Origin of the sequence: Amycolatopsis albispora, from assembly GCF_003312875.1 — a bacterium.
GTDB classification, from domain to species: Bacteria; Actinomycetota; Actinomycetes; order Mycobacteriales; family Pseudonocardiaceae; genus Amycolatopsis; species Amycolatopsis albispora.
Genome location: NZ_CP015163.1, coordinates 7,339,133 through 7,789,646, shown reverse-complemented (window position 1 = coordinate 7,789,646; position 450,514 = coordinate 7,339,133). Strand labels below are relative to the sequence as shown.

Genomic DNA, 450,514 nt, shown 5'->3' with positions numbered 1-450,514 from the left:
CGACATGAACATCTACGGCGTCCACGAACTACCGGTGACCTGGTAAGTCGGCTCAGCCCAAGGCGTCCAGTACCGCCTCGGCTGGGGTGCGGTCGGGGCGGAGGCCTCGCCAGGCTGTGTGCCGCAGGCGGCCGTCGGAGGTGAGGCGGCGGTAGACGACCTCGCCGACCAGGTGGGGGTCGACCCAGTGCGCGCCCTTCGCGCGGTCGCGCGGGACCTGGTCGGCGAACGGGCTGGTGGAGCGGTCGAGCGTCCGCAGTCTGGCGTGCAGATCGTCGAGTGCCTGCTGGGTGAAACCGGTGCCGACGTCGCCGATGTACCGCAGGTCGCCGCGGCTGTCGTGGGCGCCGAGCAGCAGCGCGCCGAGCGTGCCCTCGCGGCGGCCGCCGCCGGGCCGCCAGCCGCCGATCACCACCTCCTGCGTGGTGATCAGCGCGTGCTTGATCCATTCCGGACTCCGGCGGCCAGGGTGGTACCGAGATTCACCCGCCTTGGCGACCAGCCCTTCCAGGCGTGACTGCCGGGCGACGTCGAGCAATCCCTGCGGGGTCAGGCCGGTGGCGGACAGATCGGCGTGGCTGTACGCGGGCGGGATGGCGATCAGGTTCGGGTTGCCGGGTTCGAGCTGGACCAGCAGGTCGCGGCGCTCGCGGTAGGTCCGGTTCAGCAGGACGTCGGTGCCCAGCTGGAGCAGGTCGAAGGCGAAGAAGCTGAGCGCGTGCCGCCGGGTGCGGCGGTTCTGCAGCAGCGTGAAGTCGGGGACGCCGCCCTCGTCGAGCGCGACGACCTCCCCGTCGAACACGGCGGCGCGGCCGCCGAGCATGTCGCCGACGCCGTCGGCCAGCTCGGGATATTCGGCGGTGAGATCGTTGCCGTTGCGGCTGTTCAGGCGGATTTCGCCGGACGGGCTCACGCGGAGGCACGCGCGGTACCCGTCCCATTTGAACTCGTAGTTGTACCTGGCGTCGTCCGGCAGCGGACCGGCCTGCGCGAGCATCGGCTCCACCGCGGCCGGTACGCGGGCGTCCTCCGGTGCACCGGCCATCTCCGCCTCCGTTCCCCACCGCGACGGTAACCCGGATGGCCTAGTCCCGCCCGTTCACCGGAATCCTGTGTACAGCGTAGACCTGACCGGTATACGGTGTAGACATGACGGGAACAGCGCAGAGGATCGCGGCCGCCGCGCTGGAGATCCTGCTCGCCGAAGGGGCCGACGCGGTGACCATGCGACGCGTGGCCGCCGCCGTGGGCGTCACGCCGATGGCGACCTACCGGCACTATCCGAACCGTGAGGCCCTGCTGCGCGCGGTAGCCGACGCGGCCTTCGCCGACCTCGGCAAGACCTGGGGTCCGCACGCCGAGACGATCGACTTCGAGCAGCGCATCGACCTGCTGCTCACCGACTTCCTCGACTTCGCGCTCGGCAGCCCGAACCTGTACCGGTTCCTGATCACCGATCGCCGTGAACCCGCGCGACGCTTTCCGGAGGACTTCCAGGACGGGCTGTCCCCCGCCTTCGGTGCCGTGATGACCGCCGTCGAGCAGGGCATGCGGGAAGGCGCGGTGCACGAGGACGATCCGCTCGAAGTGACGCTCGCGCTCACCATGCCCGCCGTCGGCCTGGTCCAGCTCTATCTCGGCGGCCGGATGAACCTGTCCGAAGCAGACTTCCGCGCCCTGTGCGCCCGCACCACGAGGAGGGTCCTCAATGGACTCCGTCCCTAGAGTGGCCAAGCTCGCCGCGGTCGCGGCGTCGGCCGTGTTGTTCTTCTTCGGCACCGGGCTCGATCCGGTCCCCATCCTGGCGTGGCTCGCTCCGCTGCCGGTTTTCCTGGTCGCGCCAACGCTTTCCGGCTGGGGCGCGGCAGCCGCCGGCTTCACCGCGTGCGCACTGGGCTGGACGAACATCTGGCACTGGTCGGCCGGGTCGCACGACCTCGCGTTGTGGCCGTGGGGTGCGTTGGTGACCGTCTGCTTCGGACTGACCTTCGCCGCGAGCGTGGTCCTGTACCGCGCGTTGTTCGCCAAGCCGCTGCTGGCGGTGGTCGCCGCGGCGGCGAGCTGGACGGCCGTGCTGCACGTGGTGGCGATCAGCAATCCCATGGGCATCGTCGGCACGCTGGCCACCACGCAGACCGACTTCCCGGCGTTGCTGCAGCTCGCGTCGGTCACCGGCGCCTGGGGTGTGGAGTTCGTGGTGATGCTGGTGCCCGCGGCGATCGCGGCCGTGCTGACCGGCGGCGCGAAGGTGCGGGTGGCCGTGTTCGCGGCAGCCATGCTCGCGGTCGCCCTCGGTGGTGGTGCGCTGCGGCTCGCCGGGACGGACGGTGAGACTCAGCGCGTCGCCCTGGTGGCCAGCAACGAACCGGGCTGGGCCGCCGACCTCCGCGAAGACCGGAACCTGTTGAACGACTACATTGGACAGCTCGACGCATTGCCGGACGGCGTGAAAACCGTGGTGCTGCCGGAAGCCGCGTTCGGATCGGACCAGGAACGCCCACCCGAGCTGTACGAGCCGATGCGCCGGCTCGCCGCCGAGCACGGGTTCGACCTGGTGGTCGGCTATGCACACTGGAGCGGCGCCACCAAGTACAACTACGCGCTCGTCTTCCCGGCGGATGGTGGTGAACCGCAGCGCTATCTCAAGCACAACGACCGGGTCAGCCCGCCCGGCCGCGATCTCGTGGTCACGCCGGGTGGCGCGGGGGTGCTGATCTGCCTCGACATCAACTTCCGCGACCCGAGCCAGGACTACGCCGAGGGCGGCACGCGGCTGCTTGCCGTCCCGGCCTCCGACGAGGACCTCAACGGCTGGCAACACAGCCGGACCGCACTGCTGCGCGGCGTCGAAAACGGGCAGGCCGTGGCATGGGGCGGGCGCACCACCACGCTCCTGCTCTCCGACGGCCACGGCCGGGTGGTCGCCTCCCAGCCGACCGGCCAGCCGGGCGGCTTCACCACCGTGGTCGCGGACGTGCCAATCGGCCCGGGTGCGACCGTCTACACGCGATTCGGCGACTGGTTCGGCTGGCTGTGCGTCGGGCTGACCGCGGTCTCCGTGGCCGTGGCGCTCACGCGACGGAAATCCCCGGAATCCCCTTCAGCTCACCGAGCAGCATCGAGCTGACGCGCACCGGGTAGTCGTCCAGTGCGTAACGCCGTGTCCGTTGCCCCGCAACGAGTTCGACCAGCACCGGCGTGTCTCCCACGTGCGCCAGCAGTGCCGATTTCAGTTCGCCGACCACCTCGTGATCGAGCCTCTCGGCGGTCGCGCGCAACACCAGCGGCGCTTCCTCACCGAGGTTCGAGAGGTCCAGCGGTTCCACGCCCGCCCCGAACACCGACATCTTGCCCTCCCGCCAGTTGACCCTGCCCTTGACCACCACCGGGTTGTCCTCGACCAGGTCCGCCGAGAACAACGCGTACGACTTCGGGAAGAACAGCACTTCGAGCGAGCCGTCGATGTCCTCGACCGTGCAGATCGCCCACGGCTCGCCCTTTTTGTTGACCCGCCGCTCCAACGCGGTGATCAGGCCCGCGACCACCAGCTCGCCTTCGCGGGGCGGATCGGCCAGTATCGCGCCGATCGGCTTCCTGGCGTGCTTGCGCAACAACGATTCCGCGCCGTCCAGCGGGTGCGCGGAGACATAAAGCCCGAGCATTTCCCGTTCGTAGGCCAGCAGTTGCTTGCGCGGATATTCGTCTTCACCGAAGCGCAGGTGCGTCAACGGTGACGACGAGGGTCCCGCCTCGGCGCCGAACAGGTCGAACTGCCCCATGGCTTCACGGCGTTTGAGCGGGACGACCGCTTCCACGGCTTCCTCGTGCGCCTGGACCATGGACAACCGGGTGTTGCCGAGCGAATCGAAGGCACCCGCCTTGATCAGCGATTCGAGCACGCGCTTGTTGCAGACCACCAGTTCCGAACGATCGAGGAAATCGGTGAAGGACGAATACTTGCCTTTCTCCTCGCGGGTCTTGATGATCGACTCGACCACGTTCGTGCCGACGTTGCGGACCGCGCCCATGCCGAAGCGGATGTCGTCCCCGACAGCCGCGAACCGCAGCACCGATTCGTTGACGTCCGGCGGCAGCACCTTGATGCCCAAGCGACGGCATTCGGACAGGTAGACGGCCGACTTGTCCTTGTTGTCCCCGACCGAGGTCAGCAACGCGGCCATGTACTCCGCCGGATAGTTCGCCTTGAGATACGCGGTCCAGTAACCGACCAGCGCGTACCCGGCGGCGTGCGACTTGTTGAACGCGTACCCGGCAAACGGGAGAATGGTGTCCCACAAGGCCCGCACGGCTTCGTCGGAGAAACCGTTGGCACGCATGCCCGCCTGGAAGCCTTCGAACTCCTTTTCCAGGACTTCTTTTTTCTTCTTGCCCATGGCCCGGCGGAGCACGTCCGCGCGGCCCATCGAGAAGCCGGCGACCCGTTGCGCGATCTGCATGATCTGCTCCTGGTAGACCACCAGACCGTGGGTCTCGGCGAGAATGTCCCGCAGCGGCTCGGCCAGTTCCGGGTGGATCGGCTCGATCCGCTGACGCGCGTTCTTTCGGTCGGCGTAGTTGTTGTGCGTGTTCATCGCCATCGGACCGGGCCGGTACAACGCGTTCACCGCGATGATGTCGTCGAACCCCGTCGGCAGCAGGCGGCGCAGCAGGTCGCGCATCGCGCCACCGTCCAATTGGAACACTCCGAGGCTGTCACCGCGGGCGAGCAGCTCGTAGGTGGCGTGGTCGTCTACCTTGAGCGTGTCGAGATCGATGTCCTCACCGCGGTTGGCCTTGATGTTGTCGATCGCGTCGCCGATGACGGTCAGGTTGCGCAGGCCGAGGAAGTCCATCTTCAGCAGGCCGATGGCCTCGCAGGACGGGTAGTCCCAGCCGGTGATCACCGCGCCGTCATCACGTCGCCACAATGGGATCGTGTCCACCAGCGGCTCCGCCGACATGATCACCGCGCAGGCGTGCACACCGGCGTTGCGGATCAGGCCCTCCAGTCCGCGGGCGGTCTCGAAGATGGTCGAGACTTCGGTGTCGTTCTCCACCAGGGCCCGCACTTCGGCCGCCTCGGCGTACCGCTCGTGCGCGGGATCCACGATGCCACCGAGCGGGATGTCCTTCGCCGCGACCGGCGGCGGCAGTGCCTTGGAGATGCGGTCGGCTATCGCGTAACCGGACTGTCCGTAGTGGACTCGTGCGGCGTCCTTGATGGCTGCCTTTGTTTTGATCTTGCCGAAGGTGATCACCTGGGCCACGCGGTCGGCACCGTACTTGTCGGTGGCGTAACGGATCATCTCACCGCGGCGACGGTCGTCGAAGTCCATGTCGATATCCGGCATGGACACACGTTCGGGATTGAGGAACCGCTCGAACAGCAGGCCGAGATCGATCGGGTCGAGGTTCGTGATGCCCAGCGCGTAGGCGACCAGCGAACCGGCGGCGGAACCACGGCCGGGCCCGACGCGGATGCCGACCTCACGGGCGTGACGCATCAGGTCCGCGGTGATCAGGAAGTAGGCCGGGAAGCCCTTCTGCGTGATCACGTCGATCTCGAACTCCGCCCGCTCGACGTACGGCGCCGGGATCCCGCCGGGCAGGCGCCAAGCTAGCCCGTCCATCACCTGCTCGCGCAGCCAGCTCGCCTCGTCGTGACCTTCCGGCACCTCGATCTTCGGCATGCGGTCGCGATGGGCGTAAACGTCCTCATAGGACTGGACGCGTTCGGCGATCATCAGCGTGGAGTCCGCCGCGCCCGGGACCTCGGTGTCCCAGTACTCCCGCATCTCCGCCGCGGACTTCAGGTAGTAACCATCACCATCGAACTTGAACCGGTTCGGGTCATTCAGCGTCTTACCCGCCTGCACACACAGCAACGCACTGTGCGTATCCGCCTGATCCCGCGTCACATAATGCGAATCGTTCGTCGCCAGCGGCCGGATCCCCAGCTGCTTGCCGATCTCCAGCAGCCCCTCCCGCACCGACCGCTCGATCGGCAGACCGTGATCCATCAACTCCAGGAAGAAGTTGTCCGGCCCGAAAATGTCCTTGTAGTCCGACGCCGCCTGGATCGCCTCGGCCTTCTGCCCCAGCCGCAACCGCGTCTGCACCTCACCCGACGGGCACCCCGTCGTGGCGATGATCCCCTCGTGATGCTCCGAGATCAGCTCCCGATCCATCCGCGGCTTCCGGTAATAACCCTCCAGGCTCGCCAGCGACGACAACCGGAACAGGTTCCGCAACCCCGCCGCGTTCTCCGCCAGCATCGTCATGTGCGTGTAGGCGCCCCCACCCGAGACGTCCCCACCCTCACCGAACTCGTCCGCGCCACGCTGGTTGGACTGCCCCCAGAACACCGGCTTCTTGTGGAACCGCGACTCCGGCGCCACATACGCCTCGATCCCGATGATCGGCGTGATCCCGGCCTTGCGGGCCTGCTGGTAGAACTCGTCCGCCCCGTACATGTTGCCGTGGTCGGTCATCCCCACCGCCGGCATCCCCAACCGCGACGCCTCCGCGAACAACGGCGCGATCTTCGCCGCACCGTCCAGCATCGAGTACTCGGTGTGCACATGCAGATGGACAAAAGAGTCCAAGGTGTACTCCTGGCGGTTGTCGGTGAACGGCACGGCCAGGGCATTCGATCCGATGCCCTGCCCGGCCGTCCAACAACCGACACGCCGCCAGCAGACAACCAGCAGTTGTCTCACCAGGTCAGGAACAGGAAAGTTTCCCACTTGAAACGACCATTTCAGGTCGGCGGATCACCATACTTTTGACCGGTCTGATCGTCGCCCGGGTGTGCGAGTCTCGCGGGATAGACCACAACCGCGCGTGCGCGCGCGGTGACCCATTCACGAGGGAGTGACCTTGCCGAGATTCGCAGGGGTGCGGGCGGTCGCACTCGTCGGCGCGCTCTTCGCCGGCACGCTGAGCGGCCTGTCCGGGACCGCGTCCGCCGCCGAGGAGGCCGGTGTCCAGGCCGCGCAGGTCGGTGCCACGGCACCGGTCAACTGGGGCGCGTGCGCGAAGGAGACGCTGGCCGGGGTACCGGCCGACCAGGTCCACCTGTACAGCTGCGCGCGGTACCGGGTGCCGATCGACCACGACAACGCCGCGCTGGGCACGATCGACATCGCGCTGCTCAAGCGCGCGGCGAAGGTGCCGGACCAGCGCGTCGGCTCGCTGTTCCTCAACCCCGGCGGCCCCGGCGGGTCCGGGCTGCGGATGCCGATCAGCGGCCACCTCTACTTCCAGCCGCCGGTGCTCGACCGCTTCGACCTGATCGGGTTCGACCCGCGCGGCGTCGGCCAGAGCAACCCGCTGCGCTGCTTCACCACCGCCGAGGACGCCGACGAGGTGTTCGGCGCGATGGTCGGTGTGCCGCAGACCCGCGCGGAGATCTCCGGCACGCTGGCCGCGTACCGCGACTACGGCCAGTTCTGCAAGAACAACGCCGGTTCGCTGCTCAACCACATGGCGACCAAGGACGTGGTGCGCGACCTCGACAAGCTGCGTGCCGCGGTCGGTGACCAGAAGCTCACCTTCGTCGGCTTCTCCTACGGCACGCTGATCGGCTCGACCTACGCCGGCATGTTCCCGAAGCAGACGCGCGCGATCGTGATCGACGGCAACGTCGACCCGAAGCTGCGCACCAGCGACGGCGTGGCGTACGACCAGCAACGCGCCGACGGCTTCGAGATCGCGCTCGACGCATACCTGAAGAAGTGCCAGCAGGTGGGCCCGAAGTGCGCGTTCAGCTCGGGCAACCCGCGTGCCAAGTTCGACGAGCTGCGTGACCACCTGCGTCAGCAGCCGATCGACGGGGTGGACATCAGCACGTTCACCGGTGGGGTGGCCAGCGCGCTGTACGCGCCGACCCGGTTCCCCGGTCTGGCCGAGGACCTGCAGGCGCTGTACGACACGATCCGCCCGAGCGCGGACGCGGTGAAGGTGGCCGCGGCCCCGTCGATGAAGACCCTGGTGCCCGGCAAGAACGGCCGCGCCGACATCGACCCGGACAGCCCGTACACCTCGGACGACTCGTACTTCGCGGTGAACTGCTCGGACAAGCCGATCAACATCAAGCAGAGCAAGGTGCCCGGCATCGCCGCGCAGACCGAGCAGCAGTCGCCGACCTTCGGGCGGTACCAGGTGTTCTCCGACATCGCGGCCTGCCCGGTGTGGCCCGCGAAGAACCCGGACGTCTACCGCGGCCCGTGGCGCGCGAAGACCGACACGCCGATCCTGGTGGTCGGCAACTACTACGACCCGGCGACGCAGTACAAGTTCTCGCAGCGCATGGCGGACCAGCTGGGCAACGCCCGCCTGGTCTCGGTCGACGCGTTCGGCCACTGCATCCTGGGCGACGCGGTCGGCGTGGACAAGATCGCGGCGGACTACCTGATCGACCTGAAGGTCCCGGCTGACGGGCAGGTGTTCCAGCCGAACGTCCAGCCGTTCAGCTAAACGTCACGAATGTGGCTTTCGGGACGCCAAACGTCTCGAAAGCCACATTCGTGACACTCAGGATGGCCTCAGGGCAGGGTTCCGGCGAGCAAGGCGGCCCGTACCGACTCGGCCTCCTCCGCTGACGCGCCTCGCCAGGCGACCACCTGGTCCGGCCGCAGCAGCAGCCACTCCCCCTCGTACTCGGTGACCGTCCATTCCGGACCGGCCAGGTCCAGCGTCGAGCGCGTCCGTGCCTCGTCGAGCCAGCGGTGCGGCACGCGCGTGCCGACCCGGCCCGCGGGTGCGAACTCGGTGACCGGTTCCACCGAGCCGTCCGGCACCAGCGCTCCGGCTGGGTACTGGAAACCGCCCGCGGCCAGGACGAACGGGTGCGCCAGCGTCGGGTCCTCGGTGCCGACGCGGAAGGTGTCGGCGCGCCGGGCCGACTGGTCGGCGGCAAACCACCCCGCCGGTCGCCGCTCGGTGTCGTAGCTGTCGAGCAGCGTCGGCGCCGCTTCCCCGCGCAGGACCGCCGCGAGTTTCCAGCCGAGGTTGTGCGCGTCGGCGATCCCGGTGTTCGCCCCGCTCGCCGCGAACGGCGGCATCACGTGCGCGGCGTCCCCCACCAGGTGCACGCGGCCCGCCGAATACCGGTCCGCCACCAGCATTTCCGCCTGCCAGCCCAGCACGCTCAGGATCTCCAGGTCCGGCACCGGCACGCCGAGCGCGGTGCGCAGGACGGTTGGCCAGTCCCGCTCGGTCTCCCCACCGGCCGCCATGAACACCCAGCGCCGCCGCCCGTCCACCGAAGCCAGCGCGCCGGACGCGTCCGGGTGGTCGATCTGGCAGAGGTTGAACTCCCGCCCGCGCACCACTTCGGCGAGGTCCGCGCGGAAATACACGTTCACGCTCGGCTCTCCGACCGCACCACGACCGGACCGCGTGATGCCCAGCGACTCGCGGATCCCGCTGCGGGCGCCATCGGCGGCCACCAGGTAGTCCGCCCGGATCTCGCCGTCCGCGAGCTTGCCGGTCACGCCGTCGGAGTCCTGGTCGAAGCCGAGCAACTCGGTGCCGAACCGGACGTCCGCGCCCGCCTCGACGGCCGCCTTCCGCAGCACCGGTTCGAGCACGTCCTGCGCCACCAGGCACGGCGGCTCCGGGCTGACCTCCGGCACGTCACCGGACGGCTGCCACAGCGGCAGTTGCGTGGCTTCGGCGAGCGTGCGGCCCGCCGCCATGTGGTCGTGACCGGCCAGCTCACGCGCGGCCTCGTGCACCAGCCCGGCCAGCCCCAGCTCGCGGAAGATCTCCATGGTCCGGACGTGGAAGCGGCGGGCCTTCGGCTGCGGTGACGTGCTCGCGCGCCGTTCGAGCAGGGTCACTTCGACGTCGTGGTGCCGCAGCACCAGCGCGGTGGTCAGGCCGACGAGCCCACCTCCGGCGACGAGCACCTGTGTACGTTGTCCACTCATGATGTACGTTGTACACGCACTGCTAGGCTGGCGTCCACCATGAACGACAAACTGGTGTGGTTCGACGAACCGGCGCCCGCGCGCACCACGGAACCGCTCAGCCGCGAACGGATCGTGGCCGCCGCCGTCGACCTCGCCGACGCACAGGCCGACGGCGAGATCACCATGCGCGCGCTCGCGCAGAAGCTGGGCGTGCGCAGCCCGATGGCGCTCTACCGCTACGTCGGCAGCAAGGACGGGCTGGCCGATCTGATGGCCGACCACGCCTACGGCCTGATCACCGTGACCAGGGGTGAGGGCTGGCGGCCCGCGCTGCGCGCGCTCGGCGTCTCCGGCTGGGCCGCAGTGCAGGCGCACCCGTGGTTCGCGCGGCTCGCGTTCAGCCGCCCGCCGCTCGGCCCGAACGCGCTCGCGCTCTACGACGCCGCGCTGGCCGAACTCGATTCACTGGACCTGCCCGCGGCCACGCGCATGGGCTACATCGACACGGTTTTGGGGCACGTGCTCGGCTCGGGGCTGGCGCTGCTGGAGGAACGCACCATGCGCGCGGGGATCGGCGGCGCCACCGACGCGGACCTCGCCGAGGCGACGCAGCCCTATCTGGACCGGGTCGCCGCCTCGGGAAAGTACCCGCACTTCAGCAAATGGGCCGCCGACCCAGCACGCGACGGCACCCGGCCGCAGACCTTCGAAAAGATCCTGGACTGGCTGCTGGACGGGCTGGAGACGGTGAATTAGGGCGTGTTTCACGAGTCTGTTCGATGGGCTTCGTGATCCAGGTGGTTCCTGGCGGTGCCGGGCGTTCGGCCTCGTACTGGGCGTACTCGGCCGAAGGCCCGGTGCCGCCAGGAACCACCTGGGCGCGAAGAGCGCGAACAAGACTGGTGAAACGCGCCCTAGGTGCGGGAGCGGCGTTTGCGGCCGGTCACCTTGTTGTAGATGACGAGCACGATGATGGCGCCGATGACCGAGCCGATCCATCCGGCCGGTTCGAACCCGCGGAAGCCGACGGTGAGCAACCCGAACAGGAAACCGCCGACCACCGAGCCGACGATGCCGAGCAGGATCGTCTGCAGGAACCCGATGTCGTCCTTGCCGGGCACCAGCGCGCGGGCGATGAACCCGGCGATCAGGCCGAACAGCAGCCACCCGAGAATGGTCCAGAACACGGCGATTCCCCTTGTCTTCGGCGGCGGAGTCCCTGCGGTGGACGCCTGCTGATCACGCTACCCGTCCGCGCGCCGCGACGCCGCCGGTAAGGGTTGACACGCACCACAGCTCAGCCGGACGGTGGATGCCGTGCACACCTGGCAAACGGTGACGCGCCACCGCCGGATCCGGCACCAGACCTGCCCCTGCGGTGCCTGGCGCGTGGTGCGCGGCAGGCGCGAGCAGTGGCGGTCCACCACCGCGGAGTGCACCGCGCGCCCGCCGATCAAGCCGCTCCCGCGCGGCTGGCCGCACCACAAGGCCTACGGCGAAGCGGGCTTCTTCGACTCCTGACTCGCCGCGGTCCTCTGCCAGTATCGGGCGCATGAAGCGGATCTCCCTGGCACTGCTGGCTTTCGCGGGCCTGGTCGGCTGGGGCGAGGTGGTGCACTGGCGGGCTTCCCGCGCGCTCGTGCACCCTCGGCGCCCCGCCCGCTCCGAAGCGGTGGTGGTGCTCGGCTACCGCAACCAGGGCGCCGACGCGAACGCGATGAACCGGTGGCGGGTGCGCGCGGCACTGCGGTCGATCGATCCCGGGCTCGATTCCGTGCTGATCTGCGCCGGGCTCGGCCGCGGCCCGGTGGCCGAGGCCGCGCTCCTGGCCCGCCACGCGGCGGCACTCGGCTTCACCGGCGAGATCCGGCTCGAAGACCGGTCGCGCAGCACCTGGGAGAACATCCGGTACCTGGCCCCGATGCTCGAAGGCGTGGACCAGATCAAGATCGTGTCCAACCCGCTGCACGCCCAGAAGGCCCGGCTCTACCTGCACCACCAGCGCCCCGACCTGGCCGCGCGCCTGGTCCGCGGCGCCGACTACCGGCTGGGCGAGGCCTGGCCGCTCAAGCCGCTGCTCGCCGCGTACGGCCTGCGCAAGCTCGCCGCGGGCCGGCGCGACCTGGCGCGGCGAGCCGCCATGTAGTGGCTATCCACAGCGGTGTCCACAACATGTGGACAGCTCTCAGACGGCGAACACCTGACTGTCGTCGGCGAAGGCCTTGAACTCGAGCGCGTTGCCCGCCGGGTCCAGCAGGAACATCGTCCACTGCTCACCGGGCTCGCCCGCGAACCGGACATACGGCTCGATCACGAACTCGGTCCCGGCCGCACGCAGGCGGTCGGCCAGCTTGCCGAACTCCTCGACGGTGAGCACCAGGCCGAAGTGCGGCACCGGCACGTCGTGCCCGTCGACCGGGTTGTGGATGCGGCGGGTGCCTTCGGCCGCCAGGTGCGTGACGAACTGGTGGCCGTGCAGGTTCCAGTCCACCCAGGTGTCCGAGCTGCGCCCCTGGGACAGCCCGAGCACCTCGCCGTAGAAGTGGCGGGCGGCGGCCAGGTCGTCGACCGGCATGGCGAGGTGGAACCGAGGGATCGGCGAGTCGAGTGTAGTCATGTCGCAATGTTAACATTGCGACAAGTCCGGCAGAGAGGTTGAGACGTGAGCCACCCACCCGCAGTGGCCCCCGCCCGGCGGCGTGGCCTCGCCGACGAGGTCGCCGACCGCATTCGCGAGGCCATCTTCACCGGCGGCTACGCCCCCGGCACGCAGCTGCGCGAGGTCGAGCTGGCCGCGACGCTCGAGGTCAGCCGCGGCCCGGTCCGCGAAGCGCTGCTCCGGCTGGAACGCGAGGGACTGGTCCGCAGTGAATGGCACCGCGGCGCGACCGTCACCGAGCTGCTGCCCGAAGACGTCGCCGAGCTGGACAGCCTGCGCGAAGCACTCGAAACCCTCGCCGTCCGGCTGGTGGTCGAGCAGGCGGACGACGACGCGCTCGACCGGATCGACGCGGCCGTCACCCAGATGGACCGGGCCGCCGACGCCCACGAGATGGTCCGCGCCGACATCGCCTTCCACGACGCGGTCTACGCCGCCTCCGGCCACCGGCGCCTGGCCGAGGCGTGGGCCGCGATCCGCAACCAGGTCCACCTGTTCCTGCTCACCCGGATCGGCCGCAGCACCCGCGACTACCTCAAGCACATCCCGGCCGAGCACCGCGAACTCGCCGCGATCCTGCGGGAGGACGACACCAACTCCGCGCTCGTCGCGTTCGCCGCGCACCGGCGGCACGCGCTTGAGGTCCTCATGCGCTGAGGGTCGCGAGCACCTGCGGGGAGAGCGTCTTCAACATCGCGTTCGACCACTTGAGCTGGCGCAGCGTCTGCGGGTGGTCGCGCTGCGCCAGTTCGAGCAGGTCCCGGTCCTTGACCGCCTGCGCGCCCTGCGCCAGCAGTTCCCAGTCGAGCGACACTCCGGCCGTCCGGCGGTGCAGGCGCCGCAGATCGGCCAGCAGCAGGAGCCCGGGCTCCGGACGGCGGCCGGTCAGCTCGCTGACCTTCCGGCGGGCCGGCGCCAACGGCCCGGACGACGCGGGCGCCCCGGCACGCAGGGACAAGCCGTACCGGTTGCCCGCTTCCGCGAGGTCGCGCACGTGCTCACGAGACCATTCCGCCAGGTCACGGGCAACGTGGTGCACCTCGTGCTCGGCACGGTGCCGGTCGGACAGCTCGTACAGGAACCGCGCGAGCGAGCTTTCCGCGCGGTGGAGTTCACGCAGCGGGAGTTTCACGGCTCTGCCCTCCGGATGGCCGCCGCGCCGGTTTTGAAGATCGGCTGCTTCGACGCGGGATCCCAGTCGGTCGGCGTGAGTTCGTTCGCGGCCCGGTCCGGGGTGCCGTCGGTGTCCCAGTAACCGTAGTGGAACGGCAGAAACAACACGCCGTCACGGATGTCGCGCAGGCGCACGCGAGCACGCACCCGCCCGCGCGCGGTGGTGATCTCGGCCAGGCCGCCCTCGTCGATGCCCTGCGCGCGAGCGTCCTTTTCGGACATTTCCACCCACACCTCGGGTTCCGCGCGGTGCAGTTCCGGTGCGCGGGCGGTTTTGGTGCGGGTGTGGAAGTGGTACAGCGTGCGGCCGGTGATCAACGCGAACGGATGGTCCTCGTCGGGCGGCTCGTGTGGCCGCAGGTATTCGGCGGGCCGGATCATGGCTTTGCCGTCCGGGTTCATCGCGCGGTATTCGTCCGGTTCCCTCGGCGCGCCGGTGAGCAGGTCGCGGCCGTAGCTCTCGCAGTAGTCCGGCTGGGCGAAGAACTTCCCGTCGGCATACAGCCGTTCCGTGCCGTCCGGGTGTTCCTCGTTGCACGGCCACTGGATGCCGCCGGTGGCGCGGAGCTTGGCGTAGGTGAGCCCGGTGTAGTCGCACGGGCGGCCCGCGCTGGCCGCCTTCCACGCCTCGAACGCCGATTCCGGATCGTTCCACGAGGGGAACGGATTGCCGTCGCGGTCCCGGAAATCCATGCGACGGGCGTAGTCGAGAAAGATGTCGAGATCCGGTTTCGCCTCGCCGGGCGGTTCGACCGCCTTGCCCGAAAAGTGCACCGTGCGATCGGCGTTGGTGAACGTCCCGGTTTTCTCGCCCCACATCGCCGCGGGCAGCACCACGTCCGCCAGCTCGGTGGTCTCGGTCCGGAACACGTCCTGCACCACCAGGAACAGCCGGTCCTGCGCCAGGATCGACCGCACGCGGGCGAGTTCCGGCAGGGACACCGCCGGATTCGTGGCACTGACCCAGAGAAAGCGGATGCTGCCGTTCTCCGCGTACCGCAGCATCTGCATCAGGTGCGTCGGCGGCGCGTAGTGCGGGATCTGCAGCGGATCGAGGTTCCACAGCCGGGCCAGCTCGGCCACGTGCTCATCGTTGGCCCAGTTGCGGAATCCGGTCAGATCCCCGTCGGCCCCGCATTCACGGGTGTTCTGCGCGGTCGGCTGGCCGTTCATCTGCAGCACCCCGGCGCCCGGCTTGCCGAGCATGCCGCGGATCAGCTGCAGGTTGTTCACCTGCACCGCCGCCGCGGTGGCCTGGTGCGACTGGTAGAACCCTTGCAGCACGGTGGAAAGCAGCCGGGAAGCGCCGTCGAGCAGCCGTGCCGCCTCCCGGATCTTCGACGGCGGCACCCCGCAGACGTCCGCGACCGATTCCGGGGTGGCATCGGCGACCTGCCGCACCAGCTCCGGGTAGCCGACCGTGTGCCGCTCGATGTAGTCGTGGTCCACCTGGTCGTTGCGGATGATCTCGTGCAGCAGCCCGTTCATCAGCGCGACGTTCGTGCCGGGCAGCGGCGCCAGGTGCACGGTGGCCGCGCGCGCCACCGGCGTGGTGCGCGGGTCGACGCACAGCAGCGCGGGCGGGTTCGGCCCGGCGAGCCGGTCCAGCATCCGGGTCCACAGCACGCTCTGCGTTTCCGCCACGTTGTGCCCGAACAACGCGATCACGTCGGCGTGGTCGACATCGGTGTACGACGCGGGCTGGCCGTCGCAGCCGAACGACTCCTTCAGCGCGGCGGCCGCGGTCGCGGTGCACAGGCGCGTGTTGCCGTCCATGTGGTTCGTGCCGATCGCGCCGTGGCCGATGGCCGCGAGCGTGTAGTACTCCTCGGCGAACAACTGCCCGCTGGTGTAGAAACCGAGCGACCCGGGGCCCCGCTCGTCGAGCAGTTCCTTGCTGCGGCCCACCACGCGCGACATGGCTTCGTCCCAAGTGGCCTCGACCAGTTCACCGCCTTCACGCACCAGCGGCATGGTCAGCCGATCCGGTGACGCTCCCGCCTGCCACCCGAAGCGGTCCTTCGGATCGAGGCGGCCGTGGTTGACGCGGTCGTCCGCACGGCCGCGGACGCCGACCATCCGCCCGTCCTTGACCGCGATGTCCAAGCCGTCACCGTTGGAATGCAGCACGGCGGCGGTGGGCACCCAGTCATCGACGTCCTCGGCGCGCACCCCGTCGGCGAGCTGGACGTCCACGCGCACCGGCCAGTCCCCGCCCGGCCCGTACGGGGTGCGGCCGCCCCACGGCTCGGTGATCGCATCGGCCATTGTCGGCGCGTACCCGCGGTGATCGGCGGTCAAACCCGGCTTCTCGACAGGCGGCGCACAGCGCACACGAGTACTTTCAATTCGTGCGTTGGATCAAGGCACTGGGGTCGGTCAGCGTCACGGCAGTGCTCCTCGCCGGGTGCGGATCCGCGGCGGAGTCCGCGGTCCGCGAAACCGCGCAGCGCTTCCTCGACGCCGACACGACCGACGCGTGCGGCCTGCTCTCGGCACGCGCGATGGAGGACCTGACCCAGCACGGCCGCCAGACTTGCCCCGACGCGCTGACCGCAGCGCGGACACCGGGCGGCACGGTCGGCGAGGTGCTCGTGTGGGGCTCCGACGCGCAGGCCAAGGCAGGCGCGGAAACCCTGTTCCTGCACGAATACGAGGACGGCTGGCGGATCACCGGCGGCGGCTGCCAGCCGAGCGCGCCGGAACTGCCCTACCGCTGCCTTGTCGGTGGTCCGTGATGCGGAAGGTGTTGCGGGACAACGGACTCAGCCTGGCGTTCGGGCTGCTGTTCCTGCTTGCCCTGATCGGGCAGGCCTTCGCCGGGCACGCCGACTTCAACGACCGCCAGGTCCAGGACGGCGGCGCCCCGATCGGGCTCGGCGAGTACCTCGTGTCGTCGGACTTCCTGGTGGACGTCTCCGAGAACTGGCAGTCGGAGTACCTCCAGTTCCTGCTGTACGTCTTCGCCACGGTCTACCTGATCCAGCGTGGCTCACCCGAGTCGAAGCCGGCCGGGCGGATCGGCCTCGAAAGCGACCGCGACCAGCTCGTCGGCCCCCACGCCACGGCCCGCTCACCGAAGTGGGCGCGGGCCGGTGGCTGGCGGACGGCGGTGTACTCCCGTTCGCTCGGCCTGGTGATGGGCGGGCTGTTCCTGGCCACCTGGAGCGTGCAGTCGGTGTCCGGGCTGGCCGCGTACAACTCCGAGCAGCTGCTCGCCTTCGCCGATCCGGTCGGCTGGTTCGGCTACGTCGGCTCGGCCGACTTCTGGAACCGGTCGCTGCAGAACTGGCAGTCGGAGTTCCTGGCGCTCGGCTCGATGGCCTTCCTCTCGGTGTACCTGCGCCAGCGCGGTTCACCCGAGTCCAAGCCCGTCGGCACCCCGCACACCACCACCGACGAAACAGGGTGAGTTTGGGGTTCCCCCGACCGGGGTAACTCTGGGCTCACGAGGTGAAGGGGGCCACTACGGTGCGACGTTCAGCAAGCACCTCCGGCCGCACACTCGGGGCCCCGTCGGTGTTCCACCACCGCGAACCGGCCACCGCCACGAACGCGTCACGGCTGCGTGCCGCGCTCGGCGCCTGGCTCCGCGGCCTCGGGCTGAACCACGACCTGCGCGACGACGTGGTGCTCGCCGCCTACGAAGCCATGGCCAACGTGGTCGACCACGCCTACCGCGGCCCCGGCCCGGCCGGCCCGCTCGAACTGCACGGCCACGCCCACGGCGGCACCTGCACGATCACCGTGTCCGACCGGGGCCGGTGGCGGCGGCCGCGCACGGAGTCCGGCAGCTTCCGCGGGCGCGGGCTCGGCATGATGCACGAGCTTTCCGACGAGGTGCTGATGCGGTCGAGCGAGCAGGGCACCACCATCCGGCTGATCTGGCGTCGCGCCTACGCCTGACCGGCCAGCCCGGCGTCGAGGCGGTCCCGGATCCCGGCGAGCAGGCGCGCGGACTCCTCCACAGGCAACGCGAGCTCGTCCAGCACGGCCCAGGCGTCCCAGTGCTCCCGCACGTCCTTGTGCTTGTGCAGCAGTAGTTTCCCGCTCTGGTACTCGACGTAGACGCGGTCGCCCTCGTCGAGCCGCAGAATGGTGAAGTCAGGGGCGACGTAGAGATCCGCGGCATAGGGCACGATCCTGATCGCCACCCCGGCCAGCTCGCCGCACTTGAGCAGGTGCTGCACCTGATCCAGCGCCATCAGCGGGTCGGCGGTGGCGCGGACCCGGTCCAGCGCGGACTCGCTGAGCAGGAACTCGCGGATGCCCTCGTGGTCGAACAGGCGCTGCCGGTCCTTGCGTGCCTCGACCAGGTCGTCCACGTTCGCGCGGCCCTGGAACAACGCGCGCATGTACTGCTCGGACTGCAACACCCCGGGCAGGCGCTCGCCGGTCCACGACCGGATCTCCCGCGCGCGCCGCTCCAGGTCCGGGATGTCCCCGAACCACAGCGGCCCGGCGGGGCGGCGGGACCGTTGCCGCTCGGCCGCGTCCGCTTCGCTGAACTTGCGCAGCTCGGCCGCGGTCGCCTCGTCCACGCCGAGGAACTCGACCAGCTTCCCGAGGTTGTCCGCCGAGATGGTGGTCTGGCCCTTCTCGATCTTGGTGACGGTGGACTGGCTGAGCTCGAGCACGGCCGCCACCCTCGCCTGGGTCACGCCCGCCGCCTTGCGTGCCGTCCGCAGCCGCGCACCGATCATGAGGCGCCACGAACCGGCTGTTCCGGAATGGCTCACCAACGGCTCCGCCCGCCATTCCGGGCCGCGCCGGAACTCAGCCGCCGAACTGCCCCGAGCGCACCGACTCGACGAAGTCCGCCCACTCCCCGGCGTCGAAAACCAGCACCGGGGAATCGGGGAGCTTGCCGTCGCGCACCCCGACCATTTCGCGGCTCGCCACGTTCACCTCGACGCAGTTCGCCCCATTCGGCCCGCAGGCCGACGGCCGTTGCCAGCCCGCCGTGTCGAAGCGTTCCCCGATCGAAAGCGGGTCGTAGGTCTGCATGAGTCCCCCTCGCTGCTCGCCTGGCCGGAACTTCGATCTTTCGACTCAAGAATGTGGATCGAATATTCGACGCGCAAGCCCGGACGGCGGCTCTTCTGGCTGGTTCCGGCACTTCTTCACTCCTTCGGGGTCGGCGGGGACGGCGGCGCCGGGGTGGCCCGGCGCCGCCGCGGGATCATTCGGCGGGATCGCCGGGCTGCCCCGGCCCCCGCCCGCGCAGGCAGGCGAACACGATCGACGCCGCCAGCACCGAGCCGGAGATGCCCGCCCCGGCCGACGCGCCGAAGAACACCACGCCGAGGCCGCCGAGCACCACCGCGGCGAGCAGCGCCACCCGCAGCGTGGTGGCCCAGCCGCCCAGCGCCTCGCCGATCACCTCCGGCCACGACCGCGGTGGGCGCCGGTGCCGGGCCGCACGATCGGGGGAAGGCAGAACGGGGTCTTCGTCCGGCACCTCCGGGGTCGCGGGATCTACAATCGTCACGTTGTTCTCCTTGTTTGACTGGCGGACAACACCCGGCGTGGTCCTCGGGCAAGGAGGGCCACGCCTTTTTTGATCTTGGTACCCGGCCGGTCGAATATTCGACCGAGCAAAGTTACGTGCGTAAGATCGATCGCATTTTTACACACATCCGTTATAGCGCGCAGCCACCGGGGCGAAAATCTTCAACCCGCAGCGCGACTGGCATTTGCGGAATATTCGAGCGCAACTCGATCGGGTGATCCAGAACGGACAAGTGCGCAGCACAGCCAGCAACCCGGCCACTAATGAGAAAGGCAGCAACAAAACTTCACCGCAATTTCGCGGACGGCAAAGCTCGCGAAAGCACGCGGTGAATCGAACCGCATTTTTCCGGCGCACACCGGCGCCGATCGCCCGGCGGCCGGAATCCGGCGACGGGCGGCGACCGCGGTTCGGCCGCGCACTCATGATGCCACAACCGGGCGGATCTTGCACGCGCAGATGCACGTGCAAGGGCATGTTGAAAAACAGTTTCCGGACAGCGGAAACTGTGCCACCATCCGCCCGTGCCCGAACGTACCGAACTGCTCCGCTGGCAGTACGAACTGACCTGGTCCCTGCTCGAACTCCACCTGGCCGAGCTCGAGCCCGCGGACTTCACCTGGCTGCCCGCCGCGAACCACTGGACGATGCACCCCGACGGCAACGGCGGCTGGGTGCCGGACTGGGCGGAGACCGAACCGTCACCGATCCCGGTGCCCACCCTGGGCTGGGTCAGCTGGCACCTCGGCTGGTGGTGGTCGGTCACCCTCGATCACCTGACGGGTCGCGCGCCGCGCGACCGCACCGAGATCGCCTGGCCGGGCCCAGGGCAGCCCACCGTCGACTGGCTACGCGGCCTGCACGCCGAGTGGACGACCGTGCTGGAGCGCCTGACCGACGCCGACCTCGACGCACCCGCCCCCTTCCCCTGGCCGGACGGCGACCGGACGATCGCGCACACGATCGCCTGGGTGAACGCGGAACTGATGAAGAACGCCGCCGAGATCGGCCACCTCCGCCTCCTACACGCGGCGGCCTAGTGCCACGCGCAACGCGGCGGCACAGCGCCCCGGAACGCGGGGGCATGGCGCCCGCAGACGGCGGGGGTCAGCGGCCTGCGGCGCGCGGCGGCCTGACGCCCGCGGAATCCGGGAGTTAGGGCCCGCAGAACGCGGCGGGCTTACCGCCCGCGGCGCGGCGGCTTAACACCCCCTCGGAGCGCGGCGGCCCAACGCCCGAGGAACGCCAGAGGGTCAGCGCCCGCGGCACGCGGCGGCAATGCGCCGCGCGGGACACCGCGGCAAAGCACCGCCCGGAACCGGCGGCAAAGCGCCGCCCGGAACACGGCGGCAAAGTGCCCGCGCGAAAAGAGCGGCGGCCTACCGTCCGCGGAAAGCGGCCACCGCGGTGTGCTGTGGCGTGCCTTCGGCCGCGGGGGCCAGGCTGTACAGCACCTCCGCGGTCATCGCGCCCTGCGGTACCGGCTTCACGTACGGCCGCGCCGGGTCGACCACCTGCTCGCCGTACGAGGCGAGTTCGGCGTGCCCGGTGTCCGGGGTCGGGCCGAAGAACTTGATGTGGTGCACGGTGAACGAGACAAAACCGAGGCTGATCACCAGATCCGCCGGTACCGCGGGGCAGACCAGCGTTTTGCTCACGGCGCTTCCCGGACCCAGCTCCATGTGGCTCTCCTCTTCGATGGTCGGGTCAGTTCCCGGTGGTTTTCCGCCCAGCAGCGCGGCGAACTCCTGCCTGGTGCCGCGGAAGGCGTTGAGGTCCAGCGGCGCGTACCCGGCCACCCGGCCGGAACTGGAGAACTGCAGCAGCGCCACGCTCAGCCCGCCGTAACCGTCCCAGTAGTGCGGTGGCACGTCGGCGTATTCGTCGGCGATCGAGCCCTGCGCGTTGTCGGGGTAACGCGAAGACCACAGCGGCGGCAGGCCCACCAGTGACGGCGAGCCGAGCTGCTGCCAGTACCAGCGCGGAAGGTACGTCAGCGGAACGGGATAACCCGCGCCCCGCAACAGATCCACGATCTGCCTGGTCAGCCCGGCGCTGCCGCTGTTGCCCTCCACGTCGGGGATCACCGGCATGCCCGGCGGCACCACCCTCCGCACGTTGTCCACCTGCGCCTGCGCGGAAACCCCGGCGCGCTGGTAGTGGTACGCGGCCACCAGCAGCCCGGCCTGCTGGGCGCGCGCGATGTTGTCGTGGAACCTCGAGTCGACGAACCCCGAGCTTTCGGTCGCCTTGCAGATGACGAACTCCACGCCCTCCGCGCGCGCCTGGTGCAGGTTGGGGTTGCCACCCTGGTGATGGCTGATGTCGAGGCCGAACAGGACCATCGTCGTGCTCCCATGCGTTTCGCCCGGCGAGCCCATGAAGTTGCCGCGTCTCCGAAAACCGGGACGCGGCAACGATCGTAACCCCTTCGTGGCGCGAATGCGCGCCTTCACCGCACCGCGTGCACCCGTTCGGCCGAGCGCCGGAGGAACACCGCGGCGGTCACCGCGGCAAGCGCGACAAAACCCGCGCTGAGTCCGTACGACAACTGAAAGCCTTCTGTGAGCGCGGTTTTCTCCGCGACACCCGCTCGGAGCAACTCGGCGCTGTGCGTGGTCGCCGCTGTCGCCAGTACGGCGGTACCGATCGCGGCGCCGACCTGCTGCGTGGTGTTGATCAGACCCGACGCGATGCCGGAATCACTCGCCGTGGCACCGGACATCGCCAATCCCATCAACGCGGGCATCGCCGAGCCGAAGCCGGCACCCATCAGCACCAGCACCGGCAGAACGTCCACTGTGTACAGTCCGGTCTCGGGCACCCTGGCCAGCCAGGCCAGGGAAAGCGCCACCAGCAGCAGGCCCCCGGTGAGCACGTGCCGCGCGCCGAACCGCTCCGCCAGCCGGGCGGCGAAGCCCAGCGAGAACACCGCGATGGTCACCGGCGAGGGCAGGAAGGCCAGCCCGGTCCACAGCGCGTCCAGCCCGAGCACCCGCTGCAGGTAGAGCGCGGTGATGAACTGGAAGCCGAACAGCCCGGCCACCATCAGCACCATCACCAGGTTCGCCCCGGCCACCGCGCGGACCCGGAACAACCGCAGCGGCAGCAACGGCTTGGCCGCTTTCGCTTGCCGCAGCACAAAAGCAGCCAGCAGGGCGAGTGAAAACGCCAGCAGGCCAAGGCTTCGCACGCTGCCCCAGCTGTGTTCCTCGGCCTGCACGATGGTGTAGACCAGCAGCATCAGCCCGCCGGTGACCAGTCCGGCACCGGTCAGGTCGGCGCCCTCGCGCAGGCCGGGCCCGCGGTCGGCGGCCACCAGCCGCCAGGTGAGCGCGATCGCCACCACGCCGATCGGCAGGTTGACGAAGAAGGCCCAGTTCCAGCTCAGCCCCTGGGTCAGCACCCCGCCCGCGATCAGCCCGATCGACGAGCCACCGGCCTGCACGAAGCTGTACACGCCGATCGCCTTGGCCTGCTCACGCGGCTCCGGGAAGAGCGTGACGATCATGCCGAGCACCACGGCCGAGGCCATCGCGCCACCGGCGCCCTGGAGGAACCGGAAGACCACCAGCGCGGTCCGGTCGGCGGCGATCCCGCACAGCAGCGAGGCGACGGTGAACACGACCATGCCGATCAGGAAGATCCGGCGGCGGCCGAGCAGGTCGCCGAGCCGCCCGGACAGCAGCAGCGAACCGGCGAAGGCGATCAGGTAGGCGTTGACCACCCAGGCCAGCCCCGCCTGGGAGAAGCCGAGATCGCGCTGGATCCACGGCAGCGCGACGGTGACCACCGAGCCGTCGAGCACCACCATCAGCGTCGCCGCGCTGAGCACGCTCAGTGCGAACCATCTCGCGGTTGCGGGCATGATCCATCCCCTCAGGAAAGCAAAATCACGGAGTTTTCCCTGGCCAGCGCCAGGGCACTTCTTGTTACAGCGACCATCTTGTGTGACCATGACGCAGAGCGGAAGGAGGCACTTTCATGTCTCAGGGGAACATCGATGTGTCCGAGCAGGTCAGCTCCGGAGAGGCGTGCACGGTGCTCGAAGCACTGCAGCGCGTCAGCGGCAAGTGGGCCATCGGCATCCTGCTGGAGGCGTCGAACGGGCCGGTGCGGTTCACCGAACTGGAGCGCGCGGTCAAGGGCATCAGCCGGCGCATGCTCACGCTGACCCTGCGCAACCTGGAGCGCGACGGCCTGCTCGTCCGGACCGTCTACCCGACCGTGCCGCCGAAGGTCGAGTACACCTCCACGGAAATGGCGCTGGAGCTGTACGGCTCGCTGCGCGGGCTGACCAGGTGGGCCGAGCGCCACCGCGACACGATCACCGCCGCGCGCGCCCGCTACGACGCGGCGAACGCCGCCGACGCCCGCTAAAGTGGCGGCGGACCAGGAGGTGAGCCGTGCCCGCGAAGAACCCGTTCCGCTGGGTCGGCGCCTGGGCCGACTGGTTCGAGGCACGCGGGGTCTACGTGCCCGGTGAGGACACCCGCCCGGTGAACCCGTGGCGGGATTTCGGCTGGTTGCTGGTCGCCTGGCTGGCCGGGCTGGCGATCTTCGTGCTCTTCTTCGCGCTCGCCGTGTGAGCGGCCTGATGGGGGTCTCTTCTGAACACTGACACTTTCGTGACGACTGTCACCCGCCGTGCATTATCGGTCACGGATCGGCCACGGCCCGACGTCAGCTACGCGTCAACCGGCCCAACCGGCTCGCGCGTACCGCACGGTACGTAGAGAGTGGAGCGCGTCGGCCGAAGTACCTACGCCGAACGGACCATTGCCAGCCGGACCGGGACAGGAGAAGCGCCAGTGCGCTCGCGGAGACCCTTGCTGTTCGCCTGCGTGCTGCTGGCGACGGCGGGCTGTGGTGCCGCCGCCGTGGACACCAACACCGCGATGACCATTCCCGGCACCGAACCGGCCGCCCACCAGCGGCTCGTGCCCGCCGAGACCCAGGTCGACTTCGGCCGCGAGTTCCGCTTCCCGGACGGGCTGACCGTGCTCGTCTCCACCCCGAGGACCTTCCAGCCGAGCGCGACCGCGTACCCGCGCTGCGCCCGTGCGGTGGCCTTCGAGGTCAACCTGCTCAACGACGGCAAGCAGCCGTACCGCCTGTCCGGCTTCTCGGCCTCGGCCACGGTCGCGGGCGAACCGGCCAAGCAGGTGGTCGACTCCGCGCAGGGCTTCACCGGCATCGTGGACGCGGCGAAGGACGTCGAGCCGGGCCGGAACGTGCGCCTGACCTTCGCTTTCGCCATGCCCGCGGAGCCGGTCGAACTGAGGATGTCCGTGCGGCCGGGCCCGGAAAGCGTGACCTCGGCCCTCTACACCGGCCAGGCCTGAGCCCGCGGTGGTGGCGGTAATGTCCCGGGCATGAGCGAGCGACTTACCCCCGGCGACGCGGCCCCCGACTTCACCCTGCCCGACAGCGCGGGCAACAAGGTGTCGCTGTCGGACTTCCGCGGGCAGTACGTGATCGTCTACTTCTACCCCGCCGCCGGCACCCCTGGCTGCACCAAGCAGGCCTGCGACTTCCGCGACAACCTCGCCGAGCTGAACAACGCGGGGTACCAGGTGCTCGGCATTTCGCCCGACAAGCCGGAGAAGCTCGCGAAGTTCGTCGAGGCCGAGTCGCTGACCTTCCCGCTGCTCGCCGACCCGGACAAGACCGTGCTCACCGAGTGGGCCGCGTTCGGGGAGAAGAAGAACTACGGCCGCGTCGTGCAGGGCGTGATCCGGTCCACCTTCGTGGTCGATCCCGAGGGCAAGATCGCGAACGCGTTCTACAACGTGCGTGCCACCGGGCACGTGGCGAAGCTGATCAGGGACCTGGGCGTCTCCGCCTGACGTGGCGGGCCTCGAAGCCGCGGCGCTGAAGCTGGGTGGCTCGGTCGCCCAGCACGCCGCCCGGTTCTGGCTCCAGCGCCGCCGGGCGAAGTTCGACCGATCCGCGAGCCTCGCCGAGCTGGCCGAGCACGAGCTGGGCGGCCCGCTCAAGCGCCGGAACCTGGACCATCTGGTCGACCGCGTCGAAACGCTGGTCGCCGAGCAGCTGGCGCCGGTGCTGGACAGCCGGTTCGCCGCGTTGCCGGACAACGAAGTCGAAGCCGCCGTGCTCGCGGTGACCGACGTGCTCCGGCAGGTCGACCTCTCCGACGAAGCGCTGCTCGCCGCCGACGCGGACCCGGAGGCGCTGGCGCGCCGCGTGCGCGAGCAGTTCGCCGGCCGGCCCGCCGAGGTCGCGCTGGCCGAACGGGCGTGGCCGCTGTACGAGCTGGCGCTCGACCAGTCGTGCCGCCACCTGGTGCAGGTGGTGCGCTACCTGCCCGCGTTCCAGCCCGCCGCGCTGGCCGAGGTGCTGTCGCGGCTGAGCAGGCTGGAGGAACTGCTCACCACCACCCCGGTCACCACGCTGCTCGCGCCACGCGGCACCGATCACGACGCCGAGTTCCGGCAGGTCTACCTGCGTGCGCTGGCGAACTCGCTCGACCGGCTGGAGCTGCTGGGCCTGCCCGCCGACGAACAGCCGCGCCTGCCGCTGACCGTCGCCTACCTGAGCCTGCGCGTGTCCACCCCGACCCCGGCCGAGCGGCGCGACGACGAGCACGAAAAGCCGTGGCGGGGCGAGATGCCGGTCGAATGGGCCGTCGGCCGCAGCAACCGCACGCTTCTGCGGGGAGAAGCGGGTTCGGGCAAAACGACGCTGCTGCACTGGCTGGCGGTGACCGCGGCCCGCGGCGAGTTCCGCGGTGAGCTGCACGGCTGGGCCGGGCTGGTGCCGTTTGTGGTCCGGCTGCGGACTTTCGCGGGCAGAAGCCTGCCCGCGCCGGAGGAGTTCGTCGCGCACGGGACGAGCGCGATCGCCGGGCTGATGCCGGGCGGCTGGGCGCACCGGGTGCTGCGCTCCGGCGCGATCCTGCTGGTCGACGGCGTGGACGAGGTGCCGGCCGCCCGCCGTCGCGAGGTGAAGGCGTGGCTGCGCGAGCTGCTCGACGCCTATCCCGCGGTCAAGGTGGTGGTCACCGCGCGACCGGCGGCGGCCGACCACCGCTGGCTGTCCGACGAGGGCTTCTCCGCGGTGGTGCTCGACCCGATGGGACCGACGAACGTCCGCGCCTTCCTCCGCCGCTGGCACGACGCCGCCGAGTCCGCTGGAGTCGCGGCCGACGACGTGGAGAAGGCACACCGCCGCCTGAGCGCCCAGCTGGAGCGCACGCACCTGCGTGAGCTGGCCGCGAGCCCGCTGCTGTGCGCGATGTTGTGCGCGCTGAACCTTTCGCACCGCGCGAGCCTGCCGACCAGCCGGATGGACCTGTACGCCAAGGCGCTGGCGATGCTGCTGCACCTGCGGGACACCGAACGCGGGCTGGCCGGGTTGCTGGGTGACGCCGAGAAACGCGTGCTGCTGCGCGATCTGGCGTGGCGGCTGACGCTGGCCAACCGCGTCGAACTCGCCCGCGACGAGGCACTGCGGCACCTGACCGCGAAACTGCCCGCGATGCCGAACGTCACCGCGGACCCGGAGGCGCTGCTGGCGCACCTGCTCGAACGCAGCGGCGTGCTGCGGGAACCGGTGCCCGGCCGCGTCGATTTTGTGCACCGGACGTTCCAGGAATACCTCGCCGCGGACGAAGCCGTGCAGCAGCACCACATTCCGACCCTGGTGGCGCACGCGCACCTGGACACCTGGCGGGAGACCGTGGTGATGGCCTGCGGGCACGCCACCGCGCGGCAGGCGGGTGAGCTGGTCGACGGCCTGCTGGAGCGCGCCACCAGCGAACGCCGCCGCGCGCGCCGCCTGCGGCTGCTCGCCGCGGCCTGCCTGGAAACCGTGCGGGACATCGATCCCGCCACCCACGCCCGCGTCGACGCCGCGCTGCGGAAGCTGGTGCCGCCCCGCGACCTCCGCGAAACGGCGTCATTGGCGACGGTCGGCCACCGCGTGCTCAAGCACCTGCCCACGGACATCTCCGGCCTGTCGGATGCCAAGGCGGCGGCGACCGTGCGGGTAGCGGCGTTGACCGGCGACGCGGCGGCCCTGCGCCTGCTCGCCGGTTACGCCCAGGACTCGCGCAGCGTCGTGCAGAACGAACTGCAGGACGGTTGGCAGTTCTTCGAACCGGAGCAGTACGCGGACGAAGTGCTCGCCGACTCCCCGCTGCGCAACGGCTGGCTGATCGTCCGTTCGCTGAAGTGCCTGCCGTACGTCCGGCGGCTGCGGCACCTCACGCAGCTCTCGGTTTACACCGATCCTCCTGAGGATTTCGGCGACCTCGGCGAGCTGCCGCAGTTGGACGACCTGATGTTCTTCGGCGACCCGGACCGCCCGATCGACCTGCGCTGGCTTCGCGACTACCCGCAGCTGACGCGGCTGCGGGTGTACCGGGCGCACCACTTCACCGGCCTGGCCACGCTCGCCGAACTGCCCGCCCTGAAGCAACTCGGGCTCAGCCAGCAGCTGCCGTGGGCCGACCTGGACTTCCTGCGGCACACACCGCGGGTGTGGTGGCTGAGCCTGGACGACACCGGCACGCTCCCGGACCTCGATGCCCTGCATGGCCTGCCGGAACTGCGGCACCTCGTGCTCACCAGGTATTCCGGCGAGTGCCTTGCCGCCACCACGCCCCTGTCCGGGCTGACCGACCTGGCGTTGTTCGACCAGGAACCGGAACTGGCCGCGGTGCCCACCACGTTCCCGGCGCTGAACACGCTCAGCATCCGGCCGGTCGGCCGGGCCGACCTGTCCCCGCTGCGCGAGCTACCGCTGCGGTGGCTGTTCCTGCGGGAGCACGACGGCGTGGACGTCAGCGTGCTGCACCCGGACACCAGGGTGGAACTGCTCTAGGCCAGCGCGCGCAGGTGCGGCAGCAGTGCCCGCAACGCCCGGCCCCGGTGGGACTGGGCGTCCTTTTCGGACGGTTCCAGTTCCGCCGACGTCCGCGTGCCGCCCTCCGGGACGAAGATCGGGTCGTAGCCGAAACCGTTGGTACCGCGCTCTTCCCGCAGCAGCGTGCCGCGCCATTCGCCGCGCACTACGGTCTCCTCGCCGCCCGGGACCACCAGCGCCGTCGTGCAGACGAAGGCCGCGCCCCGGCGCTCGTCCGGGGTGTCCGACAGCTGCGCCAGCACCAGGTCCAGGTTCGCCTGGTCGTCACCGTGCCTGCCGGACCAGCGCGCGGAGAGCACGCCGGGCATGCCGTTGAGCGCGTCCACCGCCAGGCCGGAGTCGTCGGCGACCGAGGGCAGCCCGGTGGCCGCCGCGGCGTCGCGAGCCTTGGCGAGTGCGTTCTCCTCGAAGGTGGCACCGGTTTCCGGCGCTTCCGGGAACTCCGGCAGGTCACCGAGGCCGAGCACCTCGATGCCGCCGAGCCCTTCGGCGTCGAGGATCCGGCGCAGCTCCCCGAGCTTCTTGGCGTTGCGCGAGGCGACCAGCAGCCTGCTCACTTCTTGGCCTTCTTGTCCGGCTTCGGTTCCGGCAGCTCACCGGGGTACGGCAGCGCCAGCGCCTCGTTCTGCTTCTCCACCAGCTGCGCGCACCCAGCGAGCGCGAAGTCCAGCATGGTGTCCAAAGTGGACCGCTGGAAGGTGGCGCCCTCGCCGGTGCCCTGCACCTCGATCAGCGTGCCCGCGTCGGTGGCCACCACGTTCATGTCCACCTCGGCGCGCGAGTCCTCCTCGTACGGCAGGTCGAGGCGCACGCGGCCGTCGACCACGCCGACGCTGACCGCGGCGACCGCGGTGGCCAGCGGCTGCGGGTCGGCCAGGCGGCCCGCGGCGCCGAGCCAGGTGACGGCGTCGGCGAGCGCGACGTAGGCGCCGGTGATGGCCGCGGTCCGGGTGCCGCCGTCGGCCTGGATGACGTCGCAGTCGATCATGATGGTGTTCTCGCCGAGCGCGGCCAGGTCGATGCAGGCACGCAGCGAGCGCCCGATCAGGCGGCTGATCTCGTGCGTGCGCCCGCCGACGCGGCCCTTGATCGACTCGCGGTCACTGCGCGTGTTGGTGGCCGAGGGCAGCATCGCGTACTCGGCGGTGATCCAGCCGAGCCCGGAACCGGCCCGCCACCTCGGCACGCCCTCGGTCACGCTCGCCGCGCACAACACCCTGGTGTCGCCGAACTCGATGAGCACCGAGCCGGCCGGCCACCGCTGGAAGCCCCGGGTGATCTTGACTTCGCGGAGCTGGTCATCGGTCCTGCCGTCTTTTCTAGCCACCCGTGCACTCTAGAACCACCTCCTCCGCACTTGTTGAGGCGGTGCGACGCGGTTACCGTCAGCGGGCATCGAACTCACTGGGGAGGTCCGATGAACCGGGTCCGCGCCGTCCTGCTCGCGTTGCTGGTGCTGATCGGTGGTGCGGCCCCGGCCGTCGCCGCCGAGGACTGCACGGCGACGCTCGAGTGCACCGCCGAGGACATCAACCTGATGAGCATGCCGGAGCGGCTGGCCTTCGTCCGCGAGATGTCCGCCGGACCGGCCGCCGAGCTGCTGCCCGGCTACGCCCCGCGCTGGCGCAACATCGAGGGCATCATCGGCTTCTTCCGCGACCACGACATGGGCGCCCCCGGCAGCTGGGTGTCCTATGTGGACGCGGGCATCGTGGAGGGCATCGAACGCGGGCTGGCCATCGCGCTCGGCCGGGGCACCGACACCTTCGGCAACCCCGGTTCGGCGAAGTGGGCCGCGTACCTGACCAAGCTGCGTGACGGGAAGCTGACCGGCCGCGCCGCGCACGACCTCGCCTGGAGCCAGGCCGAGCAGGCCTCCACCGAACACGGCGTGTGGCTCGCCGAGCAGGTGCACGGGGTGCCCGCGAGCGCGGTCGAGGAACGCTTCTTCGCCTATTCGGAGTTCTACCGCTGGGTGCTGCGCAACCGGCCGCCGCTGCTCGACCTGCTCTCGCCGGGCGGCGTGCCCGGCTCGCCGCAGCAGATCACCTTCCTCGACTGGTTCACCGACGTCACCAACGCGACCCCGTCGCGCAAGGGCGCCGAGCTGGCGCTCGACCTGTCCGAATTCGACATCGGCGGCGGCACGTTCAGCATGCTGAGGCTGTGCGGCGCCTACTTCTACGAGCTGTTCGACGACTACCTCGCCGACGTGGGCCCCCAGCGAACTCAGAGGTCGTAGACGGCGCCCTGCTCCACCAGCTCGGCCGCGCTGAACTCCAGCCGCGCCTCGGCGAGCACGGCCTCACGATCGGTCCACGGCGCGACGTGGGTGAGCAGCAGCCTGCGCGCGCGGGACTCGCGTGCCAGCTCGCCCGCCTGCTTCCCGGACAGGTGCACCCCCGGCGGCCGGTCCGCCGCGTCGGTCCAGGACGCCTCGCTGAGCAGCACGTCGGCGTCCGCGGCGAGCCCGGCCAGCGCCGCGCACGGGCCGGTGTCGCCGGTGTAGGCGAGCGCGCGCCCGCCGTGCCGGATCCGCAGCCCGAAGGCCGGGGTCGGGTGGTCGACCTGCGCCACGTCCAGCTCGAACGGGCCGATGTGCGTGGTGCCCTCGGTCAGCTCGCGGAAGTCGTACACATCGGACAGGTCGGTCTCGGCCAGCTCGGCCGCGTTGGGCGCGTACGCGTTGGCCAGCCGGGCCGCGGTGCCCGCCGGGCCGTAGAGCGGCAGCTTCGCCGGGCGCCGGTCGTACGGCAGCTCGGGGTGGTAGCGGCGGAGCACGGTCAGCGCGCTGACGTCCGCGCAGTGGTCGGGATGCAGGTGCGAGAGCAGCAACGCGTCCAGTTCGAAGGGATCGCGGGTGAGCTGCAGCTGTGCGAGCGTGCCGTTGCCCAGTTCGATGCCGAGCACAAAACCCTCGGCTTCCAGCAGGTACCCGGACGCGGCGCGGTTCGGCCCGGGGATGCTGCCCGAGCAACCGAGGATCGTCAATCGCACCCCCGGCACTCTGCCATGTGGACCGGCTAACCGCTCATGGCCGAGAACACACCCGGGGTGAATCCCATGAAACGCTGGGCCAGCCGGGTGAAGGGCTCGGCGGAACCGGTGGCGGTGAACTCGTGGCGCGGCGGCTCGCCCGGCTCGCGCTCGGCGAGCAGGTCCAGTTCGGTCAGCACGCGCACCACGTCCTTGGCCGTCTCCTCGGCGCTGGAGACCAGCGTGACCTCCTGCCCCATCACGATCTGCAGCACCCCGGTGAGCAGCGGGTAGTGCGTGCAGCCGAGCACCAGCGTGTCGACTTCCGCCCGCAGAAGCGGGTCCAGATAGCCCTGGGCCAGGCCCAGCACCTGACGGCCGGAGGTCACGCCGCGCTCGACGAAGTCGACGAACCGCGGGCACGCGACGCTGGTCACCCGGACGTCCTTGGCCGCGGCGAAGGCGTCCTCGTAGGCGCGCGAGCGGATGGTGCCTTCGGTGCCGATCACGCCGATGCGGCCCGTGTGCGTGGCGGCCACCGCGCGCCGCACCGCCGGGAGCACCACCTCGACCACCGGCACGTCGTACCGCTCACGCGCGTCACGCAGGCAGGCGGCCGACGCGGTGTTGCAGGCGATCACCAGCGCCTTGACCCCGCTGTCAACCAGGTCGTCGAGCGCGGCCAGCGCCAGCTCCCGCGCCCTGGCGATGGGCAGCGGGCCGTACGGGTTGTGCGCGGTGTCGCCGACGTACCGGAGCTGCTCGCCGGGCAGCTGGTCGACGATCGCCCTGGCCACCGTGAGCCCGCCGACGCCGGAATCGAACACGCCGATGGGAGCACGGGAATCGGTCACGCGTCGAGATTACCGGGGGCCGCCGTGGCGGGCTTGACCGCGCGCTTCCGGCTGACCAGCCAGGCCGCCAGCACGCCGGACAGCGCGCCGAACAGGTGCCCCTGCCAGGACACGTTCGGATCGGTCGGCAGCACGCCCCAGATCATCCCGCCCCAGATCGCCAGCAGCGCCAGCGCCACGCCCAGCTGCGGCCAGCTGCGGTTGAACAGCCCGCGCACCAGCAGGAAGGCCAGCCAGCCGAAGGCCAGCCCGGAGGCGCCGACGGTGACCGCGTCACCGGGGCCGACCAGCCACACACCGAGCCCGCCGACCACCCAGATGAGGCCGGTGACCACCAGGAACCGGCCGATCCCGCTCGCCATCGCGAGAAAGGCGAAGACCAGCACGGGAATGGTGTTGGCGAACAGGTGGCTCCAGCCGTCGTGCAGGGCGGGCGCCCAGATCACGCCGTCGAGCCCGGCGAGCGTCCTGGCCTGGATGCCGCCGTTGTCCAGGTTGGCCGGCAGGATCACGTCCACCAGCTCGACCAGGTAGAGCAGGGCGACGAAGCCCAGCGCGAGCAGCGCCGCGGCCTTCGGCCGGGCGGGCAGCACGCGCTTGGCCGGGTCGGTGGCCGGTGTGCCACCGGTGGGTTGCGCTGGAAGTGTGCTCACGAATTCCAGGCTAGGCGCGTCGCGTCCGCACCGCCTCGGGAGAAATCCCTGATGTCGGACTCGGGGAAATTGATCTGGACGACGGATGCGCGTCCCGGCATAGTTTGCCCGGGAGGTGGTGGGAATGTCACCCGAAAGCCTGTCCCGCCGTGAGGTGTTCCTGCGTGGGGGTCTGCTCGCCGCCGGGCTGAGCGTCGCCGATCCGCTCGCCGTGGCACTGGCCGGGGAACCCGCGGCACAACCCGAACTCGACGGCCGTCCTGGGGTGCGGTTGACCGAAGGCACGAACTTCTCCGTCGCGCCGTCACCGGACGGCAGCACGCTGGCAATGGACCTGGTCACCGGCATCTGGCTGCTCCCGGCGGCCGGCGGCAGGGCCAGGCGGCTCACCGACGACCTGCAGGACGCGACCCTGCCGAACTGGTCGCCGGACGGCCGGTCGCTGGTGTTCCAGTCCTATCGCGACGGCAACTACCACCTGTACCTGCTGGACATCGCCGGCGGCTCCCCGCGCCAGCTGACCAGCGGGCAGTACGACCACCGCGAGCCGGTCTTCTCGCCGGACGGCAAGCACATCGTGCTCAGCAGCGATCGTGGTGGCAGCTACGGCATCTGGCTGCTGGACCCCGCCAACGGCCAGCTCCAGCCGCTCACCGACTCGGCCGCCGAGGAAAGCGCGCCGAGGTGGTCGCGGGACGGGCAGCGTGTGCTGTTCACCGTGGACGACACCACCATCGACCAGGTCACCGTGGCGAGCGGCGCGCGCACGACGCTGCTGACCGCACCGGCGGGCGGCAAGATCTACGGCCCCGCGTTCGGCCCGGACGACCGGACGCCCGGTTACCTGCTGCTGCGCGGCTCGACCGCCGACCTGATGCTCGGCGGCCAGCAGGTGACCAAGGGCGAGGACGTGTTCGGCTTCGCCGCCACCTGGACCGGTTCCGGCGTGCTCTACACCGCGGACGGCCGCATCCGCCGCCGCACCGGCGAGTCCACTGTGGACATTCCGTTCGAAGCGGTGGTGCCGATCGTGCGCCGCGACTACCGGCATCGCGTGCGCGATCTCGACTCGCCCGCACCCCAGCCGGTGCGCGGCATCGCGAGCCCGGTGGTCTCGCCGGACGGCAAAACGCTCGCCTTCCGCGCGCTGAACGCGCTGTACCTGGTGCCGTCCGCCGGTGGCAGACCGCAGCGCCTCACCTCGGACCAGTACTTCAGCTCCGACCCCGACTTCTCGCCGGACGGCACGAAGCTGGTCTACGCCAGCGACCGGCTCGGCACCGCCGACCTCTGGCTGCGCGACCTCGCCTCCGGCACGGACTCGGTAATCACCGCGCTGCCCGGCGCGCAGGTCGCGCCGCGCTGGTCCCCGGACGGCACCAAGATCGCCTACACCGACCAGGACGGTGCGCTGTGGACGCTGGACGTGGCCACCAAGGAGGTCCGGCAGCTGACCCCGGCGTTGTTCATGCCGGGCAGGCCGAGCTGGTCGGCTGACGGCGGCACGATCGCGCTCGCCGCGGTCAAGCCGTTCTCCAAGCGGTTCCGCGAGGGCACCAGCCAGATCCTGACCGTGCCGGTCGGTGGCGGCGAGCTGACCTACACCGAGCCGATGCCGTTCCGCTCGCTGGCCACGCGCGGTGACGACGGCCCGCTGTTCTCACCCGACGGCAAGCGGCTGGCGTTCACCGTGGAGAGCACCGCGTGGGTGGTCCCGGTCGATGGCAAGGGCACCTTCCTCGGTGAGCCGAAGCAGGTCACGCGTGAGGTCACCGACTCGCTCGCCTGGCTGGACAACGGCACGCTCGTTTACCTGAGCAAGGGCGAGCTGCGCCGGATCGCCGTGGACGGCGGGAAACCACGCACGATCCGCCTCGACTTCAGCTGGGCGCGGCCGAAACCCGCCGACCGCACGGTCATCCGCGTCGGCGGGCTGTGGGACGGCACCGCCGAGAAGCTGCGCGAGAACGTCGACATCGTGGTGGAACGCGGGCGGATCAAGGAAATCCGGCCGCGGCAGGGCACCGCCGACGTGGACGCGGGCGGGCTGGTGGCCATGCCGGGGCTGATCGACGCGCACAACCACTGGCACCTGCGGGGCAGGCACTGGGGTGACCGGCAGGGCAGGCTGTGGCTGTCCTACGGCATCACCACCACGCGTTCGCCCGGCGACCCGGTGTACCAGATGCTGGAAACGCGGGAGGCGCTCGAATCCGGCGCCCGGCTGGGGCCGCGGTTCTTCGGCACCGGGGAAGCGATCGACGGTTCGCGCGTCTACTACAACTTCATGCGCCCGACGCTGTCGCCGGAGCAACTCCGGCTGGAGATGGACCGGGCGGTTTCGCTCGGCTACGACCTGATCAAGACCTACGTCCGGCTGCCGGTCCGCCTGCAGCGCGAGGCCGTCGAAGCCGCGCACCGGGCCGGGATCCCGCTGTCGTCGCACTACCTGTTCCCGGCGGCGAACATCGGCATGGACGGGATGGAGCACACCGGTGCGACGAACCGGCTCGGCTACTCGCACACGGTCAGCCGCACCGGGCGGGCGTACCAGGACGCCATCGAGCTGTTCGTGCGTTCGGGCATGTCGCTGACGCCCACGCTGTTCAACTCCAAGGCGCTCTACGCCGGTGACAAGTCGCTGGTCGAGGACGAGCGCACGAAGGTGCTGTTCCCTCAGTGGGAGTACGACCGGCTGGTGGCCGACGCCGAGAACGCGGGCAAGCCGGAGAACGCGTACGTGCGCGAGGTACTGGCGCGCAACGTGGACATGGTGCTGCGGGTGCACCGCGGCGGCGGGTTCGTCATCTGCGGCACGGACACCCCGCTCGACAACATCGCCATCTCCCTGCACCAGAACCTGCGCGCGATGGTCGAATTCGGCTTCACGCCGTACGAAGCGCTGGTGACCGCGACGCGCAACCCGGCGCGGCGGCTCGGCCTCGCCGGGCGGCTCGGCGAACTGCGGCCGGGTGCGTACGCGGACCTGTCACTGGTCGAGGGCAACCCGCTCGCGGACATCCGGGCCGCGGCGGCCGTGCGGCAGGTGGTGGTCGGCGGGGTGGCGCACCAGGTGGACGAGCTGCTGGAACCGTTCCGGTCACCGGGCAGCGGCGAGGTGTCGAACCCGGTGCTGCCCGCGAGCAGCACGGCCGAACGCGGGCACTGGTGGCACCGGCCGGAGTGGTCGGAACACGTCTGCTGCGGGCTCTAGAGGGCGGGTTGCGGCTTGGCTGGCCGGAGCGACTTCCCGACCATCCAAGCCGCGACGATGCCCCCGATGGCACCGCACAGGTGGCCTTCCCAGGAAACGCCGGGCTCGGCCGGGAGCACACCCCACAACGCGTAGCCGTAGAGCAGGAAAACCCCGGCGGCGATCAGGATCTGCAGGATGCTGCGCGCGAACAGGCCACGCAGCAGCAGGAAGGTGAGCAAGCCGAAGACCAGGCTGGACGCACCGGCGTGCACGCCCGCGCTGCCGATCAGGAAGGTGCCGACGCCGGCGAAGAGCCAGATGGTGGTGATCACGCCGAAGAACTGCCGCAGGCCGCCGGAGGTGGCGAGCAGGCCCAGCACGAGCAGCGGCACCGAATTCGCGGCGAGGTGGTCCCAGCCGTAGTGCAGCAGCGGGGCCCAGATCATGCCGTCCCACTGCTCGATGGTGCGCGGCCAGATGCCGTCGTCGTCGAAGGGGTGGGCGAGCACGGTGTCGATGCCCTCGATCACCCAGAGCAGCGCGACGAAGCCGGTGACCACCACCAGTGAGGCCAGCGGTTTCGGCGGCAGGATCCGCTTGCCGGGCGGGACCGGCGGTTTGGGCGGGTTGACCGGCTCGGGCAACGTCATGCCTTCGACGCTACCTGCCCGGTTCTGTCGGTGGGGGCCGGATAATGCGGTTCATGGAGACGGTGGCGTTCGGCGGCCTGGCGACCGAGGTGGGCCGGGTACTGGTCGCGGTGACCCCGGCCGGGCTGGCTTCGACGGCCTTCGACGACACCCCGGAGCTGCGGGAACGGATCGCCGCGCGCCTCGGCCTGCCGGTGGTTTCCGATCCGCCGCGGGTGGAGCCGGTGCTGGCCGAGCTGCGCGAGTACTTCGACGGCACGCGGGAACGGTTCGAGTTCCCCGTGGACTGGCGCCTGTACTCGTCGACGCAGCAGCGGGTGCTCGGCACGTTGTACGAAACGGTGCCGTACGGGAAAACGGTGACCTACGGGGAACTGGCGGAACGCAGCGGCACGGGCGTGCCCGCGCGCGGGATCGGCTCGATCATGGGCAGCAACCCGATCCCGATCGTGGTGCCGTGCCACCGGGTGCTGGCCAGCACCGGCCTCGGCGGCTTCAGCGGCGGGGACGGCGTGCCGTCGAAACGGCAGCTGCTGACGCTGGAAGGGCGGTTGCCCCAGGGCCTGTGGTGACCGGGGGCGGCGTCAAGACCAGCGCTCGACCGCCGGCGCCCGGCCGAACACGAATGTGGCTTTCGGGGCGGATTTCGCCCCGAAAGCCACATTCGTGTCCAGGCAGCAGTGTCCAGTTCAGCCGGGTCAGGCCCAGAGTTCGCCGTCCAGCCGGGCGGCCGCGTCGTCCAGGGTGCCGCTGTAGGCGCCGGTGGACAGGTACTTCCACCCGGCGTCGGCGACCACAAAAGCCACGTCCGCCGGTTCACCGCGAGCCGCGGCCTTTTCGGCGACGGCCAAGGCCGCGTGCAGCACGGCACCCGTCGAGATCCCCGCGAAGATGCCTTCGTGCTCCAGCAGTTCCCGCGTCCGCCGCAGCGCGTCGTAGGCGCCGACCGAGTACCGCCCGTTCAGCACGCTCGCGTCGTACAGCTCGGGCACGAAGCCCTCGTCGATGTTCCGCAGCCCGTACACCAGCTCGCCGTACCGCGGCTCCGCCGCGATGATCTGCACGTCCGGCTTCGCCTCGTGCAGGTACCGGCCGACGCCGACCAGGGTGCCCGTGGTGCCGAGCCCGCCCACGAAGTGCGTCAGCGTGGGCAGGTCCTTCAGCAGCTCCGGCCCGGTCCCCCGGTAGTGCGCGTCGGCGTTCGCCGGGTTGCCGTACTGGTAGAGCATCACCCAGTCCGGATTGGCCTTGGCCAGTTCCTTCGCCCGGCGCACGGCCTCGTTCGACCCACCGGCCGCCGGCGAGAACACGATCCGCGCGCCGTAGGCCTGCAGCAGCTGCTTGCGCTCGGCGGAGGTGTTCTCCGGCATCACGCAGACCAGGCCGTACCCCTTGAGCTTCGCCGCCATCGCCAGCGCGATGCCGGTGTTGCCCGAGGTCGGCTCCAGGATCGTGGACCCGCGGCGCAGCGTGCCCTCCCGCTCGGCGGCCTCGATCATCGCCAGCGCCGGCCGGTCCTTGATCGACCCGGTCGGGTTGCGGTCCTCCAGCTTCGCCCACAACCGCACGTCGTGCGTCGGCGACAGCCTCGGCAGGCCGACCAGCGGGGTGCCGCCGAGCGCGTCGAGCAGCGACTCGTAGCGAGCCATGCCTAGCGCGCGCCGCCGGCCACCGCGGGCAGGATGGTCAGCGTGTCGCCGTCCTTGACCTCGGCGTCCAGCCCACCGGCGAAGCGCACGTCCTCGTCGTTGACGTAGACGTTGATGAACCGGTGCAGCTTCTCGTCCTTGACCAGGCGCGCCTTGATGCCACCGTGGCGGCTCTCCACGTCGTCGATCACCTCGAGCACCGTCTTGCCGCTCGCCTCGACGGACTTCTCGCCGCCGGTGTGCGTGCGCAGGATGGTCGGGATGGACACGTTCACGGCCATGGATCTTTACCTCCGCTAGGGATCTCTCGTAGTGGGCTGACGTACGGGCGAGGGCGGTTATTCCTCGATCTCGACCGGCTCCTCGGTGATCTCACCGTCGACGATCCGGTACGACCGGAATTCGTGCACCTCGGGATCCCTGGTGGAGACCAGCACGTAGTGCGCGAACGGCTCGGACGCGATGGCGGCGTCGGTGCGCGAGGGATAGGCCTCGGTGGCGGTGTGCGAGTGGTAGATCACCACCGGCACCTCGTTGTTGGCGTCCATCTCGCGGTACAGCTTGAGCAGATCACCGGAGTCGAACTCGTAGAACGTCGGCGAGCGCGCCGCGTTCAGCATGGGGATGAACCGCTCGGGGCGGTCCGAGCCGTCGTCCGGCCCGGCGATCACCCCGCACGCCTCGTCCGGGTGGTCCCGGCGGGCGTGCGCGACGATCTCGTCGACTAGTTCACGGCGGATCCGAAGCACGATCACATCCTATGTGCTGGACAACGGGCGTCCACCCAGTGAGACAGAGCCCTCGTGCCCTTGACCTCAGCCGGGGAAGGCCTCCGGCCATACGTCGCGGTAGGCACGCAGGCCACCGGCCCCGGTGGCGGCCAGCAGGCCGTGCACCATCGCCCTGGCGAACACCCGCGCGGCGGCGGAGCACAGCTGGTCGAGCGCGCCCGCGCGCGAGGCGTCGGCGAACGGCCCGCTCGCCACCGGCAGCTCACGCGCCCCGGTGGCCAGCGCGAACACGGTGTCGCCGTCGAACATGGTGTGCGCCGGGCGCACGGCCCGCGCGAGACCGTCCTGCGCGGCGACCGCCAGCCGCCGCGCCTCGGCCTTCGACAACGCCGCGTCCACCGCGACCACACCGATCGTGGTGTTCAGGTCCGTCGGCGCGGCCTCGACCTCGCCGGGCCGGTCCGGCCAGCGCACCCCGAACTCGCCGTCCACCTCGTGGTCCGCCGCGAACGCGCGACCGGTCCGCAGGTCGACGGCCTCACCGGAGGCGTTCACCGCGGCCAGCGCGCCGACCACGAACTCACCGACGCGCTCACTCGCGGTGCCGATACCGCCCTTGAGCGAGCCGACCGCCGCCCCGGCCCCGGCACCCACCGTGCCCTGCGCGAACTCGCCGGTGGCGGCCGCTTCGCAGGCCGCGTAACCGAAGGACGCGTCCGGCCGGTTGCCCCAGTCGCCGCGAGGCAGGTCGAACAACACCGCGGCGGGCACGATCGGCACCACCTCGTGCGGTTCCGCGCCCACGGGGAAGCCCATCGACCGCTCGCCCAGCCAGCGCATCACGCCGTCCGCGGCGGCCAGGCCGTACGCGCTCCCGCCGGACAGGCAGACCGCGTTCACCCGCTGCACCAGGTTCTCCGGCTCCAGCAGGTTCGTCTCGCGCGTGCCGGGCGCGCCCCCGCGCTGGTCGACCGCGCCGACCGCGCCGTCGGGCACCAGCACCACCGTGGTCCCGGTGGCCCAGCCCCCGCCGACCCGCTCGTGGTGCCCGACCAGCACGCCGGGCACGTCGGTGAGCGCGTTCATTCGGTCAGCGCCTGTACCAGGCTTTCCTGCACCCAGGTCAGCCAGTGGTACACCCCGAGGTGCGGCGCGCGCGGGTCCTCCGGCGGCAGCTCGTCGGGCATGTCCTCGGTGACGTCGAGCGCGGTGCCGAGCGCCAGGCGCACGTCGTTCAGCGCGGACAGCCAGGCGTCGGCCTGCTCGAAGCTCAGCCGCACCTCACCGCCGTCCGGCGACAGCGTCTCCAGCACCACGGCGGCCACGCCGACCTTCGCGTCGAGCACCTCCGGCTCGTGCAGCGAGCGCAGCGCGGCGGCGGAGTCGAGGTCCTCCTTGGCCGGGGCGTCCGGGTCCAGGCGGTGGAAGTCGGGCAGCAGGCGCGAGAGCACCGGGTCGCTCGGCGCCTCGCTGGGGCCGGTGCGGATGCCGGTCAGCTCGGCCAGCTCGTCCTGCGGCGCCTCCTCCGACCGGGCGCGCAGCATGTCGTCGACCTGGCTGATCAGGCCGCGCAGCACGGCGGCCTCCTGCTGCTCGAAGCCGGCCTGCAGGCGTGCGCCCTTGCGGCGCCACGGCTTCACGACGGGTGCTCCATGGTTGCCCACAACCCGGCGGCGTGCAGCTTCGCCACGTCACCCTCCACCTTCTCCTTGCCCCCAGAGGAGACGATGGCTTTGCCCTTGTGGTGGACGTCCAGCATCAACTTGGTGGCGTGCTCGCGGCTGTACCCGAACAGCTTCTGGAACACGTAGGTCACGTACGACATGAGGTTCACCGGGTCGTTCCAGACCACTGTCTGCCACGGTTTGTCCTCAGCCCCCAGGTCGGCCGCGGACGGCTCCACCATCGGTTCGGCGGCAGGCGTACTCATGGCCTCCATGGTGTCACGCCGCCCGCATCCCGTGCTTCGGCAGGTCAGCCCATAGGGTTGGACCATGGCCTGGACGCGAACCGGCAGCGAGCTCAGCACCGCGCTGCTCACCGACCACTACGAGCTGACCATGCTGGGCAGCGCGCTCGCCGACGGCACCGCCGACCGGCCCTGTGTTTTCGAGGTGTTCGCCCGGCGGCTGCCGGACGGGCGGCGCTACGGCGTCGTCGCGGGCACCGCGCGGGTGATCGACGCGATCGGGGACTTCCGCTTCACCGACGCCGAGATCAGCCAGCTGGAGTCGACCGCCGTGGTGGACGCCGAGACGCTGTCCTGGCTGGCCGACTACGAGTTCAGCGGCGACGTGGACGGCTACGCCGAGGGCGAGCTGTACTTCCCCGGCTCCCCCATCCTCACCGTCCGCGGCAGCTTCGCCGAGGCCGTGGTGCTGGAGACGCTGGTGCTGTCCATCCTCAACCACGACAGCGCGATCGCCTCGGCCGCCGCGCGCATGTCCAGCGCCGCGCACGGCAGGCCGATCATCGAGATGGGCGGGCGCCGCACGCACGAGTACGCCGCGGTCGCCGCCGCCAGGGCCGCCTACCTGGCCGGTTTCGCCACCACCTCCAACCTGGAGGCCGGCCGCCGCTACGGCATCCCCACCCGCGGTACCGTCGCGCACGCGTTCATGCTGCTGCACGACAGCGAGGAGCAGGCGTTCCGCGCGCAGGTGGACAAGCTCGGCGCGGACACCACGCTGCTGGTGGACACCTACGACATCACCGCGGGCATCGAGACCGCGGTCCGGGTGGCCGGGCCGGAACTGGGCGCCATCCGGATCGATTCCGGCGACGTGGGCCCGCTGGCCCGCCGGGCCCGCGAGCAGCTCGACGCGCTCGGGGCCAAGGACACCAGGATCGTGGTCTCCGGTGACCTCGACGAGCACGCCATCGCGGCCCTGCGTGCCGAGCCGGTGGACGCGTACGGCGTGGGCACCTCGGTGGTCACCGGTTCCGGCGCGCCGACCGCGGGCATGGTCTACAAGCTGGTCGAGGTGGACGGCCGCCCGGTCGCCAAGCGCAGCACGCACAAGGAGTCGCGCGGGGGCCGCAAGGGCGCCATCCGGCGGCACAAGCCGACCGGCACCGCGCTCGAAGAGGTGGTCTACCCGGCCGGCGGGCCCGCGCCCGAACTCGGCCCGGACGACCGCGAACTGCAGATCCCCCTGGTGCGGGCTGGACAGCCCGTCGACGACCTGCCCACCCTGGACGACGCGCGGCAACTCCTGCGCAAGGGCCTGGTCAGCCTGCCGTGGGAGGGCCTGAAGCTGTCGCACGGCGAGCCCGCCGTGCCCACCGTTTTCCGCTGAAAGGGGCACCCGCGATGGCGAACGCGTTGATCGTGGTGGACGTGCAGAACGACTTCTGCGAGGGCGGGGCGCTGGGGGTGGCCGGCGGCGCCGAGCTGGCCGCCCGGATCTCCGGTTTCCTGCGGGAGAACGCCTACGACCAGGTGGTCGCGACCAGGGACTACCACATCGATCCCGGCGCGCACTTCAGCGACGAACCGGACTTCGTGCGGTCGTGGCCGCGGCACTGCGAGGCCGGTACGCCCGGCGCGGCCTTCCACCCCGCGCTCGACGTGGCGCCGATCTCCGCGGTGTTCTCGAAGGGCCAGTACAGCGACGGCTACTCCGGCTTCGAGGGCAGCACCGAAACCGGCGAGAACCTGGCGGACTGGCTGCGCGCGCGGGAGGTGGACAGCGTCGACGTGGTCGGCATCGCCACCGACCACTGCGTCCGGGCGACCGCGCTGGACGCCGCCGAGGCCGGTTTCCGCGTGCGGGTGCTGCTCGACCTGACCGCGGGCGTCTCGCGGTCCACTGTGGACAAGGCGCTGGCCGACCTGCGCACCGCCGGTGCCGAGCTGACCGGCACCCCGGTGGTCAGCGGCTGACCACCGGGGTGGCGTCACTCAGGCGTCACCGTACGGGTCGCAGCTGGCCGAGCCGACGACGATCTCGCCGGTGGCCGGGCCGCCCTCCGGGAACAGCTGGATGCGCATCGCGTTGGTGGCCAGGCTGCCGTCCGGCGGCTCCGGCACGACGATCTCGTTGAGCACCACGCGGGCCAGCGGCTTGCCGTCCTCGCCGGGCAGGTCCACGGTGTGACCGGGCGGGATGCTCGACGGCACCTCGATGCCGGCCACGTCGCTCAGCTCGACCAGGCCGCTGGCGCCGTTGGTGGTGGTGTCGCAGCGCGCGCTGTACGTGCGCACCTTGATCGTCGGGCCGCCGTACTTGCGCAGCACCTTGGTCTCGAACCGCTGCCCGCGCACCATGCCGGTGGCGAACCCGGTTTCCGCGCGCGAGCACTGCGACTCGCTCTTGCCGAACCGCGTGGTCCCGGCCTCGACGCCGGGTGAGCTGGCGGTGTCCTGCGCACCCAGCCGACATTCGGCGATCGGCCCCTCCCGCACGGTCTGCGCACCCGCGGTGACGTCGACCGTGCCCGCGGTCGCGGACGCGCTGGCCACCGGTGCCGCTTGCGCCGCTCCCGGTGCGACGAGCAGCCCGCCGCACGCGCACGCCGCTATCGCGGCCTTCCTCAACTTCGACACGGGGGTCACTCCCTCCACCGAAACGTGAATTTCCCTCCATCGACATCGGCCGGGGAGATCAAGAGCCGAACCCCGGCAGGCCGCTACCACCCGGAAGAGTGGACAGTGAGCTACCCGACTTCGGGGGATATTGCCGGTCCACCGGCGTTAACCTGCCTTGAGCTTCAGGCATGCAATCGCTCAGGCACGAACGTGGAGGCCGCTTTGTCGACGCTGACCCTCGCCGCCCGCCGTCCGGTGCTGGCGGATCTCATCCCCGGTGCGCTGGTCCGTGACATCACCCTGGTCGCCGCCGGCGCCGGGCTCACCGGCCTGGCCGCGCAGCTGGTCATCCCGGTTCCCGGCAGCCCGGTGCCGATGACCGGCCAGACCTTCGCCGCCCTGCTGGTCGGCGCGGCGCTGGGCTGGCAGCGCGGCGGCGCGGCCATGCTGCTCTACCTGCTCGTCGGCGCGGCCGGCGTGCCGTGGTTCAACGGCGGCACCTCCGGCATGTTCGGCGCCAGCGCCGGGTACATCGCCGGCTTCGTGCTGGCCGGGGCGCTGGTGGGCGCGCTGGCCGGGCGCGGCGGCGACCGCACCCCGCTGCGCACCGCGGGCACCATGGTGCTCGGCAACCTGGTGATCTACGCGGTCGGCGTGCCGTGGCTGATGGCCGCCGCGTCGATGGACCTCGGCACCGCCTTCGACAAGGGCGTGCTGCCGTTCCTGATCGGTGACGCGCTGAAGATCGTCGTGGCGGCCGGCCTGCTGCCGGTCACCTGGGCGCTGGTGAACCGCTTCCGCCGCCAGAACTGACGGTGGCCCCCGGTACCGTTGCTCCTCGTGCCGAAGACCGCTGAGCTCACCGCCGCACGCAAGGGCAGCCTTCCGGGGGTGCTGGAGTTGCTCACGCACGCCGTGGAGTCGGTCGGCGGGGCCGAGCGCCCCGGCCAGGTGGCGATGGCCGACGCGGTCGGCCGCGCCATCCGCACCGGCGAGCACCTGGCCGTGCAGGCGGGCACCGGGACCGGCAAGTCGCTGGCCTACCTGGTGCCCGCGATCCGGCACGCGGTGGAGAAGGGCACCACGGTGGTGGTCTCCACCGCGACCATCGCGCTGCAGCGCCAGCTCGTCGACCGGGACCTGCCCCGGCTGGCGAAGGCGCTGAAGAAGCCGCTCGGGCGCGAGCCGACCTTCGCCATTCTCAAGGGCCGCCGCAACTACCTCTGCCTGCACCGGCTCGACACCGGTGCCCCGGAGGAGCCGGAGGACCAGGGCCTGTTCGACCCGTTCGCGGTGTCGCGCATGGGCAAGGAGGTCAAGCGGCTGCACGAGTGGTCCTCGGACACCGAGACCGGCGACCGCGACGAGCTGGTGCCCGGCGTGTCCGACCAGGCGTGGCGGCAGGTGTCGGTGTCCGCGCGCGAATGCCTCGGCGTGTCCCGCTGCCCGATCGGCACCGACTGCTTCGCCGAGCGCGCGCGGGCCGAGGCCGGGCGCGCGGACGTGGTGGTCACCAACCACGCGCTGCTCGCCATCGACGCGCTGCAGGGTTACCAGGTGCTGCCCGAGCACGACGTGGTGGTCATCGACGAGGCGCACGAGCTGGTCGACAGGGTGACCTCGGTGGCCACCGCGGAGCTGACCAGCGCGATGGTGTCCACCGCCGGGCGCCGCTGCGGCAAGCTGATCGACGCCGACGTGGCCGACCGGCTGATGGAGGCCAGCGACGGGCTGGCGCTGGTGCTCGACGACCTGCCGTCCGGCCGGATGGACTCGCTGCCGCAGGCGCTGAAGGGCGCGCTGCCCGCGGTCCGGGACGCCGCGCACACCTGCCTGTCGGCGCTCGGGTCCGACCGCAAGGACGACGGCGCCGACGAGGCGACCGCCCGCAAGCTCGCGCGCACGCTGCTGGAGGAGGTGCACGACACCGCGGTCCGGTTGCTGGAGGCGTTCGACGAGGACCAGGCGCACCGGCCGGACGTGGTGTGGCTCAGCGGCGACCCGTACTCGTCGAACCCGCGGCCGCCCGCGCTGCACGTGGCGCCGCTGAGCGTGGCGGGGCTGCTGCGGGAGCGCGTCTTCGGCCAGACCACGACCGTGCTGACGTCGGCCACGCTGGCGCTCGGCGGCACCTTCGACACGCTGGCCAGGCAGTGGGGGCTGCCGCCGTCGCAGGCGGCCGAGCGGAAGCCCGACCCCGGCACGGCCACGGAGAAGGCGGCGCCGTCGGACAAGGAGACCGTGCGGTGGACCGGGCTGGACGTCGGTTCGCCGTTCGACCACCGCAAGAACGGCATTCTGTACATGGCCAAGCACCTGCCGACGCCCGGCCGGGACGGGCTCGCCGAGCGCACGCTCGACGAGATCGCCGAGCTGATCGAGGCGGCGGGCGGGCGCACGCTCGGGCTGTTCTCGTCGATGCGCGCGGCGAAGCAGGCCACCGAGGAGCTGCGGGACCGGGTCAAGCACCCGATCCTTTGCCAGGGCGACGATTCGACCTCGCTGCTGGTGCGCAAGTTCAGCGAGGACCCGCGGACGTGCCTGTTCGGCACGTTGTCGCTGTGGCAGGGCGTGGACGTGCCGGGGCCGGCGTTGCAGCTGGTGCTGGTGGACAGGCTGCCGTTCCCGCGGCCGGACGATCCGGTGTCCTCGGCGCGGCAGCGCGCGGTGGAGGCCCGCGGTGGCAACGGTTTCCTCACCGTGGCCGCCACGCACGCCGCGCTGCTGCTGGCGCAGGGCGTCGGGCGGCTGCACCGGTCGACCAGCGACCGCGGGGTGGTGGCGATCCTCGACTCGCGGCTGGCGAACGCCAGGTACGGCGGTTTCCTGCGGGCTTCGCTGCCGCCGTTCTGGCCGACCACCGACCCGGAAGTGGCCAGGGCCGCGCTGCGGCGGCTGGATGCCGCCGCCCCCGCCTGAGCGCCCGGACCTCGCGGCAGTACCGTAAACGGAACGCAAAGACGAGGGAGTCGTAGTTGTCCCAGGACTCAACCCACGCGCAGTCCCGCTCGGTCGGCGTCGACGACACCGGGGTCCGCCGGCAGCTCGCCGACGGTACCGAGGAGTCCGTCACCTGGGCTGAGCTGTCCGCCGTGGTGATCAGGGTGATTCCCGAGGGGCCCTGGAAAGAGGACGTGTTCATCATGCTGGCCGGCGCCGACGGCAAGGGCACCGCCATCCCCAGCGGCGACCCCGCGGCCGACGCCCTCATCGAACGCCTCCAGGCCCTGCCCGGTTTCGACAACGAAAAGTTCATCGAAGCCATGACCACGGACGCGGATGAGGCCTACGTGGTCTGGAAAGCCACCACCACCGACTCCTGACCGGGCCGCACAGCCGTCGGCTGACGCCTTTGGTGCGGCCCTTTGGTGCGGCACCAGCGTCGGCGGCGCCACCCGCGAGCGGCTTCGCCGCTGCGCCGAGCCGCAGCCAACCCGCGACGGCTAGGTCACCCAGCAGCCACGCCAGCTGCTCCCCGGCTCGCGGTGGCCACTTCGGCGATGACAGCGCCGCCAGCGAGCAGGTTTGTTGTTGGCAGCCACCGAGCGCCAGCCATCCCCCGAGCGCCAGCCGCCGGGCACCGGACACACCGCCGCCTGGCACCGCCACCGGCCCGAGCATCGACCGCCGGGCACCAGACACACCGGCCCCGAGCATCAGCCACCGGCCCCGAGGGGCAGCCGTCGGCCGCCGGGCACCGAACGCCAGCCGCCGCCCCCAGGCGCCCGACCCCGGGCGCCAGCCGCCGGGCACCAGCCGCCGACCCCGGGCGCCGGCTGCCGGGCGCCAGCTGCCGGGCACCGGCGCCGGGTGCCGGGGCTGGAGGTCGGGGGCGGGCGGAGCGTGGGCTTCGGTGGCGGCCGAGTGGTCCGGCGGCCAGCGCCGAGCGGCGGTGAACGCCGGGCCGCGAGGGGCCATCAGCGAGCTTTGTCGAGGTTGGGGCGGGCCGGGCGAGGCGCCTTGCCGGGCCGGGCCGGGTCCTCGGGGGGCCTGGCGTCGGGAGGCAGGGCGCTTCGTGGTCGGTGGCGCTTCGTGGTCGGGGGGCGGCTGTGGAGGGTGGCTGGGTGTGGGGGCGGCTGGGCGTGGGGGCGGAAGGGGGGTCAGGTGCTTTGGACGCTCGGCTGCTTGGCGTGTCCGGCGGGCTTGGGTGCGCCTGACAGGATCAGCGAGACGCCGACCAGCATCACCGCGGCGGTGCTGAAGTGCCAGCCGAAAGCCGCGGCGACTGAGCCGTCGTGGGTTAGCACGATGAGGCCGTCGGTCAGGGGGATCACGGTCATCGCGAGCAGCACCCAGCCCATCGCCCGCCGCTGGCCCAGTGCCATCAGGGTCAGCAAAACGAGCCCCGAAGCGACGTCCCGGATGCCTTTAACCGCCAGGTAGGCACCAGCATCACCCGCCGACGAGGCCGGGACGCCGTAGCCCGTGGCGGCGGCATCCGGGCCGAGCAGGAAATTCGCGCCGACGTAGATGATGCCGAGACCCACCACCAGCACGATGGCGTTGGCGATCTTCTGTGCCATGAGACCCTCCAGAAAACTAGCGTTGCTAGGATTTCTAGCGACGCTAGCACTAGCGGTGCTAGTTTGGCTAGCGGTGCTAGATTTGGGCCCATGTCGGATCGCCGGGCGCGTGAACGCGCCGAACGCCATCAGCTGATCATCCGCACCGCCCGCGAACTCGCCGAGCAGGAGGGCTGGGAGGCCGTCACCACCCGGCGGCTGTCCGAGCGCATCGGCTACAGCCAGCCGGTGCTCTACAGCCACTTCGCGGGCAAGGACGCCATCGTCACCGCGGTCGCGCTACAAGGCATCGAGGAGCTGACCACGGCGCTGCGCCCCGCCTGGTCGGTCGACTCGCTCGTCCGCGCGTACACGCACTTCGCGTTCGACAATCCCGTGCTCTACGACGCAATGTTCACCCTCCACACGGAACTGGAGTTCGGCGAAAACGCGCCCGAGCAGCTCAAGACCGCCTTCTCGCTGCTGTACCAGGTGTTCGCGCCGCACGCGGGCGACCAGGACCCGGAGACCTTCACCGAAGTCGCCTGGAGCGCGATGCACGGGCTCGTCCTGCTCACCCGCGACAGCAGGCTGCGCGGCGGCCTCGGCGAGGACCGCATCGCACTCCTGGTCAGCCTGCTGGGAAAGTCTCCGTGACCGGGATGCCCTTCTTGAGCGTCCGGCTCACCGTGCACAGCCGGTCGATCGCGCGGTCCACCGCGACCGCCAGCGCCGCCCGCCGCTCGGGGTCCAAAGAGGACAGATCGAGGTCGAAGGTCACGTGCACGGCGTCCAGTTCGGAGGCGGCGTCGTTGCGGTCGGCGGTCACCTCGACGCGGAACTTCGCCTCCTCGCCGGTCCGCCGCACCACCAGGTCCTCGGCGGTCACCGCGGCGCAGCCCGCCGCGGCGATCTGCAGCAGTTCGGCGGGCGAGAACACGTCCGCCTGCCCCTTGCGGCCGATCCGCACCTCGGCGCCCCGCTCGTTGCGCCCGGCGAACACGTGCTCGCCGATCCGCTCCACCTCGAGCCCCATGCGCTCCTCCTCTGCCGCCGTCAACGCCACCGCGCGAGCACCGTGACGGTGCCCGGCTCCACTTCGGTGAAACCGGCGTCGCGCACGGCGATCACCGAGCGTTCCGCCCAGGCCAGGGCCGGGTCGTGGCCGGGATGCAGCTCCGCCCACTCCAGCCGCCCGGGAACCCGGACCGCACAACGGAAACCGCGGTCCGCCCAGGCCGCGAGCCGGTGCTCGTCGAGCAGCGAAGCCAGCAGCATGGTGCCGTGCCCGACCTGAGCCGCGGCCTTGCCGACGGTCATCGTCACGCCCGGGTTGAGCAGCAGGACCGGCGTCGAAGCGGGCACCGGCCCCGGCTCGTCCGGCGGCAGCTCGCTGCCGGAGATCTGCAGCCGCGAGACCTCCTTCGGCGCGTCGACCACCCGGCCCGGCAGCAACGCGCGTGCCTCGGCACCGTCGACCGACACCGTCACGCCCGGCAACTCCTGCACGGCCTGCCAGTGCGCGCCCCTGGCCCGGCGGGCGACCTTGCGGATGTGCCCGGAAACCCAGTCCCGTACCGGTTCGTGCCATTCCCCGCCCGGCTTCGCGCGCTCGTCCAGGCACACCGCCAGCGCGGCCGCGGCCGCCGCCTCCAGCAGCGGGGTGCGACCCGGCGGTTCCGCTTTTTCCATGCGCAGGATCACCGGCATGGCGCGCACCTCGTCCGGCGACGCCTCCGGCAGGGCCGTCTCCTCGGCGGGCAGGCCCAGCCACGACGCGTACCGCGCGGCCAGTGGAGCGAGGATCACGGCCGCTCCGGCAGCAGGCCGTCCGCCGCGTCGGCCGCTTCGACCTCCGCGCGCGTGATGCCGAGCATGAACAGCACCGCGTCCAGGAACGGGTGCGACAACGCGGTGTCGGCGACCTCGCGCAGCGCGGGCTTGGCGTTGAAGGCGACCCCCATGCCCGCCGCCGAGAGCATGTCGATGTCGTTCGCGCCGTCACCGACCGCTACGCACTGGGTCAGCGGAATGCCGTATTCGGCGGCGAACCGGCGCAGCGCGACCGCCTTGCCCGGCCGGTCGACCACCTCGCCGACCACCTTGCCGGTGAGCTTGCCGTCAACGATCTCCAGTTCGTTCGCCGCGGCGAAGTCCAGGCCCAGCTCGTCGACCAGCCGCTGGATGATCGTGGTGAACCCGCCGGACACCACCCCGCAGCGGTAGCCGAGCCGCTTGAGCGTGCGGACCGTGGTGCGCGCGCCCGGGGTCAGCTGCAGCGACGAAGCCACCTCGTCGAGCACCGTCGCGGGCAGGCCTTCGAGCAACGCGACCCGGCGCTCCAGCGACTCGGTGAAGTTCAGCTCACCGCGCATCGCCGCCTCGGTGATCTCGCGGACCTGCGGCTCCACCCCGGCGAACGCGCCGAGCATCTCGATGACCTCGCCCTGGATGAGCGTGGAGTCCACGTCGAACACGATCAGCCGCTTGGCCCGCCGCGCCAGCCCGGCCCGCTCGACCGCCACGTCGAGACCGCCACGCGAAGCCACGTCGGCCAGCGCGCTGCGCAGCGCCTCGTCGGCGGCTTCGGTGTCTTCGGCGACCGAGACGTAGACCTCGAGCCCGGTCACCGGGTAGTCGGCGATGCTGCGGATCGAGTCGATGTTCACGTTCATCGCGGCCAGCCGCCGCGCCACCTCGGTGAACGCGCGAGCGGTGAACGGCAGGCCGAGCACCACCAGCACGTGGCTGGAGCCCTGGCGGGCCGGCGCGAACGGGTCCTCGCCGATCGCCGTGCCGATGCTGACCTCGACCTGCATGGACACCGAGTGCATGGCCTGCTCGACCAGCTCCTGCAGGCCCTCCGGGTCGCTCTCCACGGCCACCAGCACACCGAGGACCAGCTGCCCGCGGATGACCACCTGCTCGACGTCGAGCAGGTCGACACCGTGCCGGGTCAGCGCGGCGAACAGCACCGAGGACACACCCGGCTTGTCCGGACCGGTCGTGGTGATGAGAACTGGGGTCTTCGTCACGGCACCCTTCCCTCAGTGGTTGCGATCGGGGCTATTCGGTGGATCCGGGTTTTCGCCGGGCGTGCGGCCGGGAGACCCTCGGCGAACTTCCGATCGTGACCACCAGACAGAGAAGAAGCGCGCATCCCGAAGGTCCGGGATGCGCGCCTCTTCACGGTTCAGCTCACTGCTCGCCCGCGTTGTCCTTGGAGTGGTCACCCGGGATGGCGGCTTCGGTGAGCACCTGCGAAGGAGCCTTCGATTCGCCGTGCACCTTCGGCTTGCCGGTGAAGGTGATCTCGCCTTCCTTGTGGATCCGCTCGATCATGTGCGGGTAGTGCAGCTCGAACGCCGGCCGCTCCGACCGGATCCGCGGCAGCTCGGTGAAGTTGTGCCGCGGCGGCGGGCACGAGGTGGCCCACTCGAGCGAGTTGCCGTAACCCCACGGGTCGTCGACCGTGACGATCTCGCCGTACCGGTAGCTCTTGAACACGTTCCACAGGAACGGCAGCGTCGACGCGCCGAGGATGTAGGCGCCGATGGTGGAGATCGTGTTCAGCGTGGTGAACCCGTCGCTGACCAGGTAGTCGGCGTACCGGCGCGGCATGCCCTCGTTGCCCAGCCAGTGCTGGACCAGGAAGGTGCCGTGGAAGCCGATGAACGTGGTCCAGAAGTGCAGCTTGCCCAGCGGCTCGTCGAGCATCCGGCCGGTGATCTTCGGGAACCAGAAGTAGATGCCGGCGAAGGTGGCGAACACGATCGTGCCGTAGAGCACGTAGTGGAAGTGCGCCACCACGAAGTAGCTGTCGGAGACGTGGAAGTCGATCGCCGGGGCGGCCAGCAGGATGCCGGACAGCCCGCCGAAGAGGAAGGTGACGATGAAGCCGACGCTGAAGATCATCGGCGTCTCGAAGCTCAGCTGCCCCTTCCACATGGTGCCGATCCAGTTGAAGAACTTGACACCGGTGGGCACTGCGATCAGGAAGGTCATGAAGGAGAAGAACGGCAGCAGCACCGAGCCGGTCGCGTACATGTGGTGCGCCCACACCGCGACGGACAGCGCGGCGATGCCCAGCGTCGCCCAGACCAGGCCCTTGTAACCGAAGATCGGCTTGCGGCTGAACACCGGGAAGATCTCCGAGACGATGCCGAAGAACGGCAGCGCGACGATGTAGACCTCCGGATGCCCGAAGAACCAGAACAGGTGCTGCCAGAGGATCACGCCGCCGTTGGCCGGGTCGAACACGTGCGCGCCGAGGTGCCGGTCCGCCAGCAGGCCCATCAGCGCCGCGGTCAGGATCGGGAAGGCCAGCAGGATCAGGATGCTGGTGACCAGGATGTTCCAGGTGAAGATGGGCATCCGGTACATGGTCATGCCGGGGGCGCGCAGGCAGACCACCGTGGTGATCATGTTGACCGCGCCGAGGATCGTGCCGAGACCGGACACCACCAGGCCGGAGATCCACAGGTCGGCGCCGACGCCGGGCGAGTGGATCGCGTCCGAGAGCGGGGTGTAGGCGAACCAGCCGAAGTCGGCGGCGCCGCCCGGGGTGATGAACCCGGACATCACGATCAGCCCGCCGAACAGGTACAGCCAGTAGGAGAACGCGTTCAGCCGCGGGAACGCCACGTCGGGCGAGCCGATCTGCAGCGGCAGGACGAAGTTCGCGAAGCCGAACAGGATCGGCGTGGCGTAGAGCAGCAGCATCACCGTGCCGTGCATGGTGAACAGCTGGTTGTACTGCTCCTGGGAGAGGAACTGCTGTCCCGGCCGGGCCAGCTCGCTCCGGATCAGCATCGCCATCGCGCCGCCGACCATGAAGAAGGCGAACGAGGTGACCAGGTACATGATGCCGATTTGCTTGTGGTCCGTCGTGCGGAACAACCGCAGCAGGTACGAACCCTTCACCGACTCGCGCGCCGGGTACGGGCGCGTGGCGATCGGCTTGGGGGCTACGGCCGTCACTCCTGCCTCCTGCACTGCTCTTGTGGTGGTCCCGGCCGCGGACAGGCCACGGCCGAGTGGCTACGGGGATCGTAGCCCGCACCCGCAACGGGGGCGCGCACCGGCTGGCAAGATCGCGGGTTCGGGGCCGCGCACCCGGGCTGACCCGCGCGAATCCGCCCCGGTGAGGACGCCGGGAACGGGTTCGACCGGCCGATTCCCGCCGGACGTGACGCGCATTGTGGCCTCCCTCACCCTGAAGTGGGCGTGTTGGGCACAGATCTTCCGTTGCCGCGCTGGGCCCGGTCAGGCCTGCCTGGTCCAGGGCTGCAGCCAGGGGCTGGGTGGCCAGGATTCGGCGGCGGCCAGCAGTGGCATGGCGGTGGCGCCGTCGAGGTGCTCGCGCACGATGTCGGCGTGCCCCGCGTGCCGCGCGCTCTCCTCGATCAGGTGCAGCAGCACCCACCGCACCGACCACGCCTCCAACTCGTCCGGGTACCAGGGCACGCCCTTCGGCACCGGCACCGGCTGCCCCAGGTCGGCGACGCCGCCGATGACGCGTTCGGTCCGCCGCGCCACCTCGGCGTACAGCTCGAACACCCCGGCCAGCGTCTCGTCCTCCCGCAGCACGAACGCGTCGGCGTAATCCTCCATCGCCGGCTGCGGCGGGTCGTCGAACTCGATCAGGTCGATCCAGTTCCGCTCGGTGATCGCCACGTGCTTGACCAGCCCGCCGACGGTCAGCGCGCTGCGGCTGGGCGCCCGCCGCGCCTCGTCGTCGGTCAGTCCGTGGGCGGCGATCCGCAGCACGCGGCGCTGCTGTTCGAGGAAGGCGAGCAGCCCCTCGCGTTCGTCGGCCACCGGGCCGGCGTTGGCATCTTTCACGGTCGGATCATGTCACCCGGCGAAGCCGGTCGGCATCACCCAGATAAGCCGCGCCGGCCAGCAGCAGCACCGCCATCGCGATCGCCTGCACCCGCGTGGCCAGCCCGGCCACCGGTTCGAGCAGGTGCGCCCCCACCTCACCGGCCGCGACCACCACCAGCACCACCCCGGCCACCGCCCGCCACCGCGGCGGCCACCACCCCACCAGGCTGGCCGCGCCGACCAGGTAGATACCGGTCAGCACCTCGGTGAGCACCCGGTGCGCCAGGTGCTGCGGTGAATCCGCCTGGCACAGCTGGTTCACCGAGCTCGCGCAGTCCAGCGGCAGCAGCGCGTGCGCGATCAGCACCACGCCGAACGCCCCCACCGTCGCCACCGACAGCCGCGAAACCCAGTGCGTCGGGGCGAGCCGGTTCAGCGGCGGCACGGCCGCCACGAACGCGGCACCGGCGATCACCTCGGCGGTCCGGAACAGCTCGCCGTGCGGCCGGTCCCGCGCGCCGAACTCGTCGACCGGTGACCGCATGACCGACAGCCCGGTCGGCACCACGAGTTCCAGCAGCCACGCCGAGTAGGCGGCGACGGCCAGCACGAGCAGCGTCATCGCCACCAGTCGCACCAGCCGGAATCCGCTCACGCGCCAAAGAGTGACACGCCAGTCGGTACCAACCGCCTCAGGCCCTGGCCCGGACGAACGGGAACACCACGGTCTGCCGGATGGACGCGCCGGTGAGCAGCATCAACAGGCGGTCGACGCCCATGCCCAGCCCGCCGGTCGGCGGCATGCCGTGTTCCAGCGCGAGCAGGAAGTCCTCGTCCAGCTCCATCGCCTCGATGTCCCCGCTGGCCGCGCGCAGCGACTGCGCCTCGAGCCGCCGCCGCTGCTCGAGCGGGTCGGTCAGCTCGCTGTAGGCGGTGCCGATCTCGGCGCCGAAGGCGATCAGGTCCCAGCGCTCGGCCAGCCGCGGGTCGGCGCGGTGCCGCCGGGTCAGCGGCGAGACCTCGGTCGGGTAGTCGGTGTAGAAAACGGGGCTCGTGGTGCGTGGTTCGACCAGGTGCTCGTGTGCCTTGAGCACCAGGTCGCCTGGGCCCAGTTCGTCGGCGCCGTCGAGCGGGACCCCGGCCTGGCGGCACAGCCGGCGCAGCTCGGACGCCGTGGTCCCGGCGTCGATCCGCTCGCCGAGTGCTTCGGACACCGCGTCGTGCACGGTGATCACCGGCCAGTCGCCGGAGATGTCGACCTCACCGAGGCCCGGCCGCCGCACCACCTGCCTGCCGTACGCGGCTTCGGCGGCGTACTGCACGAGTTCGCGCATCAGCCGCCGCATGGTGCCGTAGTCGGCGTACGCCTGGTACGCCTCGAGCATGGTGAATTCGGGGTTGTGCGTGGCATCCACGCCCTCGTTGCGGAAGTTGCGGTTCAGCTCGAAAACCCGCTCGACGCCGGCCACGCACAGCCGCTTCAGGTACAGCTCCGGCGCGATCCGCAGGTACATCCGCATGTCGTAGGCGTTGATGTGGGTGACGAACGGGCGGGCGTTGGCGCCGCCGTGCACACGTTGCAGCATCGGCGTTTCGACCTCGAGGAAGTCGCACTGGTGCAGGCGTTCCCGCAGGGCGCGCACGACCGTGCCGCGCATCCGGAGCATGGCCGCGGAGTCCGGGTTGACGGCGAGGTCGAGGTACCGCTTGCGCACCCTGGCCTCCGGATCGGCGAGGCCCTTGCGGCGGTCGGGCAGCGGGTGGAGGCATTTCGCGGTGACCGTCCACTCGTCGACGAGCACGGAAAGCTCGCCGCGGCGGGAGGTGACCACCTCACCGTGCACGCCGACCTGATCGCCGAGGTCCACTCCGGACCGCCAGCCGTCCAGCGGCAGCACGTCGGCGGCGAGCATCAGCTGCAGCTCCCCGCTGAAGTCCTTGATGCGCGCGAAACAGAGCCCGCCGAGGTTGCGCAGGGCGACCACCCGACCGGCCACGCGCACGCGCTCGCCGGTGTGCCGATCCGGCTCCAGGCCGCCGAATTTCGCCACCACCGCACCGAGTTCCGCGTCGCGCTCGAAGCCGACGGGGTACGGGTCCACGCCCGCCGCGCGCAACCGGTCGAGCTTGGCGATCCGCACGCGGACCTGCTCCGGCCGCCGCACCGGTTTCACCGTGACGGCCGCCGCCGCGCGCTCTTCGATCCGCCGCACTTCGCCGACGAAGTCGTCGGTGACGGTTTCCAGCCGCAGCGCGTGGTTCGCCCCGATGCTCGGCACAAACCCTTCCAGCGCACCGGCGACCAGGCTCACCTTGGGCAGCCGCCGCGCCGAGGCGTAGCAGAGGAACCGCGGCTTCCATTCGGGCCCGTACTTGGCATTCGCGCGGTACAGCGATTCCAGCTGGAAGAACCGCGAGAACACGCTCAGCACCGCACGCCAGGCCCGCAGCACCGGCCCGGCGCCGAGCCGCTCGCCCCCGGCGAAAACCGCGCGGAACATGGCGAAGTTGAGCGAAATCCGCTGCGCGCCGAGGCGGGAGCACGCGTCGACCAGTTCGGCGAGCAGGAACTCGTTGAGTCCGTTGCCCGCTTCGCGATCGCGTCGCATCAGGTCCAGCGAAAGCCCCCGGCGTCCCCACGGCACAAAGGAAAGCAGGCCGCGGAGTTCACCGTCGGCGTCGAAGGCCTCGACCATCACGCACCGGCCATCGGACGGGTCGCCGAGCCGTCCGAGCGCCATCGAGAATCCGCGTTCACTTCCCCCGCCACGCCATTGCTGGGCCTTTTTCAGCAGTGACGTCATTTCCTCCGGTGAAATCTCCGAATGGCGCCGGACCCGGCTGGAGAACCCGGCGCGCTCGATCCGGCTCACCGCCTGCCGGACCGTGCGGCGATCGGGTCCGCTCAGGCTGAATTCGCGGACGTCCAGAATCGCCTCGTCGCCGATTTCCAGCGCTTTCAACCCGGCCTCGGTGTACACCTCGGCACCGCGCCTACTCGCGCCGAGCACGCCCGGAACCCAGCCGTAACGCCGCGCTTCGGCCAGCCATTCCCGCACCGCGGCCGGCCACGCTTCGGGGTCACCGACCGGGTCCGCGCTGGCGATGCTGGTGCCGCCGAGCACCCGGTAGGTGACCGCGGCGCGTCCGGAAGGCGCAAAAACCACGCTTTTGTCCCGGCGCGTGGCAAAATAGCCGAGTGAATCCGGTTCGCCGTGTTCGGCGAGCAGTTCACGCAATCGCAGTTCCTCTTCGTCGGTGCGCAGGTGCCGGGTGCGCACCCCGCGGAAGAAAACGAACAACGCGGCCACCGTGGCGAAGGTGCCGCCGAGGTCGAGCAGCACGTCCAGCCAGTCCGGCCCGTGGCCGACGCCGAACCGGCCCAGCCGCAGCAGCTCGCCGGTGGAGTGGTTCGCCGCCCAGACGAACCGCTCCCAGCTGCTCGCCAGCGTGCCGGGGAAGATCTCGGCGAGGATCCAGCCGCCCACGGTCACCGTGGCCATCCCGGCAAAAAGCACCAGCAGCCCGCGCAGGAACGCACCGGGCGCCAGGCGGGCGGGGAAGGCTGGGCGCAACGCGAGCAGCAGCGCGGTGAGCGCGACGGCGACCAGTTCCAGCCCGCCGATCGCGGCCACGATGTGCGGGATCTGGGCGAACTCGTCCGGCCGCAGGTCGACCAGGTCCGGCGCCCACAGCAGCAAGGCCTGCCCGGCGAGCATGATCACCAGCCCGCCGACCTGGAACAACACCAGCGTGTACAGCGCGGCGCGCTTGCGGCGGCGCAGTGCCGCGCCGAGCACCACCAGCACCAGCGCGATCACCAGGTTCGCGTCGGCCGGGATGCTGAGCAGCCAGAACACCCCGGCGAGCACGTGCCGCAGCCAGCGGCCGTCGTCACCGAGCAGCAGGAGCAGCAGGGAGGAGAAGGCGCCGAGCTGCACCACGGTGGCGATCAGCCCCGCGGTCCTGGCCTGCCATCTGGGCACGGGTGACTTGCGCACGATCGGGCTTCCAGTCGTTCTCGCCGGCATCTGGGAGTTCTTACTCAACCCGCGCCACCCCTCATCCGACATCATCCGCGAGTCTGACCGCAGGCCGCGATCCTTCCTTCGATCGGGGGACCCGGCGGTGGCGGGGTGGGGCAGGCCGGTGTGAAGCTGGTCGCAGCCCGCTTGGGGGTGCCCGCGCGCGGTGTCACGCTGGTCGTCCACCCGGACACCGCACGAAGGTCCACAGCGTCCACAAGGGAAGGGACGGTCGACGACGATGTCTACCCCCGGCACTGACGGCGGCGAGCTCGCCGCACCATACGGCTCCGGTCCTTCGGCGCGGGAATCCGCGCCCCGCAAGAAAGTCCGCGTGCACCACCTGCGCGAGCTGAAGGAGCGCGGTGAGGCGTGGCCGATGCTCACCGCCTACGACATGTACACCGCGGAACTGTTCGACGAAGCCGGGATCCCGGTGCTGCTGGTCGGTGATTCCGCGGCCAACAACGTGTTCGGCTACGACACGTCGCTCCCGGTGACGGTGGACGAGCTGCTGCCGCTGGTGCGCGGGGTGACCAGGGCGGTGAAGTACGCGCTCGTGGTGGCCGATCTGCCGTTCGGCTCGTACCAGCTCTCGCCGGAGCAGGCGCTGGCGACCGCGGTCCGGTTCATGAAGGAGGGCCGCGCGCACGCGGTCAAGCTGGAGGGCGGGCGGAAGTTCGCGCCGCACGTGGAGGCGCTGACCTCGGCGGGCGTGCCGGTGATGGGGCACATCGGGTTCACCCCGCAGAGCGAGCACAACCTGGGCGGGTACCGGGTGCAGGGCCGGGGCGCGTCGGGCGAGGAGCTGGTCGCGGACGCGCTGGCGCTGCAGGAGGCCGGGGCGTTTTCGGTGGTGATGGAGATGGTGCCGGCGGAGGTGGCCAAGCAGGTCACGCACTCGCTGAGCATTCCCACCATCGGCATCGGCGCCGGGCCGGACTGCGACGCGCAGGTGCTGGTGTGGCAGGACATGGCGGGCCTGCGGCGGGGCCGGACGCCGCGGTTCGTCAAGCGGTACGCCGATGTCGCGGGGGTCCTGTCGAAGGCGGCCACCGCTTTCGCCGAGGACGTCCGGCGCGGCGAGTTCCCGGGTGCGGAGCATTCCTTCCACTGACTTGTTCAGATATATGAACAAGCATCACATGCTTGACTGTATTCAGTCGGTGGCTTAGCGTTTACCCACCGCCGCCACGGGTCCTCGACGAGGAGGAGACGATGCCAGTCGCGCGGCCGCGCTGAACACCTCCCTTTGTCGGGTCCTCATGACCAATCCCGGTAATCCCCACCGGCCGGGGGCTCGTTCAGTCTGGCGGCGGGAGCGAGCCCCCACCTTTTGTTCCGTGCGCACCGCTGTGCCCGCGCATGAGGCACAGTGGTGCGCATGGAAGAGCTGTACCCGGCGATCGAGCCGTTCCGGACCGGGCAACTCGACGTCGGCGACGGGCACCTGGTGCACTGGGAAACCTCCGGCAATCCCGACGGCAAGCCGGTGGTGGTGCTGCACGGCGGGCCCGGCAGCGGGCTGACCCCGTTGTCCCGCAGGCACTTCGATCCGTCGGCGTATCTGATCGTGCAGTTCGACCAGCGTGGTTCCGGGCGCAGCACACCGAGCATCACCGAGCCCGAGGTCGATCTGTCGGCGAACACGACGTGGCACCTGGTCGCCGATCTCGAGCTGCTGCGTGAGCATCTCGGCATCGACCGGTGGCAGGTGTTCGGCGGTTCGTGGGGCGCGACGCTGGCGCTCGCGTACGCCGAGACGCATCCGGGGCGCGTGAGCGAGATCGTGCTGCGCGGGGTGTTCACGGCGCGGAAGAGTGAACTGGACTGGATCTACCGGGATGGTGCTTCGCGCGTGTACCCGGATGCGTGGGGTGATTACCTCGCGCCGATTCCGGAGGCGGAGCGGGATGATCCGCTGGCGGCGTACCACCGACTCGCCTACCACCCGGACCGCGGCGTGCGAGAGGCGGCGGCGATCGCGTGGAGTGCTTGGGAGGGCGCGATCGTGTCGCTGGTGCCGCAGCCGAGCTATCTGCAGAACTACAGCAGGCCGGGATTCGCGTTGTCGTTCGCGCGGATCGCGCTGCACTACTTCAGCCACGGGGCTTGGCTCGACGACGGCCAGCTGATCCGGGACGCGGCCAAGTTGACCGGGATTCCGGGGGTACTGGTGCAGGGGCGGTACGACGTGGTTTGCCCGCCGATCACGGCTTGGGAACTGCACCAGGCTTGGCCGGGGTCGGAACTCCAGCTGCTGAACACGGCTGGGCACGCGGTGAACGATCTGGGGGTACTGGCGGGGTTGAGGGCGGCGACGGACCGGTTCCGCTGACGACTCGGGCGGGCGGCCGATGCGCTTTCGATGTCACGAATGTGGCTTTCGAGACGTTCTGCGTCCCGAATGTGGCTTTCGTGACGCGTCGGTTGGTGCCATGCCGATCAGGCCGGCGGTCAGTGGAGGTCGCCGACGGAGAGGGCGATCCAGAATTCGGCGCGGGTGCCGGGTGAGGTGAGGCTGCGGCCGGTCAGGGTCTCGATCTTGCGCAAGCGATTGCGCAGGGTGTGCCGATGAATGCCGAGCCGGGTGGCGGCGGCGTCGTAGTGGCCGTGTTCCTCGAGCCAGCAGCGCAGGGCCTCGACGAGATCGGTGCTCAGCGGCGAGAGCAGCCGTTCCGCGATGAGAGCAGTGCTCTCGACGGGGAGCAGCGATAACAAGCCAGAGCCGGCGTACTCGGCGAAGTCCAGCCAGGTGACCCGCTGGGCGCGCGCAGCCCGCGCGGCTTGCGATGCCTGCCGAAAAGCCGTGGCGACAGAAGGCGCGGTCGCGACGGCGCCGGTGGCAGCGGCGGCGCCGGTCCCGGCGCCAGTGCCGGTCGCGGCGGCGCCAGTGCCGGTGGTCGCGGGGGCGGCGCCTGTCGCGTCAGTACCGGAAGTGACGGCACCGGAGGCGGCGGTGCCGGTAGTCGCGGTCGTCGCGGTGATGTTGGTCGCGGCGGCGCCAGTGGTAGCGGCGGCGTCAGCTGCGGAATCGGTGGTGGCGCTGCCGGTGATGGCGCTGCCGGTGGCGGCGGGAGTGGCGGCGCCGGTGGTGGCAGTGTTGGTGGCGGGAGCGGCGGCGCCGGTGGTGGCAGCGCGAGCGGTCGCGGTCGGAGCGGGAGCGGCGGCGTCGGTGGTGGCGGTGGTGGCCCTAGTGGCGGCGGTGTCGGTGGCGGGAGTGGCGGCGGCAGAGGTGGCAAAGGCGGGTGGTGCGGAGATTCCCGCGTGCAGGCCGAATCGCGCCACCAAAGGCGGAAGTGCCTCCGCATCCGGCGCAACAACCACCACCTCCGAATCCCGCCCCACCCAGAACGCCTCCCCCAAGGCCTCGGTGAGGGCACGCCGGCCCGCCGCCGGGCCCACCACGACCGCCACCCGCCAAGGTGGTGACGGCAGCCCCGGCCACAAACCCCGGATCGCGGTGACCGCCAACTCCTCCTGCGACAACAACAAATCGAACAAACCTGACCGCAACCGCCCCAGTACGTCCCGTTGTTCCCGGTTTCGTTGCAGCGCAAGCGAAAGCAGCGAAGCCGCGGTGTTCACGATGAACTGCTCGGCGGCATCCAGCGCCTCCGCCCGCCCGACCGCCAGCACCGTCCGCGCGTCCAGCGAGTGCAGCACCACCTCGTCCCCCGACGTCAGGCGTACGCCCCGCGTGCCCCGCAGGCCGGCGACCGGCAGCTCACCGGCACGCGCCCGCGCCGACGCGGGCGCCGCTTCCACCGGCGTGCCCGAGTCCAGCACCAGGACCCACCCGTCGACCAGCCGCGCCAATCGGCGCACCACCGCCGCCGGGCCGCCGCGGCCGACCGCCGCCCTGGTCAGTTCCTGCTGACCGCGCCCGGTCCGCACCACCGCCGCGTACTCGTCGGCCGCCACCGCCGCCGAGACCGCCTTCGTGATCGCGATGAACGGCACCTCGCGCGGCACCTCCAGCAGCGGCAACCCCGCCGCCTCCGCCGCCGCGACCAGTGCCGCGGGCACCCGCTCGTGGCTCAGCCCGCTGCCGAAACCGATCCCGGCCACCCCCGCCGCCACCAGCCTGTCCACATAGGACGAGACGTCGGCGTCCAGCGCCAGCCCGGTGGTCAGCAGCAGCTCACCACCGTCCAGGAACGCCGTCGGGTCGGCCAGCTCGGTCGGGTGCACCCAGCCGATCGTGCGGTCCAGCCCCGCCGAACCGGCCAGCACCCGCAGCCCCTCCGCGGACGCCAGCTGCCGGAGCGAAAGTGCCATGTTGGCGAATTCTACCGGCGCACTTGTACAGGATGGCACCTGACGCCGACGCCGCCCGGTCGCATCCTGAGGCCATGACCACCCAGCTCGCGCAGCGCAGGCTGCTGACCGAAATCCCCGGCCCGGCCTCCCGTGCCCTGCAGGAACGCCGCGGTGACGCGGTGGCCGCGGGCGTCGGCTCGGTGCTGCCCGTCTACATCACCTCGGCCGACGGCGGCCTGCTCACCGACGCCGACGGCAACCGGCTGATCGACCTCGGCTCCGGCATCGCGGTGACCAACGTCGGCCACAACGCCCCGGCCGTGGTCGACCGCGTCCGCGCGCAGGCCGCCGAGTTCACCCACACGTGCTTCATGGTCACGCCGTACGAGGGTTACGTGCGGGTCTGCGAGGAACTCCAGGCCCTCACCCCCGGCGACCACGCCAAGCGCTCGGTGCTGTTCAACTCCGGCGCCGAGGCGGTCGAAAACGCGGTGAAGATCGCCCGCGTGGCCACCGGCCGCCAGGCCGTCGTGGTGTTCGACCACGCCTACCACGGCCGCACCAACCTGACCATGGCGCTGACCGCGAAGTCCGTGCCGTACAAGCACGGCTTCGGCCCGTTCGCGCCCGAGGTCTACCGCGTGCCCGGTTCCTACCCGTACCGCGACGGCCTGACCGGGCCCGAGGCCGCGGCCGCCGCGCTCGACCGGATCGAGAAGCAGATCGGCGGCGACCAGGTCGCGGCCGTGGTGATCGAGCCGATCCAGGGTGAGGGCGGCTTCATCGAGCCCGCGCCGGGCTTCCTGCCCGCGCTGGCCGACTGGTGCTCGCGGCACGGCGTCGTGTTTGTCGCCGACGAGGTGCAGACCGGCTTCTGCCGCACCGGCGACTGGTTCGCGTCGAACCACGAGAACGTGGTGCCGGACCTGATCGCCACCGCGAAGGGCATCGCCGGCGGGCTGCCGCTGGCCGCGGTCACCGGCCGCGCCGAGCTGATGGACGCGGTGCCGTCCGGCGGCCTCGGTGGCACCTACGGCGGCAACCCAATCGCCTGCGCCGCCGCGCTCGGCTCGATCGAGACCATGCACGCCGAGCGGCTGGACGTCGCCGCGCGTGGCATCGCCGACACCGTGTTGCCGCGGCTGCGTGCCATCGCCGAGCGCACCGGCGTCATCGGCGACCTCCGCGGCCGGGGCGCCATGCTCGCCGCCGAGTTCGTGAAGCCGGGCACCAACGAGCCCGACGCCGCGCTGACCGGCCGGATCGCGAAGGCGTGCCACGCGGCCGGGGTGGTGGTGCTGACCTGCGGCACCTACGGCAACGTGGTGCGGCTGCTGCCGCCGCTGTCCCTGTCCGCCGAACTGCTCGACGAGGGCATTTCCGTGCTCGAGCAGGCCATTCTCGCGGAGGCCGGAAAGTGAGCGCCTTCCCCTTCTGGATCGCCGGAAAACCCGTGCACGGCGGCGAAACCACCACGATCCGCAGTTCCTACGACAATTCGGTGGCCGGTGCGCACCACGCGCCGGACGACGCCGAAGTCGAAGCCGCCGTCCAGGCCGCGCACGACGTCCGCGCCGAAGCCGCGCGCACCCCGGCCCACGTGCGTGCGGCTGCCCTCGACCACGTCTCCCGGAAGCTGACCGAGCGCGCCGAGGAGTTCGCCCGGCTGATCACCGCCGAATCGGCCAAGCCGATCAAGTGGTCGCGCGGTGAGGTGGCCCGCGCGGCGTCGACCTTCCGCTGGGCCGCCGAGGAGGCGCGCCGGTTCACCGGCGAGCTGCAGCGGCTCGACACCGATCCCGGTGGCACCGGCCGCATGGCGCTGGTGCGGCGCGTGCCGAAGGGGCCGGTCCTCGGCATCACCCCGTTCAACTTCCCGCTGAACCTGGTGGCGCACAAGGTCGCCCCGGCCATCGCGGTGGGCGCGCCGATCGTGCTCAAGCCCGCGCCTGCCACCCCGCTGACCGCGCTGCTGCTCGGCGAGCTGCTCGCCGAGACCACGCTGCCCGCCGGCAGCTGGTCGATCCTGCCCACCGGGAACGACGTGGCGGCGCGGCTGGTCACCGATCCGCGGCTGCCGGTGGTCTCGTTCACCGGTTCCGTGCCGGTCGGCTGGAGCATCCGCGAAAGCGCGCCCCGCAAGCACGTCGCGCTCGAACTGGGCGGCAACGCGGCGGCCATCGTCTGTCCTGATTGGACGGACCTGGCGTTCGCCGCGCAGCGCATCGCCACCTTCGCCATGTACCAGGCCGGGCAGTCCTGCATCTCGGTGCAGCGCGTCTACGCGCACGCCGGCGTGTTCGACGAGCTGGTGGACAAGGTCACCGCCGCGGTTGCGGCACTGGGCGTCGGCGATCCGAACGACGACACCACCGACGTCGGCCCGCTGATCAACACGGCGGCCGCCGAGCGGGTCGAGTCGTGGGTCCGCGAGGCGGGCGGCGAAGTGACCCGCGACGGCGCGACGCTGTCGCCGGTCGTGCTGACCAACGTGGCCGAGGACGCCAAGGTGCTCGCGGACGAGGTGTTCGGCCCGGTGGTCACGCTGAACCGCGTCGACTCGGTGGACGAGGCGTTCGACCGGGTCAACAACTCGCGGTTCGGCCTCCAGACCGGCGTGTTCACCCGCGACCTGCCCACCGCGTTCGAGGCCTCCGCGCGGCTCGACGTCGGCGGTGTGGTGATCGGCGACGTGCCGAGCTTCCGCGCCGACCAGATGCCCTACGGCGGCGTGAAGGACTCCGGCGTCGGCCGGGAGGGCCCGGCCTCGGCCATGCTCGACTTCACGGAAGAGCGGGTAACCGTGCTGACAGGGCTGCCGCTGTAGCCTCGTGCGCCTCGACGAGCGACGGGCCGTACCAGGTCAGGAACCGCCCGGAGACCAGCACGTACGGCACTCCGGGAAAGGCCTCCGGCCCGTCCTCGTCGGTGAACAGGTAGGGCTCGTCGGGCAGCACCAGCAGCTCCGCCGCGCCGGTTTCGAACTGCGCGCGCAGCTCGTCCAGCGACGGGCGCGGGTAGCGGTCCTCGTGGTCGGCGTAGGTCAGCGCCACACCGAGGCGGCGCAGCACGTCACCGCCGAAGGTGTCCCGGCCGAGCACCACCCACGGCTTGCGCCACACCGGCACGATCGCGGTGGCGCGCACGGGCGGGGTCTCGCGCCACAGGTCCTCCGCCCGCACCAGCCAGTCCGGCTCGTCGAGTTCGAGGCCCTGGGTGAGCAGGCGGCGCAGCGACGCCAGCGCCGCGGGCACGGTCGCCGCCGCGGCCATCACCCACACCGGAATTCCGTTGGCCCGCAAGCGTTCCACGTCGTCCGGGCGGCTCTCCTCGGCGTTGGCCAGCACCAGATCCGGCTTCAGGTCGAAGATCCGGTCCACCTTCGGGTACTTCGAGCCGCCGATGCGCGGCAGGTCCAGCTCCGGATGGGTGCAGTAGTCGGTGATGCCGACCAGCGTGCCCGGCGCGCTCACCGCCACCGCCTCGGTCAGCGACGGCACCATCGAGACGATCCGCTCCGGCACGCCGGTCAGCGGCACGTCCTCGCCGAGGTCGTCGGTCATCCGCATGCGCTCATCCCCGCTCGAAGCTCACCTTGCGCCGGTCCACGTCCACCGCGGTCAGCCGGATGGTCACCCGCTCGCCCTCGGTGAAGCCCTCGCCGCCGCTCTTGGCGATCACCGGCGGTTCCTCCAGCAGCACCTCGGCGCGGCTCTCCTCCGCGCGCAGCACCACCGCGCCGAAGGTCTCGCCGATGCGATCGGCCAGTATCCACGCCTCGACCTGGTCCACGCAGGCGCGTTCCACCCTGGCGGCCAGCGTGTCCGACGCGCTCATCAGCTCGGGCAGCCTGGCCAGCGCCTCGCGCACCCACTCCGGCACCGGGCGGTCCGCGGTCACCGCCAGGCAGATTTCGGTGGCGAACCGGTCCACCAGCCGCCGGATCGGGGCGGTGACGTGCGCGTACGGGCCGCCGATGCCCGCGTGCGTGCTGACCTCGGGTGGCGTGCCGTCGAAGGCCGTGTACCCGGCGCCACGCAGCAGCCGGGTGGTGTCGGCGTAGAGCGCCAGCGACTCCGGCCGGCGTGGGTCCAGTGTGGACAGCAGCTCGGCCACCCCGGCCTCGGCAGGCCAGTCGATGCCCAGCGCGCGGGCCGACCGGCGCAGCCAGCTCACCGCCTCCGGCTCGGCCTCGGGCAGCGTGCGCAGCACGCCGATGCCGGCGTCGATCATGATCCGGGCCGCGCTCATGCCGGTGAGCAGGGAGATCTCCGCGTTCCACGCGTCGGCGGCGGTGCGGGGACGGCGCACCAGCCGCCAGTTCCCGTTCTCGTCGGCGCTGATCTCCTGCTCCGGGAGCTGCAGTTCCAGCGCACCGCGGTGCACGGCCAGCTCGCGGCGCAGGCGGCCGAGCACCGGCAGGGCGGCGATCGACGGGTGCGCGGTGTCCGAGTCGGCCGCGGCCTGGACCGTCTCGTAGTCGAACTGCTCGGTGGACCGCACCAGCGCGCGCCGCACGTGGACCGAGACCGGCTCGCCGTCGGCGTCGGTGTCGATGGTCCAGAGCACCGCGCGGCGCGTTTCGCCTGGCAGCAGGCTCGCCGCGCCCTCGGACAGGACCGGCGGGTGCAGCGGCACGTTGCCGTCCGGCAGGTACAGGGTCTGGCCGCGGCGGCGCGCCTCGCGGTCGATCGGGCCGCCGGGCGCGACGAAGGCGGCCAGGTCGGCGATCGCGTAGTGCACGCGGAAGCCGCGTGAACGGCGTTCGACCAGCAGCGCCTGGTCGAGGTCCTTCGAGCCGGGCGGATCGATGGTGACCAGCGGCAACGCGGTGGCGTCCTCGCGCTCGGCGTCCAGCTGCAGCGGGTCCATCACCGCGGCTTCGGCCTCGGCCAGCACGTCGGCACCGAATCCGCCGGGCAGCGCGAACTCGGTGCGCAGCCGGCCGAAGTCACCACCGGCTGGGTGCGTGCCTAGCACTACAGTGGCCACCCCTCGACCCTAACCCGAACCGGGCCGGTTCCGGATGGTCCGGCTCAGTCCTCGTCCCAGTCGCGATCGGCCGCGTCGGCGGCCTTGGTGCGCTCGCGGGCGATCTCCAGCGCGCGCCGGGCGGTCGCCTCGTCGGGGTACGGGCCGAGCAGGTCGACCGAGCGGGCCCGCTCCAGGTGCTCCACCTGGTTGGTCCGGGTGTTGTAGTACCAGCCGGGGTCGGGGTTCGGATCCTTCGCCATGCCAGCAGCCTCGCACTTCCGCGGCGCTCGCGCGACCCCGTCCAGGTGGTCTGGACCACTTGACAAGTGTCCCAATGGTCTAGTCCAATTTGGGGTGACCTGCGTCACCAGCCTTCGGGAGGCACGGATGAGACGACTGTTCACCGCACTGCTGCCGGTACTCGCGTTGCTCATGGTGACCCCCGGCCCGGCCGCGGCCGCGCTGCCAAAGCACGTGCTGGTCGGTTACCTGCACGCCAGCTTCGCCAACGGTTCCGGCTACGTCCGGATGGCCGACGTCCCGGACGAATGGGACATCATCAATCTCGCCTTCGCCGAGCCGACCTCGGTCACCTCGGGTGACCTGCGGTTTTCGCTGTGCCCGGTGGCGGAATGCCCGAATGTGGAGAGCGAAGCCGAGTTCATTCAGGCCATCAGGGCCAAGCAGGCGCAGGGCAAGAAGGTGCTGATCTCGATCGGCGGCCAGAACGGCCAGGTCCAGCTGAGCACCACCGCCGCCCGCGACAGGTTCGTCAGCTCGGTGGCGGCGATCATCGACAAGTACGGCCTCGACGGGCTCGACATCGACTTCGAAGGCCACTCGCTGTCGCTCAACCCCGGCGACCGCACGCTGGCGAACCCGACCACACCGGTGATCGTCAACCTGATCTCCGCGCTGAAGACGCTGAAAGCCCGGTACGGCGCCGGATTCGTGCTGACCATGGCGCCGGAGACGTTCTTCGTGCAGCTGGGCTACCAGTTCTACGGCAGCGGCCAGTGGGGCGGCGCGGACCCGCGGGCGGCGGCGTACCTGCCGGTGATCCACGCGATGCGCGACAGCCTGACGCTGCTGCACGTCCAGGACTACAACTCGGGGCCGATCATGGGGCTGGACAACCAGTACCACACCATGGGCGTCGCCGACTTCCACACCGCGATGACCGACATGGTGCTCGCCGGGTTCCCGATCGAGGGCAACGCGGCGAACCCGTTCCCGCCGCTGCGGCAGGACCAGGTCGCGTTCGGGCTGCCCGCGAACTCGTACGCCGGCAACGGGTTCACGCCGGTGGCCGAGGTGCACAAGTCGCTGGACTGCCTGATGAAGGCGCAGAACTGCGGCACGTACCAGCCGCGCGGGGTCTACCCGAACCTGCGCGGGCTGATGGCGTGGTCGATCAACTGGGACAAGTTCACCGGGCAGGAGTTCTCGAAGGCGCACCGGGCGAAGCTGCCGCGGTGAGCTACTTGCGGTACCGGTAGGGGATCTCGGTCGGGTCGCCGCTGGGGCCGAAGGTGGCCTCACCCGGCGGCTCGGACGAGGAGGCCGCCGAAGCCGAGTCGGGCAGCTCGTCGAACCAGCCGCGGTCGCCCATCCGGATGCCGCGGGGCGGGGTGTCGGCTTCTTCGGCACGCGCGGACGGCACCGCGAACGGCTCGTCGAGATCCGTCACCGGCTTGGCCGAGGACGGCGGGACCACGGGCAGCTGCCCGGAGGTGGACAGCGCCGTCTCGCCAGGCGCCAACGGCGGATTCCAGGGGGCGGGTGTGCTTTGCTGCTGGGCCTGGGGCTGGGCTGGGGCTTGGTGCTCCGGCTGGGCCGAGGTTCGGCGCTCCGGCTGGGCTGGAGTTCGCTGCTCCTGGCTGGCTGGAGCTTGGTGCTCCGGCTGGGCGGGGGTGTGCTCGGCTGAAGGCTGAGGCTCCGGGGTGGCCTGGCTTGCCGGGGCCTGGGTTGCCGGGGCCTGACTGGCTGGCGGCTGCGCGGCCGGAGCCTGGGCCGCCGAGGGCTGGGCCGTCGGTGGCTGAGCTGTCGGTGGCTGAGCTGTCGAGGGCTGCGCGGCCGAGGGCTGCGCGGCCGAGGGCTGCGCGGCCGAGGGCTGCGCGGCCGAGGGCTGCGCGGCCGAGGGCTGACCGGCCGGAGACTGGCCGGTTGGCGGCTGGCTTGTTGGCGGCTGAGCCGCCGAGGGCTGCGCGGCCGAGGCCTGGCTGGTCGGCGGCTGGGCCATGGGGGCCTCGGCGGGTGGCCGCTGAGCCGTCGGTGCCGGAGAAGTCGGCGGCTGAGCGGCCGGAGGCTGAGTCGTCGGCGCTTGGGAGGTCGGAGCCTCGGTGGTGGGCGGCTGAGCCGTCGACGGCTGCTCCGGCGGCGCTTGCGCGGCCGGGGTTTGCGGCGCGGACGGTGCCTGGGCGGCGGGAGGCTGCCCAGGCTGGGCCGAGGATTCCGATCGTGCCTGCTCAGCGGGCACCTGGGGCGCGGCGAACTGCGTAGCGGCCGCAGGCGCCTCCCGTAGCGGGGTGACGGTTTCCGGCACCGGCAGTGGCGGCGCCTCCGCAGACGGCACCGCCTTCGCGGGCGTCGTCCGCCAGACCGGGGCGGGTGGCAGGTTCATCGGCACCGGCGCCCGCGAACCGCCGTCCGACGGGGCTTCCCGTCGCGGCTGTGCGGGCGGGCGGCCCCGCACGATCGGGTCCAGGGTGGCGACCAGCACCGTGGTGTTCTCCGGGTTCTCCACCCGCCTGCCGCTGCGCTCGCGGTAGACCATGTCGCCGTCGGTGTCGATCTCGACCAGGTAGCCCGCCTCGGCCAGCTGCTCCTCGTCCAGGTCCACCAGCCGCTCGTACCGCGACGGCGTCACCCGGTAGATCGGCCACGAAAGCCCCCGGTGCGTGCCGTGGAACTGCGACAGCAACTCCACCGCCTGCTGCTGCCACGGCAGCGACATGCCCTCCGCCAGCGACCGCGGCAGCACCACGTACCCCTCGTCGACCCCCGGAATCGGGCCGCGGTTGAGGAAATCGGCGAGCGGGGTGCTCGACGCGGGCGGCCCGCCGCGGCGCGGCATCGGCGGCCCGAACATGTTCCTCGGGTCCTCCGCGGCACCCTTCTTGCTCCCGCGCCTGCCGAACTTCTTCGCCACCGACTACTCCTTAAACACCAGGCCGGACCGCCTGCGCGACGAGCTCGCCTTCGTCCCAGGAGACCTTCCTGGTGTGCACCGGGACGCCGCTCTGCTGCGCCTCCACCATCTTCCCATCCCCCAGATACATCGCCACGTGGTGAATGGTCTTCGGGTTCGACGGGTCGTAGGCCCAGAACAGCAGGTCACCGGGCTGGGCCTGCTCCACCGGCAACATCGCGCCCGCCTTGTACTGGTCACGCGAAACCCTCGGCAGGGTGACGCCCGCCGCCTCGTAGGCGCGCAGCATCAACCCCGAGCAGTCGTAGGAGTTCGGCCCGGTGGCACCCCACACGTACGGCTTTCCCTGCTCCCCCAAGGCGAATTCGATCGCCTTCGCCGCGGTCTGGCTGGGCGGCAGCACCGCACCGGTGCCCTCACCGCACCCCGCGGCGTCGACCACCTCGCCGACGTTCTCCACCAGGTGCACGGCCATCGGTTCCCACTTGTGGTACCGATCCGGGAACCCCGACCGCTCGACCGCCTGCGCCGCGTCGCCGGGCCGCATGGTCTCCCAGCCCTTCACGCCCAGCAGCACGTCGTAGAACTTGTTGACCTGGTACGGCGGATCGGTCACCTGCGCGACCGTGCCCCAGCCCATCGACGGCCGCATCTGGAAGATGCCGAGCGAGTCGCGGTCACCGTAGGTCAGGTTCCGCAGCCCCGACTCGGTCATCCCGGCCTGGATGGCGATCTGCCACGCCCGCGGCGACAGCTGCCGCTGCTTGCCGATGGTGATGATGAGCGTGACGATCTGCAGCTGCTCGTCCTTCAGGTTGCCCGCGTCCGCCGCGCCCTTGCCCTGCTGCCCCGGCTGGCTCGGCCCGATCGCCGCGTCGCAGCTGAGGTTGACCACGCCGAGCGCCTGCTGCTCCTGCTGGCTGTCCACCACCACGGCCACCGTGCCGGTGGTGACCACGGCCGCGAACAACACGGTGACCAGCACCCCGACCAGCACACCGACCTTCACGGCTCAGCCCGCCTGGTCGAGCGCCGAAACCCGCCAGCCGACGTTCGTGCTGACCACGGTGATGGACAGTTTGGGCCCGTCGGTCGGCACCTCCGCCTCCAGCGAACTGGTCAGCGAGTTCACCGGCACCGGCTGCCCGGTCACCCGGGTGGCCGGGATGTTCGCCGGGTCCACAGTGGACATCGTGGGCAGGAACTCGTCGGTGGTGAAGGGTTTCAGCCCGGCCAGCCACTGCTCGTTGGTGATGCCGTCGGGGTGGTTCACCCAGGCCGCGGCGAACTGCTCGGCCACGCGCATGGCGTCGCCGTTCGGGGGCGCCGAGGTCGGCGACTCGCGTGGCTCGGACAGCCGCGTCGGCAGCGGGCCGCTGCTGGCGCGATTCGGCGGCGGACCGGCCTTGCCGTCGTCGGGGGTCACCGAGATCTCCCCGGCGCGGCCGGTCCGCTGCGGTTGCTCACCGACCAGCTTCGGCACGACCACGCCCGCCGCGATGAGCAGCACGGCGAGCACCACCAGCGAAACGGTCAGGTGGGCGGTGGAGCGCAGCGGCCACCCCCACAGCCTGCGGTACACCGCGGCGCGGCCGCGGTTGGTCCTGATCGGCATGGCTACCCCCTCACGGCACGGTCGGTGTCACGAAGGTCCTCGCGCACCTCGAGCCCGCGCGAAGGGCGAAAGATCACGTGCACCGGCTTGCCGCCGACCAGTTCCGGATCGACCCGGCGGGGCTGGCGCGGTGCGGGCATGGCGGCCGCGGGCGGCGCGTACGCGGCCTCCGGTTGCGGCGCGTTGGCCGGGGTCATCCGGGACGGGATCACCACCGGTTCCGGGTCGTCGCCGCGATCCCAGCCGCGGTCGAACACCGGCGAGGTGTCCACCCGGCGGCTGGCGGGCTGCGGCAACTGGTTGCCCGGCAGGCCGCCGCCGGGCACGAAACCGCCGAACACCGGCATGCCGTTCGACCCGGGCGGCAGCTCGGCGTGGCCGTTGCCGCTGGGCAGCGCGCCCGGAATGGCGCCGGACCAGGCGGCGGCGGGGCGGTTGCCGAGATTGGTGTTGTCCAGCCGCTGCGACGTGGCGAACACGGTCGCCTCCGGGCGGAACCGGCCACCACCGGCGGTCGCGCCGATCGGGCCGCGCTGGTCGGTGCCGGTGGTCTCGTCGGTGTCGCGGACGTTCTGCCAGAACTCGTCCTGCGGGCTGGGGTCGTTGCTGTGCTTGCGGAAGCGGGAGAACAGGCCGCCGCGCGGGGTGGGCACCGCGGAGCCGACCATGCTCACCGACATCTCCACCATCTGCCACAGGCGGCGGCCGGGGCGGCCGACCAGGAACAGCAGGATGGTGACCAGGCCGGCCATCGCCATCTGCACCAGCATGGACAGCGAGTTGCCCGCGTCGAAGATCGCCTGCAGCAGGAGCGCGTGCACGCCGGCCAGCACGGACAGCACGATCAGGTTGAACGCCACCGCCCCGAGCACCTTAGCCACGCGGCGCAGGATGTCGTGGTGCAGGATCGCCACCAGCCCGATCAGCGGCGCGGTCAGCGTGAACAACCGCAGGATCACCTGTGCCAGCAGCACCGCCGCCTTCGCGAACAGCTGGAACAGCGAATACACCAGGCTCTGCAGGAAAGCGAGGAACCCGGCGCCGGTCCGGCTGCCGTCTTCGCCGGTGAAGTAACCGGTCGCCGGGCCGAGCTGGGTGGAGATGTTCTTGAACTCGCCCTTCTTGGCGTCGGTCACCGCCTGGTCGGCGTCCTGGTCGTTGTTCATCTGCGTCCAGGTGAACGCCTGCGCGTCGAGCAGCGGGCGGCCGAACTGCTGCGCCTGCTCGCTGTCCGGCGCGCCGAACTCACCACGCAGCCAGTTGTCGTAGACGACCCGGTTGTGCAGGTTCGTCGGCAGCACCTCGTGCGCGATGGTGTCGGCGTCGTTGGCGTCGATGAACCCGGCCTGGATGCTGCTGGTGGTCTTCACGATCGCGTCGTCGATCGGGTCCAGGTAACGCAGCAGCGCCAGCGAGGACGCGGCCAGCCACACCCCGCCGAGCGCGAAGAGCGCGCGTTTGCTCACCGTGGACAGGTCACCACGCCAGATGTTGCGGAACATCATGATCGCCAGCACCAGCGCGGCGAGCCCGAACAGCTGCGCGTAGATGTTGTTGTAGACCTTCTCCGCGCCGGACTTCACCGCGTTGTAGATCGGGCTGAGCAGCCCGTCCTCCATCACCGTGTAGTGCAGCGAGTTGGTCGCGCCGACGATGTTCTTGGCGATGTTGAACAGCTGGTTGCCGCCCCAGGTGTCGATCGTCGAGTCGGGGTCGGTCAGCCCGGCCATCGGGCTGCAGTTGGTCTCGAAGACGTGCCACACCATGCCGGCGTAGCTGTAGTCGAGGTAGGCGCTGCCTTCGAGGCCGTGTTGGCGCGGCGGGTCGATCGCGCCGACCATGCCGGAGCCGGGGCGTTCCGGGTTGGGGGCGGCGCCGCATTCGGCGGCCATCGCCTGCGGGGCGGTGACCACGGCCTGCACGCCGAGGATCGCCACCACCATCAGCATGGCCGCGCGCTTGCGGCGCTCCGGCGAGGGTTTCCGCCGCTTGCGCAGGTGGTACCAGGCCCCGGCGAACGCCAGGAGCACGGCAACGGTGATCATGCCCGGTCACCGCCGGGCGCTCGCCGGTACCCGCGCACGGCCGCGGCCGCCGCTTGCCGGTGGTGGCTCATGCCGCGTCCCGGCCCGGTCCGCCGGTGGAGCCCGCGGACGCCCGGACCCCACCGCCGCCGTCGGGGCCCCGGCCGTTGCCGTTGCCGTTCTCGTCGCCGTCGGCCCGGCCGCCCGGCACGGGCTCGGACAGCACCTGCTCCTCGGTCAACCCGACCTCCAACTCCGCCGCGAGTTCGAAATCCGATTCCGCGTAGCCCGAGGCGGCGGCATCGTCGTCCGGTGGCACCGGGACGTGGCGGGGCTCCGGTTCCGGAGCGGGGTCGGGCCGGACCTGCCCTGGGGCGTCCTTCGAACCCGGCGTGGTGTCCATCGCGTTGCGCAGGTGCTCCAGGTGCGGCCCGGAGAAGTCGACCCGGATCCGCTCCACGCCACCGGCGCCGTCGCCGAAGATGAACTGCCGCGGCTCCCGGTCGCGTTCGGTGTCGCGATGGGCGCCAGGGCGGCGGCCGAGCGCGGCCACCACCTGTTCGTAGCCGACGCCGACCGGCACCTTCAGCAGCCGCAATGCGTCCGCCTGGGCGTCGTCGTCGTCGAGCCGTCCGACGAAAACGGAGTCGAGCAGGGCCACGAAGCCCTGGATGCGCAGGAAGTCCGCCGGGATCTGCGAGGACAGCAGCACCCGGACGTTCCACTTGCGCGAGTCACGGGCGAAGCGGTTCATCAGCACCCGCCCGGTCGGCACCTCGGAGAGGAAGAACGCTTCGTCGATCCAGACGCCCTTGCGCAGCTCCTTCGGCCGCTCGTAGACCGACCGCTGGGTCAGCCACGCGGCCAGGTTCAGCATCTCCACGCCGAGCGCCTCGGCGTCGGTCCAGTGCTCGCGGCCGACACCGTCCTTCGGCAGGGTCAGCCCCGCCATGGTCAGCACGGTCATCCGGTCGTCGCGCGTCTCCGAGTACGGGTCCGCGTTCTCCTCGGGAATGAGCAGCGACATGCGCTCGCGCATCTCATCGAGGAAGTCGGCGACCACCACCGCGTGCTCGTGGTGCTCGCTGGAGTCGCGGCGCAGCGCGTCGATCACCTGGCCGGGGTCGGCGTCGAACCGCCCGCCGACCGCGCGGACCGCGCGCAGCAGCACGATCCGGCTCTGCGGCATGCGGGACACCTCGTACGGCAGCACGCCGGTCAGCACGTCCAGCACCAGCCGCCGCCGGGTGGCCCCGGCCAGCGCCTTCTCGCGACGCCACGAGCGCTCCGGATCGTCCTCGTCCATGAAGTGCTCGAGCAGCGGCTCGGCCACCACGCGGTACGGGTTGAGGATGCCGGGTTCGGCGTTGAGCAGGTTGATCGGCCGCGCGTACGGGCGGATCTCCGGCAGGTCGCACAGGCGCGACAGCGGGCCGGACGGGTCGAGAATGGTCCAGTGCGCCCCGGCGCGCAGCGTCTTGTAGACGATGCCACCGCCGAGGAACGACTTGCCGCCACCGAGCCCGGCGACCATCGCGGTCAGGCCGGAGCCGTCGCGGATCTCCTGCGCCATCCACGGGTCCCAGGCCACCGGGCGCCGGGTCGCGGTGCAGGTCTCGCCGAGCAGGATGCCGCGGCGGTCGCCCACCTCGGCGGTCGCCGTCGGCACCGCGGCGGCGGCCCAGACCACCGAGCCGCGGCGGGTGTAGGCGCCCGACGCCAGCGGCTCGCCGGGGATGAACTCCCTGGCCATCGCGTACTGCGCTTCGGGGTGCTCGATGGCGATCTTCGGCTTGTACAGGTCGAGCAGCTGCTGGGCCAGGCGCAGCGCGTCGCGCTCGGTCGGCCCGGACACCGCCAGCCGCCACCACGAGCGCACGCGGGTGGCCAGCGCGGTGAAGCCCGAGGTCATCTCGTCGTCGATCTCGAGCACCCGCGACGCCTGCCGCGCCAGCGACTGCGGCGGCTCCAGCTCGTGCTCGTCGGTGTAGTGCTTGACCTGCGAACGCACCTTGTTCATCTGGCGTTGCAGCTCACCGGCGACCTCCTCTGGCCGCCGCACGTAGATCCGCGCGGACCACTCCACCGACGCGGGCAGCCGGTCGGCGTGCTGCACCCACGGGTCGTCCACCTCGGGGATCTGCAGGCCGTGCATCTGGCCGACGGTGAGCACCGCGAGCTGGCGGGTCACCCCGGCGTTCGAGCCGGTGCGCCCGCGGACGGTGACCGTCGGGGCGTACGGGTCGGCGTGGAAGTCGGCGGCGTCGGTGAAGCTGGCCAGGTCCTCCGGCTCCCAGGCCGCGCCCGGCACGGCGGGCATGTTCCGCGGCGCGGGCAGGCCCAGCGAGCAGGACCGGTGCATCAGCCACGACATCTCGTCGGCGTGCGCTGGCCTGCCCTCCAGCCCGGCCGAACCGAGCACCTGGTCGAGGTGCTCGACCTCGGAGTCCAGCGCCATCAGCTCGGCGTCGACGGCCTCGGGCAGGATCTTGCGCAGCAGCGGCGCGGCCCGCTCGACGGCGCGGTCCACCGCGCGGCGGGTCTGCACCTGGACGCCGAGGTAGACCTCCTTCTCCGCCATCGACCGGCCCATCAGCTGCTGCTGCTCGCCGATCAGGTAGTCGTCGAAGGACAACGCGCCCGGCACGTCCTTCGGCCGCCCGACCGCGTTGTGCACGTGGGCCTCGGCCCACATGCGGATCGGGTACGGCCGGTTGGTCACCCGCAGGTGCAGCCAGCGGCCCGCCAGCTCGGCGTACTGCCCGGCGATGGCCGCGATCAGGTCGCGGCGCTGCGAGTCCGAGCGGAACGACCAGCGCTGCGGCGCCAGCCGGTACCAGGCGTACACCTCGTGCCCGGTCCGCAGGAGGTGCCCGTCGATGCTGCGCGCGGCGATCGACGGGGTGTACGAGGGCACCGCCTGCTCGCCGGGCAGTCTGCGGCCACGCCTGCCGCCACCACCCTGCTTGGGCTGGACGGGGCGCTGGTCCCGCTTACCTCGGCTACGACCGGACAACGACTACTACCTCCCCGCCACGGCGTGGGTGCCGCCGCGACGCGCTCGGGTGTTGCTGCCTCGTCCGCGAGCACCCCGTGGCCGGGGTCGTTCGGCCCGCACCCGGACCTTGCTCGCGCTGACCGCGCCACCGGTGCCGGTGGTGCGCTCACGTGGGGTGTTCAGCTCCCGCACCCACATGGTGAGCACGGCGCTGAGCGGGCGTTCGTGACTGATCTTGGCCGTGATCAGCCGCGTGATCACGATGGTGGCGATGAACGCCCACGCTGTCGAGAAGAAGCCGAAGCCGAGCCCGACCTGGCGTTCGATGGTGAGCACGACGAGGAAAACCGGAATACCGACCGCCCAGGCGACGTAGCGGGCCCGCCACGGGAAAGTCGCCTTCGGCGGGCCGAGCCAGACGGCGTCGACGCGGTAGACCTCGTCGTCGGTTCGGATGCGCACGGGTACCTCAGCCCGTGAACAAGCCGGCGATCCATTCGCCGACGTCCACGCCGAGGCCGCTGACCGCGAGGCCGATGATCGCCAGCGCGATCACCACCCCGGCCAGCCGCCGCATCACACCGGCGTTGTCACCCTTGCCGCCACCCAGCCAGAGCAGCAGCAACGCGACGGCCAGCAGGACAAGAGGGATGATGTTGTCGATCATCCAGTCGCGCACGCCCTTGGTGCCCAGTTCGCCATCCTGGGCCAGGGCCGCGAGGGTCATGGTGGTCATCGCTTAACTCCTGAGTACAGCGGGCGTGGCCGGGACCGGCCCGGTTCCGCCGTGATCGCCGAACGTGCCGAACCTACTACTGTGCGCGAGAACATGATGGCGTTACGCGATGTGGTGGTCAAAGCACACGCGCTCGATCCGCCCGCACCACGCCCGCTCCCGCACGCGGCGGGCGAGGACCACTCTCACCGATACCCATCCCCTCCATCATCGTTGCCGGGACGTCCAGGATTAACCCAGTCCACCCGGATTTCCTAGTGTGCGAATCGACTCACCCACACGCGAGGATTTTGGCTACTCCAGGTGGCCGAGGCCGGGGGCGGATCACGCCGGGAACAGTGTGGCATGCCCCGTTCGGTCCCTTCTGCGGCCTCCGGTGCGTGAGCAGTCCTCACCTCGATTTCACATTTGCGGGCTCACCCGTTCGAACAGCCGGAACGGAGCGAGGGTTACCGCGAGGCGCCGATTTCCCTCACTTTCCGTTATCCGGTGCTCTTCTCAGTGATCTTGCCGTTACGGCCGTAGCCGTTCCAGCAGCCACGATGACTTTATAACGGCAGAGTAACGAACAGGCCTCGTTTTCGTCCACCGCGCGCGGAACACCCGTATCCCCGAGCGGCGCGCCAGAGCAGACCCAACCGCCGAACAAGAGGTGACACAGTCGATGGCCCGAGACAGCTACGAGGGAAGGCACCGCGTTTCCCGCAAAGCCAAACTGACCACCGGCGGCCTCGGCCTCGCGGTGCTCACGGTCGGTGCGCTGGCCGTCTTCACCACCACGGGCTCACCCCCGCAGGCCAGTGCCGACAACCCGGATCTGAGCCAGTTCGCCGACATCACCACGGTCGAACCGAACCTGAACGAGCCCGAAGCCCGGGACGACGCCTCCACCGGCACCTTCACCGTCGACTGCGGGCGCAACGAGAACGGGCACTTCAACCCCGACAACTTCATCGCCCAGCCCGGCGTCCGGAACGGGGCGCAGCACCTGCACGACTACGTCGGCAACCTGTCCACCGACGCCGACTCGAACAACCAGAGCCTGCAGGCCGCGGGCACCACCTGCCGCAACGGCGACAAGTCGGCGTACTTCTGGCCGGTCGTCCGGATCGACACCGAAGGCGACAGCGAGGAGGACCAGCAGGACGACGGGCAGCAGGGCGACCAGGGCCAGGGCGACCTTCCCGCTCAGGACGAGAACGGGGAGTTGCCCGGCAACGAGGGCGAGATCCAGCGCCCCGCCGTCGTCGACATCACCTTTCGCGGCAGTCCGGTGACCGAGGTCGAGGCGATGCCGAAGTTCCTCCGCGTGCTCTACGGCGACGCGAAGGTCTCCACCAACGGACCAGCCAACGCCCGCGAGTCGTGGACCTGCAGCGGCTTCGAGGACCAGGTGCGCATCGACAAGTACGTGATCTGCCCCGAGGGCAGCGACGTGATGCGCGTGCACGACTTCCCGAGCTGCTGGGACGGGCAGAACATCGACAGCGAAAACCACCGCGACCACATCGTCTACCCGAACCAGAACGGCCAGTGCGAGGACGGCTTCACCGCCGTGCCGCAGCTGCGGATCAGCCTGACCTACGAGATCCCCCGCGAGGTCCAGCTCGCCGGTCAGTACAAAGTGGACGCTTTCCCCGAGGAGGACCACAACCCACTCTCCGACCACGACGACTTCGCCAACGTGATGTCGGACGCGATCATGAACCGGGTCGTGGACTGCATCAACTCCGGCCGCACCTGCACCGAGTAGAAGGGAGGCCCGATCAGGAATCTCACCGCACGAGCACTCCGTTACCGGTGAAGGCCACCGCGGCGTCCCCCGACTCGGTCGCGGTGGCCTTCCCGTCCGGCCCGGGGCATCCGCCGCCCCGGGCCTTCTTCGTGCCGGGGCCCTACTTCGCCTTTTCGGAGCCGGTGCCGAAGACGTTGGCGGGGAACGCACCGTTCGCCACCGCGGTGCGGCTCAGCTGCCGTGCCAGGGTGTGCAGCCGGTCGGCCTTGTCGCCCCCGAAACGCACCCACGGCGAAGCGGCCGAGAAGTTCGTGATGTCCTCGACCCCCTCGCGCACCTCCTGGCCGCGCGCGGTGAGCTTGCCGTCGGTGTCCAGGATGCCTTCGGTGCGCAGGTAGTCGGCCGCGGCGTCCCACTGCTCGTCCGACCAGCCGCGGCTCTTCTTCGCCGCCGGCTCCAGGAAGCCCTTGCCCGTCGCGGTGTGCGTGACCAGCGCGGTCAGCCCGTTCAGCCCGGCCCCGACCAGCGCCGCGATGTGCCCGTCGCCGCGGAACTCGCGCAGCAGCGAAGCCGCGTGCCACAGCACCAGCAGCGGCTCGTCGGGCCAGTCCAGGTCAGCGTGCGCGGCGTAGAGCGGCCGTCCCTCCGGCACACAGCCGTCGGCGACCTCGCGTGCCAGCTCGGCGGCCTCGGTGACCACTTCGGACTCCGCCAGTTCGTCCCCGAGCAGCCGCCGCAGCGCCGCCTCCGCCGCGGCGAAGCGGGCTTCGACCACCTCGCGCGGATCGGCCAGCTCCCACGCGCGCGGGATGTGCCGCGCGACCAGCTCCGGGTTGAAGTTGAAGAAGGTGGCGGCCACCGGCCCCGGGCCGACCGCGCCCATCGGCGCCGACCGGCTGGCGAAGTACCCCATCCGGCCCGGCCGCAGCCCGACCTCGGTGAAGCGCTCCTCCGCCTCCGGGGCGAAGTAGACCATCGCGTGGATCGGTTCGAGCACGCGGTGACAGCGGTACGCGATTTCCTTGGCCTCAGCGAGTTCCATGCCCCGGAGGCTACCGCCGGGTACGGCCGCCGGGAAGAAAGGAAGGACGAGCTGGCATGTAAGCCGGATCCTGTCCCCACGACCCCGGCGGACCGGGGCCGCGGTGGGCGGCCATCCATCTCGGCCTGCCGTCGCCGGCAGGCTCCAGCGGCCTACCCGCAGGCATCGGGCGGGCCGCCCTCGATCGCCTGCGCAGGAGCTCGCGCTCCCTCTTGGCCTTGCTCCGGGTGGGGTTTACCGAGCCGTCCCGGTCACCCGGGACGCTGGTGGTCTCTTACACCACCGTTTCACCCTTACCCAGCCGCGAACGGCTGGGCGGTCTGTTTTCTGTGGCACTGTCCCGCGGGTCACCCCGGGTTGCCGTTAGCAACCACCCTGCCCTGCGGAGTCCGGACTTTCCTCGAAACCCGCTCCCCGGGGGGGATCGGGTCACGCGACCGCCCTGCCAGCTCGTCCAGCACTCCAGGGTACTCACCCACCGGCGGCGGGCGCGCGCTGGTTGCGTTCACCGTCCGCGCGCACCGCGAACCACAGGCCGTCGCGCCCGTGCCCGTTCCAGTCACCGGCCAGCCGGTCACCGGCGAACCGGTACAGCGGCCGCCCGGCCAGCGTGACCTGCCAGCTGCCGTCGGCCCGCTGCACGGTGCCGACCAGCTCCGGCGCGATGCCCTCGACGCCGGCCTGCCGCTCGGTGAGCACCGGCGGCCAGGTCTTCGCGCAGTCGCCGTCGCAGAAGGACTTCGACGGCCCGGTCCGGTCCTTCTCGAACCGGTACAGCACCGCGCCGTTCCCGTCGGTCACGGTCACGCCCATCGACGGCACGCTGCGCGCCACCAGCTTCACCGCCTGCCCCGAACCCGCCGGCGACAGCGGCATGGTGGTTTCCACCCCGGTCTCCGGGGCACGCACGCCTTCGTCCAGTTCCGCCAGGTCTCGCGCGCTCGGATCGTCGGACGCCAGCACGGGCGGCTTCACCACCGGAGCCGAGGTCTGCCCGGTCTCGGACGCCACGGAGGCGGGCAGCTCGCCACCCTCGTCGCTCCACCAGTTCACCAGGCCGACCACCAGCAGCGCGCCCGCCGCGCCCAGCGCGACCTTGCCCACCGTGGTGCCCAGCCCGGCCCGCCTGCCCAGTTCGCCGAGGTCACGCAACCAGAGCACGGTGGCGCGGCGCAGGTCGCCGGCCCCCCGGCGCGCCACCCGCCAGGAACCGGTACCCCGTGGCCGCTGCCCGTGTCGAGCCGCCACAACACCCCCTCGTCTAGCGGCCGGCGAGAATCCTCGCGCGGCTCATCTCACCCGTGCTGAACACCGGCCGGTCCGGCACGTCGAGTTCGTCCGGCACCGGGCACTGCCGTTCCAGGTCCGCGGCCCAGGCCAGCACCGCGGACGGGCTGTTCATGCCGACCACGCCGAGCAGGCGGCCGTCCCGGACATAACCGGTCACGGTCCGGCCGCCCCCGGCGGGTGGACTGAGCGCCACCGTGTCGGTGCCGAGCTTCGGCACCCCGGCGGCCTGGATGCGGACCCCGTGCTGCTCGGACCAGAACCGCGGCATCGGCGTGAACGGCTTGGCCGCGGCCGGTCCGGCGAGCAGGTTCTCCGCGGCGGCGCGGCCCATCTCGATGGCGTTGAGCCAGTGCTCCACGCGCCGCGGCACCGCGTCGAAGCGCAGGTTGGGCCACTGCGCCACGTCACCGGCCGCGACCACGTCGTCCGCGCCGACGACGTGGCAGGTGGATTCGCACACCACGCCGTCGGAGATCCGGAGCCCGGCCCCACGCAACCACGACACCGCGGGCACGGTGCCGACCGCGGCCACCACGCACGAGGCAACCAGCATCTGCCCGTCGGAGAGCCGGATGCCCATGCCGGTGTGGCCGGGCAGCCAGTCCTGGATCGAGGTGCCCAGTGCGAGCCGGACGCCGTGGTCGCGGTGGAGCTGGGTGAGCCGCTCGCCGAGGTCCTCGCCGAGCACGTTGCCCATCAGGCTCTTCGACCGCCCGATGATGGTCACCTCGCGGTCCATCTCACGCAGGCTGGAGGCGATTTCGCAGCCGGTGAACCCGCCGCCGATCACCGCCACCGGGCCGCGCGTGCCCGCCAGGTTCTTCTGCAGCCGCTGCGCGTCGGACAGCGTGCGCATCACCACCACGCGCGGGTGGCCGTGCGGGATGTTCGCCGCCCGCTTGGGTTCCACGCCGGTGGCGATGATCAGCCCGTCGTAGCCCATCTGCTCACCGCCGGGCAGGTGCAGCACGCGCCGGCGCGGTTGCAGGTGCAGCGCGGTGGTGTCGAGCCGCCAGACCGCGCCGAGTTCCTGGTACTGCTGCAGGCGCAGCTCACCCGCGCTCATCGCGCCGCTGAGGAAGCCCTTGGACAACGCGGGCCGGTGGTACGGCCGCAGCGGCTCGCTGCCGATCATCACGATCTCGCCGTCGAAGGCCAGTTCACGCAGGCGCTCGGCGGCACGCAGCCCGGCGAGACCGGCGCCGACCACGACGATGCGCTCGGCCGACTGTCTGGCTCTCATCACTGATCGACCCCTTGCAGCTGGATGGCGCGCATCGGGCAGGCGCGGGCGGCGGCCTGGGCCTGGTCGTTCTGCGCGGCGTTCGGATTGCGGGTGTAGCGCAGGCGCCCGTCCTCGCGGAGCTGGAAGACGTCGGGGGCCTCCTGCTGGCAGATGCCGTACCGGCGGCAGCGCTGGTTGTCCACGCTGACCCGCATCACCACCGCCTTGCCGGGTTTCGACGGGCCGACCGGCGGCGCGTCGAGCAGGCCGATGCGCACCAGGTGCTTCGGCGGCATCAGGCGCAGCACGCTGAGCGTGAGCGCCGGCGCGAGCACGGTGATGCCGCCCAGCCACAGCAGCGAAAGGTGCCCGTTGGCCGCGGCGCCGAACCACGAGTGCACCACGGTCATCGCCACCGCCGGATAGGCCAGCTGGTGGAACCGCAGCCAGTTCAGGTACTTCACCGTGCGGTGCAGGCCGGCGGTGATGGTGATGGCGACCATCAGCTCCAGCCCGAGAATGCCCAGCGCGTGCCTGGCCAGGCCGCCGTCGGCGAACGGCACCAGGATCTTGGCCATGCCGAAGTCGATGTCGTCGAGGAACGGGAACGCCGCGGCGTGCGTGATCCCGGTGGCGATGGTGAACGAGGCCAGCATCTGGTGCCCGCCGCGCAGGGCGTGGTGCCCGGACAGGCGGCGCACCCAGCCGGTCGCGGTGAGCACGCCCCAGGACAGGGTCAGGCACATCGCGACGTAGGCCAGCCTGGCCGAAAGGGCCGCCATCTCGCGGACACCGGCGTCGTGCGGGGAGGTGGCGGCCTGCAGGAGCAGGGGGTCGGGCATTAAGTCGTGCCTCCGGATCGGGGAATTCGCGGGCTTCAGTCGCTGGCGTGGCGTGAGCCGCGGCGGTAGGCCCCGAACCAGCGCACCAGGCCGAGCGTGGCGGCGATGGCCACGAGGCCGGCGAGCACGCCGAGCAGCACACCACCGAAGCCCAGTTCGTCACCGCCGCCTTCGGCACCGGTGGTGGCCACCGAGCGGGCCGGGTTGCCCGCTACGCCGTTGGCCGCGGGTGTGGCCGGGGTGGCGCCGGTCAGCGAGTCGGCGCGGGCCAGTCCGGTGCCTTCCAGCAGGGTCATGTGGCGCATCACCGCGTTGACCGCCTTCTGCGCGAAGGAGCGGATCGCGTCGTTCTTGGTGGTCGCGCGCACGGTGGCGACGAGCGGGAAGACCGTGCCGTGCGCAGCGCGGGCCAGGTTGACGTAGGTGCGGTCCGCCTCGGCACCGGTCTTGCCGGAGATTTCGTCCATCCAGCCCTGCTGCTGCGCGGTCGGCTGGCTGGGCAGGCTGACGCCGACCTGCGCGGCGGTTTTCTGCACCTCGCCGTCGAGCACCGCGTGCTCTTCGGACAGGTGCCCGCCGACCTCCCTGATCTTCGGATTGGTGGTGCGCTCGGAAATCAGCTTGCTGATCGGGCCCTCCCACAGCCCGGCGAGCCGCACCTTGACCAGGATCTCCTCGTCGGCCGGGGCCAGTTCGGCCTGCGCGGAGGCGGGGGAACCACCGCACAGCAAGGAAATCACCGGCAGCAGGCTCGCCACGAGCAGGGACAGCAGCCGGCGCGAGCGCGGTTTCACCGCGTGCCGGGACCGGGCGGGGTTGGTCATCGCGTGCCCCTTCGGGGAAAGTTCGTGCATTTCGGGGAGTCAACTGGGTGGTACGGCAGTGATCAGCGGCTGGTTCGGTCCGCAGTTCCGGGAAATGGTGTGACCTGGATCACATAGCGGTTACGCTGCGTTCCACCCGGAATCACGGACGTGAACCTGGTTCACCTCCCGCCGATGCAGTATCGTGATCGCACCGCTCGAGCGCGATCCGATTCCCCCGACTCCGCATTCGGCGCGCCGCGGTAACGAACTCTTTCACCTCGCCTTCAGGGAGGCAGGTCGCTTCATGAAAAGCGCAGGAATCACCGGAATGACCACAAATGGTCCGGACGAAGAACTGGTGACGATGCTGTACCACCAGTTCCGCGAGAGACTTTTCAGCCATGTGCTGCGGCTGACCAATTACGACCGGCAGTGGACGGAAGACGTGGTGCAGGAGACGCTGATCCGCGCCTGGCAGAACTCCGCCACGCTGACCAGGGAACCCGGCATGCTCCGGGGCTGGCTGCTGACCGTCGCGCGGCGCATCGTGATCGACGGCTGGCGCTCGCGGCAGGCCCGCCCGCAGGAGGTGGAACTGCTCCGCCCGGAAATGGCGGGCTGCCCGGACGAGACCGATCAGTCCCTTTCCGTGATGGTCATCGTCGATGTCATCAGCAGGCTGAGCAACGAGCAGCGCGCGGCCATTTATCAAACGTATGTGAAAGGTCACACCGTGCGCGAGGCCGCGCAGATTCTGCAGGTTCCGGAAGGCACGGTGAAATCCCGGCTGCACAAGTCCATGCGACTGATCAGGAATGCACTGCAGGAGTGGACCTGAGGGGACCGGTGAGGTGATGAACGGACGGCATTCCGCGCTCGCGGCCTACGCACTGGACGCATTGGACGAGAGCGGAGCCAGGAAATTCGAACGACATTTGGCGCGGTGCGCGCGCTGCCGGGAGGAATTGACCGGGTACGCCGAATCGGGGCTGTTCGGCCTGCTCCGCGACGCGGCGGAGTCCGGTGTGCTCAACCCGCTGCTGGACTCCATCCCGGCCCAGCGAGCGACCGAGCCGGACGCCGCACCACCGCGGCGGCGCCTGCTGTCCTGCCGGTCACGCCTGCGCCGCGTGCTGCTGCTGGTGGGGAGGTGACCGCGGCCGTGCCGGGCCGCCTCGCGCCCTTCCGCGTGCCTGGCGCCATGAGCGATACCAGGGAGTGCACTGTCACCACCGCTACCACCGCCGTCTCGCCGGGTCTGGCCGGTGCACCCTGGGTGACCGGCACTACTGGAGTAGGGCCAATTCTGCCGCCGAACGGCCCGCGGGTCTCTACGGTAGGCACCGTAGAAAACACGGAGAGTTGGGCGAACGGCCCTTCGGTCCCCCCGCTGGTCACGCTCGGTGCCCTGGACAAGGCCGGAGAAGATGGTGCATTCTCCGGGTCCCACGCGCGTTCACTCCGCAGGGGACACCGAGAGCGGCCGAGGTGCCGCGGATCGGAGAGCTACCCGTGACTTCGTCTTCAGCGCTGTCTTCCGCGCTGGCGCCCGCCGCCCGAAGACCAGCCGAACTGGTCGCCGCGCCCTTCTTCGGCAGGGAAAAGGAGCTGGACACCATCGGCGGCCTGCTCGCGCGCGCCAGGGAAGGCCTCGACTCGCACGTGATGGTCTTCGGTGAGTTCGGCGGGGGCAAGACCGCGCTGCTCGACGCCGCCGCCCGCCGCGCGCGGGCGCAGGGCTTCACCGTGGCGATCGCGCGCGGCGCCCGGCTGGAGGTCCGCCTGGCCGGCGGCATCGTGCACCAGCTGTCCGACGCGCTGCTCGAGGTGATCGACGGCGACGGCACCAACGCGCTGCCCGCTCCGGCGCGCTCGAACTCCGAATTCGACGCGCTCGAGTCCTTCCAGCTGCTGGTCCGGACCGCCGCCGCCCGCCGCCCGCTGTTCCTCGCCGTGGACGACGTGCACCTGGCCGACGCCTGGTCGATGCGCTGCCTCGCCTACGCCAGGCCGCGGCTGGCCGGGCACCGCGTGGTCATCGCGACCACCGCGAACCGCGGGCTCGCCCCGCTCAGCGAGGTTTCGCTGCCGGAGCTGACCGGCACCACGCCCGAGGTGATCGAGCTGGGCGGGCTCGACCTGACCGGGGTGGCCGGGCTGGTGCGGGCCGCGACCGGGCGCCAGGACGCCGGGTTCGCCGCGGCCTGCCGTGAGGTCACCGGCGGCAACCCGTACCTGCTGCGGTCGCTGGTCAGCACGCTGCGGCACCAGCAGTACAAGATCAGCGAGCTGACCGCCGAGCAGATCCGCGCGGTGTCCGTGCCGCTGATCGGCGAGATCCTGCGGGTGCGGTTGCGCGGCCTGCCCGGCACCACCGATGTCGCGCGCGCGGTCGCCGTGCTCGGTGAGGACGCCACGCTGGAAGCGGTCGGCGCGCTCGCCGGGCTGTCCCCGCGTGCCACGCTGCGCGCGGTGGACACGCTGGTCCGGCTGCACGTGCTGGCCGACAGCTATCCCCCGGCCTTTACCTACTCCTACGTGCGCAACGGCGTGCTCGACGACATGTGCGTCGCCGAGCAGGCCGCCAGCCACGCCACCGCGGCCCGCCTGCTGTTCGACGCCGGTGTCCCGGACGAACGCGTCGCCGCGCACCTGCTCGAAGCGGGCCCGATCCGCCTGCCGTGGGGCGTGGAGGTGCTGCGCCGGGCCGCCCGTCGCGCGGTCCACCAGCAGAACGCCGACCTGGCCGGTGCCTGCCTGCGGCGCGCGCTCGACGAGCGGCTGCCCCCGGACCGGCGGCTCGCCGTCCAGTTGGAACTCGGGCACGTCGAGTTCGGTTTGGACCGTTCGGCCGGGCGCGCCCGGCTGCGTGACGCGCTGGCCATGGCCGAAGATCCCGGCGCCGCCGCCGAAGTCGCCGAGACGATGGTGCTCGGCTCCTGCGGTGACGCGGCGAACCGGCTGGCGATCTCGGTGGCCACCGAGGTGATCGCACGGCTCGGTTCCGCCCAGCGCGAGGTCGCGCAGCGCCTGCGGTACACCACCTATCTCGCCGCGGCCGGTGGTTCGCGGCACGCGTCGGCGTGCGCGAAGCGGGTGTTCGACGACCTGCGCGCGGAGATCCCGGAAAACGACCAGCTGCGGCGCATCCACGCGCTGCTGGTCGCGCTCGCGCACGCCAGGGAAGCCGGTTCACACGCCGACTTCCTGCGGTACGCGGCCGAATCGCTCGACGGCGACCCGATCCCGGCCTTCGGCCAGCCGTACGTGTTCGCCCTGTTCAGCACCGCGCTCGCGGACGAGCCCGAGCACGCCGAGCGGTTCCGCCGGCTGGTCGAGGGCATGCGCGAACCGCACGACTACCACCTGCCGAAGGGCATCGCCGCGTCGCTGGCCCACGGCATGGCCATCCACCTGCTCGGCGACCTGCCGAAGGCACGCACCTTCTTCGCCTCACCGGTGCGCATGTTCCTCGACTCCGGCGCGGCGAACGGCTGCCCGATGGCCACGCTGTGCCTGGCCTGGTACACCGAGGTGCTGGTGGACCTGGGCAGGCTCGACGAGGCGACCGCGATGCTCTCGCACGTCACCGCCAGCCAGCTGTTCCCCGACACGCACCTGCTGTTCGCGCGCGCCAGGCTGCGGCTGGCCGCCGGGGACGGGCAGGCTGCGCTCGACGACCTGACCGACTGCGGCAGGCGGCTGGCGGAACGCGGCGTGGTCAACCCGGCCGTGCTCGCCTGGCGTGAGCAGGCCGTGCGCGCGCACCTGCTGCTGGGTGACCGTGAGCAGGCGGCCGAGCTGGCTGCGGAGAACCTGCGGTTGTCGAAGCAGTGGGGCACCCCGCGAGTGGTCGGCACGGCGCTGCTGGCCGCCGGGATCGCGGGTGAGGACGGCGACGACGCCGAGCACGCGCTGCAGTCCGCGATCGAGTCGCTGTCGGCGTCGCCCGCGAAACTGCGGCTGGCGGAGGCCCTGTTCGAGCTGGGTGCGCTGCTCCGGCGGCGCGGGCACCCGGAGAAGGCGGTGCCCCAGCTGCGGCGGGCGCTGGACCTGACCGCGCAGTGCGCGGCGGAACCGCTGTCGCGGCTGGCCGGGCGTGAGCTGCGCGCGTGCGAGTCGGCGTTGAGCGAGACCAAAACCAGCGCGCACGGGCTGACCAGGCAGGAAAGCCGCGTCGCGGCGATGGCGGTGCAGGGGCTGACCAACCGGCAGATCGCCGACGCGCTGCACCTGACCCGCCGGACCGTGGAGCTGCACCTTTCCGGCGCGTACCGGAAGCTCGGCATCTCCGGCCGCGGTGATCTGTCGAGCGCGTTCCCCGGTTAGGGCAGGGCGTCGAGCGCCTGCTGGACGAGCTGCTCCGGCGACTCGGTCACGTCGAGCACCACGCCGCGCTCGTCGTCGGCGAGCGGTTCGAGGTCGGCGAACTGGGAGTCCAGCAGCGACGGCGGCATGAAGTGGCCCGACCGCCCGGACAGGCGCTGCGCGATCACCTCGCGCGGGCCGTGGAGGTGGACGAACCAGACGTCGCCGCCACCACGCAGCACGTCGCGGTACCGCCGCTTCAGCGCCGACGAGGTGACCACCCCACCGGACTCGTCGTGCTCGCGGATCCACCCGGCGATGGCGTCGAGCCAGGGCCAGCGGTCCTCGTCGGTCAGCGGGGTGCCCGCGGTCATCTTCTCGATGTTCGCCTTCGGGTGGAAGGAATCCGCCTCCGCGTACGCCACGCCGAGCGCCTCCGCGAGCGCGGTGCCCACGGTGGTCTTGCCCGAACCCGACACACCCATCACGACCACGACCGTCATGCCGGGCATGTTCCCACAGGCGGCTCGCGGACCGGGGCAACCCGCGCAGTAACCTGAGCGTTCAACACAGGTGACATGGGGCCAGGCGAACGGGAGCCAGGGGTGAGCGCGGGACGCGCGATCGGTCTGTTGCTGGGGGTGGCCGCCGACGGCATCGTCGGGCACCCGAAAGACGGCCGGCCGGTAGCCGGATTCGCCCGCCTGGCGCGGGCGCTGGAGAAGAAGATCTACGCCGACCACCCGGTGCCGGGCGCGGTGCACGCGGGGCTGCTCGCCGGGGGCGCGGTGCTGCTCGGCGTGCTGACCGAGCGCGCGGGCCGCCGCAGCCCGGTGCTGCAGGCCACCGGCACGGCGATCACCACCTGGGCGGTGCTCGGCGGCGCGGCGCTGGCGATCGACGGCACCGAGCTGGCACGCGACCTGGAGACCGGCAGGCTGGACGCCGCCCGCGACACGCTGTCCGAACTGGACCCGCGTGACACCCAGGGGCTGACCGTCATCGCGTTGTCGCGGGCTTCGGTGGAGACGGTCGCGGAGAGCACTTCGGACGCGGTGGTTTCCCCGCTGTTCTGGGGCGCGGTCGCGGGGGCGCCGGGGCTGCTCGGCGCGCGAGCGCTGAAGGTGCTGCGGCGGCTGAACTCGTCACCTCGGCACCACCGGTTCGGCTGGGTGGTGGTGCGCCTGGACGAGCTGGTCAACCTGCTGCCGACGCGGGTGGCCGCGGCGCTGACGGTGAGCGGGGCGCCGGTGGTCGGCGGGTCCGCCGCAGGGGCGTGGCGGGCGTGGCAGCGGGACGCTTCGGCGCACCCGAGCCCGAACGCCGGGCGCGTCGAAGCCGCTTTCGCGGGCGCACTGGAAATCCGTCTGGGTGGGCGGACGGTCTACCCGCACGGGGTCGAAGAGCTGCCGGTACTCGGCGACGGCCGCAACCCGGACGCCGGGCACGTGACACGAGCCGTCGAACTGTCGCGGGTGGTGGGCTGGCTGGCTGGGATCAGCTCGGCCGTGCTGGCCGTGGTGCTGGGCCTGCGCCGCCGCTGACCAGGCGGGGGCGGACACGAATGTGGCTTTCGTGTCCACCTCGCCGGGCACGGAAGCTGGCTCAGCGTCCGCCAGCTTGGGCGCGAAGGTGGCGTTCGTGGCCAGCGGGACGGGGCACGAAAAGGTGTCCCTCAGGTGTGGTGCACGGGCCGGTCTACTTCGGATACTTCGGTCCTGCCGTTCGGCGGCGTAGGTTGCGCCGTCCGGGCCAAGTCAGCCTCGTCTTCGTCCTCGGCCAGCAGCTGCGCGACGGACTTCCGCCGCTCCGGCCGCTCCCGCTCACCGGCCAGCGCACCGCCCGGTTTCAGCTCTCGCACGGTGAAGTACAGCCACCCCAGGATCGCCATCGTGCCGAAGGCAATCCACTGCAGCGCGTACGAGAAGAACGGCCCCGCCTCCAGCTTCGGCAGCGGCAGCGGCTCGAGACCGCCCGGCTGGCCGACGTCCAGCTGGAAGTACCCCGGCCGGATCGGCAGCCCGGTCGCCCGCGCCACCACCCGCGAATCGACCGTGTAACTGTGCAGCTTGCCGTCCGTGGACTCGTCGGCGAAGGCGTCGCGGGCCTTCGGGTCCGTCTCGTCGATCCGCACCCGCGCGACCACGGTCACCTCACCGGCGGGCGGCGGCGCGTACGCCGGGACCCGCGTGCGGTCGTCCGGCCGGACCACACCGCGGTCGACCAGCACGACCTGACCATCGGTGGTGCGCAGCGGCGTGAGCACCTCGAACGCGGGCTCCCCCAGCACGGTCCGCAGCCGCGCGACGACCTCGGCGTCCGGCACGTACGTCCCGGTGAAGGTGACCCTGTCCCACTGGGTGGCTTCGGTGGGCGCCGCGCCGCCGGGCAGCACCTCTTCCACCGAGCGCGGCTCGGCGGTGAAGGACGCCGACAGGGCCGCGTTCTGCGTCTCGCGCTCGTTGTCGCGGTGGAACTGCCAGGGCGCCAGCAGCGTGTAGCAGATGGCCGCGAACGCGAACACCACCAGCGTCAACGCCAGCCAGCTCGGCCTGAGCAGGAACTTGAACCGCACCCCCCAACGGTAAGCGGTCGTCCCCGTCACGTTCACCCAACCCCGCGTGCGACCGCCAGCGCCTGCCCCGCGTACCCGCCGCCGAAGGCCGCCGCGTGCATCAGCAGCGGAAACAACTGGTGCAGCCCGACCCGGTCGCGCCACCCCGGTGCCAGCGGCGCGACCTCGTCGTACGCGGCCAGGATCCGGTCCAGCTGGGGCGTGCCGAACAGCGCCAGCATCGCGAGATCGCCTTCGCGGTGACCACCGTGCGCGGCCGGGTCGATCAGCCACACGCGCCCGTCGGCGGACCACAGCACGTTCCCGCTCCACGCGTCGCCGTGCAGGCGAGCGGGCGGTTCTTCGGGCACGCCCAGCTGGTCGAGCCGGGCGCACAGCCGCTCGAAGACGGCGACCTCGGCGGGTCCGTACAACCCGCGGTCGGCGGCGGTGCGCAGGTACGGCTCGATGCGCTCGGCGGCGTAGAACGCGGCCCAGGTGTCGTGGGCGACGTTGCGCATCGGCTCCGGCCCCATCCACGCGTCCACCGGCCCGCCCGGCGGCGGCGCGCCGAAGGCGTCGGCACCCCGCGCGTGCAGCGCCGCCAGCCCGCGGCCGAACTCCTCGGCCGCGCGCGGCTGAGGGCTGCCGCTCTCGACGTACTCGGTGATCAGCCAATCATCGTCGAGAGCGAGCACCTCGGGCACCGGGACGTCACCGTGCTCACCGAGCCAGCGCAGCCCGGCGGCCTCCGCCTCGACCGGCCCCCGCTTGGCGACGACCGTGCGCGAGCCGGTTTCCACCCGGTACGCGGCCCCGCCGAGCGGCGACGACCGCGTGACCGGTTCCCCGAGCAGCCGCGAGACCGCCTTCACAGCCGCTCGCGCACCCAGTCGAGCAGGCCCGGCACGGACCGTTCGATCATGCCCAGCACCTCGGTGAACCCGTCGTTGCCGCCGTAGTACGGGTCCGGCACCTCGGCGTCCGGCCCGGCCGCCGGGTCGAAGTCACGCAGCAACCGCACCCGGTCCGGGTCGTCGACCTTGCGCCGCAGCTCGGCGTAGTGCCCCTGGTCGGCGGCCAGCAGCAGGTCGGCGGCGAGGTGGTCGGCGTCGACCTGCGCGGCGATGTGGTCCACGGGGTAACCGGCGGCGGTCAGCGTCGCGCGTGCCCGGCCGTCGGCGGGTTCACCGACGTGCCACGGCCCGATGCCCGCGCTGCTCACCCGGACCCGGTCGGCCAGCCCGGCGCGGCGCAGCTGCTCGCGGAAGACCAGCGCCGCCATCGGCGAGCGGCAGATGTTGCCCGAGCAGACAAAGACCAGATGGATACCCGTTTTGCTGTCGCTGTCCACCCGCCCAGTGTCCACTGGCGAGCTGTCCCGCGTCCAAGCAGCCCGGGCGTCGTCGGCTACGTCGCTTTCAGGGATTCCGAGAGCTTGCCGCACTGCTCACCGAGTTCTTCGATCTTCGTGATGAGGCCTTCGACGGACTCGGCGTCGTGAGCTGCGTGAACCTCGGGCAGGACCTCCGCGTAGCGCGCGGCGAGCGCGCTGTACCGCTCGTCGAAGTTCGCCTGCCGTTTCGAGCTGAGCCGCGGTTTCCGGCGTGTGTACTCGACGTCCAGCGACAGCAGCCGACCGGCTACCACCGCCGCCGCGGCACCCAGCCGCGTCCGCACGTCCTCCGCGTGCGCCCGCCGCTCCAGCCGTGCGGCCGCGACCCGGCCTGCCCGGCGCGACACCAGGTACAACGCCGAGGCGCCGAGCACCACACCCGCGAGCGCGCCTCCCGCGATGAGGAAACGAGGCAGCGGAGCTGCGATCGTCCGCGTCCCGTCCGGAATGGTCTTCGCCCGCACCAGCGTGTCGTAGTTCACCACCACGACCTTGAGCGCGTCGAGCGGGGAATCGACGAACTCGTCCACTCCCGCCGGGAGCTGCGTCTCGGCGACGTAGGCCTTGCCGAACCCCTCGTCCTCGGCGCCGGCCATCTGCACGCAGCCGTACGTGTCGTATTCGTCGCCCGCCGGGCTGAGCAGCAGCCCGACCGTGCCGGCCGCGGGTCCTTCCAGCTCGTCGCACGCCTCACCGAGGTCCTCGCCCGGCGCCAGCCAGGCGACCACGAGCCTGCGGTTGCCCACGATCTGCTCGGCGGCCTGCTCATCGATGTTCGTGCCGTCCCCGACGTGGACCGAGGACACCCGCAGGTCGGACTGCAGGTCGTTGTCGAACGCGCCACCGGTCCACAGCCCCCAGCCCGCGAGCACCACGCACACCGCCAGCGCGACGAGGAACAGGCCGTTGCCCCGGCCGCGATACCGTTCAAGCGACTTCAGCGCGCTCATGCCAGCTGCCTCCCCACGTACACGTCGGGCCGGTAGTCGGTGCGCCCGAGCAGTCGCGCGACCTCATCGAGCCGCGCGTGGGCGTCGGTGAGGAACGCGTCCGGATCGCGGCCCTCCTCCAGCGCTTCGCGTGCGCTTTCCAGCTTCGCGAGCGCGAGGGTCAGCGCCACGTCGCTCTCCCCGTCGGTCAGCCCGGACACCTCGATGGCCAGTGCGGTCAGCGCGCCGAGCCTCGCTCCCGCACTGGTCCCGCGCGGCAGCCCACGCGGCTTGCGCACCGCGCGCGCCGAAAGTGCGACGAACACCGCCACGCACCCGGCGAAAACCCAGGGCAGCGCGGGCAGCGTCACCCGCAGCGGGTCCGGCGGCTGGTACGGCAGCGGCCGGTCGAACAGGCCCGCGTACCGGATGTCGATGACCCGGTCGAGATAGACCCCGAGGATCGCGTCCTGCGGGTACACGCGCGACGACAGGTACCGGCCGAACTGGGCGTACGTGCTCGCGGCGGCGACGTCGGCGAAGGCGTCCGCATTCGGCCCGTGGTACGAGACCCACAGACCGTAGAGCACCACGATCGGGCGGTCGGGGAACCGAGCCGTGAGCGCGGCACCGTAGTCGGGCACCGGCTCGCCGAAGGGCTGCCGCGGGAACGCGGCCACCAGCGGCTCGGCACCGTCGAACGCCTGCCGTGCCGCGTCGTGGGGTACCTCGGTCAGCGTCGCGCCCTCGGCGGTGTAGCGACCGGCGGACCGCAGCGCCGCCTCGACGGGGGCCAGTTCGGCGGCGGTCGGCTCCCGCCAGCGGAAGTCCGAGGGACCACTGGCGACCGGCTGCTCCCACAGGTGCCCGAGCAGGTAGATGATCAGGCCCGTGACGTCACCCACCGCGAACTCGGCGCGCCGCTCGTCGAGCGTGCTCGGCGCGACCTCCAGGATGCCGCCGCTCACGGTGGTGCCGACGATCGTCACCACCTCGCGCTCGCCCTTCTCCGCCTGCGATTTCGCTTCGCTGATCTGCTTCCGCTCGGCCTCGTCCAGGCCCGGCGGGGCCACGAGGATGCGGGCGTCGCGGTTGCCGATCGCCTGGTCGACGCGGGCTTCGTCCCAGTGCGCGACCGCGCCGGGCAGCCGGACCACCCGCTCGGCCTGCAACCGGGCGACGAGTTCCTCGACCGGCGGCACCGAGGCGTCCGAAAGCCCGGCCTCCTTGCCGGCGCGGGTGGATTCCGGTGACGTCGGTGACTGCGCATAGCTCACGTCGATGGTCTCGGCGCGCTGCGAAACCAGGAACACCACGAGGGCGACCACGGCCGCGCCGAGGCAGGTCCACCGCGCGACACCGAGCCAGGTACCGACCTCGCGTCGCGTGTCACTCACCGGCTGCCTCCCGCCACAGCTCACCCGCGCGCCGCGCGTCGTTCTCGGCACGCTCGGCCGCGTGCGGTCCACCGCCCTCGGCGGCAATCGCCTCCGCCCGCGCGAGGAGGTCGTCGGCTTCGGGCACCGTCGCTTCGCACGCGTCCCGGCGGATCGTCGCGGCCTGGATCGCCGACCTCGCGGCGGCCCACGCTTCGCCGCGGCGCTGCCGCTGTCTCTTCGCGTGCGGGTAGAGCGTCGCCGTGGTGCCCGCGGCCACGAGCACGGCGATCCCACCCAGCCAGATCGGCCAGCTTGACCCCATGCACGCACTCCCTCGGCTCGGACTGACGATCGAGTCGATGATGGTAGGCGTCCCGGAGCGACCGGCGTGCGGGTTCCGGCGAACTGGTTCTCAGCGGGTGCCGCAGGCCGAGTCCAGCGACCGGCGGAGGGCCCGCTCGTGCAGCCGGTCCAGGTTCAACTGCCGGTCGGTCACCACGATCGCCGCCGCCAGCTTGCCCCCGCAGGACGGCCGCGCCCGGGTGGCCACGGTGGCCGACAGCTCGTCGAGCAGGCCCGCGTTGAGCCGGTCGATCACCGGGCGCACCTCGGTCGGCAGGTCGGGGCGCTCGGTCGGCGCCTGCTCCGGGTGTGCCGTCCAGTACTCGTGCAGCCCGCGCTGCACCACCTTGTTCGCCTCGATCTGGTCGCGGAAGAACTCGACCGCCTCGGCCGGGTCGAGGCCGAGGCCGGGGGCCTTGGCCGCCACCCCGTCGAGGATCTGCTGCTCACGCACCGGATCGTCAATGGGCTGCGTGGTGCCGAACTTGGCGGCGGCCACCTTGTCGGCGATCTGGACGCGCTGCCCCGACAGGTCGGCCAGCGGCCACAGCGAAGCGGGCGGCGCGGCCACCGCGGGTGAGGCGGCCCCGAGCAGGAGGGCGGTGAGCAGAACGGTCAGCAACCGACGGCGCATGACCCGTCACGGTACATGCGAGGATCACCGGCATGCCCGTCCAACTCGCCGACGTGATCACCGCACTGGAAACCGCCTACCCGCCGGGGCTCGCCGAACCGTGGGACGCGGTCGGCCTGGTCTGCGGGGACCCCGCCGAACCGGTGGCGCGCGTGCTGGTCTGCGTGGACCCGGTCGAGTCCACCGTGGACGAGGCGCTGGAGCTGGGCGCGGACCTGCTCGTCGCGCACCACCCGCTGCTGCTCAAGGGCGTGCACGGGGTGCCTGCCGACAGCACCAAGGGCAAGCTGGTGCACCGGATGATCCGCGCGGGCGTGGCGTTGTTCTGCGCGCACACGAACGCCGACTCGGCCAGCCCCGGTGTCTCCGACGCGCTCGCCGAAGCGATCGGCCTGCGCGTGCTCCGGCCGCTGTCACCCACCGCCGAAGGCGCGGACACCGGCCTCGGCCGCATCGGCGAACTGCCCGAGCCGGAACCGTTCGCTCGGTTCGTCGAACGGGTGTCCGCCGCGCTGCCCGAGACCCGGCCCGGTGTCTACGGGGCCGGCGACCCGGACCGGGAGATCCGCACGGTCGCGGTGTCCGGCGGGTCCGGCGACAGCTTCCTGGCCACCGCCAAGGCCGCCGGGGTGGACGCGTACGTGACCGCGGATCTGCGCCACCACCCCGCCGGTGAGCACCTGGAGGCCGGGCCGTCGGTGCCCGCGCTGGTCGGTGTGACGCACTGGGCCAGCGAATGGCCGTGGTGCGGGCAAGCCTCGGCCGTCATGCGCGCGGCGCTTGCCGGTACCGTCGACATTCACGTCTCCACGAGGTGCACCGACCCGTGGACGATCCGCGCTTGAAGTCCCCGAGGGAGTGACGACACCGTGAAGGCCGAACCCGCCGTGCAACGCCGCCTGCTGGAGCTCGCCAAGGTCGACGCGGAGCTGTCGCGGCTGGCCCACCGTCGCCGCACGCTGCCGGAGCTGACCGAGGTCGCCGAGCTGGAGAAGGAACTGCGGGCGAAGAAGGACGCGCTGGTGTCCGTGCAGACCAGCGCCTCGGACCTGGACCGCGAGGTGGCCAGGCAGGAACGCGAGATCGACTCCGTGCGCACCCGCAGCGACAAGGACCGCAAGGCGATGGAGTCCGGCGCGGTCGCCGCCAAGCAGCTCACCGAACTCCAGCACGAGATGGAAAGCCTGCAGCGCCGCCAGACCGCGCTCGAAGACGACCTGCTGGAGCTGATGGAACGCCGTGAGGCGCTCGACCTGGACGCCCAGCGCACCGGCGCCGAGGTGGACAAGGTGACCGCGCAGCTGGAGCAGGCGGTCCGCCGCCGCGACGAGGCGTTCGCCGACATCGACACCACCCAGGCGCGGCGCGAGCAGGACCGCGCCGCGCTGGCGCCGAAGTTCCCGGAGCCGCTGACCAAGCTCTACGAGCGGGTGCGCGCGCAGAAGGGCATCGGCGCGGCGCTGCTGCGCTCGCGCCGCTGCGGTGCCTGCCAGCTGGAGCTGGACCGCAACACCGTCTCCGAGATCAAGGCGGCGGCCGAGGACGAGGTCATCCAGTGCGAGAACTGCAACGCGATCCTGGTGCGCACGCTGGAGTCCGGGCTGTGAGGGTGCTCGTCGAAGCCGATGGCGGGTCGCGGGGCAACCCGGGGCCGGCCGGCTACGGCGCGGTGGTGAAGGACGCCGACACCGGCGAGGTGCTCGCCGAGCGCCAAGCCGGGCTCGGCGTGGCGACCAACAACTTCGCCGAGTACTCCGGCTTGCTGGCCGGGCTGGCGGCCGCCGCCGAGCTTGGTGCGTCCACTGTGGACGTCCGGATGGACTCGAAGCTGGTGGTCGAGCAGATGTCCGGGCGCTGGAAGATCAAGCACCCGGATCTGCGGCCGCTGGCCGAGCAGGCCAGGGAACTGGCCGCGCGCTTCGACCGCGTGACCTACGCATGGATCCCGCGGGCGGACAACTCGTACGCCGACCGGCTCGCCAACGAGGCGATGGACACCCAGGCCGGGACGGCGACAACAAAAACGAAGACGGACCGGGTGTCCCCGGCGAAGTGGAGCGGCGCGCAGGGCACACCGACGAAGTTCCTCCTGCTGCGCCACGGCCAGACGGAGATGTCGGTGGACCGCCGGTACTCCGGGCGCGGCGACGTGCCGCTGACCGAGCACGGCCAGCGCCAGGTGGCCGCCGCGGCGAAGCGCATCGCCGCGATGGACGGGCTGGTCGTCGACGGGGAGCCCGCGCCGATCATCGCGTCACCGCTGCTGCGCACCCAGCAGACCGCGCAGGCGGTGGCGGACGCGCTCGGCGGGCGGGTGGAAACGCACCAGGGCCTGATCGAGACGGACTTCGGCAGCTGGGAAGGCCTGACCTTCACCGAGGCCGCCGACCGCGACCCCGAGCTGCACGCGCGCTGGATCAGCGACTCCTCGGTGCCCGCGCCGGACGGGGAGAGCTTCGACGCGGTGCACCGGCGGGTGCGCGCGGTGCGCGACGACCTCGTCGACCGGTTCGCCGGGCGGACCGTGGTGGTGGTCAGCCACGTCACGCCGATCAAGTCACTGCTGCGGCTGGGCCTGGACGCCGGGCCGTCCCTGCTGTTCCGGCTGCACCTGGACCTGGCGTCGCTGTCCATCGTCGAGTTCTACCCCGACGGCAACGCCTCCGTCCGACTGGCGAACGACATCTCCCACCTGAGCTGAACGCGGGTTCCACGCCCTCCCGGCTTCGGCGAGCAGTTCGAGGCGTGTCGAGGTGTCACGAATGTGGCTTTCGAGACGTTTCGCGTCTCGAAAGCCACATTCGTGACATCGGAGCCGGTGCGGGGTTCAGGAGACGGGGGCGTTCGCCCAGGCTTCCAGCATGACGCGGGCGATGGACGAGTTGCCCGGCATGATCAGCCGTCCCGAGTCGTCCGGTTGCGCGTCCCGGCCCCGTTCGAAGGCGGCCAGGACCTCCGCCCGCGTCACCCAGCGCGCGTCCTCGATCTCGCCGTCCGCGGGCACCAGTGGTTTCGCGGCGTCCGCGCGTGCGGTGAAGCCGAGCATGATCGAGCGCGGGAACGGCCACGGCTGGCTCCCGAGGTAGCGGATCGCCGACACCTCGGCGCCGACCTCCTCCCGGATTTCCCGCGCCACACAGCCTTCCAGCGACTCGCCGGCCTCGACGAACCCGGCCAGCACCGAATACCGCCCCGGCGGCCAGATCGGCTGCCGCGCCAGCAGCACGCGCTCGCCGTTGACGCCGACGTCGTCGTGCACCAGGCAGATCACCGCGGGATCCGTGCGCGGGTACTCCTCGCGCCCGCACCCGTCGCACTTCGTCGCCCAGCCGAACTGGAGCAGCTTCGTGGTGCCACCGCACCGCGCGCAGAAACCCGCGCGGTGGTGCCAGTTCCGCAACGCCATCGCGGTGGTGAACAGCCCGGCCGAGGTGTCGTCCAGCAGATCACCGTGCCCGCGCAGGTCCACCCACACCTCACCGCCGGCCAGCGGTGCCTGGTCGCGCAGGCCCCAGCTGCCGGTGAGCGTCACCCACTCGCAGTCCTCCGGCGGCCTGCCCGGCAGCGTCCAGTAGTCCACGTCCTGCCACTCGCCGAGGAACGCCGCGTCCGGCGGCGGCACGTCCCCGAAGGCCAGCGCCTTGCGCGTGGCCAGCGCGTCCCCGCCCTGCGGCACGGGGGTGCGGCCGGACTTGGCGTCCAGCAGCACCACCCGCGCGTCGGGCCAGCGGGCGTGCAGCCGGTCCGGATCCCCGCGCAGGTTCTCCTGACGGTCCACAGTGGACCGGGACAGCGTGGGGAGCCGGTCGAGCTGGAACGGCTGGGTCATGCCGCTCCGATCGCGACCCCGCCGACGGCTTCGAGCCCGCGTCCGATCGTGTCCGCGTCCCCGACCACCACGCCGGTGAACCGGTGCGGGGCGAAGAAGTCCAGCGCCGCCTCGGCGACCTCCTCCGCGGTGACCGCGGCCAGCCGCTCGGGGTGCCCGGCCAGCCATTCGAAGCCGAGCCCGGCCTGCGCCAGCGCGGACAGCTGCCCGGCCAGCCCGGTCTGCGAGGAGATCGAGATGCCCAGCGAGCCGATCGCGTACTGGCGCACCGATTCCACCTCGTCGGCGGTCGGCGGCACCAGGCCGAGCCTGGCCAGTTCGTACCGCGTCTCCAGCAGCGCCGCCGCGGTCACGTCGGTGGCGGTGTCGGCGTCGACCAGCAGCGTGGCGGTGTTGCCGGTGAACTCGAACCCGGAGTGCGCGCTGTAGGTGTATCCCTTGTCCTCGCGGATGTTCTCCACCAGGCGCGAGGAGAAGTAGCCGCCGTAGGCCAGGTTCGCCAGCTGCAGGTGCGCGTACCGCGGGTCGGTGCGGCGCAGGGCCTGCGCCGACAACCGCAGCTGCGACTGCACGGCACCGGGCCGCGGCACCAGCAGCACCTCACCGCCGGTCAGCTCGGGCAGGTCCGGCAGCACGTTCGCCGACTTGTCCGAGGCCCAGTCACCGAGCGCGCGCTCGAGCTCGGCCACCACCGCGTCCGGATCGACGTCACCGACGATCACCAGGGTGGAATTGCGCGGCAGCACCGCGTTCGCGTGCAGTGCGCGCACGGCTTCCGGCACCACCTTGGCCACGTCCTCGGCCTCGGGCACCTCGCGGGTCACCGGGTGGTTGCCGTACCGCCTGCGCTGCAGGGCTTCGCGGGCGATGGTGCGCGGCTGCGTGCGGGCGATGGCCAGCCGCTCGATCAGCCGCGCCGACTCCCTGGCCACCTCGGCGTCCACATAGGACGCTTCGGTGAGCAGGTCGGCCAGCACGTCGAACAGCGTGGGCAGCCCGCTGGCCAGCGCGCTGGCGCTGATCGCCAGCCGCTCCGGGTCCACCACGGTGCTCAGCTCGCCGCCGATCAGCGCCATCTCGGTGTCGATGGCCACGCGGTCGCGGCGAGCGGTGCCGGTGACGATGGTCTCGGCGAGCACCTCGGCGGTGGCCGCGTGCAGCTCGCCGGTGCCGGCGAACGGAATGCTCAGCCGGACCTCGACCAGCGGCACGGTGTCCTTGCGCACGGCCAGCACGCGCAACCCGTTCGGCAGCACGGTGTCCACATGGGACAGTTCGGCGGCGGCGCGCTGGCCACCGAGCGGCGGCACCGGCCGCGGGCCGCGCTCGGTGCGGCCGATCTCCTGCGCACTGCGATGCTGCACGGCGGTCACTTGCTTCCTCCTTCGGGCTGCACGATCAGCACCGCACGGGAATCGGGCCGCAGCGCCTTGGCCGCGGCGGCGACGTCGTCCGCGGTCACCGCGGCGAACCGGTCGGCGAGACCGTGCACCAGGCTCGCGTCGTCGTAGAGCAGTTCGAACGCGCCCAGCGCGAGCGTGCGCGAGACCATCCTGTCGTGGTCGGAGTGCAGGCCAGCCACCCAGCGCGCGGTCACCTTGGCCAGCTCGCGCTCGTCCGGCGGGGTGGTGGCGAGCAGGTCGATCTCCTCGTCGATGGCCTTGAGCACGCGGTCGCCGGTGACCTCCGGCGCGTGGATCGCGGTGATCGAGAAGGTGTCGGGGTCCCGTGCCTCGAACGGGCCGAACAACCCGGCACCGGCGCCGATGTCGGTGACGATGGCGTCGCGGTGCACCAGCCGCTGCTGCAGCCGGGACCCGTCGCCGTCGGTGAGCACCCCGGCGAGCACCAGGTTCGCCACGTAGGCGTCCAGTTCGCCGACCGGGTCGGGCATCCGGTACCCCACGGCCAGCGCGGGCAGCGGGGCGTGCGGGTCGGTGTGGAAGCCGCGCAGCTCCTCGGCGGGCCGCGGCTCGGCGAACGAGCGGCGCGGCGGCGCGGGCCGGAACGGCACGTCACCGAAGTGCTTCTCGACCAGCTCTCGGGCCCGGCCGACCTCGAAGTCACCCGCGACGGTGAGCACCGCGTTGGCCGGGGCGTAGAAGGTGTCGAAGAAGGCCGCGCAGTCGTCCAGCGTCGCGTTCTCCAGGTCGACGAAGTCGCCGTACCCGTTGTGCGCGTTGGCGAAGGTGGAGTACAGCACCGGCGGCAGCAGGATCCACGGGAACCCGCCGTACGGCCGGTTCAGCACGTTGAGGCGGATCTCCTCCTTCACCACGTCGATCTGGTTGGCCAGGTTCTCCTGGGTGAGCTTCGGCGCGCGCATCCGGTCGGCCTCGAGGAACAGCGCGCGCTCGAGCGCGGCGGCGGGCAGCACCTCGTAGTAGTCGGTGTAGTCCGGGTGGGTGGACCCGTTGAAGGTGCCGCCGCTGGACTGCACGTGCCGGAAGTGGGCCAGCTTCTCCAAGCTCTCGCTGCCCTGGAACATCAGATGCTCGAACAGGTGCGCGAACCCGGTGCGCCCCTCCGGCTCGGAGCGGAAACCCACGTCGTAGTGCACGGCGACGCCGACCACGGGCGCGGTCGGGTCCGGCGCGAGCACCACGCGCAGCCCGTTGTCCAACTTGAACCTGTGTAGCTCGGGTACGGCCATGCCCGCCACCCTACGGGTTACCACGGACACGATGGGAGCGACCGGCGACGGCCAGCGTGAACTCGTCCGCCGCACCCGGCCGGTAGTCGTCGGCCAGCCCGCCCAGCGCCCGCGTGCCCTTGACCGTGCGCGCGGGAAGCGCCGCCGAGCCGAGCGCGAGCGCCACGCCCGCCACCGACAACACCACGCCGAGCTGGGCGTATCCGACGGTCAGCGCGAGCAGGGCGGTGAGGAACAGCCCGTAGAAGACGATCCGGATGCCGGCGCGGCGCAGCCTGGTCGTCCGCAGCAGGCCGTCGGCGCGGAGGTCGGCTCGCACCGCCCGCTCGAACCGGTGGAGGTCGATCCGGACGTCGTCGAGCACGGCCGCTTCGCGGCGCTCCTGTTCTCGCGAAGCGAACACCTGCTCGAGCAGGTCTCGTTCGAACTCCCGCAGCGGGTCGCCGGCTTCGGTGCGCGTCAGCGTGCCGTCGCTGACCGCCAGGTGGCCGCGATCACGCAGGGCGGCGAGCGTGAGCGCGGCGTCCATCGCGTCGGCACGGCCGTCGGCGAGCACACCCGCGTACCCGGGCGGCGCGCCGGCCGCCGGCCGCGGCCACCACTGCCGCAGGAACGCGATCAGCCAGGCCCAGCACAGGATCAGGAACCCCAGCGCCACCCACGCCCAGCCGACCGGCTCGGTGAGCAGGAAGGCCCCGCCGATGGTGGCCGACGGCACCAGCCGCTCGTTGGCGGGCACCGAGCCGGGCGGCAGCTCCACGGTGATCATCATCCGCTCACCGGGCGGCAGGTTGCGGTGGCTGAACCGGGTCAGCCCCACGTGGTCGATCTGCGCGGCGAGGCAGGGCTTCGGCCCGGCCACGCACCGCACCGCCTCCGGGATCTTCGGCGCGGCCAGCGAAGCACGGACGAACTTCAGCTCTTCGCTCCAGCCCTGGGCCAGCGGCCAGGACACCTGCGGCCCGGTCGGGCTCGCGGTGATCGCGCCGTCCACGGTGTACCGGACCACGGCGGTGCCGGACAGCTCGACCTTGAACGAGTCCGCGGTCAGCTCGGCGTGCCCGTCGCCTTCGACCACCACGTCCCGCACGGTGAGCACGCGGTCCTCGTCACCGCCGACGGACTGGCGCAGCGGCAGTTCCCTGGTCATCGACTCGGTCGCGGCCACCGCCTCGGTGACCGACAACGCGCCGTCGCGCTCGACCCGCAGCTCGATCTCCGCGCTCTGCGGCAGCGTCGGCAGCGGCGGCGCGGCCGCGACCAGGACAGCGGCGACGAGCGGGATCAACGCAGCGACCGGAGGTGCCCCGCCTCGGCGAGCACGCCGTCCAGGGCGGTCAGGAGCGCGGGCAGGTGCGTGCCGAGCCGCTTGAGGTCGCGTTCGCCTTCCAGCCCGCCGAACCAGTACAGCCCGGCCGCGCCGTCGGCCTCCGGATCGAGATCGGCGAAGCTGTTCAGCCAGCGCTCGGTTTCGCCGAGCACCACGGCGTAGGGCAGCGACCGCGAGAACACCAGCTCCCGGTCGGCCTCGGGGATTTCGCCGGCCGGAACGCTGTGCAGGTAGCCGATCAGCCCGCGGATCTGCCCGGCGAGCGCGCGGCCGCGCGCGGTGCGCCTGGGCAGCAGCGGGGCCCCGGCGGTGATCGCCAGGCCGAACACGATCAGCGCCAGCCCGACCAGCGCGTGCCCGCCGGACAGCGCCAGCACCACGGTCAGCAGCAAGCCGAGCAGCGCCAGCACGATGCCGGCCCAGCCCGCGAAGCCGCGGCCGGAACCGGGCGGCCGGGAGAACCAGCCGCGCGCCACCACGTCCGCGTACATGGCTTCGTCGAAGGGCTTCAGGTCGATGCCGCGCCCGGAGCGCAGTTCGGACAGCAGCGCCGACTCGGCACCGCCGGGCAGCACGGCCTGGAAGACCGCGCGCTCGTACGGGTGCAGGTTCTCGTCGGGCTCGTTGCGGCGGGAGATCCGCCAGTCGGCGATGCCGTCGGCGTCGCGCACCGGCGCGATCAGCAGGTAGTTGCGCACGGCGAGATCGACCACGGTGGCGGTCACGTCCACCACGTCGGCCTTGCCGTCGACGATGGTGCCGACCTGACCGGGCAGCACACCGTCCGGGGAAGCGAAGAACACGCGGTCGCCCTCGCGCACGAGGATGTCCGACTTGGGGGCGGGGACGTCGGGCACGCTCGCGTCGCGGCGGCGGCTCCAGAAGAGGAATCCGCACCACAGCAGGATTCCCAGCGCGGCGATGGCGAAGCCGAACACCGCGGTGGTGCTCAGCACGAAGGCGTTGGCGAGGGTGGCGGTGTCGGCGAAGCGCGCGTTCGCGGGCACCGTCGCCGACGGCAGGCCGACCGCGAGATCGACCGGGTCGCCCGCCTCCAGCTCGCCCTGCTCGATCTTGATCACGCCGCCGTCGCCGGTCTCGGCCAGGTCGCACTGGCGGCCGGCGCCCCCGGCCAGGCAGCGGATCGACGAGGCCTCCGGCACCGGCGCGGCGAAGGTGGCGGTCAGCTCGGTCAGCTCGGTGTCCCAGCCACCGGCCAGCTGCCAGCGGATCTCCTGCTGGTCGCGCAGCTCGGCCACCGTTCCGTCCACTGTGTACTGGACGGTGGTCTTGCCCTCGGGGGCGCGGATGACGAACTCGCTGCCGGTCACCTCGGCGGCGCCCGCCCCGTCGGTGGTCACGTCGCGCACGGCGAACACGCGCTCGGTGTCCTCACCGACGAGCACCCGCAGCGGCGCGTGGCGGGTGGCCTCCTGTCCACTGGGGACGGTCACCGTCTCGGTCACCGACAGCAGGCCGTCCGGCTCGACCTTCAGCTCGACGCCGACGGTGATGCCGGAATCCGCCTGGGTCTCCGGCTGCACCGGCTCCAGCGCCGACGCGGCCGTGCCGGAGCCCACGACGAGCACGAACGCGGCGGCGAGGGCCCCCACAAGCTTGAACACGGTGCTAGACCATAGACCACCCGATGGTGCCTCAGGCCCGTTTCGCCCAGAACATATCTCAACCGTATTTTCGGCCGCGCCTCCGGCGCGGCGGGCGAGGTCGCCGTTGAGCCGAGCCGCGGAACGAGGCACGCCGTGCCGTTGGGCGGCCCGTCGCGCCTCGTTCCGCGGCTCGGCGCGACCTCGCGTGGTGGCGGGGTTCATGACCACGGCTCAGCCCGGGGGTGCGAACGGTTGCTCGCCGGCGGGCGGGCCGGGCGGCAGCGGTGGCTGCTGCTGGTACGGCACCGCCGCCTGCCGCTGCCACGCCTGCGCGTGGTCCCGCCGTCGTCGTTCGGCCAGGATCGCGGACAGGTAGGTCCAGTACGGCATGCCGGGCGGCACCGGCGTGCCGATGGCCTCGGCGATCTCCCGCGAGATCTGGAAACCCAGGTGCGCCCTGGCGTCCTCGCTGAACTCGCGCCAGCGCCCGAGGTACTGGCGCGCGTCGAGCGCGGCGGCGTCCGGCAGGCGGGCGAGGTCCAGGTGCGCGGCCCAGCCCTCCAGCCCCGGCGGCATCATGATCATCGGCGTGACCGCGGCCGGCGTGCGCTCGGAGATCACCACGGTGCCGGCCAGGTAGTCGCCGACGCGCTTGCTCCGGCCCGACAGGAACGACACCACCAGCGCCACCGAACCGGCCAGGCCCAGCGCCCAGAAGTCCACGAAGAACCCGGCCAGCCCGCGGGTGAGCGCGTGCCGGAACCGGATCGGGCCGCCGTCGTCGCGGACCACGCGCAGGCCGAGCGCCATCTTGCCGAGCGTGCGGCCGCCGGTCAGGCTCTCCATCGCCACCGGGTACCCGACCAGCACGAGCACCACAACCACCAGCGAAACGGTGAGGAACAGCGCCTCGTCCACGGTGGCGGCCAGCGCCACCCCGGCGACCATCAGCAACGCCAGCAGCGCCGCCACCTGCAGCAGCACGTCGAGCAGGAAGGCGAGGCAGCGGGTGGGCACGGCGGCCACGCGCAACCGCAGCACCACCGCGTCCCCGGTGACCAGTTCGGACATCGCGCTCCCTCGACGGCTGGGTCTCCCGGCCGAGGGTAGTACTGTCGGGCGGACTGGAATCGAGGGGAACGGACCGGGATGGACGTCGACGTTTTTGTCGCTGCGCACCGGCCCGCGTGGGACCGGCTCGAACACCTGACCAAACGCAGCCGCAAGCTGACCGGCGCCGAGGCCGACGAACTGGTCCTGCTCTACCAGCGCGCCGCCACGCACCTGTCCACGTTGCGCGCGAAGGCACCGGATCCCGCGCTGGTCGAGCACCTGTCGGCGGTGGTGATCCGCGCGCGGTCCGCGGTGACCGGCACGCACAGCCCGGCCTGGCGCGAGTTCGGCCTGTTCTTCTCGCGGCGCTTCCCGGCGGCGGTGTACCGGAGCTGGCACTGGTGGGTGCCGGTGATGGTGGTCTCCCTCTTGGCGTCCGGCGTGGTGTCGGCGTGGATCGCGCTGAACCCGGAGGTGCAGGCGGCGGTCGCGGCGCCGGAGGAGATCCAGCAGCTGACCGCGCCCGGCGGGGACTTCGAGTCGTACTACTCCAGCGATCCGGCGGCCTCGTTCGCCGCGCGGGTGTGGACGAACAACGCCTGGGTGGCGGCGGGCTGCTTGCTGCTGGGGGTGTTGTTCGGTTTGCCGGTGCTGTACATCCTGGGCAGCAACGTGCTCAACATCGGCCTGTCGGGCGGGCTGATGGCCGCGGCCGGGCGGCTGGACGTCTTCCTCGGCCTGATCACCCCGCACGGCCTGCTGGAACTGACCGCCGTTTTTGTCGCCGCCGGAACGGGTCTCCGCCTGGGCTGGACGGTGATCGACCCCGGCCGCCGCACCCGCGCCGCGGCGCTCGGCGCGGAGGGCCGCTCGGTGGTGCTGATGGCGCTGGGGCTGGCGTGCGTGCTGCTGGTGACCGGGGTGATCGAAGCGTTCGTGACGCCCTCGGGCCTGCCGACGTGGGCGCGGGTGGGCATCGGCGTGGTCGCGGAACTGGTGTTCTTCGCCTACGTGTTCATCCTGGGCAGGCGAGCGGCGGCGGCCGGGGAAACCGGGGACCTGGACGCCCGCCTCACCGCCGCCACCACCCCGAGTTCGGGCTAACCCGACGCGCCCGGCTCGGTGTCACGAATGTGGCTTTCGAGACGCCAAACGTCTCGAAAGCCACATTCGTGACACCGGCTCGGCTGAGGGTCAGAGGCGGCCCGCGGCTTTCAGGGCCAGGTACCGGTCCGCCAAAGCCGGTGCCAGTTCGTCCGGCACCGCATCCACGATCTCGACGCCGCGCCGTCCCAGCAGGCTGGTCACCTGCCGCCGTTCCGCGAGGGTGCGTTCCGCGGCGGCCGCGTCGTAGACGGCTTCCGCGTCACCACGTGCCCGCGCCATTTCCGAAACCCGCGGGTCCGCCACCGCCGCGACCACCACCTGGTGCCGCGCGGTCAGCGAAGTGAGCACCGGCAGCAACCCCTCCTGCACCGGAGCCGCGTCCAGCCCGGTGAACAACACCACCAGCGAGCGCTGCCCGGCCCGCCGCAGCACCTCGGTGACCATGCCACGCACGTCCGGCTCGACCAGTTCCGCCTCCAGCGGCGCCATCGCGTTCACCAGCGACGGCCCGGCGCCCTGCGCGGAAGCCCGCAGCACGCGGTCGTAGGCGATCAGCTGCACCCGGTCCCCCGCCCGCGTCGCCAGCGCCGCCAGCAGCAGGGCCGCGTCCATCGCCGCGTCCAGCCGGGGCACGTCCCCGACCCGGCCCGCCGCGACCCGGCCGGTGTCGAGCACCAGCACCACGTGCCGGTCCCGCTCCGGCCGCCAGGTCCGCACCATCACGTCGGCGGCCCGCGCGGTGGCGCGCCAGTCGATCGACCGCACGTCGTCGCCGATGACGTACTCGCGCAGCGAGTCGAATTCCGTGCCCTGCCCGCGAACCAGCACCGCCTGCCGCCCGTCCAGCTGACGCAGCCGCGAAAGCCGCGACGCCAGGTGACGGCGGCTGTGGAACGGCGGCAGCGCGCGCAGTTTCCACGGCACGGCGTGCGAACCCTGCCGTGCGGCCAAACCGAGCGGCCCGAACGAGCGCACGGTGACCGCGACAGCCAGCCGGTCGCCGCGGCGCGTCGGTGTCAGGCGGGCCACCACGCGCCGGCTCTCACCACCGGGGATCACCACGGCGTGCCGGTCCTCGGCGATCCCCGCGCTCGGCTGCCACGCGTCCCGGAGCCGCCCGCGCAACGTCCGCGTGCCCGGGTTCTCCACCGTCAACGTCACTTCGGCGGTCTCGCCCAGCCGCACCGAATCCGCGCCGGAGCGGGAAAAAGCCAGCCCGCGCACACTCGCCGCGAGCAGCAGGTCGACGCCGATCCCCAGCAGCAGCACCAAAGCCAGCACCAGCAGGTCAGCCCGGACGGCCACAGCGCCGCCACCACCACGCCCGCCAGCGCCACCAGCCCGGCGCGCCCGGTGAGCGCCATCAGCGCGGCACGGGCACCGAAGCGAGCACCCGCTCCAGCACCCCGTCCGCGGTCGCGCCCTCCAGTTCGGCCTCCGGCCGCAGCCCGAGCCGGTGCCGGAGCGCGGGCCTGGCCAGCGCCTTCACGTCGTCCGGCGTCACGTAGTCACGACCGGCCAGCCACGCCCACGCCCGCGCCGCCGCCAGCAACGCCGTCGCGCCACGCGGCGAAACGCCGAGCCGCACCGACGGTGAAGTCCTTGTCGCACGGCACAAATCGACGATGTACGCGATGACTTCGGGCCGCAACTTCACTTCGGCGACCGCGGCGCGCCCGGCTTCGAGCTGCGCGCGCCCGGCGACCGGCTTCACCCCGGCCGCGGTCAGGTCACGCGGGTCGAATCCTTCGGCGTGGCGTAGCAGGATGCCGTACTCGTCCTCGCGCGAAGGCGACGGCATGGTCAGCTTCACCAGGAACCGGTCGAGCTGCGCCTCCGGCAGCGGGTAGGTGCCCTCGTATTCGACCGGGTTCTGCGTGGCGATCACGGTGAACGGGTCGGGCAGCGCACGCGGCGTGCCGTCCACCGACACCTGCCGTTCCTCCATCGCCTCCAGCAGCGAGGACTGCGTTTTCGGCGGTGTCCGGTTGATCTCGTCGGCGAGCAGCAGGTTGGTGAACACCGGCCCCTCGCGGAAGGAGAAGTCGGCCGTGCGCGCGTCGTAGACCAGCGAGCCGGTGACGTCACCCGGCATCAGGTCGGGGGTGAACTGCACGCGGGTGGTGCGCAGGTCGAGCGCGGTGGCGAAGGCACGCACGAGCAGCGTCTTCGCCACCCCCGGCACGCCTTCGAGCAGCACGTGACCCCGGCACAGCAGGGCCACGATCAGGCCGCTCACCGCGCCGTCGTTGCCCACCACGGCCTTCGCGACCTCCGCTCGGAGCGCGATCAGTGCCTCGCGGGCGTCAGCAGCGGACGTCATCGGTCGTCGACCTCTTTCTCGAGTCGGTCAAGTTCATCGGCGAGCCGGACCAGCGCCGGATCGGCCTCCGGCGGCGGACCGTAGAGCAGGTCGTGCAGGTGCGCGCCGGGCCGTCCGGTGCGGGTGGCGAGCGCGCCGATCAGCGCCGGTGGTTCGGCGTCGGGCGCCAGGCCGAGCCGCGGCGCGAGCCGGGCCCTGGCGGCCTGGCGCAGGGTTCCGGCGGCGTGCGCGGTCGCCCCGGACCGGCGGTAGAGCCGCGCGCGGCCCTCCACCGTCTCGGCCGCCCTGACCACCACGGGCAGCGGTTCGTGCACCACCCGGCCCAGCCGCCGCGCCCGCCACAAAGCCAGCACGACGGCCGCGATGAACAACTGCACCAGGCCGAACTTCACGCCGTCCGGCACCAGTTCGGTGAAGGTCCGCTCGTCCCCGCGCAACGCCGGATCGGTGGCCGAGGGCACGTACCAGACCAGCCGCTCGCCCGCGCCGAGCAACCGCAGGCCCAGTGCCGCGTTGCCCGCCTCGTCCAGCCGTTCGTTGGTCAGCGGCGCGGGCGTGCCGAGCAGGGTCACCGTGGTTTCCGGACCGCCGAAGCGCTGCACCAGCGTGCCCGCGCCGTCGACGGGATAACACGAGAGCACGCCGTCCCCCGGCTGGTAGCGCACCCCGCCGGAGGTCGCCTCGGCCGCGGCCACGGCCGCCGCGAGCGGGCATTCCGGCTGCCGGTTGTCCACCTCGGCGATTCCGGCGACCTGCGTGCCGGGCAGCACCGCGCCGACGCCCGGCCCCTGCGCGCCGACCAGCACCAGCCGCTCGACCTGGTCACGCAGTTCGACGAGCCGTTCCGGCGGCAGCAGGTCCGGCCGCGTGATGAGCAGCGTTTCCCCGTCCGCGGACTCGGCTTCGCCGAAGGTGTCCACCTGGTCGACACGCACGCCCTGCTCGCGGAGCACTTCGGCGAGCGCGCGCCCGCCGTCGGGCGCGTAGGAGTCGGGATGCAGTTCCTCGCGGGCGCCCTGGTCACCACGCACGAGGACGAGCACGAGCACACCCGCGAGCAGGATCGCCAGGATGATCAGCGGCTTCTTCGCGGCACGCCAGAGCTTCGCGGCGTCGGGGGAGGTCGACGTCACCGGGCGACTCCGCTGGCCGCGGCCGACGCCAGCGGCCGGGCCGCGGCGGCGGCCTCGTCCAGCGCGACCAGCCGCCGGTACCCGGCCTCGGTGGCCGTGCGGCCGCCGTAGAACACGTCGTCGAACTGGACCGCGCCCCGGCGGAGTTCACCGGCGAGCGCGGGCAGCCGGTGGGCGGCTTCGTTCGCGGCCTCGTCGGCGGTGCGTCCGGTGCGCACCTCCAGCACCCCGCGTTCCTCCAGGCCGCAAACGATTGCGCGGAACCGGTCGCGGACCGCGTCGGCCAGCCTGCCCTCGGCGAGCGCGGCCTCGGCGGCCTGGCGGTACCCGGCGGCGGTCAGCTTGTCGCCGGTGAACACCTCGTGCGACGCCTTGGCCCCCCGCCGCGTCGGCCCGAGCCGCCGCCGCACGACCAGCACCACGACCACCACCAGCAGCGCGAGCAGCACCCACGCGAGCGGCGAGGCCGTGGTCAGCTCGGCGGCGGAGCTGACCAGTTCGTCGAGCCGGGCCAGCACCCATTCGACCGCCTCGGCCAGCCAGGACGGCTCAGCCGCCTGGTAGGCCGGGTCGGCGAGTTCGCGACGGGCCGCTTCCGCGGCCTCGTCGCGGTCGATGTCGACCGGGATCATGACGGCCGCGGCGGCTCTGGGTCCTCCTTGGGCTTGTCCTCCCCGGAAGACTCCTTGGGCGGCTCGGGTTGCTCGGGGGTCACCTGTCCCATCGGAATGCCCGACGGCGGCGTCGGATCGGTCGATCCAGCGGGCGGCGCGGCCGGCGCGGCGGCGGCACGGGCCAGCTGGAAGTCCATGCCCTCCTTGCGCATGCGCTGGTCGATGTAGACCAGCGCGCGCACCCCGGCGGAGAACGGCGCGGTGAAGGTCAGCGCGACGACCGTGCCGAGCGTGGCGATGGCCAGCCCGAACTCGGTGTACTCGGGCACCTCGCCGCTGAACAGCGTGGTGAAGCCGGAGAAGTCACCGGCCAGGCTGAACGGCAGCGACACCACCTGCGTGATCACCCAGGCGATGACCATGGCCAGCAGCAGCACCCCGAGCACGCGCCAGAAGGCGTCCTTGACCAGCAGGCTCGACCGCTTGAACGCGGTGCCGATGCCCGCCTTCTCCAGCACCAGCGCGGGTGTGGCGAGGCCGAAGACCACCCCGACGTAGATGCCGGGCACGATGCACAGCAGCAGCCCGACGAAGATCATCAGCGTGTACAGAATGGTCAGCCCGAGCAGCGGCACCAGCCGCGGCGCGGCCTCCTTCATCGCCTCGCCGAAGGTCGGCTTGCGCCCGAGGATGGCCTTGCCGACGACCACGGTGAGGAAGCCGTCCAGGAAGGACGTGCCGAGCGCGGAGACCACCCCGGACACCACCGCCACCAGCCCGCTGGAGGTGAGCAGGTCGGTGGCCAGGTCGAGGGCCTGCTGCTCGGTGAGCACCCGGTTGGTGGCCTCGCTGGCGCGGTTGAGGTCGTCCAGCAGCGGCAGGCTGACCAGGTACCCGACGAACTGGGTGATCAGCACCACCACCAGCGACACGCCGAGCATGATCGCCGGGTTGCGCCGCACCGTGGTGAACGCGCCGTCGAGGATCTCCCCGATGTTCAGCGGCCGCAGCGGGATGACGCCCGGCCTGCCGTAACCGTCCGGGTTCCAGCGCGGACCTGGCTGCGGGGGCGGCGGCCAGCCGCCGTGCGGCTGGTGCTGCGGGGGCGGCCCGCCGGGGGTGGCCCACCCATTCGTGTCGCTCATCGGCTCCTGCCAATACGTCGTTCGCGGTGAGGTCCACACTCTTTCAGAGCAGGTACGCCCAGGCCAACGCGACTCGGCGGGTGCGGGCGGGCAGGTTCGCCGGTCCAGGGCCGGATTCCCCCATACGAGCCCCGGCCACGCGAGTGAGTGGATATGCTTTTGGCAGTCGTGACCGCCGAGGCCGCCGTGCCGGGACGAACAGCCGGGGACCAGTTTTATGACGCAACCGCCGCAGGGCCCCTGGCCGCCGCACGGCTCGCCGGGGTTCGGAGGCCAGCAGCCCCCGTCCGGTTACGGCGGCCAGCCGCCGTCCGGCCCGCTCCCGCCGCCGCGCCCGGCACCCGGCCCGCCCGGGTACCCGCCGCCGCAGTGGGGTCAGCCGCAGCCGCCGTACGGCGGTCCGCCGAAGAAGTCGAACGGGCCGATCATCGCGCTCTGCCTCGGCGCGGCCGCGCTGCTGGTGGTCGGCCTGGTCGTGGTGGTGGTCGCGGTCAGCTCGGACAGGGATCCGGTGGCCGACGGCGGCAGCATTCCCCCGGCCACGCTGAGCAACACCCCGAGCGAGCGCACCGGCGGTTCGTCCAGCACCTCGTCGTCGAGTTCGGCGCCGCCGAGCAGCAGCCGGTCCTCGGACAGCCCGTCCAGCTCGGGCCCGCAGAAGGTGTTCAAGCTGGCCGACCACCCGATCCTGCAGGACCCGGCGGCCGGGCTGAAGAACCGCGTGTGCAACCTGCCCGGCTGGCAGAGCAACCAGGCTGCGGCGGAGGCGTTCTTCACCGCGGCGAGCCAGTGCCTGGACGCGGCGTGGGGGCCGTTCCTGGAGTACTACAACCTGCCGTTCACGCCGCCCGCGCTGCACTTCCCGACCGGTTCGAGCTTCCAGACCGAATGCGGGAACATCCAGGTCGGCATCGCCACCGCGGCGTACTACTGCGAGAACAACCTGTACGTGCCGTTCCGCGGGCTGCAGACCGACCAGTACGGCAACAACCCGGGCGTGTACCTGGCGTTGTTCGCCCACGAGTACGGCCACCACGTGCAGGAGGTCGCCGGGTTGATGGACGCCGCGTGGGAGGAGATCTACGCGGCCGGGCAGAACTCGGAAAAGGGCCTGGAGATGGCGCGGCGCAAGGAACTGCAGGCGCAGTGCTTCTCCGGCATGTTCCTCGGGGCGCACGTCGACCGCGGCGGCACCATCACCAGGGACATGTACGACAAGGCGTGGGACGACCAGGAAACCCGGGGCGACAACACCTCGGGCAGCCGGGACCACGGCACCAACGCGCACTACGCGGCGTGGTGGCGGGCGGGCGCCAAGGACAACCGGATCGTCGACTGCAACACCTTCGCGGCGAGCAGCTCGGAAGTTTCCTGACCGGGCGCTCACCGCTTCGCGCGGTTCTCGACGGCCAGCCACGAACGGGGTCAGATGAGCACGGGACGCCGTCGCGGGCCGCGGACCACGAGCCAGGCGTAACCGCCGCCCGCGAGGCAGCTCAGTGACAGCAGGCCGAGCGCGACCGGTCGCATGAGGGCGCTGTCGCCTCGGGCGGGCGGGGCGATCCGGACCTCCAGCGGCCCCGGCCCGACGTCGGCGGGGAGGGCCACGTCGAACTGCTCGCCTTCGTTGTGCCCGCAGGCGCTGAGCGTGGCGTCGCGGCGCTGCCCGTCGATCTCCACGCGGACGCCCTCGCGGGCCCCGGTGTTGGTGCACGGCAGGGGTTTGGTCACGGTCGCGCGGACCACGGTTGCCTCGGTGCCGCCGCTGACGCCGAGCACGCCCGGCACCAGCCAGACGGCCAGCACCACCAGCACCCCGGTGACCGCCGCGACGGCGACCTCACGCCAGCGCGAAGCAACGCGCCCCGGTGAAGACCCCGACTGCCCGATCACACCGGCAATCGTTCCAGATCCCGGTAACGAAACCCAGCTAGCCCGACCGGACCAAGATCATCCGCAACCGACCCCGGGGCCGCTCAGCCGAGCGGCCACCGAGTCACCACCCGAGCGAGTGTCACGAATGTGGCTTTCGAGACGCAGAACGTCTCGAAAGCCACATTCGTGACATCGGCTTAGCTGGACTGCTCCGCGGGGGTGACCTTCCGGACGTAGAGCAGCCGGTCCCCCGGTTCGATGGCGTCCGCTTCCGGCGCGTCCACCCGGTACAGCTGCCCGTCCCGCACCAGGCCGAGCACGATGTCCGGCAGGTGCCGAGGCGAGCCGCCCTCCTCCGAGGGCTCCACCGGCCGCTCGGCGATCGCCAGCCCCGACTCCGGCGTGAGCAGGTCCTCCACCATGTCCACCACCAGCGGCGTCGAGGTGGCCATGCCGAGCAGCCGCCCGGCCGTCTCGCTGGAGATCACCACCTGGTTCGCGCCGGACTGCTTGAGCAGGTGCACGTTCTCCGCCTCGCGCACCGACGCCACGATGTGCGCCTTGGGCGCCAGCTCCCGCGCGGTCAGCGTGACCAGCACGGCCGAGTCGTCGCGGTTCGCCGCGACCACCACCGCCCGCGCCCGCTGCACCCCGGCGACCCGCAGCACGTCCGACCGGGTGGCCGAGCCGTGCACGGTGACCAGGCCGAGCACCCCGGCCGCGTCCAGCGCGAGCTGGTCGGTGTCCACCACGACGATCTGGCTCGGCTCGATGTTCTCGTCGCCGAGCAGGGTCTTCACCACCGCCCGGCCCTTGGTCCCGAACCCGACGACCACCACGTGGTCTCGCACCTTGTGCCTCCACTTCTGGATCTTGAACGCCTGGCGCGACCGTTCGGTGAGCACCTCGAGCGTCGTGCCGACCAGCACGATCAGGAACAGCACCCGCAGCGGGGTGATGATCACGACGTTGATGAACCTGGCCGACGGCGTGGCCGGCGCGATGTCACCATAACCGGTGGTCGACAGCGAAACGGTGGCGTAGTACACGGCGTCCAGGAAGGTCAGCCCGTCACCGTTGGCGTCGCGGTAGCCGTCGCGGTCCAGGTACACGATCAGCACGGTGGCCAGCAGCGCCAGCCCCGCCCCGATCACCCGTTTCACGATGGCCCGCAGCGGGCTGACCGTGGTCTCCGGCATCTTGATCACGCCGACCAGCTCGTGGTCTGGCTGGTCGTGCAACCGGTCTCCGAGCGGGAGCGGGATGCGCTTGATGCCCTTGATCATGCCTGCTCCCCGAGGCGTGCGTGGATCACGCGGCGAGCGTAGCCGAGGTGAGGCGCCACCACCCTCATTCCTCCGGTACCGACCGCAGCAGTTCGCGCAGCCCGTCGAAATCCAGCAGGTCGACGGGGTTGACCGTGCGCCCGTCGCGGACGTAGTGGAACGCCGCGCGCACCTTCTCCAGCGGCACCCCGGCCAGCACCGACCAGGCCAGCCGGTACGCGGCCAGCTGCACCGACAGCGCGGGCATCCGGTCCGGCCCCGGCACGCCGCCGGTCTTCCAGTCCAGCACCGTCCAGCCGCCGTCGTCGTCGGCGAACACCGCGTCCATCCGCCCGCGCAGGTTGATGCCGTCCACCTCGGCGGAGAACGGGACCTCCACGTCGTGCGGGGTGCGGCCGGCCCATTCGCTGCGCTCGAAGGCGCGTTGCAGCAGTTCCAGCTCACCGTCGCCGACGGCCTCGTCGTCGGCCGCGCCGGGCAGGTCCTCGAAGTCGAGCAGCCGGTCGCCGCTGAACCGCTGCTCCAGCCAGGCGTGGAACGCGGTCCCGCGGCGGGCGAAGCTGTTCGGGGGCGCGGGCAGCGGGCGCCGGAGCTTGCCCGCCAGCGACTCCGGGTCGGCGGCCAGTTCGACCAGCTGGCTCACCGACAGGTGGTCGGGCAGCACGATGTCCTCGGTCCGGCTCGCCGCCTTCGCGCGCTCGGCGAGCAGCACCTCGGTGTCGGCGATCCAGCCGTCCGGGTCCTCGTGGCCCTCGTCCGGATCCGGCTCGTCCGGGTCGCGGCGGTTCAGCACGGCCAGCTCGTCGAGCACCAGCTCCACGCCCTCGGTGACGGCGGATCGCCGCCCGCCCAAGGGATCCACCGGCCACACCGCGGTGCGCGTCGAGGTGGTCAGCGGGTTCTCGTCCTCGTTGTCCGGCGGGTCGGCCCACTGCTCGAGCACGCCGACGTCGTCGGCGCCGTACTCGACGATCACTTCACGGATCTCGGTGAGAAAGGTCGACGGCCCCTTCGGCTTCGCGCTGCTTTCGTTCCACCAGTGCCCGGAAACCAGCAGCCCGTGCTCGGACCGGGTCAGCGCCACGTAGCAGAGCCGCCGCTCCTCGTCGGCCTCACGATCGGCGAAGTTCGCCTCGTGCAGTTCGAGTTCTTCGAGCACTTCCTTGCGGTTCTCGCCGCCGGACAACCGCAGTTTCGGCAGGTCCTGCTCGTCACCGCGGAACTTCGCCGGCAGTGCGGTGACCGTGCGCAGCCAGGACGACGACCGCCGCCGGCTCGGGAACACGTCGCTGACCAGGTGCGGAACGGCCACGTACTGCCACTCCAGCCCCTTCGCCGCGTGCACGGTGAGCACCTGCACGCGGTCCGGCACCACCTCGACCTCACCGGGGCTCAGCCCGTCCTCGGCGTGCTCGGCGGTGGCCAGGTAGTCCAAAAAGGACATCAGCGTGGCGGTCGGCGAGGTCTCGGCGAATTCGGTGACCACGTCGGCGAAGGCGTCCAGGTGCGCCCGGCCGGCGGCGTTCGGCCGGGCCAGCGCCTCCACGTCGAGCAGCATGGTCCGCTCCACATCGGACACCAGCTCCGGCAGCGACTGGTCCAGCCTGCGGCGCAGCGCGGCCAGTTCCGCGCCGAGCCGCTGGATGCGGCGGAAGCCCTCGCGCGAATACCTTTCCGGGTCACCGGGGTCGTCGATCGCGTCGACCAGGCCGGTGTGCTCCGAGCGTTCGGGAACCAGCGTCGGCTCGGTGTCCCGTGGTTCTTCGGGGTCCGCGGACAGCTCGACCGCCCGGCTCCACAACGCCTTCACGTCCGCCGCGCCCAGCCGCCACCGCGCCCCGGTGAGCAACCGCGCGGCCGCCGTGCCCGCCAGCGGATCGGCCAGCACCCGCAGCGTGCTGACCAGGTCGGCGACCTCGGGTTCCTCCAGCAGCCCGCCGAGGCCGACCACTTCCACCGGCAGGCCGCGCGCCCGCAGCTCGGCGGCGATCGGCGCCATGTCGGCCCGGCGGCGCACCAGCACCGCGGCCGTCGGCGGCTCCCCGGTGGCCTCGATGGCGGTGAACCACCGCTCCGCCAAGCGTTCGGCCACCCACTCGCGTTCGACGCGGATGTCCGGCAGCAGCGCCACCGACACGTCCGCCGGGTGCGCGCCAACCCGCGCGCGCAGCTGCTTGACACCGAGCCCCTTGGCGCGCAACGGTTCCACGATCGCGTTGGCCAGCACCAGCACCTCGGGCGGGTTGCGGAAGCTGGTCAGCAGGCCGTATTCGTCGGCGGGCCGCAGCCCGTCTTCGGTGGCCCACGGGAAGTCCGTGGTGAACCGCGGCAGGTTCGCCGCGCTCGCCCCGCGCCAGCCGTAGATGGCCTGCGCGGGGTCACCGACCGCGGTCACCGGCATCGACGGGCGCTCGCCCATGCCGAACAACCCGCGCAGCAGCACCCGTTGCGCGTGCCCGGTGTCCTGGTACTCGTCGAGCAGTACCGCGCGGTAGCGCTCGCGCTCGCCGATCACCACCTCCTCGTGGTCGGTGACCAGCCCGGCCGCCAGCGACATCTGGTCGGCGAAGTCGAGCGCGCCCTCGGCCAGCTTGCGGTCGTGGTAGGCCTGCACCAGCGGCAGCAGCGCGAGCCGGAACCGTTGCGCGGCCACGATCTCCTGCAGCTTGACCGGCAGTCCGTCCCGCTGCCCCTTGGCCTTCGGCGCGTTCTCGATCAGCTCGCACAGCCACGCGGTGTACTCGGCGAGCTTCTCGGTGGACACCAGGTGCTCGCCGAGTTCCCCGGCCAGGCCGAGCACGTGCGCGGTGATCGTCGGCGGCACCTTGTCGGTGTCGAGGTCGGGGTCCCAGTGCGCGACCACGCGGTGCGCGAGCTGCCACGACGCGGTCTCCGACAGCAGCCGCGCGCCCGGCCGGACCGGCAGCCGCAGCCCGTGCTCGGCCAGCAGGCGACCGGCGTACGCGTGATAGGTGAGCACGGTCGGCTCACCGGCCATCACCGCGGCCCGGCGGCCGCCGCTGGGATCGACCCGGTCCAGCAACCCGGAACCGGCCAGCCGCCGCAGCCGCGCGCGCACGCGCTCACCGAGCTGACGTGCCGCCTTGCGCGTGAAGGTCAGGCCGAGCACCTGCTCCGGGGTGACAAAACCGTTGGCCACCAACCAAACCACTCGCGCGGCCATGGTCTCGGTTTTACCGGCGCCCGCGCCGGCCACCACCAGCGACGGCTCGGTGGGGGCCGCGATCACCGCCGCCTGCTCGGGCGTCGGCGGGTGCAGGCCGAGTGCTTCGGCGACGTCGGCCGGGGTGACCAGCCGGTGCTCCACCGCGGTCACGGGCCGGTCACCTGCCGTCCTTCTGGCCGCACTGGGCACGAGCCGCGGGCCGGGCACCGCGGGCAGTCCGCGTTCTCCCGCGCCTCGAAGCCGGGCCCCGCCGCGGATCCGGCCGCGCGGCGCACCAGGTCCAGCCAGGTGGGCCCGGTTTCCTCGTCGAGCGGGGCCTGCTGCCGTTCGGTGGCCCCGGTTTTTTTGTTCGCCTTGGCCACGTAAACCAGCTTCGCGCCGCCCGGTTCGGTGCCGTGTTCCCCGAACGCGCCCAGCAGCACGGCCAGCTGGTAGGCCGCGAGCTGCGGGTGCTGCTCGGCATCGGTGGCGGTGACCGGGGTCTTGCCGGTTTTGATGTCCACGATCACCGGGCGGCCTTGCGCGTCCAGCTCCAGCCGGTCGACCCGGCCGCGCAACCGCACGAGCAGCTCGTCCTCGCCATCGCCGTGCTCCGGCGGCAGCACCACCTGCACGTCCTTCTCATTTCCCGCGCTGGTCAGCTCGGCGCGGCTGTTCCGCAGCCAGGCCATGAAGTTCTCCAGCATCTGTTCCACGCGGCGTCGCTCACGACGGGAGAACCACGGCGCGCCGGCGTCGACCCTGGTCCACGCCTCGTCCAGCGCGGCCCGCAGCTCCGCGTCGCCGGTGCCCTCGGCGGCGGCCTGCGCCAGCGCGTGCACCAGGGTGCCGGTGACCGCGGCCAGCTGCGCGGGATCGTCCCCACCGTGCCGTTCCAGCAGCCAGCGCAACGGGCAGCGGGCCAGCACGTCCACAGTGGACGGAGAAACGCTGACCAGCTGGCCGGGGCTGAACAAGGCGACCTCGGTGGACGGCTGGGGCACGCCGTACCAGGTGGCCGGGTGCGCGCCGGGCACCCCGGCCTGCGCCAGCTTGGCCAGCTGACGTGCCGCGAGCTGCCGGCGTTCCGTCTCCGCTTCGGCGTCGCAGACCACCCGGCGCAGCTCGCCGACCAGCTCGGAAAGCACCAGCGAACGCCCGCCGGTCTTCAGCCGCGGGTCGGCGGCCGACTCGTCCGGCGCGGACTCGTCCAATTCGTCGACAAAGCGCGAGGGCTGCTCGTCCTCCCCGCGCACCGCGCTGACCAGCAGCGTCCGGCGGGCCCGGCTGGCGGCCAGGTAGAACAGGCGGCGTTCCTCGGCCAGCAGCGGCGCGGTCGCCGACACCTGCTCACCATCCACTCCGGACAGCAGGTCGACCAGCCGTTCCACGCCCAGCAGCGAACCCCGCAGCCGCAGGTCCGGCCAGCTGCCCTCCTGCGCGCCGACCACCGCGACCACCGTCCACTCGCGACCGGCGGCGCCGTGCGCGGTGAGCAGGGTGACCCCTTCCTTGCGCGCGGCCTTCGGGGCCAGGCTGTCCCCGGCGATCTGCTGCGAGGTCAGGTAGTCGGCGAACGCGGTCACCGTGGAGTGCGGCAGCCTGTCGACATAGCGACCGGCCGCGTGGAACAACGCCACCACCGAGTCCAGGTCGCGGTCGGCCTGCGCGCCCAGCGAGCCACCACGATCGGCGAACCGCAGCAGCCGGGCTTCGAGATCACTGGCCTGCCAGAGGTCCCACAGCACGTTCTCCACGTTGCGGTGCTGCGCTATCGACTCCCGCGCGGTGGCGATCAACCCGGCCACCCGGCGCACCGGACCGGCCTCCGCGTCGGCGAGCATGGTCAGCGGATCGTTGTCCAGCAACGCTTCCACCAGCAGCTCGTCGCTGGACCGCTCGCCGCCGGCGGACAGCTCCAGCCGCCGCAGACCACGCCGCAACCGCCGCAGCGCCAGCGGGTCGGCCCCGCCGAGCGGCGAGGCCAGCAGCATTTCCGCCACGTCGGCGTCCACAGTGGACGGATCGTCGGCGGCCCGCAGCGCGGCCAGCAGCGGACGGACGGCGGGCTGCTTGGCCAGCGGCAGTTCCTCCGCCGCGGCGGCGATCGGCACCCCGGCCGCCCGCAGCGCGCGGATCAGCACCGGGAAGGTCCGCGACGGCGACCGCACCAGCACCGCCATCTCCGACCACGGCACCTCGTCCATCAGGTGCGCGCGGCGCAGCTGGTCGGCCATCCACGCGCCCTCGGCCGCCGGGGTGGACAGCAAGCGGATCTTGACCGTGCCCTCGTGCTCGCCGTCCGCGGGTTCCAGCGGCACCCGCTTCGGCCCCGGCAGGTGCCTGACCAGCCGGTTCACCGCGGCCGCGAGCGCGGGCGCGAGCCGGTGGCTGGTGGTCAGCCGGATGGTCCGGTCGCCCCGGCGGTCGGCCTGCTCCAGCAGCGTGGGATCGGCCCCGCGGAAGGAGAAGATCGACTGGTCCGGGTCGCCGGTGAGCACGTAGTCCTCGGCACCGGAGCCGAGGTGACGCAGCAGCCGGAACTGCAGCGGGTCGAGGTGCTGCGCGTCGTCGACGAACAGGTGCCGCACGCGTGCCTGCTCACGCAGCATCAGCTCCGGCTCGGCGTTCAACGCGACCAGCGCCGAGATGACCAGCTCGGCCGCGTCGTAGGCGGTGGCGCCGGGCAGCGCGAGCGCGTTGCCCCCGGCGCCCTGCAGCGCGCTGACCTCCTCGTACTGCCGCCAGAAGGTACCCGCGGCCACCCACTGCTCGCGGCCCTTCTCCTCGCCGAGCTTGATCAGGTCCTCCGGGCCGAGCCCGCGTTCGGCCGCCCGCAGCAGCAGGTCGCGCAGTTCCTCGGCGAACCCGGGCACGGTCAGCGCCGGGCGCAGCTCGACCGGCCAGTCGAAGGCCCCCATTTCCAGGTCGCCCGCCAGCAGCTCGCGCACCATCACGTCCTGCTCGGCGCTGGAGAGCAGGCGGGGCGCGGGTTCTTCGCGCATCCGGGCCTGCAGGCGCAGCACCGCGTAGGCGTAGGAGTGCACGGTGCGCACGATCGGCTCGCGAATGGTGCGCGGGACTTCGGGGTCGCCGTCGTTGAGCAGCCGCGTGATGTCGGCACGCAGCGCTTCGGCCGCGCGACGGGAGGTGGTGAGCACCAGGATCCGCTCAGGATCCACGCCCTGGTCGCGGATCCGGCGCGTGACGGCTTCGGCGAGCAGCGTGGTCTTGCCGGTGCCCGGCCCGCCCAGCACCCGCGCGAAGCCGACCGGGCCGTCGAGCACGCGCCGGGCCTCGGGGCCCCACTGGCGGGGTGGCAACGGCACGACCGGGCGGCGCACCAGTCGCGCGCTCACCCGGTGCTTCGTCCTGCTTGCCACACCCGATTGCACCATGGGAGGTGATCGGGACCGTGCAGCGGCACCCGGTGAGAACTGTCGGTGTCGTCCGGTTAGCTGTGCGCATGGACGAAGAACTGCACGAACGGGTGCGGGCGGTGATCGGTGACGTGCCGCCCGGCAAGGTCGCCACCTACGGCGACATCGCGAACCTGGCCGGTGCGCCGTCACCGCGCCTGGTCGGCGCGATCCTCGCCGAGGACGGCAGCGACCTGCCGTGGCACCGGATCCTGCGGGCGAACGGCACGCCGGCGCCGCACCTGGCGCAGGAGCAGCTGGCCAGGCTGCGGGCGGAGGGCGTGCTGGCCGACGGGCAGAAGGTGGATCTGCGGGTGTATCGCTGGCAACAGGAGGAGCCGGAGGGTGGCCTCTGGTGATCTCTGTGGTTAGCCTTGCCTAATGCCGAGTATGTCGTACCACCCGCTGCGCGTGTCCGCCGTGCGGCGGCTGACCCCGCACATGGCCAGGATCAGCTTCGCGGTGGCCGCCGACGTCGAGGACGTGGGCCCCGACCAGTACGTGAAGCTGTTCTTCCCGGCGCCGGGGCAGGTGCGGCCGGTGCTGCCGCCGCCGCTCGACGGCGACGAGGTGCTGTCCTGGTACCGCGTGTACCTGGCGATGCCGGACGCCGAGCGCCCGCCGATGCGCACCTACACGATCCGCGCCATCCGGCCGGGTGAGGTGGACGTCGATTTTGTGCTGCACGACGCGGGCCCGGCCTCGACGTGGGCGGAGCGGGCCGCGGTAGGCGACGAGCTGATCTTCCTGACGCCGCCGCACGCGTTGTACTCGCCGCCGGAGGACACCGAGTGGCAACTGCTGGTCGGTGACGAGTCGACGGTGCCCGCGGTGGGCGCGATCGTCGAGTCGCGGCCGGAGGATGCGGTGCTGCGGGCGTTCGTGGAGGTCGCCGGGCCGGAGGAGGAGCAGGTTTTCGAGACCGCGGCCAAGGACGTCGAGATCACCTGGGTGCACCGGGGCACGCGGCCGCACGGGGAGGCGGTGCTCGAAGCGGTGCGGGCGGCTTCGCTGCCCGAGGGCAAGGCGTACGGCTGGCTCTCCGGGGAGGCAAGCCTGGTCAAGTACGCGCGGCGCCACCTGGTCCGAGAGCGCGGCGTGGACAAACGCGCCATCACCTTCACCGGCTACTGGCGGCAAGGCAAGAGCGAGGAAGAGGTCGGCCGGGAAAACGTAAAACGCATCGAATCCGGCGCCCCAGAACCAGCTGACGACGTCTAGCAGTCACCGAGCCGACGCACGCGGCGCACCGGACCCAGCCGCCAACGCCTAAGTACCCAACTCCCGAACCAGGAGCTTCACCAACGCCCCCAGCCGCGGCCGGTCCGGCTGCAACGTCGCCACACCCAGCTCGGTCAACGGCGCCGCGGTCACCGAGCCGACGCAAGCGCAGACCACCGGCCCCCGCAACGCGGTGACCAGCGCGTCCTGCCGGTCCCCGGCCAGCGTCAGCAGGTTCGCCGTGGCCGGGGCGCTGGTGAACGCGAGCGCCCGAACCGCACCCCCGATGACGTCGTCGACCAGCTGGTGGGCGGGCGCGAGGTCCGACGGCCACTGCCACCGGTACGGCTGCACCTCGACCACCTCCGCCCCGGCGGCGGCCAGCGGCGAGGTCAGCTCCGGCAACGGCGTCCCGTGCAACTGCACCGCGACCCGCCGCCCCGCCACGCCTTGCGCCATCAGGTGCGCGAAAACCTCGGCGTTCGTCTCGCCCGGCGCTGACCATTCCTCCGAGAGCCCGTGCCCGCGCACCGCGCCCATCGCCTTCGGCCCCCGCACGAAAACCCGCGACGCGCCCAGGTGACGCAGCAGGTCCTCCCGCACACCCCAGCCCTCCGCCGCCGAGACCCAGCCGCGGAACCCGGCGCCGGTGGTGATCGCGGTGAAGTCGACCGGCTCGGCCAGCACGGCGTCGGTCGCCGAGCGCAGCAGTGCGTCGTCCGGCAGCGGCACGATCCGGATCGTCGGCGCGTGCCGGACCTCGGCACCGTGCCGCTCCAGCGCGGTGATGAACTCCTCCGCGCGCCGCTCGGCGGTGATCCCGATGGTGACCCCGGTGAGCTCACCCATAGAGCGCCCCCATCTCCCTGATCGCCTCCGCCAGCTCGTCCCGCAGCGAAGCGGGCTCCAGCACCTGCAGCCCCGGCCCGAACCGGAGCAGCTCACCGATCGCCGGACGGCCCTGCTCCACCGGCAGCTCCATGCGAATCCACCCGTCCTCGTCCGGTTCGGTCGCCGTGCGCAGCGCCCGCGCGCCGACGGCTCCCGCGTAGAACGGTACGAGTGCCTGCGCCAGCGGCGAAAGGCGCACCACCGCGGTCCGCGGGTACATGCGCCGCTCGAACTGCTCGGACCACTCCTGCCAGTACCGCGCCAGGTCGAAATCGGCGGGACGGGTGAAGGCGTCCAGCGTCTCCAGCCGCTCGATCCGCGAGATGCGATACGTCCGGTCGTTGCCGTCGCACCGCGCGGCGAGGTACCAGTTGCCCGCCTTGAGGATCAGGCCGAGCGGCTCGACCTCCCGCGTGACCTGCTGGTTGCCCCAGCGCCGGTAGTCGAGGCGCAGCCGCCGCGGCTGCCACACCGCCTCGGCCACCTCCGCCAGCTGCGGCAGGCTCTCGATGCCCCGGTGCCAGCCGGGAACGTCGAGGTAGAAGCGCTGGGAGACGGTCGCCGCGCGGTCGCGCAGGTCGGCGGGCAGCGCCGCGTAGAGCTTCAGCTGCGCGGCGGCGAGCACCGTGCCCAACCCCAGTTCGGACGCGGCCTCGGGCAACCCGGCCAGCGACAGCGACCGCGCCTCCTCCTCGGTGAGCCCGGTCAGCCGCGTGCGGTAGCCGTCGACGAGCTGGTAGCCGCCGCTGCGCCCGCGATCGGCGTAGACCGGCACGCCCGCCGCCGACAACGCCTCGATGTCGCGGTAGACCGTGCGCACCGACACCTCGAGTTCGGCGGCCAGCTCGTCAGCCGTCATCCGGCCGCGGTTCTGCAACAGCAGCAGCACCGACAGCAACCTGCTCGCCCGCATGAAGTTCATTATGGCCGGAAAACCTGACACAAGCTGTCAGGTAAGCCCGGCAGAGTGCTCGGCATGAACACCTTCACGACGAAGAGCTGGGAAGAGAACGTGGTCAGCGGCGGCAAGGACGACCCAGTGGAGCCCCGGTACGCCCACGCCCACGCCGTCATGACCTACTCGGGCCTGATCGAGGGCGAGTCCTCGTGCGACTACCTCCTCTACTACACCGGCCCCGGTTACGACGGCGCCGGGCACCGCGCACCGGGGTTCGAGCGGATCGAGGGCGCGGTGGACGGCCGCAAGGGCAGCTTCGTGCTCCGGCACGAGGTAGGTTTCGACAGCAACGGCATCAACGGCACGTTCACCGTGGTCGACGGCTCCGGCACCGGTGAGCTGACCGGCCTGCGCGGCACCGGCACCATCGCCGGCGAGACCGGTCAGCCCGCGATGCGGTACACCTTCGAATACTCCCTTTAGGACGGTCGAGCATGGACAGGAAGCAGGTGATGGCCTACCGGATCGCCGCGCAGGGGCTGCACCGGGAAGCGGCCGATCCGCACGAGCTGGCCGTGTTCGACCTCGGCGTGCAGGACAACCAGCGCGGTGGCCCGGCCATCGCGCTGGCCGCACGACTGTCCACTCCGGCCACCACCGACGACCGCTTCGCGCTGCTCTGGTCCCATCGCGGCGCCCCGCACCTGCACCGGCGCGGCGACCTGAAAGCACTGGTGGCGAGCCTGGTGCCACTGTCCGAAGCGGACGCCGAGGCGCGGATGGGCTGGCAGCGCACGCAGGTCGCCCGCGCCGGGGTACCGGCGGCCGAGGCGCTGACGGTCGCGGCGCGGGCGCTGCACAAGGCCGTCGGCCGGACGATGACCAAGGGCGACTCCAGCACCGCGGTCACCAAGCTGGTGCCGGACGGGTTCTCCCTCTGGTGCCGCCGCTGCGGCGCCACGCACATCTTCGAGCAGCTGATGCGCCTGGCCGCGCCGCTCGCCGGGCTCGAACTGGTGCCCGGCGCGACCCCGGCCACGCTGACCCCGATGGCGCAGCGCGGCCCGGTGCCGGTCAAGCCCGATGTGCGCGCCGCGACCGCGGTCATGGCGGCCTACCTGCGGCTGCACGGTCCGGCCACGCCCGGCGAGGCGGGCGGCTTCTCCGGCACCACGGCCACCGCCGCCAAGGAGATGTGGCCGTCGGACCTGGTGGAAGTGCGGCTGGACAAGAAGAAGCGCTACCTGCCCGCGGACGCGCTGCCGCTGCTGGAGAATCCGCCGGAACCGGACGTCGTGCGCCTGCTGCCGCCGTCGGATCCGCTGCTCCAGGCCAGGGATCGCGACCTGCTCGTGCCGGAGAAGGCACACCAGAAGGAGGTCTGGAAGATCCTCGGCAATCCGGGCGCGCTGCTCACCGACGGGGAGATCGCTGGTGTCTGGCGGCCGAAGACCGCCGGCAACCGGCTGTCGATCACGGTTCGGACGTTCTGGCCGCTGTCGCCGGACGTCCGCGAGCGCGTCGGTCAGGAAGCCGAAGTCGTCGCCGCCGCCCGCGGGCTCACGCTGTCCAAAGTAGACTGGTAGCGGCGGACGACCAGATCGGCGATGGCCGGGTGCGCGCCCAGCGGCTCGGCCACCACGGCCGCGCCGGAATCGGCCAGCCGCCGGTGGAACAGACCGGGCGCGAGCAGCCACGAAGCCACCGCGACCCGGTGCCGGCGAAGGGAATCCACCACCTCGGCCACGGACGGCCGTGCGGTGGCGGCAAAACCCACCCGGACCGGCACGCCCAGCCTGGCCCGCAACGCCCGCGCGGCCACCCGGACTTCGCTGAGCGCCCGCGGGTCGCTGGACCCGGCGGCCGCCAGCACCACGGCATCGCCGTCGCGGTACCCGGCGTCGAGCAGGCGCTGTTCGAGCACGTCGAGCAGTTCCGGGGCGGCGCCGAACGCGGGCGTGAGCCGGACCGCCCGGTGCCCGCTCGCCTCGATCTGCGCCGGGATGTCCGTCCGCACGTGGTAACCCGACGCCAGGAACGCCGGGACCACCACGGCTTCACCCGGCACGTCCCGGAGCACGCTCGTCACGTCCGGCTGGAGCACGTCCGCGTACGCGACCCGCACCTCCACGTCCACCCGCGCGCGCACCAGTTCCGCCAGTTCCGAGATCACACGCACCCCGGCCGGAGCCCGGGTCCCGTGTGCCACCAGCACGATCAAGCGATCCCCGCCTTCTCCACGGCCAGCCGGTAACCCCGCTTGACCACGGTCTGCACCAGTTTTCCCTCACCCAGCGAAGTGCGGAGCCTGCCGACCGCCGTCTCCACCGCGTGCTCGTCGCCGCCGCTGGGCAGCACGGTCATCAGCTGACGCCGCGAGATCACCCGTCCCGGCTCCTCCGCGAGTGCCCGCAACACCGCCAGTTGCGCGGGCGCCAGCGTCCGCAGCTCTCCGTCGACCACCACCGCCTGCCCGCGCAGCTCCACCTCGCGTCCGGCGACGCGCCACCGCGGCACCCGCTCCAGCAGCGCCTGCGACTGCGTGCGCGCGAGCGCCCCGATCCGCGACCGCTCCGGCTGCACGGTCGGAATGCCCAGCGCGGCGAACGGCGCCGCGGTGATCGGGCCGACGCAGGCCACCACCACCCGCCGGGTCAGCGCGTCCACCAGTTCCGCGTACCGCCCGGTCCGCCTGGCCACCGCGAACATGCTCGCCGCCGCGGGTGCACTGGTGAACGGCATCGCGTCGATCCCGCCCTCCAGCACCGAATCGAGCAGCCGTTCCAGCGGCCCGGGATCGGCGGGCCCGACCCAGCGGTACACCGGGATCTCGATCACCTCGGCCCCCGCGGCCCGCAGCGACTCCACGAAGAACGGCAGCGGCTCGCCGTGCAGCTGCACCGCCACCCGTCGTCCGTCCACTCCGGACTCCAGCAGGTGCTGCAGCAACTCCGCGTTGCTCTCCGAATCCGGTGAGTACACTTCGGACAGGCCAGCCGCGCGCACCGCGCCCTTCGCCTTCGGCCCGCGTGCCATCACCGCGGCCTCACCGAGCCTGGCCAGCACGGCGTCACCGAGCCCCCAGCCCTCGGCCGCTTCGATCCAGCCGCGGAAGCCGATGCCGGTGGTCGCCACCACCACGTCCGGCGCCTCGTCCAGCAGCCGCCGGGTCGCGCCCAGCAGCTCGGTGTCGTCGGACAGCGGCACGATCCGGAGCGCCGGGCCGTACCGCACGGTCGCCCCCTTTCGCACGAACAGCGCACCGAGCTCGTCCGCCCGGCGCGCCGCCGTGATCCCGATAGCGAAGCCCGCCAGCGGTGGCAGGGCCGTCATGGCCCGCCCACCTCCACCGTGCCGTCGGCAATCCGCACCGGGTACGCGGCCACGCGCACCTCGGGATCGTCCAGGCACTGCCCGGTGGCCAGCTCGAAGCACTGCTTGTGCATCGGGGACGCCACCACCGGCACGCCACCGCGGTCGCCGAGAATGCCGCGTGAGAGCACCGCCGCGCCGCTGAACGGGTCCACATTGGACAGTGCGTAGACGCTTTCCTCGGTACGGAAGATCGCCACCTGCGTGCCGTCCGGCAACAGCGCCGCCACCCCGGCACCCAGCGGCACCGCCTCCAGCGGGCACACGGCCACCCAAGTGCATTCCTGTATCGCGGTCATCGTGCGGCCACCTCCGGCATTCCCAGCAAAACGGGCACCTTCTGCTCACGCTCGACGCGGAACGAGATCGTCGGGTCCGGCGTGCCCGGCGCGTTCACGAACGAGGTGAACCGCGCGAGCTTCTCCGGGTCTTCCAGCACACCACGCCACTCGTCGGCGTAGGAGTCGATGTGCTTCTGCATCGCGGCGTCCAGCTCGTCGCAGATGCCCAGGCTGTCGTTGACGATCACGTCACGCAGGTGGTCGAGGCCGCCTTCCATCTCCTCCAGCCACGGCGCGGTGCGCTGGAGCCGGTCGGCGGTGCGCACGTAGAACATCAGGAACCGGTCGATGGTGCGGAAAAGCGTCTCGCTGTCTACATCGGACACCAGCAGCCGCGCGTGCCGCGGGGTGGTGCCGCCGTTGCCGCCGACGTAGAGGTTCCAGCCGTTCTCCGTGGCGATCACGCCGAAGTCCTTGCCGCGGGCCTCGGCGCATTCACGCGCACAGCCCGAGACCGCCGCCTTCAGCTTGTGCGGCGAGCGCAGCCCGCGGTAGCGCAGCTCCAGCTCCACCGCCATGCCGACGCTGTCCTGCACGCCGTACCGGCACCACGTGGACCCGACGCACGACTTCACCGTGCGCAGCGACTTCCCGTACGCGTGCCCCGATTCGAAGCCCGCGTCCACCAGCCGCCGCCAGATCAGCGGCAGCTGGTCCACCGTCGCGCCGAACAGGTCGATCCGCTGCCCGCCGGTGATCTTGGTGTACAGCCCGAACTCCTCGGCCACCTCGGCGATCACCTTGAGCTTCGCCGGGGTGATCTCGCCGCCGGGGATGCGCGGCACCACCGAGTACGAGCCGTTGCGCTGGATGTTCGCCAGGAACCGGTCGTTGGTGTCCTGCAGGGTCGCCTGCTCACCGCCGAGAATGTGGCCGTTGCCCAGGGTGGCCAGGATCGAGGCCACCGCCGGCTTGCAGATCGCGCAGCCGGTGCCGGTGCCGTGCCGCCCGATCAGCTCGCCGAAGGTGGTGATCCGGGTGGCGCTGATGATCTCGAACAGTTCCGCGCGGGAGAAGGAGAAGTGCTCGCACAACGCCTTCGACTGCTCGACGCCGCACGAGTCCAGCAGCTTCGCCAGCATCGGCACGCACGAACCACACGCCGTGCCCGCCCGCGTGCAGGCCTTGATCTTCGGCACGTCGGTACACTCGTGCTCGAGGATCGCGCCGGTGATGTCGGCCTTGGTGACGCCGTTGCAGGAGCAGACCTGCGCGTCGGGCGGCAGCGCGTCCACGCCGACGCCTTCACCACCACCGGAGGGCGCGAGCATCGAACCGGGTGAAGCGGGCAGCGCGCGGCCGACGAACGACCGCAGCATCGTGTACTGCGACGCGTCCCCGACCAACACCCCGCCGAGCAGCGTCTTACCGTCCTCGGAGACCACCAGCTTCTTGTAGTACCCGTCGATCGAGTCGGCGAACGCGACTTCACGCGCGCCCTCGGTGGCCGCGTGCGCGTCGCCGAAGCTGGCCACATCGACGCCGAGCAGCTTCAGCTTCGTCGACATGTCCTGCTCGCCGAATTCGGCGTCACCACCGAGCAGTTGCGCGGCGACGATCTCCGCCATCGCGTACCCGGGCGCCACGATGCCGTACACGCGGTTCTCCACGGCCGCGCATTCACCGATCGCGTACACCGCCGGATCGCTGGTGCGGCAACGGTTGTCCACCAGCACCCCACCGCGCTCGCCGACCTCCAGGCCGCTCGACCGCGCCAGGTCGTCACGCGGGCGGATGCCCGCCGAGAACACGACCAGGTCCAGGTCCAGCTCGGTGCCGTTGGCCAGCTTCGCCAGCAGCCGGTCGCCGTCGGCTTCGATGCTGTTGGTGGACGTTCCCGTGTGGACGGTCACGTCCAGCGCGGTGACCAGGTCACGCAGCAGCCCGGCACCGCCGTCGTCCACCTGCAGCGGCATCAGCCGCGGGCCCATCTCCACCACGTGCGGGGAAAGGCCCATGTCCCGCAACGCTTTCGCGGCCTCCAGGCCGAGCAGGCCACCACCGACCACCATCGCCGACCGGCGCCCGCGGCCCGCCTTGCCCGCCGCTTCACGAATGGCGTCGAGGTCCTCGATGGTCCGGTAGACAAAGCAGCCGGGCAGGTCGTGCCCGGGCACCGGCGGCACAAAGGGCTTCGACCCGGTGGCGAGCACCAGCGCGTCGTAGGCCTGCTCGAAGCCCGCCTCGGTCCGGACCAGCCGCTGCTCGCGATCGACCGACACCACCGGGTCGCCGAGCCGCAGTTCGACCATCGGGTCGCCCGCGTAGTCGGCACCCGGCAGCGCCAGCGCCGCCGCGTCCCAACCGTCCACATAGGAGGTCAGCGCCACCCGGTCGTAGGCCGGCCGCGACTCCTCGGCCAGCACCACCACCCGCCAGTCGCTGTCCCCGGCCCGCACCGCTTCGACCAGCCGGTGCGCGACCATGCCGTGCCCGGCGACCACCAGTGTCCGCATCGCTGCTCCTCTCAGACCCCGGCCCCGGCCAGCGCGGGGCTCGGCGAACGCACGCCTTCACGGCGCAGGTAGACCACCCAGGTCACACCGGCGCAGATCAGGTAGAACACGCAGAACGCGACGAACGCGGGCACGCCGCCACCGGTACCGGCGAAGGAGGCGCGGAAGGCCAGGTTGATGAACAGCCCGCCGATCGCGCCGATCGCCCCGGCCAGCCCGATCAGGGCACCGGACAGGCGCCGCGCCCGCAGCAGCTCGGCCGTCTCGGACGCGCCGGTCTCGATGGCCGACTGCGCCTTGGCGCGGAAGATCGCCGGGATCATCTTGTAGGTGGATCCGTTGCCGATCCCGGAAAGCACGAACAACACGATGAACGCCACGGTGAACATCGCCAGCGACTTCGCGTTCGACGCCACGATCGCGCCCACCGCGGCGACCGCCATGCCGCCGAAGGTCACCAGGGTCACCTTCGCGCCACCGATCCGGTCGGCCAGCGTGCCGCCCACCGGCCGGATCAGCGAGCCGATCAGCGGGCCGAGAAAGGTCACCGCGGCCGCCTGCAGCGGCGTGCGGCCGAACTGGTTCTGCAGCACCAGGCCGAAGGCGAAGCTGTAGCCGATGAACGAGCCGAAGGTGCCGATGTAGAGGAACGACATCACCCAGGTGTGCTTGTCCCTGACCACTTCGCGCATGGCCCTGGTGTCACCGCGCACGCTGGCGAGGTTGTCCATGTACAGGTAGGCGAGCAACGCGGCCAGCACGATCAGCGGCAGGTAGATGAACAGCACCAGCCGCGGCGCCATCGCACCGGCGGTGCCGATCACCAGCAGCCCGACCAGCTGGATGGCCGCCACGCCGAGATTGCCGCCGCCCGCGTTCAGCCCGAGCGCCCAGCCCTTGAGCCGTTCCGGGTAGAAGGTGTTGATGTTGGTCATCGACGAGGCGAAGTTGCCGCCGCCGACCCCGCCGAGCGCGGCCACCAGCAGGAAGGTGCCCAGCGAGGTGCCCGGCTCCATCACGATCGCGGCCAGCGTGGTCGGCACCACCAGCAGCGCCGCGCTCACCACCGTCCAGTTGCGACCGCCGAACTTCGCCACCGCGAAGGTGTACGGCAACCGCATCAGCCCGCCGACCACGGTCGGCGTGGAGACCAGCAGGAACTTGTCCGCCGCCGAGAAGCCGTACTCCGGCCCCATGAACAGCACCATCACCGACCACAGCGTCCAGATCGAGAAGCCGACGTGCTCGGCGAAGATGGAGAACCACAGGTTCCGCCTGGCCACCCGCTTGCCGGTGGTCTCCCAGAACTCCGCGTTCTCCGGTTCCCAGTGCTGGATCCAGTGTTTTGTCCGCATGCGTTGCCTTTCGGAGCCGTTCAAGCCGTTCGAGCCGTTCAGGAGGTTTCGGCCAGCCAGCCGGCGATGCCGCGCACGGCATCGGCACAGCCACCGCAGCCGGTGGTCGCCCTGGTCGCCGCGGCCAGCGCGGGCACGTCGGTCGCGCCCGCCCGCCACTGCTCGACCAGCCGCCCCTTGGTCACCGAGTTGCAGCGGCAGACCACGGCGGAAGCGGGCAGGTTGGCCGGGCTCACCGACGACGCCGGCGCTTCACCCGGCCCGGGGAGCGCGCGGCCGAGCAGCAGCGCGAGCTTGTCCTCGGGCAGCCGGGCGCCCCGGTCGTAGAGCTGGGTCAGGTTCGCCGCCGCGTCGGGCAGGCCGAGCACGATCGCGCCGGCCACCTTTTCCTCGCGCACCAGCAGTTTCGCGTACCGGCCCCGGGTCGAGTCGGACACGCTGAGCACTTCGGCGCCGGTGGTGTCGGTGTCGCCGAACGCCGCCAGGTCCACGCCGCGCGCCTTGAGCCTGGTCACCACCGGGGTGCCGCGGTAGCGGGTGGCGGTGTTCTCGCCGGTGACCAGATCGGCCACCACCGCCGCCTGCTCCCAGGCGGGCTGCACCAGCCCGGACACCGTGCCCGGGTGCTGGGCGCAGTCGCCGATGGCGAACACCCGGCCGTCGCTGGTGCGCAAGGAGTCGTCAACGAGCACGCCGCGGTCCACGGCCAGCCCGGCTTCGCGGGCGAGCGCGGTGTCGGCACGCACCCCGGCGGAAACCACCACCAGATCGGCCTGGACGTACGAGCCGTCGTCGAGCTTGAGCCCGTCGCCGGGCAGGTAGCGGGCCGCGGTCGCGCCGAGCTTGAACTCGATGCCCAGTCCCCGCAGGGTTTCCGCGAGCACGCGCCCGCCTTCGGGGTCGAGCTGGCGTTCCATCAGGTGCCCGACCGGGTGCACCACGGTGACCAGGTTCCCGCGCCCGGCCAGCCCGCGCGCGGCCTCCAGGCCGAGCAGCCCGCCGCCGAGCACCGCCACCGGCGCGCCGACCCTGGCCGCGTCGAGAATGCGTTCGCAGTCACCGAGGGTTCGGAAGGGGACCACGCCGGGCGCCGGTTCGCCGGTCTCCGTGGTCAGCCCCTCGACCGGGGGCAGCCACGGCGCGGCCCCCGTGGCCAGCACCAGGGCGTCATAGTCCACAGTGGACCCATCAGCCAGCTCGACGTGGCGCGCGGTCCGGTCGATGCGTGCCACCGAGGTGCCCACGCGCAGATCGACGTCGTTCTCCTTGGCCCACTCGGCATCGTGCAGCCACACCGATTCCGGGCGCATGGTGCCCGCGACCACCCCGGAGAGCAGCACCCGGTTGTACGCCGGATGGGTCTCGGCGCCGATCACGGTCAGCGACACACGCGCGCCGTCGGGGTCGCGGCGCCGGATCTCCTCGGCGACCCTGGCCCCGGCCATGCCGTAGCCGATCACCACCACGTCGCGGGTCATCGCGCACCTGCCAGGCGGACGGCGCACACCTTGAACTCCGGCATGCGGCTGGTCGGGTCGAGCGCCGGGTTCGTCAGCAGGTTCGCCCGCTGCGCACCGGGGAAGTGGAACGGCAGGAACACCAGGTCCGGCCGCATCGAGGAAACACAGCGCACGCGGGCCCGCACCGCACCGCGCCGGGATTCGACCTCGGCCCAGTCACCGTCGGCGAGCCCGGCCCGCGCGGCGGTGTCCGGGTGCACCTCGACGAAGGCCTCGGGCACGGCGTCGGTCAGCTCCTCGACCAGCCGCGTCTGCGCACCCGACTGGTAGTGCTGGAGCACGCGGCCCGTGGTGGCCTGCAACGGAAATTCGGCATCCGTCGGCTCGGCGGGGCCGCGGTGGTCGACCGGGTGGAACCGCGCGCGGCCGTCAGCGTGCGCGAACCGGTCGAGGAACATGCGCGGGGAACCAGGGTGGTCCCGCTCGGGCACCGGCCAGTGCAGCCGTTCCCCGTCGCGCAGCCGGTCGTAGGTGATGCCGGAGTAGTCGGCGAGCCCGCCCTTCGAGGCGGCCCGGAGTTCTTCGAACACGGCCTCCGCGTTGGCCGGAAAGCGGCCGTCCGGCTGGCCGAGCCTGCTCGCCAGGCCGGACAGCACGTCGAGATCGGTGCGGACGCCGTCGGGTGGGTCGATCGCGCGGCGGCGCAGCAGCACCCGCCCCTCGATGTTGGTCATCGTGCCCTCCTCCTCGGCCCACTGCGTGATGGGCAGCACAACGTCGGCGAGCGCGGCCGTTTCGGACAGCACCAGGTCGGCGACCACCAGGAAGTCCAGTGCCGCCAGGCGGTCCGCGATCCGCGCCGACCGCGGCGCGGACACCAGCACGTTGCTGCCGAACACCAGCAACCCGCGCGGGCCGTCCACGGTGCCCAGCGCGTCGAGCAGTTCGTAGGCCGAGCGGCCGGGACCGGGCAGCGATTCCGGCGGCACGCCCCACACCCCGGCGACGTGCGCCCGCGCGGCCGGGTCGTCGATGCGCCGGTAACCGGGCAGCTGGTCGGCCTTCTGCCCGTGCTCACGCCCGCCCTGGCCGTTGCCCTGGCCGGTCAGGCAGCCGAAGCCCGACCCGACCCGGCCCGGAAGTCCCAGTGCCAGCGCGAGATTGATCCACGCGCTGACCATGTCGGCGCCGCTGGCGTGCTGCTCGGTACCGCGTGCGGTGAGCACGTAGGCGTTGCGCGCACCGGCCAGCCGGGCGGCGACCGCGCGCTGGTCGGCGGCCGACACGCCGGTGATCCGCTCCACCCGCTCCGGCCACCACGCCGCCGCGATCCGCCACACCGCGCCGAACCCGCTGGTTCGTTCGTCCACATAGGACTGGTTGAGCAGGCCGTCGGCGACCACCGCGTGCAGGATGCCCAGTGCCAGCGCCAGATCCGTGCCGGGAGCCGGTTGCAGGTGCAGTTCGGCCAGCTCCGCGGTGGCCGTGCGCCGCGGATCGACCACGATCAGCCCGCGCTTGAGGTACCGCGCGAACGGCGGCATGGTCTCCGCGGGATTCGAGCCGACGAGCAGGATCGCGTCGGCTTCGGCGAGGTCTTCGAGCGGGAACGGCAGCCCGCGGTCGAGGCCGAACGCGCGCATCCCGGCCGCGGCCGCCGACGACATGCAGAACCGGCCGTTGTAGTCGACCTGCGACGTGCCGAGCGCGACGCGGGCGAACTTCCCCAGCAGATAGGCCTTTTCGTTGGTCAGCCCGCCACCGCCGAACACCGCGTTCGCGTCCGCGCCGTATTCGCGCTTCAACTCCGCCAGCCGGGTGGCGACCAGGTCGAGCGCGGTGTCCCAGCTCGCCGGGCGCAGTTCGCCGTCCACCCGGACCAGCGGGGTGGTCAGCCGCGCCGGTGAGGTGAGCAGGCTGCCCGCCGTCCAGCCCTTCTGGCACAGCCCGCCCTCGCCGGCCGGTGCGGTTTCCGTGCCGCGCACCGCCATCGCGCACTGCAGCGCGCAGTACGGGCAGTGCGTGACCGTGCCGGTCACCGGTTCGCTGATCGCGGTCATCGGCCTCCTTCCGCCGGTCCTGACGGTAAGGAGCGCTTGTTACTCGAAAACGACCGAATGTTTCAGGCGTTTGACATTGCCCGGACGATCACGGGCCGGTGGCGGTGAAGTCTCAGAGCAGGGCGCTGACTTCGCGGGCGGCCACGCGCAGGCCGTCCAGGGAAGACGGCGTGAAATCCGGGTCCAGCGCAATGATCGCCAACCGGAACAGTGTGGCGCGCAACACAAGCTGTGGCCACTCGGGCAGATGCGCCCAGCGTTGCAGCAGCTGCGGATCGGCCCCGCCCCAGGCGAGCGCGTCCACGGTGGCCACCGCGGCACCCCATTCGGCGGGCCGGAAGTACGGTTCGAAGTCGACGATGCCGGGCGGCTCGTCCCCGTCGAACAGGACGCGGCCGAACAACTCGCCGTGCACCAGCTGGTCCGGCCCGTGCACCGGGCGCCGCGCCCCGGCGAGCACCTCGAACCAGCCGCCGCCCTTCTTCTCGTCCAGATCGGGTTCGAGCTCTTCCCAGGCCATCCGGTCGGCGATGGCGTAGACGTCGCGGCGGGCGGCCAGGAAGTCCGGGCGCGGTTCGTCCGCGGTCGCCTGGTGCAGCTTCACCGCGGCCAGCACCAGCTCGTCGTAACGCGGCTGCGGCGTGCCGGAGATGAACCGGCTCGCCGTCCAGCCCGCCACGATCGACCGGCCGTCGGTGGCGCGGACCGGCCGGGCGACCCGCACGTCGGGCAGCGTGATGCGTTCCATCGTGCGGGCCTGCCACAGCGTTCTGGCCCGGTCGTACACCGGCTTGAGCACCAGGTCACCGCAGCGCCAGCCCGGTCCGGACGGCATCGGCTCCGGTTCGGCGCCCTTCGCCCCGAACGCCGCCATGGCGTGCGGCGGCGGGGGCTGGCGTCTCGGGGCCGGTGCGGTCACACCCGCACGCTATCGCGCTGGGGCGTGGGATCAAGGGATCCTCAGTAGGTCGGCAGGCTCGGGTCGACCTGCCGCGCCCACGCGAGCACCCCGCCACCGAGGTGCGTGGCGTCCTTGAACCCGGCCTGGTGCAACGCGGCCAGCGCCTCCGCCGAGCGCGCACCCGACTTGCAGTGCAGCACGATCGGCTTGTCCTGCGGCAGTTCGGCCAGCGCCTCCCCGGACAGAATGCGGTCCTTCGGGATCAGCTTCGCGCCCTTGATGTTCACGATCTCGTACTCGTGCGGCTCGCGGACGTCGATCAGCTCGAAGTTCTCGCCGTTGTCGAACTTGGCCTTCAGCTCGGGCGCGGTGATCGTGCTGTTCGACGCGGCCTGCTGCGCCTCGTCGGAGACCACCCCGCAGAACGCCTCGTAGTCGATCAGCTCGGTGATCTTCGGTGTGTCCGGGTCCTTGCGGATCTTGACCTCGCGGTACCGCATCTCCAGCGCGTCGTAGCTGATCAGGCGGCCCAGCAGCGGCTCGCCGATGCCGGTGATCAGCTTGATCGCCTCGTTCACCATGATCGAGCCGATCGAGGCGCACAGCACGCCGAGCACGCCGCCCTCGGCGCACGACGGCACCATGCCGGGCGGCGGCGGCTCGGGGTAGAGGTCGCGGTAGTTCAGGCCCTTGCCGTTCGGCGCGTCCTCCCAGAACACGCTGACCTGGCCCTCGAACCGGAAGATCGAGCCCCACACGTACGGCTTGCCGAGGATCACCGCGGCGTCGTTGACCAGGTAGCGGGTGGCGAAGTTGTCCGTGCCGTCGACGATCAGGTCGTAGTCGCGGAAGATGTCCAGCGCGTTGGAGCTGTCCAGCCGGTCGGTGTGCAGGTGCACCTTGACGTTCGGATTGGTCTCGGCCAGCGACTCCTGCGCGGAGGCGGCCTTCAGCTTGCCCACGTCGCCCTGCCCGTGGATCACCTGGCGCTGCAGGTTCGACTCGTCGACCACGTCGAAGTCGACGATGCCCAGCGTGCCGACCCCGGCCGCGGCCAGGTACAGCAGGGCCGGGCTGCCCAGTCCACCGGCGCCGATGACCAGCACCTTGGCGTTCTTGAGCCGCTTCTGCCCGTCCATCCCGACATCCGGGATGATCAGGTGACGGCTGTAGCGGGCCACCTCGTCCTTGGTGAGCTCGGCGGCCGGCTCGACGAGCGGCGGCAGCGTGCCTGACATCGTGGTGGACCTCCAAAATTCGCGCGGGGTTCTCGCGTACCAGTATCACTAACGCACGAATCCCGCGCGGTCTTCCCCGTGTCCACGCACTGGGACGGGGTTGCGAGCTCAGCCCGCCTGCGCTCCGGGGTTCGGGTAGCTGTTCGGCTTGCAGACCTTGCCGTCGGCGGGCACGGAGTTCCGGTCGCCGCCGGGCACGTTGTTCAGCTTGGCCACGTAGTCGTTGGCCACGCCGAAGCTCTGCTGCATCATCACCGGCGCCAGGTCGCCGTCCTTGCCGCAGCCGATGTGGCCGTGGCCCAGCGCGTGCCCGACCTCGTGGTTGATCGCGTACTCGCGGTAGGCCAGCAGGTCCGAGCTGAACGCCTTGGCGCCGCGCACCCAGCGGGCGAGGTTGATCACCACCTGCTTGGTGTCGCCCTTGCGGCACGAGGCCTCGTACGGGATGGACGAGCCGCACACCTTCTTCGCGGTGTCCGATGTGGTCAGCACCACCCGGAAGTCCGGGTCCGGATCGCTGTTGTCCACCCGCTGCAGCCGCAGCTGCCCGCTGCCCGCCCAGCCACGCGGGTCCGCGGACAGAATGCCCTGCACGGTGTTCGCGAAGGTGTCCTCACCGCCGATGTCCTCCGGCGGGATGCCGTCCTCGATTTCGATGGTGTACTTCCACAGCTTGCCGCCGCTGCCGTACGGCTCCGACTTGCCGGGCACCACGTGCCAGGTGCCCTGCCCCTGCTGGGTGTAGGGCTTGCCCTCCGGCAGGTCGGCGGTCGGGATGTTCAGGTCCATCTGCGGCGCGGGCAGCTCGGCACCGGCGGGCGCGGCCTCGCCCTCGCCGTTGGTGCCGGTGCCCTCACCCCCGGCGAGCGCGGTCGCGCCCTGCTCCACCTGGGGTGTCTCGGGCGGGCTGGTCGCGGTGTCGAAGACCACCAGCGCGGTGACCACCGCGAGCACCGGCAGCGCGTACACCCGCCAGCCGTAGGTCTTGGTCAGCTTGCCGACCTTGCCGCGCTTCGGCGCGGGCTCCGGCTCCTCCTCGCGCGGCCGCCACGACGCGCTCAACGGCTCCGCGGCCGTGCGGCGCGAGCCGGGGCGATAACGCTCCTCACCGGCGCGAACGGCACGTCCGCTGCCCGTGGGATAGCCGCCGTAGCGGTCGGAACGACGGGCCGAAGACGAGTACGGCGAGCGTTCACCGCCGCCTCGCGCGCCATTCGTCACCCGGTTCGCCACGCGTCCAGGGTGCCATATCCAAAACGTTATGCCGTGGCCGACCGGCGCCCGACACCCCGGAAATCCCTCACCCGAACGGGTTACCAGGCGTCCGCTTCGACACGCTCCCACATACCCAGCACCGCCCTCGCTACGGTATTCGGGCGTTCCATTTGGGCCACATGCCCCGTTCGTGGCAGGACGAGTAGCCGAGCACGCGGGATCAGCGTCGCCGTCCGTGACGCGCGGCGCACCGAAATCACCCGGTCCTTCTCCCCCCAGACGACCAGGGTGGGCGCGGTCACCTCGGCCGCCGCCGCCCACAGCGAAGCCGGGCCCCGGCTGAACCAGGCGCGGAAGATGCCGAAGGTGCTGCGGGCCATCGCGGGCGCCGCCCAGGCGAACTCGGCCCGCGCGCTGTGCTCCTCGGCGAGTTCGGCGAGCCGCTGAGCCGGGAAGGAGTCCGGATCGGCGAAGCACAGCTTGATCACCTGCTTCGCGCGCTCCTCCGGGCCGAGCGCGGCCAGTGCCCGGCGGACCCGCTTGCCGAGGAACGGCAGGTAGGCCAGCGCCATGCGGGGATCGGACAGCCGGCGGTGGTCGACCCGGCGGTCCGGCATGGCCGGTGAGATCAGGGTGAGCGTGCGCACCAGGTCCGGTCGCCGCGCGGCGACCAGCAGCGCGATGGCGCCGCCCATCGAGTTGCCGAGCAGGTGCACCGGCCCCTTGCCGAGCCCCTCGAGGAAGCGGGCCAGCAGCGCGGCGTGGGAATTGAGCCCGAAGTCGAACTCGGCGGGTGGCTCGGAGAAGCCGAAACCGGGCAAATCGACCGAGATGCCGCTGGCGAACGGGGCCAGCAGGGCCGACAGGTCGGTCCAGTTCGTCGACGAGCCGCCGAGGCCGTGGACGTAGACCGCGACGGTCCCGTCCGCGCCCGGCGTCCGGCGCAGATGCAGGCCGATCCCGCCGATTTCCTCGGTTTTGCCTGGCCAGGGCACCACGTGCGGGTCGAGCGGCGCCAGCGGGGTGGTGGTCAGCGGCACATGGGTGATCGGCGTTCTGCCGTTGGTGGTAGTCGGCGGCACTCGTCCAGAATGCCTGATGTGGCCGGACGCTTGGCGTTCGCTAAGTACCGGCGAGTAATGTCAGGGGGACGCTTCGGCCGCGGTGACCCCCGCGCGAGGCGGAGAAGTCTGGAGGGACTGATGACGGAAGCGGCTCAAAGCAGCCCGCGAACGCAGGTTCGGCTGCCTCGCACGGAACGGCGGGCCCAGCTGCTGACCGCCGCCCAGCGCGTGTTCGCCGCCAACGGCTACCACGCGGCCGCGATGGACGAGATCGCCGAGCAGGCCGGGGTCAGCAAGCCCGTGCTCTACCAGCACTTCCCCGGCAAGCTCGACCTCTACATCGCGCTGCTGGAAAGCCACGTCGACGAGCTGGTGCGCCGGGTGCGGGCGGCGCTCGACTCCACCACGGACAACAAGCAGCGCGTGCCGGCCACCGTCGGCGCCTTCTTCGACTTCGTCAACGGCGACGCCGGTGCGTTCCGGATGATCTTCGAATCGGACCTGCGCGGTGAGCCCGCCGTGCAGCAGGCGGTGGACAGGGCGACCTCGGCGAGCGTGGACGCGATCACCGAGACCATCACCGCCGACGCCGGCCTCGACGAGGACCGCGCCCGGCTGCTGGCCGTCGGCCTGGTCGGGCTGAGCCAGGTCAGCGCCCGATTCTGGCTGGCCAACCACAGCTCGATCAGCCGGGAGGAGGCGGTCGCGCTGACCTCCACCCTGGCCTGGCGCGGCATCGGCGCCGGCTTCCCGCTCCAGCACCACTCGTAACGGCCCACCCGATGTCACGAATGTGGCTTTCGAGACGTTTCGCGTCCCGAAAGCCACATTCGTGACACTCGCCAGAGCCTCACACCCCGGCCGGTACCGGCACCTTCAGCAGCGCGCGGATCCGCGCGGCGACCTCGTCGGCGCGTTCGTAGGGCAGCATGTGCCCCGCCCGCGGGAAGTAGACGAAGTCCGCGTCCGGCAGTTCTTCGGCGATCACCCTGGCGTGCGGCACCGGGCACAGCCGGTCCAGCTGCCCGGCGAGCACGACCGCCGGCGTGCCGCGGAGGGCGGCCAGCGCGAGCCGGCGGTCGTGCCGGGTGATCGCCTCCAGGAAGCCCGCGATGCTCGCGGGATGCGCGCGCAGGGCCTGTGCCGCGACGTCCAGTACGTCCGCCCGTGCCGCCCCCCTCCCGAACGCGAGCCAGCGGGTGAACGGCGCCAGGAACCCCGGACTCCCGGGCAGGGTGTCCTTGCGACGCCGTTCGAGCAGGCTCCTCACCCGCGGTTCCACCCTGGGCACCCCTCGCCCGGCGAGGCCGGGAAGGCCCAGGGTGAGCCGGTTCATCTCGCCGGACGAGGTGGCCACGAAAGCCACCCCGGCCACCCGTCGCGAGACCAGTTCCGGATGACGCTCGGCCAGCGCCATCATCGTCATGCCGCCCATCGAGTGCCCGGCCAGCACCAGCGGCCCGTCCGGCACCACCGCTTCGAGCACCTCGGCCAGGTCGTCGGCGATCTGCTCGATCGTCGCCGTGCCCGGCCGCGCGGGCGCCGACCTGCCGTGCCCGCGGTGGTCGTAACGCAGCAGCCGTTGCCCCGGCAGCCGCTGGACCACCGGCTCCCAGCAGGTCAGGTCCTGCGTCCAGCCGTGCACCAGCACCAGCGTCACCGCGGCGTCCGGCGGCCCGCTCAGCTCGAGGTGCAGCCGGGTGCCGTCGGCGGTGACGAATTCGCGCGCGCTCATTTCGCCGGCAGGAGGAAGGACTTCTTCCAGAAGTACATCCCCGGTTTGCCGACCAGGCCCGCTTCCTGGAGGAACGGCATGATCTTGTCGCCCGCCCAGCCGATGGTCTGGTGCCAGTTCGGGTTGTTCAGCGCCGCCTCGACCCCGTCACGCGGCCGGATGCCGACCGCCTTGTAGACGTTCGGGTTGATGAACGAGCGCGTCACGAAGTAGGAGATGAACGCGATCAGGAACTGCTGGTAGACCAGCTCGGCCCGGTTCAGCTTGGCCATGCCGCGGGTGACCTCCTCCCGCGCGAAGGTCACGTGACGGGCTTCCTCCAGCACGTGGATCCGGTTCACCATGCGCACCAGCGGCTGGATCTCCGGGTCGTTCATCTGCTCGCGCTGCAGCCGGTCCAGCACCTCCTCGGCGACCAGGATGGCGCCGTAGCGGGCGGGACCGTAGCTGATCGCCGGCATCAGCTTGGCCAGCTGGCGCAGCGCGGGCACCGGCCCGTACACCGGGCAGCCGATCCTCGCGGACATCCGCGCGAACATCGTCGAGTGGCGGCACTCGTCGGCCACCTCGGTCAGCGCGTACTGCGCGTGACTGCTGGTCGGGTCCGCCGCGTAGACCTCCTTGAGCAGCATCTGCATCAGCAGGATCTCGAACCAGAGCCCGGTGGTGGCCACGCTGGCCACCTCGTGCTTGCCGAGTTCGATGCGCTGCTCCGGCGTCAGCTTCTCCCAGAGTTCCGTGCCGTAGAGGCTCGACCGGTGCTCCGGGATGTAGCGCTTGCCCGGCACCAGCGGCGCGTCCCAGTCGATGTCGACGTCAGGGTCGTAGAACTTGTTCGCCGAAGACTTGAGCAGTCGTTCCGCGGTCTTTTCCCGACCCGCGTCCTTGAGCGTCCGCGTCATTGCCGACCCTGCCTTCCACACACCCGCACTTGTGTGTAACTTGAGGTAACAGTTACCTCTGGTAGCATGCGAGACATGGTCGGCCGTGTCAAGCGCAACAGCAAGCAAGCCAGCAAGCAGCCCTCGTCCGCCGAGGCGGAGACGGGGGACGCCCGGCGCGACCGCTGGCGCAAGCACCGCATCGCCCGCCGCGCGGAGTTCGTCGAGGCGGCGCTGCGGGCGCTGGACGAGCACGGCCCCGACCTCGGGATGGAGCACGTCGCCGCGGAGGCTGGCGTGACCAAGCCGGTGCTGTACCGGCACTTCGAGGACAAGGCCGACCTGTTCGTGGCACTCGGCCAGCGCGGCACGAACATCCTGTTCGAGCGCCTGATCCCGGCGATCAACGCCGAACTGGCGCCGCTGCCGCGGATCCGGATGGCGCTGGACGCGTTCTTCGGCGTGATCGAGGAGCACCCGAACCTGTACCGGCTGCTGGCGCGCGGGTCGTGGCCGGACAAGCCGGTGGACTCGGACGTGGTCGCCGAGGACAAGGAACTGATCGCGACGGCGCTGACCGCGTTGCTCGGTGACTACATGCGCATGTTCAACATGGACTCGGGCGCCGCGGAACCGTGGGCGCACGGCATCGTCGGGCTGGTGCAGAACACCGGCGAATGGTGGCTCGAACGGCGGTCGATGAGCCGGGACAGCGTGGTCGAGTACCTGACCCAGCTGATCTGGGCGGCGATCGACGGGCTGCTGCGCCAGCGGGGCGTGGTGGTGGATCCGAACCTGCCGCTGGAGCAGAACAAGGTCGTGCAGTTGGCACGGGGAAAGGACGAGACGGCGTGAGCGAGCACGAACACGACGACGAAGACGGCTACACCGGCGACGCGACCCTGGTGGTCGGGGAGACGGAGCTGGCCGTGAAGGTCCAGCTGCGGGGCCACTTCCAGCCGATCGACGGCTACTACCACTGGTACGGCCGGATCGGCGCCTCGGCCGAGCTGTCCGAACTGCTCGGCGGGAAGAAGACGAAGGCGGAACTGCGCACGCCGGAGGGCTCGGCCGCGTGTGAACTGTCCGATCCGGACCCGTGGGACCGGTACCGCGTCATGGGCACCAGCACCCCGCCCTTCCACGTGCCGAAGTCGCTCGAAGAAATCGAAGCCGCCACCGCGTAGCTGTCACGAATGTGGCTTTCGAGACGCCTGGCGTCTCGAAAGCCACATTCGTGACATTCACTAGGGAGCGCCCGGCGGAATCAGCTTTCCCGGCCACTTCGAGGCCTGGTGCAGCACCCATTCCAGCGGCCCCCGCCCGATCCACTTCTTCCAGGCGACCGCAAAAACCAGGGCGACCCCGCCGAACCACAGCCAGTGCGTCAGGCTGAACGCGTCCTTCTCCCGGAAGAACCACCAGATCGCCACGAAGTGCCCGGCGTACGCGGTCAGCGCGATCGACCCCAGGTCCGCCACCGGCCGCAGCAGCCGGCCCCAGCGCCGCGACAGCAGCATGCACCCGCCGATCACCACCGCCGACACGCCGATGCAGCCGACCAGGTCGAACGGCGTGTACGAGTGTCCATTCGCGACGAACTCCCAGGCCAGCGTCGTGGTTGGCGGCGTGCCGAACGACTGGTTCACGTTCAGCTCGTAGAACTCCGCCGGGCTCATCCCGGCCGCGGTCGCCGCCGGGATCAGTGAGCGGTAGATCTCCTCGCGCCCGCCCAGCACGTCCGTGGCCAGCCAGGACAGCGTGTACGCCACCGCCGCGGTGATCGCGCCGCCCGCGACCAGGCGACGGCAGACCAACTCGGACCGCAGGTTCATCCGGCCGATCGCCATCCCGGCGAAGAGGTAGGCCATCAGGCTCACCGCCGGGAACGTCCCGGTCAGCAGCAGCACCTGCAGGATGTAGTCGAACGACGCGGTGCTGAACGTCTCGATCGTCGCGTCCGGGATCCACAGCACCAGGTCACGCGGCGCGACGTGCGAGCGGATCGCGAACGACAGGAACGGCATCACCGTCGCGCAGAACGCGGCACCGGCGATCAGCGCCGGGATGCCGAGCCGCAGGAACGGGATCGCCAGCACAAAGCAGGCCCCGTAGTAGGCCAGGATGATCAGGTACCCGGTGTGCAGGTTGGTCAGGAACAACCCGAGCGCGATCAGCAGCGGCGCCCTGGTCAGCAGCCGGAGCACCACCCGCGCCCACGGCCGCCCGGTCTTCGGCACCTCGCCGCCGGACATCAGCGCTATCGACACCCCGGCGAGCACCGCGAACAGGGCCGCGGACCGCCCTTCGAACGGCAGGAACGCCAGGTTCAGCCCGCCGTGCGCGGGATGGGGGCCGACGTGCACCGCGTACATGCCGAGCACCGCGACGCCCCTGGCGACGTCGACGCCGGTCAACCGCAGGGTGCGCGTACCGGGCAGGAGGGTCTGAGCTTCGTCGAGCACGCCCGTGCGTGCCTCTGCCGCAGTGACGCCGTCCACCTCATCTCTCGCATCGCCGGCCAGCAGGTCCCCCAGAACCCGCGAAACAGTGTGCCCTGCGTAGCTGAGATGGAGCTAAGAGTGTGGCAAAAACAACGATTTGAACACTTCCGGGGGAAGCCGCTGGCGGCCTCCCCCGGTCAGCGGCTATGCGCCGACGGCGAAGCCGACCTTGCGCACGTCGTTCGGCGCGATCTCGACGTACGCGATGCGGTCGGCGGGCACCAGGAACTTGCGGCCCTTGTCGTCGGAGATGCGGAACAGCCCGTCGGCGGCGTTGATGGCCTCCGACACCAGCTTCTCCACCTCCTCGGCGGACTGGCCGCTGGACACCACGAGCTCGCGTGGGGTGTCCTTGATGCCGATCTTGACCTCCACCTGGGACCTCCGCCTGGATCTGGGATGAGACGTACAGCAGCCAGGCTAACCGAGCCCGAGGACCTGCATTCTCTTGGTGTGACCCTGCTGGAGCCGCCGGAACAGCTGCGCTATCCCGGACAGGTCACCCGATCCGCTGACGATCAGCTCGGCGAGCCCGTCACGCTCGGCGACCACGTACTGGGCCTGGGTCAGCGCCTCGCCGAGCAGCCGCCGTCCCCACAGGGCCAGTTTGTCGCGCTGGGTGCGGTCGGCCTGGATGGCCGCGGCGACCTCCTGCTCGGCGAAGGCCGAGTGCCCGGTGTCGGCCAGCACGGTGAGCACCAGGTCCTTGGTCTCCGGGTCCAGCCAGTGCGCGATCTCGCGGTACAGGTCGGCCGCCAGCCCGTCACCGACGTAGGCCTTCACCAGTGATTCCAGCCACGATTTCGGGGCCGTCGAAGCGTGCCAGGCGTCCAGCGGCCGGACGAACGGCTCCATCGCGCGCTCGACCGTCACCCCGTGCCGCGAGAGGTACTCCGACAGCTGCTGGTAGTGCCCGATCTCGGCGGCCGCCATGGTCGACAACGCGGCGCGCCCGCCCAGCGTGGGCGCCGATCTCGCGTCCTCGGCGAGCCGGTCGAACGCGGACAGCTCGCCGTACGCGAGCACCCCGAGCAGATCGACGACACCCTCGCTGATCTTGTCTTTTCCGTCGGTCACGAAGGTGAGCCTAGTCGCCCGCAACGGGTGACCGAGATCACGTGGCGGGCGCGGCGGGTAGTCGTTTCCGGAAATCGGCGGGGTACACTTCGCGTTGGATCAAGAGGATCTGCCGCACCACGGCGGCGCGTCCCCCGGCTCAAGGACCGGGGCGGACGCGCCGGGGTAGCGGTGACATGTGTGCGTACGCCTCCACACCGACGGCATTCCCGCGCGAGCTTTCCGCGGTCGAGTGTCACGACGCCAGGCTGTGCGCGCTGGTACGAGAGAGGCGATCACCCTGACCGCAAGCGAAAACCACGAAGAGAACATCACTACCGGTAATGATCCGGTCGCGCTCGAGCACAGCGAGACCGGGCTGCCGGCGACCGACCCGTCCCACCCGCTCCAGGCAGGCGCCCCGGTCGAGCCGGAGGCCCCCACGTTCGCCGAGTTCGGCGTCCGCCCGGAGATCGTGCGCGCGCTCGCCGAGAGCGGGATCGAGCGCACCTTCGCCATCCAGTCGCTGACGCTGCCGCTGGCGATGGCCGGCGACGACCTGATCGGCCAGGCGCGGACCGGCATGGGCAAGACCCTCGGCTTCGGCGTGCCGCTGCTGCACCGGATCGTCACCCCCGGCGACGGCACCCCGCAGGCACTGATCGTGGTGCCGACCCGTGAGCTGTGCCTCCAGGTCGCGCGCGACCTCACCGACGCGGGCAAGCACCTGGGCATCCGCACGCTGGCCATCTACGGCGGCCGCCCGTACGAGCCGCAGATCGCCGCCCTGCGCAAGGGCATCGACGTGGTCATCGGCACCCCCGGCCGCCTGCTCGACCTCGCCGAGCAGCAGCACCTGGTGCTCGGCAAGGTGCGCAACCTGGTGCTGGACGAGGCCGACGAGATGCTCGACCTCGGCTTCCTGCCGGACATCGAGCGCATTCTCGGCATGGTCCCCGACGAGCGTCAGACCATGCTGTTCTCGGCCACCATGCCGGGCCCGATCATCACGCTGGCCAGGACGTTCCTGCCCCAGCCGACGCACATCCGCGCCGAGGAGAACGACGCGGGCGCGGTGCACGAGCGCACCACCCAGTTCGTCTACCGGGCGCACTCGCTGGACAAGACCGAGCTGATCGCCAAGATCCTGCAGGCCGAGGGCCGCGGGCTGTGCATGATCTTCACCCGCACCAAGCGCACCGCGCAGAAGGTCGCCGACGAACTGGCCGAGCGCGGCTTCGCCGCCGCGGCCGTGCACGGTGACCTCGGCCAGGGCGCCCGCGAGCAGGCGCTGCGCGCGTTCCGGTCCGGCAAGATCGACGTGCTGGTGGCCACCGACGTCGCCGCCCGCGGCATCGACGTCACCGACGTCACGCACGTGATCAACTACCAGACGCCCGAGGACGAGAAGACCTACGTGCACCGCATCGGCCGCACCGGCCGCGCCGGCAAGACCGGCGTCGCGGTCACCCTGGTCGACTGGGACGAGGAAGCGCGCTGGAAGTTCATCTCCGACACGCTCGGCCTGGACAAGCCGGAGCCGGTGGAGACCTACTCCACCTCGAAGCACCTGTTCAGCGACCTCGGCATCCCGGAGGACGCGTCCGGCAGGCTGCCGCTGGCCAAGCGCACCCGCGCCGGGCTGTCGGCCGAGCCGGAGGAGAACCTCGGCGGCAAGCGCCGCGGCCGCTCCGAGACCGAGACCCCGGTCAAGCGCACCCGCCGCCCGCGCCGCCGCACCAGGGGCGGGGCCGACGCGGCCGCCGCGATCGAGGCCGCCGACGCCGCCAAGACCACCGGTGAGGGGTCCGCCGAAGGCAAGACCGAGGACCGGCCGCGCCGCCGCCGCACCCGCGGTGGCAGCAAGCCGGAGGGCGACGCCTCGGCCACCAACGAGAAGCCCGAATCCGCGGCCGGTGAGAACGGGGAGCGCCCGGCGCGCCGCCGTCGCCGCCGCCGCGCCGGTGCCCCGGCCAACACGGCCGACACATCGGCTTCGGCAGAATGAGCCCGTGCCCGAGCCCCACGCCGAAGCGGTAACGCCCGAGAACGTGCTGGCCACCTCGTCCGCGCAGGAGGAGGTGGCCGCTCCGGTGAAACCGCCGGTCAAGGCCCGCAAGTCGCCGTGGAACCGCGGCCGCGACAAGGCGATCGCCGCCGGGCTCGTGGTCGCGGTGCTGGCCGGCGCCGCGGTGGTGTGGCTGACGAGTGACAGCCGCGCCACCGTCTCGGAGACCGCGGCCGCCGCGCCCACGCTGCCGGACGCGCCCACCGAGGTGCCCGGCACGCTCACCGAACTGTGGCGCGCGGCCAGCCCGGCCACCCCGGTCCCGGTGGCCGAGGGCACCGCGGTGGTCACCGGCAACGGCGGTGAGGTCGCCGGCCGCGACCCGATGACCGGCCAGGTGCGCTGGCGCTACGCCCGCGACCTGCCGCTCTGCACGGTCGCCGGTGCCTGGTCGAAGGCGGTGGCGCTGTACCACAAGGACGTCAACTGCAGCGAGGTCACGCAGCTCGACCCCGGCACCGGGAAGCGCACGGCGCTGCGCAACGGGGACGCCGAACTCGGCACGCAGCTGATCGACGACGGCTCGTACGTGACCACGACCGGCACCAAGCTGCTCAACACCTGGCGTGACGACCTGGTGCGCAGCATGGAGTACGGCGAGGTCCCGGCGCTGATGAACCCGAACAAGCAGCCGCGCACCGGCTGCACGTACTCGTCGGTGGCCGCCGGTTCGGGCAAGGTCGGCGTGGTCGAGCAGTGCCCGGCGGACCCGGCCGACCGGCTGACCCTGATGAAGGCGACGCCCAAGGAGAGCGACCAGCCCGAGGTCTCCTACAGCTCGGTCACCGCCGGGCGCGGGGTCCGGCTGGTGGCGATCTCCGGTGACTCCACCGCGGTGGCGTTGCCGGAGCAGAACCTGCTGGTCATCTACGACCAGGACGGCAACCAGCGCACCGCCTACCCGCTGGAGCTGCCGCCGGCCGACCGCGGTGCACCGCAGGGCAAGGTGCAGCCGGTGACCAAGAGCACCGGCGGCTTCTACTGGTTCACCGGCTCGAAGACGGTGGCGCTGAGCCGGGACAACCTGAGTCCACTGTGGACGTTGAACGGCACGCTGGGCCCGGCGGTCGGCTTCGCCGGTCAGCTGGTGGTGCCGGTGCCCGGTGGGCTGGCGGTGATCGAAGAGGCCACCGGCCGCACGATCCGCACCATCGGCGTGGACCGGCACGGTTACGCCGGCCCGGTGCGGCTCGCCGCACTCGGCCCGGTCCTGCTGGAACAACGCGGCGACACGCTCGCCGCACTGCGTTAGGGGAACGCATGGGGATCCATCCCGGACTGGCCGACGGCACGCCGCCGCGGCCGTCGCAGCTGTGGCCGCACCGCGCGGAACGCACCGAGTTCGACGGCCCGCACGGGCCGATCGCGGCGCTGCGCACCACCGCGCCCGCCGACGCGACGGTGCTGCTGGTGCCCGGGTACACCGGGTCCAAAGAGGACTTCGCCCCGCTGCTCGACCCACTGGCCGACGCGGGCTTCGAGGCGATCGCGGTCGACCTGCCCGGCCAGTACGAATCCCCCGGGGCGAACGACGAATCTGCTTATACGCCAGCAAAACTCGGCGAAGTCGTGGCGGGTTTGGCGGCCGGGCTCGGGCCGCGTCCGGTGTTGCTGCTCGGGCATTCGTTCGGTGGCCTGGTAGCGCGCGGCGCGGTGCTGGCCGGGGCGCGGATCGCGGGGCTCACGCTGATGGACACCGGTCCGGGGCAACTGCCGGAGGGCGGCAGGCGAGCCGCACTCGCGCTCGGGGAGCCGCTGCTGCGGCAGGACGGGCTGGTGGCGGCGTATGCCGTGCGCGAGGAGGTCAGCGCGCGGTTCCCGGCGTGGGCGCTGGTGCCCGACGAGGTGAAGGCGTTCCTGCGGGACAGGTTCATCAGCTCCAGCGCGGCGGGCCTGCTCGGCATGGCCGACGTGCTGAGGACTGAGCCGGACCGCGTCGACGAGCTGGCAAAAGCCTTGCGGGACAACAACATCCCGGCCCTGGTGGTAGCGGGCGAAAACGACGACGCGTGGAGCGTGCCCGCCCAGCGGGAGATGGCCGCACGGCTGGACGCGCCGTTCGCGCTCGTCCAGGGCGCCGCCCACTCGCCGAACACGGAGAACCCAGGCGGCCTGCTCGAGGTGTTGTTACCGGCGTGGCGCGCCTGGCTGTCCGGCTAGGTCTGGTGGGTCTGCTGGGTCAGGCCCACCAGAAGAACCAGAGCGTGGCGAAGGTCAGCACCACCACGGCGATGCCGCAGGCCGCCGCGCGGGGCCCGATCAGCTTGTCGGCGAAGCGCTGGGCCACCACCACGGCCGCCGCGGTGACAAAGTGCCCGATCAACGACGGCAACCCAGGCCCCGCCGAGTCGACGAAGAACGCGTAGATCTGAATAACCACCTCGGCCAGGACGAGCATCGCCATCCCAGCCGCGATCGCCCCCGTAAGCCCCCGCCACCACCGACGAGGCCTACGCCCCTCACCCGACCGCTGCCCCTCAGCCGCTGCAGTCCGGCCCGCGTCGCCCAGCCGCTGCCCTTCGACAGCCGCTGGCAAGCTGCGGTCCTCCGCGGGCGGGCCGCCGGGCAAGTCCAGTTCGTCGGTGCGCTGGTCCGCGGGGGCAGCCCCGCCGCGCCGTCGCTCTGGTGGCATGCCCAGGTCACCGCTGCGCCGCCCCTGGGCAGGGCCTCCGGAAGCACGTCGATCGGCTGCGGCGGGCAGGTCCAGCTTGTCCGTCCGCCGTGCCTCGGCGCCCGCGGCGCGGCCCAGCTCGCCTGTTCGCTGGTCGCTGGCTCGCCGTGGACCGGCGGCCGTCGGCGCGGGCTGGGCGAGGTCGCCCGTCCGCTGGCCTTCGGTGCCGCCGGGCCGGTCCAGCTGGTCGGTCGGCTGGGGCGCGCCCGTGGGCAGTTCGAGTTCGTCGGTCCGCAGGTTCGTGACGTCGGCCCCCGGGGCGGGGCGCCGGCGGGCGTGGGTGCGCCGTGCCCTGGCGGAGCCCGGGCCTGAAGCAGAGTGCACGGTTCTCGCTATTCGTCGTCGGCTTCCAGCGGCGCCAGCAGGTCCCACGACCGCGCCTCCGGCGCCGCCTGCTGGCCTTCGGCGCAGCTGGGCCGGAAGTCGCACCAGGAACAGTGGCGCCCGGTCCTGGCGGGGAAGAGCTCCTGCCCATCACCGCCCTCGGCCAGGGTATCCGTCGCCTTCTGCAGATCGGCGGCGGTCTCCTCCGCGCGGGTGACGTGCCGCTTCAGGCTCTCCGGCGTGTGCTCGGCGGCCGCGACCGTGCCACTGGGCACGTGGTGCAGCTCCACCCGATGGCACGGCTTCCGCAGCGTCCGCGTCGCGGCCACGGCGTACATCGCCAGCGCCTGCGCACTGCGCGCCTCGTACTCGTCCGGCTGCCGACGCCCCGTCTTGTAGTCGACGATCACCAGCTCACCGTCGCGGTCGTCGATCCGGTCGGCCCGGCCCTCGACGATGATGGTCGGCCCACCCGGCCCGCCGCCGGTCGGCGCGGACACCCAGCGCTCCAGCCCGATCGGGTCGAAGGCCACGTCGTTGTGCTCGACGTACTCGGCCACCCACTCCTGCGCGCGGCGCCGGTACTTCGCGGCCTGCACCTCGTCGACAAAACCGGCGTCCTTCCAGTGCTCGGCGACCAGCGCCGCCGCCCGCTGCGGGCTGCGGCGCTCGACCGGCAGGTCGAACAACGCCTTCAGCGCGTTGTGCACCACCGCGCCGAGCGTGCTGTGCGCCCAGGCCCCGGTGCGCTGCGGGGTCGGGCGGTCGAGATAGGTCAGCCGGTAGCGGCGCGGGCAGTCGTCGAAGGTGGCCAGCTTCGCCGGCGTCACCCTGGTCAGCCGCCGAGGCTGCTGGTCCCCGAAGTCGAACCCGATCTGCGACACGACGCCCAGCGTACGCACCACCACCGACAGTTCCGGAACTAGCCGCCGGTGATGAAGCCCTTGACCGAATCCGCCACCAGTTCCACCGCGATCGCGGCCAGCAGCAGGCCGGCCACCTTGGCCAGCAGGGTGATCCCGGACTCGCGGATCAGCTTGATCACCACGCCCGAGTACCGCATGCACATCCACAGCACGAAGTGCACGGTCACGATGGCCAGCCCCAGCGCCACATACGCACCGAGCTGGCCCTCCGCCTGCCGCACGAACACGATGGTCGCCGCGATCGCGCCCGGCCCGGCCAGCAGCGGCGTGCCCAGCGGCACCAGCGCCACGTTGACGTCCTCGGCCACCTCGGGATCGGTACTGCCCTTGCCGGTCAGCAGGTCCAGTGCGATGAGCAGCAGGAGCAGCCCGCCCGCGCCCTGCAGCGCCGGGATGCCGATGTGCAGGTAGGCCAGGATCGCCTGCCCGGCGATGGCGAACAGCGAGATCACCAGCAGCGAGACCAGCACCGCCTGCCGCGCCGCGCGGGCGCGGACCGCGGGCGACTTGCGGCCGGTCAGGCTGAGGAACACCGGCACCGTGCCCGGCGGGTCCATGATCACCACCAGGGTGATGGTTGCCTCCATGAACAGCGTGGCGTCGAAGTAGTCCGCGATCGCCATCAGCCGGTCACCAGCTGCGTGCCACTGGCCTGCCCGACCAGCTCCTCGAAGCAGTCGGGCGCGGTGAGGTCCGCACCGAGCGCGATGGTCTTGTTCGTGCCGTGGTAGTCGCTGGAGCCGGTCACCACCAGGTCCAGGTCACGGGCCAGCGCGCGCAGCCGGTCGCGGTCGGCGGGCTCGTGGTTCGGGTGGTCCACCTCGAGGCCGGTCAGCCCGAGCGCGGCCAGCTTCGCGATGGCCTCCTCGCTCAGCGTCGGCCCGCGGGTGTGCGCGAACGCGTGCGCCAGCACGGTCACCCCGCCCGCCGCGGTGATCATCTCCAGCGCCGTCTCCACCGGGGTGTCCGCGCCCGGCACGTAGTACCCGCGCCCGCTGGCCAGGTAGCGCGCGAATGCTTCGTCCACAGTGGACACCGTGCCGGCGCGGACCAGCGCCTGCGCCAGGTGCGGGCGCCCGGCCGGGGAATCCTCCGGCAGCAGGCCGAGCACCTCGTCGGGGTCCACCGGCAGGCCGTCGGCGGCCATCCGCTCGGCCATCGTGCGCACCCTAGTCCGCCGCTGCGCGCGCAGCCGGCGCTGCTCGGCGACCAGCACCTCGGCGGCCGGGTCGAACAGGTAGCCCAGCAGGTGCACGCCGATCCGCTGCCCCGGCGGGCCGGACACGCACGACATCTCGGCGCCCGGCACCAGGGTCAGCCCGCGCGGCAGCGCCTCGACGGCGGCCTGCCAGCCCGCGGTGGTGTCGTGATCGGTCAGCGCGATCACCTGCAGCCCCGCGGCGGCGGCAGCGGCCATCAGCTCGGCGGGACTGTCCGTCCCGTCGGAGACCGTGGAGTGGGTGTGCAGGTCTATGCGCACAGCGTCCATTCTGGACGGTGTCGCCGGTCACACCGCAATCAGCCCACCATGCGCTTGCCGCGGGCGGCGCGCTGCGCCTTGATCATCGAGAACCGCTCGGCCTGCTTCTGCTTGTCGCCGAAGACCAGCTCGGAGATGGTGTCGTAGAACTCCTCCGGCCGCGGGAGGTAGTCGATCTTGTTCAGCGCCTGGATCTGGCCGGCCGACTCGACCACCATCGTGCCGTAGCCGAGCATGCGCCCCCAGGCCGAGCGCTGGTAGGTGAGGTCGGTGACCTTGCTGATCGGCATCATCAGCACCTTGGTGGTGAACACCCCGGTGGTCATCACGAACCGCTTGTCGGTGACCACCAGCCGCTCGACCCACCACTCCATCACCAGGTAGGCGAAGCGCAGGATGACCAGCAGTGCCGCGTACCAGAGGATGTTGTTGACCAGCCACATCGACGGCGGCAGCACGTAGGACACCAGCACGCAGACGGCCAGCAGCGCGGCCGCCTCGAAGCTGTCCCACAGCAGGGTCGCCCAGTGGCGCCGGATGCGGATCACCCGGCGCTCGGTGTCGAGCAGGTACTCGTCTGGGTCGCGGGGAGCGAACATCAGCTCAGGCTAACCCGTGTCACCTCAGCTGAACACGTTGCTGACGAAGGTGATCACCGATTCGGCAGATTCGCGCAGGAAGGTGATGATGTTCGTGACGAGACCCGCCGCACCCTGCGGCTGGGCGATCACGAAGAACAGCACCAACGCGATTCCAGCGAACGTCAGGAGCTTCTTCGCGTTCATGACGATCAATCCCGTCTCTGTGTCCGGACCCTGTCCGCCAAGGTAGCCAACGCCAGGGTGGCCAATAACGTTGTACCGCACTGCGCCGCTCAACGGGAAGAATGTCCCGCGCTTGGGTCAGCCGCCGCGGGCGATGGTACCGGATAGCTACTCTAGGTGACCTAGCAGGCCACTCGAAGATCACCGAGCGCCCGCCTGGACCAGGAAAGGCCAGTTGGGGACCGGGTCAGCGGCTGCGTTCGGTCACCGGCCCAGTGCACCGCCCGACCGCGATCCCAAGATCATCACTAGTAACCAGAGTCACATTCACCCCATCCGAGAACCAGCGACAATCCGTCGGATGAACCAACCGAGGATCCGGTGCGTCGGCGGTATCGCGATGGACCCGGACGGCCGTCTCCTGCTGGTCAAACGGGCCAACGAGCCGGGCGCCGGGCGCTGGTCGCTGCCCGGCGGGCGGGTGGAAGCGGAGGAAACGGACAGTGACGCGCTGGTCCGGGAAATGCGCGAGGAAACCGCGCTGGAGGTGGTGCCGGGCGAGCTGGTCGGCGTGGTCGAGCGGGGCCCGTTCGAGATCTACGACTACCGGTGCACCGCCGTCGCGGGCGCACTGACCGCCGGGGACGACGCCTCGGACGCCCGCTGGGTGTCGGGCGCCGAGTTCGCCGCCATGGAGCGCGCGGGGGAGCTGGTCCCGCTACTGGGCGAGACGCTGCGAGGCTGGGGCGCCCTCCCCACGTGAGGACGGCCAGGCCTGGCTCGGACGCTATGAATGTGGCTTTCAGTGAGCCTTTTCCAACCTGATGTGGGTTGGTGAGGGTGTGTCGCTGGGCTGGACATGGCGAAGCTCCTGGTAGATGCGTGTATCGACCAAGAAACATGCGCTACCAGGAGCTTCGTTGTGCTTTCTTACCCCTCGGTGATCCCGGTGTCCACCCAGACACTGCGCGAGCTGACCCGGATCATCCGTACCCACCGCCGCGCGATCGGCTCACGCTGGCGCAGGCTGTCCCCGCAGCGCCAAGCCCTGCTCACCCTGGCCCACCTGCGCAACGGCGACACCTACCACCGCCTCGCCGCCGGGTTCGGCATCGGAGTGGCCACCGTGTGCCGCTACCTGCACGAAACCATCACCCTGCTCGCCCACCAGGCTCCCACCCTGACCGACGCCCTCCGACGGCTGGCCCGCACCCGGCACAACTACACCATCATCGACGGCACCGTCGTCCGCATCGACCGCGTTGCCGCGAACAAGCCCTTCTTCTCGGGTAAACACCGCTACCACGGCATCAACTTCCAGGCCCTCACCGATCCTGATGGCCAGCTGCTGTGGCTCTCGCCCGGGCTGCCCGGCGCGATCAACGACACCGCCGCCGCCCGCCACCACCGCATCTGCGAGCAGGTCCGCCAGGCCGGGCTGCGGCTGCTGGCCGATGGCGGCTACGACCAGGTCGCCCCCGGGGTGATCACCCCGTACCGCAACCGCCGCAACCGCCACCAGCCCAAACGTGAACTAGGGCCCGCCTACAAAGCCGCCAACAAAGCCCTGGCCAGGGTGCGCAGCCGCGGCGAACGCGGATTCGCCACCCTCAAAAACTGGCGCGTCCTCACCCGAGCCCGCTGCAGCACCCACCGCGTCACCACACTCGCCCACGCCATCCTCACCCTCGAACACCTCCCCAACTAACCAAGATGGAAAAGGCTCAATGAATGTGGCTTTCATAGCGTCAGGCGCAATGAAAGCCACATTCATAGCGTCAGGCGGGCCTCGCGCGTCCCCGGTGGCGGCTCGGGCATGTCACGAATGTGGCTTTCGAGACGCCAAACGTCTCGAAAGCCACATTCGTGACATCCGCTAGAGCCAGGTCATGCGCTGCCCGTGCGGAGCGGTGCGCGCCAGTGCTCTCGCCCGCGGCTCCCCGTCGCCGAATTCGACCAGCGAGAGCGTGCTCGTCCCCGTGTCGGCGAAGCGCAGGTCGTCCCGCCCCGGCAGCAGCGGCTCGACGCCCGCTTCGTAGGCCTCCTGGCTCACCCACCACACCGGCCTGCCCAGCGCACCGATCGCCTCGATGAAGGCGTCCCGCTTCGGCTTGGGCAGGTAGGTGACGACGTGGCTGGTCAGCAGCACCAGCGGCAGCTCCGCGGGCAACCGCCCCACCGCGGCGGGCAGGTCGTCCACCAGGTCCCCGGTGACCAGCTCCGGCGGGTTCTTCCGCTGGGCCGCCGCCGCGGTGCGCAGCAGCCGGATGCGGTCGGGCTGGTCGGCCCACACGCACGCCTCCAGCCACGCCAGCTCGTCCTCGTCGGCGGCGTCCACCGGCGCCCGGTCCAGGCCCAGCTTCGCGCCGACCGGCAGCTTCTTCGGCAGTTTGGGCGCCACCGCGCCCTCGGCCAGCTCCAGCGCGCAGTGCAAGCCGACCGCCGCCTTGGCCGGTCCGGCGGTGAGCTGCTCGCCACCGCACTGGTAGCGGTAACCGAAGGTGTCGATGCCCAGCAGCAACCCGGCACTGCACCCGGCTTCGAGCAGGGCCACCTTGCCGCCCGCCGCCTTGGCCGCCAGCGCCACCGCCGGATAGAGCAGCGCCGCCCGGCGCACCTCGTTCGTCTGCGTGTACCGCGAGGAGATCAGCGCCCTCGCCTTGTCCGCCCGCTCGGCCAGGAACCCGCGGAACTCCGGCCACGTCCCCGCGTCCACCCCGTCGAACCCGCCCAGCGACGGGTAGTAGCGCGAAAGCGGGTGGATCGGCTCGGCCTGGATCAGCCGGTGCGCGGTGGCGAACAGCAGCGGCGCCCGCGCGTCCTCGTCCGCAGGCGCGGCCAGCAGCAGCCCGGCGATCTCGTCGTCCTCGGCGGCGTGCGCGGCCAGGTGCTCGTACAGCGGCGAGACCCCGGCCGCCTCCTTCTCGGCGAAGGACGCCAGCCGCCGCTTGACTTCGCCGAGCCGATCACTCATGCGGCACCGGGCGGCCGGGCTGCTCGCCGCCCCTGGCCTCGCCGTAGGACCGCTTGGGCACCATCACCTTCCGGCGGAACACACACACGATCGTGCCGTCCTGCTTGTAACCGCGTGTTTCCACGTACACCACCCCGCGATCGTCCTTGGACTTCGACGGTGTCTTCTCCAGCACCTCGGTCTCGCCGTAGATGGTGTCACCGTGGAAGGTCGGCTTCACGTGCTTGAGCGATTCGACCTCCAGGTTGGCGATCGCCTTGCCCGAGACGTCCGGCACCGACATGCCCAGCAGCAGCGAGTAGATGTAGTTGCCCACCACCACGTTCTTGCCGAAGTCGGTGGTTTCACCCGCGTAGTGCGCGTCGAGGTGCAGCGGGTGGTGGTTCATGGTCAGCAGGCAGAACAGGTGGTCGTCGTACTCGGTGACCGTCTTGCCCGGCCAGTGCTTGTACACGGCCCCGACCTCGAACTCCTCGAAATAGCGCCCGAACTGCACGCGGTTTCCTCCTCGGCGGGTAACGCCACACCTACCTGCGGCGACAAGGACTCATGTCGAGGAGTACCCTTGACCATCGGTGTCGGTGCGTCAACGCGAGCAGCGACACGTCAGCCGAAGGTCCCCGGCCCGGAGGAGGTGAGGTACGCAGTGAGTACAGGCGATAGTCCGCTCCCTAGTAGTACCAGCGTCCTCATGCACCGGTCCGGCTCGCGTTCTCCCTGGTAGAGCCCCCACGCGGACGCTGGCAGCGCCGGAGCGGCCCGTGTTCCCCGCTCTGGTCCGTCGTAGTGCTCGGTCACTGTGCTCAGGCACGACGTCAGCCCAGGAGTTGCCATGCCTTCTCTTCCCTCCCTGCGCGGCCGCGGCAACGGCCGTGGTGACGCCCCACGCCCGCTGCCCGTGCCCATTTCGGCGTACGTGGTCGACTGCGCGGTCTACGACGGAGGCGAGCGGCTGTCCGGGCGCTGGACGCACTCCGAGGCGATCGAGGAGGTCCGCCGCCGCGGTTCCGGCTTCGTCTGGATCGGCCTGCACGAGCCGGACGAGGAGCAGATCCAGGGCGTCGCGGAGACCTTCGGCCTGCACGAGCTGGCCGTGGAGGACGCGGTGCACGCGCACCAGCGCCCCAAGCTCGAGCGCTACGACGACAACCTGTTCCTGGTGCTGAAGACGGTTCGCTACGTCGAGCACGAATCTCCCAGCACCGCCAACGAAATCGTCGAGACCGGCGAGCTGATGGCCTTTCTCGGCAAGGACTTCATCGTCACCGTCCGGCACGGCAACCACTCCGGCCTGGCGCGGCTCCGCCGCGAGCTGGACGCCGAGCCGGACCGCCTGCGCCTCGGCCCGGCGGCGGTGCTGCACGCCATCGCCGACCACGTGGTCGACCACTACCTGGACGTGACCGACCACCTCGAGGACGACATCGACGAGATGGAGGTGCAGGTCTTCGCGCCGCGTTCGTCGGTGACCGCCGAGACGATCTACTTCATGAAGCGCGAGGTGCTGGAGATGCGCCGCGCGGTGATGCCGCTGGCCACCCCGCTCAAGCGGCTCGCCGAGGGGCACAGCCGGCTGGTGCCGGACGAGGTGCGCTCGTACTTCCGCGACGTCGACGACCACCTCACGCAGGTTTCCGAGCGGGTGGTCAACTTCGACGAGCTGCTCACCACCCTGGTCGACGCCACGCTGGCGAAGATCACCCTTCAGCAGAACACCGACATGCGCAAGATCACCTCGTGGGCGGCGATCATCGCGGTGCCCACGATGGCGGTCGGCGTGTACGGCATGAACTTCGACTACATGCCCGAACTGCACTGGCGGTTCGGCTATCCGATGGTGATGGGGCTGATCCTCATCGTCTGCCTGATCCTCTACCGAATATTCCGGAAGAACCGCTGGCTGTAGGTCCGTTTTCTTCCACTTGGAATTCTCGAGGAGGTTTTCCCATGGTCCGCCTGCTGACCAACCTCAAGTTCTGGGCGCTGGCCCTGTCCCTGTCCTGGCTGGTCGTGGTGATCGCGATCATCGCGAAGAACCCCGATTTCGCCCACGGGGCGCAGTGAAGCTGACCCGGCGGCGGCTGGTGCTGTCCGGCGCGGTGGTGCTCACGGTGGCCTGGTTCGGTTACCTCACCACGCTGGTGGCGACCGAACCGGACCCCGGTGCCGACTCGGCCGAGCAGTTGCGCGGCAGGCTGGCCGCCGCGCTGAACCAGCGTGACGCCGCCGGGCTCGCCGACCTGCTGGACTACCCGCAGGCCGACCGGGACGGCTTCGCCCGGTCCTACGTCGAAGACCTCGGCGCGGCCGGGGTGCACGACGTGCGGGTCTCGCTGCGCGGGGACCTCGCCGTGGTCGAGGCCGAACTGGCCGACGGCGCGCCGTTCACCTACGCGCTCGCGCTGCAGGAAAAGGACGGGCGCTGGATGGCCGGGTTTTCGCCGCCGGTGCCCTGAGTGCCGCTGTCGTAGGCTGGGACCCATGGTCCGGGCGCTGGTGGTGGCCGACGAGGTGGACGAACGGCTGTGGGCGGGGGCGCACGGCCTCGCGGTCGACCTGATCCTCGGGGCCGGCGACCTGCCGTTCGACTACCTGGAACTCCTCGCCGACGCGCTGGACCGGCCGTGTGTTTTCGTGCCCGGCAACCACGATCCCGATCTGTCCGGCTTCACCAGGTACGGAGGTCTGTCCATGCGGGACGGTTTCCCGGTGCGGTGGCCCGGCCCGGCCGGCGGGGTGAACGCCGACGGGCGGGTGGTCGACGTCGGCGGCCTGCGCATCGCCGGGCTCGGCGGGTCGATCCGGTACAACGACGGCCCGAACCAGTGGACGCAGGCGCAGCAGGCGCGCCGGGCCCGGCGGCTGGTGCGCCGGGCGGCGCGGCGCCGCCGTCGTGACGGGCGCGGAGTGGACGTGCTGCTCACGCACTCCCCGCCCCGGCACCTCGGCGACCGGGAGGACCCGCCGCACCACGGGTTCGACTGCCTGCACCGCACCGCCGAGAAGCTCGCGCCGCGGTGGTTGCTGCACGGGCACATCCACCCGCACGGTGAGCCGGTGCCCGACCGGCGGATCGGCGGGACCGTGGTGCGCAACGTGGTCGGCTACCACATTCTGTCCATCGAGGAGGCGGGCCGATGAGCCGCGACACCGGTTTTCCCAGGGCGGACGCGGAAAGTGACTTCCTGCGTGCCCGGCGGCGGCAGGTGCTCTCGCGGCTGGCCAACTGGCTCCGCCGCGAACCCGACGACGTCAACATCATGCTGCCGTTCCACGAGGTGGTGGACGCGCTCGGCTGGGCGGGCGAGCGGCGGCTCGGGCTGCGGGTGATCCAGCTTTCGTCCATTGTGGGCAGTGTGGACCGCGGCCGGGACTTCGACCGGCGGTTCCGCCCGACCTCGGGGCGGGTGCGCGAGCGCTGGGAGCGGCTGGCGCTGGCGGCCCGGCGCGGCGAGAGCATTCCGCCGATCGAGGTCTACCGGATCGGCGAGCTGCACTTCATCGTCGACGGGCACCATCGCGTGTCGGTGGCCCACGCGATGGGACTGACCACAATAGACGCTCAGGTGACCGAGGTCCGGACGAAGCTGGACCCGGCCGGGATCCGGTACCGCGGTGACCTGATCGTCAAGGACTACCGGCGCCTGTTCCTGGAGCGGGTGCCGCTGACCGGGCAGGCGCGGGCTTCGGTGATCGTCTCGGATCCGTGGGACTACGCGGAACTCGGCGAGCACGTGGAGGCTTGGGGCTTCCGGCTGATGCAGGACGAGGGCACGTTCCTGGACCGGGCGACGGTCGCCGCGCGGTGGTACGCCGAGGAGTACGAGCCGGTGGTGCGGATGCTGCACCAGGCCGACCTGATCCGGGGCCGCACCGAGGCCGAGGCGTACATGTGGGTCGCGGGTGAGCGGTACCGGCTCATCCGCACCCACCGCTGGGACGACGAGGTCATCGAAACCCTGCGCACGCGCCGCTGAGTCCCTGAGTGGCCAGGTGGCCGAGAGGCTCAGTGGCTGGGGGCTTGGTGGCCAAGTGGCTTGGTGGCTGGGAGCTTGCTGGCCAAGTGGCTTGGTGGTCGAGAGGCTCAGTGGCTAAGAGGCCTGGTGGTCGAGAGGCTTGGTGGCCAAGTGGCTCAGCCACCTAGCCATTACCAACTAGCCACTGGCACCTAGCCACCTAGCCCTCGCACCTACCGTGCGCATCGAACTCCGCCGGGAATGCCCGTCGCTCGGTCAAGTGGCCGTGGTCGAGCGGCGGTGTCCAGCAGCTGTGGCCGAGTGGCTGAGCCACCCGAATGGCTGAGTGGTCGAGTGGCAAAGTGGCTGAGCCACTTAGCCACCTAGCCAGTAGGCTGCCGAGCCACTCGCCCGGTGAGCCAGCAAGCCAGCAGACCCCTGGGCCACCCGGGGCCTCCGCGCCCCAGCGCAACCGGGTCGCCACGCCGCCGCGCTAGCGGGGGCACCGCGCTAGCGGGGGCACCGCGCTAGCGGGGGCACCGCGCTAGCGGGTCACCGAGCATCGGGGCGTAGCCCGCTCCAGCCGCTCGGCCGGGGGTTCGTTACGCGTGGGCGGGCCGGGTGTGGATGGGGCGAAGAAGACGGGAGCGGCCCCGGCAAAGGAGGTCAGTCGAGGCAGAACTCGTTGCCTTCGACGTCTTGCATCACGATGCACGACTCGTTTTCCTCGTCGGCGTACAGGACGCGCACGCACACCGCGCCGAGATCCATCAAACGTGCGCATTCGGTTTGGAGGGCGGCGAGGCGCTCGTCGCCGACCAGCCCGGTGCCGACGCGCACGTCCAGGTGCACCCGGTTCTTCACGACCTTCTTTTCCGGCACACGCTGGAAGTACAGGCGCGGCCCGCCCCCCGAGGGATCCGAGCAGGCGAACCCGTCCGGCGACGGCACGTATCCCAGCACCTCGCACCAGAACCGGGCGACACGCCCCGGATCGGCGCAGTCGAAGGTGACCTGGACCTGCTTGATCGACGCCATGGGCGTCACCATAGGGGACCGGCGCTAACGATTGTGGCGCCGCACGGCGTGGAAGGACTGCTTCGGCTCGGTGCGGTACGGCGAGGCGTCGTCGTGGTGCCGCGCCCGCAATGTCTTGAGCAGGCTGTAGGACGCCATGTCGAAGTCGTAGTCCCGATTTTCCGGATGATGCGGCGAGTCCGGCGAAACAAACGAGTACAGGTGCGCGCCCTGCACCTTCGCCTGGCCGAACACGTCCAGCATCCGGGCAATGTGCTCGGCCTGCTCACGTTCGTCGCGCACAAAACCGGGTTTGACCGTGGCGGGCTTCTCCGGGTCGTCGGGGTAGTCGACGATGTCCCAGCCCATGCCCCCGGCCTTCGCCGCGCCGGTGAACGTGCAGCAGCCGAATTCCAGGATCATGATCGGCTTGTGCCACTGCCGGTACTTGTCCAGATCGCTCAGGTATTCGCCGGTGCTCTCGAAATAGGCGTAGTAGTCGACGCCGACGATGTCGAACAGCGACCAGTCGTTCCACACCGCGTCGGCGCCGTCGGCCGCGCCGTAGGTGATCCGGCCACCGAACTCGCGGCGGGTCACCTCGACCGCGCGCGCCATGAACTGACGGAACCGCTCGATGACGTTCGGCCATTCCGTTTCCGGGAGTTCGCCGATGTTCCTGATGCGGTCCATGAAGTTCTCACCCGGCACGATGCCCGGCGTGAACAGGAAGTGCTCGCAGCCGGTGACGAACTTGACGTTGTCACCACGCCGTAGCCGTTCCGCCTGGCGCGCGCTCTCGACCAGGTGCTCGAGGATCTCCTCCTGCGGGTGGTCGTAGAGCCGAGGCTGGACGTAGACCTCCACCCCGCGCCGCAACGCCACGGCCGTCGTCTCGGTGAGCCTGCCGATGTCGCTGCCGAGCGCGGTGATCGACGGGCAGCGCAGCTCGGCGACCATGCCGATCTCCCGCTCCAGCTGCCCCCGGCTCCACCGCACCCGGCTCAGCGGATCACCCGCCGCGTGCAGCACACCGGTGTCGTAGCAGACGCCGCCGCGCAGCCTGCCAGGGCGAGGAGTCGCGGCTGCCGTGCCGCCGCTCAGCCCGGTCAGCACCGCCGCACCCGCCATCGACTTGAGGAAAGTTTTGCGACTGATCATGATCTGCTCCTGGTTGCTCAACTAGGATACTGGTCATGCAACCAGAAAATCAGTCGTCCGGCCAGGAGAGGCGGTCCTTCATCGAGGAAGCGCGGCGCGGGCAGATCGTCGCCGCGACGATCGAGACCATTGCCGAGATCGGGTACGCGAAGGCGTCGTTTGTGCAGATCGCGCGGCGGGCGGGCATCAGCCCCGGGCTGATCAGCTACCACTTCGCCAAGCGCGAGGCGCTGATGAAGCAGGTCATGCTGACCGTGCACGCCTCGATGGACCAGGCGCTGAGCGCACGCGGGGAGGGTGCCGAGAGCTACCGCGCGGCGTTGCGCGCCATCATCGAGGGCTTTGTGCACTACTGCGCCGAGCACCCGGCCGAGCTGATCGCGATCAGCCAGATCGCCGCCGCCTCACGTGACGCCGAAGCCGCGCGCGCGTGGGCCGACGACCAGCACGAGAGCACGCTGGCCGAGTTGGAGGACATGTTCCGCGAGGGCCAGGAACACGGCGAGCTGCGAACGTTCTCACCGCGGGTGATGGCCGTTTCCGTGCTGGCCGCGATGGAGGCGGCACCGGCCGAGCTGACAGCACGGCCGGACACCGACGTGGCCGCCTACGCCCGAGAACTCGCGGATCTCTTCGACCTGGCGGTCAGGCGCGGCTAACCGAGATCGAAGCCCTCGGCCGCCGCCGCGTCGGCGAGTTGCTTGTCAAAACAGAGGAAAGACACCGGCTCCGGCGACAAAGAGGCCAGCACCCGCGCCCCACGGGCGCTCAGCTCCCCCAGCCGGTGCTTGCGCCAGATCGCCGACGGCACCTCGACCCGCGCGACCTGGGCGACCGCCAGCGCGTCCCGCTCGCGGACCAGTTCGTGCCCCGCCTCCGGCACGGAGAGCTTGACCAGTGCCGACGAATCGGCGAACGCGGTCACCGCTGGCCGCGCCCCTCACCGACCAGGTCGGCCATCGACGTGCCCGCGACGGCTTCGCGACCCGCCGCGGCGACGGCGTCCGCGTCCGGCCGGCGGCGCGGCTGACCAGCGGTGGCGAGCAGGCCGGCCCGCGCCAGCCGCTCGCGGAGCCGCTCCCTCTCGGGCCCCGCCATGCAGGCATGCAGGCATCCCTCGGGCACAAAACTGCCCCGGGGGCGGAACCCCCGGGGCAGCCGGTAACCCGGTACTCAGCCGGCGTAGGTCAGGTTCTTGCCCGAGGACGGGTCGAAGATCTGCACCTTGTCGGCGTCGAACCAGATGTCGAGCGGTTCACCCTCCTTGGCGCCCGAGGACGCCGAGAGCCTGGTGACGATCGCCGAGCCGCTGTCCGGCACGTCGGCCGAACCGCTGTCGGCGGCCAGGTCGGCCAGGTCCGAGGAAGTCGCCTCGGAACCCTCGACCGAGAAGTGGGCGTACTTCTCCGAGCCCATCGACTCGAGCACGTCCACCGTCGCGGTGAAGGTGACCCCGCCGCTCTTCTGCGCGTCATCGAGCAGCGCGGCGTCCTCGAAGTGCTCCGGCCGGACCCCGGCGATCACCTCGCGGCCGCCACCCGATTCCTCGACCAGCCGCCGCACGCGGTCGGTCAGCTCGACCCGGCCGAACGGCGTCTGCAGCGCGCCGTCCTCCAGCGAGGCCGGTACGAAGTTCATCGACGGCGAGCCGATGAACCCGGCCACGAAGAGGTTCGCCGGGTTGTCGTAGAGGAACTGCGGTGAGCCGATCTGCTGCACGTACCCGCCCCGCAGCACCACGACCCGGTCGCCGAGGGTCATCGCCTCGGTCTGGTCGTGCGTGACGTAGAGCGTGGTGGTGCCCAGCTGCTTCTGCAGCTTGGACACCGAGGTCCGCATCTGCCCGCGCAGCTTGGCGTCCAGGTTGGACAGTGGCTCGTCCATCAGGAACGCCTTCGGGCTGCGCACGATCGCCCGGCCCATCGCCACGCGCTGGCGCTGCCCGCCGGAGAGGTTGGCGGGCTTGCGGTCCAGGTGCTGGGTCAGGTCCAGGATCCGGGCCGCTTCGTCCACCTTGGACTTCACCGTGGCGTCGTCCACTTTGGCCAGCCGGAGCGGGAAGGCCATGTTCTCCCGCACGCTCATGTGCGGGTAGAGCGCGTAGGACTGGAACACCATGGCGATGTCGCGGTCCTTCGGCGCCTTCTCGTTCACCCGCTCGCCGTCGATGCGCAGCTCGCCGGAGGAGATGTCCTCCAGGCCCGCCACCATGTTCAGCGTGGTGGACTTCCCGCAGCCCGACGGGCCGACCAGGATGATGAACTCGCCGTCGGCGATCTCCAGGTTGACCTCGGACACCGCGAGCGCCCCGTCGGGGTAGCGCTTGCTCACATTCTCGAGAACGATCTCAGCCATTTCCGCACTTACCCCTTAACGGCGCCGGAGGTCAGCCCCGCGACGATGCGGCGCTGGAAGAACAACACGAACAGGATGATCGGCACGGTGATCACCACGGCCGCCGCGGAGATCGTGCCCGTGGGGTCCTCGAACTGCGAGGAGCCGGTGAAGAACGACAGCGCCGCCGGGACCGTGCGCGAGGACTCGGTCGAGGTCAGCGAAATGGCGAACAGGAAGTCGTTCCAGCAGAAGATGAACACCAGGATGGCGGTGGTGAACACCCCGGGCGCGGCCAGCGGCGCGATCACCCGGCGGAACGCCTGCGCCGGGGTCGCCCCGTCCATCTTCGCCGCCTTCTCCAGCTCCCAGGGGATCTCCCGGAAGAAGGCCGACAGCGTGTAGATCGCCAGCGGCAGCGCGAAGGTGATGTACGGCAGGATCAGCCCCGGCCAGGTGTCGAACAGGCCGAGTTCCCGCTCGATGTTGAACAGCGGGGTGACCAGCGAGACCTGCGGGAACATCGCGATCAGCAGCGAGACGCCGACCAGCAGCTGCTTGCCGGGGAAGTCCAGCCGCGCGATCGCGTAGGCCGCCATCGTGCCGAGCACCACCGCGATCACCGTGGCGATGATCGCGATGCCGATCGAGTTGACCAGCGCCCGGATGAACTCGGTGGTGGCGAAGATGTCGGCGTAGTTCTGCAGGGTCCACTCGGTCGGGATGAAGCTCCCGTCGTTGAGCGTCTCCTTGCTCTTGAGCGACAGCGACACGATCCACAGCACCGGGAACAGCGCGTAGACCACCACCACGATGTCGATCAGGGTCCACTTGAGCTTGCGGCCACCGGTGGCCGCTCCTCCCATGACCATCAGCGCTTACCTCCCGGATCGCTGCCCGGCGCCGCGGTGCCGAACACCTTGATGAAGATGAAGGCGATGATGGCCACGGTGAGGAAGATCAGCACGGCCATCGTGGAACCGATTCCGAGGTTCAGCCCCTTGATCAGGTTGTTGTAGGTCTGCATGGACACCGACGACGTGTCCTGCGCGCCGTTGGTGAGCACGAAGATGTTGTCGAAGATGCGGAACGCGTCCAGCGTGCGGAACAGCAGCGCGACCAGGATGGCCGGCTTCATCACCGGCAGCATCACCTTGGTGAACCGCTGCCACGCGGTGGCCCCGTCCATCGACGCCGCCTTGAGCAGGTCGTCCGGCACCAGCGCCAGCCCGGCCATCAGCAGCAGCGCCATGAACGGCGTGGTCTTCCACACCTCGGCCAGCACGATGATCGCCAGCGACGGCAGCCGCTCGGTGAGCAGCGCCGACTCCGGCGCGATCAGGTTGGCCAGGTAGCCGGTGTCCGGCGTCCACGCGTAGTACCACGAGAACGCCGCGACCACGGTGACGATGCCGTACGGGATCAGCGAAACCGTGCGCACCAGGCCGCGGCCGACCAGGGTCCGGTGCATGATCAGCGCCAGCGCCATGCCGAGCACCAGCTCGATCGCCACCGACACCACGGTGAGCAACATGGTGGTGCCGAAGGAGGTCCACCAGTAGGAGTTGGTCAGCACGGCCACGTAGTTGTCCAGGCCGACGAACTCCTGCTGCCCGGGGAACCGGAGGTCGTACCGCTGCAGGGAAAGCCAGATCGAGTAGATGATCGGCCAGCCGGTGACCGCGATCATCACGATCGCGGCCGGCGCGCAGAGCAGCAGCCCGAGCCGCCGTTCCGCCTTCTTGCCCTCGCTCAGCGGCGGTTTCGCCCGCTTGCCGCCCTTGGCGGCGGTCGCCGCGGGCGCCGCTGGTTCGGCGACGGTCACGGGATCACTCCCTTCGACTCGAGTGCGTCGGCGAGCTGCTGGCGCAGTTCTTCGGCGGTGGCCCGCGGATCGATCGCCGACGGCGGCGACAGCAGCTTCGACATCACCGTCGACGCGTTCTGGTATGCCGGGGTGAGCGGGCGGACCGCGGCGTTCTTGAGCGCCTCGAGAATCGTCGCCCGCATCGGGTACTGCGTTTCCATGCTCGGGTTGTCGTCACCGGCCGGCTTGCTCGGGTCCAGTGGCGTGGTGTCGGTGTAGAGCGACTCGATGGTCGGCGGCACCCCGTCGTTGAGCGCGGAGAACTTCTGGCTTTCCGGGCTGCGCAGGCACAACGCGGCCTCGAACGCCTCCGGCTTGTGCCGCGAGGCCGTGCTGACCGCGAGGTCGTATCCACCGATCGTGGTACGCGCGGGCTGGCCGGGCACCACCGACGGGTAGGTGGCCCACTTGAAGTGCGCCAGGTCCTCCGGCTTCTCCTTCTTGTAGGAGGGGTAGACGAACGGCCAGTTCAGCTCGAAGGCACCGGTGCCGCGCTGGAACTGCTGGCGGACCTCGTCCTCCTTCTGGTTGGTCAGCGACGGGTTCGTGATGCCCGACGAGGTCACCCGCTTGAGGATCTCCAGCGCCTTGACCGCGCCTTCGTCCATCACCACGGACTTGCCGTCCTCGGACAGGATCCGCCCGCCCGCCGACTCGACCAGCGTGTTGTAGATGACCACCAGGCCCTCGTACTGCGCCCCGGTGAACAGGATCTCGCTCGGCTTGCCCTGCGCCTTGAGCGCGAGCGCCTGGTCGATCATCTGGTCCCAGGTCTCCGGCGGGGCCGGGGTGACCCGGTCGTCGTACCAGAGCAGCTGCACGTTCGTGTTCTTCGGCGCGGCGTAGAGCTTGCCGTTCCAGGTCGCCGTCTCAAGTGGACCGGGCAGCACGCCCGCGGTCGCCTGCGCCTTGTGCTCGCCGGTCCACTCCTCCGCCCAGCCGGCTTCGGCGAACTCCGCCACCCAGTTCACGTCCAGGCCAAGGATGTCCAGGCCCTCGTCCCCAGCGGCCAGTCGGCGCACCATCTGCTCGCGCTGGCCGTCCGCACCACGCGGAAGCTTGTTGTAGACGATCTCGTAGCGACCGCCCGCCTTGGTGTTGCACTGGTCGACAACCTTCTGGAAGTTGTCCTCCGGTGCGTAGTAGATGTTGATCTTCAGGCCGCCGCTCGAACCGCACCCGGTGAGCAATCCGGCGGCCATCAGCCCCGCGCCCAGAACCGACATCGCCCGTCCGGGCGAACGTCCTCGCCGGTTCCTGGCGTTCGCTTTCCCCATCTGGCCTCCTTCCCAGCGCGCACGCTCGGAGGAACCACGGCGCGGTGAATTGAAGAGCCACGCCAGCACCCCGACGTGCATGGCGTCGGGCTGGCACGAATGACCGCCTCGTGCGGGCCCGACCGGTGCACAGCAACTTATGCCCGGCGATCACCGGCCGCAAGCAATGACCGTAACGATTCAGCGATTTAGGCTGAACTTAGGGAAATCCTGCGGTATACCGCAAAACGGCTCAGCGTAGCGGGCACAAAAACGGGAGCCGAACGGGGTGTACTAGCCCAGTGCGCCGGGCGAGCGCATCGCGTGCTTCGCGAGCAGATCGCGGGCCCGCTCGGCGTTGCGCGGCTGGCACAGCACGTCGTACCGCCCCGCCACCAGCTGGCTGGTGGAGGAGAAGTCACGACGCCCCTTGGTCAGCGAATAGCTCATCGCCGCGGTGATCAGGCCGAACAGCACACCGGCGGCCAGGCCGACCAGGATCGGCGGCGCCGGGCTGGTACCCGGCGGGGAGAACACGCTCAGCAGCAGCCCGATCAGCAGGCCGAGCCAGGCGCCGGAAATCGCGCCGGTGCCGAGCACCTTGCCCCAGGACAGCCTGCCGACCACCCGCTCGACGAGCATCAGGTCCACGCCGACGATGGTCACGTCGCGCACTTCCAGCTCGTTCGACGCGAGGTGTTCGACCGCGCTCTGCGCCTCCTCGTAGGTGCCGTACGAGCCCACCGGCCATCCGGTCGGCGGGGTGGGCAGGCGGGGCTGACCCGGCGCGGGGCGCGCGGAGGAGAACGGACCGGTCAAGTTGATCACCTGTTGCTCTACGCGGAGGGATGCCTCCATCCTGCCAACCCGGCGCGCTCCTGGCTAACCAGGTACCCCGATCAGCCTCGGGATTTGTACTCGCGGAGCAGGCCGCGGCTGATGATCGTCTTCTGGATCTCGCTGGTGCCCTCGCCGATCAGCAGGAACGGGGCCTCGCGCATCAGCCGCTCGATCTCGTACTCCTTCGAGTAGCCGTAGCCGCCGTGGATGCGGAAGGCCTCCTGCGTCACCTCGGCGCAGTACTCGCTGGCGATCAGCTTCGCCATGCCCGCTTCGACGTCGTTGCGCGCGCCGGAGTCCTTCAGCCGCGCCGCGTTCACCATCATCAGGTGCGCGGCCTCGACCTTGGTGGCCATCTCGGCCAGCTTGAACGCGATGGCCTGGTGCTCGGCGATGGGCTTGCCGAAGGTCCTGCGCTGCTGGGCGTACTCCACCGCCAGCTCGAACGCCCGGATCGCGATGCCGCAGGCGCGCGCGGCCACGTTCACGCGGCCGACCTCGACACCGTCCATCATGTACGCGAAACCCTTGCCCGGCGCGGCACCCAGCACCTTGTCCGCGCCGATGCGGAAGCCGTCGAACACCGCCTCGGTGGTGTCGACGCCCTTGTAGCCCATCTTCTCGATCTTGCCGGGAATGGTCAGCCCCGGCACCACCTCACCGAAGCCCTCCGGCTTCTCCACCAGGAACGTGGTCAGGTTCTGGTGCGCCTTCTCGGCGCCCTCGTCGGTGCGCACCAGCAACGCGATCAGGTTCGAGCTGCCGCCGTTGGTCAGCCACATCTTCGCGCCGTCGATCACGTAGTCGTCGCCGTCGCGGCGGGCCTTCGTTTTGATCGCGGCCACGTCCGAGCCCAGATCCGGCTCCGACATGGAGAACGAGCCCCGCACCTCACCGGTGGCCATCCGCGGCAGGAAGTGCTTCTTCTGCTCCTCGGTGCCGTGCCGGGAGATCATGTGCGCCACGATGAAGTGCGTGTTGATCACGCCGGACACGCTCATCCAGCCACGCGCGATCTCCTCCACCACCAGCGCGTAGGTCAGCAGCGACTCGCCGAGGCCGCCGTACTCCTCCGGGATCGTCAGCCCGAACAGGCCCATCTCCTTCATGCCCTCGACGATGTCCGCCGGATAGGTGTCCGCGTGCTCCAGTTCCTGGGCGTGCGGGATGACCTCCTTGTCGACGAACGAGCGGACCGTGGACAGGATCTCGGACTGGACGTCGGTCAGTCCGGCCGTCTGGGCGAGGCGGGCCATCGTTGGCTCCTTCATCTTCTTCCGGCGAGGCGCGGCCGCGTGGCGGTGGAGCATTGGAGTGTTACCGGTGAGTATGACCTGACTCGTTCCGGACTGCTATGAGCGCGCTCACCACCGGGACGCTACGGTGAGCGCCGGTTCGGCGTTCAACAGGCAGGGGTGGAGTTCGCCCATGAGTTATCCCCAGGATCCCTACGGCCAGCAACAGCAGCCGCAGTCCTACGGCCCCCCGTCGGGTGGTTATCCGCAGCAGCAGTATCCCCAGCCGGGGTACGGCTACGGCTATCCCCAGCCGATGCAGAACCAGGACCAGGGCATGGCCGTGGCGGCGATGATCTGCTCGATCGTCGGCCTGGTCGCGTGCGGCGGCATCCTGTCCATCGTCGGGCTGATCCTCGGCCACATCGCCTACGCCAAGGCCAAGCGCGGCGAGGCGGGCGGGCAGGGCATGGCGCTGGCCGCGATCATCATCGGCTGGGTGGTGGTCGGCCTGCTGGTGATCGCGCTGGTCATCCTGCTGATCGCGGGCATCGCCACCGACTGGGACTTCGACTAGCCGGGCGGGTTGACCGGGGCGGGGGTGTCGTCGCTGGGTTCGCGTGGTTTCGGCGCGACGGCCCCTTCGCCCGTCTTGGTCGCGTGGTCGAGGAACCGCAGCAGTTCCACCGGGAACGGCAGCACGAGCGTCGAATTCTTCTCCGCGGCCACCTGCACCACCGTCTCCAGCAACCGCAGTTGCAGCGCCGAGGGGGTGTCCGCCATCGCGGCCGCCGCCTCGGCCAGTTTGTGCGAAGCCTGCAGCTCGCCGTCCGCCGAAATCACCCGCGCGCGCCGTTCCCGCTCGGCTTCGGCCTGCCGTGACATCGAGCGCTTCATGCCCTCCGGCAGTGCGACGTCCTTGATCTCCACCCGGTCGATGTGGATGCCCCAGCCCAGCGCCGGGCTGTCGATGAGCAGTTCCAGCCCCTCGTTGAGGTGCTCGCGGTTGGACAGCAGGTCGTCCAGCTCGCTCTTGCCGATGATCGAGCGCAGCGAGGTCTGCGCGACCTGGCCGACCGCCGAGCGGTAGTCCTCCACGTTCACCGCGGCCAGCACCGGATCGGTCACCTTGAAGTAGACCACCGCGTCCACCTTGACCGTCACGTTGTCCCGGGTGATGCCGTCCTGCGCGGGCACCGGCATGGTGACGATCTGCATGTTGACCTTCTGCAGCCGGTCGACCAGCGGCACGAGCAGCACCAGCCCGGCTTCGCGGACCTTCGGCCGCACCCGGCCGAAGCGGTAGACCAGCCCGCGCTCGTACTGCTTGACCACCCGGACCGCCGAGGCCAGTCCCAGCCCGGCCACCACCACGGCGGCGGTGAGGATTTCCATCAGCATGGCGCCTCCCGCGACGCACGGCCCCCTCGCCTCGATGTTACTCCCGCTGTGACCCCGGTCACTGCCTCGAATCGGCCGCGCCTCGCGGCCCCCGGCGAAGGGCTCCACGCTCGGTTAGTCTTCGGCTATGGCCGCCGTGAACCGCGTTTTCGCTGCTCAACTGGCCGGTTTACCGGTGTTCGGCCCGGACGGCGAGTCCATCGGCAAGGTGCGTGACCTGGTCGCCGGGCTCCGGCTGGACCAGCAGGCACCGCGGGTGCTCGGGCTGGTGGTCGAGCTGGCCACCCGCCGCCGGGTCTTCGTGCCGATGCTGCGGGTCACCTCGATCGAGCCGAACGCGGTCACCCTCGCCACCGGCTCGGTGAACATGCGCCAGTTCCACCGCCGCCCCAACGAAGTACTGGTGCTCGGGCAGCTGGCCGACGCCCGCGCCGAACTCGGCGGCGTCCGGGTCACCGTGGCCGACGCCGCGATGGAGCCCACCCGCACCCGCGACTGGGTGCTCGCGAAGCTGGCTGTCCGGGAGCGCAGCTCACGGCTCGGGCTGGGGCGGCGGCGGTCGTCGTTGCAGGTGGTGCCGTGGACCGAGGTGTCCGGGCTCAGCCTCGGCGACCTGACCGAGCAGCCGCAGGGCGCCGGGCAGCTGCTGATGCTGTTCGACACCATGCGTGCCGTGGACATCGCCGCCACGCTGCGGGACCTGCCGGTCAAGCGGCGGCACGAGGTCGCCGACGCGATGGACGACGAGCGGCTGGCCGACGTGATCGAGGAAATGCCGGAGGACGACCAGAAGGACCTGCTCGGCTACCTCGCCGAGGAACGCGCCGCGGACATTCTCGAGGCGATGAACCCCGACGACGCCGCCGACCTGCTCGCCGAGCTGACCCCGGCCGACCAGAGCCGGCTGCTGGAGCTGATGGAACCCGAGGAGTCGGAGCCGGTGCGGCGGCTGCTGGCGTACTCGTCGGACACCGCCGGCGGGCTGATGACGCCGGAGCCGGTGGTGCTCTCGCCCGACGCCACCGTCGCCGAGGCGCTGGCCCGCATCCGCAACCCGGAACTGCCCGCCGCGCTGGCCACCATGGTTTTTGTCTGCCGCCCGCCGCAGGCCACGCCGACCGGCCGGTACGTCGGCTGCGTGCACTTCCAGCGGCTGCTCCGGGAACCCCCGGCGGACCTGGTCGCCAGCGCCGTCGACACCGACCTGCCCGCGCTGCGCCCCGGCGCCACGCTGACCGAGGTCACCCGGTACTTCGCCGCGTACAACCTGGCGTGCGGCCCGGTGGTGGACGCCGGCGACCACCTGATCGGCGCGGTCACCGTGGACGACGTGCTCGACCACCTGCTGCCGGAGGGCTGGCGCGAGACCGGCCTGCACGACGTGCGTTCGGCCGATCCGATGAAGTCCGAGGAGTGGGAACGTGCCTGAGCTCCATCCCCGACGGAGGCTCGACCAGCCGCGCGCCGGACGGCGGCGGTTCGGCGCCCGTCTCGATCCGGACGCCTTCGGCCGGTTCACCGAACGGGTCGCGCGCTTCCTCGGCACCGGCAAGTACCTGTTCTGGCAGACGCTGACCGTCATCGTGTGGATCACGCTGAACCTGGCGGCGGTGTCGCTGCGGTGGGACCCGTACCCGTTCATCCTGCTCAACCTGGCGTTCTCCACCCAGGCCGCGTACGCCGCGCCGCTGATCCTGCTCGCGCAGAACCGGCAGGACGACCGCGACCGGGTGTCGCTGGAGGAGGACCGGACCCGCGCCGCGCAGACCAAGGCGGACACCGAGTACCTGGCCAGGGAGCTGGCCGCGCTGCGGCTGGCCGTCGGTGAGGTGGCCACCCGCGACTACCTGCGCGGTGAGCTGGACAAGCTGCGAGAGGACCTCGACACCAAGCCGCGCAAGAGCCGGGCTCGGAGCAGTAGTACCGATACGTAACATGGAAGAGTGACCAGCACTGGACAGCTCCCGACCACCGACGACGTCCGCGAGGCGCTGAAGACCGTCTACGACCCGGAGATCAAGAAACCGATCACCGAGCTCGGCATGGTCAAGGACGTCACCGTCGGCGAGGACGGCGTGGTGACGGTCGCCATCTACCTGACCGTGGCCGGCTGTCCGCTCAAGGACACCATCACCAAGGACACCACCGCCGCGGTGGAAAAGCTCGACGGCGTGCGGAGCGTGCGCGTCGAGCTGGACGTGATGAGCGACGAGCAGCGCACCGAGCTGCGCAAGTCGCTGCGCGGAGACGCCAAGGAGCCGGTGATCCCGTTCGCCCAGCCGGGCTCACTGACCAGGGTGTACTGCGTGGCCTCCGGCAAGGGCGGGGTCGGCAAGTCGAGCGTGACGGTGAACCTCGCGGCGGCGATGGCCAAGCGCGGGCTGTCCGTCGGCGTGGTCGACGCGGACATCTACGGCCACTCGGTGCCGCGGATGCTGGGGGCCGGCGAGAAGCCGACCAAGGTCGACACCATGATCATGCCGCCGCAGGCGCACGGCGTGAAGGTCATCTCGATCGGCATGTTCACCCCGGGCAACACGCCGGTGGTGTGGCGCGGGCCGATGCTGCACCGCGCCCTGCAGCAGTTCCTGGCCGACGTGTTCTGGGGCGACCTGGACATCCTGCTGCTGGACCTGCCGCCGGGCACCGGTGACATCGCGATCTCGGTGGCGCAGCTGATCCCGAACGCGGAGATCCTGGTGGTGACCACGCCGCAGCAGGCGGCCGCCGAGGTGGCCGAGCGGGCCGGGGCGATCGCGCTGCAGACGCGGCAGCGGGTGGCCGGGGTGATCGAGAACATGTCGTGGCTGGAGCAGCCGGACGGTTCGCGCATGGAGATCTTCGGTTCCGGCGGCGGCCAGTCCGTGGCCGACTCGCTGTCGAAGTCGGTGGGCTCGACGGTGCCGCTGCTGGGTCAGGTGCCGCTGGACCCGCGCCTGCGCGAACAGGGCGACGCCGGGACGCCGATCGTGCTGTCGGCGCCGGAGGCACCCGCGGCCCAGGTCCTGACGGCGGCCGCCGAGAAGCTTTCGGTCCGGGCACGGGGCCTGGCCGGCATGATGCTGAACGTCACCCCAGCAGGCCGCTGACCTTCGCGAGCTAGCCAGCCCGTGTCACGAATGTGGCTTTCGAGACGTTTGGCGTCCCGAAAGCCACATTCGTGACACAGGGGTCAGGTGGCGTCCGGGTCGACCGGGGGCTTTTCGCCCGGCTTCAGCGGTTCCGGCGCCGGTGAGGCGACCGCCGGGTGGCCGTTCGGCTTCGCGGGCTCGCTGCCGCCGTTGCCGTTGATGCTGTTCAGGCCCAGCGGGTCGGCGTCACCGTCGAACAGGTGCTGCGTGACCGCGCGCTTCGGGTCGAAGTTCCGCAGCTGCCGCAGGTCCTCCAGCGGCTTGCGGTACTCCTCGAACTCCGGGCCCATCTCGTCCTTGAGCTGCTGCCGCGCCCCGCTGGCGAAATCACGCACCTTGCGCATGCTCCGGCCCAGCCAGGCCGCCGCATCGGGCAGCCGCTCCGGGCCCAGAATGAACAGCCCGGCCACGATGAGGACGAGGATTTCGCCCCAGCCAACGCTCTCGAACACCCTGTGACCTCCGCCTTGTGCACTGCGCCAAGCTCAGCGTACCGCCCGATCCGGTGACGAACCCAGGGTCAGTCCGAGCCCAGCGTGACGTCGACCACCAGCTGCCTGCCCTGCCGCGACAGCTGCACCGGCACCACGTCGCCGATGTTGTGCTCGCGCACCACCACGGTCAGCTCGGTCGCGGTCCGCACGATCCGGTCGCCGACCTTGGTGATCACGTCGCCCTCGGCGATGCCGGCCGCGGCCGCGGGGCCGCCCGGCGCCACGTTCTGCACCTGCGCGCCCTCGGAGGTGTTCGCCGCCACCGAGGCCGCGTTCAGCCCCAGGTCGGCGTGCTTGACCGAGCCCTGCTCGATCAGCGCCCGGCTGATCCGGATCGCCTGGTCGATCGGGATGGCGAAGCCGATGCCGATGTTGCCGCCCTGGCCTTCCCCGCCCCCGAGGATCGAGGTGTTGATGCCGACCAGCGCACCCGTCGAATCCACCAGCGCGCCACCGGAGTTGCCCGGGTTGATCGGCGCGTCGGTCTGGATCGCGCCGTAGACCGACGGCGGGCCGCCGTTCTCGCCCGGCATGCCGATCGGCCGGTTCAGCGCGCTGACGATCCCGCTGGTCACCGTGTTCTCCAGGCCCAGCGGCGAGCCGACCGCCAGCACCGAGTCACCGACCGCCAGGTCGGCCGACTTGCCGACCTGCGCCACCACCGGGTCCGGCACGCTCACCTTGACCACCGCGAGATCGGTCTTCGGATCGGTGCCCACCACCTTGGCCTCGGTCCGCGCGCCGTTGATGAACACCGCGGTGATCTTGGCGGACTGGTCCTTGACCGCCATCGAGACCACGTGGTCGTTGGTGAGGATGTAGCCCTGCGGATCGATCACCACGCCCGAGCCGCTGCCGCCGCCCTCGCCGATCCGGATCTCCAGCGACACCACCGCGGGCGCCACGCGCTGCGCGACGTCGGCCACCGAGCCCGGGGGCCGCTCCTTGCCCGCCTCGGCCTCGGCGATGTTCAGCTCACCGGTCAGCGCGTCCCCGCGATCGGACAACCACCAGCCCGCCAGGCCGCCGACCGCGCCGATCAACAGCGCGATCACGCCGAGCAGGGCCAGCGCGGTGGGCTTCACGCGCCGCCCGAACAGCACCTCGGGCAGGCTGAGCATCGCGCCGGGCGGGCGCTCCTCCGGGTCTTCCTTGGGCTTTTCCTCGGTCGCCACCGCCGGACCGCCGAGCAGCGCGCCGGCGTTCGGGTCGCGCCACGGGTCGGCGGGCCGGGACCACAGCGGCGGCTCGGTTTCGGCGGGAGCGCTCGCGCCCTGGTCGTCGGCCGGGCGCTGCAGCACCACGCCCTCGGCGTCCGGCGGACGGCGGAAGGCCTCGGCCAGCGACTCGGGGGGCGGCGGCGCGAGCGTCACCTGCTGCGCCTTGCCGTTGCGGGAATCCGGGGCGTAAAGCCGGTCGAAGGCGCCTTCGACGCCACGCGGGCGGCCGAAAACCGACGCCTGCGCCGGATCCACCGGCGGGCGGTCCAGGGGCCGTGGGGCGAGCCTGTCCTCGCGCCGCGGCGCGCCGGACGGGTCCTGCTGCGGGTTGGGCTGCTGGCTCATTCATTCCTCGACGCGTGACCGGCGTCGGCGCGATTCCACGCCGGACGTTTGCCGGGAATTCTGCCGCCTGCCCGGTGAAGTAGGCGTTTCGCCCCTGCTCAGCGCCCGGAGGGCAGGCTGGGCGTGGTGCTCGCCGGAGCGGAGGACGGCGTGGGCACCAGGCTGGTCGCGACCGGCGGGTTCGCGCCGAACTGCGCGGGCAGCACGCCGGAGAGCGGGTCCTGCTTGGGATCGGTGGCCACGTCACCACCGTCGGTGCCGGAGGTGACCACCAGCGCGAGCGCGCTGAGCACCAGCCCGGAGACGACCACGCCCGCGCCCTGGGCGGCACGCCGCCCGGAGACGCCGAAGCGGCCGCCGCCGAGCACGTTGCGCGAGTTGCCCAGCGGCGCCGACGAGCCGAGCGGCGCCGAGCCGTCCCGCAGGCCGGCCACCCGATCCGGCCGCTGGATGGCGACCAGCTGGCCGTCCTCGGTGATCGCCAGGTTGTCCGGCGTGGTGCTCAGCTCGGTGTGCTGGGGGATGGAGCGGAGGCTGGCCAGGAACCCCGCCGACATGGCGGGGGCGTCCGCGCGCTTGACCTCCGCGCGGGCTTGGCGCTGCGCGGCCACTTCACCCGCGCACGAAGGGCAGCGGGCGATGTGGCTCGACGCGCGGTCCCGCGCGCCGAGGGAGAGCTCACCGTCGACGAACGCGACCACCGCGTCGGGCAGCAGGTGCGACTCGGGCAGGCCCCAACCGCGAGCTTCCGTCATGCCGGCGCCCCCGCTGTGGCGGGCACCGGGATCGCCTCGCGCTTCATCGCCCGCGCGCGCTCCAGCGAGGCACGCAGGGCCTGGCGGCCGCGGTGGATGCGGCTGCGCACGGTGCCGAGCTTGACCCCGAGCGTCGCGCCGATCTCCTCGTAGGACAGCCCCTCGACGTCGCACAGCACCACCGCGGCGCGGAACTCCGGCGGGAGCTCGTCCAGCGCGGCCTGCAGGTCGGGGTCGAGATGGGTGTCCGAGTAGACCTGCTCGGGGCTCGGGTCGTCGCCCACGATGCGGTCGGTGTCCTCCGGCAGGCCCTCCATGCGCACGCGGGAGCGGCGCCGGGCCATGTCGAGGAAGAGATTCGTGGTGATGCGGTGCAGCCAGCCCTCGAAGGTGCCGGGCTTGTAGTTGGCGAGCGAACGGAACACCCGGATGAAGGTCTCCTGGGTGAGGTCCTCCGCGTCGTGGGTGTTACCGGTGAGGCGGTAGGCCAGGCGGTAGACCCGGTCGGCGTGCTCGCGCACCACCTCGTCCCAGGACGGCGGCGTCCAGGCGGCTTCGACGGTCTCGTCGACGGCCACCGGCTCGACCTGCGTGCTCTTCTGCATCGTGGGGGAAGGCACCTCCATCAGGCTGATCTCCCAACTACTTCCCCTAACGCTGTCCCCGCGCAGGGTGTTCCCGGTTCCTTGGCAAGAGTCTGTCCGGCTTCCTTATGGTTGTAGTGAGACGGCGCTGAGAGGAGCCTGAGAAGTCCGCAGGCGCGGCCTGCGCTGATATGTCGACAGGCCCCGCTAACCTCACTGGCGTGCACTCCGACACACACCTGGACGACCTGGGCGTCTTCGTCGAGGGCTACCTGCCCGACGATGAGGTACTGGTCGCGTCGCGCGCCAGGTCGGCCGAGCTGGGGTGCGCCCCGGTCGGCGCGGCCTGCGGGGCCACGCTGAGCTTTCTCGCCGCGACGCTGCAGGCCAGGGCGGTGGTGGAAGTCGGCACCGGCGTCGGGGTCAGCGGGCTCTACCTGCTGCGCGGCATGGCCGAGGACGGGGTGCTCACCTCGATCGACATCGAGCCCGAGTTCCACCGCGCGGCCCGCAAGACCTTTCTCGAGGCCGGACTGCCGCCGGGGCGCACGCGGCTGATCATGGGCCGGGCGCTGGACGTGCTGCCCCGGCTCACCACGGGCGGGTACGACCTGGTTTTTGTCGACGCCGCGCGTGCCGAGTACCCGAACTACTTCGACGAGGGCGTGCAGCTGCTGCGCCCCGGCGGGGTGATCGCGTTCCACAACCTGCTGTCCGGGGTGCGCAACGGCCGTGACCCGGAGACGCTGGCCATGCGGGACGTGGCCCGCGCGGTGCGCGACGACGAGCGCCTGGTGCCCGCGGTGCTGCCGGTCGGCGGTGGCCTGCTGGTCGCGTCAATGGCGTGAGGCTTTCGCGGCCAGCACCGAAACGAGCAGCGCGAGCAGCAGCCAGGCCGCCGCGAGCGCGATGAGCCACGCCCAGCCCGCGTGCCCGTAGACGGTGGCGCCGACCGTGCCGCCGACGCTGCTGCCCAGGTAGTACGCCAGCGTGTAGAGCCCGCCCGCCTGCCCGCGCGCGCCCGGTGGCGCCTCGGCGGCGGCCCAGCCGTTGGCCACCGCGTGCGCGGCGAAGAAGCCCCCGGTCAGCACCACGAACCCGGCGGCGACGCAGATCAGCGAGTCCACAATGGTCAGTGACGCCCCGAGCACGGTGAGCACCAGCGCGCCCGCCTGCGTGCGGAGCCTGCCGAACCGCGCGACCAGCCGTCCGGCGTAACCGGAGGTGAACGTGCCCATCGCGTAGGCGAGGAAGACCAGCGACGCGATCGCGGGCGAGAGGTCCAGCGGTTCGCCGGTGAGCCGGAACCCGGCCGCGTTGTACAGCGCGACGAACGAACCCATCGCGAGCAGCGCCACCGCGTACTGGGCGAGCAGCACCCGGCTGGACAGCGCCGCGCGGAAACCGCTGAGCACCTTGGCCCGCCTGCCCGCCGGGGGCGCCTCCGACTTTGGCAGGGAAAAGACCGTCAGCAGGGCGCAGACCAGTGCCAATCCGGCGGTCAGGCCGAGCGCGCCTGGCCAGCCGAGCCAGTCCGCGGCGAACCCGCTCGACAACCGCCCGAGCATGCCGCCGACGGTGTTCCCGGCGATCATCGCGCCCACCGCCGCGGCCACGCCTGCCTTGCCGAGCCGCTCGGCGAGGTACGCGGCGGCGACCCCGGCGAAGCCTGCGATCGCGATGCCCTGGAGGGCGCGCAGCACCAGCAACGTCGTGAAGTCCGGGGCGAACGGCAGCGCCAGGCCGAGCAGTACCGACGAGAGCACCGACGCCAGGATCACGCGGCGCCTGCCGATCACCTCGGACAGCGTCGCGATCGGCAGCACGGAGATCGCGAGCGAACCGGTCGCCACGCTGACCGCGAGCGACGCGCCGCCGGGGTCGAGGTGGAACCGCTCGGCGAGCTGCGGCAGCACCGGCTGGGGCGCGTAGAGCAGGGCGAACGAGGAGATGCCGGCCGCCGCGACGGCCAGCGTGACCCGCCGCGTGGGGGCGGCCTCGGTGGCGGGCGCGGGCGCGGTGGTGGTCACCCGTCGAAGCTAAGCCGCGCTAACCAATACGTCTAATACGTCCATCAGCGACAATCGATACCGTGCTGAATGAATCCACCGACCAGCGCTTTGTCCAGGAGCTGGCGCCCGACCTGGCGTTGCTGGCGGCGCTGCGCGTGACCAACAACATCACCCGGGCGGCGGAACTGGTCGGCCTGCCGCAGCCGACGGCCAGCCGCCGGCTCGCCGCGCTCGGCCAGCGGCTCGGCGCCTCGCTGACGGCGCCCGATGGGCGGGGAATTCGGCTCACGCGGGCTGGCCAGCTGCTGGCCGACGCTGCCGAGAGAGCACTGCTCTCATTAGAGAGCGGCGCTCGCTTGGCCAGAGAGGAGGTCCGCCCGGACCGCGGGCACGTGGTGCTCGGTTTCCTTCACCTGCTCGGGCGGTCACTGGTGCCGCGGCTGCTGGCGGGGTTCCGGCGGGCGCACCCGAATGTGCGGTTCAGCCTGGTGCAGGGTTCGCGCCAGGATGTGCTGGACCGGCTGCGCACCGGGGACATCGATCTGGCGCTCGTCGCCCCGCTGCCCGCCGACCCGGTGTTCGGCTCGGCCACGCTCACCCACGAGGAGCTGCGCCTGAGCGTGCCCGCCGCCCACCCACTCGCCTCGCGCGACCGCGTGCACGCGGGTGAACTCGCCGAGGAAGCTTTTGTCACCCTCGAACCGGGCTACGGCCTACGCCAGATAACCGACGAACTGTGCCTGGCCGCCGGTTTCACCCCGTCGATCGCCTTCGAAGGGCAGGAGTCGGACACCGTGCGAGGCCTGGTGGCCGCCGGATTGGGCGTCGCGCTGCTCCCCCGTTTCGAGCCGGGCCCACCGGCGGGCGTCGCCGAAGTCCCGCTCGAACCGCCGGTCACCCGCACCATCGGCCTGGTCTGGCCGGCGGGCGCCGACCTCACCCCCGCCGTACGCAACTTCCGCACCCACGTCCTGGATCACGCGTAACCAGCACCAGCACGCGTACTCGATCACGCGTAGGCGGCAGCCAAGGCGCGCCACCCGGCTCGGTGCCGCACTGCTCCCCGCCATACGCAACCTCCCCGCGCACCTCTGGGCCACGCGTAGCCAGCAGCCAGCATGCGTACTCGATCACGCGTAGGCAGCTCAACCAAACGTGCACCGCCGGGCTCGGTGCCGCGCCGCTGCCCGAACTCGATCACACGTAGGCGGCAGCCAGCTCAACCAACGTGCGCGCGGCAAAACCCGTACCGCCGGGCACCACGTCGGCGTAGGTGCGGTCCGCCCTGGCCGGACCGGCGATGTCGAGGTGCGCCCACGGCGTTTCGCCGGTGAACTCGCGCAGGAACAAAGCCGCGGTGATGCCGCCGGGCCCGGTGGGCACCTGCTTGACGTCACCGAGGTCGCCCTTGACCGCTTCCGCGTGCGCGTCCAGCAGCGGCATCCGCCACCACGCCTCGCCTGCCGCTTCACCCGCGGCGGCGATCCGGGCGGCGAGGTCGTCGTCGCTGGCGAACAGGCCGCCGGTGCGCAGGCCGAGCGCGACCTTCATGGCCCCGGTCAGGGTGGCCACGTCGACCACCGCGTCCGGCTTGAACCGCTTGATGCCGTAGGCGAGCGCGTCGGCGAGCACCATGCGGCCCTCGGCGTCGGTGTTGGCGACCTCGGTGGTCTTGCCGCCGTAGTGCCGTACGACGTCACCGGGGCGGTAGGCCGAACCGGACACGTGGTTCTCCGCGGCCGGGACCAGCGCGGTCACCCGCACCTTCAGGCCCAACGCGGCGACCGCGCGCACAGCGGCGATCACCGCGCCGCCACCGGCCATGTCGGTGCGCATCAGGTGCATGCCGTCGGCCGGCTTGACGGACAGGCCGCCGGTGTCGAAGGTGATGCCCTTGCCGACGTAGAGCAGGTGCCCCGCCGCGCCGCGCGGCTTGTAGTCCAGCTCGATCAGCCGCGGCGGGCTTGCCGAGCCGCCGCCGACCGCGAGCACACCGCCGAAGCCCTGCTCGGCGAGCCACCGCTCGTCGCGGATGGTGGCGGTCAGCCCCGGCAGGCCGTCGGCGAGCCGCGCGGCCGTGTCCGCCAGCCACGCCGGGTCCTTCACGTTGGACGGGGTGTTCGCGAGGTCGCGGGCGAGCGCGGCCGCCGCGGCCAGTTCACGCGTGCGGCTCACCGCCTCGGCGAACGCCGGCACGTCTTCGGACCGCGGGATCAGGCGGAGCGTCTTGAGCCGGGGTTTCGGCTCCTCGCCGCTGACCTTGTAGCGGTAACCGCCGAGCATCACGCCCATCGCCAGCTCGCGGGCGGTCTCGGCAGTGGCGTCCTCGCCGAGCGCGATCTGCAGTGCCTTGACCGGCTCGTGCTCGAAGTAGGAGTCGGCGGCCCTGGCCAGCGCGGCACCGGCGGCGCGGTAGTTCTCCGGCTTGCCCTTGCCGACGCCGACCAGCCAGCGGACCGGCGAGTCGCCGGGTACCTGCTTGACGTCCCCGGCCTTCCCGGACGGGCGCACGCCGGCGATCAGCTCGAGTTCGGCGTCGTCCTCCGGCTGCGGCACGAGGACGGCTTCCAGCGCGCCACGCCGGACCGCGTCCAGCACCTCGACCTCGACCAGCCGGCTGGGTACGGGCGGTAACGGAACGCGTGCCATCTGCGACCTCCAGAATCCGGGCAAGAGTTAACCCCGGTCACCGTGCCGGGGACCGGGGTGTGCGACCTAAGGCTCGTTCAGCCGGTGGCTTCCTGGAGCGCGGCCCCGAGATCCTTCGCTTCCTCAGCCGAGAGCTCGACGACGAGACGCCCACCGCCCTCGACCGGTACGCGCATCACGAGGCCCCGCCCCTCCTTAGTCACTTCGAGGGGACCATCTCCGGTCCGGGGCTTCATGGCCGCCATAGCGTGCTCCCTCCGTATCAACCGGCGCGCCCGGGTCGCGCTCGCCAAAGCCAACCGGGTAGTAACCATTCTCCCTCATCAGCGAGCGGCCGCGCGCGCGGACCGATCTTTTCACACATCATCGGTGCTGGTATGCGGCTCGCCGGGGTGTCAGACTCGCCAGTCGAACCACCGAGGGACGACAGGAGCACCAGTGACCACAGAGGACGTTCTTCTGGTCAGCGACGGCACGGACACGCCCGGTGTCCGGACGCTCACGCTGAACCGGCCTCAGGCGTACAACTCGCTGACCGTCGAGCTGAAGGAGCGGCTGCTGGCCGCCCTGCGCGACGCGGCGGCCGACGAGGGCGTGCGCGCGGTGGTGCTGACCGGGGCGGGGAAGGCGTTCTGCGCCGGGCAGGACCTCAAGGAGCACGTGGGGTTGCTGCAGGCGAACGACCCGGCGCCGCTGCACACGGTGGCCGAGCACTACAACCCGATCGTCGAGCTGATCACCGGCATGCCGAAGCCGGTGATCGCCGCGGTCAACGGCGCGGCCGCGGGGGCGGGCGCGGCCTTCGCCTACGCCAGCGACCTGCGCATCGCGGCGTCGTCGGCGAACTTCCTGATGGCTTTCGCGAACGTCGGGCTGGGGCCGGACTCGGGCGCTTCGTGGACCCTGCAGCGGCTCATCGGCCTCGGCCGGGCGACTGAGCTGATGTTGCTGGCGCGGAAGGTGCAGGCGGAGGAGGCGCTGTCGCTGGGCCTGGTGAGCGAAGTCGTGCCGGACGAGGAACTGGCCGCGCGCGCCCAGGCCGTCGCCGCGCAACTCGCCGCGGGCCCGACCGTCGCCTACGCGAAGATCAAGGAGGTGCTCTCGGTCGCCGCCGAAAGCACCCTGCGGGAGGCACTGGCCGCCGAAGACGCCGCCCAAACCGCGCTGGGCGGCACAGCCGACCACGCGGAAGCCGTGGACGCCTTCGTAACCAAGCGCCGCCCCACCTTCCAAGGAAAATAACCCTCCTACGCGGGGCCGGCGCCCAGTCCCTGTCACGAATGTGGCTTTCGAGACGTTCTGCGTCTCGAAAGCCACATTCGTGACACTCGCGCCGAGATGTCGGGGTGCCGGGGCAGCGTTCGGCGCCATGAACCCAAATCTCATCATCGACCCCAGCTTGCGCCGTCATTGCCGCTACGGGGTCATCCGCACAACCACGCTCGAGCGCCTCGGCATCCCGCCCAGGACGGCCTATCGACGTTGCCAGCCCGGGGGTCCGTGGACCTATCTGCTCCCGGGCATCGTGCTGCTGGCGAATACCAGGCCCACCGCACGCCAACGCGTGGAAGCGGGACTGTTGCACTGTCGCGGTGCGGGCCTGCTCACCGGCTTCGAAGCCGCGCGGCGCTACGGCCTGCGGAACGTCCCGCTCAGCAGCGAAGTCCACCTGTTGGTCCCGTCGGACAGCCAATTGCGCAGCCCTGGCTTCGTGGTGATCGAACGCACCACGCTGCTGCCGGGCAGGCGGATGGTGTCCGGCGTGCCCACCGCACCACCGGCCCGCGCGATCCTGGACGGGGCACGACGCATCCGTGAACTCGATCCCGTGATGGGCTTGCTGATCGAAGCGAGGCAGAGCGGGCTGTGCACGATCGCCGCGCTCTCCGCCGAACTCGAGTCGGGCAGCCAGCGCGGTAGCGCCCTGCCGCGTGCCGTGCTGAAGAGGCTGCTCACCGATCTCCGCTCGGTCCCCGAGGCCCGCGCCACCGGCATCTGGCGCAGCGCGGGGCTTCCGCCGCCCGTGCACAACCCCGCACTCCACGGACCAGACGGCAAGTACCTGGCCAGACCCGATCTCTGGTGTGATGAAGTCGCGCTGGCCTGGGAAATCGACTCCTACGAACACCACTACCGGCACGCCGACTACGGGGACACTCTCGACCGGAACACCCGCTACGCCGGTGCGGGGATCGTCCTGGTGCAGACGCTGCCCAGCAGGCTCAAGAGCGCACCGGCCGCCGTCGCGGCCGAACTCCGCGCCGCCTACGAAGCAGCCAGAGCGAGACCGAGACCGGCCGTCACCATCCAGCACTCCAACGTCAGCTGAGCAGCACTCCTCCGCATGTCACGAATGTGGCTTTCGAGACGCCAAACGTCTCGAAAGCCACATTCGTGACATCACTGGGCGCGGAAGCAGGAGGTGACGTGGTCGTCGACCATGCCGGTGGCTTGCATGAGGGCGTAGCAAGTAGTCGGCCCCACGAAGGCGAAGCCGCGCTTTTTCAGCGTTCGCGCCATGGCGTGGGATTCCGGGGTGGTGGCGGGGACGTCCGCCATGGTCGCCGGGCGGGGGGAAGACTCGGGCGCGAAGGACCACAGCAGTTCGTCCAGGGGCTGGTCCAGGTCGGCGACGGCGCGGGCGTTGCGGATGGTGGCCAGGATCTTCGCCCGGTTGCGGACGATGCCGGGGTCCGCGAGCAGCCTCGAAACGTCGTCATCATCGAAGGAGGCGACCACCGAGAAATCGAAGTCCGCGAAAGCGCGGCGGAAGGCCTCCCGTTTCCGAAGAATAACTATCCACGACAAACCCGACTGGAAAGCCTCCAGCGACAACCGCTCGAAAAGGGCCTGCGCACCGTGCAACGGCACGCCCCATTCCGTGTCATGGTAAACCGCGTAATCGGGTGCGGAATTGCCCCAGGCACACCGCGAAACCCCGTCCGAACCCACCAAATCCATTTACCCACCCACCGAATAGGACTCCGCGAACCGCGCGAACCGGTCCAGTGAATACCGCACGCCCAGCGCGAACACCGGCTTCGCCACCGGCCAGCCCAGCTGACCCAGCGGCCCCAGCGGCAGCTTCAGCTGCTCCGACCACACCAGCGTCGACTTCGCCGCGCCCTGCGCGTGCACGTGGAACGAGCCCGTCCCCCGCACCAGCCGACCGGTGTGCCGCACCGAGCACCGCACCGGCGGCTCCCACCCGGTGATCTCCATCGTGTCGGTGAACCCGACGCCGGCCACCCCGGTGAACGCCGCCAGTTTCGACCCGACGCTGCGGCCGTTGCCCTCGGTCACCTCGACCCGGGTCCCGAGCATCCACTCCCCCTGCCGCGCCCAGTCGGTCAGCGCCAGCCAGGTCGTCCCGGCCGGCGCGGCCACCGCCACCGACAGCACCAGCTCCGGCATCAGATCGCGTCCTCCCGGCGGCGCCCCTCCAGCTCCGCCTCCAGCCGCGCCACCCTGGCCCGCAGCTCGTCCAGCTCGTTGCCAGCCCGCCGCAGCACCCAGTCCACTTCGGACATCTTGTACCCGCGCAGCACCAGCTGGAACCGCACGGCACGCAGGTCGTCGCCGCTCAGGTCCTCGGCGGGCAGCCGGGTCGGCGACGCGCCCGGCGCCAGCGGGGCCAGCTCCTCACCCCGGCCGAAGACAACCGCGGCCAGCAGGAACACCACGGCCGCGACCAGCAGCATGACGACTAGGTAGATCAGCGCGGTGGTCACGCCACGATCGTGACACAGGCCCGCCACGACCGTCGCGCCAGCACGACCAGTCGCGCGCTGATCATCATCGACAGCAGCCCGACCGCCGCGCACGGCCACGACAGCACCAGCAGGCTGGTGTCGATGAACCCGCTCACCCCGACCAGCGCCATCCGCACCAGCAGGTCCGCGCCCACCGACGTGGCCGCGACCAGCGAGATCCACCGCCCGGCCCGCGCCGAGCGCGCGTACCGGCAGAGCACCCGCGCCACCAGCAGCGCGACCAGGCCGAGCCCGGCCACCGCGTACCCCGTGTAGTCGGCCGTGAGCGCCAGCGACCCGTACCACTCGGGCATCACCACACCGGTGTTGCTCCACGACCCGAACGTGGTCATCCGGGTCAGCTCCCACAGCACGTGCATCAGCGGCAGCGCCAGCGCGAGCGACCGCAGCGCCTGCACCCCGGTCGCCAGGCCCAGCTCCGACTGGTAGTCGGCCCTGACCTCGGACACCGCGCCGAACTCGGCGACCGCGCGCCGCTGCGCCTCCTCCTCCGACAACCCCGCCGACCGGTAGCTCTCGGTGGCGTCGTCGAGGCTGTCGCGGGCCTCGGCGAGCAGGTCCGACTTGCGGGCCGGGGCGCCGTACAGCGAGCCGGCCAGGTCCTCCAGGTAGCGGTCGATCACGCCTGCGCCGGCCATGCCTGCCCTCCCAGTACCGCGCCGATCACCGAGGTGAACTGCTGCCACTCCGCGCGTTCCGCCGCCAGCGCCTTCTGCCCGGCCCTGGTCAGCCGGTAGGTGCGCCGCTTGCGGCCGGACACCACGTCCCACTCGCTGGCCAGGAACCCGGCGCGCTCGAGCCGCCGCAGCGCCGGGTACACCGTGCCCGTGGGCAGGTCGAGCGCCCCGCCGCTGCGGGCCTGCAGCGCCTCGATGATCGCGTAGCCGTGCAGCTTGCGGCCGTCGAGCACGGCCAGCAGCAGGGCGTCCAGATGTCCGCGCAACGCGTCCGCCTTCATGCATAGGCACTCTACTGATGCCCGCCTCGGGGAGGTACCCGGTGAAGACCCTGAGTTCTCCCTGATTCCATGAATTTTGCCGCTACATGTAGGCACGCTACATGTAGTCTGCACCGCCATGGAAGCACTACCGATCGCGAGACTCCAGTTCGCGACCACCACCTCGTTCCACTTCCTCTTCGTGCTGCTCACGCTGGGTCTGGTCACGATGGTCGCGGTGATGCAGACGCGCTACGCGGTCACCGGGCGCGACGTGCACCGCCGGATGACCCGGTTCTGGGGCAGGCTCTACGTGGTCAACTACGCACTCGGAATCGCCACCGGAATCGTGATGGAATTCCAGTTCGGGCTGAACTGGAGCGGTTTGTCCACCTATGCGGGCGACATCTTCGGCGCGCCGCTGGCCATCGAGACGCTGGTCGCCTTTTTCCTCGAATCCACCTTCCTGGGGCTGTGGATCTTCGGCTGGGACCGGATGGGCCGCGGACTGCACCTGGCACTGATCTGGCTGGTCGCGCTGACCGCCTACGCCTCGGCGTTCTGGATCATGGCGGCCAACTCGTTCCTGCAGAACCCGGTCGGCGCCGTCGAGGAGAACGGCGTGCTGCGGCTGACCGACTTCAGCGCGCTGCTGACCAATCCAACCTTCGTCTCCGCGTTGCCGCACGTGCTCAGCGCGGCGCTGCTCACCGGCGGGGTGTTCCTCGTCGGCGTCAGCGCGTACCACTTCCTCCGGCGCAGCGAGGAGGTCGAGTTCTTCACGCGCTCGATGCGCCTCGGCGTGGTGGTCACCCTGATTTCGGCGCCGGTGGTCTTCGGCTTCGGCGCCGCCCAGTTCCCGGCGATCGGTGAGCTGCAACCGGACAAGCTCGAAGGCGGCGGCGTCGGGTTGCCGCTCGGGTTGATGGTGATGATCGGGCAGTTCTTCGTGTTCGCCAGCCTGATCGCGCTGCCGTTCCTGGCGAGGAACCGGATCGCGCGGGCGCGGCCGTTGCTGCGCCTGATGGTCTGGGGCATTCCGCTGCCGTTCGTCGCGGCGATCTGCGGCTGGCTGGTGCGGGAGATCGGCAGGCAGCCGTGGCTGGTGTACGGCAAGCTGACCACCGCCGACGCCATGTCCGACCTCGGCGCGGGCCAGGTGCTCGCCTCGTTCATCGCGTTCACCGCGCTCTTCGCCGCGCTCGCCGTCGCGGACTGGGTGCTGATGTCCCGGCTGGCCCGGCGCGGGCCGGAGCCGGAAGTCCCCCAGCACGCGCCCGCCGCGCCCGTTCTTTCCGGAGTCTGATCGTGGAAATCTTCTTCTGGTGCCTGCTCGGCCTGCTGCTCTGCGGGTACTTCGCGCTCGCCGGGTACGACTACGGCGTCGGCCTGCTGCTGCGTGCGGTGGGCCGCGACGAACCGGAGCGCCGCCGCGCGCTCGGCTCGGTCGGCCCGTTCTTCCTGGGCAACGAGGTGTGGCTGGTGGCCGCGGTCGGCCTGCTCTTCGGCGCGTTCCCGTTGCTGGAGGGCAAGGTGTTCAAGCAGAACTACCTGGTCGTGGTGGCCATGTTGCTGGGGTTGATCACCTTCACCGCCGCCGTGCAGTTGCGGAGCAGGCGGCCGGGGGCAGGCCGCGGGAGCTGGGACCTGCTGGTCACCGGCGGTGCGCTGGTCACCACCGCGGCCTGGGGCGTGTTCTTCGGGAACCTGGTGCGCGGCCTGCCCGCCACCGGGCCGGTGCCGGTGGCCGATCCGTTCTCGTTGCTGTGGGGACTCGGGTTCGTCGCGTTGTTCGCCTTGCACGGCGCGAACTTCCTGGCCGTTCGCGGTGACGCGGCGTTGGCGGCGAAGGGGCGGTCCCTGGCACGGCGGCTGGTTCCGCTGGTGGCGGTGTGGGTCGCGGTGGTGGCCGGGTGGACGGCCCTGTCGCCGATCATGTCCACTGTGGACCGCGCATGGCCCGCGCTGCTGGTGCTGGCCGCGGCGGTCGCGGCACTGGCCGTGACCTGGCTGGGGTCGCCGAGGGTCGCGCTCGCCGGGTCGATGGTGCTGGCGGTGCTGCCCGTGGTGCTCGCCGGAACGCTGCGCTTCCCGTACCTGTTGCTGTCGCTGGACATCAGCCAGTCCGCCGCGTCACCCGGCACGCTGCGGCTGCTCACCTTCGTCGCGGTACCCGCCGTCGCCGTGGTGGTGCTGGTGCAGTGGCTGACCTGGCGGGCGAACCGGCGGCCGGTCGGCGACCGCACGCTGCTGCACTTCTGAGAGAGGTCACTGATGCGCCCGATCGATCCGCGCCTGCGCGAGGAACTGCCCGGCTTCTCGCGTTACCTGGCCGCACTGGGGGTGCTGGGCGCGGTGACCGCCGCCGCGATCCTGGTGCAGGCCGAGCTGCTGGCCACCCTGCTCACCGCCCCGGCGGCGGGCACGGCAGCGGCACTCGGCGGCGCCGTGCTCGGCCGGGCCGCGCTGACCTGGCTCGGCGGCGCGGTCGCCGACCGGTACACCACCACGGCCAAGACCACGCTGCGCAACCGCGTGCTCGCCCGCTCGCTGGGCACGCGCGACGCCGGGCGCACGGCCACGCTGGTCACCCGCGGCATCGACGGCGTGCACGGCTACTTCGCCGAGTACCTGCCGAAACTCATCGGCTCGGTGGTCATCCCGCTCGCCGTGCTGGTGCGGCTGGTCAGCGCGGACTTGGTGGCGGGGTTGACGGTGGCCGTCACGCTGCCGCTGATCCCGGTGTTCGCCGCGCTGGTCGGCGCGCACACCCGCGACCGCACCGATCGCCAGTGGCGGCTGCTGTCCACTTTGGGCGGTCACTTCCTGGACGTGGTCACCGGATTGCCGACGTTGAAGGTGTTCGGCCGGGCCAAGGCGCAGGTGGAGACCGTGCGGCGGATGGCTGACGCCCACGCGAACGCGACCATGCGCACGCTGCGGGTCGCCTTCCTGTCCGCGCTGGTGCTGGAGCTGGTGGCGACGCTGTCCGTGGCGCTGGTCGCCGTACCGGTCGGGTTGCGGTTGCTCGGCGGCGGAATCGGCGCGCAGACCGCGCTGGTGATCCTGCTCCTGGCGCCCGAGGCGTACCTGCCGTTGCGCGCGGCGGGCGCCAAGTTCCACGCGAGCGCGGAAGGACTGGCGATCCTGGAGGAGGTGCGCACCCTCCCGCAAGCACACCCGAGCGGCACCAGAATCCCGAGCACCGGCGAGATCCGGCTCGAAGGCGTCACCGTGCGCTACCCGGACCGCGACCACAATGCACTGTCCGATGTGGATCTGACGATCAGGCCCGGCGAGCGACTGGCGCTGGTCGGGCCGAGCGGCTCGGGCAAGAGCACCCTGCTCGCGGTGTTGCTCGGCTTTGTCCAGCCGACCGCGGGCCGCGTCCTGGTCGACGGCGTCGACCTGCGTGACCTCGACCTGACCGCGTGGCGCGCGCAGCTGGCGTGGGTGCCGCAGCAGCCGACGATCTTTCCCGGCAGCCTGCACGAGAACATCAGCCTGGGCGCCGAAGGTGACGTGGCGGCCGCCGCGAAGGCCGCGGAGATCGACTTCGACCGCGCGACCGGGCTGTCCTCCGGGCAACGCCAGCGCGTCGGCCTGGCCCGCGCACTCATGCGCCCACACGCCGACCTGCTGCTGTTCGACGAGCCGACCGCCCACCTGGACACCGCCACGGAAGCCGCGATCCTGCGCACCGCGGCGAAACTGCTCGACGGGCGGACCGCGGTCCTGGTCGCACACCGGCCCGCGATGACCCGGCTGGCCACGCGTGTGGTCGAACTACGACACGGTCTTCTGCGGGAGAAAACATGCGTCTGAGCAAACTGTTCTGGGCGGCCCTGCTCGCCACGGCCGCCGAACTCGCCGGGCTCGCGTTGATGGGCATCGCGGCGTGGTTGCTGCTGCGCGCGGCCGAGCACCCGCCGATCACCGCGCTGACCGTGGCCATCGTCGCCGTGCGCACGCTGGCGCTCCTGCGTGGTTCGCTGCGTTACGCCGAACGCCTTGCCGGGCACGAGGTGGTGCTGTCGGCGATCGGCGAGGTGCGGGCGCGGGTGTACCGCGCGCTGCTGCCCCACCGCGACCAGCGCGCCTCCGACGCCGACCTGCTCGCGCGGGTGGTGTCCGATGTGGACGCCGCGCAGGACGCCGTGCTGCGCTGCCTGCTGCCCGCCGGGGTGGCCGCCTTGACCGGGTCGATCGCGGTGCTGGTCAGCGCGTTCTTCTCACCACCAGCCGCGGTCGCGCTGGCCACCGGGCTGGTCCTCGGCGGTGTCCTGCTGCCGTGGTGCTGTGCCCGGCTGACCACGAAGGCCGCGGATCGGAGCGCCCCGGCGCGGGCGGCTGTCGGTGAGCACGCCGTTGTCCTGGTCCGGGGCGCGGAAGAACTGCTTGCCTACGGTGCCGAAGAACGCGCGCTGGACAAGGCTTCGACGGCCGTCGGCGAACTCGCCGCCACCGAGCGCTCCCGCTGGGTGCCCGCGCTCGCGGCCGCCGGGGTGGCCCTGCAACTCGGCACCACGCTGGTCATCTGCCTGGTCGCGGGGGTGTCCACGCCGATGACCGCCGCGCTCGCGCTCGGCGCGCTGGCCGCGTTCGAGGTGGTGCTGCCGCTGCCCGCGGCCGCCCAGCGCTGGGTCGAGGCACGCGCGTCGATCAGGCGGTTGCGCGTGCTGCTGGCCGAACCGGCTCCCGAACCCGGTACCGCCGACGCGACCGACGGCCCGGTGCACCTGCGGCTGACCGGGGCGACCGCGCGCGACCTGCCGCTGGTGGACCTGGACCTGCCGCCGGGCAGCCGGGTCGCGTTGGTCGGGCCGAGCGGTTCGGGCAAAACCACCGTGCTGCACGTCCTGCTCGGCCTGCTCGAACCGCAGGCGGGCGAAGTCACCGCGAACGGGCGTCCGCTCAGCGAATTCGACCCGGGGCAGCTCCCCCGGATCGTCAGCGGCGCCACCGCGCACGCACACATCTTCCGGTTCAGCGTCAAGGAAAACCTGCTGCTGGCCGCACCCGAAGCCAGTGACGGCGAACTGCGCCGCGCCTGCGAGGCCGCCGATCTGGACTGCGACTGGGAACTCGACGCGACCACGCTCTCCGGCGGGCAACGACGTCGCCTGGCGCTGGCGCGCGCGGTACTGGCCCAGCCACGCGTGCTGATCCTCGACGAACCGACCGAAGGGCTCGATCCGGCACACGCCCGGCGTGTGCTCGACGGGGTGCTACGGGCGTGTCCCGGGGCCACCGTGGTGCTGGCCACGCACGACCTCGCCGGCACGAGCGGCTTCGAGCATCGGCGGCCGGTCCGCGACCAGCACGTCGGTGACGTCGGGCAGCCACTCCCCGGAGACCTGGACGAACTGGGTCAGCTCCCCGCCGGCCTGCTCGATGCCGCAGCGGGCGAGCGCGGTGCCGAGGATCTGCCGCGCCATCACGCCCAGCTGCAGCAGTGACCGGTTGCGATGCTTGCGCACCCCGAGATTGACCTGCGCGAGCGCCTCCACGCCGTACCGCGACTCGGCGTCGAGCAGCAGACCGATCTCCACCCCGTACCCGGCGGCGAACGGCACCGACTCGAGGAATTCACGGGTGGCCGCGTACTCGCCGCCGAGCGGCTGGACCAGGCCGGACAGCTGCGGGCGCAACGCGGACAGCAGCGGGCGCGCGAGCAGCTCGGTGACCCGGCCGCCGCCGGTGCCCAGCTCGGTGGTCTCCAGGCGCAGCGGACGGCGGTAGAAGCCCTTGACCAGGTGCACACCCGACGTGGTGAGCAGTGGCCCGAGCAACGCGGGCACAAACGCCGGATCGGGATCGACCAGGTCGGAGTCGAGGTAGACCACCAGATCACCGGTGGTGGCGGCGAGCGCGCGCCAGAGCACCTCACCCTTGCCGGGCCACGGCGGCAGCTCCGGCAGCACGTCCTCGCGCCGCACCACGCGCGCCCCGGCGCGGGCGGCGACCTCGGCGGTGTTGTCGGTCGAACCGGAGTCGACCACGACGAGTTCGTCCACCAGCGGACCGACGTGCGGCAGCACCGAAGCGACCACCCCGCCGACCGTCTCGGCCTCGTCCAGCGCGGGCAGCACCACCGAAACCGTGCGCTCGCCCTTGGCCTCGGCCAGCTCCCCGGCCGACCACCGGGGGTCCTGCCAGGTCTGGAGACTACTCATGAGTACACCCTATGGCGCCCGAAACGTTACCCCGGTCAGGGGCCTTCCGGCGGTACCGTCTGCACCGGCATGGAGCATCGACACCGAAGACGGCTGGCCGGTTTCTGCACGGCCGCCCTGCTGGCCGGCTGCGGATCCGGCCCGGCGGCGCCCGGTGCGCCCAGCGCGCCCGCGACCACCACGACCCGGCCACCCGAACCGATGCCGGTCCGGACGCTGCCCGCGGCGAGCGGACCCGCCTACCGCGCCCCCGGTTTTGTGGCGCAGGGCGTCGCGCAGGGCACCAGCACCCGCTTCCGCGGCAGGCCGGAGACCACCGGCCGCACCACGCTCGGGGTGGTCCTGCGCATCTCCGAACTCCCCGCGGCGGTGACCGGCGACGCCGTGCTCCCCACCTCGGTGCGCTTCCCGAGCAACGGCGCCTGCGCCCCGGTCTCGGCGAACGACTGCGCCGCGCGGTTCATCGCGTTCGGCACCTTCGCCCCGGAACCCAAGGCACGCGCGGATTCCGGCGTGCTACGCGAAGGCCTGGCCTCGGCGGCGGACACCCTGTTGCGCGAGGGCGTCGCGTACTACGTGCCCGCCTTCGCCGACGTGCCGGCGCAGATCGACCTCAGCCGCACCGAAGTCTGCTTCGGCGCGGAGACCGCCTGCCTGCCGGTGGCCGGGCTGCCGAGCATCTATCAGTTCGGCGTCTGACCGGTCCACTTGTTCACGGCCACGCCGTTGTGGGACTCGAAGATCTCCAGCAGCACCCGCGGATCCGGGTCCACCGACACCATTTCGCGGTGCTGCGGCCGCAGGAAGCCCTCGTCCACCATGTGGTCGACGAACTGCCGCAGCGGCTGGAAGTACCCCGCGACGTCCACCAGGCCCAGCGGTTTCGCGTGCAGGCCCAGCTGCGCCCAGGTCCACACCTCGAACAGCTCCTCGAGCGTGCCAGCGCCACCCGGCAGCGCCAGGAAACCGTCGGACAGCTCGGCCATCTTCGCCTTGCGCTCGTGCATCGTGGCGACCACGTGCAGCTCGGTCAGCCCGTGGTGCCCGACCTCGGCGTCCATCAGGTGCCCGGGGATCACGCCGATCACCTCGCCGCCCGCGGCCAGCGCGGCGTCGGCGACCACGCCCATGGTGCCCACGCTCGCGCCGCCGTAGACCAGCCCGATCCCGCGCTCGGCCAGCAGCTTCCCCAGTGCGGCCGCCTGCTCGGTGTAGACCGTGCCCTTGCCGGGCGAGGAACCGCAGAACACGCAGACCCGCTTCACTAGTGGGCTTCCTCCCATGCCTTGTACGCCTCCTGCACCACGGCCACCGCGTCGTCCACGTCGTCGGTGAGGTACAGCAGGTCCAGATCCTTCTGCCCGATCTTGCCCTCGCGCAACAGGGTTTTCGCGATCCAGTCGTACAGGCCGCCCCAGTACTCGGTGCCGAAGAGCACCACCGGGAACTTGGTCACCTTCTTGGTCTGCACCAGGGTCAGCGCCTCGAACAGCTCGTCGAGCGTGCCGAACCCGCCGGGCAGGCAGATGAAGGCCTGCGAGTACTTGATGAACATGGTCTTGCGGGTGAAGAAGTACCGGAAGTTCACGCCGAGATCGACCCACGGGTTCAGGCCCTGCTCGAACGGCAGCTCGATGCCGAGCCCGATGGAGAACCCGCCCGCCTCGGACGCGCCGCGGTTGACCGCCTCCATCGAACCGGGCCCGCCACCGGTGATGGTGGCGAACCCGGCGCTGGCCAGCGCACCGCCGATCTTGCGACCCAGCTCGTATTCCGGGTGCTCACGCGGGGTGCGTGCCGAGCCGAACACGGTCACCGCGCGCGGCACCTCGGCCAGCGCCCCGAAGCCCTCGACGAACTCGGCCTGGATGCGCAGCACCCGCCACGGGTCGGTGTGCACCCAGTCGGACGGGCCGCGCGAATCCAGCAGCCGCTGGTCGGTGGTGGTGGCCTCGGACCGCCGCTCACGCCGCAGGACAACCGGGCCACGGTGCTTCTCCGGAGGGTGCTCCGGGTACTGCTCGCCGGGCACCGCTGCGTTTTCCTCAGTCACCGAACCGAGCTTACGGACTCAACGTGAAGGCCAGCAGCGCGGTGGAAGTGAAGTCGATGGCCGGTTCGGAACTCGGCCATGAACTGACGTCGTCGAAGAAGCGGGTGTCGGGGGTGTCGAAGGCGGCCAGTGGCTTGGTGCACGGCGTGGCCCCGTCCGGCGGGGTGAGGCCCTCGAAGTTGGCTGTGCCGTTCGGCCCGTTGACCACCGCGCCGTGGAGGATTCGCGCACCCGGCTCGGTACTCCCGCTCAGATTTGCCACCTGGTGGTGCGGGCAGTTCGGATACCGGCTGCCCGCGCCGACCACCAGCGACACACCCCACGCGTTGGCGCCGAGCGCGAAGTTGCGCTGCTGCGTGCCGAACGCGTCGTAGGTGCCGTCGCCGGTGACCCCGCGGTAGAGCCGGGCGGTGGCCGCGAAGCCGAAGCTCTTGGTGGCGGCGTCGAACTGGGTGAGGTCCACCGCCGTGCGGAACGGGCTCGCCTGCGCCCCGGCCACGCCCTCGTCGAGCTGGCGGCGCAGGTCCGCGACCAGTTCACCGCGCACCTGCGGGGCCAACCTGGCCAGGTCGGCGTGTGCGAGCGCGCTCGTGTCGTAGAGGTTCAGCGTGCTCCGGTCGTCCCCGGCGATGTACTCGCGTGCCCAGTGCACGGCCTGCTCGGTCCAGCCCTTCGCGCGCCGGTCGCCGAGGCGCTGCCCCGCGAGCGCGAGCTGAGTGGCACCCAGTTCGAGGTCGTCGCGCCAGGACGACTCCGGGTAGTAGGAATGCGGGAAGGCGGTGACCAGCTCGCCGACGCCGGTGGTCTTGGCCTTGGCGAAGATCGACGCGGCCTCGTCGAGGTACTGGCGTGCGAGGTTCTTGTCGCGTTCGACCTGCGCGCCCAAGGCGAACGCGGCGGCGACGCGGCCCGCGAGGTTCGGGCTGACCGCCTCACCCGGCGCGTTCGCCGGGAACACCGGGCGGTGCTTGACGAAGTACTCGGGATGCCCCGGCTCGACCTGCCGCGCGTCGTCGGCTTCCGGCAGGCGCCAGACGTCGTGATCACCGAGGAAGCCGAACTTCTCGCTGCCGGTCCCGATGCCGACCTGCGCGTACAGCACGCCGGTCCGCGCGTCCCACATCTTGTCCAGCCAGCGCAGGCCGAACCGGACCTCGTCGGCGAGCGCGCGGTCGTACCGCCCGCGCAGCGCGTAGCCCATCTCCGCCAGCGAATACGCCGAGTTGGAGGTGAACTTGACGTAGTCGCCGGCGTCGGCCCAGCCGCCTTCGACGTCGATCGGGCCGCCGATCGGCTTCAGCGGCGCCAGGATCTCGTCACCGAAGTCACCGCCGAACTCGGGTGGCGCGTAGACGGTCGCCCGCCGGTCGGCCAGGTGCGCGGGCTTGCGGCCGAGTCGTCCCGGGATGACCTCGGCGCCGTCGCGCTGGGCCTGGAAGAACTCGTTGTTGGCGCGGGCGAGCGGGGTGAACAGCCCGGTGCCGATCCGGAACTCGGGTGAGGTCGCCGAACCGAGCTTCAGCCGGTACGTCCCCGGCTGCTTCACCCCGCTGAAGTCGAGCGGGTGCACGGCGGGGTGGCCGGGGTTCCACGAGCCGGTCGCGGCCGGGGTCCGGCCGGTGTGCACGGTCTTGCCGCGTGCGTCGACCACGCGGAACGGCACGCCTTCGGCAGGGGTCTTCCCGAGCAGGTAGGCGACCTTGGTTTCGGTGGTGCCGTAGCCGACCTGGTCCACGCGCAGCTCGCCGGTGGCAGGCGCGGCGGTGGCCGGGACGGCGGGCGCGAGCAGCAGGGCGGCGAGCAGCGCGAGCGCGGGTCGTCTCACGGTTTCCCCTTTTCCGGCGGCGGAAATAGATAGGAAACTTTCTTAACAGTTGGTGGGCACACCGAAGGTAGCGCCCACCAGCGCCGATCGTCAACGCCTCGCGAAGCTGAAACCGGCTCAGCCCACCCAGCCGAGTCAGCCGCCGAGGAAGCTCCGCAGGACCTTGGCCACCTGCGTGATGTCGGAAACCGCGACGTTCTCCTGCTGGGTGTGCGCCAGCGCCGGGTCGCCGGGGCCGAAGTTGACCGCCGCCATGCCCAGCGCGGAGAACCGGGCCACGTCGGTCCAGCCCAGCTTCGCCACCGGCTGCCCGCCCGCGGCCTCGATCAGCTCACGCGCGGCGGGCGCGTCCAGCCCGGGCAGCGCCCCCGGCGAAATGTCCACAACGGACAGTTCGAAGCCCTCGAACACCTGGCGCAGGTGCTGCTCGGCCTGCGCGGGCGAGCGGTCGGGGGCGAACCGGTGGTTGATCTCCAGCACCGCCTCGTCCGGCACCACGTTCCCGGCCACCCCGCCGTGCACACGCACCGCCTGCAGGCCCTCGCGATAGGTCAGGCCGTCGATCTTCGGTGTCCGCGGGTGGTACTCGGCCAGCCGCCGCAGTGGCTCGACCAGGCCGTGGATCGCGTTCGACCCGCGCCAGGCGCGCGCGGTGTGCGCACGCTGCCCGCGCACCTTCAACTGGACACGCATGGTGCCCTGGCAACCGGCCTCGATCACCGCGTTCGACGGCTCGCCGACGATGGCCAGGTCGGCACGCAGCCAGTCCGGCAGTTCGCGCTCGATGCGGCCGAGCCCGTTGCGCGCGGCGTCGACCTCCTCGCAGTCGTAGAAGATGAAGGTGACGTCGTGCTTCGGCTCGGTGATCGCGGCGGCCAGGTGCAGGAAGACCGCGTCACCGCCCTTCATGTCCACTGTGCCCAGTCCGTGCAGGTGGCCGCCCTCGCGGCGGACCGGCAGGTTGCCGTTGACCGGCACGGTGTCCAGGTGCCCGGCGAGGATCACCCGGCTCGGCCTGCCCAGGTTCGTGCGCGCGAGCACCGCGTCGCCGTTGCGGACCACCTCGAGGTGCGGGGCGTCCGCGCGCAGCGCCGCCTCCACCATGTCGGCCAGCGCCGCCTCCTGCCCGGACTCGCTGGGCACGTCCACCAGTGCGGCGGTCAGGTCGATCGGGTCGGCACGCAGGTCCAAAGCCATGGCCGCAACCTACCGAAGTACGGTGACCTGGTGCGTACCCGCCGTTCCTCCCTCCTCGCTCTGCTCGCGGTCCCCCTGCTGGCGCTGGCCGGCTGCGGTGGTGACGATTCCGGGTCCACCCGGCCGAAACCGGACGAGGTGACCCCGGAGGTCCTGCTCACCAAGGCCAACGCGCTCACCGCCGACCCGTGCTTCACCGCACCCGAGAAGCAGCGGTTCTGGCTGTGCGAGAAGTACGTCACGCAACTCGGCAGCTTCACCGGAACGGTGAACAAGCTCGCCGAGAGCTTCGTCGCTCTCCGTGAACCCGGGCAGCAACTCCAAGCGGGCATCGACGGTTACCGCCGCGCAGGTTGCGAGGCGGAAACCGGCCCGGACGCCGCCGCTTGCCTGCGCCAACTGGACGAGTTGAAGGCCGGTTTGGACACTGTCCGCACACGGTTGCGCGAGGCGCCCACGGCGACAGGGTGACCACGGCTCGGTTACCGTCTCAGCCGTGACCGAGAACCCTTCACCCGAGACCACCGGGGCCAGCGGCGTCGGGCTGGCCACCATCAGCACCGACGGTGTGGTGCTGGACACCTGGTACCCCCAGCCGAAGCTGGCGGACGCGGGCACCGGCAACGGCACCGAGCGGCTTTCGCGGGAAGAAGCCGTCGAGGCGCTCGGTGAGGCCGCGGCCGCGCTGCTCGGCGAGGACACCGACCGCGGCGTCGAGGTGGTCGCCGTGCGCACCCGGATCGGCAGGCTCGCCGACGCCCCGGCCGACGCGCACGACGTCTACCTCCGCCTGCACCTGCTCTCCCACCGCCTGGTCCGGCCGCACGGGCAGAACCTGGACGGCATCTTCGGCCTGCTCGCCAACGTGGTGTGGACCAACCACGGGCCGTGCCCGGTCGAGGGCTTCGAGGCGACCCGGCTGCGGCTGCGCGCGCGTGGCGCGGTGACCGTCTACGGCGTGGACAAGTTCCCGCGCATGGTCGACTACGTCACCCCGTCCGGGGTGCGGATCGCCGACGCCGACCGCGCCCGCCTCGGCGCGCACCTGGCCACCGGCACCACCGTGATGCACGAGGGCTTCGTGAACTACAACGCCGGCACGCTCGGCGCCTCCATGGTCGAAGGCCGGATCTCCGCCGGTGTGGTGGTCGGCGACGGCAGTGACGTCGGCGGCGGCGCGTCGATCATGGGCACGCTTTCCGGTGGTGGCAAGGAGGTCATCTCCATCGGCGAGCGCTGCCTGATCGGCGCGAACGGCGGGATCGGCATCTCGCTCGGCGACGATTCGGTGGTCGAAGCCGGGCTGTACGTCACCGCGGGCACCAAGGTGAGCTTCGACGGCAAGACGGTCAAGGCGCGGGAGCTGTCCGGCATCTCCGGCGCGTTGTTCCGCCGGAACTCGGCCAACGGCGCGGTGGAAGTGGTGCCGCGCACCGGCTCCGGCATCGAGCTGAACGCGGCCCTGCACGCCAACTGAGCCCGATCGGCTCAATCCGGTTCACCTACCATTAACCGGGTGACCACCGTGACGACACCACCCCGGCCCCAGGTCAGGACCGCGGCGGACCTCGGTCTGCCGCCGCAATCGCCGAAGGCCGGTCCGGACGATCCGCCGGTGGCGCACGTCCGCGCCAAGCTGGACCGGCAGCTGCGCGCGGTGCTCGAGCACGAGCCGGGCACCCGCGCGGGCACCGATCCCGAGCACCTGCACCAGCTGCGGGTGGCGATCCGGCGCATGCGCAGCGTGCTGAAGCTGTCGGGCGGCCCGCTCGGGCCGACCGCCGAAGAGGCACGCGCCGAGCTGGGCTGGCTCGGCAACGCGCTCGGCGAGGTGCGGGATTTCGACGTGCTGATCGAGCACCTGCGTGAGGTGGTCGCGGAGTTCGAAACCACCGACCAGCTCGCGGCCAGGCAGCTGGTCGCGCGGTTCGTCGCGCAGCGCGGCCAGGCGAAGCGGCGGCTGACCAGGGTCCTCAACAGCAGCCGCTACGCCACCACGCTGACCATGACCGCGCAGCTCGCGCGGCCAGCCGAGGTCGAGGTCGAGGTCGAATCCTCCGAAGTGGACGTTCCCGAGCGGCGCGAGGTGGATCTGGTCTCGGCGTTGAAGAAGCCGTACCGGAAGCTGGCCAAGGCGGTGGCGGCCCTGCCGGAGAACCCGCCGGACGACGACCTGCACGCGTTGCGCATCCACGGCAAGCGCCTGCGGTACGCCGGTGAGCTGGCCAAGCCCGCCGCGCCGGACAAGACCGCGAAGCGGGCGATCAAGGTGCTGGTGAAGGCCGCCGAGCGCCTGCAGACCGTGCTCGGTGACCACCAGGACGCGGTGGTCGCCGCGGAGCGCGTCCGCGCCATGGCCGCCGACGTGGACCCGGCGGTCGCCTTCATCGCGGGGCGCATCGTGGAACGCGAGCACCTGCGATGCGCGGTGGCGCGCTCGGTGTGGCCGGACGTGGTCGCCGAAATCGACGAGGCCGCCGCCGTCCTCCTGAAGCGCTGACGGCGGCGACCCGGCGCGTCACGCCGTGATCGAGCCGATGTAGCCGTCCGGCCGCACCCGGACGATGGTGCCGGGCTTCACGTCGTAGATCTCCAGCGCGATCCCGTCGACCGAGTGCGCGTGCTCCTCCGCCGGCGCCGGGCAGCCGAACGCCAGCGTTGTCCAATGTGGACCCCGGAACAGGTCGAACAGCCGGGTTTTCTCGTCCACCGGCGCGTCCGGGGCGCGGTCACCGGCCACCACCCGGCCCGGCACCGCGCGTTCGTCGCGGGCCAGCGGGCCGCCCGCGTAGCTGATGCCGAGCTGGTGGTACTCCGCCCCTCGCCGGTGCGCGTCGGCGTCGCCGTCGAGGTACTTCCGCAGCGACTCCGTGCTCAGCCCCAGCACCGAAGCCGCGACCGGCAGGCGTTCCGCCTCGTAGGTGTCCAGGTGCTCCTCGGCGGCGAGCTTCCAGCCCAGGTTGGCCGCGTCCTGCACGCCGGTGTTGAGCCCCTGCCCGCCGGTCGGCGGGTGCGTGTGCGCGGCGTCGCCCGCCAGGAAGACCCGGCCCTCCCGGTACCGCGCGGCGAGCCGGGTGTTCGGCCGCCACACCGTCGACCAGGTCAGCTCGTGCAACCGGATGCCCATGCCGCCGGAGTACCGGTCGAGCAGCGCCTGCAACCCGGCCAGCGTCGGCTCGCCCTCCAGCGGCGCGGCGAACTGGAACTGCGCGCCACCGGACAGCGGCATGAGCACGATCCCCTCCCGCGGATCGGGGCCCAGCCCGAACCAGTGGCCGCGGTCGTGGTCCAGCCCGTCGGCCGCGACGTCGCCGACCAGCAGCCGGATCGACTCGTCCGTGGTGCCCTCGAACGGGATCCCGAGCGACTTCCGCACGAAGCTCTTGCCGCCGTCGGCCCCGACCAGGTAGTCCACGCGCGTCCGCTCGGTGCCGTTCAGCACCACGTCGACGCCGGTGTCGTCCTGCGTGAACCCGGTCAGCTCGGTGCCGAGTTCCACACGCACCCCGAACCCGGCCAGCCGCTCGCGCAGGATCTGCTCGGTCCGCGACTGGCCGAGCATGCAGCCGTTGGGGTACGGCACGTCCGGTGTCGGCTCGCTCAGCTCGAACATGATGTGCTCGCCGACGAACTCACCGGCCACGTACGCGCGCATCGGCGGTGGCGTGATCCCGGCTTCGAGCACCGCCTCCACGACGCCGAGGTCGTCGAAGACCTCCAGCGTGCGCGGTTGCAGCCCGTCCCCTCGTGAACCGGCGAAGAACTCCGCCGCCTTGTCCACCACCCGCACGTCGACCTCCCGCCGCGCCAGCTCGATGGCCAGTGTCAGCCCGGTCGGCCCGGCCCCCGCGATCAGCACCCGCATAACTGAATCTCCATTCACTGAATTTAGATTCACTATGACCACTGCTAGCGTGCGGTGTCAAGGAGGTGGCGGTGACCAGTGCGACGAGCCGCAAGCAGAAGGCGGCCGAAACCGAGGCGGCGCTCAAGGCCGCGGCGCGGCGCGTGTTCGCCAGGCAGGGCTATCTGAACACCAAGATCACCGACATCACGGCCGAGGCCGGCCGGGCCGCGGGCTCGTTCTACAACCACTTCGCGAGCAAGGAAGAACTGCTCGAAGCGCTGCTGACGGACATGTTCGCCGAGGCGGACGCGGACGTGACGGCGCCGGGGCACGACCCGGACTTCTCGAAGCGGTCAGCGGTGCGCTGGCACGTGGCGCACTTCTGGCGGTTCTACCGCGCGCACCTGCCGGAAATGGTGGCGCTGCGCCAGGCCGCGATGGTCAACACGGAACTCGGCAAACGCCTGCAGCAGCTGACCGCCGAGGACAAGAAGCACCTCGTCGGGCACTTCGCGAACCTGACCGATCTGCCGGGCGAACCCGACCTGGTCACCTCGGCGATGGTCTCGCTGATGGACCAGTTCGCCTACACCTGGCTGGTCGCCGGGGGCGACGGCCGCGACCTGTCCGACGACGAAGCCATCGACCTGCTCACCGACTTCGTCCACCGCGCCGTGGCGGGAAAAGTCACTTAAGGCGCCGCACGGCGGTTTCGATGCGCTCGTCGGTGGCGGTGAGCGCGATCCGCACGTGACGGCCGCCGCCGGGGCCGTAGAAGGTGCCGGGCGCGGCCAGGATGCCGCGCTCGGCCAGCCAGTCCACGGTCTGCCAGGCGTCCTCGTCGCGGGTGGACCACAGGTACAGCCCGGCCTCGGAGTGGTCGATCCGGAACCCGCTGTCCTTGAGCGCCTTCCGCAGCGGCTCACGCCGCCGGGCGTACCGCTCGCGCTGAGCGGCGAGCGCCTCGTCGTCGGTCAGCGCGGCGACCATCGCCTCCTGCACCGGCCGCGGCACGATCATGCCCGCGTGCTTGCGGATCGCCAGCAGCTCGGCGACCAGCTTCGGGTCCCCGGTGACGAACCCGGCGCGGTAGCTGGCCAGGTTCGCCGACTTCGACAGCGAGTGCACCGCGAGCAGCCCGTCGAGCCGTCCACCGTGGACGGACGGGTGCAGGATCGACACCGGCTCGGCGTCCCAGCCCAGCGCCAGGTAGCACTCGTCGGAAACCACGATCGTGCCGCGCTCGCGCGCCCAGTCGACCACCTTGCGCAGGTGCTCGACGCCGAGCACGCGCCCGGTCGGGTTGGACGGCGAGTTCAGCCACAGCAGCTTGGGCCGCTGCGGGCCGAGCTGGGTCAGCCCGTCGGCACGCGCCACCGTCGCCCCGGCGAGCAGCGCGCCGACCTCGTAGGTCGGGTAGGCCACCTCGGGAATGACCACCAAGTCACCGGGACCGGCGCCGAGCAGCCGCGGCAGCCAGGCGACCAGCTCCTTGGAGCCGATCGTGGGCAGCACCGCGTCCGGCTCGATGCCTTCGACCCCGTGCCGCCGGCGCAGCGCGTCGATCGCCGCCGCGCGCAGCGCCGGGGTTCCGTGCGTGGTCGGGTATCCCGGCACATCCGAGACCGACGCGAGCGCGTCGCGGATACCGGCCGGGACCGGGTCCACCGGCGTACCGACGGACAGGTCCACCACACCGTCCGGGTGGGCCTGCGCCTTCGCCTTCGCGGCGGCCAGCGAGTCCCAGGGAAAATCGGGTAGGGCGACGCTCATTCGCCCTGCGGGGGCAGGTCTTTGATGAACTGCGGGTCGTGGCTGGTCTTGCCGACCTTCGACGCCCCGCCCGGCGAGCCCAGCTCGTCGAAGAAGTCCACGTTCGCCTTGGTGTAGGCAGCCCACTCGTCGGGCACGTCGTCCTCGTAGTAGATGGCTTCGACCGGGCAAACCGGCTCGCAGGCGCCGCAGTCCACGCACTCGTCGGGGTGGATGTAGAGCATCCGATCACCCTCGTAGATGCAATCGACGGGGCACTCGTCGATGCACGCCTTGTCGAGCACGTCGACGCAGGGCTCGGCGATCACGTAGGTCACAGTGCTCTCCTGCAGGTGTCTGTTCGGTCTGGCCGCACGGCCGACATTACGCGGTCACGAGGTGTCCGTGGTGGTGAGGCAACCCTTATTCCGACCCCTGGAACACCCCATTCCGGGTCACCATACCCGGAGTATGCGAATCAGCGGGAGCGCCGTTTCCGATCGCGGTCGCGCTGGTCGCCGGTGATCACGAAGGCGGGCTTCGGCTCGTCACCGCCGGATTCCGCCTGCTTGGCGCGCACGGCCTTGGTGAAGCTGTCCGCGATCTCGTTGACCAGGTCCTCGTTGTGCCGGTCGTCCTTGCGGGAGACGCTCATCTACTCCTCCAGCCAGTCGGCGCCCACGTGCACAATCTAGCCCGTGGAACCAGCGGAAACACTCGAACTCCAGTGTGCACTGGCCTGGCCGCCGGTGACCGGGCGGTGGCTCGGGACCTGGTGGTTCCGGGCGGCCGGCGGGTTCACCGGCCGCGCGAACACCGCGCTGGCCATCGGCGACCCCGGGGTGCCGGTCACCGAGGCGCTGGAACGGGTTTGTGAGTTCGCCCACTCGCACGGCCTCGAACCGGCGGTGCAGGCGGTCCAGCACGGCCCCGTCGAACGCGCGCTCGCGGCCCGGGGCTGGGTGCCGAACGTGGCACACGAAGCCGGGCACGAGGTGTCGGTGCTGGTCGGACCACTGGGCGGCCCCGCCGAAACCGCGCGCATCCTCGGCGAACCCACGCCCGGTTGGTGGGAGTTGTGCGCGGGCACCACCGAGCCGTCCGAAGCGCAGCGGCACGTGCTCACCACGGCACCCGCGCTCGGCTACGGCGTCGTCGAAGCCGGCACCGAGACCGTCGGCGCGGTGCGGGCCGCGGTGGTGGACGACGTCCTGCACGTGTCACGGCTGGCGGTGGCACCCGCGTACCGGCGCAAGGGGCTCGCCGCGGACCTGATGGCCGCGGCGGGCGCGTGGGCCGGTGCACGCGGAGCGACCCGGTGCGCACTGCAGGTGTCGGTGGCCAACGCGCCGGCGCTCGCGCTGTACCACCGGCTGGGTTTCACCGAGCACCACCGGTACCGCTACTGGGTACCCGCCACCCCGGCGTGCGAGGATCGCTCACCGTGAAGGTTGTCGTTGTAGCCGGCGGGGTGGGCGGCGCCCGCTTCCTGCTCGGCGTGAAGGCCGCGCTCGGCCTGCCCCCGATCGGTCCCGCCCCGGACGGTTCCCCGCACGAGATCACCGCGCTGGTGAACACCGGGGACGACGTGTGGATGCACGGCCTGCGCATCTGCCCGGACCTGGACACCTGCATGTACACCCTGGGCGGCGGGATCGACACCGCGCGCGGCTGGGGGCACGCCGGTGAGACCTGGACGGTCAAGGCGGAACTGGCCGCCTACGGTGCCGAGCCGGACTGGTTCGGCCTCGGCGACAAGGACATCGCCACCCACCTCATCCGCTCGCGCATGCTGCGGGCCGGGTATCCGCTGTCGGCGGTCACCGAGGCGTTGTGCGACCGCTGGAAGCCGGGCGTGCGGCTGCTGCCGATGACCGACGACCGCGTCGAGACCCATGTGGTGGTCGACGACCCGGACGAGGAGGGCGGCCGCAAGGCGCTGCACTTCCAGGAGTGGTGGGTGCGTTACCACGCCGAACTCCCCGCGCACTCGATCGTCGCGGTCGGTGCCGAGGAGTCCTCGCCCGCGCCGGGTGTGCTGGACGCGATCGCCGAGACCGACGCGGTGCTGCTGGCGCCGTCGAACCCGGTGGTGTCGGTGGGCACCGTGCTGTCCGTGCCCGGCATTCGCGACGCGCTGCGCAAGACCAGCGCCGGCGTGGTCGGCATCTCGCCGATCATCGGCGGGAAACCGTTGCGCGGCATGGCCGACGCCTGCCTGACCGCGATCGGCGTGGAGACCTCCGCGCAGGCCGTCGGCAGGCACTACGGTTCGCGGCAGACCTCGGAGGGCCTGCTCGACGGCTGGCTGATCCAGCGCGGTGAGACCGCCGACGTGCCGGGCGTGGCGGTGCGCCCGGTGCCGCTGCTGATGTCCGATGTGGACGCCACCGCGAAGATGGCGCTGGCGGCCCTGGATCTGTCCGGAGTGGACGTTGACTGATCACGCCTCGCCCAAGCTCGAGGTACTGCCGGTCACCGGGTTGCCGGAGTTCCGGCCGGGTGACGACCTGACCGGGGCCATCGCCGCCGCCGCGCGCTGGCTGCGCTCGGGTGACGTGGTGGTGGTGACCAGCAAGGTGGTCTCGAAGATCGAGGGGCGGCTGATCTCCGTGCCCCGCGACCCCGAGGCCAGGGACGCCGCGCGCCGCAAGCTGATCGAGGACGAGTCGGTGCGCGTGGTCGCCCGCATCGCCCGCACGGTGATCACCGAGAACCGCAACGGGCTGGTGCAGGCCGCCGCCGGGGTGGACGCGTCCAATGTGGACCAGGGTGAGGTGGCGCTGCTGCCCGCCGACCCGGACGCGTCGGCGTTCGCGCTGCGTGCCGGCCTGCGGGAGCGGCTCGGCGTGGAGGTCGCGGTGGTCATCACCGACACCATGGGCCGGGCCTGGCGGGTCGGGCAGACCGACGCCGCCATCGGCTCGTCCGGGCTGCGGGTGCTGCATTCCTACGCCGGTGAGGTCGACGAGCACGGCAACGAGCTGGCGGTCACCGAGATCGCGGTGGCCGACGAGCTGGCCGCCGCGGCCGACCTGGTCAAGGGCAAGCTGGGCGGCACGCCGGTGGCGGTGGTGCGCGGGCTGGCCATCTCCGACGACGGGTCCACCGCGCGCGACCTGGTCCGCCCGTCGGAGTACGACCTGTTCCGCCTGGGCACCAACGAATCCATCGCGCAGGGCCGTCGCGAAGCGGTGCTGGTGCGCCGGTCCGTGCGGGCGTTCACCGAGGAGCCGGTGGAGCCGGAGGTGATCCGCCGCTCGGTCGGCGCCGCGCTGACCGCGCCCGCGCCGCACCACACCCGGCCGGTCCGGTTCATCTGGGTGCGCGACCAGGCCAGGCGGCGGGCGCTGCTGGAGGCCATGCGCGAGTACTGGCGGGCCGATCTCGAAGGTGACGGGTTCACCCCGGCGCAGGTGGAAAAGCGGCTGGCACGCGGGAACCTGCTGTTCACCGCGCCCGAGCTGATCCTGCCGTTCCTGGTGCCGGAAGGCGCGCACACCTATCCCGACGACCGCCGCAACGCCTGTGAGCGCACCATGTTCACGGTCGCGGGTGGTGCCGCGGTGCAGGGGCTGCTGGTTTCGCTGGCGGCCGAAGGACTCGGCTCGCTGTGGGTCGGCTCGACGATCTTCTCCGCCGACGTGGTGCGCTCGCAGCTGGGGCTCGGCGAGGACTGGCACCCGCTGGGCGCGGTCGCCATCGGCCACCCGCTCGACGGCCCGTCCGGCCCGCGCCCGCCGCGCGACCTCGGCGAAGGACTGGTGGAACTGTGAGCCTGCACGCCGACACGATGTCCACTTTGGACAGCTGGAAGGCGCCGACCGCGGCACAGGAATCGCTGCGGCAGGCGTTCATCGGCTTTGTCGCGGCCAGGGCGGATTCGTGCGCGCGGTCCTGCGAAGCCGGGCACGTCACCGCCTCCGCCGTGGTGCTCGACCACACCGGGGAGCACGTGCTGCTCACCCTGCACCCGCGCGTGGGCCGGTGGCTGCAACTCGGCGGCCACTGCGAGCCCGGCGACACCGCACTGGCCGAAGCCGCCCTGCGCGAGGCGGCCGAGGAGTCGGGCATGAGCGGCCTGACCATCGACACCGACCCGATCCACCTCGACGTGCACCCGATCACCTGCTCACTCGGCGTGCCGACACGGCACTTCGACGTGCGTTTCGCGGTGCACGCCCCGGCAGGCGCGGAACCCGTGCGCAGCAGCGAATCCGACGATCTCCGGTGGTGGCCGATCGGCGCACTGCCGGCCGGCTCGGAAGACCTCACCGAACTCATCGCCGCGGCGGTCGACCACGCTTGAACCCCGTTGCTTTTGTGTCAAACCCTGTGTCATTGTAGTGACACAGAGCCTGACACAAGGGGGATTCATGCTCGCACCGCCCGCGCCGTACGAACTCCAGGTGGCCGTGGCCCGGCAATGGCTGCACAAGCGCGGCATCAACGCCGAGCCGACCTGGTTCGTCGCTACCCGCCTGTGGAGCCAGGCACCGGCGTCGTGGGAGGACTTCCTCAACCGGCACCGGGTCACCGTGGCGCTGCTGATCGGGGCGCTGATGGTGGCCACGTTGACCCTCCAGGCGCTGGATTTCAGCGCGGCCTTCGCGCTGCCCTTCGTGGTCCAGGCGGTGGTGGGCAGCATCTGGTTCCACCGCACGCGGGTAACCGCGGAACGGCGCATCACCGCGGTCCTGTTGCGCCGCGCCGCCCGCCCGGTCGCCCCCAAACTGCTCGACTTCACCACCGGCTGGCTCGTCTGCGCGCACGTGCTCGCCGATCTCGGCGGTCTCGGCCTCGCCGCGGGCCTGATCGCGGTGGGCGAAGTGGTGACCGGGAGCGTGCTGGCCGGTGTGGTGCTGTGCTGCCTGCTCCTCACCGCGTGGCAGGTGACACAGGCGCTCGGCCGCCCGACGCTGGCCGAAGACGAGCTCTCGCTGCTGGTCGACGACCGGTTGCGCGCCGGAGCGGTGCACGGGGCGGCCTTTCCGCTGGCGGCGGCCGGTCTGGGGCTGATGGCCCATTTTGTCGATCCGTTCACCTTCCAGCCCGTGCTCAGCGGGCTGGCGATCGCCGCCTTCGTGTGCTGGGCGATCGGCCTGCGGTCAGTGCGGTGAGGTTGAGGTGCCGCCACACGAGCAGGTCCGGTCCTCGGGGGAGATGATGGTCAGCACGCACCCGGCCCCGCCCGTGGTGGGCCAGTTCCAGTTCGCGTTCGCCAGGGCCTGGCTGTTCAAGCAGGGCATCCACGCCGAGCCGAGCTGGTTCATCGCGATGCGCCTGGCCGGGCGGGAGCACGCCAGGAGCCACGAGTTCGCCAGGCGGTACCCGGCCGTGCTCATCCTGTACGCCGCGATGATGCTGGGGGTGCCCGCCACGCTGGCCATGGTGGGGGTTCGGCTGCCGGACGCCGGGTACGTCCTGCTGTGCTGCGTCCTCCCCTTCGCGGTCACCGCCTGGTTCAACCACCTACGGGTGGTCGGTGAGCGGCGCGTCGCGGCGACCCTGCCCCGCCGCGTCGCCCGTGTGGTCGCGCCGAAGTGGACCGACTTCCTCAACGGCTGGCTGGTCTGCGCGCTGGTGCTGACCTACCTCGGCGGGCTCGGGCTGGCCGCGGGCCTGATCGCGCTGGGCGAGGTACCGGCGGGCGGGGTGCTGGCCGCGGTGGTGTTGCTCGGCGGGGGCGTGATGACCTGGCAAACCCGCCGGGCGCTCAACCGCCCGGCACTGGCCGTGGACGCGCTGACCCTGCTCGTCGACGACCGGCTGCGCGCGGAAGAAGTGCGCGGCGCGGCACTTCCGGTGGCGGCCTACGCCTTTCTCGCGCCGATGCTCCTCACCGATCTGGTCTCCGTCCGGGTCACCCTGTTCGGGCTGTGCGTCGCTTCGCTCGTGTGCTGGGTCGTCAGCGGCCGTGGGGCCAAGCACCGGGGAAGCGTAGGGTGAGCACACCATGATGCTCAGCGTGGACGCCAACTCCCCCGTGCCGCCGTACGAGCAGGTTCGGTCCTCGCTCGCCCGGCAGATCAACGACCGGACGCTGCCGGTCGGCACGAAGCTGCCCACCGTGCGCAAGCTCGCCGCCGATCTCGGGGTCGCGCCCAACACCATCGCGCGCGCGTACCGGGAGCTGGAGGAGGCGGGCCTGATCGAAACCCGCGGCCGGGCGGGAAGCTTCGTCGGCGCCTCCGGTGACCAAAACCGGCGGCGCGCCCAGGAAGCGGCGGCGAACTACGCGGCCGTGGTGCGCAAGCTCGGCCTCAGCCAGGGAGAAGCGCTGTCGATCGTGTCCGCGGCGCTGGACGGCGGCAACGCCACCGCCCCGGCCGCGCGGTTCACCCCGCGCCCGGCGCAGTAGATCGCCTAGGCTCGGCGTGGAGTCGACCGGAGGGGTGCCGATGATTTCCCTGGTGCTGGTGATCGTGATCGCGTTGCTCGCGATCGGCGGGGTGGTGCTGGCGATCGTGCTGGTGCTGAACAACCAGAAGAAAACGCAGATGCAGCAGTACCCGCCCCAGTACCCGCCGCCGGGCCAGTACCCACCCGGCCAGTACCCGCCGGGTCAGTACCCGCCCGGCCAGAACCCGCCGGGCCCGCCGTACGGCCAGTAACCCTCGCGCCAGTGTCACGAATGTGGCTTTCGAGACGCGAAACGTCTCGAAAGCCACATTCGTGACACTGGCTAGAGCGCGCGGTAGTCCCGGATGGGCATCCGCGGGCCGAATCGCGGTCGCGTCACGCCCGCGGCTTCCAGGTAGCGCACGGCCCGCTGGCGTTGCGGCGCGTACGGCGCCAGCACCTCCGCCATGCCCTGGTCGTCCAGTGCCCGGCCGACCAGGGCGTAGCCCACGATCGACGGGATGTGGAAGTCTCCGAAGCTGACCGCGTCCGGATCGCCCCAGGCGCGCTGGGCGATTTCGGCGGCCGTCCACACGCCGATGCCGGGCACCTTCCGCAGCAGCGCGCGGCCCTCCGCGCCCCGCAGCGAAGCCGCCCGCTCCAGCTGGTGGGCTACCCCGGCCGCGGCGACCAAAGCCGTGCGGCGCTTGAGGTCCACGCCCGCCTGATGCCACTTCCAGTCCGGAATGGACCGAATCGCGGTCGGCGTCGGCGGCACCCGCAGCTGCGCGGGCGCCGGGCCCGGCGCCGGTTCGCCGAACCACCGGCACAGCTCGCGCCACGACCGGTGCGCCTCGATCCCGGTCACCTTCTGCTCCAGCACCGCGGGCACCAGCGCGTCCCACACCCGCCCGGTCGACGGCAACCGCAGGCCCGGCCGCCGGTGCCGCGCGTCCGCGATCACGTCGTGGTGCGCGACAAAACCCGAATCGTCGTCGGACGCGCCGAGCAAGGAGGGCACGCCGTCGAGCAGGATCGCCGCGCCCGCACCCCACGCCACCGCCTCGAACTCACCGTCCGCCAGCCGCCGCAGGCCGAGCGTGCCGGGGCCGTCCGCGGTGTTCGCGGTCAGCCACACCCGGCCCGGCGCGTCCCAGTGCACCGCCGGATCCCCGGGCCCACGCCGCAGCGGCGCCAGCACCCGCCGGAAGTCCAGCGCATACGACGGGCGCCACCGGCGTGAATCAGGCATCACTCGAGAATCGCACGGACCCGTCCGCCAAGGTCATCCCGGGCCACACCCTGGCGCCGTCGATCAGCTCGCACCCCGCGCCGACCACCGCGCCGTCGCCGAGCACGACCCCGCGCAACACGGTGCCGTCGCCGACCCGCGCGCCCTTGCCGAGCACCGAGCGCTCGACCACCGCACCGGCGCCGACCACCGCGCCGTCGAACAGCACCGAGCCCGAAATCCGGGCGCCCGCCCCGATTTCGGCACCGGCACCGACCGTCGAACCGTCGGTCACGACGGCGTCGCCGGCGACTTTCGCGCCCTCGAGGATCAGCGCGTCACCGGTCGGCCCGGGCAGCGCCGACGTGGGCGCGACCCCGCGCACCAGATCGGCGGACCCGCGCACGAACGCCTCCGGCGTACCCACGTCGAGCCAGTACGACGCGTCCACAAAGCCCTGCACGTGCGCGCCCGCTTCGAGCAGTCCGGGAAAGGTCTCGCGTTCGACCGAAACCGGGCGCCCGGCCGGAATGGACTCGATCACCGATCGCCGGAACACGTAGCAACCGGCATTGATCTGGTCCGTCGGCGGATTGGGCGTTTTCTCCAGGAACGCGGTGACCCGGCCGTCCGCGTCCGTCGGCACCGAACCGAACCGGCTCGGATCGTCAACTCGTTGCAAATGCAAGGTGACATCGGCCGCGGTCGACGTGTGCCGCTCGATCAGCGCGCCGAGATCCGCGCCGGAAAGGATGTCGCCGTTGAAGATGACCGCGTTGTCCGCGCGCAGGCGGTCGTGCACGTTGCGGATCGCGCCCCCGGTGTCCAGCGGCGTTTCCTCCACCACGTACTCCAGTTCCAGGCCCACCGCGGAACCGTCGCCGAAGTGCTCTTCGAACACTTCGGCCCGGTAGGAGGTGCCGAGCACGACATGCGTTATCCCGGCCGCGCGGATGCGGGAGAACAGGTGGGAAAGGTAGGGCACGCCCGCGGTGGGCAGCATCGGCTTCGGCGCGGACAGGGTCAGCGGCCGCAGTCTCGTGCCCTTGCCGCCGACGAGCACGACGGCATCGACCCCCGGTGCGGCAGTCATGCGCGCATCCCTTCCTCCCACATTCGCGGAACACCTGGTGACAAACCGCCGGAAACGCTGACGCGAGCGGCCCGGAGGGCCTACCCTAGACAGCACACAGGCGGCCCCGGTTGGAGAGGGCCTCGGGTTAGTCGGGAGGCCGAGGGGATGGACCCCCGCGATCGCGCGGACGCCTTGCTTTCTCGGGCACGGGCCCGCGGGGCTTTCGTGGTCACACCGGATGACGCCACCTCGCCGATGGACGCGGCGAACACCCAGCAGATCCCCAGAGCCGTGGTCAACGACATCGACGCGCAGGACCCGGACAGCACCACCAAGGTCTCCGCGGCGACCATCGAAGCCAACGACCACCACCTGGCCAGCGCCGAGCCGACCTCGCGGCTGGAGCCCCCGCGCGGGCACCGCCCGACGCGGCCGATGCCGGTGCCGTCGCTGTTCGAAGAGCAGCCAGCCGAGCCGGTGATCGAGGAGCAGGACGTGGGCGGGCTGATCCCGACCACCACCCAGACCAAGCGCTCGAACCTTTCGCGCCGCCTCGACGGAATCTAGGGAATTCCCTCAATTCCGCCGAGGCGCGGCAGAGGTCAGCGCTCGCGCAGGGTGGCCAGCTTCAGCCGTGCCGCCAGGCCCAGCTTGACCGCGGCCAGCACGGGCTTCCACAGCAGCCCGCGGTGCCGGTCCGCCAGGTAGCGGTAGGCGCTTTCGTGGTGCGCGGCGAGCATCTTCGCCGAAGCGCGCTTGGTCGCCTGCCCGCCGATGTGCATCACGGTGGCCGAGGGCGCGTACACGTTCAGCCAGCCCGCGCGCGCCAGCCGGTCGCCGAGGTCGACGTCCTCGAAGTACATGAAGTACCGCGAATCGAAGCCGTCGACGGAGTCCCACGCCTCACGCCGGATCAGCTGGCACGAACCCGAGAGCCAGCCCGACGTCCGCTCGGCCGGCTTTGCGGTCTCCTGCCGGTACTGCCTGGTCCACGGGTTGCCGGACCAGATCTTGCCCAGCGCGGCGTGCCCGATGCCGCGGCCGAGCGAGGGCAGCAGCCGCGCCGACGGGTAGACCGTGCCGTCCGGTTCCTGGATCAGTGGGCCGAACGCGCCGCCACGCGGCCAGCGCTCGGCCACCGCGAGCAGTTCGTCGAGCGAGCCGGGGTGCCACTCCAGGTCGGGATTGGCGATCACGATCCAGCCGTACCGCTCGTCCAGCTCGGCGACCCCGCGGTTGGCCGCGCTGCCGTAGCCCAGGTTCTCCCCGATGCGCAGCAGGTGCACGTTGTCCCGCTGGGCGGCCCGGTCGAGCGACTCGTCCGAAGGGGCCGTGTCGTTGTCGGCCAGCACCACCCGCACGTCGCGCGCGGTGGCCTTTTCGAGCGTGTCGAGGAACGGTTCCAGTGTCTCGCCGGGGAAGTAGGTCACGACCACGACGGCGAGCTCATCGCCATACTTGGGGTGCACGACAGCACATTGTGCCCTGGTCACCCAGTGCTACCGGTGGCCCCCACCGGACCGCCAGGCCAGCCACGCCCGGCCGTACGCCTCGCGGTGCCGTTCGGCGGTGGCCGCCCAGGAGAACTCCTTCGCCCGGCGCTGCGCCGCGGCCGCCAGGGTGGACCGCCGGGCCGGGTCGTCGAGCAGCTCCCCGATCGCCGCCGCCACGTCACCGGCGCCGACGCCGCAGTAGGCCACCGCGTCCCCGCCGACCTCGGGCAGCGACAGGCGCCTGGTGGTGAGCACGCACGCGCCGCAGGCCATCGCCTCCAGCACCGGCAGCCCGAACCCCTCGCCGAGGCTCGGGTAGGCGACCATCTCGGAGCCGCCGAGGAAGCCGGCCAGCGTGCCGAACGGCAGGTAGCCGGCCCGGATCACGCGCAGCCGGTGCGGCACGCCTTCGAGCGCCTTCTCCACCTGGGTGTCCCAGCCCGGCTGCCCGGCGAGCACCAGCGCGGGCGGGTCGGTCCGCCCGGCCATCGCCTTCGCGTAACCGCGGATCAGCGCGGGCACGTTCTTGCGTGGTTCCAGCGCGCCGAGGAAGGCGATGTACGGCGTGCTGCCCAGGCCGATCGCCTCGCGGGCCGCGCGCACCTCGTCCGGTGACGGCGGGTGGAACCGCTCGACGTCCACGCCGTGCTGGATGACCTCCAGCTCGGACGCGCGCACGCGGGTCACCTTCGCCAGTTCGGTGGCCGTCGCCTCGCTCGGCACCACGCACAGCGACGCCCGCCGCAGCGCGGCCACCGTCCACGCCCGGAAGAAGCGCGCCTTCACGGACGAGTGAAGCACCGCGTCGGTGAAGAAGGTGGCGTCGTGCAGCGTCACCACCGACGCCTTGTTCAGCGCGAGCGGCATCGTGTAGTGCGGCGAGTGCACCACGTCCACGCCCAGCCGCCTGGCCAGCGTCGGCAGCGTGGTCTGCTCCCAGGTCAGCCTGGCCGTGCGGGTGGAGGTGGATTCGGTGGCCGGGAGCACCCTGGTGCCCGGCGCGAGCTGGGAGTACAGCCGGAAGTCGCGGGGCTGGCAGACCACGGTGACCGGGGCGCCGTCGGCGTCGAGCGCGGCGACGAGCGAGTCCACGTACCGGCCAACGCCGCCGCGGTCCGCGGGCACGGCGGTGGCATCGATCAGCACACGAGGTTCACCAGGTACCACGCATGCAGCGTACGGCCGTTCAACTGGCGCGGGGTGGGGAACCACCAAACTCGGGGCCGGAGACGGTGGCCGCCGCCGTATGCACTGACCAGAGCCGCCGCGCCGCGGACCGCCACGAAAATTCACTCGATCGCGCTAGACCCTGGGTACGCATGGTTGCGGAGAGCGACTCCGAGCCCAGCACCTCCCGCAGGGCCGCGGCCAGCGCGGTGACGTCCCCGCTCGGCACCACGCGAGCCGCGCCACCGGAGACCTCGACCAGCGCGGGCACGTCGGAGTGCACCACCGGCACCCCGGCCGCCATCGCCTCCAGCACGGGCAGCCCGAACCCCTCGGCCAGGCTCGGCATGGCGAGCACGGAGGCACCACGCAACGCGGTCGCCAGCTCGGCGTCGGACAGCTTGCCCAGCACCCGCAGCCGGTCGGCGGGCAGGCCGTGCTGCCGCGCCAGCCCGGCCGGGTCGAGATCGCCCCAGCCCGCCTGGCCGACCAGCAGCAGCGGCGGGCCGTCGAAGGTGGCCATCGCCTCGATCAGCAGCCCGATGCCCTTGCGCGGCTCGACCGTGCCGATCGCCAGCACGTATTCCGCGGGCAGAAGCAGGTCGGCGGGCTCGCTGGGCAGGTCGGTCACCCCGTGGCCGATGACGTGCACCGGCGCCCGGCCCGCCACCCGCGCGGCCAGGTCGTCGGCCACCGCCTGGGTGGGCACCACCAGCGCGTCCGCGGTGCGCGCGGCCCGCGCGATCACCGACTGGTGCCAGGAAACGCCACGCGGAGTGAGCGTTTCGGGGTGCGTCCACGGCACGGTGTCGTGCACGGTCACGCTCAACCGGCGGCCGCGCGGCGCGCGCGGCGGGGCCAGCGGCGTGGTCGCGTGCACCGCGTCGCCGCCCGGCCACCACGGCAGGCCGAACTGCCACGCGGCGGTCAGCGCCTTCGGCGGCAGCGCGAGCCGGCGCGGGCCCTCGACGCCCGGCACCCTGGCCGCTTCGACGTCGGCGTGCCGCGCCACCGCGCTCGACAGGGTCCAGCCGTCCGGCACGGTCCGGGCAAGCGCACGCAGCAGCTCGGCCGTGTACCGCCCGGTTCCCCCGGGAACGGGCGCGAGCAACTGCTCCGCGATGACCACCAGCTCGGGCACCCGCCTATTGTGCTCAGCGTGTCATCCCCGCCCCGCAGCACGGTCGTGGTGGTCACCTGGCGTGGTGCCCCGCACCTGGTGGCCTGCCTGGACGCGCTGGCGGCCCAGGACCGTCCACATCGGACCCTCGTGGTGGACAACGCGTCGGACGACGGCACCGCCGGGCTGCTGGCCGCCCACCCGTCGAAGCCCGAGGTGCTGCGCCTGCCGCGCAACACCGGCTACGCGGGCGGCATCGAGGCGGCATTACCGCAGGTCAGCACGCCCTTCGTGGCCTGGCTGAACGACGACGCGGCGCCCTCCCCCGGCTGGCTCGCCGCGCTGGAGGACGCACTCGACGAGGCTCCTGACGCGGCCGCCGTCAGCTCGACGCTGACGCTGCCCGACGGCACCACGCAGTCCACCGGCGTCCGCCTCACCGCCGACGGCCACGGCGCCGACCACACCGAACCGGCCGCCGAGGTGTTCGGCTTCTGCGGTGGCGCGGTGCTGCTGCGGACCGCCGCGCTGCGTGCTTCGGGCGGCGTGCCGTCGAGCTTCTTCTGCTACTACGAGGACACCGACACCGCCTGGCGCCTGCGGCTGGCGGGCTGGCGGGTGCTCGGCTCGGCGGCCACCGTGCGGCACCTGCACGGCGCCAGCACGCGGCCCGGTTCCGCGCGGTTCCACCGCTGGAACGAGCGCAACCGCCTGCTCACGCTGCTGCGCTGCGCGCCGGCCGCGGTGGCGCTGCGCGAGCTGGCGCGGTTCACCGCGATCACCGCGCTGCTACCGGTCAAACGGGACGTTCCGGACGCGGCCAACTTCCGCATGGGCCTCCGGCTGCGCGTGCTCGGCGAGGTGGTGCTGCGCCTGCCGGGCACGATCGGCGCCCGCCGGCGGATCGGCACGCGTGCCACGATCGGCCGAGGCGCGGTCTGGCGCAGGTGGGCGGCCGGTTAGGCTCTGAGAAACCCCACAGCGAAGGAGTCAGTCGTTGACCCAAGGCGCGCTGCCCGTGGTCTCGGTGATCGTGGTCAACTTCCGGGGCGCGGACGACACCATCACCTGCCTGCGCTCCCTCGCCGAGCTGGACTACGCGCGCCTGGAGATCATCTGCGTCGACAACGCGTCCGGCACCGGTGACGCCGCGCGGATCAGGGCCGCGGTGCCCGGAGTGAAGCTGGTCGAATCGGCGGACAACCTCGGTTTCGCGGGCGGCTGCAACCTGGGCGCGAAGCACGCGACCGGCACCGTGCTCGCCTTCCTCAACAACGACGCCCGCCCCGGCCGCGACTGGGTGCACGCGGCGGTGGCCGAGCTGGCGGCCGATCCGCGGGTCGGCGCGGTGGCCAGCAAGGTGCTCGACTGGGACGGCACCGGCGCGGACTTCGTCGACGGCGGGCTGACCTGGTTCGGCATGGGCTACAAGCGGCACGCGGGCGGCCCGCTGGCCGACGTGCCGTCCGCCGAGCACGAGGTCGCCAAGGACGTGCTGTTCGGCACCGGCTCAGCGATGTTCGTGCGCACCGGGGTGTTCACCGAACTGGGTGGCTTCGACGAACGCTTTTTCATGTTCTACGAGGACGTCGACCTCGGCTGGCGGATGAACCTGCGTGGCTGGCGGGTGCGGTACGTGCCCGAGTCGGTCGCCTTCCACCGCCACCACGGCACGATGGCCGCGGTCGACGCGCCGGACACCGGCCGCGAGACCTTCCTGCTGGAGCGCAACGCGCTCGCCGCGCTGTACAAGAACCTTTCCGACGAGACGCTGGCGAAGGTGCTGCCCGCCGCGCTCGCGCTGACCGTCCGCCGCGCCACCGCCCGCGGTGAGATCGACGCGACGCAGCTGGACCTCCAGCGCGGGGTCGGCCCGGTGGAGACCGAGCCGGTGGCGGTGCCCCGCACCGCACTGGCCGGGGTGCTCGCGATCGACCAGTTCGTCGAGCTGATGCCGTCGCTCGCCGAGTCCCGCGCGGTCGAGCAGGCCGCGCGCGTGCGGACCGACGCCGACCTTATTCCCTTGCTGCGCAAGGCTTTGGAGCCCGCCTATCCGCTGCCGCGGTATCTCGACGCACACGAGATCCTGGTCAAGGCGTTCGGCATCGAGAGCGTGTTCGGGCAGCGGCGGCGGGTGCTGGTGATCACCGGCGACGCGATCACCGAGCGCATGGCGGGCCCGGCGATCCGCGCCTGGAACATCGCCGCCTCGCTGGCCGGGGAGCACGAGGTCCGGCTGGTCACGGTGAACCCGCTGGCCGATCCGCCGCCCGCGCCGTTCGCGGTGAGCGCGGCCAAGCGGCGCGACCTCGCCGAGCCGGTCGAGTGGGCCGACATCGTCATCCTGCAGGGCCACGTGCTGGAAATGGCGCCGCAGCTGAAGAAGCCGGATTCGACCAAGATCGTCGTCTGCGATCTGTACGACCCGATGCACCTGGAACTGCTGGAGCAGGGTCGCGGTGTACCCGACGACCAGCGGGCCGCCGATCTGGTCGGCGTGACCAAGGTGCTCGAAGCGCAGCTCGAACGCGGTGACTTCTTCCTGTGCGCGTCCGAGCGGCAGCGGTTGTTCTGGCTGGGCCACCTGGCCGCGATGGGACGGCTCTCCCCGCGTCTCTACGACGCCGACCCCACCACGCAGTCGCTGCTGTCGGTGGTCCCGTTCGGACTGTCGCCGGAAGCCCCGCGCCGCACCGGTCCCGGGCTGCGCGCGAACGTGCCCGGCATCGCCGAGACCGATCACGTGGTGCTGTGGGCCGGCGGGGTGTACAGCTGGTTCGACCCGCTGACTCTGGTGCGCGCGATCGACCGGCTGCGGGAGCGCCGCGGTGACGTGCGGCTGGTGTTCCTCGGCATGAAGCACCCGAATCCCGAGGTCGCCGAGATGGACATCGGCGCGCGGACCATCCGGCTCGCCGACTCCCTCGGGCTGACCGGGAAGCACGTGTTCTTCAACGAGCAGTGGGTGCCCTACGGCGAGCGGCAGAACTGGCTGCTCGATGCCGACTGCGGGGTGACCACGCACTACGAGCACGTGGAGACCACCTTCGCCTTCCGCACCCGCGTGCTGGACTACCTCTGGTCCGGGCTGCCGATCGTGACCACCGACGGCGACGCCTTCGCCGATCTGGTGCGCGCGGAACAGCTCGGTGTGGTGGTGCCGGCGGAGGATTCCGAGGCGCTGGCGGACGCACTGGAAAAGGCGCTCTACGACGCGGAATTCGCCGCGGCGGCGCGTGACCGCATCGCCGAGGTGGCGCAGCGGTTCGCCTGGCCGCGAGCGCTGGAACCGCTGGTGGAGTTCTGTCGCGATCCGCGGCCCGCCGCGGACCGGCTGCCCGGCGCGAGTGATCTGACGCCGTCGGATCCGTTGCGCGGCGCCGAAATCGTCCGGCGCGACCTGGCGCTGGTCAAGGAGTACCTCGCCGACGGCGGCGTGCGCGAGCTGGCCAAGCGGGTCGGCGGCCGGGTGCGGAAAGTGGCTCGCCGAAATGGCTGAGCGGCCCCTGCGCGTACTGCTCGACGGCACCCCCCTGCTCGGGGTCCGCACCGGGATCGGCCAGTACACGGCTTCGCTGTCCGAAGAACTCGCCTCTCTGTCCTCTGTGGACACACGCGCGGTGGCGTTCACCCTGCGCGGCTGGCGCAAGCTGCGGCACGTGCTGCCGCACGGGGTGCGCGCGCGGGGCATGCCGGTGGCCGCGCGACTGCTGCGGAAATCGTGGCTGCGCGGGAACTTCCCGCCGGTCGAGCTGTTCGCCGGATCGACCGACGTGGTGCACGGGACCAACTTCGTGCTGCCGGGCATCGCGCGCGCGGCCGGCGTGCTGACCATTCACGACCTGGCGTTCATCGACGAGCCGTCCGAGCTTTCGCCGTCCGACGCGGATCTGCCGGTACTGGTCCGCCGGGGTGCCGCGCGCGCGGACGTGATCTGCACGCCGACCGCGGCGGTCGCCGACGCGGTGGCTTCGCGCTTCGAGGTGCCGCGCGAGAAGATCGTGGTGACGCCGCTGGGCGTGGACCCGGCGTGGTTCACCGCGCGGCCGCTGTCGAAGGAGCAGCGCGAGCGGCTGGGCCTTCCCGCCGAGTACCTGCTCTTCGTCGGCGCGGCCGGGCCGCGCAAGGGGCTGCCGTGGCTGCGGGAGGCGCACGCGGCCGCGCCGGACCTGCCGCCGCTGGTGTTCACCGGGCCGGGTTCGTTCGAGCTGTCGGACCGGTCGATGCACCTGGGCTACCTGCCGCCGGTCGATCTGCGGGCGGTGGTCGCGGGCGCGGCGGCGCTGGTGCTGCCCTCGCGTGACGAGGGGTTCGGGCTGCCGGTGCTGGAGGCGATGGCCTGCGACGTCCCGGTGGTCTGCACCGACATCCCGGCGCTGGCGGAGGTGTCCGGCGGGTACTCGCTGCTGGTGCCGTACCGCGAGGTGGACGCGCTGGCCGAGGCGCTGCGATCGGCCGTCTCGGACCCGCACGCCGCGTCGACTTCGGTGGCGCGGCGTGCGCATGCGGCCAGCTACACGTGGCGCCTGTGCGCGGAGAAAACCGTCGAGGCCTACCGCCAAGCCGCGGGCCGCTAGCCCACTGTCACGAATGTGGCTTTCGAGACGTTTCGCGTCTCGAAAGCCACATTCGTGACATCGCTCAGGTGGCGAAGTAGGCGGCCAGTGCGTCTTCCCAGGGGCGCAGCGGGGTGAGGCCGGCCTCCTGCCACGCCTTGCCCGAGAGCACCGAGTACGCAGGACGCGGCGCCGGGCGCGGGAAGTCTTCGGTGGTGCACGGCGAAATCCGCGCGGGATCCGCGCCGAGGTACCGGAAGATCGCCTGCGCGAAGCCGAACCACGTGGTGTCCCCGCCGCCCGTGCAGTGCAGCACGCGCGCGGCCGGTCCCGTGCCGTCGGCGATCCGCTCGGCCAGTTCGACCAGCCCCGCCGCGAGATCGGCCGACCACGTCGGCGACCCGCGCTGATCGTCCACAACGGACAGTGTGTCGCGCGAGGATTCCAGCGACACCATGGTTTTCACGAAGTTGCTGCCGTGCTTGCCGTAGACCCAGGCGGTGCGGACCACCCACGCCGAAGCGCCGGAACCGAGCACCGCGTCCTCCCCGGCCGCCTTCGTCCGGCCGTACGCGGTGCGCGGGCCCAGCGGGTCGCCCGGCTCGTACGGCTGGGTGGCGTCCCCGGCGAAGACGTAGTCGGTGGACACGTGCACCAGCGGCACCCGCCGCGACGAGCAGGCCGCCGCGAGCACCCGCGGGCCGTCGGCGTTGATCGCGAAGGCGCGCTCCTCCTCGGTCTCGGCCTGGTCGACCGCGGTGTACGCGGCCGCGTTGACCACCACCGGCCGCGCCCCGGCCGCCGCCGCGCGCTCGGCCAGCGCGGTCACCGCCTCGATCACCGCGCCCGGCTTGGTCACGTCCAGCTCCGCCGAACCGGGCGCGGTCACGCCGAGGCCCGGCCCGGCCAGCGCCGCCAGGTCGCGTCCCAGCTGCCCCGTTCCGCCGGGCACCAGCAGTTCCAGCGCGCTCATCGCGCCCCCAGCGCGGCCCGCTCCTTGAGCTGCTCCCACCAGGCGCGGTTCTCCTGGTACCAGCGCACGGTGGCGGCCAGGCCCTCGTCGAACGACACCCGCGGCCGGTAGCCCAGTTCCTCGGAGATCTTGGTGATGTCCACCGAATACCGGCGGTCGTGGCCCTTGCGGTCGGTCACCCGCTCCACCCGGTCCCAGCCCGCGCCGACCGCAGCCAGCAGCCGTTCGGTCAGCTCGCGGTTGGTCAGCTCGGTGCCGCCGCCGATGTTGTAGATCTCGCCCGGCCGCCCGCCGTCGGCGACCAGCTGGATGCCGCGGCAGTGATCGTCCACGTGCAGCCAGTCACGGACGTTCAGCCCGTCGCCGTAGAGCGGCACGTTCCGGCCGTCGAGCAGATTGGTGACAAAAAGCGGGATGACCTTCTCGGGAAACTGGTACGGACCGTAGTTGTTCGAACACCGGGTAATGCACACCGGCATTCCGTGGGTGCGGTGGAAGGCCCGTGCCATCAGGTCCGAGGACGCCTTCGAAGCCGAATACGGGGAATTCGGTTCCAAAACGTGATCTTCGGTCCACGAACCCTCGTCGATCGAGCCGTAGACCTCGTCGGTCGAGACGTGCACGAACTTCCCGACCTCGGCGTTCAGCGCCGCCTGGAGCAGGGTCTGCGTGCCGAGAACATTGGTCAACACGAAGTCGGCGGAACCGTGGATCGACCGGTCCACATGCGATTCCGCAGCGAAGTGCACCACCAGGTCGATGCCCTTCATCAGGCCGGCCACCAGTTCGGCGTCGCAGATGTCGCCGCGCACGAACCGCAGCCGCAGCTCGGCCGCCACCGGGGCCAGGTTGGCCTCCGTCCCGGCGTAGGTCAGCTTGTCGAGCACCACCACCTCGGCCTCGGCCAGTGCCGGATAAGCGCCGGTCAGCGCCTGTCTCACATAGTGCGAACCGATGAATCCAGCGCCACCGGTGACCAGAACCCGCATAGACTCCACCTTCTCGTGTTCTCCCGCCGCCCGTACGGTCGGTCTCATCGCCGCGAGGCAACCTTTCGTGACCCCACGGACGTCACACACCGGACACAGTAGGGTGAGCGGGTAGCGCGGGTGTCCGGCGGGCTGTGCCGGCACCGGGGGTTCACGCGCGAATTCGCACGAGGTTTCGGCGATGATCGAAGGCAAAAACCGGGATTGCTGACCGGCTGGGAGGAGCGCGCGTGGTGACCGAGGGGCCGCCGCGGCCAGACACCGTATCCGTTGGATCCGACAGGGTTCCGTCGCGCCGTCGCAGCGCGCCCGCCGCGTTCGCGCTCTGGAGCGGACGAACGCTGGTGGCGCTGCTCTCCGCCGTGGTGCTGACGCTGACCTGGTACGGCTCGCAGGTGCTCGGGGAGCTGAACAGCGGCCTGACCACCACCGACGTGATCGGCGGCGGCTTCCAGAAGAAGCCGCTCGACGGCGCGGTGGACATCCTCCTGGTCGGCCAGGACAGCCGCACCGACAACGATGGCAACCCGCTGCCCCGCGAGGTGCTCGACATGCTGCACGGCGGCAAGGCCGACGGCGAGCGCCAGACCGACACGATGATCCTGGTGCACATCCCGCAGAACGGCGAGCGGGCGGTGGCCATCTCCTTCCCGCGCGACTCGCTGGTCGAGCTGTCCGGCGGTTACGGCAAGCACAAGCTGAACAGCGCCTTCGTCTACGCCTACAACGACACCGCCAGCACCCTGCAGCAGCAGGGCGAGGCCGACCTGAAGAAGGTCGACGAGCAGGCCAAGGTGGCCGGCCGCAAGAACCTGATCAGCACCATCGAGACGCTGATCGGCAAGCCCGGCATGATCGACCGCTACGCCGAGGTCAACCTGCTCAGCTTCTACGAGGTCACCCAGGCCATCGGCGGGGTCGAGGTGTGCCTGAACCAGCCGGTCAAGGAGTGGCGCTCCGGGGTGGACCTGCCCGCCGGGCTGCAGACGGTGCAGGGCAAGCAGGCGCTGTCGTTCGTCCGCCAGCGCTACGACCTGCCCAACGGCGACCTGGACCGGATCGCGCGCCAGCAGGCGTTCCTGTCCGGCCTGGCGCGCAAGGTGCTCTCGCCGGACGTGCTGATGAGCCCGGCGCGGATCACCGACGTGATCAACGCGGTGAAGAAGTCGGTCATCCTCTCCAAGGACTGGGACCTGCTGGAGTTCGCCGAGCAGATGCGCGGCATGACCGGCGGCAACGTCGAGTTCCGCACCATTCCCACCGAGGGCAACGGCAAGTTCGGCGGGGCGGACATCGTCAAGATCGACAACGACAAGGTGAAGGCCTTCGTCGACGAACTCACCGAAGACGGCACCGGCGCTCCCGTGGCGCCGACCACCGGCGCGCCCGACGGCAGGATCCCCGGCGCGGAGAAGATCACCGCCGACGTGTTCAACGCCAGCGGCAACGCCACCACCGCCAACCAGCTGAAGGAACTGTTGCGCGCCAAGGGTTTCCAGGAGGGCGCGAGCACCCAGCTGGACGGCCGCTCGACCACCGTGGTGCGGTTCGCGCCCGGCGAGCAGGACGCCGCCGACGCGATCAAGCAGGCGATGGGCGACCGCGTCCAGACCGAGCCGGACGCCGATGTGCCCGCCGGGCACGTCCGCGTGCTGCTGGGCCGCGACTACAAGGTGGACGCCAACGGCGCGGCCGGGGCCGGGCAGTCCTCGACGACACCGCCCCCGCCGTCCGAGCCGGAGGAGCCCGCCGCGCCGCCCGCCGAGACGCCACCGGCCGGCCCGCCGCCGATCACCGCGGGTGGCGTGCCGTGTGTGAACTAGCCAGCCAAGCGCTTACACCATCGGGTTAGTGCCTTAGCCTTGTCCAGGGGCGCGGACGCGGGAAAAACGGGGAGGTGACCGGCGTGGGCGACCAGGAAGACAACAACGAGCAGGACAGCGGGACACCGGTCTCCGAGCCGTCCGGGCAGTCCGGGGCGGATGAGCCGTCCGGTTCGTCCACTTCGGACGAAAAGGCTCCCGCCAAGCGGAAGTTCGTGCCGTCACCGGTACCACGCACCAAGCCCGTCGAGCCGGAGCCCGAGCAGGAGCCAGAGCCGGAGCCCGAAGCCGAGGCCGTTCCCCGCCGCCGGAAGCCCATCCGGACCACCGGGAAGGTGTTCCTGGCGCTGCTGTCCGTGGTCGCGCTGGCCGCCACCGGGTACGCCTACACCACGCTGGACGACTTCCAGGACAACGTCGGCACCGCCGACGCGCTGATCGTCGACCCCGACGACCCCGCCGCCCCGCCAGCCGACGACGGCGCCACCGACATCCTGCTCGTCGGCGCCGACTCGCGCACCGACATGCAGGGCAACCCGCTGCCGCTGCGCGTGCTCAAGGAACTGCGCACCGAGGAGAAGGCCGGGGTCAACACCGACACCCTGATCATCCTGCGCATCCCGAAGAACGGCGGGAAGCCCGCCGCGGTGTCGATCCCGCGTGACACCTGGATCGACGTGCCGCAGGGCGGCCAGGCGAAGATCAACTCGGTGTACGGGGTGACCAAGAGCAACACCGCCGACGAGCTGCGCCGCCAGGGCAAGCGCGACAACGCCGAGGTCGAGCGCGAGTCCGACCAGGCTGGCCGCACCGCGCTGGTGAAGACCGTGCAGGACTTCACCCAGATCCGGATCGACCACTACGCCGAGGTCGGCCTGCTCGGCTTCTACCTGCTCACCGAGGCGCTCGGCGGCATCAAGGTGTGCCTGAACAACGCCACCGAGGACAAGGACTCCGGCGCGAACTTCCCCAAGGGCGTGCAGACCGTCTCCGGCGGTGAGGCGCTGTCCTTCGTCCGCCAGCGCAAGAACCTGCCGGGCGGCGATCTGGGGCGCATCCAGCGGCAGCAGGCGTTCCTGTCCTCGGCGCTGCACCAGGTGCTGTCGGCGGGCACGCTGACCAGCCCGGACAAGCTGAACCAGCTGATGGACGCGGTGAAGAAGTCCATCGTCGTGGATCCTGGTCTCGACCTGCTGGAGTTCGCCGGGCAGGCGAAGGACATCGCCTCCGGGGAGATCAACTTCCAGACCATTCCGGTGGTGGCCGTCGGTGCCCGCAGCGACGACGGCCAGAGCATCATCGTGGTGGACCTGAACGCGGTGCGGCAGTTCGTGGCTGGCCTGGTCGGCCGCGGTGAGCCCGCCGCGGGCGGTGGTTCCGCGCCGGGTGCCGCGCCGCGGCAGAACGAGTCCGACGGGGTCACCTGCGTCGATTAGGCTCGGCGGGGTGAGCCTTACCGACGAACTGCTGCGCCCGCACCTGTCCAGCCCGGCGAAACCGCTGGTCACGCACTACGACGACGCCACCGGCGCGCGCGTCGAGCTGTCCGTGACCACGCTGGTGAACTGGGCCGCGAAAACGGCGAACTGGCTGGTCGAAGAGCCCGAGGTGGAGCCGGGTGAGCCGGTGGCGGTGGCGCTGCCGTCGCACTGGCAGACCGCCGGGGTGCTGCTCGGCGCCTGGTGGTGCGGGGCGCACGTGGTGACCGAGGCCGCCGGGGCGAAGGTCGCCTTCACCGGGCCGGGCACCACGAGCAGCGAGGCCGAGCTGACCGCGGTCGTCTCGCTCGACCCGATGGGCCGCGGGCTGCCGAACGCACCGGGTGCGGGCGCCGTGGACTTCCTGTCCGACGCCCGCACCGCGGGTGACACCTACTCGCCGCTGTTCCCGGCCGACCGGGATACCCCGGCGCTTTGCTCGTCCACTGTGGACGAAGTGCTCGCACAAGCCCGGTCGTACGCCGAGAAAGACGGGATCTCCAGCGGCGACCGCGTGCTGTCCACTGTGGAGTGGGCGCTGCCCGAGGGGGCGCTGCGCGGGCTGGTGGCGCCGCTTCTGGCGGGGGCCTCGCTGGTCCAGGTCAGCAACCCGGACCCGGCGAAGCTCGCCGACCGCGGCGGCACCGAGCGCACCACCCTGACGCTGAGCTAGGCGGTCTGGGCGGACAGCCGCTCGGACCCCTCGTGCTCGCGCTTGCGGGCGAACAGCAGGTGGTCGAGGGACAGCCTGCCGCCGTTGAAGCCGATCGCCAGCCCGGCCAGCGCGAGCACCAGCACCAGTTCGTAGCCGCCCTGGCCGGTCAGGCCGTTGTCGATGTGCACCGCGAAGATCGCGCCCACGCCGACGATGGCGTAACCGACGCCGACCAGCGGCAGCGCGAGGCCGAGCACGAAGGCGATCGAACCGAGGATCTCCACCGCGATGGTGAACAACGCGGCCACGGTCGGCAGCGGCAGGCCCAGGCCCTCGAACATGTTCGCCGTGGCGTCCACGCCGTTGTTCCACTTCTGCAGCCCGTGTGCGAAGAACACCACGGCGATCCCGATCCGGCCGACCAGCGCGGCGACATCCTTGACTCGAGCGAACATTCGCTACCAACTCCCGGTGTGTGAAGTTTCAACCAACCGGGACCCTAGTGAGCAAACCACGCCGAGTCGCGACTCCACAGAGACCGGACAGCGACTCGACAGGTAACCGACAGGTTCACTTCCGGTGCGCCCAGGCCGCCCCGAAGCAGTAGGCGCCGAAGGCCGCGAGACCGGCCGCGACGGCGATGAGCAGGGCGGATCCGAACGGCTGGGCGGCGAGCGTGCGCAGGGCCGCGTCGAGGCCACCGGCCTGGCCGGGGTCGTGGCTGAACGCGGCGAACCCGATCAGCACGCCGACCAGGCCGAACACCACGGCCTTGGCGAGGTAGCCGACGCGGCCGAGCTGCTCGACCCAGGTGCGCGTGCCGCTCGGCAGCGAGGAGAAGTCGAGGTCGTCGAGAAAGCTCTTACGAATGCCCTTGAGCGCCGCGGCGACGGCCACGCCGAGCACCACCGCGGCCAGCACGGCGACCAGGAACGGTCCGGCGGGCAGCGCGAGCAGCTTGCCGGTGAACTCCTGTTGCTGCTGGTCACCAGAGCCCTCGCCGCCCGCCCCCGAAGCGAGCTGGATGGCATACACGCCAAGGGAAATCCCCATCACGCAGCGCGCCACCGAGGCCACCCGCTTGGCCACGCGGCGGCGGGTCTTGCCGACCCACGAGTACCCGGTGGCGGCCATCAGCGCCTGCCACAGCCCGTAGGCGATGAGCCCGACGGCGACCACCCAGAGCAGGACCCCGCCGGTGGCGCCGAGTTCGCTGATCGCGCCGCGGCCGTCGGCCTCCTGCCCGCCGCCAGCGGCGACGATGCGGATCGCCAGGTACGCGATGAGCAGGTGGACCACGCCGTAGCAGGCCATGCCCGCCCGGCCGAGGAGCTGGACGGGTCTGCTGTTCTTCGCCTTGGTGCTGGTGGACATGCGCTCGCCTCCCCCGGGTCTGTTCCCCGGGTGGCGGTGCGGAAAACGCACCCGCAGCGCAATTGCTCCATCTGCCGCAGCGTCCCCGCGTCAGTCCGGGGTGCCGTCCCGCCAGACGCACGGCGACGACGAGATCAGCACCAGCCTGCCGCCGTCGGCCGCCTTCAGCGTCATCCGGAACCCGTCCGCCTCGTTCTCCACCCAGAGGAATTCACCGGCGGGATTGTTGTCCAGGATGCGGAAACCATTGTTCTGCCACCAGGCGCGCAGCGTTTCGAACTGGGCCGGGATTTCCGCCGGATCGATGCCGGTCACCTGGTAATTGCGGCTCGCCTGCTGCTTTCCCTTTTCGCCCGCCACGTCGTCACAGGGTTCTTCTTCGATTCGCAGCCGTTCTTTCAGCTGGGCACCGGCGGGCAGTTGCGCCACCGCTTCGGTGATGTAGGCGTCGAGCCTGCGGTTCGCCTCGTCCAGGGTGATCGTTGTGTCCATGCCTGCTCCTGTGCCGCCGCCGCACGCCGCCAGCGTGCCGATGAGCAGCGCGCCCACCAGCGCCGTCGCCGTCCGCACGGTGCCTACGTGACCTTGTCGGTGTTGCCGACGATGATATGCCCCAGGTTGGTCAGCGACTTGTTGCCGTCGTCCCAATAGGCGCTGTGGGTTTTCACGTTCCCGGAAACGCCGTCCGTTCCGGGGTCGGACTGGAATTCACGCGCGCCGAAGTCGTCGTCGACGGGGTGGTTGCCGTGAATGAATTCCGGGGTCAGGCGAATGATGTCCTCCCGCGCGGTGGTGGCGTACACGTCGCCGGGATCGATGTTGAGTTCGCTCGCGTTGTCCACGCCGACCCCGGGGCTGCCGACGAACACCATTTTGTCCACGTCGAGGTCCAGGTCGCGGGCGGCGTGCCCGATCACGGTGCTGCCGTAGCTGTGGCCGATGACGGTGTTGTGCGACGGGCCGCCCGCCTCGTGCGTCACTCGGAGGCCGTCGTGGAAGCTGTCCAGGTCCTGCCGGGCGTCGCTGGCGTAGTCCTGCGAGGTCGCGTGGGGAATGGTGTCGGGCGCGTCGTAGCCGAGCCAGGTGATCACCGAGGTCGACTCGCTGGCGTTCGAGTCGTCGGCGGCGAGCCACATCTTGTCGCCGCGGTTGAGCAGGCCGCCGACCCCGGCGAGGTCGGCGCCGGTGCCGGGCACGAACGTGGCGACGTTGTCGGCGGTGTCGGGATTCCCCTTGGCGACGATGGCGCGCCCGTCGTCCTCGGTGCCGAAGCCCAGCAGGTAGTGCCGCTCGCGCTCGCCGAGGTCCGCGCTGCTCTGGAGCTTGGTCTCGATCGCCTCGATGCCCTTGAGCTTGCCCTGGACCTCTTCGAGTTCGGCGTCGTCGTCGGTGAAGACGCCGCCGAACCAGTTGTCGTCGAGGTCCGCTTGGAGCCGGCTCTCCTCCGCTTCGAGGCGGGCCTTCTCGTCGGCCAGGATCGCGCGGTTGGCCTGGTCGCGGTCGAGGGCCGGAATGCCGTCCCGGTTGCCGATCCAGTCGGGGTGGTTCTCGATGATCCGCTGCCGCTCGTCCTCGGAAAGCGAGGACCACCAGGCGGCGTTCTCGGCCGGGGTGGCGCCGCTCGCGGGCGGTTCGAGGCTCTGGACGGCGGCCGTGTTCTCGGGTTCGCTCTTGGCCACCTTGTTCAGCAGTTCGCCGAGGTCGAGATCGATTTCGCGGGCACGGCGCAGGATCTGCTCCACGCGGTCCACCAGCTCGGCGGCCATGCGCTGCCGTTGCTGTCGCACCTCGTCCACCTGGTCGGCGGGCACCTGCGGTGGGGCGACGTCGCGGACCGCACCGTTGTCACCGATGCCGAAGCCGTTCGCCCTGGCGAGAGCGTCCACTTCGGCCACCGCGTGACCGAGCGTGACCACCGCGTCGGCCGCGGTCGCCAGCCCGGTGCGGGCGGCCGCCACCCCGGCGACGATGTCCTCCATGCGGCCGGTGATGGTGGTGCGCTCGCGGGCGGCGGCGGAGGCGGCGTCACCGGTCCAGCCCGCCGGGGTGCTCGTGGTGACGAACTCGTCGGACAGGTCGATCAGCTGGTCGGACAGGGCCTTGAGGTTCCGCTCGGCGGTGTCGAGCGGGCCGGGTGACCACTGCCGGACTTCTCCGTAGCTGACCATCTACAGTGCACCCACCTCGGCGCGGACTTCGTGGAAATCGCGCGCCACGGCGGCGTCGTTGCCCGCGTAACCGTCGGCCGCGGCGGTCAGCGACTGCCCGTGGTCCTTCGCCCGCGTGGTCCAGTCCCTGATGTCGTCGCTCCAGGCAGCGCCGAGCGTCTCGATCGCCCGGACGCACCGGGCGCCGGGCAACGCGGCCGCCGCCTCGCCGAGCGCGCCCGCGAGGTCAACCGCCGACACCTGCTCGGCAGCCGACCCCGCAGCCCCCGCCGCGCGGCGAAGCGCGTCGAGCTGTACCTCGTAACCGTTCGACATCGGCGTCACCCTAACGATCTTGGCGACGTCGGGGAGACGGGAGCTTTACCCACACCGTTGGTCGCCGCCTGCCGGTCCAAAGTCCGGCAGCCGTTCGATGGCTGCTGGGCGGGACAGTACCCACGCCCCCGCGCCCGCGTGGGCGGTTCACCGACAATTCGCCCGCGCTTTGAACGGATTCGCGGGACTACTGTGCCCCCGGCGGCGGCGGGCCCCGGAACACGAATGTGGCTTTCGGAGCGTTTTCCGCCCCGAAAGCCACATTCGTGTTCCGGGGCTGTCCACAGGGAGCAGGTTGTGCACAGCCCCTGCCAAACCCGCACCCCACCACCCCCTACCGGGGATACGATGGCGACAGGGGCCGCCCCCAGGGCGGGTGGGGGGCCGGTGTTCGCGGGCGGTGCTCGCCGCCGGGGAGTTTCGCCGCCGGGGTTCGCCACCCGTGTTCGCTGCCGGGGGTCGCCGCCTGTGTTCGCCGCCAAGGGGTCGCCGCCGGGGTTCGCCACCGGGGTTCGCCGCCAGGCGGTCGCCGCCGGTGCTCGCGGCCGGGGTTAGCCGCCGGGGTTCGTGGCTGGGTTCGTGGCTGGGGTTCGCGGCCCAGGCTCGCGGCGGCCTCGGCGTCCACGGCGCCTGGTCACCGGTGACGCCGGGCGTGAGGTCCGCGAACTGCTCATCACCTGGCGCGACAACGCCTACGCCACCATCACGGAGCGCTTCCAGCACGCCGTCGGCGAAGGTGACCTACCGCCCACCCGCTACGTCCATGGTGCCCGCGGGCATCGCCGTGCAGGCGGCCAGTGGCGTGGGGCGAGACGAACTCCAGGGAATCACCGAAGCCGCCCCGCGCTACTGGCCGCTCACCTCAGCAACCTCAATCGGGCTCGATTGGCGTCGCGGAGACGCGGAAGTTACGCGCCGTGTTCTCGATGGCCTCGATGATCTCCGCGCTCGTCGAACCGCGGAACCGGAAGCGGCCGCCGACGTGTTCGTAGAAGGCCGCGGCGTTCGGCAGGATCTCGCCGACCTCCAGGACCCGCTCGGCGTACGGCCCCGGCGTCAGGCCCAGCATCGGCGTCGACTCGGTGATCAGGCACGGGCGCTTCGCCGGGGCGGCCACCAGCATCCAGCCCGCCAGGTCCTTGTCCTCCAGCGGATCGGCCACCTGCGGCACCAGGCCCAACTGCAGCTCGAACGCCGCGCGCATCAGGTCGTAACCGTGCACCTCCCGCCACAAGAACGGGATTTCCGCACCACCGACCCGCGCGCCGACCTCCAGGAATTGCACCTCGAAACCGCCGTCCGCGGCCGGGGCGACAAATACCTCCAAATGGAACGCCGTCGGTTCGTCGGTCAACGCGGAAATGAACTGCGCCGTCGCGTTCCCGACCGCCTTGAGTCGTTCCGGATCATCGTCCTCGACCGAGCCGAGAACGCCACCGCCGCGAAAACTCAGGCAGGTGTTCAGGTACTCCGACGAACTCCAGCGCCGAACCGAAACGCCGTCGAAATAACCGTCCACATGGAACACGGTGTGGTCCACGAACTTCTGCACCATGCGTGAATCGTCGAGTTCCAGCGTCGCCAGGTGCTCGGCGTCCCGCACGATGACCACGCCCGCGCTGCTGCTCTCGCTGCGCGGCTTCACGATCACCGGCCACCCGTGCTCGCCGGCGAACTCCCGCACCTCGGCGGCGGTACCGGCGGGCCCGAACGCGGGCAGCGGCAGCCCCGCGTCCCGGATCACCCCGCACATCACCAGCTTGTCCCGGAACGGCACGAACGCCGACACCCGCGGCCCCGGGCAGCCGAACTCCTCCCGCAGCGCCGCGCCCACCTCGAGGTCGTCCTCCTTGAGCGCGACGATCCCGGCTGGCTGCCCGAACCGGGCCGCCAGCTCGACCACCTTCGCCCGCACCTCGTCGAGGTCGTCGGTGTTCACCACGAGCGCGGTCGCCGCCGCGTCCTCCGGAACGCCCTGCACGCCGACATCGGTGGTGATATAGGTCACGTTGTGCGTGGAATGGTCGAGGTACTCCGCGTATTCGGCGTAACGCTCGCGCCACCGGTGGATGATCGTGATGTGCGGTTTCATCGAATCCCCTGGGGCTCGCGCAGACATTTTCCATCCCAGGGTAGTTCGTTTTTCACACCGCGATCAATCACGCTCGAGCCATTCCCCAGCCGCACTTGAGCCACGCGGCCGGGGAATGGCGGGAACAATCAGCAGTTCGACGGTGCCTCCGCACCCGCGAACCGATCGGTGATCCACTTGTGCGCGTCCGCGTTACCGGCGAAGATGCCCGTGAGGTGTTCCGCCAGATAGGTGTTCCACTGCAGCGTCACGCCCTTGCCGCAGTAGGCCTTGTGCAGCGCGTCGGCCTGCGGCGTGTTCACGATCTCGTCCACCGCCGCGTGGTACTGGAACACCGGCACCTTCGGCGGGTTGGCGCCCAGCTTGTTCTGCGCCAGCCGCGCCTGCCACTGCGGGGTGTTCAGCGGGTTGCTGGTGGTGTAGTCGCTGATCTTCTTGAACGGGTAGTTCGCCAGCAGCTCGACCACGCACGCGTTCTCCTTGGCCTCCTCCAGTTCCGCGCGGCCGGTGTCGTTCAGGTACGAGTCCAGCTTCAGATCCGAGTACGCCGTGTCGAGGCCGACCGCGGCGAAGGCGAGGAAGCCGAAGCCGAGGTAGCCGTCGAGCCCCTTGGCGACCTCGTTCAGGTCGGCGGGCACGCCACCGGCCACCACCCCGACCAGGTTCAGTTCCGGCGCGTAGGACGGCTGCTTCTCCGCCGCCCACATCGCCGCGCCGCCGCCCTGCGAGTACCCCTGGAAGATCACCTTCGAGGTGTCCGACAGCTTCGCCGCATCGAGGTTCTGCGCCGCGCGCACCGAGTCGATCAACGCCGGGCCCATCGACTGACCGACGATGTAGGTGGGAATGGTGTCCTTCGAATAGCCCTCGTAGTCGGTGACCGCCACCGCGTACCCGGCACTCAGCGAGTCGTTGATGGCGGGCTGGTCGTACAGCGTGCCGCGCGAGATGGCCTTCGACGGCGTGCACTTGAACGCCGGACCCTGCGTGCCGACACCGAAGCCGACGATCGGCGCCTTGGCCGGGTCGACACCCTTCGGCACCAGCACCGTGCCGGTCACCGCGTTCGGCTTGCCCAGCGCGTTGACCGACAGGTACATGACCTCCCAGGCGTTCGCGTTGAGCGCGTTGAGCCCGGGTATCGACGGCCGCCAGCGGATCACGTCACCGGGCTTGCCCGCGGGCAGGGGCGACGGCGGGGTGTAGAAGGAGTCGTCGAACGGACCGGGCAGAGTCGCGGCGGCCTCGGGGGCCGCCGGTTCGACGGCCGACGAAACCGTGGTGGTCACCGAAAGCGCCACCAGCGCGGTGAGCGCACAGGCGCCCACGCGCAGGAGACGGCCGATTCTGTGCTTGTTCAATGCGTACCTCCAAAGTGGACTTTCACGGTCCGGCGGGCAGCCCGAGTGCGGGTGCCAGCACCGGCCAGGAGTTGTGCAGCGCGCGTTCCCAGTACGGCCAGCTGTGCGTGCCGTCGCCGTAGTAGTCGACCGTCGCGGGGATCCCCCTCGACCTGAGCCGATCGGTGAAGCTGCGCGACGTAAGCTCGGCCGCCGGTTCCAGCACGTCGCTGCGCCCCGGCGGATCGAGCGGTCCGGTGCGGCCGTTGCCGCAGGAGATGTACAGCGCGGTCCCGCGCAGGTCGTCGACGTGGTCGAACGGGTTCCGCTCCGACCAGGTGAAGATGTTGGCGATCTCGTGCCCCCACAGGTCGAACCAGTTGTAGAAGCCCTCGCGGACCAGGATTCCCTTGATCACCGCCGGTGTGCCGGGAAACAGCGTGTTCGGCATGCCGCTGTAGGACGCGGCCGCGCCGAACATCCCCTGGTGCCGGAAGGCGTAGGCCATCGCGCCGTAACCGCCGATCGACACCCCGGCGACCGCCCGCTGCGTGCCGCCGCGATAGCCGCGCTCGACCAGCTGGCGAACCTCGAGCGTATGGAAGGTTTCCCAGTCCGGAGTGGACTTCAGCCCGAGGTTCCACCACTTGGTGTACATGCCCGCCTTGCCGTCGGTCGGCATCACCACGATGGTGTCCTTGTCCGCGGTGAACTGCTCGACGTCGGTGAACTCGTACCAGGAGCGGTAGTCCACCGGCTCGCAGCAGCCGTGCAGCAGGTACAGCGTCGGCCAGGTTCGGGTGGGCTCGGCGGCCCACTTCGACGGCAGCAGCAGGCGGACCATTCCGGTGCCCGCCAGCGAAGGCGAGCTGATCTCGATGTCCACCGTGCGCGCGTCGAGCCGGGTTTCCTTGACGATCTTCGCGCCGTTGTCGGCGGTCACCGGCGGGACCGCGGTGGCCGACGGCACCGGCACGGCCAGCACCAACGGCAGGCTGAGCGCCAGCAGCCAGCGTCTTTTCATCCGTCCTCCATTCGCTAAAGCGGGATGTTGCCGTGCTTCTTCGCGGGCAGGACCTGCCGTTTTCCGCGCAGCAGGCGAAATGCCCTGGCAACCTGGAGGCGGGTCTGCGACGGCGGGATGACCAGGTCGACGTAACCGCGGTCGGCCGCGGTGTACGGGCCGCCGTGGCGTTCCCGGTATTCCTCGACGAACCGCCGTTCCGCCGCTGTCCTTTCCGGACCGTCGAGCGCGGCGAGTTCCCGACGCCGCAGCACACGCACCGCGCCCTCGGCCCCCATCACCGCGATTTCCGCGGTGGGCCAGGCGATGTTGACGTCGGCACCGACGTGCTTGGAGCCCATCACCGCGTACCCGCCGCCGTAGGCCTTGCGGGTCACCACGGTCACCTTCGGCACGGTGGCTTCCGAATAGGCGTAGATCAGCTTGGCGCCGCGGCGGATGATCCCGTGGCGCTCCTGGTCGACACCCGGCAGGTAACCGGGAACGTCGGCGAGGGTGAGGATCGGAATGCCGAACGCGTCACAGAACCGGACGAACCTGGCCGCCTTCTCCGACGCGTCGATGTCGATCACCCCGGCCTGGCGGGCCGGCTGGTTCGCCACCACGCCGACGGTGTGGCCTTCGACGCGGGCGAAGGCGCAGATCATGTTCGGCGCGAAACCGGCGTGGATTTCCAGGAAGTCACCGTCGTCGGCGATGCGCGCGATGACCTCGGTCATGTCGTAGGACTGGTTGATCGAATCGGGCACGATGCGGTCGAGTTCGAGATCGGCCGGGGTCGGCCCGGGCGCGGTCTCGTCGGCGAACTCCGGTGGACCGTCCACATTGTTCGACGGCAGGTAACCGAGCAGCGTGCGCACGAAGTCAAAGGCGTCCTCCTCGTCGACCGCCCGGTGGTGCGCGTTGCCGGAAACCTCGCTGTTGGTCACCGAGCCGCCGAGTTCCTCGGTGCTCACGCGGGCGCCGGTGACCGCGTGCACCACGTCCGGGCCGGTGACGAACATGTGCGAGGTGCGGTCCACCATCACCGTGAAGTCGGTGATCGCGGGCGAGTAGACCGCGCCACCGGCACACGGCCCCATGATCATCGAGATCTGCGGGATCACTCCGGACGCCAATGCGTTGCGGCGTCCCAGTTCCGCGTAGTGCGCGAGCGAGACGACGCCCTCCTGGATGCGCGCACCGCCGGAATCGTTGATGCCGATCACCGGGCAGCCGATGCTCATCGCGAGGTCCATCACCTTCAGCACCTTCTCGCCGAAGACCTCGCCCATGCTGCCGCCGAACACGGTGAAGTCCTGCGAGAACAAGCACACCTGGCGGCCGTCGATGGTGGCGTGCCCGGTCACCACCCCGTCGCCGTACGGCCGGTTCGCCGCCATGCCGAAGTCCGTGCAGCGGTGCCGCGCGAACTGGTCCAGCTCCACAAAGGAATCCGGGTCGACGAGCCGCTCCACGCGTTCGCGGGCAGTCAGCTTTCCCTTGGCGTGCTGGCGATCAACCGCACGTTTCTCGGCGATGCGCTCGACCTCGTCCCGCCGGTCGGCGAGCTCGGCTATGCGGTAGGCGGTCGAGTGGTGGCCGCCGTGGTTCGGCTCCATGCCGCACTCCCTCCGTTCAGCAACCGGTTCAGCCGGTCGGAGATCACCTCGACGTTCGGCGGATCGATCAGCGACAGGTGGTCGCCCGGCACCCGGACCACCTCCAGCGCCGGGCACAGCTCGTCCCAGCCGAGCGCGTCGTCGGTGCGCAGGTACCGCGGGTCGAGCGTGGTGGTCAGCGGATGCGGTTCACTCGCGCGGAACAACACCACCCGGCCGTCGTAGGGCCGCGGCCGGTAGCGCTCGGCCACCCGGGCGTCCAAATAGGACGTGTACTGGTGGTGCAGCACACCCTGGCCGAGCCCCGGCACCTTGGTGGCCAGGCGGTCCATCACCAGCCGGATCTGCTCGCGTTCGTCCAGCCCGCCGAGGTCCAGGTCGCTGAGGTCCAGTTCGGCCCCGTAGGTCTGCTCGATGTGCTCGGCGAACCGCCCGAACCGCTCGAGCAGCAAGTCCGCCGACGACCGGCCGGGCGCGGGCAGCGGCAGGATCGAGTCGATCAGGAACACCAGCTCGACGGCTTCACCGGCGCTGGTCAGCTGCTGCGCGGTTTCGTAGGCGAGGCAGCCGCCGAACGACCAGCCGCCCAGCCGGTACGGCCCGTTCGGCTGGATCTCCCTGACCAGTTCCGCGTAGCAGGCTGCCTTGTCCTCCAGCTCGTCCAGATCGTCGAGCCGTTCGAAGCCGTACGCGGGCTGGCCGTCGGTCAGCCGGTCCGCCAGCGCGCGGTAGACACTGGTCGGACCACCGGCCGGGTGGAACAGGAACACCGGGTCCGCGGCGACACCGTCCCGCAGCAACCGGATCGGGCCACCGCCGTGCCCTTCGATCTCGGCCCGCAGCAGGTCGGCCATCGCGGCGATGGTCGGCGCGGCGAACAGGGTCCGCTCGTCGGGTACCGAGCTCAGTTCCTCGGCGATGGCCGCGCGCAGGCGTTCCGCCCGTTCCGCGTCGCCGCCGACCAGGAAGAAGTCGTCGTAGACCCCCGGTTCCCGGCCTGCCAGCACCTCACGCCAGGCGCGGGCGACCCACCGCTCGGCGGGGTCTCGCGGTCCGACCACAGTGGGCTTGGCTGCCACGGGCTCACCGCCGAACCCGGCGGCTTCGGCGAGATGAGCGGCCACTTCGGACAGTGAGGCACCGCGCAGCAGCAACGGCATCGGCAACGACAAGCCGAAGTCGCGTTCCACCGCACCCCGCGCCCGCATGGCCAGCAGCGAGTCCAGGCCGAGCTGGGTCAGCGGGCAGTGGCGGTCGATCTGCTCCGGCTCGAAGCCCATCAGCCCGGCGACGATCGCCACCAGGTGATCGGCCAGCGCGGCCCGTGCCGCGGCTGGTTCGGCCGTGCGCAACGCGGCCATCCCGTCCCAGCGCACCTGCGGCTCGTCCGGTGCCAGCAAGGAGAAGAAGAAACGGGCGGTGAGCTGCGGGAACAGCGTGAGCACGGTGGTCGTGTCCAGCCGCGCGACGCCGGTCGCGGCCCGCCCGTCGGCCAGCACCGCCTCCAGCGCTTCGAGGCCTTCGTCCGGGCTGAGCGGCTCGAGCACCGGGTTCTTCGTCCCGGCCGCCGCCCCGATGTCACCCCACGCACCCCAGTTGATCGTGGTGGCGGGCAGCCCGTTCGCGCGGCGCCATTCCACCAGCGAGTCCATCCAGGCATTCGCCGTGGCATAGGCGGCCTGCCCCGGCGAGCCGAGCAGGGACGCGGCCGACGAGTAGACCAGCCACCAGTCGAGTTCGTGCCCCATGGTCGCCTCGCTGAGCCGCCACGCGCCGTGAGCCTTGGGCCACCACGCCCGCCGCACCTGCTCGGCGGTCAGCTTCATCGCGGCGCCGTCGGCCAGCACGCCGGCCGCGTGCAGCACCCCGCGCAACGGCATGCCCTCCCGGGTGGCCACCTCGACCAGCCGCTCGGCCACCCCGGGTTCGGCGATGTCCCCGGCGACCACCTCGACACCCGGCAGCGGCGTTTCACCACCTCTCCGGCTGGACAGCACCACGCGGCTGGCACCGCGGTCGAGCAGCCACCGCGCGGCGTGCAGTCCCAGGCCGCCGAGGCCACCGGTGATCACGTAGGCACCATCACGAACCGCTGGTGAGCCGGGCTGCAGCGCCGGCCGCGCGAGCCGCCGCACATACCGCACGCCCTCGCGCCAGGCGACCTCGTCGGCCGGGGAATCCGCACGGATCTCGTCGTGCAGTTCGGTCACCCACAGCCGCGCCGGATCGGGCTCCGCGTCGAAGTCGAGCAGTGACGCACGCAGTTCCGGGTGTTCGAAGGCGAGCACCCGGACCAGGCCACGCAGGGCCGCGTTGCCGGGGCAGCCCGCCTCGCCCGGTTCGATCGCCGCGCCACCGGAGCCGACCAGCCACAGGCGCGGCGGATCGGGCAGCTCGGCGAGTTCGGCGACCACCGCACTGGCGGCGAGCACCAGCCGTTCACCTTCCTCGGGCGCCATTCCACTGGCTCCGGCCATGAACAACACGGCGTCCACTTCGGACCTCTCGCGCAGGAACGCCGCCAGCCCTTCGGTTTCCCGCCGCAGCAGTTCGTCACCCTGGCCGCACACCGCGTCACGGAACGCGACCAGTTCGGGTTCCGCCAGCTCGCCCAGGACCAGCCAGGTCCGCGCACCCGGTTGCTCGGCGGGCAGCTCGGCCTGCTCCCAGCGTGCTTCGAAGACCTTGCCGGACAACGGGACCGGCAGCGAGGACCGCTGGAACCGCCGGACGTAGACCTCGTCGATGGCCACCACCACCGCACCGGACTCGTCGAGCAGGCGGACCGCGCCCACCAGGCCGTCGTCCTCCATCGACCCGACCGTCGCCTGGACCCGCACTCCACGCGCCGGATCGCCGTGCACGCTGACCGAACCGAGCGAAAGCGGCAGGTAGATGCCTTCCGCGCGGTCGAGGTCGGCGGCTGCGGCCAAGGCGTGCAGGCAGGCGTCGGCCAGCGCGGGGTGCAGCACGTAGTGCGGTTCGGCGGTGGCCGAAACCAACGCGGTGGCCCGGCCGGGGGCGGCCGTCACGTCACGCAGGAGGCGGAACGCGGGCCCGTAGCTCTGCCCGATCGTGTCGAGCGCACGGTACAGGTCGAACGGCTCGCCGTCCTCGGCGCCGGGCAGCGGGTCTGTCCACTCCGGACCGGTGCGGATCTTCGCGGTGGCGTGCCGGATCCACTCCCCGGTTGCCGACTTCGCGTGGATGTCCACCCGATCGCCGGAGAAGGTGGTGGTCACCTCGGTCCGCGCGGACAACGGCAGCAGCTTCAGCAACTCCAGATCGGCCACGGCCAGCGCATCCGACTTGAGCACCGTGCGCGCGGCGGCCAGCGCCAGCTCCAGGAATCCGGTGCCGGGGAACACCGGCACGCCCAGCGCCGCGTGGTCCGCGAGCCACGGGTGCGCGTCCGTACCGACCTCCCCGCGCCAGACGTGCCTGCCGTCGTCGGGAAGTTCCACGTGGGTGCCGAGCAGCGGATGGGCTCCCGCCCGGCCGGTCCGCCGCGCGGGCCAGAACCGCTGGTGCCGCCAGCGTGGGCCGGGCAGCTCGACGGGTGTCGCGTTCGGACAGCGGGACTCCAGCACCCCCGGCACCCCGAGCACGTGCAGCCTCGCCAGCGAGGTCAGGAAGGTGGCGTGTTCCCCGGCGGTCCGGCTCGAACTGCCGAGACCGATGGCGCGGCCCGCGGCGGTCTGGTCGATCGCGGCCAGTGCGACGGGATGCGGTGAGATCTCCAGGAACACCGTGTGGCCGTCGGCCATCGCCGCGTCGAGCGCCTGCGTGAACCGGACCGGCCGCCGCAGGTTCGCCGCCCAGTACTCGACGTCGAAGTCGGGTTCCTCACGGGCGTCGTCGAGCACGCTGGTGTAGCAGGCGATCTCGGGCACCCGGGGATGCAGTGGCCCGACCTCGGCGCGGAACCGGCCGAGCAGCCCGTCCACTGCGGACGAATGTCCGGCACCGGCCACCTTCAGCGGTTTCGCCAGCCTGCCCCGGCTTTCCACGTGTGCCACCAGCGCGGCCACCTGGTCCGCGTCCCCGCTGACCGTGCACTGGGTCGGTGACGCGTAGACGGCGACCGTGATGCCGGGGAAGTTCGCCTCCAAATCGGACAGTTCCGCTGGGGACAGCTCCACCACCGCCATCGCGCCGGTGCCGTCCATCGACTCCAGCAGCCGGGACCGGGTCGCCATCACCCGCACCCCGTCCGCCACGTCCAGCGCGCCCGCGACCACCGACGCGGCCACCTCGCCCATCGAGTGCCCGAGCACCGCGGCCGGTTCGACCCCGTGCGACCGCCAGAGCGCGGCCAGCGCGAGCTGCGTGCCGAGCAGGGCGAGCTGGATCTCGGCGAGTCCGTCCGGCTGCCCGTCGAGCGCGCCACGCAGGGAGAACCCGGCCTCGCGCAGGAAAACCGGCTCCAGTTCGTCGATCCGGTCGCGGAAGGCCGGTTCGGTGGCGAGCAGTTCACGGCCCATGCCGCGCCACTGCGAGCCGTAACCGGAGAACACGAAGACCGGCTCGGGTGGCACCGGGGCGGCTTCCCCGCTGACCACCGCGGCGCTGGGCTGGCCCTTGGCCACCGCGCGAAGCCCGTCGGCGAGCTTCGCGCGGTCGTCGGCCAGCACCACCGACCGGATCGGCAGGTGTTCACGACGACCGGCCAAAGTGGACGCGAGCGCGCCGAGCGGAACGTCGTCCGCCGAATCCAGCCACCGCGCCAGGTCCGCCGCGCGGGCGCGGACACCCTCCTTGGTGCGGTCGGAAATCGCGAACACGCCGGGCCCGTCACCAGTCTGCTTCGCCGGGAAGGCCCCGGCCGGCCATTCCTCCAGCACCACGTGCGCGTTGGTGCCACCGAAGCCGAAGGCCGACACCCCGGCCCTGGCCATGCCGGAGTACCGCGGCCAGCGCACCGGCTCGCCGACCACGCGCAGGCCGAGGCCGTCGAAGTCGATCTGCGCGCTGGGGGTGTCGCAGTGCAGGCTCGCGGGCAGCCGCCGATTTCCGAGCGAGAGCACCACCTTGATCAGGCCGACGATGCCGGCCGCGCCCTCCAGATGGCCGAGATTGCTCTTGACCGAGCCGATCAGCAGCGGCCGCCCCCACTCACGGCCGCTGCCCAGCACGGCACCGAGCGCCGCCGCCTCGATCGGGTCACCGAGCGGGGTGCCGGTGCCGTGTGCCTCCACGTAGTCGACGCCCGCCGGGTCCACGCCCGCCGCCGCGTAGGCGTCGGCGAGCACCATTTCCTGCGCCCGCGGATTGGGCGCCATCAGGCCGTTCGACCGGCCGTCGGAGTTCACCGCGCTGCCCCGGATCACCGCGAGCACCCGGTCTCCGGCCCGGCGCGCCTCGCTCAGCCTGCGCAGCACCACTACGCCGCAGCCCTCCCCGCGCACGATGCCGTCGGCGTCACCGGCGAACGGCTTGCAGCGGCCGTCCTCGGCGAGCACCCCGGCGCGGTGGAAGTTCGCCGTGATGCCCGGCGAAAGCATCAGGTTGACCCCGGCGACCAGCGCGGTTTCGCTCTCCCCGCGTTGCAGGCTCTGCACCGCCATGTGCACGGCGACCAGCGACGACGAGCACGCGGTGTCCACGGTCAGGCTCGGGCCGCGCAGGTCGAGCAGGTACGACAGCCGGTTCGACGCGATGCTCATCGCCGCGCCCGTCCCGGACCAGGCGTCGATGGTGTCGAGATCGCTCATCGTGAGCATGCCGTACTCGCTGGCCGAAACGCCGGTGAACACCCCGGTCCGGGTGCCACCGAGGCTGCTCGGCGGAATGCCGGCGTGCTCCAGCGCGGACCACGCGACCTCCAGCAGCACGCGTTGCTGCGGGTCCATGGCCTCCGCCTCACGCGGAGTGATGCCGAAGAATGCCGCGTCGAACCCCGTGGCGTCGCTGAGGAAGCCACCTCGCTGCGGGATGTTCGCGAGCACGGCGGGGTCGGCAAAGGACTCCCACCGTCCATCCGGGACGGACCCGATGGCTTCACGACCGCCCTCGAGCAGGCGCCAGAAGTCGCCAGGCGACTCGATGCCGCCGGGCAGCCGGACGCCGATGCCAACCACCGCGATCGGCTCACCCTCTTCACCACGCGCCATCGGCCTCGGCATCCTGTCCTCTGTGGACAACGCACCGGCGAGCGCGGCGATGGTCGAGTGTTCCCACAACAGGGTCGGCGGCAACGGCCTGCCGAGCAGCCGCCGCAGGTCACCGGTGAGCGTGACGGTGTCGCGGGAGGACAGGCCCGATTCCCGCAACGGCCGCCGGACGTCGATCTCGGCCGCCGGACGGCCGAGCAGCTCGGCCACCCGGCCGACCAGCCACGCGGTCAGCTCGGCGGTGTTCACGACAGCCTCCGGTCGGCGAAGGCGCCGTCCAGGTACCGCGCGCGGCACGCCGAGCGGCTGATCTTGCCGCTGGAGGTCCTCGGCACCTCGCCGGGCGCCAGGAACACCAGGTCGGTCAGCTTCAGCCCGTGCCGGGCGGCGACCTCGGCACGCAGGCCCTCCGCCGCCGCCGTCAGGTTCGCCTCCCCGTCGGCCAGGTTCTTCGCTCGTTCCAGCACCACCACGGCTCCTTCCCCCTCGTCGAGCGGAATGGCGAACGCCGCGGCCGAATGCCGCCGCACCGCCGGATGCGCCTCCACGGTCTGCTCGATGTCCTGCGGGTAGTGGTTGCGGCCGTCCACGATCACCAGATCCTTGCGGCGGCCGGTGACGTACAGCTCGCCGTCGAACAGCACGCCCAGATCGCCGGTGGCCAGCCAGCCGTCGGTCCCGTCCAGGCGCAGGCCGAAGGTCTCGGCCGAGGTTGTCGGATTGCGCCAGTAACCACGGCCGACGTTCTCACCACGCACCCAGATCTCCCCGACCTTGCCGTCGGGCACCGCCTGCCGCTTCTCCGGATCTACGATGCGCAACTGCTGTCCGGCAGCGTGGCCGCAAGAGACCAAAGTGGACGATGCGCCACTCCCGGCCGGGACGGCCGCACCGGCGGCCAGCCGGTCGCGGTCGAAAGCCACCTGACGCGACGGCTCGCCCGCGTCGGTGACCGACACCAGCACGGTCGCCTCCGCCAGCCCGTAGGACGCCCGGTGCACCGCCGGATCCAGGCCGCACCCCCCGAACGCGGCCTGGAACTGCGCGATCGTGGACGGCAGCACCGGCTCGCTGCCGTTGATCAGCGACACCACCCGGCTGAGTTCGAGGTAGCTCTTCTCCCGCTCCGATACCCGCGAAGCGCTGTACCCGTAGGCGAAGTTGGGTGCCGCGCTGATTGCGCCCGGACTCGCCGAAAGCGCCCGCAACCAGCGGCCGGGACTCTCCAGGAACGCCACCGGGTCGAGCAGTGTGGTGCCGATCCCCGCGGCCATCGGGGCCGCGATGCCGAGCACCAGGCCCATGTCGTGGAACAGCGGCAGCCAGCTGACCGTGGTGGTGCGGCCGGTGACCGCGCCATACGCCGCACACGCCTGGCGTGCGTTCGCGAGCACGTTGCGGTGGCTGAGCATCACCCCGGCCGGGCTGCGCGTCGAGCCGGAGGTGTACTGCAGGTAGGCGAGATCGTCGGGTTCCGGTACCGGCCACTCGCGTTCCCGCGCCGGGGGCACCAGATCGACCGCGACCAGCTCGGTCCTCTTTGGATCGACGAACTCACGCACCTGGTCCAGCTGCGGCGCGGTGGTCAGTGCGAGGCGCGGGTCGCAGTCGGCGAGCACCGCGGTCAGCCGTCCCGCGTGGCCCGGCAGGTTCGGCGCGAACAGCGGCACCGCCACCAGTCCGGCCCGGATGGCGCCGAGAAAAGCGACCACGTAGTCGGCGGACTGCTCGACCAGCACCGCCGCCCGCTCGCCCGGCGCGGCCAGCTCCGCCGCGCGCGCGGCCACCGCGCTGACCCGGTCGTCCAGCTCGCGCCAGGTCAGGAACCCGGCCCGGCCGTCGTCGCTGGTGCGGTAGTCCAAAAAGGTCACCGCGATCTCGTCACCGAGCCGGGCGGCCCAGTCGTGCAGCAGGGTGGCCAGCGTTTCGGTGGTGGCGTGGTCGGAGAATTCCGCGACGGAAGCAGCGGCTGAAGTCGTCATCGTCCCTCAGAGTTCCTCAGAGTCCTTCAAAAAGGTGCGGGGAACAGAAACCGTTCCCCGAAGATAGAAAGCGGTTGGCGGGCTGTCAACGAACCGGAATTCGGCTGCTCACGCCGCGGTGGACAATTCACCGCGAGCTTGTCACCTGCCGTACAAAAGCTCATTCGCGGCGGCGGAACACGGCCAGCGCGAGTACCGCACCGGCCAGTTCCAGCCCGGCCGCGGTGTACAGCCCGGCCGTGTAACCCGTTGCCAGCGCTGGACCTTCGCCGAGCGCGAGGTGGTCCGCCCGTACCGTGGTCAGCACCAGGCCGATCAACGCCACCCCGGCCGCGCCGGACAGTTCCCTGGACGCGGTGAGCAGTCCGGACGCCATTCCCGCGTGCTCACCGGGAACCACTTCGAGCGCGAACGAAGTGAGCGGGGTGGTCAGCGCGGAACCCGCGCCGATCAGCAACAGCCCGGGAATTCTGGGCGGTATTTCCGGAATGTGGTTGACCAGCGCCACCGCGACCAGCCCGAGCGCCACCCCGGAGAGCCCGACCGCCACTGTCCAGTGTGGACCGAATCGGCTGACCGACCACGGCACCGCCGGTGTGGCCGCCATGATCGCCAGCGCCACCAGCACCAGCGGCAGCCCGGCCAGCAGCGGGCTCAACCCGAGCGAATCCTGGTGCAGCAAGGGGGTGAAGAAGAACACCCCGGAAACACCGAGGCCCCACAGGATCTGCACGACCAGCCCACTGACAAAAACCCGCTGCCAGAAGGCGGCGAACAGGGCGGCGGCACGGACGCGGGCGCCGCGATGCCGCTCGCTGCCCACGGTGACCGGCACCAGCAGCGCGATCGCGGCCACGAACGGCAGGTTGCTGAAGAAGATCCAGCCCCAGTGCAGGTATTCGCTGAGCAGGCCGCCGACGGTCGGGCCGACGGCGAGCGCGACCGCCAGGCTCGCCGTCCACAGCGTGGCGCCGATCGCGCGCTGGCGGCTGTTCAGGTTGGTGCGCAACAGGCTCAGCAGGCCGGGCACCATGAACGCCGCCGCCGTGCCCTGGAGCACCCGCGCGCCGATGAGCACCCAGCCGGTGGTGGCGAACCCGCCGGCCACCGCGCCGATGCCGAAACCGATCAGCCCGCCGACCAGCGTGCGCCCCTGCCCGAGGCGGTCCACCAGCAGACCCGCGACCAGCAGCAACGCGGCGAACGGCAGCATGTAGCCGATGCTGACCCACTGCAGCTCGCCAAGCCCGAGGCCGAGTTCGCGGGCCATCGACGGCACACCCGCGGCGACGATGTTGTTGTCCAGACTGGTGACAAAGCCGCCGAGGGCGATCACCACCAGCGTGGGGACCACCGCACGGCCCGGTGCCGCGGCGTCCCGGGCAGCGTCCTGGCTGACCACCGCACCCGCCTCCGCTCAGTCGCCGAGCGCCTGCTCGTCCTCGGCCCGGAACTCCTCCTCGAGTCGTTCCGGGCTGTAGTCGAGGTCAATTCGGTCCACCGGCATGCCACGTGCTGCCTCGATCGCCCGCAGCCGCCGCATCGCGTGCCCGGCCGCGTAGTCCATGACCCCGCCGAGCCGCAGCTCGAAGGGATCGCCGTCGAACTGCCGCGTGGTCCACTCGATCTGCGCGATCGCGTGGGGCAGCAGTGCATGCATCTGCTCCTTCACCACGTCCCAGTTCCGGTCGTCGGCGGCGACGTGGCGTCTGCAGGTGAAGGTGCCCCAGGCCATGTGGCGGCGTTCGTCGTCGCCGATGTGCCGGATCAGCTGCTGCATGCCGGGCAGGATGCGGTGCGCGCGGCAGGCCCGGTTCCAGACGAAGTAGCCGGTCAGCGCCAGCACGCCCTCGACAACGTGGTTGTAGACCACCGAAGCGCGTACCTGGTTCTCCGGACTGGGGTCGTCGACCAGGCGGCCGAGCGCGGTGGGCAGCTCGTCGTAGAAGATCGCGCGGTAGCCCGGATTGTTCTCGACGTGGGCGTGCAGGTCGCCGTCCACCCCGACGGCGTCCAGCCAGAGCCGGAAAACCTGGGTGTGCTTGGCTTCCTCCAGGCAGAACTGGGTCAGGTACAGCTCGTCGCCGAACCGGCCCTCGGCCCGCATGGCGGCGATGAACGGCTGGATCTCGTGCGTGACGGACTCCTCGCCGCCCGCGAACTGCGCGCAGAGCATGGTCGCGACGAAGCGCTGCTCGTCCGAGAGCGCGGCCCAGTCCTTGGCGTCCTGGTCGAAGTCCAGGTCGCGCGGGTTCCAGAACTTGGCGTTGCCCTTGTCGAACAACCGCAGCGGCAGCGCGTCCCAGGTGAGCCCGCCGGCGCGCAGTGTGGAGAAGGCGGTCATCCCTGCGTTCCCTTCGTCGGAATGTCGAGCCAGGACGGGGCGGAGAAGGCGAGCCTGCCCTCCTCGGTGGTCCAGTCCAGGAAGAGCGGGTCCTTGGTGTCGGCGACCAGTGCGACGCGATGCCCGGCGGGCACGGTGTAGGCGGTCGGCGCGAAGGTCAGGTCCATCCTCAGTGGACGGCCGGGTTCGGCGTTCTTCCAGCTGTAGGGCAGATAGTTGATCAGTCTGCCGACGCCGAACTGGTCCACGTCGTACACGTAGGCGACCACCGTGCCGGTCGGTGTGGACGGGGTGGCGGTGAACCGCGCGGTCATCGCGCCGCGGATGGCCATGGGCGTGGTTCTCGGCGCCTGCTGCCAGACGGCCGCGTCGCGCCTGCTCACCAGCGGCAGGAAGACGGTCGGCGGTTCGCCGGAGAGGGCTTCGAGACTGTAGGTGGCCAGCGGCAGGCCGCCGTTGGCCGGCGTGTCGCGGCCGGTGGTCAGCTCGGCGGCGGCCAGTTCCCACCTGGACGGACGACCGACGGCGGCCGTCCAGTCCGGAAAGGACTCCGGCTGCTGCATGCCAGGGCGGGCACGGGTGAGGATGGGGTGTTCGCGGGTGATCGTGTCGTCGGTGCCCGCCACGTGGGCGTCGAACCAGCGGTACACCGAGTTCCACGTTTCGCTGGGCAGGCCGAGCAGGCCGCCGGATTCGGCAGAAGCGTGGTCACCCGGCAGGAATTCCATCCTTTTCGCCCCGGTGAGACCGTGGTAGAGCGCGACCATCTGGTCCGGCGGGAATACCGTTTCGCTCCAGGTCTGAATCGTGAGCACGGCCGGTCGGTTGGCATTGATCGCGGCCAGGTGCGCACTCGCCGATCTCGGTTTCGACCATTCGATGATGGCGGCCGAATCGGCGTCGGAGATGTGCGGGGTGAGGAATTTGGTGAGCATCGCTTCGGTTTCCGCGCTGAGCGTGCCGTTCGCCTTTCCGGAGAGGTAGAGCACCAGTCCGGCCAGGCCGTGCCGGGTCTCGTTCTGCGAAAGCGAACCGGCCAGGTCCGCCCAGCCGCTGAGCGAGGCGACCGCCTTGATCCTGGCGTCGGCCCCGGACGCGATCAGCCCGATCCCGGCGCCGTAGGACACCCCGCCGACGCCGATGCGCGCCGGGTCGGCGTCGGTGTTGGCCAGCGCCCAGTCGATCACGGTGGAGACGTCCGCGATGTCGGGTGGTCCCGCCACCTCGACCTCGCCGCCGGACTCACCGAAACCCCTGGTCCCGTAGGCCACCACCACGTATCCGCGGTCGGCGAGGTTCTTGGCCGGGATGACGTTCTGCGTCGCGCCGCCACCCCACGCGCTGATCAACACGGCCACGGGGTGCGGGCCGGGGTCGCGAGGTTCCAGCACCATCGCCCCGAGGCCGATCCCGTCGGCGGCGGGCACGGTGGTGAATCTGGTGGTGAAGCCGTCGGTGGTGGCCAGTGCGGTGGCCGGTGCCACTGGAGCCAGCAGCAGCACCACAGCGAGGCAGGCACCCCATTTCACCCGGCGGATCATGCGCGCGAAAACCTCCTCGCCAAAAGTGAATATGTTTCGCGAAAGGTGTCCGGCGGAATGCTTTTCCCAGGCCGGACCTCGGAGATCGGAAGGTAGCAGTCGGCAATCAACGCGGAGAAGGTGTGCGTTTCCCACTTGTCACCCGGCGCACAAGTTCTCCGGCGGCCTTGCTCACCCCGGCGCAGACGACCACACAGCGCAACTACCACACCCCCGAAAGGGTGGCGTTTGGCAAAATCGGACAAAGATCGTTGCCGCCGCACTCGGGCGCTGACAAGTTCTCGTGAGGCATCGGACACAAGGGTTGCCAGAACGGATCTGACCGTGAGTGCATACCCCAGGCGCGGTATGTGATCAGCGTGGAAAACTACTGCGAGCACAAGGGGGCAAGATGCACCCGGCAAGCGAGAGCGCGGTGAGGCAGCAGGTACCGGCGGTGCTCGACGGGCAGCCCAGCCATTCGCAGAGCCTGTGGTATTCGCTGCCCGGCGAGGTGGCGCGGCGGTTCCGGCCGCATTCGGACCAGCTGGCCAGGACCATTCTGGAGGAGATCCAGCGCGCGGTGCCCGAGTACGCCCAGCCGCTGGAGGGCCAGTTCGGCAAGGTGATCACGCTCGGTATCGAGCGCGCGGTGCTGAACTGCATCGACAGCATCGAGGGCCGGGGCACCGCGCAGCAGAAATGGGACGAGCTGTTCCGCGGCATCGGGCGGCGCGTGTACAACGACGGACGCAGCCTGGATTCCCTGCAGTCGGCCTACCGCGTCGGCGGCCGGGCGGCGTGGCGCTACGTTTCGGCGTTCGGCCAGAAACTGAGGCTGCCCGCGTCCATGCTCTGCGTCGGCGCGGAAGCGATTTTTGCTTTCGTGGACGAGATTTCGGCGTATTCGGTGGAGGGCTACACAATGGCCCAGGCCCGCGCGGCGGGCACTTTGGAGCGTCGCCGGCAGCGGCTGCTCGAACGGATCCTGGCCACGCCGTCGTCGTCCACGCAGACCATCACCGCGATGGCCGCGGCGGCGGAATGGCCCGTGCCCGAGGCGGTAACCCTGGTGGCGCTGGAGGCGCGCATCGATCGGCCGCACACACCGGCCGTGCACGCGGACGTGCTGCTGGACCTCGAAGGCTCGCAGCCCTACCTGCTGACCCCGGACCCGGCACGCGACCTGCCGATCCTGCAGTCCGAATTGGACGGTTGGCGCGCGGCCTCGGGCCCGCACGTGCCGCTGGCGGAGGCCGCCACCTCCCTGCACTGGGCCCGGCGGACGCTCGACCTGGTCCACCGCGGCGTCCTCCCGGACGCCCCCATCACCCGCAGCGGCGACCACCTCGCGAAACTCCTGCTGCTCTCGGACGAGTTCCTGCTGCGGCAACTGAGCAAGCACGCACTGGCCCCGATCGCCGGGCTGACGCCGAAGCAGCAGGTTCGCCTGGGTGGCACGCTGCTGGCCTGGCTGGAGCACCGGGGCAGCACACCGGAAGTCGCGGAGGCGCTGGACATCCACCCGCAGACGGTGCGGTACCGGCTGAACCAGCTGACGGAACTGTTCGGAGACCGGCTGAACAACCCGGAGGCGCGCTTCGAAATGCAACTTTCGCTGGAAGCACACCGCCTACTGGGCACGGACCCTTCGGCGAGCCCCTGACACGCCCTCACCCGGAGGGGATGTCACGAATGTGGCTTTCGAGACGCCAAACGTCTCGAAAGCCACATTCGTGACACCTCCGCCACCCGGCGTGCAAACCGCCACCCAACCGAACCCGCTCCGCCACCCGGGCACAAACGGGACCCGGCCACAGAACGGAACCAACGATCCCACCCTCACCTCCCCCATCCCCGGCCCAAAGCCAAAAACACGGCGGGGGCTCCGTTGTCAAGGCATCTTTCCCGCCTTGACAACGGAGCCCCCGCCGTAGTCACACTAAAAAACCGGGGTGGGCCCTCAAAGAACCCGCGGAAAGCCTCAGCCCTTCAACAGAGCCCGAGCCATCACCATCCGCTGAATCTGGTTCGTCCCCTCATAAATCTGGGTGATCTTCGCGTCCCGCATCATCCGCTCAACCGGGAAATCGCGCGTGTACCCAGCCCCGCCGAACAGCTGCACCGCGTCCGTGGTCACCGACATCGCGATGTCCGACGCATACGACTTCGCCGCGCTGGCCATGAAGCCCGCCCGCGCGTCACCGCGCTCCGAAGCCGCGGCCGAGGCGTAGACCAGGTGCCGCGCGGCCTCGATCTTGGTGCCCATGTCCGCCAGCATGAACTGCACACCCTGGAAGTCCGCGATCGACCGGCCGAACTGCTTGCGGTCCTTCACGTACTCGATCGTCGCGTCCAGCGCGCCCTGGGCGATGCCCAGCGCCTGCGCGCCGATGGTCGGGCGGGTGTGGTCGAGCGTGCGCAACGCGGTCTTCAACCCGGTACCCGGCTCGCCGATGATGCGGTCCTCGGGAATGGTGCAGTTCTCGAAGTAGATCTCGCGCGTCGGCGAGCCCTTGATGCCGAGCTTGCGCTCCTTCGGCCCGACCGAGAAGCCCGGGTCGTCCTTGTGCACGACGAACGCCGAGATGCCGCTCGCCTTCTTCTCCGCCTCGGGATCGGTCACCGCCATCACGGTGTACCAGGTGGACTCACCGGCGTTGGTGATCCACGCCTTGGTGCCGTTGAGCACCCAGGTGTCGCCTTCCAGCCTGGCCCGCGTGCGCATCGACGCGGTGTCCGAACCGGCCTCGCGCTCGGACAGCGCGTAGGAGGCCGAGGCCGCACCGGAGGCGATCGACGGCAGCACGTTCTTCTTCAGCTGCTCCGAGGCCGACAGCAGGATCGGCTGCGTGCCCAGCTTGTTCACCGCGGGGATCAGCGAGGCCGACGCGTCGACCCTGGCGATCTCCTCGATCACGATGCAGGCGGCGATCGCGTCGGCGCCCTGGCCCTCGTACTCCTCGGGGATGTGCACCGCGTTGAACCCCGACCGCACCAGCGCCGCGGCCGCCTCGACCGGGTAGCGCTCGTTCTCGTCGACGTCCGCGGCGTGCGGCGCGATCTCCTTCTCCGCGAGCGCCCGCACGGCGGCACGCAGCTCCTCGTGTTCTTCCGCGAGCTGGTACAGCCCGGCGCCCTCAGTCACTCGTGCCACCTCATCTCCATTGGCGGGATCAACTGTCAATGTTAGCGCTCGTTCACAATGTGGAGCTTGTGTCGTCGCTCGCACTCTTCGTACGGTTCAGTGATGTCGATCACCTCGCCCCCGGGTCTCCCGCGCTCCCTGGACTGTCCCGAGGTTCCCGTCGGCTCGATCCTGGCCGGCTCGGCCGCCCGCTACGGCGGTCGCACCGCCTTCCGCCACGGCGGCGCCCAGCTCAGCCACGAGCAGCTCTGGCGATCCGCCTGCCGCTTCGCCAACGCGCTCGGCGCGCACGGCATCGGCCCCGGTGACGTGGTCGCCATTCACCTGCCGAACTGCCTGTCCTACCCGATCGCCTACTACGGCACGCTGCTCGCCGGCGCCACCTTCACCCCGGCGAACCCGCTGCTGCCCGCCGACGACCTGGCCGCGCAGCTCGCCGACAGCGCCGCCGCGGTGGCCGTGACCTGCGGCGCGGCCTCCGGCACGCTCACCAGCGTGCTCGAGCGCACCGAGGTGCGCGTGGTGCTGGTGGCCAACCCGATCGGCGAGTTGCCGCCGGGCGCGGTCGAGTTCGGCGCCTTCTACCGGGAGGCCGGCGACCACCGCCCGGTGATCGACATCGACGTCCACCAGACGCTCGCGCACCTGGCCTACACGGGCGGCACCACCGGCCGGTCGAAGGGCGTGCGGCTGCCGCACCGGCACGTCGTGGTGAACACGCTGCAGTACTGCGCCTGGGCCACCGGGAGCGTGCCCGCGCGCACCGCCGACGGTGAGCTGGTGCTCGACCAGGTCGGCCCGGCCGACGAGTGGCCGGTGCGGCTGGGCACCGGGGTGGCCATCAATCTCACCCCGTGGTTCCACGCCATGGGAACGATCGCGGCGCTCAACGCCCCGCTGCTCACCGGCTACAGCGTGGTCCTGCACGACCGGCTCGACCCGGCCGCCTACCTCGCCGACGCCGAGCGGCTGCGGGTCACCATAATCGGCGGCGCGCCCGCGTTGTTCGCCGCGCTGCTGGCCGCGCCGGACTTCGCCACGCGTGACCTGTCGTCGGTCCGGCTGGTCACCTCCGGGGCGGCGCCGCTGCCGGTCTCGACGATCAAGGTGCTGCGTGAACGGCTGCCGAACGCGGTGGTCGCGGAGGGTTACGGGCTGACCGAGGCGACCATGGGCGCGGTCGCGGCGCCGGCGTACCGCTCGGGGCTGCGGAAGCCGGGCACGGTCGGGGTGCCGCTGCCCGGAACCGAGGTGAAGATCGTCGCCGCGGAAGGCGGGGAAGATCCGCTGCCGACGGGCGCGCGGGGTGAGGTGTGCGTGCGCGGACCGCAGGTGATGACCGGCTACCACCACCGGCCGGAGGAAACCGCCGCCGCGCTGGTGGACGGCTGGCTGCACACCGGCGACATCGGCCTGCTGGACGAGGACGGCTATCTGTCCCTTGTAGACCGCAAGAAGGATCTGCTGCTGTACAAGGGGTACAACGTGTACCCGCGGGAGCTGGAGGAGCTGCTGGCGGCCCAGCCCGCGGTCGCCGTCGCGGCCGTGGTGGGGCGGCCGGACGACGCCGCCGGAGAGCTGCCGGTCGCTTTTGTGGTGCGGGCACCGGGATACGCGGACGCCACCGCCGCCGACCTGATGGCGACGGTGAACGACCTCGTGGTGCCGTACAAACGACTGCGGGAGCTGCACTTCGTGGACAAGCTCCCGGTTTCGGGCGCCGGGAAGATCCTGAAACGGAAACTACGGGAACAGCTGCCCGCTACGGATGCATAGCGTAGGCGCCCGCCAGGTTTTCGACCGCGTTCCAGATGCGGGCGTACCGCGCGTCATCCCCGGCTGGTTTGCGCACTTGCGAAAGGGCCCATTCCTGCTGCGCCTCGGTCGACGACGCCCGTCCGTGCAGTTCGGTGGCGTACCGCGAGAAGTCCCGCACCAGCACGTCGAAGATCTGGTCGATGGTGTCGGTGTCCACGCCGACGATCCGCGCCTGCTCCAGCACCAGCTGCCCGTAGACGATCAGCGTGAACAGCTCACCCAGCGTCAGCAGGAAGTCCAGGTCCTTCTGCTGTGCCTCGTCCGGCGCGGCCGTGGTCAGCAGGGAACAGAAGGCCTCGGCCTGCGAGCGGAACAGCGCCACGTTCGGCACCTCCGCGTAATGCGAGTACGGCTCCCGCCAGTCGTGGAAACGGATCTTCCCGAGACCACGAGCCGGGCCCTGGCGGAACAGGAATTCGTCGTCGGCCGCGTCCTGGCGCGTGGGCACGGGGTCGTACGAAGCCGGGTTGAACAGGTACGCGGGCATGAACTTCAGCACCAGCGCCAGGTTGACCGCGACCGTTCCTTCCAGCTTCGGCAGGCCGCGGATGTCCCGTGAGGCAGCCGAGAAATAGGTGTCCTTTTCGAACCCCTTCGCCGCGATGACGTCCCACAGCAGGTCGATCACCCGCTCGCCCTCGGTGGTCACCTTCATCTTGGTGATCGGGTTGAACAGCAGGTACCGGCGGTCCTCCGGCCCGGCCGTGCGGAAGTAGTCGATCGCGCGGTCGGCGAACAGCTTCATCGCGGTCAGCCGCGCGTAGGCGTCCACCAGTTCCCGCCGCACGTGCGGGAACTCCGTCACGCGGTTGCCGTAGAGCAGCCGCCCGTGCGCGTGCGTGACCGCCTCGTACAACGCGTGCGTGCAGATGCCGATGGCGCCGAAGCCCAGGTTGAACTTGCCCACGTTGACCGTGTTCAGCGCGGCGTCGAAGGCGGCGGGCCCGGTGTGCAGCACGTCCTCCGCGCGCACCGGGTAGTCCTCCAGCCGGAACTCGCTGACGTACATCTGCGACGGCACCACGTTCTTCACCAGGTGGTAGTTCGGGTGCGCGCTGTCCGCGGTGAAGAACACGTACCCCTCCGGCCCGTCCACGTCGGCGCGGCGGCCGAACACCGAGACCACGCCGGCCACGTTGCCGTTGCCGATGTAGTACTTGCCGCCGGTGGCGCGAAAGCCGTCACCGTCCGGGGTGAGCACCATGTCGGTGGCGTAGATGTCCGCGCCGTGCTCCTTTTCGGACAGTCCGAACGCGAGCACCCCGCCGGACTCCAGCAGGTTCGCCGCGTGCGCGCGGGCGACCGCGTTCTCGCTCTGCCACACCGGGCCGAGGCCGAGAATGGTGACCTGCCAGGTGTACCAGTAGTTCAGCCCGTAGAAGCCGAGCAGCTCGGACATCGCGGCGACGCGGCTGGTGTCCCAGCGCTTGTTCTCGTCGCCGCCCGCCTCGCCCGCCGGGGTGAGCAGGGTGGCGAACACGCGCTCCTTGGCGACGAACTCCAGGAACTCCGCGTACCAGGTCTGCGCGTGGTAGTCGGCCATCAGCGCCGCCTTGCCGCGCGACTCGAACCAGTCGATGGTGGCGCGCAGGATGCGCCGGGTCTCGGCGTCGAAGTGCGCGGGGTCGTACGTACGCGGGTTCAGCAGCTCCATGTTACCGGACAGTAACAAAGGTCGGGCTAGGAACCAAGCCGCTCCCGCAGCGCGGCGTCCTTGTCCAGCACCAGCTGCTCCAGGTCGGCCTGGAACCGGACCATCCGCGCCCGCAGCTCCTCGTCGCTCGCGGCCAGCATGCGCACCGCGAGCAGGCCCGCGTTGCGCGCGCCGCCCACCGAGACCGTGGCCACCGGAATGCCCGCGGGCATCTGCACGATCGACAGCAGCGAGTCCATGCCGTCGAGGTACTTCAGCGGGACCGGCACGCCGATCACCGGCAGCACCGTGGCCGACGCCACCATGCCGGGCAGGTGCGCGGCCCCACCGGCGCCCGCGATGATCACCTTCAGCCCGCGATCGGCGGCCGACTCGGCGTAGTCCATCATCCGCCGCGGCGTGCGGTGGGCCGAGTACACGCCCACCTCGTAGGGCACCTCGAACTCGTCGAGCGCCTTGGCGGCGGCTTCGAGCACCGGCCAGTCCGAGTCACTGCCCATGATCAGGCCGACAGCAGCAGACATTTCGCGTGATCTCCTAGTGGATTTGGTGGCCGTCGAGCCACTCGGCGTGGGACAGCCAGTGCGCGGCCAGCTTCCCGCGGTGACGCAGGTCGTCCAGGTCGTCCCCGAGCAGGTTGACGTGCCCGAGCTTGCGCCCCGGCCGCTCGCCCTTGCCGTAGAGGTGCACCTTGACGTCGGGATACCGCGCGAACAGGTGGTGCACGCGCTCGTCCGGCCCCATTCGCGGGGACTCCGGCGCGCCGAGCACGTTCGCCATCACGCAGTGCGGCGCGAGCAGGTCGGTGGTGCCGAGCGGGTAGTCGAGCACCGCGCGCAGGTGCTGCTCGAACTGCGAGGTCCGCGCGCCGTCCATGGTCCAGTGGCCGGAGTTGTGCGGGCGCATGGCCAGCTCGTTGACCAGCAGGCCCTCGTCGGTCTCGAACAGCTCGACGGCCAGCACGCCGACCACCTCGAGCTCGGCCGCGATGCGCAGCGCGAGGTCCTGCGCCTGCTGCCACTTCTCGTTGCTCAGCCCCGGCGCGGGCGCGAGCACCTCGGTGTTGATCCCGTTCCGCTGCACGGTTTCCACCACCGGCCACGCCGCGCCCTGCCCGAACGGCGAGCGCGCCACCAGCGCGGCCAGCTCGCGGCGCATGGCGACCTTCTGCTCCACCAGCAGCGGTGTGCCCGCGGCCAGCAGCTCGGGCACCAGCTTCGCGGCTTCCTCGGCGGAATCGACCACCCACACCCCACGGCCGTCGTACCCGCCGCGCGCGGCCTTGAGCACCACCGGCCAGGAGTACTCACCGCCGAAGGCGACCAGGTCGTCCACATCGGACACCCGGGCGAAGGCGGGCCCGGGAATGCCGGTCGAGGACAGCCGCTCGCGCATGACCAGCTTGTCCTGCGCGTGCAGCAGCGCGTCGGGGCCGGGCCGGACCACCACGCCCTCGTAGGTCAGCGTCTGCAGGTGCTCGCCGGGCACGTGCTCGTGGTCGAAGGTGAGCACGTCCACAGTGGACGCGAACTCCCGCAGCTTGTCCAGGTCGGTGTGCCTGCCGAGCACCACCTGCCCGGCGACCAGGCCGGCCGAGTCGTTCTCGTCGGCGGCCAGCACCCGCAGCGACTGGCCGAGCGCGATCGCGGCCTGGTGCGTCATCCGCGCCAGCTGCCCGCCACCCACCATGCCCACGATGGGCAGTCCGGTTCGTTTGTCCATGATGTACCTACTCTAATTCTCGGGGCCGCCGCAGTTCGCGCGCGGCCAGCACGACCAGCGTGACCGCGGTGACGAGCACGTACGCGTTGCCGAGCACGGTCTCCACCGGGCCCCAGCCGAACTCGGTCGTGCCGCCGTTGGGCACCAGCATGATCAGGCAACCCACCAGCGGGGCCGCCACCGCGGCGGCGAGCCAGTACCGGCGCTTCGACAGCAACAGCACCAGCAGCGGCACCACCCACACCCAGTGGTGCGACCAGGACACCGGCGAGACCAGCAGCGCGGTGAACGCGGTCACCAGCACCGCGGCCAGCGCCTGTCCGCGCCGGTGGTACCGCACCACCAGGAACACCGCGGGCACCGCCAGCAGCGCACCGATCGCCAGCGCCACCGGCATGCCCCACGGCGCCACCTCGGTGGCCCGCCCGAGCATGCCGTTCAGCGACTGGTTGAAGATCCAGTGCGTGGCGCCGATGCGCTCGGGATCCGACGCCGCCTCGGTCCAGTAGCGCACCGCGTCCACCGGCATCACCGCGAACATCAGCGCCTGGAGCACGGCGAAGGTGGCGAGCGCGCGCAGCGCGTCCTTCCAGCGGCCGGTGAACAGCAGGTGCGCGATGAAGATCAACGGGGTCAGCTTCACCGCCGCCGCGACCCCGACCAGCACGCCACCCCAGCGCGACCCACGAGCCGAGATCACCAGCACGTCCAGCATCACCAGCGCCATCAGGATCAGGTTGATCTGACCCAGGAACACCGTCTTCCAGACCGGCTCCAGCGCGAACGCCGCCACGGTCAGCCCGGCCACCGCCGGCCAGCTCGCCGAGCGCCAGCTCACCTTCACCACCGCGGCGAGGCCGAGCACGGACAGCGCGCCGACCACCCCCCAGACCAGGCCCGGCGGCACCAGCACCAGCGGGGAGAACAGCAGCGCCGCCGCCGGTGGATAGGTGAACGGCAGCCGCACCCACGGCGGCAGCGTGGTCAGGTGCTCACGGATGTAGAGCGGCTCGCCCTTGAGCATGGTCAGCGCGCCCGCCCGGTACACCGCGCTGTCCGCCCCGAGGTGCCAGTTCAGCAGCCAGGCCGCGACCCCGACGGCGAGCGCGGCACCCGCCAGCGCCGCGGCGGGCCACCACCTGAGGTCAGCGCGCGGACGTAACGTCGACATGCGCGTCCAAAGCCGGTTCCGGCCGCCGTCGCCGGAAGACGAGCCAGCGCACGAACAACAGCAACGCCAGCAGGAACGGCACCAGGATGTACGCGCTGCCCAGCACGAACTGCCAGAACTCCCAGTGCAGCTCGATGTTGCGCCCGTTCGGCAGGATCAGCAGCACGCAGCTGACGAAGATGCCGGCCACGCCGAGCGCGACCGCCCAGCGGCGCCAGGCCGCGGCCGGGGTGGTCCGCGGCAGCCGCGAGACCAGCAGCACGATCAGCGGCACCGCCCACACCCAGTGGTGCGACCAGGACACCGGCGAGGCCAGCAGGATCCAGAAGGCGGTGACCAGCAACGCGGCCAGGTGCTGCCCGCGCCGGTGGAAGCGCAGCATCAGCCACACCGCGGGCGCGGCCAGCAGCGCGGCCACCACGTGGCTGGCCGTCGAAGCCCACGGCGCCAGGTCGGTGAGGCGGTTGACCAGCCCGTTGAGCGACTGGTTGCCCGCCCAGTGCAGCGGCCCGATGCGGCCGGTGTCCGGCAGCGTGTGCGTCCAGTACCGCCAGGCGTCGCCAGGGACCAGCAGGAACATCAGCCCCTGCAACGCGACGAAGGTGCCGAGGGCGCGCAGCGCGTCCTTCCAGCGGCCGGTGAACAGCAGGTGCGCGATGAAGATCAACGGGGTCAGCTTCACCGCCGCCGCGACCCCGGTCAGCACACCGCCCCAGCGCGACCCGCGAGCCGAGATCACCAGCACGTCCAGCATCACCAGCGCCATCAGGATCAGGTTGATCTGCCCGAGGAACACCGTGCGCCAGACCGGTTCGAGCCCGAGCAGCACCACCGAGAAAACCAGCGTGGCGCGGGCCGGGGAGGCCCACCAGCGCGGGGCGTCCGGCGCGGGCCGCGGTAGCGAGCCGATCGCGATGCGGATGCACAAGGCCATCGCCAGGATCGAGATCGCGGTCAGCACGCCCCAGGCGACCTGGATCGGCATGATCGCCAGCGGCACGAAGAGCAGTGCCGCGGTCGGCGGATAGGTGAACGGCAGCAGCGCCCACCACGGCTCGGTGCTCAGCGTGTTCGATTCGTAGAGCGGGTCGCCGTTGAGCAGCGTCAGCGCCCCGGCCCGGTAGACCGCGCTGTCCACGCCGAGCCGCCAGTCCAGCAGCCAGCCGAGCACGCCGGCCGCGATCGCGATCACCGGCACGGCGGCCAGCAGCAGGATCGAGCGGGGCCGGACGGACAGCCTGGCGAGCGAGGTGCGCAGGGCCAGCCGGGGGTGGCGGGCCGGTGGAGCGGACTCGCCGTCGGTGGCGGGCGGCGCGTGCTGGGTCACCCATCCAGCAAATCACGCGACCGCCCCCGCAGGTCAGCCAGGTCGGGGGATCACGCGCGCCCCAGCGAGGTGAGCAGCTCGCACGCGCCGTCGTGGGTGGCGGGCAGCCGCAGCACCCGGATCCGGGGATCACCCGCCTGGTGCAGCTGGGCGTCCACGCTCAGCCGTTCGTGCAGCTCGCGGCGCAGCAGCACCCCACGCTGCGCGATGCCACCGTCACGGCGGAGCAGCACCGCCACCGTCGACGGGCCGAGCGCGGCCACGCTCTCACCACCGTCGAACACCTGCCGGACGGCGTCGGAAACCAGGATCATGCCGGTCAGCCGCGGCCACCCGGCCAGCAGCGAGAAGTCCATGGTGACCACGAGCAGCATGTGGTCCAGCGAAGCGGGCTCACCGCGGCGCGCGGCCTCCCGGTACACCTCGGCGAGCCGGGTGCGCAGGTACGCGGCGGTCGGCAGGCTGGTCAGCGGGTCGGTCACCTCGGCCTTGGCGAGCTGGTCGAGCGCGACATCGGCCCAGGCGATCGCGGTCACCCGCAGCAGGTTCGACGGGGTGGCGTCCACATTGGGCACCACCAGCCCCTCGGCGCACTCCGGCTGGGCGAGCACCGCGTGCAGGGCGGCGAGATCGGCCAGCGTCTCGGCCAGCCCGGCGCCGGCGGCGGCACGGGCGCGGCCGAGCCCGGCCAGTGCCAGCTCGGGCGGGGTGCCGCCGACCACCGCCGCGCAGACCGTGTCGACCTCGGGCAGGGCCCAGTCACTCGGGAACCGCCACCCGGCGGCCAGGCTGGCGGTGCGCCAGCGATCACGCAACGTACGGCTGTCGGCACCGAGCGCGCCTGAGCCGGTGGCCTTGGGCGGCCAGCCGAGCACATCCGTCAACGCAGCGTTCCCTTCGTTCTGGTGGTCCGACGGGGAGGGGACGCCGAACTCGGCCGTGCGTGACGCGGTTCGACCGATCCGGTTATCAGCGCCACCCATCGCGTGACGTTCCCGGGTGCCTCAGTCACACTGGTCGCGGCGCGAGCAGCGCCGCCGGGTTGTGAAGGGGAGGACCGTGGCCACCGTACCCGCTGACGTCAGCGGCCAGAGCGATGCCGAACTGATCGCTTCGGTGCGCGCGGGCACGATTTCCGCGTACGGGCAGTTGTACGAGCGGCACGTCAACGCGGCCTACAACCTGGCCAGGCAGCTGTCGCGGTCCCCGGCCGAAGCCGACGACCTGGTCTCCGAAGCCTTCGCCAAGGTGCTGGACACGCTGCGGGCCGGCAAGGGTCCCGACACCGCCTTCCGCGCCTACCTGCTGACCGCGCTGCGCCACACCGCGTACGACAAGACGCGCAAGGACAAGAAGGTCGACCTCAACGAGGACATGAGCACCGTCGGCGCCGAGGCGCTGACCGTGCAGTTCTCGGACACCGCGCTGGCCGGGCTGGAGCGCACGATGGCCGCGAAGGCCTTCGCGCGCCTGCCCGAGCGCTGGCAGGCGGTGCTCTGGCACACCGAGATCGAGCAGCAGACGCCCGCCGAGGTCGCGCCGCTGCTCGGGCTCACCGCGAACGGCGTGTCCGCGCTGGCCTACCGCGCCCGCGAGGGCCTGCGGCAGGCGTACCTCCAGGTCCACCTCGCGGAGACCTCGGCGGAACGCTGCCGCGCGACCGCCGACCGGCTCGGCGCGTGGACCAGGGACGGTCTGTCCAAACGGGAACGCGCGCAGGTGGAAACCCATCTCGACGAGTGCGACCGCTGCCAGGCGCTGGCCGCCGAACTCGCCGACGTCAACGGCGCCTTGCGCGCGGTCGTCGCACCGCTGGTGCTGGGTGGCGCGGTGTTCGCGTACCTGGCCGCGGCGGGTGCGGCCAAGGCCTCCGGGGCGACCGCGGGTGCGGCCGCCGCCGGTGCCGCGGCGGCGGGTGCCGGTGCTGGCGCGTCCTCGGGCAGTGGTGGTGGCGCGGCGGCGAACCTGGCCGCGTCCGGGCCACGGCAGTTCATCGGGGTCGCCGCGTCCGGGGTGGCGGTGGCGGCCGCGGTCGCCGCGGCGCTCGCCTCGGGTGGTGGGCCGACCATTCCGGCCGCGCTGGAGCAGCCGCCGCCCGCGGTGCAGCAGGTCCAGCCACCGCAGCCACAACCTCAGCCGAACCCGCCGGCGGTGCCGGTGGTGCCGCCCGCGCCACCCGCGCCCGCACCACCGCCGCCCGCCCCGGAACCGGAGCCCGCGCCACCGCCCGCGCCGGAACCCGCGCCCGAGCCCGCGCCGGAGCCGCCGCCGAGCGAGCCGCCGCCCGCTCCGGAGGCACCGAACATCGTCACCACCCCGCCGCCGTCCAACCTCGAACTCACCCCTGGCGGAGATCCGGTGGACGTTCCGTTCACCGTGAACAACACCGGCGGTTCGGTGTCGGAGCCGGTGACGGTCACGCTGAACCTGCCGCAGGGCGTGAGCGCGGTGCAGATGCCCGGCGGTGGCGGCGGGGCCGGGCGTGCCCAGCAGCAGCCGTCGGATGAGCCGCCCGCGCCGGTGCAGGTGAACTGCCCCGGCGGATCCGGCACGGTGACCTGCACGACGGGTACCGGGTTGCAGCCGGGACAGCAGGCGGTGCTGACCTTCCGGCTGGTCGCCGACGGCACGGCCGACGAAAGCCAGGTCACCGGCTCGGTTTCGTCGGGCACCTCGGTGCCGGTGACGGTCAAGGTGCCGGTGAAGCCCGCGCAGGACGACGTGAAGCTGTCCGTCAGCCAGGCGTGGACCTCGACCTTCCCGTGGGCGCGGCACCCGGTGCTGCACATCAGCCTGCAGAACGCCGGGCCGACCATCAAGCCCGCGAAGGTGACGGTGAGCAGCCCGGCGCGGCTGATCCTCGGGACCTACCGCGCGACCTGCGGCACCGACGGCGGGACCACCACCTGCACCAGCAAGAAGCCGATGCAGCCGGGCGACCGCCTGCACATCTGGGTGCTGCTGGACAAGCAGCAGCCGAGCAAGGACGTGACGGTGACGGTCACGGCGACGCTGGGGAAGGACACGGAGACGCAGACCGTGCGCGTCGACTGCTGGGGCCGCAAGTGCACCCCGCCGTCGTCCTCGGTGACGCCTCCGCCGTCGTCGACGACCTCGAAGCCGAAGCCGACGATCCCGTCGCCGAGCGACAAGCCGTCGTCTCCGTCGAGCACACCACCGCCCAGCAGCGAGACCACCACCACAACGCCGCCGGAATCGCCTCCGGAGAAGCCTTCGCACCCGCACCCACCGGCTCCGCCGGCGGTGACCCCGGGACCGCGCTGGGACTGGCCGTTCTTCTGAGCCGGACCGGTTCGATAGCGTGCCCCGCACTATGGGGTACTTGAGGCGGCTGCTGGTCAGCCATCGGGAACTGGTGCGGTTCGCGCTGGTCGGCGGGGTGTGCTTCGTGCTGACCATGGCGGTGAACTACGCGCTGAAGTTCACCGTGCTCACCGCGCATCCGGTGACCGCGCAGGGCATCGCCGTGCTGGTCGCGACGATCGTGTCGTACGTGCTGAGCAGCGAATGGTCGTTCCGCACCAGAGGCGGACGGCGGCGGCACCACGAAGCCGCGCTGTTCTTCCTGATCAGCGGGATCAGCCTCGGGCTCAACGCATTGCCACTGGCCATCTCACGCTATGTGTTCGACCTCCGCGTGCCGTCCGTCACGCTGGTCACCCAGGAGGCCGCCGACTTCCTCAGCGGAATGATCATCGGCACCCTGCTGGGCACGGTCTTCCGCTGGTGGGCGCTGAAGAAGTGGGTCTTTCCCGAGGCGGACGCCCGGCCGCGGACGCGCCGCCGGACCCGGCCGGATCCCGGAATTCCCCAGGACCGGGCCGCCTGAATCGGCACGCTACGTACACTTCGGGGTGTGACCATTGTCGAGACGGTGCTCAGTCGCGTCCCGAAACCGCTGCGCTCGGTCCTGATCAAGCACCGGGAACTGCTGAAGTTCGCGATTGTCGGCGGCACCACCTTCCTGGTCGACAACGGAGTCTGGTACCTGCTCAAGCTGACCGTGCTGGAGTCCAAGCCGACCACGGCCAAGGCCGTCGCGATCATCGTCGCGACGATCGTGTCGTACGTGCTCAACAGCGAGTGGTCGTTCCGCACCAGGGGCGGCCGCGAACGCCACCACGAGGCCGCGCTGTTCTTCCTGATCAGCGGCGTGGCGATCGCGGTGAACCTGGTCCCGCTGTACGTCTCCAGATACGTGCTCGACCTCGAAGTCCCGCACGTGCCGTTCTGGGCGCAGGAGATCGCCGACTTCACCAGCGGCTCGATCATCGGCATGCTGCTGGCGATGGTGTTCCGGTTCTGGGGCTTCAAGAAGTGGGTGTTCCCGGACGAGCTGGGCCACCGCCGCCGGGACGCCGACGACGACCCCGAGGAAACCGAAGGCGCCCAGGTCCACGAGTTCCCCGCCCGCTGAACCTCAGCGGGGCGTGCGTTCCCCCGGCCAGTTCATCGCCGCGACCGCGTCCGCCGGGCGCGGCACGCGCAGGAACAGGCTGAACGTCGCCGGGCGCTTGACCGACAGCTCCAGCCTGCCGCCGTCGGCCTCGGCGAGCGCCCTGGCCAGCGCCAGCCCGACGCCGGTGGAGCCACCGCCGGAGAAGCCGCGTTCGAAGATGTGCGGTGCCAGCTCGTCCGGCACGCCGGCCCCGGTGTCGTGCACCTCGACCACCACCGTGCCGTCGGCGTCCCCGCGCCGCGCGGCCAGCGTGACCGTGCCGGACCCGTGCCGCAGCGCGTTGTCCAGCAGCACCCCGATCACCTCGCGCAACCGGCTCGGCGTGGCCCTGGCCATCAGCCCCTCGGCCACGCGCAGGCGCAGGTTGCGGCCCTCGGCCTTGAGCGTCTGCTGCCACTCCTCGGCAATGCCGGGCAGCTCGGCGGGCAGGTCCATCGGCTCGGCACCGACCTCACTCGCCGCACGGGCGGCTTCGAGCAGTTCGTCGAGCGCTTCGGCCAGGCGGTCGGCTTGTTCCTGGGCGGCGCGGGCGTCGTCGACCACCTCGGGATCCCCGTACAGGGTGAGTGATTCCAGTCGCAGTTGCAGCGCGGTCAGCCTGCTGCGCAGCTGGTGCGACACGTCCCCGACCAGCTGCCGTTCTCGCTGCACCAGTTGCGCGAGCGCGGTGGCCGAGGAATCCAGCGCCTCGGCGACCATGTCCAGTTCGGCGACGTCGTAGCGCTTCGGATCGGGCCGGAAGTCACCACCACCGAGCCGGGCGGCCCGATCGGCGACGTGCCGCAGCGGCTGCGCGAGCCGTCGCGCGGTGACCGTGGCGACCACGGTGCCGATGCCCACCGACAGCACCACCAGCAGCACCACGGCCAGCGTGACCTGGGTTTGCGTGGTCCGCAGCGGGCCGGACGGGCTCTCCAGGGTGACCGTGCCCTCCCGCGCGATCGGCACCACGGTGGTCACCGGATCACGGCCCGGATCGACGCCGTAGACCTTCTCCGCCTCGTTCCGCTGCCGCACGGTCAGGCGGCCGTCGGGCGGCACCCCGGCCCGCAGCTTGTCCAGTTCGAGCGGGCGCCCGGCGGCGATGTCGTCGTCGATGGTGGCCGCGATGACCTGCGCCCGCGCCGCCAGGTCCTCGCCGTTCAGGTTGTCCACCAGCAGCCACGCGGTCACGCCCAGCGGGATGCCGAGCGCGGCCCCGGTGACCGCGACGGCCAGCAGGATGGCGAGCAGGATGCGGCGGCGCACGGGTTATTCGGCGTTGAAGCGGAAGCCGACACCGCGCACGGTGGCGATCCGGCGCTCGGCGTCGTTGGGCTTGCCCGGCCGCGTCAGCCCGTCCTCCCCGGCGAGGGACAGCTTCCGGCGCAGCCAGGACATGTGCATGTCCAGCGTCTTGGAGGTCTTGGACTCCAGGTCGTTCCACACCTCGGCGAGGATCTCCTCGCGGCTGACCACCTGGCCCGCCCGGCTCATCAGCACCCGCAGCAGCTCGAACTCCTTGTTCGCCAGCTGCACCTCACGACCGTCCACAGTGACCATCCGCGCGCCGAGGTCCATGCGCACCCCACCGGCTTCCAGCGCGTCCGGCGCGCGGCGGCGCAGCAGGGCGCGGATGCGGGCGAGCAGCTCGGCCAGCCGGAACGGCTTGGCCACGTAGTCGTCGGCACCGGCGTCGAGGCCGACCACGAAGTCGACCTCGTCGGTGCGCGCGGTCAGCATCAGCACCGGCAGCTCGGTGCCGCTGGCACGCAGGCGGCGGCACACCTCCAGCCCGTCCATGCCGGGCAGCCCGAGGTCGAGCACCAGCAGGTCCACCCGGTCGGTGGCGGTGCAGTCGAGCACGGACGGACCGTCACCGACCACCTTCACCGTGTACCCCTCGCGCTGCAGCGCGCGCGACAGCGGATCCGCGATCGCGGGATCGTCCTCAGCCAGCAGAACCGTGCTCACCTGAGCAACTCTACGACCACTGCCCATGAAAGGATCGTGATCATGCCGCGCTTCACCGAGGACTTGGCGCTCGCCACCCGGCTGGCGGACGCCGCCGACGCCATCACCACGGCCCGCTTCGGCGCGCTCGACCTCCGGGTGGACAGCAAGCCGGACCGCACCCCGGTGACCGACGCGGACACCGCGGTCGAGGACGCCATCCGCGCGCTGCTGGCCACCGAACGCCCGGACGACGCCGTGGCCGGGGAGGAACGCGGTGGCGAAACGGCCGCGACCGGCCGGACCTGGGTGCTCGATCCGATCGACGGCACCAAGAACTTCCTGCGTGGCCTGCCGGTGTGGGCCACGCTGATCGCGCTCGTCGAAGACGGCGAGCCGGTGGTCGGTGTGGTCAGCGCGCCGGTGCTGGGCCGCCGCTGGCAGGCCGCGACCGGCTCGGGTGCCTGGGTGCGCGACGTCAACGGCGAGCACCGCATCTCCGTCTCGAGCGTGTCGTCACTCGAAGACGCCTACGTGTCCACCACGCACCTCGGTTCCTGGGTCGAGTTCCACTCCCGCGAGGCGTACCTCGCGCTCACCGACGCGTGCTGGGAGAACCGCGCGTTCGGTGACTTCTGGCAGCACTGCCTGGTCGCCGAGGGCGCCATCGACCTGGCCGCCGAGGCCGTGGTGAACCCGTGGGACGTGGCCGCCGCGCAGGTGCTGGTCACCGAGGCGGGCGGCCGGTTCAGCGACCTGTCCGGACGCCCGCGGTACGACCAGGGCTCGGCGCTGTCCTCGAACGGCCTGCTCCACGAGGCCGCCCTTGGGGTCTTGAAGCGTTAAACCTGGCTTCCGGCCCAGTCCAGCCGGTCCACCGTCGGCCAGGCCCGCAGCGGTACCCGGACCGGTAGCACCATGGTGGTCGCGCACTGCTCGTCGATCACCCGGTACGGATCGCGCTGCTCGAAGTCGAGGTACCGCACGTGCACCTCGGGCAGCCGCGACCAGCCGAGCGCCTCGTAGTACCCCACCGAGTGCTCCCCGCACATCAGCAGCCCGAACGGCACGGCCAGCTCGTCGAGCAGCGCGGCGAGCCGCGTGCCCAGCTCACGGCCGATCCCGCGGCCCTGGGCCTCCGGGTGCACCGCGACCAGCCCCACGTTGCCGACCAGCACCTCCAGCGGCTCACCGCCCTCGGTCACCCGGACGAACCGCCGCAGCACCCCCGCGTGCGCGATCACCCGGCCGTCTTCGCGGCCGATCACCCGCGCCTCCGGCCGTGATCCGTACCAGGTCAGCTCGCCGGAGAAGGCCGACGGGAAATCGGGATACGCCGCTCGGAGCATGGTCGCGAGCTCGGCGTGCTCCGCCCGTCCCAGCTCGCCTTCGCGCCTGATTTCCCACGTTGTCATGCGAAGAAGCGTGACACCGCGAAGCTCGAACAAGCGAGCGATTTAAGTCCGCGCCCCCGGCAGCACGCCCACCGCGCCCCGCGCCACCTGTGCCCACGCCAGCCTGCCGAACAGGTAGTGGCAGGCGACCTGCTCGTTGGTGAACCGGGCCCAGTCGTACCGGTTGCCCTGCTCGCGCCAGAACACCTCCCACGACGGCTCGGGCTCCTCGACGCGCATCAGGCACCAGGCGTTGTCCGCTTCGGCTCCGATCGAGACCACCTCGGGCGGCACGCCGAGGGTGTCGAGCCAGCGGGCGATCGAGTCGGTGTTCACGCCTGTTCCCCTTCGAAGGTGATGTCGGCCAGGTACCCGAGGGTGACCAGTTCGTCGGCCGCGTAGAGCGCGCAGTAGCGGTCGCCGCTCGCCCACACCGGCAGCGGGCGCAGCACGCGGTACCGCCGGTAACCGGTGTCGTAGTGCGACATCGGGAGCCCGCGCCGGTTGTACGGCGTGCCTTCGGCGGCGAACACCCGGCCCTCGACCGGTCCGAAGCGGTCGAGCAGCTTGCCTTCGGCGAGCACCACCGGATCGCTGGGCTGCCAGTCCTCGATCTCGGCCACCACCGGGTCGAGCGCGGGCGGTTCCCCCGGCGGCCCCGCCACCCGCCACCGGCCTTCGCGCACCCTGGCCAGCGCCTCGGTGGTGTCCATCAGATGCGACTCGGGATGGTCGTGCGGCGGGAAACCCCTGGCGGGCAACGGAAGCTGCCGCGCGGGCTTGTCGGAGGCCACCGGGAGGTGCCCGATCGGGAACATGTGCACCAGGAACAACGCGACGATGCTCTCGCGTTCCTTGCGCGGGGTGCCGAGCGGCGGTGGCGGCTGGAACTGCTGCGGTGGCGGGTAATGCTGGGGTTGCTGGTGAGGTGGCCGTTGGCCGCCCCACTGGTAGGCGCCCGGCGGTGGCGGCGCGTACGGCTGCTGCGGGTACGCGGGCGGCGGGTAGTACGGCTGCTGTGCCGGCGGTGGCACCGGTGGCACGGGCTGCTGTGGCTGCGGCGCGAACTGCGGTGGCGGGGCGGCGTCGGCGAACCCGGCCGCGGTGGTGCCCGAAACCGGCAGCGGGCCGATCGGCCCGGTTTTCATCGACGCCGCGAGCCCGGACGGCGGCGTCGGCACGTCCTCGAAACCGCCCTGCGGCAGCAGTCCCTGGTATTCACCGGGCGGCAGCGCGATCGGGCCGGTGCCCTGCGCGCCTGCCTCCGCCACACCGTCCAATTCGGACAGAACCGGCAGCGAAACCGGGGTCGCCAGGTGCGCGCCGGGGTTCGGGTCGACCAGTTCGGTGACCGCGGCCAGCCCCTCACCGCCCGGCCCGATCGCCGTGGTCAGCCTGTCCGCCACGGCTCCGAGATTGGCCGCCACCCCGGTCAGCACGGTGTCCACGCCGAGCGCCGCCGCCGGGTGCCCGGCGTCCGCCGCGGCCAGCGCGGCGTCCCGGTTCTTGGCCGCGTCGACCAGCTGGCGCACCATTTCCACCTTCGCCGCGCCGATCTCGGCGGCGGCGTGCTCCAGTCGCAGCGCGGCCTGCCCCGCCCCGCGGGCGGCGGCGACCAGCTGCCCGGTGTCGGCGTCGGCGAACCCCGCCCACGCCCGGCGCGCGAGTTCGCCGGCCTCACCGGACAGCGCGGTCAGCGCCTCGCTGGCGACCAGGTCCGCCTCCGACGCGAGCGCGGACAACTGCCGCTCCGCCTCACGCCACGCCCCGGCCTGCTCCAGCAGCGCGTCCTCGTCCGCCTCCGGCCACGCGAGCCCGACCGCCGCGGCCACCTCGGCCAGCTCGCCGGGAAGCTCGATGCCCAATTCCGCTCCCCCTAGCCGTTCAGTTCCTCTGCCGCCGCGGTGTCCGCGCCGGTGTAGTCCCCCGCCGCCGCGGAGAACTTCGTACCCCATTCGGCCAGGCGGGCGCTCAAACCCCGCACCAGCGCGCGTGTCTCCGCCGCGGGTGCGGCGTGTGACGCGGCGAAACTCTGCCCCGGGGTGTCCGTGCCCCAGGCCTCACCGGTGGCTTCCAGCGCCCATTCGAGATCGGCCGCGATCCGGCGTGCCCGGTCCGCGAACCCGTCGAACTCCCCGGCCTTCGCCCGCAACCGCTCGGCGTCGGCCTGGAATCCGGTCACCGCCCGTCCGATCCAGCGGTGGGCCAGCCCTCGTCGTCGAGCCAGACCTGGTCCTCGAAGCTGTCGTCCTCAGCCGATTCCTTGGCCTCCTCGGCCGGTTCGGCCGGGACCAGTTCGGCGGCGTCCAGGTCCGCGGTGCCGCGCAGCAGCGCGTGCGGATCGGTGCCCTTCGGCAAAGCCGGGGCCAGCACCTCTTCGGCGCTGGTGAACGCCTTCATGCCGGCCGTGTCGACCAGGCGCACGATCTCCTTGGCGAGTTCGGCCGGCCCGTATTCGCGGTAGGCGGCGTTGCCGATCTCCAGGCCGGTCAGCGCGCCCTGCGGCCCGACCGTCGCCTTGACCAGCCCGTCCCCGCTGCTCGCGGTGGCCCGCACGGCGGCCAGTTCCCGCTGCACGCCGGCCAGGTGGTCGCGGCTGCGCCGGTAGTCGGCGAGCAGTTCGTCCACGCGCGCTCGATACTCGGTCACGACGGTCTCCTCCAGCCACAGCGGTCGGCAACGGTTCTGACGCGGCACACCGCCCGCCGGTTCCACCGGACCGGGAAATGTGCCCACATCGAGTCGGCGGCCCACCGCCGCGTGCCGGGCCAGGGCTCAGCCGGCGAGTGCCTTGACCACCCTCGACGGGCTGGGCCTGCCCAGCTGCTCCGCCATCCACGTGCTGGTGCGCACGAGCGCGTCGAGGTCGGCGCCGTGCTCGATGCCGAGGCCGTCGAGCAGCCAGACCAGGTCCTCGGTGGCGAGGTTCCCGGTGGCCGATTCGGCGTACGGGCAGCCGCCCAGCCCGCCCGCCGAGGAGTCCACAGTGGACACACCGAGGCGCAGCGCGGCCAGCGTGTTCGACAGCGCCTGGCCGTAGGTGTCGTGGAAGTGCACGGCCAGCTGGTCCGGCGAAGCGAAGCCGCCGACCACCCGCTCCACCTGGCCGGGCGTGGCCACGCCGATGGTGTCGCCGAGGGAGAGCTGGAAGCAGCCCATGTCCAGCAGCCGCCTGCCGGCCGCGACCACCTGTTCGGCGGGCACCGGGCCCTCCCACGGGTCGCCGAAGCACATCGACAGGTACCCGCGCACCTGGAGCCCCTCGGCCAGCGCGCGTTCGACGACCGGCTCGAACATGCCGAACTGCTCGTCCAGGCTCGAGTTCAGGTTGCGCTTGGCGAAGGTCTCGGTGGCGCTGGCGAAGATCGCGATGCTGGACACCCCGGCGGCCAGCGCCCTGTCCAGGCCACGCGCGTTCGGCACCAGCACCGGGTACGAAACGCCCTCCCGGCGCTCGAGCCCGGCCAGCAACTGCTCGGCGTCGGCCAGCTGCGGCACCCACTTCGGGTGCACGAAGCTGGTCGCCTCCAGCACGGACAACCCGGCCCCGGCCAGCCTGTCCAGGAACTCCAGCTTCACCTCGACCGGGACCACGGCCTTCTCGTTCTGCAGGCCGTCGCGGGCGCCGACCTCCCAGATCGTCACCCGTTCCGGCAGGCCTTCCGCGGGGACCCGATCGGGCAGGCCGACTTCGCGTGCGCCCAACTCAGCGCCCCCGTCCGCGCTGCGGCGGCTCCTGCGGTGGCGCCTGCTGCTGGACGAAGTCGTCGTACGGGTTGTCGTTGACCTCGCGGTAGATGTGCGTGTGCACCTGCTCGACCTTCGGGATGTCCTCGAAGGTCAGCGGCTCGTCGGAGGCGGACTCGATGATCAGCGTGCCGCAGCCGAAAACGCGGTCGATCAGCCCGTGCTCGAAGCGCACGCTGTTGATCCGCGACATCGGGATGTCGATCCCGGTCCGCTTGAGCACGCCCTCACGCGCGATCAGCCGGTCCGTGGTGACGATGAAGTGCGTGGTGCGCCAGCGGACGAACGGGGTCAGGAACAACCACACGATCAGCAGCAGCCCGACCGCGCCGATGGCGATCAGCCACACCGTGTCCCACGGCGGTGTCGCGTCCATGGCCAGCGTGGCCAGCCAGATCCCCGCGCCGATGGTGATCAGCAGGACCAGGAAGGGCAGCACCAGCATCTTGAAATGCGGGTGCTTGTGCACCACGACGCGCTCGCCTTCGCTGAGCAGATCGTCTGGGTAAGCCACGTCGACGCTCCCGTGCTCGAAGCCTGCAGGTGCGTTTACCGTACTCGTCAGCTGGGCCGCAGGTGCACCACGTCGCCGGCAAAGATGGTGCGCCGCTGCCCACCCGGGGTCTTCAGCACCAACTGCCCCGAGGAGTCCACGTCCACCGCCTCGCCGGGCACCGCGCCGCCGTCCGGCGTGATGATGTTGACGCCCTGGCCGAGCGTGGCGCAGTGCCGCCGGTAGTCGGCCAGCAGCCCGGCCCGCTCGAGGTCACCGCCCGCCGCCCGCCAGCGGCTTTCCCGGTCGGCGAAGGCGGTGAGCAGCAGGCGCGCGATCTCGGTGCGGTCGGTGGTGCGCGCGCCCTGCTCGGCCAGCGAGGTGGCAGGCAGCCCGCCCGGGCCCGGCGGCACCTTCTCCTTGAGCGGCAGCACGTTCAGCCCGATGCCGAGCACCACGCCGATCTCGTCGGAGGACAGCGCCTCGGACAGCACCCCGGCGCATTTCGCCCGATCGGGGCCGGCGAGCACGTCGTTCGGCCACTTCAGCACCGCGTCCACGCCGAGGTCGGCGGCCACGTCGACCAACGCGAGCCCGGCGACCACGGCGAGCGAGCCGAGCCCGGCGAAGCTCACCTCGCGCGGGCGCAGCAGCACGCTGAGGTAGATGCCCGCGCCCTTCGGGGAGCGCCAGTCGCGGGCACGCCTGCCGACGCCGGCGGTCTGCTCGTCGGCGATCAGCACCGTGCGGTCCTCCGCCTGGAAACCGTCGTCGGTGGTGGCGGCGGCGCGCAGATCGGCGTTGGTGGAGCCGGTGCTGGGCACGACGTCGATCGCGGCGTACGGGCCGTCGGGCTGGAGAAGAGCGGCGCGCAGGGCGGCCTCGTCCACGGGGGCACTCCGGTGGTTCACCCCTTCAGGTTAGAAGAGTCCCGCGCTTCGGGATATTCGGCGGTCGGCTCCGCGGCCGCCCTCTAGCCTGACCGCGTGGCAAATCGACTGCACCGCTTTCTCGCGGGCGCGGGCGGGCGGGCGCTGGTCGCGGTTCCGCTGGTCGGCGCGCTGGCGATCGCCGGGTACATGGTGGCGAAACCCGATGCCGCGGATCCGGTGCCGCAGGCGGCCGCGGTGCACCCGGTCGGTGGTGGCGCGGTGCCCGCCGGGCCGTCGACCCTGCGCGAGACGGCGCCGGTCGAAGCCGTGGCGCCCGCGGCCGCGCCGAACGAGCTGGACCTGTGGGTGGCGAAGCTCGCCGGGCCGCTCGACATCCCGCCGCGGGCGCTGGCCGCCTACGCCACCGGCGAGCTGAAGCTGCGCGAGGAACGGCCGGGCTGCCACCTCACCTGGGTCACCCTGGCGGGCATGGGCAAGGCCGCTGACAACCACCGCGACGGCACCGCCGACGGGGCGATCGCGGCCGGTCGCAAGCTGTGCGGCAAGGGCGTCGACCTGAACACCGGCTGGTGGAAGGCGGTCGGCGCGTACGCCGACGGCACTGACGCCGAACTCTTCCGACAGAAGGCGCTCGGCAACGCGCAGCTCTACGCCACGCTCTCGCTGAACCCCGAGCTGGCGACGGCGCCGTCCACCCGCGCCACCCGGTTCGCGCTCGACCAGATCGGCCTGCCGTACGTCTGGGGCGGCAACGGCCCGGAGGCGGGCGCGGCTGGTTTCGACTGCTCGGGGCTGACCAAGGCCGCCTACGACAGTGCCGGGGTGCAGTTGCCGCGCACGGCCGACAGCCAGTTCCGCGCGCTCGGCGCGTCCTCGGCGGAGCCCGCGCTCGGTGATCTGGTGTTCTACGGCAATCCGGGCACCCGCATCCACCACGTCGGCATGTACGTGGGCAACGGGCTGATGGTGAACGCGCCGACCGAGGGCCAGGCGATCCAGCTGCACAGCTACCGCACCCGCGGTGACGACTACGCCGGGGCGGCCAGGCCGTGACCGACTTCTGCTGGCTGGACCTGAAAACCCGGGACGTGGCCGGCACCGCCGAGTTCTTCTCGGCCGCGCTCGGCTGGCGGTTCGCGGTGGACGAGCAGGACTGGCGCCAGGCCACCAAGATCTACGACGGCGACCGCGAACTCGGCGGGGTGAGCGATCTGGCGAACCCGATCTACCCGCCGGGCACCCCGCCCCACCTGGCCTTCTACCTCGCGGTCGACCACGTGGACCAGCGCACGGCCGCCGCGGTCGAGCACGGCGCCACGCTGGTGGCCGGCCCGTTCGACGCCGGTGACCAGGGCCGTCTGTCCACTTTGCTCGATCCAGCCGGGGCGGCGGTGTCCTTCTGGGAGGCGCGGGCGTTCAGCGGCTGGCCGGAGCCACCGGGACGGCTGGTGCTCGCCTGCCCGGATCCCGCCGCGGCGCGGTCCTTCTACGATCGCGTGCTGGGCGAAGTACCGCCGTCGGCCGATTTTGTCCGCGGTGACGAACCCGGGTGGACACTCGCGCTGCCGGTCGGCGAACCCGGTTCCGGCTGGGTGCGCAGCCCGGAGGGCATCGGCTTCCGGCTCACCAGCGCACGGAGTGCTCTTCCATGACCCCGAAGCCGTCGGCCAGCTCGACCCCTCCGGGCAGTACCCCGGAAAACCGGCCGAACGGCTGCCGGTAAGCACTGTCCACCAGGAACAGCCGGTCGTGCCGTGACCGTTCCTCTTCGACGGTGAACCGCAGCTCGTTATTCGCTTCGGTCACCGAAGAAAGATCATCGGCGAATCGCACCGGCGGCACTTCCACCGCCGTTCCGCCCACCCACACCGTGCGTTCCGAAGAACTGCCGTCGTGAATTCCGTCGACCAGATTCCAGGCCACCGGCCGCCCGGCGGGATCGGTGCCGCAACCGGCGCTCCACCGCCACTCGGTCACCCTCGCGTGGTGCCCGGCCGACTCGTCCAGCAGGCCCGGCGAGTCGACCTCGATCCGCGAGCCGCCCGCCTCCACCCAGCCGTGCACGCGCAGCGGGGTCTTGCGCGTCCAGATCGGGTGGCCGCCGTGCCGCGACACCACCTCCACGCGCTCCCCGGCGCTGGTCAGCCGCAGCTCACCACCGGGGAAGACCACGCGGTCACCAGCCAGTTCGACGGCCGCGCGCAGGACCGTGCGCTCCCGGAACGCGCCGCCATCGCGGTCGTGCACCGCCCAGAACGACTGCGGTGCACCGGCGATCCGGACCAGCCCGACGCAGAGTTGCAGCCGCGGCCCGTAGACACCCACGTACCGCCAGCGCTTCAGCGGGCGAAAGCCGCGGAAGCGGGTCAACCGCGTGGGATCGAGCGGGCCGGGGCCGTCGCCCCGCCAGGGCAGTGCGTGCATCCGGCAATCCTAAAGACGCGACACACCGAAGCACTGACGTATCCCCTAGGGAGAACGGGTGCAGAATTTTCGCAGGCGATGTCGATATCCGGCGGGCGGCTTCGACGTAGAGGTGAAAGCCCCCGCCGACCGGAACGGAGAAAGCGATGTCCCACCCACTCGGACCGCTGGCCGACAACTTCACCGCCTATGCCGTCTACGCCACCGCCCAGACCGAGATGCGGCACGCCTACGCGCTGATCGAAGCCGGTGAGTACCTGGCCGCCGCGGCCGAGATCACCTCGGCCGCCCAGGCCGCCGAGGTGCTCGCGCGCCGCACCGAACTGCTCGACCCCGAACGCGGACGCCGGTGGCGGAAAGTGGCGCGGACCAGGCACAAGTTCGCCGAGCACGCCCGCCTCCGCGCCCAGGGCGCGCTGCCCGAAGCCGCCTAGCCACCCCGCTTGAGTTTTGCGACAGATCGTCGTAACCTCTTTTTACGACAGATCGTCGCGAAAGTACCCGAGCGGAGAGGGCCGCCATGAAAACGGCCATGGATCACCTCGAGCTGGTCGAGCTGATGGGCCGGTACGCCGACCTGGCGGACCTGAAGCAGTTCAGCGAACTCGCCGGCCGCGTCTACACCGACGAGGTCACCCTCGACTTCGAATCGGTGACCGGGATGCCACCGATGGCCGTGCCGGTCGGCCAGTACACCGAGATCCTCCGAGGCGCCTTCGCCCCCTTCCAGGCGACCCACCACGTCATCAGCGGTCACGTCATCGACGTCGACGGCGACACCGCGAAGATCCACGCGCACGTCCGCGCCGAGCACTGGCTTCCGGACCAGGCCACCGGCGACGGGCGCAATCGCTGGCTGGTGGTCGGCTTCTACGACAACGAGGCGGTCCGCACCCCGGACGGCTGGCGGCTCACCCGCGTCCGGCTCACCTCGAAGTACCAGGAGAACGCCCATCTCGCCGCCGCCGGGCAGGCGGGCTAGCCGGATGCCGCGCATCCGGGGAGCCAGCATCGAGGAACACCACGAGATGGTGTGGGCGGGCCTGGCCGAAGCGCTGCGGCAACTGCTGCTCGAGCGTGACTACGACACGATCACCCTGGGGCACATCGCGACCAGGGCGGGGCTCGCTCGCAACACGCTCTACAACTACGCGCGCGACAAGCGCACGCTGGTCCTCGCGCTGGCGGAGCGGGCGAGCGGCCCCATGCTGGCGCGGGTGACGGCAATCGCGGAGCGTTCCCGGGAGCCGGCGGCGGACCGGCTGCGGGAGACCGTCGAAGCGGTCCTGGACGCCTGCACCGACCAGGCGATGCAGTTGATGTTCCTGCCCGCCGCCGCACCACTGGCCGCCGAGGTGCCGAAGGGACCGCACGGGCCGTTCCACGCGGTGGTGGTGCAGGTGGAACGCATCGTCCGGGACGGCGTGGAAAGCGGGGAATTCCGGGACGTCGGCGACGTGCGGCTGGCCGTGGAGCTGCTGTCCGGCGTCATGCGCGCCGGTGCCGAACGCATCGGCCGGGAGCCGGACGCGTTCGCGCGCACCGTCCAGTCCGCGCAGGAGATCATTCTCGCGTCGCTGACCAGCGACCGGCACCCTCCGGCCGGCCATTCTTACCGGACCGCCACGCCGTAGTCCGCCAGCTCGATCGATTCGGACTTCTCCTGCATGCCGCCGGTCAGCAGTTTCCGCCACGGCCCGGCCAGCATCACGCGGGTGAACCCGTCGCGCAGCCGGATGCCGAGCGCCGACGAGGGCAGGAACGCCCGCGTGCCGCCGGGCATCGGCTGCTGGTTCGCCCGCACGTAGTCCCGCAGCTTCGCCTCGTAGGCGGCGAAGGCGATCCGGTGGTCGCCGCCCGCCGCCGCCAGTTCCCCGGCCAGCACGTACGCGCCGACCAGCGCCATGCTGGTGCCCATCCCGACCGAACCGCCGAACGCGGCGTCGCCGAGCAGCACCACGCGGCCGCGCGACCAGCCGTCCACATGCACCTTCGCCGCGCGGTCGGTGAAGAAGTCGTCGGCCGCCCACATGCCCCGCAGCAGGTGCGGCACCTCCCAGCCCGCCCCCTCGAACGCGTCGGCCACCCGCTGCTTTTGCCCGCACAAGCCGGTCCGCGGCTGCGGCGGCGTGACGAAGTAGAGGTAACCGCGCGCGCCGTGGGGTGTCGGGTAGAGGCTCGCCATGCGACCGCCGACACCGTTCGCGGCGGGCAGGTTGTGCATCAACTGCCAGTCGCCCAGCGAAGCGGGCGCGTCCAGGCCGAAGATCGCCAGCTGGTAGCCGAGATCGGTGACGAACTCCCGCTCCGGGCCGAAGGCCAGTGCACGCACGTTGGAGTGCAATCCGTCCGCGCCGACCACGAGGTCGAAGGTCCGCGGTGCCGCGTGCTCGAAGGTGACCTCGACCCCGTCCGCGTGCTCGGTGAGGCCGGTGATCGAGTCGCCGAACAGGTACTCGACCCCGTCCTGGGCGGCGCCGACCAGCAGGCCGACCAGGTCGCCGCGCAGGATCTCCAACTCGGCGATGACCCCGCCGGAGTCGCCGAGCGCGTCGGCCGGGAACTCCACCACCCGGCGGCCCGCACTGTCCACATTGGCCATTCCGCGGACGCCGGTGTGCGCGGCCCGCACCGCGTCGAGCAGGCCCATGCGCTCGACCACGGTGCGCGCGGCACCCCGCAGGTCGATCGCCTGGCCGCCGGGGCGGGGCGCGGGCGCGCGCTCCACCACGGTCGGTGCGAACCCGTGGCGGCGCAGCCAGTGGGCCAGCGCCGGGCCGGCGACGCTGGCGCCGGAGATCAGAACGTTCTTCATGGTGACTCCCCTTGGTTGCGTGCGTACACCGTACATAGTTACCCGTACAGCCTACATATGTCCAGGATCTCCCGGAAGAAGCTGCACTAGCGCACTAGTGCGGTGGATAGGTGCACTAGGCTGGTGACGCGAGTCGGCGCCCGGAAGGAGTCCCCACCATGAACGCCGCGCCGTACACCCGGATCGTCGACGAGATCCGGTCGCGCATCGAGTCGGGCGAGCTGAAGCCGGGCGACCGGGTGCCGTCCACCCGGCAGATCACCCAGGACTGGGGCGTGGCGATGGCAACGGCCACCAAGGTGCTCACCACGCTGCGCCGGGAGGGCCTGGTGCGCGCGGTGCCCGGGGTCGGCACCGTCGTCCGGACCACCGAGGTCCCGGCGCCGCCCGTGCGCGCGACCCGCCGCCGGATGGCCGAGGCCGAGCTGAGCCGCGAGGCCGTGGTGCGCCGGGCGATCGAAATCGCCGACACCGAGGGCCTGCCCGCGCTGTCCATGCGCCGGGTCGCCACCGATCTCGGCGCCGCCACCATGTCGCTCTACCGCTACGTGCCGGGCAAGGACGAACTTGTCCTGCTCATGGCCAACACCTGCTTCGGCGACCTGCTTTTGCCCGCGGAAGCACCCGCGGGCTGGCGGGCGCGGCTGGAGGTGGCCGCGCGCACGCAGTGGCGGATCTACCGGAAGCACCCGTGGCTGGCGCAGGTCATCTCGATGACCAGGCCGCAGCCGCTGGAGAACCTGCTTTTGCACGCGGAATGGGCGGTGCGCGCGTTGCGCGACCTGGACCTGCCGAAGACAACGGTGCTCTACTTCCACCTCGCCGTGTTCGGTTACGTCCGCGGGGCCGCGGCGAATCTGGAGCCCGAGGCGGAGGCCCAGCGCGAGACCGGGCTGAGCGCGGACGAGTGGGTCGAGACGCAGGAGGGCGAGTTCAACCGGATCGTCGCGTCCGGCGCCATCCCGGCCTTCGCCGAACTCGCCACCCTCGACGACTTCGACCTGGACCTGGACGTGCTGTTCGAACTCGGCCTGCGCTGGACGCTCGACGGCCTGGCCGCGTCCCTGGAACGGGGCGACTACCCGCGCTAGTGCCGCACGCCCGCGATCTGGGTGGCCCGCGATCCGGGCCCGCGCCGCCCCTGGACACGAATGTGGCTTATGTGTCGCCCGGCGGAGGCTCCCGAGCGGCGCGGTGACCTAGTGGCGCACGCCCGCGATCTGGGTGGCTTGCGCGACCAGGCGGTCCTTGCTGTCGAAGGCCTGCGCGACCTCGTCCATCCGGTTGCCACCGACGTCGCCGGCGGTCATCCGCACGCGGATCGGGCCCGGCGCGGGCAGCCGCCGCAGGTATGCCGTGAACTGCACGGTCGGCGCCCAGCCGGACAGGCCGAGGTCGTAGGAAACCGGCGGCACCGGGTCCAGGGCGACGAGCAAGCTCAACGGGTCCCAGTCGGCACCGTCCGCGAGCCGCTGCCACGACGAGATCACCCCGCCGCGAGCCGGTTTCCCGACCGCGAAGCCGACCACGCGCGGGTCGAGCCGCTGCTCGACCACGTCCATCAGGTCCACCCGGAACCCCGCGCCCGGCGCCTCGGCGGGCGCGGGCACGCAGTCTTCTTCCGGCGGAATGTCGATCGGCTCGACGCCGGACCACCACGGGCCTTCGTCGTCCAGCAGACCCTGCGTGACCAGGGCTTCCACGCACGGCTTGCCGTTCTGCGCCAGGCGGGCGCGCAACTGCGTCAGCCCGCGACCGGCCCGCAGCACCTCCACCGTCACCCGCGCGGGCCCGGCGTCGGGCGGCGCGGAGAACGAACCGCTGATCGCGGTGGGGTGCGGGTGCGACGGCGACAGCTCGGCCGCGGCCCGGCCGAGCACGGCGAGCAGGTAGCCGCCGTGCAGCTTGCCGCCGACCGACCACTGCGGGTCCAGCTCGGCGTCGAACTCGGTCTCGGAGCGCCGGTCGAGCGCGGTGGCCTCCTGGAAGTTACCCATGGGTGCACATTGACACCGTTAACTTGACGCTGTCAACCTGATCCGGTGAGCGGGAAACGACAGCGGGCGAACGCGGGCGAAGGCGAGAAGCTGCGTGAGGAGATCCTCGAAGCCGCCGAAGCGCTGCTGATCGAAGCGGGCACCGAAGAGGCGCTGACCCTGCGGGCCGTCGCCCGGCGCGCCGGCGTCACCACCCCGTCGGTCTACCTGCATTTCGCGGACAAAAGCGCCCTGCTCGAAGCCGTCTGCCTGCGGGTGTGGACCGAATTGGCGGCGCGGATGCGGGACTACGCCGGTGGCGTCGACGACCCGCTGCGCGCGCTCGGCCGGTGCGGTCGGGTGTACGCGAACTTCGCGCTCGACCACCCGGTGCAGTACCGCGTGCTGATGATGCGCCCGACCAGGGGCCTCTCGCCGGGCGCCGACGCGTGCTTCCGGCACGTGGCCAAGGCCGCGGCGGCCTGCGTGGACGCCGGGATCATGCGCGGTGCCCCGGAAACGCTGGCGGTCGGCCTGTGGTCGGCGCTGCACGGGTGCGTGACCCTGCTGATCGCGCATCCCGGCTTCGCCTGGCCCGCCGACCGGGACGCGCTGATCGACAGCACCATCCGCATGGCCGGGTTCGGCACCGTGCTCGCCTCCCGCATCCCGCGCGAGGCCACCCCGTCCAGCGAGGAACTGGCCACCGGGCTCGACGCACTCACCGCGGGGTGGACCGGGCACTAGGGTTGGGGCGTGACCGAACCCGAGCAGGATCGGCTCGCCCCCGCGAAAATGTGGCTCGAACAGGGCCGGTACGACCGCGCGCTGGCCGAGCTGGACCGCTTCCGCTGGCGCGACGAGGTCGAGTCCACCTATCTGCGGGCGCTGGCGCTCTGGCTGAACGACCAGGACGCCGACGCCGTCAAAGCGGCTTCCGCGGGCATAAGACGGTTCGGCCCGCACGCGCCGCTGCTCAGCGTCCTGGGGCAGGCGTACCACTCGCTCGGCAAGCTGCCGAAGGCCGAGCGCGCCCTGCTGGACGCGCTCGAGCTGAGCCCCGACGACACCCACCTGCTCTGCGCCTACGCCCGCGTCTGCATCGACGCCGGTCAACTGGAGAAAGCCGCCGCGCTGCTGGACCGCGCCACCCCGGCCGCCGAAGTCACCCAGCGCACCCGTGACCTGCTTTTGCGGGCAAAAGCAGCGGACGACGAGGTGCAGCGGATCGAGCGGCATCCGCTGCTGCGGCCGCTGGCGCCGCTCAACCGGTTCGGCCCGATCAAAACCTGGATCGGCGTCCTGGTGCTCATCTTCTGCCTGCGAATGTTCGGCCTGACCCCGCTGTCCGTGCTGCTCGGTGTCGCCTGGTTCGCCTACGCGCTCTACTCGTGGTTCGCGCCCGCGCTGGTTCGCCGCCTGGTCCGGCGCAAACTAGGACATTAGCTGACCTACATGCTTCCTACGGTGGCTCCATGAGCACCGAGATCAAGCCCTTCCGCATCGAAATCCCCCAGGCCGACCTCGACGACCTCCGCGACCGCCTGGCCCGCACCCGCTGGCCGCGGCAGCTCCCCGGCGCGGAGTGGAGCCGCGGTGTGCCGGTCGCCTATCTCCGCGAACTCGCCGAATACTGGCGCGATGGCTTCGACTGGCGTGCCCAGGAGGCGAAGTTCAACGAGTTCCCGCAGTTCCTGACCGAAATCGACGGCCAGCCGATCCACTTCTTCCACCTCCGGTCGGCGAAGCCGGACACGCTGCCGCTGCTGCTCACCCACAGCTGGCCGAATTCGATCGCCGAGTTCGCCGAGGTGCTCGGACCGCTGTCGGAGGACTTCCACGTGGTCGCGCCTTCGCTGCCCGGCTTCGGCTTCTCGCCGCTGGTGGAAGAGGAGTGGGGAGTCGAGAAAGTCGCGCGGACCTGGGCGGCGCTGATGAACCGGCTCGGCTACGAGCGCTACGGCGCACACGGCAACGACGCCGGTGCGCTGGTGTCACCGCAGCTAGCGCTGGTCGACACCGAGCACGTGGCGGGCGTGCACATCACCGGCGGCCTCGGCATCACCACCGAGATGCTGGCCGAATGGGGCGTGGGCGGCAGCGGGTACGCCGAATACCTCGCCGCCCGGCCGCAAACGCTTGCGTACGGCTGGCACGATTCGCCGGTGGCGCAGCTGGCGTACCTGGTCGAGCGGTTCAAGGAGTTCGACGGCTGGCACCAGGCGGGCAGCACCGAGCCGATCGACCGCGACAAGATCCTGACCAACGCGAGCATTTACTGGCTGACCGAGACCGGCGCGACCTCGGCGTGGCCGTACTACACCGGTTCGGCGGGCCTCCCGGTCGACCAGGCGCTGGTGCCGACCGGCGTCTCCCACGGCGGCCCGGCCGAATTCCGCGAGGTCGCCGAGGCGAAGAACAACATCGTGCACTGGGCGAACCGGGACAGCGGTGGCAGCCACATGATCGCGATGGCCGCCCCGGATTCGATCGTCGCCGACCTGCGCGAGTTCTTCGGCAAGCTCAGCTAGGCAGGCCGCCGAGGAACTCGGTGATGGCCAGGGTGTTCTGGTACTCGCGCCAGTGCGTGATCCGGCCGTCGCGGACGCGGAGCACGCCGATGAAGGCGGCCGAGGCCGACTGGCCGGCCGGAAGCACGGTACCGGCCAGTTCGTATTCGACCACGATCCGGTCCGGGTCGGTGGTCTCGTGCACGGTCACGTTGCGGCACTCGTCGAACCGGATGGGCAGTTCGCCCCGCGTGCGCTCGGCGAAGGCGACAAACTCGGCCTTGCCGTCGAACCGGCGGGGGTGCCCCGGCGGGGAGAACGGCGTCTCGACAACGGCGTCCTCGGCGAGCAGGTCGTCGAACGAGACCGGACCGCCGAGCCAGCCGTCACACATCGCTTCGAAGGTTTCCCGGGCATCCGGCATCGGCTTCCCCTAATCTGAGCCGCGACTCATCTTGGTCTCGCCGAGGATAATGAGTCACCACTCATTTTGTCGAGCGCTGGTTCGAGGGGAGGCGGGATGCCACGGGCGGACGCGGTGCGGAACCGGGAGCGCATCCTGGCCGCGGCCGAGGAGGTTTTTGCCGAGCAGGGCGCGAGCGCCTCCACCGAGGAGGTCGCGCGGCGTGCGGGCGTCGCGGTCGGCACGGTGTTCCGGCATTTCCCCGCAAAAGCCGATCTGGTCGCCGCGATCCTGAAGAACCTGCTGGCCGGGCTGAAGGCGGAGGCGGCGCACCTGGCCGACCACGGCGATGACGGACTGTTGGTGTTCTTCCGCAGCGTGGTCGAGCTGGCGGCGGCGAAGCGGACCGTGGTCGAGGCCATCAACATCCGCCTCGACCTGGGCGAAGTCCTGACCGAGTTCCGCGATCAGGTGCAGCTCCTGCTTTTGCGGGCAAAAGCCGCCGGGGTGGTGCGGGAGGGGATCGAGGTCGACGAGGTGCTGGCGTTGATGGCCGCGCTCAGCCAGGCCGCTCTCGACGCGGACCTGCGGGACCGCACGCTGGAAGTGGTGTTCGCCGGGCTCAGCGGACGTGCCCGGTGACGCGCTCGGCGACCACCCGGACGATCACCCGTTCCGCGCCCGGCGCGTCGGGCCCGGCGTCGCGGCCGTCGTACTTGTGCGAAAGCTGGTGGTCCAGCGCGCGCTCGGGATCGGGCGTGATGCTCGCGCGGCCGCGGATCTCGGTGTAGCGCTCGGGGTCCTCGCGGTCCATGATCGTCACGCTCACCCGGGGGTCGCGACGCAGGTTCCGCTCCTTGACCCGCCCGGCGACGGTGGAGAACAGCAGGTCGTCGCCGTCGCGGCCGACCCACATCGCCGAGGTCTGCGGGCTGCCGTCCGCGTTCACCGTGGCCAGTGCCGCGTAGTTGCGCCCGTCGACCAGCGCCCGCACCGCCGCGCTCAGTTCCACACCCATGCCACGAACCTAGTGGTGGCCCCAGACCCCGGTGACATAGGCGACGCCAGGCCCCCGAAAACCGCCTCACGTCGTTAAGCTCGCCAGCCATGAGCAGTGCGACGGAGCCTGTCGGGACGCCCCCGAGCGAAGAACCGGACATCCACACCACCGCCGGCAAGCTCGGCGACCTGTACCGGCGCTACGACGAAGCGGTGCACGCCGGCTCGGCGCGCGCGGTCGAGCGCCAGCACGCCAAGGGCAAAAAAACCGCCCGCGAGCGCATCGACCTGCTGCTCGATCCCGGCTCGTTCATCGAGCTGGACGAGCTGGCCCGGCACCGCTCGACCAACTTCGGCCAGGACCGCAACCGCCCGTACGGCGACGGCGTGGTGACCGGCTACGGCACCGTCGACGGCCGCCCGGTCTGCGTGTTCAGCCAGGACGTCACCGTGTTCGGCGGCTCGCTCGGCGAGGTGTACGGCGAGAAGATCGTCAAGGTGATGGACCTGGCGATCAAGACCGGCCGCCCGATCATCGGCATCAACGAGGGCGGCGGCGCGCGCATCCAGGAGGGCGTGGTCTCGCTCGGCCTCTACGGCGAGATCTTCACCCGGAACGTCAAGGCCTCCGGGGTGGTCCCGCAGATCTCGCTGATCATGGGCGCGAACGCGGGCGGGCACGTGTACTCGCCGGCGCTGACCGACTTCGTGGTGATGGTCGACCAGACCTCGCAGATGTTCATCACCGGCCCGGACGTGGTCAAGACGGTGACCGGCGAGGAGGTGACGCTGGAGGAACTCGGCGGTGCCCGCACGCACAACACCAAGTCCGGCAACGCGCACTACATGGGCTCCGACGACGAGGACGCCATCGCCTACGTCAAGGAACTGCTGTCCTACCTCCCGGCGAACAACCTCTCCGAGCCGCCGGTGTTCGAGGCCCCGCAGCCGACCGGCGAGTCGATCCACGACGAGGTCACCGACTCCGACCGCGAGCTGAACGAGCTGATCCCGGACTCGGTGAACCAGCCGTACGACATGCACGAGGTGATCACCCGCGTGCTCGACGACGGTGAGTTCCTCGAGGTGCAGGAGCTGTTCGCGCCGAACATCATCGTCGGCTTCGGCCGGGTGTCCGGGCAGAGCGTGGGCATCGTGGCGAACCAGCCGACGCAGTTCGCCGGCTGCCTCGACATCGACGCCTCCGAGAAGGCCGCGCGGTTCGTGCGGACCTGCGACGCGTTCAACGTCCCGGTGCTCACCTTCGTCGACGTGCCGGGCTTCCTGCCGGGCACCGACCAGGAGTGGAACGGCATCATCCGCCGCGGCGCGAAGCTGATCTACGCCTACGCCGAGGCGACCGTGCCGCTGATCACGGTGATCACCCGCAAGGCCTACGGCGGCGCGTACGACGTGATGGGCTCGAAGCACCTCGGCGCCGACCTGAACCTGGCGTGGCCGACCGCGCAGATCGCGGTGATGGGCGCGCAGGGCGCGGCGAACATCGTGCACCGGAAGACGCTGGCCGAGGAGGCCGCGAAGGAGAACGGTGACGTCGACGGCCTGCGCGCGAAGCTGATCCAGGAGTACGAGGACACGCTGTGCAACCCGTACGTGGCCGCCGAGCGCGGGTACGTCGACTCGGTGATCGTGCCCGCGCACACCCGCAGCCACGTGGCCCGCGCGCTGCGGCTGCTGAACGACAAGCGCGAGACCCTGCCGCCCAAGAAGCACGGCAACATCCCGCTGTAAAGGGGTACCGCATGTCCGAGAACCGACCGCTGCTGCGCGTGGTGCGCGGCACCCCGGCCGACGACGAACTCGCCGCGCTGACCGCCGTGATCGCGGCGGCGGCTTCTGCGGGGGAAAGCCGGTCCGAGCCGGAAAAGCGCAGGTCACGATGGGCTGACCGGGCGGCGAGCCTGCGCCAGCCGCTGCAGCCGGGGCCGGGGGCCTGGCGCGCTTCGGCCCTGCCGCGCTAGCTCCCCCTGATGTCACGAATGTGGCTTTCGAGACGCGAAACGTCTCGAAAGCCACATTCGTGACACTGGCTGCCCCCTCTGCCCGGGTTACGTTTTCGGGTAGGTCAGGCCGTAGCCGTACGGGAACAGCGCCTTCTTCCCGTCCCCGACGTTGATCGGCAGCTGGTCGAAGCTCTCCGCCCACGAGAAGGTGAGCTTGCCGCTCGGCCGGTGGTCGCCGAAGAGCACGTCGGCGACGCCGGCGCCTTCGGTGCCCGGCAGCCAGGCCGCCAGCAGCGCGTTCCAGCCACCCAATTCCGAGGTGATGTCCAGCGGACGCCCGGACACGGTCACCACGACCACCGGCACGCCGGTCGCCTTCAGCTTCGCGATGGTCGACAGGTCCTCGGCGTCCAGCTTCAGCCCGTTGGGCCGGTCACCCTCGCCCTCGGCGTACGGCGTCTCGCCGACCACCGCGACCGCGACGTCGTAGCTGCCGTCCACCCCGTCGCCCTCGCGGTCGTAGGTCACCTTCGTCCGCGGCCCGCCGACCTGCTGGATGCCCTGCAGGATCGTCGTTCCCGTGGTGATCGGGCCGCTGCTGCCCTGCCAGGTGATGGTCCAGCCACCGGACTGGTTGCCGATGTCGTCGGCGTTCTTGCCCGCCACGAAGACCTTGCTGCCCTTCTTGAGCGGCAGCGCGCCCTCGTTCTTCAGCAGCACCTGCGACTTCCTGACCGCCTCACGCGCCACCGCGCGGTGCTCGGCGCCGCCGAAGTCCTTCTGCAGCGAGCGGTCCGCGTACGGCTTCTCGAACAGCCCCGACTCGAACTTCTTGGTCAGGATGCGGCGGTTCGCGTCGTCGAGCCGCGCCTGGGACACCCGCCCAGCATCAACTTCCGCCCGCAGCAGCGAGATGAACTTGGGTGCGTCGTAGGGCTCCATGAACAGGTCGATGCCCGCGTTGACCGACTCCCGCACCTCGTCCGCGGTGAGGTCGTCGTTGTTGCCGTTGAGCTGGTGGACGCCGTTCCAGTCGGACACCACCAGGCCGGAGAACCGCAGCTCCTTCTTGAGCACGTCGGTGATCAGGTACCGGTGGCCGTGTGCCTTCTTGCCGTTCCACGACGAGAAGCTGATCATCACCGAACCGGCGCCGCGCTTGATCGCCTCCTGGAACGGCGGCAGGTGGATCTTGCGCAGTTCGGCTTCGCTGATCTCGGTGTTGCCCTGGTCGTCACCGCCGGTGGTGCCGCCGTCGCCGACGTAGTGCTTGGCCGTGGCCAGCACCGAGCCCTTCGCCTTGAGCGAGCGGCCCTGGAGGCCGTTGATGATGGTCGCGTTGTCGATGGCGTCCTGCGGGGTCTCGCCGAACGACTCGTACGCGCGGCCCCAGCGGTCGTCGCGGGAAACACACAGGCAGGGGGCGAAGTCCCAGGTCGGGCCGGTGGACCGGACCTCGGACGCGGTCACCTTCCCGATCTTCTCGACCAGCTTCGGGTCGTGCGCGGCACCGAGGCCCACGTTGTGCGGGAAGATCGTCGCGCCGTAGACGTTGTTGTGCCCGTGCACCGCGTCGACGCCGTACAGGGTGGGGATGCCGAGCGGCGTGGACACCGCCGCCTTCTGGTAGGCGTCGTACATGTCTGCCCACGCGGCCGGGGTGTTCGGCGTCGGCACCGAGCCGCCACCGGACAGGATCGAGCCGAGCCGCAGGTCGGCGGCCTGCTGCGGGGTGACCGCCTGGCGCTCGGCCTGCACCATCTGGCCGATCTTGTCGTCCAGGCTCATCCGGCTCATCAGGTCGTGCACCCGCAACTGCACCGGCACGTACGGGTTCTGGTAAAGCGGCCAGAACGTTTCGGGCGCGGCGGTCGCGCCGGCCGGGGCCAGCACGGCGCCGGTCAGCAGCAGGCCGCTGACCAGTACACCCGTCGTTCGGGACGTTCTCCTGGCGCGGAGACGAAGGGACATCGGTGTCCTCCGGGGAGAGGTTTCGGGCATATGTTGCGCGCGACAACAAAGTAGACCGTGACCTGGCGCACAGGCGTCACAATTCGATAACAGGGACCGGTCGGCTAACCTCTGGCCTCGTGCGCTTCGTTCTCGCTTCCGCCTCACCCGCCCGGCTCGCGGTGCTCCGCGCGGCCGGCATCGACGCCAGCGTTGTGGTCTCCGGGGTCGACGAAGACGCCGTCGCCGCGGCGCTGACCGACCCGTCCCCCAGCGAACTCGTGGTCGCGCTGGCGCGGGCGAAGGCCTCCGTGGTCGCGGACGAGGTCGCCGCGACGCACACCGACGCGGTGGTCGTCGGCTGCGACTCGATGCTGTCGATCGGCGGCGAGATGGTCGGCAAGCCGGGCAAGCCCGAGGTGGCCATGAAGCGCTGGGCGGTGATGGCCGGCGGTTCCGGCGACCTGCTCACCGGGCACGCGGTGATCCGTTTGCGCAACGGCGAGCGGGTGGCCGAAGCCGACGGGTCTCGCTCGACCACGGTGCGCTTCGCCAGTCCGTCCGAAGAGGAACTGGAGCGCTACATCGCAACAGGGGAGCCACTTTCCGTCGCCGGATCGTTCACTTTGGACGGTCTGGGCGGCTGGTTCGTGGAAGGCGTGGACGGCGACCCGTCCAGCGTGATCGGCATCAGCCTGCCGCTGACCAGGAACCTGCTCGCCGAGGTCGGCGTGCGCGTCACCGACCTCTGGCGCGAATAACTCTCATATCCTGAGACTCGCCCCACACGGGCAGCGGTTGCGGAAGAGTCTCGCGACGCCGAGCGTTGAACCCGCTCGGCAGTTCACGCAACCTTCACGCACCGGAGCGAGCCCGTGTCTTTCATACGGACCTACAACAAGCCGTCGGTGTTCGCCGGGGCAGTGCTCGGCGGACTCGTCCTCGGCGCCCTGCTGGGGGTGCTGGCCAGGACCACCGGGACCCAGTGGCTGACCGACACCCTCGACCAGATCGGCAGCGTGTTCACCACCCTGCTGCAGATCGCGGTCATCCCGCTGGTGTTCACCGCCATCGTGGTCGGCATCAGCAGCCTGCGGAACCTCGGCGGCGGCAAGACCGCGGCCCGGCTCGGCGGCAAGACCGTGCTCTGGTTCGCCATCACCTCGTTCATCGCGGTGCTGATCGGCATCGCGGTCGGCAAGATCGTCGACCCCGGCAGCGGCGGGTTCGCCGCGCAGGCCACCGCGAAGAACGCCGAGAAGGCGGCCAACGCCACCGGCGGCTCGTGGACCGCCTTCATCGAAGGCCTGCTGCCGCAGAACTTCTTCTCCGCCTTCGCCGAGGGCGAGACGCTGCAGGTGCTGTTCCTGGCCATCCTGTTCGGCGCCGCCGCCTACAGCCTCGGTGACCGCGCCAAGCCGTTCGTCGACCTGACCACCAGCGTGTTCGAGATCGTGCAGCGCTACCTCGGCTGGATCGTCCGGCTCGCCCCGATCGGCGTGCTCGGCCTGATCGGCGCGGCGGTGGCCAACTACGGCGACGCGCTGCTCGGCCCGCTCGCCTGGCTGACCGGCGCGGTGTGGATCGGCGCCGGACTGGTGCTGTTCGTGGTCTACCCGATCCTGCTGCGGTTCGTGGCGAAGGTTTCGCCCGCCAAGTTCTTCGGCAAGGCGTGGACGGCCATCCAGTTCGCCTTCGTCTCGCAGTCCTCGGCCGCGACGCTGCCGCTGACCCGCCAGTCCGCGGTGAACCTCGGCGTCAACCCCGGGTACGCCAGCTTCGCCACCCCGCTGGCCAGTGCGACCAAAATGGACGGTTGCGCGGCGGTTTTCCCGGCCATCGGCTCGATTTTCATCGCGAACATCTCCGGCGTCTCGCTGAGCGTGTGGCAGTACGTGGGCATCGTCTTCGTGGCGATCTTCGGCGCGCTGGCCACCGCGGGCACCACCGGCTGGCTGACCGCGCTGACCCTGACCACCGGCCTGATCGGGCTGGCCCCGGAACAGGTGGCGCTGGGCATCGCGCTGATCTACTCGGTGAACCCGATCATGGACATGGCGCGCACGGCGACCAACGTGGCCGGGCAGATCGTGGTGCCGACCATCGTCGCCCGCGGCGAGGGCCTGCTCGACGACGAGGTGCTCAACACCCCGAGCACGCCGCCGCTGCTCAGCGACACCGGCGCGGCCCCCACCCGCCGCGGTGGCCCCGAGCCCGCCCCGGCCTGATCACGAAACCGGGCAGGGACGCAGGTCGGCTTCGGTGAGCCGGACGTTCGGCCAGCCCCGCAGCTGCGACGGCACCGAGTAGCGCTTGGTGCAGCCGGCCTGCTTCCCGCTCAACTCGAAGACCTCGGCCAGCACCGGCCCGCGCGGACACCCCGGCGCGGCCGGTGCGGCCGAGGCGCATTCGTGCCGGACGACCACCACCTCCGGCGCCGCGTCGCCGACCACCTGCGTGAGCAGCACCCGGCCGGCGTCGGAGAAGTACAGCCGGTCCGACTGGCGCCAGGTGTCCCCCGGCGCGACGAACAACTCGGCGATCACCCCGCCCTGGTAGTCGCCGTGCACCAGGCAGGCGGCGAGCGCGCCGTCCACGCACTGCAGCGAGTTCTGCCCGACCGCCACCTCCATCGGCGCCAGCGCGCTCTCCAGCACGAAGTCCGAGCCCAGCCCGCCGAAGCGCAGGTGGGCCTGCCCGCCCTCCGGATCGGCGAGCAGCTCGGCCGTGGTGCCCTTGACCGGCTGGCTGCCCAGCACCTGGCACGCGCTGGGCCCGCATTCGGACGCGGCACCCGCCGTGGTCGGCACCCCGCCGGCGCCCGGCAGGGCCCGGTCCGGCTCGTCCGGGCGCAGCAGCACCGCGGTCACCAGCGCCCCCGCGGTGACCAGCACGGCGAGCACCGCGGTCACCACAATGGACCGCGGCGCCTTCTGAGCTGACACTTCCCCTCCTTCCCCCGCCTTCCGCAGGGTAGGACAACCCGCTCTCGGCGGCTGGGAAGACGGGAGTCGCCGTCGCTCCCCGTATCCGGATCTGCTCTAATCGTGACGGTGACCATGCTCAAGCAGACACAGGGATTCCCGCCCGCCGTGTACCTGCCGACCGGGCCGAGGTACGCCTCCGAAACCGAAGCGATCGTGGAGCTTCGCCGGACCGCGGACGGCCGCACGGCCCTGCTCGCCTACTCCGCGCTCGACCGGCTGGTCGACTGCTGCGGTGACCAGCAGTCCTGGGTGCTGATCCGCACCGACAAGCTGGACAAGATCCACGCGGCGCAGCCCTTCGACGTCGCCTACCTCGACCTGGAGATCCCAGCCACCCACCGGATCAGCTGACCCCGCAGTGGTGAGCGGCACTTCCCACCAATCGGGAAGTGCCACTTCACCATGCCGGAACGCGTTTAGCATGTGGACTCCCGGCTAGCGAAGGATCCCCATGCCCCGCCTTTCCCTGCTCCCCGTCGCGGCGGCCGTGCTGCTCGCCGCCACCGCCTGCAACGCCTCCTCGAACCAGGCCGCCGCGCCGGCGGGCGGCGGCAAGTCGTTCGTGCTGGTCACGCCGAACCCGGTCGGCGTGAACGACTTCCTCAAGCTCTCGGTCAAGGGCATCGGCGACGCCGCGCAGGCGCACGGCGCGACCACGAAGACCTACGAGAGCAGCGATCCGGCGAGCATCCAGCAGAACGTCGCGGCCGCCGTCCGTGACCAGCCGGACGTGATCGTGGCGGTCGGCTTCAACTTCGCCGACGTGGTGGCGCAGGAAGCCGAGCGCAACCCGGAGCAGCAGTTCCTGTTCGTCGACTCGTGCACCGAGAAGCCGTTCCCGAACGTCACCTGCGCGACCTTCCGCGAGTACGAGGCCAGCTACCTCGCGGGCGCGCAGGCGGGCCTGCTGACCAAAACCGGCAAGGTGGGCGCGGTGGTGGTGCTGGACTCGCCGCAGTTCCACCGGTTCTCCGACCCGTTCGGCGAGGGCGCCAAGAAGACCCGGCCGGACGTGGCCTTCAGCCAGTTGTTCATCGGCGGGCAGAACCCGTTCAACGACCCGGCCCGCGCGAAGGAGCTGGCGGGCGCGCTCGCCGGGACCGGGGTGGACCAGGTGATGGGCGCGGCTTCGGCGGCCGGGAACCTCGGTGTGTTCGAGGCGGCGAAGGCGGGCGGTTTCTTCGCCTACGGCGTGGACGCCAATCAGTGCCCGGCCAGCCCCGGCCAGGTGGTGGACAACGTGGTCAAGCGCACCGACGTGGTGATCGCAGACGGCATCAAGGCCATTTTGGACGGTCAGCCGGGGAAGACGCGGTCGTACGGCTTGGCGGAGAACGGTCTCGGGCTCAACGGCCTGCTGCCGGACGTGGCGGCCTCGCAGTGCGTCATCGCGCAGCACCCCGAAGTCATCGAGCAGGTGAGCAAGCTGCGCGACGAGATCGTGGCGGGCACCATCAAGGTGACCGACCCGGCCGCCGGATGACCGCGGTCGAACTTCGCGGGATCACCAAGCGCTTTCCGGGGGTGCTCGCGAACGACGGCGTGGACCTGCGGGTGGACCGCGGCGAGATCCACGCGCTGGTCGGGGAGAACGGCGCGGGCAAGACCACGCTGATGTCCATTTTGTACGGCACCGAGCGGCCGGACGCCGGCACGGTCGAGTTGTTCGGCGAACCGGCGCGCGGGCACGGCCCGGCCGACCGGATCGCCGCCGGGATCGGCATGGTGCACCAGCACTTCATGCTGTTCGGCGGGCTGACCGTGACCGAGAACGTGGTCTACCACCGGGGTGTGCTGGCGCGGCGGGCACGCGCCGAGGTGGCCGCGCTGATCGAGCGGTACGGCCTCGGCCTCGATCCCGACGCCCGGGTGCGGGACCTGCCGATCGGCGTGCGGCAGCGGGTCGAGATCCTGAAACTGCTCTACCGCGACGCGAAGATCCTCATCCTGGACGAGCCGACCGCCGTGCTCGCGCCCGCGGAAGCCGATCGGCTGTTCGACGTGCTGCGTGACCTGGCCGCGGAAGGGCGCAGCGTCATCCTGGTCACGCACAAGCTGCGTGAGGTGCTCGCGATCAGCTCGCGCGTGACCGTGCTGCGCGACGGCCGCCGGGTCGCCGGGCTGGCCACCGCGGACACCACGGCCGCCGAACTCGCGCGTGCGATGACCGGCCGCGACATCGAACTCGACGTGATCCACCCGACGGGCACGCCGGGCGAGGTGGTGCTGGAGGCTCGCGGGGTGACCGTGCCCGGTGGGGCGAAACCGTTGGTGGACAACGCTTCGGTGACCGTCCGAGCCGGGGAGATCCTCGGCGTGGCCGGGGTCGCGGGCAACGGGCAGAGCGAGTTCGCCGAGGCGCTGGCGGGGTTGCGCGCGTTCTCCGGCAGCGTGACCTTGCGCGGGAAGCCGCTGACCAGGGACGCCGTGGCGTACCTGCCGGAAGACCGGGGCGAGGTCGGTTCGGCGCAGACGGCTTCGCTCGCCGAGAACCTGATCGTCGGATACCACCGGGGCCGGGGCCTGCTTCGGCCCGCGAAAGTACGCGAGCATGCGCGGCGCATCGTCGAGCGGTTCAACGTGAAGGCGGCTTCGGTGACCGCGCCGATCGGGGTGCTGTCGGGCGGGAACCAGCAGAAGGCCCTGCTGGGCCGGGAACTCACGCGGGATTCGCCGCTGCTGATCGCCGAGCAGCCGACGCGTGGTGTGGACATCGGCTCGGTGCGCGACATCCACGCCGAGTTGATCGCCCACCGCGACGCCGGGCACGCGATCGTGGTGGTTTCCGCTGAGCTGAGCGAAATCCGCGGCCTGGCGGACCGGGTGGTGGTCTTCTACGACGGCCGCATCGTGGCCGAGTTCGACAAGGCAGAGGCCACCGAGGAACGCCTCGGCCTCGCCATGGCAGGAGAAGCGGTATGACACACCACCGCCGCGATCCCCACGCTATGAATGTGGCTTTCATAGCGGCCGGCGCAATGAAAGCCACATTCATTGCATGCGCGGGAGGTGCGGCATGAAGCCGCCAAGGCGCTGGGCCATCGTGTTCGCGTTGCTCGCCGCGTTTGTGCTGGGCACGCTCATTCTCGCCGGGACAGGGGCCGACCCGATCAGCGCGTACACCGCCATCATCACCGGCGCGTTCGGCCCCGACGGCTTCCCCGGCACGCTCGAGTACGCCGTCCCGGTGGTCGGCATGGCCGTCGCGCTCGCGGTGCCGTTGCGCGCGGGCATGGTCAACCTCGGCGGCGAGGGCCAGCTCGTGCTCGGCGCGATCACCGGCACCGTGCTCGGCCTCACCAGCCCGCTGCCTGCCGTGCCGACGGTGATCCTCGCGCTGCTCGGCGGCGCGCTCGCCGGGGCCGCGTATGCCGCGCTCGCCGCGTTCTTCGAGAACCGCCTCGGCGTCCCGCTGCTGGTGAGCACCCTGCTGCTGAGCTACCCGGCGATGTCGTTCGCCTCCTACCTGGTGCGCTTTCCGCTGGCGGACGCCGGTTCCAGCCTGCCGCAGTCGGAACGGCTGCCGGACGGGGTCGCGCTGGAGGTCACCGGCACCGGACTCGCCCTGGTCGCCGCCACCGCGCTCGCGTACGTGGTGATCGACGCGCGCGCCCCCATCGGCTACGAGATCAGGATGACCGGACTCGGTGCGCGGTTCGCCGCGTACGCCGGGATCAGCCGCCCGCGCCTGACGCTGCGCGTGCTCGCCACCTCCGGCGGCCTGGCCGGGCTGGTCGGCGCGATCATGGTGCTCGGCTTCCCGCACCGGTTCATCGACGGCGCGCTGATCACCCCGACCTACACCTGGATCGGCCTGCTGGCCGCGCTGCTGGCCGGGGCGAACCCCCTGGGCACGGTGGTCGCCGCGTTCTTCTTCGCCGCGCTGACCAACGGCGGCTTCGAGGCCGAGCGCGTCACGCAGGCTCCCCGCGAGCTGACCGCGGTGCTCCAGGCCGTGATCATCATCTTCCTGGCCTCGGCCACCGGCCTGCTCAACCGGCGGAAAGCGGGTGTGCGGTGAACTTCGACCTCGCCCTGGTCTCGTCCGTGCTGCGCGCGGTGACCCCGATCCTGTTCGCCGCGCTCGCCGGGGCGCTGTGCCAGCGCGCCGGCGTGTTCAACATTTCGCTCGAGGGCACCATGCTGGTCGGCTGCTTCGCCGCGGTGGCGGGCAGCTGGTTCACCGGCAACCCGTGGCTCGGCGTGCTGGCCGCGGTGGTGGCCTCGGCCGCGTACTCGCTGATCCTGGCGATCGGCTCGGTGGCGCTCGGCGGCGACCCGATCGTGCTCTCGATCGCGATGAACCTGCTGGCCGTCGGCCTGACCAGCTTCCTGCTGCGGACCGTGTTCGGCACCACCGGCAGCTTCAGCGACCCCGGCCTGCGTGGCCTGGACCCGGTGCTGTTCGGGCATTCGGCGCTGGTCTACGCCGCCTGGGTGGCGGTGGCCGTGCTCGCCTTCCTGCTCTACCGCACCAGCTGGGGCCTGAAGGTGCGCGGCATCGGCGAGAACGCCGAGGCGGCGGCCAAGCTCGGCGTGAACGTGGCGCGCGAGCGGTACCAGGTGATCATCGCCGCCGGTGCGCTGTGCGGGCTCGGTGGTGCGCAGCTGGCGCTGGGCAACGTCACGTTGTTCTCCGAGAACATGACCGCCGGACGCGGCTGGATCGCGGTGGTCGCGGTGATGCTCGGCATGGCCGCGCCGGTCGGCGTGCTGCTGGCCGCGCTGCTGTTCGGCCTGGCCGAGGGCCTCGGTTTCCGGTTGCAGGGCCTCGGCCTGCCACAGCAGGCGACCGACGCCGCGCCTTACGTGGTCACCCTGCTGGCTTTGTTTTCCCAGCGCCTGTTCCGGCGTGAAAGGAGCAACGCATGACTGGCTCGGCACTGCCGGTCACCGGCATCCCCCGCTCGGGGCTGCCCCCGCTGGCGGTGGTGGTCGGCGCACCCCAGCGCGCCACCGACATCGCGGCCCGCCTCGACGACGCCGAACTCGCCGGGGAGAACCGCGAATACCGCACGTACACCGGTTCCTGGCGCGGTACCCCGGTCGTGGTGGCGTCGCACGGCGTCGGCGGGCCGGGCGCGTTGTGCTCGTTCGCCGAACTCGCCGAGGCGGGTGTGCACACCTTCCTCCGGCTCGGCACCGCGGGCTCGCTGCGCAAGGACATTCTCAGCGGTGACCTGGTGATCGCCGAGGCGGCGGTCCGCGACGACGGGGTCAGCCAGCAGCTGGTGCCCGCCGAGTACCCGGCCTTCGCTACCGCCGAGACCGTTCCCGCGCTGGTCAGGGCGGCGAAGGCACACGACGCACCGCACCACCGCGGCGTGGTCTGGACGCGGGCGGCCTTCTCCCCCGGCGTGCTGCGGCTGCCGATGCGCGAGTACCTCGCCGCCGGGGTGATCGCCATCGAAATGGAGCTGTCGGCGTTGCTGGTCTTCGCCGGGTTGAATGGGCTCAAGGCCGGTGGTGCGCTGGTGATCGACGGCAACGCGGCGGGCGACGACGTCGGCCCGGCCACCTACGACCCGCATCGTGACGTGGTCGCCGACGGCGTGCACCGGGCCGCGGCCGTGGTGCTGGACGCGTTGATCGAGGTAGGGGAAGCGGATGAGTGACTGGCAGGCCGTCGCCGACGAGGTCGCGGAGAAGCTGCGCGCGGACGCGGTCGCCCGCGAGGAACGTGGTGCGGAGCCACACGCGGAGATCGAACTGCTGCGGGAGTCCGGCCTGCTGCGCCTGCTCATCCCGGCCGAGCGCGGTGGCGCGGGCGGCGACTGGCCGCTGGCGCACCAGGTGATCCGGCGGATCGCCGCGGCGGACGGCTCGCTCGGGCACCTGCTCGGATACCACTACTTCCAGCTGTGGCGCACCAGGCTGTTCGACAACCCGATCGCCGACCGGCTCGAACGCGACAGCGCGGCGGGCAACTGGTTCTGGGCTGGTGTCAGCAATCCGCGCGACGCGGCGCTCGAACTGCGCCCGGCCGACGGCGGCTTCACCGTGCACGGCAGGAAGTTCTTCGCCACCGGCGCCTCGGTGGCCGACCACCTGATCGTCAGCGGCACCTGGACCCATTCCGGCCGGAAGGCGACCTTCACCCTGCCCGCGCGCACCGAGGGCGTCCGATTCCTCGGTGACTGGAACAATCTCGGGCAGCGCCTGTCGGCCAGCGGCGGCGTCGAGTTCACCGACGTTTTTGTGCCGGAGGGCGAACTGCTCGGCCACCAGCCCGAGGAAGGCGAGCCCCGGCGCTGGCGGGATTCGCTGGCACCGCTGGGTTTCCAGCTGCTGCTCGCCCAGGTGCAGGTCGGCATCGCGGGTGGCGCACTGGCCGAGGGCGCGCGCTACACCACGGAAAGCTCGCGTGCCTGGCCTCTGTCCGGAGTGGACAGAGCAGCCGATGACCCGCACGTGCTGGCGGCCTACGGCACGCTGGCCTCGCGGCTGACCGCGGCGGAGTTGCTGGTCGACGCGGCGGCCGCGGCCTTCGACAACGCCACGCGCGAGATCGACGAGCGCAAGCGCGGCGAACTCGGCATCCTGTTGGCCAAGGCGAAGGTGGTGAGCACCGAGGTGGCGCTGGAGATCGCCAACCGGGTCTTCGAGCTGACCGGCGCGCGGGCGACCGGCGCGAAGTACGGCATGGACCGGTTCTGGCGCAACGTCCGCACGCTCACGCTGCACGATCCGGTGGTGTACAAGGCAACCGAGGTCGGCAAGCACCTGCTCGACGGCGAATTCCCGCCGGTCACCGGGTACAGCTGATGGCCGCACCGATCCTCGCCGACAGCGTCCGGCTCGCCGACGACGGCGTGCACATCCTCGACCGGCGGGTGTTCCCGTTCGAGCGGGTGTGGGTGCACTGCCGCACGGTGGAGGAGGTGGCCAAGGCCATCGAGGACATGGTCACCCAGTCGTCGGGCCCGTACTTCGCCGCGTTGTGGGGCATGGTGCTGGCCGCGCGCGCGGCCGCGGACCTGCCCGCCGACGAGGCGCGGGCCGCGCTGGCCGCGGCTGGCGACCGGCTGATCGCCAGCCGCTCGACGAACAACCACCTCGGCAAGGCCGTGCGCGCCGTGCTGTCCGAAGTGGACTCATCGGATGGCGACCTGGTCGAAGCGGCGCTGCGGGGTGCGCGGGCCGGGGACGAGCTGTACCGCTCCCGCAGCCGCGCGCTCGGTGAGTACACAGTGGACCTGCTGCCGGACGGCGCCAGGGTGCTCACCCACTGCTGGGCCGACCTGTACCTGACCGAAACCGTGGCGGCGGCCCAGCGGCGCGGCAAGGAGCTCAGCTTCTTCTGCACCGAAACGCGGCCGTACCTGCAGGGCGCCCGGCTGACCGCGGAAACGCTGGCGGAGATGGGCGTGCCGACCACGCTGGTCACCGACGGCATGGGAGCTTCGCTGTTCAGCCAGGGCCTGGTGGACGCGCTGGTCACCGCCGCGGACCGGGTCAGCATGGACGGGCACGTGGTCAACAAGATCGGCACGCTCGGCCTGGCCGTGGCGGCGAAGGCGTTCGGCGTGCCGTTCCACGCCCAGGTGCAGGCGCCGGACCTGGCCGCCCCCACCGCGGCGGACGTCCCGATCGAATACCGCGACGGCGACGAGGTGCTCCACACCCTCGGACGGCGGACCGCGAGCACCCGCGTGCCCGGCCTCTACCCGGCCTTCGACGTGACGCCGCCGGAGTTCGTCACCACCGTGGTCACCGACCGTGGTGCACTGGCCCCGGACCAGCTACGACGATATTACGAGCAAGAGAAAACGTGACCGGCATTTGACCACCTACGACTGCGAGGTCGCGCTGAGGGCTGGACTGAGGTGCGTCAGGTCGCCCCAGCGGCCTGACGTGCCGAGGGAAGCACTCAGCTTCCCGGCGACCTCGCCGCCGTGCCGAAGGCGCGGCCGACAACAAGGAGCGCAGTGACCGAGCAGCTGACCACCCGCTGGGTGGTCCTCGACATCGAAGGCACGCTGACCGCGACCAGCCAGGTCCACGTGGTGCTCTACGACTACGCCCGGCCCCGGCTCGGCCCGTGGATCGACGAGCACCCCGAGGACCCGCGCGTCACCGAGGCGGTCGACGCGGTGCGCGCCGAAGCCGGGCTGCCCGCCGACGCCTCCACCGAGGAAGTGGTGCGCGTCCTGCATTCCTGGATGGACGAGGACAAGAAGGCCGCGCCGCTGAAAACGCTGCAGGGCCTGATCTGGGAGCAGGGGTACGCCCGCGGGGAACTGACCTCCGAATACTTCCCCGACGTGGTCCCGGCGCTGAAGGCGTGGCGGGAGCGCGGACTGGCGCTGGCCGTGTTCTCCTCCGGGTCGGTGGCCGGGCAGATCGCCTCGTTCTCGAACACCACCGAAGGCGACCTGCGTCCGTTCTTCCGCCACCACTTCGACACGGTCAACGCGGGCCCGAAGCGCGAAGCCGCCTCCTACCACGCGATCGCCCACGGCCTCGGTGACCCGCTGCCGTCGGAGATCCTGTTCCTTTCGGACGTTCCGGCCGAACTGGACGCCGCGAAAACCGCGGGCTGGCAGGTCGTCGGCCTGGCCCGGCCCGGCGAGCCGTACGAGAAGGCCGACTTCGGCCTGCACCGGACCGTCGCGTCGTTCGCCGAGCTGGAGATCGACCCCGCATGAGCACGCTGGACCTGGCCGGGCGCGCGCTCGCCGCCGAATCCGCGCGGTACGAGGCAATGGGCTGGATGCGTGGCACCTCGGGCAATCTCTCGGTGACGCTCTCCCGCGACCCGCTGCGCCTGGCGGTCACCGCGAGCGGCCTGGACAAGGGCGCGCTGACCGCCACCGACGTGGTCGAGGTCGACGCCGACGGCCAGGCCGTGCCGGGCCAGGCCAAGGCGCCGTCCGCGGAAGCCGGGCTGCACGCGCGGATCGCCGGTGTGGCGGGCGCGGGCGCGGTGGTGCACGTCCACGCGATGGCGCCGGTGCTGGCCGCCGAGTTCTGGCCGGACGGCGTCGAGCTGCGGGACATGGAGATGCTCAAGGGCTTCGGCCGCCGCGCGCACGACGACCTGGTCACCGTGCCGGTGGTGCCGAACAGCCAGGACATGCGCGTGCTCGGCGACGCCTTCGAAGCCGGGTTCCGCGCCGACACCCCGGCGCTGATCGTCGCGCGGCACGGCATCTACGTCTGGGGCGACGACCTGGCGCACGCGCGCCAGCGTCTCGAATGCCTGGAATGGCTGCTCCGCTTCCGAACCCGCTTGTACCGTGCATTCGAGGGGTCTCCCCAGTGAGAACCGGTGAAAGGTGGCCATCATGACCCTGCTGACCGTCTGGGCGGAGAACGATCCCGCCACCGTGCTCCGGCGCACGCGTGACGCCGAGGAGATCGGCGCCGTGCTCGGTGAGCTGGGGGTCAAGTTCGACCGGTGGCCGGTGCGGGAACTGCCCGAGACGCCGACCGAGGAGCAGGTGCTCGACGCCTACCGCGCCGAGGTCGACGAGGTGATCCGCACCGAGGGCTACACCTTCGTCGACGTCAAGCAGCTCAGCCCCGGCGACCCCGGTGCGGCCGAGGCGCGGGCCAAGTTCCTCAGCGAGCACACCCACGACGACGACGAGGACCGCTTCTTCGCGCGTGGCTCGGGGGTGTTCTACCTGCACGTGGCCGGGAAGGTGCACGCCGTGCTGTGCGAGGCGGGCGACCTGCTCAGCGTGCCGGCGAAGACCACGCACTGGTTCGACATGGGCACGCGGCCGGATTACGTGTCCATTCGCTTCTTCCACGATACAGAGGGCTGGGTCGGCGATTTCCTAGCGAAATCCATCGCGGATCGGTTCCCGTCGATGGACGAGCTTGCCCGCGAGGGTGACTTGCCTCTCAAGACGAACTCGACGCCAAGTCCGTAAACTGCTGCGAAGCCAGTAGCCACACATGGAGGTAGGGCGTGCCCGAAGCAGCCAGCGCTAGCCAGGGCGGACCGGTGACGAAGGTGCTGGTCGCCAACCGCGGCGAGATCGCGGTACGGGTCATCCGAGCGGCCAAGGACGCCGGCATCGCCAGCGTCGCGGTCTACGCCGATCCCGATCGCGACGCACCGCACGTCCGGCTCGCGGACGAAGCCTTCGCACTCGGCGGGACCACCGCCGCGGAGAGCTACCTCGTCTTCGACAAGCTGCTCGACGTCGCCGCCCGCTCCGGCGCCGACGCGGTGCACCCCGGCTACGGCTTCCTCTCCGAGAACGCCGACTTCGCGCAGGCCGTGCTGGACGCCGGGCTGACCTGGATCGGGCCGCGCCCGCAGGCCATCCGCGACCTCGGTGACAAGGTCACCGCGCGGCACATCGCGCTCAAGGCGGGCGCGCCGCTGGTGCCGGGCACCAAGGAGCCGGTGGCCGGGGCCGAGGAGATCATCGCCTTCGCCGAGGAGCACGGCCTGCCGGTGGCCATCAAGGCCGCGTTCGGCGGTGGCGGCCGAGGGCTCAAGGTGGCCAGGACCATCGAGGAGATCCCCGAGCTGTTCGAGTCGGCCACCCGCGAGGCGGTGGCGGCGTTCGGCCGCGGCGAGTGCTTCGTGGAGCGCTACCTGGACAAGCCGCGCCACGTCGAGGCGCAGGTGCTCGCCGACCAGCACGGCAACGTGATCGTGGTCGGCACCCGTGACTGCTCGCTGCAGCGGCGGCACCAGAAGCTGGTGGAGGAGGCGCCCGCGCCCTTCCTGTCCGACGAGCAGCGCGCCACCATCCACAGCTCGGCCAAGGCCATCTGCGCCGAGGCCCACTACTCCGGCGCGGGCACGGTCGAGTACCTGGTCGGCACCGACGGCACCATCTCCTTCCTCGAGGTCAACACCCGGCTGCAGGTCGAGCACCCGGTGTCCGAGGAGACCACCGGCATCGACCTGGTACGCGAGCAGTTCGCCATCGCCCGCGGTGAGAAGCTGCGCTTCACCGAGGACCCCGAGCCGCGCGGGCACTCGATCGAGTTCCGCATCAACGGCGAGGACGCGGGCCGCAACTTCCTGCCCGCGCCCGGCACGGTGACCAACTTCGTCGCGCCGAGCGGGCCCGGTGTCCGCGTCGACTCCGGTGTGGAGTCCGGCAGCGTGATCGGCGGGCAGTTCGACTCGATGCTGGCGAAGCTGATCGTCACCGGTTCCGACCGCGAGAACGCGCTGGAGCGCAGCCGCCGCGCGCTGGACGAGCTGGTCGCCGAGGGCCTGGCCACGGTGATCCCGTTCCACCGCGCGATCGTGCGCGACCCGGCGTTCATCGGCGACGGCAAGCAGTTCAGCGTGCACACCCGCTGGATCGAGACCGAGTTCGACAACCAGATCGAGCCGTTCACCGCGCCGGCCGACGTCGAGGACGAGGAGCAGCCGCGGCAGAACGTGGTGGTCGAGGTCGGCGGGCGGCGGCTGGAGGTCAGCCTGCCCGGCAACCTCGCGCTCGGCGGCGGCGGTGCCGCGGGCGGTGCGGTGGCCAAGGCCAAGCCGCGCAAGCGCAGCGGCGGCGGCAAGAGCGCGGCCAGCGGTGACACGGTGGCCGCGCCCATGCAGGGCACCATCGTCAAGGTCGCGGTCGAGGAAGGCCAGCAGGTCGAGGCGGGCGAGCTGATCGTGGTGCTGGAAGCGATGAAGATGGAGAACCCGGTCACCGCGCACAAGTCGGGCACGGTCACCGGCCTGACCGCCGAGGTCGGCGCCGCCGTCTCCCAGGGCACCGCACTGCTCGAGATCAAGGACTAGGGCACCGGCCGCGCGGCCGTAGACTCGTCGGTATGGACAGCGGCGAGATGCGGCTGAGCAACGCCGAGCGCCAGGAGGCGCTGGAGGCGCTCGAAGAGCACGTCCGCACCGGCAGGCTCGACGTGGACGAGTTCGCCGACCGCTCCGCCAAGGTCACCGTGGCCACCCGGCGCGGGGAGTTGGAACCGCTGTTCGCGGATCTCCCCGCGCCGCACCCGAGCGTGCTCAGCCGTGAGCTGTTCACGCCGTCGATCACCGGGCCCGCGCCCCGGCTCAGCCCCGCGCAGGCTCTGGCCGCGAAGGCGGTGCCGATCACCGCGGTGATCGCGCTGGTGCTGTTCTTCACCGTGGCGCGCGGGTTCTGGCCGGTCTTCCTGCTGCCCGCGGCCGCCGCGCTGCTGGCCGGCGGCTTCGGCCGCCGTAGTGGTTAGGCGCGTTCCATCCACCGATCGGTGGATGGGAAATGGCAGGATCGCCGACCTTTCACCCAGTTTTCCGCTGCGATGATGAAACGCGGGAAGCGGGAGGTGAGCGTGTTGGCCGGAGTGCTGCCGAGCAACCTGGACCGCCGGGGCGAGCGCCGCGCCGGCTGTGTGCTGGCCGCGGTCAGCCTGGCCGGGCTGGCCATCTCGGCGGTCTGGCACGTGCTCACCGCACCCGGCACGGTCAACGCTTCGAGCACGATGGTGCTGGTCGGCGTGGCCGCGCTGTGGATGCCGCTGGTGTACTGGGTGTTCCCGCGCCGCTCCTCGGATCCGGCGCTGGTGGTGCTCTATTACCTGGGTTTTCTCGCGCTGGCCACCGCGCTGAGCCCGCGCGGCGACGGGTTCGCCGTGTTCGCCTCGGTCGGCTACCCGCTGGCGTTCGGCCTGCTCACGCCCCGGATGAGCTTCTTCGGCGTGGCGGCGACGGCGATCCTGCCGATGATCGCGCGCGGCGGCACGGACGGGCCGACCTGGGTCACCCTGGTCTCGGTGGCCGCGCCGCTGCTCTACGCGGGCTGGGTGGTCGGTTCGGAGAGCGAGAAGCGCCGCCGGTCCAACGCCCAGCTCGAAGAAGCCAACGCGAAACTGGAGGCGGCGCTGGAGGAGAACGCCGGACTGCACGCCCAGTTGCTCAGCCAGGCCAGGGAAACCGGCGTGCTCGACGAGCGCCAGCGCATGGCGGGCGAAATCCACGACACCATCGCGCAGGGCCTGGCCGGCATCATCACCCAGTTGCAGGCCGCCGAACGCAGCGACGGCGACCCCGAACGACGGCAGCGCCACCTCGCCAACGTGCACGCCCTGGCCAGGGAGAACCTGACCGAAGCACGGCGGTCGGTGCGGGCGCTGCGCCCGGAACGCCTCGCCGATTCACGCCTGCCGGACGCGATGGCCGAACTCGGCCGCACCTGGACCGACACCTCCGGCACCCCGGTCAAGGTCGAGGTCACCGGCGACCCGCGCCCGCTGCTGCCGGATCTGGAGGTCACCCTCTACCGCGTCGCGCAGGAGGCGCTGACCAACGCGGGCAAGCACGCGAAGGCCACCCGCGTCGCACTCACGCTGTCCTATGTGGACGATCTGGTGATGCTGGACGTGCGTGACGACGGGGTGGGCTTCACCCCCGCGGCCAACGGCACGCCGTCCGATTCCGGCGGGTTCGGCCTGTCCGGCATGCGCCAGCGGGTGCAGCGCGTGGCCGGGACCCTGGCCATCGAGAGCGCACCCGGCGAAGGCACCACGATCAACGCCCAGCTACCGGCCATCACCACCGCGAACGGAGAGCCCTCATGATCAGGCTGCTGCTGGTGGACGACCACCCGATCGTCCGGGACGGCCTGCGTGGCGCGTTTGTCGGCGAAACCGATCTGGAGATCGCCGGCGAGGCCGCGGACGGCGCCGAAGCGCTCGTGCTGGCGAGCGCGCTGGCCCCGGACGTGGTGCTGATGGACCTGCGCATGCCCCGCATGGACGGCGTCGCCGCGATCCGCGAACTCCGCGAGGTGGCCCCGAAGGCGAAGGTGCTGGTGCTGACCACCTTCGACTCCGAATCCGACGTGCTGCCCGCCATCGAAGCCGGGGCCACCGGCTACCTGCTCAAGGACGCGCCGACCGCGGAACTGCTGCGCGCGGTGCGGGCGGCGGCCAAGGGCGAGTCGGTGCTTTCGCCGGCGGTGGCGGTGAAACTGCTCGGCCAGATGCGCGAGCCCGCGCCGAAGAACACGCTGACCAAGCGCGAGATGGAGGTGCTCGAACTGGTCGCCGACGGCGCCACCAACCGGATGGCCGCGGCGAAGCTGTTCATCAGCGAGGCCAGCATCAAGACGCACCTGCTGCACATCTACGCCAAGCTGGAGGTGCGCGACCGCGCGGCGGCGGTCGGTGAGGCGTACCGGCGGGGCCTGCTGAGCTGATCCGCCCGGTATCTTCATCGCGTGGAACCGGTGGAGATCAACGCGGGCGCGTACTACCTGCGGCAGTTGCGCGCGGACGACCTGATGGACGACCGCCCGGCGCTGGTCGAGGCGTTCGCCGATCCGGTGCACCGCCGGTACGTGCCGAACTACCGCATCGAGACGCTCGAAGCCGCCGGGGAGTACGTGGCGCTGCGCGCGCGGGAGTGGGCCGACGGCACGCGGTGCTCGTGGGCCATCGCCGAACCGACCACCGGTGACCTGCTCGGTGAGGTCGGGCTGAAGAAGGTCGATCTCGAAGCGGGCACCGCCGAAGCGGCGATCTGGGTGCACCCGCGCGGGCGCGGGCAGGGCATCGGCACGCTGGCCGTGGACGCGGCGGTCCGCTTCGGGTTCGGGGCGCTGGACCTGAAACTGGTCGAATACCGGCACGCCGAAACCAACGAGGCGTCGGCGAAGATCGCGGAACGCTGCGGGTTCGTCCGGATCGGCGAGGCCGTGGTGCCGACCGCGGGCGAGAAGGACCTGGTGTGGACCAAAGCTTCTTCCTGACCCGGGTGCTCGAGGTCTTCGACGAGTACGCGGACCGGGTGCTGTTCCGTCACTCCACTTCGGACCTGACCTACGCGGAAGCCGGACGGCGCCTCCGCCGGCTGCACGCGGCGATGCCGCCGTTGACCGGCAAGACGGTCGCGATCTCCGCGGGCAACCACCCGGATGCCGTGCTGGCGCAACTAGCCGCGCAACTGCGCGGGGCACGGGTCCTGCTGATCGCCGCCTCCGCACCGCCGTCGGACCGGAAGTCCGCGCTCGACGCCGCGGACGCCGTGCTGCTGGACCCGGCCGAGCTGGACGCGGAACCGGTGGAGATCACCGTCCCGGCCCGCGCCGAAACCGTGTTCACCTCGGGCGGCACCACCGGCGCGCCGAAGCTGATCCGGCACTCGGGCACCTACGAGGGCATGGTGCACGTGTTCCACCCCGATCCGGCCGGGCCGAACCGGATCCTGGTGGTCGCCCCGATTTCGCACCTCACCGGCAACGCGGCGGTGCTCGGCGCCCTGCTCTGCGGGGACACCGTGGTGCTGCACGACGGTTTCTCGCCCGACGCGGTGGTCGCCGCGTTGTCGGCGGACCGGATCACCCGGTTCAGCCTCACCCCGGCGCGGCTCGGTGCCGTGCTCGACCACCCCGCGCTCGCCGAGGCGGACCTCAGTTCGCTGCGCGCGGTTTCGCTCGGCGCCAGCGCGTTGCCGGTGCACCGGCTCGAGCAGGCGCTGGCGGTGTTCGGCCCGATCGTCGGCCAGGGTTACGGCCTGACCGAGGCGCCGATGATCGCCACCATCACCGCCGCCGAGTACGCCGGGCACCCCGCGCGGCTGGCGTCGGTCGGCCGGATCGTGCCGGGCATGCGCGCCCGCATCGGCGACGACGGTGAGGTGCTGGTGCAGGGACTGTCCTTGATGGACGGTTACCTGGACCGGCCGCTCGACGGCGACTGGCTGCGCACCGGGGACCTCGGCCACTTCGACGAAGACGGTTACCTCTACCTGCACGGCCGCGCGGACGACGTGATCGTCACCGGCGAACACGGCACGAAGGTCCACCCGACGCGCGTCGAAGAGGCGCTGGTGTCGCATCCGCGCGTGCGCCAGTCGGCCGTGGTCGGACGGTCCACTCCGGACGGTCCGGTGCTGCACGCCGTGGTGGTCCCCGACGGTGAGGTGACCGCCGACGAGCTGCGCGCCCACGTGGCCGCCGAACTGGTGCAGCCGCACTTCGTCCCGGCCACCGTCGAATTCCGCGCGTCCCTGCCGCTCACCCACATCGGCAAGCTGGACCGCAAGCGCCTGCGATGAACACGAATGTGGCTTTCGGGGCGGATTTCGCCCCGAAAGCCACATTCGTGTCCTCGGGCGTGGGTCAGCTGACCGGTTCGGTGAGCTTCGCGCGTGCCTCGGGCGCGGCGTTGCGGCGTTCGTCGGCGGCCTCGTCGTTCGGCTGCGTCTGCGAGTCCCGCTCGGCTTCGACCCGCGCGATGTACACCTCGACCTCGCGGGCGGTCTCCGCATCGGACCAGCCGAGCACCTCGCCCATCAGCTTCGCCACCTGCCGCGCGCAGTCGACGCCGCGGTGCGGGTACTCGATCGAGATGCGGGTGCGCCGGGCGAGCACGTCCTCCAGGTGCAGCGCGCCCTCGTGGCTGACCGCGTACACCGCCTCCACACCGAGGTAGTCGGGCGCCGCTTCGAGCGGCTTGAGCAGTTCGGGACGGCCCTCGCCGAGCGCCAGCACCTCGTGCACCAGCGAGCCGTACCGGTCGAGCAGGTGCCGGACGCGGTACGGGTGCAGCCCGTGCTGCGCGGCCAGGTGGTCGGCCTGGTTGACCAGCGCGTGGTACCCGTCGGCGCCGAGCAGCGGCACCTTGTCGGTGATCGACGGCTGCGGGCGGCCGGGCAGGTCGACGGCCGCGGCCTCGACGGCGTCGGCCGCCATCACCCGGTAGGTGGTGTACTTGCCGCCGGCGATGGCGACCAGCCCCGGCGCCACGCGTGCCACGGCGTGCTCGCGCGAGAGCTTCGAGGTCTCCTCGCTCTCCCCGGCCAGCAGCGGCCGCAGCCCGGCGTAGACGCCCTCGATGTCGTCGTGCGTGAGCGGCGTGGCCAGCACGGTGTTGACGTGTTCGAGCAGGTAGTCGATGTCGTGCTTGGTGGCCGACGGGTGCGCGAGGTCCAGGTTCCAGTCGGTGTCGGTGGTGCCGACGATCCAGTGGTTGCGCCACGGGATGACAAAGAGCACCGACTTCTCGGTGCGCAGGATCATGCCCGATTCCGAGACGATCCGGTCGCGCGGCACCACGATGTGCACGCCCTTGCTGGCCCGCACGCGGAACCGGCCGCGGCTGCCGGACAGCCGCTGCAGTTCGTCCGTCCACACGCCGGTGCAGTTGATCACCGCGCTGGCCTGGATGTCGGTCTCGCGGCCGTCCTCGACGTCGCGCACGCGCACCCCGGAGATCCGGTCGGCCTCACGCAGGAAGCGCACCACCTGGGTGGAGGTCCGGACCACGGCGCCGTAGTGCGCGGCGGTGCGCGCCACCGTCATGGTGTGCCGCGCGTCGTCGGCCTGCGCGTCGAAGTAGCGGATGCCGCCGATCAGCGCGTCCCGCTTGAGCGCCGGCACCATGCGCAGCGCACCCGCCCTGGTCAGGTGCTTCTGCCCGGGCACCGACCGCGCGCCGCCCATGGTGTCGTACATGAACAACCCGGCCGCGGTGTACGGCCGCTCCCAGACGCGCTTGGTCAGCGGGTACAGGAAGCTCACCGGCTTCACCAGGTGCGGCGCGATCCGGGTGAGCATCAGCTCGCGCTCACGCAGCGCCTCGCGCACCAGGCCGAATTCCAGCTGTTCGAGGTACCTCAACCCGCCGTGGAACAGCTTGCTCGACCGGCTGGACGTGCCGGAGGCGAGGTCGCGCGCCTCGACCAGAGCCACGCGCAGCCCGCGCGTCGCCGCGTCGAGCGCCACCCCGGCGCCCACCACCCCGCCGCCGATCACGACCAGGTCGAAGGTCTCCGAGCCCAGCCGCCGCCATGAGTCCTCACGGGTCCGCGGCCCCAGTTCGGCCTGGCCTGCCCCGCGTGCAGAATCGGTCACCGCATCCTCCTCGACATGCTCGCCGTCCAGCATGTCACGTCTTCATGCGCCCGCATCCCGGCGAGCGTCCGAGTGTGACTCACGAGTCTTCGAGTAGTTCCCCCGATCTTGAAAAATTGAGACCGTTCGCGCCTGGAAGGTTGGACTACCACCTAGTAGCGTTCCCATGATCGTGGGTCGGCAACGGCGCCGTGGCACGCCGTGATCGACCCTGCGCGCGAAGTGTCCGTTGTGGAGGGACGAGATGGCAGCTGGGGAAATTTTCATCTGGGAGCTGATCGGCACCGCGGTGCTGATCCTGCTCGGCAACGGCGTGGTCGCCAACAACGTCCTACGCAAGAACAACGGGCACAACGCCGGATTCCTGTTCGTGAACTTCGGCTGGGCCTTCGCCGTGTTCGCCGGCGCCAGCCTCGCCGCGCCCAGTGGCGCGCACCTCAACCCCGCGGTCACCCTCGGCCTCGCGGTCGCCGGGAAGACCGAATGGGGTGACGTCCCGATCTACTTCCTCGCGCAGATGCTCGGCGCGATCATCGGCGCGGTGCTGTGCTGGGCCACCTACAAGCTGCAGTTCGACGACCACCCCGAGCCGGAGAACACGCTCGGCATCTTCTCCACCGCCCCGCAGATCCCGCACCGCGTGTGGAACCTGGTGACCGAGATCATCGGCACCTTCGTGCTGGTCGCCTGGATCCTGCTCAGCCCGGTGGTCAAGGCGGGCGACGGCGGCGTGCCGGACTTCGGCAACTCCGCGCTGGGCTACGCCGGCGTGGCGTTCGTGGTGCTGGTGATCGGCACCTCGCTCGGCGGCCCGACCGGCTACGCCATCAACCCCGCCCGCGACCTCGGCCCGCGCATCGCCTACGCGTTCATCCTGCCGATCCGCGGCAAGGCCAACGCGAACTGGGGATACTCCTGGGTCCCGGTGCTCGGCCCGCTGGTCGGCGGGGCGCTCGCGGCCCTACTGTTCCTCGTGCTGCCGACGGCCGCCTGACCCCGACCCTTCTGACAGGGAGAGTTGAAGCGAAATGACTTCCTACGTCGCCGCGATCGACCAGGGCACCACGTCCACCCGCGCGATGATCTTCGACCACTCCGGCCGCGTGGTCGCCGTGGACCAGCGTGAACACGAGCAGATCTTCCCGCAGGCCGGCTGGGTCGAGCACAACGCCGAGGAGATCTGGGAGAACACCCGCGCGGTGGCCGCCGGCGCGCTGGCCAAGGCGGACATCACCGCGGCCGACATCGCCGCGGTCGGCATCACCAACCAGCGCGAGACCACGCTGGTCTGGGACCGCAAGACCGGCAAGCCGGTGTACAACGCGATCGTCTGGCAGGACACCAGGACCGACAAGATCGTCGGTGAGCTGGGCGCACTCGGCGGCGGGCAGGAGCGCTACCGCGCCAAGACCGGCCTGCCGCTGGCCACGTACTTCTCCGGCCCCAAGATCAAGTGGATCCTGGACAATGTAGACGGTGCGCGCGAGCGCGCCGAGGCCGGTGACCTGCTGTTCGGCAACATGGACACCTGGGTGCTGTGGAACATGACCGGCGGCACCCAGGGCGGCGTGCACGCCACCGACCCGACGAACGCGTCGCGCACCCTGCTGATGGACCTCGACACCCTGCAGTGGGACGCCTCGATCGCCGAGGACATGGGCATTCCGCTGTCCATGCTGCCGGAGATCCGGTCGTCCTCGGAGGAGTTCGGCAAGGTCCGCGAGCGCGGCGCGCTGGCCGGGGTGCCGATCGCCGGCATTCTCGGCGACCAGCAGGCCGCCACCTTCGGCCAGGCCTGCCTGTCGCCGGGCGAGGCCAAGAACACCTACGGCACCGGCAACTTCGTGCTGCTGAACACCGGCACCGAGAAGGTGCTCTCGGAGAACGGCCTGCTCACCACGGTCTGCTACAAGATCGGCTCGAACGACACGGTGTACGCGCTGGAGGGCTCGATCGCGGTCACCGGCTCGCTGGTGCAGTGGCTGCGGGACAACCTCGGCATGATCGGCACCGCCGCCGAGATCGAGGAGCACGCGCGCAAGGTCGAGGACAACGGCGGCACCTACTTCGTGCCCGCGTTCTCCGGCTTGTTCGCGCCGTACTGGCGCTCCGACGCCCGCGGCGCGATCGTCGGCCTCACCCGGTTCGTGAACAAGGGTCACCTGGCCAGGGCGGTGCTGGAGGCGACGGCCTTCCAGACCCGCGAGGTCATCGACGCGATGAACGCCGACTCCGGGGTGGCGCTGACCTCGCTGAAGGTGGACGGCGGCATGGTGGTCAACGAGCTGCTCATGCAGTTCCAGGCCGACATCCTCGGCGTGCCGGTGATCCGGCCGGTGGTGAACGAGACCACCGCGCTCGGCGCCGCCTACGCGGCCGGGCTGGCGGTCGGGTTCTGGAAGAGCGAAGAAGACATCCGCACGAACTGGGCCAAGGACAAGGAGTGGACGCCGCAGCTGGACGCGGACACCCGCGAGGCCCAGTTCAAGAACTGGAAGAAGGCCGTCACCAAGACCTTCGACTGGGTCGACTGACGCTGGGTGGACTGACCCCGCCTCGCCTGGTCGGCCCTCACGGTCTTCGGGGGCCGACCAGGCAGAACGGCACACCCTGGTTGTCGGTGACCGCGGCGAGCCGCCCGTCCGGCGAGTCGGACGGCGGGTTCTGCACGGTGCCGCCGAGTTCAGCCACCAGCTCGGCGCTCTCGTCGGCGTCGGCCACCGCGAAGTAGGTCACCCAGTGCGCGGGCACCTCACCCGGCACGTCGGCGGGTAGTTCCGCCAGGCCGCCCACCGCCTCCCCGCCGAGTGTGAGCGCGGTGTAGCCGAAACCGGGCGCGGACAGGTCGGCCGCGCCGTAACCGAAGATCCCGGTGTAAAAGGCTTCGGCAGCGGTCCGGTTCGCGGTGAAGCACTCGTTCCACACCAGGGCGCCCGGTTCGTCGGTGACCTGGGCGCCGATCCGCGCTCCGGCCTGCCACAGCCCGAACACCGCACCGCTCGGGTCGGCCACCACGGCGAACCGGCAGTCGTCGCCGACGCCGGTGGCCGGCCGGAAGATCCGCCCGCCCGCACCCGCGATCGCCCGCACCGTGACGTCGAGATCGGGCACGGCGAGATAGGTGGTCCACACGGCCGCGGTTTCCGGCCCGGTCCGCTCACCGATCCCGGACACCTCGCGCCCGCCGATGGTGCAGCGCAGCCTGCCCGCCCGGTGCTCGAACTCCCAGCCGAACAACTGTCCGTAGAATTCCTTGGCCTTGCCGAGGTCGGAAATCATCAGATCGACCCAGCACGGCATGCCGCGCGGCCACGGTGAATAACGAATGGGCATCCCGAGCTCCCGCCGCCGACCTTGCTACGACGGGATTTTCTAGCACATCGAACCCCATTTCCCGCAGTGGAAAGCAGGCGCGTTCCACCCCGGTCCGAGATAAACGAACCGGAATATGCGGCGGCGAAAAAAGCTCGTTCGGTCAGTCCAGATCGTCGTGGCGCATCAGCTGGCGGCCCGCCTCGGTGATCGACCCGGACAGCGACGGGTACACCGAGAAGGTGAGCGCGAGGTGCTCCACGGTGAGCTGGTTCTGCACGGCCAGCGCGATGGGCAGGATCAGCTCGCTCGCCGTCGGCGCGACGACCACGCCCCCGACGACCACCCCGGTGGCCGGGCGGCAGAACAGCTTCACGAAGCCCCGGCGCAGGCCTTCCATTTTCGCGCGGGCATTGGTGGCCAGCGGCAGCATGATGGTGCGCGCGGGCACCTCGCCGGAGTCGATGGCCTGCTGGCTGATGCCGACCGTGGCGATCTCCGGATGGGTGAACACGTTGGCGGCGACCGTCTTCAGCTTGATCGGGGCCACGCCCTCGCCGAGCGCGTGCCACATCGCGATCCGGCCCTGCATGCTGGCCACCGAGGCGAGCATCAGCACGCCGGTGCAGTCCCCGGCGGCGTAGATGCCGGAGACGCTGGTGCGCGAAACCCGGTCCACGGTGATGAACCCGCCGGGACCGGGCTCGATGCCGACGGTCTCCAGGCCGATGTCGGTGGTGTTCGGCACCGAGCCGACGGTCATCAGCGCGTGGCTGGCCTCGATCACCCGGCCGTCGGCGAGGTGCACCTTGACGCCGTCTCCGGTGCGCTCGACGCGGTCGGCCCTGGCGTGCTTGACCACGGTGGTGCCGCGCTGGGAGAAGACCTCCTCCAGAACGGCCGCGGCGTCGGCGTCCTCGTGCGGCAGCACGCGGTCGCGGCTGGAGACCACGGTGACCTTGACGCCCATCTCGGTGTAGGCGGAGGCGAACTCGGCACCGGTGACGCCGGACCCGATCACCGCGAGGTGCTCGGGCAGTTCGGGCAGGTCGTAGAGCTGACGCCAGTCGAGGATGCGCTCGCCGTCGGGCACGGCGCCGGGGAGCACGCGCGGGGTGGCGCCGGTGGCGATGAGCACGACGTCGGCGTCGAGCACCTCGGTCTCGCCGTTCTCGGGGGTGACCGCGACCTTGTGCGTGGCGAGGCCGGGCTCCTCGTCGCAGAAGCGCGCGGTGCCGGTGATCACCCGGACGCCCTCGCGCTGCACCCTGGCGCGAATATCAGCCGATTGGGCGAGGGCCAGCCCGCGGACGCGGCCGTGCACGGTGTGCAGGTCGACGCTGGTGTCGGCCAGGTCGGTGGCGATGCCCAGTTCGTGCAGCCCGTGCAGGCTGGCGCGCGCCCCGGAGGAGGCGATGAAGGTCTTCGACGGCACGCAGTCGTACAGCACGCAGGCTCCGCCCAGGCCGTCCCGCTCGACCACGGTCACGTTCGCGCCGTGCTGCGCGGCCACCAGCGCGGCCTCGTAGCCCGCGGGTCCGCCGCCCATGATGACGATCCTGGTCACCTGTGCTCTCCTCCTTCTCGCGCCGTGGGTAGCCGGCTCGCGCTCACCGTACGCGGAGGACCGTTCGTCCGGTCGAGTGGCCGGACACGCGGAGTGCGTCCGCTTCGGCGGCCGAAGGTCGCTAGGCTGTCGCCGTGCCCTTGTATGCCGCGTACGGGTCCAACATGGATCCCGCTCAGATGATGCAGCGTGCGCCGCACTCGCCGATGGCGGGGACCGGCTGGCTCGAAGGCTGGCGGCTGACCTTCGGTGGCGAGGACATCGGCTGGGAAGGCGCGCTGGCCACGATCGTCGAATCCCCGGGTTCGCGCGTCTTCGTGGTGCTCTACGACGTGCTCCCCCAGGACGAGGCCCGGCTGGACCGCTGGGAGGGCGGCGAGCTGGGCATGCACAACAAGATCCGGCTGCGGGTGCAGACGCTCGAGGGTTCGGTGCTGGCTTGGCTGTACGTGCTGGACGCCTACGAAGGCGGCCTGCCCTCGGCGCGCTACCTCGGCGCCCTGGCCGACGCCGCCGAAGCCGCCTCGGCCCCCGCCGACTACGTCGAAGCCCTGCGCACCCGCCCTTGCACCGGCATCAGCCCCTGATCCTCGCTCTCGTTCAGGTACGCGCCTCGAACACGCCGCAGTGATCGGCCGCCCGAGCCGGCGCACGGCAAGTTGTTCCTTCGCGTCCCGTTCGATCGGGACGCCTCTCCAGGCATCCTCGCCTTCCGGCCTGCCGCCATGGCCAGCGTCGCGGTCGAGCAGGCTCGCGGCCCTGAGGTCGGCGGTCGTGGTGGGCGTCCCTCGGTTGGGTGGTGGAGTTCTACGTTCGTGCGGGTTCATGCGGCCACGCCACCTTGGGTGAGGGCGGCGCCCAGGTGGGTCAGGAAGCGCGTCGGGTCGCGGAAGTCGGCGGCGGTGAGGTGGAAGACCGTCCAGCCCCGGCGGTGCAGGTACTCGGCCCGAGCAGCGGCTTGCGCCTCGTCGGCGGCTTCGGCTTCGGCTTCGGCCGCAGCGGCGGTTGCGGCAGCAGGAGCGCCGGCGGCGGTGAGGGCTTCGACGGCGGCAGCGGCTTCAGCGGCGGTTGCAGCAGCAGGAGCGGTAGCAGCAGTAGCGGCGGAGGCAGCGGCGGCGGTGGTTGTGGTGGCGGCTTCGGCGGCCGCTGCGGTGGTGGCGGCAGCGTTCGTGGTGGCGTCGGCAACGGTGGTGCTGGTGGTGGCGTCGGTCTGGGTGATGACGGCGGCAACCTGGGTAGCGGCGGCGGAGGAAGCTGTGGCGGGCCTGGCGGTGGCGGCGGTCTGGACGGCGGCAGCCTGCGCGGCGGCCGCCCGGGTGACGGCGGCGGTGACGGCGGCTTCGGCGATGGTGGCGCGTGCGGCGGCGGCTTGGGGCGTGGCGGCGTGAGCGTGGGCGACGTGAGCGGTGGTGGTGGCGGCACTAGCGGGGGTGGCGGCGGAGCAGTCGATGGCTACGCGGGCTTCCGGCCAGGCCATGTCGAGTTGGTACAGAGGCCGCCCGGCGAAGCCCCTCACCACGAACTGCGGCTGCGGCGGTGGCCAGCCCGCATCGACGACCAGCAGGCGCGCCCAGCTTTCCGCTGGTGACTCGGCCAGTCCGGTGGCCAGGTCGACGAGGAACCGCGCGCGGGCCCGGCCCAACGTGTCCGGGCGCGCCATGATCCTCGCCAGCACGCTCGCCCTGAGCCCCGCGCGCCGGTCGGCTCGGCAGCGGGCCAGCGCCTCGTCCAGGCAGGCGAAGCCGACGCGGCCCCGGTCGCGGCACAGCACCTCGGCCAGTGCGAAATCGGGCGTCATCGTGCGCAAGCCGTCGTGCACGTCGACGTCGATTTCGGAGAACGGGGTGCTGTGGACAACCAGGCCCGGTCTTCGCCGGACCTCGCGCTCGTCCGGCACCAGGACCTCGACCTGAGCGGTCGACGCCGAGGCGAATCCGGCGAGTGCGAGGACCGACTCACCGGTGAGCGCGGCGCCCGGACCCGCGTGGAGCAGACCAGTGGCGGCACGGGTCGGGAACTCGGCCGCTCGACGGCGTTCTACCAGTACAGCGGCGGAATACTGCGCCAGCCAGCCCTGGGTGAGGGCCGCGCGGACCCGCTCGTCGCCGATCGCGGTGACGAGTTCGTGGCGCAGGTGGACGCCGTGGAGACCCTCAGGCAGAAGAAACATGAGACCCACGCTCGCACCTGGTGGCTGGGCATGCCAGGAGGCTGTGGGCAACCCTGTGGATAACTCGGCGCCTGTGGACAACTTCAGGAACCGAACAAGGACAAGGGCTCGCGCACGCGCGGGCGGGCACGTGCGCGAGCCCAAGCGGACCCCAGCGGGATCAGGCCAGTGCGGCCAAAGCGGTGTGGACCATCACGCGCGCCCCCGCCAGCAGAGCGCGTTCGTCCAGTTCGAAGGTCGGCTGGTGCAGGTCGCGCATGGGACCTTCACCAGGCCAGACGCCCAGCCGCGCGAACGCGCCCGGAACGTGCTCCAGGTACCAGCCGAAGTCCTCGCCGCCGGAGGACTGCTCGGTGTCCGCGTGCGAGTCCTCCCCGAGTGCGGCTTCGACACCGGCACGCAGCACGTCCGTGGACAACGGGTCCGACACCACCGGCGGCACGCCCCGCCGGTAGTCCAGCTGGAAACCGACCCCGGTGGGCGCCAGCAGCGACTCCACCGCGGCCGCGACCAGCGGCTCCAGCGCGCTCCACACCTCGTGGTCGGCGGTGCGCAGGGTGCCGCGCAGCACGCCCTCCTGCGGGACCGCGTTCGCCGCCTCACCCGCGTGCACCGCACCCCAGACCAGCACCGTGCCCGACCGCGGGTCGACCCGCCGCGACAGCACCGAGGGCAGCGACGTGATCACCGTGCCCAGCGCGTGCACCAGGTCCGCGGTCAGGTGCGGGCGCGAGGTGTGCCCGCCCGGCGAGGTCAGCCGCAGCTCGATCAGGTCGGCCGCCGAGGTCAGCGCGCCGACCCTGGTGCCGACCTTGCCCACCGGCAGCCGCGGGTCGCAGTGCAGCCCGAAGATCCGGCCGACGCCGGTGAGCGCGCCGGCGGCGATGGCGTCCAGCGCCCCGCCCGGCATGACCTCCTCGGCGGGCTGGAAGATCAGCCGGACGCGGCCGGGCAGCTCGGGCGCCGAGTTCAGCGCCAGCGCCGCGGCCAGCAGGATCGTGGTGTGCGCGTCGTGCCCGCAGGCGTGCGCCACCCCGTCCACGGTGGAGGCGTAGGGCAGCCCGGTCGACTCGGTCAGCGGCAGCGCGTCCAGGTCGGCGCGCAGGGCCACGCAGCGCGGCCCGTCGCCGATGTCGCACAGCACGCCGGTGCCGCCGGGCAGCACCTGCGGCTTCAGCCCGGCCGAGGTCAGCAGCTTCATCACCAGCTCGGTGGTGGCGAACTCGCGCCGCGACAGCTCGGGGTGCGCGTGGATGTGCCGCCGCCAGGCGATCACGTCGCCCGCGTTCTTCTCCAGCCATTCGTCGAGCCAGAACGGACCACGGCCACTTCCGACATCTCCCACGGGTGCCATGCTGACCCCATCCGAGGTGAGCAGCGCGGCGGGGCCACCGGATCGGGCACCTTCACCGCCGCTGTGATCCCCGGGGATGTCCCATCGGGAGTCGAGCACTGTCACGCCGCACCGCCGTTCGTAGCGCGGGCCAACTGGGCGCCGAGCACCCGGCCTGCCATTCGAAATGTGAGCAAAGTCGTACGCATTTGCCTTGATCCTGCACCATGCAGCTGGCAAGCCGCTCAAGCGGCGAGCCACCACGAGACGGCCGGTAGTGGATCTGCGCTGAACGGCGTAGTGAGTTCGGCCTGGCTGTAGACCCGGCCGCGATGATCAACCGGAGATCAACCGGACTTGCGGCGCTTGGCGCGCACCCGCCTGCCCCACAGCACGATGCCGAGCAGGACCACCGCGGCACCGCCCGCGATCAGCTGGTTCTTGGTCTTCTCGCTGTTCGCGCGCTCGCTCTCGGCCGGGTCGAGCACCGGCCCCGGCGGCGGGGTCGGGTCCTGCGCCACCACCACGGAAACCGTGGTGGCCGGCTCCCCGGCGGCGAGCGCGGGAGCGGGCAGCAGCACCAGCAGGCCCAGCAGAACGGCCGGCAGCAGTCCGCGCAGCTTCGTGATCAAGACGGCAACCCTTTCCGACGGTTGCTCCTCAGTGTGCCGTCCCGGCGACCGCGAGTCACTCGACGGGGCCGGAGAAGGCCTCGAGGATCTGCTCGGCGGCCAGTGTCGCGGTCAGTTCACCGTCCCGGACGGCCCGTTCGACCTCCGGCACCACCGAGCGCACGCGCGGGTGCGCGGACAGCCTGCCGAGCAACTGCTCGCGGACCATCGACCAGGTCCAGTCCACATTCTGCCGCCGCCGCTTCTCGGCCAGTTCCCCGGACGCGGCCAGCGTCTCGCGGTGCCTGCCGATCTGCTCCCACACCGTGCCGAGGCCGACGCCGTGCAGCGCGCTGCAGGTCAGCACCGGTGGCGTCCACTCGGCCTCCGGCCCGTAGATCATCCGCAGCGCACCGGAAAGCTCGCGGGCGGCACGTTTGGCCTCGCGCTCGTGGTCGCCGTCGGCCTTGTTCACCGCGATCACGTCGGCCAGCTCGAGCACGCCCTTCTTGATGCCCTGCAGCTGGTCGCCGGTGCGGGCCAGGGTCAGGAAGAGGAAGCAGTCGACCATGTTCGCCACGGTCACCTCGGACTGCCCGACGCCGACCGTCTCGACCAGCACGATGTCGTACCCGGCGGCCTCCATCAGCACGATCGTCTCGCGGGTGGCCCTGGCGACGCCGCCGAGCGTGCCCGAGGTCGGCGACGGCCGGATGAACGCGGACGGGTCGACCGCCAGCCGCGCCATCCGGGTCTTGTCGCCGAGAATGCTGCCGCCGGTCCTGGTGGACGACGGGTCGACCGCCAGCACCGCGACCTTGTGCCCGGCCTCGGTCAGCTCGGTGCCCAGCTGGTCGATGAATGTCGACTTGCCGACTCCGGGCACGCCGGTGATGCCGACCCGCTGCGCGCCACCGGCGTGCGGCAGCAGCTCCACCAGCAGGTCCTGCGCCTGCCCGCGGTGGTCGGCGCGCTGCGACTCGACCAGCGTGATGGCCTTCGACAGCAGGCCACGGTCGCCCGCCAGCACACCCTTGGCGTACGCGGTGACGTCGATCTTTCGCGGCATACCGGCCTACGAGTGCTGGGCGTTGAGCTGGTCGAGCAGGTCCAGCGCCGCGTCCGCGATCACCGTGCCCGGCCCGAAGATGGCCGCCGCGCCCGCCGCGCGCAGTTCGTCGTAGTCCTGCGGCGGGATCACGCCGCCGACCACCACGATGATGTCCTCGCGGCCCAGCTCGGCCAGTTCCGACCGCAGCGCGGGCACCAGCGAGAGGTGCCCGGCGGCCAGCGAGGACACGCCGATGATGTGCACGTCGGCTTCCACCGCCTGCCGCGCGACCTCCGCCGGCGTGGAGAACAGCGGGCCGACGTCGACGTCGAAACCGAGGTCGGCGAAGGCGGTGGCGATCACCTTCTGGCCGCGGTCGTGCCCGTCCTGGCCCATCTTCGCGACCAGGATGCGCGGCCGCCTGCCCTCCGCCTCGGCGAAGGCCTCGACCTCTTCGCGTGCCTTCTCCACGTTGGGCGCCTTCCCGGACTTGCCGACTTCCTCCCGGTACACGCCGGAAATGGTACGGATCTGGCCGGAGTGGCGGCCCCAGATGCGTTCCAGCGCATCGGAGATCTCGCCGACGGTGGCCTTCGCGCGTGCGGCGTCGATGGCCAGCGCGAGCAGGTTGCCGTCGGACTCGGCACCCGCGGTCAACCGCCGCAGAGCGTCCTGAGTGGACTCTTCGTCGCGTTCCTCCCGCAGCCGCCGCAGCTTCTCAAGCTGCTGTGCGCGGACCCCGGCGTTGTCCACCTTGAGCACGTCGATCTGCTCGTCCTCGGAGACCCGGAACTTGTTGACGCCGATCACCGGCTGGCGCCCGGAGTCGATCCGCGCCTGCGTGCGCGCGGCCGCCTCTTCGATGCGCAGCTTCGGGATGCCGGCGTCGATCGCGCGGGCCATGCCGCCCGCCGATTCGACCTCGTCGATGTGCGCCCAGGCCTTGCGCGCCAGGTCGTAGGTCAGCCGCTCGACGAACGCGCTGCCGCCCCACGGGTCGATCACCCGCGTGGTGCCGGATTCCTGCTGGAGCATCAGCTGGGTGTTGCGGGCGATGCGGGCGGAGAAGTCGGTGGGCAGCGCGAGCGCCTCGTCGAGGGCGTTGGTGTGCAGGGACTGCGTGTGCCCCTGCGTGGCCGCCATCGCCTCGACGCAGGTGCGCGCGACGTTGTTGTAGACGTCCTGCGCGGTCAGCGACCAGCCCGAGGTCTGCGAGTGCGTCCGCAGCGACAGCGACTTCGCCGACTTGGGCTCGAACTGCTTGACCAGCTTCGCCCACAGCAGGCGCGCCGCGCGCAGCTTCGCGACCTCCATGAAGAAGTTCATGCCGATCGCCCAGAAGAACGACAGGCGCGGGGCGAACTTGTCCACATCCAGCCCGGCATCCACACCCGCCCGCAAATACTCCACACCGTCGGCCAAGGTGTAGGCAAGCTCGAGGTCAGCGGTCGCCCCGGCCTCCTGCATGTGGTAGCCGGAGATGGAGATCGAGTTGTACCGCGGCATGTGCTGGGAGGTGAAGGCGAAGATGTCGGAGATGATCCGCATGGAGGGTTGCGGTGGGTAGATGTAGGTGTTGCGGACCATGAACTCCTTGAGGATGTCGTTCTGGATGGTCCCGGCGAGCTTCTCGGGCGGCACGCCCTGTTCTTCGGCAGCGACCACGTACAGCGCCAGCACCGGCAGCACGGCGCCGTTCATGGTCATGGACACGCTCATCTGGTCCAGCGGGATGCCGTCGAAGAGCTGGCGCATGTCGTAGATCGAGTCGATCGCCACGCCCGCCATGCCGACGTCACCGGACACCCGCGGGTGGTCGGAGTCGTAGCCGCGGTGGGTGGCCAGGTCGAAGGCGACCGAAAGGCCCTTCTGCCCGGCGGCGAGGTTGCGCCGGTAGAACGCGTTGGACTCCTCGGCGGTGGAGAACCCGGCGTACTGGCGGACCGTCCACGGCTGGTTCACGTACATCGTCGGGTACGGCCCGCGCAGGTACGGCGCAATCCCGGGATAGGTGCCCAGGAAGTCCACATCGGACAGGTCGTCGGCGGTGTAGACCGGCTTGACGCCGATGCCCTCGGGAGTTTCCCAGGCGAGCGCGTCGGGGCCCTTGCCGGTGCGGTCCTGCAGCGCCTGCGCCCAGTCGGCCTGGGTGGCGGTGGGTTCGCCGTCCTCCAGCGGGACACCGGCGAAGTTCGGGATGGCCATCACTCGACTCCCAGTTCGGCGAGGGTGCCGGTGAGCACGGCGAGCGCGTCGCAACCGGCGTAGATGTTCTCGTCCACGTCCGCGTGGTCACCGCGGCCGGCGAGCAGGACGCGCTGGGCGCCCGCGGCCTTCAACGCCGCGGCGACCTCGCCTGCCTGCTCGGTGTACTGGCTGTCGGTCCCGCAGAGGCAGGCGATCCGCGCGCCGCTGCCGGTGAAGCCGCTGACCACCTCTTCGGTGGACGCGGTGGCGCCGCCGTTGACCGATTCGATGCCGCCCGCCGCGAACAGGTTCGCCGCGAAGCTCGCCCGCGCGGTGTGCGCCGCGATCGGGCCGAGCGTGGCCAGGAAGACCTTGGGACGCTCGGCGCAGGCGTCGGCGCGGTCACGCAGCCGCTCGAACGCCTCGGCGTAGCGGACCCGGGGCAGCCCGCCGTCCGCGGTGTCCACAGTGGACTTCGGACGGGTGACCGGCTTTTCGGTCAGGTTCGGGAACTCGCTGACCCCGGTGATCGCGTCCTTGCGGCGGGCGATCCGCTTCGAGCGCGCCGCCCAGGTCGCGGCCAGCCGCTCGCCGAGGAAACCGGTGTCCAAAGCGGACTCGATGCCGCCCGCCTCTTCGATCGCGGTGAACTCCGCCCAGGCCGCCTTGGCCAGGTCGGCGGTCAGGTTCTCCACGTACCAGGAACCGCCGGCCGGGTCGATCACGCCGCCCAGCCGCGACTCCTCGTGCAGGATCACGCTGGTGTTGCGGGCGATGCGCCTGGCGAAGGCGTCCGGTTCGCCGATCGCCGCGTCGAACGGCAGCACGGTGATCGCGTCGGCACCACCGACCGCGGCGGCGAAGCAGGCGACCGTGCCGCGCAGCATGTTCACCCACGGGTCGCGCTGGGTGAACATGGCGGGCGAAGTCACCGCGTGCTGGCGCATGCCGCGTGCCGCGACGGCCACACCGGAGACCTCGGTGACCCGCGCCCACAGCTTGCGCGCGGCCCGCAGCTTGGCGATGGTCAGGAACTGGTCGGCGCTGGCGGCGAACCGGAACTCCAGCCGCGCGGCCGCGTCGTCCACGCTCAGCCCGGCCTCGGTGAGCGCACGCAGGTACGCCACGCCCGCGGCGATGGCCGCGCCGAGTTCCTGCGAGTCCGAACCGCCTGCTTCGTGGAACGGCAGGCCGTTGACCACCAACGGGGAAAGCTTGGGATACGACCCGTTCAGCCGAGCGGCCAGTTCGGCGGCGGGCCGGACGTCGTGGGCCTCGCCGGTGCGCGCCCGCAGGCCGATCGGGTCGGCACCGAGGCCGCCGACCACCGCGCTCGCCGGGATCTCCCGCTCGCGGAACACCTCCAGCAGCGCCTCGGCGGCGGCTTCGTACTCCGCGCCCGCGTCGAGCACCACCGGCGCCAGCTCGATGTATACGCCGTTCAGCGCGTCGGCCAGGCTCGCCACCGAGATGCCGCCGGAGCCGACGCGCAGCCACAGCGAGCTGACGCCGCCTTCGAGATCGGCGAGCATGGCCTTGTTGGCGGCCACCGGATCGGTGCCGGAGTGCGGTTGCCGCAGGTCCCAGCCGGTGGCGACGCGCCCCTCCGGCACCCCGCCACGCACGAACGGGGGGAGGCCGGGGAAACCGGCGGGCGGCGCGGTGTCCTCGGCGGTGTAGAGCGGGCGGATGTCGAAACCGTCGTAGGTGCGGGTGTTCAGCAGGCTTTCCGGCGGGCCGTCGAAATCCTCTTTCAGCGCACCGCTCTTGCGCAGCACACCGGCCACCAGCTCACGCCATTTTTCCCGGTCGGCGGCGGGGAACTCCGCGGCGAGCGCCAGCCTGCCCGGCTCTTCCGGCTCGGCCGGAGTCGGCGCCGACCCGGCTGTCTCAGCCACCTCAGTCATAACCATCGATGGTAAAGCCCGTTAACAACCCCTACCTGTGACGCTCGTCCCGTCCGCAGGGGGTGTCCGACAGGCTTCACGGACGGGTGATCCGACAGAATGTGGGCTGTGTCCACCTCAGCCGAAGAGTCACGTGTGGTCGCCGGCCGGTACCGGTTACGGTCCGTGCTCGGCTCCGGCTCCATGGGCACCGTCTGGGCGGCCTACGACGAGTTCCTGCACCGCCCGGTCGCGGTGAAGGAGGTCCGCCTGCCGCCGGGGGTGCAGGTCAGCCAGGCCGACGAACTGCGCGAGCGGACGCTGCGCGAGGCCAGGGCGATCGCCGTGCTGTCGCACCCGAACGTGATCATCCTGCACGACGTGGCCAGGGAAAACGGCGAGCCGTTCGTGGTGATGGAGCTGCTGCCGTCGCACAGCCTCGCCACGCTGATGCGCGACCACGGCGCGTTCAGCACCGAGCAGGCGGCCGCGATCGCCGACGCGGTGGCCGCCGCGCTCGAAGCCGCGCACGCCGCGGGCATCACGCACCGTGACGTCAAGCCCGGCAACGTGCTGGTCGCCGAGGACGGCCGGATCAAACTGACCGACTTCGGCATCGCGCGCAACGTTTCCGAAGCCACCATGACCAGCACCGGGATGATGCTGGGCTCGCCCGCCTACATCGCGCCGGAGGTCGCCTCCGGTGGCGAGGTCACGCACGCCGCCGACCTGTGGGGGCTCGGCGCGACCATCTTCGCGATCCTCGAAGGCCGTCCGCCCTACGACGTCAACGGCGATCCGCTGCAGACGGTCACCGAGGTGGTGCACGGCAAGGTGCCCAAGCCGAAGCCCGGTCCGCTGGAGCCGATCATCCGCGGGCTGATGGCGAAGGAGCCGAGGAAGCGGCTTTCGCTGGCAGAAGTCCGGCGGCGGCTGCGGCCGCTGCTGACCACGCCGCGTGACCAGCTGTTCGAGGCCGCGTTGTTCGAGGCACCGGCCAAGCCCCGCGATCCCGACCAGCTCGACGGCGGGGACACCCAGGTCATCGCGCCGCAGCCGATCGCGCCACCGACCGGCGGGGAAGCAAGCGGGGACGGCCCGGCGCTGGCCGCCGATCCCGGCCCGCTGCCGTTCGCCGTACCCGGCTCCGCGTCCGGCTCCGGGGCAGGTTCCGAGTCCGGGGCGATGTCCGGCGGCGGGTCCGGGTCCGGCAGCGGGTCTGGATCCGGGGCCGGGGCTAGGTCAGGATCCGGACTCGGGTCCGGCGGCACCGGGGCCAGCGGCGGGGCCGGGGCCATGTCCGGGGGCGAGGCCGGATCTGGGGCCGGGTCAGGTGGCCCGGCGGGGTCTGCCAGGTCGGGGGCTACCGCTTCGGGGTCTGCCGGGTCGGGGGCTGCCGGGTCCTCGGCGTCCGCCGCTGGCCGGGGATCGGCTGGTGCCGGGGAGCGGGCGGGGCGCAGTGTGCTGGCCGGGACCGCGCTGACCATCGCCGCCGTTCTGCTCTTCCTCGCGGCTGCCGCCGGTGGCTTCGCGATGACCAGGTTGATGGCCGCGCAATCGCTTGCGCCGCCCACCCCGCCGATGCGCGCGAACGCCCCCGCACCCCCGCTGGCCGAGCTGGTCACGCGCAACGGCGACGCCACCAACCTCAAGGGCACCACCGGCGGCCTGTTCTCGGTGGACGTGCCGCGCGACTGGACGCCCTTCGTCACCCAGCGCGCCGCGAAACCGCTGCCGCCGAGCACGCTGGTCCAGTACGTCTCGGTGGACGGGCGGCAGACGCTGAGCGTGGAACGCTTCGCGAACTTCTTCCCCGGCGGCCGGATCGACGACTACGTGACCGCGCTGCACAACGGCTGGGTTGGCGACTCGTTCCGGCTCAGCGAGTACACGCCGACGCAGGGCATCTCCGACGACCTGATGCTGACCTACCGCACGCGGGAGGAGGCGCCGGGCGCGGGCACCATGGGGCGGACCACCTTCGCGCACGTGTTCCGGCGGGGCACCAGCCTGTGGTCGGTGCGCGTCACCGTGCCCACCGAGCAGGAGGACTCGGGCCGCCGGGAACTGTTCGACCGCATCCACCCCACCTTCGACCCCGCCGACTAGCGCGCTCGCCGGAGCCCATCAGCCCACGCCGCGGCGCCGCCCCTTAGGCTCCGGCGCATGAGTCAAGAACAGGCCGCGGCGGCTGCCGCGGCGATCGCCGCGCGTACCGGAGTCGAGAACCACGACATCGCGGTGGTGCTGGGTTCGGGCTGGCGCCCGGCCGCGGACGTCATCGGCACCGCCGAAGCGGAGATCCCGCTCGGCGAGCTCCCCGGCTTCGTCGCGCCGAGCGCGGTCGGCCACGGCGGCACCGCCCGCTCGGTCAAGGTCGGCGACAAGCGCGCACTGGTCCTGCTCGGCCGCACCCACCTCTACGAGGGCAAGGGCATCGACCCGGTGGTGCACAACGTGCGCACCGCGGCCGCCGCCGGCGCGCGCACCGTGCTGCTGACCAACGCCGCCGGCGGGCTGCGCCAGGGCTTCGAGGTCGGCCAGCCGGTGCTCATCTCCGACCACATCAACCTGCTCGCGCGCTCACCGATCGTCGGCGCGAACTTCGTGGACCTGACCGACCTGTACGCCTCCCGGCTGCGGGCGATCGCCAAGGAGATCGACCCGAGCCTGGAGGAGGGCGTCTACGCGGGCTTTCCCGGCCCGCACTTCGAGACCCCGGCCGAGATCCGCATGCTGCGCACCATGGGCGCCGACCTGGTCGGCATGTCGACCGTGCTGGAGGCGATCGCCGCCCGCGCGGCCGGGGTCGAGGTGTTCGGGCTCTCCCTGGTGACCAACCTGGCCGCCGGCATCACCGGCGCCCCGCTCAACCACCAGGAAGTGCTCGAGGCGGGGCAGGCCGCCGCCGAGCGCATGGGCGACCTGCTCCGCGAGCTGGTCACCCGGGCTTGACGTACTCCGGCAGCCGCCGTGCGACCTCCTCCGGGGACGGCATCGCCGCGATCTCCGCGGCGAACGCCCGCGCGGCGGCCCGGACGTCCACATCGGACAGCAGCGCCCGTGCCTTTTCGCTGACCCCGCCGAGTTCACCGGGCAGCAGGCGCGCACCGGCACCGGCGTCGACCACCGCCGCGGCGTTGGTGAACTGGTCGGCGCCCATCGGCAGCACCAGCTGCGGCACCCCGGCGGCCAGCGCGCCGAGCGTGGTGCCGCTGCCGCCGTGGTGCACCACCAGATCGGTGCGGGGCAGCAGGTCCGCCTGCGGCACCCACGATTCGACGACCACGTTCGGCGGCAGCTCACCGAGGGCGCCCGGTTCGATGGTGGGCCCGGCCGCGACCAGCACGTCGGCGTCCAGCGGCGCCAGCCCGTCGATGGCCGCGCGCAGCACCTCGACCACCCCGAACGCGGTGCCCAGGGTGAGGTAGATCAGCGGGCGCGGGCGGTCGGCACGGGCGAGCGCGGGCAGCGATCCCGGCTCGGCGAACGGCACCGGCCGCAGCTCGATCCGGTTCGCCGTGGCGAGGAAACCCTTGTCCTGCAACGATCGCGGCGCGATGTCGACGAACGGCAGGCCGAACACGTGGTCGTCGGGCAGGTCGAGGCCCAGGCCCCGGCCGAAGGCGTGCTGCTCGGCCGAAATCGCGCGCGACGTGCTGTCGTCCGTGCTGACCCGGCCGAATCCGTGCCCGATCACCGGGATCCCGGCCAGCATCGCGGCGAACGCGGCCCCCGCCGCGCCGACCTCCTGCACCACCAGATCGGGTTTGCGCTCGGCCAGGATGGCGCCGAACTGCTCGACCCAGATCCGGGGCAGCACCTGGCCGAACGCCCGCGAAATCAGCTGCTCCAGCTCTTCCGGGCTGGCGTTGTCCCGGGTTTCGCTTGGATCGTGGTCCGGATCGCCGCTGGCCTCCGCGACCACCTCGCGCATGCTCCTGCCCGCGGTCAGCGGCTCGATGCCGAGCCCGGTCAGGGTCGGATGGAACTGCTCCCCAGTGGCGAAAGCGACTTCGTGCCCGGCGGCGCGGGCGGCCTTCGCGAGCGGGAGCAACGGGTAGAAATGCCCGAATGCGTCCAGGCTCGAGAATATAATTCGCACTACGTCGAGCGTAGCCATTCCCGTGAACCGCCGCCACGGCCGTAGGGTGAACGCCGTGAAGCTGACACCCGAACTGCGCGACCGCGCATTCCGCTGGATCGCCGACGACGTCGACGAGCACGCCCGCACGGAACTGCAGGCCGTGCTGGCGCGGGCGATGGGCGGCGAAGCCGAAGCGCTCGCCGAACTCGAAGACCGGATGGCCGGGCCGCTCGAATTCGGCACCGCCGGGTTGCGCGGGCCGGTGCGGGCCGGGCCGAACGGGATGAACACCGCGGTGGTGGTCCGGACCACCGCCGGGGTGGCGCGCTGGCTGGTCGAGGACGGTCGCGACGGCGGCACGGTGGTGATCGGCCGGGACGCGCGCCACGGCTCGGAGGCGTTCGCGACCGCCGCGGCCGAGGTGCTCACCGCGGCCGGGTTCGACGTGCGGATGCTGCCGGGACCGCTGCCGACGCCGGTGCTCGCGTTCGCGGTGAAACGGTTCGCGGCGGTGGCGGGTATTCAGATCACCGCGTCGCACAATCCCCCGGCGGACAACGGGTACAAGCTCTACGACAGCACGGCCGCGCAGATCGTGCCGCCGTCCGACGCGCGCATCGAAGCGGCGATCCAGGCCGCACCCGGCGCGATCTCGGTGCCGCGTGCGCCCGGTTTCCGGGTGTTCGGGGACGAGGTGCTCAACGAGTACCTCGGCAAGGTCGCCGCGCTGCCGCGTGGCACGGCGCGCGAGCTGCGCGTGGTCGCCACCGCGTTGCACGGCGTCGGCGCGGAGCCGCTCGAAGCCGCGTTGAACCGCGCCGGGTTCACCGATGTGCACCTGGTCGCCGAGCAGGCGCGGCCCGATCCGGACTTCCCGACGGTCTCCTTCCCGAATCCGGAGGAACCGGGCGCGCCCGACCTGCTGCTCGCGCTCGCCGAAGCGAAGGACGCCGACCTGGCCATCGCGCTCGACCCGGACGCCGACCGGTGCGCGCTGGGCGTGCGCGACCGCGACGGTTCGTGGCGGATGCTGCGTGGCGACGAAACGGGCGTGCTGCTCGGCTCGCACGTGCTGGACACGGTTTCCACGCCCGATCCGCTGGTGGCCACCACCATCGTGTCGTCCTCGATGCTCGCCGAAATCGCGAAGGCACGCGGCGCGCGGTACGAGGAAACCTTCACCGGGTTCAAATGGCTGGCGCGGGCCGGGGACGGCCTGGTCTTCGCCTACGAAGAAGCGCTCGGGCTGTGCGTGAATCCCGATTTCGTGCGGGACAAGGACGGCATCGCCGCCGCCACGCTCGCCTGCGACCTGGCCGCCACGCTGAAAGCCGCCGGGAAGTCCCTGGTGGACTCGCTGGACGAGCTGGCGGTGCGGCACGGCGTGTACCTGACCGACCAGATCTCGGTGCGCGTCACCGACCTGAGCCGGATCGGCGCGGTGATGGCCCAGCTCCGGGCCACGCCGCCCGCCGAGCTGGCCGGGCTGGGGGTGTCCACAGAGGACTTGCTGCCGGAGGCCGACGTGCTGCGACTGCGGGCCGACGGCCTGCGCGTGGTGGTGCGGCCGTCGGGCACCGAGCCGAAGTTGAAGGCGTACCTGGAGGTTTCCGAGCCGGTGCCGGACGCCGCTTCGCTGGCAGACGCCCGGCGCAGGGCGGCCGACCGGCTGGCCGCCCTGCGTGCGGACCTCACCCCGCTGCTGGGGTCCTGATCCCGGGTTCACGGCGGAGCAGGGCGCGTTCCACCAGCGTCCACGTGGTGGTGGTGAGCAGGTAGAGCCCGGCGGCGAGCGGCACGAACGCGGCCACCAGCAGGGTGCCGAACGGCAGCAGCTTCAGCAGGCCGCCGCCGGGCGGCGGCGTCGGGCTCTCCGCCAGCAGGGCCGACTGACGACGCGAGGAAATCCAGGCGACCACGGCGAGCAGCGCGAACAGGCCGAGGAACACCGGCCCGGCCGCGCTGGTGAAGTGCGCGCCGAGCGGCGTGCCGAACAACGTGTGGTCGAGCAGCGGGTTCGGCTGCCCGCCGACCGAGGGGAACGCGAACAGCCGGTACATCACCATGAAGAACGGGAGCTGCGCGAGCGACGGCAGACAACCGGCGAAGAAGGAGGTACCGGATTCGCGTTGCAGGTCGGCTGCGGCTTCGCGCAGTTTCTCCGGGTTGTTCCGGTGTTTCTCCTGCAGTTTCTTGAGTTCGGGCAGGAGCTTGGCGCGCGCCCGTTCACCGCGGACCGCGGCCACGCTGAACGGCAGGAGCGCCAGCCGAATGGCGGCGGTGAACAACACGATGGTCAGCGCGACGCTGACCGGCGCGGTGACGGGGTCGATGAATCCGGCGAAGCGGTCAACGAGGAAAAGCGCGCCGGAAACCGGCACGTCGAGGAATTCGAACATTTTTGCGCAGCACTCTTTCCGGGTTTGTTCAACGGAAAAACGGACCGGGAGTGGCCGCTGCGTGCAGTGGGACTAGGCGGCCGGAATGGCCGCGGAAGGCGCGCGGGGCTGCCGCCTGCCGGGTGCTCGCGGGTCGCGCAGGCGCAGGAAGGCGGCCTGGCGGGCGCATTCGGTCAGTGCGCTGGCGCGACCGCGGGACGGCACCGCCCACAGGTCGAGATCGGAACCGTGCACCTGGTGGACGGCGATGACCAGCACCAGGCCGAAGGCCAGCGCGAGCAGCGCGGCGGGACTGGTGAGCAGTTCGGCGGCGGGCGCCGCCAGCAACGGGAAGAGCGATGCGGCGTGCACTGGCTCCCCCTTTCGCGTCAGCACCAGCGTAGCCCAGGATGGCGGGGTGGCCACCTTGCTGATCGTGCATCACACCCCGTCGCCGGGCATGCAGGCGATGTTCGAAGCCGTGGTCTCCGGCGCCACCGACCCGGAGATCGACGGCGTGGAGGTGGTGCGCCGGGCCGCGCTGGCCACCACCGCCGCCGACGTGCTCGCCGCGGACGGTTACCTGTTGGGCACGCCGGCGAACCTCGGCTACATGAGCGGCGCGCTCAAGCACTTCTTCGACACCGTGTACTACCCGTGCCTGGACACCACCAAGGGTCGCCCGTTCGGGTACTACGTGCACGGTGGCAGCGACGTCTCGGGCACCGTGCGGGGCATCGAGTCGATCACCACCGGCCTCGGCTGGACCTCGGCCGCCGCGCCGGTCACCGTCACCGGGGAGCCCAGCAAGGACGACCTGGCCGCCTGCTGGGAACTGGGCGCGACGGTCGCCGCCACGCTGATGCCCTGAGGCCGGCCGGGCATCGGCCGGGCGGTCCAGCCACTCCGCCAGCAGGGCCCGCGGTGCTCCAGCGTCCGGCACGTGCCGCGCTCAGCGGCTGACCCGGAAGTCTCCACTGGTGATCGGGTGCAGGGGGACCGGGGACTTGCCGCACCGGGTGACCTCTTCGCGGGAAGCGAAGCTGACGCCGTCCTTCGTGCCGTCGTCCCGGACGGTCAGCGCGATCGGCTCCCCCGGCGACGCCACGGCGAAGTCCTGCGCGTCGCTGACCACCCCGGTCACCACGCCGAGCGAGCCAGCCACCCGCACGCAGTCGATCCTGGCCACCATCCAGCCGATCCGCTCGTCGTCGCGGTGCGCCAGCCAGAGCACGCCCTGACCGGAGTGGCCGTTCCCGTGCGCGTGCACGGAGAATTCGAACACCGAATACGGGTCCTGGAGTTCGACTTCGGCGTTCCCCAGCACCGAAACGTCGCGCGCGGGCGCGGCTGCCGCCGTGCCCACCGTCGCCAGCAAAAGGGCGGTCGCGCCCAGCAAGCCGATCATCGCTCTTCTCATGCACCCAGGCTCACGGGAAACCGCGGCGCGGACCTCCCTTCACAGCGGGAAACGGCTCACCCGCGGGAGGGATCCTCAGCCGTCACGCAGGGCGGGCTCCGGCGTAGCGGCGAATTCCGTGGCCTGGCCCCGCAACACCCACGCCGCCACCACGACCAGCCCCACCTGTAGCGCACCGGACAGCACAAAAGCCGCGCTCGCGCTGCCCAGCAGCGAAGCGGCCAGCCCGCCGAGCAGCGCGCCCACCGGCACCGCTCCCCACACCACGGTCCGCCACGCGCCCATCACCCGGCCGAGGTATTCGCTCGGCACCAGCAGGTGGCGCAGTGTCGCGAGCACCACGTTGACCACCACCACCGCCGCGCCGAACAGCCCGTACAGCACCCCGGCCACCACCGGCTGCGCCACCAGGCCCATGCCGCCGATCAGCACCGCCACCGCGAGCATCCCGCCCAGCAGCACCCCGCGGCGCCCGAACCGCGAGATCAGCCTCGGCGCCACCGCCGCCCCGAGCAGCCCGCCCGCCCCGGCCCCCGACGCGAACACCCCGAACACCACTTCGGACAGCCGCAGGTCCTCGAGTCCATAGAGGACCAGTTGCGCCATCGGCATTTCGACCAGCAACGCGGTCGCCCCGGCCAGCAGCACCAGCCGCGACAGGAACGGGTTGCGCCGCAGCCAGCCGAGCCCGCCTGCGATCTCCACGCGCACCGACCCGCGGGCGGCTGCCTCCGGCCGGTACCGGCCCGCGATGCACAGCAGCAGCACGGCGGCCACCGCGAACCCGGCCGAGTTCAGCAGGAACGGGAAGGCCGCGAACATCGCGAACGCGACCCCGCCGAGCGGCCCGCCGAGGAAGTTCTGCCCGACCACCTCGACCGCCTGCAGCTTGCTGTTCGCGCTCTCCAGCCTGCCGTCCCCGGCCACCGCCGGGATCAGCACGTTCGCCGCGCTGTCCGCCACCGTCTCCACCACGCCGAGCAGCAGGCCGAAGACGTAGACCACCCAGATCGACACCGCGTCCGCCAGCACCAGCACGGCGAGCAGGCCGACCAGCGCGGCCCGCGCGGTGTTCGCCACCACGATCGCGCGCCGCCGGTCCACCCGGTCGAGCAGCGCGCCGACCGGCAGCGCGAACAGCAGCCACGGCAGGAACTGGGTGGCCGACAGGCCGGCGATCAGCAGCGGATCCCTGGTCAGCGTGGCGGCCAGCAGCGGGAACGCGACCTTGCCGACGCCGTCACCGAGGTTGGACGCCGCGCTCGCGGAGAGCAGCCACGTCAACCTCCGGTCCTTGCCGGACATGGCCACCCCCTCCACCACCCGGAGTACTTCGATATTAGGTGCGCGCGGACACGCGCAGCAATCACCCGATCACCAAGAGCACGGGCCATTGCTCGATTCAGACCAGGAATCCGGCAACCGGAAAGCGGCAACCTCTGCTCCCCGGCCGCTCCATCCACCCTACGATGCACGCATGCTCATGCGCCGTTTCCTGCTCGGAGCGCTCGCGCTCGCCGTGACCGCCGCCACTGGCTGCTCCTCCGGCGAGCCGGACACCAGTTCCTTCCCGCCAGCGGAACAACTTGTCCAAGAGGCCACCACGGCCACTTCGGCGGTGAAGAGCACGCACTTCTCGCTCCAGGTGAACGGCTCGATCACCGGGCTGAGCGTGCAGAGCCTGGACGGCGACCTGACCAAGGAGGGCGGCCCGTCCGGCGCGGCCAAGGGCACCGGCAAGCTCGAGGTCAACGGGCAGCTGATCGAGGCCGAGTTCGTCGTGGTGCAGGACAACTTCTACCTCAAGGGCCCGACCGGCAACTTCCAGAAGATCCCGGCGTTCGCCGCCTCGGCGGTCTACGACCCGTCGGCCATCCTGGACCCGCAGCGCGGCATCGCGAAGCTGGTCTCCAGCCTGCAGAACCCGAAGACCGAGGCCGAAGAGGACGTCGACGGCACCGCGACCTGGAAGGTCTCCGGCCGGATCGGCAAGGACGTGCTGGTCGCGCTGCTCCCCGGCATCCAGGCCGACGCCGACCTCACCTTCTGGCTGGCCAAGGACACCAAGCTGCCGGTCAAGGCCACCGCGAAGTTCCCGGAGAACGCCTCGGTCGACGTCAAGTTGTCCGATGTGGACAAGCCCGTCACGGTGACCCCGCCGGCGTGATCACCACCACCCGCCGCGGCCGGGCGAGCGCGATCGGGGCCGGCGGGCTCGCCGTGCTGCTCGGCGCGCTGGACACCTACGTGGTGATCGGCCTGCTCCGCCAGATCATCGACGAGCTGCGGATCCCGGTGAACCGGCTGGAGCAGGTCACCCCGGTGGTCACCGGGTACCTGCTCGGGTACGTCGCGGCGATGCCGCTGCTCGGCCAGGCCTCCGACCGGTTCGGCCGCAAGCCCCTGCTCCAGCTGTGCCTCGGCGGGTTCCTGGCCGGGTCGGCGATCACCGCGCTCGCGGGCAATCTCGAGGTGCTCGTCGTCGGACGCGTGGTGCAGGGCGTGGCCAGCGGAGCGCTGCTGCCGGTGACCATGGCGCTGGCCGCCGACCTGTGGGCCGAACGCCGCCGCGCCACCGTGCTCGGCGTGGTCGGTGGTGCGCAGGAACTGGGCAGCGTGCTCGGGCCGGTGTACGGCATCGCGCTGTCCGCGCTGACCGACTGGCGCGGGGTGTTCTGGGTCAACGTGCCGCTGGCCGTGCTCGCGATGGTCGCCGTGTGGTTCTCGCTGCCCGCGAGCGCCCGCCCGGACGGTCCGCGGCCCAAGGCGGACGTGGTCGGGGCGAGCCTGCTCGCGGTCACGCTGGCGCTGCTGGTGGTCGGGCTGTACAACCCGAACCCGCGTGAGCAGGTGCTGCCGAGCTGGGGCTGGCCGGTGCTCGCGACCGCGGCCGTGGTGCTGGTGGCCTTCCTGCTCTGGGAGAAACGGGCGAAGGTCCGGCTCATCGACACCACCGGGCTGCGGCTGGGGCCGTTCTTCGCCACCCTCGGCGCCTCCGTCGCGGCGGGTGCCGCGCTGATGGTGACGCTGGTCGACGTCGACCTGTTCTCGCAGACCCTGCTCGGCCGCGACGACCACGGCAGCGTGCTGCTGCTCCTGCGGTTCCTCATCGCGCTGCCGGTCGGCGCGGTGGTCGGCGGGCTGCTGTCCTCGCGGCTCGGGGAGCGGTGGGTCGCCTTCGCCGGGCTGCTGATCGCGGCCGCCGGGTTTGTGCTGATCTCGTCGTGGCCGCTGGACGTGCTGGCCGCGCGGAGCGTGCTCGGCCTGCCACGGCTCGACGTGGACCTGGTGGTCACCGGGTTCGGACTCGGGCTGGTCATCGCGCCGCTGTCGTCGGCGGTACTGCGGGCCACCCCGCCCGAGCAGCACGGCGTCGCCTCGGCGGGCGTGGTGGTGGCGCGGATGACCGGCATGCTGGTCGGGGTCGCGGCGCTGTCGGCGTGGGGGCTGCACCGGTTCCACGAACTGACGGCTGGCCTCAACGCGCCGATCAAGGTGCTGTTCCCGTCACCGCAGGAGTACGAGGTGGCGCTGGCGAACTACACCACCGCGCTCAAGCAGGCGCTGCTCGACCAGTACGGCGAAATCTTCTTCATCACCGCGTTCATCTGCGCGGGCGGGGCGCTGCTCGCCCTGCTCATCGGGCCGAAAGCTAGAGTTGGGGCGGACCAGTAGCCCGAGTTGAAGGATCGATCGTGCCCGAGTACCTGCCGACCGCCCCGTACCGGGGAACCAGGGACTTCCTCCCCGCGGAGATGTCCGTCCGGACGCAGGTGTTCGGCCATCTCTACGACGTGGTCGAGCGCTTCGGCTACCAGCGTTACGACGGCCCCATCCTGGAGTCCGCGGAGATCTACGAGGCCAAGTCCGGCCAGGAGATCGCCGACCAGCAGCTCTACACGCTGACCGACCGCGGCGGGCGGCGCCTGGCGCTGCGCCCGGAGATGACCCCGTCGGTGGCGCGGATGATCGCCGGGAACGCGGGCTCGCTGCAGTTCCCGGTGCGCTGGTACAGCCACCCGAACTGCCACCGCTACGAGCGCCCGCAGCGTGGACGCGTGCGGGAGCACTGGCAGCTCAACGTGGACATCTTCGGCTCGGACGCGGCCAGCTGCGAGATCGAGATCTTCGAGGTCATCCACGCGCTGATGGGCGAATTCGGCGCCACGCGGGACATGTACGCGGTGCGCGCGAACGACCGCACCCTGCTGGCCAGCGCGCTGACCGATCTCGCCGGCGTGCCCGCCGAGCACCTGGCGGCGGTGTACTCGCTGGTGGACCGCTGGGAGAAGTACGACAGGGACAAGCTCGCCGCCGACGCCGAGGAGATCGGGCTGAGCGACAAGCAGTTCGCCCGCCTCGCCGAGACGCTGGGCATGGGCACGGCGCTGCTCGACGAGCTGCCCGCCGAGGTCAAGGACGCCTCGAACCTGGTGCAGGTGCTGCGCAGCGAAGCGGCCGAGCTGGTGCAGTTCGACCCGCTGATCGTGCGCGGGCTGGCGTACTACACCGGCACGGTTTTCGAGGTCTTCGACACCTCGCCGGAGAACAACCGCGCGCTGTTCGGCGGTGGCCGCTACAGCGACCTGGCCGGGTTGTTCACCGCGAAGGAGATCCCCGGCATCGGGTTCGGCATGGGTGACGTCACCCTGATCGACTTCCTGACCACGCACGGCCTGCTGCCCTCGCCGCGCAGCGAGTACGACGTGGCGGTGATCCCGGTGACCGCCGACCTGACCGGCGCCGCGCGCTCGGTGGCCACGCGGCTGCGCTCGGCCGGGCTGCGCACGTCGAGCCCGCTGGAGCACCGGAAGCTGGGCAAGGAACTGACGCGCGCGGACAAGGCGGGCGCGCGGGCCGTGGTGATCGTGGGCCAGGAGGACTGGGACGCGGGCAACGTCACCGTGCGCAGCCTGGCCACCCGGGAGCAGACGACGGTCGCACTGGACGCGGCCGCCGACTCGGTCGCCGCCCTGCTCTGAGCGCCCGCCCCCTCGGGCCCGGTGTCACGAATGTGGCTTTCGAGACGTTTCGCGTCTCGAAAGCCACATTCGTGACGCCCCCCTAGCGGCCGATCAGGCGCATGGCCTCGTCGGGGTAGCGCTGCCCGGCGACGGCTTCGCGCGGCACCGTGCGCTCCACCTCGTCGATGTCCTCAGTGGACAGTCCGAGCCCGGCCGCGGCGACGTTCTCCTCAAGGTACTTCCGCCGCTTGGTGCCCGGGATCGGCACCACGTCGTCGCCCCGCGCCTGCACCCAGGCCAGCGCCAGCTGCCCGGCGGTCACCCCCTTGCGCTCGGCCAGCTCACGCAGCTTCGCCACCAGTTCGAGGTTGCGCTCCAGGTTGCCGTCCGCCATGCGCGGCTGGCTCTGCTGCCGGAAGTCACCGGCGCCGAAGTCCGCCTTGGACTGGAACCGCCCGGTGAGCAGACCCCGCCCGAGCGGCGAGTACGGCACGATGCCGATGCCCAGCTCGCGGCAGGTCGGCACCACCTCGTCCTCGATGTCCCGCGACCACAGGCTCCACTCGGTCTGCAGCGCGGTGATCGGGTGCACCGCGTGCGCCCGCCGGATCGTCTCGGCACCGGCCTCGGACAGCCCGAGGTGCCGGACCTTGCCCGCCGCGACCAGCTCGGCCATCGCGCCGACGGTCTCCTCGATGGGCACCGACGGATCCACCCGGTGCTGGTAGTACAGGTCGATGTGGTCCACGCCGAGCCGTCGCAGGGACGCCTCCGCCGCCTCCCGCACGTAGGCCGCGTCCCCGCGCACCCCGCGCTTGGCCGGATCGTTCTCGTCACGCACGATCCCGAACTTGGTGGCCAGCACCACCTGGTCCCGGCGGTCGTTTATCGCCCGCCCGACCAGTTCCTCGTTGCGCCCGAAGCCGTACATGTCGGCCGTGTCGAGCAGGGTCACGCCCAGCTCCAGGGCGCGGTGGATGGTGGCGATCGATTCGGCGTCGTCGCCTTCGCCGTAGAACTCGCTCATGCCCATGCAGCCCAGTCCCTGGGCGGTGACGGTGAGCGAACCCAGCTTGCGGTGTTCCATCAGCTCACTTCCCCGCCGCGCGCGCGAGCCGCTCCGGGTAACGGGCCCCGGCCACGGCTTCGGCAGGCGCGGCCGCTTCGATTTCTTCGATGTCCTGTTCGGACAGTTCGATGTGGACGGAGGCGGCGTTCTCCTCCAGGTACTTGCGGCGCTTGGTGCCGGGGATCGGCACCACGTCGTCGCCCTGGTGCTGCACCCAGGCCAGCGCCAGCTGCCCGGCGGTGACGCCCTTGCGCTCGGCGAGCGCACGCAGCGCCTCGACGATGGCCAGGTTGCGCTCCAGGTTGCCGTCGGTGAACCGCGGCAGGCCGCGGCGCATGTCGTCGTCGGGCAGGCTGTCCACCGAGGTGATGCTGCCGGTCAGGAATCCCCTGCCCAGCGGGGAGAACGGCACGATCCCGATGCCGAGTTCCCGGCAGGTGCCGAGGATCTCGTCCTCGATGCCCCTGGTCCACAGCGACCACTCGCTCTGCAGCGCGGTCACCGGGTGCACCGCGTGCGCCCGGCGGATGGTCGCCGCGCTCGCCTCCGAAATGCCCAGGTAGCGCACCTTGCCCTCGGCGACCAGCCCGGCCAGCGCGCCCCAGGTCTCCTCCACCGGCGTGTCCGGGTCCACCCGGTGCTGGTAGTAGAGGTCGATGTGGTCCACGCCGAGCCGTCGCAGCGAGTCCTCGCAGTTCTGGCGGACAAAACCGGCGTCGCCCCTGGCGCCCATCGCGCCGTCCTCGCCCCAGACGATGCCGAACTTGGTGGCCAGCACGACCTGGTCACGGCGGGCGGAAGAGCCACCGATGGCCCGCCCGACCAGTTCCTCGTTGGCGCCTGCCCCGTAGACGTTCGCCGTGTCCAGCAGGTTCACGCCCAGTTCCAGGGCACGGTGGATGGTGGCGATCGACTCGGCGTCGTCGTCACGCACGCCGTATCCCGAGCTCATCCCCATGCAGCCCAGGCCCTGCGCACCGACGGTGAGTTCGCCGAGCTTCTTCGTCTTGGTCACGCGGTCTCCTTGATCGGAGCGTTCTGCTCGTTGAACTTGCGCTCGATCTGGTCGTAGTTGTCGATCTTGTAGTCGAGCACCTCGAGGCAGCCCTGCAGTTCGGCGATGCGCTCGGCGACCGAGCGGCGCTGCTCGACCAGGATGGCCTTGCGGCGGCCCGCGCTGGCCACGCCGTGGCGGCGCAGCGAGGCGTACTCGCGCATCATGCGGATGGGCATGCCCGTGGTGCGGAGCTTGGTCAGGAAGCCAAGCCAGTTCAGGTCCTCGTCGGAGTAGACGCGGCGCCCGGCCGTATCCCTGGCCGGGGCCTCGAGCAGCTTGATGCGCTCGTAGTACCGGAGGGTGTCGATCGACAGGCCACTCCGGCGGGCGGCCTCGGCTATCGAAAAGCTCATGTCACGACGGTACGACCTGGAGTGCGCTCCAGGTCAACTCCCGGCCGCCGTCCGCGTTACGCTGCGCGCATGGCGCGCCCCAGAACCCACGACGACGGCCTCCGCGTCCGGTTGCTCGACCGCGCCGGTGAGCTGCTCTCCGGTGAGGGTCCTGGTGCGCTGAGCCTGCGGCGGCTGGCGAAGGACGCCGGCACGTCCACCACCGCGGTGTACTCGCTGTTCGGCAGCAAGCCGGACCTGATCAGCGCGCTGTACGCGGAGGGGTTCGGCCGGTTCGAGAAGCGGCTGTCGGCGCTCGTGCGCAGCGGTGACCACTTCGAGGACCTGGTTTCGCTGGGCCTGGCCTACCGGGCCAGCGCGCTGGCCGATCCGCACATGTACTCGATCATGTTCACCAAGGCGGTGCCCGGCTTCGAACCGGACGAATCGGCCACGAACCTGGCGCGGTCGACGATGAACCCGCTGCTGGACACCATTCGCTCCGGCATCGCCGAAGGCGTGTTCCTCGCCGAGGCGCCCGAGCGGATCGCCACCTCGTCGTGGGGTATCGCGCACGGCATGGTTTCGCTGGAGATCAACGGAAACCTGCCGCCCGGCTTCGACGTCAGCGGGACGTACGAGGCCGCACTGCGCGCCAACGCCCGCGGCTGGCTGCGCACTCCCCGAAGCACTCCCCGAAGCGCCCCCTGAGCAATACCGCTACACGGCGCCGTACTGGCGATCCCCCGCGTCACCGAGACCGGGCACGATGAAGCCGGAGTCGTTGAGGCGTTCGTCGATGCTGGCGGTGACCACGCGGACCGGCATGCCGGAGTCCTCCAGGTGTTTGAGGCCCTCCGGCGCGGCCAGCGCGCAGATCGCGGTGACGTCGGTGGCGCCGCGGTCGGTCAGCAGCCGGATCGTGTAGGCCATCGAACCGCCGGTGGCGAGCATCGGGTCGAGCACCATCACCGGCCGCCCGCCGAGCGATTCCGGCAGTGACTCCAGGTAGGGCGTCGGCTGCAGCGTCTCCTCGTCACGGGCGAGGCCGACGAAGCCCATCTGGGCGTCGGGGATCAGCTTGTGGGCCTCGTCGGCCATGCCGAGCCCGGCACGCAGGACCGGCACCAGCAGCGGCGGGTTCGCCAGCCGGTAACCGTCGGTGCGGGCGACCGGGGTGTGGATGCGCTCGATCCGCACCGGTGCGTCGCGGGTGGCCTCGTAGATCAGCATCATGGTCAGCTCGTGCAACGCCGCCCGGAAGGCGGCGCTGTCCGTGCGCGCGTCCCGCATGGTGGAGAGACGGGCCTTGGCCAGCGGGTGGTCGACGACGTGGACGTCCATGGTGGACACCGTAGCCGCCACCTACCCGGCACCCGCGGTTACCTGCGGGTAGGCAACAGGAAACCCCGCGAGCGACTACAAAAACCGTCCGCGCCCCGGTGAGAATCGCAACGGCGAAGTCAGCGTCGGAGCGCGATCGATGGGGGTGGATTCGTGGGCAACGCGTGGCCGGTCCGTCCTTGGTCCATTCGAGTTCGCCTTTCCCGGCGCACTCCACTCGAACCGGCCGTCGCACTACCTTCCGTAGGCAAGCAGGCACTTTCTGCGCACACTGACCAGCGTGGTCTCCGGCGACCGCACCCAGCAGGCGTTGCCCAGGTGCGGCCGGAGGAGGCAACCGGCAACGGAGGGGTCGACGTGGCCGAGGAACGCAGACTGTTCGGTACGGAGCTCCGGCGGCGCCGGAACGAAGCTGGGCTCTCCCTGACCCAGCTGGCCGCCAAGGTGCACTACAGCAAGGGATATCTGAGCAGGATCGAGACGAATCGCAAGCCACCTCCTCCCGAGCTGGCTCGCCTGTGCGACGTCGCCTTGGCCGCCAACGGCACGCTCGCTGCTCTCGCGCCCGCACCGTCGCCCGGAACTCCGCTTCCGGAGAGCCAAGATGACAGCGAGGTGTGGATCATGAGCCTTTCCGCAGATGGTTCGAGCTGGTTCCGGCCGATCGGCCGCCGGGAAGCAATGGCGATGGGCGTCGGCTCGGCGATCGGGTTCGGCCTCGGCACAGCGGGGCTGGGCGCCACTTCCGGTGAGGCGACCGCGCTGGCCGCCCTGCGTGCCCATTTCGACCAGTTTCGCCGCCTCGGCCAGACGGCGAGCCCCGGTGTCGTACTCCCCGCGCTCGTAGCGCAGACCCACACGATCCAGCAGCTGGCGAGCCGGGCCGCCGACCGCAACCGGGGAGAACTGCTGCTCCTCGCCGCGCGGTACGCCGAGTACGCGGGCTGGATGGCGCAGGAGTCCGGCGACGACAAGGCCGCGCTGTGGTGGACCGATCGAGCTGTCGAGATGGCGGACGCCGGAGGGGACCGGGATCTCGCGGCCTACTCGCTGGTGCGGCGGGCACTGGTGACGCTCTACCGGGACGACGCGAAACAGACGGTCGAGCTGGCCCAGCACGCACAAACCTTCTCGGTACCAGCCCGGATCCGCGGCCTGGCCGCGCAGCGTGAAGCACAGGGGCACGCCCTGGCCGGTAACCGCGACGCCTGCCTGCGCAGCCTCGACCAAGCCCAGGAACTGCTCGACCGGGCCGAACCGGCAGCGGGACCGGTGCTGGGCACCACGAACCTGGCCAATCCGGCGGCGATGGCCTTGGGCTGGTGCATGTTCGACATGGGCCGGGCCGGCGAGGCAGCTGAGGTCCTCGACCGGGAAGTCGGCCTCATCCCGGCGGAGGCACTGCGCACCCGGGCCCGATACGGCGTTCGGCGGGCCCTCGCGCACGCCACGGCCAACGAGATCGACCACGCCTGCGACCTGACCCGTGACCTGCTCGGGCTGATCGAGGTGGTCAGCTCGGCGACCATCACGCTCGACGTGCAGCGACTCAGACGAACCTTGGCGCGATTCCGCAGCCACCCGGCGGTACGCGAGGTTTCGCCGCATCTCGACGCCGCACTGCACGCACCGACTGCCTGACACCCGTTCACCCGATGGAGGAGGGATCGATTCACCGTGCCCGAAATCTTTGTCAACTATCGAACGCAGGACGAAGCAGCCGCTGCCAACCACATCCAAGACGACCTGCGCCGCCGCTTCGGCGATGAACACGTGTTCTACGCGAGCCGGTCGATCAAGGCCGGTGAGGACTTCACCGAGCAGTTGCTCCCCGCGGTCCGGCGGAGCACCGTGCTGCTGGCGGTGATCGGCGCGAACTGGCTCGCGGCGGACAGCCAGGGCAAGCGGGCGATCGACGACGAGGCGGACTGGACCCGCCGCGAAATCGTCACCGCCTTCGCTTACGGCGTCCACGTCATCCCTGTGCTCGTCGGACGCAGGAGCGAGCGGCTCCGTGAGGCCGACCTGCCCGCCGACCTGGCGCAACTGGCCCGCTGCCAGAGCCGGATCTTCGACACCCGCGATTCGGCGACCTGCCTGGACAAGATCGCGGCGGATGTCGCCGACCTCGTACCCGGCCTGGTGGACCGGACGCAGCCACCGGAGCCCGAAGCCCCGCGTGAAGCGCGGAACCAGTCACCTACCGTCAGCGGGATCGGCAGCGTCGGTTCGGTGAACATCGGCGGCGACGGCGCGTTCGTCGGTTCCCATACCTTCGGCGATGGTGTTGTCGGCAAGGTGGCTGGTGATGTCCATCAGCAGTTCGGTGAACGCCGCGATCGCGGCCATGACCGATGACCGGCTCAACCGCTGGGTCGCCCGCCGTCGCCCCTACGGTCAACCAGCACTTTGTGTTCCACGGCTTCGCTGGGCAACGCCCCGCCCGAAACCACCGGCAGGCAGCTCGCGATTACCTCCGGTGGCTCTTCCAGCGGTACACCTACCCAGTCGGGTATCCGGAAGCTCAGCGTGCTGTCGAACGGCCGGGGACCGTGCTCCTGCATGGCAAGCCCGGCAGCGGACGGCAGAGCGCGGCGAAAATGCTGCTCTACGGCCTGAACAGGCGAGCTGTTTTCCGGGAACTGCCGGACCGGGCCGAAGAAGGGGAGGCCCTTCTCGACGATGACCAGGTGGAGGCCGGTGATCGCTTCCTGCTCGACCTGACCGCGAGCGATCAGTCCGCCTTCGCCGGCGCGCAGCAGCTCATCGTTTCGATGATGCCTACGATCGCGGATCGCCGAGCCCACCTCGTGGTGGTCCTGCCGGACGTTCCGGTGCAAACGCTGGTACCGGAACTGCGGGGATTCGTCGTCGAGATCGGCCGGCCCGACGGGCCGACTGCCCTGGTCAAGCATTTGAGGGCAGAGGGAATCCGCGGCTGTACCGAGGAAGTGCGGCCTGGCGTCCGTCAGAAACTCGACGGCGATTCGTTGGAACAGCTGGCAACGCTCGTCGGCTTGGTCAAGCAGGCACGCGAACGTAGCCTGGAAAAGGACTTCACCTATTGGCTCACCGCCGCAATAGACACCTGGCTGAGACGCGATCAGGATGTCGCGGCAGCGGTGAAGGAGGCTGACGGAACCGCGCGAGCCACCCTGCTGGCCGTGGCCATGCTGCACGGCAGTCATGCCGACGTCGTGCATCGCGCGACCGCCGGAATACTCCGCCGCACGGAACATCCGGAACCGGACGAGCCCCTGCTCGCCAGAACCGCGTTCGGGCATCGGCTGGAGGAAGTCCGCGCCGAGCTGTCGGACGATCGTTCGGTCAGGTTCAAGGATCTGGCCAAGGACGACGCCGTTCTCCGCTTCTTCTGGGACAATTACCCGGACCTCCGCACGAAGCTGACCGGCTGGGCCGACGAACTCGTGCGTTCGTCGATACCGCCTGCCGACCAGGCGGCCGTGGCGCACAAGCTGGCCCTCCAGTGCTTGCGTACCGACCGTGCCGGCGACGTGACGCGGTTGGCGGAAAGCTGGTCCACGACGCTGCCTGACCCCGCTCCCGTCGCCGCACTGCTGCAGCCCGGCCTGACCGACGAGCGGTGGGCTCGCCGGGCCCGCCAGCAGATCTACGACTGGACTGGCAAGGCGACGCTTCCTGACTCACTGGCGCAGCTGCTGATCCCGCTCTGCCTGGAAAAGATCGCCACCCACTATCCCGAGCAGGCCTTGGTCCGCATCCACCGGCTGGCCAGGACCCACCGGAACGAGAACGTCTTCCAGGCCGCCCGCAACGCGCTCATCCTGCTGTGCGAAGCGGACGGAAGACTGTTCCGAAGGCTGCTGGCGCGTTTGCGCCACTACCCCGTCGAGAAGCGCTGGGGCCGGGATTTCGTCATCTTTCTCCAAGTCGCCGATCCGCGCCTGCTGGTCCGCGACGACCAGCGAACGCAGCCATTCATCGCCGATCGCGGGATCGCCGGTGAACTGACCTCGCTGTGGGCGGACGTCCTTACCCGCCGCCACCCCCGCGACTGGCCGGACTACGCCCGCGCCTGGCTCCGCGCCGCCGGCCCGGACGACATCGGCGCCCGGTTGACCGATGTCCTCGCGTGCGCGGCGACCAGGGTGGACGGCGGAAGCTCCAGGTTGTTCGTGCTGGCCCGTGACTGGGTTCGTGAACAGCAGCCGGACCGCCGATCGGCCGTCGCCACGTACACCCGGTTCGTCGAGCAGATCGATCGAGCGCAGAACTTCAATCCCACCGCGGAATATCCGACAGGAGCAGTGAAATGAACCAGCGCGACAAGACACTTCTGATCGTCCTGGGTTTCTTCGCCGTGTTCGTCCCGGTTGCCGTCGGGCTGAGCCTGGACTGGCCGGTATGGCTCTGGTCGCTGCTCGTGGTGCTCTCGCTCGGGGTGGTGCTGATCGTCCGCACCTCGATCGTGGACCGGATCCGCCAGGAGGAGGCCAGGGACGCTCGGCTGGACCGGTTCCAGGTACCCGAACCTCCTCCCGAACCATCGGGGTACGAGGAGGTGATGATCAACCCGACCTATCTTCCCAGCGCCCTTTCCGACTACCGCTTTGTCTTCTCCGCCAAGGTGTGGTGGCGGTTCTCCCCGAACACACCGCCGAGGCCGCATGCCAACCCGGCCGGACTGGCGTGCAGCCTGATCGTCCAGCAAGCGCAGGCTGAGGCGGCGCGGATGCAACCGCAGGACACCACCCTGCTGGAACACCGGCTGAGTGGTCTGCTGGGCGTCGCCCGCCCCGACCGCGACAACCTGCTCGAGGCGTCCGCGAACAGCGTGAAGGTGACGCTGATGCCGGACGACGAGGCACGGCTCCAATCGCTCGCCGAAGTGCGCAAGAGCCGGGCGGTCTGGGAACACGAGCGGGACTACGAGCGGAACAAGCGCCAGTACCTCGGGGAGGACGTGCTCAAGGACACCGGCAGCGCCGTGGTCTGGTGGTTGTCGAAGCAGGAAACGGCCATCCAGGAAACAGTTGATCTCATCGGCAAGCTCGCCCAGCTCTCCGCGGCGGCGAACAACACCGAGATCCCGCCCCTGTTCCGGCAGTTCGTCACCGAAAACCTCACCGGAGACGTCACCGAACACGCCTCGGCCGAGCACGCCGAGCCGAACGGGCGTCAGGGAGCTTGGCTCTCCTTGGATCCGGCGCTCGCCCCGGCAGGCGCCACCGTGCAACCAACACGACACCTCGAAATGTGGATGACCGAGATCGGGCTCGCTCCCGGCAACCCGACCTGGGACCTGCTTGCCTACCGGCTGGCGTCAACGGCCGAAGCCACCGGGATGCGGGAGGCCGCGATCCAGATACGGAAGGACTTCGGCGTCGATGTGCCCGACCCGGCCGATGCCGTGCCCGAAGAAGAAGCCGCTGAGGCGGAAACACCTGCTCAAGGCAGGCTTGATGACACAGTGGACTCAGCCGGACACGGTGAGGACAACCGGCCGGAATGGCCGGGGACCGATGGCCCCCGCCTGTCGTACGAATGACCGACGCGGGCGCCACCCGGGAGCGCTAGGCTGCCTGCCGTGAGTGAGCACCCTGGCCTTCCCGAACCGTCGCAGATGCGGGTGTCCGACGCCGATCGTGAGCGGGTCGCGCAGATCCTGCACCAGGCGATGAGCGAGGGCCGGATCACCGTGGAGGAGCTGGAGGAGCGGCTGTCCACGGTCTACGCCGCCAAGACCGCCGCGGATCTGCGCCCGGTGACCATCGACCTCCCGGTGGAGGGCAATCCGGCGGCCGTGGTGCAGACGCCGTCGCGGGCCGTGTCGAGCCCGCACAACCTGGTCGGCGGGCGGCCCGGCTCGGCCAGTTCGGTGGCGGTGATGTCCGGGACCGAGCGCAAGGGCAGCTGGGTCATCCCGGCCACCCACAACAGCTTCGCCTTCTGGGGCGGCGTCGAGATCAACCTGATGCACGCGCGGTTCGCCGAGCAGCACACCACGATCAACGCGGTCGCGATCATGGCGGGCATCGACATCGTGGTGCCCGACGACATCATTCTCGACGTCACCGGCATCGGCTTCATGGGCGCCTTCGAGAGCCAGGACCGCGGTGACGTGCAGCAGGCCCCGGCGGACGCCCCGGTGCTCAAGGTGTCCGGCTTCGCTTTCTGGGGCGCGGTGACCGTGGTCCGCAAGCCGCGTCAGGCCCCGAGCCAGGCGAAGCAGATCACTCCCTGACCGGCACCCACGGCCGCTCGTCCAGCAGTTCGCGCAGCTTGTCGGTGGTCTCGCGGAGTTCCCGCTCCCACTGCCTGGTGCGCGCACTACCGGCGTACGCGGCGTCCAGTTGCGCGAGCACCCAGTTGCGGATGAGCGCGGTCGGCGCCACCCCGCGCCGGTCCGCCAGCGCCCGCAGTTCCTCGATCCGCTCGACCGGCAGGCGGACGCTGTAGACCTCGCTCGGGCCCCGCGACGGCTCCTCCACCGGGCGTCGCGCGAACGCCTCGATCTCCTCCTCGGCCCGGCGCGCCGCCGCCTTCAGCCGCTGGGTGGGGAAGTCGTCCGGCATCGTGCCTCCTGGTTTTTCAGACGCCTATGCCGATCGTAATACGCCGTATTACGATCGAGGCACTAACCTGAAATTTTCCGGATCGCCGTCACCTAGACTCGCGGCATGACAGTTACGTCAACGGCGACGGACACCCCGTCGCCGCTGCCAGAGCGGCTCGCCGACGCCACGCGCGACGAGACGAGCCTGCGCCGGTTCCTGCACGGGCTGCCGGGTGTCGACCAGGTCGGCGTCGAGCAGCGCGCGGCCGGGCTCGGCACCCGCAGCATCAAGAAGGCCGCCAAGCGCTGGGCCATCGACACCGCCATCTCGATGGTCGACCTGACCACGCTGGAGGGCGCCGACACCCGCGGCAAGGTGCGCGCGCTGGCCGCCAAGGCCAAGCTGCCCGACCCCGAGCACCCGGACACCCCGCGCGTGGCCGCCGTCTGCGTGTACCCGGACCTGGTCGCCACCGCGGTCGAGGCGCTGGACGGCACCGGCATCGGCGTGGCCAGCGTGGCCACCGCCTTCCCGTCCGGCCGCTCCAGCCGCGAGATCAAGCTCGCCGACGTCAAGCTGGCCGTGGACGCCGGTGCCTCCGAGGTCGACATGGTGATCGACCGCGGTGCCTTTCTGGAAGGCCGCTACGGCCAGGTGTTCGAGGAGATCCAGGCGATCAAGGCCGCGTGCGGCCAGGCCCACCTGAAGGTGATCCTGGAGACCGGCGAACTGGCCACCTACGACAACGTGCGCCGCGCGTCCTGGCTGGCGCTGCTCGCCGGTGGCGACTTCATCAAGACCTCCACCGGCAAGGTCTCCCCCGCGGCCACCCTGCCGGTCACCCACGTGATGCTGCAGGCCGTGCACGACTGGCACCAGGTCACCGGCGAGCTGCGCGGGGTCAAGCCGGCCGGCGGCATCCGCACCACCAAGGACGCGATCAAGTACCTGGTCGCCGTGCACGAGGTCGCCGGGCCGCCGTGGCTCGACCCGCACCTGTTCCGGTTCGGCGCCTCCAGCCTGCTCAACGACCTCCTGCTGCAGCGCCGCACCCAGCTCGACGGCCACTACAGCGGTCCCGACTACGTGACGGTGGACTGATGCCCGACTCACCCTTCGAATACGCGCCCGCGCCCGAATCCCGGGACATCGCGAACCTCAAGCCCGCCTACCGGCCGTTCATCAACGGCGAGTTCGCCGACGGCGGGGGTGAGCCGCTGAAGTCGGTCAACCCGGCCACCGAGGAGGTGCTCGCCGAGGTCTCCACCGCGTCGAAGTCCGATGTGGACACCGCGGTGAAGGCGGCCCGCCGGGCCTACGAGAAGACCTGGGGCCGGATGCCGGGCGCCGAGCGCGCCAAGTACATCTTCCGCCTGGCCCGGCTGATCCAGGAACGCGCGCGTGAGCTGGCCGTGCTGGAGAGCCTGGACAACGGCAAGCCGATCAAGGAGTCGCGCGACTCGGACATCCCGACCGCCGCGGCGCACTTCTTCTACCACGCCGGCTGGGCGGACAAGCTGGACTACGCCGGCTACGGCCCGGACCCGCGGCCGCTGGGCGTGGCCGGGCAGGTCATCCCGTGGAACTTCCCGCTGCTCATGCTGGCCTGGAAGATCGCGCCCGCGCTGGCCACCGGCAACACCGTGGTGCTCAAGCCCGCGGAGACCACCCCGCTCACCGCGCTGGTCTTCGCCGAGATCTGCCAGCAGGCCGAACTGCCGCCCGGCGTGGTGAACATCCTGCCCGGCGCCGGGGACATCGGTGCCGAGCTGGTCGGCCACCCGGACGTGAACAAGATCGCCTTCACCGGGTCCACCGAGGTCGGCAAGCTGATCCAGCGCACGGTCGCGGGCACGCCGAAGAAGCTGACCCTGGAGCTGGGCGGCAAGGCGGCGAACGTGGTGTTCGACGACGCGCCGCTGGACCAGGCGGTCGAGGGCATCGTCAACGGCATCTTCTTCAACCAGGGCCACGTCTGCTGCGCCGGTTCGCGGCTGCTGGTGCAGGAGTCCATTGTGGACGAGGTGCTGGCGAAGCTGCGCTACCGCGTGTCCACGCTGCGCATCGGTGACCCGCTGGACAAGAACACCGACATCGGCGCGATCAACTCACGCGAGCAGCTGACGAAGATCCAGGAACTGGTCGATTCGGGCGACACCGAGGGCGCGCGGCGCTGGACCAGTCCGTGCCCGGTGCCCGAACGCGGTTTCTTCTTCGCTCCCACGGTGTTCTCCGACGTGCAGCAGTCGATGCGCATCGCCCGCGAGGAGATCTTCGGCCCGGTGCTCTCGGTGCTCACCTTCCGCACGCCGGAGGAGGCGGTCACCAAGGCGAACAACACGCCCTACGGGCTGTCCGCCGGGATCTGGACGGAAAAGGGCTCGCGCATCCTGTGGATGGCGAACCGGCTGCGGGCCGGTGTGGTCTGGGCCAACACCTTCAACCGCTTCGATCCCGCCGCACCGTTCGGCGGTTACCAGGAATCGGGCTTCGGCCGCGAGGGCGGGCGCACCGGTCTGGAGGCTTACCTCGATGTCTGATCGTCTTTCGGTGACCAAGACCTACAAGCTCTACGTCGGCGGGAAGTTCCCGCGTTCGGAGTCGGGGCGCTCGTACCCGGTCTCCGACGCGAAGGGCAAGTTCCTGGCGAATGCCGCGCACGCGTCGCGCAAGGACGTGCGCGACGCCGTGGTGGCCGCGCGCAAGGCGTTCGGCGGCTGGTCCGGCGCCACCGCCTACAACCGCGGCCAGGTGCTGTTCCGGGTGGCCGAGGTGCTCGAAGGCCGTCGTGAGCAGTTCGTCAGCGAGGTCAGCGCCTGCGAGGGCGTGCCCGTCGAGAAGGCGGAGTCCCTTGTGGACACCGCGATCGACCGCTGGGTCTGGTACGCGGGCTGGACCGACAAGATCGCCACCGTGCTCGGGGCGGCGAACCCGGTGGCTGGCCCGTACTTCTCGTTCACCGTGCCGGAGCCGACCGGCGTGGTCGGCGTGCTGGCGCCGCAGCGGTCCTCGTTGCTGGGCCTGGTCAGCGTGCTGGCCCCGGTGCTGGCCACCGGCTGCACCGCGGTGGTGGTGAGCAGCGCCGAACGGCCGCTGCCCGCGATCACCCTGTCCGAGGTGCTGGCCACCTCCGACGTGCCGGGCGGGGTGGCGAACATCCTCACCGGGCACGCCGCGGAACTCGGCCCGTGGCTCGCCTCGCACGGTGACGTCAACGCGCTCGACCCGACCGGCGCGGCGGAGGCCGATCGCGCCGAGCTGGCGAAGGCCGCCGCGGGCACGGTCAAGCGGGTGCTCAGCGTGCCTGCCGAGGAACCGGACTGGACCGAGCGGCCGGACATCAAGCGGCTGCGGCGCTACCTGGAGGCGAAGACCGTCTGGCACCCGCTCGGCGTCTGACGCGTTTTCCGAGTGCGATCAGGCGTCGAAGATGTCGGCGCTGGTCACCGCCCGGCCGGGCAGGGGTGAACCCGGCCGGGCGCGCAGCCCGTCGAGCATCAGCGCGATGCAGCGGTCGGTGGCGAACGAGCTGACCCGCATCGGCTGGTGCGGCAGTTCGCGCAGCAGCAGCGAGAACATGATCGTCACGTCGCCGGCGCCCACGTCGGGCCGCAGTGAACCCTCGGCCTGCGCCTGTTCGACGATCCGGTCGAGAATGCCGAGCGCCTCGCGGCGGAACTCATCGGTACTGGGGTCCGCCGAGAACACCGCCCTGGCCAGCGGCGACAGCATGGCCAGCTGCACGCTCAACTTCACCCGCTGCGTGATGCGGAGGAACCGGACGAGCGCGTCCCACGCCGTCGGTTCCTCGTCGATCGCGGTGCGCGCGTCGGCCAGCACGCCGCGGAAGGTGTCCCGCGCGACCTCCCGCAGCAGGGACGCGCGATCGGGGAACCGCCGGTAGAGCGTCCCCACTCCGACGCCCGCCCGGCGCGCGATCTCCTCCATCGGCACGTCCGGGCCCGCGTCGGCGAACAACTCCTTGGCGGCTCCGAGGATCTGGTCGCGGTTGCGTCTCGCGTCGGCCCGCAACCGGGTCTCCTCGTGCTCCACCGTCATCTCAGCCACCTCTCAGGTTCCGCGGGATTGTCTCACCCCAACGGATGTGGACGCTCGCATTCCACATCGGTACCGTGAAAAGTGGAAGGTAAACCTCCACATACGAATCGTCCGGATTGAGGTAGCCGTGTCCGAAACCACCACCGAGCGGGTCCCGTCGTTCCCGATGGAACGCCGCTGCCCCTACGCGCCACCCGCCGAATACGACCGGATCCGCGCCGAGAACCCCGTGACGCAGGTCGAGCTGCCCACCGGCAAGCGGGCCTGGGTGCTCACCCGGCACGAGGACGTGCGCGCCATGCTGGCCGATCCCCGGTTCAGCTCGGACCGCGCGAACCCGCGGTTCCCCACGCTGGTGGACAACACACCGATGCGGGCGGCCTTCAAGCCGTCGCTGATCTCGATGGACCCGCCGGAGCACGGCCCGGCTCGGCGCGCGGTGGTCGGGGAGTTCACCGTGCGCCGGATGGAGGCGCTGCGGCCGCGGATCCAGGAGATCGTCGACCAGGCCATCGACGACCTGCTGGCCGCCGGCGAGCCCGCCGACCTGGTCACCCACCTGTCGCTGCCGGTGCCTTCGCTGGTGATCTGCGAGCTGCTGGGCGTGCCGTACGCCGACCACGAGTTCTTCCAGCTGCACTCGGGCAGGCTGCTCAGCCGGGACACCTCGCCGGAGGACCGGCGGCACTCGGTCGACCAGCTCACCTCGTACCTGGACAAGCTGATCGTGGAGAAGGAGGCGGCGCCGACCGACGATCTGCTCGGCAGGCAGATCCTCAAGCAGCGCGAGGAGGACAACGTCGATCACGAGGCGCTGGTCAGCCTCGCCTTCCTGCTGCTGATCGCCGGGCACGAGACCACCGCGAACATGATCTCGCTGGGCGTGGTCGCGCTGATCGAGCACCCGGAACAGCTCGCGCTGCTGCGCGAGGACCCGGGCGTCACGCTCAGCGCGGTCGAGGAGCTGCTGCGGTACTTCACCATCGCGGAGGTGGCCACCACCAGGCTGGCGGTCGAGGACGTGGAGATCGGCGGGGTGCGGATCAAGGCGGGTGAGGGCGTGATCGGCCTGTCGAACGCGGCGAACCACGACCCGGCGGTCTACGAGCGGCCGGACGAGCTGGACATCGCGCGCGGGGCGCGCAACCACGTGGCGTTCGGCTTCGGGGCGCACCAGTGCCTCGGGCAGAACCTGGCGCGGATGGAACTGCAGATCGTGTTCGACACGCTGTTCCGGCGGGTGCCGTCGCTGCGGATCGCCAAGCCGGTCGACGAGCTGGACTACAAGCGCAACGCCACCGTGTACGGGTTGCACTCGCTGCCGGTGACCTGGTCATGAGGGTCATCACGGACGTCGATCGCTGTGTCGGCGCCGGGCAGTGCGTGCTGACCGAGCCGTCGGTGTTCGACCAGCGCGAGGAGGACGGCACCGTGCTGCTGCTGACCGACGAGGTGCGCGGCGAAACGGCCGAGCGGGTGCGGGAAGCCACCCACCTCTGCCCGGCGCAGGCTCTGTCCACTTCGGACTGACCGCGACCGCCCGGGTTGCCGGGGTTGCCGGGGTTGCCGGGGTTGCCGGGGTTGCCGGGGTTGCCGGGGTTGCGGGTTGCCGGACACGAATGTGGCTTTGGGGGCGCATTCGGCCCCGAAAGCCACATTCGTGTCCGCGCAATTCGGTTGTCGCGCCCGGGCGGGGGCTGGTACAAGGCGGTCATGCAGATCCGGGAGGCCACGGCCGCTGAACTGGACACCCTGCCCGCACTCGAATCGGCCGCCGATTCGATCTTCGAGGACCTGGGCTTCCCGCCGCTGCCGCCGCCCGGCAGCGCCGACGACCTCGCCTCGGCGCGGCTGGTGCTGGTCGCGGGCACCCCGCCGGCGGGGTTCGCCAGGGTCGAGGTGGTCGATGGCAACGCGCACCTGGAACAACTGGCCGTGCACCCGGCCCACTTCCGGCGGGGCATCGGCACGCAGTTGGTGCGCGCGGTCCTCGACTGGGCACGGGCGGAGGGCTTCGGCGCGGTGACGCTGTGCACGTTCGCGGACATCCCGTGGAACGGCCCGTTCTACCGGAAACTCGGCTTCACCGACCTACCCGAACCGACGGCGGGCCTACTGGCCCTACGAGCCCACGAACGCGCCTTGGGCCTGGACGCCCTCGCCCCCCGAACCGTCCTACACCACCCCTTCCCCGACGCGTAACCACCCACCGCACCCGAGGCACATTCGGAAATCCGCGCGCCCCGAAGCGCACCGATCGCATCAGAAGTGCGGCCGGTTCGGGCCGCCAGGCAACGGGCTATCCGGCTATCCGGAGCTCGGCAGGCGCCTCAGGAGAGCGCGCCGGTCGCGTCAGGGACGCGGCGGTCGCGTTTGGCGTGCGGCGGTGCGATAGGAGTGCAGCAGGCGCATCAAGAGCGGGTGGGCACTTCACAAACGCGGCGGGCGCGCCAGGAGCGCGGCGAGCGCGGCCAGGGAGCAGTGGCCGCGTCAGGAGCGCAGCGGTTGCGTCAGGAGCGCGGCAGGCGATCCGAAGTGTGTGGCGGGCCGTCCGAAGTGTGGCGGACGGATCAAGGGCGCGGCGGTCGCGACGCGAATCCGGCGAGCGCGTCAAGGGCGGGGCGCGTCGGTCTCGGCGGGGGCGCGGCAGGCCCGTCACGACTGCGGCGAGCGCGGCGGGAACGCGGCGGGCGCGTCACGAATGTGGCGGGCACGCTGGGCGCATCACGAGCGCGGCGAGCTGCGCGAATGCGGCGAGCGCGGGGCGAATGCGACGGGCGTCAAAATGTGGCTGGTCGCGCCAGGAACGCGGCGAGTGCATCAAGGGCCCAGCGGGCGCGGGCCGCGGTGAGCGCGGCAGCAATACGGCGGGCGCGGCAGCGGCGCTGCGGGCGCGGCGGGGGCGCTGCGGCAGGAGTGCGACGCGCGCGGCAGGGATACGGCGCGCCCGGCAGGAGTGCGGCACCCGCGGCAGGGATGCGGCACCCGCGGCAGGAGTGCGGCACCCGCGGCAGGAGTGCGGCACCCGCGGCAGGAGTGCGGCACCCGCGGCAGGAGTGCGGCACCCGCGGCAGGGATGCGGCACGCGCGGCAAGGATGCGGCACGCGCGGCAGGAGTGCGGCACGCGCGGCAGGGATACGGCGGGCGCGGCAGGAGTGCGGCGGGCACGGCAAGGATGCGGTGGGCGAGGCAGGGGCGCAACGGTCGCGGGGGTGCGGCGCGCAGCAGGGGTGCAACGGGCGCGAGGGGGGGCGGCGCGCGCGGCAGGGGGATAGCGGGAGGTGTCAGGGGCGTGGTGGGCGGGTCAGTTGGGTGAGGAACTCCTGGTTGGTTTCCGTTTTACGTAAACCGTCCAGGAGGGTTTCGGTGCTGTGGTCGCGGGTTTCCAGTGCGCGCCGCAGGGCTGTGGTGGCGGCGGTTTCGGCGGGTGAGACCAGGAGGTCTTCGCGGCGGGTGCCGGATTGGGGGAGGTCGACGGCTGGCCATACGCGTTTGCTCGCCAGGCGGCGGTCCAGGCGTAGTTCGGCGTTGCCGGTGCCCTTGTATTCCTCGAAGATCACCGTGTCGCCCACTGAACCGGTGTCGACGAGGGCGGTGGCGAAGATGGTCAGCGAGCCACCGTTTTCGATGTTGCGGGCGGCGCCGAGGAAGCGCTTGGGCGGGGTCAGCGCGGAAGAATCCACGCCGCCCGAAAGGATTCGGCCCGAGGCTGGGGCGGCCAGGTTGTACGCCCGGCCGAGTCTGGTCAGGGAATCCAGTAGCACCACCACATCGCGCCCCTGTTCGACGAGGCGTTTCGCGCGTTCGATGGCCAGCTCGGCCAGGGCCGTGTGGTCGGCGGGTGGATGATCGAAGGTGGCCGCGATCACCTCGCCGGGCACGGCGCGGGCGAGGTCGGTCACTTCTTCCGGACGCTCACCGACCAGCACCAGCATCAGGTGGCATTCCGGGTGGTTCTTGCTGATCCCGTGCGCGATCGCCTGCAGCACCGAGGTTTTCCCGGCCTTCGGTGGCGCCACGATCAGCGCGCGCTGCCCCTTGCCGACCGGCATCACCAGGTCGATGACCCGCGTGGTCAGCTCGTGCCGCTCGGTTTCCAGGCGCAGCCTTTGGTTGGGGTACAAGGGAACCAGGTCGGCGAAGGCCGGGCGCGGCCGTCTGCCGGGAGCAAGCCCGTTGACCGCGGTGACCTCCCCGTGGTCATCGAGGCAGAGCAGGTCACCACGGCGCAGCCCGAGGTCGCGGACCACTTTCTGGCTGATCGGTACGTCGTCGGGGCCCGGCAGGTAGCCGTCGGCCCTGACCTGTGCGCGGTTGCGCACGATGTCGAGTATTCCGTTGGTAGTCATGGGAAATCTTTCTGAGCAGAGTGAAGGAAGGAACGGCGTTCGCCCGCCGGCCGGAAACTGAGATCCTGAACGCTCTGGACGGGAGGCGTGGCCTGCATCCGTCAAGAGGAGATGTCACCACGGTAGCCCAGGCAGGCGGTGGTGCGCAACCACGGAACCCGAACGGGTCCGGTGGCGTCACATCTCGAATACCCGAACCCAGGAGGTCACTCGATGAAGTACGGCAGGACGGTCGCGGCGCTGGTCACGGCCGGACTCGCGGTCAGCGGCCTGACCGCCGCGCACGCCGCCGAGGCCCAGCCGGTGTACTTCGTGCACGGCTACAACGAAGAGCCGGGGCGAGCTGAAGACCGTCGGCTACTACGCGGGTGACAGCAACTGCGACGTCACCGTCGCCAAGGCGAGCACGGGCACGCGCATCAAGCACGTCGCCGCCGAGCTGGCCAACCGCATCTACCGCGACCACACCAGCAAGGGCGAATCCGTCGAAATCGTCGGCCATTCGATGGGCGGCCTGGTCACGCGCGTCGCGCTGCTCGGCTCGGCGCAGGGCTGGGAAGGCTTCCCCAAGGGCAAGCTCAAGGTCAGCGACGTGGTCACGCTGGCCACCCCGCACCAGGGCATCACCGATCCGGACAAGTACCACAGCACGCAGTGGGACTCGATGAAACCCGGCTCCACCTTCATGGACGTGCTGCACGCACCGGAGAACCGCCTCACCGAAAGCTGGGCCAAGGGCACCGACTGGAGCTTCGCCGGGTCCGATGAGGACGGTACGGTCGGCTACGAATCGGCCATCGACAAGGGCTACCACGCCGACCACAAGTACCGGTACCGCCCGGACGCCGACTACGACATCTCGCACACGAACATCCGGAAACTGGCTCCTGGCAAGGAGAAGTTCAACCTCCGCTACTGGCATTCCAGCGAGGGCAAGGAACACGACACCACCAACGGCTGGGCACCGCTGGAGACCGCCTACAACGCGCTGAGCCGCAACGGGGACTGGTAACCGCTCAGAGGCGGTCGACCGCGGTGACGTGCACCACCGCGGCGCCCGCCTCGTCGGAGGCCGCCAGGTCGATTTCGGCGCTGATCCCCCAGTCGTGGTCGCCGGCGGGGTCGTCGAAGATCTGGCGGACCTTCCAGACCTCGGGCTCCTTCTCGATGATCAGCAGCGCCGGGCCACGGGCGTCGGGACCGGTGCCGAGGTCGTCGTGCTCGTCGAAGTATGCCTCCATCGCGTCCTCCCACTCCTCGGCGTCCCAGCCGGACGCGGAATCCAGCTCGCCGAGCGCCGAATACGCCCGCCGAGCGGCCAGTTCTACCCGCCGGAAGAGCTGGTTCCGCACCAGCACGCGGAAAGCGCGCTCGTTGCGGGTGACCGGCGGCGGGCCCTCCGGCAGGGCGGGCGGCGCGTGCGGGTCCTCGGCGTCGGGGTGCCGCAGGGCCTCCCATTCGTCCAGCAGGCTGGAGTCGACCTGGCGCACCAGCTCGCCCAGCCACTCGATGAGGTCCTGCAGCGGCTCGGTCTTGGCCTCGTCGGGCACGGTGTGCCGCAGCGTGTCGTAGGCGTCGGCAAGATACCGCAGCACCAGGCCCTCCGACCGCGCCAGCTGGTAGAAACCGATGTACTCCACGAAGTTCATCGCGCGCTCGTACATGTCGCGCACCACGGACTTCGGCGAGAGCTGGTAGTCGTCCACCCACGGGTGGCCCTGGCGGTAGCTGCGGTAGGCGACCTCGAGCAGTTCCGCCAGCGGCTTCGGGTAGCTGACCTCCTCCAGCAGCTCCATCCGCTCGTCGTACTCGATGCCCTCGGCCTTCATCGCCTGCACGGCCTCACCGCGTGCCTTGAACTGCTGCTGCGACAGCACCGGCCTCGGGTCGTCCACAATGGATTCCACAATGGACACGACGTCCAGCGCGTAACTGGGCGACTCCGGGTCGAGCAGGTCGATCGCGGCCAGCGCCAGCGGGGAAAGCGGCTGGTTCAGCGCGAAGTCGAACTGCAGGTCCACGGTCAGCCGGACGATCCGGCCCTGCTCGTCCGGCTCCGGCAGCCGCTCCACCACACCCGCGGCGAGCAGCGCGCGGTAGATCGCGATCGCCCGCAGGATGTGCTTGCGCTGCGACGGCCGGTCCTCGTGGTTGTCCTCCAGCAGGTGCCGCATGGAGTCGAAGGCGTTGCCCGGCCGGGAGATCACGTTCAGCAGCATCGAGTGGCTGACCCGGAAGCTGGAGGTGAGCGGCTCCGGCTCGGCGGAGACCAGCCGCTCGAAGGTGCTCTCGGTCCAGTTCACGAACCCCTCTGGCGCCTTCTTGCGGGTGATCTTCCGCTTCTTCTTCGGGTCGTCACCGGCCTTCTCCAGCGCCTTGGCGTTCTCGATCACGTGATCCGGCGCCTCGACCACCACGTAGCCGTCGGTGTCGTAGCCCGCCCGGCCCGCGCGACCGGCGATCTGGTGGAACTCGCGGGCCTTGAGGTGCCGCTGCCGCACACCGTCGTACTTGGTCAGCGCGGAGAACACCACCGTGCGGATCGGCACGTTGATGCCGACGCCGAGGGTGTCGGTCCCGCAGATCACCTTGAGCAGCCCGGCCTGGGCCAGTTGCTCGACCAGGCGGCGGTATTTCGGCAGCATGCCCGCGTGGTGCACGCCGATGCCGTGGCGCACCAGCCGCGACAGGGTCTTGCCGAAGCCGGCGGAGAACCGGAAGTCGCCGATCAGGTCGGCGATGGCCTCCTTCTCCGCCTTGGTGCACACGTTGATGCTCATCAGGGTCTGCGCGCGCTCGATCGCCGCCGCCTGCGAGAAGTGCACCACGTACACCGGGGCCTGGCCGCCGTTGAGCAGCTCGGACATGGTCTCGTGCATCGGGGTGAGCGCGTACCGGTAGGTCAGCGGCACCGGCCGCTGCGCCGAGGTGACCACCGCGGTGTCGCGCCCGGTGCGCCGGGTCAGGTCCTTCTCGAAGAAGGAGACGTCGCCGAGGGTGGCCGACATCAGCACGAACTGCGCCTTCGGCAGCTCCAGCAGCGGGACCTGCCAGGCCCAGCCGCGGTCGGGCTCGCTGTAGAAGTGGAACTCGTCGGCCACCACCTGGCCGACGTCGGCCTCGGCACCGAAGCGCAACGCGATGTTCGCCAGGATTTCGGCCGTGCAGCAGATGATCGGGGCATCCGCGTTGACGCTGGAGTCGCCGGTCATCATGCCCACGTTGGCCGGCCCGAAGATCTCGATGAGCTGGAAGAACTTCTCCGAGACCAGCGCCTTGATCGGGGCGGTGTAGTAACTGCGCCTGCCGTGCGCCATGGCGGTGAAATGCGCGCCGACGGCCACCATGCTCTTGCCGGATCCGGTCGGCGTGGACAGAATCACGTTGGCGCCGGAGACAACCTCGATCAGCGCTTCTTCCTGCGCCGGGTAGAGCTGCAGGCCGCGGTCGGCGGCCCAGCCGGCGAAGGCTTCGAACAGGGCGTCGGGCTCGGGGACCGCCGGGACGCGGTCGTCGAGTCGCTGGGTGCTCGGTGCGGGCTGTGTGCTCATCAGGGAAGTCATCGTGCCATCTCCGCCCGCCGGACGGGCGGGGGTGATCGCGCCGCGACGGCCGAACCCGTAGGCTGCGCATACCGCGCACCGACAGGGGGAAGCCTGGGCCGGCGCGCACACCGTGGGTGATTGGCGGAGGACAGGTAATGGCACAGGACATCGTCCCGGTCGAGCTCGGGTTGCCGCAGGGCGACCTGGTGACCCTGTGGGCACCGCGCTGGCGGGAAGACGGCGAGGAGTGGGAAGCCTTCCTCGGCGACGAGGAGGACCTGTACGCCTTCCCCGACGCCGCCCACCTCGCCGCGTTCGTCCGGACGGCCGAGCAGCACGACCTGATCGACCACCCGGCCTGGCACGTGGTGCCCGCGCTGAACGTGCCCGAGCTGATCCCGGACGACGACCATTCCTACGACCTGGTCGGCGTGCCCGAGCTGGTCGCCGAGGAACCGGACTCCTGGACCATCGGCGAGCTGGCCGAGATCGTCGGCATCGTGCGCTCGCTCGCGGACGTCTGCGAGCTCGAAGAGGTGCACGAGGTGCTCGACAGCTGCGAGGGCTTCTCGCTGCTGGAGCAGGGCAGGCTGCCGTTCACCGGCCGTGAGGGCGAGCGGCTGTGGACCGACCTGTCCGAGGCCGTCTCCGAGAAGTGGGACGTGGTGCTCGACGCGATCGACGGCCTGGTCACCGTGCCGGACGTGGACGCCACCCTGCTGGAGCAGACCGCCGAGGAGCTGGCCACCTTCCTGGAGGAGTCGGCCGAAGCCGAGGCCGCCGCGGCGGAGAACACCGACGACGACCTCGAGAGCGTCGACAGCGAGGAAGCCGAGGCCGAGGAAGCCGACGAGGCGCCCACCGGTTTCTGGGCCGAGGTCGGCATCGACCCGATCAAGATCGTCACCAAGTCCGACGAGTACTACTCGCTGCGCTGCTACCTCGACGACGAGCCGATCTTCCTCGGCTCCGACGGCCGGATCGACGTCTACGGCTCGCCGCGCGCGCTGTCCAGGGCGCTGGCCGAGCCGAAGGAGCTGGAGGGCAACGAGCTGGCCGAAGTGTCCACTTGGGACGAAGTGCTGGCCAAGGCCACCGGCGGGGACCTGGAGATCGAGGTCCACGAGGACAACACCTACGTGCTGGCCGGGCTGGACGAGGACATCGCCGAGGGCATCGACGCGATCGACCCGACGCAGCTGGAGCTGGCCGTCGAGCTGCTAACCGACGCGGCCGACTGGGCCGACGACGACAGCGTCGGCGAGGCGCTGCAGAAGTCGGAAAGCCTGGGCTGGCTGGTCAACTTCGTGATCGAGCCGGACCCGACGCGGCTGGCGCCGAGCGCGCCGTTCGACGCCGAAGAGGGCGAGTGGCGCAAGCTGGTCGAGTCCTTCGAAGACCGGCTGCGCACGCACTAGTCCCGTTCGGCGCGTACCGGGGTGAGCCAGATGGCCAGTAGCGGGAAGAGGGCGGCGACGCAGAAGGCCAGCGCGTAACGGGAATCGCCGATCACCAGGCCGAGCAGGGGTGGGGTGGCCGCCGCCGCGATGTTCTGGCCGGTGTTCTGGGCGCCCATCGCGCGGCCCGCCCAGGCGTGCCCGGCGAGTTCGGCGGACGCGGTGAAGCCGAGGCCGTTGTCGCTGACGCTGATCACCGCGGCCAGCACCAGCGCGATCACCGCCAGCCAGGGCGCGGTGGCGTCCCCCGCGGCCACCAGCAGCATCACCGCCGCGCTCGCCACGGCCAGCTGGCGCATCGGCCGCAGCCTGCTGCCCACCCGGTCCGACCAGTACCCGGTGCCGATGCGCGCGAGCGCGCCCAGCGCCTGCACCGCGGCGAGGAACCACCCGGCCGCCAGCGGGCTCCAGTCCCGCACCGCCACCAGGTACACCGGCGCGAAGGCCGAGACCGCGAACTGCGGCACCACCAGCAGCGCGCTCGCGCCGTGCAGCCGCCAGAGCGCGGGCGCCCGGTACGGCGACGGCGGCTTGCCACCGTCCCCGGCCACCGGCTCCGGCCGCGGCGGATCGGTGACCAGGGCGGCCACCAGCACGGCGACCACGATCGCCAGCAGCCCGGGGAACAACAGCGCCGCCCGCCAGCCGTACGCCTGCGCGAGCGGCGGCAGTGCCAGCGCCGCGATGCCGACGCCGATCGGCTGGGCGGTCTGCCGCAGGCCCATCGCCGTGCCGCGCTCGCTCGCGCTGAACCAGCCCATCACCACCCGGCCGCTGGCGGCGTTCACCGAGGCGGTGGCGGCGCCGGCGAGCAGGAACACCCCGAACAACACCGGCAGTGACACCTCGGTCCACGCGGCGTAGCTCAGCAGCAGCCCGGAGGTGCCGAGGCCGAGCGCCATGATGAGTCGCTCTCCGTAACGGTCCGCGGCGGCGCCCCACACGATGAGGGTCAGCAACAGCCCGATGGAAGGTGCGGCGACCACGGCACCCGCGGCGGCGAGCGAGAGCCCCTCGGCCTCCTGGAGCACCGGCACCAGGAACGGGATGCCGTAGAGGAAGGCGCAGCTCGCGGCCTGCGCGAGGAGCCCGAGCGCCAGCACCAGCCAGCGACGGCGACTCGCGGTGACCGGCTGCACCATGACGTCCTCCCAGATAGTGAGAGTCAACTCTTACTATCTGGACTTTACTTCGCAAGGCTAATTAAAACAAGCCCCGTCCGGAATAGCGGATTCCGGACGGGGCCCGAGTAGCGCGGAGGTCAAGAAGCGATCAAGTCCGCATAACCCGGCTTGATCACGTTGTTGATGATATCCAGCCGTTTGTCGAAATCGAGGAATGCGGACTTCATCGCGTTGATGGTGAACCACTGGAGATCGGCCCAGCCGAAACCGAAGGCCTCGGCCAGCGCGGCGAACTCGCTGGACATCGTGCAGCCGCTCATCAGCCGGTTGTCGGTGTTCACCGTGACCCGGAAGCGCAGCCGGGTGAGCAGGCCGATGGGGTGCTCGGCAATGGACGGCGCGGCGCCGGTCTGCACGTTGGACGACGGGCACAGCTCCAGCGGGATCCGGCGGTCGCGCACGTAGTTCGCCAACCGTCCCAACTGGACTTCCCCGCCGGGCGAGGTCTTGATGTCGTCGACGATGCGCACGCCGTGCCCGAGCCGCTCGGCGCCGCAGTGCTGAATCGCTTCCCAGATCGACGCCAGCCCGAAGGCCTCACCAGCGTGAATGGTGAAATGCGCGTTGCTGGTGCGCAGGTACTCGAATGCGTCGAGGTTGCGGGTGGGCGGGAATCCGGCCTCGGGACCGGCGATGTCGAAACCCGCGACGCCATTGTCCCGGTAGCGCACCGCCAGCTCGGCGATCTCGTACGCCCTGGCGTGCTGCCGCATCGCGCAGAGCAGCGTGCTCAGGTGGATCCGCCCGCCCTTCGCCGCGACCCGGCGCTCACCCTCGGCGAACCCCTCCTGCACGGCTTCGACCACCGCGGGCAGTGACAGCCCGCGCTCGACGAACAGCTCCGGTGCGTAGCGAACCTCGGCGTAGACGACGCCGTCGGCCGCCAGGTCCTCCGCGGCTTCGGCGGCCACCCTGACCAGCGCTTCCTCGGTCTGCATGACCCCGCAGGTGTGCGCGAAGGTCTCCAGGTACGACTCCAGCGAGCCCGAATCCGCCGCGTCACGGAACCACTGGCCGAGCTCACCCACATCGGTGGCGGGCAGCCCTCGATAACCGATCGAGTCAGCGAGATCAAGCACCGTGCCGGGGCGCAATCCGCCATCGAGGTGGTCGTGCAGCAGCACCTTGGGCACCCGGCGGATGCTTTCCACGTCCAGGGACTGGGATGGGATATCGGACGACATGCGACAACGGTACTTGCGCGCCCTCGCCGAGGGGCTGCGCCGAACGGGTCTTGCGCCGCGGGCTACTGTGGTGAACGGCGGTCACCTACGTGGCCGTAACTCTGAGTCTCGACTTTACCCTGAGCTTTGTCGATCATGGATCGTAATCGTCCAACGAGTTGAGCACGACATTTACATTTTGCGGGCCGGATACTGTGAGCAATTGGGCGATCGCTAAGCTCGGCCCCAGTCCCTTTTCCCCGACGGAGGACACCGCAGTGACCACAGACAACCACCTTGGGGCCCCGTCCTTCGACCGGATGCGCAACATGCTGGTGCGCGCCGCCGAGGTCCGGGAGAGCGAGCAGCAGCAGATCTTCGACGCTCTCGACGACATCTACGCCCGTCTGGCCCCGGTGGACTCACTGGGCGCGGTGCGCAAGCGGCTCTCGGAGCTGCCCGACCGCACCGAGGTCAGCGTGCTGGCCGAGCGGCTGGACGAGGCGATGTCCCGGCTGGAAGCGCAGGACAACGCGCTCGCCGAGATCGCCCGCGCGGTGGACGGCCTGGTGGACAAGCTGGCCAAGCCGTTCGCGCAGCTGGACGGCAGGCTCGACGGCGTCGGCGCCCGGTTCGAAGGGGTGGCCGGCCGGATGGACGGCCTGGAGGACAAGCTCCAGAACATCCACCGCCGCATCGACGAGCTGAACGGCCACCTGGACAAGCAGGACAGCAAGCTCGACTCGATCCCGCAGTCGGTGCACGGCCCGGTGCGCGAGCGCATCGAGAGCACCGAGGCCACGCTGCGCGAGCGGATCGAGTCCGGCGACAGCGACCTGCGCGCCCGCATCGACGACCTGGACAACGCCACCAAGGAGCGCATCGGCCAGAACACCGAGGCGCTCAAGTCCGCGCTGACCGAGACCGGCGAGATGATCGACGCCTCGGACCGGCTCGACAAGCTGGGCAACCGGCTCGAGCAGGTCACCAGCCGCCTCGACGACCTGGCCGGTCGCCTGGACAAGGTGGAGGACGGCTTCGCCGCGCAGCTCGGCGACCTGGACGGCTCGATCAAGAGCGGGCTGTCGAAGGTCGAGGGCACGCTGAACGCCCGCCCCGACACCGAGTCGGTGACCTCGCTGGTGCGCAAGAGCAACGAGGAGTCCGAGCGGCGCATCGGCGGCCAGCTGGACGAGGCGATGGCCACCTTCGCCGAGTTGATGCTCGGTGGCGGGCCCGCTTCGCCGCAGCCGGTGGTCGCGGTGACCCCGCCCGCCCCGCGGCAGCCGCGGCGCGCGCGCAACGGCCGCGCCCCGAAGGCCGCCGACGCCAAGGCGAAGTCCTCCGGTGAGGGCGAAGACAGCTCCGACAACTGAGCTGACTCGTCTGACCGCGCTGACACAGAGGTGGGGCGGCACCCTTCGGGGAGCCGCCCCACTGTCACGTTCGGGGCAGGTTGTCGTCAGCGCAGGACGTCGAGCACGACCGGTGCCGGGGACGGCGCCGTGTCGCTGATCGTGTAGGCGCCGTCCAGGGTGCGCAGGGCCGCGGGCACGGCTTCCGGCGTGTCGGTGTGCAGCTCGAGCAGCGGCTCCCCGGCGGAGACCCGGTCGCCCGGCTTCGCGTGGCACAGGATCCCGGCGGCGTACTGCACCGGGTCCTCCTTGCGCGCGCGTCCCGCGCCGAGCCGCCAAGCCGCCACCCCGACCGCGTAGGCGTCCAGTGTGGACAGCACCCCGTCCTGCCCGGCTTCCACGATGTGGACGTGCTTCGGCTCGGGCAGCGCGGCTTCCGGGTCGCCGTCCTGGGCGCGGATCATCCGGCACCAGGTCTCGTACGCCTCCCCCGAAGCCAGCACGGCGGCCGGGTCCACCTCGGCAAGCCCGGCCAGGGCCAGCATCTCGCGGGCCAGCGCCACGGTCAGCTCGACCACATCCGCCGGCCCGCCGCCACGCAGCACCTCGACCGCTTCGGCCACCTCCACCGCGTTGCCGACCGCGCGGCCCAGCGGGGTGCCCATCTCGGTGATCAGCGCGGTGGTCGCCACCCCGTGCGCCTTGCCGATGGCGACCAGCGCCTCGGCCAGTTCCGCGGCCTGCGCGCGGGTTTTCATGAACGCGCCGGAGCCGGTCTTCACGTCCAGCACCAGCCCGGCCGAACCCTCGGCGATCTTCTTGCTCATGATCGAGCTGGCGATCAGCGGGATGGACTCGACGGTGGCCGTCACGTCCCGTAGCGCGTAGAGCTTGCGGTCCGCCGGGGCCAGCGTCGGCGTGGCCGCGCAGACCACCGCGCCGACCTCGTCCAGCTGCCGCGTGATCTCCTCGGTGGACAGCGCCGCCCGCCAGCCCGGGATGGCCTCCAGCTTGTCGAGCGTGCCGCCGGTGTGGCCGAGCCCGCGCCCGGACAGCTGCGGCACGGCCGCACCGCAGGCCGCCACCAGCGGCGCCAGCGGCAGGGTGATCTTGTCGCCGACCCCGCCGGTGGAGTGCTTGTCCACGGTCGGCCGGGACACCCGCAGCGACAGCCGCTCCCCCGAGTCGATCATCGCGCCGGTCCAGCGCGCGATCTCGCCGGAATCCATGCCGCGCAGGAAGATCGCCATGGCGAGCGCGGACATCTGCTCCTCGGCGACCACGCCGCGGGTGTACGCGCCGACCACCCAGTCGATCTGCTCGTCGCTCAGCCGGTGACCGTCCCTTTTGGACCGGATCACGTCGACCGCGGCGAACGGTTCCACGGCGCTCATGCGGGCAGGTGCTCCGGGCCGAAGGCGTCGGGCAGCACCGCCGACATCGGCAGGATGCCGCTCGGCGTGTCCACCAGGCAGTCCGGGCCGCCGTGTTCGTAGAGCAGCTGACGGCAGCGTCCGCAGGGCATCAGCAGCTCGCCGTCACCGCTGCGGCAGGCGACCGCGACCAGGCGGCCACCGCCGGACAGCCGCAGCTGCCCGGCCATCGTGCACTCCGCGCACAGGCCCAGCCCGTACGAGGCGTTCTCCACGTTGCAGCCGGTGATCTCGCGACCATCGTCCACAATGGCCGCCACGCCGACCAGAAGTCCCGAGTACGGCGCGTAGGCGAGCTGCGCGGCGCGAACCGCGCTGGCCCGCAACGCGTCCCAATCGAAAGAAGACTCAGTCACCTTCGCCTCGCCGGTACTTCGCGCCGATCTTCTTCGGTGGCCGCAGACGCTGCGAGGCCACCGCCAGCACGATGATCGTGACGAAGTGCGCCGAGTACGGGATCAGATCGCTCGGCAGTTCGTCGTTGGACCAGTAGATGTAGTAGAGGACCAGCGCCCCGGCCAGGCCCAGCGCGGCCGCCACCCACTTGCGGCGGAACAGCTGGATCACCACGATCACACCGAGCAGGATCACCGCGCCGTACAGCAGCGCCAGCACCGCCGACCCGCCACCGGAGAGCTGGAGGCCGTCGGCGTACCCGAACAGCGCCGCGCCACCGAGCAGGCCGCCCGGCCGCCAGTTGCCGAAGATCATCGCGGCCAGGCCGATGAAGCCGCGGCCGTTGGTCTGGTTCTCCAGGTAGTCCGCGCCACCGGGCAGCAGCACCAGCGAGGCGCCACCCAGGCCGGCCAGCCCGCCGGACACCGCGAGCGCCACGTACTTGTGCAAGTAGACGTTGACGCCGAGGGACTCCGCGGCCACCGGGTTCTCCCCGCACGAGCGCAGGCGCAGGCCGAACCGGGTCTTCCAGAGGATCCAGTAGCTCACCGGGATCAGCAGCAGCGCCAGCATCGCCAGCGGCGAGACACCGGTGATCAGGCCGCGCACGATGCCGGCCACGTCGGAGATGCCGACGCGCTGCGCGTCCTCCAGCTCACCGAGCCAGTCGGAGAGGAAGGTGGCCGAGTAGGTGTCGAACTTCTCCACCGGCGGCGACTGCTTCGGGTTGCCCGAAAGCGGCTGGAACACCAGGCTCGCCAGGTACTTCGCCACACCGAGGCCGAGCAGGTTCAGCGCCACACCGGAGACGATGTGGTTGACGTTGAAGGTGACCGTGGCGATCGCGTGCAGCAGCCCGCCGAGCGCGCCGAGCACCACCGCGGCCACCAGGCCCGCCCACGGACCGCCGTAGTAGGCGCCCCAGGCCGCACCCCAGGTACCGAGGATCATCATGCCCTCGAGGCCGATGTTGATCACGCCGGAGCGTTCGGCCCACAGCCCGCCGAGCCCGGCCAGCAGGATCGGCAGCGCCAGGCGCAACGCGGTCTGCGAGGTGTTCGACGAGGTCAGGTCCGGCACGCCGGTCAGGTACGAGGTGGTGGACAGCACCACCAGCGCGGCCGCGGCCCAGAGCAGCGCCCTGGCCCAGCCGGGCAGGCGCCGCTTCGGCTTGCCGGTCCCCGGCACCGTCATCGGCGCGGGAGCCGGGTTCACATCCGTTGGCACGCTCACACCGCACCCCCTTCGCTGACGTCGGCGGGCTTGCCGCGCTTGCGGCCGTTGCCCGCCAGCGCCCTGCCGACCCGTCGCTGCTCGGCGGCCAGGTCGGCGCGCCGCACGATTTCGTAGGCGACCACAACGGACAGCACGATCGTGCCCTGCATGATGGTGGCGATCTCCTTCGGCACCTGGATCTGCTCGAGCGACACCGCCGACTTGTCCAGGAAGGCCCACAGCACCGCGCCGAGCGCGATCCCGGCCGGGTGGTTGCGGCCGAGCAGCGCCACCGCGATCCCGGTGAAGCCGTAGCCCTGCGCGGCGGTGATGGCGTAGACGTGGTCGCGGCCGAGCAGTTCCGGCAGGGCGACCAGCCCGGCGACGCCACCGGAGAGCAGCATCGCGATCAGCGTCATCTTCTTGGCGTTCACGCCACCGGCGGCGGCCGCCGTGGTCGACTCGCCGCTCGCCTTCAGTTCGAAGCCGAAGCGGGTGCGGTTGAGCATGAACCAGTACGCGCCGCCGACCGCGATGGCGATCAGCACGAAGCCGAACAGCTCACCGAGGCGGCCGAGCGGGATGCCGGGGATCAGGCCGGAGGGGTCGATCGGCTCGGTGTGCACGTTGTTGCCGCGCTGCACGCCGAACTGCTCGGGATTGACCAGGAAGGCGATGATGCCGATGACGATCGAGTTCAGCATGATCGTCGAGATGACCTCGCTGACCCCGCGGGTCACCTTCAGCACCGCCGGGATGGCCGCGTAGAGCATGCCCGCCAGCACCGCGACCACGATGATCGCGAGCGCGTGGATGACCGGCGGCAGGTGCAGCGCGCCACCGGCGATCGCGGCGATCACCGCGGCGAACCGGTACTGGCCCTCCACGCCGATGTTGAACAGGTTCATCTGGAAGCCGATCGCCACCGCGAGCCCGGCCAGGTAGTACGGCGTGGCCAGGTTCAGCGTGTCGATCGCGGTGGTGCCCTTGAACAGCTGGGCGATCATGGTGCCGAAGGCCTGCAGCGGGTCGGCCCCGGAGATCAGCAGCGCCACCGTGCAGATCAGCACGGCGAACACGATCGCCAGCAGTGGCGGCAGCAGCTTGGTGCGCCACGAACTCATGCGACTTCACCTTCTTCAGCGGCGCCGGTCATCGCCGAGCCGAGTTCCTGCGGCGTCACGGTGGCCGGATCGGCCTCGCTGACCAGGCGCCCGCGCAGCATCACGCGGATCGTGTCGGACAGCCCGATCAGCTCGTCCAGGTCCGCGGAGATGAGCAGCACGGCCAGCCCGTTCGCGCGGGCGACGCGGATCTGCTCCCAGATCAGCGCCTGCGCGCCGACGTCCACCCCGCGCGTCGGGTGCGAGGCGATCAGCAGCACCGGGTTGCCGGACAGTTCCCGGCCCACCACCAGTTTCTGCTGGTTGCCGCCGGACAGCGCGGCCGCCGGCACGTCGATGCCCGGCGTGCGCACGTCGTATTCGGCGACGATCCGCTCGGTGTCCTCGCGCGCGCCCGCGATGTCCAGCAGCTGCCCCCTGGCCACCGGTTCCCTGGTCTGGTAGCCGAGGATCCGGTTGGCCCACAACGGTTGCGTCAGCAGCAGGCTGTGCCGGGTGCGGTCCTCGGCGATGTAGCCGATGCCGGCCTCGCGGCGGGCCAGCGTGCCCAGGCGGGTCAGGTTGCGGGCCTTGCCATCGGCGTCGACCAGCTCGACCGTGCCGCCGGTGGCCTTGCGCATGCCCATGATCGTCTCGACCAGCTCGGTCTGCCCGTTGCCCTCGACCCCGGCCACGCCGAGCACCTCACCGGCGCGCACGGTGAACGAGATGTCGTCCAGCACCGCGCGGTCCGAGCCGTCGACCGCCAGGCGCAGCCCCGAGACCCGGAGCACGTCACGACTGGTCACAGTGGACTCGCGGGTCTGGGGGCTGGGCAGCTCGCTGCCGACCATCATCTCGGCCAGCTCCCGCGAGCTGATCTTCTTCGGATCGGCGGAGCCGACCGTGGTGCCGCGGCGGATCACCGTCACCGAATCGGCGATCGCGCGCACCTCGTCGAGCTTGTGCGAGATGAAGATGAAGGTGAAACCCTGGCGCTGCATGTCGCGCACGGTCTCGAACAGCGCGTCGACCTCCTGCGGCACCAGCACCGCGGTCGGCTCGTCCAGGATGACGATCTTCGCGCCGCGGTAGAGCACCTTGACGATCTCGACCCGCTGGCGGTCGGCCACACCGAGGTCCTCGAGCAGGGTGTCCGGATCGGCGCGCAGGCCGGTGCGCTCGGCCAGCTCGGCCAGCCGGGCCCTGGCCGCGCGGCCGATGCCGTGCAGCGACTCGGCGCCGAGCAGCACGTTCTCGCGCACGGTCAGGTTGTCGGCCAGCATGAAGTGCTGGTGCACCATGCCGATCCCGGCGCGGATGGCGTCCTGCGGGTTGCGCAGCTCGACCTGGGTGCCGTTGACGGTGATGGTGCCCTCGTCCGGCCGCTGCATGCCGTAGAGGATCTTCATCAGGGTGGACTTGCCGGCGCCGTTCTCCCCGCAGACCGCGTGGACCTCACCCTCGTACACGGTCAGGTTGACGTCGGAGTTGGCGACCACCCCGGGAAAGCGCTTGGTGATCCCGGCCAGTTCGACCACCGGCCTGCGTGACCCGGGCTCGGGCTGCGGCTGTGTCATGACTACGAGTGACTCCCGGAAACAACGCGGGGGGCCCGCCGGACGGGTTCGCCGCCGGAGGGCCCCACGCGTGTGTGTGTGTTGAACTCTGACTTACTTCTGCGGCTTGTCGGACACCGTGATGGCACCCGAGACGATCTGCGCCTTGTAGCCGTCCAGCACGTCCTTGATGTCGTCGATCTTGCCACCGGAGGTGGCGTAGCCGACGCCGTCGACCTTGAGGTCGAACCGCTTGGGCAGGGTCGAGGTGTCACCCTTGGCCACGGCCTTGATGAAGTCGAACACCGCGACGTCGACGCGCTTGATCATCGAGGTGATGATCACGTCCTTGGCGTTCTCCACCGTCTTCTGGTTGTACTGGTCGGAGTCGACGCCGATGGCCAGCGCCTTGCCCGACGACTTCGCGGCCTCGAACACGCCCTTCCCGGAGGCGCCGGCGGCGTGGTAGATCACGTCCGCGCCCTTGTTGATCTGGGCGGCGGCCTTGATGTTGCCCTTGCCGGGGTCGTTGAAGCCGGAGATGTCACCGGCCGGGGTCAGGTACTCGTCCTCGATCTTGGCTTTGGACGAGGCCGCCTTCACGCCCTGCAGGAAGCCCGCCTCGAACTTCTGGATCAGCGGGGTGTCCACCCCGCCGACGAAGCCGACGTGGCAGTTCTTGCTCTTGTAGACCGCGGCGACGCCGGCCAGGAACGAGCCCTGCTCCTCGGCGAAGACCAGCGGGGTGACGTTCGGCGCCTGCACCGAGTCGTCGTCGACGATGGCGAACTTGGTGTCCGGGAACTTCGGCGCCACCGCCTTGATCGAGTCGGCGTAGGCGAAGCCGACCGCGATGATCGGGTTGTAGCCCTCGCTGGCCATCTGGTTGAGGCGCTGCTGCTTCGAGTCCTCGGACTCGGTGCCGGTGGCGGTGCTCTCGCTGATCGCGGGCACACCCAGCTCGGCCTTGGCCCGGTCGGCACCGGCGGCGGCCGCGTCGTTGAACGAGGCGTCCCCGCGCCCGCCCACGTCGTAGGCCAGGCCGACCTTCAGCTTGGAGGCGTCGACCTTCTCGCTGTCCTGGGGCTGGCTCTGCGCGGCCGGGGCCGCGGCGGGCGGCTTGGGCGCGGTGACGCAACCCTGCGCGCCCTGGTCACCCGGTGCAGCGGCGTCGCTGCCGGTGTTGCCGGAATCCTTCGCACAACCGGCCAGCGCCAGCACACCGGCCATGGCGACGGCGGCCAGTGTGCGATTGCGTGTACCGCGCACGGTGCTTCTCCCTCCCCGCTGCTCTTTCACAACGGTGCCCGAGAACAACCCGGCCCCACTGCCGGGTTCGACGGGGCGAACCGTACCCGTCCGCCATGACCGGGACACATCGAAGGCACGCTACGTAACCCAAATGTTTGTTCGTGGTTCGCCCGAGCGATGAACCGTGCACTCGTTGTCACCGGAAAGTGTGGTTCCACAAGCCACCTTGTGGATCTCCACAGGCGGCCCGGACGGCCTCGCGGCCGCTGCCGGGCATAACGCTCATCACATACGGCAACCCGAGGGTGAGCCCCGTGTCAAGGGCAGGTCTAGCATCCTCTGCATCCACGCCCGATGACCTTGACCGAAGCGCCTTCACCGCAGAAGTCGCAGGTGAGCACGCCGAAGCCACGGTCACCGGGGTCAAGTCCATCAGTGACGTTGGAGGCCGTTCACCGATGTCCACCACTGCTGGCGCCGCGAGCGAAGCGGCGCGAAGCGATCGGGCGGGTGCCTCGCGCCGGAACGGGACGTTCTACCGCGGTGACCCAGGCATGTGGTCCTGGGTGCTGCACCGGATCACCGGCGTGCTCACGTTCTTCTTCCTCTTTGTCCACGTGCTCGACACCGCGCTCGTCCGCGTCTCCCCGAACGCCTACGACGAGGTCATCGAGACCTACAAGACCCCGATCGTGAACCTGATCGAGGTGGGCCTGGTCGGCGCCGTGCTGTTCCACGCGCTCAACGGCCTGCGGGTGATCCTGGTCGACTTCTGGTCGAAGGGCCCGCGCTACCAGAAGCAGATGCTCTGGAGCCTGGTCGGGCTGTGGGTGCTGGTGATGGTCCCCGGCACCTACTTCATGCTGGAGCGGACCGTCAGCACGATGTTCGGAGGCGGTCACTGATGAGCGCAGCGCTCCCCCTCGACAAGCCGCGCAGCCCGCGGCGCCCGGCTGCCCGGCGCAGCAACTTCGAGCTGTACAGCTGGCTGTTCATGCGCGTCTCCGGCGTGGCGCTGGTGGTGCTGGTGCTCGGCCACCTGTTCATCATGAACATCCTCGACGGCGGCGTGCACCGGATCAACTGGGGCTTCGTGGCCGGCCGCTGGGCCTCGCCGTTCTGGCAGTTCTGGGACCTGTCCATGCTGTGGCTGGCCCAGCTGCACGGCGGCAACGGCGTGCGCACGATCATCGACGACTACGCGCGCAAGGACAGCACGCGCTTCTGGCTGAAGATCGTGCTCTACGTCTCGATGGTGCTGATCCTCGCGGTGGGCACCATGGTGATCTTCACCTTCGACCCGGACATGCCGGCCAGCTAGCCCACCACACACGTTCTTCAGGAGAAGCGGCAAATGCAGTTCCACAAGTACGACGTGGTGATCGTCGGGGCAGGCGGCGCCGGCATGCGCGCCGCCATCGAAGCAGGCCAGCGCACCCGCACCGCGGTGCTGACCAAGCTGTACCCGACGCGGTCGCACACCGGTGCCGCGCAGGGCGGCATGTGCGCGGCGCTCGCCAACGTCGAAGAGGACAACTGGGAGTGGCACACCTTCGACACGGTCAAGGGTGGTGACTACCTCACCGACCAGGACGCCGCCGAGATCATGGCCAAGGAGGCCATCGACGCGGTGCTGGACCTGGAGAAGATGGGGCTGCCGTTCAACCGGACGCCCGAGGGCAAGATCGACCAGCGCCGGTTCGGCGGGCACACCCGCGACCACGGCAAGGCCGCGGTGCGCCGCGCCTGCTACGCCGCGGACCGCACCGGGCACATGATCCTGCAGACGCTGTACCAGAACTGCGTCAAGCACGGCATCGAGTTCTTCAACGAGTTCTACGTGCTCGACATCGCGATGACGGACACCCCGGACGGGCCGAAGGCCTCGGGCGCCATCGCCTACGAGCTGGCCACCGGCGAGATCCACGTCTTCCAGGCCAAGTCCATCGTGTTCGCCACCGGCGGCTTCGGCAAGGTCTTCAAGACCACGTCGAACGCGCACACGCTGACCGGTGACGGCATGGGCATCTACTTCCGCAAGGGCCTGCCGCTGGAGGACATCGAGTTCTACCAGTTCCACCCGACCGGCCTGGCCGGGCTGGGCATCCTGCTCACCGAGGGTGCCCGCGGCGAGGGCGCGATCCTGCGCAACGAGTCCGGCGAGCGGTTCATGGAGCGGTACGCGCCGACGATCAAGGACCTGGCGCCGCGGGACATCGTCGCGCGGTCGATGGTGCTCGAGGTGCTCGAAGGCCGCGGGGCCGGGCCGAACAAGGACTACGTGCTGCTGGACTGCACGCACCTCGGGGCCGAGGTGCTGGAGACCAAGCTGCCGGACATCACCGAGTTCGCCCGCACCTACCTGGGCGTGGACCCGGTCGAGGAGCCGGTGCCGGTGTACCCGACCGCGCACTACGCGATGGGTGGCATCCCGACCAACGTGCACGGTGAGGCGCTGCGGGACAACAACAACGTCATCCCCGGCCTGTACGCCGCGGGTGAGGTCGCCTGCGTGTCGGTGCACGGCGCGAACCGCCTCGGCACCAACTCGCTGCTGGACATCAACGTGTTCGGGCGCCGCGCCGGCATCGCCGCCGCGGAGTACGCCGTCGGCCACGACTTCGTCGAGCTGCCGGAGAACCCGGCGCGCATGGTCGAGGGCATGGTCGAGCACCTGCGCACCGCGCACGGTGGTGAGCGGGTCGCCGACATCCGGACCGAGCTGCAGCAGACGATGGACTCGAACGCGGCGGTGTACCGCACCGAGGACACGCTGAAGCAGGCGCTGAACGACGTGCAGGCGCTCAAGGAGCGCTACGGCCGGATCGCGGTGCAGGACAAGGGCAAGCGGTTCAACACCGACCTGCTCGAGGCGATCGAGCTGGGCTTCCTGCTCGACCTCGCCGAGGCGCTGGTGGTGGCCGCGCTGGCGCGCAAGGAGTCCCGCGGCGGGCACGCGCGCGAGGACTACCCGAACCGCGACGACGTGAACTTCATGCGGCACTCGATGTCGTACAAGCAGATGCCGGAGGAAGAGGACCCGGACGCCCCGCTCGGGCTGACCGGTTTCCTCGCGGACATCCGGCTGGACTACAAGCCGGTGACCTTCACCCGGTACGAGCCGATGGAGCGGAAGTACTGATGACCGCGGTAGCCGAACAGGCGCACGACACCTCGCAGATCCCCGCCCCGGAGGGTTCGGTCACCGTCACGGTGAAGATCCTGCGCTTCAACCCGGAGCAGGACACCGAGCCGCACTGGGAGTCCTACGACGTCCCGGCGCTGCCCACCGACCGCGTGCTGAACCTGCTGATGAGCATCAAGAACTACGTGGACGGCACGCTGTCGTTCCGCCGGTCCTGTGCGCACGGCATCTGCGGTTCGGACGCCATGCAGATCAACGGGATCAACCGGCTGGCCTGCAAGGTGCTGGTGAAGGACCTGCTGGCGAAGAAGGGCAAGCCGACCACCATCACGATCGCGCCGATCAAGGGCCTGAAGACGGAGAAGGACCTCTACGTCGACATGGAGCCCTTCTTCGAGGCGTTCCGCGCGGTGAAGCCGTACCTCATCGCCTACGGCAACGAGCCGACGCGCGAGCGGGTGCAGTCCATCGCGGACCGGGAGCGCTTCGACGACACCACGAAGTGCATCCTGTGCGCGTGCTGCACGTCTTCGTGCCCGGTGTACTGGAGCGACGGCTCCTACTTCGGCCCGGCGGCGATCGTGAACGCCCACCGGTTCATCTTCGACTCCCGTGACGAAGGCGCCGAAGAACGCCTCGACATCCTGAACGACGCCGAAGGCGTGTGGCGGTGCCGCACCACCTTCAACTGCACGGACGCCTGCCCGCGCGGCATCCAGGTGACCAAGGCGATCCAGGAAGTCAAACGCGCCCTCCTGTTCAAGCGAGTCTGACGCTCGCTTCCGCCGATGTCACGAATGTGGCTTTGGAGACAAATAACGTCTCGAAAGCCACATTCGTGACAGGCCCCGGTTCTCTCCGCTCACACCGCTCGTGCGATGGCGATCGATCCGTCCAACCGGGTCCCCGCCTCGTAGATCATGTATTCCACGCCCCCGTCCGTGCCGAACGAAGGCGCAGCGGACCGCCCGTTGTCCGGCGGTCCGGCCATCGGCGCGTGGAACACGCCCAGGTGCACGCGTTTCCCGAAGTCGTTGCCCACCTCCGTGATGCGCATGCTGCCGCCCGCCTCGATGTTCGTGTGGTACACGACGTAGGTCGTGCCGTGGCGCTTGATCAGGTGCGGAGCGCCGATGTTCTGCGCGCCGACCTCCTCCGGCCGGATCAGCGGCGTCTGCGAAAAGGTCCAGTTCCGCGCATCCGCCGACCAGCCCCAGCCGATCGACCGCCGGTTCGCCGTCGTGTTGAGCATGAAGACCATCACGTACCTGGCGCCCTTCGACGGCAGGTCGTGCCGGAACACCCGGGCGTACGAAGTCTCCGTCGCCCCCGCGGGCATCAGCCGCGTCGAGAGCACTTCCTTGTCGTAGGTGAAGTTGATGCCGTCCTTCGACCGCGCCAGCCGGGTCACCGTGTTTTCGCCGTGGAAGTACATGAACAGTTCCTTCGAGTCCTCGTTCCACATCGCGTGCGGTGAGGAAACGTGGCTGACGTCGTACTCACCCGGCCAGGTCCGCGAAATGATCGGGTTAGCTGGGTATTCCGTGTACGGCCCGCCCAGCGAATTCGAATACGCCAGGCAGATCCCGCCCGGCGCGTCGTGCGGGGCGTAGTACAGGTAGAAGCGCCCCCGCGCGTTCGGGATCCGGCCCGCGGTGCCGCGCACGCACGGGAAGATCAGCTCGCCGGTCGGGTTGTACTTGAGCGCGTTCTTGTCGAACGCCGTGCGCAGGTACTCGTACGTCGGGAAGCCCGGCGGCGCGGCGGCCGCGGACGCGGGCAGCGCGGAGGCCGCCACCAGCCCCAGCCCGGTCCCGGCAGCGAGCTTCAGTGCGTTCCGGCGGGTCCAGCGTTCAGCCGATTCAGTCATCTGGGAGCGCTCCTTCGTCATCGGAGGATGGCGGCGAGTGTGTGCAGGCCAAACGCCCCCGTCAAGGTGCTAATACGTATTAGTCCGGCCTGACCACCAAACCGGACAGAATGGTTGACTTCGCGCCCGCCACCGCTCAGCCTTCAGCTAATCCGCATTAGCAAGGAGGCCGTCGATGACCACCCGCCGAGCCATGCCCCGCCAGGCGGACATCGCCCGTGCGGCCGGGGTCTCGCAGGCGACCGTCTCGGTGGTGCTCAGCGGCAACCGCGCCCGCGTCCGGATGGCCGAGGCCACCCGCCTGCGCGTGCTCGAAGCCGCGGAGAAGCTCGGTTACGTGCCGGACCCGGTCGCCACGCGGCTGGCGTCCTCGCGCAACCACATGCTCGGCCTGTACACCTTCAAAACCACCTTCCCGACCGACGTCGCCGACTCCTACTACCCGATCCTGGTCGGCGTCGAGGAGGAAGCCGCCGCGCTCGGGCAGGACCTGATCCTGTTCACCGGCCGCGGTGGCGCCGACCGGCGGGCCCACGACGCCACGGCCATCCGGCGGACCCGCGTCGCCGACGGCTGCCTCTTCTTCGGCAGGCACGTGCCGGACGAGGCGATCGGCGGCCTGCTCGAATCCGGCTTCCCGCTTGTCTACATAGGACGCCGGGCCGAGCTGGATGGCCGGATCCCGTTTGTCGGCGCGGACTACGTGTCGGCCACCCGCCAGGTGGTCGAGCGACTGGTCCACAACGGACACCGGAACATCCGGTACCTCCGCGAGCAGGACGACGCCCCGTCGTCCACCGATCGCGAGCGCGGCTTCCGCCAGGCCACCGCCGGGCTGCCCGCGAGCGTGCACCGCCTCGACGGCGACGGCATCGATCTCGACGCCTGGCGGCGCGAGGGCGTGACCGCCGTGGTGGTCGAGGAAACCGACACCTGGACCGCGTACAACGCGCTCACCCTCGCGCTCGAATCCAGGAACCTCACCTGCCCGGACGACCTTTCGCTGGCCGTGCTCGGCAGACCGCCGGTGGAATCCGCCGCGGTCACCGGCTTCGCCGTGCCACGCCGCGAAATGGGCAGGCAGGCCGTGCGCCTGCTGGTCCGCCTGATCACCCGCGAAATCGGCCAGGACTCCCCGGCCGCCCAGCAACTCCTGCCCTGTGCACCGGTCGGCGGCACCACCGTCGGCCCAGTCCGCTGAAGGAAGCTCCGCATGAACGAACTGTCCACCGAAATCCTCGTCGCCGGTGGTGGCCTCGGCGGGGTCGCCGCCGCGCTGGCCGCCGCCCGTGCCGGGCACCGCGTGGTGCTCACCGAGGAGACCACGTGGATCGGCGGCCAGCTGACCGCGCAGGCCGTGCCGCCGGACGAGAACCCGTGGATCGAGCGCTTCGGCTCCACGGCCACCTACCGGCAGCTGCGCGAAGGCATTCGCGACTACTACCGCCGCCACTACCCGCTGCGTGCCGAAGCCCGCGGCCTCACCGAGCTGAACCCCGGCGCGGGCCGCGTGAGCAAGCTGTGCCACGAACCGCGGGTCGCGCTGGCCGTGCTGGAAGCCATGCTGGCACCGCAGATCAGCGCCGGGCGGATCACGGTGCTGACCGAGCACCGCCCGGTGGCCGCGGAAACCTCCGGCGACCAGATCGAATCGGTGCGGTTCAGCGACGCCGAGGGCAACCTGCTCGACGTCCACGCCGAATACGTGCTCGACGCCACCGAAAACGGCGATCTGCTGCCGCTGGCCGGGGTCGAGTTCGCGGTCGGCGCCGAAGCCCAGTCCGAGTACGACGAACCGAACGCGCCCGAGCAGGCCGATCCCGGCAATCTCCAGGGCATCACCTACTGCTTCGCCATGTCCCACCACAGTGGACAGAACCACGTGATCGACCGCCCGGAGATGTACGACTTCTGGCGCTCGTACCAGCCGGACTTCTGGCCCGGCCCGCTGCTCGGCTTCCTCGCGCCGGACCCGCGCACACTGGAACCGGTGCCGCGCACCTTCGTGCCCAACCCGGACACCGACCCGCTCGCGATCAGCGCCGACCAGAGCGCCGACGCCGGCGACAAGGAGCTGTGGGGCTTCCGCCGCATCCTGGCCAGGGGCATGCACACGCCCGGCTCGTTCGACTCGGACATCACGCTGGTCAACTGGCCGCTCAACGACTACTGGCTGCGTCCCGCGCTGGAGATCGACGGCATCGCCGACGCGGACACGGTCGCCAAGGCGCACTACGAGGCGAAGCAGTTGTCGCTGTCCGTCCTGTACTGGCTGCAGACCGAGGTCGGCTTCCCCGGGCTGAAGCTGCGGCACGACGTCACCGGCACCGCCGACGGGCTGGCCAAAGCCGCCTACGTCCGCGAATCCCGGCGCATCAAGGCGGTCACCACGGTGACCGAGCACCACGTCTCGCTCGACCTGCTCGGCCCGCGCGGCCGCGCGCACCACCCCGATTCGGTCGGCATCGGGAGCTACCGGATCGACCTGCACCCGTCCACCTCCGGGGACAACTACGTGGACGTGGCGAGCGTGCCGTTCGAGATCCCGCTCGGCGCACTGCTGCCGCGGCGGGTGGAGAACCTGTTGCCCGCGGCCAAGAACCTGGGCACCACGCACATCACCAACGGCTGCTACCGGCTGCACCCGGTGGAGTGGAACGTCGGCGAGGTGGCCGGGCACCTGGCCGGGTTCGCCCTGCGCCGCGGGGTGCCGCCCCGCAAGGTGCAGGCCGACGAGTCGCTGTTCGGCGAGTTCGCCCGGCTGCTCGACCAGGCCGGGGTGGAACGCCACTGGCCGGAAGTCCGCGGTTACTGAAGGGACTGGAGATGACTGCAACGACGCAGGCCGTCCGGATCGGGATCGACGTCGGCGGCACCTTCACCGACGCGGTGGCCGTGGACGCGCGGACCTTCACCCTGCTCGGGCAGGTCAAGGTCCCCACCAGCCACGACCACGCCGACGGGGTGGCGCACGGCATCCTCACCGCGCTGCGGGAACTGCACGAGCGGACTGGGATCGATCCCGGCGCGGTGTCGTTCCTGGCGCACGGCACCACGCAGGCGACGAACGCGCTGCTCGAAGGCGATGTGGCCACCGTCGGCATCGCCGGGATCGGGCACGGCTTCGACGGCTGGGCCACCGGGCGGCTGCGGTCGCTGCGCAAGCTGGAACTCGCACCCGGCCGCCCGCTGCCGATCCGGTACGCGGCGGTGAAGGACGCGGAGCACGCGCAGGCGGTCAAGGAAGCCGTCGCGAAGCTGCATTCCGATGGCGCGGAAGTGATCGTGGCGGTGGAACCGTTCAGTGTGGACGATCCGTCCGGGGAACGCGCGGTGGTCGGCGAGGCGCGTTCGCAGCACCTCCCGGCGACCGCGACGCACGAGATCACCGGCCTCTATGGACTGTCCAAACGCGCCAGGACGGCGGTGCTCAACGCCGGGATCATGCCGCGCATGATCGAAACCGCCGACCTGGTGGACCGCAGCGTCGCCGCCGCGGGCATCACCGCGCCGCTGATGGTGATGCGTGGTGACGGCGGCGTGATGTCGCTGGAGGAAATGCGGAAGCGCCCGTTGCTCACCGCGCTTTCCGGCCCGGCGGCCGGGGTGGCCGGTGCGTTGATGGGCGAACGGCTCAGCGAGGGCATCTTCCTGGAAACCGGCGGTACGTCCACCGACATCAGCGTGGTGCGCCGGGGCAAGGTGCAGGTCCGGCACGCGAAACTGGGCGGGCGCGAGACCTACCTGCCCGCGCTCGACGTGCGCACGGTCGGCATCGGTGGTGGCTCGCTGATCCGCGTCTCCGGCCAGTCGGTCACCGCGGTCGGGCCGCGAAGCGCGCACATCGCGGGACTGCCGTACGCCTGCTTCGCCGACGCGCTCGACGGCGCGAAGCTGATCACCGTTTCGCCCAAGGAAGGCGATCCCGCCGACTACGCCGCACTGGAAACCGCGGACGGCAAGCGGTATGCGATCACGTTGACCTGCGCCGCCAACGCGCTCGGTGTGGTGCCGGACGGCAGCTACGCGCACGCCGATCCGGCCACCGCCAAGGCGGCACTCGCCCCGCTCGCCGCGGCGCTCGGGCTGGACGTCGAGCGGGCCGCGACGGCCGTGCTGGAGCAGGCCACCAAGCCGGTCAAGGCAGTCGTCGACGAACTGGTCGAAGCGTACCGGCTCGACGCGGTCACCCTGGTCGGTGGCGGTGGTGGCGCGGCGGCGGTCACCCCGTTCCTCGGTCGTTCGTCCACTATGGACTGGCGGATCGCGGCGCACAGCGAGGTGATCAGCCCGCTCGGCGCGGCGCTGGCGATGGTGCGGGAGTCGGTCGAGCGGATCGTGCCGAACCCGTCGCACGGTGACGTGCTGGCCACCCGCGCGGAAGCCGAACGGGCCGTGGTCGCGCAGGGCGCCGATCCCGCCGGGGTGGACGTCGACGTGACGGTCGATCCGCAGCGGAACCTGATCCGCGCGGTGGCCACCGGCGCGACCGAGCTGCGTACCAAGGACCGCGCCGAGAAGCTGGACGAAGCCAAGGTGCGGCAGGAGGTCGCCCGGTCGATCAGCGTCGAACCCGAAGCGGTGCGGGAACTCGCGGCCACGCCGCACCACCGGGTCTGGGGCGCGAAGACCCGCAAAACCGGTTTCCTGGGCAGGTTCTCGCGGCCCGCCGAGCAGATCCGGGTGGTGGACGGCGAAGGCGTGATCCGGCTGCACCTGTCCGGCGCGCACCTCGCCGAGACCACGGCCGGTGAGGCCAACGCGCGGCTGACCGACCTGGTCACCGAGCACACGTCCGTCGGCGACGGCGGTTCCCGGGCGCCGGCGGTGTACCTGCTGGCCGGGCCGAAGATCGCGGACCTGTCCGGGGTGCTCGACCGGGAGCAGCTGCTCGCGCTGATCGGCGCCGAACTCGGCACCCGGCAACCGGACGAGCCGCTGGTCGCGTTGCTGGAGGACCGGCGATGAACGCACTCGACCTCGGCACGCGGTTCCTCGCCGCGACGCCGACCCATGAACACCGCACGCCCGAGCAACTGCGGGCGTGGGCGCGGATCGCCTTCGAGTACGGCGACGAACTGGCCGCCGAGCACCCGGAACTGCCGCAGCTGGACATCCGCGAGAAGACCGGCGGCAAGCGGCCCGGCGAGATTCTGCTCGCCGAGTACCACCACCGCGACCACCGCGTGACGCTCTACCGCGACAGCCTGGACTTCGCGCGCCAGGTCAGCGCGAAACGCGGCCACCCGATCCCGGCCGACCGCCTGCGCCGCGCGGCGATCGCCCACGAGGTCGGGCACCACCTGCTGCACGGCGTGCGCACCCGCGAACTGAACCGGCGCCTCGGCCACCGCGTGCTGCGGCTGCGCGCCCACGTCGCGGGCGCGGACGAGTTGGTCGTGCACCGCTACGCCCAGCACCTCAGCGGCATCGACCCCTTGCTGCTCAACAACTTCCTGGTCTCTGCCATGGACGCGCCCAGCGCGAGGTCGCGCCGGTCGCTGGACTGAGGCGCGCCAATGCCGGTACGGCGAGGCGCGCCTCAGTCCAGCGACCGGCTCAAAAGCGACCTCGCACGCCGTGCCGGAGGCACGGCCGAAGAAACGGAGCTTGATCATGGGTATCGCGATTGTTGGCGTGATGGCCATCGGGGTCGCCTTGATGCTGACCCGCAAGATCCCGACCGCGTTCGCGCTCGGGCTGCTCGCCGTGGTGATCGCCGCGTTGTCCGGGGCGAGCCTGATGGGCAAGGAGAACAGCATCACCGGCTCGGTGCTGCAGACCGGGTCCGCGATGCTCGCCGCGACGATGATCGCGGTGCTGCTCGGCTCGTGGCTGGGCACGCTGATGGAGGACACCGGGATCGCCGCGACCCTGGTGCGCAAGATCGTCGAATTCGGCGGGGAACGACCCGCCGTGGTCGCGCTCGGCGTGTACGCGGTGGCGATCCTGTGCGGCAGCATCACCGGCTCGGCCCCGGCCGCGATGCTCGCCGGGGTGGTCGGCATCCCGGCCATGATCGCGGTCGGGGTGGCCCCGGTGGTGGCCGGCGGCACCGTCCTCATGGGACTGGCCACCGGGCTGCCGCTGGAGCTGATCGGCTGGCAGTTCCTCTCCGACGCGGTGGACCTGCCGATCGAGCAGGTGCGCGAGTTCCAGCTCAAGGTGTTCCCGATCGCGCTGGTGGTCGGCGTGGCGTACGTGCTGATCGAGACCCGGCGCACCGGCGCCCGGCACGCGTGGGCGGTGCGCGCCCCGCGCCGGTCGCGGGCGGCCGCGCGGGAACGGCGTGGCGACGCACCCTGGTACGCGCTGCTCACGCCGCTCCTGCCGATCGTGCTCGCGCTCGGCCTCGAAGTGCCGATCGTGCCGTCGTTGCTGGTGGGGCTGGTCTACGGGCTGCTCACCACCACGCGGCCCGGCAAGCTCGGCGAGCGCGCGCTGCGGTCGCTGTACCGGGCCTTCGACGTGGCGGCCCCGCCGATCGTGTTGTTCATCGCCATCGGGATGCTGCTGTCCGCGGTGAAGCTGCCGGGCGCGGTGAGCGCGCTGCAGCCGCTGATCTCCGCGGTGAGCCCGTCGGGCGCGGTGTGGTTCGTGCTGGTCTTCGCCGTGCTGGTGCCGCTGTGCCTGTACCGCGGGCCGCTCAACGTGTACGGCCTCGGCGCCGGGGTCGCCGGGGTCCTCGTCTCCGGCGGGATCTACCCGGCGCCCGCGGTGCTCGGCCTGATGTCGTCCTACGGCCAGGTGCTCTGCGTGTCCGACCCGACCAGCACCCAGACGGTCTGGAGCGCCCAGTACGCCGGGGTGCGGCCGGAGAAGGTCATGCAGTCCACGCTGCCGTACACCTGGGTGATGGCCGTCGGCGGACTGGTGCTGACGGCCGTCCTGTTCCTGGCCTAGCAGGGGTTCAGGAACCAGCAGAGCCGGAAGTTCGCCCGATAGGTGGCCGGGTTCATCGGCGCGACCACGTTGTGTGCCCTGGCCCCGCCGTCCGACCACGAGGTCCAGGCGTACTTCAGGTTCAGCGGCGGCAGGTGCTGGGGGCTGTTCGCGCTCACCGAGTTGGTCGAGCCCGCGATCACCGTGCGGGTGAACGGGGTGCGCTGCTCGACTCCGCCGACGGTGAGCAGCGCCTGGCTGGGCTGCGAGGTGAAGCTCAGCGCGACGGTCCTCGGTTGCAGTTCCACCGTCAGCGACGCGGTCCGGCCCGAGGAGTCCGTCGCGGTGAGCGTCAGCTCCAGGTGCGACGGGTACTCGTGGTCGGGCGCGACGAACGAGCCGCCGGCGACACCGTGGAAGTCCTGCACGTTGTGCGTGTGGCAGGTGCCGTTGGGCGCGCAGTGCCGGATCGCCAGGCGCCACGACAGCGCCGACGGCGGCAGCTCACCGTCCTGCGCGTCGGCGGCCCGGCCGGAGAACGGCACGGTCTGCCCGACGTGCCAGTTCAGCGGGGGCGTCGGCGTGTCGATCACCGGCACCGGGTCCTCACCGGGCGGATTGCCGACGGTCACCGCCACCGTGGTGGTCGCCGTGGCGCCGCTCGGATCGCTGACCCGCAGGCCGATGGTGAGCGCCGCCGCGGTGGTGTAGGTGCGCGTCGGGTTGACCGCCGTCGAGTCGTCGTACTGGCCGTCGGCGTCGAGGTCCCAGGCGTAGGTGAGCGCGTCGCCGTCGGGGTCGCTCGAACCGGCGGCGCTGAACTGCACCGCGAGGGGCGCGGGTCCGCTGGACGGGGTCGCGGTGGCCACCGCGACCGGCGGGCGGTTGCCGCTGCTGTAGCTCACCCGGCGCAGCTCACCACCGCCGAGCGCGACGTAGAAGAGGTCACCGCCCGGTCCGGTCAGCACCTGAACCGGCACGTTGGCGCCGGTGACGAACGGGACGAGCCGGTTCGGGCTGGGCTGCCCGGCTTCGGTTTGCATGGCCCAGATGCAACCGCGTGAGGAATCGGCGAAGAACAACGCACCGGAATAGGCCGGTGGATAATTGCTGCCCGATTCGAAGGCGATTCCGCTGATCGAAGAACCACCGGTCGGACAAGGATCGTCCGGCACCACTTTCGCGGTGTGGTGGTAGGCGTAGTAGGGCACGGTCTGGCCGCCGGCGGAATAGAGCGATTCGCAGCGGGTGAGGTTCGCGCCGTCGTAACCCGCCTGGCGATCGGCGCCTTCGTAGCACGGCCAGCCGAAGTTCTCCGCGACCGAGTCGCCGGCGTTGGTGATCCGGTTGATCTCCTCCCAGGCGTTCCAGCCGACGTCACCGGACCAGATTTCGCCGGTGCCGGGCCGGAAACCGAAGCGGAACTGGTTGCGCATGCCGTAGGCGATGATGCGGCGGGCGTTGGCGTCGGCGCTGCCCGCGAACGGGTTGCCCGGCATGCCTTCGCCGGTGTCCGGGTTGATGCGCAGGATCGCGCCGTTGAGCACCACCGGCTGCCCGGCCGGGCGCCGCACCGACTGCGAGCGCAGCGCGCCGCCCTCGGCATCAGGTGGCGTGAGGTTCGTGCCCGCGGGCGAAGGCGGGTCGCCGCAAAGGTTCTTGACCTGGCCGTAGTCGGTGAAGTTGAAGCTGGCGCCGTCGCCGCCGCCCGCGTACAGCGCGCCGTCCGGGCCGAAGGCGAGTGAACCGATGGAGTGGCTCGGATATTGCTGGCACCAATCGGTGACCAACGGTTTCTCGCTGACCGCGGTGCCCGCCGCGCCCATGGTCAACTGGGACACGCGGCCGGTGACGACGCAGCCGTCGTCGGTGGCACCGGGCGGAGTGGGGCAGGTGTCACCCCAGCGCGGCGGGGTGCCGCCGGGCATCGCGTCGTAGGTGTAGGAAACGTAGACATACGGCCGGGACGGGAACGCCGGATCAACGGCGAGGCCGAGCAGGCCGCGGTCCCAGAAGTCCTGGGTCTGCGTGCGGAGATCGGCGAACACGGTGGCGGTCGGGTCGGCGAGCGAGTCGAAAACCTTGAGCAGCCCGCTCTTCTCGGCGACGAACACCCGCCCGTCGGGCGCGAACGCCGCCGCCGTCGGCGAGGAGAGCCCGCCGATCGCGACGGTGTCGGTGAACCCCGTGGGCACCACCGCATGGGCGGCTGGCACCACCGGTGCGACCACCGCGGCAAGTGGTACGACCACCGCGAAGGCCAGCGCTCTTCGCAACGCGCGCAGGACGGCATGACGGCGTAACCCCATGATCCGAACTCCTCGACTCCGACGGCAGGGAGAGAGAATCGCGACTCCTGCCCGTATGGCGGGAAAAGCGCGCAATTTGTTACAGGGCCATTCGAGGGATTCTCCGCAGCAGCAAGGAAATTTACATCCGGTGCACCGGAGGGGAACCCGAATGGCCCAGCGACGACGAGTGACTGATCGGGAGCCTGGCGTTACGATTCATGGCCGGGTGATCCACGTCAGCGAGGGGGCGGGTGGAAATGGGCGCGAACGCCGAAATCCGCAAGATCGTCGCCCGCCGGCTGACCCCGGTGCTCGGGGACCTGGAACTGGTGGTCCACCGGTTCGGTTATCTCCGCACGCTGTCCGGCGCGATCACCGTGCTCACCGTCAGCGGGGTGCTGGGCCAGGTGCTCGGCGTCACCTGGCTGCGCGTCTTCTTCGCCACCGCGGCGGCGGTCCTGTTCGTGCTGGCGGGCCTGATCTCCTTTGCCGGCACCGAGAAGCTCCGCAGCCGTAAAGCGATCGCCGAAGGGCTGCTGCACAAGTACGCCGACGCGCTGCGCAACGACTCACCGCTGGCCATCCGGGCGTGGCATCAGGAAGTGGTCATCGAAACGAACGGCGACGCGCACGTCACCCGGAAACTCGTGCTCGAATCCGCCCCCGACGAGTTGCCGCGTTACATCTCCGTCAACATGGTCTACTACGGCAACGACGAACTGACCGAGCGGCGCCGGCGGCAGGTCGTCTGCACGGCGCTCCACGCCGGGCCGGAGGACACCAGCACCGGGACCCGCGCGACGGCCACCTCGGCATGGGGCCTGTCGTCGAACGGCAAGCCGAAGCTCGAGGTCTACGTGCACCTCGGTGATGTGGTGGAGGCCGGTGACCTGATCACCGTCGGCTGGCAGTGGCCGAAGTTCTCCGCCGACCTGATGAACGGCCACGCACCGGAAAGTTTCGACGTGCTGTTCACCAAGAAGGTCGGGCGGTTCGAGCACCGGGTGGTGTTCCGCGACGCGGGCCGCGGCCAGCGGATGAAGATCGTCAACCGTGGCGCGTCCAATTTGGACAAGCAGCGGGTCGGGCACGACCTGGTGGTGACCTTCTCCGCGGTCGACCCCGAACTCGGCAAGCGGTTCGGCTTCGTGGCGGACTATTCCGCCGAGTGAGCGGACCGCCGGTGGGCGGATGACCCGTGATCGGCACGGGCCATCCCCGCCGGAGCGGTCAGTTGCCGCCCGTTTCGGAGCCACCACCCATGACAGTTGCCTTTCGTTCTCTGAGATCAGTTCGGATTCCGCGCCCGGAGCGCAGGCCGCCACCCTACTCCCGGAACCGGCGGCGCGCCCGCGCTCCGCGGGTCAATTGTGGAAAATCCTCCTCGAGTGGGAGTCGTCCCCTGGTCAGGGGGACACCCCCGGACACGAATGTGGCTTTCGGGGCGAAAAACGCTCCGAAAGCCACATTCGTGTTCGCTCAGCCGGTGATTACTTCACCGCGCGCAGCGCGTTCACCAGGCCCCGCCCGTAGAAGGAGTTGTGGTGGTCCGGGCCGACGCATTCGGCGGCGCCGCCGCACGAGACCGGGTCGGCCTTCGCCTGGAGCAGGAACGACAGCGCCTGCGGCGGCACGTGCCGGTACTTGCTCGCCAGCAGCGCGGCCACACCCGCCGCGTGCGGCGAAGCCATCGACGTCCCGCACTTGTACCCGTACTGGCCGTTGAACACCGTGGACAGCGGGCAAGCCGCGCCCTCGCCCGCCGGCGGCAGCTGCGCCCGGTCACCACCCGGCGCGGTCACCTCGATCTGCCCGGCACCGTAGTTGCTGTACGACGCCTTCGTGCCCTGGTAACCCACCGACGACACGGTCACCACGCCGTCCATGCCCTTCGGCAGGATCTCGCAGCTCGGGTCCACCGGGTGCGGGCGGTTCGGGTCGGTGGTCTGGGCCTTCGGGTCGAACCCGCTGTTGCCCGCCGCCGAGATGTTCAGCACGCCCTTCTTCTGCGAGTACGCCACGGCCCGCTTGACCGCCTCGAACGCGGCGGCGTCACCCGGCTGCTTCGGGCAGTAGAACATGCCTGGATCGACGTAGTAGCTGTTGTTCGTCACCTCGAAGCCCTGCTTCGCGGCCCACATGAACCCGCACACCGCGGCCTCCGGATAGATCAGGCCGTCCTCGTTGACCACCTTCACCGAGGCGATCTTCACGCCCGGCGCCACCCCGGCGAAGCCACGCGCGGTGTCCTGGCCCGCGATGGTGCCCGCCACGTGCAGGCCGTGGTCGGAGCTGGTGGTCACCCAGCTGGCCGGGTCCGCGTCCGGCGCACCGGAGTTGCAGCCCCGCGAGGCCTTCGCGTCCACCGCGTGCTTGAGCCCGGGGTGCTCCGGCTCGACCCCGGAGTCGAGCACGCCGACGGTCACCGACCCGCTGCCCGGGTTGATCTTGTTCGCCTCGGGCGCCTTGATCGCGCGCATGTCCCACTGCTGCGCGGTCAGGTCACCTTCGGCGGCCACGCTGACCGTCTCCTCGTTCTCCCGCTCCGACCGGGCCTCGGCCCGCAGCTCGGCGGCCGCGGTGGCCGGCGGCTCGGCGACCTCGCGGCCACCCGAATAGGCGCGGAAGGCGCCGATCTTCTCCTGGAAGTCGGCATTGCGGGAAGTGGCGACCGCCACCCCGATTTCGGAGTAGTAAGCGACTTTCGAACCGCATTTCGCGGCCAGTTCCTTGTCCACCTGCCACGCGGAAGTGTGCGGCTGGTAAATCACCACATAGGTGTACTCCGCACTCGTCGTGTCACACTGCGGAGCGGCTTGCGCGGCGGGCTGCGCCAGCGCGGGCGCGCCGGTGCTGGCCAGCGTCAGCGCCGCGGCGGCGGGCAGCAGCCATCGTCGGACCCGGGACATCCACACCTCCAGGAAACGGCCTGGGATTCAGGCACACCCGCAAGATGAAACACGTCCGGTCAGGCGGGAGCAATCATTCTTTGGTCTGGTTCCGCGCGCGCCACCCGCGCCAGCCGATCACGCCGATGATCGTGCCGAGCACGAACGACACCACGGTGAGCACCGCGTGCACCACGAAGTAGGCCGTCGGCGAGCCGTCCGGCGCCCACGCCCGGTCGCTCTCCCACAGGTTCCGCGCGAAGCTCACCCAGATGATCCACGACCACACGCCGAAGGCGAGCAGGAACAGCGAGGTCCGTCCCGACATCCTCATAACGGCGGAGGGTAGTTCATCGCTCACCGCGGGCGCGGCTAGCCTGCTGGGGTGCGCAGCCCACGCGATCTCCTCCTTGTCATGGTGTCCGCGATCCTCGCCGCGACCACCGTGCTCGCACCGGCGGCCGGTGCGCAGGTCACCCCGAGAGCACCGGAAAAGCAGAGCTGCACCGGGGACCGGGCGGTGCCGCCACCGCCGGTGGACACCTCCGAGGTGCCCAAGCCGGGCCAGAAGGCACCCGAGCCGCTGCCGGTGCCCGCTACTCCGGTCGGTGGGGACCGGATGGGTGAATGCGGGCTGGTCCTCCCGCGCGGCGCGGCCGATCCGCCCGCGGTGATCAACTCGGCGTCGTGGGTGATCCAGGACCTCGACACCGGCGCGATCCTGGCCGCGAAGGACCCGCACGCACGGCAGCGGCCCGCGTCGCTGATCAAGGTGCTGCTGGCGCTGGTGGCGGTCAACGAGCTGGACGCGAACCGCGTGGTCACCGCGTCCGCCGAGGACGCCAGCCAGGAGTGCACCTGCGTCGGGCTGGTCGCCGGTGGCCAGTACACCGTCGAGCAGCTGCTGCAGGGCCTGCTGATGCACTCGGGCAACGACGCCGCGCACGCGCTGGCGACCACGCTCGGCGGGGTGCCCGCCGCGCTGGAGAAGATGAACTCGGCGGCGCAGCGGATCGGCGCGATGGACACCCGCGCCGCCACTCCGTCCGGTTTGGACGGTCCGGGCATGTCCAGCTCGGCCTACGACATGAGCCTGATCTTCCACTACGCGATGAAGCAGCCGACCTTCGCGAAGACGGTCGGCACCAAGCAGGTGCAGTTCCCCGGCTGGGGCGACAAGCCGAGCTTCCCGCTGTACAACGACAACAAGCTGCTCACCATCTACGAGGGCTTCCTCGGCGGCAAGACCGGCTTCACCGACGACGCGCGGCACACCTATCTCGGCGCGGCGCAGCGGCAGGGCAAGCGGCTGGCGGTGGTGACCCTGCGTGGCGAGCAGAAGCCGATGCGGGTCTCCGACCAGGCAGGCAAGCTGCTCGACTACGGCTTCGAGCTGGCCGCGGCAAAACCGCAGCCGGTCGGCCAGATCACCTATCGCGAGGGCGGCCTGCAGCCGGGCGGGGCGGCGCAGGCCGGGCCCGACCTCGGCGAGGACCCGGCGAAGTCGGCGGCCGCGATGAGCCAGGAGGACCCGTTCGGCACCACCGGGTGGATCATCACGCTGGTGGTGGCACTGCTCATCATCGCCGGGTTCATCGTCGGCCACCGGCGGAAACGAGCCGCCCTCCTGGCCGAGCAGACCGACGTCCTGCCCCGGATCCGCTGAGCCTTCTGCCAAACGTCACGAATGTGGCTTTCGAGACATCCAGCGTCTCGAAAGCCACATTCGTGACATCGGGCAGGCTCAGTCAGGTGTCCTTGCAGCAGTCTTCGCGGGCGGCGTCCTGGGCCTTGTGCTCGTCCGCCCGCGGCTTCGGCAGGGTCTCCGGCGCGACGAGCCAGAACAGCACCGACAGCCCGGCCACCCCGCCGGTGATGGCGAACGCGGCCCCGTACGACCACTGCTCGGCGATCACCGCGGCCACCAGCGGGCCGGTGACCGCGCCGATGTCGGCCGCCATCTGGAAGCCCGCCAGCACCCCGCCGCCGCGCGCCTTGACGCCGAGCACGTCCGCGACGGCCGCGCTGTGCGCCGGGTTGACCGTGCCCGCGCCGACCCCGGCCAGCAGCGACGCCCCCAGGAACAGCCACACGTTGTCGGTCAGCCCGAGCGTGCCGCTGCCCACCGCCAGCATGACCAGCCCGGCCAGCGCCATCGGCTTGCGCCCGCGGGTGTCGGCGAACCGCCCGGAGATCATCATCACCAGCACGTTCCCGGCGGCGAACACCGCCAGCGCGAACCCGGTGAACTCCTCCCCGCGCGCCAGCACGGCCACGATGAACAGCGGGATCAGCGAGCCGCGCACCCCGAAGACCACCCAGCCGTTGGCGAAGTTGGACATCAGCGAGGCGCGGTAGGCCGGGTGCTTCAGCGCCTGCGTGAACTTCATCGGCGGCGTGGCGTCGTCGGACTCGGCGCGCCCGGCCAGCGCGGACCGCCGCAGGTTCAGCCAGACCAGCACCACCACGAGCACCAGCGCGAGCCCGTAGAACAGGAACGGAGCCCGCAGCGACACCGCCACCAGGCCGCTACCCACCACCGGCCCGGCGATGCTGCCGAGCAGGAAGCTGGTGCCCCACAGCCCGGACACCCGCCCGCGCAGCTCGGGCGGGGAGATCCGGATCAGCAGCCCGATCGCGGACACGGTGAACATGGTGGAGCCGACCCCGCTCAGCGAGCGGAACAGCAGCAGGTGCCAGTACTCGGTGGCGGCCGCGCAGGCGAGCGTGAACACCGCCACGATCAGCAGGCCCCACAGGTACACCGGCCGTTCCCCGAACCGGGTGACCAGCCTGCCGCTGGCCGGGGCGAACACCAGGCGCATCGCGGCGAACGCGCTGACCACCACCGAGGCGGCGGTCACCCCGACGTCGAAGCTGGTGGCGTAGCTGGGCAGGGCGGGCGCGATCAGGCCGTAGCCGATGGCGATCAGGAAGCTGGCGCCCACCAGCACCCAGATCTCTCGTGGATAGCGGAGCTTGGCGGGGGTCTCCCGCGCGGTCAGTTCGGTGTCGGTCACGCTCACCCCATCGTGTGGAAATCTCACCGAGCATAAGCGCCGCGATGGGGTGTGTTTCTTCCGCTGGCTACGGACGCGGGCGCCGCCGCCTGCTCAGCAGGCCGAACAGGGCACCGACGCCGAACGCGCCGGCCACCACCTTGCCGCCGGGGCCGCGCCGCACGTCCATCCGCGGCCGGATGATCACCGGCGCCGGCGGCTCGACCACCTTGCGCTCGTTCTCCTTCGCGGTGGCCGTCCACGCGGTGACGAAGAGCAGGAAGCGCGAGACCAGGTTGGCGAAGAACAGCAGGCCCAGGATCGGGCCGAACAACACGGTGCTCGGCGAGGTGGAGACAAAGCCGAGGTAGACCGTGGTGACCTGCTTGAGCACCTCGAACCCGACGGCCGCGATGATCGCGCCCTTGACCGCGCTGCGGGCGCTGACCCGCTCACGCGGCAACCGGGCGATGACCCACAGGAACACCAGCACGTTCGCGGCGAGCGAGAGCACGATGGTGGCCAGCCGGAGCAGGAACACCGCCCACGCCTGGTCCTGCAGCCCGACCAGTTCGAGCAGCAGCCTGCCCACGCCGCTGCCCGCGGCGGTCAGGCCGAACGACACCACCAGCGCCAGCCCCAGCCCGACCAGCGAGACCAGGTCGCGCAGCAGGGTCGGCAGCATCGGCAGCTGCTTCTTCTCCTGCCCCCACTGCGCGGTCAGCGCGTCACGCAGGTTGGTCATCCAGCCGACGCCGGAGTACAGCGCCAGCACCAGGCCGAAGATCCCGGTACCGGCGCCGGCCTGCAGCGCGGTCTCGACGATGGTGGACAGGAAGTTGCCGAGGCCCTCCGGCGCGGACTCGGTGATGCCCTTCTTGAGCTGGTCGAGCGCGGCCTGGTCGCCCTGGAGCACCATGCCCGCGATGGAGAAACCCACCATCAGCAGCGGGAACAGCGACAGCACGCTGAAGTAGGTGATCGCCGCGGCGTAGTGGTTGCCGTACCGCTCGGTGAACGCCTCGTTCGCTCTGACCAGGTGGTCCAGCCAGGCGTGCTGGCGGCGCAAGCGCGGCAGCAGTTTGTCTTCTTCGGACTTTTCCCCAGCTTCTCGCTTCGCCACGGGCAAACGCTAGCCAGCCCGCTGGGGGCTCGCAACGCGAGGACTCACCCAGGCGACGTGCCCGTCCGGCCGCACGCCGACCGCCTCCAGCTCCCCGTCCTCGAACTTGACCTCGATCGGTTTTGCTTGGTGCAGCAGGGAAAACACTCGCGTGTCACCGAGGTCGAAGTCGGGCACCCGGCGACCGGCCAGCGGGTGCGGGTCGTCGGTCGGGTACCGGATGTCCAGGCCGCTGATCATGCCCGCGAGCGCCTGGTTGACCGGCTCGAGGTCGATCAGCCCGGCGAACTCGGCCCGCAGCGCGTCGGTGTGCGGACCGGGGCGGCTGAGCGCGGTCTGCGCCATGGTGTTGCGCAGGACCCGTGCCGCGACGGGATACCGCTCGGTCTGGTAAGTGTCCAAAAGGGACTCCGGCGCCCGGCCGGCGAGCACCGCGCCGAGCTTCCAGCCGAGGTTGACCGCGTCCTGCACACCGGTGTTGAGGCCCTGGCCACCGGCCGGGAAGTGGATGTGCGCGGCGTCGCCGGCGAGCAGGACGCGGCCGTCGCGGTAGCGCTCGGCCTGGCGGGCGGTGTCGTTGAACCGCGAAACCCAGCGCGGATCCCGCATGCCGTAGTCGGTGCCCGCGACCCGGAGCATGGCCGCGCGCACCTCATCAAAGCTGGTCGGCGCGGTCCGGTCGGCGACGAAGTCGTACTGGTTGACCACCAGCCGATACCAGTCCGGGCCGAAACCGATCACCGCGAAGTCGCCGTGCTCGCGGCGCTCGCCGAAGACCCACTCGGCGGGCGGGTCGTCCAGTTCGACGTCGGCGAGCAGGGCGGTCATCGTCGCGTCGGTGCCGGGGAAGCCGATGCCCGCGAGCTTGCGGACCGCGCTGCGGCCACCGTCGCAGCCGACCAGGTACTGGGCACGAATGGTCGCGTCACCGGTTTCGACGTCGATGCCGTCGGCGTGCTGGCGGAACCCGGTAACCGGTGTCGACCACCGGACCTGGACGCCCAGTTCGGCCACCCACTGCTCCAGCAGCCGTTCGACGTCGGCCTGCATCAGCAGCAGCGTGTAACCGAAGCGGGTGTCCAGCTTGCTGAAGTCGAGCCGCAGCGCGGAGAAGTGCCCGGCCTGCACCGGGCGCCCCTCGGCCAGGAACCGCTCGACCACCCCGCGCTGGTCGAGCACCTCCAGCGTGCGCGGGTGCAGCCCGCCCGCCCTGGACTCGCCGCTGCGCGCGGCCAGCCGGTCGACCAGGGTCACCTCGGCCCCGGCCAGCCGCAGTTCCGCGGCCAGCATCAGCCCGGTCGGCCCGGCGCCGGCGATCACCACGTCGGTCATGCACACTCCTTAACATCGTTAAATCTAACAGTGTTAAGTATGCACTTAACGATGTTAGGGTGTCAACCATGAAGCTCAACGCCGAGGTGATCGCCCGCGCTTCGCTGGAGTTGCTCAACGAGAACGGCCTCGACGGGCTGACCATGCGCGCGGTGGCGAAGGAGCTGGGCGTGCAGGCCGCAGCGCTCTACTGGCACGTGAAGAACAAGCAGGAACTGCTGGACGAGATGGCCAAGATCGTGCTGGCCGAATCGACGACCGGACTCGAAGGCCCGCGCTCGGGCGAAGCGTGGACCGACTGGCTCGCCGGGGTCGCGCGGGGGCTGCGCGCGGCCATGCTCGGGTACCGCGACGGCGCGCGCGTGGTGGCCGGCACCAACGTCTCCCACCCGGCGGTGTTCCGGATCACCGAGCTGACCCTGCGCACGTTGCAGGACGCCGGGCTGCCGCTCGAGGAGGCCGCGCGCGGTTTCCCGGTGCTGCTGCACTTCACGATCGGCTTCACCATCGAGGAGCAGGCGCGCCAAGGGCTGGACTACGACGAGAACCCCTACCGGCCGGACCGGCTGGACACGCTCGTCGACGCCACGCGGTACCCGCTGACCGCCGGGGCGATCGGGCTGATGTTCGACGCGGACACCGAGACCGGGTTCGAGCACGGCCTCGGCCTCATCCTGGCCGGGCTTGTCGCGCGTGTTGACGCGAAACCGGATGCGGTGCTGTGATGCCAGTGCGAAAGCGTTTTCTCCCGTCACCGCCGCCACGGAACGAGAGGGATCGGCCATGGTTTCCGGCGGTTTCGGCAGGCGCACGCTGCTCACCAGCGCACTGGCGCTCCCCATGCTGAGCGCGGTCCCGGCGCACGCGGCGAGCTGGCGGCTGCGCTGGAACCCCAGCCCCGGCAGCACCGGACTGGACGCCTTCGAGGGCATCGAAGACGACCGCGCCGGCTCGCACCCCGGCGTCACGCACATCTACCCGCAGGGCGACGCCTACCGCTTCGACATGCACACCCGGGACCGCGACACCGCGACCGACCGGCAGCGCCAGGAAGTCCGCGGCATGCGGCAGAACGGGACCGTGCTGAACTGGCGGAACGGGGAGACCTGGAAGGTCACCTACCAGATGTTCATCCCCAGCAGCCTCCAGGCGACCACCAGCTTCACGCACGTCTTCCAGACCAAGATGCCCGGCAAGGGCACCAGCCCGCTGACGGTGATGTCGCTGCGGCACACCGGCGGCAAGCCGACCATCGAGTTCAAGATCTTCGAGCCGGAGGTGCTCGTCGGCCGGGTCGACCTGCCGCCGCTGCAGCACAAGTGGATCGACGTGGAGATCGAGCAGCGGGTCGGCAACTCCGGCCGGGTGCGGTGGATCCTGCGCGACGGCGGCACCACGGTGATCGACGCCGCCAAGACCGGGGACACCTTTCTCGACGACGTCATCCGCCCGAAGTGGGGCATCTACCGCTCGCTCAGCGACACCGCACACCTGCGCGACTGCCACCTGCTGCTGCGGAACCTCAAGGGCTACCAGTACGCGTGATCACTCGGGTTTCACGCCGAGCCCGCCGACCACGGCCGTGGTCACCGAGGTGTAGCTGGACACCTCGTCGTCCTTGCGCTGGCGTTCGCCGACGAACTGGCCGGTGCCGGGGTCGACGATGATCCCGTAGGCGATCGCAGCGGCCCAGCGGCGTCGCCGTCGACCGGCTCCGGGGCCCGGTGGGCACCTCGTCGCGCAGGTGGCGGCGCAGCAGGTTGGTGGCGATCCCGTACAACCAGGACCGCGCGGCGGCTCGGACCGGGCCCGGACAGCTCGGGCCGATCGAGGGGCACCGGGGTTCGGCGGGCTCGTCGGTCGTCACACTCACACCGACAGTTGCCCGCGGGCGGCCGCGGCGTTCACGCGCGGCGGCCGGTGACGGTGGCTAGCGGAGGAAGCCGATCCGCTCGTAGACGTTGGCGAGGGTGACCGAGGCGACCTCGCGGGCCCGCTCGGCGCCCTTGGCCAGCACCTTGTCCAGCTCGGCTTGATCGTCCAAATAGGACTGGACCCGCGCCTGCACCGGGGTGACGAACTCGACCAGGACCTCGGCGAGGTCCTTCTTCAAGTCGCCGTAGCCCTTGCCCTCGTAAGCCGTCTCCAGCTCGCTGATCGCGCGCCCGGTGAGCGCCGAGTAGATGCTCAGCAGGTTGGCCACCCCGGCCTTGTTCTCCGGGTCGTAGACCACCTCGCGGCCGGTGTCGGTGACCGCGGACCGGATCTTCTTCGCCGAGCGCTTCGGATCCTCGAGCAGCTCGATCAGCCCGTTCGCGGCCGAGGCCGACTTGCTCATCTTCGCCGTCGGGTCCTGCAGGTCGTAGATCTTCGCGGTGTCCTTCGGGATGTGCGCCTCCGGCACCACGAAGGTCTTGCCGAACCGGTTGTTGAACCGCTGCGCCAGGTTCCGCGACAGCTCCAGGTGCTGGCGCTGGTCCTCGCCGACCGGCACCTGGTGCGCCTGGTAGAGCAGGATGTCCGCGGCCTGCAGCACCGGGTAGGTGAACAGCCCGACGCTGGCGCGGTCGGTGCCCTGCTTCTGCGCCTTGTCCTTGAACTGGGTCATCCGGCTCGCCTCGCCGAAACCCGTCTGGCACTCCAGCACCCAGCTCAGCTGCGCGTGCTCGGGCACCTGGCTCTGCACGAACAACGTGCTGCGGTCGGGGTCGACGCCGAGCGCGAGCAGCTGCGCGGCCGACACCCTGGTCCGCTGCCGCAGCACCTCCGGGTCCTGCTCGACGGTGATCGCGTGCAGGTCGACCACGCAGTAGAAGGTCTCGTGGGTGTCCTGCAGGCGCACCCACTGCCGCAGCGCGCCCAGGTAGTTGCCCAGGTGGAACGAGTCGGCCGTGGGCTGGATCCCGGACAGCACGCGAAGACGGGTGTTCTGTTCCTGCTCTGTCGACACGCCGCGATTCTGTCATCCCGGCGGGGACTCCGGTTACGCGGATGGCCCACGACCAAAGTCTTAAACGGTTAAACAGCACCTACTTCCGGCGGTCGCCGTGACCACGCCGTGATTCCTAGCGTTTGACCTACCTCCGGTTCCCCTTCCGGACACGGCGAAGGAGAAACTCCATGAAGTTACGGTCCCTGCTGGCCGGCGTGTTTGTCGCCGGTGTCACCGCGCTCGGCGGGCTCGCCGCTCCCATGGCGTCCGCCGACACCGCCGCCGAACCGGCGGGCGGCGTCACCCCGTTCATCGTCGGCGGCGGCAACGCCACGCAGGTCTACTCGTTCATGGCGTCGCTGCAGAGCTCCAGCGGGGGCCACTCCTGCGGCGGTTCGCTGATCAGCTCGACCTGGGTGGTCACTGCGAAGCACTGCGGCACGCCGTACCAGGTGCGCGTGGGCACCACCAACCGCACCAGCGGCGGCTCGGTGGCCCGCGTCGCGCAGCGCATCGCGCACCCGAGCGCCGACCTGGCCCTGCTGCGCCTGCAGACCGCGGTGCCGCAGGCGCCGATCACCATCGCCTCAACCTCGGGCCCGGTGGGCACCGCGACCCGGATCATCGGCTGGGGCCAGACCTGCCCGCAGCCCGGCGGCTGCGGTGCGCCGATCACGCTGCAGGAGCTGAACACCTCCATCGTCTCCGACAGCGGGTGCTCCGGCATCAACGCGGCGAGCGAGATCTGCACCGGGAACCCCGGCGGCAACAAGGGCGCCTGCTACGGCGACTCCGGCGGGCCGGAGATCAAGCAGGTCAACGGCACCTGGCAGCTGATCGGCGCGACCAGCCGCTCCGGCGGTGGCTCGATCTGCGCGACCGCGCCGTCGATCTACGTCGACGTGCCGTACTTCCGCAACTGGATCCGCACCAACAGCGGGGTCTGAGGCACCGGCCCGGTCCGCGCCGCACCACCGTCCCCTCGGGCGGCGCGGGCCGAGCAGTCCACTCAACGCGCCTTCGGGCAACGAGAAAACCGCTTCCAGGATCGCCACCGCCCGGAGTGACTCAGGTCGCTCCGGGCGGCTTCGTCCGCTGCGCCAGTAGCTCAACGTGGTGAGGCTGACCCGCACGCCGTGGCGGGCCAGCCGGTGCCGCACGCGGTCCAGGCTGAGCCCGCTCTCGGTGATCGCGCGGTCCAGTGCCGCCGGGAAGGCCTCGCTCTGCGCCGTTCGCATGCCAGCGAGACTGACTCCGTGGCTGGCAACAAACAATCCGGAGCGGGTACCTAGAAATTACCCAACGGCCAGCAAGCGGCGCCCGTACGTGGTGGTCCGCTGCTTCGCCGGGCGACCGGCGAGCGCGGCCAGGTGCTCCAGCTCCGCCTTGGTCCGCGACGAGCCGTGCTCGGACCCGGCCATGCGCGAGATGGTCTCCTCCATCAGCGTGCCGCCGATGTCGTTCGCGCCGCCCCGCAGCACCTGCGCGGTGCCCTCGTCGCCGAGCTTGACCCACGAGCACTGCACGTTGTCGATCCGGCCGTGCAGGGCGAGCCGCGCGAACGCGTGCACCGCGCGGTTGTCCCGCATGGTCGGGCCCGGCCGCGCCACGCCCGCCAGGTAGATCGGCGCGTTGTGGTGCACGAACGGCAGGCCGACGAACTCGGTGAAACCGCCGGTGTCGTCGGCGATCCCGGCCAGCACCCGCAGGTGCCCGAGCCAGTGCCCCGGGTGGTCCACGTGGCCGTACATCATCGTGCTGGAGGACTGGATGCCGAGGCGGTGCGCGGTGCTCACCACGTCGACCCAGGTCTGCGCGGGCAGCTTGCCCTTGGTCAGCACCCAGCGGACGTCGTCGTCGAGGATTTCCGCGGCGGTGCCCGGGATCGAGCCGAGCCCGGCGTCACGCAGCTCGGTCAGCCACTCCTCGACGCTGACCCCGGCCTTCGACGCCGCCGAGACGATCTCCATCGGCGAGAAGGCGTGGACGTGCATCTCCGGCACGGCCGCCTTGATCGCGCGCACGATGTCGGCGTAGTAGGTCATCGGCAGCTTCGGATCGATGCCGCCCTGCATGCAGACCTCGGTGGCGCCGGCGTTCCAGGCCTCCACCGCGCGGGCGGCCACCTCGTCCACCGACAGCCGGAACGCGTCGGCGTCGCGCTCGCGCTGGGCGAAGGCGCAGAACCGGCAGCCGACGTAGCAGACGTTGGAGAAGTTGATGTTCCGGTTGACCACGTAGGTGATGTCGTCGCCGACCACGTCCGCGCGCAGGTCGTCGGCCAGCCGCGCCATCGTCTCCAGCGCCTCGCCGTCCGCGGTGAGCAGCGCCATCGCGGCGTCGGTGTGCCGTGGTTCGAGCAGCGCGCCCGGGTAGTCCGCGGCCAGCCGCAGGCCCTCGCGGACGTCCGTGCTCAGCCGTTCGGGCGCGGTGGGCACCTGGGTTTTGAGGATGTCCCAGTCGCCGTAGACGCTGTCGAAGTCACCGCGGCGGTCGCTGGTGCGGCCCTCGGTGTCGATCGATTCGTTGAGGTCGGCGCGGCCGATGGTCTCCAGGCCGCCGTCCGGCTCCTGCCAGGTGTGGCCGACGACCTCGGCGTCCGGGTTCGCCATGCCGTCGGGCAGCGCGAGCGCGCTGACGTGCGGGTGCACCCGGACGTCGAGCCACTTCTCCGCTTCCCACACGTATTTGGGGTAGACGGCGAGGCGTTCCTTCAGCTCGAACCCGGCTTCGCGGGTGGCGTCGGCGAGCACGTCGATCCGCGGCCACGGGCGCTCGGGATTGACGTGGTCGGGGGTGACCGGCGAGACGCCGCCCCAGTCGTCGATCCCGGCGCGCATGAGCAGGGCGAGTTCGTCGCCGACGAGGTTCGGCGGGGCCTGCACGCTCACGCCCGGCGGCATCAGCAGCCGCGCCACGGCCACCGTCGCGGCCAGCTCGGTCAGGTCCAGGTCGGGCGCGGACCGCATCGCGGTGTCCGGTTTGGCCCGGAAGTTCTGGACGATGATCTCCTGGATGTTGCGGTACTGCCGGGCACGCTGGCGGATCGCGTGCAGCGACTCGGCGCGCTCGGTTTTGGTCTCGCCGATGCCGACCAGGATGCCGGTGGTGAACGGCACGCCGCTGCGGCCGGCGTCGTCGAGCACCCGCAGGCGCACGGCGGGTTCCTTGTCGGGGCTGCCGTAGTGCGGGCCGCCCTTCTCCGACCACAGCCGCTCGGCGGTGGTCTCCAGCATCATGCCCATGCTGGCCGCGACCGGCTTGAGGCGCTGGAACTCCGCCCAGCTGAGCACGCCGGGGTTCAGGTGCGGCAGCAGGCCGGTCTCCTCCAGCACCGCGATCGCGCACGCCCGCACGTAGTCCAGCGTCGAGTCGTAGCCGCGTTCCTCGAGCCACTGCTTGGCCTGCGGCCAGCGGTCCTCGGGCCGGTCCCCGAGGGTGAACAGCGCTTCCTTGCACCCGGCGGCGGCGCCGGCGCGCGCGATCTCGAGCACCTCGTCGCGTTCGAGGTACATCGAGTGCAGCTTGCCCGGCACGGTGACGAAGGTGCAGTAGTGGCAGCGGTCGCGGCACAGCCGGGTCAGCGGGATGAACACGCTGCGGCTGTAGCTGATCACCCCGGGACGGCCGTGGTCGGTGAGATGGGCGTCACGCACCTTCGCCGCGGCGGCGAACAACTCCTCCAGCTGCTCGCCCCTGGCGTGGAGCAGCACACTCGCTTCGGTCACATCAAGGGCGACGCCGTCAGCGGCCCGGCGAAGCGCCCGGCTCAGTGCCGACGGACTCGGCTGCGGATCAGGCGGGGTGAGGAACACGCTCTGGGCCATGATCGCGAGCCTACGGCCGGGTCCGCGTGGCCGGTAAGGGCTTCCGCTGTGAGAGAAGCCTCGGGCGACGGGGAATAAACCAGGCCGGTGCCCGGATGGGTGGACGAGCGCGGCCCGGCCGCCCGCAGCACGGGTCCGGGTCGCTGCGTTGCCTGGGCCGGTCGCCCGCGGCACGGGGCCGGGTCGCGGGCGGCCCCGCGGCACGAGGCCGGGTCGCGGCGTCGCCTGGGCCGGTCCGCCGTGGCGCCTGGGCTCGTAGCCGCGGCGCGCAGGCCGGTCGTCGCGCACCTGGACCTGGCTCCCCGCGGCACGCGGGCCGCGATCGTTCCGGCGTGCCCACCGGTCTTTCCGGCGCGAGCCCGAGGTCAGTGCGCGCGAGCCCGAGGTCAGTGCGGTGCGCGAGCCGGTCGTCGCAGCGAGTGGGCCTGGATCAGTGCGGTGTGCGGCTCGGGGCCAGTGCGGGCTCCTCGGCGGGTGCCACCGCGGGCTGCTCCGCGGCCTTGGCCTTCTTCCGCTGGCGGAGCACCCCGGCGGCCATGCCGAGCACCCCCAGCACCACGGCCACCAGGCCGACCGGGCCGAGCACACCGAAGGTCATCGCCTCCGGCTCCGGACGCGCGGCGGCGGCGTTCGCCGTGCCGAGCGTGCCGACAAGCAAGCCGGTCACCAGGGTGACCGCGACGGCGGCCAGACGCGTGACGGACCGCATCAGGCCTGGCAAAGAGTTGCGCACCGGAGTGCCTCCTGCGACGAATGCTCCCCCGAACGAGGGACGCTTGCCGTGTTGATGGTCAAAAAGCTACCGAGCGTGTCAAGCCCGGTCGCTTCCGCTCAACTTCGGGGGAGAGGGTAGCGAGCTTGGCTGAACCGTCCACAGGGCCCCCTTGCAACCACTGCACTTGAAGTACTACAGTCGTCGTGGTTACGAACGAACAGGGGACCCCATGCGAAAACTGACCTATCTCGTCGCCACCTCGCTCGACGGCTACATCGCCAAGGCCGAGGGCGGCGACCCGACGAGCGTGCCGGGTTTCTTCATCAACGAGGGCGACCACAACGACGCCCTGCTGCGCGACTACCCGGAGATGATCCCGACCGTCGCGCGCCCGATGTTCGGCCTCGGCGACACGCCGAACAAGGAATTCGACACCGTGATCGAAGGGCGGAAGTCCTACGAGAACGGCCTCGCGGTCGGCCTCGACGACGCCTACGAACACCTGCGCCACCTCGTTTTCTCCCGCACCATGACCGAGGCCCGCGGCAAGGTGGAACTGGTCACCACCGATCCGGTGGAAAAGGTGCGCGAGTTGAAGCGCGAAGCCGGGAAGAAGATCTGGCTCGTCGGCGGCGCCACGCTGGCCAACGCGGTGCGCGACGAAATCGACGAGATCGTGGTGAAAATGCACCCAGTGGTCGCCGGGGCCGGAATGCCCATGTTCAACGGGGAATTCCGGCCCGAGCGGTACCACCTGAGCAAGCACGCGGCGTACGAATCGGGCGTGCTGGTGCTCACCTACACCCGCATTGAATCCTAAGTAGACGGTGCAACCCAGCCGCGTCGCTCGCCTTCGCCGATGATGGTGCGTGCCGCCGCCCACAGTTCCGCGGACGCGTCGCCGATCACGGCCTTGCGTTCCCGGACGGTGGCGGCGGTGACGCCCGGCGTCTGCCAGGTGCCGCCCTTCGCGAGCCAGTTCAGCAGGAGCGGCTGCATGCGGTCCATCGCCTTGGCGAATCGCGCTTCGGGTGTTTCGCGTGCTTCGAATTCGTCCCAGAGCGCGCGGAAATGCGCTTTCTGGTCGCCGGGCAGCAGGCCGAACAGCTTTTCGGCGGCGGCTTCTTCGCGTTCCTGCTGGCTTTCGCGGCCGTGGTCGTCGTAGAGCGGGGTGTCGCCGGCGTAGATCTCGACGAGGTCGTGCACGGTGACGAGTTGAATGGTGCGGCCGAGGTCGATCGGCTCGTCGGCGTACTCGGCGAGCACGGCGACCATCAGCGCGAGGTGCCAGGAGTGCTCGGCGTCGTTCTCACGCCGCCCGGCGGCGGCCAGCGGGGACTGGCGGAGCACGGTCTTGAGCTTGTCGGCCTCGGCCAGGAAGGCGAGTTGGCTCGCCAGGCGCGACGGCAGCGCGTCCGGCAGGGGCGTGCGTTCGATCAGGGGTTCGTCCACACCGGAACGTTCGCAAACCACCCGCCGCGGTGTCGAGCGCGTTAACGCCGTTCACCCACTGGCGCGGTGTCACGAATGTGGCTTTCGAGACGTTGGGCGTCCTGTTCAGTCTCAGCTGATGTGACACAGGTTGTGTCTCTGAGCAAGTGACACACCCTGGGTGGGTGATGCTGCGGGGTCTGTTGCCTGGACGGCGTTGTGGTGGCTGGCCATGGCGCGGAAACGGGCGATGATGCATCTGATGGATGCGGTGGTGGCTGCGGGGGCTGATGTCGGGAACGTGTCGGAGTGGTGCCGGGTCAACGGTGTTGACCGGCGCACGTTTTACCGGCATCGGGAACGGGCCCGGGCCGAGGGACAGTGGAGTCCTCGGTCCCGGCGTCCGGTCACTGTCCCGCACGCCACCGCGGAGCCGGTGGTGGCTCAGATCGTGCGGTTACGCCAGGAACTGGCGCCGGACAACGGCGCGGATTTCATCCATGACCGGCTCGAGGTGCTCGCGGCCGAGCGGGACTGGGCGGGACAGGGCTGGCCGGTGCCGTCGCGGGCCACGATCAACCGCGTCCTGGACCGGAAAGGCCTGCTGGTCAGCAACCCCCGTAAACGGCCGCGGTCGTCCTGGCGGCGGTTCAGCTATGCCCGGCCCCGGGACTGCTACCAGATCGACGCCACCGAGATCGTGCTCGCCGACGGCAGCAAGGCCGTGGTCTTCGATGTGCTCGACGATTGCACCCGCATGCTGCTGGCCTGCCAGGCAGCCCGGTCGGAAACCGCCGCGGCGGCCTGCACCGCGATCAGTGCCGCGTTCACCGAGCACGGCCCACCCGCGATCGTGCTCTCCGACAACGGCCCCGCCTTCACCGCCCATCCCCGGCACCCACACGCCGGCCCCACCCAGTTCGCCCGCACCGTCACCACCACCGGCGCCCGCCTGATCCACTCCAGCCCCTACCACCCGCAAACCTGCGGCAAAGTCGAACGCCACCATCAAACCCTCAAAAAATGGCTGGCTCGCCAACCCCACCCACCAACCACCCTGACCAGCCTGCAAACACTGCTCGACACCTACCGCGACTACTACAACACCCGCCGCGGGCACAGCGCGCTCGGCCGCCACACCCCGCACCACGCCTGGACCCACGCCGAACACCACGGCGGCCCCACCCACCCGCCCGTCCAAACCGACGCCACCATCCACCGGCTCACCGTCAGCAAACTCGGCACCATCTATCTCGGACACCGAAAACGCCTACTCATCGGCCGCGAACACACCGGCAACACCATCACCATCATCCGCGACGGCGACCGGATCACCGCCTACACCAGCCACGGCCACCCCATCGGCCACACCCACCTCGACCACACCAAAGACTGGCAAGGCACCCTCACCCCCGCCGCCTAACATGTGTCACAACAACCGAGACAACACTGCGACAGATCTCCCGAGACACGACAAGACGTTGGGCGTCCCAAAAGCCACATTCGTGACACCGGAGCCGGGCAGCGAGCCGTGACGAACTCGTGCGCAGCACGATCGCGCCCGGTCGGCTAGCCCGCCTGCCAGTCGTAGGTGGCGGTCACCGGGGCGTGGTCGGACCAGCGCTCGTCGTAGGAGGCGGCCCGTTCCACCTGGATGGACCGGCACCGGTCCGCCAGTCCGGGGCTGGCCACGTGCAGGTCGATCCGCCACCCGGCGTCGTTGTCGAAGGCCTTGCCGCGGTACGACCACCACGTGTACGGGCCCGGCCCCTCCGGGTCGAGGCGCCGCTGCACATCGACGTACCCGGCCTCGTCGTAGACGCGGCCCAGCCACGCCCGTTCCTCCGGCAGGAAGCCCGAGTTCTTCCGGTTCGTCCGCCAGTTCTTCAGGTCCACCTCGGCGTGCGCGATGTTCCAGTCCCCCACCACGAGTACCTCACGCCCGTCGGCCTCGGCCTTGCCGCGCAGGTCGGCCAGGTACGGCAGGAACGCGGCCATGAACCGCTCCTTCTCCTCCTGCCGCGGCGTGCCGACATCCCCGCTCGGCAGGTACAGGCTCGCCACCACCACGTCGGCGAAGGTGGCCTCCAGGTACCGCCCGCTTTCGGCGAACTCGGCCGCGTCGAAGCCGATCCGCACCGACCCCGGCTCGGCCCGCGAGTACAGCGACACCCCGGCCCGGCCCTTCAGCTCGCACGGTGCGTGGAACGCGTGCCAGCCCGCCGGCGCCCGGACCTCGTCCGGCAGCAGGTCGGTTTCCGCGCGCACTTCCTGGCAGGCGACCACATCCGCCGTCGTGGCGGCCAGCCACTCGACGAACCCCTTCTTGGCCGCGGCACGCATTCCGTTGACGTTGACAGTGGAGACGGTGAGCACGCCCGGAGGCTACCCGCCACCCCCGACAACCTGCCCTGGCAGGATCGGCGGATGACGCGACTCACGGTGCTGGGCAGCTGCGGCGCGTGGCCCGAACCCGGCCGGGCGTGCAGCGGGTTCCTGCTGCGGCACAACGACTTCCAGCTGGTGCTCGACCTCGGCTACGGCACCGCGTCCCGGCTGCTCGAACTCTGCCCGGACGGTGGGGTGGATGCGGCGATCGTCACGCACAGCCACCCCGATCACTGCGCGGACCTCAGCGCGCTCGGCCGCGTGCGGTACTACGGCGACCGCGGCCGGCTGCCGCTGCACTGCCCGCCGGACGTGCTGGACGTGCTCCGCGTGGTCGAGCCGAATCCCGATCCGGGCCAGGTGTACGAGTTCCACGATCTGCCGACCACCACTTCGGTGGGGCCGTTCACGCTCCGCACCTGGCGCCTGCCGCACCACGTGCCGAACTGGGGCGTGCGGCTGAGCCTGCCCGGGTTGACCGTCGCCTACACCGGCGACAGCGGCCCCAGCCCCGCGCTGGCCGAACTCGGCGCGGACGCGGACCTCTTCATCGTGGAATCGACGCTGCAGGGACCATCACCGCGGACCGAACCGCGGTACGTGATGACCGCGACCGAAGCCGCGGGCTGGGCCGCCCGCGCGGGCGCGAAAAGACTGCTGCTGACGCACTTCTGGCCGGGCAGCGACCGGCAGGTGTCCGCACATCAGGCGGCCGAGGTGTTCGACGGCGAGATCCTGCTCGCCGACGAGGGGCTCACCGTGGAGCTGTGATCACCCGCAGTTGGCGCCTGCCAGCGGCTTGAGGAACTCCGCGGCGGCCCAGCGGTTCTCGTCGATCTTGCGGAAACCGTTCTGCACCACCGGGTGCGCGTCGGTTTCGGCGTCCTGCTTGAACTTGCCGACGATCTCGGCGTTCTCGGCAGGCGCGGACCGGACGTTGAGAATGTCCGCGGTGACCGACATCCGGCAGCCGGTCGGGCCGCTACCGCCGCTGGCCTCCGAGGCCCGCTTGTCCGCGCCCATCACGTAGATGATGCCGATGCCGACCACCACCGCGATGGCGATCAGGACCTTCTTCGGTATGCCGAGTACCACCGGTGCTCCTCAGTGCCCGCGAGAACGCCCCCGCAAAACCTGGTCCCGACCAGGGTATGCGCAGAGTTGATCGAGAGACAGGAGCCGCCGGGACAACCACCCAGGGAGGCCAACGCCGTGACCGGCCGGTCACCCTGGGTGGTCGGTCGGCAGGTCAGCCCTGGGCGACCTTCTTCTGCAGGTTCTCGTCCAGCGTCGCGAGGAACTCCTCGGTGGTCTGGTACGGCTGGTCCTTGCCGACCAGCAGCGCGAGGTCCTTGGTCATCTTGCCGCTCTCGACGGTCTCCACGACGACCTGCTCCAGCTTGTTCGCGAAGCCGATCAGCTCGGCGTTCGAGTCCAGCTTGCCGCGGTGCTCGAGGCCGCGGGTCCAGGCGTAGATCGAGGCGATCGGGTTGGTCGAGGTCGGCTTGCCCTGCTGGTGCTGGCGGTAGTGCCGGGTGACCGTGCCGTGCGCGGCCTCGGCCTCGACGGTCTTGCCGTCCGGGGTGCGCAGCACCGAGGTCATCAGGCCGAGCGAGCCGAAGCCCTGCGCCACGGTGTCGGACTGCACGTCACCGTCGTAGTTCTTGCAGGCCCAGACGTAGCCGCCCTCCCACTTCAGCGCCGCGGCGACCATGTCGTCGATCAGGCGGTGCTCGTAGGTCAGGCCCTTGGCGTCGAAGTCGGCCTTGAACTCGGCGTCGAAGATCTCCTGGAACACGTCCTTGAACATGCCGTCGTAGGCCTTGAGGATGGTGTTCTTGGTCGACATGTAGACCGGCATCTCGCGGTCGAGGCCGTACTGCAGCGAGGCGCGGGCGAAGTCCTCGATCGAGCGGCGGTAGTTGTACATGCCGATCGCGACGCCGCCACCCTCCGGGTACTTGGCGACCTCGAACTCCATCGGCTCGGAGCCGTCCTCCGGCGTGTAGGTGATGGTCAGCGTGCCGGGGCCGGGGACCTTGAAGTCGGTGGCCTTGTACTGGTCACCGTGGGCGTGGCGGCCGATGATGATCGGCTTGGTCCAGCCGGGTACCAGGCGCGGGATGTTCTGGATGATGATCGGCTCGCGGAAGACGACACCGCCGAGGATGTTGCGGATGGTGCCGTTCGGGCTCCGCCACATCTTCTTCAGGCCGAACTCCTCGACGCGCGCCTCGTCCGGGGTGATGGTGGCGCACTTCACGCCGACGCCGTGGCGCTTGATGGCGTTCGCCGAGTCGACGGTGATCTGGTCGTCGGTGCGGTCCCGCTCCTCGATGCCCAGGTCGTAGTACTCGAGATTGAGGTCCAGGTAGGGGTGGACCAGCTTGTCCTTGATGAACTGCCAGATGATGCGGGTCATCTCATCGCCGTCGAGCTCGACGACGGTCCCCTCGACCTTGATCTTGGCCATGAGCAGCGGTGCTCCTCTCGCGGGTCTTCGCGTCTCTTTGCACGTCTCGTGGTAGCGGTACAAGCGTACTGGTAAATCCGGGCGGGGTGTGGCCGCACCCTGGTTACTCAGCAGTAATGGCGGGCGGACGCCTTCGACGGCATCAAACCAGGGCAGCATCGGGCCCGCCAGCCGCAGCTGGCACCCTCATCGGCATGGGACTGTTCACGGTGCCGGAGGCGCGGGCCGAGCTGGAGCAGCTGCGGCCGTGCATCGACGAACTGATCGCGCTGCGCGCCGACGCGGCGGAGCTGGCCGCTTCGCTCACCCCGGAGGGTGCCGCGACCACGCTCGGCGGCCTGCCCGAGCTGAAGGCGGCGCAGGCGCGGCTGGACGAGCTGATGAGCACCATCCAGCAGACCGGCGCCGAGCTGAAGGGCTTCGCGCCGCTGCTGATCGACTTCCCGGCCGAGCTGCACGGCGTCCCGGTCCTCCTGTGCTGGCTGGAAGGCGACGAGGAGCTGGGCTGGTACCACCGCGCGGACCTCGGGTTCGCGGGCAGGCGCCCGCTACCGCGTTAGCCGGTTTTCTGGCCGGCGGCCTTCGTGGCCTTTTTGAACGCGCGCACCTCGGCCAGTGCCTCCGGGCTGGTGACGTCGGCGATCGACCGGTGCGAGCCCTCTTCGCCGTAGGCCCCGGCGGCCTCGCGCCAGCCCTCCGGCTGCACGCCGCGCTGCTTGCCGAGCAGCGCCAGGAAGATGCGCGCCTTCTGGTCACCGAACCCCGGCAGCGCCTTGAGCCGCTTCAGCACCTCCTTGCCGTCCGGCTTGCCCTTCTTCCAGATGTTGTCGGTCTTGCCGTCGTACTGCTCGACGATGTGCTGCGCCAGCGCGTGCACGCGGCGCGCCATCGAACCGCCGTAGCGGTGGATGGCCGGCTTCTGCACGCACAGCTCGACGAACTCCTCCAGATCGGCCTCGGCGATCTTCGTGACGCTGAAGCCGTCCATGCGCTCGGCGATCTTGCGCGGGCCGATGAAGGCGACCTCCATAGCGATCTGCTGGTCGAGCAGCATCCCGGTGAGCAGGGCGAACGGGTCGTCGGAGAGCAGCTTGTCCGCCGCGGCGTCCCCGGTGAGGCGAAGTTTGCGGGTCATGTGCCGATCCTGACACGCGGCCGGTCACGACGACAGTCGCGCCACGTCAGACGCGGGCGATCCAGACCACGTCGGGTTCGCCTCTGGGGACTGGGACCTCCAGCACCCGCACCTCGTTGAACCGCGCCCGCAGCCGCTCGGTGAACTCGTCGCTGGCTTCGGCGCTCCACACCGCGAGCACCCCGCCGGGGCGCAGGCGGGCGGCCAGGCTGTCCAGCCCGGCCTCGCCGTAGAGCGACGCGTTGCCCGCCGTCACTGTCCACTTCGGACCGTTGTCGATGTCCAGGCACAGGGCGTCGAAGGTCTCGCGAGTTTCCCGCAACCACCGCACCAGGTCGGCCTCGACCACGGTGACCCGCGGATCGGCGAGCGCGTCGCGGTGGACTTCGCGCAGCGGGCCGGTGCGGTTCCAGTCGATCACCGCGGGTTCCCGCTCCACCACGAAGACCTCGCCGACACCGTCGTGGTCGAGCGCCGCCCGCAGCGAGTAGCCGACGCCCAGCCCGCCGATCAGCATGCGCGCCCGCCCCGGCACCAGGTCCGCGGCCACCGAAACCAGCAGCCGCTCCGATTCCCCGTTGCGGGTGTCCATCAGGAACACCCCGTTCGCGATCACCTCGAAGTCCGCCCCGGCGCGGCGCAGCACCAGCTGGCCGCAGACCCCGTCCACTTCCGCGAGCACCTCGGTCACCCCGGCAAGCCTAGTGCTCACACCAGTCCCGCCAGCTTGTAGAGCACCAGGCTGCCCGCCACGGCCACGTTCAGGCTGCTGCCCGTGCCCACCATCGGGATCTCCACCACCGCGTCGAGCAGATCCAGCGCTTCGGGCGGGATGCCGTGCTGCTCGTGCCCGAGCACCACGACCGTGCGACCACGCGCGGCGGGCAGGTCGGCCAGCCGGATCGACTCGTCGTCCAGCTCGACACCGTCCACCGCCGTGCCCGCGTCGCGTTGGCGCCCCAGCCAGCCGAGCGGGTCGTTCACCCAGTGCACGCAGGCGGGTTGCCGCAGAGTGTTCCCTCGCCGCAACGCTTCGGGCACCCACGAGAACCGCGGCACCGCGAGGCAGGCGCCCACGGCGTCGCAGGTTCTCAGCAAGGTTCCCAGATTCGCGCCGTGCAACGGCCAGAGCGGGGCGGCCAGCAGATGTCCCCAGCACCGGTGCGCGCGGCGCCGGCGGGAAGCCCGCAGTTCTCCGGGGGTGCGCACCCGGATCGACGGGCTCACCGGGCCTGAGGCGAACCGCCTCCCAGAATCGAGATCAGCATGTCGCCCATCATCCCACAGCGGCGGGCACCGGCGGGGCGACAGCGGCACGCCGCCGCCACGCCAGCATCGCGATCGAACCGGCGCCCACGGTCAGCACCGCGGCCACCGTCGGCAGCAACGTCGGCCCGCCGTACCGCGTGACCACCCCGCCCGCGACGCTCGCCAGCCCGACGCCGAGATAGATCGCCGACGCGTTCAGCGACAGCGCCAACCCCGACGACGGCCCGGCCACCTCGATCAGCCGGTGCTGGATCGGCGGGTTCACCGACCACGTCGACAGGCCCCAGACGAACAGCGTCACCGCCGCACCGACCACCGAAGTCGCGGTGAACGGCATGACCGCGAGCGTGAGCGCCATCGCGCTCATCACGCCGATCAGCGGCCGCCGCGAGCCCCAGCGGTCGGTGATCCGGCCGCCGACCGAATTGCCCAGCACGCCGCCCGCGCCGTAGGCGAACAGCAGCACGCTGACCAGCGTGCCCTGCACACCGGCGGTTTCCGCGAGCAGCGGCGTGATGAAGGTGTAGACGGTGAACGCGCCGAGGCAGCCGAGCGCGGTCGCGGCGAGCAGGGCCAGCACCCGCGGGTCCTTCGCCACGGTGAACCGCGCCAGGAACGGCACCGGCGGCTGCGGCGCGACCGACGGCAGCATCAGCCGCACGGCCACCGCCCCGGCCAGCGCGACCACGCCGACCAGCGCGAACACCAGCCGGTACCCGCCGTGCTGCGACATCAGGCTGCCCAGCGGCACGCCGAGAATGGTGGCCACAGTGAGCCCGCCGAACACCATCGCGACCGCGCGGCCACGGCGTTCCGGCGGACTCAGTTCCGCGGCGACCGCACTGGCGACCGGCGTGTAGACGGCGGCGCCGATCGCGGTGATCACCCGCGCGGCGAACAGCAGCGGGTAGTCGGTCACCAGCGCGGCGAGGAAGTTGCCCGCCGCGGTCACGCCCAGCGCGACCACCAGCAGCTTCCGGCGTTCCCACTGGCTGGTCACCGCGGACAGCAGCGGGGCGCCGATCGCGTAGGCGATGGCGAAGGCGGTGACCAGCTGGGCGGCCGCCGCGGTGGACACGTGCAGCGCGCTGACCAGTGCGGGCAGCAGCCCGGCGACGACGTAGGCGCTGGTCCCGACCGAGAAGGCGCCCAGCGCCAGTACGTAGGTCCGACGGGAGGAGTCCGGCATGTGCACCCTTTGTTCGACTTTCATCGTAGTTCGATGGTTACCGTACTACGGCTGTCCAGTGGTTTGAAGCGAGTCGTACAATCTGGACATGCCCACGGAGACCGCGCCGGCCTACACCTATCCGGACCGCGACGAGATCCGCATCGAGCCGGTGCTGCACGCGCTGGCCGATCCGGTGCGGCTGCAGATCGTCCGGCAGCTGGCCGACGGCGGCGAATGCGCCTGCGGCAATCTCGACGTGCGGGTCAGCAAGTCCACGCTGACCCACCACCTGCGCACGCTGCGCGAGGCCGGCGTGATCATGGGCCGCCAGCAGGGCACGGCGCGCTACAACTCACTGCGCCGCGAGGATCTCGACGCGCTCTTCCCCGGGCTGCTGAACGGCATCCTGAACGCGCCGCGGTGAGCCGTTGTGTCCACATAGGACACAGTGACGGCGATCATGGTGGGCAGGCTCACGCGATATCGGGATGACTTCCGGCGCGTGATCGGTTGAACTGGACGCAGGACAGATCAGCGATGTCGGGGTCCGCGCTGAACTGTCCTTTTTGCTGTCCCTTGCCTGTATCGGTACAGACTTCCCGAGAGGAGAACCGTGCCCATCGCGCTGCTCGCGCTCGCCATCGGTGCCTTCGGCATCGGCACCACCGAGTTCGTCATGATGGGCGTGCTGCCCGAGACGGCCGCCGACTTCGGGGTCTCCATCCCGACCGCGGGCCACCTGATCTCGGGATACGCGCTCGGGGTGGTGATCGGCGCGCCGCTGCTCACCGCCGTGGCCGTCCGCCTGCCCCGCAAGACGATGCTGCTCGCCATGATGGCGATGTTCACCGTCGGCAACCTGCTCTTCGCGCTTTCGCCCAACCACGAGTGGGGCGTGATCTTCCGCTTCCTGGCCGGGCTGCCGCACGGTGCCTTCTTCGGCGCCGGTGCCGTGGTCGCGTCCAGCCTGGTCGGCAAGGAGAACCGGGCCAAGGCGGTGTCGATGATGTTCGTCGGCCTGACGCTGGCCAACGTGATCGGCGTGCCGCTGGGCACGCTGCTCGGCCAGCAGGTCGGCTGGCGCGCCACGTTCGGTGTGGTCGCGGTGATCGGGCTGGTGGCGATGGCCGCCATCCAGAAGCTGGTGCCGTTCCAGGGCAAGCCGGCGGAAAGCTCACTGCGCGGCGAACTCGGCGCGTTCCGGCGGCCGCAGGTGTGGTTCGCGCTGGCGATCGTCACCTTCGGGCTCGGCGGGGTGTTCGCCTGCCTGTCCTACATCGCGCCGATGCTGACCGACGTGGCCGGGTACGCGCCCGGTGACGTGACGCTGCTGCTGTCGCTGGCCGGGCTGGGCATGACGCTGGGCAACCTGCTCGGCGGCAGGCTGGCCGACCGGGCGCTGATGCCGAGCCTGTACGTGGCGCTGACCGCGCTGGCGGCGGTGCTGGCCGTGTTCACGGTCACCGCGCAGGGCAAGGTCGGGGCCGCGATCACCGTGTTCGGGATCGGGCTGGCCGGTTTCATGATCGGGCCGATGCTGCAGGCGCGGATCATGGAGAAGGCCGGCGGCACGCCTTCGCTGGTGTCGGCGGCGGTGCAGTCGGCGTTCAACATCGCCAACTCGATCGGCGCCTACCTGGGCGGCCTGGTCATCGCGGGCGGCCTCGGCCTGGTCGCGCCGAACTGGGTGGGGGCTTCGCTGGCCGTGCTGGGGCTGAGCATCGCCGTGGTTTCGGGCTTGCTGGACCGGCGGGAACAGCCCGCACCGGTGCCTGTGGCGGCTTGAGGCCGAGCTGATTGGTGGCGCCCCCTGAGCTTCGTTGCTCGGGGGGCGCTCTCTTTCCTCGGAATGGAAACGGGTATCGAAAGTTTCAGACGCCCGGGCCGCGCGTGATGGTCAGCGCGACAAAGAGAATGAGCGCGGAAAACGTGGTGTAGGTGATCACGTCGACCGCGCGTCCGCGGATGGCCAGCAGGCCGGCGCGCGCGTCCGAGAGCACGCCCCGCAGCACGGCGGCGGTCAGCAGCGCACCGCCGATCAGGGTCGCGCCCTGCCGCCAGTGGTACATCCCGATCCGCAGCCCGCCCAGCGCGACCAGCGCCATCACCACGACGAACGGCACGTGCACCAGCCACGGCCTGCGGTCCTTGCGCGGCGGTGGTGCCGGTGCGGTCACCGTGGTCACCGCGCGGCCCGTTCGGCGGCTTCCACCACGTTGCTGATCAACATCGCCCTGGTCATCGGGCCGACGCCGCCGGGGTTCGGCGAGATGAACCCGGCCACCTCTTCGACCCCGGCCGCCAGGTCACCGGCGATCTTGCCGTCCACCCTGGACACCCCGACGTCGAGCACGGCCGCCCCCGGCTTGACCATCTCCGGCGTGATGATGCCCGGCACGCCCGCCGCGGCCACCACGATGTCCGCGCGCTTGACCTCGGCGGCCAGGTCGCGGGTCCCGGTGTGGCACAGCGTCACGGTGGCGTTCTCGCTGCGCCGGGTGAGCAGCAGGCCCAGCGGCCTGCCGACGGTGATGCCGCGGCCGATCACGGTCACCCGCGCGCCATTGATCGGCACCTCGTAACGGCGCAGCAGTTCCACGATGCCCAGCGGCGTGCACGGCAGCGGCGCGGTCTCCCCGAGCACGAGCCTGCCGAGGCTGACCGGGGCGAGCCCGTCGGCGTCCTTGTCCGGGTTGATCCGCTCCAGGATGGCGCCGGTGTCCAGGTGCTTCGGCAGCGGCATCTGCACGATGTAGCCGGTGCACGCCGGGTCGGCGTTCAGCTCGTCGATGACCGCTTCGAGCTTGGCCTGGGTGATGTCGGCGGGCAGGTCGCGCCGGATGGAGTTCACCCCGACCTTGGCGCTGTCGGCGTGCTTCGCCTTGACATACCAGTGCGAGCCGGGGTCGTCGCCGACCAGCACGGTGGCCAGCCCGGGGGTGATGCCGCGCTCGGCGAGCGCCGCGACCCGCGGCTTGAGCTCGTCGAAGATCGCGTCCTTGGTCGCCTTGCCGTCCAGAACCGTCGCCGTCACGGGCTTCATTGTGGCAAACGGCGAGCCCGGCGCCGCCCGCCGCCCAGCGCGGCGATGCCGATCGCGAACAGCGCGACCGCCACCCCGGCGATCGTCTCGGGCGCCAGATGCTCGCCGTGCGCGGGCGCCAGCAGGTCGAGCAGCAGGGCACCGATCAGCTGACCGGCGATCGCGGCCAGGCCGAGCAGCAGCACCCCGGTCCACCTGACCACCAGCGAGGCGATCGAGATGAACAGAATGCCGACGATGCCGCCCGCGTAGAGCAGCGGATTCGACGGGAAGCCGACCGGACCACCGCGCACCACCAGCGAAACGAGCCAGGCCACCAGCAGCGCCACGAACCCGACGCTGAAGTTGGCCAGCGTCGCGGTCAGCGCGCTGCCCGACGCCGCGCCGACCCGGCCGTTGACCGCCTGCTGCACCGCCACGCAGCACCCCGCTACCAGCGGCAGCACCATCAGCCACAGCTCACCGCCGTCGGCCTCGCCGAGCCCGCCGGACACCGAGCCGAGCACCGCGACCAGCGTGAGCACCGCCCCGATCACCCGCGGTGTGGTCAGCGGGCGCGGTCCGGACGGGCCGAGCCCGGCGCGGTCCACCGCGAGGCTGCTCACCGTCTGCCCGGCGACCACCCCGACGGTGAACATCGCCACGCCGATCGCCACCACCACCAGCGCCTGCCCGGCCACGAACATCGCGCCCGCCAGGCCGCCGAGGCAGTGCCACGGCCGCAGCTCACCGACGCGCACGGCGTCACGCAGGCGGCCGACGCCCTTCCGCATGCGAGGGGCGAACGGCAGGGCGAGCAGCAGCAGCACGATGCCGCCGCCGAAGGAGAACACCGCGGCGAGCATCGGGTCGCCGAGTTCGAGGCCGAGCTGGCCGTTGATCCGGCCCTGCACCGCCATCGTCACACCGGAGAAAACGGCGAGGCTCACGCCGAGTACCTTCGCCGCCACCGACGGTGGGTTACCGGTCGGTTCGACTGCCTCGGACGGCTTGCGAGTCTCACGCACGGTACTCATCACACCCCAGTTTGCCGCCCCAGCCTCACCCACAGCCGGTGATCCTCGTCTCGGGCACCCCCGGTCGGGCGAGGCAGAAAGCGGGCGTGAGCTGGCGGTCAGGCCCTTTAGTCACATGTGCCGTGCATTGCCGGAGCGGACCAGTCAAAATGTCGGGGTGGCTCAACCGACGACCCAGCTGAACGCAACCGAGCAGGACACCCTGGTCAAGCAGATCGGGCTGGCGCTCCTGCGTGCCGCCCCGCGCGACTGGCAGCGTGTCACCGCCGAGTATCGCGCCGTGGGCCGGTACCACGAGCTGACCGGGGAGATCGTCACCGCCGACGGTGATTCCCGCGAGTGGGTGGCCACGCACGACATCGCCACCCTGTTCGGCAGGCTGCGCGCGGGCATGTACCGCGACGGCCGGGGCACCTGGTTCAACGCCCGCTACCAGCTCGACCACCCGTCCAGCTACAACCTCGAGTACGACCGCGACGAGCCGACCTGGGACCTGATGCCGCCGCCGCAGGCCTACGCGGACGAGCTGCGCATGTTCCCGCGCGCCGAGGAGAACATCCCCGAATGGCTGATGCGCCGGATGTCCGGCCTCGGCCCGGAGCGACCCGGCCCGCGCTTCCGCATCGCGAGGGTCTTCGACGGCACCGACCCGGCGGGCCACCCGGTGATCACCCGTCCCGACCTGGAGCACGAGGAGCAGGACAGGCTGCTCGACTACCTCGACGCCGCGCCGGTGGTGATGCCCGGCCGCGGTTACGACACCGACCGGCTGGCCGAGGTGCCCGAGGCCGCCGTGCCGATCGCCTTCCACAGCGACGGCACCTGGATCTGGCCGGCCGCGGTCAACTACTACCTGCGCACCTACGGCGTCTCGCCGGAGCAGGACCTGATCGACCACATCCACCAGAACAACTTCACCGTGCCCGAGGTGCCGGAGGCGACCCGGCAGGCGGCCGCGGGATACGTGCAGCGCAGCGGGCCGCCGCAGCGCCCCGGCGCGCCGTCGAGCCCGCCGCCGGTCGCGCCGCCCGCGCCGGTCGCTCCCCCGGCCCCGCCCGCGCAGGCCCAGGAGCCGGAACCGCCGTTCGAGCAGTTCGACGAGCCACAGCAGTCGTACGGCGAGGGCGCCTACGACGACCAGTACGAAGCCGAGTACGACGACAAGCCCCCGCAGCACCAGGACCAGTTCGCGACCGAGCCGCACGCCTACCCGGACCCGCAGGACGGCTACCAGCCCGGCTTCGACGAGCAGGGCTTCACCGAGCCGGAACCGGCGCCCGCGCACGGCGCGCACGAAGCGCACGAGGGCGTCGACATCGACGACGAGGACGAGTTCGTGCCCGCCGGGCCGGACCAGGCGACGCGGTTCACCCCGGCGCCGAAGCCGGACCCGGCGCCCGCCGCCGCGCCGACCCAGCTGGCGATGAACCCGATCGCGCCGGGCGGCCCGCCGCCGGTCGAGGACGAGCCGGAGCCGGTCGAACACGGTGACCCGGTGCTGAACGACCTCCAGGACAAGCTGGACGAGCTGCGGATCCCGGAGGAGGAGTACCGGATCGGCGAGCCCGCCGAGCACGGCTGGGCGCTGGAGCGGATCGACGCCGGCTGGCGCGTCGGCTGGTACGAGGGCGAGCTGACCAATCCGGCGGTTTTCGGCGACGCCGACGACGCGGCCGCGTTCATGCTCGGCAAGCTGCTGCTCAACGGCCGTCCGCAGGCGCAGGCCGCACCGACCACGCAGCCCGCGCCGCCGCAGTCCCAGTCGCATTCTCAGCCTCAGCCGATGCAGCCGCCCGCACCGCAGGCCCCGGCGCCGCAGGCCCCGCCGCCCGCGCCGCCCCAGCCGCCAGCGGCTCCGCCGACGCAGGTGGTCAGCCCGGTGCGCGAGGAGCCGCCGGTCCGGCAGCAGCAGCCCCAGCAGGCACCGCCGCGGCAGTCGCCGACCCCGGTCGGCGCGCTGCTCGACGGTGACCAGGGCCCCGGCCTGAACTCCACGCTGAGCCCGGAGTCGGCGCCGCCGTCGCGGCCCGAGCCGCCCGCCCGGCCGCCGGAGCCCGCGCCCACCCAGCAGGTGCCGATCCCGCCGGTCGAACCGCCGCGAGGTGCCCCGCCCGCCGCGCCACCAGCGGCACAGCGCCCGGCACCGCGCCGGGAGGACGCCGCCGCCGGGGGCAGCGGTGGTGGTGCGGGTGGTCAGCAGTGGCCGATCAAGCCGCTCGCCGGTGAGCCGCCGCTGACCCTGTTCCGCGGCAAGGAGCTGCGCGAGCTGCCCGCGGGCAGCGAGCTGGACCGGTTCGGCGGCCCGAACGGCAACCTGACCTACGTGGCGGGTACGCCGTTCGAGGAGCGCTCACTGGTCCCTGAATGGGTGAACCGGCCGTACCACGTTTACCGGGTGCAGCGGCCGCTCGAAGCGCTCGCCGGCATCGCCATCCCATGGTTCAACCAGCCCGGCGGCGGGGCGGCGTACCTGCTGCCCGCGTCGATCGAGGAGCTGCTCAACGAGGGTGACCTGATCGAGCTGGAGCCTGGCGAACCACCGGTCGACTGAGCCGGAAAAAGGGGCGTTCCCGCAACGGGAGCGCCCCTTTTTTTGAGGGCTCAGCTCACCAGCAGGCCGTGCGCGGCGGCGAAGGCGAGCGCGGTCTCCATGTCCACCCGCGCCCCGGCGAGGTTCGCCTGCCGGAGTTCGCGGGCTTCGAGCTTGGCGCCACGCAGATCGGCGCCCTCCAGCTTCGCGCCGGACAGCCGGGCGCCGGACAGGTCCGCACCGGACAGGTCGACTCCGGTGAGGTCGGCGTCGACGAAGTTGGCTTCACGGAAGCGCAATCCGGCGAGCGTGGTCTTCGAAAGCCGCGCGCCACCGAGCGACGCGAGGGTGAAATCGCACTCCCGCAAGGAAATCGGCCGCATCCGGCACTGGGTGAACGACGAGCCGAGCAGCGAGCAGCTCTCCCAGGCGGTGTCCGCGAGCACCGTGCGGTCGAACACGCACGAGCGGAACGCCGACGCGGTGTGCCGGGATTCCCCGAGGTCCGCCTTGGTGAAATCGCATTCGTCGAAGGTGCAGCCCTGCGTCACCAGGCCGCGGAGATCGGCCTCGGTGAAGTCGCAGCCGACGAAGCGGCGGCGCTCCCACTTCGCGCCGGGCAGCACGGCGTCTCGATAGTCCTCACCGGTTTCCGTTTCCGCATCCACCGGCCCAGCTTCGCAGACCGCGCCGCCGGCGCGGCCCGCGGCCGACCTCACCGGAAATCCCTGGACTTCGCGGGAATGCGCAACTGCAGCCGCTGCAGGCGATCGGCGATCAGGTTGACCACCCCGTCCGCGCGCTCGACCACCCCGCGCACCAGCAACGCCGGGCTGTCGCGGGCCACCCGGTGGTACCGGCGCCACAGCCCGGCCGAGCAGACCACGTTGATCATGCCCGTTTCGTCCTCCAGATTGATGAAGGTGATGCCGCCGGCGGTGGCCGGGCGCTGGCGGTGGGTGACCGCACCACCGGCGAGCACCCGCGTGCCGTGCTCGACGCCGTACAGCGCCTCGGCGGAAAGCGCACCGAGCGCGTCGAGCTGTTCGCGGACGAACTGCGTCGGGAAGCTGTCCGGTGACATCCCGGTGGCCCACACGTCCGCGACCGCCAGCTCCACGTCGTCCATACCGGGCAGCGCGGGAGCGGCCACGCCCACCGCGCTGCCCGGCAGCTTCTCCGGGCGTTCGCCGGCCACCGCGCCCGCGGCCCAGAGAGCCTTGCGCCGATCCGCCTCGAAGCAGCCGAACGCACCGGCCGTGGCCAGCGCCTCCACCTGCGGGGTGGTCAGCCTGACCCGGCGGGCGACGTCGGTCATGTCCGCGTACGGCCCACCGCGCTCGCGTTCGGCGACCAGTTCCTTCGCCAGCTCCTCGCCGATGTTCCGGACCACCGCCAGCCCGGTACGCACGGCGTTGCCCGGCTCACCACCGCCGACCGGCTCCAGCCCGGCCTGCCAGTCGCTGGCGTTCACGTCGGGACCGCGCACCACCACCCCGTGCCGCCGCGCGTCGGCGACCAGCGACTGCGGGGAGTAGAACCCCATCGGCTGCGCACGCAGCAACGCCGCGCAGAACGCCGCCGGGTGGTACCGCTTGAAGTACGCGCTGGCGAAGACCAGGTAGGCGAAGCTCAGCGCGTGGCTTTCCGGGAAGCCGAAGTTCGCGAACGCCTGCAGCTTGGCGAAGATGCGCGCGGCCAGCTCGCGCTCGACGCCCTTGGCCTCGGCACCGTCGTAGAACCGCTGCCGCAGCTGTTCCATCCGCTTGTGCGAGCGCTTCGACCCCATCGCGTGCCGCAGCTGGTCGGCCTCGGCGGCGGTGAACCCGGCCACGTCCAGCGCGATCTGCATCATCTGCTCCTGGAACAGCGGCACCCCGTAGGTTTTGCCCAGCGCGTTCGCCAGCAGCGGGTGGTCGAAGTCCCAGTCCTCCTTGCCGGTGTAGCGGCGGATGAACGGGTGCACCGAGCCGCCCTGGATGGGGCCGGGCCGGATCAGCGCGACCTCGACCGCCAGGTCGTAGAACTTGCGCGGGGCCAGGCGCGGCAACGTGGCCAGCTGCGCGCGGCTCTCCACCTGGAACACCCCGATCGCGTCGGCGCGCTGGAGCATTTCGTAGACGTTCTCGTCCTCCAGGTCCAGCGAGCCCAGTTCGACGGTGACGCCTTCGTGCTCGGCGACCAGGTCGACCATGTGGTGCAGCGCGGAGAGCATGCCGAGGCCGAGCAGGTCGAACTTGACCAGCCCGACCGTGGCGCAGTCGTCCTTCTCCCACTGCAGCACGCTGCGCTTGGCCATGCGCGCCCATTCGATCGGGCACACCTCGCTCACCGGGCGGTCGCAGATCACCATGCCGCCGGAGTGGATGCCCAGGTGCCGCGGGAAGCCCTCCAGGTCGTCGGCCAGCTCCAGCACCTCGTCCGGGATGTCGTGGTCGTGATCGTCCTTTGTGGACTTGAGCGGGCCCCAGCGGTCGAGCTGCTTGCTCCACGCGTCCTGCTGGCCCGGCGAATACCCGAGCGCGCGGGCGGCGTCACGCACGGCCGAGCGCGAACGGTAGGTGATCACGTTCGCCACCTGGGCGGTGTGCAGCCTGCCGTACTTCTCGTAGACGTGCTGGATCACCTCCTCCCGCCTGCCGGATTCGATGTCCAGGTCGATGTCGGGATAACCGTCGCGGTCCGGGGCGAGGAAGCGCTCGAACAGCAGCTTCCACTTCACCGAGTCGACGTTGGTGATGCCCAGCGCGAAGCAGACCGCGGAGTTCGCCGCCGAACCGCGGCCCTGGCAGTAGATGTTGTTCCTCCGGCAGAAGTCCACGATCTCCCAGACGATCAGGAAGTAACCGGGGAAGCCGAGTTCTTCGATGATCCGCAGCTCGTGCTCGAGCTGCCGGTACGCGGCGTCGTTGCCCTCGTACCAGTACGCCGCGCCCTCCATCACCTTCTCGCGCAGGTAGTCGGCCTCGGTGTACCCGTCGGGCACGTCGAACGGCGGCAGCGATGGTGCCACCAGGCTGAGGTCGAAGGCGCATTCGGTGCCCAGCAACGCCGCGCGCTGCACCGCGCCCGGGTAGCGGGAGAAGATCTCCGCCATTTCCGCGCCCGAGCGCAGGAACGCGTTGTCCGCGGCGGGCAGCCAGCCCTCCATCTCCTCGATGCTGCGGTGGGCGCGGATCGCGGCGAGCCCGGCGGCCAGGCGCCGCCCGCGCCGCGGGGTCGCGTAGTGCACCCCGCCGGTGGCGACCGTCGGCAGTCCGAAGTGGTCCGCCAGGTCGCGGACGGCGTCGTTGTTGTGGTCGTCCATCGGCTCGCCGTGGGAAATCAGCTCCGCCACCACGTGTTCACGGCCGAACAGCGCGACCAGCTGGTCGAGCCGGGCCTTGGCCGCGTCGAACCCGCCGTCGGCCAGTGCGCGCCGCACCCCGCCGCGGCGGCCGCCGGTGAGCACCACGCACTTCCCGGCCGTGTCGGCCGCGATCGATTCGAGGTCGTAGACCGGCCGGCCCTTCTCCGACTGAGGTCCTTCGAGCTGGCCGCGCGTGATCGCCCGGCACAGGCGGCCGTACCCCTCCTGCTGGTAGGCGAGCAGCAGCAGGTGCTCACCCTCGGGATCGGGCACGCCGTTCTGCGGCCCGCTCAGCCCGAGGCTCAGCTCGGTGCCGAACACCGTGCGCAGCCCCAGATCCCCGGCGGCTTCGGCGAAGCGCACCACGCCGTACATGCCGTCGCGATCGGTGAGCGCGAGCGCGTCCAGGCCCAGCCGCACCGCCTCCTCCACCAGTTCCTCCGGATGGCTGGCGCCGTCGAGGAAGCTGAAGTTCGAATGGCAGTGCAGCTCGGCGTACGGCACGCGGAACCCGGCACCGGTCTGGTCGTCACCACGCAGGGACCGCAGATCCGGCGGCCGGGTGTAGCCGTCACGCCGCCGCGTCCAGGCCGGGCTGTCGTTGCCGTCCCGTTCGGACTCGGGCGGGATCGGCTGCCCGGACAGCTCGCGTTCCAGGTCCTGCCACCGGACCGGGGGGTTGTTCCAGCTCATCAGCCGTACTGGTGCTCGCCGGTGCGCTGGTGCGGGATCAACGCGGACAGGTCCAGCTCGATGCCGTCCACCTCGGCCGGCGCCCCGCCCAGCTCCGCCCGCAGCCATTCACGCACGCGCCGCAGGTACTCCTGATCGCTCACTAGCCGTACTCCCCTTCCACTGTCCACATCGGATGGTCGAGCGCGCGGGCCAGCAGCAGCGCCCTGGCAGGTTTCCCGTCGAGCACCACCTGCAGCCGCATCCGGTCCGACCGGCCGTGCCTGGCCCGCCACGGCCCCGCCCAGTCGCGCACGGTGTGCGCGGGCCCGCCGTTCACCACCACCGCGGCCGGTGGCCCGCTGAGCTGGTAACGCTCGGTGATCCGCAGTTCGGTCCCGCTCGGGTCGAACACCCGCGCCGGCGGCGGCTCGGGGAACACCGTCGCGGGCATCGGCAGCCGCCCGTCCCAGCGTGCTTCGGGCAGGCGCGCGGGCACCCGGCGCTCACCCCACGGCACCAGCCGCACCCGCTCGGCCGGGCCGCGGCCGCCGTCGAGCACGGGGGTGACCACGGCTTCCGGCCCGAGCAGGCCCTGGACGTGCACCATCGCCTGCGCGGCCCGTTCGTCGGCGAGCTGCTGCTCGGTGCCGACCAGGCCGAGCTGCAGCGACCGGCCCTCGACGGTTTCCTCCGGCACCAGCCGCAGCTGGACCACGCCCGCCGTCGGACGGGATTCGGGGGTGCCCTTCAGCCAGCCCTCGAACTGCCAGCGCACCCGGTCGGCGACGCCTTGCTCGTCGAGCGGTTCGGCGCACCGCCAGATCCGCGACATCTCCTGGCCGTTCCCGGTACGGGCGTGCACGCCCAGCCGGGTGCAGGCCAGCCCCCAGGCGGTCAGCCCGGCCTGGAACCCGGCGGCCATGGTCTTGGCCATGAACGCCGCCACGTCCACCCGGTCCAGTGGCGGGTCGAACTCCTTGGTCACGGTCAGTTCCGGCGGCGGGCGGCGCCGGACCGGCGGCCGCTCGGACCGCCCGGCGGCGAGCCGGTGCGCGATCTCCCCGTCCGCCCCGAAGCGGCTGAGCACCTCGCGGGTGGTCAGGGCCGCGAAGGCGCCCAGCGTGCGCAGGCCGAGGCGGCGCAGCAGGTCGACCAGGTCGGCGCGGTCCGCGCCCGGCTGGTCGAGAACCCGGATGTCCAGCGGGGCCAGGAAGGCCGCGGTGGCGCCGGGCTCCACCAGCGCCGCCCGGTGCGCGGCGAGGGTGGCCGCGAACAGCCCGTCCGCGATGCCCACCTGGCACTCCACGCCCGCGCGGGCGGCCACCTGGTCCACGAGGAGTTCGGCCAGCCGCGCCTCGCCGCCGAAGTAGCCCGCCGCGCCGGTGACCGGCATGGCCACGATGCCCGGCCGCACCACCTCGACCCCGACCACCAACTCCTCGACCGCGACGGCGACCTCCTCGAAGAACCGGGCGTCGCGCTCCGGTTCCACGCCGAACACCACCAGCTCCGGACACCGCGACTGCGCATCACGCCGCCGCATGCCGCGGCGCACGCCGTCCGCGCGGGCCAGGGCGGAGCAGGCGACCACGCGGTTGCCGGAGAAGACGGCCGCGGGCCGGTCCGGGGGTACTGATTCCGCCGCGCAGGCCGCCACCACGGGCCAGTCGGGGCACCAGAGCACCAACGTCCGCGGTGCGCCGCTACTCATAGGGGCCCCGGACACGAATGTGGCTTTGGGGGCGGATTCCGCCCCGAATGTGACTTTTGTGTCCAGGCGGCTGGCCTCGGCTGCCGCCGGGAGACGGCGTGTTGCAGCAGCTCACGCACCGGCCACCTCCCGGAGCGCGGCCTGCTCGTAGTCCGGCCACTCGTCCGGCGCGGCATGCGCCAACAACTCCCGCGCCGACCACGGCCCGGGCGCGGCATGCTCAGCCACCTCGCGCACCGACCACTGACCAGACACGGCGTACTCAGCCACCTCCGGCACCGGCCGAGCGCGCTCAGGCACCGAACGCTGCTCCGCCGCCGCAGGCGCGAGCAACTCACCCGCCGACCGCGGACCAGCCCCGACGTACTCGGACGCCTCGGGCACCGACCGCGGGCCAGCCCCGGCAGGCTCAGCCACCTCGGACACCGGCCGCGGGCCGGGCGCGTCGTGCTCAGGCACCGAACGCCGATCCGCCCCCGCCGCAGGCACAAGCAACTCGCCCGCCGACCGCGAAGCAGACCCGGCATGCTCGGCCACCGGCTGCGGCGAGGCGTGCCCAGGCGCCTCCTGCATCGGGCGTGGCTGGGCGTGCCCAGACAACTCGGCCACCGGCCGTGGTTGGGCGTGCTCGGGCAGCTCCTGCATCGGGCGCGGCGAGGCGTGCCCAGGCGACTCGGCCACCAACCGTGGCTGGGCGTGCTCGGGCAACTCCTGCATCGGGCGCGGCGAGGCGTGCCCAGGCGACTCGGCCACCAACCGTGGCTGGGCGTGCTCGGGCAACTCCTGCATCGGGCGCGGCGACGCGTGCCCAGCCAGCTCCTGCATCGGGTGCGGCGAGGTGGGCTCGGGTACTTCGCGTACTGGGCGCCGTTCCGGTGTGGGCTGTTCTTGTGGCAGGACCAGGTGTGCCTGCGCCGGGCGTGCGGCGGCCCCCCGGCCGCCGGTCCGCACGCTCAGTTCGGCACCGCGCAGAAACCCCTTTCCCGACCCCATCAATCCCTGCCAGGCCACCGCCTCGCAGTGCAGTTCCACCTCGGCCCCCGGCCAAGGTCCCAGTGACAGCAGGACCGCACCCCGACTGCGGGCCCGTGCCGACAACCGGCGCGCCAGTTGCTGGGAACGGGATGGACCGGCACCGCGGGCGCCACCGCCCGCGCCGCCCACGGCCACCAGGTCCATCCCGTCCAGCAGAGCGGCCGTGACCGCGCCGAACTCCATTCCCGGCCGGTTGACCAGCGCGAGACGGTCCACCGCGACCCCGAGCTCATGCGCCGCCACAACGCCGAGCTCGGGTACACCCACCACAGCCGCCCAGGAACCCCGCGAGGTGGCTTCGGCAAGCAGGGCCAGCAACAGCGAGGCGGAGCCGTGCACCGCGACCGTGCCACCACGTCGCAGCCCACCGGCGGGCAGCAGTCCGGCCAGCTCGGGCAGGACGGGCAGCACCTTTCCCGTCACCTGAGCCTGCCGGGCGGCCGCCGCCACCCCACTCGCCGTGCTGACCCCCGGCAACGCCGCCAGCCGCGCCAGCGGAGCGGGCGGAGCTGGTGACGGCGAGACGGTCGCACCAACCGGCACCGGTCACCTCCTCCACCCAACGACGTCGCGAACCACACCCGTGCTCTTGGCAACACGAGCGCCATGCCATCGTCACCGCGGGGAAGGCGGTCACCTCTCGAACGTTTGTTCGATAGCTCCAGTCAAACAGGAGCCGGGGATCATGTCAACCGCGGGCCACCCTGGTGGGTGATGGCGCGGGTAACTTCGTTGGCATGCCTGCGAATTGCGCCCATGACTGGCTCTCCCCGGACCGCGAGGCGAGCTGCCTGGACGACGAAGAAGTGGTGATCCGCTGCGAGCGCCACCCGGCGGCGTCGGTGCGGTTCGCGGAACGGCACGCCACGTCGGGCACCTCGCCCCAGCTGCTCTTCATCGTGCGGGCGAGCGCCCCCGGACTCGACGCCCGCCTGGAAGACGTCACCAACTTCGTCACCGGCCGGGAGCTGGCCCGGTTCCTCGACGGCCTCGACTTCCGCGGCTGGGAAGGCACGCGCCACTGGGTCAACTCCGATCGCGATCTGCGGATCGGCGCCGTCTACGAGCCGGGCGGCCACCTCCGGCTGACCTGGACCCTGCGACCGTGGCGGCACTCCGTCCAAGGCGACTGGACCGCCACCGTCAGCACCTGGATGGAAGCCGGTGCCGCGAAGGACAAGCTGGCCGCGCGCCTCCACCAGTTCCTCACCGCGGACGGCTTCCCCGTCGACTACCACGAAACCTACGACGCGTTCAGCTGAGCCCATCCGACAAGCCCGCGGCCGTCAGCGTGAGGTGTTCGGCCAGCACCTCCGCGGCGGCATCGGCGTCACGCGCCAGCGCGGCCTCCTCCAGCCTGCGATGCTCGGCGACACCGTCCCGGCCGGGAGTGCGCCGCGCCGACCATCGACGCGCCAGCTCGCTCGCGGTCCACATCCGGTCGAACGTCTCCAGCAGCACCGGATTGCCGCACCCCTCCAGCAATGTCCGGTGAAACACCCGATGCGCCTCGGACCACGCCTCGCTGTAGTGCTCACCCCCACCCGGCGGATACGGCGGCGTGCGCGCCAGCCGGTGGTGCGCGGCCCGGACCCGCGCCTCCCAGTCGACGTCACCACGCTCGACGGACATTCGCAGCACAACCGGTTCCACGGCCCGGCGCGCCTCCGCGATCTCCTGCCAGCGCCGATCCGAAAAGGCCGGGACGGCAAAGCCGCGATTCGGCAACCGGTCGGCGAAGCCCTCGCCGACCAGGCGCACCAGCGCCTCGCGCACCACGGCCAGGCTCACGCCCAGTTCCTTGGCGAGGTCCTGCGGCTTGAGCGCGTCACCGGGGGCGTGATCCCCACGCAGGATCGCGGCACGCAGGTGGGCGTAGGCGCGCTCGGAGAGCATCGTCATGTCGGGCAGCATAGACGATCCGACAGATAATCGATTATCTGTGCTACTGTCGATCCCATGGATCCCTTCGAACGCCTCCCCGAAGTCCCCAGCTTCACCCTCACCAGCACCAGCGTGGAAGACGGTCAGCCGCTGCCCGACGCCCAGCGCGCGGGCAAGGACATCAGCCCGCAACTGTCCTGGAGCGACGCGCCGCCGGGCACCAAGAGCTACGCCGTCACCGTGTACGACCCCGACGCGCCGACGATGTCCGGCTTCTGGCACTGGGCCGTCGTCAACCTCCCCGCGACGGTCACCTCGCTGCCCGAGGGCGTCGAGGAACTTCCCGAGCCCGCGTTCCAGCTGCCCAACGACGCCCGCGTCGCCGGGTTCGCGGGCGCCGCGCCGCCCGCCGGGCACGGACCGCACCGCTACTTCATCACCGTCCACGCGCTCGACGTCGAGGACATCGGGGTGCCCGCCGACAGCACCCCGGCGATGCTGAGCTTCAGCATGTCCGCGCACACCCTCGGCCGCGCCACCCTGGTCGCCACCGCGGAAACCCCCGGCCCCGAACGGATCGAGGTCACCCGGCTCATCCCCGCGCCGGCCGACGCGATCTTCGCCGTGCTGACCGATCCCCAAGGCCACGTGGACATCGACGCGTCAGGCATGCTGCTCGACGCCGAGGGAGCGCCGGTCGAACGCCCTGGCGACCGGTTCCTGGTCCACATGGACCGCGAAGCGCTCGGCGACGTCCCGCTCGGCAAGTACGACGTCGAGGTGGTCATCACCAAGCTCACGCCGGGCGAGGAGATCGCCTGGACCATCGAGGGGCAGTTCCGGCCGTACGTGCGGCACGTCTACGGCTACCGGCTGGCCCCGGCGGACGGCGGCACGCTGGTCACGTCGTACTACGACTGGTCGGCGGTCAGCGAGCAGTGGCGGCAGCGGGTCAGCTTTCCGGTGGTCCCCGAATCCGCGCTCAAAGCCACGCTCGGCATCCTCGAACGCACCGTCCGCCGCCGCGCCGCCTGAGCTATCCGCGGCGCATCAGGATCTTGTGCGCGCGCCGCCCGGTTTCCCGGAAACCGTGGCGCCGATAGAACTCCTGGGCCCGCCGGTTCACCGACAGCACCTCGAGGTGGACCGGCTGCCCGGAATCGATCAGCCGCTGGATGAGCACGCCCCCGATACCGCGCCCCTGGTAATCGGGGTGCAGCTCGATGCGGCCCAGGTACAGCCCCTCCGGGTGGTCCTCGACGACCAGGATGCCCGCGTCGGCACCGTCCACCGTGACGATCTGCCAGCGCTCCGGCACGAACACGCGGTGGTGGTGCTCGCGCTGGACGTCGTCCTCCCAGCCCCACAGTTCGGCCACGTACTCGCCGAGGGAGGCCTTGTGCAGCTGGAAGCAGAACTCGTCGTCAGCGGGCGTCGCCTGGCGCAGCGCGATGATCGGCATGACGGCAGGAAAGCACGAAAACGCCTCAGGGACGCAGGTTTCCGGCGATTTCGCCGGCGTAGGCCCTGGCGGCCTCTTCGGCCTGCTGCTGCGGGATCCTTGCCGTGCCGAAGAACCAGAACTCCTTGTCCCAGCCCGAATAGCTCAGGCTGAACTGGGTGTTCCCTTGCAGCACACGGACTTCCGCCCCGCTGTACGAGCTGCTGTTCACGATCGGCACCAGGAACGCGCGGTCGCCGATGCCTTCGATCTCCACCGCACCGGGTTCCCGCGACGTGGATTCGAAGGATTCGGCGGCAGCCTGTTCGCCGTCGGAATCGGTGTACTGGTTGATGTACAGCGTCACCGACCGGAAGTGGACCGTCTCGTCCTCCGACGGCGCCCACCCGCAGTTCGCCTGCCGCAGGCCGATCGACGAGCTCTCGTCACGCCCGGCGCTCAGGTTGGGGGCGTGGTACTTCCCGGTCACCTGCTGGGAGATCCGGCATTCGGGCGCCGCCCCCTCCGGGGAGGCCGCGCTGCCCACCGATTCGTTGTACTCGACGGTGAACAGCACCAGCGGGATCGCGATCCCGAGCAGCAGCAGCCCGCCGAAGACCAGGCCGAGGACCAGCCCCAGCCTGCTCTTCTTCTTCGGCGGCTGCTGCGGCGGGTAACCGTAACCGGGCGGCGGCCCCCAACCGGGTGGTTGCTGGTAAGCCATGTCAGTGCGCGAAGTGACGGGTGCCGGTGAGGTACACCGTGACCCCGGCGGCCTCGGCCGCGGCGAGCACCTCGGCGTCCCGCACCGAACCGCCCGGCTGCACCACCGCGCGCACCCCGGCCTCGGTCAGCACTTCCAGCCCGTCCGGGAACGGGAAGAACGCGTCGGAGGCGGCCACCGAGCCCTTGGCCCGGTCACCGGCACGCGCGACCGCGAGCCGCGCCGAGTCGACCCGGTTCACCTGGCCCATGCCCGCGCCGACGGTCGCCCGATCGTGGGCCAGCAGGATCGCGTTGGACTTCACCGCGCGCACCGCGCGCCAGGCGAACTCCAGGTCGGCGAGGGTGGCCTCGTCGGCCGCCTCGCCGGTGGCCAACGTCCAGTTCGCCGGGTCGTCACCGGGTGCGTCGATCGCGTCGGCGGCCTGCACCAGCACGCCGCCGGAGATCGGCCGCTCCTCGATCCGGTACACCCCGGCGTCGGGCAGGCGCAGCAACCGGATGTTCTTCTTGCGCTTCAGCACTTCCAGCGCGTCCTCGTCGAACGCGGGCGCCACCAGCACCTCGGTGAAGATGTCCGCGATCTGCTCGGCGGCGGCCAGCGACACCGGGCGGTTCGTGGCGATCACCCCGCCGTAGGCCGAAACCGGGTCGCAGGCGTGCGCCTTGCGGTGTGCCTCCGCGACGTCCACACCGACCGCGATGCCGCACGGGTTGGCGTGCTTGATGATCGCCACCGACGGCTCGTCGAAGTCGTACGCCGCCCGGCGCGCGGCATCGGCGTCGACGTAGTTGTTGTAGGACATGGCCTTTCCGTGCAGCTGCTCGGCGTGCGCGATCCCGCCGCCGCTCCAGTGCCGGTACAGCGCGGCGGGCTGGTGCGGGTTCTCGCCGTAGCGCAGCACCTCACCGCGTTCCCACGACGTGCCCTTGAAGTCGGCGAAACCGGAGTCGTCGGCCGGCGCGTACGCGTTGGCGAACCAGTTGGCCACCGCGATGTCGTAGGAAGCCGTGTGCGCGTAGGCCTTCGCCGCCAGGCGCTTGCGGTCCTCCTGGTCGAACCCGCCGTCACGCACGCGCTCCAGCACCCAGTCGTACCGCGCCGGGTCCACCACGACGGCCACGCTGCCGTGGTTCTTCGCCGCCGCGCGCACCATCGCCGGGCCGCCGATGTCGATGTTCTCCACGCAGTCCTCGAACGAAGCGCCCGACGCCACCGTCTGCTGGAACGGGTAGAGGTTCACCACCAGCAGGTCGAACGGCGCGATGTCGAGCTGCTTGAGCTGCGCCACGTGCTCTTCGCGGTCGCGGTCGGCGAGCAGCCCGGCGTGCACCCGCGGGTGCAGGGTCTTGACCCGGCCGTCGAGCGACTCGGGAAAGCCGGTGACCTCCTCGACCGGGGTGACCGGCACACCGGCGTCCGCGATCACCCTCGCGGTGCCGCCGGTGGACACGATCTCCACGCCGGCGGCGTGCAACCCGGTCGCCAGTTCCAGCAGTCCTGCCTTGTCCGAAACGCCGATCAGCGCCCGCTTGACCGGCTTCCGCCCCGGCTCGCTCACCTGAAACTCACCTTCCGTCCGTCCACCGTGCAGCCCGCACGGCACAGCTTCGCGACCACGTCCACCAGCAGCCGCCGTTCCACCGACTTGATCCGCTCGTGCAGCCGGTCCTCGGTGTCGGACTCCTCCACCACCACCGCCTCCTGGGCGATGATCGGGCCGGTGTCCATGCCGGCGTCCACGAAGTGCACGGTGGACCCGGTGACCTTCACCCCGGCGGCGAGCGCGTCGGCGACCGCGTGCATCCCGGGGAACGACGGCAGCAGCGCCGGATGCGTGTTGATCACCCGGTGCTCGAAGCGCGCCAGGAAGCGTTCGCCGAGGATCTTCATGAACCCGGCGGAGACCACCAGATCGGGCCGGTAGGCGGCGACCGCGTCGGTCAGCGCCTTGTCCCAGGCCGCGCGGTCGGGGTGGTCGGCGACGCGGACGGTGAAGCTGGGCACCCCGGCGCGTTCGGCACGGGAAAGGGCCTCGATCCCGGTGCGGTCCGCGCCGACGGCGACCACCGTCGCGCCGAAACCGGACCGGGCGGATTCGTCGAGCAAGGCCTGCAACAGGGTTCCGGACCCCGAGGCGAGCACCACCACCCTGGCCGGGGTGGGCAGCTCCAACCGACTAGGCAGAACGGGTCTCCTTGCTCGGGCACACGGCCGTTGACCTGGGCACGTCCAGCCTAGTCGCGGCGTTCCGGCTCCTCGGAGGCACCCGGATCCGGCTCGGCCGCGGCCACGCCTTCCGCGGGCTCGGCCACGTCTTCCTCCGGCTCGGCACTGGCTTCCCGGCTCTCGGCGACGGCTTCCGCGGGCTCGACCTTCGCGGGCTCGACCGGTTCTTCGGCCTCGGGCTCGGCTTCGGCCTCTTCGGCGGCAGCGGCGTCTTCGGTGTCTTCGGGGTCGGCGGTGTCTTCCGGGTCTTCCGGGTCTTCCGTGTCTTCGGTGTCTCCGTCGGTTTCCGCCGCATCCTCGGCTGACTCGTCCGGCTCGTCGCCGGTTTCCTCAGCAGCGTCATCTTGGATGGCGTCGAAGACCTCGGTGACCGCCTCGTCCGCCGGGATCTCCTCCTCGACGGGCGCGTGGACCACCGGCGCCGTGCTGCCGCTCACCCACGCGACCAGCGCCGCCGGAAGCGCCACCCAGCACGACCCGGCCAGCGAGAACAACGCGACGGGCACGCTCACCGGATCGAACAACGCGTCCCCGAACCGGCCACCGGCGAAGGTGCCGAGCAGCACACAGCCGAAACCCGCGGTCGCACCGGCGATCGCCGCCGCGCGCACGCGGACCAGCGGATCCGGGTCGCAGCGGCGCAGCGTCCACCCGCACAGCGCCCCGGCCAGCACGGGCAGCACCAGCAACGCGGGCCACCACGCCGCCCGCTCCTCGGGCAGCGCGGCCAGGATCGGCAGGGCGGGCACCGGACCACCGTCGAAGGCGAACGGCGTGACGTTCACCGCACCGATCGAGAACCCGGGCCCGGCCGCGAAGGACAGCCCGGCCACCACCGCGTTCGGCAGGTACACCACGGAAACCAGCAGCATGCCCGCGCCGCTGCCGGCGGTCTCGGCGTCGAACAACCGCATGGTCTCCGGCACCGACACGCCGAACCCGAGCAGCACCACCAGCGCCCCGGCCACCAGCAGCGCGGCGAGCCCGAGCGCACCGGCACGCAGCCCGCGCACCGCGACCGGGTCGACGTACTGCCGCACCGGTTCCGGCAGCCCGCACCGGGCGAGCACCCCGGCCGTCGCGGCCGCCCCGGACAGCACACCGGGCAGCAGGAAGGCGGTCAGCGGCTCGACCTCGACCGGCGTGCCGCTGCACAGCACCGCGACGGTGACCCCGGCGGTGGCGTGGGCACAGGCGATCACCCCGACCACGCCGATCGCCTGCCCCGGTTCGGTGTGCCCGAGCCGTCGCGCGGCGGCCGAGGCGACCTTCGCGACCAGGAGCAGCAGCACGATCGTCGGCAGCAGCGGCAGCACGCTGAGCGGATGCCCGCCGAGGCCCAGCGGCACCTGCTGGGTGGCCAGCCACGCCGGGCCGCCACCACGCAGGGCGCCGGTGAGGGTGAACCCGGAACCGGGGGCGAGCCCGGCCACCGCAGCCACCGAGCCCGCGGCGAGCGTGTATCCGACGAGCAGCGGGAGCACGGCGGCGACCAGGAGCACGCGAACCCGAGCCGCCCCGGTGACCTGCTCGTGCGTGCCGTGGTCGCTCAACCGCTCGGCGCCGTCCGGCCCGGTGGTGAGCACCTGCATGCCGCTGACCCTCGCATCCGGACTGGGCCATCCGGGTGAGCCACGCCGTTGATCGAAAATGGCACCAGCCACAGCCACCCGGTCGGGGCACCGCAAAAAGGCCACCCGCGCTGGACGCGAGTGGCCTTTTGCGGTGACCGGTGGATCAGCTGCCCGGCTTGCCGAACCCGCCCGGCGGGGTGCCCGGCGACTGCTGCTGGCTGCCCGACTCCGAGCCGGAGCCGCTCGACTGCTGCTGTTGCTGCTGCTGGAAGAACTGCCCCTGCTGCGGCGCGTACGAGGTCGGCTGCTGACCCGGCGTCGACGGCGGGGTGACCGGCGTGGAGTACTGCGTCGGCTGCGAGAACCCGCCCGAGTCCGGCGCGTTGCCGCCGCCGGTCGGCGCGTACTGCGTGGTCTGCTGCGGCGACGAAGCCGGCGGCGGGCCGCCGAACTGCGGCTGCTGCGGGGCGTACTGACCCGGCTGGCCCGGCTGCGGCTGCGCGGGCTGCTGGCCCGACGGCGGGCCGTACTGCTGCGGGCCGCCCTGCGGCTTCGGCGCGGGCAGCTTGAGCACGTCGTAGTCGAACAGCAGCGCCGCCACCGCGGCGAGCAGCTGCAGGAAACCGAGGATGACGATCACCGTGATGATGCCGGGGACGGTGTCGTTCTCACCGTAGGCGATCACGTGGTCCAGCGCCTGCAGCGCGCCGAGCACGCTGATCAGCGCGGCGAACGGCAGCACCTTGGGCGCGTTCGGCAGCACCCGCAGCGCCGCCAGCAGGCCGCCGACGAGGAACCAGGTGGTCGACTCGCCGGCGGGCGAGGCCTCGTCCGAGAAGCCGACGAAGTACTGCACCAGGCCGAGCACCGAAACGGCCAGCGCCAGGATGACCGCGAAGTTCAGCGCCCCGGCCTGCAGCTGCTGCTGTTGCGGCGGCGGGCCCACCGGCGGGAACGACCCGGTACCCGGTCCCTGGGGGTTGTTGGGGCCGCCACCCTGCGGAGGGTAACCAGGCCCACTGCTGGGAAAGGACATCCGTAGTTCTCCTGTCGTCCGACCGGCCACCAGGCGTGTGGCAAAAGAGGCGGCGTTGTGGTTACTGAACGCTAGCGCACCAGGGGCTCTGGCCCGCCCGCTGGCTCAGACGTTCGGCGGCCCGGAATGGTTTCGTCACCGAGGAGGTGAGCAACCACAAAAGCCGGGCACCCGATCGGGTACCCGGCCTCCGTGGTGGTGACGCTGAATCAGCGCCGGTCGGCGCTGCCTAGTGCAGGCTGTTGTACAGCTCCCGCGCCAGGTTGGCGGTCTCGGTCGGCGTCTTGCCGACCTTCACGCCGGCGGCCTCGAGGGCCTCCTTCTTCGCGGCCGCGGTCCCGGACGAACCGGAGACGATCGCGCCCGCGTGCCCCATGGTCTTGCCCTCGGGCGCGGTGAAGCCGGCGACGTAGCCGACGACCGGCTTGGTCACGTTGGCCTTGATGTAGTCCGCGGCCCGCTCCTCGGCGTCGCCACCGATCTCACCGATCATCACGATGACCTCGGTGTCGGGGTCCTCCTGGAAGGCGGCGAGCGCGTCGATGTGCGTGGTGCCGATGACCGGGTCACCGCCGATGCCGACCGCGGTGGTGAAGCCGATGTCCCGCAGCTCGTACATCATCTGGTAGGTCAGCGTGCCCGACTTCGACACCAGGCCGATCTTGCCGGGGCCGGTGATGTTCGCCGGGATGATGCCCGCGTTCGACTTGCCGGGGCTGATCACGCCGGGGCAGTTCGGCCCGATGATCCGGGTCTTGTTGCCCTTGGCCACCGCGTGCGCCCAGAAGTAGGCCGAGTCGTGCACCGGGATGCCCTCGGTGATCACCACGGCCAGGCCGATCTCCGCGTCGATGGCCTCGACCACGGCGTCCTTGGCGAACTTCGGCGGCACGAAGACCACCGACACGTCGGCGCCGGTCTCCTTGATGGCCTCCTCGACGGTGCCGAAGACCTTGAGCTCCTTGCCCTCGATGGTCACCGTCTGCCCGGCCTTGCGGGCGTTCACGCCACCCACGATGTTGGTGCCGGACTTGATCATCTTGGTCGCGTGCTTGGTGCCCTCGGACCCGGTCAGGCCCTGCACGATGACCTTGCTGTTTTCGTTCAGGAAGATCGACATCTCACGCCCCTGCCGCTGCGAGCTCGGCAGCCTTGTCAGCCGCGTTGTCCATAGTGTCCACCACGGTCACCAGCGGGTGGTTCGCCTCGGCCAGGATGCGCCTGCCCTCTTCGACGTTGTTGCCGTCGAGCCGCACCACGAGCGGCTTCGAGGCCTCGTCGCCGAGGATCTTCAGCGCCTCGACGATGCCGGTGGCCACCGCGTCGCAGGCGGTGATGCCACCGAAGACGTTGACAAAAACGCTCTTCACGGCCGGGTCGTGCAGGATGACGTCCAGCCCGGCGGCCATCACCTCGGCCGAGGCGCCGCCACCGATGTCGAGGAAGTTCGCCGGCTTCACGCCGCCGTGCTTCTCGCCCGCGTAGGCCACGACGTCCAAAGTGGACATCACGAGGCCCGCGCCGTTGCCGATGATGCCGACCTCGCCGTCGAGCTTGACGTAGTTGAGGTCCTTCGCCTTGGCCTTGGCCTCCAGCGGGTCCTCGGCCTGCTTGTCGACGAGCGCTTCGTGGCCCGGCTGGCGGAAGGAGGCGTTCTCGTCGAGGGTGACCTTGCCGTCGAGGGCGATGATCTTGTCCTGCGGGTCGCGGACCAGCGGGTTGACCTCGACCAGCGTGGCGTCCTCGGAGACGAAGGTCTCCCAGAGCTTGACGACCACGTCGGCGGCCTCGTCGACGACCTTCTCCGGGAACTTGCCCGCGGTCAGGATCTCCACGGCCTTGGCCTTGTCGACCCCGGTGATCGCGTCCACCGGCACCTTGGCCAGCGCCTCGGGGCGCTCCACCGCGAGCTGCTCGATCTCCACGCCGCCCTCGGCCGAAGCCATCGCGAGGAAGGTGCGGTTCGCGCGGTCCAGCAGGAACGAGAAGTAGTACTCCTCGGCGATGTCCGAGGCTTCGGCCACCAGCACCCGGTGCACGATGTGGCCCTTGATGTCCAGGCCGAGAATGGCTTCCGCCTTCTCCTTGGCCTCGTCGGCGCTGTCGGCGAGCTTCACGCCACCGGCCTTGCCACGCCCGCCTGTCTTCACCTGGGCCTTGACGACCACCTGGCCACCGATCTGCTCGGCCGCCGCACGGGCTTCTTCCGGCGTATTGGCCACGGAACCGGACAACACCGGTACTCCGTGGGCGGCGAAGAGATCCCTCGCCTGGTATTCGTAAAGGTCCACTACTCCAGTCTCCTGACGACACGCCACTGTGCTGGTTTTGTTGGCGGCTTTTCTCGCCGAGTCGACCCTAGCGACCTGCGGTTCGGTAGTGGACTCCGCACCCGGTGAAGTCGGTCACCGGCGGGGCCGCGACCTCGGCCGTGTGGCCATCTTCACCCGGTCGACGCCTTCTTGAACGGTGCGGAAGGCGACCACTTCGACGCCCGCCGCCGCGATCGCGCCGTCCGGGTCGGCCGGCGACACCGCGACCAGCGCCGGATCTTCCTGTTCGGCCGCGCTGAGCACCTCCGCGGCACTGCCGAGCACGCCCGCGTAGATCACTTCGAGGCCTTCGTCACGCAGGGCACGCGCGACTTCGGCGAGTTCGGTGCCGGTTTCGAAGGCGGCGAGGAGCACGCGTGCCGGGGCGCTCACGGCTCTTCGTCAGCGGCTCGTGTGACAAATCCCGCGGAAATCGCGGCGGCGACGGCGGCGGCGATGGCCAGCCACAGGCCCGCGCCGCTGCTCGCGCCGTCGAGTTCGACGAACGGCAGCTCCGCCACGCGGACCAGCAGGACGAAGAACACGCCGAGCAGCAACGCGAAGGCCCGCATCGGGCGGCTGCGCAGCGCGAGCGCCAGCGCGACCAGCACGGCCACCAGCGCGATCACGTCGCCCCACCAGGACGCACCGAAGCCGGTGATCAAGGTGGGCGGGTCGTATTCGGGCGCGGTCACCACCGGCGTGGCGAACGCCGCGATGGCGAGCACGCCCGCGGCGACCACCGGCGTGGTCGCGCTGGCCGCCGGGCGCCCGCCGTCGTCGTTCTCGCGCTCGACCATGCCCGCGACCGCCGAGCAGATGCCGGTGACGGCCGCCGCGAACAACGCGATGGAGGTCCAGGTCACCCCGGGTCCGGGGCTGAGCACGCCGCCGAAGCGGACGGCGGTGAGCACGGTGTCCAGCACGGCCGTCCCGGCGAGCGGCACCACCACCCAGGCCACCGACAGCGCCGGGCGCAGCGTCTCGCCGACGCCGGGCAGGAACATGGCCAGCCCGAGCAGGCCGAGCAGCACCCCGGCGACCACGAGCAGCAGGGCCGCCGGTGACTTGGGTGCCTCGATGGCCGGGGACGAGCTGCTCACCTGCGCGGTCAGCCCGCCGAGCACGGCGGCCGCGGCGGTGAGCACGGCGAGCACACCGGTCGCCAGCTCCAGCCGCCTGCCGCCGGGCAGCTTGGCTTCTTCGGCGACATCGGGGTCGTCGTTGAGCTGGGTGCCTTCCTGGCGCGCGATGGCGAGCACCGCGAGCCCGAGCGCGGCGACGATGGCCACCACCGGGCCCGCGCTGACGGCGGCGTCGGTGACAGTGAACCCGGCGACCAGGTTCGGCACGGCGACCGCGAGCACGCCGAGGCCGAGGCCGAGCACGCTGCCCCTGGCCGCGGCACGCAGGCCGGAGCCGAAGGCGAGCGCCGCGCCGAGCGGCATGGCGAAGGCGAGCAGCAGGCCGCCGGTGAGCACCGGCCACGGCGATTCGAAGGCGTTGCGCGCGGGCAGGTACGGGTCGGCGGACTCGAACGGCGCCATGACCAGCCCGACCCCGGCGACGATGGTCAGCCCGATGGCGAGCACCACCAGGCGCGGGCCGCCGGGCAGGTCGGTGCCCTCGGCCTCGGCCTCGCGGCGGACGAAGTGCACGGCGGCGAGGCCGGCGATGGCGGTGACCAGGTGCCCGGCGAACAGCACCCACAGTCCCGGCCCGGCGGTGCCCGCCTCGAGCTGGGCAGGCACGTGGAACTCGGGACGGGCGGCGGTGGAGAGGTCGACGAGCAACTGCAGGTCGAGCAGAAGCCGCCCCGGCGCCAGGACGGCGACCCCGGCGAGCACACCGGCCGCCAGCGTCGGGCGCCCGCGCGCTGCAGCGAACACAGCGACCGCGGCGGGGAGGAGGGCCAGCACGATCAGCAGGGCCGCGCTGGAGTACCCGGGGGTGGGGCCGCCGACCACCGGCAGGAGCGCGCCGGTGGCGAGCAGCACGGAGCCGAGCACGCCGCAGGACAGCGCTCCGGGCAGCCCGGCCTGTCTGGTGTGGCCGGGTTGACTCTGGCGGAGTTGGCCCTGACCGGTTTGGTTATACCCGGATTGGCTCTGGTCGGGCTGGCTCTGGTCGGGCCGGCTTCGGCCGGTTTGGCTATGCCCGGATTGGCTCTGACCGGGTCGGCTTTGTCCGGGTTGGCTCTGTCCGGGTTGGCCGGTTCGGCGGCCGGGCTCGGACGCCCCGGGCTTGGCAGTCATCACGACGACGCTAGCAAGGCCGCCCCGCCCCCGGCCCGCGACGCCCCGCCGCGAAACCAGACGCAACCTGGGTGGGGGTCAGGCGTCCAACGGCATATCGCCCAGTTCGGGACAGGGCGATGGTGGCGTTTCCGCTGACGGGGTGGTTCGGCTTCACCTGACGGGTGGTCGGCACGGGAGCCGAAGAGCCGGGAACCGCGGGCGGGCGGCTCGACCGGGGGACCGAGGGGCAGCCGGGGGACGGGCAGCCCGGCGCGAGGCACCGAGCAACCGAAGGGGAGCCGTCCGGCTCGAACCGGACACTGAATTGCCGGGACGACGGTTCGAGCCGGGGCACTGACGTGCCGGGCAACGCTTCGAGCCGGGGCGCCGACGCGCTGGGGCGACGACCCGAGTCGAGGCGCTGAGGACCCGGCGGTTCGAGGCGAGGTGCTGGCGCCAAGGAGGCACCGCAGCGCTGGAGTTGGGCCCGGCCACTCAGGACCGGGGCACTGGGGATCGAGGGGGCAAACTCGATCACCCCCTGCCCGAACTCGGCAAACGATCGGCAAGCCGCAGGAACACCGGGCTCCGCCGAACGTCGATCGTCGGGGTGAGGGCGGCCGGCAAGGGTTTATTCCCGGTGGGGCCCGGGTAGATCTGGGGCAACGGGAGCTTTTCGGGGCATTCGGGGCTGTTTTCGGGGCAGCCGGGGCTGTTTTGTGACCTGCGACACAACGGGTTTGCTGTTGCCCAGGTCACACCTACGGAGTAATCGGGGGTCTACTTTGGGTCATATGCACTGCTAGTGCGCGCGGCCGTCGCGCACGTTCGGCCGACACGGCGCCTGCGTCTTGCCCCGGGCGGTGCCCCTTCGTTACTGTCCCCGGGTCCCCATTACAGTCAGGTCACGAATAGGACGCCGAGCAACCACCCCCGAGGTTGCTCACCGGGATCCCCCGCCCGGCAGTCCGGACGCGAGATCTGATTCCCCGAAGATGGAAGGCCCCGTAGTCTTGGCTCGACACCGCTCCCCCGGCGGCCAAGTTCCTTCCCCGGCGCTCGAAGACGCACTTGACGGTGCGGTCGTCCGAGTCCGGGGTTCGCACCGGCTTCCCCCGCCCCCCTCTGCCCTTCGTGGTCGTGTGGTGGTCGCAGCGGTCGCAGCCGGTGCCTTCGCCGCCGCGGCCGCCGGCCAGACCCTCAACTCCCTCGGTTCCGACTCCGACGCCAATGTGACGCCGCTGGCCAGCTCTCGTGACGCCAGTGCCGCGTTCGGCGTCGGTGGCGACACCAAGGCGAGCGCCCCCGAGCTGCTCCCGGTCGCGCTGAACAGCGACGCCTCCGCCGAAGTGCAGAAGCTGAACGACAGCGCGTCGGTGACCAGCGCCCGCGTGGAGCGCGAAGCGGCCGAGCAGCGCAAGAAGGAAGAAGAGGCCAAGCGCCCCAAGATCGTGAACCCGTGCCCCGAGGCCCGGTTCACCTCCGGCTTCGGCGCCCGCTGGGGCGCCAGCCACAACGGCATCGACCTCGCCGCCCCGATCGGCACGCCGATCCTCGCGGCCGCCGACGGCACCGTGATCGAGGCGGGCTCCGCCAGCGGCTTCGGCCTCTGGGTCCGCATCCAGATGGACGACGGCACGATCCACGTCTACGGCCACATGAACAGCTTCTCGGTCCGCTCCGGCCAGAAGGTCAAGGCCGGCGAGCAGATCGCCGAGGTCGGCAACCGCGGTCAGTCCACCGGCCCGCACCTGCACTTCGAGGTGTGGACCGCGGGCGGCAAGAAGATCGACCCCAGCCCCTGGCTGCGTGAGCGCGGCGTCAAGATCTGAGCCCGCTCCTTCCGGATCCTCCGGCGGATGGCCCTCGCACCTGGTAGGCGAGGGCCGTCCGCATCGGGTGCACCTGTTCCCCGCCACGCCGTCCGGGCCTTCGGCGCGCGCTGGTCGAGCGGTACCCACCTGACCGGACCGCGAAGCGCACCTCAGCGCCGACTGCCAGCGCGCGGGCTGCCTGCGCACCCGCGGTGACCTACGGGACGTCGCCGCACACGCCGGGCCGTTGCGCACCATGTCGTTCCTCCTGCTCCCGGGGGGTGCAGGGACCCACCCGCTCGTCGAACTCGTGTTCGACGTTTTTTATAGCGGGTGGGTACGACAGTTTTAGAGCTTCACCATCGGCACGCTGCCGATCAGCATCAGCTTGACCTTGCCGGAGGCGCCGAAGTCGATGGTCGCGGTGGCGCGGGGACCGGTGCCGTCGGCCGCGACGACCGTGCCGAGGCCGTACTTGTCGTGGCTGACGCGGTCGCCCACGTCCAGCTTCAGCGCCACGGTGTCCTTCCAGCCCTTGAAGTTCGTCGTGCGCATCCCGCGCGAGGCGATGCCGGCCTGCGCCGAGTCGCCGCCGAACGAGGACGAGCGGCTGCCCCAGGTGGTCGCCGCCCGCGGCGAGCCGGACCGGAAGCCGCCGCGGGCGGGCTCCTCCCGCCGCCAGTCGAGCAGTTCGGCCGGGATCTCGTCCAGGAAGCGCGAAGCCGGGTTCGACATGGGCTGACCCCACGCCGTCCGCGCGACCGCCCTGGAGACGTACAGGCGCTGCCGCGCGCGGGTGATGGCCACGTACGCCAGCCGCCGTTCCTCCGCCAGCTCGGCGGGCTCGGACAGCGCGCGCATGTGCGGGAAGATGCCGTCCTCCCAGCCGGTGCAGAACACCACCGGGTACTCCAGGCCCTTCGCGGTGTGCACGGTCATCAGCGTGACCACGCCCGCGTCGTCGGAGTCGTCGCCGTCGGGCGACGGGATCGAGTCGGCGTCGGCGACCAGCGACACCCGCTCCAGGAAGGCGGGCAGCGAACCGGGCACCACCACGGTGTCCTCCGGCGGCGGCGTGACCTCCGCGGCGAACTCGCCGAACTCCCTGGCCACGGTGACCAGCTCGGTCAGGTTCTCCACCCGTGACGCGTCCTGCGGGTCGTCGGAGTCTTCCAGTTCCTGGCGGTATCCGGTGCGCTCGAGCACCGCCTCCAGGATGTCGGCCACCTCGGCCTCTTCCTCGACCAGCTCGCCGAGGTTGTCCATCAGCTCCAGGAAGCCCGCGATGGCCTTCTGCGACCGCGGGTTCATCAGGGTCACCTTGCCGTCGACGGCCTCGCGCAGCGCCGCGGCGAACGAGATCCGCTCGCGCTCGGCGTGCGCGGCGACCACCGCCTCGGCCCGGTCGCCGATGCCGCGCTTGGGCACGTTGAGAATGCGGCGCAGGCTGACCGTGTCCTCCGGATTGGCCAGCACCCGCAGGTAGGCCAGCATGTCGCGGACCTCGCGCCGCTCGTAGAACCGCACCCCGCCGACCACGCGGTAGGGCAGGCCGAGCCGGATGAAGATCTCCTCGAACACCCGCGACTGGTTGTTCGTGCGGTAGAAGACCGCCACGTCGCCGTAGTTCGCCGCGCCCGAATCGGCCAGCTCGTCGATCTCGCCGGCCACGAAGGCGGCCTCGTCGTGCTCGTTGTCGGCCACGTAGCCGACGATCTTCTCGCCGTCGCCGGAGTCGGTCCACAACCGCTTCGCGCGGCGGTTCGGGTTGCGCGCGATCACCGCGTTGGCCGCGGAGAGAATGGTCTGCGTGGAGCGGTAGTTCTGCTCCAGGAGGATGGTGTGCGCGTTGGTGAAGTCGCGCTCGAACTCCTCGATGTTGCGGATGGTCGCGCCGCGGAAGGCGTAGATCGACTGGTCCGCGTCACCGACCACGCAGAGCTCGCCAGGCTCCACGCCGGACTCGGTGGTCCCGGTGCCGACCAGCTCGCGGACCAGCGTGTACTGCGCGTGGTTGGTGTCCTGGTACTCGTCGACCAGCACGTGCCGGAACCGCCGCCGGTAGTACTCGGCCACCTCGGGGTAGTTCTGCAGCAGCTCGACCGTGCGCATGATCAGGTCGTCGAAGTCCATCGCGTTGGCCTGGCCGAGGCGCAGCTGGTACTCCGCGTACGCCTCGGCGACCCGGCGCTCCAGGTCGTTGGTGGCCTTCGCCTTGGCGTCCTCGGCGTCGAGCAGTTCGTTCTTCAGGTTCGAGATGTGGATGGCCAGCGTGCGCGCCGGGTACCGCTTCGGGTCCAGGTCGAGGTCGCGGGCGACCAGCGTGATCAGGCGCTTGGTGTCGTCGGCGTCGTAGATGGAGAAGCTGGAGGTCATGCCGAGGGTCTTGGCCTCGCGGCGCATGATCCGCACGCACATGGAGTGGAAGGTGGACACCCACATCGCGTTGGCGCGCTTGCCGACCAGCTCGCTGACCCGGTCCCGCATCTCGGCGGCGGCCTTGTTGGTGAAGGTGATGGCGAGGATCTGGCCGGGGTGCGCGCCGCGCTCGGCGAGCAGGTAGGCGATCCGCCGGGTGAGCACCCTCGTTTTGCCCGACCCCGCGCCCGCGACGACCAGCAGCGGCGCGCCGGCGTGCGTGACCGCGGCGCGCTGGGCGGGGTTGAGGTCGGCGAGCAGGGCGGACTCGCCGGTGGGGGCGGGGAGATCGAAGAGGGTGTCCATCGCCTGTCCACGTTACTCGGCAGGGGTGACGAAGTACGGCACCGGACGTAGGTGGCGAAGCCGCCCGGGAGCCGATGCCGGGGCGGCCCGCCCGGGCGCACCCTGGTGGCATGTCCAGTACAGAGCCGACACCAGCCAGGATCCGCGCTTCGGACGCCGAACGCGAACGGGTCGCCACCCGAGTCCAGTCCGCCGGCGCGGCGGGCAGGCTCACCATCACCGAGACCGACGAGCGGGTCGCCGCGGTCTACGCCGCCACGTTCACCGACGAGCTGGCCGCGCTGACCGCCGACCTGCCGCCGGACCGGCCGTCACCGCGCCGCCCACCGGTCCGCGCGCTGCGGGTGCACGCCGCGATCGCGGTCGCGCTCTCGGTGTTGCTCGTCGTGCGCTGGGTGGTTTCCGGCGCCGACTTCTTCTGGCCGGTGATGCCCATCTTCTGGCTTGCGGTCAGCGTCGCCGGGCACGCCTGGGTGCGCGGGTTCCCGGCTCGGCGGCGTGACGTTGTGCCATACTGACGGTGTGCGGCGACACCACCGATTTTTCTACGGGATCCGGACTCCGGCTCCCGTGTCCGCGTAGTGCCGCGACGCAGTCACCACGAAGCCCCGGAGTCCACGGACCCGGGGCTTTCGCAGGCTTTGGGACCCGAAGCGGATCCGGACCCGATCACGGAGGTCCCGATGAACCCCCAGACCGACGAACCCACCGCCGACGACATCGACGCGCTCCGCAAGGAGATCGACTGGCTGGACCAGGAGATCCTGCGCCTGGTGAAACGCCGGGTCGAGGTGTCCAAGACGATCGGCGCCGCGCGGATGGCGGCCGGTGGCACGCGCATCGTCTACAACCGCGAGATGGACGTGCTCGCGCGGTACCGCGAACTGGGGCCGGAGGGCCGCGAGCTGGCGATGGCGCTGCTGAACCTCGGCCGCGGGCGGCTGGGCCGGTAACAATGCCGGAAGTTCAGGGTGTGCCCTGAGCCAAGGCGCGCCGGAGACGGGCACACTGGACGCATGGGAACGATCGTCAACCTGATCGCCGTGGTGGTGGCCATCGCCGGGCTGCTCGCCGCGCTCGGTCACGCCGGTTATCTCGCGATGCTGAACAAGGCCGCCAAGGACCGCGCGGGCGGCTCCCCGATCGCGCAGTACGTGCGCAGCCGGTGGGCGGTGGCGGGCGGTACCACAGCCGCCTCGTTCCTCGCGCTTCTGATCACCGGCAGCGACGCGATTCCGATGGACGTGCTGGCGATCGTGCTCGCGGCCGGTAGTGGCGCGGTGGCCACCAAGGCGTTGCAGTCCACCCAGCAGAGGTACCGGTCCGGCGGCTGAGCGCCGAAGGCACACTCAGAGCGGTTACCCGGGGTGTCGTTGGTGGCTCACCACCCGCCCGGCGCGCCCGTCGGAGTGAATTTTCTGCAAGTTGCAGATTTGGTGGCGCGTTCTGGCTCCGGGCCTTCTACTCTGTTCAGGAGAGGACCCGCGTGTCAGTTCGGGCATGCGAGGCCGGTGGTCTCGCATGTGCACAGCCGGATGCTCGTGCAGATGTGATGTGCAAATGCTCGTCAGCGCCGAACGTGCACTGCTCCGATCGGGTTCAACCGGGCAAGACCACCGTAAGCAGCGGCAGGGAGGAGAGGTCCACCCAGCATGAACGGCAGGATCGACTCCACCGGCACCGGTACCGGGCACGGCCGTCACCGCCGCGGCTCGGGCACCTGGACCCCGGCCGTCCCGGCCACGGGACACCATTCGCACCGCGCCTACGGGCAGACCAGCACACTGGGCCACGGCCAGACCGGCACGCTGGCCTATGGGCAGACCGGTGCACTCGGGCACGGGCAGCCCAGCACGCTCGCCTACGGGCAGACCGGCGCGCTCGGCCACGGGCAGACCGGCACGCTGGAGCCGCCCGCCCAGCGCACCGAAGCCGGCTACCGCGCCTCCCGTGGTGTGCTACCGCTCCACGCGCTCGACGACACCGCGCCGATGGCCCCGCCCGCGCTGCCCAGTCAGCGTGGTGAGGTCCGCCAGCCGCTCACCGAACCGCCCGAATCCAACGAGGCCACCGGTCCGGTGCGCCGCACCAAGGTCACCCTGACGCCGCCGCCCGCCTCCGACAACGACACTGACGCCACCGACGAGGCCGACGACGAGGCCCGTATCTACCTCGCGCCGCCGGTGGACGGGCTGAGCACCTTCGACCTCGGCACCGTGCCCGCCTCGGTCACCCCGCCCCGGACCTGGCGCAAGGCCGCCTGGTTCGCCGCCGCCTCCTCCGGTGGCGTGGTGGTCGCCATGCTGTGCGCGGGCACCTTCCTGGTCGGCCAGCCACCGGCTGGCGAGTCCCGCGCGATCAACGGCTGGCTCGGCGAGAACGGCGGCGGTGGCCACCCGCTGGTCCAGGGCGACCTGCCGCTGCCAGGCGACGGCACGGGCACCGGCACCAGCACCGAGCCGCCCGAGGCCGACTCCCCGGCGCCCTCCTCCGGCCCCGGCTCCGACCTCCCGGCGTCCAGCGACCAGCCGGGCACCAGCACCGGCGACGCGCCGTCCTCGGTCGGCGGCACCCGCCCGACCACCCCGCAGAGCGGGCCGGGCAGCTCCCAACCGGACACCGGCAAGCCCAGCAAGCCCGACCTGCAGAAGCCCCCGCAGAAGCCGGCCAAGCGCGAGTTCGAGAAGCAGCGCTACTGGACCAACAACGATCCGAAGACCATGGCCGACCACTCGGAGAAGTTCTTCAACACCGTCACCGAGGACCCGAACTCGGCCGCCGCGCTGACCGACGGCGAGTTGCGCCAGCAGGGCGCCTCCGGCCTGCGCGAGAACTACTCCGACGTGGCGTACTTCGAGGTCAAGCACATCTACGTGGACCCGAACGACGGGGTCACCGTCAACACCGTCGAGGTGACCCACGCCGACGGCAGCAAGAGCACCGAGCAGCGCACCCTGGTCTTCAGCGAGAACGACAAGATCACCGACGACGGCCGTTGAGACCGCCGGCGCGTTACAGCCGCGGCGCTGGGCCGTTCGGCCCAGCGGTGAACGGGCCGCCATTGGGCTATGTGGGTGGCCTTGACTGCCGTTCGTCGTGCCGCAGCGGCTATCCGCCGATCGAGGGTGGCTCCGGGCCGTGCCCGTTCGGTTACCTGGAGGCGTGCACGAGACAACCGGGATCCAGCGGGAGCCGGTCAGGACCCGGGTGGAGGACGTGGTCCCGCCGGAGATGCTGGCCGACCCACTGGTCGATCGCGCGCACCTCGAGGAGGTGTTCGCCGCGCCGGAGAAGTTCCTGCCCGAACCGGTCCCCGAGCCCGAGCCGGAGCGCCCGGCGGCGCGGCCGGAAAGCCCGCCGCCCGAGGTGGAGAGCCGGTTCGCTCGGCGGTCCAAGCTGTTCGGCCTGCTCGGCGCGGCCGCGTTGCTGACCGGCTCGATCGCCGCGGCCGCCATGCTGCGCGACCGGCCGCCGGAGCACTCCGGGATCGGCACCGCGCCGCCGGTGGAGTCCGCCATCACCGGCGCGGCCGCGCTGGGCGGGTTTGCCATCCCGGCGCCACGCGCACCGGCGCCGACCGAGCCCACCCTGCCCGCGACCTCGGCAAACTCGTCCACCAGTCAGAGCGGCAGCACCACCACCGGAGACACCAGCACCGCACCCGTGGTGCCCAGCACCGTGTCACCGGCGGCGGGCACCTCGACCAGCACCCCGCTGGGCAAGCGCGAGCTGGTCGAGCAGTTCTACCGGCAGGTGGACGTCGATCCGTCCGGTGCGCTGTCCATGCTCACCGGCGCACTGGCGGGCGACCAGCCCGGCGACCTGGTGCGCGCGTGGACCGCGATGGACTCGGTGCACGTGGAAACCGTGCGCGAGCAGCAGGACGGCTCGGTGCTGGCGGTGGTCACCATGTTCGACGACGACGGGCGGCAGCTGCGGATCACCCAGCAGCTGTGGTTCGCCGCCGGCGGATTGATCTCCGAGGCCCGGTTGCTGGCCGCCCAGCACACTTCCTAGGCTCTCCACCGCTCGTCGTGACCAGGCACACCCACGCGTTGGGTGCCGCCTGCGTGTGCGCAGAGTTAACGCCCTAGCCTTAGTCACGAGACGGTCTCGGCAAAACCGGCCCACCGGCCGTCCCCTGTGCATACGCTTCAGCGGGCACGAGTTCCACCACCGCGGGGCCCGTGGAGCACCAGAAGGAGGTCGCGTGAGCGACGAGGGTCGCCTGGTCGCCGGCCGGTACCGGATCGTCCAGAAGATCGGCACCGGCGCGATGGGTGCCGTCTGGCAGGCGCACGACGAGGTACTGGCGCGCACGGTCGCGATCAAGCAGCTGCTGCTGCAGCCGGGCCTCGACGGGCACGAAGCCGAGGACGCGCGCCAGCGCACCATGCGTGAAGGCCGGATCGCCGCCCGGCTGCACCACCCGAACGCGATCACCGTGTTCGACGTGGTCACCGACGACAACGGCCAGCCGTGCCTGATCATGGAGTACCTGAACTCCACCAGCCTGGCGCAGGTGCTGCACGAGCACAAAACGCTGCCGCCGATGGAGGTGGCGCGGATCGGCGCGCAGATCGCGGCGGCGCTCAAGGAGGCGCACGCGGTCGGCATCGTGCACCGCGACATCAAGCCGGGCAACATCCTGATCGCGGGCAACGGCCACGTGAAGATCACCGACTTCGGCATCTCGCGGGCCAAGGACGACGTCACGGTCACCAAGACCGGCATGATCGCCGGGACGCCCGCCTACCTGGCGCCCGAGGTGGCCATCGGCGGTGACCCCGGCCCCGAGTCGGACGTGTTCTCGCTGGGCTCCACGCTGTACGCGGCCTGCGAGGGCCAGCCGCCGTTCGGGCTGAGCGAGAACACGCTGAGCCTGCTGCACGCGGTGGCCGCCGGGCAGATCAACCCGCCGCGCCAGTCCGGCCCGATGGCCAGCGTGCTCGCGGTGATGCTGCACCCCGAGATCGGCCACCGGCCGACCGCCGAGGAGTGCGAGGAACTGCTGGACGCGGTCGCGCGCGGGGAGACCCCGCTCGGTGGTCCGGCCGACACCACGCACGCCGTGCCGGCCGCCGCGCTCGGTGCCGGTGCGGTGGCGGGCGCGCTGGGCACCAAGACCATGCCGGAGCCCGACGAGCTGTCCGGTGGGTACTCCGGCACGCTGTCCGACGCGCCGGCCGCCGGTGGCTTCTACGACAACCGCCCGGACGACGGCTACCCGCCCGCCGACGGTTACCCGGACGAGGACTACGACAGCGACCAGTTCCGCGCGGCGGCCGCCACCACGGTCGCGGCGCCGACCCCGGTCCAGCCGTACCCGGACGACGACGGCTACGACTACCAGCCCGCCCCGCAGGGCACCCCGCCGCCGCCCGCCGACGAGCGCAAGGCGGCGTGGAAGAAGCCCGCCGCGATCGGCGGCATCGTGCTGGTCGCGCTGATCGCCCTGGGTGTGTGGATCTTCCTGCCCGGCGACAACAAGTCCGGGGACGCCGACCCGATCGCGCCGCCGCCCGCGCCCAGTTCGAGCGCGCCGTCGAGCACGGAAAGCTCGGTGGTGGAGTCGAGCGCGGAAGAGGAGTCCTCGAACCGGCCCGAGCCGCCGAAGCAGACGTCTTCGGCCCCGCCCAAGGACAACACCCCGACCAAGGACACGCCGACGCCGACGAAGCCGACGACGACCAAGCCCACCACGACGACGACGAAGTCCACCCCGCCGGAACCGAGCGACCCGCCGCCTACCGGCACTGAGTAGGCAGGCTCACGCTCGCTGTGGCGCGGCGGCAGTCGATCACCGGTTAGTGTGGATATGGCCAGACCCCCGGATCGTAGGCGTGACAGAGGTAGTTGATTGAGTTCTCAGGGCGCGCTCGTCGGCGGCCGCTATCGGCTGGACCAGCCGATCGGGCGCGGGCGAGCGGGAATCGTCTGGATGGCGTACGACACACGCCTGCACCGGAACGTGGCCGCGAAACGGCTTTACCTGCCGTCGGGACTCGACCCGCAGCAGACCGAGCACGCCCGCGCGCTGGCCGTGCAGCAGGGCCACGACGCCACCCGGATCTCGCACGCCTGCGCGATCACCGTGCACGACGTGGTCCGCGACGGCGCCGACGTGTGGCTCGCGATGGAGTACGTGCCCTCGCGCAACATGGTCGACTTCCTGGCCGAGTACGGCAGGCTCACCCCGGAGCAGGCGGCCTTCCTCGGCGTGCAGCTCGGCTCGGCGCTGATGGCCGCGCACGCCGCCGGGATCCAGCACCGCGGGCTGCAGCCGAGCAACGTGCTGCTCGCCGACGACGGCGGGGTCAAACTCACTGACATCGGCATCTCCGGCTGGCTCGACCCGGCGTACCTCTCGCCCGAGATGCGCCGCGGTGAGACACCGACGACCGCCTCCGACGCCTATTCGCTGGGCGCGACCCTGTTCGCCGCGGTGGAGGGCGTGCCGCCGATGGGGCCGGACGGCGCCGGGCCGCAGGTGCAGCCCAACCACACCGGGGTGCTCTCCGGCGCGCTGTCGAAGATGCTGCGGACGGATCCGGTGACGCGGCCGACCATGTCCGACATCATCACCTCGCTGAAGGCGATCACCGACGGCAGGCAGACCGCGTTCATCCCGCCGACCGCGACCGCGCTGCCCGAGGTGACCACGCCGCCGCCGTCCCCGCACAGCCCGCCGCCGGTCCCGCCGCAGCAGCAGACCCGCGTCGGCGGGATGCCGCCGATGCCACCGCAGCAGCAACAACAGCAGCTGCAGCAGGCGAAGCGGCCGAGCCCGTCCGGCGATCAGATCCGCCGCTGGGTGGTGATGGCGCTGGCCATCTTCTTCGCGGTGGCGATGGGGATCGCGTTCACCGAGCTGTTCCTGCTCTGACCGACGCCGCCCGCAGGCCGTCGACCAGGTGGCGGACCACCGGCAGCTCACGCGCGTGCCAGGCCACCGCGGCGTGGATGCAGCGGACCACGTCCGGCCGGACCACCGGGCGCACCACCACGTCCGGGTGCGGTGAGCCGAGGCCCAGCTCGGGGATCAGCATCACGCCGAGCCCGGCCGCGACGAAGCCCTGCGCGGTGGCGTAGTCCTCGGATTCGACCGCGAACTCCGGCTTGAACCCAGCTTCGGCGCAGGCGCCGAGCAGGATGTCGAGGCAGGGCCCGAGCGGTTCGATGCCGACCCACGGTTCGCCGCCCAGCTCGGCCAGCTCGATGACCTCCTTCGAGGCCAGCGGGTGCCACTTGGGCAGCACAGCCCGGTACGGGTCGTCGAGCAGCGGGAACAGGTCGACGTTCTTCGCGGGCCTGCCCTGGCGCGGCACCACGACGATGGCGAAGTCGGTCTCGCCGGACTCGACCGCGGGCAGCGGGT

424 protein-coding genes, 1 other RNA gene and 5 pseudogenes (2 of these 430 cut by a window edge) are annotated in these 450,514 nt (G+C 71.1%); 185 read left to right on the top strand and 245 right to left on the bottom strand.

Annotated features, from left to right (window positions below; translation table 11 throughout):
* Window positions 1–46 carry the end of a cytochrome P450 gene (locus A4R43_RS37000; protein WP_113698140.1) on the top strand. Its footprint begins 1,178 nt before the window's first position, so the window shows 46 of its 1,224 coding nt (coding positions 1,179–1,224); its start codon lies off the left edge, out of view; it ends in the stop codon at window positions 44–46.
* Window positions 47–52: 6 nt separating this feature from the next.
* Here the strand turns inward: A4R43_RS37000 and ligD are convergent, their stop codons facing one another.
* Window positions 53–1,045 carry a non-homologous end-joining DNA ligase gene (gene ligD, locus A4R43_RS36995; protein ID WP_113696332.1) on the bottom strand — a complete coding sequence of 331 codons (993 nt, stop codon included), beginning with the start codon at window positions 1,043–1,045 and terminating at the stop codon, window positions 53–55.
* A 104-nt stretch (window positions 1,046–1,149) separates the two neighbouring features.
* Here ligD and A4R43_RS36990 point away from each other — a divergent pair, with 104 nt between their 5' ends.
* Both A4R43_RS36990 and A4R43_RS36985 read left to right on the top strand, forming a co-directional pair.
* Entirely contained in the window at window positions 1,150–1,725 is a 576-nt protein-coding gene (locus tag A4R43_RS36990; RefSeq protein ID WP_113696331.1) for a TetR/AcrR family transcriptional regulator, read from the top strand.
* Entirely contained in the window at window positions 1,709–3,127 is a 1,419-nt protein-coding gene (locus tag A4R43_RS36985) for a nitrilase-related carbon-nitrogen hydrolase (RefSeq protein ID WP_113696330.1), read from the top strand. Before A4R43_RS36990 ends, A4R43_RS36985 begins: the two co-directional genes overlap by 17 nt.
* Here A4R43_RS36985 and dnaE read toward each other — a convergent pair.
* Window positions 3,072–6,563 (bottom strand): DNA polymerase III subunit alpha, encoded by a 3,492-nt coding sequence (dnaE, locus tag A4R43_RS36980; protein WP_236809313.1) that lies wholly within the window; start codon window positions 6,561–6,563, stop codon window positions 3,072–3,074. The genes A4R43_RS36985 and dnaE overlap by 56 nt on opposite strands.
* A 334-nt stretch (window positions 6,564–6,897) precedes the next feature.
* Here dnaE and A4R43_RS36975 point away from each other — a divergent pair, with 334 nt between their 5' ends.
* Window positions 6,898–8,478 (top strand): alpha/beta hydrolase, encoded by a 1,581-nt coding sequence (locus A4R43_RS36975; protein ID WP_113696329.1) that lies wholly within the window; start codon window positions 6,898–6,900, stop codon window positions 8,476–8,478.
* Between the two features lie 68 nt (window positions 8,479–8,546).
* Here the strand turns inward: A4R43_RS36975 and A4R43_RS36970 are convergent, their stop codons facing one another.
* A complete protein-coding gene (locus tag A4R43_RS36970) occupies window positions 8,547–9,935 on the bottom strand; it encodes an FAD-dependent monooxygenase (RefSeq protein WP_113696328.1) in 1,389 nt (462 codons plus the stop codon).
* Window positions 9,936–9,974: 39 nt separating this feature from the next.
* Here A4R43_RS36970 and A4R43_RS36965 point away from each other — a divergent pair, with 39 nt between their 5' ends.
* Complete coding sequence (locus tag A4R43_RS36965) at window positions 9,975–10,673, top strand: TetR/AcrR family transcriptional regulator (RefSeq protein WP_113696327.1); 699 nt, start codon at window positions 9,975–9,977, stop codon at window positions 10,671–10,673.
* 158 nt (window positions 10,674–10,831) lie between these two features.
* On the opposite strand, the gene A4R43_RS36960 is transcribed toward A4R43_RS36965, so the two are convergent.
* Window positions 10,832–11,104: a GlsB/YeaQ/YmgE family stress response membrane protein gene (locus A4R43_RS36960; RefSeq protein ID WP_113696326.1), complete on the bottom strand. Its 273-nt coding sequence runs from the start codon at window positions 11,102–11,104 to the stop codon at window positions 10,832–10,834.
* A 130-nt stretch (window positions 11,105–11,234) separates the two neighbouring features.
* Here A4R43_RS36960 and A4R43_RS36955 point away from each other — a divergent pair, with 130 nt between their 5' ends.
* The gene (locus A4R43_RS36955; protein WP_113696325.1) at window positions 11,235–11,438 is read left to right on the top strand and encodes a hypothetical protein; all 204 of its coding nucleotides are present in this window, start codon (window positions 11,235–11,237) and stop codon (window positions 11,436–11,438) included.
* Window positions 11,439–11,469: 31 nt separating this feature from the next.
* Window positions 11,470–12,063 carry a YdcF family protein gene (locus A4R43_RS36950; protein ID WP_113696324.1) on the top strand — a complete coding sequence of 198 codons (594 nt, stop codon included), beginning with the start codon at window positions 11,470–11,472 and terminating at the stop codon, window positions 12,061–12,063.
* A gap of 39 nt (window positions 12,064–12,102) precedes the next feature.
* On the opposite strand, the gene A4R43_RS36945 is transcribed toward A4R43_RS36950, so the two are convergent.
* On the bottom strand, window positions 12,103–12,534 hold the full coding sequence (locus A4R43_RS36945) for a VOC family protein (protein ID WP_113696323.1): 432 nt from the start codon (window positions 12,532–12,534) through the stop codon (window positions 12,103–12,105).
* A 45-nt stretch (window positions 12,535–12,579) separates the two neighbouring features.
* On the opposite strand from A4R43_RS36945, the gene A4R43_RS36940 reads away from it, so the two are divergent.
* A complete protein-coding gene (locus A4R43_RS36940) occupies window positions 12,580–13,233 on the top strand; it encodes a GntR family transcriptional regulator (RefSeq protein WP_113696322.1) in 654 nt (217 codons plus the stop codon).
* On the opposite strand, the gene A4R43_RS36935 is transcribed toward A4R43_RS36940, so the two are convergent.
* Window positions 13,223–13,708 carry a hypothetical protein gene (locus A4R43_RS36935; RefSeq protein WP_113696321.1) on the bottom strand — a complete coding sequence of 162 codons (486 nt, stop codon included), beginning with the start codon at window positions 13,706–13,708 and terminating at the stop codon, window positions 13,223–13,225. The genes A4R43_RS36940 and A4R43_RS36935 overlap by 11 nt on opposite strands.
* Window positions 13,705–16,017 (bottom strand): molybdopterin oxidoreductase family protein, encoded by a 2,313-nt coding sequence (locus A4R43_RS36930; protein ID WP_113696320.1) that lies wholly within the window; start codon window positions 16,015–16,017, stop codon window positions 13,705–13,707. Before A4R43_RS36930 ends, A4R43_RS36935 begins: the two co-directional genes overlap by 4 nt.
* A gap of 83 nt (window positions 16,018–16,100) precedes the next feature.
* Between A4R43_RS36930 and A4R43_RS36925 the strand changes: the two genes are divergently transcribed.
* The 3 genes from A4R43_RS36925 to A4R43_RS36915 are packed head-to-tail and all read left to right on the top strand — an operon-like array spanning window position 16,101 to window position 17,655.
* Window positions 16,101–16,487, top strand: coding sequence for a hypothetical protein (locus A4R43_RS36925; protein ID WP_113696319.1), 387 nt, complete (start codon window positions 16,101–16,103; stop codon window positions 16,485–16,487).
* The gene (locus tag A4R43_RS36920; protein ID WP_113696318.1) at window positions 16,487–17,161 is read left to right on the top strand and encodes a DUF6766 family protein; all 675 of its coding nucleotides are present in this window, start codon (window positions 16,487–16,489) and stop codon (window positions 17,159–17,161) included. The genes A4R43_RS36925 and A4R43_RS36920 overlap by 1 nt, the downstream gene beginning before the upstream one ends.
* A 59-nt stretch (window positions 17,162–17,220) precedes the next feature.
* Window positions 17,221–17,655, top strand: a complete 435-nt coding sequence (locus A4R43_RS36915) for an ATP-binding protein (RefSeq protein WP_162788723.1) — start codon at window positions 17,221–17,223, stop codon at window positions 17,653–17,655.
* Here A4R43_RS36915 and A4R43_RS36910 read toward each other — a convergent pair.
* The 3 genes from A4R43_RS36910 to A4R43_RS36900 all read right to left on the bottom strand — a co-directional run bounded on the left by A4R43_RS36910 (window position 17,646) and on the right by A4R43_RS36900 (window position 19,240).
* On the bottom strand, window positions 17,646–18,488 hold the full coding sequence (locus A4R43_RS36910) for a helix-turn-helix domain-containing protein (protein WP_162788722.1): 843 nt from the start codon (window positions 18,486–18,488) through the stop codon (window positions 17,646–17,648). The genes A4R43_RS36915 and A4R43_RS36910 overlap by 10 nt on opposite strands.
* Window positions 18,489–18,525: 37 nt before the next feature.
* A complete protein-coding gene (locus A4R43_RS36905; protein WP_113696315.1) occupies window positions 18,526–18,756 on the bottom strand; it encodes a DUF397 domain-containing protein in 231 nt (76 codons plus the stop codon).
* A gap of 175 nt (window positions 18,757–18,931) precedes the next feature.
* Window positions 18,932–19,240 (bottom strand): hypothetical protein, encoded by a 309-nt coding sequence (locus A4R43_RS36900; RefSeq protein WP_162788721.1) that lies wholly within the window; start codon window positions 19,238–19,240, stop codon window positions 18,932–18,934.
* Between the two features lie 545 nt (window positions 19,241–19,785).
* Between A4R43_RS36900 and A4R43_RS36895 the strand changes: the two genes are divergently transcribed.
* Complete coding sequence (locus A4R43_RS36895) at window positions 19,786–20,301, top strand: DinB family protein (RefSeq protein WP_236808494.1); 516 nt, start codon at window positions 19,786–19,788, stop codon at window positions 20,299–20,301.
* Between the two features lie 339 nt (window positions 20,302–20,640).
* On the opposite strand, the gene A4R43_RS36890 is transcribed toward A4R43_RS36895, so the two are convergent.
* Window positions 20,641–21,606 (bottom strand): glycoside hydrolase family 25 protein, encoded by a 966-nt coding sequence (locus A4R43_RS36890; RefSeq protein ID WP_113696313.1) that lies wholly within the window; start codon window positions 21,604–21,606, stop codon window positions 20,641–20,643.
* A gap of 107 nt (window positions 21,607–21,713) precedes the next feature.
* Window positions 21,714–23,129: a DHA2 family efflux MFS transporter permease subunit gene (locus A4R43_RS36885; protein WP_113696312.1), complete on the bottom strand. Its 1,416-nt coding sequence runs from the start codon at window positions 23,127–23,129 to the stop codon at window positions 21,714–21,716.
* 116 nt (window positions 23,130–23,245) lie between these two features.
* Between A4R43_RS36885 and A4R43_RS36880 the strand changes: the two genes are divergently transcribed.
* From A4R43_RS36880 to A4R43_RS36860, 5 genes are all read left to right on the top strand, one after another.
* Window positions 23,246–23,641, top strand: a complete 396-nt coding sequence (locus A4R43_RS36880; protein ID WP_113696311.1) for a winged helix-turn-helix transcriptional regulator — start codon at window positions 23,246–23,248, stop codon at window positions 23,639–23,641.
* A 26-nt stretch (window positions 23,642–23,667) separates the two neighbouring features.
* Window positions 23,668–23,850, top strand: a complete 183-nt coding sequence (locus A4R43_RS36875; protein WP_113696310.1) for a hypothetical protein — start codon at window positions 23,668–23,670, stop codon at window positions 23,848–23,850.
* Window positions 23,851–24,072: 222 nt separating this feature from the next.
* Window positions 24,073–24,606, top strand: coding sequence for a hypothetical protein (locus A4R43_RS36870; protein WP_113696309.1), 534 nt, complete (start codon window positions 24,073–24,075; stop codon window positions 24,604–24,606).
* Between the two features lie 30 nt (window positions 24,607–24,636).
* Window positions 24,637–25,110, top strand: coding sequence for a thioredoxin-dependent thiol peroxidase (bcp, locus tag A4R43_RS36865; protein WP_113696308.1), 474 nt, complete (start codon window positions 24,637–24,639; stop codon window positions 25,108–25,110).
* A gap of 1 nt (window position 25,111) precedes the next feature.
* Complete coding sequence (locus A4R43_RS36860; protein ID WP_113696307.1) at window positions 25,112–28,108, top strand: NACHT domain-containing protein; 2,997 nt, start codon at window positions 25,112–25,114, stop codon at window positions 28,106–28,108.
* Here A4R43_RS36860 and rdgB read toward each other — a convergent pair.
* Together rdgB and rph are read right to left on the bottom strand one after the other, a co-directional pair.
* On the bottom strand, window positions 28,105–28,707 hold the full coding sequence (gene rdgB, locus A4R43_RS36855; protein ID WP_113696306.1) for an RdgB/HAM1 family non-canonical purine NTP pyrophosphatase: 603 nt from the start codon (window positions 28,705–28,707) through the stop codon (window positions 28,105–28,107). The genes A4R43_RS36860 and rdgB overlap by 4 nt on opposite strands.
* A complete protein-coding gene (rph, locus tag A4R43_RS36850) occupies window positions 28,704–29,477 on the bottom strand; it encodes a ribonuclease PH (RefSeq protein WP_113696305.1) in 774 nt (257 codons plus the stop codon). The genes rdgB and rph overlap by 4 nt, the downstream gene beginning before the upstream one ends.
* A gap of 90 nt (window positions 29,478–29,567) precedes the next feature.
* Here rph and A4R43_RS36845 point away from each other — a divergent pair, with 90 nt between their 5' ends.
* Window positions 29,568–30,392, top strand: a complete 825-nt coding sequence (locus tag A4R43_RS36845) for a hypothetical protein (protein ID WP_205215145.1) — start codon at window positions 29,568–29,570, stop codon at window positions 30,390–30,392.
* Here A4R43_RS36845 and A4R43_RS36840 read toward each other — a convergent pair.
* Genes A4R43_RS36840 through A4R43_RS36830 form a run of 3 tightly spaced genes read right to left on the bottom strand, consistent with a single transcriptional unit; the run spans window position 30,380 to window position 32,633 of the window.
* Complete coding sequence (locus tag A4R43_RS36840; protein WP_113696304.1) at window positions 30,380–31,147, bottom strand: MBL fold metallo-hydrolase; 768 nt, start codon at window positions 31,145–31,147, stop codon at window positions 30,380–30,382. The two genes, A4R43_RS36845 and A4R43_RS36840, sit on opposite strands and share 13 nt — an antisense overlap.
* A gap of 26 nt (window positions 31,148–31,173) precedes the next feature.
* A complete protein-coding gene (murI, locus tag A4R43_RS36835; RefSeq protein WP_113696303.1) occupies window positions 31,174–31,980 on the bottom strand; it encodes a glutamate racemase in 807 nt (268 codons plus the stop codon).
* Complete coding sequence (locus tag A4R43_RS36830) at window positions 31,977–32,633, bottom strand: rhomboid family intramembrane serine protease (protein WP_113696302.1); 657 nt, start codon at window positions 32,631–32,633, stop codon at window positions 31,977–31,979. The genes murI and A4R43_RS36830 overlap by 4 nt, the downstream gene beginning before the upstream one ends.
* A gap of 124 nt (window positions 32,634–32,757) precedes the next feature.
* Here A4R43_RS36830 and A4R43_RS36825 point away from each other — a divergent pair, with 124 nt between their 5' ends.
* Complete coding sequence (locus A4R43_RS36825; protein ID WP_162788720.1) at window positions 32,758–35,847, top strand: amidohydrolase family protein; 3,090 nt, start codon at window positions 32,758–32,760, stop codon at window positions 35,845–35,847.
* Here A4R43_RS36825 and A4R43_RS36820 read toward each other — a convergent pair.
* A complete protein-coding gene (locus A4R43_RS36820) occupies window positions 35,844–36,479 on the bottom strand; it encodes a rhomboid family intramembrane serine protease (protein ID WP_113696301.1) in 636 nt (211 codons plus the stop codon). The two genes, A4R43_RS36825 and A4R43_RS36820, sit on opposite strands and share 4 nt — an antisense overlap.
* Window positions 36,480–36,532: 53 nt before the next feature.
* Between A4R43_RS36820 and A4R43_RS36815 the strand changes: the two genes are divergently transcribed.
* Window positions 36,533–37,051 (top strand): methylated-DNA--[protein]-cysteine S-methyltransferase, encoded by a 519-nt coding sequence (locus A4R43_RS36815; RefSeq protein ID WP_205215144.1) that lies wholly within the window; start codon window positions 36,533–36,535, stop codon window positions 37,049–37,051.
* Window positions 37,052–37,177: 126 nt separating this feature from the next.
* Here the strand turns inward: A4R43_RS36815 and A4R43_RS36810 are convergent, their stop codons facing one another.
* The 6 genes from A4R43_RS36810 to clpS all read right to left on the bottom strand — a co-directional run bounded on the left by A4R43_RS36810 (window position 37,178) and on the right by clpS (window position 40,789).
* Entirely contained in the window at window positions 37,178–38,128 is a 951-nt protein-coding gene (locus tag A4R43_RS36810; protein ID WP_113696299.1) for a PLP-dependent cysteine synthase family protein, read from the bottom strand.
* A 2-nt stretch (window positions 38,129–38,130) separates the two neighbouring features.
* Complete coding sequence (locus A4R43_RS36805; RefSeq protein ID WP_113696298.1) at window positions 38,131–38,409, bottom strand: MoaD/ThiS family protein; 279 nt, start codon at window positions 38,407–38,409, stop codon at window positions 38,131–38,133.
* Window positions 38,410–38,466: 57 nt separating this feature from the next.
* Complete coding sequence (locus A4R43_RS36800) at window positions 38,467–38,877, bottom strand: M67 family metallopeptidase (protein WP_113698136.1); 411 nt, start codon at window positions 38,875–38,877, stop codon at window positions 38,467–38,469.
* Between the two features lie 66 nt (window positions 38,878–38,943).
* Window positions 38,944–39,945 carry a P1 family peptidase gene (locus tag A4R43_RS36795; RefSeq protein ID WP_113696297.1) on the bottom strand — a complete coding sequence of 334 codons (1,002 nt, stop codon included), beginning with the start codon at window positions 39,943–39,945 and terminating at the stop codon, window positions 38,944–38,946.
* Complete coding sequence (locus A4R43_RS36790; RefSeq protein WP_113696296.1) at window positions 39,942–40,499, bottom strand: DUF2017 domain-containing protein; 558 nt, start codon at window positions 40,497–40,499, stop codon at window positions 39,942–39,944. Before A4R43_RS36790 ends, A4R43_RS36795 begins: the two co-directional genes overlap by 4 nt.
* Window positions 40,496–40,789: an ATP-dependent Clp protease adapter ClpS gene (gene clpS / locus A4R43_RS36785; RefSeq protein WP_113696295.1), complete on the bottom strand. Its 294-nt coding sequence runs from the start codon at window positions 40,787–40,789 to the stop codon at window positions 40,496–40,498. The genes A4R43_RS36790 and clpS overlap by 4 nt, the downstream gene beginning before the upstream one ends.
* A gap of 64 nt (window positions 40,790–40,853) precedes the next feature.
* Here clpS and A4R43_RS36780 point away from each other — a divergent pair, with 64 nt between their 5' ends.
* Window positions 40,854–42,158 (top strand): nicotinate phosphoribosyltransferase, encoded by a 1,305-nt coding sequence (locus A4R43_RS36780; protein ID WP_113696294.1) that lies wholly within the window; start codon window positions 40,854–40,856, stop codon window positions 42,156–42,158.
* 14 nt (window positions 42,159–42,172) lie between these two features.
* On the top strand, window positions 42,173–42,745 hold the full coding sequence (locus tag A4R43_RS36775; RefSeq protein ID WP_113696293.1) for an isochorismatase family protein: 573 nt from the start codon (window positions 42,173–42,175) through the stop codon (window positions 42,743–42,745).
* 18 nt (window positions 42,746–42,763) lie between these two features.
* On the opposite strand, the gene A4R43_RS36770 is transcribed toward A4R43_RS36775, so the two are convergent.
* Window positions 42,764–43,408 (bottom strand): choice-of-anchor P family protein, encoded by a 645-nt coding sequence (locus A4R43_RS36770; RefSeq protein ID WP_236808493.1) that lies wholly within the window; start codon window positions 43,406–43,408, stop codon window positions 42,764–42,766.
* A gap of 204 nt (window positions 43,409–43,612) precedes the next feature.
* Here A4R43_RS36770 and A4R43_RS36765 point away from each other — a divergent pair, with 204 nt between their 5' ends.
* Genes A4R43_RS36765 through A4R43_RS36755 form a run of 3 tightly spaced genes read left to right on the top strand, consistent with a single transcriptional unit; the run spans window position 43,613 to window position 46,713 of the window.
* Window positions 43,613–44,203, top strand: a complete 591-nt coding sequence (locus A4R43_RS36765; protein WP_113696292.1) for a biotin transporter BioY — start codon at window positions 43,613–43,615, stop codon at window positions 44,201–44,203.
* 27 nt (window positions 44,204–44,230) lie between these two features.
* Window positions 44,231–46,309 (top strand): ATP-dependent DNA helicase, encoded by a 2,079-nt coding sequence (locus tag A4R43_RS36760; RefSeq protein ID WP_113698134.1) that lies wholly within the window; start codon window positions 44,231–44,233, stop codon window positions 46,307–46,309.
* 56 nt (window positions 46,310–46,365) lie between these two features.
* Window positions 46,366–46,713 (top strand): hypothetical protein, encoded by a 348-nt coding sequence (locus A4R43_RS36755; protein WP_113696291.1) that lies wholly within the window; start codon window positions 46,366–46,368, stop codon window positions 46,711–46,713.
* Window positions 46,714–47,490: 777 nt separating this feature from the next.
* Here A4R43_RS36755 and A4R43_RS36750 read toward each other — a convergent pair.
* Window positions 47,491–47,913 carry a DUF4267 domain-containing protein gene (locus A4R43_RS36750; protein WP_113696290.1) on the bottom strand — a complete coding sequence of 141 codons (423 nt, stop codon included), beginning with the start codon at window positions 47,911–47,913 and terminating at the stop codon, window positions 47,491–47,493.
* A 90-nt stretch (window positions 47,914–48,003) separates the two neighbouring features.
* Here A4R43_RS36750 and A4R43_RS36745 point away from each other — a divergent pair, with 90 nt between their 5' ends.
* On the top strand, window positions 48,004–48,549 hold the full coding sequence (locus tag A4R43_RS36745) for a TetR/AcrR family transcriptional regulator (RefSeq protein ID WP_113696289.1): 546 nt from the start codon (window positions 48,004–48,006) through the stop codon (window positions 48,547–48,549).
* On the opposite strand, the gene A4R43_RS36740 is transcribed toward A4R43_RS36745, so the two are convergent.
* From A4R43_RS36740 to lysX, 7 genes are all read right to left on the bottom strand, one after another.
* Window positions 48,524–48,928, bottom strand: a complete 405-nt coding sequence (locus tag A4R43_RS36740; RefSeq protein ID WP_113696288.1) for an OsmC family protein — start codon at window positions 48,926–48,928, stop codon at window positions 48,524–48,526. The genes A4R43_RS36745 and A4R43_RS36740 overlap by 26 nt on opposite strands.
* Before the next feature lie 20 nt (window positions 48,929–48,948).
* Window positions 48,949–49,701: a peptidyl-tRNA hydrolase gene (locus A4R43_RS36735; protein ID WP_113696287.1), complete on the bottom strand. Its 753-nt coding sequence runs from the start codon at window positions 49,699–49,701 to the stop codon at window positions 48,949–48,951.
* Window positions 49,698–50,927 carry a phosphoserine phosphatase SerB gene (serB, locus tag A4R43_RS36730; protein ID WP_113696286.1) on the bottom strand — a complete coding sequence of 410 codons (1,230 nt, stop codon included), beginning with the start codon at window positions 50,925–50,927 and terminating at the stop codon, window positions 49,698–49,700. Before serB ends, A4R43_RS36735 begins: the two co-directional genes overlap by 4 nt.
* A 163-nt stretch (window positions 50,928–51,090) precedes the next feature.
* The gene (ctaD, locus tag A4R43_RS36725; protein ID WP_113696285.1) at window positions 51,091–52,872 is read right to left on the bottom strand and encodes an aa3-type cytochrome oxidase subunit I; all 1,782 of its coding nucleotides are present in this window, start codon (window positions 52,870–52,872) and stop codon (window positions 51,091–51,093) included.
* Window positions 52,873–53,157: 285 nt separating this feature from the next.
* Window positions 53,158–53,736, bottom strand: a complete 579-nt coding sequence (locus A4R43_RS36720) for a DinB family protein (RefSeq protein WP_113696284.1) — start codon at window positions 53,734–53,736, stop codon at window positions 53,158–53,160.
* Between the two features lie 7 nt (window positions 53,737–53,743).
* Window positions 53,744–54,373: a DUF998 domain-containing protein gene (locus A4R43_RS36715; protein ID WP_113696283.1), complete on the bottom strand. Its 630-nt coding sequence runs from the start codon at window positions 54,371–54,373 to the stop codon at window positions 53,744–53,746.
* A 37-nt stretch (window positions 54,374–54,410) separates the two neighbouring features.
* Complete coding sequence (gene lysX / locus A4R43_RS36710) at window positions 54,411–57,719, bottom strand: bifunctional lysylphosphatidylglycerol synthetase/lysine--tRNA ligase LysX (protein ID WP_418190775.1); 3,309 nt, start codon at window positions 57,717–57,719, stop codon at window positions 54,411–54,413.
* Between the two features lie 265 nt (window positions 57,720–57,984).
* Between lysX and panB the strand changes: the two genes are divergently transcribed.
* Entirely contained in the window at window positions 57,985–58,860 is an 876-nt protein-coding gene (panB, locus tag A4R43_RS36705) for a 3-methyl-2-oxobutanoate hydroxymethyltransferase (protein WP_113696281.1), read from the top strand.
* A 267-nt stretch (window positions 58,861–59,127) separates the two neighbouring features.
* Window positions 59,128–60,081, top strand: a complete 954-nt coding sequence (gene pip / locus A4R43_RS36700; protein WP_113698133.1) for a prolyl aminopeptidase — start codon at window positions 59,128–59,130, stop codon at window positions 60,079–60,081.
* Window positions 60,082–60,200: 119 nt separating this feature from the next.
* On the opposite strand, the gene A4R43_RS36695 is transcribed toward pip, so the two are convergent.
* Complete coding sequence (locus A4R43_RS36695; RefSeq protein WP_113696280.1) at window positions 60,201–62,024, bottom strand: PucR family transcriptional regulator; 1,824 nt, start codon at window positions 62,022–62,024, stop codon at window positions 60,201–60,203.
* A gap of 74 nt (window positions 62,025–62,098) precedes the next feature.
* On the opposite strand from A4R43_RS36695, the gene gabT reads away from it, so the two are divergent.
* Together gabT and A4R43_RS36685 are read left to right on the top strand one after the other, a co-directional pair.
* Window positions 62,099–63,427, top strand: a complete 1,329-nt coding sequence (gene gabT / locus A4R43_RS36690) for a 4-aminobutyrate--2-oxoglutarate transaminase (RefSeq protein ID WP_113696279.1) — start codon at window positions 62,099–62,101, stop codon at window positions 63,425–63,427.
* Window positions 63,424–64,833 carry an aldehyde dehydrogenase family protein gene (locus A4R43_RS36685; protein WP_113696278.1) on the top strand — a complete coding sequence of 470 codons (1,410 nt, stop codon included), beginning with the start codon at window positions 63,424–63,426 and terminating at the stop codon, window positions 64,831–64,833. The genes gabT and A4R43_RS36685 overlap by 4 nt, the downstream gene beginning before the upstream one ends.
* Here the strand turns inward: A4R43_RS36685 and A4R43_RS36680 are convergent.
* From A4R43_RS36680 to A4R43_RS36670, 3 genes are read right to left on the bottom strand one after another with little or no spacing between them, the layout of a single operon-like run.
* Complete coding sequence (locus A4R43_RS36680) at window positions 64,790–65,569, bottom strand: helical backbone metal receptor (RefSeq protein ID WP_113698132.1); 780 nt, start codon at window positions 65,567–65,569, stop codon at window positions 64,790–64,792. The two genes, A4R43_RS36685 and A4R43_RS36680, sit on opposite strands and share 44 nt — an antisense overlap.
* 10 nt (window positions 65,570–65,579) lie before the next feature.
* The gene (locus A4R43_RS36675) at window positions 65,580–66,986 is read right to left on the bottom strand and encodes an RNB domain-containing ribonuclease (RefSeq protein WP_113696277.1); all 1,407 of its coding nucleotides are present in this window, start codon (window positions 66,984–66,986) and stop codon (window positions 65,580–65,582) included.
* A 56-nt stretch (window positions 66,987–67,042) separates the two neighbouring features.
* Window positions 67,043–67,240, bottom strand: coding sequence for a hypothetical protein (locus tag A4R43_RS36670; RefSeq protein ID WP_113696276.1), 198 nt, complete (start codon window positions 67,238–67,240; stop codon window positions 67,043–67,045).
* 127 nt (window positions 67,241–67,367) lie between these two features.
* Between A4R43_RS36670 and A4R43_RS36665 the strand changes: the two genes are divergently transcribed.
* A complete protein-coding gene (locus A4R43_RS36665) occupies window positions 67,368–68,459 on the top strand; it encodes a chitinase (RefSeq protein WP_236808492.1) in 1,092 nt (363 codons plus the stop codon).
* 1 nt (window position 68,460) lies between these two features.
* Here A4R43_RS36665 and A4R43_RS44685 read toward each other — a convergent pair whose 3' ends face one another.
* The 7 genes from A4R43_RS44685 to A4R43_RS36630 all read right to left on the bottom strand — a co-directional run bounded on the left by A4R43_RS44685 (window position 68,461) and on the right by A4R43_RS36630 (window position 77,504).
* Entirely contained in the window at window positions 68,461–70,131 is a 1,671-nt protein-coding gene (locus A4R43_RS44685) for a hypothetical protein (protein WP_335645130.1), read from the bottom strand.
* Between the two features lie 10 nt (window positions 70,132–70,141).
* Window positions 70,142–71,140: a C40 family peptidase gene (locus A4R43_RS36655; RefSeq protein WP_113696274.1), complete on the bottom strand. Its 999-nt coding sequence runs from the start codon at window positions 71,138–71,140 to the stop codon at window positions 70,142–70,144.
* A 3-nt stretch (window positions 71,141–71,143) separates the two neighbouring features.
* Window positions 71,144–71,746 (bottom strand): hypothetical protein, encoded by a 603-nt coding sequence (locus A4R43_RS36650; RefSeq protein WP_113696273.1) that lies wholly within the window; start codon window positions 71,744–71,746, stop codon window positions 71,144–71,146.
* Between the two features lie 2 nt (window positions 71,747–71,748).
* Window positions 71,749–73,791 carry a magnesium transporter gene (locus A4R43_RS36645; RefSeq protein ID WP_113696272.1) on the bottom strand — a complete coding sequence of 681 codons (2,043 nt, stop codon included), beginning with the start codon at window positions 73,789–73,791 and terminating at the stop codon, window positions 71,749–71,751.
* Window positions 73,792–73,858: 67 nt separating this feature from the next.
* Window positions 73,859–76,786, bottom strand: a complete 2,928-nt coding sequence (locus A4R43_RS36640; RefSeq protein ID WP_113696271.1) for an ATP-binding protein — start codon at window positions 76,784–76,786, stop codon at window positions 73,859–73,861.
* 6 nt (window positions 76,787–76,792) lie between these two features.
* Window positions 76,793–77,230 (bottom strand): hypothetical protein, encoded by a 438-nt coding sequence (locus tag A4R43_RS36635; protein ID WP_113696270.1) that lies wholly within the window; start codon window positions 77,228–77,230, stop codon window positions 76,793–76,795.
* A 7-nt stretch (window positions 77,231–77,237) separates the two neighbouring features.
* Window positions 77,238–77,504, bottom strand: coding sequence for a hypothetical protein (locus A4R43_RS36630; protein WP_113696269.1), 267 nt, complete (start codon window positions 77,502–77,504; stop codon window positions 77,238–77,240).
* A 664-nt stretch (window positions 77,505–78,168) separates the two neighbouring features.
* Between A4R43_RS36630 and A4R43_RS36625 the strand changes: the two genes are divergently transcribed.
* The gene (locus tag A4R43_RS36625) at window positions 78,169–79,257 is read left to right on the top strand and encodes a DUF1996 domain-containing protein (RefSeq protein WP_113696268.1); all 1,089 of its coding nucleotides are present in this window, start codon (window positions 78,169–78,171) and stop codon (window positions 79,255–79,257) included.
* Between the two features lie 142 nt (window positions 79,258–79,399).
* Here A4R43_RS36625 and A4R43_RS36620 read toward each other — a convergent pair whose 3' ends face one another.
* From A4R43_RS36620 to A4R43_RS36595, 6 genes are all read right to left on the bottom strand, one after another.
* Window positions 79,400–80,281, bottom strand: coding sequence for an SCO6745 family protein (locus A4R43_RS36620; RefSeq protein WP_113696267.1), 882 nt, complete (start codon window positions 80,279–80,281; stop codon window positions 79,400–79,402).
* A 43-nt stretch (window positions 80,282–80,324) separates the two neighbouring features.
* Window positions 80,325–80,734, bottom strand: an RNA gene (rnpB, locus tag A4R43_RS36615) — RNase P RNA component class A.
* 18 nt (window positions 80,735–80,752) lie between these two features.
* Entirely contained in the window at window positions 80,753–81,481 is a 729-nt protein-coding gene (locus A4R43_RS36610) for a COG4315 family predicted lipoprotein (protein WP_113696266.1), read from the bottom strand.
* A 61-nt stretch (window positions 81,482–81,542) separates the two neighbouring features.
* Window positions 81,543–82,814 (bottom strand): NAD(P)/FAD-dependent oxidoreductase, encoded by a 1,272-nt coding sequence (locus A4R43_RS36605; RefSeq protein WP_113696265.1) that lies wholly within the window; start codon window positions 82,812–82,814, stop codon window positions 81,543–81,545.
* Window positions 82,814–83,638, bottom strand: a complete 825-nt coding sequence (locus A4R43_RS36600) for a ferredoxin (RefSeq protein WP_162788718.1) — start codon at window positions 83,636–83,638, stop codon at window positions 82,814–82,816. The genes A4R43_RS36605 and A4R43_RS36600 overlap by 1 nt, the downstream gene beginning before the upstream one ends.
* A gap of 35 nt (window positions 83,639–83,673) precedes the next feature.
* Window positions 83,674–84,492, bottom strand: coding sequence for a DUF4142 domain-containing protein (locus tag A4R43_RS36595; RefSeq protein ID WP_236808491.1), 819 nt, complete (start codon window positions 84,490–84,492; stop codon window positions 83,674–83,676).
* A 256-nt stretch (window positions 84,493–84,748) separates the two neighbouring features.
* Here A4R43_RS36595 and A4R43_RS36590 point away from each other — a divergent pair, with 256 nt between their 5' ends.
* The 3 genes from A4R43_RS36590 to A4R43_RS36580 all read left to right on the top strand — a co-directional run bounded on the left by A4R43_RS36590 (window position 84,749) and on the right by A4R43_RS36580 (window position 88,773).
* Window positions 84,749–85,282 (top strand): sigma-70 family RNA polymerase sigma factor, encoded by a 534-nt coding sequence (locus A4R43_RS36590; RefSeq protein ID WP_113696263.1) that lies wholly within the window; start codon window positions 84,749–84,751, stop codon window positions 85,280–85,282.
* Between the two features lie 16 nt (window positions 85,283–85,298).
* Window positions 85,299–85,598 (top strand): zf-HC2 domain-containing protein, encoded by a 300-nt coding sequence (locus A4R43_RS36585; RefSeq protein ID WP_162788717.1) that lies wholly within the window; start codon window positions 85,299–85,301, stop codon window positions 85,596–85,598.
* 358 nt (window positions 85,599–85,956) lie between these two features.
* Window positions 85,957–88,773, top strand: a complete 2,817-nt coding sequence (locus A4R43_RS36580; protein WP_162788716.1) for an AAA family ATPase — start codon at window positions 85,957–85,959, stop codon at window positions 88,771–88,773.
* Here A4R43_RS36580 and A4R43_RS36575 read toward each other — a convergent pair.
* Window positions 88,770–89,255 (bottom strand): gluconokinase, encoded by a 486-nt coding sequence (locus tag A4R43_RS36575; protein WP_113696260.1) that lies wholly within the window; start codon window positions 89,253–89,255, stop codon window positions 88,770–88,772. The genes A4R43_RS36580 and A4R43_RS36575 overlap by 4 nt on opposite strands.
* A 102-nt stretch (window positions 89,256–89,357) precedes the next feature.
* Between A4R43_RS36575 and A4R43_RS36570 the strand changes: the two genes are divergently transcribed.
* Window positions 89,358–90,296 (top strand): cobalamin biosynthesis protein CobD/CbiB, encoded by a 939-nt coding sequence (locus tag A4R43_RS36570; protein ID WP_113696259.1) that lies wholly within the window; start codon window positions 89,358–89,360, stop codon window positions 90,294–90,296.
* Window positions 90,297–90,427: 131 nt separating this feature from the next.
* Here A4R43_RS36570 and A4R43_RS36565 read toward each other — a convergent pair whose 3' ends face one another.
* From A4R43_RS36565 to A4R43_RS36535, 7 genes are all read right to left on the bottom strand, one after another.
* Entirely contained in the window at window positions 90,428–91,327 is a 900-nt protein-coding gene (locus tag A4R43_RS36565) for an SURF1 family cytochrome oxidase biogenesis protein (RefSeq protein WP_113696258.1), read from the bottom strand.
* A gap of 32 nt (window positions 91,328–91,359) precedes the next feature.
* Window positions 91,360–92,181, bottom strand: a complete 822-nt coding sequence (locus A4R43_RS36560) for a fructosamine kinase family protein (protein ID WP_113696257.1) — start codon at window positions 92,179–92,181, stop codon at window positions 91,360–91,362.
* Window positions 92,178–92,591: an arsenate reductase/protein-tyrosine-phosphatase family protein gene (locus tag A4R43_RS36555; protein WP_113698130.1), complete on the bottom strand. Its 414-nt coding sequence runs from the start codon at window positions 92,589–92,591 to the stop codon at window positions 92,178–92,180. The genes A4R43_RS36560 and A4R43_RS36555 overlap by 4 nt, the downstream gene beginning before the upstream one ends.
* Before the next feature lie 125 nt (window positions 92,592–92,716).
* The gene (locus A4R43_RS36550) at window positions 92,717–93,652 is read right to left on the bottom strand and encodes a hypothetical protein (protein ID WP_113696256.1); all 936 of its coding nucleotides are present in this window, start codon (window positions 93,650–93,652) and stop codon (window positions 92,717–92,719) included.
* Complete coding sequence (locus A4R43_RS36545; RefSeq protein WP_113696255.1) at window positions 93,649–95,028, bottom strand: hypothetical protein; 1,380 nt, start codon at window positions 95,026–95,028, stop codon at window positions 93,649–93,651. Before A4R43_RS36545 ends, A4R43_RS36550 begins: the two co-directional genes overlap by 4 nt.
* Window positions 95,021–95,332: a DUF6403 family protein gene (locus tag A4R43_RS36540; RefSeq protein WP_113696254.1), complete on the bottom strand. Its 312-nt coding sequence runs from the start codon at window positions 95,330–95,332 to the stop codon at window positions 95,021–95,023. Before A4R43_RS36540 ends, A4R43_RS36545 begins: the two co-directional genes overlap by 8 nt.
* Window positions 95,333–95,422: 90 nt before the next feature.
* The gene (locus tag A4R43_RS36535) at window positions 95,423–95,986 is read right to left on the bottom strand and encodes a chorismate mutase (protein ID WP_113696253.1); all 564 of its coding nucleotides are present in this window, start codon (window positions 95,984–95,986) and stop codon (window positions 95,423–95,425) included.
* Window positions 95,987–96,018: 32 nt separating this feature from the next.
* Between A4R43_RS36535 and A4R43_RS36530 the strand changes: the two genes are divergently transcribed.
* From A4R43_RS36530 to A4R43_RS36520, 3 genes are read left to right on the top strand one after another with little or no spacing between them, the layout of a single operon-like run.
* Entirely contained in the window at window positions 96,019–96,831 is an 813-nt protein-coding gene (locus A4R43_RS36530) for a Nif3-like dinuclear metal center hexameric protein (RefSeq protein WP_113696252.1), read from the top strand.
* A gap of 24 nt (window positions 96,832–96,855) precedes the next feature.
* The gene (locus A4R43_RS36525) at window positions 96,856–97,593 is read left to right on the top strand and encodes a zinc ribbon domain-containing protein (RefSeq protein ID WP_113696251.1); all 738 of its coding nucleotides are present in this window, start codon (window positions 96,856–96,858) and stop codon (window positions 97,591–97,593) included.
* A gap of 2 nt (window positions 97,594–97,595) precedes the next feature.
* Window positions 97,596–98,687: a bifunctional RNase H/acid phosphatase gene (locus A4R43_RS36520; protein ID WP_113696250.1), complete on the top strand. Its 1,092-nt coding sequence runs from the start codon at window positions 97,596–97,598 to the stop codon at window positions 98,685–98,687.
* 126 nt (window positions 98,688–98,813) lie between these two features.
* Here the strand turns inward: A4R43_RS36520 and nudC are convergent, their stop codons facing one another.
* The 6 genes from nudC to A4R43_RS36490 all read right to left on the bottom strand — a co-directional run bounded on the left by nudC (window position 98,814) and on the right by A4R43_RS36490 (window position 106,476).
* Window positions 98,814–99,815 carry an NAD(+) diphosphatase gene (gene nudC, locus A4R43_RS36515; RefSeq protein WP_113696249.1) on the bottom strand — a complete coding sequence of 334 codons (1,002 nt, stop codon included), beginning with the start codon at window positions 99,813–99,815 and terminating at the stop codon, window positions 98,814–98,816.
* On the bottom strand, window positions 99,812–101,188 hold the full coding sequence (locus A4R43_RS36510) for a M16 family metallopeptidase (RefSeq protein WP_113696248.1): 1,377 nt from the start codon (window positions 101,186–101,188) through the stop codon (window positions 99,812–99,814). Before A4R43_RS36510 ends, nudC begins: the two co-directional genes overlap by 4 nt.
* Window positions 101,185–102,468 (bottom strand): M16 family metallopeptidase, encoded by a 1,284-nt coding sequence (locus A4R43_RS36505; protein WP_113696247.1) that lies wholly within the window; start codon window positions 102,466–102,468, stop codon window positions 101,185–101,187. Before A4R43_RS36505 ends, A4R43_RS36510 begins: the two co-directional genes overlap by 4 nt.
* A gap of 10 nt (window positions 102,469–102,478) precedes the next feature.
* A complete protein-coding gene (locus A4R43_RS36500; RefSeq protein WP_162788715.1) occupies window positions 102,479–103,756 on the bottom strand; it encodes a DUF2207 domain-containing protein in 1,278 nt (425 codons plus the stop codon).
* A complete protein-coding gene (locus tag A4R43_RS36495; RefSeq protein WP_162788714.1) occupies window positions 103,753–105,423 on the bottom strand; it encodes a DUF2207 family protein in 1,671 nt (556 codons plus the stop codon). Before A4R43_RS36495 ends, A4R43_RS36500 begins: the two co-directional genes overlap by 4 nt.
* Before the next feature lie 213 nt (window positions 105,424–105,636).
* Complete coding sequence (locus tag A4R43_RS36490) at window positions 105,637–106,476, bottom strand: RDD family protein (protein ID WP_113696245.1); 840 nt, start codon at window positions 106,474–106,476, stop codon at window positions 105,637–105,639.
* Between the two features lie 78 nt (window positions 106,477–106,554).
* Here A4R43_RS36490 and A4R43_RS36485 point away from each other — a divergent pair, with 78 nt between their 5' ends.
* Entirely contained in the window at window positions 106,555–107,562 is a 1,008-nt protein-coding gene (locus A4R43_RS36485; RefSeq protein WP_113696244.1) for a stage II sporulation protein M, read from the top strand.
* A 90-nt stretch (window positions 107,563–107,652) separates the two neighbouring features.
* On the opposite strand, the pseudogene A4R43_RS36480 reads toward A4R43_RS36485, so the two are convergent.
* From A4R43_RS36480 to A4R43_RS36460, 5 genes and pseudogenes are all read right to left on the bottom strand, one after another.
* A pseudogene (locus A4R43_RS36480) lies at window positions 107,653–108,929 on the bottom strand (DUF58 domain-containing protein).
* Window positions 108,929–109,888: an AAA family ATPase gene (locus tag A4R43_RS36475; RefSeq protein ID WP_113696243.1), complete on the bottom strand. Its 960-nt coding sequence runs from the start codon at window positions 109,886–109,888 to the stop codon at window positions 108,929–108,931. The pseudogene A4R43_RS36480 and the gene A4R43_RS36475 overlap by 1 nt, the downstream one beginning before the upstream one ends.
* Entirely contained in the window at window positions 109,885–111,021 is a 1,137-nt protein-coding gene (locus tag A4R43_RS36470; protein WP_113696242.1) for a DUF4350 domain-containing protein, read from the bottom strand. The genes A4R43_RS36475 and A4R43_RS36470 overlap by 4 nt, the downstream gene beginning before the upstream one ends.
* Window positions 111,018–111,653, bottom strand: coding sequence for a DUF4129 domain-containing protein (locus A4R43_RS36465; RefSeq protein ID WP_113696241.1), 636 nt, complete (start codon window positions 111,651–111,653; stop codon window positions 111,018–111,020). Before A4R43_RS36465 ends, A4R43_RS36470 begins: the two co-directional genes overlap by 4 nt.
* A complete protein-coding gene (locus tag A4R43_RS36460) occupies window positions 111,650–112,780 on the bottom strand; it encodes a YciC family protein (protein WP_113696240.1) in 1,131 nt (376 codons plus the stop codon). Before A4R43_RS36460 ends, A4R43_RS36465 begins: the two co-directional genes overlap by 4 nt.
* A 217-nt stretch (window positions 112,781–112,997) precedes the next feature.
* Here A4R43_RS36460 and A4R43_RS36455 point away from each other — a divergent pair, with 217 nt between their 5' ends.
* A complete protein-coding gene (locus A4R43_RS36455) occupies window positions 112,998–114,155 on the top strand; it encodes a neutral zinc metallopeptidase (RefSeq protein ID WP_113696239.1) in 1,158 nt (385 codons plus the stop codon).
* Between the two features lie 50 nt (window positions 114,156–114,205).
* Here A4R43_RS36455 and A4R43_RS36450 read toward each other — a convergent pair whose 3' ends face one another.
* The 4 genes from A4R43_RS36450 to A4R43_RS36435 form a co-directional block, all read right to left on the bottom strand.
* Window positions 114,206–114,673 carry a hypothetical protein gene (locus tag A4R43_RS36450; protein ID WP_236808490.1) on the bottom strand — a complete coding sequence of 156 codons (468 nt, stop codon included), beginning with the start codon at window positions 114,671–114,673 and terminating at the stop codon, window positions 114,206–114,208.
* Between the two features lie 179 nt (window positions 114,674–114,852).
* Window positions 114,853–115,941 carry a potassium channel family protein gene (locus tag A4R43_RS36445; RefSeq protein WP_418190774.1) on the bottom strand — a complete coding sequence of 363 codons (1,089 nt, stop codon included), beginning with the start codon at window positions 115,939–115,941 and terminating at the stop codon, window positions 114,853–114,855.
* Window positions 115,942–116,005: 64 nt separating this feature from the next.
* A complete protein-coding gene (locus tag A4R43_RS36440; protein ID WP_418190773.1) occupies window positions 116,006–119,278 on the bottom strand; it encodes an ATP-dependent helicase in 3,273 nt (1,090 codons plus the stop codon).
* The gene (locus tag A4R43_RS36435; RefSeq protein ID WP_113696238.1) at window positions 119,275–122,505 is read right to left on the bottom strand and encodes an ATP-dependent helicase; all 3,231 of its coding nucleotides are present in this window, start codon (window positions 122,503–122,505) and stop codon (window positions 119,275–119,277) included. The genes A4R43_RS36440 and A4R43_RS36435 overlap by 4 nt, the downstream gene beginning before the upstream one ends.
* Before the next feature lie 68 nt (window positions 122,506–122,573).
* Between A4R43_RS36435 and A4R43_RS36430 the strand changes: the two genes are divergently transcribed.
* On the top strand, window positions 122,574–122,885 hold the full coding sequence (locus A4R43_RS36430) for an MGMT family protein (RefSeq protein ID WP_113696237.1): 312 nt from the start codon (window positions 122,574–122,576) through the stop codon (window positions 122,883–122,885).
* Window positions 122,886–122,916: 31 nt separating this feature from the next.
* Window positions 122,917–123,747, top strand: coding sequence for a siderophore-interacting protein (locus tag A4R43_RS36425; protein ID WP_113696236.1), 831 nt, complete (start codon window positions 122,917–122,919; stop codon window positions 123,745–123,747).
* Window positions 123,748–123,795: 48 nt separating this feature from the next.
* On the opposite strand, the gene A4R43_RS36420 is transcribed toward A4R43_RS36425, so the two are convergent.
* Window positions 123,796–124,596 (bottom strand): uroporphyrinogen-III synthase, encoded by an 801-nt coding sequence (locus A4R43_RS36420; protein WP_113696235.1) that lies wholly within the window; start codon window positions 124,594–124,596, stop codon window positions 123,796–123,798.
* A complete protein-coding gene (locus A4R43_RS36415; protein WP_113698125.1) occupies window positions 124,589–125,551 on the bottom strand; it encodes a helix-turn-helix transcriptional regulator in 963 nt (320 codons plus the stop codon). The genes A4R43_RS36420 and A4R43_RS36415 overlap by 8 nt, the downstream gene beginning before the upstream one ends.
* Window positions 125,552–125,614: 63 nt before the next feature.
* On the opposite strand from A4R43_RS36415, the gene A4R43_RS36410 reads away from it, so the two are divergent.
* Together A4R43_RS36410 and A4R43_RS36405 are read left to right on the top strand one after the other, a co-directional pair.
* Complete coding sequence (locus tag A4R43_RS36410; protein ID WP_113698124.1) at window positions 125,615–126,019, top strand: DUF3224 domain-containing protein; 405 nt, start codon at window positions 125,615–125,617, stop codon at window positions 126,017–126,019.
* Window positions 126,020–126,030: 11 nt separating this feature from the next.
* On the top strand, window positions 126,031–127,122 hold the full coding sequence (locus A4R43_RS36405) for a winged helix DNA-binding domain-containing protein (protein ID WP_113696234.1): 1,092 nt from the start codon (window positions 126,031–126,033) through the stop codon (window positions 127,120–127,122).
* On the opposite strand, the gene A4R43_RS36400 is transcribed toward A4R43_RS36405, so the two are convergent.
* The 11 genes from A4R43_RS36400 to A4R43_RS36350 all read right to left on the bottom strand — a co-directional run bounded on the left by A4R43_RS36400 (window position 127,062) and on the right by A4R43_RS36350 (window position 141,016).
* Entirely contained in the window at window positions 127,062–127,745 is a 684-nt protein-coding gene (locus A4R43_RS36400) for a sirohydrochlorin chelatase (protein ID WP_335645129.1), read from the bottom strand. The genes A4R43_RS36405 and A4R43_RS36400 overlap by 61 nt on opposite strands.
* An 8-nt stretch (window positions 127,746–127,753) precedes the next feature.
* A complete protein-coding gene (locus A4R43_RS36395) occupies window positions 127,754–128,869 on the bottom strand; it encodes a uroporphyrinogen-III synthase (RefSeq protein ID WP_113696232.1) in 1,116 nt (371 codons plus the stop codon).
* Window positions 128,866–129,207, bottom strand: coding sequence for a nitrite reductase small subunit NirD (nirD, locus tag A4R43_RS36390; RefSeq protein ID WP_113696231.1), 342 nt, complete (start codon window positions 129,205–129,207; stop codon window positions 128,866–128,868). The genes A4R43_RS36395 and nirD overlap by 4 nt, the downstream gene beginning before the upstream one ends.
* Window positions 129,204–131,705, bottom strand: coding sequence for a nitrite reductase large subunit NirB (gene nirB, locus A4R43_RS36385; RefSeq protein ID WP_113696230.1), 2,502 nt, complete (start codon window positions 131,703–131,705; stop codon window positions 129,204–129,206). Before nirB ends, nirD begins: the two co-directional genes overlap by 4 nt.
* 11 nt (window positions 131,706–131,716) lie before the next feature.
* A complete protein-coding gene (locus tag A4R43_RS36380) occupies window positions 131,717–133,060 on the bottom strand; it encodes an MFS transporter (protein ID WP_113696229.1) in 1,344 nt (447 codons plus the stop codon).
* 38 nt (window positions 133,061–133,098) lie between these two features.
* On the bottom strand, window positions 133,099–134,538 hold the full coding sequence (locus tag A4R43_RS36375; protein ID WP_113696228.1) for an FAD-dependent oxidoreductase: 1,440 nt from the start codon (window positions 134,536–134,538) through the stop codon (window positions 133,099–133,101).
* Entirely contained in the window at window positions 134,535–136,580 is a 2,046-nt protein-coding gene (locus A4R43_RS36370) for a molybdopterin oxidoreductase family protein (protein WP_162788713.1), read from the bottom strand. The genes A4R43_RS36375 and A4R43_RS36370 overlap by 4 nt, the downstream gene beginning before the upstream one ends.
* A 112-nt stretch (window positions 136,581–136,692) precedes the next feature.
* Complete coding sequence (locus tag A4R43_RS36365; RefSeq protein ID WP_113696227.1) at window positions 136,693–137,454, bottom strand: TIGR02569 family protein; 762 nt, start codon at window positions 137,452–137,454, stop codon at window positions 136,693–136,695.
* Between the two features lie 86 nt (window positions 137,455–137,540).
* Entirely contained in the window at window positions 137,541–138,719 is a 1,179-nt protein-coding gene (gene moeZ, locus A4R43_RS36360; RefSeq protein WP_113696226.1) for an adenylyltransferase/sulfurtransferase MoeZ, read from the bottom strand.
* Window positions 138,720–138,827: 108 nt separating this feature from the next.
* Window positions 138,828–139,952 (bottom strand): DUF3152 domain-containing protein, encoded by a 1,125-nt coding sequence (locus A4R43_RS36355; RefSeq protein WP_113696225.1) that lies wholly within the window; start codon window positions 139,950–139,952, stop codon window positions 138,828–138,830.
* Window positions 139,953–140,032: 80 nt separating this feature from the next.
* Window positions 140,033–141,016, bottom strand: a complete 984-nt coding sequence (locus tag A4R43_RS36350) for an alpha/beta fold hydrolase (RefSeq protein ID WP_205215143.1) — start codon at window positions 141,014–141,016, stop codon at window positions 140,033–140,035.
* 120 nt (window positions 141,017–141,136) lie between these two features.
* On the opposite strand from A4R43_RS36350, the gene A4R43_RS36345 reads away from it, so the two are divergent.
* Window positions 141,137–141,769 (top strand): TetR/AcrR family transcriptional regulator, encoded by a 633-nt coding sequence (locus A4R43_RS36345; RefSeq protein WP_113696224.1) that lies wholly within the window; start codon window positions 141,137–141,139, stop codon window positions 141,767–141,769.
* Between the two features lie 79 nt (window positions 141,770–141,848).
* Here the strand turns inward: A4R43_RS36345 and A4R43_RS36340 are convergent, their stop codons facing one another.
* Window positions 141,849–142,733, bottom strand: a complete 885-nt coding sequence (locus A4R43_RS36340; protein WP_113696223.1) for an alpha/beta fold hydrolase — start codon at window positions 142,731–142,733, stop codon at window positions 141,849–141,851.
* The gene (locus A4R43_RS36335; RefSeq protein ID WP_113696222.1) at window positions 142,730–143,635 is read right to left on the bottom strand and encodes an AurF N-oxygenase family protein; all 906 of its coding nucleotides are present in this window, start codon (window positions 143,633–143,635) and stop codon (window positions 142,730–142,732) included. The genes A4R43_RS36340 and A4R43_RS36335 overlap by 4 nt, the downstream gene beginning before the upstream one ends.
* A 75-nt stretch (window positions 143,636–143,710) precedes the next feature.
* Between A4R43_RS36335 and A4R43_RS36330 the strand changes: the two genes are divergently transcribed.
* Together A4R43_RS36330 and A4R43_RS36325 are read left to right on the top strand one after the other, a co-directional pair.
* Window positions 143,711–144,469: a TetR/AcrR family transcriptional regulator gene (locus A4R43_RS36330; RefSeq protein WP_418190772.1), complete on the top strand. Its 759-nt coding sequence runs from the start codon at window positions 143,711–143,713 to the stop codon at window positions 144,467–144,469.
* Window positions 144,466–144,801, top strand: a complete 336-nt coding sequence (locus A4R43_RS36325; RefSeq protein ID WP_113696220.1) for a DUF4873 domain-containing protein — start codon at window positions 144,466–144,468, stop codon at window positions 144,799–144,801. Before A4R43_RS36330 ends, A4R43_RS36325 begins: the two co-directional genes overlap by 4 nt.
* Before the next feature lie 60 nt (window positions 144,802–144,861).
* On the opposite strand, the gene A4R43_RS36320 is transcribed toward A4R43_RS36325, so the two are convergent.
* The 3 genes from A4R43_RS36320 to A4R43_RS36310 form a co-directional block, all read right to left on the bottom strand.
* Window positions 144,862–146,079 carry a DUF418 domain-containing protein gene (locus tag A4R43_RS36320; RefSeq protein ID WP_113696219.1) on the bottom strand — a complete coding sequence of 406 codons (1,218 nt, stop codon included), beginning with the start codon at window positions 146,077–146,079 and terminating at the stop codon, window positions 144,862–144,864.
* A gap of 183 nt (window positions 146,080–146,262) precedes the next feature.
* A complete protein-coding gene (locus A4R43_RS36315) occupies window positions 146,263–146,493 on the bottom strand; it encodes a DUF3107 domain-containing protein (RefSeq protein ID WP_113696218.1) in 231 nt (76 codons plus the stop codon).
* Window positions 146,494–146,538: 45 nt separating this feature from the next.
* Window positions 146,539–147,195, bottom strand: a complete 657-nt coding sequence (locus tag A4R43_RS36310; protein ID WP_113696217.1) for a ferritin-like fold-containing protein — start codon at window positions 147,193–147,195, stop codon at window positions 146,539–146,541.
* 358 nt (window positions 147,196–147,553) lie between these two features.
* Here A4R43_RS36310 and A4R43_RS36305 point away from each other — a divergent pair, with 358 nt between their 5' ends.
* From A4R43_RS36305 to A4R43_RS36295, 3 genes are read left to right on the top strand one after another with little or no spacing between them, the layout of a single operon-like run.
* Window positions 147,554–149,182: a DEAD/DEAH box helicase gene (locus A4R43_RS36305; RefSeq protein WP_236809309.1), complete on the top strand. Its 1,629-nt coding sequence runs from the start codon at window positions 147,554–147,556 to the stop codon at window positions 149,180–149,182.
* 4 nt (window positions 149,183–149,186) lie between these two features.
* Window positions 149,187–150,494, top strand: a complete 1,308-nt coding sequence (locus A4R43_RS36300; RefSeq protein ID WP_205215141.1) for an Rv3212 family protein — start codon at window positions 149,187–149,189, stop codon at window positions 150,492–150,494.
* An 8-nt stretch (window positions 150,495–150,502) separates the two neighbouring features.
* On the top strand, window positions 150,503–151,402 hold the full coding sequence (locus A4R43_RS36295; protein ID WP_113696216.1) for an alpha/beta fold hydrolase: 900 nt from the start codon (window positions 150,503–150,505) through the stop codon (window positions 151,400–151,402).
* A gap of 19 nt (window positions 151,403–151,421) precedes the next feature.
* Here A4R43_RS36295 and A4R43_RS36290 read toward each other — a convergent pair whose 3' ends face one another.
* The 6 genes from A4R43_RS36290 to A4R43_RS43040 all read right to left on the bottom strand — a co-directional run bounded on the left by A4R43_RS36290 (window position 151,422) and on the right by A4R43_RS43040 (window position 155,521).
* Window positions 151,422–151,646, bottom strand: a complete 225-nt coding sequence (locus tag A4R43_RS36290) for a hypothetical protein (RefSeq protein WP_113696215.1) — start codon at window positions 151,644–151,646, stop codon at window positions 151,422–151,424.
* Between the two features lie 599 nt (window positions 151,647–152,245).
* Complete coding sequence (locus A4R43_RS36285; RefSeq protein ID WP_205215140.1) at window positions 152,246–153,121, bottom strand: RecB family exonuclease; 876 nt, start codon at window positions 153,119–153,121, stop codon at window positions 152,246–152,248.
* A 38-nt stretch (window positions 153,122–153,159) separates the two neighbouring features.
* Complete coding sequence (locus A4R43_RS36280; RefSeq protein ID WP_113696214.1) at window positions 153,160–153,786, bottom strand: MarC family protein; 627 nt, start codon at window positions 153,784–153,786, stop codon at window positions 153,160–153,162.
* Complete coding sequence (locus tag A4R43_RS36275; protein WP_113696213.1) at window positions 153,786–154,652, bottom strand: PHP domain-containing protein; 867 nt, start codon at window positions 154,650–154,652, stop codon at window positions 153,786–153,788. Before A4R43_RS36275 ends, A4R43_RS36280 begins: the two co-directional genes overlap by 1 nt.
* A gap of 29 nt (window positions 154,653–154,681) precedes the next feature.
* A complete protein-coding gene (locus A4R43_RS36270) occupies window positions 154,682–155,242 on the bottom strand; it encodes a PH domain-containing protein (RefSeq protein ID WP_113696212.1) in 561 nt (186 codons plus the stop codon).
* Window positions 155,243–155,266: 24 nt separating this feature from the next.
* Entirely contained in the window at window positions 155,267–155,521 is a 255-nt protein-coding gene (locus A4R43_RS43040; protein WP_162788243.1) for a hypothetical protein, read from the bottom strand.
* A 247-nt stretch (window positions 155,522–155,768) separates the two neighbouring features.
* Between A4R43_RS43040 and A4R43_RS36260 the strand changes: the two genes are divergently transcribed.
* Both A4R43_RS36260 and A4R43_RS36255 read left to right on the top strand, forming a co-directional pair.
* A complete protein-coding gene (locus A4R43_RS36260) occupies window positions 155,769–156,170 on the top strand; it encodes an NUDIX hydrolase (protein ID WP_113696210.1) in 402 nt (133 codons plus the stop codon).
* 159 nt (window positions 156,171–156,329) lie between these two features.
* Complete coding sequence (locus A4R43_RS36255) at window positions 156,330–157,115, top strand: transposase family protein (RefSeq protein WP_113695473.1); 786 nt, start codon at window positions 156,330–156,332, stop codon at window positions 157,113–157,115.
* Between the two features lie 168 nt (window positions 157,116–157,283).
* On the opposite strand, the gene A4R43_RS36250 is transcribed toward A4R43_RS36255, so the two are convergent.
* Together A4R43_RS36250 and A4R43_RS36245 are read right to left on the bottom strand one after the other, a co-directional pair.
* Window positions 157,284–158,381 carry a DUF2332 domain-containing protein gene (locus tag A4R43_RS36250; protein ID WP_113696209.1) on the bottom strand — a complete coding sequence of 366 codons (1,098 nt, stop codon included), beginning with the start codon at window positions 158,379–158,381 and terminating at the stop codon, window positions 157,284–157,286.
* Window positions 158,374–158,877 carry a MaoC family dehydratase gene (locus tag A4R43_RS36245; RefSeq protein ID WP_113696208.1) on the bottom strand — a complete coding sequence of 168 codons (504 nt, stop codon included), beginning with the start codon at window positions 158,875–158,877 and terminating at the stop codon, window positions 158,374–158,376. The genes A4R43_RS36250 and A4R43_RS36245 overlap by 8 nt, the downstream gene beginning before the upstream one ends.
* A gap of 336 nt (window positions 158,878–159,213) precedes the next feature.
* On the opposite strand from A4R43_RS36245, the gene corA reads away from it, so the two are divergent.
* From corA to A4R43_RS36225, 4 genes are all read left to right on the top strand, one after another.
* Complete coding sequence (corA, locus tag A4R43_RS36240; RefSeq protein WP_113696207.1) at window positions 159,214–160,287, top strand: magnesium/cobalt transporter CorA; 1,074 nt, start codon at window positions 159,214–159,216, stop codon at window positions 160,285–160,287.
* Window positions 160,288–160,441: 154 nt separating this feature from the next.
* Window positions 160,442–160,837 carry a hypothetical protein gene (locus A4R43_RS36235; protein ID WP_236808488.1) on the top strand — a complete coding sequence of 132 codons (396 nt, stop codon included), beginning with the start codon at window positions 160,442–160,444 and terminating at the stop codon, window positions 160,835–160,837.
* Window positions 160,838–160,862: 25 nt separating this feature from the next.
* Window positions 160,863–161,522 (top strand): metallophosphoesterase family protein, encoded by a 660-nt coding sequence (locus A4R43_RS36230; RefSeq protein ID WP_113696206.1) that lies wholly within the window; start codon window positions 160,863–160,865, stop codon window positions 161,520–161,522.
* A complete protein-coding gene (locus tag A4R43_RS36225) occupies window positions 161,519–162,358 on the top strand; it encodes a chromosome partitioning protein ParB (protein ID WP_113696205.1) in 840 nt (279 codons plus the stop codon). The genes A4R43_RS36230 and A4R43_RS36225 overlap by 4 nt, the downstream gene beginning before the upstream one ends.
* 645 nt (window positions 162,359–163,003) lie before the next feature.
* Here the strand turns inward: A4R43_RS36225 and A4R43_RS36220 are convergent.
* Window positions 163,004–163,375, bottom strand: coding sequence for a VOC family protein (locus A4R43_RS36220; protein WP_113696204.1), 372 nt, complete (start codon window positions 163,373–163,375; stop codon window positions 163,004–163,006).
* A gap of 24 nt (window positions 163,376–163,399) precedes the next feature.
* Window positions 163,400–164,515, bottom strand: coding sequence for an abortive phage infection protein (locus A4R43_RS36215; RefSeq protein ID WP_113696203.1), 1,116 nt, complete (start codon window positions 164,513–164,515; stop codon window positions 163,400–163,402).
* 35 nt (window positions 164,516–164,550) lie between these two features.
* Here A4R43_RS36215 and A4R43_RS36210 point away from each other — a divergent pair, with 35 nt between their 5' ends.
* Entirely contained in the window at window positions 164,551–165,174 is a 624-nt protein-coding gene (locus tag A4R43_RS36210) for a TetR family transcriptional regulator (RefSeq protein WP_113696202.1), read from the top strand.
* Here the strand turns inward: A4R43_RS36210 and A4R43_RS36205 are convergent.
* The 8 genes from A4R43_RS36205 to A4R43_RS36170 all read right to left on the bottom strand — a co-directional run bounded on the left by A4R43_RS36205 (window position 165,171) and on the right by A4R43_RS36170 (window position 172,068).
* The gene (locus A4R43_RS36205) at window positions 165,171–165,440 is read right to left on the bottom strand and encodes a PIN domain-containing protein (RefSeq protein ID WP_113696201.1); all 270 of its coding nucleotides are present in this window, start codon (window positions 165,438–165,440) and stop codon (window positions 165,171–165,173) included. The two genes, A4R43_RS36210 and A4R43_RS36205, sit on opposite strands and share 4 nt — an antisense overlap.
* Window positions 165,437–165,613 carry a transcriptional regulator gene (locus tag A4R43_RS36200; RefSeq protein ID WP_113696200.1) on the bottom strand — a complete coding sequence of 59 codons (177 nt, stop codon included), beginning with the start codon at window positions 165,611–165,613 and terminating at the stop codon, window positions 165,437–165,439. Before A4R43_RS36200 ends, A4R43_RS36205 begins: the two co-directional genes overlap by 4 nt.
* A gap of 75 nt (window positions 165,614–165,688) precedes the next feature.
* Window positions 165,689–166,870 carry an ABC transporter ATP-binding protein gene (locus A4R43_RS36195; RefSeq protein ID WP_113696199.1) on the bottom strand — a complete coding sequence of 394 codons (1,182 nt, stop codon included), beginning with the start codon at window positions 166,868–166,870 and terminating at the stop codon, window positions 165,689–165,691.
* An 8-nt stretch (window positions 166,871–166,878) separates the two neighbouring features.
* Entirely contained in the window at window positions 166,879–167,721 is an 843-nt protein-coding gene (locus A4R43_RS36190; RefSeq protein ID WP_113696198.1) for a carbohydrate ABC transporter permease, read from the bottom strand.
* Window positions 167,721–168,674, bottom strand: a complete 954-nt coding sequence (locus tag A4R43_RS36185) for a carbohydrate ABC transporter permease (RefSeq protein ID WP_113696197.1) — start codon at window positions 168,672–168,674, stop codon at window positions 167,721–167,723. The genes A4R43_RS36190 and A4R43_RS36185 overlap by 1 nt, the downstream gene beginning before the upstream one ends.
* Window positions 168,671–169,993, bottom strand: coding sequence for an ABC transporter substrate-binding protein (locus A4R43_RS36180; protein WP_113696196.1), 1,323 nt, complete (start codon window positions 169,991–169,993; stop codon window positions 168,671–168,673). Before A4R43_RS36180 ends, A4R43_RS36185 begins: the two co-directional genes overlap by 4 nt.
* 273 nt (window positions 169,994–170,266) lie before the next feature.
* Window positions 170,267–170,797 (bottom strand): YflT domain-containing protein, encoded by a 531-nt coding sequence (locus A4R43_RS36175; protein WP_113698117.1) that lies wholly within the window; start codon window positions 170,795–170,797, stop codon window positions 170,267–170,269.
* Between the two features lie 74 nt (window positions 170,798–170,871).
* Window positions 170,872–172,068 (bottom strand): acyl-CoA dehydrogenase family protein, encoded by a 1,197-nt coding sequence (locus A4R43_RS36170; protein ID WP_113696195.1) that lies wholly within the window; start codon window positions 172,066–172,068, stop codon window positions 170,872–170,874.
* 172 nt (window positions 172,069–172,240) lie between these two features.
* Between A4R43_RS36170 and A4R43_RS36165 the strand changes: the two genes are divergently transcribed.
* A complete protein-coding gene (locus A4R43_RS36165) occupies window positions 172,241–172,624 on the top strand; it encodes a DUF4190 domain-containing protein (RefSeq protein ID WP_113696194.1) in 384 nt (127 codons plus the stop codon).
* Here the strand turns inward: A4R43_RS36165 and A4R43_RS36160 are convergent.
* Window positions 172,621–173,448 carry an SPFH domain-containing protein gene (locus A4R43_RS36160; RefSeq protein WP_113696193.1) on the bottom strand — a complete coding sequence of 276 codons (828 nt, stop codon included), beginning with the start codon at window positions 173,446–173,448 and terminating at the stop codon, window positions 172,621–172,623. The two genes, A4R43_RS36165 and A4R43_RS36160, sit on opposite strands and share 4 nt — an antisense overlap.
* Window positions 173,449–173,575: 127 nt before the next feature.
* On the opposite strand from A4R43_RS36160, the gene A4R43_RS36155 reads away from it, so the two are divergent.
* Genes A4R43_RS36155 through A4R43_RS36145 form a run of 3 tightly spaced genes read left to right on the top strand, consistent with a single transcriptional unit; the run spans window position 173,576 to window position 176,537 of the window.
* Entirely contained in the window at window positions 173,576–174,877 is a 1,302-nt protein-coding gene (locus tag A4R43_RS36155) for a magnesium transporter MgtE N-terminal domain-containing protein (RefSeq protein ID WP_113696192.1), read from the top strand.
* On the top strand, window positions 174,870–175,382 hold the full coding sequence (locus tag A4R43_RS36150) for a DUF1003 domain-containing protein (protein ID WP_113696191.1): 513 nt from the start codon (window positions 174,870–174,872) through the stop codon (window positions 175,380–175,382). The genes A4R43_RS36155 and A4R43_RS36150 overlap by 8 nt, the downstream gene beginning before the upstream one ends.
* Before the next feature lie 9 nt (window positions 175,383–175,391).
* Window positions 175,392–176,537 carry an Mrp/NBP35 family ATP-binding protein gene (locus A4R43_RS36145; protein WP_113696190.1) on the top strand — a complete coding sequence of 382 codons (1,146 nt, stop codon included), beginning with the start codon at window positions 175,392–175,394 and terminating at the stop codon, window positions 176,535–176,537.
* An 83-nt stretch (window positions 176,538–176,620) separates the two neighbouring features.
* Here A4R43_RS36145 and tatB read toward each other — a convergent pair whose 3' ends face one another.
* The 4 genes from tatB to sigE all read right to left on the bottom strand — a co-directional run bounded on the left by tatB (window position 176,621) and on the right by sigE (window position 180,019).
* On the bottom strand, window positions 176,621–177,031 hold the full coding sequence (tatB, locus tag A4R43_RS36140) for a Sec-independent protein translocase protein TatB (protein ID WP_113696189.1): 411 nt from the start codon (window positions 177,029–177,031) through the stop codon (window positions 176,621–176,623).
* A 68-nt stretch (window positions 177,032–177,099) separates the two neighbouring features.
* Window positions 177,100–178,638, bottom strand: coding sequence for a S1C family serine protease (locus A4R43_RS36135; RefSeq protein WP_113696188.1), 1,539 nt, complete (start codon window positions 178,636–178,638; stop codon window positions 177,100–177,102).
* Window positions 178,639–178,736: 98 nt separating this feature from the next.
* On the bottom strand, window positions 178,737–179,393 hold the full coding sequence (locus tag A4R43_RS36130; RefSeq protein ID WP_113696187.1) for an anti-sigma factor family protein: 657 nt from the start codon (window positions 179,391–179,393) through the stop codon (window positions 178,737–178,739).
* A complete protein-coding gene (gene sigE, locus A4R43_RS36125) occupies window positions 179,390–180,019 on the bottom strand; it encodes an RNA polymerase sigma factor SigE (protein ID WP_113696186.1) in 630 nt (209 codons plus the stop codon). Before sigE ends, A4R43_RS36130 begins: the two co-directional genes overlap by 4 nt.
* Window positions 180,020–180,198: 179 nt before the next feature.
* Here sigE and A4R43_RS36120 point away from each other — a divergent pair, with 179 nt between their 5' ends.
* Window positions 180,199–180,825, top strand: a complete 627-nt coding sequence (locus A4R43_RS36120) for an O-methyltransferase (protein ID WP_113696185.1) — start codon at window positions 180,199–180,201, stop codon at window positions 180,823–180,825.
* Here A4R43_RS36120 and A4R43_RS36115 read toward each other — a convergent pair.
* Entirely contained in the window at window positions 180,814–182,007 is a 1,194-nt protein-coding gene (locus A4R43_RS36115; protein ID WP_113696184.1) for an MFS transporter, read from the bottom strand. The genes A4R43_RS36120 and A4R43_RS36115 overlap by 12 nt on opposite strands.
* Before the next feature lie 62 nt (window positions 182,008–182,069).
* Between A4R43_RS36115 and A4R43_RS36110 the strand changes: the two genes are divergently transcribed.
* A complete protein-coding gene (locus A4R43_RS36110; protein WP_113696183.1) occupies window positions 182,070–182,975 on the top strand; it encodes a LysR family transcriptional regulator in 906 nt (301 codons plus the stop codon).
* A 211-nt stretch (window positions 182,976–183,186) separates the two neighbouring features.
* Here A4R43_RS36110 and A4R43_RS36105 read toward each other — a convergent pair whose 3' ends face one another.
* Both A4R43_RS36105 and A4R43_RS36100 read right to left on the bottom strand, forming a co-directional pair.
* Entirely contained in the window at window positions 183,187–184,638 is a 1,452-nt protein-coding gene (locus A4R43_RS36105; protein WP_113696182.1) for a leucyl aminopeptidase family protein, read from the bottom strand.
* Window positions 184,639–184,715: 77 nt separating this feature from the next.
* Window positions 184,716–184,883, bottom strand: coding sequence for a DUF3117 domain-containing protein (locus A4R43_RS36100; protein ID WP_113698116.1), 168 nt, complete (start codon window positions 184,881–184,883; stop codon window positions 184,716–184,718).
* A 193-nt stretch (window positions 184,884–185,076) separates the two neighbouring features.
* Here A4R43_RS36100 and A4R43_RS36095 point away from each other — a divergent pair, with 193 nt between their 5' ends.
* Both A4R43_RS36095 and A4R43_RS36090 read left to right on the top strand, forming a co-directional pair.
* Window positions 185,077–185,880 (top strand): enoyl-CoA hydratase-related protein, encoded by an 804-nt coding sequence (locus A4R43_RS36095; protein WP_113696181.1) that lies wholly within the window; start codon window positions 185,077–185,079, stop codon window positions 185,878–185,880.
* A 127-nt stretch (window positions 185,881–186,007) separates the two neighbouring features.
* A complete protein-coding gene (locus tag A4R43_RS36090) occupies window positions 186,008–186,967 on the top strand; it encodes a hypothetical protein (RefSeq protein ID WP_236808486.1) in 960 nt (319 codons plus the stop codon).
* A gap of 71 nt (window positions 186,968–187,038) precedes the next feature.
* Here the strand turns inward: A4R43_RS36090 and A4R43_RS36085 are convergent, their stop codons facing one another.
* Genes A4R43_RS36085 through A4R43_RS36065 form a run of 5 tightly spaced genes read right to left on the bottom strand, consistent with a single transcriptional unit; the run spans window position 187,039 to window position 189,369 of the window.
* A complete protein-coding gene (locus A4R43_RS36085) occupies window positions 187,039–187,599 on the bottom strand; it encodes a DNA-3-methyladenine glycosylase I (protein WP_113696180.1) in 561 nt (186 codons plus the stop codon).
* Window positions 187,600–188,052 carry an SRPBCC family protein gene (locus tag A4R43_RS36080; protein WP_113696179.1) on the bottom strand — a complete coding sequence of 151 codons (453 nt, stop codon included), beginning with the start codon at window positions 188,050–188,052 and terminating at the stop codon, window positions 187,600–187,602.
* Window positions 188,052–188,369, bottom strand: a complete 318-nt coding sequence (locus A4R43_RS36075; RefSeq protein WP_113696178.1) for a DivIVA domain-containing protein — start codon at window positions 188,367–188,369, stop codon at window positions 188,052–188,054. The genes A4R43_RS36080 and A4R43_RS36075 overlap by 1 nt, the downstream gene beginning before the upstream one ends.
* Complete coding sequence (locus tag A4R43_RS36070; RefSeq protein ID WP_113696177.1) at window positions 188,366–189,049, bottom strand: permease prefix domain 1-containing protein; 684 nt, start codon at window positions 189,047–189,049, stop codon at window positions 188,366–188,368. The genes A4R43_RS36075 and A4R43_RS36070 overlap by 4 nt, the downstream gene beginning before the upstream one ends.
* A complete protein-coding gene (locus tag A4R43_RS36065; protein ID WP_113696176.1) occupies window positions 189,031–189,369 on the bottom strand; it encodes a helix-turn-helix transcriptional regulator in 339 nt (112 codons plus the stop codon). The genes A4R43_RS36070 and A4R43_RS36065 overlap by 19 nt, the downstream gene beginning before the upstream one ends.
* Window positions 189,370–189,487: 118 nt before the next feature.
* On the opposite strand from A4R43_RS36065, the gene A4R43_RS36060 reads away from it, so the two are divergent.
* The 4 genes and pseudogenes from A4R43_RS36060 to cydC form a co-directional block, all read left to right on the top strand.
* Window positions 189,488–190,654: a cytochrome ubiquinol oxidase subunit I gene (locus A4R43_RS36060; RefSeq protein WP_113696175.1), complete on the top strand. Its 1,167-nt coding sequence runs from the start codon at window positions 189,488–189,490 to the stop codon at window positions 190,652–190,654.
* A gap of 2 nt (window positions 190,655–190,656) precedes the next feature.
* Window positions 190,657–191,610: a cytochrome d ubiquinol oxidase subunit II gene (locus A4R43_RS36055; RefSeq protein WP_113696174.1), complete on the top strand. Its 954-nt coding sequence runs from the start codon at window positions 190,657–190,659 to the stop codon at window positions 191,608–191,610.
* Window positions 191,611–191,622: 12 nt separating this feature from the next.
* Window positions 191,623–193,173, top strand: a complete 1,551-nt coding sequence (cydD, locus tag A4R43_RS36050) for a thiol reductant ABC exporter subunit CydD (protein ID WP_113696173.1) — start codon at window positions 191,623–191,625, stop codon at window positions 193,171–193,173.
* A pseudogene (cydC, locus tag A4R43_RS36045) lies at window positions 193,164–194,564 on the top strand (thiol reductant ABC exporter subunit CydC); the annotation flags it as partial. The gene cydD and the pseudogene cydC, both read left to right, overlap by 10 nt.
* A gap of 12 nt (window positions 194,565–194,576) precedes the next feature.
* Here cydC and A4R43_RS36040 read toward each other — a convergent pair.
* Window positions 194,577–195,524, bottom strand: coding sequence for a glucosyl-3-phosphoglycerate synthase (locus tag A4R43_RS36040; protein ID WP_113696172.1), 948 nt, complete (start codon window positions 195,522–195,524; stop codon window positions 194,577–194,579).
* A 69-nt stretch (window positions 195,525–195,593) separates the two neighbouring features.
* Between A4R43_RS36040 and A4R43_RS36035 the strand changes: the two genes are divergently transcribed.
* Window positions 195,594–196,223, top strand: a complete 630-nt coding sequence (locus A4R43_RS36035; protein ID WP_113696171.1) for a hypothetical protein — start codon at window positions 195,594–195,596, stop codon at window positions 196,221–196,223.
* Here the strand turns inward: A4R43_RS36035 and A4R43_RS36030 are convergent.
* The 4 genes from A4R43_RS36030 to dapE form a co-directional block, all read right to left on the bottom strand.
* Window positions 196,208–196,789 (bottom strand): LOG family protein, encoded by a 582-nt coding sequence (locus A4R43_RS36030; RefSeq protein WP_113696170.1) that lies wholly within the window; start codon window positions 196,787–196,789, stop codon window positions 196,208–196,210. The two genes, A4R43_RS36035 and A4R43_RS36030, sit on opposite strands and share 16 nt — an antisense overlap.
* Window positions 196,789–197,577: an LOG family protein gene (locus A4R43_RS36025; RefSeq protein ID WP_418190771.1), complete on the bottom strand. Its 789-nt coding sequence runs from the start codon at window positions 197,575–197,577 to the stop codon at window positions 196,789–196,791. The genes A4R43_RS36030 and A4R43_RS36025 overlap by 1 nt, the downstream gene beginning before the upstream one ends.
* A gap of 10 nt (window positions 197,578–197,587) precedes the next feature.
* Window positions 197,588–199,402: a glycoside hydrolase family 9 protein gene (locus tag A4R43_RS36020; RefSeq protein ID WP_113696168.1), complete on the bottom strand. Its 1,815-nt coding sequence runs from the start codon at window positions 199,400–199,402 to the stop codon at window positions 197,588–197,590.
* A 135-nt stretch (window positions 199,403–199,537) separates the two neighbouring features.
* A complete protein-coding gene (dapE, locus tag A4R43_RS36015; RefSeq protein ID WP_113696167.1) occupies window positions 199,538–200,599 on the bottom strand; it encodes a succinyl-diaminopimelate desuccinylase in 1,062 nt (353 codons plus the stop codon).
* A gap of 30 nt (window positions 200,600–200,629) precedes the next feature.
* Between dapE and A4R43_RS36010 the strand changes: the two genes are divergently transcribed.
* From A4R43_RS36010 to A4R43_RS36000, 3 genes are read left to right on the top strand one after another with little or no spacing between them, the layout of a single operon-like run.
* Window positions 200,630–201,070: a hypothetical protein gene (locus tag A4R43_RS36010; protein ID WP_113696166.1), complete on the top strand. Its 441-nt coding sequence runs from the start codon at window positions 200,630–200,632 to the stop codon at window positions 201,068–201,070.
* A 25-nt stretch (window positions 201,071–201,095) separates the two neighbouring features.
* Window positions 201,096–202,076, top strand: a complete 981-nt coding sequence (dapD, locus tag A4R43_RS36005; protein ID WP_113696165.1) for a 2,3,4,5-tetrahydropyridine-2,6-dicarboxylate N-succinyltransferase — start codon at window positions 201,096–201,098, stop codon at window positions 202,074–202,076.
* A 48-nt stretch (window positions 202,077–202,124) separates the two neighbouring features.
* Window positions 202,125–203,099 carry a CHAD domain-containing protein gene (locus A4R43_RS36000; RefSeq protein ID WP_113698114.1) on the top strand — a complete coding sequence of 325 codons (975 nt, stop codon included), beginning with the start codon at window positions 202,125–202,127 and terminating at the stop codon, window positions 203,097–203,099.
* A gap of 18 nt (window positions 203,100–203,117) precedes the next feature.
* Here A4R43_RS36000 and A4R43_RS35995 read toward each other — a convergent pair whose 3' ends face one another.
* Window positions 203,118–204,464, bottom strand: coding sequence for an FAD-dependent monooxygenase (locus A4R43_RS35995; protein WP_113696164.1), 1,347 nt, complete (start codon window positions 204,462–204,464; stop codon window positions 203,118–203,120).
* A gap of 71 nt (window positions 204,465–204,535) precedes the next feature.
* Between A4R43_RS35995 and A4R43_RS35990 the strand changes: the two genes are divergently transcribed.
* Window positions 204,536–205,141: a TetR/AcrR family transcriptional regulator gene (locus A4R43_RS35990; protein WP_113696163.1), complete on the top strand. Its 606-nt coding sequence runs from the start codon at window positions 204,536–204,538 to the stop codon at window positions 205,139–205,141.
* Here A4R43_RS35990 and dapC read toward each other — a convergent pair.
* From dapC to A4R43_RS43505, 3 genes are all read right to left on the bottom strand, one after another.
* Window positions 205,134–206,219, bottom strand: a complete 1,086-nt coding sequence (dapC, locus tag A4R43_RS35985; RefSeq protein WP_113696162.1) for a succinyldiaminopimelate transaminase — start codon at window positions 206,217–206,219, stop codon at window positions 205,134–205,136. The two genes, A4R43_RS35990 and dapC, sit on opposite strands and share 8 nt — an antisense overlap.
* The gene (gene fdxA / locus A4R43_RS35980; RefSeq protein WP_113696161.1) at window positions 206,216–206,536 is read right to left on the bottom strand and encodes a ferredoxin; all 321 of its coding nucleotides are present in this window, start codon (window positions 206,534–206,536) and stop codon (window positions 206,216–206,218) included. Before fdxA ends, dapC begins: the two co-directional genes overlap by 4 nt.
* Before the next feature lie 140 nt (window positions 206,537–206,676).
* A complete protein-coding gene (locus A4R43_RS43505) occupies window positions 206,677–206,853 on the bottom strand; it encodes a hypothetical protein (protein ID WP_205215138.1) in 177 nt (58 codons plus the stop codon).
* Window positions 206,854–206,896: 43 nt separating this feature from the next.
* On the opposite strand from A4R43_RS43505, the gene A4R43_RS35975 reads away from it, so the two are divergent.
* From A4R43_RS35975 to A4R43_RS35940, 8 genes are all read left to right on the top strand, one after another.
* Complete coding sequence (locus A4R43_RS35975) at window positions 206,897–207,646, top strand: GNAT family N-acetyltransferase (RefSeq protein ID WP_113696160.1); 750 nt, start codon at window positions 206,897–206,899, stop codon at window positions 207,644–207,646.
* Entirely contained in the window at window positions 207,643–208,641 is a 999-nt protein-coding gene (gene cofD / locus A4R43_RS35970) for a 2-phospho-L-lactate transferase (protein ID WP_113696159.1), read from the top strand. The genes A4R43_RS35975 and cofD overlap by 4 nt, the downstream gene beginning before the upstream one ends.
* On the top strand, window positions 208,634–209,974 hold the full coding sequence (locus tag A4R43_RS35965; protein WP_162788711.1) for a coenzyme F420-0:L-glutamate ligase: 1,341 nt from the start codon (window positions 208,634–208,636) through the stop codon (window positions 209,972–209,974). The genes cofD and A4R43_RS35965 overlap by 8 nt, the downstream gene beginning before the upstream one ends.
* Window positions 209,971–210,507: an NUDIX hydrolase gene (locus tag A4R43_RS35960; protein ID WP_113696157.1), complete on the top strand. Its 537-nt coding sequence runs from the start codon at window positions 209,971–209,973 to the stop codon at window positions 210,505–210,507. The genes A4R43_RS35965 and A4R43_RS35960 overlap by 4 nt, the downstream gene beginning before the upstream one ends.
* Before the next feature lie 67 nt (window positions 210,508–210,574).
* The gene (locus A4R43_RS35955; RefSeq protein ID WP_113696156.1) at window positions 210,575–211,318 is read left to right on the top strand and encodes a hypothetical protein; all 744 of its coding nucleotides are present in this window, start codon (window positions 210,575–210,577) and stop codon (window positions 211,316–211,318) included.
* 7 nt (window positions 211,319–211,325) lie between these two features.
* Entirely contained in the window at window positions 211,326–212,147 is an 822-nt protein-coding gene (locus tag A4R43_RS35950) for a hypothetical protein (protein WP_162788710.1), read from the top strand.
* A 7-nt stretch (window positions 212,148–212,154) separates the two neighbouring features.
* A complete protein-coding gene (locus tag A4R43_RS35945; protein ID WP_113696154.1) occupies window positions 212,155–212,559 on the top strand; it encodes a GntR family transcriptional regulator in 405 nt (134 codons plus the stop codon).
* 40 nt (window positions 212,560–212,599) lie between these two features.
* On the top strand, window positions 212,600–212,812 hold the full coding sequence (locus A4R43_RS35940; RefSeq protein ID WP_113696153.1) for a hypothetical protein: 213 nt from the start codon (window positions 212,600–212,602) through the stop codon (window positions 212,810–212,812).
* A gap of 71 nt (window positions 212,813–212,883) precedes the next feature.
* Here the strand turns inward: A4R43_RS35940 and A4R43_RS35935 are convergent, their stop codons facing one another.
* Together A4R43_RS35935 and manB are read right to left on the bottom strand one after the other, a co-directional pair.
* Complete coding sequence (locus A4R43_RS35935; protein WP_113698113.1) at window positions 212,884–213,792, bottom strand: DNA-3-methyladenine glycosylase family protein; 909 nt, start codon at window positions 213,790–213,792, stop codon at window positions 212,884–212,886.
* Complete coding sequence (gene manB, locus A4R43_RS35930; protein WP_113696152.1) at window positions 213,785–214,864, bottom strand: mannose-1-phosphate guanylyltransferase; 1,080 nt, start codon at window positions 214,862–214,864, stop codon at window positions 213,785–213,787. The genes A4R43_RS35935 and manB overlap by 8 nt, the downstream gene beginning before the upstream one ends.
* A gap of 147 nt (window positions 214,865–215,011) precedes the next feature.
* Here manB and A4R43_RS35925 point away from each other — a divergent pair, with 147 nt between their 5' ends.
* Window positions 215,012–215,413 (top strand): hypothetical protein, encoded by a 402-nt coding sequence (locus tag A4R43_RS35925; RefSeq protein ID WP_113696151.1) that lies wholly within the window; start codon window positions 215,012–215,014, stop codon window positions 215,411–215,413.
* A gap of 35 nt (window positions 215,414–215,448) precedes the next feature.
* Here A4R43_RS35925 and A4R43_RS35920 read toward each other — a convergent pair whose 3' ends face one another.
* Genes A4R43_RS35920 through A4R43_RS35910 form a run of 3 tightly spaced genes read right to left on the bottom strand, consistent with a single transcriptional unit; the run spans window position 215,449 to window position 218,647 of the window.
* On the bottom strand, window positions 215,449–216,315 hold the full coding sequence (locus tag A4R43_RS35920; protein ID WP_113696150.1) for a glycosyltransferase family 2 protein: 867 nt from the start codon (window positions 216,313–216,315) through the stop codon (window positions 215,449–215,451).
* Window positions 216,316–216,345: 30 nt separating this feature from the next.
* Window positions 216,346–217,485, bottom strand: a complete 1,140-nt coding sequence (locus A4R43_RS35915; protein ID WP_113696149.1) for a glycosyltransferase family 4 protein — start codon at window positions 217,483–217,485, stop codon at window positions 216,346–216,348.
* Between the two features lie 40 nt (window positions 217,486–217,525).
* Window positions 217,526–218,647, bottom strand: coding sequence for a glycosyltransferase family 4 protein (locus tag A4R43_RS35910; protein ID WP_113696148.1), 1,122 nt, complete (start codon window positions 218,645–218,647; stop codon window positions 217,526–217,528).
* A gap of 18 nt (window positions 218,648–218,665) precedes the next feature.
* On the opposite strand from A4R43_RS35910, the gene A4R43_RS35905 reads away from it, so the two are divergent.
* Genes A4R43_RS35905 through A4R43_RS35895 form a run of 3 tightly spaced genes read left to right on the top strand, consistent with a single transcriptional unit; the run spans window position 218,666 to window position 223,203 of the window.
* Window positions 218,666–219,589: a glycosyltransferase family 2 protein gene (locus tag A4R43_RS35905; RefSeq protein ID WP_113698112.1), complete on the top strand. Its 924-nt coding sequence runs from the start codon at window positions 218,666–218,668 to the stop codon at window positions 219,587–219,589.
* A gap of 34 nt (window positions 219,590–219,623) precedes the next feature.
* Complete coding sequence (locus tag A4R43_RS35900) at window positions 219,624–222,125, top strand: glycosyltransferase (protein ID WP_113696147.1); 2,502 nt, start codon at window positions 219,624–219,626, stop codon at window positions 222,123–222,125.
* Window positions 222,118–223,203, top strand: a complete 1,086-nt coding sequence (locus tag A4R43_RS35895; RefSeq protein ID WP_113696146.1) for a glycosyltransferase family 4 protein — start codon at window positions 222,118–222,120, stop codon at window positions 223,201–223,203. Before A4R43_RS35900 ends, A4R43_RS35895 begins: the two co-directional genes overlap by 8 nt.
* A 64-nt stretch (window positions 223,204–223,267) precedes the next feature.
* On the opposite strand, the gene rfbD is transcribed toward A4R43_RS35895, so the two are convergent.
* Together rfbD and rfbB are read right to left on the bottom strand one after the other, a co-directional pair.
* A complete protein-coding gene (rfbD, locus tag A4R43_RS35890; RefSeq protein ID WP_113696145.1) occupies window positions 223,268–224,155 on the bottom strand; it encodes a dTDP-4-dehydrorhamnose reductase in 888 nt (295 codons plus the stop codon).
* Entirely contained in the window at window positions 224,152–225,144 is a 993-nt protein-coding gene (gene rfbB / locus A4R43_RS35885) for a dTDP-glucose 4,6-dehydratase (RefSeq protein WP_113696144.1), read from the bottom strand. Before rfbB ends, rfbD begins: the two co-directional genes overlap by 4 nt.
* 233 nt (window positions 225,145–225,377) lie before the next feature.
* On the opposite strand from rfbB, the gene A4R43_RS35880 reads away from it, so the two are divergent.
* The 3 genes from A4R43_RS35880 to A4R43_RS35870 all read left to right on the top strand — a co-directional run bounded on the left by A4R43_RS35880 (window position 225,378) and on the right by A4R43_RS35870 (window position 229,118).
* Window positions 225,378–226,967 carry an LCP family protein gene (locus tag A4R43_RS35880; protein ID WP_113698111.1) on the top strand — a complete coding sequence of 530 codons (1,590 nt, stop codon included), beginning with the start codon at window positions 225,378–225,380 and terminating at the stop codon, window positions 226,965–226,967.
* A gap of 83 nt (window positions 226,968–227,050) precedes the next feature.
* Complete coding sequence (locus tag A4R43_RS35875) at window positions 227,051–228,403, top strand: LCP family protein (RefSeq protein ID WP_162788709.1); 1,353 nt, start codon at window positions 227,051–227,053, stop codon at window positions 228,401–228,403.
* 10 nt (window positions 228,404–228,413) lie between these two features.
* Entirely contained in the window at window positions 228,414–229,118 is a 705-nt protein-coding gene (locus tag A4R43_RS35870; protein ID WP_113696142.1) for a TIGR03089 family protein, read from the top strand.
* Here A4R43_RS35870 and A4R43_RS35865 read toward each other — a convergent pair.
* The 14 genes from A4R43_RS35865 to A4R43_RS35800 all read right to left on the bottom strand — a co-directional run bounded on the left by A4R43_RS35865 (window position 229,115) and on the right by A4R43_RS35800 (window position 250,994).
* Window positions 229,115–229,555 carry a DoxX family protein gene (locus tag A4R43_RS35865; RefSeq protein WP_113696141.1) on the bottom strand — a complete coding sequence of 147 codons (441 nt, stop codon included), beginning with the start codon at window positions 229,553–229,555 and terminating at the stop codon, window positions 229,115–229,117. The genes A4R43_RS35870 and A4R43_RS35865 overlap by 4 nt on opposite strands.
* Window positions 229,556–229,670: 115 nt before the next feature.
* The gene (locus A4R43_RS35860; RefSeq protein WP_236808482.1) at window positions 229,671–230,474 is read right to left on the bottom strand and encodes a DUF1206 domain-containing protein; all 804 of its coding nucleotides are present in this window, start codon (window positions 230,472–230,474) and stop codon (window positions 229,671–229,673) included.
* Window positions 230,475–230,564: 90 nt separating this feature from the next.
* Complete coding sequence (locus A4R43_RS35855) at window positions 230,565–231,044, bottom strand: hypothetical protein (protein ID WP_113696140.1); 480 nt, start codon at window positions 231,042–231,044, stop codon at window positions 230,565–230,567.
* A gap of 5 nt (window positions 231,045–231,049) precedes the next feature.
* Window positions 231,050–232,642, bottom strand: coding sequence for an alpha/beta hydrolase (locus tag A4R43_RS35850; protein WP_113696139.1), 1,593 nt, complete (start codon window positions 232,640–232,642; stop codon window positions 231,050–231,052).
* Window positions 232,643–232,957, bottom strand: a complete 315-nt coding sequence (locus A4R43_RS35845) for a hypothetical protein (protein ID WP_113696138.1) — start codon at window positions 232,955–232,957, stop codon at window positions 232,643–232,645.
* An 871-nt stretch (window positions 232,958–233,828) separates the two neighbouring features.
* The gene (locus A4R43_RS35840) at window positions 233,829–235,049 is read right to left on the bottom strand and encodes an ATP-grasp domain-containing protein (RefSeq protein ID WP_205215137.1); all 1,221 of its coding nucleotides are present in this window, start codon (window positions 235,047–235,049) and stop codon (window positions 233,829–233,831) included.
* Between the two features lie 128 nt (window positions 235,050–235,177).
* Complete coding sequence (locus A4R43_RS35835) at window positions 235,178–236,353, bottom strand: lipase family protein (protein WP_113698109.1); 1,176 nt, start codon at window positions 236,351–236,353, stop codon at window positions 235,178–235,180.
* A 79-nt stretch (window positions 236,354–236,432) separates the two neighbouring features.
* A complete protein-coding gene (locus A4R43_RS35830; protein WP_113696136.1) occupies window positions 236,433–237,413 on the bottom strand; it encodes an alpha/beta hydrolase in 981 nt (326 codons plus the stop codon).
* 14 nt (window positions 237,414–237,427) lie between these two features.
* Window positions 237,428–239,014 carry an acyl-CoA carboxylase subunit beta gene (locus A4R43_RS35825; RefSeq protein WP_113696135.1) on the bottom strand — a complete coding sequence of 529 codons (1,587 nt, stop codon included), beginning with the start codon at window positions 239,012–239,014 and terminating at the stop codon, window positions 237,428–237,430.
* On the bottom strand, window positions 238,969–245,376 hold the full coding sequence (locus A4R43_RS35820; protein ID WP_113696134.1) for a type I polyketide synthase: 6,408 nt from the start codon (window positions 245,374–245,376) through the stop codon (window positions 238,969–238,971). The genes A4R43_RS35825 and A4R43_RS35820 overlap by 46 nt, the downstream gene beginning before the upstream one ends.
* Window positions 245,373–247,109 carry a fatty acyl-AMP ligase gene (locus A4R43_RS35815; protein ID WP_113696133.1) on the bottom strand — a complete coding sequence of 579 codons (1,737 nt, stop codon included), beginning with the start codon at window positions 247,107–247,109 and terminating at the stop codon, window positions 245,373–245,375. The genes A4R43_RS35820 and A4R43_RS35815 overlap by 4 nt, the downstream gene beginning before the upstream one ends.
* A 160-nt stretch (window positions 247,110–247,269) precedes the next feature.
* A complete protein-coding gene (locus A4R43_RS35810; RefSeq protein WP_335645128.1) occupies window positions 247,270–248,511 on the bottom strand; it encodes an MFS transporter in 1,242 nt (413 codons plus the stop codon).
* 15 nt (window positions 248,512–248,526) lie between these two features.
* Entirely contained in the window at window positions 248,527–249,453 is a 927-nt protein-coding gene (locus A4R43_RS35805) for a R2-like ligand-binding oxidase (RefSeq protein WP_113696132.1), read from the bottom strand.
* On the bottom strand, window positions 249,450–250,994 hold the full coding sequence (locus A4R43_RS35800; protein ID WP_113696131.1) for a CocE/NonD family hydrolase: 1,545 nt from the start codon (window positions 250,992–250,994) through the stop codon (window positions 249,450–249,452). Before A4R43_RS35800 ends, A4R43_RS35805 begins: the two co-directional genes overlap by 4 nt.
* A gap of 391 nt (window positions 250,995–251,385) precedes the next feature.
* On the opposite strand from A4R43_RS35800, the gene A4R43_RS35795 reads away from it, so the two are divergent.
* The gene (locus A4R43_RS35795; RefSeq protein WP_113696130.1) at window positions 251,386–252,639 is read left to right on the top strand and encodes a PucR-like N-terminal domain-containing protein; all 1,254 of its coding nucleotides are present in this window, start codon (window positions 251,386–251,388) and stop codon (window positions 252,637–252,639) included.
* A gap of 318 nt (window positions 252,640–252,957) precedes the next feature.
* Here the strand turns inward: A4R43_RS35795 and A4R43_RS35790 are convergent, their stop codons facing one another.
* Window positions 252,958–254,103: an acyl-CoA dehydrogenase family protein gene (locus tag A4R43_RS35790; protein ID WP_472240954.1), complete on the bottom strand. Its 1,146-nt coding sequence runs from the start codon at window positions 254,101–254,103 to the stop codon at window positions 252,958–252,960.
* 120 nt (window positions 254,104–254,223) lie between these two features.
* Between A4R43_RS35790 and A4R43_RS35785 the strand changes: the two genes are divergently transcribed.
* Entirely contained in the window at window positions 254,224–255,897 is a 1,674-nt protein-coding gene (locus A4R43_RS35785) for a class I adenylate-forming enzyme family protein (protein ID WP_113696128.1), read from the top strand.
* On the opposite strand, the gene A4R43_RS35780 is transcribed toward A4R43_RS35785, so the two are convergent.
* Genes A4R43_RS35780 through A4R43_RS35755 form a run of 6 tightly spaced genes read right to left on the bottom strand, consistent with a single transcriptional unit; the run spans window position 255,884 to window position 262,688 of the window.
* Window positions 255,884–257,593 (bottom strand): acyl-CoA dehydrogenase, encoded by a 1,710-nt coding sequence (locus A4R43_RS35780; RefSeq protein WP_113696127.1) that lies wholly within the window; start codon window positions 257,591–257,593, stop codon window positions 255,884–255,886. The two genes, A4R43_RS35785 and A4R43_RS35780, sit on opposite strands and share 14 nt — an antisense overlap.
* 26 nt (window positions 257,594–257,619) lie before the next feature.
* A complete protein-coding gene (gene purE, locus A4R43_RS35775) occupies window positions 257,620–258,117 on the bottom strand; it encodes a 5-(carboxyamino)imidazole ribonucleotide mutase (RefSeq protein ID WP_113696126.1) in 498 nt (165 codons plus the stop codon).
* Between the two features lie 13 nt (window positions 258,118–258,130).
* On the bottom strand, window positions 258,131–259,315 hold the full coding sequence (locus tag A4R43_RS35770) for a 5-(carboxyamino)imidazole ribonucleotide synthase (protein ID WP_113696125.1): 1,185 nt from the start codon (window positions 259,313–259,315) through the stop codon (window positions 258,131–258,133).
* A 7-nt stretch (window positions 259,316–259,322) separates the two neighbouring features.
* Window positions 259,323–260,486, bottom strand: coding sequence for a glycosyltransferase 87 family protein (locus A4R43_RS35765; protein ID WP_113696124.1), 1,164 nt, complete (start codon window positions 260,484–260,486; stop codon window positions 259,323–259,325).
* Window positions 260,461–261,813, bottom strand: coding sequence for a glycosyltransferase 87 family protein (locus tag A4R43_RS35760; RefSeq protein ID WP_113696123.1), 1,353 nt, complete (start codon window positions 261,811–261,813; stop codon window positions 260,461–260,463). The genes A4R43_RS35765 and A4R43_RS35760 overlap by 26 nt, the downstream gene beginning before the upstream one ends.
* A 50-nt stretch (window positions 261,814–261,863) precedes the next feature.
* Window positions 261,864–262,688 (bottom strand): GGDEF domain-containing protein, encoded by an 825-nt coding sequence (locus tag A4R43_RS35755; RefSeq protein ID WP_236809306.1) that lies wholly within the window; start codon window positions 262,686–262,688, stop codon window positions 261,864–261,866.
* Window positions 262,689–262,872: 184 nt separating this feature from the next.
* Between A4R43_RS35755 and A4R43_RS35750 the strand changes: the two genes are divergently transcribed.
* The 3 genes from A4R43_RS35750 to A4R43_RS35740 are packed head-to-tail and all read left to right on the top strand — an operon-like array spanning window position 262,873 to window position 266,251.
* Entirely contained in the window at window positions 262,873–265,116 is a 2,244-nt protein-coding gene (locus tag A4R43_RS35750) for a sigma-70 family RNA polymerase sigma factor (RefSeq protein WP_113696122.1), read from the top strand.
* Between the two features lie 31 nt (window positions 265,117–265,147).
* On the top strand, window positions 265,148–265,663 hold the full coding sequence (locus A4R43_RS35745; protein ID WP_113696121.1) for a GtrA family protein: 516 nt from the start codon (window positions 265,148–265,150) through the stop codon (window positions 265,661–265,663).
* Window positions 265,664–265,690: 27 nt separating this feature from the next.
* A complete protein-coding gene (locus tag A4R43_RS35740; RefSeq protein WP_113696120.1) occupies window positions 265,691–266,251 on the top strand; it encodes a GtrA family protein in 561 nt (186 codons plus the stop codon).
* 3 nt (window positions 266,252–266,254) lie between these two features.
* On the opposite strand, the gene A4R43_RS35735 is transcribed toward A4R43_RS35740, so the two are convergent.
* Window positions 266,255–267,541 (bottom strand): ATP-binding protein, encoded by a 1,287-nt coding sequence (locus tag A4R43_RS35735; protein ID WP_113696119.1) that lies wholly within the window; start codon window positions 267,539–267,541, stop codon window positions 266,255–266,257.
* 3 nt (window positions 267,542–267,544) lie between these two features.
* On the bottom strand, window positions 267,545–268,273 hold the full coding sequence (locus tag A4R43_RS35730; protein ID WP_113696118.1) for a response regulator transcription factor: 729 nt from the start codon (window positions 268,271–268,273) through the stop codon (window positions 267,545–267,547).
* A gap of 15 nt (window positions 268,274–268,288) precedes the next feature.
* Between A4R43_RS35730 and hisN the strand changes: the two genes are divergently transcribed.
* Window positions 268,289–269,071 (top strand): histidinol-phosphatase, encoded by a 783-nt coding sequence (gene hisN, locus A4R43_RS35725; protein ID WP_418190770.1) that lies wholly within the window; start codon window positions 268,289–268,291, stop codon window positions 269,069–269,071.
* On the opposite strand, the gene A4R43_RS35720 is transcribed toward hisN, so the two are convergent.
* From A4R43_RS35720 to A4R43_RS35685, 8 genes are all read right to left on the bottom strand, one after another.
* Window positions 269,068–269,640 carry a GNAT family N-acetyltransferase gene (locus A4R43_RS35720; RefSeq protein WP_113696116.1) on the bottom strand — a complete coding sequence of 191 codons (573 nt, stop codon included), beginning with the start codon at window positions 269,638–269,640 and terminating at the stop codon, window positions 269,068–269,070. The two genes, hisN and A4R43_RS35720, sit on opposite strands and share 4 nt — an antisense overlap.
* Before the next feature lie 42 nt (window positions 269,641–269,682).
* Window positions 269,683–269,955 carry a hypothetical protein gene (locus A4R43_RS35715; RefSeq protein ID WP_113696115.1) on the bottom strand — a complete coding sequence of 91 codons (273 nt, stop codon included), beginning with the start codon at window positions 269,953–269,955 and terminating at the stop codon, window positions 269,683–269,685.
* Window positions 269,952–271,484 (bottom strand): TNT domain-containing protein, encoded by a 1,533-nt coding sequence (locus A4R43_RS35710; RefSeq protein ID WP_113696114.1) that lies wholly within the window; start codon window positions 271,482–271,484, stop codon window positions 269,952–269,954. The genes A4R43_RS35715 and A4R43_RS35710 overlap by 4 nt, the downstream gene beginning before the upstream one ends.
* 11 nt (window positions 271,485–271,495) lie before the next feature.
* On the bottom strand, window positions 271,496–271,801 hold the full coding sequence (locus tag A4R43_RS35705; RefSeq protein WP_113696113.1) for a hypothetical protein: 306 nt from the start codon (window positions 271,799–271,801) through the stop codon (window positions 271,496–271,498).
* Window positions 271,798–272,268 carry a YbaB/EbfC family nucleoid-associated protein gene (locus tag A4R43_RS35700; protein WP_113698106.1) on the bottom strand — a complete coding sequence of 157 codons (471 nt, stop codon included), beginning with the start codon at window positions 272,266–272,268 and terminating at the stop codon, window positions 271,798–271,800. The genes A4R43_RS35705 and A4R43_RS35700 overlap by 4 nt, the downstream gene beginning before the upstream one ends.
* A 126-nt stretch (window positions 272,269–272,394) precedes the next feature.
* Complete coding sequence (locus A4R43_RS35695) at window positions 272,395–273,324, bottom strand: hydroxymethylglutaryl-CoA lyase (protein WP_113696112.1); 930 nt, start codon at window positions 273,322–273,324, stop codon at window positions 272,395–272,397.
* A 1-nt stretch (window position 273,325) separates the two neighbouring features.
* Window positions 273,326–273,880, bottom strand: a complete 555-nt coding sequence (locus tag A4R43_RS35690; protein ID WP_113696111.1) for a PH domain-containing protein — start codon at window positions 273,878–273,880, stop codon at window positions 273,326–273,328.
* A gap of 47 nt (window positions 273,881–273,927) precedes the next feature.
* Window positions 273,928–274,770 carry a biotin--[acetyl-CoA-carboxylase] ligase gene (locus A4R43_RS35685; protein WP_418190769.1) on the bottom strand — a complete coding sequence of 281 codons (843 nt, stop codon included), beginning with the start codon at window positions 274,768–274,770 and terminating at the stop codon, window positions 273,928–273,930.
* Window positions 274,771–274,845: 75 nt separating this feature from the next.
* Here A4R43_RS35685 and A4R43_RS35680 point away from each other — a divergent pair, with 75 nt between their 5' ends.
* Together A4R43_RS35680 and A4R43_RS35675 are read left to right on the top strand one after the other, a co-directional pair.
* The gene (locus A4R43_RS35680) at window positions 274,846–275,805 is read left to right on the top strand and encodes a C40 family peptidase (protein ID WP_236808481.1); all 960 of its coding nucleotides are present in this window, start codon (window positions 274,846–274,848) and stop codon (window positions 275,803–275,805) included.
* Window positions 275,802–276,404, top strand: coding sequence for a VOC family protein (locus A4R43_RS35675; RefSeq protein WP_113696109.1), 603 nt, complete (start codon window positions 275,802–275,804; stop codon window positions 276,402–276,404). The genes A4R43_RS35680 and A4R43_RS35675 overlap by 4 nt, the downstream gene beginning before the upstream one ends.
* Here A4R43_RS35675 and A4R43_RS35670 read toward each other — a convergent pair.
* Window positions 276,376–277,176 (bottom strand): DUF2804 family protein, encoded by an 801-nt coding sequence (locus tag A4R43_RS35670; RefSeq protein WP_113696108.1) that lies wholly within the window; start codon window positions 277,174–277,176, stop codon window positions 276,376–276,378. The two genes, A4R43_RS35675 and A4R43_RS35670, sit on opposite strands and share 29 nt — an antisense overlap.
* Window positions 277,177–277,322: 146 nt before the next feature.
* On the opposite strand from A4R43_RS35670, the gene A4R43_RS35665 reads away from it, so the two are divergent.
* From A4R43_RS35665 to A4R43_RS35655, 3 genes are all read left to right on the top strand, one after another.
* Window positions 277,323–277,610 (top strand): hypothetical protein, encoded by a 288-nt coding sequence (locus A4R43_RS35665; protein ID WP_113696107.1) that lies wholly within the window; start codon window positions 277,323–277,325, stop codon window positions 277,608–277,610.
* Window positions 277,611–277,708: 98 nt separating this feature from the next.
* The gene (locus A4R43_RS35660) at window positions 277,709–278,158 is read left to right on the top strand and encodes a nuclear transport factor 2 family protein (protein ID WP_205215135.1); all 450 of its coding nucleotides are present in this window, start codon (window positions 277,709–277,711) and stop codon (window positions 278,156–278,158) included.
* Between the two features lie 4 nt (window positions 278,159–278,162).
* Entirely contained in the window at window positions 278,163–278,810 is a 648-nt protein-coding gene (locus A4R43_RS35655; RefSeq protein WP_113696105.1) for a TetR/AcrR family transcriptional regulator, read from the top strand.
* On the opposite strand, the gene A4R43_RS35650 is transcribed toward A4R43_RS35655, so the two are convergent.
* Window positions 278,789–279,991 (bottom strand): FAD-dependent monooxygenase, encoded by a 1,203-nt coding sequence (locus tag A4R43_RS35650; RefSeq protein WP_205215134.1) that lies wholly within the window; start codon window positions 279,989–279,991, stop codon window positions 278,789–278,791. The genes A4R43_RS35655 and A4R43_RS35650 overlap by 22 nt on opposite strands.
* Before the next feature lie 158 nt (window positions 279,992–280,149).
* On the opposite strand from A4R43_RS35650, the gene A4R43_RS35645 reads away from it, so the two are divergent.
* Window positions 280,150–281,082, top strand: a complete 933-nt coding sequence (locus A4R43_RS35645; protein ID WP_113696103.1) for a TetR/AcrR family transcriptional regulator C-terminal domain-containing protein — start codon at window positions 280,150–280,152, stop codon at window positions 281,080–281,082.
* Window positions 281,083–281,190: 108 nt separating this feature from the next.
* Here the strand turns inward: A4R43_RS35645 and A4R43_RS35640 are convergent, their stop codons facing one another.
* Window positions 281,191–281,988: a thioesterase family protein gene (locus tag A4R43_RS35640; protein ID WP_113696102.1), complete on the bottom strand. Its 798-nt coding sequence runs from the start codon at window positions 281,986–281,988 to the stop codon at window positions 281,191–281,193.
* A 45-nt stretch (window positions 281,989–282,033) separates the two neighbouring features.
* Here A4R43_RS35640 and A4R43_RS35635 point away from each other — a divergent pair, with 45 nt between their 5' ends.
* The 3 genes from A4R43_RS35635 to A4R43_RS35625 are packed head-to-tail and all read left to right on the top strand — an operon-like array spanning window position 282,034 to window position 284,498.
* A complete protein-coding gene (locus A4R43_RS35635) occupies window positions 282,034–282,714 on the top strand; it encodes a TetR/AcrR family transcriptional regulator (RefSeq protein WP_113696101.1) in 681 nt (226 codons plus the stop codon).
* 9 nt (window positions 282,715–282,723) lie between these two features.
* Window positions 282,724–283,413 carry a tetratricopeptide repeat protein gene (locus tag A4R43_RS35630; RefSeq protein ID WP_113696100.1) on the top strand — a complete coding sequence of 230 codons (690 nt, stop codon included), beginning with the start codon at window positions 282,724–282,726 and terminating at the stop codon, window positions 283,411–283,413.
* A 29-nt stretch (window positions 283,414–283,442) separates the two neighbouring features.
* Window positions 283,443–284,498 (top strand): epoxide hydrolase family protein, encoded by a 1,056-nt coding sequence (locus A4R43_RS35625; protein ID WP_113696099.1) that lies wholly within the window; start codon window positions 283,443–283,445, stop codon window positions 284,496–284,498.
* Here A4R43_RS35625 and A4R43_RS35620 read toward each other — a convergent pair.
* Window positions 284,491–284,901 carry a nuclear transport factor 2 family protein gene (locus A4R43_RS35620; RefSeq protein WP_113696098.1) on the bottom strand — a complete coding sequence of 137 codons (411 nt, stop codon included), beginning with the start codon at window positions 284,899–284,901 and terminating at the stop codon, window positions 284,491–284,493. The genes A4R43_RS35625 and A4R43_RS35620 overlap by 8 nt on opposite strands.
* A 96-nt stretch (window positions 284,902–284,997) precedes the next feature.
* On the opposite strand from A4R43_RS35620, the gene A4R43_RS35615 reads away from it, so the two are divergent.
* Window positions 284,998–285,522 carry a TetR/AcrR family transcriptional regulator gene (locus tag A4R43_RS35615; RefSeq protein ID WP_113696097.1) on the top strand — a complete coding sequence of 175 codons (525 nt, stop codon included), beginning with the start codon at window positions 284,998–285,000 and terminating at the stop codon, window positions 285,520–285,522.
* Here A4R43_RS35615 and A4R43_RS35610 read toward each other — a convergent pair.
* Entirely contained in the window at window positions 285,503–285,898 is a 396-nt protein-coding gene (locus A4R43_RS35610; protein WP_113696096.1) for a PPOX class F420-dependent oxidoreductase, read from the bottom strand. The two genes, A4R43_RS35615 and A4R43_RS35610, sit on opposite strands and share 20 nt — an antisense overlap.
* Window positions 285,899–285,987: 89 nt before the next feature.
* Here A4R43_RS35610 and A4R43_RS35605 point away from each other — a divergent pair, with 89 nt between their 5' ends.
* Window positions 285,988–287,631 (top strand): acyl-CoA carboxylase subunit beta, encoded by a 1,644-nt coding sequence (locus tag A4R43_RS35605; RefSeq protein ID WP_113696095.1) that lies wholly within the window; start codon window positions 285,988–285,990, stop codon window positions 287,629–287,631.
* 11 nt (window positions 287,632–287,642) lie between these two features.
* A complete protein-coding gene (locus tag A4R43_RS35600) occupies window positions 287,643–287,861 on the top strand; it encodes an acyl-CoA carboxylase subunit epsilon (protein ID WP_113696094.1) in 219 nt (72 codons plus the stop codon).
* Window positions 287,862–287,948: 87 nt separating this feature from the next.
* On the opposite strand, the gene A4R43_RS35595 is transcribed toward A4R43_RS35600, so the two are convergent.
* Window positions 287,949–289,814, bottom strand: coding sequence for a glycoside hydrolase family 3 protein (locus A4R43_RS35595; RefSeq protein ID WP_113696093.1), 1,866 nt, complete (start codon window positions 289,812–289,814; stop codon window positions 287,949–287,951).
* Window positions 289,815–289,933: 119 nt separating this feature from the next.
* Between A4R43_RS35595 and A4R43_RS35590 the strand changes: the two genes are divergently transcribed.
* Window positions 289,934–290,554, top strand: a complete 621-nt coding sequence (locus A4R43_RS35590; protein WP_113696092.1) for a Maf family protein — start codon at window positions 289,934–289,936, stop codon at window positions 290,552–290,554.
* 114 nt (window positions 290,555–290,668) lie between these two features.
* Entirely contained in the window at window positions 290,669–292,021 is a 1,353-nt protein-coding gene (locus tag A4R43_RS35585) for a dicarboxylate/amino acid:cation symporter (protein WP_162788708.1), read from the top strand.
* Here the strand turns inward: A4R43_RS35585 and A4R43_RS35580 are convergent, their stop codons facing one another.
* A complete protein-coding gene (locus tag A4R43_RS35580) occupies window positions 292,022–292,738 on the bottom strand; it encodes a hypothetical protein (RefSeq protein WP_162788707.1) in 717 nt (238 codons plus the stop codon).
* 102 nt (window positions 292,739–292,840) lie between these two features.
* On the opposite strand from A4R43_RS35580, the gene A4R43_RS35575 reads away from it, so the two are divergent.
* The 17 genes from A4R43_RS35575 to A4R43_RS35495 all read left to right on the top strand — a co-directional run bounded on the left by A4R43_RS35575 (window position 292,841) and on the right by A4R43_RS35495 (window position 308,756).
* Entirely contained in the window at window positions 292,841–293,131 is a 291-nt protein-coding gene (locus A4R43_RS35575) for an SAV_915 family protein (RefSeq protein ID WP_236808480.1), read from the top strand.
* A 100-nt stretch (window positions 293,132–293,231) separates the two neighbouring features.
* Window positions 293,232–294,263 (top strand): BMP family ABC transporter substrate-binding protein, encoded by a 1,032-nt coding sequence (locus A4R43_RS35570; protein WP_113696090.1) that lies wholly within the window; start codon window positions 293,232–293,234, stop codon window positions 294,261–294,263.
* Complete coding sequence (locus A4R43_RS35565) at window positions 294,260–295,702, top strand: ABC transporter ATP-binding protein (RefSeq protein WP_113696089.1); 1,443 nt, start codon at window positions 294,260–294,262, stop codon at window positions 295,700–295,702. Before A4R43_RS35570 ends, A4R43_RS35565 begins: the two co-directional genes overlap by 4 nt.
* 94 nt (window positions 295,703–295,796) lie before the next feature.
* Window positions 295,797–296,801: an ABC transporter permease gene (locus A4R43_RS35560; protein ID WP_113696088.1), complete on the top strand. Its 1,005-nt coding sequence runs from the start codon at window positions 295,797–295,799 to the stop codon at window positions 296,799–296,801.
* The gene (locus tag A4R43_RS35555) at window positions 296,798–297,652 is read left to right on the top strand and encodes an ABC transporter permease (protein WP_113696087.1); all 855 of its coding nucleotides are present in this window, start codon (window positions 296,798–296,800) and stop codon (window positions 297,650–297,652) included. The genes A4R43_RS35560 and A4R43_RS35555 overlap by 4 nt, the downstream gene beginning before the upstream one ends.
* Window positions 297,649–298,395: a nucleoside phosphorylase gene (locus A4R43_RS35550; RefSeq protein WP_113696086.1), complete on the top strand. Its 747-nt coding sequence runs from the start codon at window positions 297,649–297,651 to the stop codon at window positions 298,393–298,395. Before A4R43_RS35555 ends, A4R43_RS35550 begins: the two co-directional genes overlap by 4 nt.
* Complete coding sequence (locus A4R43_RS35545) at window positions 298,388–299,545, top strand: acyl-CoA dehydrogenase family protein (protein WP_113696085.1); 1,158 nt, start codon at window positions 298,388–298,390, stop codon at window positions 299,543–299,545. Before A4R43_RS35550 ends, A4R43_RS35545 begins: the two co-directional genes overlap by 8 nt.
* Complete coding sequence (locus A4R43_RS35540) at window positions 299,545–300,555, top strand: s-methyl-5-thioribose-1-phosphate isomerase (RefSeq protein WP_113696084.1); 1,011 nt, start codon at window positions 299,545–299,547, stop codon at window positions 300,553–300,555. Before A4R43_RS35545 ends, A4R43_RS35540 begins: the two co-directional genes overlap by 1 nt.
* 153 nt (window positions 300,556–300,708) lie before the next feature.
* Window positions 300,709–301,428, top strand: a complete 720-nt coding sequence (gene mtnC / locus A4R43_RS35535) for an acireductone synthase (RefSeq protein ID WP_113696083.1) — start codon at window positions 300,709–300,711, stop codon at window positions 301,426–301,428.
* Entirely contained in the window at window positions 301,425–302,045 is a 621-nt protein-coding gene (gene mtnB, locus A4R43_RS35530) for a methylthioribulose 1-phosphate dehydratase (RefSeq protein WP_113696082.1), read from the top strand. The genes mtnC and mtnB overlap by 4 nt, the downstream gene beginning before the upstream one ends.
* A gap of 22 nt (window positions 302,046–302,067) precedes the next feature.
* The gene (locus A4R43_RS35525; RefSeq protein WP_113696081.1) at window positions 302,068–302,661 is read left to right on the top strand and encodes a 1,2-dihydroxy-3-keto-5-methylthiopentene dioxygenase; all 594 of its coding nucleotides are present in this window, start codon (window positions 302,068–302,070) and stop codon (window positions 302,659–302,661) included.
* Window positions 302,662–302,699: 38 nt separating this feature from the next.
* Window positions 302,700–304,499: an acetyl/propionyl/methylcrotonyl-CoA carboxylase subunit alpha gene (locus tag A4R43_RS35520; protein WP_113696080.1), complete on the top strand. Its 1,800-nt coding sequence runs from the start codon at window positions 302,700–302,702 to the stop codon at window positions 304,497–304,499.
* A gap of 47 nt (window positions 304,500–304,546) precedes the next feature.
* On the top strand, window positions 304,547–304,930 hold the full coding sequence (locus A4R43_RS35515; RefSeq protein WP_113698102.1) for a DUF1707 SHOCT-like domain-containing protein: 384 nt from the start codon (window positions 304,547–304,549) through the stop codon (window positions 304,928–304,930).
* 96 nt (window positions 304,931–305,026) lie between these two features.
* Window positions 305,027–306,277: a sensor histidine kinase gene (locus tag A4R43_RS35510; protein WP_236808478.1), complete on the top strand. Its 1,251-nt coding sequence runs from the start codon at window positions 305,027–305,029 to the stop codon at window positions 306,275–306,277.
* A complete protein-coding gene (locus A4R43_RS35505; RefSeq protein ID WP_113696078.1) occupies window positions 306,274–306,897 on the top strand; it encodes a response regulator in 624 nt (207 codons plus the stop codon). The genes A4R43_RS35510 and A4R43_RS35505 overlap by 4 nt, the downstream gene beginning before the upstream one ends.
* A gap of 21 nt (window positions 306,898–306,918) precedes the next feature.
* Window positions 306,919–307,449: a GNAT family N-acetyltransferase gene (locus A4R43_RS35500; protein WP_113696077.1), complete on the top strand. Its 531-nt coding sequence runs from the start codon at window positions 306,919–306,921 to the stop codon at window positions 307,447–307,449.
* Entirely contained in the window at window positions 307,428–308,756 is a 1,329-nt protein-coding gene (locus A4R43_RS35495) for a class I adenylate-forming enzyme family protein (protein WP_113696076.1), read from the top strand. The genes A4R43_RS35500 and A4R43_RS35495 overlap by 22 nt, the downstream gene beginning before the upstream one ends.
* Before the next feature lie 64 nt (window positions 308,757–308,820).
* Here the strand turns inward: A4R43_RS35495 and A4R43_RS35490 are convergent, their stop codons facing one another.
* On the bottom strand, window positions 308,821–310,587 hold the full coding sequence (locus A4R43_RS35490) for a glycerol-3-phosphate dehydrogenase/oxidase (protein WP_236808477.1): 1,767 nt from the start codon (window positions 310,585–310,587) through the stop codon (window positions 308,821–308,823).
* 211 nt (window positions 310,588–310,798) lie between these two features.
* Between A4R43_RS35490 and A4R43_RS35485 the strand changes: the two genes are divergently transcribed.
* Both A4R43_RS35485 and glpK read left to right on the top strand, forming a co-directional pair.
* Window positions 310,799–311,548, top strand: a complete 750-nt coding sequence (locus tag A4R43_RS35485; RefSeq protein WP_113696075.1) for an MIP/aquaporin family protein — start codon at window positions 310,799–310,801, stop codon at window positions 311,546–311,548.
* Window positions 311,549–311,582: 34 nt separating this feature from the next.
* Window positions 311,583–313,088 carry a glycerol kinase GlpK gene (glpK, locus tag A4R43_RS35480; RefSeq protein WP_113696074.1) on the top strand — a complete coding sequence of 502 codons (1,506 nt, stop codon included), beginning with the start codon at window positions 311,583–311,585 and terminating at the stop codon, window positions 313,086–313,088.
* Between the two features lie 37 nt (window positions 313,089–313,125).
* On the opposite strand, the gene A4R43_RS35475 is transcribed toward glpK, so the two are convergent.
* Both A4R43_RS35475 and A4R43_RS35470 read right to left on the bottom strand, forming a co-directional pair.
* The gene (locus tag A4R43_RS35475; protein ID WP_113696073.1) at window positions 313,126–313,887 is read right to left on the bottom strand and encodes a VOC family protein; all 762 of its coding nucleotides are present in this window, start codon (window positions 313,885–313,887) and stop codon (window positions 313,126–313,128) included.
* 142 nt (window positions 313,888–314,029) lie between these two features.
* Entirely contained in the window at window positions 314,030–315,433 is a 1,404-nt protein-coding gene (locus tag A4R43_RS35470) for an NAD(P)H-quinone dehydrogenase (RefSeq protein ID WP_113696072.1), read from the bottom strand.
* 134 nt (window positions 315,434–315,567) lie between these two features.
* On the opposite strand from A4R43_RS35470, the gene A4R43_RS35465 reads away from it, so the two are divergent.
* On the top strand, window positions 315,568–316,020 hold the full coding sequence (locus A4R43_RS35465; protein ID WP_113696071.1) for a gamma-glutamylcyclotransferase family protein: 453 nt from the start codon (window positions 315,568–315,570) through the stop codon (window positions 316,018–316,020).
* A gap of 236 nt (window positions 316,021–316,256) precedes the next feature.
* On the opposite strand, the gene A4R43_RS35460 is transcribed toward A4R43_RS35465, so the two are convergent.
* From A4R43_RS35460 to mutA, 6 genes are all read right to left on the bottom strand, one after another.
* A complete protein-coding gene (locus A4R43_RS35460; protein ID WP_162788706.1) occupies window positions 316,257–317,603 on the bottom strand; it encodes a hypothetical protein in 1,347 nt (448 codons plus the stop codon).
* Window positions 317,604–317,763: 160 nt separating this feature from the next.
* On the bottom strand, window positions 317,764–319,062 hold the full coding sequence (locus A4R43_RS35455; RefSeq protein ID WP_113696069.1) for a M20 family metallopeptidase: 1,299 nt from the start codon (window positions 319,060–319,062) through the stop codon (window positions 317,764–317,766).
* A gap of 221 nt (window positions 319,063–319,283) precedes the next feature.
* On the bottom strand, window positions 319,284–319,568 hold the full coding sequence (locus tag A4R43_RS35450; protein WP_418190768.1) for a hypothetical protein: 285 nt from the start codon (window positions 319,566–319,568) through the stop codon (window positions 319,284–319,286).
* 55 nt (window positions 319,569–319,623) lie between these two features.
* Window positions 319,624–320,616, bottom strand: a complete 993-nt coding sequence (meaB, locus tag A4R43_RS35445) for a methylmalonyl Co-A mutase-associated GTPase MeaB (RefSeq protein ID WP_113696068.1) — start codon at window positions 320,614–320,616, stop codon at window positions 319,624–319,626.
* 6 nt (window positions 320,617–320,622) lie between these two features.
* Window positions 320,623–322,803 (bottom strand): methylmalonyl-CoA mutase, encoded by a 2,181-nt coding sequence (gene scpA, locus A4R43_RS35440; RefSeq protein ID WP_113696067.1) that lies wholly within the window; start codon window positions 322,801–322,803, stop codon window positions 320,623–320,625.
* Window positions 322,803–324,692 (bottom strand): methylmalonyl-CoA mutase small subunit, encoded by a 1,890-nt coding sequence (mutA, locus tag A4R43_RS35435; RefSeq protein WP_113696066.1) that lies wholly within the window; start codon window positions 324,690–324,692, stop codon window positions 322,803–322,805. The genes scpA and mutA overlap by 1 nt, the downstream gene beginning before the upstream one ends.
* Window positions 324,693–324,791: 99 nt before the next feature.
* Here mutA and A4R43_RS35430 point away from each other — a divergent pair, with 99 nt between their 5' ends.
* Window positions 324,792–326,780 carry a serine/threonine-protein kinase gene (locus A4R43_RS35430; protein WP_113696065.1) on the top strand — a complete coding sequence of 663 codons (1,989 nt, stop codon included), beginning with the start codon at window positions 324,792–324,794 and terminating at the stop codon, window positions 326,778–326,780.
* Window positions 326,781–326,837: 57 nt separating this feature from the next.
* Window positions 326,838–327,626, top strand: coding sequence for a purine-nucleoside phosphorylase (locus A4R43_RS35425; RefSeq protein WP_113696064.1), 789 nt, complete (start codon window positions 326,838–326,840; stop codon window positions 327,624–327,626).
* Here the strand turns inward: A4R43_RS35425 and A4R43_RS35420 are convergent.
* Complete coding sequence (locus tag A4R43_RS35420; RefSeq protein ID WP_113696063.1) at window positions 327,613–328,776, bottom strand: glycosyltransferase; 1,164 nt, start codon at window positions 328,774–328,776, stop codon at window positions 327,613–327,615. The two genes, A4R43_RS35425 and A4R43_RS35420, sit on opposite strands and share 14 nt — an antisense overlap.
* A 61-nt stretch (window positions 328,777–328,837) precedes the next feature.
* Between A4R43_RS35420 and A4R43_RS35415 the strand changes: the two genes are divergently transcribed.
* Window positions 328,838–330,472, top strand: a complete 1,635-nt coding sequence (locus A4R43_RS35415) for a phospho-sugar mutase (RefSeq protein ID WP_113698099.1) — start codon at window positions 328,838–328,840, stop codon at window positions 330,470–330,472.
* Here the strand turns inward: A4R43_RS35415 and A4R43_RS35410 are convergent.
* Window positions 330,450–331,157: a YidC/Oxa1 family membrane protein insertase gene (locus A4R43_RS35410; RefSeq protein ID WP_113696062.1), complete on the bottom strand. Its 708-nt coding sequence runs from the start codon at window positions 331,155–331,157 to the stop codon at window positions 330,450–330,452. The genes A4R43_RS35415 and A4R43_RS35410 overlap by 23 nt on opposite strands.
* 72 nt (window positions 331,158–331,229) lie before the next feature.
* Window positions 331,230–331,508 (bottom strand): DUF6412 domain-containing protein, encoded by a 279-nt coding sequence (locus A4R43_RS35405; RefSeq protein WP_236808475.1) that lies wholly within the window; start codon window positions 331,506–331,508, stop codon window positions 331,230–331,232.
* Window positions 331,509–331,554: 46 nt separating this feature from the next.
* Between A4R43_RS35405 and A4R43_RS35400 the strand changes: the two genes are divergently transcribed.
* Complete coding sequence (locus tag A4R43_RS35400; RefSeq protein ID WP_113696061.1) at window positions 331,555–332,007, top strand: flavodoxin family protein; 453 nt, start codon at window positions 331,555–331,557, stop codon at window positions 332,005–332,007.
* Window positions 332,008–332,088: 81 nt separating this feature from the next.
* Here A4R43_RS35400 and A4R43_RS35395 read toward each other — a convergent pair whose 3' ends face one another.
* Window positions 332,089–332,556, bottom strand: coding sequence for a hypothetical protein (locus A4R43_RS35395; RefSeq protein ID WP_162788703.1), 468 nt, complete (start codon window positions 332,554–332,556; stop codon window positions 332,089–332,091).
* Between the two features lie 75 nt (window positions 332,557–332,631).
* Complete coding sequence (locus A4R43_RS35390; protein WP_113698097.1) at window positions 332,632–333,861, bottom strand: MFS transporter; 1,230 nt, start codon at window positions 333,859–333,861, stop codon at window positions 332,632–332,634.
* 172 nt (window positions 333,862–334,033) lie between these two features.
* Here A4R43_RS35390 and A4R43_RS35385 point away from each other — a divergent pair, with 172 nt between their 5' ends.
* Genes A4R43_RS35385 through hisS form a run of 3 tightly spaced genes read left to right on the top strand, consistent with a single transcriptional unit; the run spans window position 334,034 to window position 337,538 of the window.
* Complete coding sequence (locus A4R43_RS35385) at window positions 334,034–334,723, top strand: LppX_LprAFG lipoprotein (RefSeq protein ID WP_113696059.1); 690 nt, start codon at window positions 334,034–334,036, stop codon at window positions 334,721–334,723.
* Window positions 334,720–336,231 (top strand): MFS transporter, encoded by a 1,512-nt coding sequence (locus tag A4R43_RS35380; RefSeq protein ID WP_418190767.1) that lies wholly within the window; start codon window positions 334,720–334,722, stop codon window positions 336,229–336,231. Before A4R43_RS35385 ends, A4R43_RS35380 begins: the two co-directional genes overlap by 4 nt.
* Before the next feature lie 20 nt (window positions 336,232–336,251).
* On the top strand, window positions 336,252–337,538 hold the full coding sequence (hisS, locus tag A4R43_RS35375; protein ID WP_113696058.1) for a histidine--tRNA ligase: 1,287 nt from the start codon (window positions 336,252–336,254) through the stop codon (window positions 337,536–337,538).
* A gap of 82 nt (window positions 337,539–337,620) precedes the next feature.
* On the opposite strand, the gene A4R43_RS35370 is transcribed toward hisS, so the two are convergent.
* Genes A4R43_RS35370 through A4R43_RS35360 form a run of 3 tightly spaced genes read right to left on the bottom strand, consistent with a single transcriptional unit; the run spans window position 337,621 to window position 339,999 of the window.
* A complete protein-coding gene (locus tag A4R43_RS35370; RefSeq protein ID WP_113696057.1) occupies window positions 337,621–338,607 on the bottom strand; it encodes an aldo/keto reductase in 987 nt (328 codons plus the stop codon).
* A 4-nt stretch (window positions 338,608–338,611) separates the two neighbouring features.
* A complete protein-coding gene (locus tag A4R43_RS35365) occupies window positions 338,612–339,547 on the bottom strand; it encodes an aldo/keto reductase (protein WP_113698095.1) in 936 nt (311 codons plus the stop codon).
* Between the two features lie 53 nt (window positions 339,548–339,600).
* Window positions 339,601–339,999: a MerR family transcriptional regulator gene (locus A4R43_RS35360; protein ID WP_113696056.1), complete on the bottom strand. Its 399-nt coding sequence runs from the start codon at window positions 339,997–339,999 to the stop codon at window positions 339,601–339,603.
* A 69-nt stretch (window positions 340,000–340,068) separates the two neighbouring features.
* Between A4R43_RS35360 and A4R43_RS35355 the strand changes: the two genes are divergently transcribed.
* On the top strand, window positions 340,069–340,689 hold the full coding sequence (locus A4R43_RS35355; protein ID WP_113696055.1) for a TetR/AcrR family transcriptional regulator: 621 nt from the start codon (window positions 340,069–340,071) through the stop codon (window positions 340,687–340,689).
* A gap of 9 nt (window positions 340,690–340,698) precedes the next feature.
* Here A4R43_RS35355 and upp read toward each other — a convergent pair whose 3' ends face one another.
* On the bottom strand, window positions 340,699–341,322 hold the full coding sequence (gene upp / locus A4R43_RS35350; RefSeq protein WP_113696054.1) for a uracil phosphoribosyltransferase: 624 nt from the start codon (window positions 341,320–341,322) through the stop codon (window positions 340,699–340,701).
* A 153-nt stretch (window positions 341,323–341,475) separates the two neighbouring features.
* Here upp and A4R43_RS44875 point away from each other — a divergent pair.
* From A4R43_RS44875 to A4R43_RS35325, 6 genes and pseudogenes are all read left to right on the top strand, one after another.
* Window positions 341,476–341,814, top strand: a pseudogene (locus A4R43_RS44875) (helix-turn-helix domain-containing protein); the annotation flags it as partial.
* Between the two features lie 132 nt (window positions 341,815–341,946).
* Window positions 341,947–342,963, top strand: a complete 1,017-nt coding sequence (locus A4R43_RS35345) for a transcriptional regulator (RefSeq protein WP_418190869.1) — start codon at window positions 341,947–341,949, stop codon at window positions 342,961–342,963.
* 36 nt (window positions 342,964–342,999) lie between these two features.
* Complete coding sequence (locus tag A4R43_RS35340) at window positions 343,000–343,680, top strand: toll/interleukin-1 receptor domain-containing protein (RefSeq protein WP_113696052.1); 681 nt, start codon at window positions 343,000–343,002, stop codon at window positions 343,678–343,680.
* A gap of 194 nt (window positions 343,681–343,874) precedes the next feature.
* Entirely contained in the window at window positions 343,875–345,620 is a 1,746-nt protein-coding gene (locus A4R43_RS35335) for a hypothetical protein (RefSeq protein ID WP_113696051.1), read from the top strand.
* On the top strand, window positions 345,617–346,852 hold the full coding sequence (locus tag A4R43_RS35330; RefSeq protein ID WP_113696050.1) for a hypothetical protein: 1,236 nt from the start codon (window positions 345,617–345,619) through the stop codon (window positions 346,850–346,852). Before A4R43_RS35335 ends, A4R43_RS35330 begins: the two co-directional genes overlap by 4 nt.
* Before the next feature lie 75 nt (window positions 346,853–346,927).
* Window positions 346,928–347,548 (top strand): DUF1707 SHOCT-like domain-containing protein, encoded by a 621-nt coding sequence (locus tag A4R43_RS35325; RefSeq protein WP_113696049.1) that lies wholly within the window; start codon window positions 346,928–346,930, stop codon window positions 347,546–347,548.
* On the opposite strand, the gene A4R43_RS35320 is transcribed toward A4R43_RS35325, so the two are convergent.
* A complete protein-coding gene (locus tag A4R43_RS35320; RefSeq protein ID WP_113696048.1) occupies window positions 347,538–347,879 on the bottom strand; it encodes a hypothetical protein in 342 nt (113 codons plus the stop codon). The genes A4R43_RS35325 and A4R43_RS35320 overlap by 11 nt on opposite strands.
* 105 nt (window positions 347,880–347,984) lie before the next feature.
* On the opposite strand from A4R43_RS35320, the gene deoC reads away from it, so the two are divergent.
* The 3 genes from deoC to A4R43_RS35305 are packed head-to-tail and all read left to right on the top strand — an operon-like array spanning window position 347,985 to window position 351,260.
* Window positions 347,985–348,962 carry a deoxyribose-phosphate aldolase gene (gene deoC, locus A4R43_RS35315; protein WP_113696047.1) on the top strand — a complete coding sequence of 326 codons (978 nt, stop codon included), beginning with the start codon at window positions 347,985–347,987 and terminating at the stop codon, window positions 348,960–348,962.
* Window positions 348,962–350,401, top strand: coding sequence for an aldehyde dehydrogenase family protein (locus A4R43_RS35310; protein ID WP_113696046.1), 1,440 nt, complete (start codon window positions 348,962–348,964; stop codon window positions 350,399–350,401). The genes deoC and A4R43_RS35310 overlap by 1 nt, the downstream gene beginning before the upstream one ends.
* On the top strand, window positions 350,394–351,260 hold the full coding sequence (locus A4R43_RS35305) for an aldehyde dehydrogenase family protein (RefSeq protein ID WP_113696045.1): 867 nt from the start codon (window positions 350,394–350,396) through the stop codon (window positions 351,258–351,260). The genes A4R43_RS35310 and A4R43_RS35305 overlap by 8 nt, the downstream gene beginning before the upstream one ends.
* An 18-nt stretch (window positions 351,261–351,278) precedes the next feature.
* On the opposite strand, the gene A4R43_RS35300 is transcribed toward A4R43_RS35305, so the two are convergent.
* Window positions 351,279–351,920: a TetR/AcrR family transcriptional regulator gene (locus A4R43_RS35300; RefSeq protein WP_113696044.1), complete on the bottom strand. Its 642-nt coding sequence runs from the start codon at window positions 351,918–351,920 to the stop codon at window positions 351,279–351,281.
* Window positions 351,921–352,086: 166 nt separating this feature from the next.
* Here A4R43_RS35300 and A4R43_RS35295 point away from each other — a divergent pair, with 166 nt between their 5' ends.
* From A4R43_RS35295 to A4R43_RS35285, 3 genes are all read left to right on the top strand, one after another.
* Window positions 352,087–353,259: a cytochrome P450 gene (locus A4R43_RS35295; RefSeq protein ID WP_113698094.1), complete on the top strand. Its 1,173-nt coding sequence runs from the start codon at window positions 352,087–352,089 to the stop codon at window positions 353,257–353,259.
* A complete protein-coding gene (locus A4R43_RS35290; protein WP_113696043.1) occupies window positions 353,256–353,450 on the top strand; it encodes a ferredoxin in 195 nt (64 codons plus the stop codon). Before A4R43_RS35295 ends, A4R43_RS35290 begins: the two co-directional genes overlap by 4 nt.
* A 183-nt stretch (window positions 353,451–353,633) precedes the next feature.
* Entirely contained in the window at window positions 353,634–354,122 is a 489-nt protein-coding gene (locus A4R43_RS35285) for a GNAT family N-acetyltransferase (RefSeq protein ID WP_113696042.1), read from the top strand.
* A 1,083-nt stretch (window positions 354,123–355,205) separates the two neighbouring features.
* On the opposite strand, the pseudogene A4R43_RS35280 reads toward A4R43_RS35285, so the two are convergent.
* A pseudogene (locus A4R43_RS35280) lies at window positions 355,206–356,258 on the bottom strand (transcription termination factor Rho, short form); the annotation flags it as partial.
* Between the two features lie 225 nt (window positions 356,259–356,483).
* On the opposite strand from A4R43_RS35280, the gene A4R43_RS43035 reads away from it, so the two are divergent.
* Complete coding sequence (locus A4R43_RS43035) at window positions 356,484–356,642, top strand: hypothetical protein (protein WP_162788702.1); 159 nt, start codon at window positions 356,484–356,486, stop codon at window positions 356,640–356,642.
* Window positions 356,614–357,282: an esterase/lipase family protein gene (locus A4R43_RS35275; RefSeq protein ID WP_113696040.1), complete on the top strand. Its 669-nt coding sequence runs from the start codon at window positions 356,614–356,616 to the stop codon at window positions 357,280–357,282. Before A4R43_RS43035 ends, A4R43_RS35275 begins: the two co-directional genes overlap by 29 nt.
* A 4-nt stretch (window positions 357,283–357,286) precedes the next feature.
* Here the strand turns inward: A4R43_RS35275 and A4R43_RS35270 are convergent, their stop codons facing one another.
* Window positions 357,287–359,821 carry a DEAD/DEAH box helicase gene (locus tag A4R43_RS35270; protein WP_113696039.1) on the bottom strand — a complete coding sequence of 845 codons (2,535 nt, stop codon included), beginning with the start codon at window positions 359,819–359,821 and terminating at the stop codon, window positions 357,287–357,289.
* A gap of 149 nt (window positions 359,822–359,970) precedes the next feature.
* On the opposite strand from A4R43_RS35270, the gene A4R43_RS35265 reads away from it, so the two are divergent.
* A complete protein-coding gene (locus tag A4R43_RS35265; protein ID WP_113696038.1) occupies window positions 359,971–361,233 on the top strand; it encodes a primosomal protein in 1,263 nt (420 codons plus the stop codon).
* Here A4R43_RS35265 and A4R43_RS35260 read toward each other — a convergent pair.
* Both A4R43_RS35260 and A4R43_RS35255 read right to left on the bottom strand, forming a co-directional pair.
* Entirely contained in the window at window positions 361,230–362,414 is a 1,185-nt protein-coding gene (locus A4R43_RS35260) for an MFS transporter (protein ID WP_113696037.1), read from the bottom strand. The two genes, A4R43_RS35265 and A4R43_RS35260, sit on opposite strands and share 4 nt — an antisense overlap.
* A 119-nt stretch (window positions 362,415–362,533) precedes the next feature.
* The gene (locus tag A4R43_RS35255; RefSeq protein ID WP_113696036.1) at window positions 362,534–363,640 is read right to left on the bottom strand and encodes an adenosine deaminase; all 1,107 of its coding nucleotides are present in this window, start codon (window positions 363,638–363,640) and stop codon (window positions 362,534–362,536) included.
* A gap of 257 nt (window positions 363,641–363,897) precedes the next feature.
* Between A4R43_RS35255 and A4R43_RS35250 the strand changes: the two genes are divergently transcribed.
* Window positions 363,898–364,995, top strand: a complete 1,098-nt coding sequence (locus A4R43_RS35250) for a coiled-coil domain-containing protein (protein ID WP_113696035.1) — start codon at window positions 363,898–363,900, stop codon at window positions 364,993–364,995.
* An 86-nt stretch (window positions 364,996–365,081) separates the two neighbouring features.
* Here A4R43_RS35250 and A4R43_RS35245 read toward each other — a convergent pair whose 3' ends face one another.
* The 6 genes from A4R43_RS35245 to A4R43_RS35220 all read right to left on the bottom strand — a co-directional run bounded on the left by A4R43_RS35245 (window position 365,082) and on the right by A4R43_RS35220 (window position 371,910).
* Window positions 365,082–366,359: a thymidine phosphorylase gene (locus tag A4R43_RS35245; protein ID WP_113698093.1), complete on the bottom strand. Its 1,278-nt coding sequence runs from the start codon at window positions 366,357–366,359 to the stop codon at window positions 365,082–365,084.
* Between the two features lie 5 nt (window positions 366,360–366,364).
* Complete coding sequence (locus A4R43_RS35240) at window positions 366,365–366,763, bottom strand: cytidine deaminase (protein WP_113696034.1); 399 nt, start codon at window positions 366,761–366,763, stop codon at window positions 366,365–366,367.
* Window positions 366,756–367,997 (bottom strand): ABC transporter permease, encoded by a 1,242-nt coding sequence (locus tag A4R43_RS35235; protein ID WP_113696033.1) that lies wholly within the window; start codon window positions 367,995–367,997, stop codon window positions 366,756–366,758. The genes A4R43_RS35240 and A4R43_RS35235 overlap by 8 nt, the downstream gene beginning before the upstream one ends.
* A 35-nt stretch (window positions 367,998–368,032) precedes the next feature.
* Window positions 368,033–369,142, bottom strand: coding sequence for an ABC transporter permease (locus A4R43_RS35230; protein ID WP_113696032.1), 1,110 nt, complete (start codon window positions 369,140–369,142; stop codon window positions 368,033–368,035).
* The gene (locus A4R43_RS35225) at window positions 369,139–370,701 is read right to left on the bottom strand and encodes an ABC transporter ATP-binding protein (protein WP_113696031.1); all 1,563 of its coding nucleotides are present in this window, start codon (window positions 370,699–370,701) and stop codon (window positions 369,139–369,141) included. Before A4R43_RS35225 ends, A4R43_RS35230 begins: the two co-directional genes overlap by 4 nt.
* A 93-nt stretch (window positions 370,702–370,794) precedes the next feature.
* Window positions 370,795–371,910 carry a BMP family lipoprotein gene (locus tag A4R43_RS35220; protein WP_418190864.1) on the bottom strand — a complete coding sequence of 372 codons (1,116 nt, stop codon included), beginning with the start codon at window positions 371,908–371,910 and terminating at the stop codon, window positions 370,795–370,797.
* A gap of 479 nt (window positions 371,911–372,389) precedes the next feature.
* On the opposite strand from A4R43_RS35220, the gene sdhC reads away from it, so the two are divergent.
* Genes sdhC through A4R43_RS35200 form a run of 4 tightly spaced genes read left to right on the top strand, consistent with a single transcriptional unit; the run spans window position 372,390 to window position 375,849 of the window.
* Window positions 372,390–372,836: a succinate dehydrogenase, cytochrome b556 subunit gene (gene sdhC / locus A4R43_RS35215; protein WP_113696029.1), complete on the top strand. Its 447-nt coding sequence runs from the start codon at window positions 372,390–372,392 to the stop codon at window positions 372,834–372,836.
* Complete coding sequence (locus tag A4R43_RS35210; protein ID WP_113696028.1) at window positions 372,836–373,252, top strand: succinate dehydrogenase hydrophobic membrane anchor subunit; 417 nt, start codon at window positions 372,836–372,838, stop codon at window positions 373,250–373,252. Before sdhC ends, A4R43_RS35210 begins: the two co-directional genes overlap by 1 nt.
* 33 nt (window positions 373,253–373,285) lie before the next feature.
* Window positions 373,286–375,073, top strand: coding sequence for a succinate dehydrogenase flavoprotein subunit (gene sdhA / locus A4R43_RS35205; protein WP_113696027.1), 1,788 nt, complete (start codon window positions 373,286–373,288; stop codon window positions 375,071–375,073).
* Window positions 375,073–375,849 carry a succinate dehydrogenase iron-sulfur subunit gene (locus A4R43_RS35200; protein ID WP_113696026.1) on the top strand — a complete coding sequence of 259 codons (777 nt, stop codon included), beginning with the start codon at window positions 375,073–375,075 and terminating at the stop codon, window positions 375,847–375,849. The genes sdhA and A4R43_RS35200 overlap by 1 nt, the downstream gene beginning before the upstream one ends.
* A gap of 89 nt (window positions 375,850–375,938) precedes the next feature.
* Here the strand turns inward: A4R43_RS35200 and A4R43_RS35195 are convergent, their stop codons facing one another.
* A complete protein-coding gene (locus A4R43_RS35195; RefSeq protein ID WP_205215132.1) occupies window positions 375,939–376,946 on the bottom strand; it encodes a glycoside hydrolase family protein in 1,008 nt (335 codons plus the stop codon).
* Window positions 376,947–377,121: 175 nt separating this feature from the next.
* Here A4R43_RS35195 and A4R43_RS35190 point away from each other — a divergent pair, with 175 nt between their 5' ends.
* From A4R43_RS35190 to A4R43_RS35170, 5 genes are all read left to right on the top strand, one after another.
* Window positions 377,122–378,147 (top strand): LacI family DNA-binding transcriptional regulator, encoded by a 1,026-nt coding sequence (locus A4R43_RS35190; RefSeq protein WP_236808474.1) that lies wholly within the window; start codon window positions 377,122–377,124, stop codon window positions 378,145–378,147.
* A 12-nt stretch (window positions 378,148–378,159) separates the two neighbouring features.
* Window positions 378,160–379,761, top strand: a complete 1,602-nt coding sequence (locus A4R43_RS35185; RefSeq protein WP_113696024.1) for an FAD-dependent oxidoreductase — start codon at window positions 378,160–378,162, stop codon at window positions 379,759–379,761.
* Window positions 379,762–379,772: 11 nt separating this feature from the next.
* Complete coding sequence (locus A4R43_RS35180; protein ID WP_113696023.1) at window positions 379,773–381,914, top strand: hydantoinase/oxoprolinase family protein; 2,142 nt, start codon at window positions 379,773–379,775, stop codon at window positions 381,912–381,914.
* Entirely contained in the window at window positions 381,911–382,456 is a 546-nt protein-coding gene (locus tag A4R43_RS35175; protein ID WP_113696022.1) for a hypothetical protein, read from the top strand. Before A4R43_RS35180 ends, A4R43_RS35175 begins: the two co-directional genes overlap by 4 nt.
* A 106-nt stretch (window positions 382,457–382,562) precedes the next feature.
* Window positions 382,563–383,849: a transporter gene (locus A4R43_RS35170; protein ID WP_113696021.1), complete on the top strand. Its 1,287-nt coding sequence runs from the start codon at window positions 382,563–382,565 to the stop codon at window positions 383,847–383,849.
* On the opposite strand, the gene A4R43_RS35165 is transcribed toward A4R43_RS35170, so the two are convergent.
* Window positions 383,846–386,137 (bottom strand): PQQ-dependent sugar dehydrogenase, encoded by a 2,292-nt coding sequence (locus tag A4R43_RS35165; protein WP_236808473.1) that lies wholly within the window; start codon window positions 386,135–386,137, stop codon window positions 383,846–383,848. The two genes, A4R43_RS35170 and A4R43_RS35165, sit on opposite strands and share 4 nt — an antisense overlap.
* Before the next feature lie 239 nt (window positions 386,138–386,376).
* Here A4R43_RS35165 and A4R43_RS35160 point away from each other — a divergent pair, with 239 nt between their 5' ends.
* Entirely contained in the window at window positions 386,377–387,291 is a 915-nt protein-coding gene (locus tag A4R43_RS35160) for a hypothetical protein (RefSeq protein WP_113696020.1), read from the top strand.
* A gap of 318 nt (window positions 387,292–387,609) precedes the next feature.
* Here the strand turns inward: A4R43_RS35160 and A4R43_RS35155 are convergent, their stop codons facing one another.
* Both A4R43_RS35155 and A4R43_RS35150 read right to left on the bottom strand, forming a co-directional pair.
* Window positions 387,610–389,028 carry a S8 family peptidase gene (locus A4R43_RS35155; protein WP_113696019.1) on the bottom strand — a complete coding sequence of 473 codons (1,419 nt, stop codon included), beginning with the start codon at window positions 389,026–389,028 and terminating at the stop codon, window positions 387,610–387,612.
* A gap of 73 nt (window positions 389,029–389,101) precedes the next feature.
* The gene (locus A4R43_RS35150) at window positions 389,102–389,341 is read right to left on the bottom strand and encodes an SCO4848 family membrane protein (protein WP_113696018.1); all 240 of its coding nucleotides are present in this window, start codon (window positions 389,339–389,341) and stop codon (window positions 389,102–389,104) included.
* An 81-nt stretch (window positions 389,342–389,422) separates the two neighbouring features.
* Here A4R43_RS35150 and A4R43_RS35145 point away from each other — a divergent pair, with 81 nt between their 5' ends.
* Window positions 389,423–390,673 carry a D-alanyl-D-alanine carboxypeptidase family protein gene (locus A4R43_RS35145; protein WP_113696017.1) on the top strand — a complete coding sequence of 417 codons (1,251 nt, stop codon included), beginning with the start codon at window positions 389,423–389,425 and terminating at the stop codon, window positions 390,671–390,673.
* Between the two features lie 82 nt (window positions 390,674–390,755).
* Here the strand turns inward: A4R43_RS35145 and A4R43_RS35140 are convergent, their stop codons facing one another.
* From A4R43_RS35140 to A4R43_RS35130, 3 genes are all read right to left on the bottom strand, one after another.
* Window positions 390,756–392,027, bottom strand: coding sequence for an MFS transporter (locus tag A4R43_RS35140; protein WP_236808472.1), 1,272 nt, complete (start codon window positions 392,025–392,027; stop codon window positions 390,756–390,758).
* 67 nt (window positions 392,028–392,094) lie between these two features.
* On the bottom strand, window positions 392,095–393,129 hold the full coding sequence (gene yhjD / locus A4R43_RS35135; RefSeq protein ID WP_418190765.1) for an inner membrane protein YhjD: 1,035 nt from the start codon (window positions 393,127–393,129) through the stop codon (window positions 392,095–392,097).
* 9 nt (window positions 393,130–393,138) lie between these two features.
* Window positions 393,139–394,461, bottom strand: coding sequence for an FAD-dependent monooxygenase (locus tag A4R43_RS35130; protein ID WP_113696015.1), 1,323 nt, complete (start codon window positions 394,459–394,461; stop codon window positions 393,139–393,141).
* Window positions 394,462–394,529: 68 nt separating this feature from the next.
* Between A4R43_RS35130 and A4R43_RS35125 the strand changes: the two genes are divergently transcribed.
* Both A4R43_RS35125 and A4R43_RS35120 read left to right on the top strand, forming a co-directional pair.
* The gene (locus tag A4R43_RS35125; protein ID WP_113696014.1) at window positions 394,530–395,186 is read left to right on the top strand and encodes a TetR/AcrR family transcriptional regulator C-terminal domain-containing protein; all 657 of its coding nucleotides are present in this window, start codon (window positions 394,530–394,532) and stop codon (window positions 395,184–395,186) included.
* 58 nt (window positions 395,187–395,244) lie between these two features.
* On the top strand, window positions 395,245–396,006 hold the full coding sequence (locus tag A4R43_RS35120; protein ID WP_113696013.1) for a Tat pathway signal sequence domain protein: 762 nt from the start codon (window positions 395,245–395,247) through the stop codon (window positions 396,004–396,006).
* 385 nt (window positions 396,007–396,391) lie between these two features.
* Here A4R43_RS35120 and trpS read toward each other — a convergent pair whose 3' ends face one another.
* Window positions 396,392–397,411, bottom strand: a complete 1,020-nt coding sequence (gene trpS, locus A4R43_RS35110) for a tryptophan--tRNA ligase (RefSeq protein WP_113696012.1) — start codon at window positions 397,409–397,411, stop codon at window positions 396,392–396,394.
* Between the two features lie 170 nt (window positions 397,412–397,581).
* On the opposite strand from trpS, the gene A4R43_RS35105 reads away from it, so the two are divergent.
* Window positions 397,582–398,340: a S1 family peptidase gene (locus A4R43_RS35105; protein ID WP_113696011.1), complete on the top strand. Its 759-nt coding sequence runs from the start codon at window positions 397,582–397,584 to the stop codon at window positions 398,338–398,340.
* A gap of 348 nt (window positions 398,341–398,688) precedes the next feature.
* Here the strand turns inward: A4R43_RS35105 and A4R43_RS35095 are convergent, their stop codons facing one another.
* The gene (locus tag A4R43_RS35095; protein WP_113696010.1) at window positions 398,689–401,220 is read right to left on the bottom strand and encodes a bifunctional FO biosynthesis protein CofGH; all 2,532 of its coding nucleotides are present in this window, start codon (window positions 401,218–401,220) and stop codon (window positions 398,689–398,691) included.
* Between the two features lie 430 nt (window positions 401,221–401,650).
* Entirely contained in the window at window positions 401,651–401,953 is a 303-nt protein-coding gene (locus tag A4R43_RS35090; RefSeq protein WP_418190764.1) for a hypothetical protein, read from the bottom strand.
* A 211-nt stretch (window positions 401,954–402,164) separates the two neighbouring features.
* Between A4R43_RS35090 and A4R43_RS35085 the strand changes: the two genes are divergently transcribed.
* Complete coding sequence (locus A4R43_RS35085) at window positions 402,165–402,755, top strand: dihydrofolate reductase family protein (RefSeq protein WP_113696008.1); 591 nt, start codon at window positions 402,165–402,167, stop codon at window positions 402,753–402,755.
* On the opposite strand, the gene A4R43_RS35080 is transcribed toward A4R43_RS35085, so the two are convergent.
* Window positions 402,752–403,387, bottom strand: a complete 636-nt coding sequence (locus tag A4R43_RS35080; protein WP_113696007.1) for an HD domain-containing protein — start codon at window positions 403,385–403,387, stop codon at window positions 402,752–402,754. The two genes, A4R43_RS35085 and A4R43_RS35080, sit on opposite strands and share 4 nt — an antisense overlap.
* 211 nt (window positions 403,388–403,598) lie before the next feature.
* Between A4R43_RS35080 and A4R43_RS35075 the strand changes: the two genes are divergently transcribed.
* On the top strand, window positions 403,599–404,789 hold the full coding sequence (locus A4R43_RS35075; RefSeq protein WP_113691471.1) for a DDE-type integrase/transposase/recombinase: 1,191 nt from the start codon (window positions 403,599–403,601) through the stop codon (window positions 404,787–404,789).
* 146 nt (window positions 404,790–404,935) lie between these two features.
* Here the strand turns inward: A4R43_RS35075 and A4R43_RS35070 are convergent, their stop codons facing one another.
* Window positions 404,936–405,742, bottom strand: coding sequence for an exodeoxyribonuclease III (locus tag A4R43_RS35070; RefSeq protein WP_113696006.1), 807 nt, complete (start codon window positions 405,740–405,742; stop codon window positions 404,936–404,938).
* Window positions 405,743–405,793: 51 nt separating this feature from the next.
* On the opposite strand from A4R43_RS35070, the gene A4R43_RS35065 reads away from it, so the two are divergent.
* The gene (locus A4R43_RS35065; RefSeq protein ID WP_113696005.1) at window positions 405,794–406,525 is read left to right on the top strand and encodes an MBL fold metallo-hydrolase; all 732 of its coding nucleotides are present in this window, start codon (window positions 405,794–405,796) and stop codon (window positions 406,523–406,525) included.
* Here A4R43_RS35065 and A4R43_RS35060 read toward each other — a convergent pair whose 3' ends face one another.
* Together A4R43_RS35060 and A4R43_RS35055 are read right to left on the bottom strand one after the other, a co-directional pair.
* Window positions 406,526–406,849, bottom strand: coding sequence for an SH3 domain-containing protein (locus A4R43_RS35060; protein ID WP_205215131.1), 324 nt, complete (start codon window positions 406,847–406,849; stop codon window positions 406,526–406,528).
* Between the two features lie 154 nt (window positions 406,850–407,003).
* Window positions 407,004–408,227 carry an NADP-dependent isocitrate dehydrogenase gene (locus A4R43_RS35055; protein WP_113696004.1) on the bottom strand — a complete coding sequence of 408 codons (1,224 nt, stop codon included), beginning with the start codon at window positions 408,225–408,227 and terminating at the stop codon, window positions 407,004–407,006.
* A gap of 194 nt (window positions 408,228–408,421) precedes the next feature.
* Between A4R43_RS35055 and A4R43_RS35050 the strand changes: the two genes are divergently transcribed.
* Window positions 408,422–408,787 (top strand): DUF2203 domain-containing protein, encoded by a 366-nt coding sequence (locus tag A4R43_RS35050; RefSeq protein ID WP_113696003.1) that lies wholly within the window; start codon window positions 408,422–408,424, stop codon window positions 408,785–408,787.
* Here the strand turns inward: A4R43_RS35050 and A4R43_RS35045 are convergent.
* From A4R43_RS35045 to A4R43_RS35030, 4 genes are all read right to left on the bottom strand, one after another.
* Window positions 408,784–409,362, bottom strand: coding sequence for an HhH-GPD-type base excision DNA repair protein (locus tag A4R43_RS35045; RefSeq protein ID WP_113696002.1), 579 nt, complete (start codon window positions 409,360–409,362; stop codon window positions 408,784–408,786). The genes A4R43_RS35050 and A4R43_RS35045 overlap by 4 nt on opposite strands.
* Window positions 409,363–409,408: 46 nt before the next feature.
* Window positions 409,409–410,053, bottom strand: coding sequence for a spermine/spermidine synthase domain-containing protein (locus tag A4R43_RS35040; RefSeq protein WP_113696001.1), 645 nt, complete (start codon window positions 410,051–410,053; stop codon window positions 409,409–409,411).
* A gap of 17 nt (window positions 410,054–410,070) precedes the next feature.
* Complete coding sequence (locus A4R43_RS35035; RefSeq protein ID WP_236808471.1) at window positions 410,071–410,460, bottom strand: TrmH family RNA methyltransferase; 390 nt, start codon at window positions 410,458–410,460, stop codon at window positions 410,071–410,073.
* Between the two features lie 178 nt (window positions 410,461–410,638).
* Window positions 410,639–411,844 (bottom strand): MFS transporter, encoded by a 1,206-nt coding sequence (locus tag A4R43_RS35030; RefSeq protein WP_236808470.1) that lies wholly within the window; start codon window positions 411,842–411,844, stop codon window positions 410,639–410,641.
* 64 nt (window positions 411,845–411,908) lie between these two features.
* Between A4R43_RS35030 and A4R43_RS35025 the strand changes: the two genes are divergently transcribed.
* The gene (locus A4R43_RS35025) at window positions 411,909–412,226 is read left to right on the top strand and encodes an ArsR/SmtB family transcription factor (protein ID WP_113695998.1); all 318 of its coding nucleotides are present in this window, start codon (window positions 411,909–411,911) and stop codon (window positions 412,224–412,226) included.
* 189 nt (window positions 412,227–412,415) lie between these two features.
* Window positions 412,416–413,588 carry an MFS transporter gene (locus tag A4R43_RS35020; RefSeq protein ID WP_113695997.1) on the top strand — a complete coding sequence of 391 codons (1,173 nt, stop codon included), beginning with the start codon at window positions 412,416–412,418 and terminating at the stop codon, window positions 413,586–413,588.
* An 85-nt stretch (window positions 413,589–413,673) separates the two neighbouring features.
* On the opposite strand, the gene A4R43_RS35015 is transcribed toward A4R43_RS35020, so the two are convergent.
* The 3 genes from A4R43_RS35015 to A4R43_RS35005 form a co-directional block, all read right to left on the bottom strand.
* Complete coding sequence (locus A4R43_RS35015; protein ID WP_113698088.1) at window positions 413,674–413,907, bottom strand: DUF3017 domain-containing protein; 234 nt, start codon at window positions 413,905–413,907, stop codon at window positions 413,674–413,676.
* 77 nt (window positions 413,908–413,984) lie between these two features.
* The gene (locus A4R43_RS35010; protein WP_113695996.1) at window positions 413,985–414,836 is read right to left on the bottom strand and encodes a bifunctional methylenetetrahydrofolate dehydrogenase/methenyltetrahydrofolate cyclohydrolase; all 852 of its coding nucleotides are present in this window, start codon (window positions 414,834–414,836) and stop codon (window positions 413,985–413,987) included.
* Window positions 414,837–414,841: 5 nt separating this feature from the next.
* A complete protein-coding gene (locus tag A4R43_RS35005; RefSeq protein ID WP_335645127.1) occupies window positions 414,842–415,774 on the bottom strand; it encodes a DMT family transporter in 933 nt (310 codons plus the stop codon).
* A 202-nt stretch (window positions 415,775–415,976) separates the two neighbouring features.
* Between A4R43_RS35005 and A4R43_RS35000 the strand changes: the two genes are divergently transcribed.
* Window positions 415,977–418,412: a TNT domain-containing protein gene (locus tag A4R43_RS35000; RefSeq protein WP_113695994.1), complete on the top strand. Its 2,436-nt coding sequence runs from the start codon at window positions 415,977–415,979 to the stop codon at window positions 418,410–418,412.
* 50 nt (window positions 418,413–418,462) lie between these two features.
* Here the strand turns inward: A4R43_RS35000 and A4R43_RS34995 are convergent, their stop codons facing one another.
* From A4R43_RS34995 to A4R43_RS34980, 5 genes and pseudogenes are all read right to left on the bottom strand, one after another.
* Window positions 418,463–419,059, bottom strand: coding sequence for a pentapeptide repeat-containing protein (locus tag A4R43_RS34995; protein WP_113698087.1), 597 nt, complete (start codon window positions 419,057–419,059; stop codon window positions 418,463–418,465).
* Between the two features lie 47 nt (window positions 419,060–419,106).
* Window positions 419,107–422,433 (bottom strand): error-prone DNA polymerase, encoded by a 3,327-nt coding sequence (locus tag A4R43_RS34990; protein WP_113695993.1) that lies wholly within the window; start codon window positions 422,431–422,433, stop codon window positions 419,107–419,109.
* Window positions 422,433–422,576 (bottom strand): hypothetical protein, encoded by a 144-nt coding sequence (locus A4R43_RS43030; RefSeq protein WP_162788701.1) that lies wholly within the window; start codon window positions 422,574–422,576, stop codon window positions 422,433–422,435. The genes A4R43_RS34990 and A4R43_RS43030 overlap by 1 nt, the downstream gene beginning before the upstream one ends.
* Entirely contained in the window at window positions 422,576–424,126 is a 1,551-nt protein-coding gene (locus A4R43_RS34985) for a DNA polymerase Y family protein (protein ID WP_113695992.1), read from the bottom strand. Before A4R43_RS34985 ends, A4R43_RS43030 begins: the two co-directional genes overlap by 1 nt.
* Window positions 424,127–424,987: 861 nt before the next feature.
* Window positions 424,988–425,704: pseudogene (locus tag A4R43_RS34980) on the bottom strand (hypothetical protein); the annotation flags it as partial.
* Window positions 425,705–425,898: 194 nt separating this feature from the next.
* Here A4R43_RS34980 and A4R43_RS34975 point away from each other — a divergent pair.
* Window positions 425,899–426,423 (top strand): DUF6228 family protein, encoded by a 525-nt coding sequence (locus tag A4R43_RS34975; RefSeq protein ID WP_162788700.1) that lies wholly within the window; start codon window positions 425,899–425,901, stop codon window positions 426,421–426,423.
* Here A4R43_RS34975 and A4R43_RS34970 read toward each other — a convergent pair.
* Complete coding sequence (locus A4R43_RS34970) at window positions 426,416–427,057, bottom strand: GntR family transcriptional regulator (protein WP_162788886.1); 642 nt, start codon at window positions 427,055–427,057, stop codon at window positions 426,416–426,418. The two genes, A4R43_RS34975 and A4R43_RS34970, sit on opposite strands and share 8 nt — an antisense overlap.
* Before the next feature lie 63 nt (window positions 427,058–427,120).
* Here A4R43_RS34970 and A4R43_RS34965 point away from each other — a divergent pair, with 63 nt between their 5' ends.
* Complete coding sequence (locus tag A4R43_RS34965; RefSeq protein ID WP_113695989.1) at window positions 427,121–428,080, top strand: YbhB/YbcL family Raf kinase inhibitor-like protein; 960 nt, start codon at window positions 427,121–427,123, stop codon at window positions 428,078–428,080.
* A 1-nt stretch (window position 428,081) separates the two neighbouring features.
* Here A4R43_RS34965 and A4R43_RS34960 read toward each other — a convergent pair whose 3' ends face one another.
* The 10 genes from A4R43_RS34960 to A4R43_RS34915 form a co-directional block, all read right to left on the bottom strand.
* On the bottom strand, window positions 428,082–428,507 hold the full coding sequence (locus A4R43_RS34960) for a GNAT family N-acetyltransferase (protein ID WP_113695988.1): 426 nt from the start codon (window positions 428,505–428,507) through the stop codon (window positions 428,082–428,084).
* Window positions 428,508–428,532: 25 nt separating this feature from the next.
* The gene (locus tag A4R43_RS34955) at window positions 428,533–429,210 is read right to left on the bottom strand and encodes a hypothetical protein (protein WP_113695987.1); all 678 of its coding nucleotides are present in this window, start codon (window positions 429,208–429,210) and stop codon (window positions 428,533–428,535) included.
* 1 nt (window position 429,211) lies between these two features.
* Window positions 429,212–430,771: a bifunctional phosphoribosylaminoimidazolecarboxamide formyltransferase/IMP cyclohydrolase gene (gene purH / locus A4R43_RS34950; protein WP_113695986.1), complete on the bottom strand. Its 1,560-nt coding sequence runs from the start codon at window positions 430,769–430,771 to the stop codon at window positions 429,212–429,214.
* Entirely contained in the window at window positions 430,768–431,385 is a 618-nt protein-coding gene (purN, locus tag A4R43_RS34945; protein ID WP_113695985.1) for a phosphoribosylglycinamide formyltransferase, read from the bottom strand. Before purN ends, purH begins: the two co-directional genes overlap by 4 nt.
* A 62-nt stretch (window positions 431,386–431,447) precedes the next feature.
* Window positions 431,448–433,031, bottom strand: a complete 1,584-nt coding sequence (locus tag A4R43_RS34940) for a cell division protein PerM (RefSeq protein ID WP_113695984.1) — start codon at window positions 433,029–433,031, stop codon at window positions 431,448–431,450.
* A gap of 145 nt (window positions 433,032–433,176) precedes the next feature.
* Window positions 433,177–433,959 carry a DUF5336 domain-containing protein gene (locus A4R43_RS34935; protein WP_472240946.1) on the bottom strand — a complete coding sequence of 261 codons (783 nt, stop codon included), beginning with the start codon at window positions 433,957–433,959 and terminating at the stop codon, window positions 433,177–433,179.
* 319 nt (window positions 433,960–434,278) lie between these two features.
* Window positions 434,279–435,169, bottom strand: coding sequence for a succinate--CoA ligase subunit alpha (sucD, locus tag A4R43_RS34930; protein ID WP_113695982.1), 891 nt, complete (start codon window positions 435,167–435,169; stop codon window positions 434,279–434,281).
* 1 nt (window position 435,170) lies between these two features.
* Window positions 435,171–436,340, bottom strand: coding sequence for an ADP-forming succinate--CoA ligase subunit beta (gene sucC / locus A4R43_RS34925; protein ID WP_113695981.1), 1,170 nt, complete (start codon window positions 436,338–436,340; stop codon window positions 435,171–435,173).
* A 114-nt stretch (window positions 436,341–436,454) separates the two neighbouring features.
* The gene (locus tag A4R43_RS34920; protein ID WP_113695980.1) at window positions 436,455–436,754 is read right to left on the bottom strand and encodes a hypothetical protein; all 300 of its coding nucleotides are present in this window, start codon (window positions 436,752–436,754) and stop codon (window positions 436,455–436,457) included.
* Window positions 436,751–438,370 carry a hypothetical protein gene (locus A4R43_RS34915; RefSeq protein WP_113695979.1) on the bottom strand — a complete coding sequence of 540 codons (1,620 nt, stop codon included), beginning with the start codon at window positions 438,368–438,370 and terminating at the stop codon, window positions 436,751–436,753. Before A4R43_RS34915 ends, A4R43_RS34920 begins: the two co-directional genes overlap by 4 nt.
* A 1,373-nt stretch (window positions 438,371–439,743) precedes the next feature.
* On the opposite strand from A4R43_RS34915, the gene A4R43_RS34910 reads away from it, so the two are divergent.
* Window positions 439,744–440,430: a M23 family metallopeptidase gene (locus A4R43_RS34910; RefSeq protein WP_236808468.1), complete on the top strand. Its 687-nt coding sequence runs from the start codon at window positions 439,744–439,746 to the stop codon at window positions 440,428–440,430.
* A gap of 330 nt (window positions 440,431–440,760) precedes the next feature.
* On the opposite strand, the gene pcrA is transcribed toward A4R43_RS34910, so the two are convergent.
* Window positions 440,761–443,136 carry a DNA helicase PcrA gene (gene pcrA / locus A4R43_RS34905; protein WP_113695977.1) on the bottom strand — a complete coding sequence of 792 codons (2,376 nt, stop codon included), beginning with the start codon at window positions 443,134–443,136 and terminating at the stop codon, window positions 440,761–440,763.
* A 110-nt stretch (window positions 443,137–443,246) separates the two neighbouring features.
* Between pcrA and A4R43_RS34900 the strand changes: the two genes are divergently transcribed.
* The 7 genes from A4R43_RS34900 to A4R43_RS34870 all read left to right on the top strand — a co-directional run bounded on the left by A4R43_RS34900 (window position 443,247) and on the right by A4R43_RS34870 (window position 450,022).
* The gene (locus tag A4R43_RS34900; RefSeq protein ID WP_113695976.1) at window positions 443,247–443,654 is read left to right on the top strand and encodes a DUF1707 SHOCT-like domain-containing protein; all 408 of its coding nucleotides are present in this window, start codon (window positions 443,247–443,249) and stop codon (window positions 443,652–443,654) included.
* A gap of 165 nt (window positions 443,655–443,819) precedes the next feature.
* On the top strand, window positions 443,820–444,089 hold the full coding sequence (locus A4R43_RS34895; RefSeq protein ID WP_113698086.1) for a chorismate mutase: 270 nt from the start codon (window positions 443,820–443,822) through the stop codon (window positions 444,087–444,089).
* Window positions 444,090–444,152: 63 nt separating this feature from the next.
* Complete coding sequence (locus tag A4R43_RS34890; protein ID WP_113695975.1) at window positions 444,153–444,470, top strand: hypothetical protein; 318 nt, start codon at window positions 444,153–444,155, stop codon at window positions 444,468–444,470.
* A 318-nt stretch (window positions 444,471–444,788) separates the two neighbouring features.
* Window positions 444,789–446,135 carry a hypothetical protein gene (locus A4R43_RS34885; protein ID WP_236808467.1) on the top strand — a complete coding sequence of 449 codons (1,347 nt, stop codon included), beginning with the start codon at window positions 444,789–444,791 and terminating at the stop codon, window positions 446,133–446,135.
* A gap of 163 nt (window positions 446,136–446,298) precedes the next feature.
* Window positions 446,299–447,153: a hypothetical protein gene (locus A4R43_RS34880; RefSeq protein WP_113695974.1), complete on the top strand. Its 855-nt coding sequence runs from the start codon at window positions 446,299–446,301 to the stop codon at window positions 447,151–447,153.
* A 193-nt stretch (window positions 447,154–447,346) separates the two neighbouring features.
* Window positions 447,347–448,900 (top strand): serine/threonine-protein kinase, encoded by a 1,554-nt coding sequence (locus tag A4R43_RS34875; RefSeq protein WP_113695973.1) that lies wholly within the window; start codon window positions 447,347–447,349, stop codon window positions 448,898–448,900.
* A gap of 96 nt (window positions 448,901–448,996) precedes the next feature.
* The gene (locus A4R43_RS34870; protein ID WP_113695972.1) at window positions 448,997–450,022 is read left to right on the top strand and encodes a serine/threonine-protein kinase; all 1,026 of its coding nucleotides are present in this window, start codon (window positions 448,997–448,999) and stop codon (window positions 450,020–450,022) included.
* On the opposite strand, the gene A4R43_RS34865 is transcribed toward A4R43_RS34870, so the two are convergent.
* Window positions 450,000–450,514, bottom strand: the 3' portion of a protein-coding gene (locus A4R43_RS34865; RefSeq protein ID WP_113695971.1) for a LysR family transcriptional regulator. 394 nt of this gene lie beyond the right edge of the window; 515 of the gene's 909 nt are visible here — the last part of the coding sequence; its start codon lies off the right edge, out of view — the gene reads right to left on this strand; it ends in the stop codon at window positions 450,000–450,002. The genes A4R43_RS34870 and A4R43_RS34865 overlap by 23 nt on opposite strands.

What these genes read in the sequence shown, in the direction of transcription:
- A4R43_RS36645 (WP_113696272.1), bottom strand. Translation starts at nt 73,791, where the DNA reads ATGATCACCGTTGCCGTGCTCCTGGCGTTCGCCGGGGCCTGGTACCAC.
- A4R43_RS34940 (WP_113695984.1), bottom strand. Translation starts at nt 433,031, where the DNA reads ATGCAGGTGCTCACCACCGGGCCGGACGGCGCCGAGCGGTTGAGCGAC.
- A4R43_RS35850 (WP_113696139.1), bottom strand. Translation starts at nt 232,642, where the DNA reads ATGGTCAGCTACGGAGAAGTCCGGCAGTGGTCACCCGGCCCGCTCGAC.
- A4R43_RS35955 (WP_113696156.1), top strand. Translation starts at nt 210,575, where the DNA reads ATGCTCGCACCGCCCGCGCCGTACGAACTCCAGGTGGCCGTGGCCCGG.
- A4R43_RS35615 (WP_113696097.1), top strand. Translation starts at nt 284,998, where the DNA reads ATGCCACGGGCGGACGCGGTGCGGAACCGGGAGCGCATCCTGGCCGCG.
- A4R43_RS35105 (WP_113696011.1), top strand. Translation starts at nt 397,582, where the DNA reads ATGAAGTTACGGTCCCTGCTGGCCGGCGTGTTTGTCGCCGGTGTCACC.
- A4R43_RS36815 (WP_205215144.1), top strand. Translation starts at nt 36,533, where the DNA reads ATGGAGACGGTGGCGTTCGGCGGCCTGGCGACCGAGGTGGGCCGGGTA.
- A4R43_RS34960 (WP_113695988.1), bottom strand. Translation starts at nt 428,507, where the DNA reads ATGCCGATCATCGCGCTGCGCCAGGCGACGCCCGCTGACGACGAGTTC.
- A4R43_RS35305 (WP_113696045.1), top strand. Translation starts at nt 350,394, where the DNA reads ATGTCTGATCGTCTTTCGGTGACCAAGACCTACAAGCTCTACGTCGGC.
- A4R43_RS35805 (WP_113696132.1), bottom strand. Translation starts at nt 249,453, where the DNA reads ATGACCGCCTTCTCCACACTGCGCGCCGGCGGGCTCACCTGGGACGCG.
- panB (WP_113696281.1), top strand. Translation starts at nt 57,985, where the DNA reads ATGTCTACCCCCGGCACTGACGGCGGCGAGCTCGCCGCACCATACGGC.
- A4R43_RS35815 (WP_113696133.1), bottom strand. Translation starts at nt 247,109, where the DNA reads ATGACGACTTCAGCCGCTGCTTCCGTCGCGGAATTCTCCGACCACGCC.
- mutA (WP_113696066.1), bottom strand. Translation starts at nt 324,692, where the DNA reads ATGACTGAGGTGGCTGAGACAGCCGGGTCGGCGCCGACTCCGGCCGAG.
- purE (WP_113696126.1), bottom strand. Translation starts at nt 258,117, where the DNA reads ATGTCTGCTGCTGTCGGCCTGATCATGGGCAGTGACTCGGACTGGCCG.
- A4R43_RS35845 (WP_113696138.1), bottom strand. Translation starts at nt 232,957, where the DNA reads ATGTCGAACGGTTACGAGGTACAGCTCGACGCGCTTCGCCGCGCGGCG.
- A4R43_RS35390 (WP_113698097.1), bottom strand. Translation starts at nt 333,861, where the DNA reads ATGTCCGGCAAGGACCGGAGGTTGACGTGGCTGCTCTCCGCGAGCGCG.
- corA (WP_113696207.1), top strand. Translation starts at nt 159,214, where the DNA reads ATGCCTTCTCTTCCCTCCCTGCGCGGCCGCGGCAACGGCCGTGGTGAC.
- A4R43_RS36945 (WP_113696323.1), bottom strand. Translation starts at nt 12,534, where the DNA reads ATGACTACACTCGACTCGCCGATCCCTCGGTTCCACCTCGCCATGCCG.
- A4R43_RS35265 (WP_113696038.1), top strand. Translation starts at nt 359,971, where the DNA reads ATGGCACAGGACATCGTCCCGGTCGAGCTCGGGTTGCCGCAGGGCGAC.
- A4R43_RS35655 (WP_113696105.1), top strand. Translation starts at nt 278,163, where the DNA reads ATGCCGCGCATCCGGGGAGCCAGCATCGAGGAACACCACGAGATGGTG.
- A4R43_RS35460 (WP_162788706.1), bottom strand. Translation starts at nt 317,603, where the DNA reads ATGTTTCTTCTGCCTGAGGGTCTCCACGGCGTCCACCTGCGCCACGAA.
- A4R43_RS35765 (WP_113696124.1), bottom strand. Translation starts at nt 260,486, where the DNA reads ATGTCGACGTTACGTCCGCGCGCTGACCTCAGGTGGTGGCCCGCCGCG.
- A4R43_RS35540 (WP_113696084.1), top strand. Translation starts at nt 299,545, where the DNA reads ATGGCCGCACCGATCCTCGCCGACAGCGTCCGGCTCGCCGACGACGGC.
- A4R43_RS35120 (WP_113696013.1), top strand. Translation starts at nt 395,245, where the DNA reads ATGGTTTCCGGCGGTTTCGGCAGGCGCACGCTGCTCACCAGCGCACTG.
- A4R43_RS36420 (WP_113696235.1), bottom strand. Translation starts at nt 124,596, where the DNA reads ATGGGTGAGCTCACCGGGGTCACCATCGGGATCACCGCCGAGCGGCGC.
- clpS (WP_113696295.1), bottom strand. Translation starts at nt 40,789, where the DNA reads ATGAGTACGCCTGCCGCCGAACCGATGGTGGAGCCGTCCGCGGCCGAC.
- A4R43_RS35320 (WP_113696048.1), bottom strand. Translation starts at nt 347,879, where the DNA reads ATGCCGGACGACTTCCCCACCCAGCGGCTGAAGGCGGCGGCGCGCCGG.
- hisN (WP_418190770.1), top strand. Translation starts at nt 268,289, where the DNA reads ATGCCGCGCTTCACCGAGGACTTGGCGCTCGCCACCCGGCTGGCGGAC.
- A4R43_RS35515 (WP_113698102.1), top strand. Translation starts at nt 304,547, where the DNA reads ATGCGGCTGAGCAACGCCGAGCGCCAGGAGGCGCTGGAGGCGCTCGAA.
- meaB (WP_113696068.1), bottom strand. Translation starts at nt 320,616, where the DNA reads ATGCCGCGAAAGATCGACGTCACCGCGTACGCCAAGGGTGTGCTGGCG.
- A4R43_RS36080 (WP_113696179.1), bottom strand. Translation starts at nt 188,052, where the DNA reads ATGCCGGAGCTGGTGCTGTCGGTGGCGGTGGCCGCGCCGGCCGGGACG.
- A4R43_RS35395 (WP_162788703.1), bottom strand. Translation starts at nt 332,556, where the DNA reads ATGAGAAGAGCGATGATCGGCTTGCTGGGCGCGACCGCCCTTTTGCTG.
- pcrA (WP_113695977.1), bottom strand. Translation starts at nt 443,136, where the DNA reads ATGGACACCCTCTTCGATCTCCCCGCCCCCACCGGCGAGTCCGCCCTG.
- A4R43_RS35050 (WP_113696003.1), top strand. Translation starts at nt 408,422, where the DNA reads ATGGGACTGTTCACGGTGCCGGAGGCGCGGGCCGAGCTGGAGCAGCTG.
- A4R43_RS36135 (WP_113696188.1), bottom strand. Translation starts at nt 178,638, where the DNA reads ATGAGCCAGCAGCCCAACCCGCAGCAGGACCCGTCCGGCGCGCCGCGG.
- A4R43_RS43505 (WP_205215138.1), bottom strand. Translation starts at nt 206,853, where the DNA reads ATGAGCGTCTCCCGCAAGGACGACCGGCACAACGAGGACCTGGTCAAC.
- A4R43_RS36630 (WP_113696269.1), bottom strand. Translation starts at nt 77,504, where the DNA reads ATGACCACCATGACCCTCGCGGCCCTGGCCCAGGATGGCGAACTGGGC.
- glpK (WP_113696074.1), top strand. Translation starts at nt 311,583, where the DNA reads ATGACTTCCTACGTCGCCGCGATCGACCAGGGCACCACGTCCACCCGC.
- A4R43_RS36550 (WP_113696256.1), bottom strand. Translation starts at nt 93,652, where the DNA reads ATGAGCGCGCTGAAGTCGCTTGAACGGTATCGCGGCCGGGGCAACGGC.
- upp (WP_113696054.1), bottom strand. Translation starts at nt 341,322, where the DNA reads ATGGACGTCCACGTCGTCGACCACCCGCTGGCCAAGGCCCGTCTCTCC.
- A4R43_RS36210 (WP_113696202.1), top strand. Translation starts at nt 164,551, where the DNA reads ATGCAACCAGAAAATCAGTCGTCCGGCCAGGAGAGGCGGTCCTTCATC.
- A4R43_RS36180 (WP_113696196.1), bottom strand. Translation starts at nt 169,993, where the DNA reads ATGGGGAAAGCGAACGCCAGGAACCGGCGAGGACGTTCGCCCGGACGG.
- A4R43_RS35370 (WP_113696057.1), bottom strand. Translation starts at nt 338,607, where the DNA reads ATGGAACACCGCAAGCTGGGTTCGCTCACCGTCACCGCCCAGGGACTG.
- A4R43_RS35385 (WP_113696059.1), top strand. Translation starts at nt 334,034, where the DNA reads ATGCTCATGCGCCGTTTCCTGCTCGGAGCGCTCGCGCTCGCCGTGACC.
- A4R43_RS36225 (WP_113696205.1), top strand. Translation starts at nt 161,519, where the DNA reads ATGAGCCGCGACACCGGTTTTCCCAGGGCGGACGCGGAAAGTGACTTC.
- A4R43_RS35045 (WP_113696002.1), bottom strand. Translation starts at nt 409,362, where the DNA reads ATGACCCGCAAACTTCGCCTCACCGGGGACGCCGCGGCGGACAAGCTG.
- A4R43_RS34965 (WP_113695989.1), top strand. Translation starts at nt 427,121, where the DNA reads ATGGATCCCTTCGAACGCCTCCCCGAAGTCCCCAGCTTCACCCTCACC.
- A4R43_RS36695 (WP_113696280.1), bottom strand. Translation starts at nt 62,024, where the DNA reads ATGGCACTTTCGCTCCGGCAGCTGGCGTCCGCGGAGGGGCTGCGGGTG.
- A4R43_RS35860 (WP_236808482.1), bottom strand. Translation starts at nt 230,474, where the DNA reads ATGTCCACCAGCACCAAGGCGAAGAACAGCAGACCCGTCCAGCTCCTC.
- A4R43_RS36460 (WP_113696240.1), bottom strand. Translation starts at nt 112,780, where the DNA reads ATGAGCGACACGAATGGGTGGGCCACCCCCGGCGGGCCGCCCCCGCAG.
- A4R43_RS35130 (WP_113696015.1), bottom strand. Translation starts at nt 394,461, where the DNA reads ATGACCGACGTGGTGATCGCCGGCGCCGGGCCGACCGGGCTGATGCTG.
- A4R43_RS35355 (WP_113696055.1), top strand. Translation starts at nt 340,069, where the DNA reads ATGGCGCGCCCCAGAACCCACGACGACGGCCTCCGCGTCCGGTTGCTC.
- A4R43_RS35505 (WP_113696078.1), top strand. Translation starts at nt 306,274, where the DNA reads ATGATCAGGCTGCTGCTGGTGGACGACCACCCGATCGTCCGGGACGGC.
- A4R43_RS35210 (WP_113696028.1), top strand. Translation starts at nt 372,836, where the DNA reads ATGAGCGCAGCGCTCCCCCTCGACAAGCCGCGCAGCCCGCGGCGCCCG.
- A4R43_RS35770 (WP_113696125.1), bottom strand. Translation starts at nt 259,315, where the DNA reads ATGGACAAACGAACCGGACTGCCCATCGTGGGCATGGTGGGTGGCGGG.
- A4R43_RS36295 (WP_113696216.1), top strand. Translation starts at nt 150,503, where the DNA reads ATGGGGATCCATCCCGGACTGGCCGACGGCACGCCGCCGCGGCCGTCG.
- A4R43_RS34895 (WP_113698086.1), top strand. Translation starts at nt 443,820, where the DNA reads ATGAACCCCCAGACCGACGAACCCACCGCCGACGACATCGACGCGCTC.
- A4R43_RS36155 (WP_113696192.1), top strand. Translation starts at nt 173,576, where the DNA reads ATGGCCGCCGTGAACCGCGTTTTCGCTGCTCAACTGGCCGGTTTACCG.
- A4R43_RS35945 (WP_113696154.1), top strand. Translation starts at nt 212,155, where the DNA reads ATGATGCTCAGCGTGGACGCCAACTCCCCCGTGCCGCCGTACGAGCAG.
- A4R43_RS36585 (WP_162788717.1), top strand. Translation starts at nt 85,299, where the DNA reads ATGAACGGACGGCATTCCGCGCTCGCGGCCTACGCACTGGACGCATTG.
- A4R43_RS36100 (WP_113698116.1), bottom strand. Translation starts at nt 184,883, where the DNA reads ATGGCGGCCATGAAGCCCCGGACCGGAGATGGTCCCCTCGAAGTGACT.
- moeZ (WP_113696226.1), bottom strand. Translation starts at nt 138,719, where the DNA reads ATGTCAGGCACGCTGCCGCCGCTCGTCGAGCCGGCCGCCGAGCTCACC.
- A4R43_RS36335 (WP_113696222.1), bottom strand. Translation starts at nt 143,635, where the DNA reads ATGACGCGGACGCTCAAGGACGCGGGTCGGGAAAAGACCGCGGAACGA.
- A4R43_RS36405 (WP_113696234.1), top strand. Translation starts at nt 126,031, where the DNA reads ATGGACAGGAAGCAGGTGATGGCCTACCGGATCGCCGCGCAGGGGCTG.
- A4R43_RS35490 (WP_236808477.1), bottom strand. Translation starts at nt 310,587, where the DNA reads ATGCTGGACGGCGAGCATGTCGAGGAGGATGCGGTGACCGATTCTGCA.
- A4R43_RS35430 (WP_113696065.1), top strand. Translation starts at nt 324,792, where the DNA reads ATGTGGGCTGTGTCCACCTCAGCCGAAGAGTCACGTGTGGTCGCCGGC.
- A4R43_RS35285 (WP_113696042.1), top strand. Translation starts at nt 353,634, where the DNA reads ATGCAGATCCGGGAGGCCACGGCCGCTGAACTGGACACCCTGCCCGCA.
- ligD (WP_113696332.1), bottom strand. Translation starts at nt 1,045, where the DNA reads ATGGCCGGTGCACCGGAGGACGCCCGCGTACCGGCCGCGGTGGAGCCG.
- A4R43_RS36060 (WP_113696175.1), top strand. Translation starts at nt 189,488, where the DNA reads ATGGAAGCACTACCGATCGCGAGACTCCAGTTCGCGACCACCACCTCG.
- A4R43_RS36890 (WP_113696313.1), bottom strand. Translation starts at nt 21,606, where the DNA reads ATGGTCCTGTTCGGCCTCGACATCAGCCATCACCAGGGTGGCAACCCC.
- nirB (WP_113696230.1), bottom strand. Translation starts at nt 131,705, where the DNA reads ATGCGGACACTGGTGGTCGCCGGGCACGGCATGGTCGCGCACCGGCTG.
- A4R43_RS36340 (WP_113696223.1), bottom strand. Translation starts at nt 142,733, where the DNA reads ATGAGCGCGCGCGAATTCGTCACCGCCGACGGCACCCGGCTGCACCTC.
- A4R43_RS36810 (WP_113696299.1), bottom strand. Translation starts at nt 38,128, where the DNA reads ATGGCTCGCTACGAGTCGCTGCTCGACGCGCTCGGCGGCACCCCGCTG.
- A4R43_RS36620 (WP_113696267.1), bottom strand. Translation starts at nt 80,281, where the DNA reads ATGGAACTCGCTGAGGCCAAGGAAATCGCGTACCGCTGTCACCGCGTG.
- A4R43_RS35935 (WP_113698113.1), bottom strand. Translation starts at nt 213,792, where the DNA reads ATGCCTGATTCACGCCGGTGGCGCCCGTCGTATGCGCTGGACTTCCGG.
- A4R43_RS35795 (WP_113696130.1), top strand. Translation starts at nt 251,386, where the DNA reads ATGCACCCGGCAAGCGAGAGCGCGGTGAGGCAGCAGGTACCGGCGGTG.
- A4R43_RS35000 (WP_113695994.1), top strand. Translation starts at nt 415,977, where the DNA reads ATGTGCCGTGCATTGCCGGAGCGGACCAGTCAAAATGTCGGGGTGGCT.
- A4R43_RS35270 (WP_113696039.1), bottom strand. Translation starts at nt 359,821, where the DNA reads ATGAGCACACAGCCCGCACCGAGCACCCAGCGACTCGACGACCGCGTC.
- A4R43_RS36820 (WP_113696301.1), bottom strand. Translation starts at nt 36,479, where the DNA reads ATGACGTTGCCCGAGCCGGTCAACCCGCCCAAACCGCCGGTCCCGCCC.
- A4R43_RS36595 (WP_236808491.1), bottom strand. Translation starts at nt 84,492, where the DNA reads ATGCACGAACTTTCCCCGAAGGGGCACGCGATGACCAACCCCGCCCGG.
- A4R43_RS36465 (WP_113696241.1), bottom strand. Translation starts at nt 111,653, where the DNA reads ATGATCCCGGTCGACATCGACCGCGACGAGGCCGCGGAAGCGGCCCGT.
- A4R43_RS35865 (WP_113696141.1), bottom strand. Translation starts at nt 229,555, where the DNA reads ATGTTCGCTCGAGTCAAGGATGTCGCCGCGCTGGTCGGCCGGATCGGG.
- scpA (WP_113696067.1), bottom strand. Translation starts at nt 322,803, where the DNA reads ATGGCCATCCCGAACTTCGCCGGTGTCCCGCTGGAGGACGGCGAACCC.
- A4R43_RS35830 (WP_113696136.1), bottom strand. Translation starts at nt 237,413, where the DNA reads ATGAAAAGACGCTGGCTGCTGGCGCTCAGCCTGCCGTTGGTGCTGGCC.
- A4R43_RS36365 (WP_113696227.1), bottom strand. Translation starts at nt 137,454, where the DNA reads ATGGCGGCGTTCGGGGCGAAGGGCGCCGAACCGGAGCCGATGCCGTCC.
- A4R43_RS35055 (WP_113696004.1), bottom strand. Translation starts at nt 408,227, where the DNA reads ATGGCCAAGATCAAGGTCGAGGGGACCGTCGTCGAGCTCGACGGCGAT.
- A4R43_RS35225 (WP_113696031.1), bottom strand. Translation starts at nt 370,701, where the DNA reads ATGACACAGCCGCAGCCCGAGCCCGGGTCACGCAGGCCGGTGGTCGAA.
- A4R43_RS36040 (WP_113696172.1), bottom strand. Translation starts at nt 195,524, where the DNA reads ATGAGTAGTCTCCAGACCTGGCAGGACCCCCGGTGGTCGGCCGGGGAG.
- A4R43_RS36805 (WP_113696298.1), bottom strand. Translation starts at nt 38,409, where the DNA reads ATGGCCGTGAACGTGTCCATCCCGACCATCCTGCGCACGCACACCGGC.
- A4R43_RS35030 (WP_236808470.1), bottom strand. Translation starts at nt 411,844, where the DNA reads ATGAAAGTCGAACAAAGGGTGCACATGCCGGACTCCTCCCGTCGGACC.
- A4R43_RS35660 (WP_205215135.1), top strand. Translation starts at nt 277,709, where the DNA reads ATGGATCACCTCGAGCTGGTCGAGCTGATGGGCCGGTACGCCGACCTG.
- A4R43_RS36505 (WP_113696247.1), bottom strand. Translation starts at nt 102,468, where the DNA reads ATGGCCGTACCCGAGCTACACAGGTTCAAGTTGGACAACGGGCTGCGC.
- A4R43_RS35560 (WP_113696088.1), top strand. Translation starts at nt 295,797, where the DNA reads ATGAAGCCGCCAAGGCGCTGGGCCATCGTGTTCGCGTTGCTCGCCGCG.
- A4R43_RS36455 (WP_113696239.1), top strand. Translation starts at nt 112,998, where the DNA reads ATGACGCAACCGCCGCAGGGCCCCTGGCCGCCGCACGGCTCGCCGGGG.
- A4R43_RS36070 (WP_113696177.1), bottom strand. Translation starts at nt 189,049, where the DNA reads ATGGCCGGCGCAGGCGTGATCGACCGCTACCTGGAGGACCTGGCCGGC.
- A4R43_RS36575 (WP_113696260.1), bottom strand. Translation starts at nt 89,255, where the DNA reads ATGACGGTCGTGGTCGTGATGGGTGTGTCGGGTTCGGGCAAGACCACC.
- A4R43_RS36590 (WP_113696263.1), top strand. Translation starts at nt 84,749, where the DNA reads ATGAAAAGCGCAGGAATCACCGGAATGACCACAAATGGTCCGGACGAA.
- A4R43_RS35345 (WP_418190869.1), top strand. Translation starts at nt 341,947, where the DNA reads ATGAGCCTTTCCGCAGATGGTTCGAGCTGGTTCCGGCCGATCGGCCGC.
- A4R43_RS36425 (WP_113696236.1), top strand. Translation starts at nt 122,917, where the DNA reads ATGTCGTACCACCCGCTGCGCGTGTCCGCCGTGCGGCGGCTGACCCCG.
- A4R43_RS35310 (WP_113696046.1), top strand. Translation starts at nt 348,962, where the DNA reads ATGCCCGACTCACCCTTCGAATACGCGCCCGCGCCCGAATCCCGGGAC.
- A4R43_RS35925 (WP_113696151.1), top strand. Translation starts at nt 215,012, where the DNA reads ATGGACCCCCGCGATCGCGCGGACGCCTTGCTTTCTCGGGCACGGGCC.
- A4R43_RS36680 (WP_113698132.1), bottom strand. Translation starts at nt 65,569, where the DNA reads ATGACCGACGACCTCGGCGAGGACGTGCCGCTGACCGGCGTGCCGGAG.
- A4R43_RS34900 (WP_113695976.1), top strand. Translation starts at nt 443,247, where the DNA reads ATGTCCAGTACAGAGCCGACACCAGCCAGGATCCGCGCTTCGGACGCC.
- A4R43_RS35235 (WP_113696033.1), bottom strand. Translation starts at nt 367,997, where the DNA reads ATGACGGTGCCGGGGACCGGCAAGCCGAAGCGGCGCCTGCCCGGCTGG.
- A4R43_RS36270 (WP_113696212.1), bottom strand. Translation starts at nt 155,242, where the DNA reads ATGTTCGCTCCCCGCGACCCAGACGAGTACCTGCTCGACACCGAGCGC.
- A4R43_RS36880 (WP_113696311.1), top strand. Translation starts at nt 23,246, where the DNA reads ATGTCTCAGGGGAACATCGATGTGTCCGAGCAGGTCAGCTCCGGAGAG.
- A4R43_RS35640 (WP_113696102.1), bottom strand. Translation starts at nt 281,988, where the DNA reads ATGGGTAACTTCCAGGAGGCCACCGCGCTCGACCGGCGCTCCGAGACC.
- bcp (WP_113696308.1), top strand. Translation starts at nt 24,637, where the DNA reads ATGAGCGAGCGACTTACCCCCGGCGACGCGGCCCCCGACTTCACCCTG.
- dnaE (WP_236809313.1), bottom strand. Translation starts at nt 6,563, where the DNA reads ATGCTGGACGGTGCGGCGAAGATCGCGCCGTTGTTCGCGGAGGCGTCG.
- A4R43_RS35300 (WP_113696044.1), bottom strand. Translation starts at nt 351,920, where the DNA reads ATGACGGTGGAGCACGAGGAGACCCGGTTGCGGGCCGACGCGAGACGC.
- A4R43_RS35255 (WP_113696036.1), bottom strand. Translation starts at nt 363,640, where the DNA reads ATGTCGTCCGATATCCCATCCCAGTCCCTGGACGTGGAAAGCATCCGC.
- A4R43_RS35545 (WP_113696085.1), top strand. Translation starts at nt 298,388, where the DNA reads ATGAGTGACTGGCAGGCCGTCGCCGACGAGGTCGCGGAGAAGCTGCGC.
- A4R43_RS34885 (WP_236808467.1), top strand. Translation starts at nt 444,789, where the DNA reads ATGAACGGCAGGATCGACTCCACCGGCACCGGTACCGGGCACGGCCGT.
- A4R43_RS35485 (WP_113696075.1), top strand. Translation starts at nt 310,799, where the DNA reads ATGGCAGCTGGGGAAATTTTCATCTGGGAGCTGATCGGCACCGCGGTG.
- A4R43_RS35645 (WP_113696103.1), top strand. Translation starts at nt 280,150, where the DNA reads ATGAACGCCGCGCCGTACACCCGGATCGTCGACGAGATCCGGTCGCGC.
- A4R43_RS34890 (WP_113695975.1), top strand. Translation starts at nt 444,153, where the DNA reads ATGGGAACGATCGTCAACCTGATCGCCGTGGTGGTGGCCATCGCCGGG.
- gabT (WP_113696279.1), top strand. Translation starts at nt 62,099, where the DNA reads ATGACCACCCAGCTCGCGCAGCGCAGGCTGCTGACCGAAATCCCCGGC.
- A4R43_RS36605 (WP_113696265.1), bottom strand. Translation starts at nt 82,814, where the DNA reads ATGAGAGCCAGACAGTCGGCCGAGCGCATCGTCGTGGTCGGCGCCGGT.
- A4R43_RS35165 (WP_236808473.1), bottom strand. Translation starts at nt 386,137, where the DNA reads ATGGGGTTACGCCGTCATGCCGTCCTGCGCGCGTTGCGAAGAGCGCTG.
- A4R43_RS36750 (WP_113696290.1), bottom strand. Translation starts at nt 47,913, where the DNA reads ATGGCACAGAAGATCGCCAACGCCATCGTGCTGGTGGTGGGTCTCGGC.
- A4R43_RS35180 (WP_113696023.1), top strand. Translation starts at nt 379,773, where the DNA reads ATGACTGCAACGACGCAGGCCGTCCGGATCGGGATCGACGTCGGCGGC.
- A4R43_RS34970 (WP_162788886.1), bottom strand. Translation starts at nt 427,057, where the DNA reads ATGCTCTCCGAGCGCGCCTACGCCCACCTGCGTGCCGCGATCCTGCGT.
- sdhA (WP_113696027.1), top strand. Translation starts at nt 373,286, where the DNA reads ATGCAGTTCCACAAGTACGACGTGGTGATCGTCGGGGCAGGCGGCGCC.
- A4R43_RS36380 (WP_113696229.1), bottom strand. Translation starts at nt 133,060, where the DNA reads ATGCGGACAAAACACTGGATCCAGCACTGGGAACCGGAGAACGCGGAG.
- sdhC (WP_113696029.1), top strand. Translation starts at nt 372,390, where the DNA reads ATGTCCACCACTGCTGGCGCCGCGAGCGAAGCGGCGCGAAGCGATCGG.
- A4R43_RS36275 (WP_113696213.1), bottom strand. Translation starts at nt 154,652, where the DNA reads ATGGACGCTGTGCGCATAGACCTGCACACCCACTCCACGGTCTCCGAC.
- dapC (WP_113696162.1), bottom strand. Translation starts at nt 206,219, where the DNA reads ATGAGCGTCGCCCTACCCGATTTTCCCTGGGACTCGCTGGCCGCCGCG.
- rfbB (WP_113696144.1), bottom strand. Translation starts at nt 225,144, where the DNA reads ATGCGGGTTCTGGTCACCGGTGGCGCTGGATTCATCGGTTCGCACTAT.
- cydD (WP_113696173.1), top strand. Translation starts at nt 191,623, where the DNA reads ATGCGCCCGATCGATCCGCGCCTGCGCGAGGAACTGCCCGGCTTCTCG.
- A4R43_RS35200 (WP_113696026.1), top strand. Translation starts at nt 375,073, where the DNA reads ATGACCGCGGTAGCCGAACAGGCGCACGACACCTCGCAGATCCCCGCC.
- A4R43_RS35175 (WP_113696022.1), top strand. Translation starts at nt 381,911, where the DNA reads ATGAACGCACTCGACCTCGGCACGCGGTTCCTCGCCGCGACGCCGACC.
- A4R43_RS35940 (WP_113696153.1), top strand. Translation starts at nt 212,600, where the DNA reads ATGATTTCCCTGGTGCTGGTGATCGTGATCGCGTTGCTCGCGATCGGC.
- A4R43_RS35840 (WP_205215137.1), bottom strand. Translation starts at nt 235,049, where the DNA reads ATGAAACCGCACATCACGATCATCCACCGGTGGCGCGAGCGTTACGCC.
- A4R43_RS35365 (WP_113698095.1), bottom strand. Translation starts at nt 339,547, where the DNA reads ATGGGGATGAGCTCGGGATACGGCGTGCGTGACGACGACGCCGAGTCG.
- A4R43_RS35475 (WP_113696073.1), bottom strand. Translation starts at nt 313,887, where the DNA reads ATGCCCATTCGTTATTCACCGTGGCCGCGCGGCATGCCGTGCTGGGTC.
- A4R43_RS36190 (WP_113696198.1), bottom strand. Translation starts at nt 167,721, where the DNA reads ATGGTCATGGGAGGAGCGGCCACCGGTGGCCGCAAGCTCAAGTGGACC.
- A4R43_RS43035 (WP_162788702.1), top strand. Translation starts at nt 356,484, where the DNA reads ATGAAGTACGGCAGGACGGTCGCGGCGCTGGTCACGGCCGGACTCGCG.
- rfbD (WP_113696145.1), bottom strand. Translation starts at nt 224,155, where the DNA reads ATGAGCGCGCTGGAACTGCTGGTGCCCGGCGGAACGGGGCAGCTGGGA.
- pip (WP_113698133.1), top strand. Translation starts at nt 59,128, where the DNA reads ATGGAAGAGCTGTACCCGGCGATCGAGCCGTTCCGGACCGGGCAACTC.
- A4R43_RS34975 (WP_162788700.1), top strand. Translation starts at nt 425,899, where the DNA reads ATGCCTGCGAATTGCGCCCATGACTGGCTCTCCCCGGACCGCGAGGCG.
- A4R43_RS35410 (WP_113696062.1), bottom strand. Translation starts at nt 331,157, where the DNA reads ATGTTCGAATTCCTCGACGTGCCGGTTTCCGGCGCGCTTTTCCTCGTT.
- A4R43_RS35170 (WP_113696021.1), top strand. Translation starts at nt 382,563, where the DNA reads ATGGGTATCGCGATTGTTGGCGTGATGGCCATCGGGGTCGCCTTGATG.
- A4R43_RS36490 (WP_113696245.1), bottom strand. Translation starts at nt 106,476, where the DNA reads ATGTCCGAACTGGTCACCGGGGACGCGGTGGTGCTGCGGTTGCGCGTG.
- A4R43_RS36395 (WP_113696232.1), bottom strand. Translation starts at nt 128,869, where the DNA reads ATGACGGCCCTGCCACCGCTGGCGGGCTTCGCTATCGGGATCACGGCG.
- A4R43_RS36195 (WP_113696199.1), bottom strand. Translation starts at nt 166,870, where the DNA reads ATGGCTGAGATCGTTCTCGAGAATGTGAGCAAGCGCTACCCCGACGGG.
- A4R43_RS36200 (WP_113696200.1), bottom strand. Translation starts at nt 165,613, where the DNA reads ATGGCGGGGCCCGAGAGGGAGCGGCTCCGCGAGCGGCTGGCGCGGGCC.
- sucD (WP_113695982.1), bottom strand. Translation starts at nt 435,169, where the DNA reads ATGTCGATCTTCCTGAACGAAAACAGCAAGGTCATCGTGCAGGGCCTG.
- A4R43_RS35625 (WP_113696099.1), top strand. Translation starts at nt 283,443, where the DNA reads ATGAGCACCGAGATCAAGCCCTTCCGCATCGAAATCCCCCAGGCCGAC.
- A4R43_RS35220 (WP_418190864.1), bottom strand. Translation starts at nt 371,910, where the DNA reads ATGGCCGGTGTGCTGGCGCTGGCCGGTTGTGCGAAGGATTCCGGCAAC.
- A4R43_RS35800 (WP_113696131.1), bottom strand. Translation starts at nt 250,994, where the DNA reads ATGATCCGCCGGGTGAAATGGGGTGCCTGCCTCGCTGTGGTGCTGCTG.
- A4R43_RS36085 (WP_113696180.1), bottom strand. Translation starts at nt 187,599, where the DNA reads ATGGATTTGGTGGGTTCGGACGGGGTTTCGCGGTGTGCCTGGGGCAAT.
- A4R43_RS36905 (WP_113696315.1), bottom strand. Translation starts at nt 18,756, where the DNA reads ATGCAGACCTACGACCCGCTTTCGATCGGGGAACGCTTCGACACGGCG.
- A4R43_RS35670 (WP_113696108.1), bottom strand. Translation starts at nt 277,176, where the DNA reads ATGCACGCACTGCCCTGGCGGGGCGACGGCCCCGGCCCGCTCGATCCC.
- A4R43_RS36260 (WP_113696210.1), top strand. Translation starts at nt 155,769, where the DNA reads ATGAACCAACCGAGGATCCGGTGCGTCGGCGGTATCGCGATGGACCCG.
- A4R43_RS35995 (WP_113696164.1), bottom strand. Translation starts at nt 204,464, where the DNA reads ATGCGGGTGCTGATCGCGGGGGCCGGGCCGACCGGGCTGACACTGGCC.
- A4R43_RS36665 (WP_236808492.1), top strand. Translation starts at nt 67,368, where the DNA reads ATGAGACGACTGTTCACCGCACTGCTGCCGGTACTCGCGTTGCTCATG.
- A4R43_RS36435 (WP_113696238.1), bottom strand. Translation starts at nt 122,505, where the DNA reads ATGGTGCAATCGGGTGTGGCAAGCAGGACGAAGCACCGGGTGAGCGCG.
- A4R43_RS34990 (WP_113695993.1), bottom strand. Translation starts at nt 422,433, where the DNA reads ATGAGCTGGAACAACCCCCCGGTCCGGTGGCAGGACCTGGAACGCGAG.
- A4R43_RS35360 (WP_113696056.1), bottom strand. Translation starts at nt 339,999, where the DNA reads ATGAGCTTTTCGATAGCCGAGGCCGCCCGCCGGAGTGGCCTGTCGATC.
- A4R43_RS36555 (WP_113698130.1), bottom strand. Translation starts at nt 92,591, where the DNA reads ATGGCGGCGCTGGTCTTCCGCGAGCAGCTGCGCCGCGCCGGGCTGGCC.
- A4R43_RS36530 (WP_113696252.1), top strand. Translation starts at nt 96,019, where the DNA reads ATGCCCGTCCAACTCGCCGACGTGATCACCGCACTGGAAACCGCCTAC.
- A4R43_RS35085 (WP_113696008.1), top strand. Translation starts at nt 402,165, where the DNA reads ATGCGAAAACTGACCTATCTCGTCGCCACCTCGCTCGACGGCTACATC.
- A4R43_RS35825 (WP_113696135.1), bottom strand. Translation starts at nt 239,014, where the DNA reads ATGGAGCCGAACCACGGCGGCCACCACTCGACCGCCTACCGCATAGCC.
- A4R43_RS36290 (WP_113696215.1), bottom strand. Translation starts at nt 151,646, where the DNA reads ATGGCGATGCTCGTCCTGGCCGAGGTGGTTATTCAGATCTACGCGTTC.
- A4R43_RS35065 (WP_113696005.1), top strand. Translation starts at nt 405,794, where the DNA reads ATGACGCGACTCACGGTGCTGGGCAGCTGCGGCGCGTGGCCCGAACCC.
- A4R43_RS35015 (WP_113698088.1), bottom strand. Translation starts at nt 413,907, where the DNA reads ATGGCGCTGGTCGCGCTGGGCGGGCTGCGGATCGGGATGTACCACTGG.
- A4R43_RS35145 (WP_113696017.1), top strand. Translation starts at nt 389,423, where the DNA reads ATGGTGTCCGCGATCCTCGCCGCGACCACCGTGCTCGCACCGGCGGCC.
- A4R43_RS36670 (WP_113696276.1), bottom strand. Translation starts at nt 67,240, where the DNA reads ATGGCGAAGGATCCGAACCCCGACCCCGGCTGGTACTACAACACCCGG.
- A4R43_RS36885 (WP_113696312.1), bottom strand. Translation starts at nt 23,129, where the DNA reads ATGCCCGCAACCGCGAGATGGTTCGCACTGAGCGTGCTCAGCGCGGCG.
- dapE (WP_113696167.1), bottom strand. Translation starts at nt 200,599, where the DNA reads ATGGCTTTGGACCTGCGTGCCGACCCGATCGACCTGACCGCCGCACTG.
- A4R43_RS35665 (WP_113696107.1), top strand. Translation starts at nt 277,323, where the DNA reads ATGTCCCACCCACTCGGACCGCTGGCCGACAACTTCACCGCCTATGCC.
- A4R43_RS36280 (WP_113696214.1), bottom strand. Translation starts at nt 153,786, where the DNA reads ATGGCGATCGCGGACTACTTCGACGCCACGCTGTTCATGGAGGCAACC.
- A4R43_RS36330 (WP_418190772.1), top strand. Translation starts at nt 143,711, where the DNA reads ATGGTCGGCCGTGTCAAGCGCAACAGCAAGCAAGCCAGCAAGCAGCCC.
- A4R43_RS36130 (WP_113696187.1), bottom strand. Translation starts at nt 179,393, where the DNA reads ATGACGGAAGCTCGCGGTTGGGGCCTGCCCGAGTCGCACCTGCTGCCC.
- A4R43_RS36930 (WP_113696320.1), bottom strand. Translation starts at nt 16,017, where the DNA reads ATGGCCGATGCGATCACCGAGCCGTGGGGCGGCCGCACCCCGTACGGG.
- manB (WP_113696152.1), bottom strand. Translation starts at nt 214,864, where the DNA reads ATGACTGCCGCACCGGGGGTCGATGCCGTCGTGCTCGTCGGCGGCAAG.
- A4R43_RS36430 (WP_113696237.1), top strand. Translation starts at nt 122,574, where the DNA reads ATGGACGAAGAACTGCACGAACGGGTGCGGGCGGTGATCGGTGACGTG.
- A4R43_RS35570 (WP_113696090.1), top strand. Translation starts at nt 293,232, where the DNA reads ATGCCCCGCCTTTCCCTGCTCCCCGTCGCGGCGGCCGTGCTGCTCGCC.
- A4R43_RS36105 (WP_113696182.1), bottom strand. Translation starts at nt 184,638, where the DNA reads ATGGCACGCGTTCCGTTACCGCCCGTACCCAGCCGGCTGGTCGAGGTC.
- A4R43_RS35150 (WP_113696018.1), bottom strand. Translation starts at nt 389,341, where the DNA reads ATGAGGATGTCGGGACGGACCTCGCTGTTCCTGCTCGCCTTCGGCGTG.
- A4R43_RS36740 (WP_113696288.1), bottom strand. Translation starts at nt 48,928, where the DNA reads ATGGGGCTCGAGGTGGAGCGGATCGGCGAGCACGTGTTCGCCGGGCGC.
- A4R43_RS35230 (WP_113696032.1), bottom strand. Translation starts at nt 369,142, where the DNA reads ATGAGTTCGTGGCGCACCAAGCTGCTGCCGCCACTGCTGGCGATCGTG.
- A4R43_RS36985 (WP_113696330.1), top strand. Translation starts at nt 1,709, where the DNA reads ATGGACTCCGTCCCTAGAGTGGCCAAGCTCGCCGCGGTCGCGGCGTCG.
- A4R43_RS36825 (WP_162788720.1), top strand. Translation starts at nt 32,758, where the DNA reads ATGTCACCCGAAAGCCTGTCCCGCCGTGAGGTGTTCCTGCGTGGGGGT.
- A4R43_RS36970 (WP_113696328.1), bottom strand. Translation starts at nt 9,935, where the DNA reads ATGAGTGGACAACGTACACAGGTGCTCGTCGCCGGAGGTGGGCTCGTC.
- A4R43_RS35260 (WP_113696037.1), bottom strand. Translation starts at nt 362,414, where the DNA reads ATGGTGCAGCCGGTCACCGCGAGTCGCCGTCGCTGGCTGGTGCTGGCG.
- A4R43_RS36370 (WP_162788713.1), bottom strand. Translation starts at nt 136,580, where the DNA reads ATGACCGCGATCAGCGAACCGGTGACCGGCACGGTCACGCACTGCCCG.
- A4R43_RS35730 (WP_113696118.1), bottom strand. Translation starts at nt 268,273, where the DNA reads ATGGGCAGTGGTCGTAGAGTTGCTCAGGTGAGCACGGTTCTGCTGGCT.
- nirD (WP_113696231.1), bottom strand. Translation starts at nt 129,207, where the DNA reads ATGACCGCGATACAGGAATGCACTTGGGTGGCCGTGTGCCCGCTGGAG.
- A4R43_RS36485 (WP_113696244.1), top strand. Translation starts at nt 106,555, where the DNA reads ATGGACGTCGACGTTTTTGTCGCTGCGCACCGGCCCGCGTGGGACCGG.
- deoC (WP_113696047.1), top strand. Translation starts at nt 347,985, where the DNA reads ATGACAGTTACGTCAACGGCGACGGACACCCCGTCGCCGCTGCCAGAG.
- A4R43_RS36475 (WP_113696243.1), bottom strand. Translation starts at nt 109,888, where the DNA reads ATGACGTCCGCTGCTGACGCCCGCGAGGCACTGATCGCGCTCCGAGCG.
- A4R43_RS35565 (WP_113696089.1), top strand. Translation starts at nt 294,260, where the DNA reads ATGACCGCGGTCGAACTTCGCGGGATCACCAAGCGCTTTCCGGGGGTG.
- A4R43_RS36795 (WP_113696297.1), bottom strand. Translation starts at nt 39,945, where the DNA reads ATGAACGCGCTCACCGACGTGCCCGGCGTGCTGGTCGGGCACCACGAG.
- A4R43_RS35190 (WP_236808474.1), top strand. Translation starts at nt 377,122, where the DNA reads ATGACCACCCGCCGAGCCATGCCCCGCCAGGCGGACATCGCCCGTGCG.
- A4R43_RS36600 (WP_162788718.1), bottom strand. Translation starts at nt 83,638, where the DNA reads ATGCCCGACCCCCTGCTCCTGCAGGCCGCCACCTCCCCGCACGACGCC.
- A4R43_RS36160 (WP_113696193.1), bottom strand. Translation starts at nt 173,448, where the DNA reads ATGCTGATGGAAATCCTCACCGCCGCCGTGGTGGTGGCCGGGCTGGGA.
- A4R43_RS36250 (WP_113696209.1), bottom strand. Translation starts at nt 158,381, where the DNA reads ATGAGTGATCGGCTCGGCGAAGTCAAGCGGCGGCTGGCGTCCTTCGCC.
- A4R43_RS36165 (WP_113696194.1), top strand. Translation starts at nt 172,241, where the DNA reads ATGAGTTATCCCCAGGATCCCTACGGCCAGCAACAGCAGCCGCAGTCC.
- A4R43_RS35185 (WP_113696024.1), top strand. Translation starts at nt 378,160, where the DNA reads ATGAACGAACTGTCCACCGAAATCCTCGTCGCCGGTGGTGGCCTCGGC.
- A4R43_RS35605 (WP_113696095.1), top strand. Translation starts at nt 285,988, where the DNA reads ATGAGCAGTGCGACGGAGCCTGTCGGGACGCCCCCGAGCGAAGAACCG.
- A4R43_RS36415 (WP_113698125.1), bottom strand. Translation starts at nt 125,551, where the DNA reads ATGCGGGCGAGCAGGTTGCTGTCGGTGCTGCTGCTGTTGCAGAACCGC.
- A4R43_RS36535 (WP_113696253.1), bottom strand. Translation starts at nt 95,986, where the DNA reads ATGCGCCGTCGGTTGCTGACCGTTCTGCTCACCGCCCTCCTGCTCGGG.
- A4R43_RS35195 (WP_205215132.1), bottom strand. Translation starts at nt 376,946, where the DNA reads ATGACTGAATCGGCTGAACGCTGGACCCGCCGGAACGCACTGAAGCTC.
- A4R43_RS36065 (WP_113696176.1), bottom strand. Translation starts at nt 189,369, where the DNA reads ATGAAGGCGGACGCGTTGCGCGGACATCTGGACGCCCTGCTGCTGGCC.
- A4R43_RS36745 (WP_113696289.1), top strand. Translation starts at nt 48,004, where the DNA reads ATGTCGGATCGCCGGGCGCGTGAACGCGCCGAACGCCATCAGCTGATC.
- A4R43_RS35095 (WP_113696010.1), bottom strand. Translation starts at nt 401,220, where the DNA reads ATGGCCCAGAGCGTGTTCCTCACCCCGCCTGATCCGCAGCCGAGTCCG.
- A4R43_RS36625 (WP_113696268.1), top strand. Translation starts at nt 78,169, where the DNA reads ATGGCCCGAGACAGCTACGAGGGAAGGCACCGCGTTTCCCGCAAAGCC.
- A4R43_RS35160 (WP_113696020.1), top strand. Translation starts at nt 386,377, where the DNA reads ATGGGCGCGAACGCCGAAATCCGCAAGATCGTCGCCCGCCGGCTGACC.
- A4R43_RS35125 (WP_113696014.1), top strand. Translation starts at nt 394,530, where the DNA reads ATGAAGCTCAACGCCGAGGTGATCGCCCGCGCTTCGCTGGAGTTGCTC.
- A4R43_RS36965 (WP_113696327.1), top strand. Translation starts at nt 9,975, where the DNA reads ATGAACGACAAACTGGTGTGGTTCGACGAACCGGCGCCCGCGCGCACC.
- A4R43_RS36780 (WP_113696294.1), top strand. Translation starts at nt 40,854, where the DNA reads ATGGCCTGGACGCGAACCGGCAGCGAGCTCAGCACCGCGCTGCTCACC.
- A4R43_RS35780 (WP_113696127.1), bottom strand. Translation starts at nt 257,593, where the DNA reads ATGGAGCTGCTGAACCCGCGTACGTACGACCCCGCGCACTTCGACGCC.
- A4R43_RS35525 (WP_113696081.1), top strand. Translation starts at nt 302,068, where the DNA reads ATGACCCTGCTGACCGTCTGGGCGGAGAACGATCCCGCCACCGTGCTC.
- A4R43_RS35785 (WP_113696128.1), top strand. Translation starts at nt 254,224, where the DNA reads ATGTCGATCACCTCGCCCCCGGGTCTCCCGCGCTCCCTGGACTGTCCC.
- A4R43_RS36170 (WP_113696195.1), bottom strand. Translation starts at nt 172,068, where the DNA reads ATGGCCCGCCTCGCCCAGACGGCCGGACTGACCGACGTCCAGTCCGAG.
- A4R43_RS36375 (WP_113696228.1), bottom strand. Translation starts at nt 134,538, where the DNA reads ATGACCCGCGACGTGGTGGTGATCGGCTACGGCATGGCCGGGGCCAGG.
- A4R43_RS35620 (WP_113696098.1), bottom strand. Translation starts at nt 284,901, where the DNA reads ATGCCGGATGCCCGGGAAACCTTCGAAGCGATGTGTGACGGCTGGCTC.
- A4R43_RS35595 (WP_113696093.1), bottom strand. Translation starts at nt 289,814, where the DNA reads ATGTCCCTTCGTCTCCGCGCCAGGAGAACGTCCCGAACGACGGGTGTA.
- A4R43_RS36990 (WP_113696331.1), top strand. Translation starts at nt 1,150, where the DNA reads ATGACGGGAACAGCGCAGAGGATCGCGGCCGCCGCGCTGGAGATCCTG.
- A4R43_RS35600 (WP_113696094.1), top strand. Translation starts at nt 287,643, where the DNA reads ATGTCCGAGAACCGACCGCTGCTGCGCGTGGTGCGCGGCACCCCGGCC.
- A4R43_RS36230 (WP_113696206.1), top strand. Translation starts at nt 160,863, where the DNA reads ATGGTCCGGGCGCTGGTGGTGGCCGACGAGGTGGACGAACGGCTGTGG.
- A4R43_RS35720 (WP_113696116.1), bottom strand. Translation starts at nt 269,640, where the DNA reads ATGACAACGTGGGAAATCAGGCGCGAAGGCGAGCTGGGACGGGCGGAG.
- A4R43_RS35325 (WP_113696049.1), top strand. Translation starts at nt 346,928, where the DNA reads ATGCGGGTGTCCGACGCCGATCGTGAGCGGGTCGCGCAGATCCTGCAC.
- A4R43_RS34985 (WP_113695992.1), bottom strand. Translation starts at nt 424,126, where the DNA reads ATGAGTAGCGGCGCACCGCGGACGTTGGTGCTCTGGTGCCCCGACTGG.
- A4R43_RS35550 (WP_113696086.1), top strand. Translation starts at nt 297,649, where the DNA reads ATGACTGGCTCGGCACTGCCGGTCACCGGCATCCCCCGCTCGGGGCTG.
- A4R43_RS36950 (WP_113696324.1), top strand. Translation starts at nt 11,470, where the DNA reads ATGAAGCGGATCTCCCTGGCACTGCTGGCTTTCGCGGGCCTGGTCGGC.
- A4R43_RS36410 (WP_113698124.1), top strand. Translation starts at nt 125,615, where the DNA reads ATGAACACCTTCACGACGAAGAGCTGGGAAGAGAACGTGGTCAGCGGC.
- A4R43_RS36090 (WP_236808486.1), top strand. Translation starts at nt 186,008, where the DNA reads ATGAACCCAAATCTCATCATCGACCCCAGCTTGCGCCGTCATTGCCGC.
- A4R43_RS35895 (WP_113696146.1), top strand. Translation starts at nt 222,118, where the DNA reads ATGGCTGAGCGGCCCCTGCGCGTACTGCTCGACGGCACCCCCCTGCTC.
- A4R43_RS36920 (WP_113696318.1), top strand. Translation starts at nt 16,487, where the DNA reads ATGCGGAAGGTGTTGCGGGACAACGGACTCAGCCTGGCGTTCGGGCTG.
- A4R43_RS36775 (WP_113696293.1), top strand. Translation starts at nt 42,173, where the DNA reads ATGGCGAACGCGTTGATCGTGGTGGACGTGCAGAACGACTTCTGCGAG.
- A4R43_RS35075 (WP_113691471.1), top strand. Translation starts at nt 403,599, where the DNA reads ATGGCGCGGAAACGGGCGATGATGCATCTGATGGATGCGGTGGTGGCT.
- A4R43_RS35425 (WP_113696064.1), top strand. Translation starts at nt 326,838, where the DNA reads ATGAGTCAAGAACAGGCCGCGGCGGCTGCCGCGGCGATCGCCGCGCGT.
- mtnB (WP_113696082.1), top strand. Translation starts at nt 301,425, where the DNA reads ATGAGCACGCTGGACCTGGCCGGGCGCGCGCTCGCCGCCGAATCCGCG.
- A4R43_RS36540 (WP_113696254.1), bottom strand. Translation starts at nt 95,332, where the DNA reads ATGGGGTCAAGCTGGCCGATCTGGCTGGGTGGGATCGCCGTGCTCGTG.
- sigE (WP_113696186.1), bottom strand. Translation starts at nt 180,019, where the DNA reads ATGGAGGTGCCTTCCCCCACGATGCAGAAGAGCACGCAGGTCGAGCCG.
- A4R43_RS36220 (WP_113696204.1), bottom strand. Translation starts at nt 163,375, where the DNA reads ATGGCGTCGATCAAGCAGGTCCAGGTCACCTTCGACTGCGCCGATCCG.
- A4R43_RS36035 (WP_113696171.1), top strand. Translation starts at nt 195,594, where the DNA reads ATGGAGCATCGACACCGAAGACGGCTGGCCGGTTTCTGCACGGCCGCC.
- A4R43_RS34955 (WP_113695987.1), bottom strand. Translation starts at nt 429,210, where the DNA reads ATGGCTTACCAGCAACCACCCGGTTGGGGGCCGCCGCCCGGTTACGGT.
- A4R43_RS36445 (WP_418190774.1), bottom strand. Translation starts at nt 115,941, where the DNA reads ATGATCAAGGGCATCAAGCGCATCCCGCTCCCGCTCGGAGACCGGTTG.
- A4R43_RS35745 (WP_113696121.1), top strand. Translation starts at nt 265,148, where the DNA reads ATGGGGTACTTGAGGCGGCTGCTGGTCAGCCATCGGGAACTGGTGCGG.
- A4R43_RS35610 (WP_113696096.1), bottom strand. Translation starts at nt 285,898, where the DNA reads ATGGGTGTGGAACTGAGCGCGGCGGTGCGGGCGCTGGTCGACGGGCGC.
- A4R43_RS35330 (WP_113696050.1), top strand. Translation starts at nt 345,617, where the DNA reads ATGAACCAGCGCGACAAGACACTTCTGATCGTCCTGGGTTTCTTCGCC.
- A4R43_RS35650 (WP_205215134.1), bottom strand. Translation starts at nt 279,991, where the DNA reads ATGAAGAACGTTCTGATCTCCGGCGCCAGCGTCGCCGGCCCGGCGCTG.
- A4R43_RS35155 (WP_113696019.1), bottom strand. Translation starts at nt 389,028, where the DNA reads ATGTCCCGGGTCCGACGATGGCTGCTGCCCGCCGCCGCGGCGCTGACG.
- nudC (WP_113696249.1), bottom strand. Translation starts at nt 99,815, where the DNA reads ATGACCCAGCCGTTCCAGCTCGACCGGCTCCCCACGCTGTCCCGGTCC.
- A4R43_RS36345 (WP_113696224.1), top strand. Translation starts at nt 141,137, where the DNA reads ATGACGGAAGCGGCTCAAAGCAGCCCGCGAACGCAGGTTCGGCTGCCT.
- A4R43_RS35290 (WP_113696043.1), top strand. Translation starts at nt 353,256, where the DNA reads ATGAGGGTCATCACGGACGTCGATCGCTGTGTCGGCGCCGGGCAGTGC.
- A4R43_RS36215 (WP_113696203.1), bottom strand. Translation starts at nt 164,515, where the DNA reads ATGATCAGTCGCAAAACTTTCCTCAAGTCGATGGCGGGTGCGGCGGTG.
- A4R43_RS35025 (WP_113695998.1), top strand. Translation starts at nt 411,909, where the DNA reads ATGCCCACGGAGACCGCGCCGGCCTACACCTATCCGGACCGCGACGAG.
- A4R43_RS35295 (WP_113698094.1), top strand. Translation starts at nt 352,087, where the DNA reads ATGGAACGCCGCTGCCCCTACGCGCCACCCGCCGAATACGACCGGATC.
- A4R43_RS36650 (WP_113696273.1), bottom strand. Translation starts at nt 71,746, where the DNA reads ATGCCGATCAGGACCAACCGCGGCCGCGCCGCGGTGTACCGCAGGCTG.
- A4R43_RS36845 (WP_205215145.1), top strand. Translation starts at nt 29,568, where the DNA reads ATGAACCGGGTCCGCGCCGTCCTGCTCGCGTTGCTGGTGCTGATCGGT.